The sequence below is a fragment of the Paenibacillus pinisoli genome, assembly GCF_003605435.1.
Taxonomy (GTDB): domain Bacteria; phylum Bacillota; class Bacilli; order Paenibacillales; family Paenibacillaceae; genus Pristimantibacillus; species Pristimantibacillus pinisoli.
On sequence record NZ_QXQB01000001.1, the window covers coordinates 865,073 to 1,326,445 of the forward strand.

Consider the following 461,373-nt stretch of genomic DNA (forward strand, 5'->3'; position numbering starts at 1 on the left):
GCGCCGTCTCGCCCGTCCGGTCCGCGATTGCCACGACCACCGAGTCGCGGATGCCTTCCTGCATAAGCAGGGCATGCTCGATCTCGCCGCATTCGATACGGAGTCCGCGCAGCTTGACCTGATAGTCGAAGCGGCCCAAATATTCGATTGTGCCGTCCTGAAGCCATCTAGCCCTGTCGCCGGTGCGGTACAGCCTCTCGCCAGGGGCGAATGGATTCGGCACAAAGCTCTGCTCCGTCAGCTCCGGCCGGTTGCGATAGCCGCGCGCAAGACCAGCGCCAGCGATGCAGAGCTCGCCAGATACGCCAATCGGCTGCGGCCTCATTCTCTCGTCTACGATATGAAGCGAGATGTTATGAATCGGCTTACCTATCGGTATCGCCCCTGCAGAGTGGCCGGTACAATCGTAGAAGCTGACGTCCACGGTCGCTTCTGTCGGACCGTAAAGATTAATAAGCCTGGAACGATGGCCTTCCAGCTCCATCGTGTTGTAGAAAGCCGTGACATGCGCAGGCTTCAGCGCCTCGCCGCTGGCGAATACATATCGCAGCGACCGAAGCTCCCCGCCTCTTCCCGTTTCCTTCACATAAGGCAAAAAGACACCCAGCATGGACGGCACAAAATGCATCACCGTCACAGCCTGCTCCTCAATCACGCGCAGCATAACGGACGGCTCCTTCTCGCCATGGGGCTCCAGCAAATAAAGCGAAGCGCCGGCAAAGCACCACCAGAACAGCTCCCATACCGACACGTCGAACGTAATCGGCGTCTTCTGCAAGATGACATCGTGCTCATCCAGCGGATATGCCGTCTGCATCCAGTGGAGGCGGTTCATGACGGCGCGATGCTCCACCATTACCCCTTTTGGCTTGCCGGTTGAACCCGATGTATAGATCACATAGGCCAAGTTGCCTGGTCCCGCGTGCTGTGACACCGGCAGTTCAAGCTCTTCGACATCCGGAGCAGCTGCGGCAGCAAGCTCATCCAGATTCAGCACCTCTCCCTCGAATGCAGGGAAGGCATGAATCCAGCTTGCTCCTGCAAGCGCCACACGGGCACCGCTATCCTCCAATATGCCGCGAATCCGCTCCGCCGGATGCTCAGGATCGATTGGCAAATATGCCCCTCCGGCCTTTAACACCGCCATAATGGCAACCATCATCGACAGCGAGCGGTGAGTGGCGATTGGCACAATCGTTTCGACGGTTACGCCTTTGCCTCTAAGAACGGCAGCCATACGTTCCGCTCGGACATCGAGCTCCCTATACGTCAAGGTGCCCGCGCTCGATCTTACCGCAATCCGGTCCGGCCAGCGCTCTGCTGACTCGGCGAACCAGCCGTGAATCGTACCATCCTGCGGATAAGGATGTACGGTATCGTTCCATTCGGCGAAGCTGGCTTCATCCGCTGGCGTCGTCATTGCCACGTCACCGCAGCTTAGCTCTGGATTCTCGGCGATCGCCTCCAACAGATGAAGCAGCCGCTCCGCCAGGCGCTCCATCGAATCCCGGCGGAACAGTCCCGTATTATATTCCAGCTCCGCCCTTAAGCCCCCCTCGCCGTCGCTGTATATATCCAGCTTCAGATCAAGCTTGGATGTGCCGTGCGGGACAGGTATGGGCTCCATGCTCCAGCCGTCGCCGCGAAGAATAAGCTGCTCGTCCCCGAATTGGTTGTGAACGATCAGCATGGTATCGAACAACGGGTTCCTCGACGGGTCATGCGGAAGCTTGACCGACTCCATGATTCGCTCAAAGCCGACATCTCCATGCTCATAAGCGCCAAGCAGCCGTTCATGCGTCTCGCTCACTAAGTTCTGGAACGTCTGCTCGTCAGAAACCGCCATCGGAATCGGCAGAAACTGATTGAACATGCCGACCATCCCGGCCGTATCAGGATGCATGCGTCCCGCCGTCAAGGAACCGATTACAAATTGCTCCTGATGCGAGGTCCCCTTGAGCAGCAGCGCATACGCCGCGAACAGCACGCTGTTCAAGCTGGCGCCCGTTCTGGCCGCAAGCCCCTTCAGCCGTTCAGTCAACATGGCGGATATGGCGAAGGTCAGCGTATCTCCCGCAAAGCTCTGGCGTTCGCCGCGCATATAATCAAGCGGCATATCCAGCAGCGGCAGCGGGCCATCCAGCAGCTGCGTCCAATATGCAAGACTCTTCTGCTCACGCACGGAACCGTGTTGACGCTGAAGCCATGCGGCATAATCCTTGTATTGCAGAGCGACCGGCTCAAGCTCCGCCCCATCGATCAATGCTGCCAGCTCCTCCAGCAGCAGCTTGACGGCAATTCCGTCCGCCGCGATATGTTGGAGGTTCAGCAGCAAGCAGGCGTCCTCTCCAGCCCAGACAGGACGGCAATAACAGGCTGCAAGCACCGGAGCTGCCGACAGGTCCAGCGGGCGGTAAAATTCATTGAAGCAGTCCTCTACGGACTGTTGCGAAAGCTCAGCCTTCCTCATTGCGAATGGAGCATCGGCATGGACGATTCCGGCAGGAACGCCTTCTATGAGCCGGTACGAAGTCCGCAGAGGCTCATGGCGGGCGATTAATGTCCGTATCGCATGCTCAATGCCGTGCTCATCCACCTTGCCCGACAATCTAAGCGCAACCGGAATATGGTAGGCCATTCCGATGCCTGGCATTCCTTCGGCCAAAAACATGCGCTGCTGCTGCGGACTAAGCGGATACGAAGCCTTCTCAGTAATAACAGCGATAGGCTCATAGGTTTCTGCCGCCGCCGCATCCACCCAGGCCGCCTGTTCCCGGACCGTCGGACGGGCGAACACTTCCCGAATCGGCATGCGGACACCGCAATGCTTGTAGATGCCCGCTGCCAGCGCTGCCGCCTTCAAGGAGTGCCCTCCATGCTCAAAGAAATCGTCCATCGCACCGACCTGTTCGGTCTGAAGCACCTCTTGCCATAAACCCGCAATTTTTTCTTCCGTCCCTGCATCTGGCGGTACATACGGCACCGCTCGCGAAGTTCCAGTCGCAAAGTCCCGAGGCGCAGGCAGCCGCTTCTTGTCTACCTTGCCGCTCGCATTAAGCGGAAGCTTATCCAGCGTGACAATAGCCGACGGAATCATAAAAGCCGGCAGCTTGCCCCCCAATTGTCCGCGAAGGTCCGCCTGCTCCGTCAGTTGCTCCGAAACGATATAAGCGCATAAATATGGCGTCCCTTCGCCTTCCGCCAACACGACAACAGCTTCCTTAATGCCTGGGCAGTCCAATAGCCGGCTTTCGATTTCTCCCAGCTCGATCCGATAGCCTCTTAGCTTAACCTGGCTGTCGATCCGGTCCAGAAACTCCAGATTGCCATCGGGCAGCCGGCGTACCAGATCGCCTGTACGATAGACGAATGCCCGCTCCCGGAACGGATGGGGCTGGAATTTCGAAGCGGTCTGCTCCGGCAAGTTCACATAGCCTGCTGCCACACCGTCTCCCGCAATCCATAATTCGCCCGGTACAAGCGACGGCAGCAGCCTGCCGTTCCCATCCAGCACAAGCGTCTCCGATCGGGCGATCGGCGCGCCGATCGGCACTGTCACCGCCGACTCCCCGTCCCAGCTCTCCGCTATCGGATAACATGTAGCAAAAACCGTCGTTTCCGTAGGCCCGTATACATGCAGCAGCACGCCCGGACCCAAAGCCTCGTATGCTTTGCGGATATGTCTTACGGAAGCCCGCTCACCGCCGAACAGGATGTGCCGTACACCGCGCAACGACCCAAGAGCATGATCAACCAAAGTATTGAACAACGCCGTCGTCACAAAAAAGACGGTTACGCCTTTAGCTTCGATCAGCTCCGTCAGCTTCCATATGTCAGCCACTTCTTCCTCGCCAACAAGCGTCAGCCTCGCTCCATTCAGCAGCGCTCCGTATATATCAAACGTTGAACCGTCAAACGCATAGTTCGAAAGCTGCAATAGCGCGTCGCTTTCGGTAATGTGCACATAATCGGTATGGACGGCAATTCTGGACACATTGCGATGAGAGGTCATAATCCCTTTCGGCCTGCCTGTGGACCCGGAGGTGTACATGATATACGCCAGGTCGTGAGCGGTGCCTTCCACGTCAAGGTTTAATCCCGATTCACCTAGCCAATCCGCATCTGGCTCCTCCAAGTCCAAGACAACGATAGAATCCTCAATGATCCGTGTGCATAGCTCCCTCGTCGGCGCCGCAGCGATAATAGCCTGCGCCTCCGTATCCTGCAGCATAAACCGGATCCGCTCTTCAGGGTACTGAGGATCAATCGGCACATATGCAGCTCCTGCTTTCAACACTGCAAGCATCGCCGCAATCATATCGCGGGACCGCTTCATCAGCAGCGCCACCCTGAAGCCCGGCCGAATGCCGCTTCGCACGAGCGCATGCGCCATTCGATTGGCCCGCTCGTTCAGCTCGCTGTAGGTATACGCCTGATCGTCCATCTCCACGGCGATACGATGAGGCGCCTCGGCCGCTTGCCGCTCGAACAGCCGATGAAGCGCCAGCTCCTGCGAAGAAGCTGCGCCCGAACGGCTGAGCTCCAGAACATGTCCCCGTTCCCTTCCGTCGAGCGGATCAAGCTCGGCCAGCGTGAGGTGAGGCGCCTCTGCGGCTGCTTCGGCAAGCGCGATATAATGCCGCGCCAATTGCGATGCGGTCTCCCCATTGTACAAATCGAGCGCATATTCCAGCGTGAAGGCAATATCTGCCCCCGTATCGGTGCATTCCCAGGTCAGATCGAATTTGGCTGTGCCGGTGTCGATGGGCGCTGGCGCATAAGCCACATCCTTGCTGCGCCATTCGGGCAGCTCCATGTTCTGCAGTGTGAACACCGTATCGAACAGCGGATTGCGGCTGAACTCCCGCTTCGCTCCTGCCAATTCTGCGATTTCCTCATATGGCACATCACCGCTGCCGATAGCTGCCAGCGATTCCTCATGGACCAGCTTCAGCCATTGCCTGAATGGCATGCCGCTGTCGCCGCGCAGCCGGATCGGAACCATGTTGATGAACATGCCGGCCACTTGCTGCTGCTCCGGCCGCATCCGCCTTGCAGCTGCCGTTCCGACCACCAGATCGGACTCGCCTGTATACTTCGTGAGCAGCGAATAATAGACCGCCAGCAACACTGTATACAAGGTAACGCCTTCGCGCTGCGCCATTGATCGGAGCCCTCCCGCAAGCTCAGGCCCTAGCACGAACCGCTCAATAGCGCCGCGATAGCTCGGCGCTTGCGGCCTTGGGCGCAAGGCAGGAATGACCGGAGCTGGCACACCGTCAGAGAAAACCTCGCGCCAATACTGCTGCTGGCGATAAAGTCTGCCGCTGACCCTGCGAGCTTCCTCCCATAAAGCGATATCGCCGCCATGGATGCTTAATGGCTCAGGCGGCATCCCGTCGTACAAAGCTGCAAGATCTCGCATCAATATGCCCATGGATGTGCCATCCGTAATGATATGATGCATGTCCAGCAGCAAGATGTGAGACTCCGCTCCCCGTTTCACCAGCTCCATGCTGAAGAGAGGAGCTTGCTCCATACGATACGGCTTCAGAAAGCCGCGCTTCCGTTCCGCCAGGTCCGAGTCGGACCAGAGGCTTCCGTCAATCATTGATAGCGGCAGCGGGACTTCTTCCTCGATGCGCTGCATAACGGCGGCTTCTTCCATGAAGAAGGAAGTCCGAAGCGCCGGATGCCGGCGCATCAGCGCCCTCCAAGCAGCGGTGAACCGCTCAATATCAAGCGGGCCGTTCACTTCAATTGCAAACGGCAAATGATAATTAAGGAGCCCCGGATTCAGCTCCTCCAATATAAATAGCCGTCTCTGCGCGGAGGTCGCCGGGTAGAACGCTCGCTCCGCAGCCTTCGTCAGCGGCAGCGGCGCTCCCTTGCCTGCGTCCCCGCTCTCCCTCATTCTATCGTCAAGCAAGACGGCGAGCGTTTCTACCGAATCATGCAGGAACAGTTCGGTAAGCGTAATCTCCACCCCGAACAGCTCCTGCAGACTGGCAGCGGCATAAGCCGCCTTCAGCGAATTGCCGCCTTGCTCAAGAAAGCCGTCCTTCCGGCTTATATAATCCTTCCGCAGCACCTCGCGCCAGACGGACATCACCTGCCGCTCGGTTTCGCTTACAGGCTCCTGTTCCAGTTCTTCGTTTAGCCTTGAAGCTTGCTGCTGCTCCAATGCGGCTGCCGCTTCGAATTCCGCAATTTCTGCCAGCGTCTCGGAATAGGCTCCTTCCTTGAGCGCTTCCGCGAGTACGTAACGCTGGATTTTGCCCGAGGTCGTCTTCGGGATGCGCCGGACCGGCACTACATAAGCAGCTTCCAGCCCTGCCGACCGGCTCAGCAGCTTTCTTACGTCGGCGATTAGCGGCAAAAATCCGTTCATCTTGCCGCGATATTGAATAAACACCGCGATTGCATCGCGCTTGGTTGTTTCATCCTGAACGGCGGTGATCGCCGTTTTCCCTATTTCGGCTCCCTTTAGAACACTTATTAACGTCTCCAGGTCATGCGGATACACATTTTGCCCGTTGACGAAAATGACATCCTTCATACGGCCGGTCACATATAAACGTCCATTCAGCATGAAACCCAAATCACCCGTATTCAGCCAGCCCTCCGGCGTGATGATTTGTTCGTTCACATCAGGACGCTTATAGTAACCGGCAGTTACGTTGCGCCCTTTAATATGAATTAAGCCTACGCTCCCAGCCTCCGCTGGCTCGCCGCTCTCGCTGCATATCCGCACTTCGCACTCCTGTACGGGAGAACCCAGCTCTACGATTTCGATAGCAGCCGCATCATCCTCTCCGGACAATTGCACCGGCTCTCCTACCGCTAGCGACCTGCGCTCCAGCTTGATTGTAGCCAGATGCTCCTCTGTGCCTGGAAAAGTAACGGCAAGACTGGCTTCCGCGAGCCCGTACACCGGGAAAATACAATTTCCCTTTAAACCGTAAGGGCCCATAGCCTCCAGAAAATCACGGCAATGTGCAGCCGAGATAGGCTCCGCTCCGTTAAAGATCAGTCTGACGCAGGACAAATCCCACTCCGCCGCCGCTTCCGGCTTCCAATGCTGGAGGAAATGCACATAACCAAAGTTCGGCGAGGACAAGCAGGTCACTCTGTGCCGATTCGCCAGCTCCAGCCATTTCATCGGATGAAGCACAAATGTCGAGGTCGGCAGGTGCAGCTGTTTCATCCCGCATAGCAGCGGGGACAGATGGAAGCCGATCAGCCCCATATCATGGGTGAGAGGCAGCCAGCTTAGCGAAGAATCCCGCTCCGTCGACTGCGCGCCATACTGAATGGCACGCATATTCGATAATAAATTGCCGTGCGTAAGCACGACGCCCTTCGGGTCACCCGTAGAGCCGGAGGTGAATTGGATAAAGGCGATATCCGTCTCCTCAGCGTTATGAAGCTCTCCCTGCGGTCCGTTCACATCCGAGGCAGCCTCCATGAGCGCTGCAATCGAAATGCTGCCGGACTCCAGCTGTGATGCCATCTCCGCCTCTCCTTGCTTCAAAGCATAGCTTTGAATGCCTGGCCAAAGAGCCGCATCGCATAGCAGCCTTGGCGATTCCAGCTGCTTCCACACTTGAATCAGCTTATGGCGTCCTTCGTCCGTCCTGGCCGCGGTCACTGGCACGGGGATTATGCCGCCCAGCGCACAAGCCCAGAACAGAACGATAAACGGCTCGTTCTCCTCAGTCTGCATGACAGCAAAGTCACCTGCGTGCATACCTTGTTCTTGAAGCATATGAAGGGCCCTGCCGGCTGCCGCCAGCAGACTTCCATAAGGCAAAAAACGTTCCTGACCGCTCTCACAAAAACGAATGCCCGCCATGCTATGCTTGCGCGCCAGCAATACATCGGTCAAATTTGAGTAGATGTTGTTCATTTTTGGCATCCCCCGATTCGACTTATTGTCACACCGTTGTGGAATGCAGTTCCTGATACTCCCCGGTTACAATCCGATTCTGCTCGTCCATAATGACGACATGCGGACGGTATGTGCGCGCGACGGATTCTTCCATCATCGCGTACGAGATAATAATGACGCGGTCGCCCGGCTGTACCAGCCTGGCCGCAGCGCCGTTCAAGCAAACCATACCCGAGCCTCTCGGCCCTGTTATGACATAGGTTTCGAGTCTCGCGCCGTTATTTATATTAACGACTTGCACTTTTTCATTCTCCAAAATGTTCGATGCGTCCAAAATGTCTTGATCAATCGTAATGCTTCCTACGTAATTTAAGTTAGCTTCCGTCACAACTGCACGGTGGATTTTGGACTTATGCATCTCTCTGAACATGAATACACTCTCCTTGTGGGGTGGTCTTTTTTAAAAAACTGAAACCTAAATAAACCTCCAATAACGAACAACCAACAACATTGATTCTCTGTAAAGAACATTCAGCGTAAAAACAGCCATTCACACGGTCAAACGTAAATTCACACTTAATCCTAACGGGCAAAAACTAAAAAACTGGTTGTTCATGCTGGCAGGCGGATTCATGATATTGAGAGAGCTGTGCAAGGCGCTTGGATTCTAGTTGATTGAAAATTCTGGAAGTATTGACGTGGAGTATATTCCGTACTTGCATGAAGTCGATTCTTGAAGAAGTTTCATTGTGAGGTAAATGGGTGTAATTGAGTGTAGCGGTGAAGAGTTAAAGCGTTAGCGTAAATAAAAAAACAATTCCCATGAAGTTGTCAATGTGCGGGTTTCAGACGCAAAAAATGATACATATATCAGAAAAATGATATATACCCACGAAAATTCTTGCATCCTTACCCCTATAGTAGTGGTATTTGTCCGCTTGCGTAAGGGTGATTATTATATCAAAAGAGGGGTAAATTCTATTATTTTCAAATTTCGCCTACCAGAGGTTAAGAGCCTTTTGCAGGAAAGCGCTCCCTTTCCTGCTGGACAACAGCAGCTTCACATACAGCAGCAGATTAAAAATCGTAACCTTGCTTTGGATGGATTGACGGCAATATTGCAGGGCCAGCTTGCGGTCATGGCGGTTCAAATAGCCCAAGGTATAATACTTGCTTGCGATTCCAATATCGATATACGACAGCTGCCTCGATTTGTGGCTTATGGAGTCTGACTGCGCAACAAGCTCTCGAATATGCTCACGCACCTTGATCGATTTGAAGCTGAGTCCTTCGATTTTGGAATATATCTCCTCATGAAGATGGATCGTGTCGGGGTCCAGCAGCCAGCGGTCGCAAAAAAAGTAGAGGCTGTCGGGCGATTCCTGATAGACGGAATGGGGTTTGGTCTGAAGTGCGATGCGGTAATTGTCAAAGAAACGGAGCAGAAAGGTAGTGTCCTCGCCTAAATGAAATTGCTCATTGATCAGCCCGACTTCATCCAGCAGCTTCCGCCGGAACATCATCGTATTGAGCTGAAAAAAATTGCGGGTATGCGACAGGAAGGCTTCAAAAAGCCCTTTCTCAAAAATGATGACCTCCCCTTCATTCTGTGTTTCAAAAGTATTCCTCATCTTGTTCAGCAGACCGCGCTCCACTTCATTGTCGAAGGTATATGACGCTACATCTCCGTGCCGCTCCACCCAAAGTGCAAAGGTGACATCGGCCTGGGCCTGGGCATGAGCGTCCATACTGTCGCTAAGGTGGCAGGGGAACCATTCGTCATCAGAATCGAGAAATGCCAAAAACTCGCCCTTCGCCGCCAGCATTCCTGTATTGCGCGCCCCGCCCGGCCCTTTGGCACGCTCGTTGCGCACGTAGCGGATTCTTGCATCCCTCGCCGTCCACTCCCGTATAACGGCTTCAGTCTCATCTGTGCTGCGGTCATCCACGACGATAAGCTCCCAGTTCGCGTAAGGCTGCCGCATGATGGACTCGATGGCGCCCGAGATAATCTTCGCCCTGTTGTAGGTAGGCATCACGATACTTACGAGCTGTTCCACTTCACTCATATTACTCACTCCATTCTTTCATAAAAGACGCTGTTGAATCATCGTCAGTGTAAATGGGACAAGAACTAGACGTCAAGTCCAGTTCTTATAAATTTTAGTTAATATGCACAAAAAAGGAGCGGGCGAACGTGCAATTCGCCTGCTCCTTTTATCATTTTACACCTATACCTGACAGCTACGCCTACACGTCATACTCCAGCTGCTTCTTCGCTTGGGCGATGAAGTCAAGCGGAGTCGGAATGCTCTCGCGTTCATATTGGATTGCGCCAATCTTCAGATTGAGCGATACCTTATATTTCTCCGACTCTGACTCATTAAGCTCGTTCACGCGTTGCTTCAGCCGATCGATTACAATCTGCGCGCCTGGACGATCCGTGAACAGCAGCATGCCCCACGTCGGATGCTCCCGGTTCAGCATATACAACGCATCGTTGGTTCGAATGCTGGTCTGGCTCAGCCTCGACATGTCCTGAATGGCATCAGTCAGCTGGCTTTCGCTAATCATTCGTTTGATCTCATCCCAATACTTCACCTGAATGACCAGGAGCGTAAGCGGAATTTCGTAACGTACGGACAATGCCATAAAGATTGTCGCGTCATTCTTAAAGGACAGTGTGTTCTTCAGACTGGTGTTGGCATCAACTGTTGCCAGGGAGGAGTTGTTTCTAAGCAGCTCCTCATTCTCAGCCTGCAGCCGCTTGCTGGACAAGGTCAGCATCCAGGTCACCATCGTAAAAATTGGCGTCATTATAAGCCAGAAATAATTTTGCGGGCCGATCAGTCCGCCGACTATTACAGTCTGATATAGCGTAAAGGTGCCGTATCCGAATATAAACAAAATATTCAAAATCAACCCGGTCGTCACCGTAGTAAAGTACGTAATGATCGCTATCATGAAAGCCACATTCAAGAAAATAACATTTTGCAAATACAAATCGGGGTCCCGGGCTGTAAATACTACCGCAACAAAGCAGGCTGCGAACAACAGCATAAACGCTGCGTCCGAGACCATGCTGCTCTGGAATCGCCTCATTCCGCATTCCCCCGTTTCTTTCTATACTTCCGAATCATCAGAATCAAGGAGACCAGAACGAATACCAACACCAGCACCAAAATAACCATAAAGCTCAGCACATCGGAGCGGTCCATGATATCGCTAATGACAGATGGCGACTCAGGTGCTGCCGCTTCCTTGAAGCGGAACGGACGCACGGTACCATCCTTATCCGTCAATACACCATCTCCATACACCTTCCACAGAAGCCCTTCCGAAGCAACCAGCTGCGAAGCCAAATAATAAAACTCCGGACTGTAGCCCGTAACAGCCAGCATTCCGTTCCGGTCGTCATACGGCGAATTGATCAGCTGCAATGCGCCAACCCGCTTGCCATAGTCGATGTCGATGCTCATCTTCTCGTTGGAATGGAATCCTTTGCTGTTCGGGTCGAACTGGAAGAATAGCGAGTCGTTATTGGATTGGATAACACGGTTATTCTCATAGCTGCCGATAGCAATGATTTGTTTGCCGGACAGCTCATTCTCACCGGCATCATCGCTGTAGAATCCAATATCCCCTGTATTGGTCTGGGCGAATTGACCTAACAGATTGAACACATTCGCAAGCGATTGGTACAGATAAGCGTCTCTGTCCTTCGGAAGCACGACCGCTACCTGGTTGTAGCTGCCGTCTCTCACGAACGGATAAGGATAATTGTCGAGCAACAAATCTGCACGGTCTCTCGTATGCAATTGCAGCATGGATTCCTTGTCCACGTAAGCCCATGGCATTTGATCCTGCTCCTCAATACAGCCAGGGTTCGTCATTTCCAGATCAAAGGCGACTTTCACGGAAAAGTTGCCGGATATGTTCAGGTTTTTCGGAACCTGCAGTGCCAAATGGTCGCGGTCCGCCATCTCCGCAGACAGTTTCTTGCTGCCAATTGGCGTATCGTTGATATAGACCGTTACCATCGAGCGGTCAAAGTCCAGATTTTTGGCGTAACGGAAATCCAGGCTAAGCTTGCTGGCATCCGCAATCGAGCGGTTGCCAGGCATGGAGACAAAATAAACTTGCTCCCTATGGCGCGCGCCAGTGAGCTTGTCGCCATTCTCGGTCAGCTTGATGTTTTTGCTAATCTCGACTGCCGGAGTTTCAACCTCCGTAGCGGCATCCACCAGCTTGGCCGGACGATCCAACTGCTGAAGCAACGATTGATTGGCTGCCAGTCTTCCTGCCCGAACGAGCAATTCCGCATCGTCTGACGTAATTACAAGAGCTGACGTATTCCCAAGCTGCACAACCTGCAGCAGGGCTTTGCCTTGCATGCTCTCCCGTGTAATCAGCTTCTTAATGTCATCTGGGAGATGATCATACATCGCCACAACTACAATTGCGCTTTTGCTCTTTACGCTCGCCGTGCCAATTTCCAATACCGGAATTACATTTTGCTTAAGCGGATTTGCTTTTGCGAGCCCAGACAGAGTGTACATTGCGGCTTCCAGCTCCGCAGCTTCGCTGTTTGTCGGCACAACAATCGCATTTTTGCCGTCATTGACCGTATCCAGCCCCTTAAAGTGAACGTTAAAATCGCGAATAGTCCCTTCCATTGGCTTCGTTTTATACTGAATCGCAATTCTGGAGCTGTCGAACAGCTGCAGCCAGCTGTTCTTCGAATCTGTAGCCCAGCAGACAAGCTCAGAGCCAGGTTTCACTGTCTGAATATTGCCTTGTACCGATAACAGATTCGAACCTTCGAGCAGAGACTCCAGCGGCACATTAACCGTCAACGTCTGCTTCTCCTGATCATTCACTTCCGGCCGGAATGAATGGAACGGCTTGCCGTTTATTAGCAGCGTCACGCTGGACCACTCGTCCTGCGTCAGCGGCGTCGCCTTGTAATCCAAATAAAGATCAACCGATTCTACATTCCAATAGGACTCCAGCTGAAAGTATTGCTGGCTCGTCGCAAAGCCGCCCATCATTGAGGCATTCGCAAGGCTGCTGCCGTAAGTCTTTGTTGCATCCGCGTTAGCGCCTGCTGTTGCGGATTGCTCGGCCGAAGCTGGCGCAATCATGGCAAGGAACAACTGCAACGCTATAAGTGCTGTGAGCAATAATCGTTTTTTCACCTTTTTCCCTCCGCATTAGAAACGTTCCGTCTTATACCACTTGGCCTCGCGTTTGAAGATGAGGTCCTTAATGTATTGATACAGACCATAAGCCGCCACAACCATCCACATCTGACAGTAAGATATGTACATGAGCATGATGATCCACACATTGGACAGTCGCATCTCACCCTTCTCCGTCACGAGGGTGATGAATGTGCCGATAATAAATAAAATAATAGCCAGCAGCCACAAGAAGGAGCTGAAGCTCGCAATTGTGGTTGTTACATAACCAAGCGCATGCAGGATAAGCAGCGTATCGGACATGATCAGCGAGGTTAGAAGCAAAAAGTAGATCGATAGAAAGTACAAAATGTCAAAATGAATGTTGCGGGCGGATTTATCGAATAGCAGCGGGATATTTTTGATAATGACGTATATATTGCCCTTTGCCCAGCGCGTCCGCTGCTTGAACCAGACTTTGACGGTCTGCGGCTCCTGTTCCCAAGTGACTGACTTGGGCTGGAATTTGATTCTGTAGCCCATCATGTAGATACGGAAGCTGATCTCTGTGTCCTCCGCGATCGCCTTAACGTCCCAGCCGCCGATCCGCTCAATAATTTCGCGGCGCATAATAAAGTTCGTGCCGGGAATCGTGCAAAGCTTGAACAGCTTCCATCGCCCTGCTTGCGCCATCCATTGAAAGGACAGCGTCTCTACGTTAATGAACCGCGTGAGCAGGCTGGCGTTACGATTGCGCGTCCTGAACTTTCCGATGACCGCGCCGAGCGTCTTGTCGTTCATAATCTCCGAGACGAGATACAATAGCGCCTTCCGCTCCGGCGTATTGTCGGCATCATAGATAGCGATAAGCTCGCCCTTGCTTTGTGCGAACCCGATGTTGAGCGCGTTGGACTTGCCCTTGCCGCCCGTTACCGCATCCGTATTAATAATGTTCAGATTGCGCCCCGGATGCATCGCCTGCAGCTCGCCCAGCAGCTCCCGGCTGTTGTCCGACGAATTGTCGTTGATGACGATGATCTCATACCGGTCATGCGGATAATCCAGATTCAACAAGGATTCCACCGTCTTGACGATAACCTTCCCTTCATTATGGGCCGGCACCATGATAGAGACGAACGGCGCTTCGCCCTTCAGCTCTGGCACCGGCTTGTCTTCAAGCTCCATATAATACAGATAACCTGCAATAATCAGTACGACATTAACCAGCAAGAGCGACCAAATACAAATAACCGATATGAGCATCAGGATGTCGGCAAGTGTCATAGGCGCCTCCTTATCTCGTACTTCCGTTTGTACATCCGGTAACCGATAATGAGGAAGCATCCAAAGATGAATAGCGAGAGCAGAATGAGTACGATTAAAATTTTATTTTGCATAGTGAACAGCGTCTCGAAGCTCTTCTCGCCTTTGGAGATATACTCGTAATCCGAGCTGATCAGCCGGTCTGCCGCATTTAGCGTGACGGCTTGTCCGTTCAAATACAGGATTCCGCCTTGCGAGGCAATTTCGTATTTTTCGGTCTTAACCTCATGGCCCGTATTTTTATAATCTCCAAATGATGTCCATTCCTCTACCAACCGGTCAATGGTCGCCTCCAGCTTCTCCTCATCGGACGGGAAGTCCAGCACAAGCGCCGTATCCATCGGCAAAGGCTCCAGATACAGCTCCTTGCGCTGCAGCTGCTCGATTTGGCTCATCTCAACCGTATACAGCGATGACGCAAACGCCTTCGTCGTATCCACTTTCGCCATATGCTTGACCTCTCCGTTAGGGAACAACACGCTGGAATCGAACGCGCCCATCCCTTTTGTAATGTAATGCTGATCATACACCCAGTACATCTCCGCACCGACGCCTAGCGGCGCCACGCCGTAATCCGCAAGCACATTAATGAATTCCGCCATTTGCAAATCCAGTGTCGTCATATCCTGACTGATCGTTGCAGAAACATTCGGAGCCTGGACGACAACGCTGCCGTTGCGCGATTGAACATGCTTCAAGGCTTCCAAATACCGTTTCATAGCGGGATAATCGGTGTTGCTGAATACCGGCCTCACGCTGACAATAAACGGTATGCCCGCATCATAAAGCGAATCTGCCATTCGCACGAGCGCCTGCAAATCCGAGAAGGGATAGATTTCGGTAAACAGTACGTATAATTGCGTCTCCTTCTCGAACTTCAGCCAATCCTTCAACAAGTAGCCAAGCGCCAGCTCGCTTAGATTGCCCTTCTCATAATAAGGAATATAAGCGGTTGAGCCGTTCCGGACGCCATACGGATATGTATCCTGCCTGCCATCCATGGCGATCGTTCCGTAGCTTTCTCCGTTATAAGACGTAATAAAACGGCCTCCGCTTACTTTGATAGACGACTCCGCAAGCTGTCCGATAGACAGTGATATCGTCTCCTGCGTTCGTTTCTCTTCCAGCAACCGCAGCTCTGCCCGCATAGGCCCCGGCAGATTAGCGCCAATATGCAGATAAGCTCCTTCATAATGGGATAAATCCTGCAAGAAGCTCCCGCCGTCTGTCATCAGATCTTCCCTATTCCGCACGCCGATCACATAATCGTAGGAAGAAATCGAGCCCGAGACATATTGATCAAAGGATTGCACCGTGACGCTTGCTCCGAATGCCGCCGCCATACGCTTCAACGCCTCGATATTGCCTTCCTTCCCGCTCCCTAGCGCCAAGCTGTCGTAGACTAGAAGCACTTGCGACGTCTGCTTCTCGTCTGATGCGGCAGCGGCTACACCGGGCACCGCCAGCATCAGGCCTATCAGGAGCATCATAAGCCGAACACTAATGGAACTTCGCCAGTCCGGCTGAGCAAACGGAATGGTCAGCTCTCGCAGTCTGTGCCTTCTATTCATATTGAAACCTCCTTTCCTTGACCATCCCTTAGGCCGCTGCCTCGTCCTGATTCCCCCACAGCCGCTTTCCGATCAGATCTGCCACCAGCAAGAAAGTGACCAGATCAAAAGTTGCGGTAAAATGGAAGAGATGCTTCGCGAGGTCGGCATCGCCGGCCCCTATGATCGATACGAGCACGCCTGACAAGCCCATCAGCATCAGCATCAGCACAAGTCCCAGCCTCAGCTGCTGTCTAGCATTGCGCGCCTTGACGGCCTGCACAAACGTAGGCATATAGAAACCGATCACAACCGCCATCCATATCACGACAAAACCAAAGGTTTTAGGAGCGAGTGCATCCTTCATCAAGCTATACCCCGAGAAGAAGGTAGTATGCTCGCCAAACTCGCGTCCTTCGGACTTCTCGAAGTTGCCCATCGCCGGAGGTCGTATCGTAAAGCCGTTGCGGGCAGCCATATTCAACATTTTGACCGCCTGATCGGGATGGGTGATGTAATGCGTCAGAATGGAGCCGAAGCCGTACTTGCTGTAGAAGTTGTCCTCCAGAAGCTGTGAATCTACATCTACCGTCGTATACGGGAGATAGTGAATGGTACCATTCAGCACAGCATACTGACGGTCGATGCCAAAGCCCTTAAGCGTAGCCTCAGGATCCTCGGAGTAAAGGAGAACGCCTCTTGTCATGGCATGGTACTTGTTGATGTTGACGAACTCCTTCGGAATAAGCACATAAGTGCCGACCCCAACCGCGAACAAACTGATAAGTGCCGTCCACGTAATCAGGCGGAATTTCTTCTCCTTGCGGATAAAGACCAGCACTACGCCAAGTACGGCAACAATCAAGCCGACTGGCGCATTCTGCTGCTTGCTCGTCGTCAGGATAAGCGCGCTAATGACGAAGATCGCCAGCAGCACGTAATCGTTGTATCGTTTGCGCCAGAGCAATAGTCCCGACGCAAATACAAGCAATGTCATAATCCACACGATGCTCTCGCCGAAGAAGGAGTTAAAATACGCAGTGTAGCCGGTATCCGCGAATAAAAAAATCGCCAGTGCCGCAATTATAAATCCACGCTTGCGCGGCAGCTTCCATGTCAACGCTTCAACAAGCAAATAGACAGCTCCAACATACAGCAGCAAGTAAATAGCTGCCTGAAACCGGATATCGAACCACAGATTGCTGTAAAACCACTGATTAACAGCAATCGCCATACGAATGAATAAAGATTGCGAAGAGAAAAGGGACGCGCTGTTTTCATTAAAATATTGAAAAATGCCGTATTCCTTCACGAAATAACCCAAATACTGCTGATCGTAATCCGGAGCGCTGAAGTACAAGCCGTTGCTATATATGATTCGGAAGTAGTCTCCATTATCTGCCATGCCGATAAACGGCGGGACGAACAATGCAAGAATCGTAATGATCAGTACTCCCAATGCCGCCACAACAGCTGGCGTTCCGAATCGCAACAAATTACGGCTGACCGTACGGACGAACATCGCTTTCCAGCCTTCTTTCTATTAATAAGTGTAGGCAAGCAAGGCCATCAGATTGTCAAATGAATAAGCTGCCTCTGTCACGGTATCGCCGTAAGCTTCGTAGAACGGATGGCCCGCGTCCTGCACCATGAATTCATTCATTCTCTGCAAGCTCTCATCATACAGCTCTGGGTCGCCGATCTCCGCGCCTATCATAGCCGTAATGGCATATATCGCCGTAGAGCGCACATCGCTCGCCGGCTTGCCGTCTCTTGTATACTGGCCGTATAGCTTGCCTTCTGCTACACGTTCCTTAATGAACTGAATGCTTGTCTCTTTCTGGCGGCTTGTCTCAGCCAAATGCAGGATGGTAAGCAGCGATTCCACCGTATTGATCTGCTCCGACTTATAGCTGTCTGATTTATACTCGTACCTGGTTTCGTAAAAGGGGAATGCATCGGATATATAACCATGTTGAATGGTATCGGTCATCTCGGAAACCAGCTGCGACTTCTGTTCCTCTGGAAGCTCCATGAGTTGCAGCGACTTCAGATCGATATAACATAACGTGACAAATTCATTCCTTGTGCGGTAGGCTTCATCGTAAAAGTCATACATTTGGCCATTATGCACATTATAAGAATAAAAACGGCTGCCGTAAGAGTGCGCCTCCTTCCGGTAATCGCCTGTACCAAATGCCGCCTCCGCTTCATACAGCGCTCGAATAAGACGCAGATCGTCTACAGCTGCATTGAGCGTATATCTTTTTTGATGAATGGGGCTATACCGATAGCTGAAGCCGGAATCGAGATTAAACGTAGCTTTCGCTTGTTCCCAGGTACGGTCGAAGGCATCCTTCTGTCCCGTTCGCGCATAATAACGGAGCAGCAGTCCGGCCGACTCGCTCAGCACTTCATGTCCGGTCGCAGCGAGCTCCGACTGCCCGGTATCCTTCCAGTTCGTATATACGCCGTAATCGCCAGACAACTGATTAACAATGAAATTGTGCAGTGCTTGCGCCTCCTTCTTCCATTCATCAGACTGATCGATTATGACATCAATGGGAGGGCTGACCGTATTGCGTTGTCCTGCCGCACATGCGTTCAACACCAAAAGCAAGACTGCGGCAGCCAATATCCATCCATACCGAATATGCATGTAAAGCCATTCTCCTTACTTCTTACGCCACATTGGATTAACCGGAAAGCTTATTAAATGCTGAAATCTAAATATCACATTTTGATATACAATCTATCAATATTTCCTAGTTAAATTGAACTAGAATCCATCATACTATAGCTCTAAACAAATGTCGAATAATTGACAGTTATTATACAATATATCCAATTTTGTCGATGGAATTAAACGGTTTTGCTAGTTTTGCTGTTTTCCGATCTTTAATAGAGTGAAGCAATTTCACTTTTGATCGCATGCGCCTTGTGATACGATAAAGTCACTTTAAAAAAAGTGCATACTTCCAAAGTTTTAAATAAGTAGGTGTTCATCATGTGGAAGCCCGATCGCGAAGGCGCGATTCCTCTCTACCGCCAAATAGCCGATCATCTTCAGGAGATGATCGTTCACGGCGAATATCCTCCCGGCAGTCCGCTGCCGTCCGAGAGGAAGCTGGCGGAGCTGTACGGTGTCAACAGAAGCACTGTCGTGCTTGCTTATGCCGAGCTTCGTTCGCTTGGACTTGTAGAAAGCAGGCCCGGCAGCAAGACTCAGGTAAGCTCCAGCTGGACCCAAGCTGATAGCCGAACGCCGGAGTGGCATAGGTACGCCGAGAATGGCGGCTTTCTTCCGAACTTGCCGTTTCTGCGCCGAATCCGGGATGCGCTGGCTCTGGACGGGACAATTATTGACTTTGCCAGCGGCAAGCTCTCCACCGATCTGTCGCCCATACGGGAAATCAATGACATTATGCATGGCTGCTCTTATCATCCGGATAACGGCTCAGACGTCAGCCAGGGCTTCCCTCCTCTTCGTGAGGCGCTCGCTGATTTTCTGGAGCGTTATCGCGGAATTCGGACGACGGCGTCCTCTATTCTGATTACGAGCGGATCGCAGCAATCGCTGTATCTGATCTCCCAATGCCTGCTGTCGCCCGGAGACGCTATAGCTGTAGAGACGCCTTCATTTACCCGTTCGCTATCGATGTTCCAGTCCGCCGGGCTGCGAATCTATCCGCTCCCAATGGACGAGAATGGCGTAAGGCCTGAAGGCATACGCAAGCTGTACAGCCGATACCGCATCAAGATGCTGTTCGTCAATCCTAACTTCCAGAATCCGACGGGAACGCTTCTGCAAGCCGATCGAAGGAAGCTGCTGCTGGATACGGCCAGCGAGCTTGGACTGCCCATTGTAGAGGATGATCCCCTTAGCCTGACTGCGTATAATACGGACTACCCGCCACCCATTAAAGCAGAAGATGCATCGTCCAGTACACTATATATCGGCTCCTTCTCCAAAATCGCTGCAGCGGGACTGCGAATTGGCTGGATTGTCGCTCCCAAGTCCGTCATCGCGCGTCTCGCAGATGCCAGAAGGCAGATGGATATGGGCTTTAGCGTTATTCCTCAGCAGATTGCTGCCGCTTTTATCGAGTCTCCGCTTTTTCAGCCGCATATGGAGCGGCTTCGCGGTCAACTGCAGCTAAAGCTCGACACGCTGGTTGAGGCGCTGCATCGGCATATGGGCGGGCTCGTGCAATTTTCGGTGCCGCAAGGGGGCATGCATCTCTGGTGCAAGGTAGTGCCGGAGATTCATGACGGCAAATTTCTGGATGAGGCGTTAAAGCGCGGCGTCGCCTTTGTACCGGGCAGCTTGTACGGAGCCGAATCAGGCTATATGCGGCTAACCTATGCAAGACCGCAAGTCGGGCAGATTGAGGAAGGAGTCATAAAGCTGGCTGAAGCCCTTCGGGCTGTCGTGGAGTAACATTTCGGGGCTGCCAATCCCGCCAAATAAGAAAATTTCGAATGTAGCGGTGCTGCGCAACGTTAGACGCTCGGATTCACCTAATGTGGATACCCAATACTGGTCCTGAAAAAGGGCAGTTCCAAGTCGTTAGCGATCTGAAGCTGCCCTTTATTATGTTGAAATGTGTCCAGCAAGCTGATTCAGTAGCAGAGCATTCCGTTATTTCCCTTTACGTACAAGCAGAATATACAGAAAATACGGCGCTCCGATCAGGGCTGTAATAATGCCTGCCGGAATTTCGAGCGGTGGATGCACGATACGTCCCAGCATATCGGCCGTCGCAACAAGCACCGCACCTAGCATGGCAGCAACCGGCACGGCATATCTGCTGTCGGAGCCGACCAGCAGCCGGGCCAGCGGCGGCACGACCAGTCCGACAAAACCGATCGTCCCCGCTATGGCAACGGAGCTTGCGGCCAGCCCCACCGCAACGGCGAGCAGCCCAAGCCGGGCAAGCTGGATGCGCATGCCGAGCCCTTTGACCGTATCCTCATCAAGCTGCAGCGTGTTCAGAAGCCGGTAGCACATCAACGTAAGAATCACCCCCACAGCCGTCCATGGCCATAGCAATTCAACATGCTGCCAGGAACGCGCATACAGGCTCCCCTTTAGCCAGACCAGAGCTTGAGAGGAAGTAAGCGCGAATTTGACAATCATAAAAGTAATTAGCGCCTGGAAGCCAGTCGATATCGCTACACCTGTCAGCGCCAGCCTCATCGGCCGGATGCCTCCGCGCTGATAGGACACCAGATAGACCAGTGCCGCAGCCAGAATAGCGCCCGCAAATGCTGCAGCAGGCAGCACTTGCGCGCCAAGCTGCGGGAATACCAGCAGCACGATAACGGCAAACAATCCGCCGCCAGCTGAGATGCCAACAATATCAGGCGCAGCGAGCGGGTTCCGGGTAATGCCTTGCAGGATAGAACCGGATGCCGCCATATTAATGCCGACCAATACAGCGATAAGCAGTCTTGGCAGCCGGTATTTCAATACAAGCCATTCGCCCGTGCGCAGCTCATCTATAATATCGGATACCGGCGTGCTCACAGCTCCAAGGCGAAGGCTGAGCAGCGCAACAATAATAAGGATTAGAGATAGAACAAGCATTGTAATCAGAAATTTGCCTTTTCTCATGACCGCCCCCCTTCCCTGCTGCGGCGCAGCAAGTAGAGGAAGAACGGTACGCCAAGAATAGCGGTTAGGATGCCAACGGGGATGTCGGCAGGATAGAACAGCCATTGCGCCGCAAAATCTGCAGCTGCCAGCAGCAGCGCACCCATCAAGGCAGACAACGGGATGACGACCCGATAGCTGACTCCGCCCAGCCGCCCCGCCATATGGGGAACGATCAGTCCGATAAATCCGATTGGACCGGCGACCGCGACTGCACTGCCCGTTAATACGATGATCAGCAGCCCTAGTATGCCGCGGATTCGCTTTACATGTACACCAAGTCCGCTTGCAATCTCTTCTCCTTGCATCAGCACGTTTAGCGTATTCGATAACAAGAAGGCGATGATTATAGCCGGAACGCCAAGCACCCATACCAGATAGTTGTCTCTCCATTCCGCTCCGGACAGCTTGCCGGCCATCCAATATAAAATTTCGGTAAGCTGGGTTTCGAACAATAAGATGATGCCCGTCGTTAATGCCCCCATAAAGGCGCTGATCGCGACCCCTGCCAATACGAGCCGGGAAGGATCGCTGCCGCTGAAGCGCGAGAAGAAGTAAATCAGCACACCGCTTGCCGCAGCTCCGCAAAGAGCAGCCGCCAGAATCACATCGGCGCTATTCACCCCGCCGAATACCATCAGCGCAATGACAGCAAAGCATGATGCTCCTTGATTAAGCCCCATAATTTCGGGATCGGCCAAAAAGTTACGGGTTACCGCCTGCAGCAGACAGCCTGCAATAGCGAGTGTCCCGCCGAGCGAGACCGCCAGCAGCAGCCGCGGCATGCGAATATGCCAGACCGTATAAGACAACAGAACATCCTGCGACTCGGCAGACGGAAATAATAGCGGCTTCCAGGCAAAGCCGTTTACTTTAAAAGTAACGGTCAGACAAGCTACTCCAACCAGCAACAGGGCCAAAATGGCAAAAAGCAGCCGCAGGGAAGCTGCTGAATGCAGTCCCCGCCGCCCTTTGTTCATAATACTCATCGATTCAATCTCCTTGCTTGCAAGCCTATTCCGCTTTCAGATGGAGAAGAAGCTCGTCCAAAATATGGTTCGCAGCGATTGGCCCGCGTCCCCGTGCCCACAGATTGCGGTCAACCTCTATAAAATGTCCGTCCTTGACTGATTTCAAATCCTGGTACAGCGGATTGGCTTTCAGCTTCTCCGTGCTGTCTCCATAGACCATGATATAATCGGGATTGATCTCATGGAGGCGCTCCAGCGTCATTTTGCTGCCTTCGCCTTTCCCTTCCAGCTTGGATATCTCCCCGTTAAAGGCATAATCTGCGCCTGCGCTGCTCAGCAGCGAACCTACAAAGGAATCCTTAATCCATACCGTAAATTCATCATCAAAGAATCCGGCTACTACGATTGATGGCTGGTTCTCGATTTGTCCTTTTACATCTTCAATCTTGGCTGTCAGATCTGCGATAACCTTATCCGCTTCCGCTTGTTTGTTCAAGATCGCCCCGATGCTCTTCACATTGTCCAGCACTTGCGTGTAGCTCACATCGTCGAATGCAACAGTAGAAGCGATGCCTTCAAGCTCAGCCTGAATCATGCTGTGGCGGTCTACGCTGGCGATGATCAAATCCGGCTTGAGCGACTGGATAACCTCCAGGTTAGGCGCTTTGCGCTCGCCTACATCCGCAACTTCGGATCCGATCGAGCCTTGCAGATACTCCGGGATTTTGGTCGTGCCGACACCCGCATTGCCAGCAGGTACAACGCCTAGGCTTGTCAGTGTGTCAATGAACGAAAAGTCCAGCGTCACCACCTTTTGCGGAACCTGCTTTCCTGCCCAAGCTCCCCATTCATGTTGGACGGCAGGCGAATTCGCAGCACCGTTATCTGTCGCGGTGCCTTGATTCGAGCCGTTACTTGCCGCACCCGTATTTTTGTCTGATCCACAAGCCGACAGCACTATACTGAACGTTAGCATAATGACCGCGAACATTTGAAACTTGCGCATGAATTGCTCCTCCTTGGCTGAACCGTTAATGATTATTATTCTCAGTTACCGATTGTAATCGAAGGATTGCGCTTTGACATCATCCAGTTAACATCAATCGATACCATCCAGTTGTGCCATAGCCCCACTCCCCTCATAGGGCTAGCCTTGCCAAAGAGTTATATTTTTAGTGTGCTACTACAGCTGCCCGATAAGAAACTTCCTATGTATGTAGTTTACGATACGCAAGGCATTATTTTTTGGACCCATGAAGTCAATGATCTCAGCAATCTGATAGAAATCATGAATGTTAACTCCAACGACTCTTAATGTAATATTAAAAAATGCTTGACCCGGCTTTTTCATTGTGATATATTATTTCATGTTGACACAACAACACATGCGGTCGTGGCGGAATTGGCAGACGCGCTGGATTCAGGTTCCAGTGGTAGCAATACCGTGGAGGTTCGAGTCCTCTCGACCGCACCATACCTTATTAATGAATGAGCTCTTGAGTTTCCTTCCAAGGAAATTCAAGAGCTTTTTGTTTGCAATAATTATATGTCTGAAATCACTTAGGCGGTAAAACAAAAAAGCGATGACCCCTCGGAGCAAATCCGGGCAGAGGTCATCGCCAATTTGAATTATGAAGCTGTTGCTTCATTTTTTATAACATCCGGTTGCTCCATCCGATTCCACAAAGCCCGGAATGCTCCCTCCTCCACCTGGAAAAAAACAGGCGCGCCGACATACATCACATAGTTGTCAGGGAAGAGCCACAGCTGCACTTCCGTACCGTCTTCCACCTTCAGAAATAGCATTTTCTGCTGCAACTTATTCCGCTCATAGATACCTTCCGCATTCAAGCGGTCCCTATCAAACGGCTTGGCTTCATTCAGCGCCGCAAGGAATCCGTTAAGAACCTCATCCGCCGTAACCTCTCCGTATTCCGGCTTGCTGTTGTACCAAGCGTCATAATGCTGCCATGCTGCCGACTGCACGCGGTCCTTCAGACGCAGCTTGCCCATCAAGTCCTCCCCCGACCGGACCTTAATCCCGTTCAGGCACTCATACAGCTCGGCATAAATTTCACCATTCTCCTCATGGTAAGACATGATGCGGAAGCTTGTGTCATAACCCTTCACCGCGAAAATATCCACCTCGCCAATGCTGGAAGCAAGCTCCTCATAATCCGTCCTTTTGCTCCACTCGTCAATTCCGCCCTTCGTTCGGCCCAGGCGTTCGCCGCGCAGCAGCTTGGCATCGGCAGCCGCCATTCGGGTGCTCGTCTGTGTATAGATTTGGCCTTCATAGACGACCAGTCCGACCATGTCCGCCGCTGCATTGCTTTTCTTAGGCAGCTTTATCTTAGGTATGACGACCGCATCCAATACCGGTTGTTCTTTCAGATCCAATGTATTCAAGCGCTCCGGCCCATACTGTAATACTGCCCAGACGATCAGGCATACCGCGGCTAAAGATGCGGCTCCATATGCGATAAAGCGGCGTCCTCGTTTCTTGGGAGCGATTACCGCTTGTCTAATCCGCTCTTCCATTCCTTGATCCGGCACGACCGAATTGATCGCATCCCGGTAGTCTTGCCGATCCATCATAACCCCTCTCCTTCCAAATCCAGCTTAAGCCGCTGCCTGCCCCGGTTCAGCCTCATCTTCGCAGCCGACTCGCTAATATGCAGAATACCGGCAATCTCCTTCACGCTGTATTCCTCGTAATAATAGAGATGAATGACCGTCCTATAGCGAAAAGGCAATGCCAGCACCAGCTCCATAAGCGGCTGCGCCGCGCAAATGCTGCTCGCTTCCGGCACTTCGGCCCCTTTGACCACGCGTCTAAACCAAGAGCTGCGCCGCATATTCCGGCAATGGTTCGTCACCACCCGAATCAGCCAAGCTTTCTCATGCTCGTCATCCTGGAACGCAGGCGCGTTATATAGCAGCTTCATAAACGCTTCTTGCATCGCTTCCTCCGCATCATGGGGATGGCCGAGATGGACCATCGCCAACTTGTACAGCATGATGCCATGCTTTTTGTAGCTTTCTGCAAAATCCGCGCCCGGCCGGAGCGAGTTGCTATGCATAGTAGAGCCCCCTTTCCCTAAACACAACTATAGACGCCAATTGGTCACATTCCGGTTCAAAAAAAGTTAAAAAGCATATAAAAAAGCTTTCCCCCGCAACAACCGTTGCGGCAGAAAGCTTGAAGTTCTTCCATTCTAATCAAACAGATCGCCGAATACGTCAAGCACCGTCTTTTTCTTCTTGTACGGTCTGCCGTATTTGTCGTAGCCATAATGGCCTTGATTCTTCCCGTAGCCCGCCTGCGGATAACCTTGGTTATGAGGCTGCTGGCCGGAGCCGTATCCGCCTTGCGGCGGCTGTCCATAACCGCCTGCGCCTTGCTGGCCGTAGCCAGGCGCAGGCTGGGTCGGCTGCTGGCCATAAGAGCCGGGCTGCTGCTGAGCAGGATTGCCCCCTGCGGGATCCTCATACATGTGCTGCTCCATCCGCTCATAATCCTGGCGAACCTCGCGAACGCCTTGCATCAGCTTCTCCAGCTCACCGCGATCAAGCCATACGCCCTTGCAATCCGGGCAGACGTCGATCAGAACGTCATCCTTTACGACTTCTCTCATGCGCACATCTTCGCATACTGGACACTTCATACGATCACTCCTGTTTTTGATCTACAAAGCTTTATACGGACGGCGGAGACATGCGTTCCTCCGAAATCGGAATATACCGGTAGGACCTGCTCAGCTTGACGACACGGCGGCTGCGCTTGCGTACCAGAACGGCGGTCTCGTCCCATGCGACAACAATCCCCAGCACGTCATTGGCCTCGATCTCGTCCCGCACGACTCTTACGGTCTCACCGGATTGCCGATATGCATCCAATTGCTCCTCTGACACCATAGACGAACTTGTCCTCCTTCTCATGCTGCTAACCTAGTGCATACTTGCAGTTCCCATTATACTAAAAAAAACCTCGACATTCACATCATGCGAATCATCGAGGTTTATTATGCTTCTTGCTTATGCTTATCCGACATGCTCGCGGTTCGTCTCGTACCATTCATCGAGCACGCGTGAAGACATCACACGCTTGCCGATGTAATCCGCTTGCTTCTCGGTGAATTGCTCCTGCCAGCCGACAGACAGCTCTTCACAAAGCTTCACGATCGTAAGCAGCTCTGACCATGCAACATAACGTTTGTACCAGAAAAACTGCGGATGCTCAATCATATAAGGATACAGATCATCAAATTCCGTATGCTTGCAGTCCAAGGCTCTCTCGAAATGCGTCTTGGCATCGGTCAGTTTCGACTGTAGAAATTCAGCAGACATATTCCCCATCACTTGTGCCTCCCCTCGATCACTTACCTTTTATTATAAGCGAAAATATTCTTCGCGAAAAGAGTTAGGCCGCTGGTACATCTTACTCAAATTTGATTTCCCCGTTATCCAGCGAAGCGATCTTCACAAGCGACTCTACGCGAATGCCTTGCTCTCTCAGCGTTCTGGCGCCCGCCTGGAACGACTTCTCCACCACGATGCCCATGCCGATAAGCGTTGCCCCGGAGCGCTCGATAATCTTAATCAGTCCGCGCGCAGCGTCTCCATTCGCAATAATGTCGTCGATAAACAGCAGCCGGTCGTCGCTCGACAGGAATTGCTTCGATACCATAATGTCCGTAACCATGCCCTTTGTAAAAGAAGGCACGCGCTCCATATAGACGTCGGGGTCCGCAATCAGCGTCTTCTTCCGTCTTGCGAACACAAGCGGTACGCCCAGTACGTAAGCAGCGGCGAATGCAGCCGGAATGCCCGATGACTCTACTGTAATGACTTTCGTAATCGACTCTTCAGCGAATCTTTTGGCGAATTCCTGTCCCATCTCCATCGTAAGCGCCGGATCAACCTGATGATTGATGATGGCATCCATCCGCAGCACATCGCTCGACAATACCGACGACTCTTCCAATATACGTTGCTTAAGCTTTTCCATTCGCAATAACCTCCGCCAAAAATCCCTTTTCGATAACGTACCACACGCAAGGCAAAATGCGCAACCTGACATGTCAAGTTTGCTGGCAAGGCGATAATTACGGCTGGGCAGGCCCCAGAATAATGAGAACCATTTAATAGAGAAAAAAAGCAACTTTCACCTAGGGAGTTACGTTTATATATACATAGAAACAAGATTCGGAGGAGCGCATATGAACCTATTTCGGAACGCTCATCACTGCCATAGATTGCTGCTGGTGCCTGCCCTGGCCTTAACGGTTGGACTTGCAGGCTGCCAAAGCCCCGTCAAGCAAGGAGAAGTCGAACCCTCGCCTAGCGATACCGTCGTCATCGACAGCCCTCAGAAGTCGTATGACCAGAATAATGGCGCAACGGCGCCACCCCCTTCGCATATCCCGGACCGCGAGACTTCGACCGAGACATCTTCTGTAAACAAGACAAGCCCCGGCACTGCCGGCAAGCCCGATCAATGGAGCCTCGACAACCCGCGGCTGAAGGGAGTTGCGATCGGCGACAGCAATGAAGTCATTCATACCTTCTTCGGCCAAGCCGAGGACAGCTACCGCCTTGAAGAATCTAGCGGCTCGATCCAGGTGCTCGAGTATGACGGCTTCTCCATCGGATTGGATGAAAGGGGCTGCGTGCATTTTGTCGAAGTATTCGGCACGGATGCGCTGGCAGGCTTAAGCGGACTGCGGATTGGCGACGATCCGGAGAAAGCGCTGAAGGAGCTTGGCAAGCCCGATACCCGCTCCGACTATCTCTTCATCTATGACGCGGCTGGCGCTACGCTTAAGCTGGACGTCAATCCCGATCGAGACGAGATTGTAGCGATGAAGCTGATCGCCCAGAGCTGATCCCGCCGGCAGCGGATGACATCCGCATCATTTTCCAATAATTATGTCATGCCTGTCCCTCCTTGGACATACCTTCTTAATAGAGAAGGCAGTCGGATCGGAGGAAGAGTACGATGCATAAACGGACAGGCAAGGTATTGCAAATCGCTTCAACCTATATGGGTACGATAGTTGGGGCCGGTTTTGCCACCGGACAGGAAATTTTGCAGTTTTTTACGAGATTCGGATATTGGGGATCACTAACAATCGCACTTGCAACCGTCATGTTTATATGGCTTGGAACAAAGATGATGCTGATATCCAGCGAGATTCGCGCCAAGTCGTATGAGGATTTGAATAAAGCGCTGTTCGGCGATCGTTACGGTCGCCTCATTAGCCATTTCATGCTCGTCATTCTGCTTGGCGTTACCGCAGTCATGCTCGCAGGCGCAGGCACGATCTTTTATGAGCATTGGAATATCTCCTATCAAGCCGGCTTGCTTATTACCATTGCGGCCAGCTTTTTTCTATTGCGGAAAGGCATGAAGGCGATCCTGACCGTCAATGCGGTCGTTGTGCCTGTTATGCTGCTGTTCACGGTGCTGGTCATGATTGATACGTTCCGCACGCCGGGATCGGACAAGTTCATGACGCTTATTACCGATTATTCGCCTTGGGCCGCATGGGCCTCCCCTTTTCTGTATACCGCATTCAACCTCTCGCTTGCGCAAGCTGTACTCGTCCCGCTGGGCGCGGAAATCCGCGACAGGAAAACAATCGTCATCGGCTCTTGGGTCGGAGGGATCGGCATCGGCTTCATGCTGCTCGCCGGACATATCGCGCTGTCCGTCCATATGCCGGGCATTCAGCAATACGCCATACCAATGGGCGGCATTGCCAAGCAACTGGGCTACTACGTACAGTTCATTTATATTTTCCTGATTTTCGCCGAAATTTTCACCACCTTGATTGCCGACATTTATGGCTTGACGCTGCAGCTGCAGGAGCGGATGAAATGGTCCCGCGAGCTGCTCACCTTTGGCGTGCTTGTGATCTGTTATTTGGCCAGCCAGATCGGCTTCGGCCCTCTGCTCTCCACGCTGTATCCGCTGTTCGGACTCATCAGCCTGGGCTGGCTTGTACTGATGATACGCAAAAAAGTCGCCTACCGGCAAACGTAGGCGACCTCTATAACTAAAGGTTAACTGCTGCGGCTGTATCAAGAGCGATGAGCTTGGCAGCCGGACATGCCGTTAGCAGTGCATCCCTGGTATGCTCCTGGCAAGTGAAGAACAAAATTTGGCGTTCTCCCGACAGCTCTGCCACCAGATCTGCCGCAGCCTTGAGCCGGTTGCCGTCGAAATTGACGAAGAGATCATCAAGCAGCAATGGAAGCTTGAGGCTCGGCGAGGATTCCTTCGCAAGCGCTAGCCGCATAGACAGGTAGAGCTGCTCCGCTGTCCCGCGGCTTAAGAAGCCGCTATCGAGCACGCTGTTCTCCCTGTCTTCAACCCGTATGCCTGAGCGGTTCGGATCGGCGCTCACTCTAAGGTACCGGCCTTCCGTCAGCTTGCTCATGTAATGAGAGGCATGGCGCAGGACGATCGGCTGCTTCTCCTTCTCGTAGATGCGCTTCGTACTTTCAATCAGCGATTGGCTCACGGACAATACCGCATAACGCTCCATATCCGCATCAAGCCCTGCCAGAAGCATCTCCCGCTCGGCTGCCAGACGCTGGCGCTCGCCCTCCTGCAACAGCTGCTCCATGACCGCGCCCAAGGCGCCTTTACGCTCCAGCAGCTCCTGATACTCGAGGTTTAAGGCAGCTTCCTCATCTCGCAGCTCCTCTATACGAGAGGACAACATCTCTTCATCGGCATGCCGCAAAAGCTGCTCCACCTCATTCCAATCGCCCTCCGTAAGACCGGCTGTCAGCTCAAGGTACAGCCTATTCCTCTCAGCTTCCAGACTCCTCCACAGACGAAGATGCTCCAGCGCAGCGGCATATTCCGCTTCCTGCGAAAGCCCCGCTTCACTGACCGCAGCGCCCATATCTTGTGCAATAGCCGCAAGCTTGCTCTCTTCATCCGCCAGTTCCAGGCTCAGCTCCCTTAGCCGCACTTCCAAGTGGAGGCTTTCCTTTCGGATTTCGGCATGCCTCCTGCACTCGGCCAGCAGCGCTTGCAAGCCATACGCCGAATCTTGATGCAGCAGGCGCTCGGCAGCCTCGACGCCCTCGCATAGCTGTGACGCTTTGCGCTCATAGCGAGTCAGCTCCTTACTTGCTTCATCCCTGCGAAGCGTCAAGCGGTCATAACGCTTCAACTGCTCAAGCGCAGACTCGGCAAGATCGAGCGCTTCCAGCGCCGCAGAAGGCGACATGGATTGCTGAAGCGACCGCTCAGTCAGCCATTCTCGCCACTGTCTCGTGAATTCTGCCGACTGTCGCTTAAGAAAGTCCGCCGCAGCCTGTCGCTCGCTGGCAGATTCGCGTTGGCGCTCCAAACGGCTCACCGCCTCGTCATGCCTCATGCGCCACAATTCATATTCGCCGATAGCTTCGACCCTCGCTTGCACTTCTTGCCGAATCATCGAACGAAGCATGCTCCCGGAATCTCTTGAAGCATTGTGGCGAAATTGCTCCAGAAGCTCCTCAGAGCGTTCCCCTGCATCTTTCATCATGCTCCCGAGCGCCTCGCGCACCCGGTGCTCGCCTTGCGGAATCGAGCCGCGGCCTCTGCCGCCACCTAATGATCGAGACCTTGGGTCCGCAGCTCCGCCTCTTGCCCGCGAGCTGATCCAAAAGCCGATGGAAATTCCGCCGGCTCCAACAGCTGCCGCTGCGCCAAGCATCGATGCTTCGCCCAGCCATCCGAGCGCAGCGGCCCCGCCAAGCGCCACTGCGGCTGTCGCCGCAATGATTGCTCCAGCCATCCCTTTGCCGGAAGACACTTGCCGTGTCCCCCTCGTGCCTGATTGCGCTCCGGCTCCGGCTTCGGCTCCAAGCTCAATCTCCCATTCTCGCAGCGCATCGTCAAGCTCGTTCCAGGCTGCCATCAAGCTGCTCTTGGAGTCCGGACTGAGCGTGAATCGGCCCTGCGCGCTGCCTTGAAGCGTCTCCTTCGCCCGCTGCAGCCGCGTCCTGGCTTCATCCAGCTGAGAGCCAAGCTCTCTCTCCTGCAAGCGCAGAGCCTCAAGCTCAGATGCCAGACGCTCTTCTTGACGGAGCAGCGCTTGCGCCCGCTCCTGCATGCTGCGCGCGTAATCGCGCTCCCCGATCGTGACATGCAATTCGCGCAGCTGGCGTTCCGTCCACTCCGGCGAGATGCTCATGACCAATCCGCCGATTGACTCATCCAGCACGCCCAGCTCGCTATCCCACTCCGATACTTGATCCTTCAGTGAATGCATGCGCTCAGCGGATTGAAGCGCCGCTTCCGCATCTGCCATTCTGGCGATCAAGCCTGCATCATAACTCAGCTCTGCCAGCAGACGCTCCGTTCTCCCTGCTTCCTGCCTCAGCGCATCCCGCTTCGCTTCAATCTCCTGGCGCCTCCGCAGCCATTCCTGCCAAGCCTGCTCGGCACCCAGCGGAAACGATTCCGCATAACGATACTGCTCCGCCTCGGCGGCTGCCTGACACATGCGCAGCCAAGCCGGTCTGGATGCAAGCGCCTTCTGCGAATACCGGAGCCGCAGCTGCAGCTGCGGCAGCCGATCGACTATAGCCTCCAGAGACTTAACAGCAGCTTCCTCATGCTGCTTGCACTGATTGTAGCCTTCAATATTGTCGTTAAGCCTTCTCCATTCCGCTTCAAGCTGCTCCAGCCTCCGCAGATTGGCATTCACGCGTTGGTTGGTCCCTTTGGGCTTGAACAGCTGCTCCAGCTCCTGGCTGATTTCCTTCTCGGCAGCCGCAACTGCGCCGCCGCTCTCCCAGCCTGCCTGATAGAGATGGCGGCCCAGCTCCGCGCCAGACAAAATACCCACTTCCTGCAGCTCTGTCAGTGTTATAGCATACAACCCGCGGAACAGCCGCTCTTGAACGCCGCCCAAATAACCGGTTTCCCACTCACGCTGCTCCAGCAGCCTCTCTTCCAGGCTTGCATGCTCGAGCACCGCCCCATGAGTATTGCCCGCCTTGCGCAGCCTTGGCTTGCCGCCCGCTTCATCCGCATGACGCAGCACATAATAGGATTGGCCTTCTTCTCCTTGGAAGAGAAGCCTTCCGCCATGCCGCACGCCATACACCGGTTCAGCACGAAGAGCGGGCTGGGAACGCCTTGCAAATCCGTACAGCATCGTTCGCACGAAACCGAACAGCGTGCTTTTGCCCGCTTCATTTGGTCCATAAATGACGATAACCGGCGCATCCAAGTCCAGGCGCCGGTTATGAAATCTTCCGTATCCTTCTATGTAAGCTTCTTGCAGCCTCATACCGCTACCTCCTGCATGGCCGATTGGGCATTACATTCGCTGTGTCTTTAAGCTCGGCGATTCCGGTCGCCGTCTTCTGCCATCAACTCTAAAGTCAGTTCCATTGCCTGCTGCAGCCATTCCTTCGGCAGCGTATCCCATTTCTCGCGGCCAAGCCGGTTCAGCTTGGGATGTAGAGCCATATCCGCTATCGCACCTTCAGCGAGTTCTCGCCACTGGGCCTCGTTATGCCGGAGATTGGCGCCCAGCCGGAACAGCTCCCCGGCAAAGCTGTCTTCGTCCTGCAGAAGCTCCCAATTCATCGGAGACGTTGTCGTCGATGACAGATCATAGATATATGTCCATGGACCGCTGAACGACTGAGGCCGGCTCTCCTGCAGCTGTTCAAGCCATGCCGCAAGCGAGGCCGGCTGACTCACCAGCCGATGAAGCTCCCCGCTGCCTGTCATCCGCAGCCGCAGCATCAGTGAAGAACCACTTTCCTTCTCTTCACATTTCTCTATTCGCCGCTCTAACAATCGAAGCAGCTCCCGCTCCGAAGCTATACCTTCAATCGATACGTCTGCCTCCAGCCATCGCACCTCATCGAGCGGCACAAACCGCATTTCGACGCCGCCCGACTGCGCTACATCCACTACATAACAGCCTTTGGCTCCGGTCTCCTTCGGGTTGCGCCCTTGAAGATTGCCCGAATACGCAATATGCGGGTATTCATGAAGCACCTCGCGCTTGTGAATATGTCCGAGCGCCCAATAATCAAAGCCGCTGCCAACAAGCTGCTCCAGCGTACATGGCGCATACGGATCGTGTGCGCCATTGCTTCCCACATTGCCGTGAAGCAATGCGATATGGAAAGGCGCCTCCGCCACTGTCTTGTAGGATAGGGCCAGATTGCGCGTCTCGGCGCGCTCCCCGTATGACATGCCGTACACATATGCGGCCAGCTCGCCGCTTCTCCGGTAAGCAGGTACACCTGAGGGCTTATCTGCGCCAAATATATGCACATTCGGCGGAAGGTCAATCTGCGCACGCTTGCCGCCCAAGTGATCGTGATTGCCATGTATGGCATAGACCGGGATTCCCTCTGTCGCCAGCCGCCTCCACTCCTGAAGCAGAGCCAGCTGCGCGCGCAAAGAACGGTCGGCTTCGTCGAATAGATCGCCGGCGATCACCATAAAATCCACCTTCTCCGCTATCGCCAGTTCCGTCAGCTTCCTCAGCGCGGCGAACGTCGATTCGGACAGCCCTTTCCTCACCGCCTCCGGTGCCTTGGACAGCCCTTTGAACGGGCTGTCCAGATGCAGGTCGGCTGCGTGGATGAACCGAAATGACACACTCATGCCCTCACCAGCCTTTTCAACTCTAAATCGCAATAATGATATGAATGTTATAAACCCTCAGCAAACCTGTAAAAAACAGGGTGCTACTCTGGTTTAGCTCCAGTGTTCACTTCGTTGTACACTTTCTTCAGCTGAGAAATAACGCGCTGCAGCGAATAGGCTTTTTTCGCCTTGTCCCAGCCAGTTCGGGCCAAATTATAGCGATACGTCGGATCGACGATCACTTTCTCCAGCGCTTCGGCAAGCGCGCCCGGATCTTCAGGCGGCACGAGCAAGCCGTTCACGCCGTCCTCGATCTGCTCCGCAATCCCCCCGACATTCGTGCCTACAAGGGCCAGCCAGCATAACGCCGCTTCGGCAAATACAGAGCCGAACGCCTCTGCTCGCGACGGCAATACGAACACGTCAAAAAACGGCATGAACTCCTCCGGATGAAGCATGTACCCGTAGAAGATAATGTCATCGTACAGATCAAGCTGCTGGGCAAGCAGCTCCAGCTCTTCGCGAATTGGACCGTCGCCGATAATATGAAGCACGAAAGGGCAGCCCCTTCGCTTCAGCTCCGCGCAGGCATGCAGCAGCACGTCAAGGCCTTTTGCGGGAACAAGGCGGCATACGGTAATCAGCTGCGTCACTTCATTCTCATGGGCGATAGGCTTGAACCGCTTCTCGTCAAAGCCGTTCGGAATGACCTTGATGCGCTCGGGATGATCAATATAAGGAGCGAGATAAGAGCGGAACGACTCCGACGCTGTCATCAGCTTGTCAGCCTTGAACTCCAGCTCCCGATAGATTGAGGTGAGGAACCGGTGCTCCACGCTCCCCTCCTGGATTTTCCCGTTCAGCATCAGCTCACGCTCATAGCTGGAATGAAGCGTCATGACTAGAGGCGTATCAGGGAACAAGTCCTTCATGACCATCGCAGCGATCGGATGATGCGCGTGAATAATATCGTAGGGCTTCTGGATGCGCATCCGTGTCCACCATACGTAATCTTTATAAGTCTGGATATATTTATCTACGAGCGGATTGCCGATATAAGGGGTATGGTCAAAAGTCCGGAACTTGACCTCTTCCTGGCCTTTGTTCCTGACGCGCTTCGGAAGGGAGAACAATTCCATTCCCCAGCCAAGCTTAAGGAATCTCTCTTGAATGTAAGGGACCATGGACGATACGCCGCCGGGCTGTTCCGGCGGAAAAAACAATGCTTGCAGTATATTCATTTGTCCAGCTCCTGATAGGTTCTAAAGCGGTAATCGCTTCGAATGCTCGTTAACTTCCGGCTTCAACATCTACTGAAATATGATATAATAGAACGTATGTTTCTGTAAAGTTTGCTACTTATCCTACAATATTGGTGGTCGGACGATGACAATCATGCAATGGCTGACAGGCCCGAACGGACAATTATTTTCATCTTCATCGGTAATCGTCATTTTGATACTGATGCTATTCATGTCTATCAAGCTATACGTAAGCTACCGCAACAAACATACATACAGGCTGCTTATCACAGCCATCTCGCTTAGCATAATTAGACAAGGCGCGCTCGTTGCGCTGGCGTTTCCCGGCTGGAATCTCTCGCCGTGGCTCTACCTGCTGTCGGATGTGCTGCATATCGTTTCCTTTATTATTATAAACTTTGTGTTCATGAAATTGTATACTTACCGGTCCGCGCAGCTTCGAATTGTCCCTTTTGCGATCATGTCGCTTGTAACGGCAGGACTGGCAGCCGTACAAGTGGCCATCCAGCCGTTCGAAGGCATGGACAGGTTAGCCGGCGACTTCGCTTTCCCGATGCTTGATGTGTACAGCATTGTCGTTACTCTTATTATATTGCTGGCAACGCGAAGCGCCGACATGAACGGCAAATATTATTCGAGTCTTGTTGTCTTCTTCATTTACGAGCTGGCGCGAGTCGCGGATGCTTATGTCTTCAGCGGTTCCCAGACGTGGCTGCTCCTGCTGGCGATGCTGATGCCGATTCTCTATTTCTCGCTTCTGTTCATGCTGTTGTTCGAGTGGGTCATCGATCGGCTGATGTCGACTTATCAATCTTCGATCGTCGACGGCTTGACGGGCTTGTACAATCGCCGCCATTTCAGCTCCAAAGCGGATGGCTTGCTGGCGAGCAGCAAATCGGCGGCAGTCATCTTCTGCGATATCGATAACTTCAAGAAGCTGAACGATACGCAAGGCCATCACAAGGCGGACGGGGTGCTGAAGCGCGTCGCCGAGATTATTAAGGAAGAAGCAAGCGGCATCGGCGCTGCCGGCCGTTACGGAGGCGAGGAGCTGCTGGCCTGCATCAGCACGGACCGCGTCAAGCCGGAGATCGTCGCAGAGTCGATCCGCAGGCGCGTTGAGGAAGAGACCATGGTCACAATCAGCGTCGGGTTCAGCACGACGAAGGACTCCAGCAGCGTTCAGGAGCTGGTCAAGCTGGCCGACGAGGCCATGTACTATTCCAAGACCAACGGCAAAAACCGCGTCACCGCCTATAAATCCATTCCCGCCGCCAAGAGGGGAATGAGCGTATAACGAACAAGGGAAGCATCCGCATGTTATCATGCAGACACTTCCCTTTTTGTTTGAACGCCTGGGGATGGATGCGTAACGGTGGATATGTGTATTGACCTTTGTACGACTCCGTTGCGCTGCGGCTTGTTTAATCTAGCGGTTTGGCAACATCTTGATTGATGTGTGAAGCGTCTTGCGAGAATCCAGCTACTCGGGAGATTGGCTAGGGCTCTGTAAGCCGTGAAACACGGCTTGCTGCTACACAGAGAGCGCACCTCAGGCTCCTTAAAGCCGTGAACGTGGTTTACTGCTACTATCACAAGCTTCTTTCCGCGCGCTAAGCCGAGTTTCTCGGACTGCAGCACTCCCGCCAGTTACTTTCCTGCGAGCTAAGCCGAGTTTCTCGGACTGCAGCACTCCCGCCAGTTACTTTCCACGCGCTAAGCCGAGTTTCTCGGACTGCAGTACTCCCGCCAGCTACTTTCCCGCGCGCTAAGCCGAGTTTCTCGGACTGCAGCACTCCCGCCAGTTACCTTCCACGCGCTAAGCCGAGTTTCTCGGGCTGCAGCACTCCCGCCAGTTACTTTCCACGCGCTAAGCCGAGTTTCTCGGCCTGCAGCACTCCCGCCAGTTACTTTCCACGCGCTAAGCCGAGTTTCTCGGACTGCAGCACTCCCACCAGTTACTTTCCACGTTCTAAGCCGAGTTTCTCGGACTGCAGCACTCCCGCCAGTTACTTTCCACGCTCTAAGCCGAGTTTCTCGGGGTGCAGGGCTCCCGCCAGTTACTTTCTGCGCGCTAAGCCGAGTTTCTCGGTCTGCAGCACTCCCGCCAGCTACTTTCCCGCGCGCTAAGCCGAGTTTCTCGGGGTGCAGGGCTCCCGCCAGTTACTTTCTTAGCGCTAAGCCGAGTTACTCGGACTGCAGCACTCCCGCCAGTTACTTTCCACGCGCTAAGCCGAGTTTCTCCGCTTGAATCTGCAATGCCACCCTGCTCGGACACGCTAAGTCATGAATCACAGCCAGCAACCGCTGCATCTAATTAGTTGTCTCACTCTGCTCTGCCAGCCGCTCAATCCGCCAGCTCGCCGCGGAGCACTCTGACGGCTTGTCCGGACAGCAGCACACGGTCGCCTCTCATTTGTACACGGACGCAGCCGCCTCGTTCGGAGGCTTGGTAGCCGATCAGGTCGTCACGGCGGAGCCGTTTGCTCCAGTAAGGTGCCAGCGCACAATGAGCCGAACCCGTTACCGGATCTTCGTTGACGCCGATCCCCGGGAAAAATGCGCGCGATACAAAATGATAGCTCGCTCCCTCAGCCCTCTTATCCGCTGCGCTTGTCACGATTACGCCTCTGGTCTGCATCGATCTCAGCAGCTGAAAATCCGGCTGAAGCGATCTTACCGTAGCCTCGCTATCCACCTCGACCAAATAATCCATCCGGTTGCGGCCGACATAGCGCGGAATAAGTCCCAGCGCTTCAATCAGCTCTTTCGGCGCATTCACAGGCTGTACCGGTTCAGCAGGAAAGTCCATATTCGCCCACTCCCCGTCCCGTTCCACCGTCAAAACACCGCTTTTCGTATGAAAGACCGCTTTCTCGGTCTCTGCCAGCTTTCCTGAGTCCCACAAGGTATGAGCTGCCGCAAGCGTCGCATGTCCGCATAAGTCTACCTCCGCCTTCGGCGTGAACCAACGCAGCGTGTAACCCTCTTCTCCCGGCCATACAAACGCCGTCTCCGACAGATTCATCTCAGCCGCAATCTCCTGCATGCGCGAATCGGATATTATCTCCTCCAATAAACAAACTGCAGCCGGATTTCCTTTAAAGCGTTCAGATGAAAATGCATCTATAATATGCAACGCCGCACCCATATTGCGACCTCCTCTTTAATAGACATTAATCGAAACAACCTTCATGCGACGCCGCCCCTCGCGATGGGAGATTCGCGAGGGGCGGCTAAGCAACCGGTTAGACAGCCGTCAGCCCCAATAGATGGCCCAACCAACAGCCGCATCAAAGGCATCACTCGCATCTCTCAGCGCGCAGTGCTTCTCTGCTTGACGGGGCTCGACCATCACTTCCGCACCTGAGCTTCCATATAACTTAAAATCCCGTATCCCCGTCGAAGCATCATTCTAAGGTAATGCATTTACAAAAAAAAGAACCTGCTCTCGCAAGCTCTTTGTATCGTTAGTCCTTAAGCGGAATCAGAAGCTCGACAGGCTCCTCCTCCCAATGCTGCTCGTCGATATAGAACAGCTCCAAGGAGACGGCTTGGTCGTCCTTCTGCAGCTCCTTCTCGTTCATCCAGGCATGCAGTTGCTCATAGCCTTCGCCGATCCGTTTGTTGGAGCTGGCGACCATCGCGTAGCGATGGGCAGGGATCGTAATCTGCACCATGCCTTCCGGCACTTCATCCATATGATGAACCTCGTTGCAGGCCCAATACGTAGCAAATGCTTCATTCCCGAAGTAAGGGCTGTACAGCACAGTCGACTTCACATTATCGTTCAATTCATGCTTTCTGGCAAGAAACTCGGTCTGCAGCCGGATCGCCTCATCCGGGAAGGATGAATACGGACCGCAATAACTGATTCCAACGAGTTGCAAAGCAGGCTTGATGACAATCGAGCAGTTTTCCACGCTTTGTTCCTCCTTAATGTTTTGTCGAACAAAACCGGTATCGAAGGCATTGGCTGGCAACCGGCAGCTCTTCATCAGCAATACGATACCGTAGGATGAGCTTGCACAACGTTAGTGTAGCATGAATTCCCATTTAAAGGATAGTTTTTTCGAAAATAATCGTTTGTAGCCTTTGTGAACAGCTCCAATAGTTTAATCGCATTCCAGCCGCTTCATAAAATCTTCGACCGCGCTATAACCCTGCTGCTTCAAATACCAGTTGTTCGCTGCCGCTTCGATCAGGCCCGCCACATCGCGTCCCGGCTGCAGCTGAATCTCGAAGTGAGGGATCTGAACGCCCATATATTCTACAAAGCTAGGCTCCAAATCCAGATCATTGTTCAGATCGTTCTCGCGCCAACGCGTCAGCTCGATATCTAGCGTGATGCGCGTCTCGTCCTGGAACGCCTTCCGGCCGTACAAGCGGACAACATTCACCAGCCCTACGCTTCGCAGCGCAAGAAATTCCTTCGACTTCTCGTTATGGCTGCCCAGCAGCGTCTGAGAGCTCAGCTTCTTGAGCACGACAATATCGTCGGCGACCAGCCGGTGCCCGCGCCGGATGAGCGTGTGAGCGGTCTCGCTCTTGCCTACGCCGGATTTGCCGCGCAGCAGGATGCCGATGCCCGATACGTTCAGACAGACACCGTGAACGGCAATCTCCGGCGCCAAGCCTTTCAGCAGATAAGCATCCAGCATGCCTACGAATGCAGCGGTTGGCTCCTGCGTCCTCAGCAGCGGAATGCCTTCCTCCACACAATGCTTCGTCAGGTATTTCAGCCCTTCCTGGCCAGCGGTTACGATGAAGCACGGCGGATGATACTTGACGATGTTGCCAATATGGAAATTGCGCTCATCCTCCGTTAGACGGTGAAGATACGTAATTTCTTTTTTGCCCAATATTTGCACATGCTCCTGCGGGAAGAAATCAAAATAACCCATAAACTCCAGGCCCGGCCGATAAGCGCGGGCTTTCAATATTTTTCGGTCCAGATGCTCGGAGCCTACGAGCACCTCCAGGTTAAGGCGGCTTGCCAGTTCCCTTACTGCAATAGACTTCATGATCCCCGATCCCCCCATTTTCGACCATTGCCGCATCATATCGATAGGAATAACTTCTCCAGCACACATTTCCTCTTCTATTACCAGCTTACTAGAGAACCTTCTATCTTGCAAAAATCGCCCCCGCCTTGCCATCAGGCATAGTCAGGAGCGATCCTATATGATTCTATGAGTCAAGCTTTCGAATTAGAAGTTAAAGACAAAATCATCGTCGTTCAGCGGCTCGACGTGAATCGTGCGAACGTAGCCGTTGCCCTTCTTGGAGAAGAAGTCATGCTGCTTCGTATGTGTGCTGATGCCATTGAATACGATCGGGTTGACCGGCTCCTCCGGGAAATGCGGCTCCATGCCAAGGTTCATGAGCGCTTTGTTCGCATTGTAGCGGACGTAAGCCTTCACTTCCTCTTCCAGGCCAAGCGTGCCATACAGATCGTCCGTGTAGATCACTTCGTTCTCGTACAGCACGTTCAGAAGTGCATACACTTCAGCTTGCAACGAAGCTTGCTCTTCAGGCGTGAACGTCGCGAACAGCTCTTGAGCGAGCACGCCGACATACAGGCCGTGGATGCTCTCGTCGCGCAGGATCAAGTCGATGATCTCGCCGCTGCTTGTCATTTTGCCTTGACCAGCCAGATACAGCGGATAGAAAAAGCCGCTGTAGAACAAGTAGCTCTCCAGGAATACGGATGCCGCCATCGCCTTGTACAGCTCTTGCGGGCCCGTAATGTTCGTGTACCAGGAAGCGATCAGATTCGCTTTCTTCTGCAGCTGAGGGTTGTCCTCCACCCACTTGAAGATCGCGTCGATCTCTTCGCCGGAAGCCAGCGTCGTGAAGATGCTGCTGTAGGACTTGGCGTGGATTTGCTCCATCATGGACATGAAGGAAAGCACAGCCTTGCGCTGCAAGCCGTCCACATGCTCCAGAATTTTCGGCATGCCGACGCCGCCTTGTATCGTATCAAGCAAGGTCAGGCCGCCGAGCACGTTTTTGTACAGCGTGCGCTCGTCGTCCGTCATTTGCATCCAGTCCATTTTATCATCGGATAACGGAATTTCTTCGTCCGTCCAAAATTGCATGACATTCTGCTGCCAGAACGTTAGCGTGAAATCATCGTCCGGGCGATTCCAGTTAACTGCTTTCATAGTAGGCATGCTCCTTCTTTGCTACATAATCTATAGTACATTCATCAGCCGGATTAAACGGCGCAGCTTGTGCATTCTTCGACAGACAGGCGCTTCGTCCGCGTGTAGTACAGCGACTTAAGGCCCTTCTGAGCGGCATAGACGTAGAAACGCGCAAGTTCGCGAGTCGTTACGTTGCTGTTCACGTGCAGAACGCTGGAGATGCCTTGGTCGATATGCTGTCCGATCTCGGCGATCAGATCGATCAGCTTGAACTGATTGATGTTGTACGCCGATTTGTAGTAGAAGAAATTATCCTGCGACAGGTAAGGCATCGGGTAATACGTTGTCGAGTTGGCGTATGTGCGCGTCTCGATATGCTCGACGATCGGCATTACGCTGGATGTCGCGTTCTGGATATAGGAAATGCTTTGCGTAGGCGCAATGGCCAGACGGTATGCATGGTACAAGCCGTGCTGCTGTACTTTGTCCTTCAGCTCTGCCCAATCCTCTGGGGATGGGATGTAGATGCCCTCGAACAATTCTTGCACGCGTGCTGTCTTCGGACGGTAGTCCGTCTCCATGTAGCGCGTGAAGTACGTGCCCTTCGCATATTCGGAACGGTCGAAGTTTTTGAACGTCTCGCCGCGTTCCTTCGCAATCTCCATGCTCTTCTCCAGGGAGTAGAAGTTCATCATCATGAAGAACGCGCTCGCGAAGTCTTTTGCCTCGTCGCTTTCGTAAGCGATTTTGTTCTTCGCCAGGTAGCCGTTCAGGTTCATCGCGCCAAGGCCGACGGAGTGAAGCTCCTCGTTCGCTTTGCGCACGCCCGGCGCGTTGTCGATCTTCGACAGGTCGCTGACCGTCGTCAAAGCTTCGATGCCCACATGAACGGATTCCTTGACTTTGCCGCGCTCCATTACGTTGACTATATTGAGAGACGCCAGGTTGCAGCTGATGTCGCGGCGAATAACGTCGTCGAAGCCGTAGTCGTTGATTTCGGACGTTTCTTGCAATTGGAAGATTTCTGTACAAAGGTTGGACATCTTGATGGAGCCGATATCCTTCAGCGCATGCACGCTGTTCGCATTGGATTTGTTCATAATGTACGGATAACCGGATTCCAGCTGAATGGAAGCAATCTTCGTCAGCATGTCGCGCGCGTTCATAACCGTTTTCTTCGTTACCAGGTCGTTCGCAAGCAATTCCTCGTACATCTCATCCATGTCCATGTCGTCCAGATGCTGGCCATATGCCTTCTGTACCGAATAAGGTCCGAATACAACCAGAGGACGGTTCTGTGCAGCCAGCTCATAGAATTTGTTCGGAATGATCAGGCCGATAGACAGCGTCTTGATGCGGGATTTCTCGTCCGCGTTAATTTTTTTGCAATCCAGGAACTCGATGATATCCCAGCCGAAAATGTTGTAGTAGCCTGCTCCGGAGCCTTTGCGCTGGCCCATTTGGTCCGCGTAGGAGAATGCGTCCTCCATCAGCTTCAGCACCGGCATGATGCCCTTCGCCGCGCCCTCTACGCCTTTGATCGGCTCGCCGCGTCCGCGCAGCTTGGACAGGTTGACAGCTACGCCGCCGCCGATTTTGGACAGCTGCATGCATGTCCCAAGCACATAGTTAATGGAGTTGAGAGAATCGTCCATCTCCAGCAGGAAGCACGATACCATCTCGCCGCGGCGGCTCTTGCCCGCATTCAGGAATGTCGGCGTTGCCGGCTGCAGACGCTGTTCAATCATCGCTTCCGCGATGCGAAGCGCACGGTCTGCATCACCTTCGCCCAGGCTCAGCGCCACGATCGCTACGCGATCCGCGTATTGCTCCAGATATTGAGCTTTGTTGTTCGTCTTCATCGCGTAGTCCTTGTAGAACTTGGACGCCGCCATATACGATTGGAACTCGAAGCCGCTGTTCGCCGTCAGGTTGAATACAGCCTCTACTTGCTCATATGTATACTTCTCGAAAACGTTATCATAGTAGTCGTTCTCGATCAGGTAGTCCAGCTTCTCCCGCAAGGAAGGGAATTTCACGCTTTTCTCTTCCACTTCCGCCATGAACGCCTTCACCGCTTCTTTGTCTTTCTCCAGCTGGTAGAAGCCGTCCGCTCCGCGCTGCATCAATTCATTGTTTAATTCAATATGCTTCAATTGCCTGCACCCTTTCGACAAATTGTAACGTATCTTGACTCGTTCCCGATAATTCAAACTTCAAAATGACAGGTACATCATACTTCTGAGAAATGGTGTCCGCGCTCTTCGCGAAGCCCGGTCCCCAATTGCGATTGCCGCTTGCGGATACCCCGCGCAGCATATTGTGGTTCGTCGCAAGGAAGGAATTGACCTTCTCCGGCACTTGACCGAACCCGGTTGTATAAGTGACCAGCACGAACGGCTCGTCCACTTGTCTTTGCTCGTCAATCGGTACTGCACGCATATTCAGTTTGTTGATGAAACGTTTGACATTGCCTGTTTTGGAATCATAGACAACTAGCACCGCGCTCCCGCTCCCTTACTGAATTTCAGCAATCAAAAAGCGCTTCTGACCGCCGCTTAGCGGGCAGACGCGCTTCGATACAATATACTAGTGCTAGATGTTGAAAACCGCTATATGCATCAACATCTAGTTGCTGTTTTTGATTTTACATCAAGATATAGGTCCCGTCAATGAAAATTATGGAGAAACTATTAATCCTTTTTTGAAAGCTTTTTTAGACGCACTCGACTATTTTAACAGATACAGCTATGATGGGATAGTGACATTTTATAGCTATCTTGGAGGTACCCATGGAGAACAAATTATTACCGGAGGAAGCACGCCTGGAGCTTCAGCAATTGCTCCGTGAAGCCGGCCGCGAGGGGTCGGGACTGCTGGCCTACCTGTCCGATTTGGAGGCGAAATGCAAGCGGCTGGAGGACGAGAACCGGAAGTTCAGAGATGCTGCCGCGCGAAGAGCGTCGTCTGCCGCGTCGATGAACAGCCGTCTCAAGGATGCGCTGAGAGAGTAGCCGCAACAGCTTACCGGATAGCCACAGCTCTATTCTGCACAATTATCAATCTGTCGAATTATGGCGAATTTTCTTTGTGTTTTATAATAGAAGAAAGAAGGCGCGTTTCGGCCTCAAATCTCCTTCTTCGACAGCCTCCGGCAAGACGCAGACCCAAGGTCATGGGACTATGCTTATGATGCGCCATACGGCTGCATATGCGCTCCGGGAGCTGCCCCTCACTCATAGTGGCTGCGCAAGACGCAACGCATTGCAGAGGGAGCGGAGCGCCTTAGAAACTTCGATCATGCACGATGACAGCTGCATATACAACAAAGCCCCCGCCGCGTCGCCGCGCCGGGGGCTTTGTTATCTTTATTTGATTGCCGCAAAAAACAATCGCTCCGAACGGTCATCGGCAGGTTTCAGTTCGAAGTCCGCATAACGGTCCACCGTCTGAAATCCTGCTCGCCGCAGCGCCTCTACTACCCACTCCGGGTCATAAGCGCGCTGCCGGTGCGTCTCCTCGAAGCGGTAGAAGGAGGCATCCCTGTCGCGGGCGAAGATAGTGAGATGATGCTCGATCTGGCAGCGGGATTCCTGGAAGTCGCAAGTCCAGATATACGCAATGTCACGCTCGTCGAGAACGAACGGCTGCTCCTCCGCATAACGGATGAATTGCTTGGGCGGATGCATATCGAACAGGAACGTCCCGCCAGGCTTCAGCGCAGCGAAGGTGGATCGGAATGCCGCCTCCACATCCGCTTCCTCCGTCAAGTAATTCAGACAGTCGCAGAAAGAGATGACGGAGTCTACAGGCTCTGCCATCTCCCAGCGGCGCATATCCTGCTGCAGCCAGCGGATCGTGCCTGTACGGGGCCGTATCGCCTGCTGAGGCGTCTCCTCCCACTTGCTGCGGGCGACGGACAGCATATCGGCCGACAGATCGATGCCGTACACATGGAAGCCGGAGCGAGCCAGCGGAATAGACAAGCTGCCCGTGCCGCAGCCCAGATCGACGACAGAAGCCGGCATGCCGTAGCGCGACCAGCTAGCCCGGGCGAATCCCAGCCATTCGGCGTAGGGCATATCCTCCATCAGCTGGTCGTACACGAGCGCGAATTGCCCGTACGATTGGCTCACTTCTTCTCCACTCCCTCTGCTTCCGCGGAGGAATCGCCAGCGGAGGCCAGATATGTCCAGCTGCCCTTCTGCGTAACCAGACCTTCCTTCATCAGCTTGCCAATCGCCCGCTTGAATGCGGATTTGCTAATGCCGAACCGCTGCTTGATCGTCTCCGCCTCTGTCTGGTCGGAGTACGGCATGCCGCCGCCCGGACGCTCCTTCAGGAATGCCAGGAGGCGGTCGGCGTCCTCTACCCGTCCCACTTCCTTGCGTTCGGTCATGGACAGGTTGACGCGTCCATCCTCACGGATGAATGTGACGCGAGCTCTCACTCGTTCACCGAGCCGAAGAGCTCTCGTGCGATCAGGGCTTGGGATCAGCCCATAGACGCCGAAGCCGACGACTCCGCCGTCCACAATGACGAACGAACCCATCTGAAGCGTCTTGGTCACCCAGCCCTCCACCCATGTATTGCGCCATGAGTCAGGCGCATGGAACACAAGCGGGGACAGCTCTTCCTCAAAGGCAATCTTGGCAACCAGCCTGCCAATCTTGTCATGCTTCATGACCACGAATACCTCGTCTCCCGGCAGCGGACGGTAATTGATGCCCTCAGGCAGCTCCGACAGCGGCAGCAGCAGATGGCGGCTCAGCCCCATCTCCAGGAAGCAGCCCAGCTTGGGATGCACATCCACCACCCGCAGGCGGGCCAGCTCGTCCAATTGGAGAAGCGGCTTCTTCATCGTAGCGGCCAGGCGGTCTTCGGAATCGTAATAGATAAATACGTCTACCGGGAAGCCAACCTTAGGCTTGTGGCCGACCAGCTCCGTATAGTGGAGCAGCACCTCCGACTCCCCGTCGGTCAGGAAGAAGCCGTATGGAGATACTTCTCGCGATATTTTAAGTGAATAGGTCTGACCGGCAACAAGGCTCATGCGAATTCCACAACCTTAGCGTCGGACCATAATCTCTCGATATTGTAATATTCGCGCTCTTCGCGATGGAAGATATGCACGATTACGTCCCCCAGGTCGATCAGCACCCATCTTGCAGAGTCCATGCCTTCCAGGCCGCGAATGCGGGCGCCGGCGAGATCCGCCTGCTTCCGCACCTCGGTCGCAATGGCTTGCACCTGCGTGTCCGAGTTGCCGCTGCAGATGATGAAATAATCCGCAACTAGGGAAATATCCTTCAAATCCAGAGCAATGACGTCGATCGCCTTTTTATCTTCAACGGCTGTCACCGCTATTTTCATCAATTCATGAGATTGTACTGCCATCATATTCCTCCTTTTTCTATTGCGCTTGCAGTTCTTCAATAAGCCCGTTCCGGGCTTCAAGCGTCATCGGATAAATCCGCTTGCCCTTGGCGATCAGAAATCCGATAGTTCCGTCCAGACCTGCCAGCACCGCTTTCTCCAGATGCTCCTCGGCGAGCGCCCGGATGGTGTCGACACCCGGGAAATCTCGTCCCGGCTCGATATAATCCGCCAGCCAGACGATTTTCTCCAGCTTGGTCATGCCTCTGCGCCCAGAAGTATGGTAGCGGATCGCAGCAAGCACCCCGGCGTCCGTCACGCCGAACTCATGCTCCGCGACCCAGGCCCCGACTTCCGCATGCCACAGCTCCTTGTCATAGCCCAAAACCTCATGGTGCAACCCGTAGTCCCGAATGGCATTGCCTTGGCGCTCGATCGGCCAGAATTTGGCCACGTCATGAATAATCGCGGCAAGCTCCGCTCGCTGCGGATCTTCGCCATACCGCTTGGCAAGCGCGATTGCGGTCATCATGACCCCTTCGGTATGGCGCCAGCGGCGCTCCGGCATCTCAGCGCGGACCCGCTCAATGATGAGTTGTCGATCCATACATTCCATGCCTCCTTATATAGTCGCACACAGGATCAGGCACAAGATAACGGATCGACTTCCCCGCGAGCAGCCGCTCGCGAATCAGAGTTGACGAGATCCCGATCTGCGGCATGCGGGCCATCTGCACCGACGCCTGCAAATACGGCGGAAGCGAATCCGTCATCGGCTTCTCGCCCGGACGCTCCAGGCCGATAAAGCCGGCCATCGCCGCAAGCTCACCGATACGATGCCACTTCGGCAGATCGTTGATGCGGTCGGAGCCAATGATGTATGAGAAGGAACAGTCCGGATGCTGTGCCTGCAGCTGCTTCACCGTATCGTAGGAGTAGCTGGTCCCGCCGCGCCTGATCTCGAGATCAAGAGCGCGGAACCGGTACTCTCCCTCTACAGCGAGTCGCGTCATCGCCAAGCGGTCCTCGGCCGGTGTAGAGGGAGCCGCATCCTTCAGGGGCGGGTCTGCCGTCGGTATGAACCATACTTCATCCAGTCCGCCCTGCTCAAGCGCTGTCTCGGCGGCAAGGAGATGACCGATGTGGATCGGATCGAATGTTCCGCCCATGATGCCAATTTTCCTCATGGCCGTACCTCCTCCGAATCATAGCTTGCCCCAGCCATGCGAATTTTTGCCAACTCGCGGCTGCTGCTCTTAAGCTCTTGGAAGCTCTATCTTTTTGTGGTCCTTAGACTCCTTGTACAACACAATCGTTTTGCCGATCACTTGGACAAGCTCTGCGCCTGCCGCAGCAGCAACTTCGGCTCCGATTTCCTTCGGATCATCGAGGCAATTGTTCAGGACCGACACTTTGATCAGCTCTCTTGTCTCGATCGCTTCCTCGATATGGCGAACCAGATGATCGTTGGTGCCGCCCTTCCCTACCTGAAAGATCGGTTGTAGATGATGCGCTTGCGAGCGCAAATAACGTTTTTGTTTGCCAGTCAGCATAATGGTATCCTTCTTTCGTCTGCATCAATCTTGCTATAATATCTATTCTTATTGTGCTATAAAGCCGCACGAGCCCTCACTGAAGCGCAGCCAGAACTTCTTCCCGCATCGCCGCAACCGGCGCAGGCTGGCCTGTCCAATATTCGAACGCATAGGCACCTTGATAAATAAACATGCCCAGCCCGCCATGCGCCGTGCAGCCATGCTGCTCCGCGTCGCGCAGAAACCGGGTCTTCAGCGGATTGTAGATCAAATCGCTTGCTACAGCGCCCGGCTTCAGCCAATGGCCAGGCACGGGGGATTCGTCCACTTGCGGGAACATGCCGACCGAGGTCGTATTGATTACAATATCGGCATCCCCGCACAGCTCCTCCAGACGGTCATTGGAGGAAGCGCCCAGCTTCGTGCCGTCAGCCCTCAGAGAAGCCGCCAGCTCTTCTGCACGCTGAACCGTACGATTCGTTATGGTAATCGCAGCAGGCCTCTCTTGCAATAAGGCATATACAATACCGCGTGAAGCGCCGCCGGCACCGATGACAACAATCCGCTTGCCTTCAATCGACGGAGCCGCTTCTTCCTTCAAGGACCGCACATACCCGATCCCGTCTGTATTGTAGCCGATAAGCCGGCCGTTTTCGTTCACGATGGTGTTCACAGCGCCGATCGCTCTGGCGCCCTCATGAATCTCGTCCAGCAGCTCCATCACTTGCAGCTTATGAGGAATCGTCACATTGACCCCCCGAATTCCCATTGCCCGTACGCCGCGAATGAAGTCTCCCAGCTTGTCATCCGTAATGTGAAAGGCCGCGTAAGCGCCATTGACGCCCCGCTCCCGAAATGCCCGGTTCATCATAATCGGCGACTTCGAATGGCGAATCGGATCGCCGATTACGCCGTACAGCACAGTGTGGCTGTCAATGCCTTGTCTTGCGATATGCTCTGTCATGGCGGCTCCCCTCCTAAGGCGCTTGCATTAAATCATGGAATCGCGCAGCATGACCTTAACGCCCTTCGGTGCGTAAATATCAATCAGCGCGCCTCGGCCTCCGTTCGCCTGAATCCAGCCAAGACCGGAGATAAAGATGTCCTGCCGCTCGCCCTGACGGACCTTGAGCGAATGGCGGGTCCACTCCGGAATCGTCTCCAGCTCCGCCGTCGTAGGCGTGCCGAGCAGCTCGCCTTTATGGTTGTCGTACAGATCGTCGGCGCGGTCGAGCTTCGTCCGATGCACATTAAGCGCGTTCGATAGATAAAGCGTAAACGATTGGCGCTCTCCCTCGACAAAGTCGAAGCGGACGATGCTTCCGATGAACAGCGTCTGCTGTTCGTTAAGTTGATACACAAGCGGCTTGATCGGCTTGTCCGGCATAAGCGTGCCTAGGAAGCTCCGCGGCACAACCTCGGTCATCCGGCTCGTATAGACGATGCCCGGCGTATCGATAATGGCCTTGCCGTCCTCCAGCGGAATATGCACCGCATCCAGCGTCGTCCCCGGATAACGGGATGTCGTCAGCTCGCGCTCCATATCGCTGTAATCGCTGATCAAGCGGTTGATCAGCGTCGACTTGCCGACATTGGTCGCGCCGACCACATAGACGTCGCGTCCGTTGCGGTAACGGTCAAGCGATTCAATCACATGGTCGAAGCCCATATTGCGCTTGGCGCTGCACAGCACCACATCGACCGTTCGAAGCCCTTGCGCCTTCGCCTGCTTCTGAACCCAGTTGCGAACACGGTTCATATTCATGCCCTTCGGCAGCAGGTCGATCTTGTTCACGACAAGCAGCACCGGATTGTTGCCCACGAACCGCTGCAAGCCCGATATAAGGCTTCCTTCAAAATCGTACAGGTCGACGATATGCACAACAAGGCTGTCCGTCTCCCCGATTCCCCCCAGCAAGCGCAGGAAGTCGTCTTGATTAATCGCTACCGATGAAGCTTCATTATAATGCTTGATACGGAAGCATCTCTGACAGATGACGGGCTCCTTCGCAATTGCCGCCTCCGGAATGTAGCCTGCTTGTTCCGGACTTTCGGACTGCAAGCGCACGCCGCAGCCTGCGCAGGATAATTCCGTATGTTCTCTAAGCTGCCGTTCCATTACTTCGTTCCCTCCTCATACCACATGCCGCGCTTTCTAAGCCGTGCCAGCGCGATCCGCTCCAGTCCCCTGTTTACCTTCGTCATTACGCCTTCGTCGGCCGGCGAGATCGGTGCAACCAGAATGGTGTACAGCCCCATCCGGTTGCCGCCGAGCACATCGGTCATCATCTGATCGCCAATCATCACGGTCTGATCCGGTTTAAGGCCCAGAATGGCAAGCGCCTTGCGGAAGGCGCCCTGCGTCGGCTTCCTCGCGGCGTGAAGGAACGGAATATCGAGCGGGGCAGCGAATTGCCCGACTCTCGTCTCATTATTGTTGGACACGATGACGACCTTGAAGCCGGCCTCACGCACCTTGTCCAGCCATATGACAAGCTCTGGCGTCGCAAGAGGCTCCTTGGCGCCGACGAGCGTATTATCCAAATCTGTAATAATGCCGCGCACACCTTGGGCGTGCAGCACATTCAAATCAATATCGTATACTGAATGAACGCGCATATTCGGCAGCAATCTCTCGAACATAAGCGATATCCCTCTGCTTTCTGCCTGCTATCTTACGAAACTATACCATATAAACGGAATTTGTTGCAAAGAAATACCGCCTGCCAGCATCGCTGTCAGGCGGCAGTCAACTCAGGTTGAATGATGGCCCTTTACTTCAATTCGCCAATCAAGTACCGGACTTTATTCGTATAACGCTCCACTTCTTCCTTCGTTGCGCCCGTTTGGCCATATTTCGCTTTCTCGAAGCCGTCCAGCACAACGCGGAAGTCTTCCTGCAGCCGCCGCTGGCTTTGCGACCAGCGGGCTACCGCTTCGCGCAGCGTCTCATGCTCTTCCCGCTTCATGCCCCTCTTCTTGCAGAAACGGATCAGGCGATTCGCTTCCATTACAATCTGTTCATTCGTGTTCAGATTGCCGTGCCGGATTTTGAACCAGGCCGTTGCCATCTGGCGGCGCTTCACAATGAGCCAAGCAGCTGCGGCAATGACCAGAATGGCCAAGCTAACGATGCCCCATACGCGGCTTGGAGCGCCGGTTGTCTTCACAGCAGCCTCAGGCGTCTCGGACTGGTCTGCCTCAGGCAAAGTGAGATCCAGCTCTTCGCCTTCAGGCGACACGTACGGGAAACGGAAGCCGGATGTCGGCTCGAACGGAATCCAGCCGAATCCTTCGAAATAAATTTCGACCCAGGAATGCGCATCTGAGTTGCGAACCGTATAGGTGCCTGCGCCAGTAGGATTATAGCGTTCGCCATCGAGCATATTTTCACCCGGCGGCCCGTAACGATCCACCGGCAATGAGCCCGGTGTAAAGCCTTTGACCCAGCGGCTTGGCAGCCCTATGCTGCGGGCCATGACGGCCATCGCAGTCGAGAAGTAATCGCAATACCCCTCCTGGAGCTCGAACAAGAATCCGTCGACGAAGTCTTTCGTATTGCCAGACAGCTTGGACAGGTCCGGCTTATTATTGTAGATATAATTTTGCCTCAGATACGTTTCGATCAGCTTCGCCCGGTCGTAATCGGTTGTTCCGCTTGCCGTGATATCCTCGGCGAGCCCGCGTACGCGATCCGGCAATTCGGCCGGCAAGCTGAGATAGTACTGGCTGAGTCCGTCCGGCAATACTGCTTTCGCGGTACGGAGTCCTTGCTCATCCAGCGTAACTACGGCAGAGGTGATCGCATATGTTTTGGGATAAGGCAAAGCTTCATTCCACTGCAGCTCCCAGCGTTCCGGGGACCATCTCATCGCATTCGACATCACGGCTTCCGTCTCGCTATTGATCCATTTCACCTTCGAGACTGGCGCCGCGCCGAACAAAATCGGATAAGCATCCTCCCTCTCCAGCGTGACAACCTGATGCACCTCAGCTATCTGAGCCTTCTCCCTTCCGCCGCCGTCAGAGAGCGATATCTCCGGAACGACCCGCTCGCTTTCAATGAACAGGGAGTTTCGCCAGCCTTGGCCGGTATACTCTCCAAGCGACTCCCCGCGCCAATAGCTTCGCTGCGAGGTCGATACGGTCATCATCGGAGAGAAATCATAGTCGAAGCCTCCGCCCAGCACCGCATCATCCCGGCTGTAGCCGGAGCTGGAATTGCCTTCAGGCGTCAGGATATCATCCCTTTGCAGCGCCTTCTCCCCTAGAAAGACATGAACCTCTTCGCCACGAGCTTTCTTCCAGATGGTATAAGGGTCCTGAAGCAATGGAGAGATGGAAGGCACATTCAGTGCAATAATGAACAGCACGGACAAGACGATAACGGCGGGCGTAAATACCCGGACGGGATACTCCAACAGCTCTTTCAAGCTTTCGGGATGCGTGCGCTGAAGCCTGTCCAGATGGTTCATGACCAGCCACGCGAGGCCTACAAATATAACAACGGCGACATTATCCCATAGCCAGATTGGCGTAAAGGAATCAGCTATCGTCAGAATCAAAATGCTTGCCCCGATAAAACCGAACATCCGCGGCCTGCTCACCGTCCAGCCCGTGAACAGCCAGTGGATAGCCAGCAGCGACAGCCCGATCCAGAGAAATGGATGGAGCCCCGCCAGCGTCTCCCTGAACCACCAGCCCCACTCTCCGGAGTCCGCCGAAGGAGCGGCTGACCATTCCATTCTGGCGAATCGGAAGGTGATGAACACTGTTGCTGCGAATTGAAGCAGCAAGCGGATGGTGCGCCCTTTTAATGGAAGGATTAAATCGATTAGGGCTGCGGCCCCGAGTGTATAGTACGCGATCTTGAACGATTCAGGCCACCAGTAGTTTTCAAAGATAGCTATTGAATTTATCAGTATAATGGCAACAAAAAGAGAGACGAAACGCTCGTACCAGCGCAGCTTCACATAAGAAGCGGCCCAGAACTTCAGCTTTTTCATGCGATCACGCTCCCTTCGAGCGCTGCCGGCAGGTCTTGCAGCCGCTTAATGTCATAGATCAGCCATCCCCGGCTCTCCACGATGCGCTTCCACGCTACATTGCCGCTAATCCGGTTCGCAGGGGAGCCGATATGAATGAGGCAAGGCGTCACGCCTTTGCGCGACAGCCATTCCATGCTTTGAATGACTCCTTCGCCGGTCTCTGAGGAGATGACGATCGCGAAGCAGCCCGGCTCTATAGCGGACTGGGCTTGCTGCAAGGAAGCATACAACGGATAAGCGGCATCCGCATCGACGGAAGTCAGATGCTTCAGCACCATGTTCCGCTGATCCGCTCCCGACTTCGGCGGCAGGATCGTCGTCTCTTCGCCGACCGACAATAGCCCCATCGCGGTGTCGTCCCTGAATCCATGCTCCATAAAGGAAGCAGCGACAGAGACAGACAGCTCGAACCGCTCCGTAACCGAACCGTCTTGCGGGTTCAGATGGCGGTCCAGAATGAGCAGCGTACGCGGCAGCGACTCCCGCTCGAATGCCTTCGACTTCCACTGGCCGGTCTTAGCCGTCGCATTCCAATGAACCCGCGACAGCCTGTCGCCATGATGATATTCGCGCACGCCGTTAATCTGAGTCGTCTCCTTGGCCGATCTGGAAGCTGTCGCATGCGAGTAAGGTCCCCGTATGCCTTGCCGGAATCCGTTCCATTGGCGCAGCGGAACCGTCTGAGGCAATACGCTAAACTTCGCATCCGAACGGAACTGGCCAGTATGCTCGAACAGGCCGAATACATCGTAAGACAGGCATTCCGTATCCTTGAAGTGATAGTTGCCGCGCACAAGCGGAGGCGTCCGGTACGTCACCTCGCCGCCTCGCTTCCAGTTCGGCACGAAGGAGGTCTCGAAGCTGAGCGTCTGCCCGTTATGGCGGACAAGGCTGTCCCTGACAATGACATAAGGCAGCGGAAAAAAGCCTGGGATTTTCACACTCAGGCTTACATCGAGTGCTTCGCCCGCCATGATTGCGCTATGAACCGCGGCACTGTGACCGGAATACGACCTTGTCCCGGACACCTTATTGATGCCGCTCCAGCGGCCCAGAATCAAATAAACGAAAAGCATATTCAAAATAATGAAGAGCATAAGTGCCGTCTTGCCGCCCTGGAACAGAAAATAAAACAGGCTGCAACCATAGACGGAGGCGACAAATTGCCAGCGGTATTGTTTAGCTTTCGTCGCTTTAACCTTCATCATATTAACGCTCTAACCGTACAGGCACTTTGGTCGATTGAACGATCTGGCCCACGATATCTTCCCCGCGCAGACCGTTCATTCGAGCTTCGGTGCGAAGCAGCAGCCGGTGAGATAATACATACGATGCAAGCGCCTTCACATCATCTGGCGTAACATAATCTCTCTGACGCAGGAAGGCATGCGCTTTCGCCGCTCTGGTGAGCGCAATCGCAGCCCTCGGACTTGCTCCGAGCAGGACGCTTCCATGCTCGCGCGTGCCCCTTACGAGCTCGACAATGTAGTTGCCGACGGCATCGTCGATGTGTTGCCCGGCGACTTGCCGCTGAATGCTGATCATATCGGCGATATCCAGCACAGGCTGCACCCCGTCGGACGGATGGTCGCCTGAGCCCGAGGTAATCATGCGGCGCTCGTCTTCGGCGCTCGGATAACCAAGCGACAGCTTCATCATGAACCGGTCAAGCTGGGCTTCCGGCAGCGTATAGGTGCCTTCAAATTCAATGGGGTTTTGCGTCGCCAGCAGAATGAACGGACGGGGCAGCTCATACGTATCGCCGTCTACTGTGACATGTCCTTCCTCCATCGCCTCCAGGAGCGCGGACTGCGTCTTGGTCGTCGCTCTATTAATCTCGTCAGCCAGCAGAATGTTCGTCATAACCGGACCGGGACGGAACAGGAAGGTCTCTTGTTTGGGGTGATAGATGGAGACGCCCGTTATATCGGTAGGAAGCAAATCGGGATTGCACTGAATTCGCCGGAATTGGCCTCCAATAGATTTTGCGAGTGCTTTGACAAGCTGTGTTTTGCCGGTTCCCGGCACGTCCTCAAGCAGCACATGGCCGCCGGCCATAACCGCAATAAGCAATCTTTCTATTTCTTCATGTTTTCCCAGGATACAAGTATCTAAGTTTCGGAGAATCGAGGTGCATAATTCCATGTCAGCCGTGCGGATATCCATGACATAACCTCCCGGAAATATAATCTGAGATAATAGTATCATTTTACAGTAACGCAATGAGGTAGCACAAACTGCGGCGCTACAAAAAATATTGGAGAATCCCACAGAATCCTCCAATTTCCAGCCGGGTCCATATACCTAATTGCCCTGCTAAGCGCAATAATAGGTTTCTTCATAGCCGATTGCCGATTAATCCGCTTTCACTTGGCGGTACTGAATCGAATGTTCAAGAGCTTCATATTCCCATTGATCTTTGGCTGCAGGAACAGGTTCAAGGGGACTCTCGGCAGATGGAGCCGATTTCTTGCCCGTCTTCACTTCATACGAGTAGTAGCGGACATTCGTTTCCCTCGGCTCTTCCCCAGCCCAAAATTCATATTCCTTGATGAATGCAGTATGATCATTTTGCCATCCTGCTACTTCGATGTTCCTGCCTTTAGGCGCCTGAAGGGTTCTGACCGGCTTGGCGTTTTTGTCCAGAAAATCGATTTGCTGCGGGGCAATCACCGAGAGATCAACATCGATATCCTTCAACCATCTATCATCCGCATCCGCCGACTCGACCCAAGCGAACGCACCCTCGGCATTCCATTTCACCTTATCGCTTGGCACAAAGCGTTCATCCCGCAGTTGATAAGCACCCTGCTCCTTGCCGTTCATGTCATAAAAGGTGAGAGCTCCGCTCTCATCGTCAAAGGCAAAGCGGTCCATGGCCGGTGACAAGAACAAAGACGGATAGCCGGTTGTGGAGTGGGGAATGACCCGAAACGGCTTGTCCAGCCGCGTGTACGTTCCATACTGCACATCGAACAGCCAGATCGTTCCTTCAAAGCTTTGAAGAAACAGCATGCCCTTCTCTTCATCCCATCGCTTCTGATAAATCGTGTCATACGGATCCATCTCCGGCCAAATGTCGGATTGCAGCCGCTCCAGCTGCCCCGTATCCGAATGCATGGCTGAAAGATGGACCTTCACGCCTTCGTCCGTGACCTCAGGCTCAAGCAGAATCACGCGATCCTCGTCTAGCTTGCCGACAATGCCGGAATTGTTTGTAAAGAAGTTATAGCCCGGATAATCTGATCCTGCGACAGTCTGGACGAACCGAATGTCAGCCGCTCCCGCCTCGGGATCAATGGCAACGAGTGCATCGGTCAAGCTGTGATCGTCATGAAAGACATGTATGTACTGGTAGATGCGGTCTTGCAGCTCGAGGGATGACTTTACATATACGTAAAAACTGTCTCCCATTCCGTCCACATTGACCATTAAGCTGCCATCCTTCTGCAGAGTTGGGGACAGCATCAGGTTTCTCTTGGTTTCAGATGCAACAGGCTCTATTTCAGGTGCAGGCTGCGGCTGCTCCTGAGCCGCGGGCGGGCTGCTTGCCGGTTCGGGCGCCTTCTCTTCGCCAGTACAGCCTCCAAGAACAAAAGTCCCGAGAAGCGCAAGCAGGATCAGCTTGCGCTTGAATATGAAGTTCATGACAACACCTCCAAACACTAGACGAAAACTCCGCCAAAAGGTTGCTAATATTTCCAATTGAGTGAGCTTTCAGCTAGGTCTATAGAATGACAATAGCCTGCCGAGCAAGCTCTGGCAGGCTGTACATGTCATATAGAGGTCCAGATTCAGCCCTTAGGCCGAATGATTAATGCTGCAAGGAACGAGAAAATAATCGCCGCCGATATGCCCGCGCTCGTCACCTTGAATATGCCGGAGATCACGCCGATCCACCCGGACTTGTTCAGCTCCGTAAGCGCGCCGTGCACAAGTGCATTGCCAAAGCTCGTGATGGGAACGGTAGCGCCGGCGCCCGCAAATTTGATAAGCGGCTCGTACAAATCCAGTCCGTCAACGATGGCCCCGATGACGACGAGCGTAGCCATAGTATGCGCCGGCGTCAGCTTCACGACATCGAACATCAGCTGTCCTAGCACGCAGATCGCGCCGCCGACAAGGAATGCCCATAGAAAGATCATGTTCCTTACTCCTTTCCTGCAGCAATGGCTACCGCATGAGCAATGCCGGGGATGCTCTCGCCTTGCTGGAACGATAGGGGAGACAGCAGCGCGCCTGTCGCGACGACAAGAATCCGCTTCAGCTCTCCCTTCTGAATGCGTTTCAGCAGATGGCCGTAAGTGACGACGGCGGAGCAGCCGCAGCCGCTGCCGCCCGCCTGCACCTTCTGCTTCTGAACATCGTAGACCATAAGCCCGCAATCCATGAATAAGGTATTGTCCATCGGTACGCCATTCTGCTTCAGCAAATCCTTGGCAATGGGATGGCCTACACCTGCCAGATCCCCCGTCACGATCAGATCATAATCGCCCGGCGATCGTCCGGTATCATTGAAGTGCGCCTGAATCGTATCGACCGCTGCAGGCGCCATCGCCGCCCCCATATTGAATGGATCTGTAATGCCCAGATCAACAACCTTGCCAATCGTGGCACACTCGACGACAGGACCTTCGCCCGTCGCGGCTACGACAGCCGCTCCCGCTCCCGTCACCGTGTACTGGGCGGTCGGCGGCTTCTGTGAGCCGTATTCGGTCGGATAGCGGAATTGCTTCTCCGCCGTGCAGTTATGGCTGCAGGTGCCGGCCATCACATGTGTCGCCGCTCCGCTGTCTACCAGCTGCGAAGCCAGAGCCAGCGACTCCATGGAAGTGGAGCAAGCTCCGAATACGCCAAGATACGGCGCGCCAAGCGACCTTGCGGCGAAGCTGTTGCTTATGATCTGATTCATAAGATCGCCGCCGATATAGAATTCGAGCTGGCTGCGCTCCAGCTTAGCGTTCTGCAGCGCAAATTCCGATGCCTGCTCCAGCAGCAGCCGCTCCGCCTTCTCCCAGCTCTTCTGCTGCATGTCCAGCTCCGGATGCACCAGATCAAAGTCCGCAGCCAGCGGCCCGTCTCCTTCATCCGGTCCGACTACCGTCGCCGTGCCGATAATGACCGGCTTATTGTCGAACCACCAGGTTTGTTTGCCCCGAAGCATCTTATTGCCCCCCGGTGCCCAGTATCAAATGAACGATCCCGACGAAAAACGCAGCCACTGTGCCGAATACAATGACGGATCCGGCAAGCTTGAACATATTGCCGCCTACGCCGAGCACAAGTCCTTCGCTCCGATGCTCCAGCGCCGCGGAGCACATCGAGTTGGCGAACCCCGTAACCGGCACCGCAGACCCTGCTCCCGCAAACTGGGCGATCTTGTCGTAGACGCCCAGGCTTGTCAGCACAACGGATATAAAGATCATGACCGCAACGGTAGGATTGCCGGCATCCTCCCGCGACATATCCATCAAATGAACAAACAGCTCTGTAAACACTTGACCGATCACGCAGATGAAGCCGCCGATCAAAAAAGCCTTCAGACAGTTGCCCAGAATAGATCTAGGCGGTTCCTTGTCCTTGGCATACGCTTGATATTCCTTGGGCGACATCGCCATCTTCTGGTATCGTTCCGTGTTTGGTTTTTTTGGCGCCAAGTGAGCTTCCTCCTTTACCGCCCGCGGTTTCCCCACTGGACCTGCCTGCATTCACAGACATTGGGGCCGCTAAGCTTCCTTCCGTTTCATTATTTGTAATTTGGGGGACCGTTATGCCACCGCCGATCCGCAAAATGCAAAATCCCCCATGACGGCAGCCATCATGGGGGATTTCATTAATTTATAAATGCTGTTGCTTGTCATTCTCCGTTCAAGCGTTCAGGCCGGCTGCGGCAAACACCTTGTCAAAGCCTTCCTGCGACCGCTTCGCCAGCTCATCCGGCGTACCAGCCGGAGGAGAGGATGAGAGAATCTCCTGACAGACATGGCCGTCGTATCCGATATGCTCCAGCGCTCTCAGGAAGGAGGCCAGATCGATTACGCCTTCGCCTGGATAGACACGCCCGTTGTCCAGCGCTTCTTCCACCGGCACCTCAGGGGCATCGTTCAAGTGGACATGCACGATCTGGGAACGCAGCAGCCTCTCGATGTCCGCCGCGCCAAGCCCTGTTGTGTACCAGTGATAGGAATCAAGCAGCAAGCCGACATTCGGTTCTCCAATCGCATCAATCCAGTCGAGCGTCTCATCCATCGTCCAGATGAACGGATTAGCCCATCTGGTGCGAAGATGATGCGGGCCGACGAATTCCAGACCAAGCGAGATGCCGTATTCGGCGAGCAGCACGGCGCATTCGCGCAAACGGCGTGTCGCCACCGCCATGAAGTGGGCGGCCTTCTCATCCGTGGAAGGCAGAATGTATGTGCAGCAGCTCGTACAGCCAAGCGTCTTGGCCGCTGCGGCATAAGCAGCCAGCTTCTCCATATCCTCCAGAAACTTCTCCTCTGTCGTGCGCCATTCTACCGGCAAACCGAAGGAAGCGAGCACGGCTCCGTTCTTTTGCAGAAGCTGCTTTGCCTCTTCTTCCCCGCACTCCTCCATTAACGCAAGCGGGTCAAGCTCCACGGATCGGAAACCGTGGCGCCCTGCAAGCTCGACTAGCTCGCGCAGGCTCCCAAGCGTTCCCAATCCTGCCTTCGACAATCCTCTCAGCATCATATTGTCCCTCCTTGTACAGGCTCTATTAGTCGAGGTCCCAGTTCAGAATAACTTCATGGCCCGTACGGGACGATTCGTAGATGGCATCCAGAATCAGATTGTTCGTAAATCCGGTCAGCGCCGAAGTAATCGGTTGCTTGCCCTCGCGGATGCAGGCCAGGAAGTGCTTGCTGAGGCGAGCTCTTTCGCCTTCGTCATTCTCCGGCTTCGACAGCAGCGTCTCCAGCGGACGGTCGAATTTCTCCGTCAGCAGTTTGCCTGTTCCGCCCTTGTAGCTGGCGCCGCCTTCGGAGCCCATCAGATGGATGAACGGCGTATTGTCCGTATCCATATGAACCGCCCAGCTTACTTCCAGCGACAGCGTGCTGCCGTCCTCCATCTTGATCAAAGCTGTCGCCAAGTCTTCTACGTCATAGACGCCGTTCCAGTCCGGCGTACCCCAGTTGCCGATGCCTTTGCGCTTCGGTCCGAATTCCGCATAAGTCGCGCCGTATACCGATACCGGCTTCGGATTGCCCATCAAGTACAGGGCCAGATCCAGCATATGAACGCCGATATCGATCAGCGGACCGCCGCCGGATTGATCCATGCGCGTAAACCATGTGCCCCAGCCCGGAATGCCTTTGCGGCGGAACCAGCCTGTTTTTGCAGTATAGATCTTGCCGAGCTCGCCTCGGTCGACTTGCTCTTTGATTGCCATCGGGACCGCTTCCCATCTCATCTGATGGCCGACCATCACGATGCGGTCCGACTCTCTGCTTGCTTTCAGGATTTGGCGGGCCGATTCGCTGTTAATTCCCATCGGCTTCTCCAGCAGCACATGCTTGCCCGCCTTCAGCGCGGCAATAGCCAGCGGAGCATGATGCTGGTTCGGCACACCTATGATAACGGCATCTACATCGTCACGGGCGATCAGCTCTTCCGGCGTGGCGGCTACCGCCCCGATACCGTACTGTGCAGCCTTCGCTTCCGCAAGGGGCAAGAAAGCATCTGTAATGGCTGTAATCTCGCATTGATCCGCCAGCTTGGAGAACTCCTGGGCGTGAACGCCGCCGATATTGCCTGCACCGATAATGCCGATTCTGATTTTATGACCGATTCCCATACTTGAAGCGCCTCCCGAATATATGTTGTGTACGAACTATTGTTATAACCGCTTACGCTCTTTATGTTAAAATAAATAGAATAAAAAAGCGTGCATGTTTTTTCGAAATATATCTCATTTTTTCGGAGGCTCGACTTTTCGATGACGTACTTTCCCGATTACTTCAAAACTTATCCCAATATGAATACGTCAAGCCCCCTTCATATTAGTATGAACACGCTGCCCAGAGGTTTTCGGCCGCATCGTCACGACTTTCTGGAATTCTCCTATGTCATTGACGGCACAGGCTCCGAAGCGATCAACGAGAAGAAGCATCCGATGTCGCCAGGCACCTTTACCTTTGTACTGCCTTATCAAGTGCATGAAATCTTTACGGCAGAGGGCAGCCAGCTTCAGCTATACAACTGCAACTTCAGCATGGAGCTGCTGATGGAGCCCGGGACGGGCGAAGGGCTGCATACGATGATTGATCTGGGAGGCGACATTCCCTACGTACAGCTGAGCGGCGCAGAGAATGAACGCATGAAGGGGCTTATCGAAGATATGTACCGTGAATATCAGGGACATCAGCCTTGGAGGCAGACGATGCTTCAGCTTCGGCTCAAGGAGATTCTGGTGCTGTTCGACCGGGCGCGCACCCGCTCCCAGCCCGCGCTGGCAGAGACGTCATCATCCAGAAAAGGAGCCTCCTTATGGCCGATTATTCATTATATTCATAAGCATTACCAAGACGATCTTGCCTTGTCCGATCTCGCAAAGCAATTCTCCATGAGCATGTCCCGCATCAGCGAGCTGATCAAAGAAACAACGGGGCAGACATTCGTTCATTTTCTCCGCGATCTTCGCATCCGGCATGCTTGCGGCTTGCTCGCATCGACAGATATGAGCGTAACCGAGATCGCGATGGAAGTCGGCTACGGATCCTACAAGACGTTCTCGCGGGCATTCCGGGAGAGCCGCGGCCTGGCGCCGAAGGATTACCGGAAGCTGAAGGGCGCACGGCTGCCATTGCCCCAACAATAAATAAGCCGCATGTCGTATGGCTCTCCAGTCCATATCACATGCGGCTTATTTGCGTTTGCCTGGGATTAACCTTCCCAATGCGCGATGATGCTTATTGTCATGACCAAGACGAATATCACATACAAGACGAGTGAGATGATTCGAATCGTCCGTCTGTTCATACCCCCGCTCCTCCCAGGTTCGCGATCGGTCTCTTATCTCTATCCTATGCGGACCATGACAGTTGCGGAGCTTGTTTATTTACAAATCGCCCAATCTCTCGGATACCAGCTCAGCCTTCCAGTCCAGCTGCTTGCACATTTGCAGCATCCGGCGGATATCATGACGGACTTCGATTCTCTTCAGCCCAGCAGCCTGTGCTTGTTCGATCGCCCATCTCATCATATACACAAGCGTATCCGCCTGCGCCTCCTTGGCTCCATGCTCGTGAATAATGAGCGTATCTCCACTCGCATAGGCACGGGCATATCCCCAATAGGAGTCTTCAAATTCACGCACGCCGAACCATTCCTTTGCACCGCGGGACGGAAGCGGCTGCTCCAGCTGCTCCTGCCATTCGGCAGCAGTAGAAGCGCTGTTCACATATCGTTCCACGCCCCATGAAGCAATCTGCTCCACCAGCTGCGGCGTAACGGATTCAACTGAATGCCAGTCTTGCGGCGGATATTCCAGCGTCTCCGGCACCTCTACGACGATCTTCCAGCTTCTATATGAAGGCTTGCGGCCCAGCGATTCCATCATGGTCGGCATGCTGACAGCTGTCAGCTCTTGCTGCTTCGCGACATCGCTGATCAGCTTAAGCGAACCCGGCGATCCGATCGCGATATCATTGCTGTGCATCACGACAATCGTGCCGTTCTTTAATTGAGGGATGATCACCTTCGCGATGGCTTCGGCAGAAATCCCCGACCAGTCAAACGATTCTACGCCTTCAATATCGACGTATCCTGCTTCGTCCAGCCATTGCAAGCGCTCATCGTCATAGCTTGCATAAGGGAAACGCATATATGCGGGACACGGCAAGCCTGTCGCTTCTTGATAGGCCAATTCAACCGCTTTCAATTCCTCCATGAATACATGCTTCGGAATTTGAGCCATACGGCGATGATGATAGGAGTGGGGCGCCAGCGCATGTCCGCGCCGGATAATTTCCTTCGCTCTCTCCGGATAGCGGTCCATCCACTCGCCTGTGAAGAAAAACGTGCCTACTGCACCCTCTGCCTCCAGTGCATCCAGCCATAGGCTGATGGGAAGACGGCCCGGCCCGTCGTCAAAGGTAAACGCGTAATAACGGTCTTGCTCCGTTCCGTTCATTATAATTGTATCGTTCAAAGCAGTCCCTCTCCCTTGCGATGGAATAAATTCAGCTTGATTATAGCCCAAGGGAGGCGGACAATGCTATCCTGCTTCGCAACTATAGTTTGATCCTACGCTCAATTAGAAAGATAGTACCATAAATCAGGCAAATCAATACGCCGGCCTCGAATGCGAGCGTCAGCCACTCAAGCGAATTGGCAGATCCGAAGGTCAACGTCATGCTGCCGTTGCCGGACTCAAGCGGGCTTAGACGGATGAGACCGTAAATTTGTTCCGGTGAGAACAGGATGTCCTCCACCCAAGGGACCGTCACGAAAATTAGGATACATACGATGATCCCTAGGAAGGTTCCTCCCTTGCCTTCTACAATTCGCGAAAAAGCCATGCTGAAGAAAATCACGAGCGATGTAAACAAGGAGCCCCATATGGCCAAAGCAATAGCTAGGGCAGCTTCGCCGAATGTCAGTTGTTCAGCGAGCAGCGACAAAAACGAAGCTTCTTTGTCATACATCGCGGCGAAAACAGCATCGAATGCTGCAAACACCAAAAACAGGACAAGGGATAACCCGAACATCAGCACAAGAGGCGAGGCGATCGTATAGATCGTAGGCAGCGGCAGCAGTCGTCTGCTGTAGGCTTTCAAGTTCGCGCCAAACGTCTGGCAAGCCATCAAAAAAACGAGAAAGCCGCTAAAGAAAAAGAGCAGGCATGCAATAACAATGACGAATTGCTCATTCCAGCCGTTCCTCCAGCCTACAGTCAAATTGACGATTTGAGCTACGAGCAGAATGATCAAGCCTGCCAGCGACATCGTAGCATTCCGCTTCCAATCGTATTTCAGCAGCTTAAGCATCAAGCATACACCTCTTTGAATAAGTCAACGACGCTCTTGCCGTGCGTCATCCGTATATGATCTACTTCTTCATGCATAGCAAGCTGTCCGTTCTTAATAAATATCACCTCATCGAATATTCGCTCTATATCCGTCACTAGATGAGTGGAGATAATCAGACAGCTGTCCTCACTATAATATTGGACAATCGCATCCAATATCTTCTCTCTGGCGACGGGATCTACCCCACCAATCGGCTCGTCAAGCAGATACAGCTTGGCATTGCGGGACAGCGCCAGCGAAAGCTGCAGCCGCTCGTTCATCCCTTTGGACAAGGAAGTAATTTTCTCGCGCTCTGAAAGTCCCATGAAAGACAGCATTTCCTGCGCCTTGACGCTGTCAAAATCGGCATAGAAGTCCCGGTAGAAGGCGACAGCATCGCGGACGCGCATCCATGGCTCGGTGAGCGGCTTATCGGGCATGAACGACGTCATAGCTTTGGACTGCAGCCCGATCGGCTCCCCGCATATCCGCGCCTCGCCGGAAGTGGGGTGAATAATGCCGGAAGCGATCTTCATGATCGTCGACTTTCCGCTCCCGTTGCTGCCAAGCAGACCGATGATGCGGCCCGCTCCAGCTTTGAAGGAAACCCCCTCCAGCGCGGATTTGGAGCCGAATCGTTTGCCGACTGACTTCATCTCCAGTATGGGCTCCATGCTACGCTTCCTCCTTGTCATTCTTATCCGTCTGAACGGCGCCCTCGACAAGCGCTACGATATCGCCCTCAGCGAAGCCCAGTTCCTTCATTCCGCTAACGAAACGGCCAAGCAGCTCTGACGCCATTTCTTTTTTCATTTGCATGATTGTCGACTCCTCATCCGTTACGTAGCGGCCGAGGCCGCGCTTTGTCTCTACGATGCCTTCGCGCTCAAGCTCCTGGAAGGTGCGCTGAATCGTGTTGGGATTGATCTGCAGCTCGGCAGCCAGGTCCCGCACGGATTCAATTTTGTCGCCGGGACCCATCTTGCCGATGACGATCTGCTTCTTGATATAATTCATGATCTGAATGTAGATGGGGGCATTATTATCGAACTCGATAGTCACAATGGGCCATGCTCCTTTTACGATGCCCTGACTCATAGGACTAGGACACATCGCGTTTTCTGAAGATGAAGAAACTTGCAACCAAGAATACCGCCACATAGACAGCAATGATGGTTGACGAGAACGTCAGCGTCATATCATGCGGCATTGTTCCGCCGTTCTGATAGACGGACAGATCCACATTAGGGAACAGCGTATATTTGATAAAGGAGTAGCGGTTCAGCAGCATCGTCAATATTCCGCCTGCCATCACGCAGAACATGGAGATGCCGACCGTCGCTCCGCTGGACTTGGTCAATACACCGATCATGAATGTCAGGGTAACGAATGCAAAAGTGTAGACGACCAGGTATAGCGCGTTCTCGCCAATGAGGGACCAGGTCTTGGCGTCACCTCCGCCAAAGCCGAATACAATAAACCCGGCCATAAAGGCCATCGCCAATGTAGCCGCGATTAGCACTAGCGAAAACAACAGGGTTACCGCATACTTGGATCCCAATATCTTCGTACGGCTCTGCGCACGGATGAGCAGCAGCTTGATTGTACCCATCCGGAACTCGGACGGCACAACGTTGGCAATTGCAATGATAGCAATGAGCGGCAAGATTTGTCCAGCGCCCATCATCGAACCGAACAAAGCTACAAAGTCAAGCGCACTGTCCATCCCCTCCATCGGGTATCGGTAAATGAAATAACCGCATACTCCAATAAAGAGAGCCATAATGCCGAAATACACAAAAAACGATTTCTTCTTATATAACTTAATCCATTCGTTAGTCAACAAAGCTCCAAAATTACGCAATGCGGTTCCCCTCCGTCCATTTCATGAATTCATCTTCAAGCGTCGACTTCCGTTCCTCAATGCGGTACAGCCCAACGCCGCCGCCTGCCAGTGCTGCGACAACTTCCGGAATATCTTCGTGGCGGATGGACAGTGCGAGCCGGTCCGGACCCGCCTCTTCAATCGCTTGCAAGCTGTCAATCTTAAGGCCCTTCAGGATGCTTCTCGCCTGCTCCGAATTCGATACCTGCAGCGAGAGGCTGATCAGATTGCTGTCCTCCTCTTGCTCTGCGCCGATCGACCTGACGGTAACGAGCTTGCCCTCCTGAATGACTACCACTCTGCTGCACATCAGCTCCATCTCGGACAGCAAGTGGCTGGATACCAGAATGGCGATGCCTTCCGTCTCGGCAATACTCTTCATATATTCGCGCATCTCGCGGATACCCGCCGGATCAAGACCGTTCGTCGGCTCATCGAGTATCAGCACGGACGGTCGATGCAGAAGCGCCTGCGCGATACCGAGCCGTTGTCTCATGCCAAGCGAGTAGGCTTTCACCTTTTTGTTCAATGCATTCTGCAAGCCTACTAGCTTCGTAACTTCATGAATGCGGGCTTCTGTCACACCTTCCGCCATTCTTGCATACTGCTTCAAATTGTCCATGCCGGTCATATACGGATAAAACTCCGGATTCTCGATAATGCCGCCGACATGCCGGATGGCGCGCTCAAAATCGGTGCGAACGCTGTGGCCTCCGATATGCACATCGCCCTCGGTCATGCCGATCAGCCCTACAATCATACGGATTGTTGTTGTTTTGCCTGCGCCGTTCGGACCAAGAAGCCCGACAATCTCTCCTTTAGCAATCTGGAACGACAAGCCGCTAACCAATGTCTTGCTGCCGATCCTCTTCGTCACCCCGTTCAACTGAAGAACGGTATTGTGTTCACCTTGCCCGTTTTTCGACGTTTTCATCTGTTTCTCCACTCCTATTATGCTTCTCTTTGTATTAGCGTATTAGTGTTATATCTGAATAGTACACTAAGACATTAGGATTGTAAAGGGGGGTTTTTCACAACGCTATTTCGACTATTCCGCTCATTTCGCGCCTCTAAGCTCGCCTCGCGTCGCTATTTCGCCATCTCCACACATTTTGCACCTCTAAGCTCGCCTCACGTCGCTATTTCAGCTATTCCGCTCATTTCCCGTCTCTAAGCTCGCCTCACGTCGCTATTTCGGTATTTCCGCGCATTTCGCACCTCTAAGCTCGCCTCACGTCGCTATTTCGGCTATTCCGCTCATTTCGCTCCTCTAAGCTCGCCTCGCGTTGCTATTTCCACTATTCCGCTCATTTCACTCCTCTAAGCTCGCCTCACGTTGCTATGTCGGCTGTTTCACACACTTCACGCCTCTAAGCTCGCCTCACGTCGCTATTTCGGCTATTCCGCTCATTTCGCGTCTCTAAGCTCGCCTCGCGTCGCTATTTCGGCTATTCCGCTCATTTCGCGCCTCTAAGCTCGCCTCGCGTCGCTATTTCGACTATTCCGCTCATTTCACTCCTCTAAGCTCGCCTCACGTCACTATTCCGCCCTTCCCGCTCATTTCGCGCCTCTAAGCTCGCCTCACGTCGCTATATCGGCCTTCCCGCCTATTTCATGCCTCTAAGCTCGCCTCACGTTGCTATGTCGGCTGTTTCACACACTTCACGCCTCTAAGCTCACCTCACGCCACTATCCCTGCAATTCTGCCCAGCTAGCCCGATAATGGGACCATTTGGCTTGTCGATCAGTTGACATCGATATATACTCGATTAGAAATTACATGAAAAATCTGGGGGTTGTGACCCATCAATATGAACAAATCCATCCTTATTATTGAAGACGAGCATGATATATCCCGTGTGCTAAAAGATTATCTGGTCAAGCAAGGCTTTGCCGCCGATACGGCGGGCAATGGCGTGGACGGGATGCGCATGCTTGCCGCTAATGCTTATGACTACGTCATTCTCGACATTATGCTGCCTGATATTGACGGGATTGAGCTCTGCCGCCGCATCCGCGAGAACAGCCAGGTGCCCATCCTCATCTTAAGCGCGCGCGGCAGCGATACGGACAAAGTACTGGGACTCGGCTTCGGTGCCGACGACTATATGACCAAGCCCTTCTCGCTAAGCGAGCTGGTCGCGCGCATTCAGGCGCATTTTCGCAGATACGACAGCATCGCGCAGCAGCAGCCAAGCGGCAATATCCTGCAAGCCGGGCCGCTTGCCATTGACCGCAAGTCTTACCGCGTCACGCTTCATGAGCAGGAAGTATCCCTTTCTGCCAAAGAATTCGAGCTGCTGTACCATCTAGTGAAGCATCGCAATCAGGTATTTTCCAAAAGCCAGCTGCTGGATGCTGTGTGGGGTTATGGCGCCTATGGGGATGAAAATACGGTAACGGTGTACATACGCAGATTAAGAGAAAAGCTCGAGAGAGACCCGTCTTCGCCCAAGCTGCTAAGGACGGTATGGGGCGTGGGCTACAAGTTCAGCGAGGATTTCGCATCAGAATAGAGGTGCCGCACAAAATGAAACAATGGATGACTAAATGGCTGGCTGCATCTCTCCTATGCCTCACGGCACTAACAGGGAGCGCAATCTATTGGCTTCAAAGCGGCCAGTCCGCCGCCCAGCAAGAACATGCCGCACTCGTTCAGGCCGCAAAGATGAAAGTCAATGAACCGCTGCTCTATCTGGAGCGGTATATGCTGGAGATCGAATCCAAAGGCCATCAAGATGAGCTTGGCAGGCTAAGCCGATCGATTGAAGCCGATATCCTTGCCGTGGCGCTTAACGGGAGCGTCTTGTACGACTCCTCTGGAGAACAAGGCTCCGCATATAATCCGCGTATGCTGTTGCCTTACGACCGCATAACCGGCGATGAAGCGTCGGAGCTTTACACCGCATCGTATCCTGTAGTGGATGAACGTACGGATGTCCAAGTCGGCAATGCTGTCTTCACGATGAGCCGAAGCTCATTATCCCCTTCCCTGCCTGTTTCCTCCATTCTTAAGGACAAGCCATATATGCTGCCCGTCGCTCTTGCGATTGTGATGGCAAGCCTGCTCCTGCTGATGTCCTGGATGTTCCGCAGCCGCGTCATGAGACCGCTGCTCAAGCTGCAGGAGCATTCCGAATTCATTCTGAAAGGCAACTACAAGCAAAAGGCAGAGCACCTCAAACAGGATGAAATCGGGGAGCTTTATGCCGTGTTTGATCAAATGCGGGCGGAGATCCAGCATCTGGACACCAGAAGAATGGAGCAGGACAAGTCGCGCAAAGAACTCATTACGAACATCTCGCATGACCTGAAAACGCCGCTGACGACGGTCAAAGCTTATATTGAGGCGATTCGCGAAGGTGTATGTCCGGATATGGAATCTGTCATGGCGTATATCGATGTGATGAAGACAACTACGGATAAGATGTCCCGCCTGACGGAGGATTTGCTCCTGCATGCGCTTCAGGAGCTGGGGCAAATCTCTGTACATTTGCAAGAACAATACAGCCGGGCCATGCTAGAGGATATCGTAAGGCCGATCGCCCATTACGCCAGATCCACCGGGGTAGCCTTCCATGAGCCCGCAGCCTTCCCGAATGTGCTGATCCATGCAGATGCGCAGCGGCTGGAGCAGGTAATCGGCAACTTGGTCATGAATGCGCTGAAGCATACAAAGGCCGGAGACGCCATTTCATTCGAGATGGAACGAATTGCGGATGATCTGGCCATTACGATAGCAGATACAGGGACAGGCATCTCACCGGAGGATATGCCGTTCATCTTCGAACGTTATTATCAGGGCCGCTCAAACGAAGCCGCATCGGCTCAACCCACCGATGGCTCCGGCCTTGGACTATCCATATGCAAATACATTGTCGAGGCGCATAACGGCACGATTTCTTTCCGCAGCGTCAGAGGAGAAGGCACGCGATTCACATTCACCCTGCCCGTGTTGTAATAATTTATTCATAATTTGATAAGGGGATATTCACGTTTGCTCTCTATACTGACTTCATTACCAACTGGGAGGGTTAATCGTTGACCAAGCAAGCCATTATCCAAGCATCCAATCTATGCAAGACGTATATGACCGGCAAGGAAAGCTACCATGCTATTCGCAATTTGGACCTGGACATCTACGAGGGAGATTTCACTGTCATCATGGGCAATTCCGGCTCGGGCAAGTCTACCCTGCTCTATCTGCTCAGCGGACTCGACCGGGTGACGGCTGGAGAAGTGACCTTTAAGGGACAGCGCATCGATCAATTTGGCGAAAAAGAGCTGGCCCAGTTCAGAGCCCAGCATATCGGCTATATCTACCAAAGCATCAATCTCGTGCCGGATCTGACGTTCATGGATAATGTCGCGCTGCCCGGCTACGTGGCAGGGAAATCCAAGTCCGCCGTCAAAAACCGGGCGTCGTCCTTGCTAAAGGCGATGGGCATCGAAGAGCAGCAGTACCGGCTGCCTTCGCATACATCCGGCGGCCAGCAGCAGCGAGCCGCTATTGCGCGCGCGCTCATCAATGAGCCCGAGCTCCTGTTCGCCGATGAACCGACCGGCAGCCTGAATTATGCGCAAGGCGTTGCGGTGCTCGATATGCTGACGGAGCTTAACCGCAAGGGACAATCAATTGTCATGGTTACCCATGATATCAAAGCAGCGTGCCGTGCCGACCGATTCATCTATATTCGCGACGGAAAAGTAGGCGGACTGCTGGAATTCGGCAAATATGAGCCTGCAGATACGGCTAACCGGGAAAAGCTGATTTTCTCGTATGTATCGGGGGAGTAGTCCGATGACAGCCATCTACACGCTTTGCCTTGCTCAGCTGAAACGGAAAAAACTGCAAAACATCCTGACTGTGCTGCTTATTGCGCTCTCCACCCTGCTTATGTCGACCTCGATGATCCTGCTGGCGAATACAGATAATGTCTTCCTGGACATGCATGATAAAACGAACGGCTCTCATGAGCTGCTGCTGCTCGATCAAGGCATCCATTCTCCTGATGCTGTCCGTAAGTGGTGGTCAGAGCAGGATGATGTCGCTGCTACTCCGCTCTTGCCCTATCGAACCATCAGCAAGGTGTCCAAAGACGGCAGCGTGATCTCCAATGTCTTCGTCTATCTAATGGACACGCCCAGCGAGCCTATGATGGTGGACCGCCCGCTCGTCGTAGATGGCACTCCGAATATCCAGCCGCCGCCCGGCGGAATCTGGCTGTCCTCCTCCCTGGCGAACAAGCAAGGCATCGAGATTGGCGACCGGCTGGAATTCGAGCACGGCAGCCGTACATTCGAGCTTGCAGTCAGCGCGATCGTTATCGATCTGCCATACGGAGCGCCCTTCTCCACATCATCCCGAATCTGGATGAATCCAGAGGACTACAAGGGTTATCTCTCCACTGGAGCTAGTGACAGCTATATGCTGGGATTGCGCTATGAAGCCTCGGCAGACCGCTCGTTGCTGTGGGAGCAATTCGAATCTTCGCTGAATAGCCCATATGTCGAAACCAAGCTTACTTATGAAGAGATGTCTTCCTTCTATCTTATCTTGAACAAGCTGATCGGCTACTTGATGATCGCACTTGGCGCAACGATGCTCACTATTGCTCTGATCACGATTGGCTTCACCGTATCAGACGCTATCCTTACCCAGTACCGCTCTATCGGCATAATCAAGTCAATAGGAATGACATCGAACGGTACACTGGCTGTATTCCTGATGCAATATGCTCTACTTGCGGTTATTGCAGTCATTCCGGGCCTTGCGCTTAGCGGTCTTATATCCGGCTTTATTATGGACGGGACCTTGTCCAATCTAAGAACAGGCCAGGAAGATGCTGTGACCTTCCAGGGGGCCGCCATGCTGTCCATCGGACTGCTTGTGCTGTTGCTCGTCAGCGGCTGCACGTACGCCGTGGCGAACAAGTCCCGCCGCATCATGCCAGCGCAAGCGATCCGCTACGGCATGTCGGAGGAAGACAACGCCCGCATCAGCAAGAGACCGGCCGGCTGGATACGGCTGGACCGCTTCTCACCCGCTATCGTGCTTGCGTGGAAAAATATAAAGAACCACCAAAAGGGCTCTTGGCTCATCTTCATCATCACATGTGTCACAGCCGCAGCGCTTTCCTTTGGCTACACGCTTGTCAATAGTATTGCTTCCATTGATCAACGGGCCGGCGAGTGGGGATATGATTCATCACATATCGCAGCCATTGCGATCAATCCCGCTTCCTTTTCCCGGGACGCGATTGTCGATGCTCTGGAACAGGACAGCCGAATTCGCTCCTACGCCTGGCTCTCTACAGTGAACGGTGTAGTCGTGTCAGATCCCCCGCTCAATATCAACATTAGCGCGCTGGAGGGCAGCTTTGAGGATACTGGGCTTACGACAATTCAAGGCCGTAATCCGCAGCTGCGCAACGAAATCGCACTTGGCGTCAATGTCGCACGACAGCTGAATGTAGGTATCGGAGAGCATGCGGAGGTCTACATTCAAGGCGTGAAGCGAACCTTTGTCGTATCCGGCATTTATCAGGCGATCGCCAATATGTCCTATTCGGCGCGAATATCGGCGGAAGCCCTTCAGGACGGCAAAGGCGCCTCCAGCTTCAACCCGGATAATGCATTTATCAATGTTAATGACCTAGAACAAGCAGACAGCATCGCCGCTGAGTACGATGAGCGATTCCATAATTCGATGACGATTGTTACTCAGAAGCAGCTGCTGGATTCCGTATTCAAGGAAGCAACTAGCCTCCTGATTCTGCCAATGGGCTTCATCGCCCTTCTGTTCATTGCGGTATCGGCTATTATTATCTACAGCACATGCAAAATCGGAGTTCGCAAAGAAAGCAAAACCTACGGCATCTACAAAACGATTGGCTTAACCTCTGCACGAATCCGCTTGTCCATACTAAGCGGGATTGCCTGTCTGGCTCTAGGAGGCGCGATTGCCGGGGTTCTGGTCGGCATCTACGTCCTTCCCGGCTCCATTGAGTCGCTTCTGCATGGGTATGGCATTCAGTATCTGCCAATCGTGCTGGACTGGGGAGGCATTGCTGCAGCCGCTGCCATCAGCGTCATACCCGCGGCGCTAGGGTCTTGGCTGTCATCATCGCTAATCGCCTCCACTTCGCCTCGCAGCCTAATCATAGACTAGATACAAAAGAAGGAACCATCCCGCTTCGCACGCAGCGGGATGGTTCCTTTTCTTAAATCCGGCATCTATGATTCTTCGCGGCTTCTGCGTCTAAGCCCTGTCAATCCAAGCAGCCCCAGCAACCCTAGCCAGTTCCAATTGGGACCTTTATTCGCAGCAGCCGGAACAGAATTCACTTGATAGGAGCCTAAATTCAATGGCTGCTTATAACCGGGGGTCCGCAGCGCATGCGCCCGCTCCGATTGCAATTGCATCTGCCTTACCTCTCTGGACGTGCCGCCAGTATCAGGCTCCGGACTTGCCGCATAGACAGGCGATGCAATTGCAAGCATAAGCGAAATGCAGATCGTATAGCGCTTCAGCCTTTTCACGGGCAACCTCCTCTTTCATACGGATTGACCCTTAGCTTTCCACTATTCCCACCCTCTATACAATCTAACATCACGCCTGGAAGTTGACTCCAGCATTATCCAACTCTACTATATAGTTATACATAAATTTCTACATCAGGAAGAAAATCAATATTTTCAAAGGGGAGGGAACTTGCTTTGAAACCATTTCGTTTTATTGCGCTTATACTTCTGGTCTCCATCCTTATGGCCGGATGCTCGCAAATTTCATTCAAGAGAGAAGAAACAGTAGAATTGAAGATTTTTACGAGATATGCCAGCGGGTACAGCTATAATGAGCTTGTTCAGTTAGTCGAAGCGCGCTTTCCGAACATCAAGCTGAATACAATTGTTCCGAGCAAGGCGGATGCCACCGATGAGCAAATCGTAGCCCAAATTCTGGAAGAGAAGCCGGATCTCTATTACAGCTATGATCCAATGATCTATACGGACGAGATCGAATTAATCGACCTCTCGCCCATGATGATCAAAGAACAAGACCAGCTCAGCGATATTCAGCAGAAGCTTTATAATCAGGTATTCGCAGATGCCGGCAAGATTACGCAGCTATCGCCAACCTTCAGCATGCCAGTCGTTTTTATTAACCGCAGTATGCTGCAGGATAAAAATGTAACAGAGCCCGGCCAGGCCTGGACATGGGATGAATTCCGGACAATTGCCTCTGGGGCCTACGATGCTTCGCTTCGCAGATACGGCTACGAGTTGAAATATTACAATTGGTTCACCATTCTGGACTGGGCGGGCAGAGTGAACGGCCTGTCCATGACGGACGAGAATGGCCGCCTTATTCTGGATCAGCCGGAATGGGAGACGGTTGCAACCCAAATCGCCGAAGACAACTTAAACGGAGTCATCCGGCAATCGAATATGAGTCAGGATAACGGCGATACCGTCGCGCTCCAAATTACTTTGCTGAACGACGTTTTCCAGCATACCGGGGATGCACAGTTCGCGGACAAATGGCTGATCGCTCCTATGCCTTATGTGCCGAACATTGGCCTGACAACACCCTATCTATTGTTCGATCCATTCGCTATCGACAGCCGCAGCGAGCATGTGAACGAAGCTTACCAGGTGATCGAATATTTGATGAGCAAGGATGCAGCGCCGGAGCTGGCTGCTAAACTTCCGCAAACCTTCCTCCTATTCCCGGAATACAACAATACCGGCGAAATCTCTATCGAGCACCTGCTTAACAGCCAAGGAACCTGGGTTAACCAGCACTACGATCGATACTGGGATTCCATCGGCGAGATCAGCAAAATCATTGATAACGAATATAACGGCATGACCTCCGGAAGCATCAGCATCGCTAACTTCTGGTCAAATATTCTACGAGCTGCGGAACAAATCAATGCGGAGCTATAAGAACAGCCGTAAGACCAGTAGATTATCTATTACACTGACGCTGCTTGTTTTAATTGCCGCTCTAGCTTCTGGCTTCACAGCCGGGCCGAAGGCCAAGAAGAGAGAACCGGTCACGCTTAAAGCAGCTATTTCGTCCGAAGGCCATTTTGCCAAATATAAAGGTTATTTGGAGGAAAAATTCCCGCATGTGACCTTCGAGCTCATTAGTGTACTCGATTAGGCTCAGGCGGAAAATATGGATCTGGCGCTAAGAGAAGCAACAAATAAAAATAAAGGCCGTCCACCTGCAAGCCAAACTGGCTAAGGAAGACGGCCTCTTGTATATGTTCAGCTGCTAGACAGAAGCCACCAATAGACGGGCAGCATCAGCAAAGTGGAAATCATGCCTGCAGCCGCCATCGCAAAGCCGCTTACGCTTCCCTGGAGCTCCGATGTCTCCATCAGGCGAGCCGTTCCGATGCCATGGGAGGATGTGCCGATAGCAGCTCCGATGGCGATATCCGATCTTACGCCGCACAGGCGAAGAAAAGCCGGACCAGCCAAGCTTCCGAACAGCCCCGTTAGGACAGAAATGGCAGCTGCCAGCTCCGGAATGCCGCCAAGCCGCCTCGCGATCTCCATCGAAAATGGTGCCGAAGAGGACTTCGCTACTGCAGAATACATCAGCTCCATGGAGGCACCAGTCAAATAGAAAATGCATGCCGTCATGCCTGCCGATACGATCGCGCCGAGTGTAATCCCCGTCATAACCGGAGCAAGCTTGCTTCGGATGAGCGACGCATGCTTGTATAGCGGCACGGCTAGCGCTACAGTCGCAGGCCCGAGCGCCCAGCTCAGCCATTCTCCGCCGATGCGGTAATCCTCATAGGGGATATCGCCCAGCACAAGGATTGCGATAATAACGGCAGCTGTACATATAAGCGGATGCACCCGGCGGTATCTTGCCTTCAGCTTGACCATCCCCCAGTATAAGCCGACCGTAAGCGCGATGCCAAACACCGGGCTATGCAGAATGGGATTCAGCAGCGTCATGCTGTTTCCTCCTGTCCGGCCATAGCTTAATGGCAAGTCCTGCAGCCAGCATCGTCACCAGCGTGCCAATGACAATGCTGGAGCCGATCGCCAGCCATTCCGACTGGATTTGCTTCGCCAAGACCATCGTGCCCACTATCGCCGGCGCAAACAGCAGCCCCATATGCCGGATCGCAATCTTGGAGCTAGCCTCCACCCACTCCAGCTTGATCCATCCCAAAAACAAAGCGGCAGCAAGCAGCCCGAGCCCGATTACGTTCGCAGGCAGCGGAATGGACAGCCCCTTCTCCAATGCCAGACCTATCAAATGAAATGCGATAAAGATAGCGAATCCCCTCATGCATACTCCCCTTCTCGTCCCGCTGATCTATTCATTGTAGCAAGGATGCGTCCTTGCCAACACCCCTAAGCTTTACTTCTATATGCCAGCGAGTCGACTTGTTGTCGCAAACGCAAAAAACTCCAAGCTCGCACAGCGGCGAACCTGAAGCTATGATTGCGTTATCTACTTTTAGATAGCCCTGTGTTGCTAACGCCTCAATTGAAACCGCTGAACCAGCTCTTCCGTATCCTCCCACGGAATCGGGCGAATCCATTCGCTCTGCGACAGCAAGCTATCCATCTGGTCCGACCTGACGGTCCACGTCAGCGGAATGTCCGCCTTGGCGGCGTACCCTGCAGCAAAATACACCTCCGGTCCCGCTCCCGTCAAATCTGCTAAAATATAGTGGCTGTCAGTCAGCGCTTCAAGCAGCTCGGAATCTTGCTTGCGCAGCATGGACGGCAACAGCAGACGAGTATCGTATCCGCATTGCTCAAGGCCCGGCAGCAATTGAGCGGACCACTCAAGGCCAATCTCTTCATTTCCAACCATGACGCTGAACAGCTTGCGCTTGCCGCCTCCGGAGAAGGCCGCCGCTTCGCTCCAGCCCAAGTCGGTCAGCTTAAGGATAGACCCCTCCCGAACAAGCAGCTCCATCTCCCGCAGCTTCTCCAGAATATAGACAAACTCCTGCAAATTCGTGGAATACGTCAAATTGTAGCTTTTGGACAACGGATGCAGATTTACAGGCTCCATAGCCGTGTCCGTCCGCCGATACAGGTATTGGAGCAGCCTCTTCTCCTTTTCCTCCGTCGTCATGGGAATATCAGGGTCGACCAGCATCTCCTCAAGCTTGCTCGGCGTCAGCAGCAGCCGCTCCCCGCCCTCAGCCCGTTCACGAATATAAGCCGATATGAGCGGCAGCACCTGCCGCTTTTTGGCGTAGGAGAATGCCTGGATATGGGAATAAGCCTCTTTGCTCAAATGATAATACGTATTAGGAGCGCACATGCATCCTGAATAACGATCAAATTCTTCATCTTGCTTCATATCAATTAGTTCGTTGCAAAACATACAATGTTTCTTCATTCCTGCTCACCTCTTCTATACCCTTCGGACAAAGAGCGCAGATTGAGGGCATCTAGCGAGTTCCAATTCCTGTATTCTGAATAGTTTAACTCATCCTTTATATATGAATAAAGCCTTCCTCAGTCGGAAGGCTTCGTCTTGCGTTAATTATTTGCGATAGATCCGGTCTTATCTCTTCGTCTCCAAAGGTCCGCCCCATGCCATAATTCCGCTGGACAGGTGGCCCATATTGCGATAGCCCATCTTGCTCAGAATTCTAGCCGCTTTCCTGCTTCTCAGGCCGCTCTGGCAATACAAGAGCACTTTATGATCCTTCGGAACTTCCGCAAGCTTGTCCTGAAGCTGGGACACCGGAATATTGAGCGCATTCGGAATATGTCCGGCTTGATATTCATGCGGCTCCCGCACATCAATGAGCAGCGCATCGGCATGATTAGTCAGTTCTTGCTCGAACCGGATCGGACTCATATTACTCAATCCCCTCGCAGTCCCGAATCGGTTCCACAAAAACAAGCCAATCCCCACTACGATGAGCAAATTAATAATAGTTGCGCTATCCATGCAATATCCTCCGTCATACATTTAATACCCCCAAGGGTATAAAACAACTATAAACGACCTCGCCTCAAGAGTCAAGGCGTCTTCACCCAAGCTCATATTGCTCCAACGCACACCTCATTCTATCCTTTTTTTCCTGAAGATCTGTATATGAAAAAGAGCCCTCAAATAGGGCTCAATTCCGATTACTTGCCTCCTGTAAAGGTGATTCCTTTAATAAAGAAGCGATTGAAGAAGGCATAGATCAGCAGCGCCGGGATGGTGAAGACCATCGAGGCGGCCATAATGTAATTCCAATGGCTGATATATTGACCTTTGAACGTATTAAGCCCGAGCGTTAGCGTAAACATCGTCTTGTCGGACATGAACATAAGAGGCTTCAAAAACTCGTTCCATGCGCCCATGAAGACGAAGATTGTCTGCGCAGCAAGCGCGGGCACCGCCAGCGGCAGCGCAATGCGGAAGAACGTCCCGAACCGGCTCAGGCCATCCATAGACGCAGCCTCCTCCAGCTCTTTCGGGAAGCCGACGAAAAACTGGCGCATCATGAAGATAAACGTCGCATTCGCCATCATCGGAAGCGTCAATGCGGCATACGTGTTAAGCAGATCGAGCTGCTTCATAATGAGGTACGCAGGCACGATCGTAAGCTGGCCCGGAATCATCTGAACCGCCAGAATAAGAATAAACATGATTTTGTTCCCTGCAAAATCAATACGCGCCAGCGCATAACCCGCCATGGAGTTGAACAAGGTATTGCATACCGTTGCCACAACCGCGATTAATGCGCTGTTATACATCCACCTGAGGAAAAGCGGCTCTTTTACAAAGATGTCATAGTAGTTCTGAAGCGTAAAGTCTTTTGGAATAAAGTTGATTCCCCCGGATACGATCTCGCTCAGCGGTTTGAACGACGAGGACAGTGCCCACAGGAAAGGAGCGAGCGTCACGCAGCCGTATGAGAACAACAAAATATAAAGAATCGCCTTTCCCCACTTGGATTGTTGGAATACCACTCTAATCGCCTCCCCTAGTTGAGCTTCTCTTCGGCAAACAGCTTGCGCTGAATCAGCGTTACGATCATAATGACCGCCGCCAATGCAACGGCAAGCGCAGATGCGTAGCCAAAGTCCAGATTTTTGAATGCATACTGATAAATAAGCAGCGCTACCGTTAACGTCGAGTTGTTCGGGCCGCCGGAGCCTGCCGAGAAAATGTAAGACTGGTCGAACAGCTGGAAGGTACCGATGATGCCCATGACGACCGTAAAGAAGGTCGCTGGCTTAAGCAGCGGCAGCGTAATGGAGAAGAACCTTCTCCAAGCGCCAGCACCGTCAAGCATTGCAGACTCATACAGCGCATCCGGAATGTCCTGCAGCGCAGCCAGGAACACCACCATAAAGAACGGAGCCGTAGACCATATATTCATGAGCATAATCGCTTTCATCGCGACTGCGGGATCTCCAAGCCAATTGTAGCCTTGCAGGCCAATGAGCTCCAAAAACTTGTTCAGAAGCCCGTTCGAATTGTAAATCCACATGAAAATAAGCGACAATACAGCGGAAGAAGTAACGGTCGGCATAAAAAATACGATCCGGAAGAAATTTTTGAACCGGAGCTTTGCATTCAGAATTACTGCCAGCATAATCGCAAACGCCGTCTGCAGCGGCACTACGAACAGCGCAAAGGAAGCTGTATTCTTCAGCGCGATCCACGCCCGCTCATCGCCGGACATGCGGACAAAGTTGTCTGCGCCAATCCATTTGTAGCTAACCTCTCCAAGCAAATTAACCTTATGGCCGGAGAGATAAAGCGAATAAAATACAGGCAAAAACAGAAAAGTGCCAAGCACTAATATCGTAGGAAGCAGAAACAAATAGCCGGTGATGTTGTTTTTAAGCTTTCTTTTCCATGGAGAGGCCTGGGCCATATTGATCTTCTCCTTTACTTCTAGTTCAAACAGTCAAGGAGGGAGATCAACTCCCTCCTCCCATCCACCTTACTTCGCTGCGGCGATTTCCTTATTCGCCACGTCTTGAGCTTTCTTCATCGCATCCTCCAGCTTGGAATTGCCCATGAAGGCGTCAACGAACTGGTTGTTGAAGTTGTTCATAATCGTCGGCAGAGTAGCGCCTGCTTGCCATGGCGTCGCATAAGCTGCGCCCGCTACGATTGCGCCGCGGAGCTCATCTTTGTCATAGCCCAGCTCTTGGGATACGGACTTGCGTGTTGGAAGCGCAAAGCCTTTGCTGGTCCAAGTCTTCATGCCTTCTTTGCCGGTCAGGTAAGAAATTAGCTGCCAAGCTGCTTCCTTCTGCTTCGACTGTTTGTTCATGACATAAGCTACTGTGAATGCCATTGTGCCTTGCTTGCCATTAACGGTAGGAAGCTCTGCAGTGCCGTAGTCCAGATCCTTGTAGTTGGACTCCAGGAACGGAATAGCCCAGTTTCCTTCGAATACGATAGAAGCTTTTCCTTGGCCGAACATCTCGCCGCCCCAGCCTGCGCCAACCTCTTTCGGCTCGCCGGATGCTTTGTCAACATTGTGCATATCTGTTACAAGCTGAAGACCTTTCACTGCTTCAGGAGACGCATATGCCGCGTTGCCGTTCTCGTCGGCTACTCTGCCGCCGAAAGCCTGGATCATGAACATTTGACGAGCAAGCTCTGGCGCAACGCCGAAGCCGAAACGAACGGTTTTGCCGCCTTCTTTTTTGGTCAGCTTGATCGCAGCGGCTTGAAGCTCTTCCCAAGTGGTCGGCGGAGCAGCGATGCCCGCTTCCTCAAAGTCCTTCTTGTTATAGAACATCGCAAGCGTCGAGAAATCTTTTGGGAAGCCGTAGGTCACGCCTTCCTGTTTGAACGCGTCAAGCATGGGCTTCTCGAAGTCAGTCACATCAAATTCAGGGGTTACATATTGATCAAGCGGCTCAAGCACATTGTGCTCGATAAGCCCAGGAGCCTCGAATGCGTCCAGGTAGAATACGTCCGGACCTTCGCCTCCGATAAGCCTTGTCTTGATGACATCCATATATTGATCGGCGATCACTTCATAATTGACTTTAATGTTTGGATATTTGGCTTCAAATTCCTTGAGCGTCTGATTCAGCAAATCCTGCTCTTCCGGGCTTGCGCCCCATCCTGCCAAAGTTACAGTAACCTGCTCGGCTGAAGGCTCTTTTGTTGGCTCTCCTGCACCGTTATTCGTGGCACCCGTACCCGAGTTGCCGTTCCCTCCGCTCTTACCGCAAGCTGACAACATCAGCACAGCCACCAGCATCAACGACAATACAACCAGACCCGACTTCTTCTTCATCCCCAATACAACCTCCCTAATTAAGTAAGAAATTTGTATATAAAAATAATGCGTAAAACCTATTGGATCACAAGCTCATACCCAGTCCCGTTAGACAAGACCTCAACATCGATGCTGCCGGCGACTCGCTTCACATGCAGGCTGAGTGTGCCGCTGCCGATCTGAAGCTGTTCCACGATCAGCTCATTCATGTCCTTAAGAAGCGATGGCTTCATCGTAATTCGGCGGTTGAGACTGTCTGGCTGAATGCCAAGCAGCGCTTGAACGAATGTCAGCGGCGTGCCCGCAGCCCATGCCTGCGGCGAGCAAGCGACAGGATAAGGCACCGGGAAGCCCAGCGAGTCATCATAACCGCAGAACAGCTCCGGCAGCCTGTAATATTCGAATTTCTCCGCGGCAGCCAGCAGGCCTTGCATCACCATGGCTGCTTCCTCCGTGTAGCCCGAGCAGCTTAATCCGAGCAGGCAGAGGGAATTGTCATGCGGCCATACGCTGCCATCGTGATAGCTCATCGGATTGTAGCCTGCCGATTCCGTGCTCATCGTCCGAATGCCATATCCGCCGAACAGATCGGGAGCAACAAGCCGTTCTGCAACAGCCTTGGCCCGGTCCGGGGAAGCGATGCCCGACATCAGAATATGTCCCGCATTAGAAGTTACGGATTCGACCCGCTTCTTGTCCTTATCCAGTGCGATCGCATAATACTGTTCATCCTCCATCCAGAAGTCGCGCTCGAACCGCTCGCGGAGTTCAGCCGCATCCCGCTCCATTTCGCCAGCCTGCTTATCCAGTCCCAGGCTTCTATAGATCGGAGCAAGCCGCGTAAGCGCCTGATACACATAGCCCTGAACTTCCACAAGCGCGATCGGCGCCTCGGCATAATCGCCATTCCGGTGAACAACGGAGTCGGCAGAGTCCTTCCAGCCCTGGTTCGCAATTCCTTTGGACGATTTCTGATAATACTCCACGAAGCCATCCTCGTCGTAGTCGCCGTATTTCTTAATCCATGCCAGCGCTTCGTCCAGATGCGGCTTAAGCGCGATTATGAAGTCGCCGTCGCCGGTCCAGTGATAATATTCGGCGGCAAGCAGCAGGAATAGCGGCGTCGCATCAATCGTTCCATAATAAGGCGTGAACGGCACTTGATTGGTGCCCGCAAGCTCACCGTAGCGAATCTCATGCATAATTTTCCCGGGCTGCTCATCGCGCCATCCATCTTCCTTCTGCCCTTGGTAGGAAGCAAGCGTGAGCAGCGTTCCCTTCGCGATCACCGGATTCAACGGCAGCATCTGCAGCGCAGCGATCAAGCTGTCGCGGCCGAAAGGAACGGAGAACCATGGAAGTCCCGCCACGGGGAAGCTCCCGTAACCGAGATCGGTAAGCAGTACGCGCAGATCCTGTACGCCGCGGTGATAAAGCTTGTCGAACAGCGGCACATCGCTCCGGATTGCAGTCGAAGCGGCATTCCAAGTCTCATAGGACGCTCTGAGCTTCTTCATCGCTTCTTCCCGCTCATGCTCCGTCGGCTCCACACCGTCTACGACAGGCGCTACAAAGAAAGCGATTTCAACATTTTCCTTATGGTTAAGGCTTACATCAAAATAAAGCTCGCCGCTCTCGCCGATCCGGCTCTCCGGCCTATTCCATTTAATTTTTGTTTCCCGATGAACGCCATCCGCGCCTACATATTTGATTACTCTTAAGCCAGAGCCGCTCTCCTCATCCGTCTTGCCCCCGAGCTTCTCATATTGAAAGCCCCGGACAACAAACATGTCGGCAAAGTCCGCATCGAGCAGAACCGAGAAATCAAATGAGATTGATTTGGGATAGTAGCTGGTTAGCTTGAATGTCTCGTACAATGCACCGTCATAGATGAACCTCGTGCGCTCAACTTCTATAGATTCTCTCCAAAGCTTCAACTCGCCATTCTCTTCCATATGCGGGTTGGTCAAGCGAATGGTCGAAATATAGTTCTCATCAGCAGCGGACGATAATAATATCGGCTTCTGTCCATTGATGCGAGTCTCCATCCTGCTGATGAACCGGGTATCCTTCGTATAAAGCCCCAGACCCGAAGCGTCTCCTGCCGGAATATCCCCGTCCTTGTCCGTCATGAGGAATAAATCGTTTTCTTTGATGACGCGGTAATTCAAGCTGTCCCCTCATTTCCTGCACTATTGTCTTGCTGTAATCCATGGTTTCTAACGTTTTCCGAAACGTTTCGGATAAGGAGTAAAAAAAAGGGGTAAGGCCTTTATTTAAGCCCTGCCGCAACTTCCCAAAACGTTTCGGATAAGATATAATCGAATTATAGATCAACGTGAAAGCATTTACAAGAAAAATTTTTTTAGCTGCTTTTCGCCTTGCACGGACTCGTTTTTTCATTTCTCGGAGGTATTCTATGTTAACGATCAAAGATATTGCCAAGGCAGCCGGTGTATCCGTTACGACGGTATCCCGCGCCTTGAACGGCTATGATGATGTCAATGAACGCACGCGCCAGAAGATTAAGACGATTGCCGACCAGATGGGATACAGCCCTAACATGGCGGCCAGATATTTAATTTCGAAAAAAACAAATACGCTCGGACTCCTATTATCCAACGTAACGCGTGACAGCTCCAAGGACAATATTGCCTTTGAGGTTTTATGCGGCATCAACGACCGCTCAGGGGAATTGGATTACGATCTTGTGCTCTTCAGCACGACTCCCCAGAAGCAGACGACGAAGTCTTACAAAACCTTATGCCAGGAGCGCGGCGTAGACGGGGTTATTATTATGGGCATGCGGCTCGATGATCCATACCTGAAGGAAATCGTCACCTCGAATATTCCATGCGTCCTGATTGACATTCAGCTTGAAGGTCCTAATGTCGGCTATGTGACCTCCGACAACACAAGCGGCTCCGTCGCGGCGGTCAAGCATCTGCTCGATTCCGGCCACCGCCATATCGCCATGATCAACGGCCATGCCCAGGCCGATGTCAGCATACTCCGTCTGGAGGGCTATAAGCAAGCTCTTGCGGAGCAAGGCATTCCCTTCGACGAATCGCTTGTCGTGAACGGACGATTCTCCGAACAAGGCGGCAAAGAAGCGGCAAGCCGGATTCTGACCAGCAATCCTGAGGTTACAGCCATCTTCTGCGCAAGCGATCTGATGGCGATCGGCGCGATCCAAGGCATCAAGGAGATGGGCAAGAGCGTGCCCGGAGATGTATCCGTGATTGGCTTCGATAACATCGACCTGGCCTCCTACTACTCGCCGGCGCTCACGACAGTGCACCAACATAAGTACGAGCTTGGCTATCATTCCGCTCAAGTACTGATTGATATGCTTGAAAATAAAGAAGCAACGCATCACGTCATGCTGCCAACCGAGCTGATTCAGAGGGATAGTGTTCGGGTGGTGTAGATAGAAACGAGAAGTCAACGGCATAATAGATTTTCGGTTAGCTGGGCCGATTTTTCCCTTTTAAGGATTGACAACAATCCACATGTGTTTTTATACTGGATACCAGAACGGAATACTAAAACCTGCTTGGGGTATATGTGGACTTTCTGGAGAGCATTCTCTATTTTCGCCACACAAAGGCTTATTGGCCTTTTGTGTGGCTTTTTGCATTCAAAAAGGGGGATTACCATGAAGCTTTGGCAATATGCATTGATCGTTTTTTTAGGAGGCTGCAGCTACGGGATCTTGTCTACCTTTGTTAAATTGGCTTATGCTGCAGGATTCTCCGTGTCGGCGGTAACAGGGGGCCAATACTTATTCGGAGCTGTACTTGGGTGGCTGGTTGTTTTATTTACCAAAAAGACGAAGCTGACTGGCATCCAAATCACCAAGCTGCTTCTGTCGGGCATTCCATTCGGATTGACGGGCGTATTTTATTACCAAGCTCTCCAAACCTTAGACGCTTCACTGGCAATTATTTTTCTGTTCCAATTTGTTTGGATCGGCGCTCTGTTCGAATGGGTGTTTCATAAGAAAAAGCCGACAACTGGCAAGCTGCTGTCCATTGGGCTGCTTCTGATCGGCTCCGTACTGGCAGCTAATGTTGTTTTCCAAAAAGAAATGACGTTGTCCTTGGCAGGATGCATCTGGGGATTGCTTGCTGCATTCAGCTTCACTACGTTCATCTTTTTGAGCAGCAAAGTTGAGAGGGCAACCCCTCCAATTCTAAAAAGCGCACTGTTAACCACAGGCGGTGTAATCGTCGTGTTTTGCGCATTCCCTCCTACGTTCTTATTTGATCTGGATGTGCTCATTGGAGTGGCTCCTTATGGGTTGGCGCTCGGTATATTCGGGGTCGTGCTTCCGCCCCTTTTGTTCACGATTGGTATGCCGCATGTCGGCTCCGGACTCGGCACCATCCTGACTGCATCCGAATTGCCGGTTGTCATTATCATGTCTTCCGTCGTGCTGGGAGAAGTCATTGCCCTGCCTCAATGGATTGGCGTCATCATTATTCTAATAGGAATTGCCAGCAGCAACCTGCGGTTTAAAAAATCGAGCAATAAATCTGCTGCAGCCGTTCAGGAATCTGCCAGCGGTTAATACAAAAACAGCCGTTCAGCTTGAGCTGCACCTTGATGATGGGTGCAGTTCAATGCGGAACGGCTTTTTTTGTTGGCGAATTATGTGTCGGCTATACTGCTTGTTTTCTGGTGTTACCGATGGTTCTTTCACAGACCATCACTTGGTCGAGTCATCGCGACTTCGACTAAAAGTGTCTCCATAAATAACATGCTGTTTAGCATTAAGTATGTACCCCTTATAGACTGCACGATATAATATACATAACTTCCCTTTGCCGAATATAGGCGGCTCTACATTAAAGCATATAATTGTTCAAACAAGTAATATAGGAGGTTTCGAAGTCGTGACTTCAACGAATACAGGCAAGCTGGCGCTGGCGCTTGAAGGGGGCGGCGCCAAAGGCGCTTACCATATGGGGGTCGTGAAAGCCTACCATGAAGCGGGCCAAACCTTCGACGCCATAGCCGGCACCTCGATCGGCGCCCTGAACGGGGCCGTCATCGCACAAGGGGATTTTGAGACCGGATATCAATTCTGGGAGCGGCTGGACGCCCGGTCGATCTTCGACATAAGCGACGAAGAATACCGCTTGCTCATGCGGCGAAAGCTCGATACGGCCGCCTTGCGCCACTTGGCTGCGCGCACCAGGAGGCTAATCGCAGACAGGGGCATGGACACGCGAAAAATGCGCAAGTTGATTGAATTCCTCATCGATGAAAGTCGGCTGCGGGCTGCCGCCGTGGACTTCGGCCTGGTGACGGTCTCCTTGAGCGATCGGGCGCCACTTGAGCTTTACAAGGAAGAAATCCCGCAGGGGCGCGTATTGGACTATCTCATGGCCAGCGCTGCTTTTCCCGGTTTTCAGACGACGTACATCGACGATAAGGCTTTTATCGACGGCGGGCTGTACGACAATTGCCCGATCAACATGCTCGCTCGAAAAGGATATACGAGAATCGTCGCCGTTCGAACGTTCGGGCTCGGTGTCATGCGCAAAATCCTTTATCCTGGCCTCACCATTACGACGATCTCGCCCTCTGAACCGCTCGGCGGTATGATGAGCTTTAATCCCGAAGCGATCCGCCGCAGCATGAGCATGGGATATTACGACGCGCTCAGACAACTGAGGGGCTTGCAAGGCCGCACTTACTGCATTGATATAGACGGATTAACCGAAGAGGCTTGCGACGAGATGCTGGCTTCACTCCCCGATGCCAAGCTGCTTGCGCTCGGCAGAATGCTCGGCGCGAGCGGTATTCCTGCCCGGGAGCTGTGGAGCAGGGTTATAGTACCAAGGCTGTCAGGCAGCATGCGGCTCCCCGCTGACACCTCTTCCATCACTTTTATCGTCCGTCTGGCGGAGGTGCTAGCTTCAGCCAAGGGCATTGATAAATACGCCGTCTACCGCTTTCCCGATTGGGTGCGCTCCATAATAAACGGTCCTCTGAAGAACGTACAAGGACTTGGATTCCGACAATTGGAGCTCTGCATGGCGGCTCAACGCATATTAGAATCAATTCGGCTTTGATCAGCTTAGCATTTCATGGTATACCTCTGCGCCGACATTTAAGTTTAGAAGAAGTCATTTGATTCATGCATTCACGCTGATTGAATAGATGATCATGGCCTTGTAAAGCAAAAAAGCCGGCATTGGCCGGCTTATCAAACCATTTTTCATTTTTCATCTCTTCGCCTTATAAAACTCATGATAAAGCTTCATAAGCGCCCGCTTCTCAATCCGACTCACATAACTCCGCGAGATGCCCAATTCCTTCGCGATTTCCCGCTGCGTCCGTTCATCTCCCCCGTGCACCAGCCCGAAGCGGCCAATCACAACTTCCTTCTCGCGGTCATCCAATATGTCCAGGTTCTTGTAAATCTTGCTCTTCTCGATCTTGAGCTGCACTTTATCCGCGACGTCATCGGACTCTGTACCGAGGATGTCTATCAACGTAATCTCATTGCCTTCCTTGTCCGTGCCAATCGGATCATGCAAGGATACGTCCTTGCGCGTCTTCTTCAAGCTGCGAAGATGCATAAGTATCTCATTTTCGATACAACGGGCAGCGAAGGTGGCGAGCTTCGTGCCTTTGCCCGTCTGAAAGCTTTCGATCGCTTTAATCAATCCAATCGTCCCGATCGAAATCAGATCCTCTAAGTCCTCGCCGGTGTTGTCGAATTTTTTGACGATGTGAGCGACCAGCCTTAAGTTATGCTCTATGAGCAAATTACGCGAATGCGCATTGCCTTCTGCCATCAACGCCAAATGCTTTGTCTCTTCTTCCTCCTTCAGAGGCTGAGGAAAAGCATTGTTCTTCACATACGACACGAGCAATGAAAGCTGTTTGATAAATAAAGCGATAGCCGTAAAAAATCCCATGCTCCGTACACCCCCAAGCTGAATTGCTCAGGCTTATTCTTAAGCCCTAGCGCGAAGATCCGTCAGTTGTACATTGTATGTGGGCTAAGGCCTATGTGTGCATGTACGGCTTAATGATCGGGTAAAGTTGCGGGAGGCCATGCAAATGCCAGGCTTCCTGATTTGCTGATCAAGCGTATTGCTAAGGAAGAAGAAGCAGACGAAGACAACACAGCAAGGGGCTATCCCATAAAATCATCATAGATGACGAATGGAACAGCCCCTGATACTTTACACCCTTACACCCTGAACATAGGTTTCGCGAATCCGAAGCGAGTCACCATCGCGGTCAAGCAAGACGAAATCCGCAGCCGTCCCTGCGCCGAACGCTAATTCTTTTCCATTACCATTGAGGAAAGCCCGGGGACGAATGGACGCCATATTCCACGCCTCTGCAAAGGTGCATAGCTTCAAACGCGTCATCTGTTCCACGCCCCGAAGCAGCATTTGGGCGGAGCCGGCAAGCAAGTTCAGCTGATCCGCAAGATGCAGCCGCCCCTCAGGCGTCAGCACGACCTTGCCGCCGATATGCGGTGCATATTCGCCGGGCGGCATGCCTGCCAATTGAACTGCATCGCTCACGAGCATTGCCCGCTCCCCTTTCACCTTCATAATAACCTTTAACACGGATTCGGGAAGGTGAAAGCCATCAGCAATCATACATGCCCATAGCTGATCCTGCGCAAGCTGCTCCCATATATAATTCGGGTGCCGCGGCAGCATCAAATGCGCGCCGTTGCCCAGATGGGTCGACATGCTCGCTCCTGCAGACGCCGCCTCCCGAATTTGCTCAGCGGTTGCGCTAGTATGGCCTATGGAGACGATGACGCCGCTTGCCGTAACCTTCTCGATAAATTTAGCAGAACCCGGCCATTCCGGCGACAGCGTTATGATTTTAATCTTGCCTTGGGCCGCTTCTTGCCATCGCTGGAACAGCTCCCAATCCGGCGGCCGCACGAACGCCTTGCCATGCGCGCCTCGTGGTCCGTCCTCCGGCGAAATAAACGGCCCTTCAAGATGAATGCCGGCAACTGCATAATCCGTGTATGCATCCGCAGCGCAGGCGGCGGCAATTGCCACGACCGCTTCGGCGATCGCCTCGGAGCTGTTGGTGATGACCGTAGGCAAGTAGGAGGTTACCCCCTCCGCCCACAGGGCGCGGGTAAATTGCTGCGGCATCCCGGATGCAATCGGAAGCGTATTAAAATCCATGCCCTGATACCCGTTGATTTGCAAATCGAGAAGCCCTGGAGCAATCCATGGCTGATTGTCCCGCTCCTCGTCCAAGCGGGTCATTCGTTCGATCTTGCCGCCGCTTAGCTCAACCTGCACAAGCTCGCCCGATTCATAATGAATCGCCTCCAGCCTGCCGGGCATGATTCCTGCAGCAACGTTGGTCATAATTGGTCAACCCTGTAAGAATCAGTGTCGACAAACAACGTGCAGTTCGAATGGGTTCGCAGGATCGAAGCCGGACATTCCGTCGTAATCGGCCCGGATAGTGTCTTATTCACCGCCTCGCGCTTGGTCGCTCCCGGCACGATGCAATATAAATGCTTGCCCGACAAAAGCGTCGGAATAGTCAAAGTCAGCGCATGGGTCGGCACATCGTCGAACTGAGGAAAACATCCGTCATTCACCTGCTGCTGCCGGCAAACCGCATCCAGCTCTACCGGCTTCACCCAGAGCGGATCATGAAAATCAGCCACCGGCGGATCGTTGAAGGCAAGATGCCCGTTCTCTCCGATTCCCAGGCAGACGATATCAATCGGCTGTTCCTGAAGCAGCTGGGCATATCGGCGGCATTCCTCCTCGGCCGAGCCGGTACTGTCAATGAGATGAATGCGGCCGGGCTGAACCCGATTGAATAAGCGCTCGCAGATATACGTACTGAATTTTTGCGCGGAGTCGGCAGACAGACCTATATATTCATCCATATGAAAGGCGGTCACCTTCGACCAGTCTATGCCATCTGCCTGCGCAAGCCGATCGACGAATTCATTCTGAGACGGCGCGGATGCAAAAATCATGCGCACCTGACCCTGCTGCGAAATCAACAGCTTCATCCGCTCTATGACCTGTTCCGCTGCGGTTTCGCCCATCTCTTGCCGCGTACGGTATACCTGAATCTCCAACTGATCCACTTGTTTGATCTCCAGCGGTTTCGTCTTCATGTGCATTCCCTCCGAGTATATGGAAATATAAGTTGATCGAATGATTCTGCTCCGCATGTTTGTTCATTTCATTTGTTCAACTTATAGTCGTTTGTTCGTTCTCTTTCTTTCGTCACCGCTTCCCATGCACCGTTCAGATATACCGCTCCCAGCGCACGGTCGTATAGCCCGTAGCCCGGCTTGCCCGTCTCCCCCCAGATCATCCGGCCATGATCCGGCCTGATTGGTCCGGCGAAATCAATATCGCGCAACGCGCGGATGATTTCCACCATATCCAGCGATCCAGCACTCGAGAGATGCGCGGATTCCTGGAATGATCTAGGCCCCGTCCATTTCACATTGCGGGCATGAACGAAATTGACTCTGTCTTTTGCCCCAAAATAACGGATCATCTCCGGCACGTCATTGGACGGGTCCGCTCCCAGGGAGCCGCTGCATAGGCAGAGACCATGGCTCGGACTGTCATGCAGCCCGATCAGACGCTCCAGGTTTTGCCGATTGGTAATAATGCGCGGCAAGCCAAAGATCGGCCATGGCGGATCATCCGGATGAATTGCCATGCGAAGCCCGACTTCATCGGCCACCGGCATAATCGCTTGGATGAAATAGGCGAGGTTTTCCCACAGCTTTTCCTCTGGAACCGATTGATAATGATCGAATAAAATTTGCAGCTGCCCATCCTCATAGCTGGTGTCCCAGCCGGGAAGCTTCAGCTCGCCGGAGAGCGGATTCATGCGCTCAATGACTTCTTCCTCATAGATCAGCGCGGTTGAACCGTCATCCAGCTCATAATCAAGCGAGGAGCGAGTCCAGTCGAACACCGGCATGAAATTGTAGCAAACGACCGGGATTTCCGCTTTCGCCAAGTTGCGCAGCGTCTGCTTATAATTCCCGATATAGCGGTCGCGCGTCGGTAAGCCGATTTTGATATCTTCGTGCACAGGCACGCTTTCAATCACTTCCAATTGTAAGCCCGCAGCTTCAATCGTTTGTTTCAATGCCACAATGTTCTCATACGGCCATACCTCCCCAACAGGAATATCATAAATGGCCGTTACAATACCGCCGACGCCGGGAATTTGACGGATCTTCTCTAATGTTACGGGATCTTGATGTCCGAACCATCGGAATGACATTTTCATTTCAAGCGCCTCCTGCCCTAGGTGATTGTTATATCGTCATAGCCCCGAAGCCGCCGTCGACTCGCAACAGCGTGCCGGTGACAAAGCTTGATGCCCGCTCCGCAGCCAGATAGACCGCGGCTCCTTGCAATTCCTCGGGATTCCCGAAGCGTCCCATCGGCGTATGGCCCATAATCGCATTCGTCCTCTCCTCGGACAAGATGCTGCGATTTTGCTCAGCGGGAAAAAATCCCGGAATGATGGCATTCACCCGAACGCCCGCTGGGGCGAACTCACGAGCCAGAAACTTCGTCATATTGTTGACCGCCGCCTTGGACGCGGAATAAGTAAATACGCGAGATAAAGGAGGATCAGATGAAACGGATGAAATATTGATGATGCTTCCGCCGTTTCCCTGCTGCACCATCTGCCTGCCAAATATCTGGCAAGCAAGAAACACGCTCTTCAGATTGACATCCATGATCGAATCCCATTCCTCGGATGTAATCTCAAAAAAAGGCGTAGCGCTGTTGATGCCGGGGCAATTCATAACAATATCGACTTGGCCCGACCATGCCAGCACCTCAGCCAGCACGCGCTTCAAATCTGCTTCCTGCGTGGCGTCGGCCGCAAAGCATCGGGAAGCGCCTCCGGTTTCTTCGATCCGCCTGCTCACCTCGCGCGACTTGTCCTGATTTCTCCCTACTATGGCAAGCTGCGCTCCATGAGCAGCCAGGGCCATCGCCATCGTTCCGCCAAGCGTGCTGTTTCCGCCAATGACAACTGCCGTTTTCCCCGACAAATCAAAAAGATTCATAGTTTCTTGATCCTGTCTTTGAACTTTCCGATGAATCGGGCGTTGGCTTCATCGCCGCCGGTCGCATTGCCGCTCATCCAGATCGGCGGTTGAATGCCTTCCTCGGCCAGCAGCCCGATCGTTTCGGCAACCAGTGAATTCAGCAAGTATGCATTGGCAAAGGTGGAGATAGCCGCCACTTGCTGCTCAATGTCGCCAACCTGCAGGATCGCATCCCCGACAGGAACCTTGCTGTCCAGCACTACATCCACAAGATCATGCAGATTTTGCTTGGAAGGATGTCTGGCCGCATGGCCGGCCGGCGTCTCCGTCGCATGGCGAACCGAAGTGACTCCGATCGTGCGTACCCCTCGCTTCTTCGCTTCCAGCGCCGCATCAATCGTAGCGGCATTGATGCCGTATGCATTAATAATGATAAGCAGATCGCCTTCTTGCAGCCCGTAATCGTCGATCACGATTCTGCCGTGACCCGGCAGTCGCTCGGTCGCCATGGATCGCAATGCTCCTCCGCTTAGCAATGTGCCTTCATCGAGAATTGCGCTAATATGCATCAATCCGCCCGCCCGGAAAAATATTTCCTGCGATCCAAGATTGGAATGGCCGCCAGGCCCATACGCATAGACAAGTCTGTCCTGCTTGATCTGATCGGCTGTCATTCGGGCAGCCTGCAGTACAGCCTCCTGCTCTTCATCATGCAACAGCTGGATATGAGCGATCACTTTATTGAAGTATTGGGTCATGAGCTTCGTGCTCATCCTGATTCCTCCCATCCTTGATTAACAGCAGCTCTCTTATTTTTTGTAGAATCGTATCCTCAAGAGAAGGTGCAAATCTTGCCGGCAATTGAAAAAAAACATGCGATTCATCCGCCTCATATCCGCCCTCTCCAAGCTGCTTCGCAGTTGGAATATAGCCGAGCATCCCGTTGCTGTAACCAAGCGGCAGCACCTTCCCTGCTGAGTGCTCCTTCACATAGCTCCCGTATTCGGTGACAACTTCCCCATCCATTGCCAGCAGCGATAGTTCATCCGCAATCGCAACTAGACGGATATGGAACAGCACGGGCTCCCTGCGGCTGACTGTGTCCGGCTCCGCTTCCAAAGGCAGCTCAGCGGTGACTGATCTGCTGCCGATCATTACAGGATTCATCCGGCGCATCGGCTTCCGCATTACGCTCATTACTTGATCCGCCAGCTCGGCGCCGAAGCGTACAACCTCCGCGTCGCCTCCCCGGTAAAACTGGCCGTCTCTGATCAAGCGCGGTCTGACGTCTCCGCAGCAGCCCTGCATATAAAACGCCATCGCATCCGTACCGAGCTGCTCCTCCACAAGCGCCATCGCTACGCCTGGAAACTCGGATGAAATCAAATTCTGGTCTGTCGTCGTCGGATGGCAGGCAAAATGCACCATAACCGCCTTCTGCCGATTGTTCCCGGCAACAAAACGGATCACATTCAATTCAGGATCGACAACGCCTTCCTCATTGGGAGCCATCCGAATTTCTCCGTCCTCCTGCCGTCTTCGGTTAATGCCAATCCCGCAATGTCCGATGCCCCGCTCCATCGTCACGGGCTCCAGATTGCCGAATGCTTCTTCGATCGCTTCAGCCAGCTTCAGCTCCAGAAACTCCACGTATTGCGGGTCCATCCGGCCAATGGCATGCCCGAACCGGTCGCTCGTCTGCGGACCCGAATGCGTATGGCTGGCATTCAGAATGACAGCCGAGGATGCAATGCCCCAGCGGCGGCTGATCATGGCGTAAAGCCGCTCCATACGCTCTGATCCCCACCAGATAATGTCCGCCGCAACCATTAAGGCCAGCGCTCGCTCACCTGAAGTACGGCTTGACTGCATAACCATCGCTTTCAAATATAGCGGATGCGCCTCCCCTGCCATCTGCCCGGTTCGGTGTCCAAACCCTGCGAGCGGCACAGGAAGCAGCGGTGTTATATTGCGTCTGGCAACTCCCAGACTAAGTGTGACGGTCATCGGTTGATCCCCCTCGCTGCTAGCCGTTCAGCCCGGTTAAGACGGCCTCGCAGCCAGCAATTCAATGGTCAGCAGCACGTTCCGCATAATGTGATAAGGATCCTTCACCGGAAGCGCAACCACCTTCTGCACCGGTTGCCCTTGCCGATCGCGAATCTGAATCCATTCGCCAACCAGCGGATCAGGATGCGGGAACGTGCGGAACACATATTGATGCATTTGCTCGTACATGTGCTGGAACTGTTCATCCTGCGTCAGCTCATGGCCTAACAAAAACGTATATAACGCTTCGGAATGGGGCCACCAAATTTTCATATCCCATGTATCGCAGATCAGCGACTCATACCCGTCGTTGATTTGCCGGCCGCGCGGCTCGCCTCCATCCCGGTCCACATAGCGGTAAAGTCCGCCATATGCCCCATCCCAACCAATCTGGAACGCCTTCTTGATCACGCGTCCCGCCTTCTCGATCAGCTCTGGACGGCCCAGCTTGCGCGCTTCCTGGAGCACAAACCACATGCACTCGATCGAATGTCCGGGGGCGATTTGCCTGGCGAGCAGCGTATCGCGGCCCGATTCATGAAGCGGCAGCAGCTCGGTCAACAGATCATCCTCATGCACAAACCTGTCCATGATTTCATTCATATAATGCTTGCTGCGTTCGCGAATCTCCGGCCCCGCCGGATGGGAAGCGGCCATCAACGCATCCGCCAGCTCCTGCGCCACATTCAGCATAATCATCGCGAACGACTGTGAGGCAAAGCCGTCGGGAACCGGATAAGGCTCGCTGCGCACGCTTCCCGCCTCCAGTCTGGCCTCAATGCTTCTATACAGCTTCAAAGCCTGTTCAAGCGCTTCGCTATCGTTCTGCGCCCGGGCATATTCGGCAAAGCCCAATACGACGAAACCGTCCGCATAGAAGCTGAGATCATACCCTTGCCCCGGGATAAATTCCTTTTTCTCCCCTGACTCTGTCAGCAAGTAAGCGCAATTCCCATTATCCAGAAACACATGCTTCGCAAGAAAAGATACCGTCTTTCCGGCATGCTCCAGCATGTCGTCCGCCTTCCAGCCAAGCTGCTTCTCGTCCAGCAATCCCTGACGGCACATCCGGGCCATCCGCGACAGAATCCAGACGAATCTTCCTTGCGACCAAGTGAACTTATCGGTGCTTAACAATTCTGTTCCTTCATTATTAAAGCAGGTGTATATACCGCCATGGGTCCGGTCCAGCGCACGCTGCCAGAAAGGCCATAGGCTTTCCTGAAGATGATCCCGGTAAAACGAAAGCATGCTGTTCATTTGCATTCACCCGTTCATCCTTATTTGCTTCCCGTCATGCTGATGCTCTCAATGATGTGCTTTCTCAAGAAGATAAACACTAGCAAGATAGGCAATACCGACATGACCGAACCTGCCGACATGACTGTCAAATCAATAGAAAAGGCGGACTGGAACATCGCCAGGCCGAGTTCCATCGTATACAGCTTCGTATCGCCAACGACGAGCAGCGGCCAAATAAAGGCGTTCCAGGCTTCGATGAAGGCGAAAATGCCGAGCGCACTCATCGGCGCTTTGCATAGCGGAGCCACGATACGGAAGAATATGCGCCACTCCGAGGCCCCCTCCATCCTTGCCGCTTCCAGCATCTCATCCGGAATCTGCTGCATAATGTTTTGCCGCATGAAGAATATCCCGAAGCTCATAACCAGATAAGGTGCGACCAATCCGCGGAAGTTGTTCAGCATATCCAGCTTCTGCATTTGCAAATATAAAGGAATCATATAGATTTCGAATGGCACGATCGCAGTCGCCAGCAGAATGGCGAATAAGGCCGCGCCGCCGACAAAGCGGAATTTTGCAAAAATGTAGCCGGCAAGCAGCGAGGTAAATACAATCGCCACCGCCGAAATCGTCGCCATCCGCAAGCTGTTCCAGAAATAAAGATGAAAAGGCACGGCGTCGAATACGGCGAGGAAGTTATCCAGCTTAAACGATTTTGGAATAAAAGACGGCGGCCACACGTTCAGCTCAGTCGGCGTTTTGAATGCCGTCGAGATCATCCAAAGAAAAGGAATGATCATGATAACGGCCCCGATGGTCAAGACAATGATTCGGATAATGCTGGAAAGCCGTTTTTGCTTGGTCATCGTTTCATCCTCCTGCCCGAACGATTTTTCTCGCGCGCCAATCCCATCTGAATGCCAGTCAAAACCAGTACGATCAAGAACAAGATCACGGCTTCAGCCGATGCATAACCCATATTGAAGAATCGGAAAGCGTTTTCAATCATGTCATATACAAGCACTCGCACTACATAACCCGGCGAACCCTGAATATCCGATGCTAGCACATAGATTTGGCTGAACACATTATACCCGTGGATCAGAGTAATGACAGATACGAATACCGTTATCGGCTTCAGCAAAGGGATTGTAATATAACGGAAAGCTTTCAGCCCGGTTGCTCCGTCAATGGAAGCCGCTTCATAATATTCCTTCGAAATCCCGGTTAAGCCTACCGTAAAAATGATCATGTTGTAACCAATCGTCTTCCATACGGTAAGCATGATGACTGAAACGATAGCAAGCGTTGGATCAAGCAGCCATGGCTTCGGACTGATTCCGAAAAAGGACAATGCGTAGTTGAATAATCCTTGCTGCGAATCCAGAATCCACTTCCAGGTTACAGCTACCGGTACCATCGGCGTAATATACGGCAAGAAATAAATCGCCTCGTACCATGATTTGAACCGAATCCCCCTGGACAGCAAATACGCGATAATGAGTGCTATTGGCACGCTGAAGATTAAGATGCCGAAGGCGATAATCGTCGTGTTCTTGAGCGCAGTTAGGAAAGGATCGCTTTGAAACAAAATAACGAAGTTTTCCAATCCGACAAACGGCTTGTCGACAGACACCATATCCCATTGAAACAAGCTGATATAGAAGGTCTTAACGATAGGAATGAACCGTAGATACGTGTAAATCGCTATGATCGGAGTCAGTCCCAGCAGCACAAACCAATGATGCGGCTTAAGCCGGAACCTTTTCTTCGCCAAAGTTGCCATTGTTCATTTCCCTTTCATCCGTTAATAAGGAGAACCCTCCCCGTATACGGTTTGGGTTCCCGGTTCGATTACTCGGCCAAATGTCCCGCCTTCTTCAAGATAGCATTCGTATCTTTTGCCAGGTCCGCTAGGAATGCTTTCATTTTATCCGGATTATCGACGAACGAAGCATCCGTAAAGCCCTTCTCTGATAAACGATCTGCAAATTTAGTCAAGATTTCATCAAATTCCGGGATGGTCGGATAAGCATGCAGCTCCTGCTTTGTGAAAAATGCCTTGAAAGCCGGATTTTCTTTGAAGAAATCCTCGAAGTCCAGATCCTCTCTCGCCGGCAGCCAACCTGTCATTTCGACCATCTGCTTATGGTTCTCAGGCTTCATCAGGAAGCGGATAAACTCCCAAGCCGCCTCTTCTTTCTCTTTGGCAGCATTCGTCACATAGAAGTCAGACATTCCGATGACGTTCGCTACAGGCAGCGGCGCAGTGGCGTATTCCAGATCCGGCGCCTTCTGTTTAATATCGCCGATGACCCAGGATTCGCGGACGAAGAACGCGGCCATCTCCATCTCGAACGCTTCTGCGTCATGCTTGATCGTAGGATCGTCCGTTTTATATTTGTGAACCATGTCGATGTACATTTGCAGCGTTTTGAGCCCAGCTTCATTGTCGTAATTGGCTACATATTTCCCAGGAGACACTTCTTTTACAATGCTGCCCCCATGCTGTGCGAGCAGCGTCCAGAACTTCTCGCCCAGTCCGCTGCCGCCGCCCGTCAGGCGCAAGCTCATTCCTGCACGCTGCAAGTTGCCCGAGGCGTCTGTGACAGCCAGCTTTTGAGCATACTCCAAAAATTGATCAATGCTGCTTGGCGGCTCTGTCAGTCCCGCTTCTGCGAACATTTTGGTATTGTAATAAATGACCCCTTTGCCGAGCTGATGAGGGATGCCGTACACCACATCATTCACTTGAGCGCGGTCTGCGATCAAATCCGGGTAATTGCCGCCTGTCACAAGCTGGGAGAGATCGTCAGGCGCCTTCTTCAGCATATTGCCTTGAATGAATCGCAGGGCAATGACTGGATTCAGCGATACAATATCCGCTGCGCTGCTGGACGGCAAGCCTGCAGCGACTTTTTTCTCGAAATCTCTAAGCGGGAAGGAAGCGATGTTAACTGTGACGTTCGGATGCTCCTTCTTATAATCCTCCGCCATCTTCTTATACCAAGGATCAAGCTCCGGGTATCCTCCCCAGATGGTAAGCTCTACCGGCTTATTTTGCTTATTGCCGTCTTTTGAATCGTTTTTTTGCGAGTTCGGATTGTTAGCGCTTGAGCAGCCGGCAAGGGCCAGCGACACAATTAAGACTAGAGAAATTAGCGTGATCAACCTCTTATTTGCTTTCATCGGAAGTCCTCCTAGACGGAATTTTCGTTAGTGAAGCGATTTCACAGAAGAACGAACAACCAATTTTTCATCTAGCGTAACTTGCCTGTATTCCGCAACTTCCTCTTCAAAAATACGTTCAAACAAAATCTTTGCCAGCAGCTTGCCCGCATCGTAAGTCGGGATGGAAACCGATGTGAGCGGAAAAATCATAAGCTCGATATCGTCAAAGCCAACGAGCGAAAGATCCTCGGGAATTTTCAAGCCGGCGCTTTCACAGGCTTTAATTACCCCCATCGCAATAACATCGTCAAAACAAATCAATGCGGTCGGACGATCCTTCATGGCAATCAGCTGGTTACCCACATCGACCCCATCCTCCAAATGTTTGGCTTCATGGAAGACATGCTCTTCCGATAAGCTGAGGCCGCTGGCCATCATCGCATCCTTAAATCCCTGGAACCTAAGTTTGGAAGCTCTCGATGTTCGCTGGCCCGTAACAAACCCGATTTTTTTATGCCCGTTCGCGATCAAATGGTTGGTTACCTGAATGCTTCCGTTATAGTCATCGAACTGTACATAGTCGCAGGTCAATCCCGGAATCGAACCGAGCAGAGTAAACGGGATTTTCTTTCTCTTTAATTCATAAATGTGATCGAAATCCACACCTTCCAGCAGCGGAGCGATAATGAGGCCATCTACCCGTTTGCCGACCATAGCCGTGACTTGAGTGACTTCCACCATATGATTCTCGCCGCTGCTGCATAAGAAAACGGTATATCCATGCTCATTGGCAACTTCCTGTACACCTTTCGTAATCCGATTGTAGAAAGGGTTGGTAATGTCTTTAATGACCAGGCCAATCGTTTTTGTGAATTTGGATGTGAGTCCTCTGGCAATTTCATTGGGGACATAGCCATGCTTTTCGGCCGCCTCCAATACCTTCGCTCTGGTCTTCTCTGAAAATCCGGATTTGTTGTTCAGAACCCCTGACACTGTGCTTTTTGCCAAACCGGTTATTCTTGCCAGATCCGCAATCGTGATATTCATAATCACGCCCCTCCTGTTAATTTGAACCGTTTCAAATTTTGTATAGACTTATAGGACCAGTTAGATATTTGGTTATATTTAACTGGCATATTAAAATTTGAACCGTTTCAAATTCTTATTTTTCTGAATTATAAAGCGTTTTCATTTTCCTTGTCAACTACAATTTCGCAATCCGCCCGAATGGCATGCATAGAATCCTTGATTTTTGACTCAAAAAAGAGCTGTCCCTATGTCACTCGGACATTCGGGACAACTCTTTGAAATGAGTAGATGTACGATAGCGGATTAAGACCCGTAAGACATAATCACATCAATCATAATATCTGCCGCGAGCGCCACTTGCTCCAGCTCTACCCACTCGTCCTCCGTATGCGCCTGATCGATGGAGCCAGGGCCGAACACGACTGACGGGATGCCCACAAGCGCCAGCTTGCTGGCGTCGGTGCAGTACGGCACGCCGAGCGTCTTCACTTCCCCGATGCGCCTCGAAGCCGCTCCCGTAAGCAGCCGCACGACATCGGAATCCGCGCTAGTATCAAGCGTGTAATCCAGCACGAACGGCGGATAGACATTGACTCTCGCGCGGTCGTCTCCAAGATCGAGCGCGGTCAGTTCATCGCGAAGATTCGCCCATACCTGCTCGCTGTCCTCGCCTGGAATGGTGCGGCGGTCAATCTTGATCCGGGAACGGTCCGGGATCGTATTCGGCGCAACCCCGCCGACAATCTCCGTGACGCTAAGCGATCCTGCGCCAACCTGCGGATGAGGCTGAGCCAGCAAGCGAGGCGTCACCACATCTCTTAGATGGGAGATCACCTTCACCATGGCATCAATAGCGTTCACGCCTTCGCTTGGACGAGATGAGTGTGCCGATACGCCGACCGTCTCGATCTCGCAACGGACCACGCCTTTATGGGCAATGACGGCATGAAGCTCCGTCGGCTCGCCGACGATGGCCGCGCCGAACTTCTCATGAATGTTGAGAAGATCGAGCACGCCTTTGTAATGGACTTCCTCATCGACCGCAGCAGCCAGATAGACCGGAACGGCAGGCACCTGGCCATTCTCCGCGCACCACTCGATAGCCGCCAGCATGGCTGCAAGCGAGCCCTTCGTATCGCAGGCTCCCCTTCCGTACAGCCTGCCGTCTGCAACCTCTGCGGCGAAGGGCTCGATCGTCATGCCTGTCGTCTGCACCGTATCCATATGCGCCTCCAGCAGCAGTCCTGGCGCATGGTTGTTCACGCCAGGCAGCATCCCGACGATGTTCGGACGGTTCGGCAGCACCTCGCGGCGCTCGGCGGACAAGCCTAGCCGCTGGAAAAACCGCTCTACATAATCGGCGACCGCAAGCTCGGGCACGCCTCCTTCAAAGTTTGGGTTCACACTCGGAATTTGCACCAGATCCCTTAAGATCTCCGTCGTTCGCGCAGCGTCGATTCTTATTGTCATGACAGTAAGCCGCCTTTCATTTGAGTGTAGGGTAGAGACAAGCAGTCTTAAAAGGTTAAGGAAGCAGTGGATTCATTAGTTCGATTGACGCGTTGCATGACCTCAATAATTGCAGCCTCTGGCATCGGTTTTGATCCGTCCGGCAATTTCTCCGCCGCGTACCGCGTATACGAAGTCGTTCAAGTTCGGGATGACGCAGGAGTGGTTCGGAATAATTTCGATACGATCCCCGATAGACAGGCTGACTTGTGCAGGATCGTAACGCAGCATGCCGTGCTCTTCATTAAGCGATGCAATCATAATATCCGGCTGGCCGATGATCATGCCGAAGCCGTCGGTATGGTGGGAGCGGTCGCTGGTCAGCGTCTTGGAGCCGGCGTCAATCGTCGCCATGCCCGGCAGCGGAATGCTGATGACCGTAGCGATCACCCGCAGCGCACAATCCTCCGGCTCCGCGAGGCCCATGCTGACAGCGGACACGTCATTGTACAGATAGTTGCCCGCGCGCACCTCCGTAATGCCTTCCGCGTACTCGCACAGCTTCGATGTCGGCGTCGAGCCGGAGCTGACGATATCAACCGGAATGCCCGCTTCACGCAGATCGCTTACAACGCCGCGAATAATCTCCGCTTCCTCAAGCACAGCAGCCTTCAGCGCATCTTCCGACCGGTTCCGGTACACCAAACCGAAATAAGCCATAATGCCGCCAATCTCAATGCCCGGCAGCTCTTGTATCTTGCGGGCGAAAGCCACGATATCCTCGCCCGGCTGGCGTCCTCCGCGATGCAAGCCTCCGTCCAGCTCGATTAGCACGCGCACAGGCTTCCCAGTCCGCTCTCCGACAGCAGACAAGCCCAGCGCAGCCTCCCAGCTGTCGACGGTAACGGTGACGCGGATTCGGCGATGCAGCCGTTCCAGCCGCTCCAGATTGCGTTCGCCGACGATTGCCAGCGCAACGAGAATGTCGTCGATGCCGCCGTCGGCAAATACTTCAGCTTCGGACAGCTTCGCTGTCGTAATGCCAACCGCACCGGCCGCAAGCTGCTTGCGTGCGATCTCAAGCGATTTATGCGTCTTGATATGAGGCCTGTGGCGAATGCCATGTTCGGCCAGCTTGCCCGCCATACGGGATATATTGCGCTCAGCCGCATCCAGATCGACAAAGGCATAAGGCGTCGGCGGGTTGCTGTCCAGCTCCGGCAGCCCTGGTGTGATTGTATTATCGTTCATCTCTGTTGCTCCTCTCCCATTTGGGCATCTCTATCTTTTCGCGCTGATATCCATTGCTATAACCACGCGCGATCGGCTCAGGATCCATACTTGTCGCGGTATTCCTGCGGCGTCAGTCCGGTATGCTTCTTGAATACATGAATAAAGGAATGCGCCCGCTGATAGCCAAGCCGGGCGGCAATCTCATAGATTTTGTCCGAAGTGTCCAGCAGCAGCCGGGCCGCCTTCTCCATCCGTATCCGATAGACGTATTCGGTGATGTTCTCTCCAGTCTCCAGCTTGTAGATCTTCGAGATATAGACCGGATGGAGATAGACATGCCGGGCGATCGCGGTCAGCGACACATCCTCGTCCAGATGCTGCTCCACGAATTGCCGCACATCGGCAATCAGCTTCGCGCGCGAATCCTGCTTCTCCGATTCCGCTTCGCTGCTGAGCCTGCCCAGCAGCTCCAGCGACCAGTCCAGCAATTGCTGGGCATTGCGGAAGGGCAAGCCCACCGTGAGCTTCTCATAGCCCGGGCCGATCAGGTCGGACAACCGCTGCCCGCTCTTGTGCGCATAAGACGATGCGGCCGAAGCGATGACGAAATAAGCCTCCAGCAATTGCTCCTCCGTCTGCAGCTCCGCGGCTATGCTCTTCAGCCGCTGCTCCGCTTGCTGCCATTGCCCCGCTTCCAGCAGATGAGACAGGGACGGCAGCTCATAGAGCGACGACAGCGAACAAGTCTCGCTCTCGCCAATTGCCGCATCCGATACAGTCATAATAAGATCGGATACGTCGCCGATCCGCTTGCGCAGCGTCGACAGCGTGCCGTCATACATCGTCGCCAGATCGGCCGGGAATACGCCTGTCCGGCTGATGAGTATGGTCGCCGATCCGCGAAGGAACGTATGAATCGCATCCTTCAGCTGGCCCGCCTTATTCTCCAGCATGCGATACAGCTCCGCGCAATCCCCGTTTTCTTCCTTATGGGTAATCAGGAAGACCAGATACTGATGCACATCCTTCCCGTGCCACAGCTCGCAGTCCGGCTGGAACAGCTCCTCCGCCATATTGCCTACCGCATATTCGACGAGCGCTAGGCTGTGCGGATCATAGTTATGAAAAGGCTGCTCAAGCCTGACCAGCATAAGCGCAAAGCCCTGCTCATAGAAGCCGGGCACAGACAGCATCGTCATCTTGTCGCGAAGCTCCGCCGCCGCATAGCGCTTGCCAAGCAGCAGCTCTCCCAGCAGATTGCCGCGCATCTGGGGCAGATTCTCCCGCATCGCCTGCGCAATCCGCTCTTGCGAGATGATCTCGCGCCATTCCTCTTCCAGCTCGGTGCGCACCTGGGCGACAGCAGCCAGCAGCTCCTCATCCTTGGCTGGCTTCAGCAGATAGCTGACCGCCCCATGGCGAATTGCTTCCTTCGCGTATTCGAACTCCGCATGCCCGGACAATAGAATGCATTTGGTCTTGCGCCAGCGCCGCCGGATCTGCTCCGACAGCTCCAGGCCCGACATGCCGGGCATGCGGATATCGGTCAGCACAATATCGATCGTACAAGCTTCCATCACATCCAGCGCTTCCTCAGCGGAATACGCTTTATGAACCCCTTTGATGCCGGACTCGCTCCATGGAACGAGCTCCGACAGCCGGTCTGTAATATGCCGCTCATCATCCACGATCAGCAATTGCGCCATGCTCCGATTCCTCCCTCCAGATCATGGTGACTTGCAGTCCTCCCAGAGGACTAATCGCTAACTGAAGGCCTGAACCCGGGCCGAACAAATATCTGAGCCGTTGATGCACATTCCAGATGCCGCAGCTCGTCTGCTCCTCCAGCGGCTGGCGAAGCTTCTGCTCCAGCCTCAGCAGCTGCTCGTATGGCATGCCCGCTCCATTGTCCTCAACAACCAGCATGTAGCGGCCGTCTCCCGCATGTCCGGCAATCCGGATCAATCCGGCGCCGGGCTTCCGCTCGATGCCATGGACAATCGCATTCTCTACGATCGGCTGCAGCAGCAGCCTCGGAAGGGGCAGCTCCAGCATCTCCTCGGGCACATCAAGCTCATAGCGAAGCCGCCCTAACCGAAGATTGTGAATTTCCAGATAGTTCTCGACAAGCTGCAGCTCCTCGCGCAGCGAAGCCGGACGGTCCTCCATCCGCGTCGTGTAGCGGTAATATTCGGCCAAATTCTGAGCCATCGCAACGACGGACGGCGTATCTTGCATTTTCGCTGTATTAATAATGAAGAACAGGCTGTTATACAGAAAATGCGGGTTAATCTGAGCTTGCAGCTGCTTGAGCGTAGCCTCATGCCCGCGAATTTTCTCCGCATAGACCCGTTCGACCAGATCTTGTATCTCCTCGGCCATCTCATTGAACCGCAGGAACAAGAAGTCAAACTCATTGCTGGAGCTGTTCTCGATCCGGGTCGACAGGTTTCCCTTCTTCAGCATCTGCACGCCGCGCATCAGCTTGCCGATCGGCCGCTGAACGTTGCGGTACAGCAGGTAAGACGCGATAACCCCCATCGCGAGCAGCAGCCCGATCGTGGCGTAGAACATCGCATTCGTCTTATGGATCGGCTGAAGAATATTTTCCACCGGCACATAATCGACCAAATACCAGCCAAGCTGCTGCGACTTCACATAGAAGATCGCCACTCGCCCCATGCCGATATCCGCCACGACTTGCCCGCTGTCGCCAAGCTCTCTGCCGCCGAGCTCACTCATCACCTCGCGGACAGCTTCGGCATCCATCGTCGTGCTGCCGATCGGCTCGTACGCCTTATTATACAAGAACGGATCGCTGCGCCCGTCCCACTTGACCATATCCATCATGCCGGAGATGTTCGAGACAGGAAAACCCACCTGGAACATCGCCTCGACCTGTTCAATAGAGGTTGCGCTGTACGGCTCCGAGATTTGCCGCACGAAGCGTGCGCCCGGCACCTGGGCATAGCCCTGCGGATCATCATCATAGATCCATCCCTTGCGCAGGGCAAACCGCTTTACATCTCCCCAAGGATCATAATCCTTAAGCAGGTTCGAGGACAGCATCATATTTTGTTTCGGCAAATAGAGCGTAATCTCGTTCATCCACGAGCTGGACACGCTTTGCAAACTGAGCTTTTTATTAATCCGATATTCCTCGCGCTGCCGATCGTACGGAACCGTCTTATCCCGCTCCATCAGCTCGCGCACATGGGGATCGGCGCTAAGTGTAACCGTATACATAGCCAACTGCTCGACAGTGGCATCGAACTGCTGAAGCAGGAACGACAGCTGCCCGAGACTGTTGGCTCCGATTTCATTTTCCACGACATCCACGCTTACTTTATTCGTATAGCCATATAAGACCAGGACAGGTATAAGAAACAAAACGATCATGATGATCACTTTGGAAAAAATCGTGATTTTTCGCGGCATGGCGGTACGCCCCTTTGTGAAAGGCATGTCCTCTTGGTTGTACAAGTAGTTTAGCCCTTCACCGCGCCCGCTGCAAGACCGCTAACGATAAATCGCTGGGCAAGCAGCGCAATAATGAGCACCGGAAGCGTAATGACGCAAGCCGAAGCCATGAGCGCGCCCCAGTTGATTTCGGAATAGGACATAAAGTTGAATACCGCGACTGGCAGCGTCTTCGTCTTGTCTCCCGCAAGAATAATCGAGAACATAAAGTTGTTCCACGAGAAGATAAAGGACAATAGCGATGATGTAATAATGCCCGGTCCGGAGATCGGCAATACGATTCGAAGGAATACCTGTGTCGGCGTACAGCCGTCAATCAGGCCCGCTTCCTCGATTTCCGTCGGCAAGCCCTCGAAGAACGAAATCATAACCCAGATGATGAACGGCAAGCCGACCAGCATATGGCTGAGAATGAGCGACAGATAAGAGTCGACCAGTCCGAGCTGCGAGAAAATAATGAACCAAGGAATAAGGAATGTAATGCCGGGAATAATGCGGGCGACCAGAATGACGAGCCCAAGGCCCTGCAGCCGGTGGCGCGCGATCGCGTAAGCAGCCGGCAGACCTAGAATCAAGGAGCCGAGCGTCGATCCTGCCGCAACAATAAAGCTGTTGATGATAAATTTCATGAAGTCGTATTCATTAAAGACATTCACATAGTTTTGCCCGGTAGGCTTGAAGATCAGAAATTCATCGGGCGACATGATTTGAGCCTGTGTCTTGAACGAAGCCAGCAGCATCCAGACGAACGGAAACGCAAAGCTGATGACGACCAGGCCCGTGAGCGAGCTCATGATGATCGTTTTGATTCGTTTTTTGCGCTTCATGAAGCCACCTCCAGACGTTTGCGCACATAGATCATAAGCAGCGTTAAAGCCATCACGATAGCAAAAAAGATGACGAGCAGCGTAGAAGCCATGCCAAGCTTAAAGTATTGGAAGCCTAGCGTATAACCGTAAATGTTCAGCGTCTCCGACTTCATATTCGGACCGCCTTGCGTAGTGGCATAGATGATATCGAACGTTTTCAGCACATCGATCAAGCGCAGCATGACCGCTACAATGATCGTCGGACGCAGCAGCGGCAGCGTCACATACCAGAATTTCTGCCAGGTCGAAGCCCCGTCCACATCAGCCGCTTCATACGGCTCAGTCGGCAGCGTCGCAAGTCCGGCCATAACGATCAGCGAGATCATCGGCGTCCACATCCACACATCCATTAGAATAAGGGACGGCATAACCTGAGACGGCGAAGCGATCCACAGCTGCGGGCTGAGCCCTATCATCTTGAGCAGCGTATTGGCGGCGCCGATGCTTGGCTCGTAGATCAACAGCCAGACCAGGCCCATCGCAACAGGCGTTGCGACCATCGGGAGCAGGAAGATCGTTTTGACCAAATTTTTGCCAAAAAATTCACGGTGGAGCAACACTGCAATAGCCACGCCCAGCACCGTCTGCACAATTAGTGCGCCGAATGTAAAGATAAAGGTCTGCTTGACCGTCACCCAAAAGCGGGCATCTGATAATAGTGCGATATAGTTGTCGAACCCAACCCACTTCGGTGGCGTCGTCGAGGACATGCTCCATTCATAGAAACTGATTCGGAAGGTATACAAAATCGGGAATACCATCATAAGAAGCACGAATAATACAGCCGGCATGGTGTATATCCATTTCTGGTTGCGATCAAACCAGTTCGTTCGCATTGCCTCCATCCTTTCTCGTTGCGCCTCGGGATGAAGAAGGGACGCGTCCGCCCGGACGCATCCCTCCAACCTCCGCAGCTTATTGTCCGGATTCGTTATCGATTAATGCCTGGAATTCCTTGTTCGCCTGATCGGCTGCCGCCTGAATATCCTCGCCCGTAATCGCGCGCTGCACGATTGAGCCGATAATGTCGCGGGCTTCGCCTACGGCATTCACTTGCGGCAGGGAGTGGTCGACGCCGCCCTTCTGCGTCTCCATCGTCACTTCCGCCAGCTCTTTCGGGAAGGCTACTGTGCCTTCAGGACTAGCCCATACGGACAAGCGGGAGCCTGGATTGCCCAGCTTCTGCGTCTCCAGCATAATTTCCTTGCTTGTTGCCCACTCGATGAACGCCCACGCCGCATCCTTGTCCGCAGCCTTGGCATTCATCGCAATGCCCCACGACGCAATGTTGAACGGCTGCGAGCCCGCATCGCCGGCTGGGAATACCGCATAGCCGATCTGGTCCGAGATCGTGGATTTCTCCGGATCAGCCGCATTGAGATAGATCGAGTTGACATCGGCGAAGAAGGCGGATTTGCCTTGCGCGAATACGCCGATCGCTTGCGGCCAGGACATATTCAGCACGCCCGGAGGACCGAAGTCACGGAGCAGCGTCGCATAAGTGTTCATGCCCTTCACCGATTCAGGCGAGTTCAGAAACGCCTTGCCGTCGCGCATGAATTCGCCGCCTTCGGAGTACATGAACGACGAGATCTGCGACACTAGCGCGGAGCGCTGGCCGCGAGCGGAGAAGCCGTACATTTCCTTGCTCGGATCATGCAGCGCTTTGGCCGCCGCCAGCAGCTCGTCCATCGTCTTCGGAACGGCAATGTTCGCTTCCTCCAGCAGATCCTTGCGGTAGTACAGGATGTGCTGCTCGGTAATGGTCGGGATGCCGACGATTTTGCCATCGATCGTGTTGGTGCTGACGGATGCCTTCGAGAAGTCCTCGAAGTCGTAGTCCGCATTTTTCGTCACATATTCATCCAGCGGCTGAAGCCAGCCATTATTGTAAAATTGCTTGGCATGCTGCAGCGGACTGTACATGAACACGTCCGGCGTAGCCGAGCCGGATGTGAACTGCACGGTCAGCTTCTGGGACAGTTGGTCCTCGAAGTAGCTCTGCACATCCACCTTCATGCCCGTCTCTTCCTCAAATTGCGGAATCAGCTCTTTAATCGCATCCCCCCACGGGTGGTTCGCTGTAGCGATTGACAGCTTCTTGCCCTGGAACGGCTTGGCCGCCCCTTCACCTTCCACGCCCTGGCTAGGCTTGTCATTCCCGCCGCCGCATGCGCTTAGCATGCTGACTGCCAGGACTGCGGCAAGCGTTCCTTGCATCCAGCGTTTCATCTTTCTCTTCATACGATTGACCTCCTGTACAAATAGGATGAATAACGGGTGCATGCTGTCAGTCTTTCCAATCGGGTCACCCGTTACATCTAGACTAATGCATGCCGCTTTCCGGTTAAATAACGCACATTCAACAACGATAACGAGGGTTTAAAGAAATCATTCGCGTACGAAATATGAAATGAGTACTTCGCATGCATCAACATAATGGCCAGGATTAACCCCTCATTTTCAATTATTTTCTAAAAATTTAAGAATTCCGCTATTCAGACTCGTCCGACTCCTATAGAATAGTGTCAAATACTAGATTATAAGGAGACATCTGTCATGATGAAAAAGACAACTGCACTGATCGCCATCTTATTGTTTTTATGCAGCAGCCTGGCAGCTGCCCATCCGGGCCGCACGGATTCGAATGGCGGGCATACATGCCGCACCAATTGCGAGAAGTGGGGGCTGGAATACGGGGAATACCACTACCATAACGGCGGGGGCAAAAGCAAAAGCTCCTCCTCTTCTTCATCGTCATCCTCCAAAGCCGCCGACACCAGAAGCGCAGCGGAGATCGAAGCCGACGGCTATATTTGGAACGGGGATTATTATTTGAAGCAGGGCAGCTATTACAACGCGTTATACTACTATTTCCAAACCCAAGATACGGGCTACAGCTGGAAAGTAAATGCCTCGAATCAATCGGCAGCAGCCAAAAAAGTAGCGGAGCAGGCCAAAGCCTTCTACGAATCCGACCAGCTTGATAAAGCGAAGCTTTATTACGAGCTTCTCGGACAAGACGCATCTTACAGCAAAACGTATAACGTCCCTGCGAACCTCGGGCTGATACAGGAACGCCAGGCATTCCTGAGTGCCTTCGCCAATGCCCGCTGGTATTACAATCAGAAGAACTACGTCAACGCCGTCCTTATCGCCGACAAAAAAATGAAAGAAGGACTTGCTGCGAACAAGCATGCCGTGCAGTTCATGAAAGACGCTGCGCTTAAGCTTTCGCAGCAAGCATATAGCGCATATGTGGAAAAAGATTACGCAAACGCCCTCAAGCGCTATAACGTTATCGCCAATGCCGAATATGCCCCTGCAGATTTGAAAGAAGGCGCCAGGAAAAACGCCCTCATTGCCGAGCGGCAGATGAAGGAGTAGACCTGAAAGACTAGACCTTCTCCGATTTTGCCAGATGGCTTATTGGGGGGCCTTTCATATCGTTCCTGTCCAAATAAAACAAGCTGGCTCCGGCTCTCTGCCGATCCCAGCTTGTTTTATTTGCTGCGCCGCTTTTCCTCTGAGACTACCCTTCCAAAAGACGGCCTTCATCATGCCACTGCCCATACATTTTATTCTCGCGGGTATGCGTTATAAACTTATCTAACCTTGAGGCATACAGAGCTGCGTCCTTTTCAACGGACTGAATATTATCGATTCTGATTCTGACATACAGCTCGGGCATGGCCTGAAAGTTGCTGTAGAGCTCTTCATCCTGCTTCAGCAACCGCAAGATATCTTCTTGAATCGCGAATGAATCCGGGCCCATATCCGGCAAAACGCTCCTTCCCGCCTCTGTCATTAAACCTAGCCGGTCCAGCCGCCGGACGCGTTCCTTGTTCAGCTCTGTCCAGCTGCTGTTTTTCCGCCGGGGAGAGAAGCGCTGGGCAGTCTGATTATCATCTATACGTTTGCGGGTACTGTCAATCCAGCCAAAACAAAGCGCCTCTTCCACGATGTCGAAATAGCTGATCGGATCGTTCTTCGCTCTAATCAGCCAGCAATACGGCTGCAATTGATGATGCGCGCCGAGCCACTCTCGCCATTCTTGGCGGTTGCCTGCCCGCACGGCATTATCAATGATCATGAACTATCACACCCTTCTGCCGTTGTTCCCATACGTCTACGTAATGCGGATTGAACATAATGCCCAGCACGTTGCCGAATGGATCTATGACCGAAGCTGTGACGAATCCAGAGTCGCCTCTAGGTGTAATTGGTTCGTACTCTGCAGCGCCCATCTCCTTCAGCTTTTGCAGCATCGCATGAATATCATCCACATGCCAATACATGATGGCGCCCCCGGGACCGGCAGCTGCTGCGGCAGGAGCAAAACGGCGATTAATGATGCCAAGCTCATGCTGGTAATCCCCAAGCCGGAATTCCGCATAAGCAAGCCGGCCATCCGGTCCCGACCGTTCAAAGTACGGGGCAAGGCCGAGGAGCTCCGCATACCATGCTTTCGCCGCCTCCACATCATCCGCCCAATAACTGATCGTCGCAAATCCTCGCAAAGATTGTATTTTGCTCATTATAGCTGCCTCCCGAATATTCAAGATTGAACTGCTCTTCTTGGTTCCAATTGTATCCCCCCAACGCTGACATCTGTATGTCAGTGTTTCCAATCCTATTTTTTAATAGCCCTATTATGCTAAGCTTGAGAATCTTTCTATCTGAAACGAGCCGTTGGAGAGGGACACTTCTACAAAACAAGGCGCAGCCATTGGGCTGCGCCTTGTTTTGCTCCATATCCAATTAAGGGGTAGCCCGTGCGGCGTGCGCTGCTTCGATCAGCAGCTCGAAGCTGCGGATGCGCTTCTCCGGATGGCGGATCGGAGCGAGCAAGACCAGCTCAGGCACGTTCAGCCGCTCGGCTTTGCGCTGCAGTTCATGCCATACCGACTCGCCCGTGCCTTTGATCACATGCGGCTCCCTCACTTCGATTGTGTATGGCTCTGTCGATTGCTTCTCGAATTGCTGGGCATGCTCCAGCGTCGATACCGTGATAGTGCGACCGCTTGCCAGATGAATCTTGATATGCTGCACCTCGCTGGCAATCGCCGCAGCCTCTTCTTCCGTATCCGAGGCAATTACCGAAAGCGCCGCCAGAGGCAGCGGCTCTGAGCCGCGGACGGAAATAAAAGCTTCCCGATAAGCGTTCAAAGCCTCCTCTGCCGCAGCCTCGTCCCCTGTAATAAATAGAGAGAAGACGTACGGCAATCCCAGCCGGGCAGCTTGTTTGGCGCTTTCGACCGACGTGCCCAGAATGAAGAGATCGGCGGGAATGAATGGAATCGGCGTCGCCTTCAATCCGTACAGCGGATGGCTCTCCTCCAAGGAATCCGTCAAGTACCGGTCCAGCTCCGCCAGCTTCTCCGTCAAGTCAGGCAAGGCGCCGTCATTGTTCTGCCTGAGCGCCTGAGCAGACTTCGGCAAGCCGCCAGGCGAGCGTCCGATCCCAAGATCGACACGGCCGGGTGCCAGCGATGACAGCACGTTGAAATTTTCCGCTACCTTGTACGGACTGTAGTGCTGAAGCATGACGCCGCCGGACCCTACACGAATCCGCTCCGTACTTGCCAGCAAATACGCAATGAGCACCTCCGGCGACGATCCTGCCACATGGGTGGAATCATGATGCTCCGACACCCAGAAGCGGTGATAGCCCAGCTGCTCTGCCCGCTGCGCCAGCCGCACGGTGCTTCGCAGCGCTTCCGATCCTGTATCTTCTTTATAAATTGGACTTTGGTCCAATATGCTTAACCGAATAGCCATCTTGCAGCCTCCCTGCGCCAAACCTTAGAATGCCGGCACGACCGCTACGCCGTACTTCTCTTCAATAAACTTCTTCACCTCAGGCGAGGTGAGCGCTTCATCCAGCTTCTTGATTTCTTCGCGGTTCTCGTCGCCTTTGCGCACAACAATGATGTTGGCATAAGGAGAATTCGCATTTTCGCGGAACAGGGCCGACTCCGGATCGATCTTCGCCTCCAGAATCAAGTTCGTATTAATAATGGCGCCGTCCAAGTCCGGCAGCGCGCGCGGCAGCGTCGCGGAGTCAGCTTCAATGAATTCCAGCTTCAGCGGATTATCCACAATATCCTTCGGTGTCGCCTCGTAAGTCGTCAGACCGTCGCGCAGCTTGATCAGCCCCTGCTCTTGAAGCAGCACCAGCGCGCGGTATTCGTTGGACGGATTGTTCGGAATGCCGATTTTGGCGCCTTCCTTGATCTCATCCTTCGACTTCAGCTTGTCGGAGTAAAAGCCAATGGGCTCGACGTGAACCTTCGTCGTTACAGCAAAATCATAGCCTTTCTCATCCTTGACCGAATCGAGATACGGCACATGCTGGAAGAAGTTCGCATCGATCTGCTTCTCATGCAGCGCCGGATTAAGCTGCCCCTCATCATCGAATACGACCACTTCGAGGTCTACACCCTTCTCCTTCAGCGATGCTTTCACTTCATTCAATATTTCAGCATGCGGCACGGCAGCAGAGCCGACCTTCAGCGTTACGCTTCCTGTATTGCCGCCGGCGGCCTCCGACGGACCCGGCTCATTGCCTTTATCCTTATTGCCCGAAGAGCAGCCCGCCGCCACGATGGCAAGAGTCAGCATCAGAGCAACTACTGTCATATGTTTGATTTTTTTACGTTTCATCGGAATCAAGACCTTCTTTCATGTGATTGGATGGTGTGAATGGATTATTCCCGTTTGAACCGCCGCTGCTGAATGCTGCGGGCAGTCAAGTCGCCCGTCCATTGAATCAGTTGAACGAGCGCAATAATAACAAGCACGGTCGCAAGCAGAATATCTTCCCGGAACCGTTGATAGCCGAACCGGATCGCCAAGCTGCCCAGCCCGCCCGCTCCGATCGCTCCGGCAACTGCCGTAAATTCCGTAATGGCAATGACAGCTATCGTCGCTGCCCGTACTAGTGCAGGCAAGGCCTCGGGTATGAGCACGCGGAAAATGATGACGGCAGGAGAAGCGCCGACCGACTTCGCTGCCTCAATCTTGCCAGCGGTAACCTCCTTGAGCGAGTTCTCGATGATTCGCGCCAGGAAGGGAGCCGCCCCGATCGACAGGGCGACGATTGCCGCCTTCGGACCAAGCGAGGTGCCGACGATGAAGCGCGATACGGGCAGCAGAATGACGATCAGAATAATAAACGGCAAGGAGCGGACGGTATTAATGATGAAGCCGATCACCTTGTTCAGAATCGGAATCGGCAGAATGCCGCCTCTCTCCGTCACAACCACCGTGATGCCAAGCGCAAGGCCAATGGCGAGGGCGAACAGCGACGACCAGAACACCATGTACAGCGTCTCCAGCAGTCCTGTCCACAGCAAATCGAATAGGTCATCCCTCATATGCCTGCACCCTGTCCCTCTACCAAAAACCGATTGGCGTAATAATTTTGCACAATATGAACGAACCGCTTCGACGTGGCGCTCTCGGGATGCATAAAAAATTTATCCACCGTACCCGTCTCCACAATTCTTCCGCCTTCGATGACCGCCATCCGGTTGCAAATATGCTGCAGCACATCCAGCTCATGCGTGATGAGCACAATCGTCAGCTTCAGCTTGCGGTTAATATCCTTCATCAGCTCCAGGATGGAATGCGTCGTCTCCGGGTCGAGCGCCGATGTCGCTTCGTCGCTGAGCAGCACATCGGGGTCATTAGCCAGCGCTCGCGCGATACCTACGCGCTGCTTCTGTCCCCCGCTCAGCTGCGACGGATACATTCCCGCCTTGTCGGACAGCTGCACCAGCTCCAGAATATCGGTTACTCTGTCGCGAATCTCGGATTTGCTCCTTCCCGCCACCTCCAGCGGGAAGGCGACATTGCCGAATACCGTACGGGAGTCCAGCAGGTTGAACTGCTGGAAGATCATGCCGATCTTCTGCCGCGCTTGCCGCAGCTCCTTCCCCTTAAGCTGCATAATATCTTTGCCGCCGACCAAGATGGAGCCCGTATCCGGCTCCTCCAGCCGGTTCAAGCAGCGGATGAGCGTTGATTTGCCCGCGCCGCTGAAGCCGATAATGCCGAAAATATCGCCCTTGTCGATATGCAGATCGATTCCGTCAAGCGCCTGTACCGCAGCTCCTTTTGTTGTTGAGTAGCTCTTGCTCAATTGTTGTACTGTAATCATGCATACCTGCCTCCGCCCCGCCCTCAGGCCTGGCTGGCCGGCACTTGCTGGCTTAGCGCGATCGCCTGCTTTAAGTCTTCGATGATATCCTCTATCGCTTCCGTTCCGATAGATAGACGGATCAGTCCCGGCGTTACGCCTGCTGCGAGCTGCTCCTGCTCGGATAGCTGCAGATGCGTCGTGCTGGCAGGATGAATGATGAGCGACTTGGAATCGCCGACATTCGCCAGATGGGAGAACAGCTTCACGTTATGAATCAGCCTTTTGCCGGCTTCTACGCCTCCTTTAATTCCGAAAGCGAGAATCGCGCCTTGCCCTTTTTTCAAATATTTTTGCGCCAGGGCGTATGAAGCGTGCGACTCCAGCCCCGGGTAGCTGACCCACTCTACGTCCGGATGGTCCTCCAGATAACGGGCTGCCGCCAGTGCATTCTCGCTGTGGCGCTCCAATCTGAGGTGCAGCGTCTCCAGCCCTTGCAGCAGCAGGAAAGAGTTGAACGGAGACAAGACCGCCCCGATATCCCTAAGCAGCTGAACTCTGGCTTTGGTAATATAAGCCAGCTCCTTGAATGCTTCCGTGAATACAACGCCATCATAGCTCGGATCAGGCTCCGTCAGCCCCGGGAACTTGCCGCTCGCTTCCCAGTCGAACTTCCCGCCGTCGATAATAATGCCGCCGATCGAGGTGCCGTGTCCGCCAATAAATTTGGTCGCGGAATGGACGACTATGTCTGCGCCATGGGCGATGGGCTGAAGCAAATAAGGACTCGGGAACGTATTGTCAACGATCAGTGGAATGCCGTTATCATGAGCGGCTTCCGCGACGGCTTCAATGTCAAGGACATCCCCCTTTGGATTGCCGATCGTCTCTGCGAAGACCGCTTTTGTATTGCTGCGGATCGCCTTGCGGAAATTCGCCGGATCCGAGGGATCTACGAAGGTCACGTCAATGCCGAATTTCGGGAACGTCGCTGCGAATAGATTGTGCGTGCCTCCGTACAAGCTTGCCGAAGATACGATATGGTCCCCCGCTCCCGCAATATTGAAGATGGAATAAGTGATTGCTGCTTGCCCCGAAGCAGTGGACAAGGCTCCAACGCCGCCCTCCAAGAGGGCAAGCCGCCGCTCGAACACATCCGATGTTGGATTGGAAACGCGAGTGTAGATATTTCCAACCTCCTTCAATCCGAACAGATTCGCCGCATGCTCGGTATCCCGGAAGCCGTAGGATGTTGTTTGATAGATCGGCACCGCTCTTGCCAATGTAGCGGAATCAAGCTCCTGTCCTCCGTGTACTGCCAGCGTCTCTGGACGATAGATTTGCTCATCTGCCATGTTCAACACTCTCCTCATAAGGTGATAGGTGAAACAAAAAAAGGAGATGCGACTGAGTGAACAGCAGCATCTCCGGTTATCCGGTAGAATAATATTGAGTATTCATACCTACTTAGTTGGACTTATGATCACAGTATAGGCCAGCTTCCCGGTTTCGTCAATATTTCAAAAAAATTTAATTTTGAGCATTCATTTGAAATATAGGATTGACGACCAGTTTACCCCATGTTAAATTATTTTCCAATAAATCTTATGCGATTAATAGGATATAAGGAGTGGACAACATGACAGCAAAACGTCAAATTAAACTATCCGCCTACCTGGTCGGAACCGGCATGCATACGGCCTCCTGGCGGCTGCCGGATGCGCAGCCCGGCTCCAGCATCGACATTGATTACTATAAGCGTCTGGCACAGACAGCCGAACGCGGCAAGTTCGATATCGCCTTCCTGGCTGACAGCCTCGCCATTAACGAAGTGTCCCATCCCAACATTCTGAACCGCTTTGAGCCGGTCACACTGATTGCCGCTCTGGCAGGCGCTACATCGCATATCGGCCTCGTCGCTACCGCTTCCACTTCCTACATTGAGCCGTTCAATCTGGCAAGGCTGCTCATGTCGGTTGACCATATCAGCAAAGGACGAGCGGGATGGAATATCGTTACCACACGCGATCTCTCCGGCAATACAGCTCGCAACTTCGGCGCGGAGGAGCATCTGGAGCACAGCTTCCGCTATAAGCGAGCGGCTGAATTCCTGCAAGTGGTGCGCGGGCTATGGGACTCCTGGGAGGACGATGCTTTCGTGCGCGACAAGGAATCCGGCGTCTTCTTCGAACCCGGGAAGCTGCATCGCATCCGGCACAAAGGCGAATTCTTCTCCGTGGAAGGGCCGCTTAATATCGGCCGTTCGCCGCAAGGCCATCCCGTCCTTGTCCAAGCCGGCACCTCGGATTCTGGCCAAAGCTTCTCGTCCCAGGTTGCAGAGGTTATCTTTTCGATCAAGTACAGCTTCGCGGATGCAGCGGAATTCTACCGTTCGTACAAACAAATTGTGGCAGATTCCGGCCGCAATCTGGAGCATGTCCATATATTGCAGGGCTTCTCCCCGATTATCGGGAGCACGGAAGCGGAGGCGCAGGAAAAGCGGCTGCAGCTGGAGGTGCTCATCAGCGAGGAAACCGGCATCGGCTTCCTCTCCGACTACTTCAAGGATATCGACTTTACGGGCTGCACGCTGGACACCCGAGCCGACGAACTGGGCCTTGGCAAGCTGCAGCTAGCCAAGCCGGATTACCGCAAGCATCAGCCCGTCATTGAGCGGGAGAATCCTAATCTTCGGGAGGTATACTCCTTACTTACCGGCGCCTTTAGCGGCGAAGACTGGGTAGGCACTCCAGAGAAAATTGCGGATACCATTGAACGATGGTTCAACGGCGGAGCTGCCGACGGCTTTATGCTGATGGCGCCTTCCTTGCCCGATGGGCTGGAGGACTTCGTCGATCATGTCGTTCCGCTTCTGCAGAAGCGCGGGCTGTTCCGCAAGGAATACGAAGGCGCGACGCTGCGCGAGCATCTGGGTATTCCCGTTCCTCCTAACCGATATATAAGCATCCATGCCTGAACGATGGGGCTGGCCTGACGCAGCGGCGACAGGCCAGCCCCATGCTTTTGGCGATTCAAGAAGTGTACTCATCAACCGGATCACAAAAAGAGATGCACAGCAGCAGCGCATCTCTTTTTTGTGATCCGGTCAATATCAAGGAAAAAAAGCCATTGATGCTTCAAATTCACAAAACATTCTTCGACTTTTTATTCCACATATCGCCATTCTTCTCTATTTGTTGTAAACTATAGATAAGAAATGATACTTTCGCATGAAATTTTATACTTTCAAAGGAGGATAAGCCCTTTGGACTGTCCATGTAGAACTCAAATCGAGAAGCTCAGAGTCATTATGGAAAACACATTTGACGAGTTCCAATCCTTCGTCGACCCCTCTGTGCTGCTCGCAAGCCAAGCGCTGGATGACGCGCTTGTCCAATATCGCAAATGTCCAATGTACAACCAATGCAACCAATGGGGCCGCCCTTGCACCGAAGACAATAAGAAACGCATAGCCGGCTAAGGTCCCTGTCTCCCGTATACCTATCCCACATATACCTATAAGGCTGCATAAGCATCAGCATAACTCAGTTGCTCCGTGCCGCTGCCAAATGAAAGAAGCCCCGAGGCGCTCGGAGGCTTCTATTGTCATGTCTAATGTTTGCCCAGATGCAGATAGAAGTCCAGATCCGCCTGCAGATGCTCCTTCATGAGCCGTTCCGCAGCTGCCGCGTCGTGTGAGCGAATCGCATCCAGAATATGTTGATGCTCGTCGATCAGGAATGGACGCTTGTAATAAACGACCGCCCTTCGGAACAGATAGATGATCGATTGCATCCGGTCGATAATGCGGACAATCTCCGGGTTGCGGCTCGCCTGAACGATCAGATCATGGAACTGCTTGTTCGCATCCATCGTTATATCGACCGTGCCTTCACGCGCAATCGTAATGCACTCCTGAACCTTCTCCTGGGTCGCTTCATCCATATAAGATGCGGCGCAGCGCGCTGAGAACCCCTCCAAAAGCATGCGTACCTCGAAGATATGGCGCAGATCCTCCACCGACGGCTGCACGACACGCTTCTTCTGGATCAGTCCCTCCTGCTCCAGCTTGCGGATCGACTCTCTGACAGGCGTCCGGCTGACGCCAAGCTCCTCCGCGAGACGCTCCTCTACCAGCTTCGTTCCTCCCGGTAATTCTCCGTTCAATATTTTATCTCTAATTAATTCGTAACAATGTATATATGCCGCTTGAAACGCCTGCTTGCTCATGATTCAACCTTCCTTTGCCCCTCATAAAAATCGCGGTTCGGTACAGACTATCTCTAAATTATAAAGCTATCGAATGACCATTGAAAGCAAAAACCAATATTTATTTTGTATCCATTTCGAATTTTTTGTATACATTTTTAAAATATTTGTGTACAATAGCTTTCGAAATCACTTCACAACACGATACAGGAGGTTCCAACATGAAAATTGGTTTCGTTGGACTTGGCATTATGGGTAAACCAATGGCCAAAAATTTGATTAAACAAGGATATAGCCTTACGGTCTACGATCTGAACGCGGAAGCTGTAGCCGAAGTGGTGCAGGCAGGCGCGGCACAGGGCGATTCTCCTAAAGCCGTCGCAAATGTAAGCGATGTCATCATCACTATGCTTCCCAATAACGCCATTGTGAAAAGCGTGCTTCTCGGCGAAGACGGTGTGATCCATGGCGCCAAGACAGGCGCTGTTGTCGTCGATATGAGCTCCATCTCGCCTGTTGTGGCGAAGGAAGTAGCCAGTGCGCTTGCGGAGCAAGGCATTCAAATGCTGGACGCACCAGTGAGCGGCGGCGAGCCGAAAGCGATAGACGGCACCCTGTCCATTATGGCCGGCGGCGATGAAACAGCCTTCCAGCGCGTGCTTCCTGTCCTCTCTTGCATGGGCAAGGATGTCATCCTCGTTGGCCCAAGCGGCAGCGGCTCTACTGCGAAGCTGGCAAACCAAATCATTGTAAACGTTAACATTGCAGCAATGTCCGAGGCGCTAGTGCTCGCCGCAAAAGCCGGCATCGACATCGATAAGCTCTACCAGGCCATCCGCGGCGGATTGGCAGGCAGCACGGTGCTGGATGCGAAGGTGCCGATGATTCTGGAGCGTAATTTCAAGGCGGGCGGCCGCGTCGATATTAACCTGAAGGACCTGTCGAATGTCATGGAGACGGCTGATGCCTTCGAGATGCCGCTTCCGCTGACAGCCCATGTGCGCCATATCTTCGAGACGCTTCGCGATGAAGGCAAGCAGTCGCATGACCATGGCGGCATTGTTCAATATTACGAAAAGCTGGCGGGAGTTGAAGTCGGCAAGACGACAACGTAATCAACATTACTACGACGAAAAGGTGGAAGCCCTATGTTAACCGGACCTATGCTCATTGTTGCATTCGTTATTGCACTGGCCTTTCTGTTTCTGCTGATTATCAAATGGAAGGTTGAGCCTTTCCTTGCTTTGACCGTTATCGCTTTCGGCACAGCGATCGCCATCGGCATTCCGCTGAAGGAAGTGCCGGGCATTGTCACCTCCGGCTTCGGCAATACGCTGACCGGGGTCGGCATTCTGATCGGCCTTGGCGTCATCTTCGGCCAGTTCCTTGGCGCATCCGGCGCAATCGAGAAGATCGCCGAAGCGCTGCTGAAGATTTTCGGCATCAAGAAATCGCCGGCAGGCCTTGCCGTATCCGGCACCATTGTCTCTATCCCTGTCTTCTTCGACGCCGCCTTCGTCATCCTGAGCGGGTTGCTCAAGAGTCTGGCGACGCGTACCGGCATTTCGATCATCACATTCGTAACGGCGCTGGGCATCGGCCTCATTACTTCTCATAACATGATCGCGCCTACGCCAGGCCCGATGATCGTAGCCGAGAATACAGGCTCCGACCTGGGACTGTTCATTCTGTACGGACTCATCTGCGCGATTCCGGCTACGCTGGTTGGCGGCTTCCTGTACGGCATGTTCATCGGCAAACGCGTGAAGACAGAAGTGAAAGCGGAAGACATCGAAGAGACGAAGGCAGAGCCAGGCTCGCGCAAAGAAATCAGCACCGCCCTGTCCTTCGGCATGCTGGCGCTTCCGATCGTGCTTATTCTGGCGAACACCTTCTCCAAGATGCTGTTCCCTGGCACGTCCATCGAGACGTTCTTCGGCTTCATCGGCGACAAGAACATCGCTTTGCTGATCAGCGTACTTGCAGCAATCATTTTCCTCCGCCCTTACATTGCGGATAATTACAACAAGCTGTATTCCGAAGCAATCGCAACTGCGGGCATGATCGTGCTCATTACCGGCGCGGGCGGCGCATTCGGCGCAGTCATCAACCATAGCGGCATCGGCGACTATCTGATTACGACGATGCAGAGCTGGAGCATTCCGGTTCTGATGCTGGCTTTTATTTTCTCTCAAATCCTGCGCGCATCGCTAGGCTCTTCTACAGTGGCGCTTGTGACAACATCAACAATTATGGGACCGCTTATTGCCGATCTCGGCGTATCTCCTATCCTGCTCGGTCTCGCAATCTGTGCAGGCGGCATCGGCTTGTCGCTGCCGAATGACTCCGGCTTCTGGGTCGTGAACCGCTTCGGCAAGCTGACAGTGCCGCAGACGCTTAAGGTATGGACGCTCGGCGGCTTCATCGCGGGCCTCACTGCGCTTGCTTCTGTCTATGTCCTTAGCCTGTTCAGCGGCATTCTGCCGGGACTGTAACAGCTACAACTATAAAGATAAAGGTGTGAAACCTATGCATATTGGAAAACGATTGGCGAGAGACGTATTTGACCGCTTGCCCGCTGTGGACAGCGGGCAAGTAGATACATGGCTTGAAGCGGAGCTGGAAAGCTTCGGCCGCAAAATCATTGTGCTGGACGATGATCCCACCGGCGTGCAGACGGTGCACGGCATATCCGTGTACACCGACTGGTCCCCGGAGACGATGCTGAAGGGCTTCCGCGAAGAAAGCTCGATGTTCTTCATCCTGACGAACTCGCGCGGCTTGATCGCCAGCGAGACGGAAGCGGTTCACCGCGACATCGCCCGCCATGCGGCGGAAGCGTCCGGGCAGCTTGGCGGCAAGCCTTATCTGATCGTCAGCCGCGGCGACTCCACTCTTCGCGGGCATTATCCGCTGGAGACCGAGACGCTGCGCAAGGCAACAGAAGCGGCTTCCGGCGTTCCATTCGACGGCGAGGTGATTCTCCCCTTCTTCAAGGCGGGCGGACGCTATACGATCGACAACATCCACTACGTTCAGTACGGCGAGGATCTGGTTCCCGCAGGCGAGACCGAGTTCGCGCGCGACCGCACATTCGGCTATACCGAATCCGATCTGGGCAGATGGGTCGAAGAGAAGTCCGGCGGCGCCTATCAGGCAGCCGACACGACTTATATTTCACTAGACAGCCTGCGCGCGCTTCATCTTGAAGCGATCGAGGACCAGTTGATGAAGGTAAGCGGCTTTAACAAGGTTGTCGTGAACGCCGTCGACGATATGGATGTGAAGATTTTCTCCATTGCGCTAGTACGCGCGATGAAACGCGGCAAAACCTTTATGTTCCGCACAGCGGCGGCCTTCACTAAGGTGATCGGCGGCGTCAGCGACAGACCGCTCCTGACCAAGGAAGAGGTTGTCGGCGGACAGCCCGGGACCGGCGGACTTATCCTTGTCGGCTCGCATGTAAAGAAAACAACGGAGCAGCTTGAAGGGCTGAAGACCTGCGGCTTTGTAACCTTTATCGAATTTGACGTACATCTGGTGACGCAGCCAGAAGCTTTTCAAGCCGAGGTTGACCGCGTGATCGCGGAGACGGAAGCCGCTATTGCAGCCGGGCGTACCGTCACAGTCTATACGCGCCGCGAGCGTCTGGACCTTGGGGAAGGAAAGCAGGAGGAGGAATTGCAGCAGTCGGTCAAAATATCGGATGCCGTCACCAGCATCGTGCAGCGCCTGAACGTGCGGCCGAGGTATATGATTGCCAAAGGCGGCATTACGTCCAGCGATATCGGGACCAAGGGACTGCGTGTACAGCGCGCCACTGTAGCCGGACAGATCCAGCCAGGCGTTCCGGTCTGGATTACCGGAGACGAAAGCAAATTCCCCGGACTATATTATGTAATCTTCCCGGGCAATGTAGGATCGGCTTCCACGCTGAAGGATACGGTAGAGCTGCTGGAGGGCTAATCCGCCGGGAGATTCAAGCTGCGGCGTATGCAGCTGGCCGATGGCGCCCTGCATGCGCCGCTTTTAATGGAGAAGGAGTTCAACTATGCTAATACCAACCAAAGAAATCTTGCTGGCAGCGCAACGAGAGAAAAAGGCCGTTGCCGCCTTTAACGTATTTAATCTGGAGACGGTGCAGGCCTCTGTACAGGCGGCAGAGGAAGAGAACCGCCCTGTAATCATCGCGCTGGGCGAGCGTTATTTGCCTACTGTTGATCTAGAAGGATTCGCCGCGATGGCGATCGCTATCGCCCGCAAAGCAGCCATTCCCGTCGCGCTTCATCTGGATCATGCCTATGAGAAAGAGTCTATCGTCCGGGCAATCCGGTGCGGCTTCACATCCGTCATGTATGACGGCTCCAAGTACGAGCTGGGCGAAAATATCGCACGCACCAAAGATATCGCAGATCTTGCCCATATGGCAGGCGTATCCGTGGAAGCGGAGATTGGCTCCGTCTCCCGCGGCGCTTTCTCCGACGAAGAAGAAGGCGACGGCCGGCTGACGGATCCCGCTGACGCCAAGCGCTTTGTCGAGGAAACCGGCGTCGACTTTCTGGCCGCAGCTATCGGCACCGTGCACGGCATGTATACGGGAGAGCCCAAGATTGACCTGGAGCTGCTGCGCGAGATTGAAGCAGCTGTAACAATTCCGCTCGTGCTGCATGGCGGCTCCGGCACACCGGATGCGATTATTGCCCAAGCAATCGAGAGCGGCATTTGCAAAGTAAACGTCAATACCGAAGTATCTCTCGCTGCCGTATCCCATCTGATCCGCTGTGCCTCCTCCGCTGAGGCACAGCGCACTCATCTGTCCGCGATCATGGCAGATATGCAATACACGATCGCGCCGGTCATGAAAAAGTTCGTAAAGCTGCTGGCCCGCCAAGAGCAGGCATAACTTGCAACAGAAAGAAGCCTTCCTTGCAATGGTTGTACGAATCAACCATTGCACCCAGGAACGGCTTCTTTTTTTCCTTCCACATGTTCGCGCCAATAAAACAGCGATCGTAAATTGCGCAGTTTGCCCTCGGCATGAAAAGAGCTGCCCCGTTAGTCAGAAATGACATCCTGGACAGCTCCCTATTCGTGTATAGGCATATGTGGAGCTCCTATGAATACCGTCTCCTCAGCTCGACAGCCCGCCCAGCTTGCACGAAATTTGCGCTGCGGCAGCCTTCACCTGCTCGATGACAGCGGGGACTTCATCCTTATTCAACCGGTGAATCGGGCCTGCCGCCGACAGGCTCGCCACAATACGCTGCTGCGTATCGAGAATCGGTGCGGCAACAGCGAAGGCATCTGAATCGTATTCGCCCAACGTGAAGCTGTAGCCTTGTTGCCGGATCGTATCCAGCTCTCGGTACAGCGCATCAGAACCTTGCTCGCCCTCGGAGAACAGCTTGCACATCTCCTCCATAATCTTCTCGCTCTCGTAGGCTAGCAACGTCTTGCCGGAGGCGCCCAGATTAAGCGGCAGCACTCTCCCGTTCTCGATGGACAGCCGGATAAGCCGCTTGCTCGTCACATTCTCGATGCAGATTGCCTTTGAGCCGGAGCGCACGAACAGCACAGTCGTCTCCCCTGTTGCGTTCGTCAGCTCCTCCATGATCGGGCGGGCGATGGTCAGCAGATCCTTCTCGATCTGCTGCGACAGGCTCCTCGCCAAATCGAAGATACGCAGGCCAAGGCCGATCTGGCCTCTGCCCTTGCGCTCAACAAAGCCGTTCTTGATCAGCGTCTGTATGAAACGGTACGCCGTGCTGTCCGGTATGCCCACCTTCTCGGCGATCTCGCTTACGGTGAGCGTCGAGCCGGACTCTGCTAATACAAATAAGATATCGATTGCTCTTCCTAACGTCTGTGTCCCGTTCATATCAGCACCTCGGAGGTATGCTATACTTGGTCATTAATCGTGACCATTATATCATACACGCCATTCCCCGCGAGCTTTTGACATCGATATTTTTTCCAGCCAGAGCAAAATCATATTGGCCGATACCGCCAGCACAGACACGAACAGCGTGCCCCATACCATCTTCGGCATAGAACTCTGATTCAGTCCTTCGAACAGAATCGTACCTAACCCGCCTGCGTTGATCCATGCCGCAATCGTAGCAATGCCGATAATGGAGACCGATGCGATGCGCAAGCCCCCGATAATAACAGGAAGCGCCAGCGGAAGCTCGACCTTGCGGAACAGCTGCCACTTGCTGTAGCCCATCCCGCTCCCCGCTTCGATAACTGACGGATCAATCGATTGAAAGCCTGCGATGACATTGCGTACCAGAATAAGCTGGCTGTACACAACAAGCGCGATAATGGCTGGTTTGAAGCCAAGGCCTACTAACGGGATAAGCAGCGCGAACATGCCCAGGCTCGGAATGGCATAGATAATGCCGAGCACCGACATTACCGGCACCGCAATCCGGCGATGGCGGGATAGCCAGTATCCGAGCGGCAGCGCTATTGCCGTTGCAATCAGCAGCGACAGCGCTGTCAAGTAGCAGTGCTCCAGAAGCGCTGTGAATAACCGGTCATAATATCTTGTAAAGTAATCCATCATGCCGCTCACCTGCCGCTGCCAAGCTTAAGCTGGTCCAGCGTTACCCGGCCTGCCGCCTGCCCGTCATCCGCTTCTACTACAACATAAGGCACATCCTGCTTGAGCAGCACCTGCAGGGCATCCTTCAGGCTGCTGTCTGCAGAGAGGCGCGGATAATGCTCCGGCGCCGCATCCTCCAGCGGAATCATGCCCTCGCTCGCGCGAATGAGATGAAGGCGCTGGAACAGGTCTTCGGCTTGAACGAGCTCTGATACGAAGCTGTTCGAAGGCTTATCCATAATATGGATAGGCTTGTCGTATTGCTGAATCGTTCCTTCATTCATAACGATCATCCGGTCGCCCAGCTTGAGCGCCTCATCAACGTCATGCGTGACGAACAAGACGGTCTTGCCCAGCTGGCGCTGGATCTCCTTGAAGTCATCCTGCAGCTTGCCTCGCGTGATCGCGTCGATTGCGCCGAACGGTTCGTCCATCAGCAGCACGGCAGGGTCTCCCGCCATCGCTCTTGCAATGCCGACCCGCTGCTGCTGGCCGCCCGAGAGCTGGCGCGGATAGCGCTGCCTGTATGAATCCGGCAGATGGACAAGCTCCATCAGTTCCTTTACCCGCGCATCGGTCCGGCTCCGTTCCCAGCCCAGGATTTGGGGCACGGTCGCGATGTTCTGCTCGATCGTCATATGCGGGAACAACCCGATCTGCTGAATCACATAACCGATGCTGCGGCGAAGCTCCGTCAGCGGCTGCTGCCGGATGTCCTTGCCGAAGAGCGAGATCGTGCCGGATGTCGGCTCAATAATGCGGTTGACCATCTTGAGCAGCGTCGTCTTGCCGCAGCCCGACGCTCCCAGAATCGTAACGAATGAGCCCGACTCCACCGTCAGGCTCGTCTCGTTCACGGATGGCTTTGGCGCTTTCGGAAATGTTTTGGTAACCCGGTCGAACACAATAGCTGCATCTGCCATGTATGATCCCCTCTCCATCACAGGAAGGGGCTTCCCCTATTTGACAGGAAGAAGCCCCGCCGCCTCCGCGGCCCCGATTATTTCAACAAGCCTTGCTCTTGAAGGAACGCTTTTGCTACGTCCGCATATTCCTTCTTGTCAATGTCGACCCGAGCGTTCAGCTTCTGCACAGTCTCATTGTCCAGCTTAGCCGATACTTCGTTCAGCGCTTTAGCAATTTCAGGATCCTTCTCGTTCAGGTCGCCGCGAATAACCGGGGCTACAAAGTACGGGGGCCAGAACTTGCCGTCATCCTCCAGGAGCACGAGATCCGGATTCGTCAGATCGCCATCTGTCGTAAAGCCGACTGTTACATCCGCTTCTCCGTCCAGAATAACGCGATACTTGATGCCGTAGTCGAACAGCTTGATGCTTTTGAAGTCCATTTTGCCATAGAAGTCGTTAAGGCCTTTCAGACCGTCCTCGCGCTCCTCGAACTCCGGCACGGCTGCCAGATTCAGCTCGGAAGCCAGCTTAGGCAGATCGGAAATTTTGTACAGATTGTATTTCTCGGCAACCGCCTTCGTCGTCACCAGGCCTTGGGAATCGTTCGCATCGGTCGGCTCCAGCCAGATCAGGTTGAACTTCTCCTTGTAGCCTTGGGATACTTCGTCGTAGACCGCTTGAGCGTCCGATTGAGGCGGCAGCTCCAGGACGTTGATCAAGCCAGTACCCGTATATTCGGGATAAAAGTCGATATCGCCTTTCTTAAGCGCTTCATGCGCGACGAGCGTACCGCCGAGATTCAGCTTGCGGTCTACCTTGTAGCCTTTGCTCTCCAAAGCCAGCGCGTACATCTCGCCCAGAATAAGCGATTCCGTAAAGTTTTTCGAGCCCACCTTGACCGTTCCCTTGCCAGAGCCTCCGGAGCATGCGCTAAGCAGCAGCGCGGCGCCGATAATCATACTTGCCAGTGTCATCCATTTCTTCTTCATGGTTAACGTTCTCCTCTCCACATTCAACGCTGATATTTTGTTGCCGCTCTTTCGATTCCCGCAAAGCCGACCTCGGACAAGATTGCCAGCATCGCCACGGGAAGCGCACCTACCAACAATAAAGAAAAATTGTACATCCCAAGACCGTTAATGATGAAGGTGCCCAGTCCGCCGCCTCCGATGAATGCCGCAAGCGTCGCGCTAGCGATAACTTCGACAGCCGCCGTCTTCATGCCGGACAGCACTAAGGGCAGCGCCAGAGGAAGCTCAATTCTTCGCATGATCGCTCCCCCGCTCATGCCCATGCCGGAGGCCGCTTCAATAATGGATGGCTCGATTCCGCGAAATCCCATGTACGTGTTGATCAGGATCGGAGGACAAGCCAGCAGCGTCAGCGCGACAAGGGCGGGGGCAAACCCCGTGCCCATCAGCGGCAGGATAATGACTAGCACCGCGAGACTCGGAATAACCCGGAGAGAATTGAACAAGCCCATGATCGGTCCGGAAAGCCATTGCTTCTTCGCGCATACGATGCCAAGCGGCACGCATAGGAATGCGGCGATGGCAAAGGCGTATAAGCTTATGCTGAGATGCACCCGGACAGCTTCCCAGAAGCGGTCGCCGTTCGCGAGCACATACTCATAGGCACCGGTCAGAACCTCCACTCGATACCAACCCCCTCATCAAATTATCATTAAACAATAATGAGTTACCAATATTATTAAACTATAAAACCAATTATGTCAATCGGAATTATGTATTTTATTCATTGGCGAGTATAATCAGCGTCTGCAAGAGTACGTTGGCGCCCGCCTCGCAATCCTCTGGCGAGCTCCATTCCGACGAGTGATGGCTGATGCCATCCTTGGACCTGACGAGAATAAGGCCGATTGGAGCAACCGCGCTAATCGCAACTGCATCATGCCCGGCACCGCATACGATCGGAGATGCAGCAATATTGGCGACGCGGCAGCCCTCCGTTATCGCATGTATGACCTTTTCCGAAGCAAGCACTGGCTCTCCTGCATCTGTCTGCCGGATAAGGACCTCAACTTTCCTGTCATTCCCATAAGCAATAGCTTGCTGCTCGATTTCCTTTGTCATGCGCTCCAGACAATTCCCGTCTTCGTGCCGGACATCAACCGTGAACCTCGCTTCGCCCGGAATGGCATTGGCAGAGCCGGGCGCAACCCGCAGCTTGCCCACTGTGGCAACCCCGCCATGACTCAGCGCTGTCCGCTCAACAGCCAGCATTGCTTCAGCCGCAGCCAGCAGCGGATCCCTGCGCAGCGGCATCGGCGTCGTGCCCGCATGATCGGCCTGGCCCAGCATTCGGACGTCCAGCCAGCGGTGGCCGTAGATCGCCGTCGCGATGCCGACCGGCTCTCCGCGATGCTCCAGCGCTCTGCCCTGCTCGATGTGCAGCTCCACATAGGCGTGCACAGAGCCTTCTGGCCGCTTCGCCTTCCATGCCGATTCCGGCGGCAAGCTTGCATGCACCATCGCTTCCCTCAGCGTCACGCCGTTCTCATCCGTCAAGCCGAGCCACTCGCTGCGCCAATCTCCAGCCATGGCGCGGCTGCCAAGGTAACCCGCTCCGAACCGCACGCCTTCCTCATCGGTAAAGCATACGATCTCAAGCGGCCGCTCATGCTCAATGCCTTGCTCCTTAATAGCGCGCAGCGCTTCAATGCCTCCCAGCACGCCCAAGGTTCCGTCGAATCGCCCCGCCGCATGGACGGTATCGATATGCGAGCCCGTTATAACTGCAGCGGCTTCGGGATGGCTTCCCTCCAGACGCCCAATCAGATTGCCCGCCTCGTCGCAGCGCACCTCCAGACCGGCTGCTTTCATTTGCGCGGCAACATAAGCTCTGCCTTCCAGCTCTTCAGCGCTAAGCGACAGTCTTGTCACGCCCCCGGAGCTGTCCGCTCCGATAGCCCCCAATTCCTCAATTGAGCGCCATAGTCTAGCACCCTGGACAGCATAACTAGAAGCCATGCGAAGCCACGCTCCCTGCTTTTCGGTCATATGCCAGGAGAGAGCGGAACAGCGCTTCTGTGCCGACGGCAACCTGCTCGTAATCGGTCCACTCCTCCGGACAATGGCTCCGTCCACCGCGGCTTGGCACAAAGATCATGCCAATAGGCGCAATCGCAGCCAACTGGTTCGCATCATGACCAGCACCGCTTGGCAGGCAGAGCGTGCCCGCAACTGCCGCGCAGCTTTGCTCGACTAGCGCTAGTACTTCGGGATCGACAAGCACCGGCTCCGATTGCGACAGCTTCTCGGAGTCCAGCCTCAAACCGCGGGCAACCGCAAGTCTCTTGGCTTCCTCGAAGAAGGCCTCATAGACCCTGGCGGATAACTCTGTTTCAAGCGAACGGATTTCCAGATCGAACGTCACGCGCCCCGGCACCACGTTGGAGGCATTCGGCTCATTCGCCATTTTGCCGATCGTGCCGACCAGCCGCTCTCCATGCGCCTTGCAATGGCGCTCGAAGGCCAGGCCAATCTCGCAAAATCCGGCCAGCGCATCATGACGCAGCGGCATCGGCGTGGTGCCCGCATGATTCGGCGCGCCTTCAATCGCGAGCCTATAGCGGAGAATGCCGACTATTCCCGTCACGGCGCCAAGTGCAGCGCCGCTCTGCTCCAGCACAGGACCTTGCTCGATATGCAGCTCCAGATATAACGCAACCTCGCCCTTCTTCCTCGCCTCGCCAGCCATATCGGACACACGCCCGCCTTGCCGCTCGATCGCATCGCGAAGCACGATTCCCGACGGATCGGCCCGATCAAGCATCGTCTCATCAAGATGGCCGACCATCCCTCTGCTGCCGATAGTCGAGATGCCGAATTCGCTTGGCTCCTCCGCCGTAAAATCAACAATCTCCAGCGGATGCCGCAGCCGCCGGCCGCTCTCCAACAGCAATCGGGCGATCTCGATCCCGGCAACGACGCCGATAATGCCGTCAAATCGCCCTCCGCCGGTAACTGTATCGGTATGCGAACCTACCATTATAGGGGGCAAACCATCCTCTAATCCCGACAGCCTGCCGATTAAATTCGAAGCCGCGTCAAGCCGAACGTCAAGACCCGCTATCCGCATCCGCTCCGTCAGCCACTTCCTGCTCTCCTCATACCAAGGGGTGAACGGCCTCCGCGTCCAGCCTGGCTTCGAGCTGTCTACAATCGCCGCCAACTCTTCAATATCCGATTGGATTCTCGCTGTATTCGGTTTAAATTCCTGTGCTCGCTCGCTCATCTGCCCCCTCCTCAGCGGTGCCTGGCCTTAATATAGATCCCTTGTCCCGGCTTGCCTGTAACCGCTCCTTGCTCATAGACAGACTCCCCTCGCAGAATTGTATGCGTAACCTTGCCGCGCATAACCATACCGTCGTAAGGACTCCAGCCTGCGCTCGATTGTCCCTTGGAGCCATCCATGATCCAGGACGCTGCCGGATCAATAACGGCAAGATCCGCATCGTATCCCGCCGCAATCCGCCCTTTCCGATGGCCCAGCCCGAACACCTCGGCAGGCCGTTGGCAAAGCAGCCTCACCAGCTCTTGCATCGACAGCCGCCCTTTCGCTACGCCTTCGCTATAGATGACCGGCAGCAGCTGCTCAACGCCGGGCGCTCCCGAAGCATTTTTGAAAATATCAGGGTCCGACTTGCGTCCCGGGAGCCAAGGGGCATGGTCGGAGGTGATCATGTCGATCCGCCCCTCCGCTGCAAGCCGCCACAAGCCCTCGACATCTTCACTTGTGCGCAAAGGCGGGTTAATCTTTGCCTGTCCATGAAGGCGGACCATATCCGCTTCGCTTAGAGTCAAATAATGCGTGCAGGTCTCTGCGGTAACGGCCGCCCCCAACTCCCGGAACATCTCCGCCAGTCGGAAGATGCGCGGATAGGTGCAATGATAGAGATGCAGCTTGGCTCCTGTCTCATAAGCCAGCTCCATCACAGTTAGCGCTGCTGCCGATTCGCTGACCTTCGGGCGGCTATAGGCATGGGAGAGCGGATCATGTCCTTGCGCGGCATACTTGCCGATATACCGGCGGACGATTTCATCATTCTCGGCATGGACGCCAACAGGCACCCCAGTCTCCGCGATAACCGCGAAGGAATCAAGCAGCTGCCCGTCGTCAATGCGCGGAAAGCGGAACGAGTCCGTATTGAACATAGACACTTTGAATCCACAGGCGCCAGACTCCGCCAGCTGCCGGATATCGTCATAGCCGCCATCTTTGTGAATTGTGGCCAGCATCGCCACATCGACGACAGCCTCCCGCTCCAGCCTTCCCCGCTTCTCCTCGAAAGCATCCAGCGTGCAGACCATGCCCGTCGCATCATACGGCATCTCGATGATTGTCGTAACGCCGCCGGCCGCCGCTGCGCTTGTCGCGCGGGTAAACCCTTCGTCCAGCGAGCTGTAGCAGTGGACATGGGCATCGATCGCTCCAGGCAGGACATAGCTTCCCTCTACATTCATCACTTGGTTCGCGAGTGCCGGTATGGACGAAGGCTCGCCTATTGCAGCAATTAAGCCATCCTTGATCCCTAGACAGGCATCATGCGCGATGCCGTCAGGCAGAACCAGATGGCCGATCAAGGCCAAATCATACAGCTTTTCCGACATTTCCCCAACCTCGCTTTCTATTGCTTGCTTCAGACCGGCCGCAGTTCCAGACGTTTGCAAAAAAGTCCGGCCGCCCAATCGCTCCAGTATGCGCTACAGCGCAAAGCCGGCTCTGACTCTCCTGGCAGCTTCCTCAATATCGCGCGAAAGCGGACGGTCAGCCTTCAGCATTGGGATTACATTCCGAATGGATTGATAGATAAGTGCGGTTCCTTGTCCCAATGCGTCATGCGTCCCGCGCAGGTCAATCGCCTGCGCCGCATGCATCGCCTCCATGCCTAGCAGATAATAGAGACGCTCGGTGATATCGCCGATCTTTCTTACGACAAGCGGCGTCTGATTGGCATGGTCCTCCATATCGCCCGCCAAGGGGAGATAGTCCGCCGATACCGGCTGGGACAGCCCTCGAATCTCGGCATCCAGCGATGCTATCGTCTTCTGCATCGTGCCGAAGGCAATCGTGCCGGCTGCCGGCGAGAGAAACCGGTTCAGCCCGGTAAAGACAGGAGAACCCAGACGGAGCGAACGATGGCTCGTTACCTTCGAGACATGGCTCATGGCGATGCCGACCATCTCCATCGCCAAGGTCCATGACGTAATGTCGAAGCTCGAGCTGGCGACAAGCCGCTCTTCGTCCAGCACCAGGCACGGATTATCCTCTGCGCCATTCATATGAATATGCAGCAGGCTCTCCGCGTAAGCGATCGCGTCCCTGGCCGCGCCGTGCACATGGCAGGCGCTGCGGAAGCTCAGAGGATCCTGCAGCTTGCATGACCCGGTCGCAGCTGTTAACGTGCCGCCGGCCAGATATTGCCGCACATTAGCGGCGCTCTCCGCTGCACCCCGGAACGGCAGCAGCCTATGGACCGCCTCATCGAGCGGGCTGACTGTACCCTCGATCGCCTCCAGCGAGAAGGCCAGCACAGCGTCAGCCGAGTGCAGCAGCCGCTTGAGCTCGCCAAGCGCTAATGCGCCTGTGCCGACGGAAAGCGCATTCGAGCTGACGATTGCCAGCGCATCCTTGCGCATGAGCTTAACAGGTGCAAGCCCGGCATCCGCCAGCGCTTGCGCGGCGGCGATCCGCTCCCCACGGAAGGACACCTCGCCTTCGCCAAGTACGGCAAGGCCGATATGGGAGAGGAGCGCAATATCGGCGGCGCCTACGGAGCCGCTCAGCGGAATGAGCGGCGAGATGCCCGCATTAAGCATATCCTTGTACAGCAACGGAACGGCTAGCTGGACGCCGGAGCTTCCGACCAGCATCGTGTTAAGCCGGACCAGCAGCACAGCTCTTGCCTGAATGTCTGATGCATAGGGACCGACTCCGGCAGCATGGGAATAGATCAAATTCCGATTGAAAGCCTCCTGCTCCGCAGCAGACACCTCTTGATCCTTATTCAGGCCGACGCCGCGATTCAGCCCATAGATCGGAATGCCTTGATTCGCAAGCTCACCCAGCAGCTCGTAGCCCCGTTCAACCCGCTGTGCCGCTGCCTCGTCAATCTCGACGCGATAGCCCTCAGCAGCTACCAGCCGAACCGCTTCCAGCGTCAATTGGCTTCCGTCCAATACCACAGCGCGGCGGTCATCATCGATTCCGGCACCTGTCCCGGTCATGATGTGTTGTTCCATGCGAGCACCTTCCTTGATGTCATTCTGCCAGTCTTGCTTACAAATCCTTCAGTCCGTATTCCGCGAGCGGAATGCCCAGTGCCTTCTCTACTTCGGGATACACGGTAGGATCTTTGACGCTGGAGCTGAGCGGCACGTCATGCTTGCTGATCATAAGAAGAGCAATCTCCATGCCTTCCTTCACGCCTCCGACGCTGACCGGCAAGCCCGAAGCCGTATCGAAGGTCGTGATGACATCCGGGTAAGTGGTTAGCCGATTGCCGTCTTGATCGTCGACAGCCATGTACTCATTCATGACATGCAGCACAAGCGGTTTGCCAGTACCGTCATCCATCGTAATGGTGCCGATATCGAACGCGCCGGAGTAATGAACGTCTTTCTTCAGCACTGTGCCTCTGCCGATATAGCGGCCCTTCGTCTTCTCGGCGACGATATTCATAATCGCTTCCGGTCCTTCCGATTCCGCTTCGATCATCGCATACCCCAGATCAAGCGCGATCGATACGCCGCCTATGGCGCCATGCTCCTTCACATAGGAAGCCGGTATCGGATGCCTTGCCGATGCGATGAAGCCGCCCGACATGTCCGAAGCTGTGCGCAATATATTGGAAGTCTTCGCCGGAGTTCCCTTGACCACCAGCTCCAGATAGGAGCCGGTATCGCGCCGTCCGCCTACGACTACTTGAATCGTCTCGTAATCCGTGCGTGCCGCAAGCCCCATGGAGCCCATCTTGCCCGTGGGATGGGCGCGAATGTCGCCCGTCGCGTCGACTACGACCAGTCCCAGCGCAGCTGCCGGCAGCCAGCCGTTGATGGTGCTGGACATGCCATTCTGCGGCGTCATGACGCCTGCGACTTTGCCATCGTAATTATCCATGAGCAACTGCACCGCTTTAATGTAGTCGATTCCCCACATCTCCCAATCGTTGCCCGCTGGAGCGCCAATAGCCGTACAAGTGACGATAATCGCGTCGTCCGGCAATTCGTCCACAGATACCAGCTTGGGACGGCCAACGCCGACAGCCGCTCCGCCGATCTCAAGGCCATGGTCTACCCAGCCCCCTCCGCCTGCCGCGAATACAGCTCCGCCGCGTACGGCCGCTCTTACGTCCGCTATAGTTAACTCTCTCATTCCATCTGATCTCCTTCCCGAATCACGTCAATGAACACATCATTGCTTCTTGTAAAGCGCTGTATCGATTCTCCGGATGCCCTTTTGCCCCACTTCGTCAAGGGATTCCTCATAGCCGGCATCCGCGTAACGGAGGACGCCAAGCCCCGTATCGTTGTCGAGCGTCGTCTTCAGCCGCAGGGCCGCATCCTCGGTGCCGTCGGCAACCAGCGTTACGCCTGCGCTGGTCATATATCCGCTATATCCGCCCCCGCCGGAATGAATGGCGACCAGATCGGCCATAGACGAGCAATTCAGCATCGCATTGAGCAGCGGCCAGTCGGCAATCGCATCGCTGCCGTCCTTCATGTTCTCCGTCATAATGTTCGGATGGGCCATAGAGCCAGCATCCAGATGATCCCTGGAGAAGGCGACTGGTCCGCTTAAGAAGCCTTCCGCCACCATATCATTCACCGCCAGCGCCAGCTTCGTCCGATCCCCGTGACCGAACCAGCCGATTCGCGCAGGCAGCCCTTCCACCGGCACATGCTTGTTCGCAAGCCTGATCCAGTTGACCGCGATCTCATTGTCTTTGAATTGCTCCAAAATATAGTCATCGATCTTGCGGATATCCTCCACATTGCCGCTCAGCGCCACCCAGCGGAACGGGCCGATGGCCCTGGCGAAAAGCGGTCTTAAGAAGCCTTCCGTAAAGACTACAATATCGAACGCATCGGGTACCCCGTACTCCGCAGCCTGTGTGCGAATATTGTTGCCGTTGTCGAATACGACTGCGCCCCGGCGCTGGAATTCCAGCATTGCCCGCACCTCTTGGGTGATGGATGCGCCGGCATCGGCGCGAAGCCGGCCAGGATCGCTCTTGCGGACGGATACCGCTTCCTCATGGGAGTATCCAGCCGGAATATAGCCGTACAACAGATCATGCGCCGATGTCTGGTCGGTGACGATATCCGGCTGCACCCCGCGGCGTACAAGCTCCGGGAAGATGTCGGCCGCATTGCCAAGCAAGCCGACGGAGATCGCTTCCTTCGCCGCAACCGCCTCCCCGATCCAAGCCAGCGCCTCGTCCAGCCTGTCAGTCTTGCGCTGCAAGTAGCCGACTTCCATCCGCTTGTCGATGCGCGTCTCCGACACCTCAACGCACAGAATGGCCGCGCCTGCCATCGTGCCAGCCAGCGGCTGTGCGCCGCCCATGCCGCCCAATCCCGCCGTCAGGATGAACCGGCCTGCCAGATTGCCGTCAAAATGCATGCGGGCAATGGACTGGAAAATCTCATACGTCCCTTGAATAACGCCCTGCGAGCCGATATATTGCCAAGCGGCAGCCGTCAGGCCGCCCCAGACCAGAAGGCCTTGCTCCTGGTAGCGGTAGAAGTTATCGCTGGTCGCCCACTTGCCGACCATATTGCAGTTGGCCATCACCACAATCGGCGCATACTTGTGCGTGCGCATAATGCCGATCGGCTTGCCTGACTGAATGACAAGCGTCTCGTGATCCTCCAGGTTTTTCAGCGTATCGACAATAGCATGGTAGGAATCCCAATTGCGGGCAGCCTTGGCGAGCGCCGCGTATACCGTCAGTTCCTTCTGGTTCTCGCCGTTCTCCAGCACGTTCTCCAGCATGCGCAGCAGCGCCTCTTGCCTCCAGCCCTTGCACCGGAGCTCCGAGCCTCTGGCTGCAATAATTCGTTCCATACCGACTCCTCCTATTATCAATATTCAATAATTGATTGTTAATAAATAATAAATTATCAGACGATTCCAAAGACGTCAATAGATTCTGACGATTTTCACGTCAAATTAAGTAACGTACTTGGAATACTATACAATATACTCCCTTTAGGCAATCCCGTCCCCCGTTAATACCGTGCAATTATGAGCAGCATTTTCTGTGTTTGTAAAAAAAGGAAAGGATATCCGCTTGGAGAATACATAACGGAAAAGGAGGCAGCTTAAGTCATGATCTATGTTGTCAGACACGGACAGACCGACTGGAATAAGGAAGGCCGCTTGCAGGGACGCCATGGACTGCCGCTGAACGAGACCGGCATCCGGCAAGCCGGGGAATTGAATAAGCAGCTTGCTTCCATCACATTCGATTACGTCATTTCATCGCCGCAAGCCCGGGCGATCCAGACCGCCGAGATTACCTCCGGGCTTCCAGCGGCAATCGACGAGCGGCTCGATGTGTTCGATCTTGGCGAAGCGGACGGAATACGGAGAAGCGAGGTGACGCTGGCGGGTCCCATTCCCGATGCCAGCATCTATAAAGGCGTTGAAGATATTGAGAGCTTCGTGCAGCGGGTATTCTCATTCATGAAGGAGCTGGAAGCCCGCTTCGGCCAGAGCGAAGCGAATATTCTATTGTCGGGCCATCGCTGCACGACAGGCTGTATCGGCGCTTATTTCGAAGGGATACTGGAGGACCGCAATATATTGAGATATTCATCGGAGAATGGCGCATTCAAAACCTATACCTTCGGCTCAGCCGCTTCTTGACCATTCCTTCGCCAGGCAGGCATCCTTGTTCGCGAATCTAAGGCATATATGGAGCGGCAACGGCGATGCTGGAGATCAGCCTATCCGATAAGGAGCCTCTTTTAACGCAAACAACCCGTATCCTCTATTGAATAGAAGATACGGGTTGTTCTTTGAGCTGCAATCAGACCGTCTTGGAAGCCAGCTGCCGCTCCCTGCCTAGCTCCGCCGCCGCCTTGCGGTACCAGGCGTAATCCCATTTGCGATTCAAAAAATAATTGCTGTCGATCAGGACGGGGATAACCTCCGCCCCCTTGTATGATGTGCGCTCTCCGACCTTCTCGACCCGAAAATGATAATGGAAGCGGATCAACCGGTACAGCAGCGGATCCAGCAGCGCAATGGCGAACAGCTTCTGGCGCGTCTCCGCATAATCGAACAGATTGTACATGAGCAGGTCCAGCGCCGAGCTGGATCGGAACTCCTTCGCAATGGCGAACTTATCAATAATGAATACTTGCCGATGGTACTTCCGGATGCGATCGACTGTACTGAAATCGAATACGCGATGAAGCTCGTCCGACCCCGCTGGATCATAGGGCGCGAATTCCGCCGTGCCCGCCGGCTTGCCGTCTACATAGAGGAGATATGCGTCCCCTGCACTATCCTCATGCTCAAATCCTTTTTCATCCCACACTTTCTGCCATAGGTTGTCGAACGCTTGACGTTCTCGCTCATTTTCTACACGTATGATCAATATCCCCCACCTCACTACTCTAGTAAGTGTTCTTAATAGAGAATTATAGCGGTTTTTCTCGGAAAATGCCAACCATTCTATCTTTTTCAACAATTTGTGGAGGATTCATAAATTCCGGCTTCCCCTTTACAGATGTTTCATGTCTGGCAAATGCCCCCTTAACATAAGTGGATTACATTGGATACGGGTGAACACCCCCTATAGGCAAGGGTACGAGATGGAGAGAAAACCCTTTTATGAATCGACAATGAATGCGTTCTAAGTGCGAGAATGCTTCCCTGGACCGATCCGTAAAAGGGTTTTTTGCCGTGCTCACATCTATGCCGACCCACAAAATGGAGAGGATGAGGAATTCATGAGACGAGCTTCAAAGCTGCTGTCCGCCATCATCAGCGTCACTTTGCTGTGCGGATTGCTGACGCCTATGCAGTCCATAAGAGCGGAGGGCTACCCTATCGCTGAGCATCCGGCACCGGACGCCGCGGGCAGCGGGCAGAATGGCGCGGAGGAAGGAACGCAGCAGACCGAACAGCCTGTAGAAAACGGTGCTTCCGACCCGGCAGAGACAGAGATTCCGGCAGTTGAAGAAGAAGCCGGTCAGACGGATGAAGATAATTCTGAGGAGGCTGAAGCGCTTGCGGCTGCGGCGCCGCTGGAGCGCCAAGCGCTGTCTGTTCCGAAGACCGATTACGCGCCTGTCATTGACGGCAAGCTCGACGATATGAATTGGAGCCTGAGCCAGCCGATTGAACGGCTGCCCGGAGGCGTGCTGCCAGAGGATGCGTCCCCTCCTCTTGCAAGCTTCGGCGCCCTATGGGACCAACAGTACTTATATATAGGCGTACGCATTGAAGACAACACGCCACTCGCGCAGCAGTCCGGCTACTGGTTCGACCAGGATAGTGTCAGCCTGTTCGTCGATCCGTCGCTGCACCGCTCCTCCCCGTTCGCCGCGAGCGACATGCAAGCGGGCTTCATCTTCCGCGAGAATTCGGCAACGCCGCAATTTAACTTCGGCGCAGCCCTCTCGAATCATGCGGGCAAGGACGACAAGGACATCATGCGCACCATGAGCAAAACGGACAGCGGCTGGGAGCTGGAGGTCGCCATCAGCTGGGAGCTGCTGCAATTCGACCCTCAGCTCTCCAGAGAGCTGGGGCTGGAGATCGGCGTAACCGACCGATACGGCGAGGATGCCGCGATGCAGCAGACCGCTTATTGGAGCGCCTTCCAATCGTCCTCCTTCTGGAACGATACAAGCGGATACGGCACGCTGACATTAAGCGATGGCATCGCATCCGGTTCAGCCGATCCGATCCTGCTGCAAGAAAGCTTCGACAGCATTCCGGACGGTGAGCTTCCGGCAGGCTGGATCTCCGATGTGAATGCGGGCAGCCCTTCATTCGGCGTGAGCAATGGCCGCCTTGAGCTGAAGGGCAACGCTTCCGGCGCGCAATCCCGAGTGACGGCTCCCGTTCAATGGGACAACTATACAATTGAAGCCGACCTGCAGTTCCATAGCGTGCTGAACGCGGCACGATGGGCGTCGCTCATCTTCCGCGGAACGGCTGAAGGCAAGCAGCCTTACAATCAGATGGCGATCCGCCAGAACGGAAGCTACGAGGTCGCTTACCGCAAGCCGGATAACGGCTGGTCCGTCATCGCTTCCGGCCCGTGGCAGCCGCTGACGCTGAATGAAAGCTATTCGATGAAGGTTCGCGTCTTCGGCGACAACGTCAAAGAATACATCAAGCCGGCAGGCGCGGACGAGTATGTCCTGCTCGTCGACCGAAGCTTCTCCCAGGACTTGCTGGAGCGAGGCAAGGTTGGCTTCCAGGCAGACCAAGCCCATGCCTCCTTCGACAATCTGGTCGTTACGCGTATCTCTGCGGTCAGCCTCAACCTTACACTGCCCCCGCAGCTTGAAGCGCTGAGCGGCCCGGCAGCCTTCACCGCTGCTGTCGATTATTCCGACGGCATCAGCGAGCCGGTCGATACCGGAAAGCTGAAGCTGTATTCCTCCGATGAGACTGTCCTGAGAATCGTTGGCGGTCAGCTGTATCCCATCCGGGAAGGCGCAGCAACGATAACCGCCCTCTATGCGAATGCTGCAGCTTCCTATGAGATAAACGTAACTGCATCGCAGACGGGAGCAAAGGTCGTGTCGATGAAGCATGAGCAAGGCTATGAGCTGGCAACTGTGGATGCTCCTGTGGAGCTGGCGAGCTGGTCCATCCAGGCAGAGCGCAGCGACTTCACGTCCGGCACGCTGCAAGGCAGCGATCTTGCTTGGACGGCAGAAGGCAATGGAATCGAGATCGATGGAGGCAGCCTGCTTGTGAAGAGCAGCGGCGTACACCGGATAAGCGGCACAATCGACGGCGTCTCCATTACGCTGCTTGTTGTGGCGAAGAAAGCCGGCGAGGCAAGCTACGTGCTCTATGAAAACAACTTCGATCAGCTGGCAGACGGGACGATGCCCGAGGGCTGGACCCGCAAGGAAGGCACGACAGCTTCCCGCGCTGCAGTACGCGGCGGCGCATTCGAGCTTCAGGCCTCAGCGGCTCCCGACAATCCCTCACGCGTATTGCTGCCGGACTATCTGAGCCTGTTCGGCGACTATAAGATCGAAGCCGACGTCACTCACGTGAGCGCCAACGATACGGCAAGATGGCATTCGATTATGTACCGCATTCAGAATGGAGATTATCCATACTATCAAATGGCTGTCCGCCAGGACGCCACCGCAGCGAACGGCGTCGAATTCGCCGAGCGGAATCCAGCGAACGGCTGGTCCATTCTGGACAAGGGCCCGTTCAAGGAGCGGATTGACGCGGACAAGATGTACCATTATAAAGTTGTGGCAATAGGCAATCGTGTGCAGGAATGGATCAACGGCTCTTTGATTGTCGATACTGACTCAGCCGTTACTTACGCCAAGGGCTCAATCGGCCTGCAAGCCAACGGAAGCGTGATGCGCGTCGACAACCTGATAGTAACGCTCCAGCAGGAGGAGCTGCCTCCGATGCCGGCTGACCGCTTCGCGAAAGTGTATGAGCCGGATACGAAAATTGTGATGGGACCAACTATCGTGACTGAGCTGGAAAATGCCGCAGCGCTTTCCCGATTGTCCGGCTCCGCAACACCGGCGACCGTCATTCTTCATGTGGATGAAGATCTAAATGTTGTTTCCCCTGCTAACCCGAGTACGGTCCTGACGAATGTCCCCTCGGTCATGGAGCTGATCGAAGGCAAGATTATACCGGCTTTCTACGTCCATTCGGAACAAGCGGCGGATGCGGTAGCTGCTTTCGCCGAGGAGAGCGGCCTTGAGGATGCGTTCATCGTATCGGACCGCGGCGAGCTGATTGCCCGGGTCAGAGCAGCCGTACCGATGCTGCGCGGTATTCTGGACTTCAGTGCAGCTGCCATAACGAAGGATTCGCTGCTTGATATTCGCAGAGAGACAACGATCAGCGGCTCCAAGATCGCGATTCTGCCGCAGGCTGCAGCAACCAAAGAGCATGTCGAATACTTGCAGCAGCGGACCATCGTCGTGTGGACAAAGGAGAAGGCGGCAAGCGCAGACCGGTCGCTTGCGATGCATGAGCTGATTGCTACCGGCACGAACGGTATTATGACAGGCGCGCCGCAAGTCGCCTTTGATGCGCTGGCAGTGTACAACAACGCGACAACGCTGATCCGCAAGCCGTATATTATCGGCCACCGTGGCATGCCGTCGAAGTCGCCCGAGAACACAATCGAAAGCAATCTGATGGCATACGAGAACGGCGCCGACTATATCGAAAACGATATGTATGTCACATCAGACGACCATCTGGTCATTATTCACGACTCCGTTCTCCAGAATACCACGAACGGCAGCGGCAACGTTGAGAGCTTTACGCTGGAGGAAATCAAAAAGCTGAACGCCAACAAGCCATATCCGAATGGCTTCCCTGACGTTAAAGTGCCGACGCTGGAGGAGCAGATCGAGCTCGCCAGAGAGAAAGGAATTATGGTATATGCCGAGATCAAGACGGCTAATCCAAGAGCGGTCGACGTTCTTGTGAAGGTCATCGAGGAACAGAACGCCGAAGAGCTGCTTAACGTCATGGCCTTCCACTCTTCGCAGCTGCGCCTATTCTCGGAGAAGCTTCCCGGCATGCCTGTAGGCTTGCTGGTCGGGAGCGGTTCGGAGACCGACATCAACGTCGGCAAAGCTCTGCGCGATACGATCCGTACGACCCAATCGCTGAACGCGACTTACAATGCAGGCTTTATCGGTATGGGACCAGCCTATATGGAGGCGTCCAAGCATCGCGGCATCATTATTTCTCCATGGACGATCAACGGCCTGGCGGACTACACCGACTTCTTCCTGCGCGGCGTATTCGGCATCACAACAGATTACGCCTATTATTCCGCCGATTGGAATGTCGCGCTGAAAGCAAAGGAACAAAGCTATTCCTTGAAACGCAATGAAGAGCTGACGCTATCGGCAGTCGCAGAAACCTATAATCGCACAAGCCATGAAGTTGTGCCGGAGATTGTATGGCTGCAGGGCCAGGATCTGTTCGACACGACAGGAAGCACGCTTAAGGCCCAGAAGTCCGGCACAGCCTCGGTGCTGCTGCGCTATACCACACACCTGGACAGCGGAGAAGCTTATGATCTCTACACTGCTCCAATCCGCATCACCGTTCAATCATCCGTAAACGGCGGCGGTGGCGGCGGAGGGACAGGTGCGGCAGGCTGCGAGGCCCTGCCAGCTGCAGGTTCCTCAATCAGCCTGACAATCGATGAAGCTGGAGCAGCATGCGATCAAGTGGTACGCGAAGCGCTTGAGTCCGCTGCCAGCGTGCATGTTCAATTCAAAGGCGATACTTGGCGCGTAGCTGCGGACGCATGGACGGAAGCTTCCCGTTCGAAGAACGGCACATTGTCCGTAAGCAACGAATGGGCTTCGTACCGCATCCCGTCTGCCGTATGGAATCCGAAGCTGTGGGAGTCTATCTCCGGCGTTGATCCCAAGGAGCTCCAGGTTCGTTTTACAATCAAGAAAGGGGCAAGTGAGGTGCAAGAGTCGGCACTGAAGGCCGTCCAGCAATCTGGCGGCAAGCTGCTGAGCGAGGTTATCGCCTTCGACATCGAGCTTGTGGACCAAGCGGGCAAGACATGGCCTGTGCCGCTGGGGACGGCGTACGCAACCCGCGATATTGCGTTCAAGCCATCCGGCGATGCCAACCATACGACTGCCCTGCAATTCATGCCGATTACCGGCGAGCTGCAATTCGTTCCTTCCCGCTTTACATTCGAGGGGGACAAGGCAACCGCCCATATGAAGCGCAACGGCAACAGCATCTATCTGATTGCTTCCTATGACAAGTCCTTCGCGGATGCGAACGGCCACTGGGCGCAGAAGGATATCGAGCTTGCCGCGAACAAAGGACTGATCAACGGGGCCAGCAGCAATCAGTTCCTGCCTGAACGCAGCATAACACGCGCAGAATTCGCAGCCATGCTGGTACGAGCGCTTGGTCTGGGCGATGGCACAGCTGAGAGCTCGTTCTCCGATGTACCGGCTGAACGCTGGTTCGCCCGCGACGTTGCAGCAGCTGTGAAGGCTGGCGTGATCAAAGGCTACGGAGACGGAACCTTCCGTCCGGATGAGCAGATCACAAGAGAGGACCAAGCAGCCATGCTGGTTCGCGCTCTTGCTTATGCCGGCGCTTCGATTCCGGCAGTCGATCAAGCCGAGCAGCTTCTGCAAGGGCAATTCAAGGATGCCCGCAGCATCGTGTGGGCGCATGAAGAGCTTGCAGCAGCCGTGAAGCTCGGCCTGCTGAAAGGCATGCAGGACGATACTCTCCAGGCTGGCCGCCAATCGACAAGAGCGCAATCCGCCGCTCTGCTGGTCCGCTTCCTGACCATAGCGGAATTCATCTAATATACAAAGGGGCTGCCCGAGGTCAATATGACCATTTGGGCAGCCCCTTTCTTTTACGATTGCAATGATTTCAGCTCTCTAATCTGCTCGGTATGACGCTGCTCATGCATATACAGCAGCTCAATCCATTGCTCCAGCGGCAAATCTCCAAAGCGTGGATGATTCACTGCAATCTCTGCGAATGCGGCTGGGTCCTCTACCTTCCCGAGCATATCCAGCAATAGCCCTCTGGACTCGCCAAGCATCTGCAGCAGCTCCTCCACCTGGAACGGGCCGGCGTCCGGCACGGCAATCTCCAGCGCTTGGTACTTCACAGCATGATCCAGTACAACCTCTACCGGCTTGCGATCGGCATCGGTAATCGGCCTCCGCTTCAGCCCGAACAGGATCGCCTTTGTGAACAAAGTCTCCGTCTTCCATAGATGATGACAGATTTGCCCGATGCTCCACGCATTTTCTTTGGCCTGATTAAATTCATGTTCGTTAAGGGATGAGATTTCTTGCAGCAAGCTGTCTCTCGCTGTACTCAGATGATGGCGGTAACGCTGGATTAGTTCCATAGGTTTGCCTCCCCTGTTATTGGCAATCTCAACCATAGTATATAACAGGAAATTGGTACTTGGTACTAATTTATTGCCGAAGCACTCAAATTGTTAGACAAAAAAGGCGCACAGCTTCCGCTCTGCACCTCTTGCCTTAGTTGTTTCTAGCTGGCAAACCCTTTTATTCCACAATCACGCTTCGTTCATCCATCTTCACTTCCTCCGGCAGCTCCCGCGATGCGCCGGGCACTTCCCGCGGCTGAAGCTCCAGCAGCTCTGAGGAATAGATCGAGATGCTGACTGTCCCCCCGCCCGCATAGGAGCGAATCAAGATAGGCTGGTCATAACGATTCTCGAAGACGAAGTCAGGTCCGTACCAGCTGACGGTCGCATCCCGGCCGGCAGGCACATAATGCACTCTGCGGCTGTGCGAGAACCTCTCCACAATAGTAAGTCCCGCCCGATCGACCGCATTGAATAAGGTGGAGGATATCTGGCATATCCCGCCGCCGATATCCTCATACATCTCCCCTCTGACAATAACCGGAGCGCGGAGATAGCCCTTCTCCTTCGTACGCATGCCGACAGTCCCATTGAATGAAAAGCGCTCGCCCGGAAATACAACTTGATTGTTGATTGCATTGGCCGCCAGTGCAATATTTGAGGAGCGATTGCGGTTGCGGCTATTGTAATATGTCGCGTATTGCCCGATCTGCCTTACTTTGATATTGGACAGCACCTCACTATCGACGCGAGGGTAGATCCGGCGCAGCGGAACCTCCAGCCTCAGAGGCTCTCCTTCCAGCATATAGCCGTAGAACAAGCGCTTGAAGGCATTGCGCTCCAGCTTAAGCCCAGGGTTCTCCGGCACGATGCGCCCCGCTCCGTCCAGCGTCGCGTTCTCCGGCTCGCGCTCTACCTTCGCTGCGACCTGATCCATCAGCTTGGCCAGCCGTTCCTCATTCACAAGCGGCCCGACTGGCAGCGGATACGCATAATCGGTCATGGAAATACGATCCTTCACGACTTCACCGCGGGATTCTATGGACAGATTCGGTTGCATCCATTGATTCAGCGCGATCAGAACGGCAAGCAGCCCATTCCATCCCATACAAGTCCAACTCCCGATACTTGAAGTAACCGGATTAGTATGCGATAGTTGCCTCTCCTCCATTCTTCCCTGCACCTATTTTTTGCACATGACAAAAAGGCATCCGTTCCGCAATATGCGTATATGGATGCCCTAGGGCAACGTTACCTTTTATCCACCTGCAATAAGGTTACTTGCTTCGTCTCATACGTGTCCTTCAGCTGATCCTCGGTAATGACCTTGAGCTTCAGCAGGCTGGCGATCTTGGATACATCCGGCTTGGATAAAAGCCGCCACAGCTGCGGATCAGGAAGCGCCTCCGCCAGACGCTGGTCGTCATAATCCTTCCGCTCCTGCTTCACCAGCTTCACCTGATAATTGCCCACAATCGTCTCGGTGATGCCCTGCTCCTCGTAAAAGCCCAATATTTCATTACGCAGCTCCTGAAGCTCCTGCTCTATTTCCTTCTGCTTGCTCTTCAGCTGAAAATAACGGCCGACTTGTCGATTCACCCTGATCACGCTCCCTCTCTAGCCCATATATATGCGCCGGATAAGGGATCTAGCATCAAGCCGTTACTTGGCTGTGGTCTGCGCCGTGCTGCCAGATGGAATGGGGCTCGCGCTAGGGCTGACGAGCTCATTGGAGGCAGCGGCATCGTTTTCCTTGAGCGCAAGCTGCGCATTGGTCAGCTTATTGTTCTCCACCGTGTAGGAAGGTGCGCCCTTGCCCGCGTATGCTGTGGATATGCCGATCACAGGGATATTGGTGATGATTTCGTTGCCGCGAATCGCAGCAGCCAGGATGTCATGCTTGTCGTTCCGCTTCCAATAATCGTTCAGCTTGATGATTTCAATTTTGTCTGACGTCAACGCGTTGGCTGTAATGATATTATTTTCGATCACGACATTTTTGGCCGATTGAACGCTGATCGCTTGCGTATTGCCCAGCAGGTTGAACGTAGAGTTCTTCACTGTCAAATCCAGCTTCGCATGATCGGCGGAGATGCCGGTCCAGGCGGACTTGCTGAGCGTGAAGGTACAATTGTCAAATACATACTTTCCGGCAAGGCTCACGCCAATCGCTCCATGGCTGGCGCCCTCCGCCCCGGAAAATTCGCAATTGTTGTACGTTGCAGGCGGCAGCGATACGCCATATGTGGAGTTGTAGCCGCGCACCTTCAAATTGTTGATGATGCTTCCCGGTTCAATGCCGCCGGTTACCGTCCGAAGCGCCGATTCCCCTGTAATGGTGATATTGTCGAGCTGCAGCTTCTTGCCCCATAGCGCAAGACCGGACTCCAGCTTCTTGTCTTTGCTTGTAATCGTGACATTTGAAACCTTGATGCCAAATGCGTCCTTCGCCGATAGCGACAGCACGGAGTCGGTCAGCGCCATGCCGTCAATCGTAACATTGGTGCCGATAAAGGATGCCAATGCCCGGTCTACCCGATTGCCGATAAAAGTGGCATTATGGTAGGCCATGATGCGCGCCCCGTCAAAATGATTATTACGAATAACGGCCCCCTCGAACGGTTCCGATATGGCGAGGCCGATAACCCCTTTGGAGCGCATCCGGTTGCCTTCGACCAAAGCTCCTGCGCCATCATATAAGATTAGGTCATAGGATGCGTTGCTATGGAAATCATTTTCTTTGATGAAAATATTGCTGTTGAAGTGGCCGTTGTAATGGTAGCCGCCCTCTACGTCGATGCCGGATTGAGGCAGCGCGCCCTTCATATGATGCAGCTCGTTTTTCTGAATGAGAACCCGGTCCGCCCCGCCAACCGTAATGCCTTGTCTCCGGTTATAGGCGAACTCCGAGTTCTGGACGACGATATCGGAGCTGACCGTGCGGCTCCACAGCTCAACATAAGCGTCCTTGCTATCAGCCTTCTGGAAGATCAGATGAACGCTTGCCGCTTTGTCTGGAATGGCGATCGACTCTCGCACTTTCTTGCCCTTCGCCATCTCGACGAACTTGCCGGACTTGTCCAGAAAGACCAGATCAAATGTGCCGGGGAGCTTGATATTGTTCGAAATCTCGAATCTCTTCTGCGATTGAAGCAAAGCGTGGCTGAGGCTGATCGGCTGCTTCGTTCTGACTTTCCCCTTGTTCGCGACCGCCTTCCCCTTATCATTGATTTCACCTGATACGAAGCTCGCCGCATATAAGTCCATAATGAGCTTGCCGTGACCGCCGATCATTAGGCCATCGCCGGTAAATTCCGTCGCCTTCACCCCATCGATCGTAACGGCATTCGCTCCCTCAATCGTAATTCCGTAGCCGCTCTCGTGCGTGCCTGCTGAATGAGGGCTGTCTTTCTTTTTGTAATCATGCGTTTCCTTGTCGCCCTTGTAGCTGCCCCCTCTGAGCACGACGTTCTCAACGCCGACCCCGATATAGAGCGTATGGTAAAACTCCTTGGCATTCGTCTCCTTCTGGATGACCGCATCATTCGGAAGGTCGAAGATCATATTGCTGACCATGTTGATCTGGCTGTTTTTGTCTATGAGATAAGTGCCTTTGGGCAATGTGACCGACTGGATCTTATTCTGCTTCGCCCACTGCAGCGCCTTGTTAATGCCTTTTGTCGTCTCGACCGGCTTCGTCCCGTCATTGCGAATGCCCCACTTCGTCAGATCAATCACATGCGGCGCAAGCTTCTCATCTGCAAGCAAGGCGCCTGCGGGCAGCTCGCCCTGCGCCACGGCATGACTGGCTTTGACCGAATCGCTAGAGACGGCAGACGCCAGCAAAAAAGCATTGGACGCAATGCTTCGCGTGAACCATTCACCTGCCCCAGCCCCACTCCATAGCGAAGCCTGTATCGCAATGAGTACGCTCCAAACTATCCATTTCATCGTAATCCTCCCAGCTTGACGGTATATTTTATCAGAATAGACATAACCGCCCACTTTAACTATAGCAGGACTTTTGTTCTTGATAAAGAACATATGGACCTAATTTTGGGAGAGGCGGGTCACATTATGTTGATTTATGACAGCCTGCCCTTTTTCCCCTTTTCATTTCCTCTTTTGAAATTCCCCGTAGCCTTTGCCATGATCAACTGGGCTTCCTTGTGTTCCTTGCCCTCTATCGCTTTCAGAAACCTCTCGCTCGCCTTGCCGGACAGAATCGTGACTTGCTTCCCCTGCCAGTAAATAAATACCTTGTTGTCCTTGCTTACTTTATATGTGAACACTTCTTCGCTCAGTCGATTTCGCTTGTCAATACTGCCCATAGAACGCCGCCATTCCTCTTATTTATTGAAAATCATATTTAATAGGCCGAGTGCCCGGATTTCCATTTTCTCTCCGACTTCGAAGGTAATATTCCGCCTGTATTCCGTATAAAATCCTGTATTCGTGCGGCCGCCCGAATTGTTCTTAATCATCTTCTCCGTGTTGTCTATGATTTGCCTGCAATTTCTCACGTTCCCATCATATGTACAATAAATGTTGTGCTCCCTCTCCAACCATTTCGCAAACCTGACATCGTCGAAGCCCGGATTGGTGAAGCTAAGAATAATGAGCGTTGCTAAAATGGTGCCTGTGGCTAATTTTAGTTTTCTATTCATTGTCCCTCCAATAGCTACATGTCGTCATTTATTGAAATACACATTCAATATCCCGAATGCATGGATATTCACGGACTCGCCATCTTGCTTCCTGTAATGCTCCTTGTATGTGGTATAGAGTCCTGCATTCGTGACTGCACTTGATTGCCAGTCCAAATCCTGTCCTGCCTGTACACAAGTTACCATTTGAATGGGGTCATATGTGCAATAAATGCCGTGTTTCTTTTCCAGCCAAGCCTTATACTTCGCATCACCGCTTGCTCCCGGATTTGTAACCACAAGCACAATTATCGCTGCTAAAATAACTCCTAATCCAACCTTAACCGTTCTCCCGCGCTTCTCTCCATGAATCGGCATGTCTGCCTCCTTCAATACTGCAATTCTGTTCCAAAGATCTCGTCAATCTGCTCCCGATCATAATCGAGAATCCAATCATTATATTGATGGTACAGGAAAGCGAGATCTTCTTTGCGGGACGCGACAATATCGATTCCCCTGTGATCATACATATGGAACAGAATCCGCCTATCAGGATCAACGAAATAAATCCGGTCGACCACCGTTTCTTTCTGTTCCGAAAAGCCGCCGATTGCTCCGAGAAGCGATGCACAATCAACATCCGATACGGTACAGTGAACGCCGTACGTTATGGAATAGCCTATCAGCTCGCTTGTGTCTTCATCCAGTGACGGTTCCCTATAGATCTCTTCAAGCTCTTGCTTTAAGCGTGGGTTCAGAAATGTTGTCGCGAAGTCCACCATGCCTTCCACCTCCCATTCCATCGGCTCGATGGATTCATACGAACCCACGACGATGTACATCGTCTGCCCCGGTTGAAATACCGCTTGAAATAATGCAAGGGCTCGTTCCTTCACTACGGCAAAGTATGTCTGGTCATCGATTGCGGGACCCGATGGCCCTGCTTCAAAACGAATGCCAATCTTTGCGTTATAAAAGACCGGAGGTTCCAGCGATACTCCCGTCAATTGCTGTTCGATAAATGCTTTTATGGACATGCTTTCTTCCTCCTCAGCCTATGCTTCCTATATATTGTAAACGAAGCAAGCTATCCCCTCCATACTTTTCTCCTAAAAACAATCTTGCTGCATGATATGGACGTCGACGTATGCAGCATTCATGAACATTGACCCATTAGGGCATGATTTGGTCATGATCAAGCATTTTCCAGTTGCGAAACATGGTTTTATTTGTTAAGATAACTGACGAACGTTCGTTAATTATTTGGGGGCGGTAAGCATGAAAAGTGATGAAATTAAGGAGGCAGCACTTAAGTACTTCACCATACATGGTTATGAAGGGGCATCCTTATCCCAGATTGCCGATGAAGTAGGCATGAAGAAGCAATCGATTTACGCCCATTTTAAAGGCAAAGACGATTTATTTATGCAAGTGTTGCGGGATGCCAAGGAGACCGAGCTGTCATCCAAGCTTGATTATTTCAGCGAGATTGACGCTCAGCAGCCGGAGAAGGATCTGCACGGATTTCTGAAGCTGACCATCGATCTGTTCCAACAGAATGAGCATTTGAAGTTTTGGCTTCGTATGACCTTTTTCCCGCCGGCTCATTTGGCGACAGATGTCGGCAAGGAAGTTATGGATATTGAGCTTACGGTACAAGCCATCCTGGAGGACAAGTTCAGGGAATGGCTAGAAGCCGATAAGATTGTCGGAATGAACGCCAAGTCTGTGACCTTAGCTTTTATAGGCGTCGTGGATACGATCTTGATCGAGCTTGTATACGGCAATGATGAGCAGCGGCTTAAGGATAAGCTGGAGGCATGCTGGTCTGTGTTCTGGAGGGGCATCTCACATCACTGATTCTGACACAATGAGGTAGAGAAAGATGAAGAAGAGCATCAAACAACAAAAGGCAGTCTTAATCATACTGCTAAGTAATATTTTTATCGCATTTCTGGGTATTGGTCTCGTTATTCCCGTTATGCCATCGATCATGGCCGAGATGGATCTATCGGGCAAAACGATGGGTTACCTGGTAGCTGTATTCGCTGTAGCGCAGCTGCTCATGTCGCCGATTGCCGGCCGCTGGGTCGACCAGGTCGGCCGAAAACGAATGATTGTGATCGGCTTATTCATATTCGCCGTTTCGGAATTGATTTTTGGTTTAGGCACTCATGTCTATTTGTTATATATCTCTCGGGTACTGGGCGGCATTAGCGCCGCATTCATTATGCCAGCCGTTACGGCATACATTGCGGACGTGACGACCATCGAAGACCGTCCGCAAGCAATGGGCTACTTGTCCGCAGCGATAAGCACGGGATTCATCATTGGCCCGGGCATTGGCGGTTTCATCGCGGAATACGGAATTCGTCTGCCGTTCTTCTTCGCAGCGGGCATTGCGTTCCTCGCTTGTATCATGTCGATGTTCATCCTGAGGGAGACGCTCACGAAGGAGCAGATTGCAGAGATGGCGACTCAGACAAACCAGTCCAGCTTCCTTGGCGATTTGAGAAAATCGTTGAAGCCGGTTTATTTTATCGCCTTTCTGATCGTATTCGTGCTCGCCTTCGGCTTGTCGGCCTATGAGACCATCTTCAGCTTGTTCTCGGATCACAAGTTCGGCTTCACGCCAAAGGATATCGCCGCCATCATTACGATCAGCGCGATCTTCGGCGTTGTCGTTCAGGTGTTCGCGTTCGGGAAGATGGTCGAGAAAATCGGCGAGAAGCGGCTCATTCAGCTCTGCCTCGTCGCAGGCGTAATCCTGGCGGCAGTGTCCACGGTCGTATCCGGCTTCTGGATCGTGCTCGGAGTAACCTGCTTGATCTTCCTGGCCTTCGACCTGCTGCGTCCGGCATTAACCTCTTATCTGTCCAAAGCTGCCGGCAAGCAGCAAGGATATGTGGCAGGCATGAACTCCACATACACCAGCCTCGGCAACATCGTCGGCCCTGCCTTAGGCGGATTGCTGTTCGACATCAACATCAACTATCCGTACCTCTTCTCCGCTGTCGTGATGTTCGTCGGCCTTGCCATTACGTTCGTGTGGAAGGAACGGCAGATGTCTGAGGGGCTGGGGGAGTAACTCTGCTGAGCCACACCTGATATAAAAACGAAGCCTTCCTTTGGATGCTTACAGCGCATTCGAAGGAAGGCTTTTGGTATATACGACTAGGCATCAAGCACCTTCCCAACAATTTGCTCTGTTACAATCTTAACTACTATCCCTCGATCTTGTTGCTCTGACAGCTAGCCGTTACGTTGGTTCATAGAAGCTGACTCCTGCAGCGACACCTCACACCGTTACAGAACTGAATCCGACGGGTTTGCTCCTGCAACGACGCCACACAACGTTACAGCGCTGAATCCAGCGAGCTAGCTCCTGCAGCGATGCCACACACCGTTACAGCGCTCAATCCGGCGAATTAGCTCCTCCAACGACGCCACACAACGTTACATCGCTCAATCCGGCGAGCTAGCTCCTGCAACGACGCCTCACACCGCTGCATCGCTCAATCGGGCGAGTTTGCTCCTACAGCGACGCCACACAACGTTACTGCGCTCAATCTGACGAATTAGCTCCTGCAACGACGCCACACACCGCTGCATCGCTCAATCCGGCGAGTTTGCTCCTGCAACGACGCCACACATCGTTACAGCGCACAACTCAGCGCGTTTGCTCTTGCAACGCCACCACACACCGTTGCATCGCTCAATCCGGTGAATTAGCTCCTCCAACGACGCCTCACACCGTTACAGCACTGAATCCGACAGGTTTGCCTCTGCAACGCCACCTCACACCGTTACAGCGCACAACTCAGCGCGTTTGCTCTTGCAACGCCACCACACACCGTTGCATCGCTCAATCCGGCGAGCTAGCTCCTGCAACGACGCCTCACACCGTTACAGCGCTCAATCCGGCGAGCTAGCTCCTGCAACGACGCCTCACACCGTTACAGCACTTATTCCAATCGGCTGAATGACTTGTATTGGTTTTCAAATGTGAGCGCAAGCTCTAGATCAAGGGTTGCCAGCCTTCATGTGACGCCCCCCCTCGCAGTGGGAGATTCGCGAGGATCTAGCAATCACCAGCTCAAGTTTTATATCTATCTCTATGCCCTGCTCTCGCAATGTACGGGTAATTCTCTTGGTTCTATTTCAAATATGGACCGCTCAAAACCGATTGTTTTGGATATAGCAAACCATCAATAATCTCAGCTAGGATAGATCCATAACGATAAATATCATATGTTTATTTCGCACGAGAAAGGAAGCCACTCCCTATGAGACCTATGATTCATGCACAAAGAAATTGCGAGGATTCGGAAAAGATTGATGTTTTCCTGACAAAAACGCGTACCGGCTTATTAGGCTTGGCAGACGGGCCGCAACCATACGTCGTACCATTGAATTACGTCTGGTGGAACAAACATATCTACTTTCATGGGCTGAGCAGCGGCAGAAAGATATCCGTGATTCAGCAAAATAACAATGCATGTTTTACCGTATTTGAAGAGTATGGAACCGTCACCGATCCCGTCCCAGCCAAAACAGATACGGCCTACATGAGCGTTATGCTATTCGGAATTGTGGAAAAAGTGGATCAGCTAGATGACTCCACGGCTGTTCTTCAGCAATTTTTGAACAAGTATGTACCTGGTTATTATGACCGCCCGTTATCGAAGGCCCATGTGGATAAATACCGTTCCTCTCTTGATCAACAAGCGGTATCCGTATATCGCCTGCGGCCGCACGCCATAACAGCGAAGGAAAATCCGATAGACGAGCAAAACATGTATTATTCGGGCAGATCGGTATCCGATTGCCCAGCTCATTAAATTGCAGGAGCGGCTCTCTATGTGATAGTATTCGAACCATCTATCATTTACACGAGATCCATTGGAGGGGCCAGCCTAATGCTAACCGTGAACCGCGATGACAACCGTCCTATCTGGCAGCAGTTGCTGGATCAAGCTATCCATAACATTACAACAGGAAAGTGGCCTCCAGGCGAGCTGCTGATCCCATCTCGCGAGCTTGCCCAACTGGTAGGGGTGTCCCGCTCGACAATCCAGGTCGTATATGAGGAGTTGTATAGCCGTGGATTTACGGTCACTTCACGCCGAGGCGGCACTAGAGTCAACGATTGGATCTACCGCCCTCATGCCTCCGAGTCTGTCGCTTCCGAGGGGCCGCTTCAGCCGGAACTGCCGGCCTTGCATGCAACCGCAAGCCACTTGCAGAGCTGGCTCCACGGCAAGGAGAATACATATGCCGATATCGACTTTAACCCTCACGAGCCATATTTGGACGAACAATTCCATAAGCAATGGCGGCAGTCATATATACAAGCCTCATCCATACCTGACTTGACCCAATGGTCTTATGGCAATGCCTATGGCTATGAGCCGCTGCGCGAGCAAATACAGAGCTATTTGTCTCTTGCGCGCGGCGTCCACGTACATATTGATCAAATCATTTTAACTTCAGGGGCTCAGCATAGTCTTGATCTAATCGCCCAAGCGCTCTTGCAAGAAGGAGATACGGTTTCGGTTGAAGACCCCGGCTTTCCGGCAGCCTGGATGGCGATGAAGTATCGGCGCATAGAGGTTAATCCTGTTCCTGTGGATGCGCATGGGCTGCAAGTCGATCATATTGACCCGAGTTCCAAGCTTGTTTTTGTTACCCCGTCGCATCAATGTGCGACGGGTGTCATCATGTCGGAGCCGCGCAGGCAGCAATTGCTGCATCTGGCTTCACAACGCCCTTTTTGGATTGTTGAGGATGATTATGACAGCGAATTCCGCTACCGGGGCGACCCGCTTCCAACCTTATACAGCCAGCTCCCGCAAAACACGCTGTACATGATGAGTTTCTCCAAAATGGTTGCTCCCGGTGTTCGGCTGTCAGCGATCATCGGTCCTAAGGCGGCTATTCGCCAGATGGCCCAAGTCCAGCAGCTGGTGTATCGGCATCTTCCGATTATGGAGCAAGTTGCGCTTGCTCATTTCATCGAGCACGGGCACTTTATCCGCCACATGCGCAGAGTCCGCAATATCTACCGGCGCCGGCATGAAGCGATGACGAAGGCTATCAGTGCAACCGATCTCGGTCAGCGCTTCACGCTAAGCGGAGTAGAAACGGGACTGCACATGCTGCTTGAAGCTGATGCGTCCTTCGACGAAGAAGCAGTCACAACTCAAGCGCTCAAGCATGGGGTTCGAGTATATCCGCTAAGCATGTATTGCCTCTCGTGCAAACGCAGGGGGTGGGTGCTCGGTTTTGCGAAAGTTGATGAAGCCGCTATTGAAGAAGGCATCTATCGACTATCGGAGATGCTCTCGTAAGCGGAGCATACCCGGCTCAGATTTTTGGTCAGCCTCATAAGGCCTCCCTTCGCATCATAAGGCTTTATCCGAAATAGCCCATGCATCTATGCATGGGCTATTAAGTCTCCTGCCTTTCCTCTATTCATCCCCCCCGAACATCTTCATTCCAGTAGTAGCCGTCCGGCAAATAACGCTGCCCGAATACGTTCGTACCTACCCGAATAATCGTGGCACCTTCTTCGATAGCCACTGTATAATCGCCGGACATCCCCATCGAGAGTATACCCATCTCTACCCGCGGAAGCTCCTTAGCCTTGATCTGCATTTGAAGCTGCTTTAACAACCGGAAGCAATCGCGGGTCTCGTCACGCCTTGCGCCTAGCTTTCCAATCGTCATTAAACCCTTGATGTTCAGCGAGTCAAATTGCGATAATTGCTCGACCAGTTCCAGCGCCGCTTCCGGCAAAACGCCAAATTTGCTTTCCTCATATGACGTGTTGATTTGCACTAGAATATCCATGGTCTTATGCTCGTTCCGCAGCTGCTGATGCAAGGCTTGGCCTAATTTCAATCGGTCTACGGAATGGATGAGGGTCACATATTTGATCACATCTTTCACCTTATTCGTCTGCAAATGGCCGATAAAATGCCATTCCACCTGCCCGTATTGCTGCATGAGCGGAAATTTGCTTCGCAGCTCCTGGGCTTTATTTTCCCCGAATAAAGTTTCCCCCGCTTGCATGGCTTGTTCGAGTTTATCAACCGGAACGGTTTTGGTCGCCAGCAACAATTTCACTTCATCGGGCTTCCGCCCTGAAGCGAGGCACGCCAGTTCCATCTGGCGCCTGACCGATTGAAGATTTTGTTCGACTAGTATATCCATATCCATCACGCCCTCCAACAGCTAATCAAAGCTGATCTCCCGTACACGCTTGATTGCAGGTACCGCGCTCAGAGCATCTATCACTTGCCCGGGCACTCTCTTATCCACTTTCAGGATCATCACCGCCGAACCGCCAATCTCCGTACGGCCAACTTGCATCGTGGCAATATTCACGCCGCTTTCCCCCAGCAGCATTCCGACACGCCCAATGATCCCCGGTTGATCAAGCTGCGAGATCAAGAGGATATATCCTTCCGCTTTGAGCTCTACGGGATAAGGTCCAATACGAATGAGCCGTTCGCCTACTCCAGCCAATACCGTCCCTGTGACCCATCTTTCTTCCATGGTCGTTTTTAAACGAATCGTGATCTCATCGGTCATGCCTTGTATCATAAAGGATGTGGATGTCTTAACTTGAATACCCCGTTCCTTCGCTCGATATAAGGCATTCACGACGTTGATCTGTTCCGGGCCGAGGTGATGCGATAATATGCCTTTGAGCGCATAAGGCACAAGTGGCGCGATATCGATATCAGCTAGCCCTCCCGAGCATTCGATCGACACCTCCCGCACAGCTCCATCCGTCATTTGAGCCAGCGATTTGCCCAGTTGTTCGCACAAGCCATAGTAAGGCTGCAGCTTATTGCGAAGCTCTGCCGGAATTGCAGGCATATTCACCGCATGCTGAAACGGCTCGTTGTGCAAACAATGGATAACCTGCTTCGACACAGCTACCGCTACGTTCTCCTGGGCTTCAATAGTAGATGCACCAAGGTGCGGGGTAACAATAATGTTCGGATGAGTAAAAAAGGGATGGCTGGGCTCCGGCGGTTCCTTCTCAAATACGTCAAAAGCAGCGCCGGCCACAATCCCTTCATCAAGCGCTTCGAGCAGGGCGGCTTCATCAATAATTCCCCCTCGGGCGCAGTTGATCACACGCATCCCCCGTTTCATCACGCTGAATTGCGGCTTCGCAATCATATGATGCGTGTCGCTAGTAAGCGGCGTATGTACCGTAATGAAGTCCGCTATTCGCATGATCTCATCGCTTGCCATAAGTCTGATCCCCAGTTCATCCGCCTTTTCCTCCGGCAGAAAAGGATCAAAACCAACGATGATCATACCGAACGCCGCTGCTCGCTTGGCAACCTCAACACCGATGCGCCCGAGTCCCAGCACGCCGAGAATCTTGCCTCGCAGTTCAACGCCCAGAAAGGACTTGCGGTCCCATGCCCCGGCAACGGTTGTCGAATAGGCTTGAGGGATATGCCGAGCCAGCGCCATCATCATGGCAAAGGTATGCTCGCATGTCGTGACCGTGTTGCCATTCGGTGCATTGAGCACTACAACTCCCCGAGTCGTTGCGGCATCCAGGTCAATATTGTCAACGCCGACCCCGGCCCGGCCAATGACTTTCAATCGTGCCGCAGCTTCCAAGACGGCCGGAGTCACTTTCGTATGAGAACGGACAAGCAGCCCGTCATAAGCGCCGATGATCGAGATTAGCTCTTCTTCGCTCAATCCCGTCTTCTTCGTCACTGCCATATCCGCTGCACAAGTCAGCTGCTGCAATCCATAATCGCTAATCGGGTCAGATACTAAAATCTTATACATGGGACATCCTCCTTCTTTTTTCGAACACTTAACCGGTCCATTCATGTCAGAGCTCCCTGCTAGTGTATCAGGTGCTGGATTGGAAATGGATATCCAAAGCTATCGTTATCAAGCAATCCAAAAAGGGGTTGAAGCAAAAAAAGAAGACACTTATGCTCAAGTGTCTTCTTCCTATGGGATTAACCTTAATCAAACTGGTCTACACCGAACATCATCCATGTTAGCAGCAGTTCATAATAGTTCAGCAGCAAGTAGAGCACAGAGGCATATACAATCCCTGTAAGGAACAACGTTCGCCCTCTCCATGGCTTCAAAAAAATCAGACCCGCCATAATCTGGGCCATTAGAATAAATGAGCGTATCGATTCTTTCATCACCACAGATTTGCCAAGCAAGTCTATCCATTGTTTAACCAAACCGCCGTTTCCGTAGTCAAGGACCAATAGAAAGCCGAGAATTAGCGGGATATATAAGGCGATCATCATTCTCCAAGCTGCATTCAGCGTGGGAAGCTTTATTTTTCTTTTCGATAATATCAATGCGCATACAAAAGTGAATAGTGCTTGCATGATGACAATACGCAAAAACGAATTGGCAAACCGTTCATTGGGCAGATTAGAATCTATGAAGTAATGAACGCCTATCAGAATGAAATAACCAAACAACATAGACAAGAATAAAGAAAGCCATATCCTGACCAGCTTGCCGAAATATGATTGAGTGGATGCGGCATGCTTCAAAATCGTTAAACCTCCTCAGGTTACAGCGCATTTATAGCCAGGTTATTTCAACACCATTAATAAGCCGCGATTTGTTTATGATCTCTATCAACGCGAATAAGTAGGCCATAATTAAAAAGTACATGATTGAAGAATATAAAGTCCCTGTGATAAAGCTAGCCCTGTTGTTCCACGGCTTCAAAAAAATCAACCCGGCCGCAAGCTGCAACATTACGCTAAAGTAAAATACGTCATCATTATCAAAAGCAGTCCAATTCAATGCGCCCGCAAGCTTCAATAACGGCTCGCTAAACCATACATCAATTGCCATCAATAATCCCAAGGCAAGCGGTATCAGTATAGCTATCACTAGCCCCAAAATTGGACTAAACCTTGGACGTATTGCGCCTGACAACAAAAAAGCGAATAAAAGAGCAACCAGCGCTTGCATCACGACATAATGAGAAAACGGACTGTTATATAGAAAACCAATAAGGTCCGAATCAATCAAATATAATACACCCATCAGAAGAAGATAGCCAAACAATAAAGACAGAAATAACGATAGCCAAAATTACAACGTTCGGATGAAGATTAAAAATCATCAGAAGTATAAATTCTGCTGCACGCTGGACATTTCAAATAAAATGTTCTTTTATAGTTTTTTGAATATGCCACCGTTCCCGGATGTTTTGTCCAGCCTTCACCTAGAAATTCATCTTTTGAGAACCTCTTAAGGCTAGAATTGCAATCCTTACAGTAATGCTTTTTGAAAAAATAATCTTTTAATTGTTTAAAAGTAAATTCATACTCAATGGATTTATTGCTATCTTTCCTTCCAGTAAATATAAGCACTCCCGCGATCAAACAAAACATGATAACCGCCGTAATGATATCTTTAGAATCTTCCACCTGCTAATTCCCCTCTATGTTCGTTAAACTCCTGACAATAGCATCACGACAATTGGATAATATTACAATCCCTTTTGAATATACCATGCCTTTGGACCTATGTATAGAAAAGGTTCGCTATTTCGCTTCCGCCCTCATTTACCATAAACTCACATCATCCAACATTTCTAGCAGGCGCTTGCCACGCCCGCTCGGGACTATCACTATAGTGATGAATCCCCATATTGGGCGCACAAATAAAAAAAGGAACAGCTCATCACTGTTCCTGTTGCTTTAAATTAAACCTTAGCGCGCTGAAATTCATGCGTTTGTAGCGTGCGTATTTCTCCTGCTTATTCGGACGGTTTCCATTCATCGAGCGCTTGCTGATGCAGATTTTGCATCATCTCCGCCCACTTTTCCATCTCCTGAAGCTTAGTGTTCCCCATCTGGCCGGCGCTCTTCATTGCCTGACGACCTTGCTCAACCATTTTGCTAAGCTCCTGAAATCCTTGTATTCGAAGACGTATCGCATTAACCCAAGCCTCATCCGACAAAATAAAATAATCCGTTCGATCCAGCGGTTTCTGAGTGATGTCCAACAAGCCGATGGTGGTCAGCAGGCGAATGTTCGTTGAGACGCTGCTTCTGCTCACCTGCAATGTCTTGGATATGGTTTCCGCCGAGATCGGTTCGGAAGCCGTCAGGAGCAAACCTAATATTCTCCCTCCAATTCGGGGGATTCCGTAACTCTCGTAATACAGTCCCATTTTATCAATAAACTTTTGGATACCCGCAGATATCTTCAACTCAGTTTGCTTCTCAGACATGATGCATTCCTCTCATTCGATATTAGCTTTTGCATTAATGGGACTGTGTTGGTCCAGAAACGCTAACATTAGCCGGTTGAACTCTTCCGGATGATCCTGATTCGCGCAGTGCCCTGCATGGTCGATCCAGTGAAATTCGCATGCCGGCTCGCGTTCTGCCCATAATGGCGCCTTTTTCTTAATATTCCCGGTCTTGTCATGCACTCCGCAAACCAATAAAAACGGCCTCTGAATGCGATAATCTTCTTCTTCATGCAAGCTTGCCGTCGTCGCTAAGAATATCTTCTTAAAATCGGTTGCTCCAACCAGATGGAAGCATTCGTGCAAATACTCGTGAACATCCCGCTTGACCGAGCTGGCGCGAGCGCTTTGTTTGATCATCATGTTCCATGGATAAATGGACAAGAGAAAAGGTGTCATGCTGATTAGCAGCTTTTCCATGAACGAGAGCTTCATTGTGTTGCAGGTGCAATCGATAAGAATCAGGTTTTCCACCCTGTCGGGGTGATAGAAGGCGATCTCTTGCGCCGTATTCCCGCCCATAGATTGCCCGATAAAAGTGGCTCGTTCTATGCCTTCCCTGTTCAAAATAGCCAACATGTCCTCGACCAGCAGTGGAATGCTAAAGTCTGCTCCGATCGGTCTGGATTGTCCATGCCCTCTGGCATCCCACAACAGCATGCCGTATCTGTCATCGAGAGCTTGAAGCTGTTCGTTGAACATCCGGTGGTCCGCTCCCGCGCCATGCATAAATACTAACCACGGGCCGCGATGTTCAGGAGTCATCCAGTAATGGATCGTACAGCCATCCTTCTCTATCGTTCGTAGTTCCAGCGGCATTCCCGTTCCCCCTTAGTACATTTCGCTTATTTCAGTTTATACTGAAATCAATGAAATTACAATATATCTGCTTTGACTGCATTTTATTCTCTTAAAATAATGTGCGCTCTTCTCCCCCTCTTTTTCTCTTCTTCCTATAAAACTCACTTTTTTTCTATTGAACATTGTTTCTAGACATTGTACATTAGTAGTAATCTGGAAATGATTAGTTGATTAATCAAATTACATTGCAATTCACCTCAGACGCAGTTTTTCCTTACAGTACTCCCCTATCTATGGCTTGAAACCGCTCAATCATCAGATCTATACCTCATAACAGCTTTGGACATTCAACATCCCTTTTCCCATTTCAGTAAAACAAACGCTTATTTAAGTATGGACAAAATCAGGGGGCTAATCGAACATGCCAAACCAAACAATGGAAAGCTACTGGCTTCAGGAGCTTGAAGAGCCGTTGCCGAGATTGGAGCTGCCTTATGACAAAATGCCGGATCGCAGCCGGTCTGATAAAGGCAGCGTAGTTGCAACTAAGGTTGGACGCGAGCGAATGGAGCGTGCGGATGCGTATGTGCAACAGCAACAGGCGGATATTCACACCTTGCTTTTATCATGCCAATTCGTTTTGCTTCACAAGCTGACTGGCGACCGTGACATAATTATTGGTATCGAGTCTGAAAATGATGATCTTTTCAGTGAATCGCGGCCGGATCGGCTTGGGCTTCCGATCAGGATCAATTTGCATGAGGGCATATGCTTCTCTGCCTTGCTGCGGCAAGTGGCGGAAAAATGCTCGCTTGGATTTCGCAACAGCCATTTTCTATTTGAGGAGCTTGCACCCACGCTCAATATCAGGCAAGCTGGCCTGGAGGACGCGCAGTATTCATCCATGTACCGGTCTACAGATTCTTCCCTCTCCCCCAATATCGCCGATAACTCTACTTTGCCTTTAATATTGCAATTCTGCTTGGATAACCATGAAGCTCAGCTTCAGCTTATATACGATCCATCATTATTCCGGGCGGAGACGATCGAGGTTTATATGCGTTACTACTTGCATATTGTCGATCAGGTGCTGGATCAGCCCCAACTGGATCTGGCTTCTATCGGATTGCTCTCTGAACAAGAGATTGAGGCTTCACTGCTGGCCTCCTCCGCTCCCCGCACGGACAACGATACGAATCGTCTGATGGCTCATGAGCAGTTCGAGCGTCAAGCCTCCCTTTCGCCTGACGCTCCAGCCTTAATATTTGAACACAAAACAATAACTTACCGGGAACTGAATGCCCATGCCAATAGACTGGCCCGAACGCTGCGGGCAGACGGGGTTGCGCCCGATGATATTGTGGTGCTCATGGCCGATCGGTCCCCCGATTTGCTTATTGGCCTATTAGCCGTGTTGAAAGCGGGCGCTGCTTATCTGGCGATTGATCCGACCTTCCCAGAGGAAAGAAAGCAATTCATGCTGGAGGACAGCGGCTGCCGTTACCTGCTCTTGCAGAAGGCGCTTCAAGGCGATATCGATGCAGAGCGGATTTGGTATCTGGATGAAGATACGAGCTACCATGAGGATGAGCGCGATCTTGAGCCTGTGTCTGGCATGAATAATCTGGCATACATCATCTACACTTCCGGATCTACCGGACGGCCAAAAGGCATCATGATCGAGCATCGCGGACTTGCGCATTTTTTTGACGGGTTTGCGGCCCAATTGCCGCTTCATCCGGGGCAACGCATCTTGGGACTTGCGACGGTGTCGTTTGACATCTTTATCGTAGAAACCTTGCTCCCCCTCTCGCTCGGCATGACGATTGTGCTGGCTAGCGAAGCGGAGAAAAACGATCCTTCCCGCTTGTCGGTCCTGCTGACAAAGGAACGAATCGATGTGTTGCAGCTAACTCCGTCCCGCTACAAGTGGTGGTCGGCTCAGACTGGCGCCACCGAAGCCTTCAGCTCCTTGAGCTTGCTTATGATTGGGGCAGAGCCGCTAACGCCATCCATCTGGCAATCGCTAAAGGCTTGTTTGTCCCCTTCTGCCCGGCTATTCAACCTGTATGGCCCGACGGAGACAACCGTGTGGGCATCGGCGCAAGAGGTTACGGAGGAGCAGCATCCTATTACGATTGGCAACGGCTTGGCGGGAACACCTTTCCTTGTCATGAATACCGACGGACAGCTTCAGCCGGATGGAGTGCCGGGCGAGCTGTACATCGGCGGGCCTGGACTTGGCCGGGGATATATGAATCGTCCTGATCTGACCGAGGCGGCCTTTGTCAGCCATCCTTATCGCATGGGCAAGAAGCTGTACCGTACCGGCGATATTGTCCGCAGGCTGCAAAGCGGCGAATTCATATATATCGGACGGCGGGATTTTCAAGTAAAAATACGCGGTTTCCGCATTGAAATGGGCGAAATCGAGCAAGTGCTGCTTCGTTATCCTGGCATTCGCGAAACGATCCTTCATACCGTGCCAATTGCGGGACAGGATGAGCTGGCGCTCTGCGCCTATATCGTCGCAGAAGAACAGCCGGAAGCTGGTACGCTGCGCCAATATCTGGCCAGCCAGCTTCCTGCCTATATGATCCCTTCCTATATGATGAGTCTGGAAGCCATTCCGCTTACCCCTACAGGGAAAGCGGATCGCAAGTCGCTGCCTGACCCGGTGAAGCATCCCGAATGGCTGCTTCAAGACTTCACAGCCGGCAGTGAGCAAGACAGCGAACCGCATAATGAGCAGGAAGCCATCTTATTTGCGGTATGGGAGAAGCTATTAGGCCACCGTGCTTTTCACCGGAATCAGCCGTTCTTTGATGCGGGCGGCAGCTCCATCATGATCATCCGGGTCTGCAGCCAATTGGAGCAAGAGGGCTGGAAGCTGAAGGTGGAAGACATGTTCCGGAACCAGACGATTGCCAGCACTGCCCCTCTCATGAAACGGACGGCCTCAGAGCACCAGGAGTGGAGCCTTTTCTCAGGCACAATTGAAGGAAAGGTCGAACTGATCGGGGCTCAGCAGTCGTATTTGGCGAAAGCATTGTCCGGCACAAGCGGAAGAGGATATGACTATAGCATCGTCTACCGTCCTGAAGGCTTTGACGAGAGGCTGCTGGCGCTTGCTCTAGGGCGCGTGATGGAGCAGCACGATGCACTCCGCATCGGTTTTTTTCCGAAGGGTGATGAAGTGGTTCAGTATAATCAGGGGATGTTCACTCCGGTATTCAAATTTGAGCATAGCGAGCCGCTGAAGGAGCTGCCGATTATCTCTTATATGGAGGGGCTAATGGAAGGCGCTGACCGCCGGAGAAGCAAATTTTCCGACTGGCGTCTGGAGGCGCATTGGTGCAAGGGAGAGGCAGGAGATTATTTGGCCCTCATGGGGGATCCGCTTGTGATGGACGCCACTTCCTGGAATATCCTATTGGAGGATTTAGGGTCAGCCTACCAACAAGCTGCGGCCTCGACCGATATTCGCCTGACCGCCAAAACAAACTCGTTCCAGCTTTATGCACAGCTGATGAAAGAGCAGGAAACCAAGCTTAGCGGACAGCATCAGATTGACGGGCTGCATCATGCGGCGATCCATAGATACACCGTCAGTCTGGGAACCAGCTCGTCGGAGATGCTCCTCTCCTCCTTCACCGATGCGAACGACGAATGGTTTGCAGAAAATATATTGGCGCATATCTTGCTTCAAGCCATTGCCGAAAAGCATCGTGATGAGCTGGCGCATATCAGACTGGATGGCAGATTGGTCCCTATGCCGGGGTTGAATTACAGCCGGACAATCGGCAGAATGGATCAGACTTTGGCGGTCGCGCTGAACCAATATGCTTTTGAACCGGATCGGCCTATTCAGGAATTTGGCGTTGAGGATGACAGGTCCTCTGCGGAAGAAGGCATAATCACGGAATCTCCCCGTCTCCTTATTCGGATGGACAAGCTGGCAGTCTCTATTCCTGGATGGGACGCGATTCGTCATTACCGGCAGCCTGCAGGCCACTATGAGATCGAAGCCTCCTTCGGTAGATTAGAGTCAGAGCTATATATAGCGTTCGATTATGCCAACAGCGAGGATTCCGCTAAAATAAGACTTCTTGCGGACAGAGCGCTTGGACTGGTGCAGGACGTTGCCAGCTGGTACAAGTAAGCTGCATATAATAGGCAAATAGCCGCCAGTTCATGAGCTGCACCCTAATCGTTAGACATCATGTAACGATTAGGTGCAGACCATTCATGCAGGCGGCCTTTCGATCATAGCGTTACGCTAGAGGCGTGCAGCAGCGCTGTGCCGGTTGGAGCGGTTCTGTCTGATGCCGTTTCAGTTGCTCCATCAACTTAGGAATCAGCTCCAGCTCCATATCCCGCATACGCTCCAGATTGTACTTGATGCGCTCATGCACCCCCGGGATTCCCTTCACGACATGCTCTGCATAGAGGTTGCGAGACTGATGAGCGAGCTCCTCCAGCTCAAGGAATTCAAGAAGCAAGCCTTCATCTTGCGGAAGTGCGTTTTCTTTTTGCAGATAGGCTGCGCGACTTCTTAGCATTTTCTTATGCTCCCAGAGCAGATGAAGCTGTCTGGGCGGATTTGCCCGCACAAGGGACTCTGGTTGATGGCTTAAAATGTGGAAATGCTCGATCAAGTGGTCATAGCAGGCAATCCCGAAGGCCAGAAATTCTTTGTCAGGCGAGAAGTAGCGGTTCTGGTCATTGTTGCTGCTTTCGGAACGCAAGTATTCCCCTAGCTGCTCGTAAATTAAGCGGATGTTCAAGGAGTAGACAAAGTGAGGCAGCAGTGTGAAGAAGTAGTTGTATTGATCATAGATGGCGTGGTTTTTCAGGTAGTTGTCGATGGAGTGGAAAGCCTGTTCCAGTTCGTCAAAGGTGGTCTCGTGGTAGCCTAGCAGCAGGTCTTTGCCGAACCCGTAGGTGTGATAGATATGGCGATCTTCGTCATAACCGTAGATAAGCACATGATGGGGAAACGGGTAAGCGTGGTATGCGGTGGTGTAGGAGATGTGATATTCATCGAGAAATAATACGGGATAAACGCCCTCCTGAAGCTTCTTCATCAAGAAGGGATGAAGCGAATCCTTAAAAATCTCATAAAGCATAGGTGTATCTAGCGTACTGGATAATAGGAAGGGATTGTGATTAAGCTCATTATTCCCCCCGCGATAGAAGTCAAAAAACAATTCTTGCTTGTCCTCCAAATAATTCTTGTTGCAGCATACCTGGATAAAGTTGCTGTAAAACCAAGGATTGAAGTTCGGCATCGAACTCGTGATGCTGAGTGTGTACGCCCAACTTAACAGCCCATACAATGGCGGATGGACAATCGGAAGCACATGCTTGGCCAACGTAAAGAACCCCCTGTTCGTCGGATAGGATAGAATGAATGGCTATAAATTTTGTGATAATCTGAGAACCTAATCCTTGTTATTATATCAATTTTTCGGTTTTTTTGTAATAAATTAAACGAAAATGTTGCGCACAGAATCACGACTACCTTGTATGACCCTCTAACTGTTTTCACCTCGTTTTCAACGACAAAAAGGCACTTACCCGCTAAGGTAGTGCCTTGTCTGATAGTAAGCTCGAGAGAATAATCTGGCGGTCATTGCACTCGTGCCGAAGATATATAGTTTTACGTCCCAATTTTTCGATCTGGGTTGCCATTCTCCTGTTTCAATAGAATCATGCTACGCATCTTCCTCCGCCACGCACGGTTCCTGGCTATTTAATCAAGACTCTACGGATTAATTCCATCCTTGTTCATTTAAAACAAAGCTCGTAAAATTCTTCCGAGAAGCCGAACCAAATGATTCCTAAAACAATCAAAAGCACTCCAAATATCTTCAATATGATTTCCAATGGTCTGGGTATTGATTTTGTTGTGAAATCTTCTTCAAATTCGGAATTAGGTTTCATCATCCTGTAACTTCTATATCTAACAAATGTATAAATCAAATCAGGGAATGAAAAAAATACGACTCCTAATAAAAATACAGGTATCGAAAGATAACCAAACATTTCAGCAGACCATTCTAAATCTATACCACCATCATAACTTCCTCTATATCTCATATTAATGTCCTTCAATCTAATAGACTATTAGGCTGTGGCTGGACGGAAGTATCATAATCCCGCCATGCATGTCATCGCCGAAAATGACTCGCCACTTTGTTATGCATCTTCAAATGGCTCTCGTCTTGCTGGAAGGAATTGTGGATAGCCTCGTTATTCCCTTCGCGCATAAATCAAAAAAACAAATTGAATATACTAATCATCAATTCATTCTTTTGTCCGTAGGGCCCAACTATAGACTGAACTTTCATTTAAAATATACTTATAAAATTTTCAATAAAGGATGATAGTATTACATTCATAATAGCTAATGTCAGAATGGACAACGGTATTGAATAATCTTGTAAAAACTTTGTATTTAAGAATCTAAATTTTATTGATTGATAATTCGTAATTTGATGAAACATATCGTTAATATCAAGCAGTACTTCTAGATACACAATAAAGAGAGTACAAATAATTATAAATAAATTCTGTTCAGCTTGGTCATTTGTCAAATGCTGAACTAGCAACACAACCCATACAGTGAATGCAATCCTACCTAAAGACTTCACGAATAAAACTACAGGCTTAATGTTTGCAAATCCAACAACCATAAATATGCTAACTGTAACTATATTTACTGTTAATATAGAAATAAGCATTTCATAGTTTACAGCGTCATTTATTGCTTTAACCCATGTAATCATTGACAACATATATAGAATAAAACTGAGTATTAAGAAGAGAAGTAATTTCGGTGGACTTAATATGTCTTTCCAAAATTTTTTACGTTTTCTTAACGTTCTCTCAGTTCTTGTTTCCATTCATAATTTCATACCTTTCATAATATTATTTTAAAATTATAAGAAACATATGTCTGGTTCATTGAAAATTCATTGGATAAAATTCCATTCCTTTAAAAAAATATACCATGTCATTTAATTTATGTATACAAAATATTGATCTTAGTACTCACATACCTCCATGAGGGGCTGTCAACCTATTTCCTACTAATATCATTTAACACCATCGCAAACGAGCGTCTCCAACGCTCCAATAAAAAAGAAAAAACCGCACAACAGTGCGATTTTTAATAAACTAAGTAAATTACGCTAATAGTTCGAAAATAGATTCCCAAGTCAATGTAAATTTTATATCAAACTTCCTACTTCCGCAAATAACTAATCGCCACCGTCTTCGGCCCCGTATGCGAGCAAATCGTACATCCGCCCTCAATCATAATGACCTCTTTAACCGACGTATGCTCTAGCAAGTAATCGCGCATGTAGTCCGCGGCCTTCTCGGCTACGGTCTGAGCAATGACGACAACATTTTGATCTATGCTATCAATATTATCTACGATATTTTGCATAACGCCCTCTAGCGCCTTTTGCGTCTTGCCACGGTATTTCTTAGTAGATAGGATAAGGCCTTGCTTGATACCAAGCACAGGACGAATATTCAATAAGCTGCCGATCATGTTCTGAATGCTGGATACGCGGCCGCCCTTATGCAAGTAATCCAGGCGGTCGATCAGGATGTCGATCTCGACGCGATCCCGGTACGACTCCAGATGTGCGACCACCGTGTCCATATCCTTCCCTTCCTCCAGCAAGCGTGCGGCCATAATGACGAGCATGGTCGTGCTTGCGGACAAGTGGGTGGAATCGACGATCGTGATCCGTCCCTCAGGGAAATCATTCATGGCAATTCTGGCATTCTGATATGTGGAAGACACTTTGGCAGACATGCTGATAAACAACACCGAATCTCCCGCGTCGATAGCGTCTTGAAAGGCTTGCGTGAAATCATCCGGCGAAGGCGCTGCCGTACGAGGCAATACCCCGTTCTCCTCCACCCGGCGGTAAATCTCCTTAGTCGTAATATCAATTCCGTCCCGGAAGACTTCCTCGTTGAAAATAATATAAAGAGGCACGATCGTAATGTTATACCTCTCAATCCATTCTTGCGGCAAATCCGACACGCTATCTGCGAATAATCTAATGTTGTTCAGGCCTGCTTCCTCCATTCGATAGTCTGTCTATCACTATCTATAGTATAAACGATTTAACTTTGATGTCAGCGTTTTCTTTTTAGGGTAATGTGTCCATTCCGCGAAAAAAAGGCCCCTACCGCCATGCGGTACAGGCCTTCTCTCCAGTACTTTCCTAAAATAGATACTCCAGCAGCGGCCCATATACGCCATTCAGGAATACGAAGATAAGCGCGCCCACTCCGGCTCCGATAAAAGCGCCGTTCAGCCGGATACGCTGCAAGTCCGTCTCGACCTTGCTTTCGATAAATTCCACCAGCCGTTCCTCCGTGAAGCCCTCCAGCGTCTTGCGCGCAATGCGGCCGATCAAGGCATGCTCCTGCTCCATAATGCCGTTGATGAATTGCTTCAAGTAGCCGTCAAGCTGAGCTTTGATCTCCTCATCCGCCTTGAACGCTTCCCAATACGCGCCGATCAGCTCCGACAGCCAATTCTTCACATCGTCGACATGAAGCTGGCGCTCCTCTGCCGCCAAGTACTTCAGCTCGCTGCCTGCGAGCAGCATGCCTCTCATGCTGTCCAGCAGCGCATGGATGGAAGGCTGCAGCGACAGCTCATCCAGCAGCTCAAGCTTCCATTTCTCTATGGTAGCAGCCATGTCCTCGCTCGTCTCCAGCTTCTCCGCCAGCTCCATCAGCCGGACCTCGACCAGCACGCGAAGCTCATGCTTCGGATCCTTTAGATCGTTCATGAACGATTGCAGATCATTGTAGAGCGTATTCGCAGCATCATCCAGATTAAGAGCGTCTGCCGCCTCAGCGAAATCTACGAGCTTGCGCTTCAGCCACTTGGTGAAGGAGCCGCCCTCGGAGACGAAATTGTCCTTCTCCTTCGCCAGCATGGCGCGAATCGCTCCCTTCGTATCCTCGCTAGCCACTCGTTTTGCCGCATAATCGACGACCTGACCCATCCACTTCTGAAAATCGCTGTTCACCAGCAGCCAGCGAAGTCCTCTTCCGCCATAACGGGACAGATCCATCCCGCGAAGCTTGCCCCGAACATATCCGTCCAGCTTGGATGCCAGCTTCACCGTATCCGTTCCCTTCACCCAGGAGAGGAGCAGCTCCCAGCCCTTCTCGGCAATACCCATGCCACCTCTGCCTTTACGGTCTACCCAGCCGATGATCGCATCCACAATGCTGTAAGCCATCAGCTTGTCCTTGATCATGCTTTTGCTGAGCAGCTGCTCCTCCACCATCGCGGCGACACCTTCGACCAGCTTCGTCCGATTGCGCGGAATAATCGCCGTATGCGGAACCCAGCGCATGCCGAGCGGATGCCGGAACAAGACCGTCACAGCGAACAGATCGGCAAGCGCCCCTACCAATCCCGCTTCCGCGGAATACAGCAGCAGCTTGGACCACCATCTGCCGGGATACCAGTACATCAGGGCAGCCGCACCGATGAATAATAGTGCCAGCAGCAGCAAGCTCAAATTCGCTTTTCGTCTCATCGTCATGTTATCGTCCCCCTATCCAGAACGTGAGCAGATAGAGAATGAGGCCGACCAGCCCGCCTACAACCATCCCGTTGAGCCGGATATATTGCAGGTCCTTGCCTGCTTTATCTTTGATCAATGCTATAAGCTCTTCCTCTGAAAAAGAATCCAGCTTCTCTCTCACCAAACGTCCGATAAGCGCATGCTTATTCTCAAGCCAGCCGAGCAGCAGCGACTTGACGCCTGTGTCGAGCGCAGCCTGAAGATCGTCACGCGTCCTTAATTGCTCAAGTCCTCTGTCAATCTCCTGGCGCAGCCAGCCTAGCGGGGACGCCTGCGGCGCTCCCTCTTCTTGAGCTGCTGCCATGAGCGCTGACCGGGCTTTCTCGATACGGGCCTTCAGCAGCTCCTCTAGCGGGACATTCTCCTGAATCTTGGCCAGTATGTTCAGCTTCCCGGCCTCAATGCTCTGGCGAAGCGCTTCGTCCTCCCTCAGCCTGCGCACGAACTCAGCCAGAAACAGCTTGAAGCTCTGGCGCTGCGGATGGTCCTCCAGAGCGAATTGCTCAATGAAATTGGCGAGCCAATCCTGAACCTTCACGCTAATCGCGGGCGCATTCAAGCCCGCTGTGAAGTCGACCAGCCTGCGGCGCAGCTTCTCCCCTTCGTAGGATCGGATCGCCGATTCGGCGAACTGCTCGACAAGCGCGCGGAATGGCTCCGACTTCACTAGCTGCACCAGCGGCTGAACGACAAAAGCGATGATTCGATCATCATAACCGTTGCGTATCGTCCATTCGCCCACATCGGCGAGCACATCGGATACCTGCAAGGATCCGGCATGATCATACGCGAAGCGCTCGATGCCTCCGGCCAGCCCGCCCGGCTCTACTTTCTGCAGCAGATCGCCTGCCAGCTTGCCTGCGAATTGCTGGACCTCTTCGCTTCCGCCGCTCTCAGACAGGTAGCGCACCAGTACTTTGCCAAGATCATGCTCCTCAAGCGTAGCCTTGATCGATGCAACCGTCAGCAGCTCCTTCTCCACCATGTCGACAAGCTCGCCGATCAGCCGCTCTTTATTGCGTGAAATAATATGAGTGCCCATCCATTTCGGCCATTTGATCCGCAGAGGATCGCCGAACAATGCGCTGATTGCAAAAGAATCCGCCAGTCCGCCAATCGTCCCGGCGCTGAATACGGCGAATAACAGCCCTCCCGCAAACGTGTGCTGGAAGGGGAACGCCGCAAGAATTCCTGCGCCTGATAAGATCAAGATGGCGTTGGCTTGTTTTTTTACGCTCCAATTGTTCATCTCGCTGCTCCATTTCGCTTGCTAGAATACGGTAATGATAGTTTAACCTTTTTTGGGTCGCCCATCCACTCGCCTCTAGTCGCGTTCATGGCAAAAAGCCGTCTCGATCGGTATACTCCGCAAGGAGGACCTATCGAGACGGCCTATATTCGTTACATGCTATTGCTGGCTGCGCGGCTGGCTGTCGATCTTGCCGCTTGGCGGAACTTTGCCGCCTGGAGGCGTTTTGCCCGCTCCGCCGCCGCCGATGTTGCCGCCCTTGCCTTCTCCTGCACCGCCGACATTGCCGCCTTTGCCGGCTCCGCCGCCGCCGATGTTGCCGCCTTTGCCTTCGCCTGCGCCGCCGACATTGCCGCCTTTACCGGCTCCGCCGCCGCCGATGTTGCCGCCTTTGCCGGCTCCGCCGCCACCGATGTTGCCGCCCTTGCCTTCGCCTGCGCCGCGGATGTTGCCGCCTTTGCCTTCACCACCGCCGATGCCGCCTTTGCCGCCGCCAATACCTGCGCCGCCACCAGCTCCGCCGCCTGCGCCGCCACCAGTTCCGCCGCCTGCGCCGCCACCAGTTCCGCCGCCTGCGCCGCCACCAGCTCCTCCGCCTGCGCCTTTACCAGCTCCGCCGCCTGCACCTGCTCCAGCGCCAGCTTTACCTGTGCCTTTTGCTTTGCTCTTCGCTTGAGCTTTGGATTGGCCAGCCGCGCCTTTTGCTTTCGCATAGGAATAGCTGATGGATTGCAGCGTCTTCGTATCCACCGAGCCCGTTACAGCCAGTCCATGCGTCTTTTGATAGTATTTAACGCCTTTTACTGTTGCAGGACCATAATAGCCGTCAATAGGACCGGCATAGCTGCCAATCGACTTGAGCATGCCCTGTATGACATAGACGTCAGGACCTTTCGCGCGTTTGCCGACCGCCAGCGTTGTATTCGGCAAGCTGAACATCAGCGCAAGCGTAATGATTGCCACGCTTAAGTATTTGGCCGAGAGCCATCCCGCGCCCGTTTTCTTTTTCGAATATGCTTGGACTTGCTTATCCTTCATTCGTTTGCACCTTCCTTTAGTCAGCCTGAATTGATAGTTGCTACCACCGTTACTATCCCCAAAAAACGCATTTCATTTCATCAAAATGAAAAAAAATCCCCTCGCTGAAAATTTGCTGAATATCGCCCAATTATGGCTGCAGGGAGTTGGATATTGGAGGGCTTACGCTCATAATAGAGGGACAAGCCATTAAGTGGAGGACAACGGATGCGAACGCTGAACGGAATTAAAATTCTCGTCGTGGATGACGAGGCGTCAATCGTGCAATTTTTGGAGATGGGGCTGGCGAATGAGGGGGCGCAGATTGCAACGGCTGAAGACGGGAGAATCGCGCTTCAGACCGCGGCCGAATTCCAGCCGCATGTCGTTATTCTGGATGTGATGATGCCGGATCTGGACGGGTTTGCGGTGTGCAGGGAGCTGAAGCAGGCGGGCTCGCAAGTCGCGGTCATTATGCTGACAGCCAAGGATGAGGTGGAGGACCGCGTCCACGGCCTGTCGCTCGGGGCTGATGACTACTTGGTCAAGCCGTTCAGCTTCGAGGAGCTGCTGGCGCGCATTCACGCCAGATTGCGCAACCAGTTCCCCAATCTGCTAGGCGAGGTCAGCTGCGGCCCCTTCCGTATCGATGACAAGCGCAAGGAGATTCGCTATCGAGAGGACATCGTGGAGCTGTCTCCTACGGAATACGAGCTGCTGAAATACATTGTGATGAATCATGGCGTCGTACTGAGCAAGTCGCTGATTTTGGAGAAGGTGTGGGGCTATGATTTTGGCGGGGAACAAAATATCGTCGAAGTCTACATCCGATCCCTTCGCGACAAGCTTGGCGACAAGGAGCACCGGCTTATCCGCACGCTCCGCGGCGCCGGATACCGGGTGGACTTGCCATGAAGAAGCAGTCTGGCATGATACAGCGCTTGCTTAGACCCCAATCGCTGCGGCTGCAGCTGCTGGTCCGGTCCTTGCTGGTGCTCGCGGCATTGTTTTTGCTAATCGGCATATTGCAATTTCTGTTCATGAAGGACTTCCTGTACCGCAACAAAGCAGAGGCGCTGAACACCCAGCTGATGTCGCTGCCTCCCGATCTGTTCCGGCTGGATATCAAGGAGCCCGGCATTCGCCATCCCGGCAAAATACGCCCGGACTCTCCCTTGCTGTTCCAGCCCGGATTTTCACTCGTAGTCATCGATCAATCCGGGGCAGCGCAATCGGTGATCGAGGGCGGCAGCATCGATCCGAAGGAAACTCCGCTGCTTAGTGCCGAAGCTTACAACGGAATCCGCCAGAGGCTTCAAGCCGGAGAACGTCCTGGCTATCAGCTCATCACAGCAGCTGGCGGAAGGGAATATATGGCCGTATTCCGTATCGTCGGCCGTCCAGGGGACAAGGATGGCGGTGTGCTGCAAGCTGCCGTCGAGACGGAGTCGCTGCGCAGCCAACTGCTTACTCAGGTCGCTATCTTCGCTTCGCTCGCCGCCGCGGCTTTAGTCGCAGGGCTTCTGCTGTACTTGCCCCTGCTGCGGAGAACGCTGCATCCGCTCTCCAAGGTGGTACAGGCGGCGGAGCTTACGGATGCAGGCAGCCTGAATACGCGGCTGCCGGAGCGCCAAGGTCAATCCGAGATCGATTCCTTATCCGAGGCATTCAACAATATGCTTATGCGGCTTGACGCTGCGTTCGAGCAAGAACGCGCAACCAATGAACGAATGAGGCGATTTATCGCGGATGCATCCCATGAGCTCAGGACGCCGCTTACTTCCCTGCACGGCTTTATCGAGGTGCTGCTGAGAGGAGCGGCTGCAGATAGGGAGCAGCTTATGCGAGCGCTTGGCAGCATGAAGACGGAATCGGAGAGAGTGAACAAGCTGGTGGAGGACTTGCTTCAGCTGGTCAGGCTGGATCAGCCCGCGCCTCTCAAGCTGGAGCCGGCTAGGCTAGATCTGCTGCTGGCGGAGATGGAGCCCCAGCTTGACCTGCTTGCCGATAATCGCCGCTATAGCTTACAGATCAGAGACAGCGTGACGGCCCGTATTCATCGGGACAAGCTGAAGCAGGTTGTGCTGAACCTCTTCCATAATGCCGTTCAGCATACGGATGCCAAGCTGGGCGAGATCGAAGTGATTCTAAGCGATAACGGCGACACTGCCAGCCTTGAAGTGCGGGATAACGGCTCCGGCATCCCGCCCGCCCATCTTCCTCATATCTTCGAGCGCTTCTATCGGGGAGAAGAGTCCCGGTCGCGCGCACGTGGCGGGACCGGGCTGGGACTTGCGATTACACATTCGATTATCGAAGCCCATCATGGACATATCAAGGTGGTCAGCAATACCGGCGAAGGCGCATCGTTCATCATTACGCTCCCGCTGTACAGGGAGCTGTCCTTGGATCCGCAAGATTAAGAAGTTGGCGCGGACGGTGTCGACGTATGCTCCAGCACGAACTCGTCCCATAGCTTCCCGTCCGTATCATAAGCCTGGAACCGGAGGGTGTTCCCGCTGATTCTTACAGCGGCGAACATCCTTTTGCCATTCTGGAGGTGCACCTTGTGGTAGAATTGATCCTTCTTCTTCTCGTTCAGCTTTTGTCCGGCCGCATTCGTGACGACATAGACCGTGCCAGCGCGGTCCAGCACATAGGAATCGTTGCCGGGGGCAATCTTGCCGTCCCGCAGCGGATAGGAACGTGCGTATTCATGGTTATGTCCCTGCAGCACCAAGTCCACCTCGTAGCGGTCGAACAGCTCCACCCAGTCCCCGATGTTCTTGTTCTGATTGCCTCCGTATGGCCCTCTATGAAGGGAGACGATCACCCATTTCCGCGTGTTTTTCTTCAGCACATCCTCCAGCCACTTCGTCTGCCCCTTAATATTGGATTCCGTATTGAGCATGATGAACCTGGCGTCGTCATAATCAAAATAATAGGTCGTCCCCTCAATCGAATCCGGCGCTCCGTTATCCGGCACATGGAACAGCGAGACGAACGGCTCCGCATCTCCGTCCACCTCATCATGATTGCCCGTTACCGGCATCAGCGGAACGGAGGACAGCCAAGGCGCAGCCTCGCGGAAGAATGAATCCCACGCCCCCATATCCTTCGGATCCTCGGTCAGATCGCCATTATGAACAATGAACGCGGCATCCGGCACTGTCCGGGCCGCTTGCTTCAGCGTATCCCCCCACAGCTTGAAGTCCTTCTCCGTCTCTCCTTGCGAATCCGTCACATTAATAAATGCAAACCCGCCGTCCTGATGCGAATCTGTAATGGTATAAAAAAGCTCCGTCCCGCTCCATCCCTTCGCCGAGCCGTCCCCTACCCGGTAGGCATACGTTTTGCTCGCTTGAAGCCCGGTTATGGTCGCCTGATGCACCATGTGCCGATTGCCGTCTGCCGCAATCAGATCAAAGGCCCCTTCGACCGTCATCGCGTGTACGCTGTCCCAATCCACATCCCGGCTCTCGCTCTCTACATATTGAATCAAGCTTCTATTCAGCTTGCTGCCGCTCTGCCAAGTGAATGACCGGACTGTCGCCGCATCCTCCCCTACATTCATGACAAGCGAATGAGGCTTGTCCCTTGCTTCGTCCTTCCGGCTCTCCACCCAGAAGAAAACCCCGACAACAACAAGCGCAACAAGCGCAATAATAAGTCCTTCCTTCTTCATTCCAATCACCCCCTCCTTTGTCCATTTGATAACAAAAGATTAACATAACCTGCTCTTGACACGCATTCAGCAATCTTTCAGCGGGCCTTAAGTTAAGAATAAGTAAAGATTTATACAATAGCAGTGGTTACAGAGAAGCGATCGAAACGAGGTGTGAACAATTGAACGAAGATCTTAAGTACCGCAACGAGCTTAAGTTTATGATTAACCATCATCAGCATTTCATAATCCGCCAGCGTCTGAAGGGGCTTATGAAGCAGGACAAGCATGTCGGAGCCGGCGGAGAATATCATATCCGAAGCCTTTACTTCGACGATATTCATAACACGGCGCTGCACGAGAAGCTCGGCGGCATCCGGGACCGGGCCAAATACCGCATACGTATCTACAACCGCTCCGACGGCGTCATTCATTTTGAGAAAAAAATCAAATTCAAGGATTACATCGCCAAAGTAAAGGAGCCGCTTACCCGCGAAATGTACGATGCCTTGCTCGCTGGCGATATCAGCGTCCTGCAGGAGGGCCGCAAGCCCCTGCTGCTCGAAATTCACGATCTGATGAAGAACAGCCTGCTGGCGCCCAAAGTCATTGTCGATTATGTGCGCGAGCCTTTTGTGAACGAGCATGGGAATGTGCGCATTACATTCGACAAGGAGCTCCGAACCGGGCTGCACGCAACAGACATCTTCGACCCGGAGCTCGCTCCGGTCAGCGCGATTGATCAGAATCTGATCATTCTGGAGGTCAAGTATGACGAGTACATGCCGGCGGCGATACAGACGGCGATTCAACTCGAAGGACTGAACCGGCAATCCGCATCCAAGTATGTGATCTGCCGCAAATATTTGAAATCGAACTCATGGGAGGATTATTAATATGGAGGCTTCACAGCAATCATCTACGAATTTCTCGGATATTATCCGCAATTCTGTCTTGAACAATTTCGCATCGGACATCAGCCTTAGCAAAATCCTGCTGACGCTAGCCGTTGCGTTCATCATCGGACTGTTCATCTACTTGCTCTACCGCCGTATATTCAGCGGTGTGCTTTATTCCAAGAGCTTCAACGTCTCTCTGATCGGCATGACCATGATTACAGCGGTCGTTATTATCGCCATCAATTCCAATCTCGTGCTCTCTCTTGGTATGGTCGGCGCGCTGTCGATCGTCCGCTTCCGCACACCGATCAAGGACCCGACAGACCTCATCTTCCTGTTCTGGGCGGCAGTAGCCGGCATCGTAACGGGCGCAGGCTTCTACAATCTTGCAATTATCGGCTCGGTTATCGTCGGCCTGATTCTCTTCTTCTTCGTAAAAGGCGGCACCGCAGAGACGCCGTTCCTGCTTGTAGCCCATCTCGACAGCGATGAAGGTGAAGAGCTGCTTCACAAGCATGTAAGCCAGCACGCCAAACGATTCAACGTGAAGCAAAAGAACGTAACGCCAGGCTCGATCGAGCTGACGCTGGAGCTTCGCCTGAAGGATCACACGGGCCGCTTCGTCAATCAATTGTCGTCGATTCCGGGTGTGCGCAGCGCAGTGCTTATCAGCTATAACGGAGATTATGTATCTTAAGAAATGGAGGGGATGAACCGATGGGAGGTTTCCGTCAAAACGCGGCCCGGCTTATGACGCTTCTAATCGTCGTCGCCCTCGTCGGAGTGGCGCTGGCTATGGACTCCGGCGCAACCGAGACATTCGGCACCGGAATCGTATCTGCGGACGAACAGCTGCTGGATGAGAAGTATTTCCCGCAGGATGAGATTGTCGACGTGAAAATTACGATTGATCCGGACGACTTCCAGGACATGCTGGACAATGCGTCCGCAGAGCAGTTCAAGCAAGCGACAGTGGAATATAACGGCGAGAAATACGAGAATGTAGCTATTCGAACCAAAGGAAATCTGAGCCTGCGCAGCGTGGTGAATATGCAGAATTCGGACCGCTACAGCTTCAAAATCTCCTTTGACGAATACGTGAATCAGACGCTCGGCGGCATCAGCAAAATCAATCTGAACAACAACTATAGCGACAACAGCTATATGCAGGAGTTTCTGTCGTATGAGTTGGCGGAGGAGATGGGACTCCCCACGCCAAAACGCTCCTATGTCAACGTCTATGTGAACGGAGAGCTGTGGGGCTTCTATCTAGCTATCGAGCAGATCGGCGACGCTTATCTGGAACGGAATTTCGGCAAGGCGTACGGCACGTTATACAAAGCCAACGGCGGCAACGGCAGCGAGCTGAATTGGCTCGGGACCGCCTCTGCCTACACTGGACTAGATGTGAAATCAGACAAGCGTAACGACCAGGCCTTGCTTGCCATGATGGATGAGCTGAACAACGGAACCGACTACGAATCCGTGATCGACGTCGATACGGCGCTGAAGTATATCGCGCTGAACGCCGTCATCGGCAACATGGACAGCTACTTGTCCGAGTTGAAGCATAACTACTACCTCTATGAATTGGACGGGGTCTTCTCCATTCTTCCTTGGGACTACAATATGTCCTTTGGGGGCTTCGGAGGCTCGGGCATCCTGATCGACGAACCGACGACAGGAGCAGTAGCCGACCGACCGCTCGTCGCGAAGCTGCTGGCGGGCGACGCCTACAAGGAACGCTATCATGAGATCATAGCGGAGATGCTGGACGGCTATTTGGAAGACGAGCGCTTCCAAGGCCGTGTGGCAGAGCTAAAGGAGTTAATCTCCGAGCATGTCAAAGCCGACCCTACTGCCTTTGTCACGTATGAGCAATACGAGCAAGGGGTGGAGCAATTGCTTAGCTTCACGGAGACGCAGACTGCAAGCATTGCCAAGCAGCTTGACGGCACAGAGCCATCTTCCGGCGACGGTTCTGGCAGCGGCAGCCGCGGCTTTGGCGGAGGCGGCATGGGGCGCCCTGGCATGGGCGGTAATGGAGGCGGCTTCCCGGGCGGACAGATGCCGGAGGGCTTCGCGCCTCCTGAGGGCGGCTTCCCGAACGGGCAGATGCCGGAGGGCTTCACGCCTCCTGAAGGCGGCTTCCCGAACGGACAGATGCCGGAGGGCTTCACGCCTCCTGAGGGAGGCTTCCCGAACGGACAGATGCCGGAGGGCTTCACGCCTCCTGAAGGCGGCTTCCCGAACGGACAAATGCGGGAGGGCTTCACGCCTCCTGAGGGAGGAGCTCAAGGCGGGAGCTCCGCCAACGCTTCGAGCGGCGACAGCATCGCCCAAGCAGCGATGCTGTCTGTCGCACAAGGCGGTCAGGTCATTCTGGCTGCAGAGACAAATACCCAGAAAGACGCTGCACAGCCGGACAATCTGAATGGCGGCAATGGCCAAGAACAGACTAAGCCAAGCAACCCGAATGGCCAAAACGGCAATGCACAGCAAGCGCCCGGAGCAGTCCAGCCTAACGGCAACGGGGCCGGTCAGGGCGGGTTCCCGGGCCAGGGTCAAGGCCAAGGCGGCTTCATGGGGGGGATGCGGCCGGAAGGAATGGGCGGCTTCGGCGGCTTCCCCGGCAATACCGCAGCGCAGAACGAGAATAAAGAGAAAGAAGCGATAACGGCCGCGGTGTCCGCTGCCGTCCTGCTTGCAGCATGTCTCTTCATCGTCTTCTACAAGCGCAAACGGCTCTAATCTATTGGAATTAAAAAAAGCAGCGGCTGAGCCGCTGCTTTTTTTATCTATGCTTCTTTTGCCAACGAAGCCCGCTCCGCTACCATCTTAGGTTGATCCTCGCTGATCAGCCACGCCAGCGCATACTGCATTGCAGCAGCGCCGAACAGGATGATCGGCATCCAGATCGATTCCAGATCGGAGCCGAAAACCGCAAGCAGCACAATCGACACTACCCGTCCGATATTCAGGAACACCTCTCGCATGACAACCGACTCGATGCGCAGCTGCCCTTTGAGCGGCAGCTCCCCGATAATCCGGTAGTAATAAGAAGTGAGCGTGTTAATGGCAAGCGGGTTGCAGATCGAGAACAGAACCATGAACAGGACGACGGACCATAATTCCACTTGGACCAGCAGCAATGCTGCGCCAAGCACCGTTCCGCTCGTCGCGAGGAACACGTATCGGCGCACATTTTCTTTTTGCGCCCTGCGGGAGATGACATAACCTGTCGCCACCGTCAGCGCCGAGAAGAAGACGCCGAGATAACCGACCCAGTCCTCCCGGTTCACAGCCTGAAAGAGCAGGATATTGGGCAAGAACAGCATAATGCCTTGGAACAAGCCAAGGATCAGGAAGCTGTACAGGCCTTTGACCCACCGCTTGTTGCGGCGCATGACCTCGCCCATCAACTTTAGATAATACGTCTTGTGATGGGTCTTGATCGTCGGAATCCGGAAGCTGATCAGCGCGGCGACTACGAACATAATAAAAGCAACCGTAAAGATCAAGATGTAGCCGGACAAACCGTCATTCCGTTGGATAACAAATCCCGCCAGCGCAGGGCCAGCCAGACCGGCGGAGTTGAACGTAACCATATTGATCGCCAGGAAACGAATCCGGTTGGCATCCGTCGAGACATCATATTGCAGCACCAGATACCCCGTCCAATAGAAGCCTGACGCAAAACCGTTAAAGATCGCAAACCAGATATAATAATTCGGCACCTGCTCCTGCGCCAAAATAACAAGCAAATAAAAAAACGCAATCATGACAATACCGAGCCGGTAGGTCAACATGCGGTCATATTTTTTCGATATCCAGCCGCCGACTGCAAAGGCAATAGGCGTAATAATAAAGCTGATAATATTGTAGACGGCATTGATGACCAGGTCCTCGGTCAGCCTCCACAAATATAAGTTCAAGAACAAGCCCGACATAGACGCGCCGAACTGAAAACAACTATGAATAATAAGTGCCGTTACAGCCTCTTTGCCAAGCTTGCGCTCCGGCGGCAAATCCCCTCCTTTTATCCCGCTCCAAATTCGTTCCAAGACTTCTCCCAGTCGCATCTGACGTTCCTCCGTTGCATAAAGCAATTATGTACGTACGTCTCTTATCTACCAACAGTGTATCACATCCATGAAAGATAGAAAGAGCGAATTGCACAGAATCCAAAATTCACGCTGCATAAAGGAAGCCCCCTCAGCCTCACACTAAAAATACCACTTAGGAAGGAGGCGAGACTAATGGCGAAGCAGCAAGGTCATGCCAACAAAAACACCAAAACCAAATCGTCAGACAAGAAAGGAAATGCGTCCGGCAACAACCACTAAATTATAGAAGGACACGCCTCGGAGCCGCTATCCATAAAGCCGGTTCCGAGGTTTTTCGCGTTTTTGGAAAGGGGATCGGGCATGCGTGTAGAAGTTATAAGGATAGTGCTCTACGAATTTACATAAAAAAGTGGTGAACACATATGACTCTTTTGCAAGAACGATCCTTTACCGTATTCGATTTCGAGACGAGCGGACTCGATCCCAAGAACGACCGCGTCATCGAGATGGCGGCCATCCGCGTCGTCAATGGCGAGATCGCCAGCGAATTCAGTACGCTGGTCCAATATGACGGCAAGCTCGCGCCAAAAATTACCGAACTGACCGGCATTACTGACGATATGACCGCATGCGGCATGGATGAAGACACCGCGTTCCGCATCTTGAACCGGATGATCGTCGGCGACCAAGTGCTTGTGGCTCATAATGCCCAATTCGACCTGAGCTTCCTGCATCATTCCCTGATGCGCATTGCAGGCCGTTCCTTCCGCAACGACTTTATCGACACGCTTACCATAAGCAGGGAGCGGCATGTCTACCCGCATACGCTAAAAGATATGTGCGACCGTTACGCCATTCCGCTCGTCGGCGGGCATCGTGCGCTCAATGACGTTATCGCTTGCTGGGAGCTGTTCCGCACGCTCGATGAAGAGCAGCCTGTGAACGACTATCTCAACACGCTGGGCTACATGCGCAAGTATGGCCCGCCAAAGTGGAGCCCTCCCAACGCCAAGCTCAATGCGATTGATCTGAAGTACGCTCCTCGGGAAGCGTGATGATAATGAAAAGATTGGACTACAACAGCTGTAGTCCAATCTTGATCGCAGCGCCGTCCTATTCTATTGCTTGCCCGACTGGCGCCGCCATCTTTACTTCGTAAAATGAGTAGGCGAATACCCGACATACTTCTTGAACACTTGACTAAAATACTTGTATTCCTTAAACCCTACCAGCTCCGCGATTTCATAGATAAGCTTGCCGCTATTTTCCATAAAATCAATTGCTTTAATAATTCTGTACCGGTTTAAAAAATCATTAAACGTATAGTTCGTTTCATCCTTGAATTTGGCATTCAGATACACCGTGGATACCTGCAATTTCTCGCTCAGATCCGTTATCGAAACTCTGTGCGGGTAATTTCCTTTAATATAGTCCAGCATGGCCGAAACATAGGTGGAGTGAACCGATAAGGCTTCAACATCGAGCACCTCCTGATACCTATGAAGGAATTCATGCTTCTTTTCTTCATGCTGCCTTGCATCGATTTTCTTACTAGTTTTCTGAATCGCTATATCAAGCAATCTAAAATCAATCGGCTTTAAAATGTATTCACTGACTCCCAGCGAAATCGCTTTTTGGGCATAATCAAATTCACTGTACCCTGAAATAATAATCGTCTCAAAATCATGTACAGCCAGTGCTTCCTCCAGCATGATAATTCCATCCTTAAAAGGCATCCTTATATCGGTGATCACGATGTCAGGCTTTAGCTTTTTTATTTGTTCCAGCCCATCATTCCCATCGATCGCACTGCCAACGACTACACAGTTATTGTTCAGCCAATCCACCTTGTAGGTAAGTCCTTTGCGAATGATATCCTCATCTTCCACGATAAGCACTCTATACATGCTTTCAATCCCCTTTATTTAAAGGTATCTTGATTTCAACATTCGTTCCTTCTCCATGAACGCTGTCAATCGTCATCCCGAACTGCTCGCCATAAATGAGCTGAACGACGCGATGCGAATGAAAAATACCGTAGTGCTCCGTGTCATTCGTTCCCCGCTCGAGCGATTGCTGAAGCAAAGCCAGCCTGTCCGGCTCAATTCCTTTCCCATTATCCTTAACAGCCATATATAAATAATCGTCTTTTCGTAAAATGCTAATCGCAATATCCAAGTGAGCCGTGTCCTCGATGCAATGCTTTATACTGTTCTCGATGAGCGGCTGAATAATAAGCTTTGGAATTTTTATATCCCTTATAGATTCATCCACATCTATCGTATAATCCAACCGTCGGTTAAAGCGCATTTTTTGCAGCTTCAAATAATCCTCTACATATTTGATATCGGTTTCAACAGGAACCATAGTGCTTCCATAATGGATGTTGTACCTTAACAAGTTGGCAAATGAAACGATAATTTCCGATGCATTCTGAGGATCGAATAAAATTTCATAACGCAGCATTTCCAATACGTTAAAAGCAAAATGCGGATTGAATTGCGCCTCCAGCTGCTTGATTTCCATTTTCCTCTTCATCTCTGCTATTTCGGCATTGCTTTGCATTAACGATTGAATTTGATCCATTTTAATCAGGAACTCATCCTGAATCATTTGAAACTCTTCAAAGGCCTGAGACTTCATCCCCTTGGAGGGCGTTTGAATAAAGTGAATTAACGAATCTACGGATCGCAGGCTTTGCCTCATAATTTTTGGCAGAACCAAATAATTAACAATAATCATAACTATGCCTATACTTATAAAAGAAATAAGCCCGATCCACACCGATTGTTTGAACGTGTTAATCGATAGCATGTTTATAATACGAATATCTTGATCATGAATCGTGCGGCTCGTTACATAGTAAGTATTATTATCAATCGCAGCTGTATTTCCTTCAAGATAGTGCTTGTTTACCTTGCCGACATGGGCCAGCAGCTTTTGATCAGATACATAGATCGCTTGGTCAAACCGGTCTGTTATCGCAACCAAATCCGCTGAATGCTGAAAGTAGCGGCCGAGATCTTCAAGAAAAAAGAATAAATAGCCTTGGATATTTTCATCTGTCATAATCGCTTTAGCGAAAAAATAAGAACTGCTTTGTCCTTCCTTAAACAACGAATAATCAACAGTTCGCTCTATTCCATCTCTTAGATCGGTATCTCTTAGCAAACTTTGCATCAAATAGTCGCTTTTCAACGCCTCTGCATTCCCATTGAAAAGACTGGTGGTGACGATATTCCCATTTTTATCGAAAAGAACAAAGTTCCCTTTAAAGGGTCTGGAATTAATAACCGGATACAATATATTATTTACTTCCAATAATTGCGATCGCCCCTCTGTCACCTGCTGAAAAGCTTCATTCTGGACGAGCTTATCAAGTGTATGGCGATACCTGGAAAACTCATATGCGACAGTAGCGCGGATCCGGTCATTGACCTGATTGTTTTTCTTGACGACCACAACCATAAACGTGACGTATAGGGACAAAATATACAAGGTGAAAATGAGCGCGATCGTAATGATCGAATATTTGAGAAACACTTTTTTCATGTAGTCTCTAAAGCTTTTTTGCATATTCATTTCCCCCTCTACCCTAAAACATCACGATGCTTGCAGGCGCTCCTTAAGAATAACGCAAAGATTCGTTAGAAAATGCGACACTGCTTATCTGTTAAAAAGAACAGCCTCCGTTGCAAGGCTGCTCTTAATTTACTGAAGGATATCGGCCGCGGCAATGGTTCAACATGCTTCGGTTTTTCATTATAGTATAATCTTAAATTATCAAGTAAGGCTAATGGAAACAACGCACAGCTGTTCTCCACGTCCAGCTAATTATACACTTACCTCGCGTTTTCCTGTCAGCTTGAAGAATAGTAATAACGAGATAATTGACGTTACAGTCAATATTGCTGAGTATGCGGATGCATTACCGTAATTACCGCGGATTACCTCCGTATAGATCGATACAGTAAGGGTTTGCGTACCGCTCGTATACAAAATAATCGAGGAGCTCAATTCACTTATAACCGTAATCCAGCTCATTATTGCTCCTGCCATAACCCCTGGCATCATCATCGGCACAACTACCTTACGGAATGTCTTCGTCTCTGATGCGCCAAGGCTAATCGCTGCTTCTTCAAGACTTGGGCTGATTTGGCCAATAATCGCTGTACTTGAACGAATCGTGTACGGCATCCTTCTAATGACGAACGACATAACCATAATTAACACTGTACCGCTCAGCACAAACGGCTTATCGCTAAAGGCAAAAATAAACGAAATTCCCAGTACCGATCCTGGAATAATGAACGGGAACATCGAAACCGTATCTAGTATATTCGTAATGGCATTTTTCTTCCTTACGGTTAAATAAGAAATCAATACCCCTAGCACAACGATAATGATGATCGCGATAATACCCATTTTATAAGTATTCCAAATGACAGCCGTATTTTTCATAAACAAAATATTTTTGTAATTGTCGAAAGAGAAGTTTCCGGTATAAACCTGGCCTCCCTTCGTTTCCAAAAACGAAGTAAACGTTACGACCAGCTGCGGAAGAATCGCTAATAAAACAACAAAATAAACAAATGCATGGGACAAAATATTTTTATAGCCTTTTACCTTTTCAACAGACATTGGCTTTAGTGCCGACATCGAATAGGAGAAGCGGCTGGCTACGATGCGCTGGACTAAAAATAGAACCAGCGTTACAACTATGAAGATCATACATAACGCGGCAGCGAATCCATCATTACCGCCTACTTCACTCATAAACTGCGTATAGATCAATACCGGGATGGTGCGGTAGCCTTCGCCAATCAGCATCGGCGTTCCAAAGTCCGCAATGACTCTCATAAAGACAAGGAGCGCGCTTGCGAGCATGGTTGGGATAATGAGCGGGATAATGATTTTGAACATACGCTGGATATTGGAATAGCCAAGACTCTCTGCCGCTTCATTGAGCGAGTTATCCAAATTTTTCAGTGCGCCTGAGATATATAGGTAGATGAGTGGAAACGATTGCAAAGATAGCACCAACACAATGCCTGCAAATCCGTAAATCCCATCAAACTGCGTGCCGAACAAATTATTGACAAACTCCGTGACCACACCTCTGCGTCCTAATAGCTGAATCCATGCATAGGCACCGATAAATGGGGGAGATATATACGAAATAATAACAAGGATTTCAATAACCTTACTGCCTTTAATTTTTACTTTCCGCATCATATAGGCCAGCGGCAAACCGATAACCATAGATAGCAGCGTTGCAGCCACTGTTACCTTGAAGCTGTTTAAAATCGTAATCCAATAAAATTTCCGTTCGAAAAATTTGCTCAAGTATTCAAAGGTAAATTGTCCGGTTCCGGGATCAATCACACTTTTCTTTAATACTAGAAATAGCGGAAACGCGATGAACAGCAAAAATATACATAAAATAAGCAAGGTGGAGGTGTTCCAAATATTAAACGGCTTTTTATTTGCTTTCATTTATCCCACCTACTTTAATTAGCGTTGTTTCATCCTCGCTGCTGAAGACGTTGATTTTAGTTGGCTTTACCTTCAAATATACGGTAGCCCCTTCCGGAATCAGCTCCACTGCGTCGGCATCCTGGATAACCTCTACCTCTTCGCCTTGCTCCAGTTCAATAAAGTAATGCGTATTAATGCCAAGGAACATGCTTCTAATCACTTTCCCCTTCAATCCAACCTTTTCCTCATTAATCATAAATTCCTGAGGTCTGACCGATACTAAGACGGTACCGCCGGGTTTTGCTTGGTCCTTCAGATTCGCCATCTTTTCTTGATAAGTATCGCTTAGCTGAATATATTTCTCGCCGTTCTCTACTTTTAGCGTTGCTTTCATTACATTAGATGTACCGATAAATTTGGATACAAAAATATTGGCCGGACGCTCATAAATGCTCTTTGGCGTTCCAATTTGCTGAATAACTCCGCCATTCATAACGGCAATGCGATCAGATATCGCAAGCGCTTCCTCCTGATCATGCGTAACGTAGACGGTAGTAATGCCAACCTGCTGCTGAATGCTTCTAATCGCATTGCGCATTTCCACGCGCAGCTTCGCATCAAGATTAGATAACGGTTCATCCATAAGCAGTACTTCCGGGTGGATCACAATCGCTCTTGCCAATGCTACACGCTGCTGTTGTCCGCCGGAAAGCTTATCTGGCATACGATCCTTATATTTCTCAATATGAACGACGCGTAAAATATCGTTAATCCGCTTCTCCATTTCTTCCTTGCCCAGCTTGCGGTTTTTTAGCCCAAAAGCGATATTGTCTTTGACAGACATATGCGGGAAGATCGCATAGTTTTGGAACACCATCCCCATATTACGCTTGCTCACGGGTATATGGTTAACCTCTTTGTCTGCAATTCTAATGCTGCCGCCATCGATGGAATTAAACCCTATAATCATGCGCAAAAGAGTCGTTTTTCCACAGCCTGATGGTCCTAGCAGCGTAAATAGCTCACCTGGCTTTATTTGCAAGGACAGCTTATCAATGACCGTCGTATCTTCAAACTTCTTCACAACGTTGTCGACTATAATAGATACACTCATGTTCGTCATCCTTTCAATCCTTAATAAAGATAGAGCAGCTTATCCGTGAAGTATAAACTGCTCTACTTTAGAAAAACGATTAATCCATTGATTTTTCTAGCAAATCCGTAAATTTGGCCGTAATTTTATCTTTGTTTTCCGAAATCCAAGCTTCGTCATAGTTTTTAGCAAGAACAATGCTGTCAGTTGGAACCATGTAATCTGCCAATTTAACGCCGTCACGAAGTGGTCTGACCGTAAGCTCAGAGCCTACTAAAGTTTGGATCTTGTCGGAAAGCACGTAATCAATAAACTTTTGTGCATTTTCCATATTTTTTGCACCTTTAATAATTTGAACGGACTCGCCAGGGAAGATAGCGCCTTCAACCGGGAAAATAACATCTACAGGAGCGCCGTTATTGATATATTGAACCACCGGGTCCTCCCAGGTTAGACCAACAGGGTACTCGCCGTCAGCTACGCCTTTGTGAACTTGGCCGGAGCTGCCTGCAATTTTACCATCCAAATTAGCGATAAACTTCTCTACGAAGTCCCAAGCCTTGTCGGACATTGGATCGCCGTCACCCATTGCATAAAGCATTGCTGCCAGCGATTGGAATGCGGAGCTGGATGCCGATGGATCGCCGAAGGAAATTTTACCTTTTAGCGCCGGGTTCAAAAGATCTTCAAAACCTTTTACCTGCACATCGCCGGCAATATTTTTATTTACGATAAATACAGTCGGGTCAGCAAAAGCCGGCGAGAAATAACCTGTCTTATTGCGGAATGCCGGAATCATTTTCTCATCTTCAGTTGATACATATTTTTCGAAAAGCTCTTTTTTGCTGGAAAGCATCGTCTCGTCAGCTGCCCACAAAATATCTCCCATCGGGTTGTTCGTCTCAGATTCTACGCGCTTGATCAACTCGCCCGTGCCTGCGACAACGATGTCGACTTTAATGCCCGTATCCTTCTCAAAGTTAGGGATGACCGCATTGTTCAAGCTCTCGCTTCGTGCTGTGTAAATCGTTAGCGTGTTTTCATTCTTTTTACCGCCGTTATCCTGGGAACACCCTGATAAAATAAGTCCAGTTGCTAGTACTAGGGCAAAAGTAAGCGATTTCAATTTCATGATTTTTGACCTCCTCATATTTGTCTTAAGCCAAAGTATACGCTTCAATTTTCCGCTGCAAAATCCTAAAATAAATAACAAATACTAAAAAAACAAAACTAAATGAGGCTGTTCGGAGCCTCTTCCTTCCTAGTCTTCCCTATTTATGCAGAACAAATAAAAAACCGCCACCGAGTTACTCCTATGCTTACGGCATAGGTCATTCAATATCGGCTCTTCATCCGCAATTATTTAAGAGGAAATATGTAGTTTAAAGAGGTTAGCCGGGATCAAATGGCTGTGATGTATTTAAATTTCCTGTTGACCACGCTTACATTAAGGATGTAATATAAACTTAATTCACAGACTACAACACATTATAGACTGGAATTTAAAAGATTCACTTATTTTTTTCGCTTTTTAGGTTTATAATATAAACTTAATTAAGGAACAATCGATTGAAAGTAGTGTGATGACCTCATGAATGTAAACTTACCCAGCACGATACGCAAAATGAACAAAGATATTGTTCTCAACATCGTTAAAGACCTGGGACCTCTGTCACGGTCTGAGATCGCCAAGCATTCCGGGATCACGAAGGCGACCATTTCCGATATTGTCAAAGAACTGATTGAGGAAAAGCTGATTTTTGATGAGAAGGACGACGCCGATTTAAGCAAGCGCGGCACCAACCTTCATTTCTCTAGGCATGCCTCCTTTGGACTTGCTGTAGATTTAGGCGGCACAACGATTCATATGGGCCTGTTCGATTTAGCAGGGGAATGCTTCATGAAGCATACAGTATCAACCTATGATCTTGAGACGAGCCAGGCTTTCCTGGAACAGATGGTGGTCGATATGAAAGCCTTTATCCGGCAAGCGAATCAGCCTATGGAGCGACTTTCGTTTATAAGTATTGCTACTCCGGGCATCGTTGACCCTGTAACGGGAATCGTGCTGGAAGGCTCCCCCAACCTTCCGGAATGGAGAAATATTCACCTGGCGCAGTATTTTCAAGAGGTATTCCACATCCCTGTCACGATCGAGAATGATGTGCGGGCCGCATTGGTTGGCGAGATGTATGCAGGGGTGTTCCAGCATGTTAACTCTGCGGTGCTGATCGGCATTGGCACGGGGCTGGGAGCTGCGGTGCTCATTGATGGAAAAGTCATTCGCGGCGCCAAAAATGCAGCCGGTGAGATTGGTTACATGGTTTTCAATTCTAATCAATTATACGCCCCGTCAACGAAGGGCCACTTCGAAATGGCATGTTCCGGATCAGGTCTGGAAGCTGCCGCGTCGGCGCTATTCCATCAACAAATGTCGGCCAAACAAGTATTCGAATTAGCCAAGCAAGGAGATATTCAAGCGGGGCGCTTGGTTAATCAATTCGAGGATCATCTGGCATTGGGTATCCTAAACATCATTACACTCGTAAATCCGGAGAAGATTTTGTTAATGGGAGGCGTAACCCAATCGCTATCGCTGGAGGACCTGAAGAAGAAGGTGAGTCTCCATACTTCGGAGGTCACTAGCGTAGCCATCGAAATCTCAAGCTTGCAGCATCAATCGGCCCTGCAAGGCATAGCCATTCTAGGACTGAATCAAACCTTTCCATCGTTGCAATTCATGAAGCACAAACAACTTTACTAGCCAAGGAGCGTGAAGCAACATGTCAGGTATTCAATTGCACCCGCACGATATTCTCGATGAAGGTATGCCGCAAATCATGTCGTACATCAGAAAGCTGCAGGATATCAAGTACGTCTTCCCTGAAGTGAATACGATCTTTGAAAGAAATCCCTATCCGGTCGGCAAGCTCCCTCGCAACCCTGTTCATGAGGTCGTCTACGGGACAGGCACGATGCATGCGATCCTTCCTTCCTACAAGGCATCCAGTCTGGATCAGCGCAGAGAGCCTGGATTAAGCGCGGAGCGCGATCCGCTCATGATCATCAAGGAAGCGATGCAGGATGAGGAGATTGAAGTTATCCCCTGGTTGAATATTTTGAACGGCCACTTTGAAGGTCCGCTGCTGGAGAACAATCTTGTCACCGATTTTCAAGGACAAGCTATCGCTCATTGGCTATGTCCCAACGCGCCGGATGTGATCGATTTTTGGGAGAAAACATTCGTTCACTTATATGAGCGCTACGGTTTTGCTTCCTATATGATTGATCGGATTCGTTACCCTGATTGGGCCGGGCAAGAAGTAAATCCAAAAGGATTGCTGACCTGCTTCTGCCCCCACTGCCAGAAGAAAATGGCTGATCAAAACCTGGACGCCGAGGCTATCAAACATGCGCTGCAAGATTGGGTTATCCTGTTAAAAGACAAGCGCTTCGACGAGGCTGTTTCGTATGCGCAGCAGAATCCGACGCTGCAAGCCTGGATCGCTTTTCGTCAGGAAAGCGTATCGGGTTTTGTGGAACGGTTAATTGATCGCGTCAGAAAAGTAAATCCCGACTTTACAATATGGCTTGATCTATGGCCGCCTGCTTACAGTTGGATGCTGGGACAAGATTACTCCAGCTTGACCAAGCTTTCGCCTGCCTTGAAGCACTTCCCGTATCACAAGCTGGGCGGGGGCGCTGACGTGCAGGGGCTGATCCATCACTTGGCGGCGACCGAGCAGGAGCAGGAAGCAGCGTTTCAAGCTTTCAAAAGATTATTCAACCTGCCTTACGACTTATCCTACGCTGCCTTCAAGCAAGAAGGGTTTCCCATTCAATTCGTAGCGGATCAGAATAATATCGTTCGCGCCCAATCTGCTCCGGGGACACGCATTTTCAGCGGGATTCAAATGTGGAATTTAACTCCACACAACCTGATCCAGGCCATTCAAGCCGGAGAGAGCAGCGCTGCGGACGATCTCCTGTACTACTGCTATGGCTGGGCAACAGATGACTTATTTGAAGCCATACAAACTTACCGAGTGAAAGGAAGCTATTAACATCATGGAAAAACTACAACGCTCGATCGTGTATTTCCTCATCTTTGCGACGATGTTCGTGCTTGGCGGGGTTCAAAATACGAAAGGTCTTATTCTGGAAAAGGTGCAGAACGATATTTCGTTGGATGTGAGCCAGGTTGGCATCATGGTATCCATTTTCCAAATTGGTTTCTTGCTGGCTAGTTTGATCGCAGGGATTTTTGCCGACCGCAAAGGAATCAAGATTGTTATGAGCATCGGTACGGTAATGATGATCGGCGGTCTCATCGGAACAAGCGCTGCTTTTACCGCGGCATTTTTCCTGGGATTCTATTTGATTGTCGGACTCGGTATCGGTTCGATGACGGTATCGGTTGCCACTTTGATCCCCACTTTCTTCAAAGAGCGGGCAGGAGTCGTATTTAATCTGGCGAATGCGCTGTTTGGAGTCGGAATGATCGTAACGCCGCTTTTGTTAAACTTTATCTTCTCTCATAACGTGAGCTGGCGCTTCTTTTATATCGGCACTGCGGTTGTAATCGCGGTCATATTGCTCGCCCTGCTTACCTTTAAACCGGCAAAGCAAGCCGCCTCGCAAGGGCAAGACAATGTGACGGTCAGCTCTATTTTGAAGCTTTTTCAAGACCGCCAAATCCTGTTTGTGATTCTGTTCATTCTCTTCTATGTCGCCGTTGAGGCAGGTTTCCTTAACTTTTTCCCGATCTTCTATACTGCTCTGGATATTGCAGGTATGGATGCAGCGCAAAAAGCGGCTACAGCGGGTTACATTATTGCCAGCTTTGCGTTCTTGTTCACGATCGGCCGTTTTGTAGGCGGATTTATCATCTACAAGCTTGGCGAAAGACGCACCCTCGTCGTATTCTCGCTGTTCGCGCTCGTTTCGTTAATTGTCGGACGCATCTTCATGACTGATTTTAGCTATCTCATGATGCTATTCGGTCTTGCCTTATCTGTGCTTTTCCCGACGGCGCAAGGGATTGCCTCCAAGCTGACCCGGCAGGCGGGATCTTTGCAGGGCTTAATCTATGTAGCCTCAGGATTAGGCGGCGCTGTCATCGGTATCCTTATCGGACAAGTATCCCAAATCTTCGGGATTTCGAACGGATTTAATTTGCTGATTGTGCTTGCCTTGGTCATCGTAGTGTTGGCCTTGCTGATTCGCACCCCGAAGCAAAGCGTTGGTTGATCGCACTATGATTGAAGAGAAGGCTCCCAAGCATGGGAGCCTTCTTCCCTGCCCACTGGAAATCGGCTTTCTGCAAATTGAAAAAAGAGGCTGTCCCAAAAGTAGAACGGTTTGCTTAAGGAAACAGCTCCTTGATTTGAAAAATCATACGAAAAACCAAAAAATAGCGGTGCGGGAGGTTACCCCTGCATCGCTATTTCTGTCTTTCGGTCGATTGCCGCTTTCTTGAGCAAGTTATGGGCGAGTGAAAGCCACGCGATTTCAGGCTCACTTTGGGTAAGCCTCGAAGCAGAAAACGTCTGAATCCTCGATTGTTTTTTAGTTGTCCGAATACACTCTCTGGTTCAATCATTCTTCGAACCGACAGCGCATATCCTTCCTCACTCCTGAGTTTCTCTCGTGCTAGTTGCTTGTAACGCAGTTATTTCAAGCTCACGCTAATTCCCCGATTTCCTTGTGCTTTCGTGCAACTTGGTTTCAGCAGACACCCTTCGCAACTTTTTTTGTGTTACAAATTGAAGAAGGGGTGTCCTTCAGTCATCTACCTGATGACTTTTGGAAAACCTCCTTCTTTTTGTTTAGGAAATTATGCCGTTTTAGAAGTTATGGATCCATTCGTCGAAAGGAGAGCACTAAGCAGCAAAAACCTGCTTAAAGTTGGGTAAAGCGGATCCAGAAGTTAGGTAAGCTATTCTTTGAAATTCGTAAGGGAACTACGAGACGCTATTTACCCCTCCATGTGCCATTTTTAAACGGTAAAGGAACAGAGAGCCCTTATTTGCCCTAAATGAATCGGAATACGGGTCGGATGGTGCCAATAAGGCATCCTCATTCCGTTAGACGTTATCAACCTATCAAAAATCGAAGCATAGAGTTTCTCAGTTCCGTTAGGAGGCAGGATAAGGATCGAACACTTGTGACTTTTAATCACCGGCAGGGTGAGTTTGTTTTTTCGTAAGGACAGACAGGCGCAGCCTTTAGGTTAATCAATGATTGATATCATAAAGAGGTAATTCGAAAAGTAGGCTTTTGATCGCGAAGCGGTCAACCCGACTTTTTGAACACACGCATAAAGGGTTCTGGGACAGGGCCTTGCTGTTTAGCTTAACCATCCGCTTTATGTTTATCACAAGAACTCCTCTAACCAATCATTCTTGTCTTCATTAGCCATCGAAGTCTCAAAGTCCGCTCAAGCAACAAAAAAAGAGCCATCCCCTGCAGACTCCGCTATAAGCGATGCCAGAGAATGAACCTCCAGCTTTGCTTATAGCGGAGCCTGTCCTTGCAGGGACAGCCCTCTATGTATATCTCCTACGCTTTTGCAAGCTTAACGATTGCGCCCAGCGCTGTAACGATCTCACGCTCAACGGCGTTTGCGACAACGTCGGTATGCGGATCGTAATCAGCAGCCAGATCGGAATCGGCATAGCCGTCCAGCGCGAGAATCGCGCCTGCTCTTGCGCCGCGAAGCGTTGCTACGATGTACAGCGCTGCGATCTCCATCTCCACCGCGAGCGCGCCAGCCGCTTTGAATTGCTTGTGCGGCACCTCGACTACACCGTTGAAGAATACGTCAAGCGTAACCGTAATTCCCTTCTTGACGATCCCTTCGCTTTCCTTCGCCGTCTCGAACAAGGCATCGACGATTGCGCTGTCTGCAACAGCCGGGAAGCCGTCCGGCACTAGCTGCTTGGTCAGGCCTTCGGCCCGTACAGCCGCCGTGCTGACAATGAGGCTGCCGGCTGGATGATCAGCGGAATAGGAGCCGGCTGTACCTACGCGGATCAGCGTCGTGACGCCGCCGCGAATCAGCTCCTCGAAGCATACCGCCGCGCCTGCGGAACCTACGCCATGGCTGACGACAGCCAGCTTAACGCCATTGTATTCTCCCACGAAGGTGCGATATTCGCGAGCAAAAGCCAGCTCGGCCGCATTCGTCAGCTTAGTCGAGATCGCTTCCGCGCGTCTAGGATCGCCGCATACAATGGCATATGGCGGCAAGTCTTCCGAGTTTACTTGCAGAATAGGCAAATACATACTAATCAAACTCCTTCTTCAGCCATTCATCTTCCGGCATGCTGTTATCGTCGCTGCTGAATCGTTGTTCCTGGAACGGATCAGCATAGTTATGGAAGCCGTTGCGTTCCCAGAAGCCCGGACGGTCTTCCTTCATGAACTCAATGCCTCGAATCCACTTCGCGCTCTTCCAGAAATAAAGATGAGGCACAATCAGACGCATCGGCCAGCCGTGCTTATCGGTAAGCGGCTCTCCGTCATAACGGTGTGCCAGGATGACATCTTCCTTAAGCAAATCTTCCAGCGGCACGTTCGTGTCGTAATCCTGATCTGCATGGATCATGACATGCTTCGCTTCCCCTTTGACCCCAAGCAGTGGCATAAGGTCTGCAAAACGAATGCCCTCCCACTCCGTATCCAGCTTCGACCAGCGCGTCACACAGTGAATATCGCGCTTAATCTTATGCTGCGGCAGCTCCAACAGCTGCTGGAAAGTAAACACTCGTTCTTGGTCAACCTCGCCGAACACGCGGAGCGTCCATGTATCCAGATCATATACCGGCACTTCTCCTTCGTGGAGAATCGGGAACCGTTCCGTTACCGTCTGGCCCGGAGGCACGCGATGCGCAATTTCTTGCGGTACTTCGAATACTTTGGGAGACACTTTCTTCAGTCGTGCGGCCTTGTTGTGCATATCAGTCATCACTCCTCCAAAGATGTTCAAAGGTCAGGCGAATCAATCACTTGCCGTCATCGGCAAGTTCTCCTTAGTTGAGGCTTGATTGTTCTATCTAGCACAAGCGAAAGAAACCCATGGTTGTGGAGATACGAAGTGTTCGCCTTTGCAGCTGGAAGTTTACCTTAACATGGATCATTAGACTCTTCCGGCTGGAAAAGCGATCGGAGCAACAATGGGTTCCCGCAGCGCCCTCGCTAGTTCAACAAATGCCTCTCCACTCTGTAGCGCTGCGAATTAACGCGAGCTCTCATTCGCTTTCCGCGCTTCTTGCATATAGCTCTTATCCTTGAAGAAGAACATCGCAATAATCGTCACGACATAAGGCACCATCATCGTAAAATGCGTCGGAAGCGCAAAGCCCTGCAGCCTGATGCTGAGCGACTCCATAAAGCCGAACAACAAGCTCGCTCCGGCTACGCCAAGCGGATTGGACTGGCCGAGCATTGTTGCAACCAGCGCGATGAAGCCGCGTCCGGCGGTCATGCCTTCCGTGAACATCGTCACGTTGCCCAGAGACAGCTGTGCCCCCGCAAGTCCGCACAGCACGCCGCACAGAAGCACTGCGCCATATTGAATGCGGGACACCTTGATGCCAAGGCTTCTTGCCGCTGTCGGGTTCTCGCCCGCTGCCAGCAGCCGGAAGCCGGTTACCGTCTTGAACAAGAAATACTGCAAACCGAGGACAATCAGAATCGACAGATAGACGAGCGCCGAATGTCCCGATAGAATATCGCCGAGATACGGAATGTCTTTGATGACCGGAATTTCCCACTTCGGCAGGCCCTTCATGCTTTTGTCATAAAAAGCGCCCTTCACATCAAAGATCGCGCGCAGGGAGAAGGTCGTCAGACCGAGGGCCAGGAAGTTGAGCGATATCCCCACGATAATGACATTCGCCTTCAGATGGATGCTCATATATCCGAACAACAGAGAATACAGCAGTGTGCACATCATGGCGAATAGTACTGCAACTATAATATTGCCCGTTAAGTAATTGCCTACAATAGCTGTGAATGCGCCGACCAGCATCATCCCTTCGAGGCCGACATTAAACAGTCCCACTCTGGCACAGATCGCGCCGCCAAGCGCGGCCAGCAAAATTGGAGTTACGGTCCGCAAAGCCGAAGCGAACAACGAAATATCAAAGAGCCCGTCCATTCTTCGCCCCCGCTTTCTTCCGTTTGATGAATGAATACGTTAACTTGGCCGATACGAACAGAATGAGCACCGCCTGAATAATGCTGGATACTTCAAGCGGAACATCCGTATTCCGCTCCATCCCCATGCCGCCTGTCTGCAAAGCAGCGATGAGGATGGCAGCCACCGCAGTGCCGATCGGATGCGATCCGGCAAGCAGCGTAGCCATAATGCCCGACCATGCGTATCCCGGTGAAGTCAACGCTCCGTCGATGAACCGGTACTGCGTCCCGAGCACCTCGATCGAGCCTGCAAGTCCGGCCAGACCGCCGCTGACGAACATGCTTGCAAGCATCAGCTTGCCCCGCTGAATGCCGCCGTAGCTTGCGAACAGCGGATTGCCGCCCAGCATTCGAATCTCGTAGCCTTTCACCGTATGCTTCATGAACAAGAACATCAATACGGTCACGACTGCAGCAATCAGAAAGCCCGTATGCAAGGTCATGCCCTGGAACAGCTTGGGCAGCCAAGCCTCCCTGCCAAGCATGACAGTCTGGGACATCGCAGCCGAGCCTGTCTTGTCCTTGAACGGATAAGTGACCATATAAGCTGCAAAATAAGTCGCAATATAGTTAAGCAGAAGCGTTGTAATGAGCAAATTCATACGGAATTTGGCATCCAGCCATCCGGCGAATGCCGACCAGAGGCCGCCCGCGATCACCCCGGCGAATATAGCCGCGATCATCTTCACCACGCCAGGACCCGGCATATAGATTGCCGTGAGCGCTGCGCTTAATGCGCCAAGCACCATCTGGCCTTCCGAACCCATATTGAAAAATCCCGCGCGGAAGGCGAGCGCTACGCCAAGGCCGATCAGGATGATCGGGGTTGCCCGGGTAAGCGTGTTCGTCAGGAAGTAAAAGCTGCCAAAGGCGCCCCTCCACATCTCCGCATACGTCTCTGTTATCGAACCGCCGACAATGACGATTGCAATCGCGCCGACCGCAAGACCTACGATGACCGCAAGCAGCGGCTGGACGAGCGAGCGCAAAGCTGTCGTAACCTTATCCAACGTTTTTACCTCCCGCCATCAGCAAGCTGATTCTTTCCTCTGTCGCCGTCTCTGCCATCAGCTCACCGACAATCCTGCCCTCGAACATCACGAGTATACGATCCGACAGCTTCATCACTTCGGTAAGCTCCGAAGAAACGAGCAGAATCGCGCCTTTATCACTTCGTCTTTGAAGCAGTTCTTTATGAATAATTTCCATTGCGCCGACATCGACGCCGCGAGTCGGTTCCGCCGCAATGAGAAATGGCGTTCCCTGCGCTAGCTCACGTGCGACGATCAGCTTCTGCAGATTGCCGCCGGAGAGGTACTGCGCCTTCGTATTCAGCGATCCCGTCTTGATTCCGAATCGTTCGACCCACTCTGATACCATCTCCCGAATGGAAGAGCCGCGCAGCAGACCAAACCTCTGATGGCGCTCTGTATGCCCCATCAAGCCGTTCTCCAGCACATCGGCTTCCTTGGACACGCCCCATTGGTACCGGTCCTCGGGGATATGGGCAAGCCCGCCGCGGCGGATGTCGCCGACCGGAGCGCCGGTCACATTCTGTCCAAGCAGCTTGACCGAACCTGTATCGGGCTTCAGCAGGCCGGATATCGCCTGCAGCAGCTCCGACTGACCATTGCCTGATATGCCTGCAATGCCTACGATCTCGCCTTCATTCACTTGCAGCGACACGTCGCTGAGCAGCGGCTTGGCACGGTCTCCGCGAACCGTCAGCGAATGAACCTCGAGCACCGGCTTCCCCGACTGCTTCTTCTCGCGGGTAAGCGTGACCAAATCTCTGCCCACCATGAGCTTCGACAATTGCTCTTCATCCGTTTCGGAAGCTTGAACGGTACCCGTCAGCTTGCCGTCGCGCAGCACCGTAATCCGGTCCGCCACTTCAATAATCTCCTGAAGCTTATGGCTGATAATAATGAAGCTTTTCCCTTGGGCCGCAAGGCTCTTGATCGCGACGAGCAGCTCCTTGACTTCCAGCGGAGTGAGCACGCCGGTAGGCTCGTCCAATATAATAATTTCCGCCCCTTGATATAGCACCTTCAGGATCTCGACACGCTGCTGTACGCCGAGCGAGCATTCGCCGACCTTCGCCCATGGATTCACCGGCATCCCGTATCGCTTGGCAAGCTCGTTCGTCACCTCGGCAGCCGCCTTGCGGTCAAAGCCTAACGGGGTGGACGGCTCTCTGCCAATCACAATATTCTCGGCAACGGTAAAAGAGGAAAACAACATAAAATGCTGATGCACCATGCCAATGCCGTGTTTGATAGCGTCCGTAGGCGAATGGAAAGAAACCGGCTTTCCGTCCAGGCGGATGCCGCCGCTTGTCGGTGTCTCCATGCCGTACAGAATCCTCATCAGCGTTGTTTTGCCTGCGCCGTTCTCGCCGATGATGGCGTGAATCTCCCCTCTGCGAAGATCAAAGCTTACATCGCTGTTCGCCGTGACGTTGCCGTATGTCTTCGTAATATTGTCCATTTGCAGCAGCATATCGTCGCTCCTTTCAACACGCAAACCGGCTGCGGGTAGCAGCCGGTATCATAGGATATTCAACTTTGGGTATTATTGAGCCAGTGGATTAACAACTTCAATTTTACCCGATTTGATGTCTTCCGCAATAGCTTTTACTTTATCTACCGTTTCTTGGCCAATGAACGGGCTCAGCGGAGATTTGCTATCTCTCGTTACGAATGTCAGGCCTACGCCGTCTTCCTTCACTCCGTAGTCTGCGGAGCCGAACTCGAATGTTCCTGTTGCGAAAGCTTTTACCGTCTCGTAAGCTACAGCGTCTGTCCCTTTCAATTGGGACATAACGATATGCTCCGGATCCAGTTCCGTGCGGTCAACGTCCTGGCCGGAGGAATAGAAGCCAAGCTCCTTCGCTGCTTCGAATACGCCAAGGTCGCCTACAGCGGCCATGCCTGCGATGAAGTCAGCGCCTTTGGAATGTTGAAGGATGGCTAGCTCTTTGCCTTTAGCGGAGTCGTCGAAGCCGCCAACGTAGTTAACCAGGAATTGAGCGTCCGGGTTCGTATAAGCCAAGCCTTGCTTGAAGCCTTCCGTGTATTTGCTCAGAAGCGGAGCGTCAATGGCGACAACTGCGCCGACCTTGTTTGTTTTTGTGGACAGGCCAGCTGTTGCGCCCAGCAGGAACGCTGCTTCATGCTCGCGGAATACAACGCTGCGAACGTTAGGCAAATCCACGACTGTATCGATGATCGCGAACGACTTGTCCGGATTTTCTGGGGCTACTTTATTAAGAGCATCTTCCGCTTGGAAAGTTGCTGTAATGATCAGATCGTAGTTTTCAGCGACAGTCGTGCGCAGGTTTTGCTCGAAGCCTGCTGGGTCTGTCGATTCGATTGTTTTCACTTCTACACCGAACTCTTCGCCTGCGCGCTTGAAGCCTTCATCCATCAATGCGAAGAACGGGTTTACGCCGATTTGCTCGGGCAGTACCAAAGCGATGCGCTGTTTTTTGCCTTTATCCGCATCTCCGCCGTTTGCCGGTGCATTGCCTTCGCTGCCTTTATTATTGTTTGTAGAACCGCATGCTGCGAGGACGCCAATCGCAAGAACCAGTGTCAGCAGCAATACCAGATGTTTCTTCATGCCGATCTCCCCTTTTTTGTCCGTAAAGTGTACTAATTCCTATTTATCCTAGTAGTTTTATAGGAATTTGTCAATCCTATTTATTCGACATTTTTCTACTTTATTCTACATTAATAAAGCGCAGAAGCAATGTCGCCCGGACAAACGTTCAAAAAGTTGTAACATTGATTCCGTTTTCATTCTTCGCTTTCCATATTGTGCTTCATCTTAGAGAACAATTCGAGCGCCTTCTCCATGTCATCCGTCGCCATGCCGCGGAACAGCTTGATCATCACTTTCTCCCTTACCTTGAGCATCGCTTGGACCATGGCTTCGCCGTTCTTAGTCAGCATAAGCATTACCGCGCGCCGGTCTTCCTCGCTGCGTTCTCTGGATACATAACCCAGCTCAATCAGCCTGTCGGCAATGCCGGTTACGCCGCCGCTCGTTATTTGCAGCCCTTCTGCCAGCGCTGAGGCCTTTTGCGGACCTGATTCTGCTAGAATAATGAGCATCCGTCCATGCGTCATGCCTAGCGCATGCTCGTTCTCCCTGTTCCACTCCGCTTGAATCAGCTTTCTGACCTCGCGGAACGACTCGTCAAGCGATTTCATCAATGCCATTCTTTCTTCCATGGAAGTCATCTGGGCCGTGTCACTCTCCTCTGGACTTTAGTCCCGATTTCTTGAACACAGTATAGACTTGACTCGGTGTAACGTCAATGTTCGGGCGCATAATGAAGCCAGCCGGATCCCTATGGTCCGGCTGGCTTCTTCTCTTGACCCGGGCCCTTTAGCCCGTAATCGGGTATGGTACGACGACGAGTCGCGTTCCTTCCGGGAAGTCCGCTTCCACTTGAACCTCCCTCAGCATTTCGGCAATGCCGCACATGACCTGATCCTTCCGAAGCGCGGTTCGCGCCAGTCCGGCAACTTCCTCTTCACTCATGCCTGCGCTTATTCCCTCCATCATGCGGGAAGTGATCAGCGCCACGCTTTCCAGGTAATTCAGCTTTACGCCTCGCTTCAATCGCCGTCTAGCCAGATCGGCCGCTATCTTGTTAAGCAGCAGTTCCTTTTCCCGTTCGGTCAAAGCCACATCCACTCTCCCCTTCCGGAATGTACTCGCTCTGCGATCAGGCACACAAGGCCAAAAAAGAAAACGCATTCTTATATGTTATATAATATAACATATTTTATTCCGGTTAAAGAGCTTTCTTCTGAATATCGCTTTAAATAGTGACATTTTTATAACATTCATGCTTTCAACTCTATCAAAAACCTAACGCCGTGCGGAGTCCAGACTTTCCTTTCACTTGAAATCCGTAATCATACAGCTTTATTGTCTCCTGAAACCGGGATTCGATGTTGTCCGCTCCCATCACAACCGAGATCAGCCTCGTATGGTCGCGCTTGACGGTTCCCGTAAAGCAATAGCCTGCGCTCGGCGTGTAGCCCGTCTTCAGACCATCATTGCCGGGATAGGCGAATTGCTTGTCTGTCAGCATCAAATTCGTCGAAGACAGCGTCTGCCGCTGAGTCGACACATTGACGCTGCTGCGGCTCGTTACGGCGAGCACCTCCGGGTATTTGCCGATCAGATGACCTGCGATAATAGCTGTATCCTTCGCGGTCAGCAGCGTATCCCTCGCATGGGCGGAGCCTGCATACGGCGCAATGTCTGATTTGCTGAGACCGGAAGCATTGCCGAATACCGCACCGTCCGACAGCCCGATAGCAGCCGCCTTCTCGTTCATTCTTGCCACGAAGGCCTCCTCGGAGCCGGCCAAATGCTCGGCAAGCGCCACTGCGGCATCATTCGCCGAATGAATCGTCATCGCGTCGAACAGCTCTCTTACCGTCACCTCTTGCCCTTCGATAAGCCCCATTCTTGCGCCCGGCACAGCTTCTGCGTATCCGCTTGCCCTTGTCATGTCGCTCCAGCGCGCCTCTCCCTTGGCCACCGCGTCTAGCACGAGAATTTCCGTCATCATCTTCGACATGCTTGCCGGAGGCAGGGGCTGATTCGCGTTTTTCTCGAAAATAATCTCGCCAGTCGTCGCATCAATTAATATCGCGGATGCAGAGGAAAGCTGGAGCACGTCTCTTTTCATATAGCCGTCCTTCAGCCATCCCGCACCTATATATACAAGCGCGACCACCGCCGCTGCTACTGTCAACCGAATGCCATATCTTGGTTTTGCCTTCACCGTAACATACATAAAAAAATCCCCTCTCGCTCAAGCTGTCTCTACTCCCAGTATAGGCAGCCAAGCTTAAGGAGACTGTAAGTGTTTCATAAATAATTCTTAAGACGTTCTTAGATTTCATTATTTTTGTTCCAGTCAGTGCAGCGGCAAGATAACCCTGAAGACCGTGCGCTCCGTATTGCTGTCCGCGTCGATCGTCCCGCCATGCTTATCTACGATGCTTTTGCAGATCGCAAGTCCAAGGCCTGAGCCTCCGATCCATCTTGTTCTCGACTTGTCGGCACGATAGAATCTTTCAAAGATATGCGGCAGGTCAATCGCAGAGATCGGCTCGCCATAATTCACAATCGCGACGGAAACCTTGTTTTCAATTAAGGTAATCCACACATCGATCCGCTTGCCCTCTCGTCCGTACGACATGGCATTCGAGATCAGATTCTCGAATACGCGCGCCAGCTTGCCCGCATCCGCATTGACGGTGATTTGCTTCTCCTCGCAGTGCAGCTGGCTAGCCATGCCCGCTTCCTCCAGCGGCAAATGATACTGCACTAGCAATTGCCCCAGCATCTCAACCAGGTTAATCGGCTCTTTCTTGAGCGCAATCGTGTCGTGCCTCATCCTCGTATACTCGAACAGATCATCAATCAGCTCATGGAGATGCTGCGACTTCTCGTAAGCGATCGCGATATAATGGCGCAGCTCCACCTCATCCCGGTACCTGTCCTGCTCGATCAGTCCCAAGTATCCGACCACCGAAGTAAGCGGCGTGCGCAGATCATGCGATACATTGGTAATTAGCTCGTTCTTGGCCTGCTCGGCCCGTCGCTCTTCCTCCAAGGCATATTGCAGCCGTTCGGACAGCCGGTTGACGTTGCGGGCTAGCGAGCCGAATATATTCCCCTGGCGGACCACGATCTGGTGGTTGATCTCCAGCTGCCCATCGGCGATTTGGCGCACAGTATCGTTGATTTTGCCAAAGGCATTAAAGAGCATCCACTGCAAGATGTAGAAGCAGCCGCAGAATAACAGCAGCCATATGAACCACAGCCCCAGCCCGTAAGGCATGTCTTGGACAAACAGCCGGCCCAAATCGCGCAGAAACCAGAAGGCGCGGAATTGGCTGGATAAGAACAGCGCCACGACATACAGCAGCGCTACTCCAATCAAGGACAGGACGCCGGCAAAAATAAGGTTCAGGAACGAACGGAATACAAGCCGAAAGACGACGTTATCCTTCAATTTTGTAGCCAACCCCCCAGACGGTCACGATCATCTTCTCGCCCAGCTCCTTCTCCAGCTTGTCCCTGAGCTTGCTGATGTGCACCATCACCGTATTGTTTGATTCAAAATATTTTTCCTTCCATACCTGCTGGAATATATCCTCGGCGCTGAATACGCGTCCCGGCTGGCTGGCCAGCAAATGCAGGATGCCGAACTCCGTCGAAGTCAGATGCAGCGGCCTGCCGTCCACATTGGCGGAATGGCTCAGCTTGTCGATGCGAAGCGCGCCCAGCCTCAGTTCCTTGCTTTCGCTGTCGCGGCCGCCAGAGGCGCTATCCGTAGGCTTGCTGTATTGATAGGAGCGCCGCAATAGCGAGCGTACGCGGGCAATCAGCTCAAGCGGATTGAAAGGCTTCGTGATATAGTCGTCCGCTCCAGTCATCAGACCCATAATTTTATCCATGTCGCCAGTCTTCGCGCTGACCATCAGAATCGGCACATGATGTTCCTTGCGGATTCGGCGGCATACCTCCAGCCCGTCCAGCTTCGGCATCATAATATCTAGAATGACGAGATCGGCAGCCTCCCGCTCGAACGCTTCAATGGCTTGTTCGCCGTCGAATGCCACCTCAGTCTGGAATCCTTCGTTTCTCAAGTATATTTCAATCAGTTCGGCGATCTCACGCTCATCGTCCACGATCAATACGCGACGCTCCACAATCGTTCAGCTCCTTCATTTTATTGTCTCTACTATACATGAACCAAAGTCGAAACGTAATCGGGAAACCCGTATTTTCACAAAGCTTAAGTCATTCTTAAGGTTTCGTTAAAGAAGCCGGCGGATATTGACAGTGCTTCCCTTTATATAGCCAACGGTTGTCCGTTATGATAAAATTATGAGTATTCATTATTTTAGGTCATAAGCGCCGGGGCGCATGCAGCGCTCTGGCTATTTTTAAGGAGGTTCTACTTTAATGGCGGCCAAAAGAATGCGTTCTGACATGATCAAAAAAGGCTTCGACCGCGCGCCACACCGCAGCTTGCTGCGCGCTGCGGGCGTGAAGGACGAGGACTTCGGCAAACCGTTCATCGCGGTATGCAACTCTTATATCGACATCGTACCAGGCCACGTTCACCTACAGGAATTCGGCAAGCTGGTCAAAGAAGCAATTCGCGAGGCGGGCGGCGTTCCGTTCGAGTTCAATACCATCGGCGTGGACGACGGCATTGCCATGGGCCATATCGGCATGCGTTATTCCCTTGCCAGCCGCGAGATTATTGCGGACTCCGTAGAGACGGTCGTGAACGCGCACTGGTTCGACGGCATGATCTGTATCCCGAACTGCGACAAGATCACACCGGGCATGATTCTGGGCGCGCTACGCGTCAACATCCCGACGATGCTTGTCAGCGGCGGACCGATGAAAGCGGGCAGAACTTCCGACGGTCGTCCGATCTCCCTCTCCAGCGTATTCGAGGGCGTAGGCGCGCACCAAGCAGGCAAGATCAGCGACGATCAGCTGCTTGAGCTTGAGCAATACGGCTGTCCGACTTGCGGTTCCTGCTCCGGCATGTTCACGGCGAACTCCATGAACTGTCTTGCAGAAGCGCTTGGCCTTGCTCTTCCGGGCAATGGCACGATTCTGGCAGTTGCGCCAGAGCGTAAGGAATTCGTCAAAGAATCCGCTCGCCAGCTGATGAAGCTGATCGAGATGAACCTGAAGCCTCGCGATATCGTTACGAAAGAAGCGATCGACAACGCGTTTGCTGTCGACATGGCGATGGGCGGTTCCACGAACACCGTTCTTCATACACTTGCCATCGCTCACGAAGCAGGCATTGAATATCCAATCGAGCGCATCAACGAAGTTGCTGAGCGCGTGCCGCATCTGGCGAAGATCGCTCCTGCTTCCGATTACCATATCGAAGATGTTCACAATGCGGGCGGAGTAAGCGCCGTATTGAACGAGCTCTTCAAGAAAGAAGGCGCGCTTCACGGCGATACAATGACCGTTACGGGCAAGACGCTGCGCGAGAATGCTGAAGGCTGCGAAGTGAAGGATAACGACGTTATCCGCTCCATCGATAACCCGCATACCGAGCGCGGCGGACTGGCTGTTCTGTTCGGCAACCTGGCACCGAATGGCGCCATCATCAAGACAGGTGCAGTCGACAAGTCGGTCGGCGGCTACCACAAGGGTCCTGCCATCTGCTTCGATTCGCAGGATGATGCGCTCGCTGGCATCGCCGGCGGCAAGATCAAGGAAGGCCATGTCGTCATTATCCGCTACGAAGGACCGAAAGGCGGCCCAGGAATGCCTGAGATGCTTGCTCCGACTTCCCAGATCGTCGGCATGGGTCTTGGCGCCAAAGTCGCTCTCATCACGGATGGACGCTTCTCCGGCGCTTCCCGCGGCATCAGTATCGGCCATGCTTCTCCGGAAGCGGCAGAAGGCGGACCGATCGCATTCGTACGCGACGGCGATATCGTGGAGATCGACATGAACAACCGCACAATGAACCTGCTCATCAGCGACGAGGAGTTCGAGCAGCGCCGCGCTGAATGGCCGGGCTTCGAGCTGAAGATCAAGCGCGGCTACCTTGCGCGTTATGCTCACCTTGTAACATCCGCCAGCACTGGCGGCGTTATGAAGATGTAGGATTTGCTAGACAACACGGGACAGCCCCAGGCTGTCCCTTTTTTATTTTCAGCTATTACCCATGCTCCCTGGCCTGAGCGCCTGCAGGCTCAGCACCAAAAAAGCTGCCCGGCCCGCCAAGCGGACCGAACAGCTTTTCCACATCGGATACGCGTCAGATTGCCGTCGTCTTCGAACCCATCGAAGACGCTTCCTCGGCAGCTCCGCTAATGACCCGGTCTACCGAATCAGTCACGCGCTCCACTTCTTCCTTGATTATTCTAGTCTGAACCGTCGCATAGGATACGATCTTCTGCACAGGCATCAGCAGCATGCGAGGCGATATGACCTCGCTTTTCTTCTGACGGTCCTTGCTGTATTGCTTCGTGTTAGTCAATACCTTCAGCAGCAGCTTCAGATAGATGCGGGTCGACTTGGCGAACAGCCCTTCCTTCAGCTTGAAGATCTCAAAGCCCAGCCGGTCCGCCCCGCGATGAATCATCGTCACGCCATATACCGCCTTGATATGCTTCGCGTCAGGATCCGCAGACAGCTGATCCGCGAGCTGCGGCAGCGCCCGCTCCACTTCTCGCAGCATCCGAATGCCCGTCGCCAGAGGAGACTTGGACGTCGCGGCAATGTTGGACAACATCCGATTGTCGAAGTGCAGCTCCGCCACAGAATCCCCCTTCGCAATGCTGCCGCCTTCCGAGAACTTCAGATCGTCGCCGTTGTACTTCGTCACGCGGTAATGGAAGGCCGGCGTATCGCTGTTGCCTACTTTCTTCAGCCGGAACAACGTATGGAACGCCTGCTCCCACATGAGCCACAGCGAGATGATCATGCGCTTGCCAAGCGAACGGCGCATCGTACGCTTCGCATCCGTCAGCTTCATCATCTCTTCGATGGCGACGAACGTATAGCCTCGCTTTGTCGCTTCCTCCATGTAGGCCTCGAGCGCAATAAGCATATTGCGCGGCGCGTCATGATCGGCACCCAGCGTATTGCCGCAGTCATGCAGCAGCAGCACCTCGCCTGGGCGGAGTTTCCTCATCATCCGCTTCTTCAGGCGGTCGGCGCCTAGCGACTTGCGCCAATCTCCGAACATGGCCGACCATAGAATAATTCGCAAGTAGCCAAGGTTGGAGTAGTCGAACACATTCACAATTCCCCATGGCGGCCGGTAGAAGCTGGCGCGGGTTCCCGTAGCCTGCTCTATAATATCGTTTGTTTTCTCAATCTGCCGCCTTACCGTGCGAGGACGCATAACCCAATTCGATTTATGCACATAATTATGAATGCCGATGGTATGTCCTTCCTCTTGCATGCGTCGCAGCAGCGCCTCTTGCCCCTCCGCGTGCGACCCGACAACAAAAAAGGTCGCCTTGGCATTATAGCGGGTGAGCAAATCCAGCAGCTGCGGCGTATAGACGGGGTCTGGCCCGTCATCGAATGTCAATGCGATCTCCTTATCCACTTTCCCCTTCTTGAACACGCGAAAGCCGAAAGTTCGGCTTATCACGCCAGGGAGAAAGGCGTAGAACGTCATGACATAAAAGCCCCATAAAAACAAATTTTCCATCTTGTTTTCCCCACCGTTTGATGAAATAGTCAATGAATGATGAGCGGTTCAGAAACAACAACAGTACCTCTAATTGTAACATACTCAAATAAAAAATAGGCACAATTCATAAAATCTATAGTACAATCTTAATGGAAAGATAACCATATCAAGCTCCCGAAATTGGGAAGAAGGGGAACCGAATGCTGCCTTTCTACAAAAAATACTGGAGAACCGCATTTGACATTGGCCTCATTGCATTAACCGTCTACTTGATCATGTATACCTTCAGTTATGTGTACAAGATCGCCACTCCAATCTTTTTTGCGTTCCTGATCTTCCTCATTATTGAGCCGCTCGCAAAAAGATTGAATAAGTGGGGCGTGAAAAAATCCATCGCCTCCGGCATATCCATACTCGTCTTCACACTGCTCATCCTGGGAGCCTTCTCCGGCGCGGCTGTGCTGATTACGAAGCAAGGAAATGCGCTGATTGAGAACTTCCCGCGTTACCAAAGCGTTCTAGCTGAACAAATTGGCAACCTGGCCTCCCAGCTGGAGAAGCAGCTGGACAAGCTGCCTAATGATATCAGCCTGTCGGAAGAGATCAAAAACTTGACCAAAGGGGCGACCGATAATCTGCAGAAGTGGGTTAGCGCCTTCCTGAACGGGTTGATCGGATACGTATCGTCCTTCTCCACCTTTATTTTCAATTTTGTCGTCGGGATTATATTAGCTTATTTCTTAAGTATTGAAATTAAAACCTGGAAACGGGCTGCGACGGACAAAACTCCAAAAACTTTTAAAACTGCTTTTTTCTTCCTTAGAGACAATGTATTCAGAGGCATCGCATCGTACATCAAGGCACAAGCCAAAATGATCAGCATTACGTTCATCGTCATTCTGATTGCGCTCATTCTGCTTGGCGTAGACAATGCCTTTATCATTGCGGTCGTGGCTGCGATCTTCGACGTCCTGCCGCTGCTCGGCGTGAGCACGCTGTTCATCCCATGGATTATTTATTTGTTTATTGTAGGGAAATTATCGCTGGCAATTTGGCTGTCTGCTCTGCTGCTGGTTGTCATTCTGACCCGGCAAATTCTGGAGCCGAAGATTACGGGCGATTCGCTGGGCGTATCCGCGTTCACCATGCTGGCGTTCATGATTATCTCTCTTTCGCTGTTCGGCATTGCCGGCGTCATCCTGTCGCCGATTCTTGTCATCCTTGTGAAGTCGCTGTACGACCAGGGCTACTTCCACCGCTGGATCCGCACCCCGGTCGACGAATTCGACGAACCCGCCCTCGCAGCGGATGGGTCGCTAGAGCCCGGCAAACAAGATACAACCTTTATCGATTCGCTGAAAAAATAGCACCGTCATATTGAAGCCCCCGTCCTCATCAGAGTGGCGGGAGCTTTGTTTTTTGGATATGTTTGGTGAGACACGCAGCGGGTCTACATCTCCATGAGAAACCAACATGCGGCTCTAAGCCGTAACATCATTGAATTTGCCCATTTCAGACTTGTAACGACGCCTCACAACCTTGCAGCACCAAATTAGCTTATTCCTGCCCTGTAACGACGCCATGCGGCCTTACAGCAGTGAATTAGCTCATCCCAGTCTTGCAACGGTTCCTCACAACGCTACAGCACCAAATTAGCTCATTCCAGTCTTGCAACGGTTCCTCACAACGCTACAGCTCCAAATTAGCTCATTCCAGTCTTGCAACAGTTCCTCACAACGCTACAGCTCCAAATTAGCTCATTCCTGCCTTGTAACGATGTCTCGCAACCTTGCAGCACCAAATTAGCTCATTCCAGACTTGTAACGACGCCTCACAATCTTGCAGCACCAAATAAGCTCGTTCCTGCCTTGTAACGACGCCTCGCAACCTTGCAGCACCAAATTAGCTCATTCCTGCCTTATAACGACGCTTCTCGGCCTACAGCACCAAATTAGCTCATTCCAGACTTGTAACGACGCCTCGTAACCTTACAGCTCCAAATTAGCTCATTCCAGACTTGTAACGACGCCTCGCGGCCTTACAGCTCCAAATTAGCTCATTCCTGCCTTGTAACGACGCCTCGCAACCTTACAGCACTGAATTAGCTCATTCTTCCCCTGCAACGGTTCCTCATAACGCTACAGCACCAAATTAGCTCATTCCAGTCTTGCAACGGTTCCTCACAACGCTACAGCACCAAATTAGCTCATTCCAGTCTTGCAACGGTGCCTCGCAACCTTACAACACCAAATTAGCTCATTCCTGCCTTGTAACGACGCCTCGCAACCTTGCAGCACCAAATTAGCTCATTCCAGACTTGTAACGACGCCTCGAATCCTTACAACACCAAATTAGCTCACTCAAGCCTTGTAGCGACGCCTCGCAACCTTACAGCACCAAATTAGCTCATTCCTGCCTTGTAACGACGCCTCGCAACCTTACAGCACTGAATTAGCTCATTCCAGTCTTGCAACGGCGCCTCGAATCCTTACAGCACCAAATTAGCTCATTCCTGCCTTGTAACGACGCCTCGCAACCTTGCAGCAGCAAATTTGCCCGTTCAAGCCTTTTTAACGTCGTCTTGCACGTTAATCGCAGCTAACGTTGCTCAGGAGCGATGTCCATGCCCATGTGTTTCATGCACATGCTTCGCCGCGATGTCCATGACGCCGCGGAACAGCTTGGTCGCTTGGTGGGAGCTGCCGATGGGACGGTTGGCGGCTAGTACGGCGACTGCATAACGCGGCTTCGACGCAGGCCCGTATCCGGCGAACCATTGATGGTTAAGCGGTACGCCGTTTTTCACGGTCTCAGCCGTGCCGGACTTGCCCGCAACCTTCCACGTTCCCTTCCGGATCGATTGTCCTGTCCCGTGGTCGACGACCGCCTCCATTCCGCGCAGCAGCGCCATAGCGGTATCCGTTCGGATGCTGCGGCCAGATAGAGGCAGCTTGCTCGGTGAAAGCTCCACCATTCGCTCTCCGCTCGCGTATCGGACTTCGCTCACGATTCTCGGCTCCATAACTCGGCCTCCATGGATGAGCGTAACCATCAAATTCGCAGCCTGCAGAGGCGTCATGCGGACATCACGCTGCCCGATGCCGCTCTGGACGCGCACGCCGCCGTCCTCCCCGCTTCGCTCGCCGACGAATAATCGGCCAGCCTCTTCCTCCGGCAGCAGTCTGAGCGGCTTCGGAAACGGGCCGAACCCGTGGCTGCTATGCCACCCTACACGTTCCTTCACGCCAAGCGCCTCAGCCGTACGGTCCAACTGCTCGGCCTCCAGCCGCTCTGCAACCGTGGCGAACACAATATTGCAGGACTGGGCCAGCCCCTCCTGAAACGTCAGATTGCCATGACCGCCCTCCTTCCAGCAAGTTAAGCCATAGCGGGCGTAATGGCCGTTGCAATGAAACTTTTCCTTGGGATCAACAACACCGTGCTCCAGCGCGGATGCTGCCGTCACTAGTTTATAGATCGAACCCGGCTCTACTGCAGTCAGCGCATAATTGCGCCATTCCGAGCCGTCGCTGCTGTTGAATTGCCCGGGCTTCAGCTTTGGCCTTGACACCATCGCGACAATATCAGCGTTCCGGGCATCCAGCACGACAATCGCTCCTTCTTGCAAGCCCATAGCATCAGCATAAGCCTCAATCTCATTTTGCATCGCCAAATCAATCGTCGTTACCACCTTGAGCGGATAATAACGGTTGTTCGGTTGAACGACCCGCAGATCAAGGCCGTGCAGCGGCGCGTTGCGTCCATCGATGAAATAGGAGACAGATGTCTCCCCGATGCCGTGAAGCAGGCTATCGAGCGATCGCTCCAGTCCGGATCCGCCTACCTGCTCTGTCAGCTTTCGGCGGCCAAGCGCAATATCTTTCTCATGGGCAGACATAAGCCATTCCGGATGCTGGCTCGTAAAGCCGATCACATGCTTGGCATCGAATTGCTGCAAATAACGATTGCGGTACGGAAGCACACGGACGCCTTCTACCCTGAGGCCTTTAATCGCATTAGCCTGGGCATCGCTAAGCCTGACCGGGCTATTCTTATCCGATCCCCCCCGCCAGAAATCAGGCTGCTTCATCCCATTCCATCGATGAAGAAGCTCTTCCTTAGAGATCCGCAGCTGCGCAGCCAACTGGCCTAATTGCTCTTCGCTTCCTCGCACATCGGGCCGTACAGGGAACAATACAACGGTCATATAAGTTTCGCCTGTAATCGACTTGCCGTTCCGGTCGAGGAAATCCCCCCTTCCTGTATCGAGCACAAGGCTTCTCTGCCGCTGCACAACCGCCATTCGCTTCCAGCCATCACGTCCTCCTGGCGCGGGCGAAGCGGTCGGGATATGAGACGGAAGCAATTGCAGCCAGGCCATGCGAACCACGAACATCAATAGGATAAGAGTAATCATTATGCCAATAGCTCCCGCTCTCTTCGCAATCAACAGTCCCGCCGCCCTTCATCGATTTCCAGTCTTCCAAAAAAGTATTAACGCATCAGCCTCTCCTTACTATTGTTGCCGATTGGCACGCTTCCAAACTTCTGCAAGCGAGGATACAAACCAAAACTAAACCAAAAACAAAACCAAAAACAAAAACCAGAGCAAAAGCAAAAGCAAAAGCAAAAGCTAAACAAAACCAAAAACGATAACGAAAACAAAACCAACACCAAAAACCAAAAACCAAAAACAAAAACTAAACCAAAAAAAAAACAAAAACAAAAACAAAAACAACAACCAAAACAAAAACAAAAACAATAACAAAAACCAAAACAATATAAACACCCAATTACTCATAATTGACAAGCAAACCGCCCATACGAGGTACTGATCGGAAACCCGCGGCAACCCAGACCATTCCCCATTAGCGCAAAAAAGCTGTCCCCGAATTCGGGGACAGCTTGCAGCAGTATCGTTCTATTATTGTACTTTGAACTTCGACAACGAATCTTTGAGACCGCGGGATACGGAGTCTAGCTTCTCGGACAGTCGTACCAATCCATCGCTGATGCTCAGCTGCTCGGTGCTAAGCGAAGCAACTTCCTCGGATGTTGCGGAAGACTCCTCGGCTACAGCGCTGACATTCGTCATCGCTTCCGACAATACGGATTGAGACTCATCCAACTGGTTAATCGAGCTTGTCGCAAGCTCCAGCTTCTCAACAAAGTGGCCCATTTGCGCCTGTACAGTCAAGAAAATCTGATTCGCTTCCTTCACGGATGTAATCTGCTCCTGGAAGAGCGGATAAGCTTCCGACAGCACGTTGACTGTCTCTTCAATCTCGCCTTGAATCTTCGCTGTAATCTGGCCGACAATATCGATCGATTGCTTCGATTGATCCGCGAGCTTGCGGATTTCATCGGCAACGACCATAAAGCCTTTGCCCGCTGCGCCTGCGCGTGCCGCTTCAATTGTGGCATTCAGCGACAGAATATTCGTCTGCTTCGTCAGGTTGTTCAGAACATCGAGGATTTTCACAATCGAGCCTGTGCTTTCCTTCAATGCATCAACCTTCTCGACCATGGAACGGGTCATCTCTTCCGTCAGTCCCGTCTTCTGAATCAATTGTCCCATGTAAGCTGTACCTTGCTGGCTCGCTTGATCCACTTCAATAGCGGACTGAGACATCTGTTCGTTCGCAGAGATAACATCCTTCATCTGCGCATTCATATGATTCGTCAGATCGCTGCCGCGCTCTGCTTCTACGGCAAGGCTTGTAGCGCCATTGGCAATCTCATCCGTAGCAACAGCAATTTCTTTTGCTGCGATTGCCGTCTTCTTGGATGCGTCCGTCAGCTCGGATGCAGTCTCCAGCACTTCAGCTGCCGAATGAGTCGTTTGCAGCGCCAAGGAAGTAATCTGCGTCATCATATCGTTGAAGCTATCAGCCAGCTGGCCGATCTCATCCTGACGCTTCGTAATCGTAGAGCGTACCGTCAGGTTGCCTCTTGCGCCTTCGACCATCAGGTTGCGCAGCTTCACAAGCGGTGTGGCAATCGTGCGCACAACCAGAACGCCGATCGCAATCGCGATAATCGTCGCCAGGCCAACCATCAGCCAAGTCAGCTTGCTAATGATCGACGCTTGCTCAACCAGCTTCTCAACCGGAATCGTGGCAACAAATCTCCAGCCGGTAATCTCTGACGTCTGGTACGCTGCAAGAACGCTGGAGCCTTCTACTGTAGTCATCTTCTTGCTGTCAGACTTGGCCTCTTCGCCTTCAGTAGGAAGCGTCACGATATGCGGCTCGCCCAGCTTCGACAGATCATCATTCACTACATATTGTCCTGCGCCATTAACGATAGCCAGCGTGCTGCCTTCGCCAAGCTGCACATCCTGGTATCGCTTCAGGACGGCTTCCAGGTTGACTTCCATAACCAGGACATACGGTGTGCTTGCCGCCTTTATGACACGCGCCAATCCGATAGAGTTAGGAGACTTGGAAGCAATGATGCCTGTGCCGCTAGGCTCGATCCATACCAGTCTGCCATCCTGCTCAAGAGTCTTCTGGAACCAGTCCGTCTTGGTCAGTGTATCGCCCTTATATCCATTGTTGTTGCCGGCTGTAACAACGCCGTCTTCTTCGTCCGTCGAAATAATCGCGGCACCGGTAATCGTCGTGTTGCCCATAATATAGGTGGACATACGATCAGATATCGTTCTGCTGGATTGCAGAATATCGTAAGAATCATTGGTTGTAGATAGAACTTTCAATTCTGTCTGCAGTTCTTTGTCGATCAGCATTTGAAGAGTCAGGTCCGCATAAGACTGGAATACGATATCCAGGTTGTTCGTCACCTGGTTAACCGTCTGATAGCTGGCTTCCGACACGTTTTTCTCAACGAGATTTTTGGCTTGGCTGTAAGCAATCAGCCCGACAGTCAATACGCATGCAACAATACTAACAATAATTATAAAGAAAAGCTTAAGCCCGACCGATTTCACCGGATTGGAGAAATTCGCATCTTTCAGGCCGCTTTTCACCCATTGTGCTGTCGACTTAATGCTGGCGCTTGATTTATTAGCGCTCTCTTGCTTGCTTTCGCCTTGCTGTTTGTTCACCATTTCTTTTTCCTTTTTCTTTCCCTTTGTACCCGGCATGAAGGTAGACACCGCCTTTGTAGTATGAAATCCTCATATGTAATGTGTATTAAAGCCTACATCCATAGAACGATACTACTAGATTTATCGTCATTTAACATCTCAATCATAATACTTTAAACAAAAAAATAGGACTGAATATACCGAAGTATCCAATCAGTCCTATTTTAGGCGATTCTATCAATGTCTAAAGCTTGAATTGGGAAAGCGAATCCTTCAGTCCGCGCGATACGGCATCCAGCTTCTCGGACAGCTGCACCAGATTGTTGCTGATATGAAGCTGCTCGCTGCTGAGAGATGCCACTTCCTCGGATGTAGCTGAGGCTTCTTCCGCTACAGTGCTGACATTGGTCATGGCTTCATTAAGCACTTGCTGCGACCGCTCCAACTGGCCGATAGAGCTTGTTGCGCCATCCAGCCGCTCGGCGAAGTGCGCCATCTGCTCCTGTACGCTGACGAATATGCCGCTCGCCTCCTTCACAGACGAGATCTGCTCATGGAACAAAGGATAAGCCTCGGTCAGCACATGCACGGTTTCATCGATCTCAGACCTGATCTTGCTCGTAATCTGTGCGACGATATCAATGGATTGCCGCGATTGGTCGGCGAGCTGCCGGATCTCGTCGGCGACTACCATAAAGCCTTTGCCAGCCGAGCCCGCCCTGGCCGCTTCGATCGTAGCATTGAGCGACAGAATGTTAGTCTGCTTTGTCAGATTGTTCAGCACATCCAATATTTTCACAATCGAGCCGGTGCTTTCCTTGAGCGCATCAACCTTCTCCACCATGGAGCGCGTCATCTCTTCCGTCATGCCCGTCTTGAGAATTAGCGCCTGCATATCGTCGGTCCCTTGCTCGCTCGACCTCTCTACGCTTGCGGCAGAGCCGACCATTTCTTCATTCGCAGCGATGACCTGCCTCATCTGTTCATTGATATGGACGGCTAGCTCGTTGCCCTTCTCTGCTTCTACTGCCAGGCTGGTAGCGCCGCCCGCGATCTCTTCCGTAGCTGCGGCAATCTCTCTGGCGGCAGCCGATGTCTTGCGCGAAGCCTCCGTCAGCTCGGAAGCGGTCTGCAGCACATCTTCCGCCGATCTGGTGGTCTGCTTGGCCAGTCCCGTAATTTGGTCCATCATCGCATTGAAGCTTACGCTCAGCGTCCCGATCTCGTCCTGCCGCTTGCGGATTGTCGAGCGGACCGTCAGATTGCCTCGCGCGCCCTCCATCATCAAGCTGCAAATCTTAACAAGCGGCTTGGCAATTGCTATAATGACCAGCACGCCGATTGCAATAGCCAGCACAATAGCGGCCAGCGCCGTCACTAGCGTAAGCTCGCGAATCGATTCGGCGTCCTTCACAAGTTGCTTCACCGGGATCGTTCCCGCTATTCTCCAATCCATCGATTGAAGCTTCTGATAGACGGCCAGCACCTCGATGCCTTCCGTCGTATACAGCTTAGGCGAACCCGCAAGCGCCTGTTCCCCGGATACCGGCAGGCTGATATTTGCCGTTTTTCCAACCTTCGCTTGATCAGCCGCAATGACATAATTTCCGTTGCCGTCTATTATGGCAAGCTCGCTTTCATCTCCAAGAACAACATCCTTGTAACGGCTCGCGATTGTATCGGCTTCAATCTCCATGACCAGCATATAGCCGGCTTCGCTGGATACCGTATTCTTCAGCAGTCTGGTCAGCGCGATCGTAGGCTTATCGGACAGCATCGATATGCCTGTCGGCTGCGGAGCAACCCAATTCACCTTGCCGTTCAGCTCAATTGTTTTCTGATACCACTCTGTCTTTGTCATCGCCTCGGCACGGGTCGTCAGCGAGGAACCGGCAGCTACAACATGCAGTTTTTCGGTTAACGGGAGCAGCATAACGCCCTTTATCGAGCTATTGCCGAGCGTATAGCCTTGCATCTTGTCGCCAAGCCTTCTTGCTGCCTCGAACTTCTCATAATCGTCATTGCTCGTGGCCAGCTGGCTGACAATAGAATGAAAGTCTTTATCTATCAATAATTGTAGAGACAAGTCCTCATAGGACTTGAAAATAACATCCAGATTGCTGGCAACCTGATTGACTGTCTGCAGGCTTGCATCCGATACCTTCTTCTCTACCAGCGACTTAGCCTCAGAATAGGCCAAAAGCCCGACTGTAAGCACACAGGCCAGTATGCTTCCGACAATCGCAATAAATATTTTCAAGCCTACGGATTTAAATGGGCTCGTCAGGAACGAGCGCCATATCGACGCATCCTTAATGTAATCGGTTTCAATTCTTCCTTCCTTACTCCCAGTCTCCTTCGGAATGGCATGAAGCAGCTTTTTCTCTTTACCGGCCATGATGGCAAGCACCGCCTTTAATTTGGTGAAACGAATACGATCCGTTTTCTTTAGCGAATTATGCCGAACAATGTATGTAGTCTATTTCCTATTATTTGATATTGTTGGTTTCTTGTCAATTAGTAGAGAAAAAACCCTATTCCGCATAACCGGCTGTTCTTCGCCGCGGAATAGGGCTGCATTTTCGAATTAAATCGCTTGGATCAAACACGTTCCCCCATGTTGAATTGGGCTAGCGATTCCTTAAGCCTGCTCGACACTTCATTCAGCTCTCCGGACAAGCTGACCAGATGCTCGCTAATGCTTAGCTGCTCATGGCTGAGAGACGCCACTTCCTCGCTTGTTGCCGAGGACTGGTCCGCAACCGAGCTTACGCTCAGCATCGCCTCGGACAACGCCGCCTGTGAATGCTCCAGCTCAGCTACTGAATGGGTCACGCTGCCGAGTCCATTCACGAACTGCTCCATCTGCTGCTGCACGCTGATGAATATGCCATTCGCTTCCTTCACGGAGCCGATCTGCTCCCGGAAGATCGGATAGGCCTGCGACAGCACTTGCACCGTCTCCTCAATCCCATGGCGGATCGTATCCGTCGTGCGCGCTACAATCTCGATCGATTGGCGGGATTGCTCCGCGAGCTTGCGGATTTCATCGGCAACGACCATAAATCCTTTGCCCGCCGTGCCTGCGCGTGCAGCTTCTATCGCTGCATTCAAGGATAAGATATTGGTTTGTTTCGTCAGTTGGTTCAACACTTCCAGAATGCCCGATATAGATGCCGTGCTGTCCTTAAGCGCCTCTACCTTCTCGGCCATTGAGCTTGTCATCGCTTCCGTTAAGCCGGTCTTCTCCAGCAATTGCTCCATATAAGCCGTTCCCTGCTCGCTAGCCCGCTCCACCTGTGCCGCAGATGCAAGCATAATCCCGCTGGCTGACATCACCTGCTTCATGCCTGCATCGATGTGTCCAGTCAACTGGCTGCCTCGCTCGGCTTCTGCCGCCAGATTGGAGGCCCCGCCGGCAATTTCCTCCGTCGCTACGGCGATCTCCTTCGCTGCGGAGGAAGTTTTAAGCGATGCGTCCGACAGTCTGGAAGCGGTAGAGAGCACTGCTTGAGCAGAATGTGTTGCCTCATGGGCCAGCTCAGACATCTGCAGCATCATGCGGTTGAAGCTGTCGCTTAATGCCCCAATTTCATCCCGGCGCTTCCGAATCGAGGAGCGTACGGCCAGATTGCCGTCCGCTCCCTGCAGCATGAGATTGCGCAGCTTCACGAGCGGCCTGGCGATCATCATGATCACGAGCGCGCCTATGGCGACGGCAATCAAAGCCGCAGCCAGCGCTGTAATCCACGTCAGGCTGCGAATCGCTTCCGCATCCTTAGTAAGCGTCTTCACCGGAATCGTGCCGACAAGCTTCCAATCCATCGCCTGGAAGGTCTTGTACACCGCCAGCACCTCGCTGCCGTCTGAAGTCATGCCCTTCCAAGATCCATGTGCCAGCTTCGAATTCTCCGCAGGCAGGGTAATGGAAGCCTCTTGTCCGATAAGCGAAGCGTCCTCTGCCAGCACGTATTTGCCTTCGCCGTCAATGATTGCAAGCGCACTCCCTTCGCCAAGCTCAACGCTTGCATATCGGCCGCTGAACGTAGCCGCGTCCATCTCCAGCAGCAGGATATATGACGCCTCGCTCGACACTCCGTCCTTCATCAGCCGGCTAAGGCCAATGGTAGGCGTCTTCGAATCATATGAAATTCCGCCCTCTTGCGGGGCAATCCATAGCGTTTTGCCGTTCAGCTCCAAGGTTTTGCGGTACCAGTCCGAATCCTTAAGCGTCTCGGCTTTCGTACTGAGCGAGGAGCCGGAGGCGACCACATGAAGCCCTTGCCTCACCGGCAGAAGCATCATTCCCTTTACCGACTGCTGGCTAAGCGAATATGCGCGGAACTTGTCCGACAAAGCCTTCGCCGACGAATAACGGACCGATTCGTCCTCATGTCCCGCAATATTACGGGCCAGCGCAAAAAACTCTTTGTCCACCAACAGCTGCATCGTAAAATCCTCATAGGTCTTGAATACAACATCCAAGTTATCTGACGCTTGCACAATGGTCTGGTGACTGGCTTCCGACACATTGTCTTCTACCATTTGCTTGGCCTCGGAATAGGAAATAAGGCCTACCGTCAATACACAGGCTAATATGCCGACAAAAATAATAATAAATAATTTAAAACCTACAGATGACCACATTCGCGTAACATTAAATGACGCCGGTTTATGTATTTTTTGTCCATCCGCCTTTTTCCTTTGTGAATCATCTTTTCCCCGCCCGGATTTACTGCCGTTTTGCTCCATCATTGTCAACATACTTGACACCCACCTTATTTGTTGTGGTACAGAACATCAAATGAACAACAGCTTTAGACAAAACGACTCAAATGCAGCAATTAGTTCTTAGGTTCTATTATTTAGGCATACAGTCCCGATTGTCAACGGTAAAAATACAAATAAACCCTTAACCGATACGGTCAAGGGTTTATTATGCCTTTATGTTGGATATCTTCTAAATTCTACTATAAAATGGCTAGCGGATTTTTTTGCGCATCATATCCATCGCCTTAACCGGCTTAAGCGTACGTACGCGTACAACCTGCATCGGATGTCTAGCTACATCCAGAGACGCGCCTGCCTCATCCGTCAGCTCCGTCACCGTCTGCTTGAAGAACGTGCCGCCCGGACCAACGAATTCGACTTCCTGACCTACCTTGAAGTGATTGCGCTGCTGCAGCGTAGCAAAGCCCGTGCAATCATCGTAATCCAGCACAATACCGGCAAAATCATACGGAGCCGCTTTATCCTCAGGGCCGTAAATATGATCCTCCGTGCCCGGCGTATCCAGGAAGAACCCTGTATTCAGCGGACGGTTCGCGGCTTTGTTGATCTCCTCGACCCACTCCCGCTTAAGCACATATCCTTCCGGATCGGCAAAATAAGCATCGATCGCCTGGCGATAGACATTGACGACCGTCGCCACATAATGAATGCTTTTCATTCGGCCTTCGATTTTGAAGCTGTCTACGCCAACTTCAATCAGCTCCGGCATATATTCGATCATGCACAGGTCCTTCGAGCCCATCGTGAATTGATCTTCGCCTTGCTCATACATCGGCGCATCGTCCACGAACAAGTCGTACTTCCATCTGCAAGACTGGCAGCAGCCGCCGCGGTTGGAATCCCGGTCGGTGAAGTGATTCGACAAGACACAACGTCCGGAATAAGACGAGCACATGGCCCCGTGTATAAAGGCTTCAATCTCGATATCAACATTCTTCTTGATCTCTTCAATTTCCTCAAAGCTGGTCTCACGAGCCAGCACGACACGCGGGAGTCCTTCATCCTTCCAGAACTTGACCGCTTGCCAGTTCATCGTCGATTGCTGCGTGCTCAGATGCACCTCCAGCTTCGGCGCGACGCGCTGCGCCGTCTCGATAATGATCGGATCTGCCGCGATAATGGCCGAGATGCCGACTTCCTCCAGCTTGCGCAAGTACTCCTCGATGCCTTCGATATCCTCATTATGCGCATAAATATTGGTAGCGACGAACACCTTCGCGCCGTAGCGATTGGCAAACTCGACGCCTTCTCTCATCTCTTCGAAGCTGAAGTTGTCCGCATTGGAACGCAGGCCGTACTTCTGCCCGCCGATATAGACGGCGTCCGCACCGTAATGAATTGCGAATTTCAGCTTCTCCAGATTGCCAGCCGGAGCAAGCAGCTCCGGCCGGTCCAGCCTGTTGCGCTTGCCCTGGTAACGGGGCTTTGTTTTTGTGCCTGTAGTCATCTTGCTTCACACCTCCTGCATAAATCCGCGTCAGTATACCTGTTCCTTATAAAAGAAGCCGTAGCTCAGCTCGCGCTTCGGGTCCTGCAATTCCTTGATCGAGTCCAGCCACTCCTCCTGGAAGCGATAGCCTGCGGGATCGGCGAGATAAGCATCAATCGCTTTGCGATAGGCGCTGATGACTCGCTCATTGTATTCAATCGGCTTCATGATGCCCTCAATCTTGAAGCTGTCGACCCCTGCAGCAAGCAGCTCCTGCATATTCTCCAGCATGCAGATATCGCTGGAGCTCATCACATGCGTGCCGCTCTCATCCTCATAGATCGGATAACGCTCGTCGGGACGATCCGCTTCCATCATGTACAAGCCGCGCTCCAGCTCGGCGTCCGGTATGCGCTCAGGATCCTCTTTGTGCTCCAGATAGCTCTGCACCAGAGAACGCTTGGAATGATAGATATTCGTCATGCCATGCACCTGGACCTGAATCTCCAGCTTCGACTTGGCCTTCGTGTCTTCAATCTGCTCCATATTCAGCTCGCGCGCCAGCACGTAGCGCGTTGCGCCTCTGCGCGCCCAGTACTCGGCAGTCGCATAGTTCGTGGAAGTCATCTCCGTATTCCAGTGCAGCGCCATGCCAGGGGCGTGAGCTTTGGCAGCCATCAGCACAGCGGGATCGCCGAATACGATGGCGTCCACCCCTGCTTCATGGAGAAACGCCACATAATCCGGCAAGTCCGGAAGCAGAGCGTTATCGATAATATTGTTGACTGCCGCATAGATTCGGGCGCCTTCCGCATGAGCCAGGCTTACGGCTTCCTTCATCATTTCTCTTGTGAATTCACCGGCAAGGCGAGTCCCGTAACGGGACTCGCCGATGACGAACGCGTCTGCGCCGGCCGCTAATAGCCGGGACAGCTCTTCAAGAGACGATGCGGTAGCAAGCAATTCGGGTCTGTACGTCATTGTCGTTCTCCTTCGTCTATCTTCTCGGATGCAAAAGCCTTATCAATGGCTATTGAAGCATCCATTACTGCGTCGTTTTTTCGCTCAATGCGATATTTTTCTGATGCTCCTTGAACGTCTCGGCGAACAGATGCGTCTGCGTGCCGTCCTTCTTCGTCACATAGAACAGATATTTCGTATCCGCAGGATATAGAGCCGCTTCAATCGACGCAATGCTCGGGCTTGCAATCGGTCCCGGCGGCAAGCCGTCTATCTTGTACGTATTGTACGGGCTGTTAATCTCCAGATCAGACAGCGACAAGCGCGCTTTCGGCGTATCCAGCGCATACTGGACCGTAGCGTCGATTTGCAGCCTCATCGGAGCTTTTATCCGGTTGTAGATGACGCCAGCGACAAGCGCGCGCTCCTCATCCACGACAACCTCGCGCTCGACCAGCGACGCAATCGTCAATATTTCGTGCAGCGTTCTGCCCGAAGCCTCCATCGCGTCCTGCCAGCCTTCCGGCAAGGCACTCAGCTTGCGGTCTGTCTCGGACACCATACGGGTAATAATATCTTCCTCCGTGCTTTCTTTCTTCATCTCATACGTCTCTGGGAACAAGTAGCCTTCGAGACGCTTGTGCAGCTTATCCGACTTCGGCACGCCGCGCACAGCCTCCGCGTCGCCCCAAGCGCGATCCGTCTCCGCCAGCTCCAGGAATTTGTCTTTATTAATCAATCCGTCGGCTGCCAGCTTGTCCGCAATCTGCAGAACCGTGAAGCCCTCCGGAATAGTGAACCTGATTGTCTCCTCCGCGATGGTATCGCCGGCATTCAGCTTGGCGATCACATCAGACTTGTCCATGCCCGGCTGCAGCTCATACGTGCCAGCCTGGAACTTGGCCCCTTCGTCCTTCAGCTTCAAATAATAGCTAAATACAAATCCGTTTTTAATAATTCCATTTTCTTCGAGCAGATCGGCCACAGAATTGGCGGACATGCCCCGCGTGATCGTCACCTGCTTCATCTCGCCCTTAGGCGTAGGCCCCAGATTGTACCACAAGTAAAAAGCCGCACCGCCGGCGACCAGAGCCATTAAGCCTACCAGGCTTGCAAAAACCCATAGGTTAATCAGCCACACTCTAGGCTTCTGGCCCTTTCTCCGTTTTTTCTTCATTTTCTGCGTTTGCTTCTCTTCCGTCGTATCCAACCAATCGCACCCTCTTTTGCAAGTTTCCGAAAAAAAGAGCGGTGGTAAGCCGCCCTTTTGGTTCCGCTATACAACTGTTCTTCATGCGCTCTGACATGCTGCCTGATTATGCGCCGTATGGGACGCTATGGGCGTTCTTCCCCGGCAAACAGCAAGTCGTCATAAGCTTCCGAGACCGATTCCCATTCTTCATCGTCCTCGATGGTCTCCAGATGAGGCTCATCGGAGTCCAGATTGATGCGGAATAGCTCCACTTCGTCCTCCGCCCGCATGGCCTCGCTTTGCAGCGCGACATATTGCACGTCGCCCAGCTTGAACTCGGCTTTGATGCGGAAGAATTCGGCCGTGCCGTCTTCGGACACGAGTTCGACTTCAGTGCCGAACAGCTCCTTCAAACGGCTAAGCCGCTCAGGATTGTTGTGGGAGATGTCTGTCATTACTCTTGCTCCTCCAGCTCGCCGAGCAGCGTATTGAACGTCTCCTCGACCATGTTCCATTCTTCTTCGTCTTCAATCGTATACAGCTTCAGATCGTCGCCGTCTTCCTCGTAACGGAACGCATAGACTTCGTCTTCCTCATCGTCCGCGCCAATAAGAGGCACAACCATCATATATTTCTGATCCGAATCATCTACCTCGAACTTCATAATGACTTCGAATTCTTCTTCGTTGCCTTCTTCATCCGGAATGTAAATGATTTCCGGCTCTTCGTACTGCATGTCGTCCTTTGTCATCGTTACCCTCACCTTTTCGTTTTAGAATCGAGATAATTTTGCAAGATGATCGTAGCGGCCATCTTGTCTATGACTAGCTTTCGCTTCTTCCGGCTGACGTCTGCTTCCAGGAGCGTTCGCTCGGCAGCTACCGTTGTCAGCCTTTCATCCCAAAGGTGAACTGGTAATTCCAGCTTCTGCCCAATCTGCTCGGCAAATGCGATGCAAATTTCGCCACGCGGGCCGACGGATCCGTTCATATTCTTCGGCAAACCGACCACGATCTCGGATACTTCATGCTCCTTGGCCAGATCGGCTAACCGATCCAGCTCTCCTCCGTCGCGTCGTTTCTCCACGACTGTGATGCCCTGAGCCGTCCATTGGAAGGCATCGCTGATGGCCACCCCAATATTGCGGTCCCCATAGTCCAGTCCCATTACTCTCATCTAATTGTCCGGCTCCTTGTTATTGTTTCTTATGCTGCAAGTAAAACCGGACCAACTCTTCAATCAATTCGTCGCGTTCCTTCTTGCGGATCAAACTTCTGGCGTTGTTGTGCCGCGGGATATACGCGGGATCTCCGGACAGCAAATACCCAACGATCTGGTTAATTGGATTATATTCCTTCTCCAGCAATGCTTCATGCACGCTAAGAAGAATATCTCCAGAAGAAGTCTCCACCCCCTCCGCCTTCACGTTAAACTTCATTGTTTGGTCCATAGAACTCATCAACAGCACCTCGCTTTCCAAAAAACCGTCAAAGGGACGTTGCCTAGCACTATCATATCACATTCGCTCGGTTAACAACCAGTTCTTCTGCAACTTTCAGCGCTTCATCCAGCTTGGTAATGTCCTTGCCGCCCGCCTGCGCCATATCTGGGCGACCGCCGCCGTTGCCGCCGCAAATAATGGCCGCTTCCTTGATGATCTGCCCGGCATGGAAGCCCTTCTTCACAAGGTCTGCGGACACCGCTGCCGCCAGGTTCACCTTGTCGTCCGCAACCGCGCCCAGGACGATGACGCTTGCGCCGAGCTTCGGCTTCAGCTCGTCCACGATGCCGCGCAGGGCATCCATCGACGGCGCGTTCACCTTCGCGCACAATACCGTCACTTCGCCGGCCTTCACAGCCTTCGATTCCAGAGAGCCTGCTTCGATCCGGCTCAGCTTCGCTTGCAGCGATTCATTCTCGCGGGACAGCTCTTTCAATTGCGCGTTCAAGCCTTCAATGCGCTTCGGCACGTCCGCTGCTCCGGACTTCAATAAGGCTGCCGATTGCTTAAGCAATTCCACTTGCTCTTCGTAATACGCATAAGCATGTCTTCCGGTTACAGCTTCTATACGGCGAACGCCGGAGCCGATGCCGCTCTCGCCAAGCAGCTTGAACAATCCGATCTGCGACGTGTTGCGAACGTGGCAGCCGCCGCACAGCTCAAGGCTGTAATCGCCAACGCGCACGACGCGTACGACATCGCCATATTTCTCGCCGAACAGAGCCATAGCGCCCATTGCTTTCGCTTCCGCCAGCGATTGGTTCGAGATGTCGACATCCGTGCCGAGCCAGATCTGCTCGTTCACTCTGCGTTCGATATCAGCCAGTTCCTCAGCTGTCACGCTGCCGAAGTGGGAGAAGTCAAAGCGCAGACGCTCGGTCTCGACCAGGGAACCCGCTTGATTGACGTGATCGCCCAGCACTTCCTTCAGCGCCTTGTGGAGCAAGTGTGTCGCGGTGTGATTCTTAATGATATCCTCGCGTGCGGCCTTGTCGATCGCCGCTTGCACGCTCACGCCTGCTTTGACTGTGCCGGATGCAACCACTGCATGATGCACCGTCTGGCCATGAGGCGCCTTCGATACGTTCTCGACGCGCAGCTCGAAGCCGTCGCCCCTGATCGTGCCGCGGTCCGCAATCTGGCCGCCGCTCTCTGCATAGAAAGGCGTACGGTCAAGCAGGACCAGCACTCCGCTGCCTTCGCCCGCTTCCTCTACGAATGCGTCGCCCAGCACGATACCCTTAATCTGGGAGTCAGTTATCAGATCAGTATAGCCAACAAATTCGCTTTTATCCGTGTATTCGGACAGCGGTCCGCCTTGCACCTTCATGCTCTCCGTCTCGCGACGACCGCCGCGTCCGCGCTCGCGCTGCAGCTCCATCTCGGCGTCGAAGCCTTCGCGGTCGACAGTCATGCCATGCTCCGCCGCGAAGTCTTCCGTCAGGTCGAACGGGAAGCCGTATGTGTCGTACAGGCGGAATGCGTCCACGCCTTGAATCACGCTGCTGTCAGCCGACTTGGCGTATGCCACGATGTCGGACAGCATAGCCAGGCCGTCGGACAGCGTCTCATGGAAACGCTCCTCTTCGGTGCGGATAACGCGCTCGATGAATTCACGCTTCTCGACCACCTCCGGATAGTAGACGCCCATCACGTCGCCCACAACCGATGTAAGCTCATACAGGAACGGACGGTCAACGCCCAGCTTCTTGCCGTAGCGAACAGCGCGGCGAAGCAATCTGCGGATGATATAGCCGCGGCCCTCATTAGAAGGCATAACGCCGTCGCCTACGGAGAAGACCACTGTACGGATATGGTCGGCGATGACTTTCAGCGCCACGTCCTGCTCTTCATTTGCTTTATAAGTTACGCTTGCGATTTCGCAAGTGCGGTCAATGATCGGACGGAACAAGTCCGTATCGAAGTTCGAATCCACGTCTTGCAGAATGGAAGCGAAGCGCTCAAGGCCTGCGCCTGTATCGATGTTTTTGCTCGGCAGCGGCGTGTAGCTGCCGTCTTTGTTATGGTTGAACTGGGAGAATACGAGGTTCCATACTTCCAGGAAGCGCTCGTTCTCGCCGCCAGGCCAGCACTCCGGATCGGACAGGTCGCCGTACTTCTCGCCGCGATCGTAGAATATTTCTGTACACGGTCCGCACGGGCCTTCGCCGATATCCCAGAAGTTCTCCTCCAGCTTGTAGATGCGCTCCGCCGGCAGGCCGATCTTCTCGTTCCAGAAGCGGAATGCTTCCTCGTCCTCCGGATAGACGGTAACCGACAAGCGGTCCGGATCAAAGCCGATCCACTTCTTGTCCGTCAGGAACTCCCATGCCCATGTGATGACTTCTTCCTTGAAGTAATCGCCGATGGAGAAGTTGCCCAGCATCTCGAAGAATGTATGGTGGCGGCGCGTTTTGCCGACATTCTCGATATCGTTGGTACGGATGCACTTCTGCGAGTTGGCAATCCGCGGATTCTCCGGAATAACGCGGCCGTCAAAATATGGCTTCAGCGGCGCCATGCCCGCGTTGATCCACAACAGGGATGGATCGTTATGCGGCACCAGCGATGCGCTCGGCTCGATTTTATGCCCCTTTTCCTCAAAAAACTGCAGCCACTTGGATCTGATTTCACTTGCTTTCATCGACGATTGCCTCCTATATAGGTTCTAATTTCTGAAAAAATAAAAAAGCCCCTGTCAATGACAGGGACGAATCGATATCGCGGTACCACCCTGGTTATCGCGCAGCATGCGCAATCTCCTTGAAGGACGATAACGGGTCCAGCCGGTGAAGTTCATCCACACTCCGAAACTAGCTTTCGGCCATTTACGCACATAAACGCTCTCTCAACCGACGCTTGCGCCGCATCACGGCAACAGCGAAGAAGCATTCTCTCTGGATGGCTAGGTATGGCTTACTCCATTTCATCATCGCGTTCGATATATACGACAAATTATAACTTTGCCCCATCAGGCTGTCAAATAATCTTTCGGCGCACGTAATAGGCGAACATATGCTGAACAATGACCTTGCAGGCGGCGAAGATCGGCACAGCCAATATCATGCCCACAATGCCTGCTATCTCCCCGCCTACCAACAAGGCGAAGATAATAAGCAGCGGGTGCAGATGAAGAGTTCTGCCGACCACCTGCGGCGAGATCACATTGCCCTCGAGAATTTGGCAGGCCGTATTCACAATCGCTACAAGAATCATCATTTTCAGCGAGACGGTCGATGCCATTAGCAGGGCTGGCGCAGCGCCGAAGAAAGGCCCCAGATACGGGATCACGTTCGTAATCGCCACAATGCTGGCCAGAAGCAGTGCATAAGGCATGCCGATGAACAGATAACCGGCATAAGCCAGGATGCCGACAATCAGGCAGACGAGGAATTGGCCCCTAATATAGCTGCCCAGCGCGTGATCGATGTCTTTCATGAGCCGGACTGTGTTCTTCCGGTGCGACTTCGGCACATACGTAATGACCGTACGCTCGAAGACGTCGAAGTCCTTCAATATATAGAAGGCCAGGAACGGAATAATGAACGCGATAAATACCGCATTCAGCATTTCCCCGATATTGTTCACAAGATGCAGAAGCGAATCCGACACCCGCTTCTCGATGCTGATCAGCGCCTTGTTCACCCCGTCGCGGAAGCTCTCCGGCAGGATTGACGTATTGTTGATATCGGTGACGAGGCTTTGCGCCCGCATGGACAGCTCTGGCAGATGACGGTTCAACTCCTGGATCTGATTCACGAACATCGGAATCATATTGACAAGCAGCACCGTCACGACCGCGCAAAATACCGCATAAATAAGCAGCACCGCAATCGTCCGCGGCACCTTCCGCTCATGCAGCAGCGTTACAATCGGATTAAGCACATAGGAGATAATCATCGCAATAATAAAAGGCCCAAGCACGGCTTTCAGAAAGTCATAAATAGAGACGATCAGCGGCTTTAGCTGCAGCAGAAAATAGATTGCCACCAAACTCAATATCAAATAAACGAGCCATACGAACAACCGGTTTTTTGTGAATCGCTCCACCTCTTGCACCCCCGAACATCCCGTGCGCAGCTGTCCTTGCCGTATCCTGGCAAAGGAACTCTTATGTTGTTCAGTATATGTACAAGTCTTGCCAATCATCCTTGGAATGCAAAAAAAGACGGCCATCCGGCCGTCCCTGTAGTTGTAATTATGATACGCTTGCGCGTTAATTGACGTGAATTTCTTGCGACGCGATATCGTCCTCGAAGAATAGATCGTCGAGCGAGCTCAGCGTGCCGTCCTCTTCCACTTGATAGACGGACATCTTCTCTCCGTTCACCGTCAGTTCAATAAAGCAGCCCCAGCAGTAGAACTGGTGGGAACCAATCTTGCCGATATCTTTCGAATTGCAATTCGGACATCTCAGCATATTCATCATACACATTTCTCCCTATCCTCTGAAATTGGAAGCTGCGACAGGCTCCAATTCCGCTTCACTGACAGCAGGAACGATAATCGCGTCTTCCCCGAGCAACACCATATCCGGATCGCTCGGCGCTTTTAGCCACTTACGCCCCTCCATCAGATCCGAAACAAAACCGTCAGTAAGCTCATAGCCTACTATCTGTGTACCCTGCAAAGGGTAAAAATAAACATCCGACAGTAAACCTAATTGATCGCCATGCACCGTTACAACCGGCATATTCTTCAATTTCACAACTCCGGTGTAAAACGCGCGGCTTACTTTCTTGGGCTTCATCGACTTGACGGCATCTTCGCTTGCGATAATGACAACATCCTCCCCGCAGGTAAGCACGTCGCTCCATGCCACAATGCGGACCTTCGCCGCAAACCATTTGCCGTATTCCAGCACGACCCCGTTCAGCTTCCAGTTCTCGTCGAACCAGCAGTCCTTCACGGTTCCTACTCGCTTGCCGGAATGTATGACAATGACCGGAAGCCCGATCAGCTGTTGAAGTTTGATCACTTTGGCCGGAAGCCTCCTAACCTAGCTCCGTATCCGCCTCACGATACCCGCGACAATCGGAGCGGCTTCTTGAAGTTCCTCCAAAGTATTCCCCAACCCGAAGCTAAATCTTACAGCGGAATCCAATCTTTCCGGCGAAATGCCCATCGCTCTCAGCACATGGGACTTCTCCAGCGAACCGGATGTGCAAGCTGAGCCGCTTGCCGCTGCAATGCCTGCCATATCGAGATTCATCAGCATCGACTCCGTATGGGCACCGATAAAGCTTATATTCACAATATGGGGCACGCTGTCGCCGGGGTCGCCATTGACGATGACGGTATCCCTTGACAATTCGCCTATCATCAGCTCTACCCATTCTTTACGAAGCTTGTCCAAAAAAGGTTGCTTTTTTTTCATTTCGTTCACACAAATGTCAACAGCTTTGGCGAATCCGGCAATTCCGGCTATATTTTCCGTGCCTGCACGGCGTTTCCGCTCCTGCGAGCCGCCGTATTGCAGAGGATCAAACGGCGCTCCGGCAGCCGCATACAGGGCTCCGACTCCTTGCGGCCCATTGATCTTATGCGCAGAGAAGCTCATAAAGTCGATTGGAAGCTCCGACAAGAGGTATTCTGTCGTGCCGAAGGACTGCACAGCGTCAACATGGAATAAAGCGCCGCCAGCATGCGCGACTTCGCCGATCGCTGCAATCGGCTGCAGCGTGCCGACCTCGTTGTTGCCGTGCATGATGCTTACAAGGGCCGTATCCGGCCTCATCGCTTCTTTCACTTGCTCCGCATGAACGCGCCCCTGCTCGTCCACAGGCAGCACAGTCAGCTCGAAGCCTTCCTCCCTCGCAAGCCACTCCACTGTATGAAGGACGGCATGATGCTCCGCCGCTGAAGTAATCAAGTGGTTTTTGCCGCGCTTGCGCTGCGCCCTTGCCCCGCCGATCAAGGCGAGATTGTCGCTCTCCGTCCCCCCGGAAGTGAACAGCAGCTCCCCGGGCTTGCAGCCAACCGCCGCCGAAATCAGATCACGCGCACGGCTGAGCTCTCCCTTGGCTGCTCGTCCGTACGCGTGCATGCTCGAAGCATTGCCTGCGGCCCCTTGCATCAGCCCGACCATCGTCTTCACGACCTCTGGATGCATTGGCGTTGTTGCGGCATGATCAAAATAGTATGTGCCCATCAAATGTCACCCTTATAGTAGATGCTTCAAAAGCTCCAGCCCCTCGGGACGAGCTCTTCAAACCTCGTTTTTTTTCGCTTAACCTGCAGTTTTATCTAGAAAAGTATAACACATTCGTCAAGACCCACCTATCGTACAAATTGCGCAACTATCGCGCGTTTTAAGGCGTTTTATAGGCAGGAGGTATTATCATGAAAAATTGGATATTTTTATTGACATTTTTCGCATGGGCTGCTGTACTTCAGGCATGCGACTCCGCTCCTGCCGAGCCCTTCCGGCAAGTCGTGCAATCCGAATATACAGGACTGGTCGCCAAGGTAGACAAGAGTGAGCTTATCCAATTGGCAGATGTCATCTTAAGAGGTATTGTTACCGCCCATCGCCCCGAATACGACAGCGACTCTATGCCAGTAACCGATACCGATATTGAGGTTCTGGAAGTATTCAAAGGCAAACCCGAAGATGTTGTCGCCGTCCGGACAAAGGGAAGAAATCCTTATCGGGCTCTCTTCGACGGCAGACTGTCCGGCTATCTGCCAGGCGATGAAGTGATTCTCTTCCTGAATCACCGATATGCCAATCCGCCTGACAAGGACGACCTGGGTTACTACGTAGTAGGAGTTGATCAGGGCGCTTTTCTGATCGAAACACGAAATTCAAGAAAATTCATGAACAATAAGGCGAACAATGAGTATGGCTTCACCTACGATGAATTCAATCAGCAGCTGCATGAAACCATGGCCGCAGCTGAACCTGAGCGGACGCTGACAACTATATTAATAACAAAAGTAGATAAGCATGGGCTGGAAAGAACGGCCAATGTCATCCTGAGAGGCAAGGTTCTCTCGCAGACACCTGACCATGATAGCTATGTTAACCCTGTCACCGATACGGTAGTAGGGGTCCTCGAAGTGTACAGAGGCGAGCCGAAGGAAGACATAATCGTTCGTACACCGGGTCTATCCCAATATACAAGGGCGAAGCTTCGTGAAGAAGGACTGGGCGCCTACGAGGCCGACGATGAAGTGATCCTCTTCCTCACCGATCAGAAGGGAGAACGGCCGGATAAGGATGAGTTCGACTATTTTGTGGTCGGGATGGGGCAAGGTGCGTTCCTATTAGAAAAGCACAAGGGCAAAAAGCAGATAGTAAGCAAAGCAAATGAGGAGTATGGCTTTACGTATAAATCCTTTAAAAAACAATTAAAGCAGTTAGAGAAGGAAAATCGGGAAGCATCCCCTTCAAAAGAATAGCCAAAAGTATCTGAATCTGCGGATCATTTTTTAGAAAAAGAAAGCAGAACAAAAACAGCCTGCTCTGAAACACTATTCAAGTGCAGTATACTGTATTAGCAGAGGAGGAAATACAAATGTTTACATACAATGAGATCGTAGATTTTTTAGAATTCGGCCATGAAATTGAGTTTAATTACTTAGGCAAAGATTATTCTATTACGCAATCAGTAGAAGGCTGGTACTTTACCGATGCTGATGATTATTTGAATGCTATTTGTTATGAAGCCATTGAGAATTTAATACAGCAAGTTCGGATTGGGGATGCAACACTTCAAAATGTTTTTGAATCAGGTAAGGTTAAAGATATCTATATTTTCTAAATCAATAGCCCGCCAACCTTAAGGTTAGCGGGCTTTGGTCATTGCTTAGGGCATACGCGCCAAATTGCCTAGATATAAAACATGTAGCTATCCTTCGCTTCTTCTTCCTTGTAAGCGATTAAGTTTTCCAGCGTGGTGGAATCCAGCACCTCGGCGATGCTGTCGCGGATGCGCAGCCACAGATGGCGCTTTGCCGGATCATCCTCTTCCGTAAAGTCTACCGGAGAGATCGGGCCCTCCAGAATGCGGATAATATCGCCGGAAGTAATCTGCGCCGGGTCCTTGGACAGGATATACCCGCCGTATGCGCCTCTAATGCTCTTCACCAATCCTGCGTTGCGAAGCGGAGCCACCAATTGCTCCAGGTAATGCTCGGACAATGAATTGCGCTCGGCAATGCTCTTCAGCGAAATTGGGCCTTCTCCGAATTTTGCTGCCAGTTCCATCATAATCGTAAGACCGTAACGTCCTTTAGTCGATATCTTCAAGGTAGCACCTCACTTTAATCACTGTAATCCTATTATCCTTATATGGTAACATATTGGACACCCCTCGTGTCAAAAAAGCCCCACTTCTTCATGAAAACTTTTTTAGCATATGATACAATGATGAAAGTTTCAAGAGACAAGGTGGTGGCATAGATGAGCAAATCAAACGCCGAAACAAGAGTTGTCGTCGGCATGTCCGGCGGCGTCGATTCCTCCGTCACCGCACTGTTGCTCAAGCAGCAGGGCTATGACGTAATCGGCATATTCATGAAAAACTGGGATGATACCGATGAATTCGGGCATTGCACAGCGGAAGAGGACTCCGAGGATGTCCGCCGCGTATGCGATCAGATCGGCATTCCTTACTATACGGTCAATTTCGAGCGACAGTATTATGATAAAGTATTTACCTATTTCCTCGACGAATATAAGCGCGGCCGCACGCCTAATCCCGATGTCATGTGCAACCGGGAGATTAAGTTCGGGGATTTCCTGAACAAAGCGCTGGAGCTGAACGCCGACTACCTGGCAACCGGGCATTACGCCAGAGTCGAGCGGACTGAAGACGGCGTGACGAAGCTGCTGCGCGGCGTAGACGCCGGCAAGGATCAAACGTACTTCCTTAGCGCGCTTAATCAGGACCAGCTTGCAAAAGCAATGTTCCCGATCGGGCATCTGCCTAAGCCGGAGGTGCGCCGGATTGCGGAAGAAGCCGGACTTCATACGGCGAAGAAGAAGGACAGCACAGGCGTCTGCTTTATCGGCGAACGCAACTTCCGGGAGTTCCTGAGCGGATACCTCCCGGCCAGACCGGGTGACATGATTGACATTCGCACCGGCGAGAAGAAAGGCCGTCACGACGGCCTGATGTATTACACGCTTGGACAGCGCCAAGGCCTTGGCATCGGGGGCTCGGGAACCGGCTCCGGCGAGCCGTGGTTCGTAGCCGACAAGAACCTGCAGGACAACATCCTGTACGTCGTGCAGGGCGAGACCCATCCAAGCCTGTATTCCGAAAGCCTGATCGCGACCGGCGTGAACTGGATCGCTCCGCTCGATACATCGAGACCGTTCGCTTGTACAGCGAAGTTCCGTTACCGCCAGCCGGATCAAGGCGTTACTGTCACTATGCGTGAAGACGGCACGACTCTTGTTGCATTCGATCAGCCGCAGAAGGCTGTTACACCTGGACAAGCCGTCGTCTTCTATGACGGGGATGTATGCCTCGGCGGCGGCACAATCGATGTCGTCAACAAAGTTCAAGCCGAAATTACCCACTAACAAAGAAGGGCTCAATCGAGGAGGTCACACGCTCCCATTGAGCCCTTTCTGTATATTCATCTGCCGCTCGGCCATATCGGTTACCCGAATGCGCGAGATGCGCAGATGCTGCATCTCCTCCACGATGAACTGGAATCTCCCGTCAGCGTTTGCCGCATGGCCCCTTGCCGGGGGAAAAGGAAGCTGCGCATACAGCCAGCCGCCAATTGTATCATAATCGCCGCTTTCCAGATTCATGCCGAAGAAGCTATTCATCTCCTCGATGAGCACCGAACCGCTGACCAGACAGGAGCCGTCCCCCTGCCGTACAATTGCGGCATGCTCTCGGTCGAATTCATCCTGGATGTCGCCTACGATCTCCTCCATGATATCCTCAAGCGTCACCAGACCCGATGTTCCGCCGTATTCGTCAATCAGGATGACCAGCTGCGTCTTGTTCCGCTGCATCAGCTTCAGCAGCACACTGATTGGAATGGAGTCAGGCACCGCTGTGACCGGCCTCATCACATCTCTGATCGATTCCGCCGCTCCAGCGCTTAAATTGAACAGATCCTTCATATGCACAAATCCGATAATGTCGTCTTTGTCCGTCTCGCAGACAGGATATCTCGTTCTCATATATTGAATGGCAATGGTTTTGTTCGCTTGCAGCGAAAGACTCCCATGCAAGCAGATCATCTCGGTGCGCGGAATCATAATTTCCCTTGCTGTCGTCTCTGTGAAGTCAAATATGTTATCCACCAGGGTAAGCTCAGTCTGATCGATGTAGCCGCTGCGGTGGCTTTCCTTGAGCAGGTTGCGCAAGTCTTCTTCCGTATGCGCATGCTCCTTCCCGGTGGCAGGGGCAATTCCTAACAGCTTGAGCAAGGAGGAAGTAGCATGATGGGCTATCCAGACTAGAGGCCATAAGGAGAGATAAAGAAAATGGAGCGGTCTTGCAGCACGAATCGCCGCAAGCTCTGCCCGCGGGAGAGCTGCCGCTCTTGGCACCAGAGCGCCTACCGTGACATGCAGCAGTACAAGGGGTACAAACACTAACGCAACCGAGCCCCATATCGAAGCGGACGGATTTAACTTCATGACCGCCGCAAGCCACGGCGCTACCATCCCGGTCGCCAGATTCGCTCCTAGCCATCCAAGGCCAAGCGAAGCTGCAGTTATGCCAAGCTGGCAAGCGGTCGCATACCCGCTTCGCTCCAGCATTTCCCTCGCTCGCCCCGCACGGGCATCCTTCCCCGCCGTCAAGCGCTCCATCCGATTCATTCTTGCTCTTGACATCGCATGCTGCGCCGCAGCCAAGAATCCGTTCATGCCAACCAGAAGCATCACAAGCGTCAGCGACAAGCCAATCGGCAAAGGGTCTCCCAACCTATCCCCGCCAACCGCGGCGCGAGTGCCCGGCGGCGGGCGCACCTCCCTTTTCGCACATGCAGGCATCAGCCATTCTTGCGCGTAGTAGTCATATGTATTCAGGAGGGCTTAGCCGATATGCACTCGAATACGGCCTTCTGCTCCTGTGCATTTCCTGCGTCCGTACGAATGACAAACACTATGGATTCATCCGTATCCCCCAGATAAAGCTTAAACCCTCTAATGGCTGCGCCCGGCTCATAATCCGCGCTTTGAGAGCTTAGATAGGCATTCATATTCTCCGTCAAAATAAAACTGCCGACGCCTTGGTCAAATTGAATATCGGTCACATGTCCAGTCTTGATTGAATGCTGAGCGCTGTACTTCAGCGATCCGTCCTTCTTCAATAGAACATCCCTTATTTCATAGCTCCCTGTCAGGTCCCGATTGGCCGTAATCGTAATGGAGCCGCCGAGCTGAACATAAGGAATTTCGGAATGGCTGCTCATCCACGTTTGGAACAAGCGTTCATCGGTTGAGGCCAGCGCCGCCGAACTCGCTTCCTGTTCAACAATCACGTCAATGAACACGTTGCCGGACTTTACGATAATACTCGAATCATCTGAAGCATTCGAATACGATGCCAATAACAGAGCCGCTGCTCCGATGAACAGCATGGCTGCCAATCTTTTTTTCATCATCATGCGTCCTCCCTCGTCTCTTAACTCTTCTTATTGATATTAAACGCACGGGTTCCCATAAAGTTGTTATTTTTTTCTAGCTCGTATTCATGAAACGTTCAAAAGTCTGCAACGAATTGATCACGACCTTGAAGCTTTCCGTATGGTAAAGATGGTATAATGCAAGGAGCGATTGCCATGCTGAAGCGCTGCCATTCGCAAACAAAGAAACGGAGGATTGATCCCTTATGAAACGAGCGTTGCTCATCCTTATGGCCCTCATCTGGCTCCTGCCCTCCGCGGCACTGGCGCACTCCACGCTGCAAACCGCATTGCCTGCAGTTGACGCCACGGTAGACGTATCTCCAGAGCGTATTGAGATGAAGTTTGACACCAAAATCGAGAAGCTAAGCACATTCAAGTTGTTCAATGAAGCCGGAGAACAAGTGGAGACCGGCAAAGCCGAAGTAAGCAGCGACACGATGTCTGGCACTGTGCCTGCCGCGCTGGAAAACGGCAAATACACGGTCAAATGGACGATTATCGGAGCGGACAGCCATGCGGTAGAGGGCGAATATGCCTTTACGGTTGACGCGCCTGTACAAGCGACGCCGTCGCCTACGCCATCCGAAGAGCCGTCTAATGAACCAAGCGAGCAGCCGACAGAACAACCGAGCGAGCAGCCGTCGCCTACACCATCCGCAACGCCTGCGGACAACGAATCGCATGATGATCTCGGTGAAGTGCTGGCATCGCCGCCTGTACTGGTCATGATCGGCATCGTCATTATAGCTGCAGTCATATTCTTTGTGCTGATGAGGAAAAAATCGTCATGATTTACGTAAGCGAAGGACTTCTTTATATTAGCTTTGCTATTCTGATGGGAACGCTTGTGCTTCGCCTTGTGCCGGAGCACAAGCGTCCTTCCGTTCATGTCCCGAACGGGGTGCTACTGGCATGCGCGCTTGCCATTCCTGTCTTGTCCTTCGCTCCTATTCATCAGCTTGCCAGCCAGTATGCCTCTCAGTTCGAATTGTCGTATGGCGAGATGCTGAAGAGCATTCTGATGGATGTCAAGTCGGGCAAAGCATGGATCTGGACGGCTGTCGGTTCTCTTGGCCTGGCGCTCTTGCTAGGCATGAAGGCGTTCCGCAATGACAAGCATATGCCCAAGGTGGCGCTGTTCGTTACCGGCCTGCTCGTCGTCTGGCTGGGATATGCAAGCCACGCTTCGTCGCTCAGCTCTTTTAAAGGCTTGTTTGTACATACGATGCATTTTTTGGCGTTCAGCATTTGGATCGGCATTTTGTTCGTGATCAGTTGGTTCTCGAAGGATAAGGACAACTGGCCTGCGTTCCTGAAGTGGTTTTCGCCGGTTGCGATCATTTGTGTAATCGTCACGCTGCTTGCCGGACTGACGCTGATGAGCTTCACAACGCCGCAATACGTCAATTCATGGATTATTCCGTACGGCCAAGCGCTGCTGATCAAGCATTTGCTCATTCTGCCGCTTCTGTTATTCGCCTATACGAACGGCTTTCTGTACAAGTCGGTAGCCGCGAAGGACAGCGGCTTCCAGCCGGTCAAGTGGCTCCGAGCAGAGAGTGCCGTTGCGATTCTGGTGCTTGGCGCTACAGCTTTCATGGGCCAGCAGGCGCCGCCGCATAACCTGAAGGATACACTGCAGCAGGTATCGCCGTCGCCGCTGTTCACCTCGCTATACAAGGGGGCCTTCAGCCCGGATATTCAACTGGCGTTCACGCTGCATATGGAGAGCGTGCTTATGTTCGCCGCAGCGCTGCTAATGGCGGTGTGCGTTGTATGGACGTACCGCCTGAACCGTCCGAGCGTAGCCTTCCTGATGGGGATGCTCATGGCTGTATTCGCCTATCTCGGCCTCATGTTTTCTATTGCGCAATAATACAAGAAGGAGCTGTCTCAAAACAGAGTTGTCTCCAAGAGATATCAGTGAAAATGAATAAAGACGGTGCCGGGGTATATCCCTGCACCGTCTTTTTGGTTTGGACTGTTTTATAAATAGGGAATTCCCTTAGTTATCTAGCCATTAAATCTAAACAATTCCGCCCCATGGTTGCGTGTAACGGTGTGAGGCGGCGCTATTTTCGTATTTCCGCCAATTTGGCGCGTGTAACGGTGTGAGGCGGCACTATTATTGCATTTCCGCCATTTTGGCGCGTGTAACGGTGTGAGGCGGCGCTATTTTCGTATTTCCGCCATTTTGGTGCGTGTAACGGTGTGAGGCGGCGCTATTTTCGTATTTCCGCCATTTTGGCGCGTGTAACGGTGTGAGGCGGCGCTATTTTCGTATTTCCGCCACTTTGCCATGTGTAACGGTGTGAGGCGGTGCTATTTTCGTATTTCCGCCAATTTGGCGCGTGTAACGGTGTGAGGCGGCGTTATTTTCAGTATTGCCGCCATTTTGGCGCGTGTAACGGTGTAAGGCGGCACTATTTTCGTATTTCCGCCAATTTGGCGCGTGTAACGGTGTGAGGCGGCGCTATTTTCGTATTTCCGCCATTTTGGTGCGTGTAACGGTGTGAGGCGGCGCTATTTTCGTATTTCCGCCATTTTGGTGCGTGTAACGGTGTGAGGCGGCGCTATTTTCGTATTTCCGCCACTTTGCCATGTGTAACGGTGTGAGGCGGCGCTATTTTCGTATTTCCGCCACTTTGCCATGTGTAACGGTGTGAGGCACAGTTATTTCGCTTTTTGGAGCAGCCTTTATTTTGGCATTAAATCGAATACACAACCTCGCGGGCATCCTCCCGCTCCCTCATAACGGTGGATTGCGGTCATGGCTTAGCTGGTATCTTTTCTCGCATATCATCCAGCTGAGCAGGGAGCCTGCGCCACCTGTCAGCAGACTAACTGCCAGTACGATCAACATCTCCTCCATCCCGAACTCCTTGCCGTTCAGCAGCGATACAAATCCGTGAATAAGCGTCATAAACAAGAAGAAATTCAAAATCCACTTCAATGCGTAGCGAAGCTTGCCTCTTTGCCTGATTAGCGCCCATTTCTTATATTCTTCATGATCCAATGCGTTCATCGCAGCCTCCCCATCATTCCGTTGCAGCTTGAGCCTGGGAATTGAAATCCGAACATTCATTCGTGTATACTATTAGGATATTTCAATTTGGAGGCAAATATGAACTCAATTTCTCTCATTCTCTTGCACTTCCATGAAGTTCGCCGCAGAAGCATCAAGGTATGGACATCGATTCCTGAGGATATGCTCCGCTGGAAGCCGGATGACAATGCCATGACATGCATCGAGATGGTCAGGCATGTTCTCGAAAGCGAGCATTACTATCACTTGGCGCTCCAGAATAGAGGCAGCCTACCGCATTTCGATTCCCCGTTTGAGAATCGTCCTTACACTACCGTTCAAGCCGAGCTTGAATTTGCGGAGCCTTATCGCAGCTTATTTTTAGAAACGATCGCCGCTTACACCGAAGCTGATCTGGACGAGATTCAAATCGACCGGTCCAATTCCGGATATATCAGAGGTTTGGGGGACATGCTGCTGCGCATTGCTTATCACGAGTCTGTTCATACGGGGCAGCTCCTGGATTACTTAAGAACGGCCGATATCCCGCGCGTAAGAATCTGGGACTAACTAATATCAAAATAAATAAAATCAGCAGCGTCACTTAGAGCGACGCTGCTGATTTTGCTTGATCTTGTCCTCCATCCCCTGCTCGGTTGCCTTGTAGAATGTAACCTGAGTCAGCGGGTCGGGCAAATATTGCTGCTTCACATAATGATTCGGGAAGTCATGCGGATACTTGTAGCCTTCGTGGCCGAGCTGCTCCGCACCCTTGTAATGCGTATCGCGAAGATGAAGCGGCACTTCCAGATTGCCGTTGCGCTCGATCGCATTCATCACATTGCCGATAGCGACCGCAGTCGCATTGGACTTCGGACTTTCAACCGCGAACAAAATTGCCTGGGAAATGTTATATTTGGCCTCGGGCCAGCCTATCTTGTGATAAGCATCCATAGCCGTCACCGCCTGTACCATCGCTTGCGGATTCGCCAGTCCAATATCCTCGCTGCAGGCTACAATCAGCCTGCGAAGGAAGGTCATCGGATCCATGCCAAGCTTCTCCACAGCATATAGGAACCAGAACAATGCGGCATCGCTGGAGCCTCTGACACTCTTATGGAAGGCCGACAGCACATCATATTGCGTGGACATATCCGCCCGGATTGATGGCTTGCGCACCGACTCCTGCGCCACCTCGAGCGTAATATGGACGGAACCGTCCGGCTCGGAGGGCGTCGTCACGGCCGCCAGCTCAAGCGCATTAAGCGAACGCCTGACGTCGCCGCCGGACATCGCAGCGATATGCTGCAGCGCCTCTTCATCCGCAACCAGCTTCATAAAGCCAAGGCCGCGATCCGCATCCGACAGCGCCCGGCGCATCGCCTCCATGGAATGCTTCTCCTCTAGCGCTTCAAGCTGGAACAGGGTTGACCGGGAGAGAAGAGCCCCGTTCACATGGTGGAACGGATTCTCCGTCGTAGCGCCAATAAAAATAATAATCCCCTGCTCCACCGCAGGCAGAAGCGCATCCTGGCGCGACGTATTGAATCGATGCACCTCGTCGAGGAACAGGATCGTTTTGCGGCCGTACAGCGTCTTGTTCGACCTGGCCCGGTCAATCACTTCCCTGACATCCTTGACGGAAGCGTCAACTGCGTTCAGCTTGACGAAGTCTCCTTCTGTCCGCAGCGATATAATGTTCGCAAGCGTCGTCTTGCCGCAGCCGGGCGGGCCGTACAGCAGGATCGACGACACCTGGTCGCCTTCAATCGCCCTGCGGAGCAGCTTGCCCTTGCCTACGATATGTTCTTGCCCGATATATTCATCCAGCGTCTGCGGCCTCATGCGGTCGGCAAGCAATCTCGCCCGCGGCCGCTCCGCTTCCTCATAGCTAAATAAGTCCATGCCGATACTCAATCCTTTATGATGGTATAACTAAATGATAGCATACAGGCACAGATGTTCGCCAGATGGGCAGAATGTCCCACTATACTTCTCCCCAATACAGCTCCGTGATATATTCCATCGTGACAACGCCGTCTGCTTCATTGCGCCGGTAGATCTCCTCCAGCTCCTTCATCATGTCCTCATAACGCGGATGGTCCGGCGTCGGGCTGTACGAAGAGGACAGAAGTCTGCCCTTCAGCGCAGCTTCATCCAGCGATTGCTCGATCGAGAACGTATTCAGTGTCGGGCCGCCGTCTGCAAAATACGGTCGCAACGTATCCTGTGTAATGCTCTTATGGCCAACCTTCTCATAATCCGTCCCGTACTCAAGAAGCAGCTTCTCGAATTGCTCCAGGAATGGCGTTCCGAAGGTTTTCCTCGAATTCCAGATGAGCACAACCTTTCCGCCCGGCTTCAAAATACGCTTGAACTCCGCCTTCGCCAGCTCTCTGTCGAACCAGTGGTACGACTGCGCACAGACAATAAAATCAACAGAATGGTCAGGCAGGCCCGTCTCCTCCGCCGATGCCGCAACAGCTTGGTAACGCTCCGAGCCGCCAAGCGCCTCTACCGCCGCCTTGCGCATCGCCTCATTCGGCTCTACGCCGATCACACGGCTGCCTCTCTCCAGAAGCAGCCTGGAGAAGATGCCCGTACCCGCTCCAAGGTCGGCGATGACGCTATCCGGCCCAAATCCCAGCTTACCGTACATGAAATCCAAAGCTTCTCCCGGATAGGTCGGGCGGTACAACACGTAGTTGTCCACCCGGTTCGTAAATCGTTCCTTGTTGTCCATAGTTGTTGTCCTCCTTCTGAAATGGATTAACCCTCAATTTCAATTCGTTCCAGAAACTCCAGCCGGTTGCCGAACGGGTCCGCCGCAAAAAAACGGCGATAGCCTTCTTCCAGCCTCAGCTCGTCATCGATGACCGCAACGCCGCAGCCCCCCAGCCTTTCCTTCAACTGCTGAAGACCCTGCACGGCAAAAGCAGGATGGGCTTTCAGCGCCGGCACGAACGAAGGCTGCACGCCAATATGAACCTCATGGCTCCCGCAACGGAACCATACGCCACCTTTATGGCGCAATGCCACCGGCTTCTCCAGCTCGCTCCAGCCCAGCACACCGCCGAAAAAAGCTCTGGCCTGCTCCTCGCAGCCCTCAGGCGCAGCCAGCTGCACATGATCAATACCCGAGAAAGTGTAGGACAATAGCCGTTCCTCCTTCCGCTGAGACGGATGTGCTTTTTCAACTCCGTAATCCGTTGTTTCATCTGATGAAATTCTGTTTCATTTTATGTTGTTATTATATAACAAAATTAGCTATCCCGCAATCTGCGTTGCTTCCGAAGCCGGACGACATAAGAACGGTCAGTTTTTTGGGGATAAAAAACAGCGCTGCGGCGGGCTCAACCCGTCACAGCGCTGCTGTATTTATTTATCCGTAGGACGCTTAAGTCCTTTGCCAAGCTTATCAATCGTTGCAGACACCCGCTTGGCCCTCGTCTCTTCCCGCTTCGCATCCAGAATCCAATTCAAATAATCGCGTTTCATGGAATCCGTCAACGTATCGTAAAAAGCCCGGGCTTCCGGCGAAGATGCCAATGCAGCATCCAGATCAACCGGCATATCCGGCACAGCTGCAGCCGGCTTCGCTGCCGCTGCGCGAGGCACGCTGTCCTTCTTGCGGGAACGGCTTGATTTGGCCGCGCCCTCCGGCCTGTAGCGCATCGCAGACCAAGTCTCGTTCATCGCGATCATCGCAACGCCTTCCGTGCCGAACGTCTTCATGAGCGCCCAGCCCGTGTCGCGATTGATGTCCGTCTTGATGCGAGATGAACCCTTCGGATAGCAGATCCATAACAAGGCATCCGCTTCCGCTGCCCGAATAGCGATAGGCGCTCGCTTCTCCAGCTCTGCAAGCGAAGCGACGAACAGCAGAACAAAGGCATATGTCCCTTCTCCCAGCTCGTCCTCTGTCGATCTGGCGGCTTCTGGAGGAAGACCCAGCTCGCCGGCAATATCATATCCAGAGGGAGCATGGAGAATGAGGGCTCGCCCATCCGGCTCCAGCCTCAGCTTGCGGGTCAGTTCGGCATTCATGCTCCCGCTTCTCCTGCCTCAAGCAAATCCTTCACCACAACACTGACCATAATCAGTCCCGCTACCGGCGGCACAAAGGCGTTGCTGGAAGGCGGCTGCTGCGCTTTGCGTATTTCCGGCGCGTTCTCCGGCACAATACGCTGCGTCACGTCTTCGCGAGGCTTCATCGGCTCCTCGTCGGAGAAGACAACCTTTACGCCCTTCTTAATGCCGTCCTTGCGCAGCTTCGTGCGAACGACGCGCGCAATCGGGTCGGTATGCGTCTTGGAGATGTCCGCCACCTTGAAGCGCGACGGATCCATCTTATTGGCTGCCCCCATGCTGGAGATAACCGGAATGCCGCGCTCCAGACATTGCTTGATCAAATGAACCTTGTAGATGATCGTATCCGATGCATCGACCACATAGTCCAGCGGATATGCGAACAGCTGCTCATATGTTTCTTCCGTATAGAACATCCGCAAAGAAATGACATCGCATTCCGGATTGATCAGCTTGATGCGGTCGCGCATCAGATCGGCCTTCGGCTGGCCGACTGTCGTCATTAGCGCGTGGATCTGGCGATTAATATTCGTAATGTCGACAACGTCCTTGTCGATCAGGATGATGCGGCCGACGCCGGTTCTAGCCAGCGCCTCCGCCGCGATTGAGCCTACGCCGCCGATGCCGAGCACGGCAACCGTGCTCCCCTTCATCCGCTCAAGCCCCTCCGGACCGATCGCAAGCTCCGTTCGCGAGAATTGATGCAGCATGCTCTGTATGCCTCCTTTGCCCTTAAGCTTATTTCTCTTCGCCTTGAGCGGAAGCTTGAGCCCCTGCTGCAACAGCTGCCGGCTTAGGCTTCAGCACAGTGCGGATATGAAGCTGCTCAAGCTGGGACAGCTCGACTTCGGACGGCGCGTCTACGAGCAGATCCGTAGCGCTTGCCGTTTTCGGGAATGCGATGGTCTCTCTCAGGTTTGTACGGCCTGACAGCAGCATGACCAGACGGTCGAAGCCAAAAGCGATGCCGCCGTGCGGAGGCGTGCCGTAATCGAAAGCGTCCAGCAGGTAACCGAACTTGTCTTGCGCCACTTCCGGAGACAGGCTAAGCGCGTTGAACATTTTCTCCTGAACTTCACGCTTGTAGATACGCATCGAACCGCCGCCAACTTCATAGCCGTTCAAGACAAGGTCATATGCTTGCGCGCGGATTTTGCCAGGGTCGGTATCGAAGTAGTGAATATCTTCTTCGTTAGGACGCGTGAACGGATGATGTTCCGCCACATAACGTTTCGCTTCTTCGTCCCATCCAAGCAGCGGGAAGTCTACAACCCAAGCGAATTTGAACTTCGAGTCGTCGATCAGCCCCAGATCGCGGCCCAGCTTCAGGCGCAGGTTGCCCAGCACGTCCGCTACCACTTTCGGCTTGTCGGCGGAGAATGTCAGCAAGTCGCCTTCTTCAACACCCAGACGCTCTGTCAAAGCTTCGATTTCCTCCGGCTTCAGGAACTTCACGATAGGACCTCTCCACTCGCCGTCCTTCACCGTGATCCATGCAAGGCCTTTGCCGCCGTAACGCGCAGCGAACGGCTGCAGGTCGTCAAGCTCCTTGCGGCTCCAGCTCGCGCAGCCTTTGGCGTTCAGCGCTTTAACCACGCCGCCGCCTGCCGCTACGCTTGCAAATACTTTAACATCGCTCGATGAGACGATATCTGTAATATCTTCGATCTCCAGACCAAACCGCAGGTCAGGCTTGTCGGAGCCGTATTTGTTCATAGCATCCGCATACGTAATGCGTTGGAACGGAAGCTCAAGCTCCACGCCGATCGTCTCGCGAAGCAGTCTCGCAGAGAGCTCTTCCATCATGCCGAGCAGCTGATCCTGCGACAGGAACGAAGTCTCGATGTCGACTTGCGTGAATTCCGGCTGGCGGTCTGCGCGAAGGTCTTCGTCACGGAAGCAGCGCGCGATTTGATAGTAGCGCTCAAGGCCGCCGACCATCAGCAGCTGCTTGAAAATTTGCGGCGATTGCGGCAATGCGAAAAATTCGCCTTCATGCACGCGGCTTGGCACCAGGTAATCACGGGCGCCTTCCGGAGAGCTCTTCGTTAGAATCGGCGTCTCTACTTCAATGAAACCTTGGCCGTCCAGGTAATCGCGGAAAATCTTCGCCGCTTTCGCGCGAAGCAGAAGCGTCTTCTGCATCTCTGGGCGACGCAGGTCGAGATATCGGTATTTGAGGCGAAGCGACTCGTCGACCTCCACTTCGTCTTCGATCGGGAATGGAGGCGTCTTCGCCGCGTTCAGCACTTCGATCTCTGTCACGCGGATTTCGATCTCGCCTGTTGCCAGGTTGGCGTTGAACGTCTCAGGGTCGCGCTCGACAACTTTGCCTTTAACGGCAAGCACGAACTCGTTGCGCGCACGGTCAGCGACTGCCAGCGCCTCGCCAGAGAAATCCGGGTTGAATACGGTCTGCACGATACCTGTGCGGTCGCGAAGGTCGATGAACAATACCCCGCCGAGGTCGCGGCGGCGCTGTACCCAGCCGTTCAGTGTTACGATTTGTCCTACATCTGCTTTTGTCAATGTTCCGCAGTTATGCGTCTTCAACATCGTCGTCATAATCATGTCTCCTCGCTTTATCGTTAAATGTAATTCAATCAATCATCCAAGCCGATCGCGCTAGGCTTAAGCCTGAAGCTCAGCAGCCAGTGCGCTGATGGCCACCATGCGCTGCTCACCCTTCGCCATATCCTTAAGGGCAATCTCGCCGCGCTCCAGCTCGTCATCGCCAAGTATAGCAGTGAATCTGGCGCCGAGACGGTCCGCCGACTTCAGCTGGGCTTTCATCTTGCGGCCCTGGTAGTCGCGCTCTGCGCGAACGCCTTGCATCCGAAGCTGATAGACCAGACGAGTCGCTTCCCGGTCCGCCGCTTCGCCAAGCGCGACGATATACACATCAATCTCATGCAAATTCGGCAGCTCTGTCTGCTGATGCTCCAGCAGCAGAATCGTGCGCTCCAGACCAAGTCCCAGTCCGACGCCCGGCTGCTCCGGACCTCCGATATCCGATACCAGTCCATTGTAGCGACCGCCGCCGCCGACCGTATCGATAGCGCCAATCCCTTCCGCCTTATACTCAAAGGCGGTATGCGTGTAATAATCCAGGCCGCGAACGAGCCTGTGATTAATTTCGTAAGGGATGCCCATATCCGTCAGGCACTGCTTCACTTTCTCGAAGTGAGCGCTGCACTCCTCATCCAGACTGTCCAGAATGGATGGAGCTCCTTCAAAATGCGCTTGATCGACTTTGCAGTCCAGCACACGAAGCGGATTGCGGTCCATGCGGGACTGGCAGTCCTTGCACAGCAGCTCGCGCTTCGGATTCAGGAACTCCAGCAGACGCTCGCGGAATGCCGCGCGTACGGCCGGCGTGCCGACGGAATTGATCTCGACGCGAACGCCTTTGAGGCCAACTTCGGTATAGAAGGTGTAGCCCAGCGCAATAACTTCCGCATCCAGCGCCGGATCGACTGCGCCGATCGCTTCAATGCCGAATTGATGGAACTGGCGGTAACGTCCCGCTTGCGCGCGCTCATAGCGGAACATCGGGCCGATGTAGTACAGCTTGCTGACGTCCGGATCGCCGAACAGCTTGTTCTCCACATAAGAGCGAACAACGCCGGCTGTACCTTCAGGACGCAGCGTCAGGCTGCGTTCGCCGCGGTCGATGAAGGTATACATTTCCTTCTCGACGATATCCGTCGTCTCGCCTACGCCGCGCTGGAACAATTCTGTCGACTCGAAGAGCGGCGTTCTGATCTCCCTGAAATTAAAGCGGCGGCATATGTCGCGGGCTTTGCCCTCTACGTACTGCCATCTCTCCACCGCGCCTGGCAATATATCCTGCGTTCCGGGCGATTTCTGAAATTTCATGCCTTTCCCTACCTTCTACATTGATTCATACTTTTTTCAATCAAAAAAAGCTCCCGTCCAATCGGCATCGCCGAAGGGACGAAAGCTTGTGCTTCCGTGGTACCACCCACATTCCGAACAAATCCGTGAGATGCGGATTGCTCGCTTGCAACGGGTAACGTCCGTTAGCCGCGAATTAGCTACTGGGCAAGTTATGCCGTTCGCCAATCGTTCTCGGGGAGGTTCTTTCCTGTCGCCGGTATAAGGATGCTTGCAGCCTATGGCATCCCTCTCTGCGTATCCGTACGGCCATACTTTGTCCCGTCGTCGAATCCATATCGAGTCATTGCAAAATAGATAATACTGATTGTATATTTTACCCGCTTGCCCCTCTGAAGTCAACCAGGCACTTCATCGACAATTTCTTCTCTGACAGCTGAAGCACCCCATACGAAGCGGCGAACATGAACTCCGGGCTCGTCCAAACCGTAAAGCATACAGCATCTGCGATGAAATACACAAAAATGGACAGAAAAAAACCCGCAGCTTAGTGCAGGTCCAAAGTAAAAGTATATTTTAAAAAAGGGGGTCGAGTTCTATTATAGGTCCCGGATGTTAATAGAACGTTAGCGATTGATTACAGAAATATTACAAATTCGAAAACGCTTTTATCGCCAAGATTACCTTCGATTTCCCGACCGCCCTGCATGAGCAGGCTTGCCTTCCCATTCCTCGGCCGCTTCCATATCCGTACCAAGCTCCGCCGCGATTCTGACTTCGCGCAGGTCTGGATTCATAAGCGCGCTGGCTGTTCGTTCTATGCTTTGTTCCTTCCTCGATTGATGCATGACCGGCATTCCTCCAACATCGGTATATCGCATGAGCGCCGGCCCTTCACGCCAGCCCTTCATGCCGTCTACCTCTATTGTTGCCTGTCTGTCCAATCTTAAGCGCCGCTCTCCAAAATTAGCGTCACCGGCCCGTCATTCGTCAACTGCACGTCCATCATCGCGCCGAACCTGCCCGTCTCCACACGCAGCCCCAGCTCCCTCAGCGCATCGTTGAAGGCGTTGTACAACGCCTCTGCCTGCTCAGGACGAGCGGCAGCCATAAAGTTGGGCCTTCTGCCCTTGCGGCAATCTCCGTACAATGTGAACTGCGACACGGACAATATCGAACCGCCGACATCTGACACCGACAGATTCATCTTCCCCGATTCATCCTCGAAGATCCGGAGTCCCGCGACCTTATCCGCCATCCAGCGAACATCCGCTATCGTATCCTCATGCGTAAGTCCGACCAGCAGCACCAGACCGGAATCAATGGCGCCTGTTACTTCGCCTTCCACTGTTACATTGGCCGCTTTGCTGCGTTGCGCTATAACTTTCAATGCTTAATCTCCTTTATTGCATAATGCGATGCACCGAATATATGTCCTGCACGCGCTTGATCTTCTCCACAACGGAGGACAAATGATCGACGTTGCGAATAAGCACCGTCATATGAATAAGCGCCATCTTGTTTTTGACCGAACGTCCCGTCACTGCCGAGATATTCGTCTTGCTCTCCGATACCGCATGCAGCACATCGTTCAAAAGACCTCTGCGATCGTGGCCGGTAATCTCGATATCGACGCTGTAGTTCGCCTCCACCGACTCTTCCCATTCCACTTCAATGACGCGCTCCGCTTCCTCGCCATCCATGCCGAAAGGAATGTTCAGACAGTCCATGCGGTGAACCGATACGCCGCGTCCGCGCGTAATGTAGCCAACAATCGCGTCTCCAGGCACAGGGTTGCAGCAGCGGGCAAAACGGACGAGCAGGTTGTCGACGCCCTTCACGGTGACACCGTGATTCGGACGGCCCTTCTTGCTATTGGCCGCTTTAATTTCCTTCTTCTCGCTCGTCAGCTCGATCTGATTGGCTTCTTCCGCTTCGCGGCGCATCTTCTCCGTCAGCTTCGTACAGATTTGAGCCGCCGTAATGCCGCCAAAGCCGATAGCCGACATCATATCTTCAATATCGTTGAACGTGAATTTGCCGGCAGCTTCCTGCAGCTTATCGTCCACCATCCATACCGATGGATCAAGGCCAAGACGCTTGAGCTCCCGCTCCAGCATGTCGCGTCCCTTGGCGACATTCTCTTCGCGCTTCTCCTTCTTGAACCATTGCCTGATCTTGCTGCGGGCATGGGATGATTGGGCAATCTTGACCCAATCCTGGCTTGGGCCGTACGAATGCTTCGATGTCAGAATCTCGACGATATCGCCGGTCTTCAGCTTATGGTCAAGCGGTACGATACGTCCGTTCACCTTCGCCCCGATCGTCCGGTTGCCCACTTCCGTATGGATGCGGTAAGCGAAGTCGAGCGGCACCGATCCCGCCGGCAGCTCGATTACCTCCCCGCTTGGCGTGAATACAAATACAAGGTCGGCGAAGAAATCCATCTTAAGCGACTCCATGAACTCCGCCGCATCGCGGGTTTCATTCTGAAGCTCCAATATCTCGCGAAACCAGGACATTTTATCCTCAAAGTTGCCGTCAGGCACAACCATGCCTTCCTTGTACGCCCAGTGAGCGGCAATGCCGTACTCCGACGTACGATGCATCTCCCATGTTCGAATCTGCACCTCTGTCGGCTCGCCGTTCGGACCGATCACCGTCGTATGCAGGGACTGATACATATTCGCCTTCGGCATGGCGATATAATCCTTGAACCTGCCCGGCATCGGCTTCCATAACGTATGGATAATGCCTAATGTCGCATAACAATCCTTAATATTGTCTACGATAATCCGAATCGCCAGCAGATCATAAATTTCATTGAACTGCTTGTTGCGCGAAGTCATTTTTTTGTAAATGCTGTACAGATGCTTCGGCCTGCCGGAAATATCGCCTTCAATGCCCATCTCCTCCAGCTTCTCGCGAATGCGTGAGATGACATCGTCGATGAATTGCTCCCGCTCCGCCCGCTTCTTCTTCATCAGATTGGCAATGCGGTAATATTGCTGCGGGTTGAGGTAACGAAGCGCGATATCCTCCATCTCCCATTTGATAGCGGAGATGCCGAGCCGATGCGCAATCGGGCAAAAAATCTCCAGCGTCTCGTAGGCAATTCTGCGCTGAGACTCCTCCGACTGGTATTTCAACGTGCGCATATTATGAAGGCGGTCAGCCAGCTTGATCAGAATAACGCGAATGTCCTGCGCCATTGCGACGAACATCTTGCGGTAATTCTCGTTCTGCTGCTCTTCCTTGGATTGAAACCTGATTTTCTCGAGCTTGGTCAGTCCGTCCACCAGCATGGCGCAGGTTTCGCCAAATTTCGCGCGGACCGTCGCCAGATCCACTGTCGTATCCTCTACGACATCATGAAGAAGCGCCGCGATAATCGACAGCACGTCCATGCCCATATCCACCAATATGTCGGCAACCGTAACAGGATGCAAGATATAAGGCTCTCCTGATTTGCGCACTTGTCCATGATGGGCTTGCTCTGCGAAATCATAGGCTTCCTTGATGCGTATGAGATCCTGCTCTTTCATATAGACGGATGCCTTCTCAAGTAACTGCTCTATGCCCATGAAACGTCCCTTTCCAAGCGTACGGGTTAACGCCATCGTATTCTCATAAGATATGCCGCTGCGGCACGATCCGAGTTTTCTAATATTATGCCTTTAAGTGAGCGGTTACGTCAACTTCCTGCAGAAGAAAAACGACGCCTTTAGACGCTCAGCTCCTGTCCATAATAACCCGATAGGAAAAAGCGCCCCGGCTGGCAAATCGCCGGAAGGCGATTTACGTGCCGGGGCGCATACATAAAGCCTGCTCTCGCGGCTTATGACATGCTGCTTATTCGTAAGTCATCAACGAGAATAGTTCTACGCCGTCAAGCTTCTCGCGTCCGTTCAAGTAAGCAAGCTCGATCAGGAATGCAGCGCCTACTACTTCTCCGCCCAGCTGGCGGATCAGGTTCATCGAGGTTGCAATCGTGCCGCCGGTAGCCAGCAGATCATCCGCAATCAAGACGCGTTGTCCAGGCGTAATCGCATCCTTATGCATAGCCAACTGATCCTTGCCGTATTCCAGGTCATAGCTTGCTGTAATTGTCTCGCCCGGCAGCTTGCCGCTTTTGCGGATAGGGGCAAAGCCGACGCCCAGAGCCAGCGCAAGCGGCGCGCCTACGACGAAGCCGCGCGCTTCAGGGCCTGCTATAACATCGATCTTGAGATGCTCGACAGCTGCTTTCATCTCATCGATAACGGCGCGGTAAGCCGCTCCGTCCTTCAGCAGAGTCGTTATATCTTTAAAGCGGATGCCCGGTTGCGGGAAATCCGGAATGACTCGAATGTAATCTTTGAAATTGTATGATGCCTTCGACACGAATGGTCAACCCTTTCTTGTACACACATGTTTAGTATAGCTTGCTAAGTTTAAGCGAGATCATGAAGCCGGTCATGCTGCTCCTTCGCGGCACGATAACGCTCCGAAGACGCAAGCTCCCGCTTCTCCGGCGCTGCTGCTGCCACGTAAGCGCCATCATGGCGGCCAATAAATCTCAATTCCTCGAATACGTCAAGCATAAGCTGAACGGCTTCCACAGTCAAGCCGACCTGACCCGCAATTCGCATGGCAAGTCCTTGCTCCGGAGCGCGTCCTACCTTGCGGAGCCATTGATACACTTGGCCGAATTGCTCCCGGCTTGGAAAACTTGCCAGCGGAGCCGGCATATAATGCAAATCATGCACCTGCAGCTGAGGCTTGCGCTGATTGTTCCACTCATTGATAGACAGCTCGCCGACCAATTCCAACCGGCTGCCAGACGGGATGGCTGAAGCCATCTCGCCCATGCCGAAGCCGATCGCATCCAGCAGCTTTCGTCCCCCGCCCAGCGCCAGCTTCAGGTGCTTGGACTCCTTGCCGATGGCACGCCTGTCGGCAAGTTGAATGTCACGGAACATAATCCGCGGGGACGGGTTGCCGATTCCGAACGGCTCCAGCAGCGCAAGCTGGCTGATCGTATCCAGCGTGGCATCCTCCAGGCCGCATTCCAAATGCACAAGCGTCTTGGGAATCCAGTCTTCCGGCGTCAGCCACTGCTTCGCCAGCTCCGACATCCGCTGCTCCAATTGCTCCAGCTTATCCCGGTGCAAGCTCATGCCTGCCGCTGCCTGATGCCCGCCGTAATGATCCATCAGATCCTCGCATTTCGTTAGAGCCGCATGAAGATCGAAACCTTCGATCGAACGGGCTGAGCCTTTGCACATGCCGCTGTCCGCATCGATGCCGAGTATGACAACCGGCCGGTAATGCCGCTCCAGCAGCTTGGAGGCAACGATGCCGATTACGCCGACATTCCAGCTCTCCCCGCTTAACACAATAACTGAAGGAGGATCAATGCCTTGCTCCTCGGCGGCAAGACGCTTCGTGAGCCACTGCTCCTCCGCTTCCTTGACGATAGACTCGACGATTCGCTGACGCTCCTTATTCAGTGTATCCAATTGGATTGCCGATAGTATCGCTTCATCATATACAGGAGTCGTCAGAAGCTCGACAGCCCGCTTCGCATGATCGAGCCGCCCCGCAGCATTGATGCGCGGCGCCATGCCGAACGCGATGCCGGTCGAGACGATGGTCTCCAGTTCGATTCCCGTTGCTTCGGCCAAAGCCCGAAAGCCCGTCCCCGGCTCCTTGCGCATACGCTTCAGTCCATAGCGAACCAGAATTCGGTTCTCATCCACGAGAGGCATGAGGTCGGCTATCGTGCCGAGGCTGACAATGTCCGCCCACTCCAGCGGCGGCCGCTCCATAAGCGCTGTAGCCAGCTTGAAGGCGACGCCAACGCCAGCCAGCCCCTTGAACGGATAGCTGCAATGCTCCTGCTTGGGATTGACAACGGCGCAAGCTTGAGGCAGCCGCTCCGGCGGCTCATGATGATCGGTTACGACCACATCGATGCCAAGCGAGGAAGCGTATTCTATCTCCTCATAAGCGCTTATTCCCGTATCCACCGTAACGATCAGCTTTACTCCGTCATTGGCGGCTAGCGCAATAGCGTTCTTATTCAGACCGTAGCCCTCTAAAGCGCGATGCGGTATGTAATAATCAAAATTCAGACCCATCGTGCGGAAAACATGAATGAGCAGCGATGTGCTGGATACCCCGTCCGCGTCGTAATCGCCGTATATGCGGATTTTTTCCCCATTCTCGCTCGCATGCCGGATTCTCTCTACCGCTTCCTTCATGCCGCTCAGCAAGTAAGGATCGTGCAAGCCGCTCTCATCGCCATACAGAAATGTATAGGCGCTTTCCTCATCGCGGTAGCCCCGTTGCACAAGCAAGCGGGCAACAAGAGGAGGAAGACTCAGCCCCTTGCTCAACTGCCTGGCTGCGCCTTCCCCCGACTCTTCCCACTCCGCAAGAGCCCAGCGTGTCTTTCTATGAATCATCAGGTTCTCACTCCTTCCTGCTGTCCGAATAGCGGTTATTGCAGCAGTGTCGGCATCTGCTCCTGATTTGGATCGTGATTGGATTTGTACGGATAACCAGGGTCGTAAGGCTCCACATAGATGGACACTTCCGTCAAATGATGGAAGCGGTGCATCAGCAGCGTTCGGACCCGCTTCGCAATCTCCTGTCCTTCCAATACGGTGATGCGCGGATTGACGCTAATGACAATCTCCGCCACCACATAATGCCCTTGCTCTCTGGCGCGTATGGACTGCACCGTCACGACGCCCTCTACGCGCTGAACAACCTGCATCAGCTCATCCGCATTTTCATCCCGATCCGAATCCTTGACATTTCTTCGTGCGCCCCGAAACAGAACGTCCAGCACGTTGTCCCATATACGAGCTCTGCCCCGGGTCGCATTCTTCCCATCTCGCGGTCTGGTTGACATTTGAACCTCCTGAAAGGTTTTGCGGAGCAAAACCTACTTCGTAAGCATTAGCTAAGGTTTTGCGGAGCAAAACCTACTTCGTAAGCATTAGCTAAGGTTTTGCGGAGCAAAACCTACTTCGTAGCATTTGCTAAGGTTTTTGCGGAGCAAAACCTGCTTGGCAAGCTTTCGTTCAGCTTACGGAAGCAGGCTTCGCTCACATATCTTCTAATGTTGTCGATCAACTATATGAAACGCATCTGCCGGCCGGTTAAGGCGTTGGTTTTGCAGCAACCTTCGGCTTTTGCTTCTGATTGCGCTTGAACAGGAACCAGAGCGGGCTCGCGATGAAAATCGTCGAGTACGCGCCGCTGATCAGACCAATCAATAGCGCAAAGGAGAACATCTTGATGGATACGCTGCCCCAAATGAAAATACATACGGTCACGATGACAACCGTCAGTACCGTATACAAGTTGCGCGCCATCGTCTGCCAAATACTAGCGTTAACGAGATCAGCCAGCTGCTGCTCGTTTTTAATGGACGCAAAACGCAAATTCTCGCGAATACGGTCGAAGATAACGATTTTATCGTTAATGGAGTAACCGAGCGTCGTCAAGACGGCTGCAATGAATGGCAGGTCCACTTCAAAGCGGAAGATCGAGAAGACCGCAATAACGATAAAGCTGTCATATAAAATTGAAATATTCGCGGCAAGCGCGAAACGCCATTCGAACCGGATCATGACATACAGCATGATACCCAAGCTTGCGATCAGAATCGCCCAAATCGTCTTAATGCCCATCTCCCGCGCGATGTCCGGAGAGACGACGTTCACTTCTGCGGAAAGCTCTTCTCCGAATTTCGCTTTTAAAGCCGCGGTTACAGCATTTGATTCGGAGTTATCCAACACATCATTGAATCGAATCGAAACTCGGTCATTATTTTGTCCGCCGACCGTCGGCGACAAATCCTCGTAGCCCAATGTCTTAAGAACATCGTTCACTTCTTGGACTGTTACTGCTTTTGGAGTAGCGACATCCATGTTGCTTCCGGCTTTAAAATCAATACCGAGATTCAACTGAAAGATCACCAGCGACAAAATACCGATGATGGTCAGTGCAAGAGAGGACAGCAAAAATTTATTTCTATTCTTTACGACATCATACCGAATTTTTGTCTCATAGTTCACGAATTTCACTCTCCTTCACGCCATAGTAGCTTGGCTTCATGAACTTGTTGCTGCGAACGAGAAGCGTCAACAAGAAGCGGGCAAGGAAAATATTCGTGACGATACTGACCAAAATACTGAAAATCATCGTCAAAGCAAAGCCTTTGATCGCGCCATCGCCAATGTAATAAAGCACGACGCTAGCAATGATACTCGTAATGTTGGCATCCATAATCGTACGGAAAGAGTTTTTGGAGCCTGTCTTAAGCGAAGACAGCATGCTCTTGCCGGTACGAATTTCTTCCTTGATTCTTTCTGCCGTTATGATATTCGCATCAACAGCCATACCGACACCGAGTACGAATGCCGCAATACCCGGCAGCGTAAGCGTCGCATTCATCAAATTCTGTACAAGCAGCAGCAGCCATGCGTAAGTAATAATCGTAATGGCCGCGACAAAACCAGGCACACGGAATACAACAACCATAAATACCAGTACAATCAATGAGCCGATGATGCCGGCTGTTACCGTATCTTTAAGGGATTCCAGACCCAGCTTCGCGCCTACGCTTTGCGTATATTTGGCTTCAAGCTTCAGAGGCAGCGATCCCATATTGATCAGATCACGCAGCTCACGAGCTTCGTCTGGAGAGGAATTGCCCATTTCAATACTAGCATCTTTACTAGCGATTACACTTTTAACGAGCGGACTGGAAATCATTTCCTCATCCAGGTAGATGGACATCGTTTGTCCAACCAATTGTCTCGTCACATCTTCGAACTTCTTAGCGTCCTTCAACTGGATCGTTACTATGGGGCGATTCATATTGTCAAACGCAAGGCCTGCGGCATTCTCGACGAAATCTCTGCCATCCAACATTACCGTGCCGTCAGGAGCACGGAACGTCAAATTGATAGGCTTGGACAACATTTGCAGCACTTCGTCGTCCTCACTGTCGATTCCCGGTAGTTTTACGCGGATACGGTTTTTGCCCTCCGTAGTAATCTCCGGCTCTACCAAGCCTGAAGCATCAATCCGCTTCTGCAAGCTCTTAGCGGTTTGTTTCAAACTCTCCGACGTCACAGCTGAACCGCCTTCGAACGGTACGGCTTCATACAATACTTCGTAGCCGCCCTTCAAATCAAGGCCCAGCTTGACGCCATCCAAAACCCACGGAGTCGTTGCAGCCATTGCTGCAAATCCGACGACTACGATGGCAAGGAAGGCAAGTATTCTCTTCCCGAACATACGTCTGAATCCCCCTTATGATCTTCAATATTCCCATTATACAGATGCGGTAAAAACGAGTCAAAAAAAAGAAAGGCCCCGCTGCTAGAACGGGTTACCCTTGAAAGCGCTAAGCGTCATGAAGTTCATGAACTGCGTAATCTTGAGCGATAAAATATCATTGACCAACTGATGCAGCTCCGGCTGACCGGTCTTCGCGTATTTGGCGTTGACACAATCCCAAATCTCCTTGCCGTCCACGTGCTCGTATCCGAGCAACCGGAATTCCTCCGCCTTGCTGTTGCATAGCTCCTCGATCATGACGTCCAATTCTTCATTCTCCATATGCTGCACCTCCTCGTTCTCGTTGCTGTCCCTTACTTATTCGAGCTAGACCTGCCAATCTCCTGCCGACTATAGAAGATGGTCCAAATTGACTGACATGGAAAGGGACATGCCGCGCATAAAGTGGTAGTACATGCATGTCCGTGCGCATTCTCGCCTTAATGGCGTTATCTTCAATGAGAAGAGGTCACCGCTATGACGAAGCAATCCTTTATCAAAGGTGCCATGATTCTGCTCGCCGCAGGCATCGTGAACCGCTTGCTCGGCTTTGTGCCAAGAATCGCCCTGCCCCGCATTATCGGCGCTGAGGGGGTCGGCCTGTATCAACTGGCCTACCCTTTCCTGATCGTGCTTCTTACCGTTATTACAGGAGGCATCCCCCTTGCCATTGCGAAGTGGATTGCCGAAGCGGAATCGATTGGCGATACGAAGCGCGTCAAGCATATTTTCCGGACGGCTATGATTCTAACGATATCGATTGCAGTGGTTCTGACGATCGGGATGCTGCTGTTCGCGCCCTTCATTATCCGGCACATTCTTCCCGACACCAGGGTCTACCGCGCATTCCTTATGATGACGCCGATGCTGCTCATTGTTGGAGTTTCCTCCGTCTTCCGCGGTTACTTCCAAGGCAAGCAGAACATGATTCCAAGCGCCGTATCCCAGCTCGCAGAGACGATTGTCCGCATCATAGGATCCCTGTTCCTGGCTTATCTCTTCCTGCCTATGGGGCTGGAGTGGGCGGCCGCCGGCGCTATGCTTGGCGTCGTTGCCGGCGAGATTGGCGGGCTGCTTGTTCTCTTATGGAAATATGCACGCGAAAAAAAGAAGGCAGCCGCGCCAAGCGAGCTCCCTTCTCATTCATCCTCACAGAAGCAGCCGCCCATTCTCCGCAAGCTGCTTGGTTTGTCCATTCCGGTCACAGGCAGCAAGCTGGTCGGCTCCCTGTCTTACTTGCTTGAATCCATCTTTACCGCACGCAGTCTGGCTGCCGCGGGGATTGTTACGGGCATTGCTACTGCACAGTATGGCGCTCTGCAAGGCATGATTATTCCGCTGCTGCTGCTTCCAACAGCATTGACCTATTCGCTTGCCGTCTCGCTTGTGCCTTCATTATCCGAAGCCGCTGCGCGAGGAGACAAAGCGCTTATTCAGAAGAGGCTCCATCAATCGATGCGTATTGCTCTCGTATCCGGCGCCCCGTTCGTCGTCGTCATGGGGCTCTTCGCAGAGCCGTTATGCCGGCTCATCTATGATCATCCCGAATATTCTCCTATGCTGCAGCTGCTCAGTCTCGCCGGCATCTTCATTTACCTCCAGGCACCGCTGCAGGCGGCGCTGCAAGCGCTGAACAAGCCAGGAACCGCCCTTATGAACACCTTCATCGGGGCGGCGGTCAAGCTGGTCCTGATTGTCCAGCTTGCGTCCAAGCCTGAGCTTGGCATATACGGCGCCATTGTTGCCATCAGCGTCAATATCGTGCTGGTTACGATTCTTCACGGGTTCAGCGTCATGCGCTCCATCGGATTCCGGATGAATTTCCTGGACTTCCTTAAGGTGGGGGCTGCAATGACGATTATGGGTGCAGCCGCCCAATGGACGATGAACCATTTTGTGCTGTCCACGGAATGGCTAAGCATGATCATGGCTTGTCTGGTAAGCATCATCATCTATATGCTGCTCATGATCTGGATGCGGATCATCGACCGGTACGATATGGCGAGAATACCGTGGCTGGGCGTATGGTTCAAGTAATTTTCGTTTGATTCACATCAACAAACAGTTTCCCCTTATGATCGATCGTACATAAAAAAACATCCTTGAAATCATTAACTTTCTGATCCTGCAGCACATTCTTCAGCCAAAAACGCGTTTTTTCGATTTTGTCCAAATTTTCATCCTGCACCTTGCCATCCATAATAAGCGGAATCGGGAGAATTTCGTACCGAAAGCCGGGAGGAATCAGCTTCTCCCTTCCTTTCGGCATTGGCGTAAGGCTAGACTTCTCCACATTAATGTCAGGAGTCTCCGTCTTCAGCTCTGGATCCGCATCTGACTCCTCTGCCCTATCCTTAGGAATAACCGACAGCTTCCCGCTCGTCTCCAATATCGCGAACTCCACATCCGCTACGGATGTGATTTTATTCTCGCGGAGCTGCAGCATCAGATCGTCCAGATTATAACGCTGCTTGCGCATAATATCCTTGTTGATCTTGCCTTTGGCAATAATGACGCTTGGCTTGCCGTCAAACAATAGACGCATCTTGCGGTTGTTCATCGATATCATGGCTGTGCTGACCTGTATGAGCAATAACATCACCATTGGGACAATGCCGTCCCACATGGATCGTTCGGTATCCTCAATAACGATTACCGCGATTTCCGCCACCATTACCGAAATGACCAGATCAAGCACGGACAGCTTCCCGATCTCCCGCTTGCCCATGAAACGCATGATCAAAAACACGACGAAATAAATAACCGTCGTTCGGATTAACAGGCTCCAGATTTCCAAGTAAGCGCCCCCTCGAAAGTACCATACTGGCTGCTTGGGCCAGCTGTAATGTTGTACAGCTATTCTCACCTCGCCCTGCGCTCATCATACGACTGGCTGCACACGAATTAATGGCAATGATGCAACTCCTTAGGCAAATATTGATTCTAGAACCTGTACTATTCCGCCATGCTTGGCCATATGGATAAGTAATACGCGAATATCGGATAGGAGGAATAGGATGAGTTCCGTCAAGCAAGCTCCCAAACCGCCGATTATCGGCTCGCCTTTGCTGGCCGGCGTCGTCTTTTCTATTATTTGGCTGGCAGCAGGCGCACTTCTGCTCTCCCTGATGCTTCATTTCTCCAGCATGAAGGAAAGCAATCTGGGCAGCTACTCCCTGGCCGTACACAGCATAGCCGCACTGGCCGGAGGGCTGACTGCCGGCAAGCGGTCGGAGCGGAAAGGCTGGTACAACGGCGGTTTTCTGGGCATCATTTATGGCATAATCGTCATGATCGTCAGCTTCCTCGCCGCTAATGCCGCTCCATCATGGAACAGTGCGCTCATTCTTGGAGCCGCTCTGCTTGCCGGCGCGCTAGGCGGCATGATCGGAGTCAACTTGCGCAAATGAGAAAAAAATGGCCGACAAACCTTTAGGTCTGTCGGCCATTCTATGTATACATCCGTTACTCTGCAGCAGCTGCCGGAGCAGTGCTGACAATGGTATTAACAGCGCTGCGTTCGAACGTCATCTTCGTTGTGTCATTGACACGAATAACGACTGTGTCATCCGTCAATTCTACAACTGTTCCGTGCAATCCGCCGATCGTCGTAATCTTGTCGCCTTTTTTAATTTGATTTAGCATGGCTGTACGCTGCTTTTGCTTCTTCTGTTGCGGACGAATCAGCAGGAAATAGAATACAGCAAACATCAGGATAAAAGGCCAAATAAGCTGCCAAATATTACCTGCACCACCTGCTTCAGTTGCCAGAAACATCAAAATTCACCCCTTTCAAAATCCTTTGTCGTTGTCATGAAGGCCGTAAGCGTCGAAGAAGGAATCTCTGAAGTCTAGCAGCCTGTCCTCCATGATGGCTTGACGAACATCCCGCATGAGCTGCAAAAGGAAATGCAAATTATGGTACGTGGTTAACCGGATGCCGAACGTCTCATCCGCCTTCAGCAAATGCCGAATGTAAGCGCGGGAATAGTTCTGGCATGTATAGCAGGAGCAATTCGGATCAAGCGGTCCGAAATCCTCCGCGAACTTGGCGTTGCGTATGACTAGCCGTCCTCCGCTTGTCATGGTTGTCCCGTTTCTTGCGATACGGGTCGGCAGCACGCAGTCGAACATATCGACTCCGCGAATCGCTCCCTCAACCAAAGCATCCGGAGATCCGACGCCCATCAGGTAGCGCGGCTTATTCGCCGGCAGCTCAGGCACCGTGTAATCAAGCACCTCATACATGAGATGCTTAGGCTCGCCAACGCTCAGTCCACCAATAGCATACCCCGGGAAATCCATGGAAGTCAAATCTCTGGCGCTCTGAATGCGCAAATCTTTGTGCATGCCGCCTTGAACGATACCGAACAATGCCTGGTCATGAGGCCTGGCGTGCGCTTTCAAGCAGCGTTCTGCCCAGCGGGTCGTTCTTTCCGTCGATTGCTTGATGTATTCATACTCGGCCGGATAAGGCGGACATTCATCAAAAGCCATCATAATATCCGGGCCAAGCGCGTTCTCGATCTCCATAACCACTTCCGGTGAAAGGAAGAGCTTGTCGCCATTCAGATGAGAGCGGAAATGAACGCCTTCCTCTGTAATCTTGCGCATCTCGCTTAGGCTGAACACTTGAAAACCGCCGCTGTCCGTCAGAATCGGACGATCCCAATTCATAAATTTATGAAGGCCGCCGGCGCGTTTGATGAGATCATGTCCCGGTCTCAGAAACAAATGATAGGTATTGCTTAAAATGATTTGAGCGTCCATCGACTTCAATTCTTCCGGACTCATCGTCTTGACAGTCGCTTGTGTGCCTACCGGCATAAAGGTCGGCGTCTCGATGATGCCATGCGGTGTATGCACGCGTCCAAGGCGCGCGCCGGATTGCTTGCATTGTTTGATTAATTCGTATTTAACAGCCACGTTTTCACGTTCCAATCTTCTTAATTTAATAAATAAACATTGCGTCTCCAAAGCTGAAGAAGCGGTAACGGCGTTCAATGGCTTCGCCATAAGCTTTCATAATGGCATCCCTGCCCGCAAGAGCGCTGACCAGCATGACCAGCGTCGACTTCGGAAGATGGAAATTCGTCAGCAGCGCATTGACGAGCTTAAAGCTGTAGCCCGGATAGATAAAGATTGAAGTCCAGCCGCTGCAAGCTTGCAGCGCTCCGTCGCCGAAGCGGCCGGCAAGCGTCTCCAGGGTCCGTGCCGAGGTTGTGCCTACGGCTACAATTCTCCGGCCGTTGCTTCTTGCTTCATTCAGAAGCTCTGCATTAGTCTCGTCCAGCTCATAATACTCCGAGTGCATCTCATGCTCTTCCACCGTATCGACCGACATAGGGCGGAAGGTTCCCAGTCCCACATGCAGAGTTACATAGACGAGTCTTACGCCTTTGTCCTCCAGCTTGCGCAGGAAGTCCTCTGTAAAATGCAGGCCGGCTGTAGGTGCGGCAGCAGAGCCCTCATGGCGGGAATATACGGTCTGATACCGTTCCCGCTCGTCGAGCCGCTCTTTAATATAAGGCGGCAGCGGCATCTCTCCCAGCCGGTCAAGCAGCTCTTGGAAGATGCCTTCGTATCGGAATTGAATAATCCGCGCTCCCATGTCCCCTTCAGACAACACCTCGGCCTCCATCAAAGGAGTGCCATTGCCGTCGTCGCCGAAGACGATGACAGCTCCTGCCTTCAGCTTCTTGCCGGGCTTCGCCAGCGCCTCCCAGCGGTCATCGCCCAATTGCTTGAGCAGCAGAAGCTCGGCCTTTGCTCCGGTATCCTTCTTGATGCCAAGCAGTCTGGCCGGTATAACCCTTGTATTATTCAACACAAGCACATCGCCTGCTTGCAGCTTCGCTTCCAGATCGGTAAATCCGCCGTGCTCGGTGTTGCCGCTCTCCTTGCTCAGCATCAGCAATCTGGATGCCGTGCGGTCCTGCAGCGGAGTCTGTGCAATCAGCTCTTCCGGCAGGTCAAAATCAAACCACTCTACATTCATCTCTTAACCTTCATTCCTTGGCTATCGTAATGCCCTTATAATAGTATTTCAATATATATTGATAGTCATACCCTTGCTGGGCAAGACTTAGAGCGCCGTATTGCGACATCCCTACACCGTGGCCGAAGCCTGTGCCGGCAAAGCTGAATGCCGGATCTTTGGTCGCTGCGCGAATGTCTCCGTCGCCGTCCAATACATACATATAATTCTGGGTATAAGAAGTGGATTTGCCGTCCGCACCCATAACGTACAAAGGTCGCTGACCATCCGTTTTGGTCGATTGCGCGCCGCCTGCTCCTTGCACGACGACCTTGCCTGTCTCCTCCACATTGAACAGGGTGCTTGGCAGCGACTCCCCTACGCCGAAGGTCGAACGAATAGAGTCTGGCGAGGACAGTACCACTTTGGTGCCGTTCACAGACATCTCGGTCGCGCGGCCGGATATGCCGCGCGCGCTGACCTCTACTGAGGTTACTGTGCCTGTCAGTTTTGGATTTACGCGGGCATTGATCGCCTTCAGCAGCTCATCACCAGTGAACGGGCCTCTGACCCAGTTCATCGGATTGGATTGGATAACCTTCTCCAGCTCGATGACTCTTGATCCTCGCTGCACTTGAGCTATGACCGGGATGGCGTCCTGAATAGCCGGATGGCGGCGAATGTTAGTGCCGTCTGTAGTCATCTCCAGAATGCGGCTGCCGGCAGCGGTCTTCTGACCGGTATCCTTCACCAAATCCTCACGGACGTATCCGACGAGGCCGCTAGGAAGGACGACGCGGTACCAGCTTTGCAAGCCTGCTTCTGCCGAGGAATCCGGGCTTGGCACGGATTGCAAATATGGAATCTCGTTCTTCCATACATCCCGCGCATCTGCCGTCATTCCGCCCCCGTTGGAGGAATATACCGTTTCAATCACTTTGCCGTTATAAAGCGCTACCTCGCCTTTCGTTGCTTCAACCGCTTCCGTAGACGAAGACTTCTCCACGCCCGTTCCATAATAAGCCTGGCTTAAGGTCGTATCGACGACATGGGCAATCTGGAAGCCGAAGCCTTTGTTCAGAGCATAGGATCTAGCCGCTACCGCCTGCGCCTTCAACGCTTCAATCGGCCAGGACGTATACATCTCCACCGCCACTACGGAATACAGGTATTGTTCAAATGGAAGCTCATTGATGACAGCCAGCTTGCCGTTGAACGCGCTAAGCTCGAAGCTTCCGCGGTACGTCCGGTTGCTGCGCTCTGTCAGCCCGATCGGCTGCGCGCCGCCGGGAGCCGCCCAAACTTTCATATCGCCAGCCGGGAAGGCATAGAGCTCAAGAGCGGAATCCGCCTTGCCGCTGACTCCATGATCGGCGCGAATCAACAGATATGGCGAAGCCGTATCGGCAGGCTTCAAGGATGCCCCGCTTGGCGCCTTGGCAGCAGCCGCCTGAAGGGTCTTTAGCTCATCCGCTGTAGATGCTCCGCCGACCATGACGGAGTAGACAGCGCCTTTAGCGCCGGCTCTCACTGCTACGTACGCATCCAGTCCGGCTCCTCCAATGGAAGCGGCCAGCGTTTGCGCGGCCGCCTTGCTCTCCAGAGCAGGCGATTCCAGCCGCAGCGGACCGTGCTGCGCCGGCTTGAAGCCGCCCAGCAGGCCGGTCAGCTTCGCATCCGCATTCCAGCGCCCTAGCGCTGCTGCAGATTCTTGCGCTGAGCCATATGTTCCTTCGAATACTTGGTACAGCGTGCCGCCGTTTTTCGATACCGACGAGATATAGCCCATTCCTCTTGCGGATTGGACATGCTGATAGACAGACCATGCATTCGCAAAATTCGCAGTCTCGATCAGCTTGACCTTGTAATCGTCAACGGCAAAGCGAACACTTCTATTCGCCTCGACGGTGAACCATTCACTAGTGCCCGCAGGTCCTCGCGTGCCAATCTTGATTCCCCCTGCGGACTGCAAAGTGGCCGCAGCTGTAAGCGATTCATATTTGCCAGGCAATTGAAGGAACATCGCTACCCTGATCGTATCGAGCGCCGGAACGGCTGCTCGCGAAGGCTGAACCGACAACGTCGACACCAGCACCAGCAGGGCCGCAATCGACAGAGACAGTCTTTTCCAAGATGCTTTGAACGTCATTCTGTTCTCCTCTCTCTTCTCACACTATTAATTTCGTTTCGGAATAGGCAAGCCCAAGTGGGCATAAGCGCTGTCCGTTGCAATTCTTCCTCTCGGCGTACGCTGCAGGAATCCGATTTGCATCAAATACGGCTCGTACACATCTTCGATGGTTTGGCTTTCTTCCCCGATGGTCGCTGCAATGGTATCCAGTCCGACCGGGCGGCCGGAGAATGTCGTCATCATGGCATGGAGCATCTTATGATCGATATGATCCAGGCCCATAGGGTCGACTTGCAGCAACTCCAGCGCAGAGCGGGCGATGTCATGCGTAATGACGCCGTCTCCCCTCACCTGTGCAAAGTCTCTGACCCGCTTCAGCAGCCGGTTCGCGATCCGCGGCGTTCCTCTGGAGCGCATCGCAATCTCTGCCGCCGCTTCTCCAACGATCGTGACGTCCAAAATTTCAGACGCGCGCGATACGATAAATGCCAGCTCGTCCACCGTATAAAACTCCAGGCGGCTTACAACTCCGAATCTATCCCGCAGAGGGGCAGACAGGAGTCCCGCTCTCGTCGTAGCGCCAATGAGCGTGAACGGCGGCAGATCAAGCCGCACGGAGCGAGCGCTCGGGCCTTTGCCGATCATAATATCCAGCGCAAAATCCTCCATAGCGGGATAAAGCACTTCCTCTACGGTCCGGTGCAAGCGATGAATCTCATCGATGAACAGGACATCCCCCTCCTGCAGATTCGTCAGCAGAGCCGCCAGATCGCCTGGCCTCTCGATTGCAGGACCGGACGTTGTCCTGAGATTGACCCCTAATTCATTCGCGATAATATTCGAAAGCGTCGTCTTGCCGAGTCCCGGCGGTCCATACAGCAGGACATGATCCAGCGCTTCCTTCCGCATCTTCGCGGCTTCAATATAAATCGTCAAGTTTTCCTTGACCTTCGTCTGCCCGATATATTCGGCCAAATACCGCGGCCTTAAGCTTAGCTCGACGGCTTGGTCTTCCATCATCAGGTTGGCGGAAATTAATCGATCATCCATTGCTTGCTGCTACCTCCTTCCGTTACCCCTTGAACAGCTGCTGCAGGGCCCGCTTCATCAGCGAATCGACGGTTTCGTCTGCTTTCACGCTGTCCTTCAGCCCGTTCCAAGCCTTATCCAGCTCTGCGGCTGTATAGCCGAGCGCTGCCAATCCTTCGCGCGCTTCCTTCCACGCCGTCCCCGCTCCTTGGCCGTCCGCATCGCCGGCAAGCTCAGCCCCGAAGCCGGCGGCTGTAAGCAAGCCGCCCTCCGGTACAGCAAAAAACAACTTGTCCTTCAGATCCAGAATCATACGCTGCGCAGTCTTCTTGCCGATGCCCGGCAGCTTGGTCAGCAAGCCGATATTCTCCTGCTGAATAGCCGATACGACGGACTCCGGCTTGCCCGCAGACAACACGCCGAGCGCCACTCTAGGCCCGATGCCCGATACGTCTAGCAGCTTGCGGAACAGCGTCTGCTGCTCCCTGGACTCGAAGCCGAACAGCAGAATAGCGTCCTCGCGCACATGATGGTGGATGAAGACCGTTACAGCCTCTTCCTTGGCCGCAAAGGCGTAAGGATTCGGAACAAACACACGGTATCCGATATCTCTGACATCCATAACAATATATTCGGTTTCAATATGTACAACCGGCCCGCGCAAATAATCGATCACGTCCGCTTCACCTCGTTTATTTTCTGTGTCATCACCGCAGAATGCGCATGGCAGATCGCCACGGCGAGCGCATCCGCTACGTCATCAGGCTTCGGAATGGCCGACAGCTTAAGGAACATTTTCACCATCTCCTGCACCTGCCGCTTCTCCGCCTTGCCATAACCGACGACCGACTGCTTGACTTGCAGCGGCGTATATTCCGCAACCGGCAATCCCCGCTGCGCTGCCGCTAATATAATGACGCCACGCGCTTGGCCGACCGCAAAGGCCGTAGTCACATTACGGTTAAAAAACAGCTTCTCTACCGCAACTGCATCCGGCTTGTATCTGTCCATCAGCGCGCTGGCAGATTCATAGATTTGAACGAGCCGTTCCTCTTGGGGCGTATGCGCTTCTGTCGTGATCGCGCCGTACTGAACCGGCGTCAGCTTATGTCCCGCCTTGTCTATAAACCCGAAACCCGCAATCGCAATGCCCGGGTCAATTCCTAAAACGCGCAATTCCCCAACTCCCTATCCGCCTATCAACAAAATTAGACCTGTCTATCATTATAGCAAAAACTGCCGCCAATGAGAACGAACGTTTGATGTTTCGACAGAAAGGTGCCGCATGCAGATACCGCCCCCCTTTTAGACCGCAAAAAAACCTCCCTTCACATAATGGAAGAGAGGTGTTTAAAGCGGCGTCAGCCCTTTTCGATAAACTTATTTATTAATAGGCTTGTTTCATTGCCTTTTCATCTCGCTGCACGGCATAGTCGCTGAAGGTGGACAATACACTGTTGTACTCGTCGATATCCTTCACCTTAATGCCTTCATTGAGCAACTCCAGCTGCCGCTGCGGCAAGCTGCTTTCCATATAGCGAATGTCCAGCTGGAAGAACGTGCGCATGACCTTCTCTTCTCTTGGCGCTCCATCGAACAATGAGAAGTTGCCGCGCTTATCCACGCCAAAGTGAGCATGCTCCCTGCAATAGTCCGATATGTCCTCGATACGCTGCACCATCACCACCGTTTCTTGATCGCTGTGCATGGTTGCGGTGAATTCCGGATGTTCGGACAGCAGCATCACAACCTCATGGCTGCCCATACGTCCAAGCGACTCCATTTCTTCCCCGCATACATAGACACGCTGCAGAACAACCGGCATGGCTTCTTTCTTATTCTTCAAATACGGTATGATGGATGGCCCGATGTTCATCTGTGCCGATTTCATGGCGATGTCCTGTTCCTCTTGCGGCATCCCCCATCCTTTGTCCGCTGCATACGCCGTTCCAGACGATACAGCCATTGATGCAAAGCATACGATGCATGCGACCCCGCCTAATGTCCAAAGCGGTCTGCGATTTCTGCGAAGCCTTCGTTTCAATTGCTTCCACAGGCTGAATGTCATCATGAGGAAGCCCCCTTTGTTTCGTTTTACGATAGTCTGCTCCAAAGCTGTATAATTATTCAAGATGTTCCAATGGACAAAAAAGCCACGCCGTTTCGCAACATTGCGCAGTCGGCATGGCTTTTTTTCCGTTATGCAATTGTCATTATGACGTTAACTGAGCATGCTGTCAGCGGTTCAGCCAAGGACGGCTGCCGTTGTTTCTCTTTTTCTTCGTGCTGGGCGCTACCGTGCGAATAACTGCTTTCTTGCCCTTTTTGCGGGGCTTTGAAGATTTTGCCGTGCCGGACGTGCCAGTCAGCTCATCCTCCCGCTTCCCTCCGCAGCCGCAGTCGTCTTTCCCCTTGCTTGCCGGCGAGACAGGAGCCGCATTATTGGCCCAGCCTGGATACGGGTAGCCGGTAGGATAGCTATTCAGGTATGCGTTCGGGTTGCTGTTAGGATAGCCGTTCGGATATCCTTCATATCCCGGCGGCGGATACATCGCCGATAAGCCCGACATACTGTGGGAATTGGCATATGGCGAGATCATACCTGGGTTCGGCGCATTCGAAAGCGGCGAGATCATCCCCATGTTAGGCCCGATATTGGCTGGTGAAACAGCCGTATTTTCCCCCATGCCATGGTAGGAGGGATTCCCGCCATAGCCCCAGTCTGGTCCGGCCCCATACGGCATAATGGATGGATTCGCATAGTTGGACATAAACGTTCCCGGCGGACAATCGTACGGATACATGGAAGGAGTCTCCGAATATGGCGCCAGATTAGGCTCGGCATTGGCGCTGTATGGCATTACACTGTTTGGCATGCCGTAAGGTTGAATATTGGGGGCATTGGCCTCCGGATAATTTGGAAGGTCATAAAGCGACATAACGTCGGAAGATGGCATGCCGTATTGATGGAACAAGTCGATGCTTTCCATATACTCTGAATTGGATGCTTGAATTTTTTTCTCAATCGGCTTTTCAATAGGCAGCGGTTTTTTGCCGGCGTACGGCTTCACTTTCGTCGCTGGTTCACTGGACAACGGCGCAATGTTCTCATTCGGCCCTGCATTGGATGCCAATGGACCAATATTACCTGTAGCGAGTGGCGCAATGTTGTTCGACGACAGCGGACCTACATTGCCCGTGGACAGCGGCGCGATGTTGTTCGACGACAGCGGACCTACATTGCCCGTAGACAGTGGCGCGATGTTATTCGACGACAGCGGACCTACATTGCCCGTAGACAGCGGCGCGATGTTGTTCGACGACAGCGGACCTACATTGCCCATCGACATTGGCGCATAGTTGTTCGACGACAGCGGGCCAACGTTGCCCATCGGCATTGGCGCATAGTTGTTCGACGACAGCGGGCCAACGTTGCCCATCGACATTGGCGCGTAGTTGTTCGACGACAGCGGGCCAACGTTGCCCATCGGCATTGGCGCATAGTTGTTCGACGACAGCGGGCCAACGTTGCCCATCGACATTGGCGCGTAGTTGTTCGACGACAGCGGGCCTGCATTACCCATGGACAGCGGCGCTGCGTTCGAGGATAATGGCGCTACTTTGCCTGTACCCAGCGGAGCAGCTTTGGACGCTAACGGAAGTGTTTTTCCTGTTGCCAAAGGAGCTGCGTTTGATGCTAGCGGGCCAATATTGCTGTTCGCAAGCGGAGCAATATTGCTGTTCGCCAATGGGCCGATATTGCTGTTCGCAAGCGGAGTAATATTGCTGTTCGCCAATGGACTGATATTGCTATTCGCAAACGGAGCAATATTGCTGTTTGCTAGCGGACCTACATTGCTATTCGCAAATGGACCTACATTGCTGTTTGCCAATGGACCTACATTGCTATTCGCAAGAGGCGCAACATTATTTTCAGCTAATGGGCTTACATTTGATGATAGCGGCAAGGTTTTTCCGGTAGATAACGGCTCTTGCTTCTTGGCTAGCGGCTCGACTTTCTTAGATGCCAGAGGCTCTACTTTAGTGGCGAGCGGTTCTACTTTTTTCGCAAGCGGTTCAATTTTCTTCTCGGCTAACGGCTCTACTTTTTTCGCAAGCGGCTCAACTTTCTTTTCGGCTAACGGCTCTACTTTTTTTGCAAGCGGCTCAACTTTCTTTTCGGCTAGAGGTTCGACTTTCTTTTCAGCTAATGGCTCAACCTTTTTCTCCGCAAGAGGTTCTACCTTAGCTGTAGGCGGCTTCGGTGCTGGTGCAGGCGGAACTGGGGACACAATTGGCGCGGTCGGTTTTTTCTCCGTGACAGGAGCAGTGTTTTTCTTCTCCGTCACAAGACCTGTAAAAGTTTTTCCAACCACCGACGGGGCAGTGGACAATTTGCCAACTATGCCCTGAACACCTTGCTTGATCGATGAAGGATGCAGCGGATGCGTAGATGTTTTGCCGCCCATGTTTTGTTGAGTTACGGTCGGCGGTACTTGCGCATCGGCTTTAGGTATGTTTACAACTTCTCCTGTCAGAAGCACATTAGGGTTTTTGAGATGAGGGTTCGCATGAATCATTGTGGCCAGCGGAACTCCCCAGGCTTTGGACAGCTTCCAAAGCGTATCCCCTTGTTTGACGATATGCTGATGCATAATCTCCATTCCATTCACTCCATTCTGTGCAGTAGGGGTCGATGGAATCTTTAGCTTTGTTCCAACTTCCAGCACATCAGGATTCGTAATGCCCGGATTGAGCTTCAAAATTTCCTCGAGCGGCACATTATACTTCTGACCGATAAAGTATAAGGTATCGCCACTTTTGACAATATGGATTCTCACTCGCCGATGACCTCCTGTCACGTTCTGAATAACTTGGCAAGGCTAATGCCCGTTATCAATCTCTACATCCTATGCAGATCATGGGCTGGTGTCTCCACTTTCTTGAAAAAATTAGTCACTCGACTAATAGTTGCACATGGGTGCTGAGCAATTGGACGAGAACAAGCAGGCGGGAGATGAGGTACTAGTTTGTGAGTGCGAGGGGTAGTGTGCCGGTTAAGCCGACTTAAAGCTCAAAGTACAGGGGATATTGCTTATTTCGCGGTCAGAGTTCCATTAACAGTGCGAATAACGTTAGACGGCGGCCAAATTCAGCGAAATACGAGCTGTAACCGCGCCTTACACAGCTAATTCGCCGAACTCACAGTTATTCTCGCTCTAGCGTTGCCTGACAACGTTAGAAGACCAAATTCAGCGAAATACGAGTTGTAACCACGCCTTACACCGCTAATTCGCCGCAGTCACAGTTTTTTCCGCTCTAGCGTTGCGTGACAACGTTAGAAGACCAAAATCAGCGAAATACGAGTTGTAACCACGCCTTACACCGTTAATTTACCGCAGTCACAGTTATTTCCGCTCTAGCGTTGCGTGACATCGTTAGATGACCAAAATCAGCGAAATACGAGCTGTAGTCGCGCCTTACACCGTTAATTCGCCGAACTCACAGTTATTTCCGCTCTAGCGTTGCGTGACAACGTTAGAAGACTAAAATCAGCGAAATACGAGCTGTAACCGCGCCTTACACCGCTAATTCGCCGAACTCACAGTTATTCTCGCTCTAGCGTTGCGTGACAACGTTAGAAGACCAAAATCAGCGAAATACGAGTTGTAACCACGCCTTACACCGCTAATTCGCCGAACTCACAGTTTTTTCCGCTCTAGCATTGCATGACATCGTTAGATGACCAAGTTCGACAAAATGAGAACTGTACCCATTACAAAAAACAACCCTTCGCCGCATGCCGATAGTTTGTGCCTCGCACAAACATCTCTACATACAATCAAAGGGTTGATTGTTACCTAATACCATGCCCAGCCTACTCGAAGACCTTCACACCGTCTACAGTGACGATGCTGCGGAACTTCTGCAGCAGACGGTTGTAATTAGACCGGCTTGTCAGGAATACATCTTGCGGCCGGCTACCTCGCGCACGGCGATGCACCTCCGCAAAAGTGAACTATCGTAAATTAAAGCAATTGCTCATACGAAAAGCTCGGGTAGCATCCCAGAACTCGAATCGAACAGCCAATCGCTTCAATCTCTTCCAGCGCCGCAGGCAGCAGAACCGAATCAAGCGACATCTCGATCTCGATATAGAAGTAGTAGTTGCCCAGCTTCTTCTTCGTAGGGCGGGATTCAATCCGCGACAAGTTGATTCTCCGCCATGCGAAGGCGGACAATACTTGATGCAGCGCGCCCGGATAATCCTCGGGCAGCGTCACCAGTATGCTGGTCTTGATGCGGTCCGACTTGCGGGCCGTATATGGCTCGGTGCCGACCAGCATAAAGCGCGTATAGTTGTTGTCGTGATCGGTAATCTCTGTCGCAAGCAGATCGAGACCGTTGTTGGCAGCGGCAATGCGAGTGCCGATTGCCGCAATGCCTTCACCGGGATGGTCACGCACGATGCGGACCGCCTCAGCTGTGCTGCTCACATGCTCCGTCTCCACGTTAGGCATATGCTCTCTTAGATACTGGAGGCATTGAGCCATGGCGACAGGGTGGCTGATTACTTTTTTGATCCGGGAGAAGTCCAGCTCCCCCGCATCGTTCTGCAGCTCTGACCGTCTGCTGATCAGGTTCTGGATGGACGGGTACACCCATTCCGCCTGCATAGGCAGATCTACCTCATGCACCAGCCAATCCATATGGAGGCTTACAGAGCCTTCAATTGTGTTTTCGATAGGGATGACACTATAATCGCTAATGCCGTTGACCGTGGAGTTGAATACATCCGCAATAAGGCGATGATACTTCCACTCCATCCGGTCTTCACCGGCAAACAAATGCTTGGCCGCTTCATCCGATACGGAGCCGGCCGGCAACAAAGCTATTGTCTTCATGCTTTTACTTCTCCTTTAATCCGGTCCAGCAGCGTAATAGAAACTGTCGATCCCGCTCCGCCGCCAATAGGGCCTTCTTCGACTGTCACAACGGGACCGCTCGTGCAAGGCGCAAGCCAAAGCGTCTCTGCCTCGATGCCTTCCTTCGCCAGCGTCCCTTTCAAAAATTGCTCAAGCGTCGCCTTATCCGGGCTGTTCGCATCAACAAATGCGATCAGCGTCGGCCCCGCTCCGCTAAGCGCCGCGCCCAGCGCGCCAAAGTCGACGGCACGCTCCAAAATCTCCGCCATGCCAGGAATTAGCGCTGCACGGTAAGGCTGGTGCAGCCGATCCTGCATCGCATGGCGGATCAAGCCGAGCTCGCCGCTGGCCAGCGCCGCAACAAGCAGCGAGCTGCGGCCGACGTTAAAGACGGCATCGGCCATTGCGATCCCAGAAGGCAGCGCATGACGCGCCTTCTCCGTCTCCAAATGGAACGCAGGGATGGCGACCAGCGTCTGCAGCCGCTCATTCGGCTCAATCCGCACATGCTGCGCCGCTGATCCGTCCCAAGCGGATACGACAATGCCGCCGAATAGCGAAGCGCCGACATTGTCGGGATGCCCTTCCAGCTCCGTCGCCAGTTGGAACAGCTTATCGTCGCTAAGCGGACTGCCAATTAGCGCATTGGCTGCGACGAGCGCGCCGACGATCGCGGAAGCGCTGCTGCCGAGTCCGCGCGCAAGCGGAATGTCGCTGTACATCGCAATATGCAGCTCAGGCACTTCTACGCCTGCTTCGTTGAAGACCAGCTGTGCTACCTTATAGAGCAGATTGGATTTATCTTTAGGCAAGCCATCCATTCCGTCGCCATAATATTCGAATGTTGTCTCGCCCGTTTTGGACTCCGACATTTCAATCCATGCATACAGGCTCAGCGCCATGCCAAGCGTATCGAAGCCCGGTCCCAGGTTGGCTGTGCTTGCAGGTACTTTTACGATTGCTTTGCGATCCTTCATCCGCTTATCCTTCCACCCTGTACACGCTCTTCACTTTATGGACAACATCCAGCGATTCGAACGTATGAAGCACCTTCTGGATTGCGGCTTTGCTCGCATCATGCGTAATGATAATAATTTCGGCTTCCGGATTTGTCGGGTTCGGCTGCTGCAGCACAGACTCCAGGCTCACTTCGGCTTCCGCGAACACTTGCGTAATGCGCGCAAGCACGCCCGCACGGTCAGCTACATGAAGCAGCAAGAAGTACTTCGAAGAAATCTGTTCGTCAGTCTTCAGCTTTGTTTCCTTATAAGCGATGCCGCTTTGCTTGCCGTTCACGCCCAGTTTCAGGTTTTTCACAACAGCAACCAAGTCCGCAACGATCGAAGTCGCCGTTGGCAGCTCGCCCGCTCCCGCGCCATAGAACATCGTCTCGCCAACTGCCTCGCCATACACATATACGGCGTTGAACACACCGTTCACTGAAGCGATCGGATGCGAATGCTTCACCATAGTCGGCTGCACGCTGATGCTGATCAGATCGTCTTGCCGCTCCGCGATGCCAAGCAGCTTAAGCTCGTAGCCCAGACGCTTCGCGTACAGGATATCTTCTTTGCTGACTGCGGAGATGCCTTTCGCCGACACATCCTCAAGGTTCACGTTGGTACGGAAGCCCAGCGTCGCCAGAATCGTCATCTTGCGGGCTGCGTCCAGACCCTCAACGTCGGAAGTCGGATCGGCTTCAGCATATCCAAGCGCCTGCGCTTCCTTCAGCACATCGGCGTAAGCTGCGCCTTCTTGGCTCATTTTCGTCAAAATATAGTTTGTTGTTCCGTTCACGATACCCATAATCTTCGTGATGCGGTCGGAAGAGAAGCCTTCCACCAGCGTACGCAGGATCGGAATACCGCCCGCTACGCTCGCCTCATACAGCACATCGCAGCGGTTCTCCTTAGCCTTGGCCAAAATCTCCGGTCCATGCAGCGCCATCAAATCCTTGTTCGCCGTCACCACATGCTTGCCCAGCGAAAGCGCCTCAAGAATGTACTCCTTCGTATGCCCGATGCCGCCCATCACTTCAACGATCACATCGATTTCCGGATGACGGATTACCTCCCACGGATCTTCTGTCAACTTATCCTGTGCAATCGAGATGTTACGCGACTTGCTCTTGTTCTGCACAAGCACCTTTTCAATTACGATGGAAGACCCTGCTTGACTTTGCAAATCCTCTTGATGCGCCTCCACGATGCGCACAACGCCTGTCCCGACTGTACCTAGACCCAACAAACCCACTTTAACCGGCTTCATATATTCCCTCCGTTGCTTTCGTTATTTATCCTCGTCCGATGATGGATGCCTTGCGCACGCCTGGTTGGCGGCGAAGCAGCTCCATCAGTTCTGTTGCGTCACCTGCGACCTGAGAGACATCGATAGATAGCACTACGTTAGCAAATCCCTGCAAAGGTATGCTCTGATTCATCGTCAGTACGTTGCCTTCCTGGCTGGCTACCAGCGCAAGCACGCTCGACAATACCCCAGCCCGATGCTCCAAATCCATGGAGACGGTAATAATCCGCTCTTGCGTAATTTCATTCAACTCGTACACGCCGTCCTTGTACTTATAGAAGGCGCTTCGGCTAAGGCCGGCTCGCTCTACGGCCTCGTGTACGGTCGCCGCGCTCCCGCTGCTGAGGAGCGACTTCACCAGTATGGTTTTCTGTATCGCTTCCGGCAATATATCCTCCCGAACGACATAATAGCGATCAGCCATCCCAGTCCTCCTCAAAAAGACAATTGTACACCTATAGTGGACATTATATCGAAATAAGCAAGATGCGGCAATAGGCTGGAAAGAAAAAAAAAGACGACTCCCGTCGTCTCTTCTCATCAATCGTATGGATTGTAGTCGCTGCCTTCAAAAAATTCAAAAGCAAAATCCGCTACCGATACCATATCGCCGTCTTTCGCTCCCGCTTTGCGAAGCGCTTCGTCAACGCCGAGCTTCCGCATAATCCGGGCGAAGCGCATAACCGCATCGTAGGAGTTCAGGTTCATCCGCTTCATCATGCGGGCAATGCCTTCGCTCTCCACCACGAACACTTCATCTTCACGACGAATCGTAAACGTAATTTCGTCCTTCTTCTCGTAGCTGTATACTTTGCGTTCCTCGATCTCTTTGACCTCTTCGACTTCCGCTTGCACAGCGACCGTATCCAGAATATCAGCCGCTTTGTACAAGAGCTCCTGAATGCCTTGCTTCGTCAAGGATGAGATCGGCACGATCTCGTATACCCGTTCGCTGCCGGACTCCTCCAGCTGCTGCTTGAACAGCTCCAGCTGCTCAGCCGCCTCAGGCATGTCCATTTTGTTGGCCGCGATGATCTGCGGGCGTTCTGCCAGCTTCTCATTGTACAGCGACAGCTCCGAATTGATCTTCTGCCAGTCTTCGTAAGGATCGCGTCCTTCGGAAGCAGCCATATCGATGACATGGATAATCACGCGTGTACGCTCGACATGGCGAAGGAATTCATGGCCCAGTCCGACGCCCTCATGTGCGCCTTCGATCAGCCCCGGCAGATCCGCCATTACAAAGCTGCGCCCGTCGCCTACATCGACAACGCCCAAATTCGGCGTTATCGTCGTAAAGTGGTACGCGCCGATCTTCGGCTTGGCGCCGGAGACAACCGACAGCAGCGTGGATTTGCCTACGCTTGGAAAGCCGACGAGTCCGACATCGGCCATTACCTTCATCTCCAGCACAACCCAGCGCTCTTCGCCTTCCTCACCGTTCTCGGAGATATAAGGAGCCGGATTAGTTGCCGTTGCGAATCGGATATTGCCGCGGCCGCCGCGGCCGCCCTTCGCCACGACTACCTGCTGCCCATGACGCGTCAAATCCGCAATGATCTCCCCAGTATCATCGTCAATAATGACCGTACCCGGAGGAATACGGACAATGGTGTCCTCCGCACTCGCCCCGTGCATCCCTTTAACCTTGCCGCGCTCTCCGCGCTGCGCTTTGAAATGCTTCTGATACCGGAAATCCATCAGTGTGCGAAGGCCTTCGTCTACACGGAAGATCAGGTCGCCGCCATGACCGCCGTCGCCGCCGGCCGGACCGCCGTTCTCCACATATTTCTCGCGACGGAACGAGACGATACCGTCACCGCCGTCGCCGCCTTTTACAAATATTTTTGCCTTATCGACAAACATGTCTTGCCTCCGTTCAGGCGCGCATTTCCGCCCTTAACAGCATCTCGGAGAAGTTCTGCACGGAGCCGACAGGCTTCAGCGGCGCACCCTCCAGCTGCTGTTTTATTTTTTGACTCCATTGGTGTTCATTCATCAATTCGCCTTCATAATAGAACGATGCATACAGCGCATCCTCGTCCGCGCTCAGTTCCAGCCTAAGCACAGAGAGACCAGCGCTATCCGACTTCACCGCGAACCGGTAAGCGTTAATCGTATGTATGATCGTCTCCGCCACAGCTTCGCCATCGAGAGACAGCTCGTTCAATTGAAGATCTCCCTTAACATCCACTTCCAGCGTCAGCGAATTGGTAACCGTCCTGAAAGATTGAATAAAGCTGATGAGCGATGGAGAACCAAGCTTCGCAATGGCGCTTTCCGCAGCCATTCTTTCTCTTATTTTCTCCACATACCCGATCGTCTTATCCAGCTTTCCCATTCTGGCATAGCCGAAGAGAACCTGAAGGTCGTTCATCCAATCATGACGGTGATGGTTCAAAGTGCGAATACTGGCATTCTGCATGGCTCCGATTGTTCTTGCAAGCCGCTCCTGATGTTCCTTGCGTTCCTCGCGGATCCAGTACGCCGCGCTGGCGACCAGCCAGATGAGGAACAAGGCTGTCAGCCATACTTTGCCCGTCCAGATCAATGTGGCGCTTCCCGGCAGCAAGATGGATGCCGCCGCGTAATGCTTCGCTGTCCTAAAGCGTCCCATTCGCAAGAACCTACCTTCACCCTAAATGTACTAGCCCATCCAGTATACCATGGCTATCCAGCCCGGTCATCTCTTTAAATGACAAAAGCCCCGTGCCTAGCAATGCCGGCCGGGGCTTGATCGGAATAGTCTATTCCGCCGCAAAACGTACGCTGCGCCGCCTCGGAAGACGGCGCCAGCCGTTTACGTTGTTGTCTTAAGCTTCTACTGCCGCAGCTACTGGAGCTTGAGCAACAGGGTATACGCTCACTTTTTTGCGATCGCGTCCAAGGCGCTCGAACTTCACGACGCCGTCCACTTTTGCGTACAGCGTGTCGTCTTTGCCGATGCCCACGTTAGTGCCTGGGTGGATCTTCGTTCCGCGTTGACGGAACAGAATGCTTCCTCCAGTCACGACTTGACCGTCAGCACGCTTAGCGCCAAGGCGCTTGGAGCGGGAGTCGCGTCCGTTCTTCGTGGAACCTACACCTTTCTTCGAAGCGAATAGCTGAAGATTCAGTTTCAACATGGTGTATCCCTCCTTCTTAAGTTGTTGCCTTGCAGGTGGATCGGCTTATTGCAGCCGATCCTGTATAACGACGTGCTTGCCGTATGATGTAGCGATCGTCTCGAGCATAACCGCCATCGATTCAAGCAGCAGCTGCATGCGGGCATCCGCCTCCGCATCGGGCAGAACCGGAATATCCGACGACAGCCAGCCGTTCTTCATCGTGCACGGGAGCTCGATCCCCGCCAATGTCTCAATCGCATTCACCGTGCCGACCGATACTGCCGACACGCCGGCACAGACAATGTCCTTGCCGGGCTTCGCATATTTAGCATGTCCTTCGACCGCAAATGATACGATGCGCCTGTCAGTCTCATTACGTACGAATGTAACGTTAATCATCGGAGCAATCCTCTTACGCTTGGATTTTCTCGATCGTTACTTTCGTGTAAGGCTGACGATGACCTTGCTTACGACGGTAGTTCTTTTTGGCTTTGTATTTGTAAACGGTGATCTTTTGGCCTTTGCCGTGTTTCTCGACTTTGCCAGTTACAGTAGCGCCGGATACAACCGGAGCGCCAGCAACCAATCCGTCCTTGCCGGATACGGCCAGAACGCGATCGAACGTTACGTTTTCGCCTTCGTTGCCGTCCAGTTTCTCGATGTAGATTACATCGCCTTCCTGAACTTTGTATTGCTTGCCGCCAGTTTCGATAATTGCGAACATTGTGGTGCACCTCCTTATTTTCGAAGACTCGCCTGATGTCGGTGGCGCAGAGCCGAAGCCTGCACGCTTCTAGAACCTAATCGGAGCGGTACCTGTACATTCGCACCAGATGATACGGAACATACACCCAAACAGTTTATCACAACCGCAAATCTATTACAAGCTATTTCCTTCGATGAAAGAAAGCTTCCTGCCAGACTTAATTGCCGCGGCCGCAGGATTTGCATACGCCGTTTATCTGGCGGATCGCATTATCTCTAGCTTTCTTGCGCGTCAGCTCCATCAGGCCCAGCCTAGTCCACCCGACGATCGTGCATTTGGTGCCGTCGCGCCTTGCTTCCTCTGTCATCTTGTTCAAAATTTTGCTCTTGCTGTCTTCCTGCTGCATATCGATAAAATCAATAATGACAATTCCCCCGACATCCCGAACGCGAAGCAGCCTGGAGATGAGGACGGCCGCCTCCAGATTGGTGCGGAACACGGTATCCTCCAGATTATCCGTTCCCGTATACTTCCCTGTATTAACATCAATAACGGTGAGCGCCTCCGTCTCCTCCCAGATCAGGTAGCCGCCGTTTCTCATCGGAATTCGTCTGCCGAATGCCTCCTCGATCTGAGCGGAAACCCCGAATGATTGGAACAGATCACCCGTATTTCCGTCCGGTGTATAGAGACGCAGCCGCTCCTTCATCACAGGGGCCATATCCCTCAGCAGCCTGCTCGCTTCATCGAGCCGCGACGGACTGTCGATCCATACCTCATCGATATCCAGCATAAGCGAATCTCGCACAACGCGGTGCATAAGACCGGCTTCGCTATGCAGCATGGCTGGCGCCTTGGACTCAGCCGCTCTTGCTTCCACCGCCCGCCATAGATCGCGCAGCTTGCCCACATCCGCATCCAGCGATTCCTCGGCTTCGCCCTCCGCAGCCGTTCGCATAATGATGCCTTCGTCATCGCGGCGCAGCCGCTCTCCAAGCACGCGCAGGCGCTCCCGCTCCGCCTCGCTGCCGATCCGCTTGGAGACTCCGACATAGCCTGCACTAGGCATGTAGACCAGCCATCTGCCCGCCAGATTGAAATGGGTCGTCACGCGCGCTCCCTTGCCGCCAAGCGGGTCCTTCACGACCTGCACTACAAGCTCCTGCCCTGGCCATGCAATATCGGCCACCGCCGGTTTCTGCTTTGGCTGCTTGTCCGCATGCGGATGAAGCATATCATCTATGTACAAAAAAGCGTTTTTGCCAAGGCCGATATCTACGAAAGCCGCTTCCATGCCTGGCAGGACATTAACCACTCTGCCCTTGTACACATTGCCGACAAGGCTGGCGCCGCCGGTTCTCTCCATAAAAAACTCGTCCAGACAGCCGTCCCTGAGCACAGCCGTCTGCAGCGCATCCCCCTCAATATGCATCAGCATTTGTTTCATCCATTCCGTCCCTCCCAGCAAGCCTTTTCTCTAGTTTAACTGAAAAGCTCGCTCACTGCACGGTGCGGACTATATCCCGACAAGCAGCCCTCCACAATCCTGCCCTCCGTTAGCACCAGCAGGCCCGAAGAAGCAGGATCCATCACATAGACAAGATGATATCGCTCCCTGCTGAACAGCCTTGCTACAGACAGAATGGACTGTGTTCCGCTCACGATAATCGGGCTGACCGGCTTGCCCGAGTCGGCTGCCCCGGAGACAGCGTTGCTGCGGTGCGTCAGGAAGCGGTAAAACAAATAGGGGATATTGCGGTGGTACGTCCAATTCGACAGAAAGAGAAACGAGCCAACAATAAGAAGATTCAGCTGAATCCCCTTGCCCCCGAGGAGGGGAAGAAAAGCAGCTGCCAGCATAAGTACGCTGAATGCGAGGCTAAGCCGGGCAGACCACACCAGCATCCGGTAATAATTCATCATATAGCTAAGAAGCGCCTGCAGCAGCTTGCCTCCATCCAACGGATAGATCGGCAATAGATTGAACAGGGCAATCATAAGATTCGCCCCGCTTACATAATGGGCCCATGCCTCATCCCATATCCCCGCGGCGCCAAGGCCCCAGGCAAGCGCGCCCATCCATACATTTTGCAGAGGACCCGCGATCGCTACAATCGCATCCTCCTTGGCCGAGATGCCGCCTGCCTCCTCTACTTCTGCAACGCCGCCAAAGGGGAGAAGCTTCACCTCCCTGATTGTCCAGCCGAAGCCCTTGGCCGCCACGACATGTCCGAGTTCATGTACGAAGACGATAATAAAAAGCGTAAGCAGCTCGGCAAAATATCCTGTTACAGCAGATGCCAGCATGACGATGACAAACAAGGGATGAATAGACCAGCGGATGCCCTTCCACTTAATCAATCGGTATCACGTCCAGCGGGTCCATGTAACGATCCTTCTGCTTCACTGCAAAGTACAGGAAGCTGTGACCGTCACGCCCGGCCGGCTGAAGCTTGCCGATGGTTTGTCCCGCCTCGACCCAATCATTGACGGTTACATTTACCGCAGCCAGCTTGCCGTATATAGTCGTCCGCTCGTTAGCATGCTGAATCAATACGCTGTCTCCTTGAGCGGAAACCTGTATCACCCTGCCAGTCTCCGCGGCCGCCACGGGCGCTTCAGGATCGCCCGCGAGCTCTACGCCGTTCAGCAAATCTGCGAAGGTCCGCACGACTGTCGCGCCTTCGAGCGGCGAGACGACGGGCCCCTTGGGCTGGCCGTCCACCAGCGCGGCTTGACCGCTGCTGCCTCCGAAGATCGGAATAAAGGAAGGCGATCCCGCGAACATATCGTTATACCAAGAAGCGACGGATGCAAAATCAATTTCGCTAGACATCGCTTCCGAGACAAAAGCTTGCCCTTTTGCCGTCCATGGATAGTCATTTTCGAACATGGCCCAGATTCCCCCGAATAAGGCGGCCGATATAGCGAATTTCCATGCCAAGTCATTCCGAATTCTCTTCCAGCCGCTTACCCGAGGCGGATCAAAGTCATCCGTATGCTGGGATTTGACATAGCTCCGCGCTCCCCCTTGCCCCCTCTCCTCATCCCAAGCTGCCCAAGGATTCGGATTCTGCTTCCACGCCAGCTCCGGGTCCTGCGATCTCGCCTTTCCCTTATCGGAGACGGGAAGCTCCGCGCCATCCCTATAGGATAAATCTGATTGCTTCTTCGGAAGCGGCTCCTCGTGAAGCGTATTGCTGCTCTGACTTCCCCTTCTTGCGCCCGATCCCCATTCAACAGCTGGCTTATCCGCTTCATACTCGTTCTGCGACTCATTATAATGATGGAGCAGGCTTCTGATTTTTGCATGCCTGCGCTGCTTCACGTCATCTCTAAGTCCCATGGCTTGTCCTCCCCGAATCGGCGGCTATTCCCGCTGCCGCCCATATCTCTTCACTCATAATTATGATCGGAGGCAGACAAGTATTCGCGTGCACGGAAGCAGCTGAACGCAAAAAAAGCATCGATTGCCGGAGCGCAAGCTCAGCAATCGATGCTTTGATCTTTATAACCTAATTATCCGCCAGCTCATATACTTCCTGGTGAGCCTTGATACTGAATACCAGTCCGATGGACAGCATGTTGAGCAGAAGCGACGTGCCTCCGTAGCTAATGAACGGCAGCGTAATGCCGGTAATCGGCATAAGCCCGATCATCATGCCGATGTTCTGGAAGATTTGAAAGACGAACATGGAGACGACCCCTATGACGATGAATGAGGCTCGCCTGTCATAACACTTGAAGGCAATCATAATCATCCGATAGATCAGCAGGAAGTAGAGCAGCAGCAGAATTGCAGCCCCTTGGAACCCGAACTCCTCCCCGATAACGACAAAGATCGAATCGGAATACGTATAAGGAACGAATCCCCCGTTCTTCATGTCCCCTTGCAGGAACCCATCTCCGCTTAAACCGCCGGAGCCGATCGCAATCTGCGCATTGAGCGATTGCCGCCTTGCATCCGCGCTCGCTTCGCTTGGATTAATGAAGGTATTGATCCGCTCATACCAGTGCGTCTTCTTGTGGCTCTCCAAGTATTCTTTGATTTCCGTATTGAAGCTGTTGAACACAAAAACAAACAGCATGACGCTGCCGACGACGATGGCAAGACCAATCGCGACATGCGTATATTTGATGTTGCCGATCCACAGCATGCCGATTACGATAACCAGATAGATGATGGCATTGCCAAGGTCAGGCTGGATCATAACCAGCAGGAACGGCAGGAAGACGAACGCTCCGATCGTGATAATGTCGTTCGTGAAGTTCAGCTTATCGCCCTGCCGCCTGCCCATAATGTAAGCAATGCCGATAATCAGAATGATCTTCATCATTTCTGCCGGCTGGAAGTTGATCGACTCCCCTAATCTGAACCATCCTTTGGCACCGTTGATCTCGGCTCCAAAAAAGTAAACCAGAATAAGCAGCGCTACTCCTAAGCCGTAAAATACATACCAGAACTTCAGCACGATGCGGTAATCGAACAGCACCGATACAATGGCAACAACAAAGCCAAGTCCAAAGAAAGCCAGCTGCTTCATATCATTGTTGTGATACATTGGATTGTTGGCTGTCGCGCTGTGAATCACAAGCGCGCTAATCCCCATCAGGCAAGCTAGAATGATAAGGATGCCCCAATCCAACTTTTTCAGTTTGTTAAGCACAAGGCAATCATCCTATTCCCAGGAACTTGCGGAACCGCTTGAAGGCACCCGCCTTTTCGTCCAGCACCATCAGCGGCACCATATCGCCCAGAATGCGGCGCGCAATATTGCGGTAGGCGATCGCTGCCCTGGAAGCCGGATTCATGACGGTAGGCTCTCCGTTATTGGCCGCTGAAATAACCTTATCATCATCCGGCACAATACCCAATAAATCAATGGCTAATACTTGGCAGATCTCATCGATATCCAGCATTTCGCCGTTCTTTACCATCGACTGGCGGATCCTGTTAATGACCAGCTTGGAAGGAATCTTCTCGCCCTCCAGCAAGCCGATGACGCGGTCCGCATCGCGAACGGCGGCATTCTCCGGCGTCGTCACCACAATCGCGCGGTCAGCTCCCGCAATGGCATTACGGAATCCATGCTCGATTCCTGCCGGACAATCGATAATGATATAGTCATGATCCTGCTTCAGCTCATGCACCATGTTCCGGATTTGATCCGGCTTGACGGAATCCTTGTCTTTCGTCTGAGCAGCGGGAAGCATATACAGCTCATCGAACCGCTTGTCCTTGACAAGCGCCTGACTCAGGCGGCAGCGTCCTTCCGCAACATCAACCAAATCGTATATAATCCGATTCTCAAGGCCCATCACAACATCCAGGTTGCGAAGCCCGATATCGGTATCAATCATGCACACTTTTTTACCGAGCAGCGCCAGCGCTGTTCCGATATTGGCCGAGGTCGTTGTTTTGCCTACTCCGCCTTTGCCCGATGTTACCACGATCGCTTCTCCCATGCTCTACACTCCTTTAAACATTATAGGATTATGCCTGATTCGGAATAACTGAGACAGCTTATCGATCTGCATCTGACCTTCTTCCAAATAAGCGAATTCCATCGCAGCGTCTCCGGTCAGCCATTCCTCCGGCGGCCTGCTCACGACATCCGCTATGCGCAGCTGCGTCGGCTTCATTAGCGATGTGGCAATGACGACATCCGTCCGTCCCGCTATGCCCGCATGAGCCATCCCCTTCAGCGCACCCAGTATATAGATATCCCCGGTACACAATATTGTGCCGCCCGGATTCACGTCGCCGATCAGCAAGAGATCGCCTTCATGCTCCAGCGTCTGTCCCGAGCGTACGATGGACGTGATGACTTGCAGCTTGGATGTGCCCGCTGTATGGTCCGCTGGCTCCGGCAAATCCGATTCCATCGAGCCGATAATCAGATTGCCTTGAGCCCGGATTATGCTTGCAAGCTGCTCCTTCTGCTCATCGGTTGCCGACCTGGAACCCAGCTTAACGTGAATATGTACAAGCGGTCCGGTCAACAGCTGCTGATGAGTCTTCTCCAGCTTATATTGCAATTCGGCTACCAGCGCTTCGAATTCGCATTGATCGTCGAGAAGGAACAATAGACCTTCCTTGACGCCTTTAATCATAATATGTTGCTTCTCGGTCACAACCGTCCCTCCCCAACCTAATGAATTCTTGCTAGCCGTGCCGAAATCCTGCAATTAGACAAACGAATTATTCTTCTTCGCCGTCAGGCATAGCCTTGCTGCGAGATTCGAAAATGCGTCTAACCGGAATATAGCAGGCAAGTGCGAATGCGAGTTGAAGAAACAGGCTTGGCAATATATGATTCAGCAGCGCCCATGCGTAGGAAGCATCCGTAATCCGAAACACCTTATAAATGTATAGCAAAGCCGTATCGTACAGAATACAAGCAAAGCCGATTACCGTCAGCGCCATCATCACCGTCACGCGCTTGCGCTCCAGCAGCACGCCTGTAAAATAGCCGATCAGACCCATCATGAAAAAATGGCCGCCGATCAAGTGGCCGTAATAAATCAAATCCTGCAGCAAGCCAAATCCTGCCCCAAGCATCAATGCCTGATGCCGATTGCCGTAAAGCGCCGAAAAAAGCACAATAACAAAAATAAAGTGCGGAATGATCCGATCGCCGTAGCCGGCCGGAATAATCCAAGGCATGATGGCGCCTTCGATTAGAAAGAGCAGCAGCATAAGGCCAATTATCCGATTCATGCTCATTCCAGTTCCTCCGGCGACTCAGGAGGCTGAACCACGAATACCTCCGTCAGATGGTCAAAGCTGGCGGACAGCTTAACCGAAGCGGTGTATGTCAGGCCGAAATCGCCGACCTGCTTCGACTCTACTGTACCCACGCGGAGCCCGCGCGGATAGACGCCGCCGAGACCGGATGTAATGACCGTATCGCCGATCTCCATCTTGTCCGTCTCCGCGATCTTTGTCATGACCAGCATGCCGGTTTCACGATTATAGCTGCTCAGAATGCCGAACGATTCATTCTCCCGTCCCTCTATGGTAGCGGCAATGGAATTGAACGCGATCGATACTTCATTCAGCTCAGTAATCGGAGTAATGGTCGACGTATAAGGCGTAACAGAGCTGACCAGGCCAATGAGCCCGTCAACCGTCGTTACCGCCATATTCGGCTTGATGCCGTTTTTGGAGCCCAGATTAATCGTCATCGTACGGCTATTCGCATCATTGCTGACGGAAATCACCTGTGCGATCAAATAATTGTAATTGTACATCTGCTTCTGCTGTTCGGTGAAATTAAGCTCCCGCTGCAGACGCTCATTATCTTTCTTAATGAAGTTGTACTCCACCTTGTCACGGGCGTAAGCTGCCGCCAGAAGACGAAGCTGCTCGTTCTCCTCATAGACTTGGCGCATGTTGCGGATATCCTCAAAGAAGCCCGCTATATAACCAGCGGGCTTGTAGAACCATTGCTGCGCATAACCGGTTGTATCTTTCAGAAACTTCTCCGGCCAGCTCAGCTCCTTGCGATCACTTAATGAGAAGCCGATGATCGCAATGAACAATATCAATCCGATCATAAGCATGAATACTCGCTTATTCCTCATTAGATTAAACAGCCCGATCACCTGCCCATCCCTTATCCATTCCTGTTAATCGAACCTGCCGGCCTAGCGCTTGGAGCGTCCCGAAGAACCTCTGTTCTTGAACAAATGAATGTTCTCCAGCGAACGTCCTGTACCGATAGCTACACAATCCAGCGGATTATCAGCTACGATAACCGGCATTCCTGTCTCGCGCTGCAGCAGCTTGTCGAGATTGCGCAGCAGAGCCCCGCCTCCGGTAAGCACGATGCCTCTGTCCATAATATCTGCGGACAGCTCTGGCGGACATTTCTCCAGCGTAATCTTGACCGCATCCACGATTGCATTAATGGTATCGGCCAGCGCATCCGTAATTTCATCCGATGTAATCGCAAGTGTCTTAGGAAGACCCGATACCAGGTCACGGCCGCGGATTTCCAGCGTCTCCGGCTTCTCCAGCTGAAGCGCCGAGCCAATCTCCATCTTCAGCTGCTCCGACGTTCTCTCGCCGATCATCAGATTATAGAGCCGCTTGATATACTGGATGATTGCGTCATCCATCTCGTCGCCCGCCACGCGGATTGAACGGCTGGTAACAATGCCGCCCAGAGAGATAACCGCTACCTCGGTTGTACCGCCTCCGATATCAACAACCATACTGCCGGTTGGTTCCCATACCGGAAGATCCGCGCCGATGGCCGCTGCGAACGGCTCCTCGATAATAAAAGCTTCACGTGCGCCCGCTTGCTTCGCTGCATCCTCTACTGCTCTCTGCTCAACCGCGGTTATGCCGGAAGGCACGCAAACCATTACGTTCGGATGCTTCGGGAAGAGCGACCGCTGCTTCTGCGCGGAACGGATGAAATACTTGATCATCGTCGCCGTAGTATCGAAGTCGGCGATAACGCCGTCCTTCATCGGTCTGATAGCGCGGATATTGCCCGGCGTTCTGCCGATCATTTTTTTCGCCTGCTCGCCAACCGCTTCAATTGTTTTTGTATCAGTACGCAGAGCGACCACCGATGGCTCTCTTACGACAATGCCTTTTCCTTTTACATAAACAAGAGTATTTGCCGTCCCCAAATCAATTCCCAAATCTTTCGAAAAACTCCCAAACATGTTCTTGCTCCCTTCTCATTACGACAATCCCTTATATTATATTACAGATGGCCTAGCTCCTTCAAACTGATGAATCTGCCATCTCCAATGACCAGATGGTCGAGCAGCTCGATACCGACCAGCTGGCCCGCCTCCGCCAATCTCCTAGTCAAAGAGATGTCCTCCGGACTAGGCGCAGGATCGCCGCTTGGATGATTATGCGCGCATATAATAGATGCGCTGTTATATTTGATCGCTGCCCGAAACACTTCTCTAGGATGCACAAGCGATGCGTTAAGCGTTCCTACTGACAATGTTTCCCGGGCAATAATGTGGTTTTTGGTGTTGAGAAACATACATACAAAATGCTCTTTCTTGAGGTAACGAAGCTCTTCCATAATGAAGTCGGCAGCATCCTTCGGTCTTCTCACCGTTGTCACGTCGCCCAGCTTGCTCTTAGTAATTCGGCGCCCAAGCTCAATGCCCGCGCGAAGCTGGAGCGCCTTGGCCGGACCGACACCGGGGATGGCTGTCAGCTCTTCCATGCTCATGTCCATCAAATTGCGCAGACTTCCACATTGCTTTAGAATCGTGCCTGCCACAAGAACGGCAGATTGATTCCGGGTGCCTGTCCGCAATAATATAGCCAGCAATTCCGCGTGGCTCAAAGCTTCTGCCCCATATGTCATCATGCGCTCTCTCGGACGTTCTTCATGGGGGACATCCCGCAAACCTGATGTATGCGCAACCATGTCCCTAACCTGCTTTCTTGTTCAAATAATCATTCTTCATTGTTCGGCAACAGGCAGTCTGACCAGCGCTTATAAAACGCGGATGCCGTACTGCTCCAGCATATCGGACAATAGCGACAACGGAAGGCCGACAACGTTGAAATAACAGCCCTCGATCTCTTCCACTAGTGTTGATCCGAGCCCTTGAATGCCGTAGGAACCCGCCTTGTCGCGAGGCTCGCCAGTCGCCACATAGCGCCTGATCCGCTCGCTGCCAAGCTCCTTCATTTTCACTTTGGTTCTCCGGCTGGCGACCAGCGTCTTGCCGGAATCCGCAGCGATGCAAGCAATGCCTGTGAAGACGTCATGCTGCTTTCCCGACAGCCTCTCCAGCATGCTTGCCGCTTCATCGTCGTCCCGCGGCTTGCCCAAAATCTGTCCGTCAAGCGCTACGATCGTATCTGCAGCGATTATGAGATCGAAAGCTCCTGCCGGCTTATTCTCCCGTTCGCGAAGCATGGCCAGCGCAGCTGTTGCTTTGCGCAGACTAAGCTCCTCGACGGTCGATTGCGGCGTCCAATGGTCCAAGACCGTCTCGTCCGCATCCGTAGACAAAATATAAACCGGCAAGGAAAGGTCCAGAGATGCGACCAGTTCCTTCCGGCGCGGTGACGATGAAGCCAATACGATCCGGCTTATCGGTTCGATTACATGTTGATTGGTTGTCATACTTCGTATTCTCCTTATAATGCCTGTCCAATCGCAATCAATATCCAATTGCCGGACCGCATCTACATCTTGCGATACAGCCAAATAGCGAGCGCCGCCCCGACAATGCTGAATAGGCTCAGTTGCAATTTCAACGTAAAATCAAAGCTGAGCACGTACAAATCAACAGCAGGCGACCAGGTTGTCACGATCGGCTTGGTCAAGAAAGACAACCCTTGAACGGGCTCCAGCCAGCGGGCTACCAAAGCTCCGGCCACAAGCCCAAGCACGATAAACAAGAAAAGGATCCAGCCATTTTTCTTCATCGTTCAATCCCTTTCGCCACGAATTGACACCTGACTCTATTATACGCAGGTTGTACGCTCTTTACAATGCGCTCATAGACTCAAACCATTCTTTTTGGGCCAGCACAGCGCGCATCAAGGCCTCTTGCGCAGTCCATAGATTCGCTTTGCTTGCCGCCTTGCCGTAAGCAAGCATAGCATTTCCGGCATCGCCTATCGCGTCGGTCAGCTTGGCAAGCTGCTCTCCTTCCTTACTGTCGCCAACTCCCTTTTTCATCGTCTCAGCGGAGTTCTTCCACTCGCCCAGCTTGTCTTGCCATGCCTTGGCGGCAGCCTCTCCGATCGGAGACAAGTCAGCTTGCTCCAACTGCGTCACGATTAGCGACGACCAGGATGCAACCAGAGCATGTGTCCGTTCAAAAAACTGCTTCGCGTCCCCTTCGCTGCCTGTAAAAGCAATGCGGTCAGGCAGCGCCAGCTTCAGCTCTTTTTTGTAAATGAGCATATCCGGCATTTCGGCTGCGAGCACCTCCGCTTCTTTCTGGCTTGTCGCCAATCCTGCGTACACATAATAGGAATCTCCAGAGTGGATCGCAGCCGCCGGCAAGCCTTTGGCCGCAAGCTGCCTCATCGCTTCATCGCGCCCCTCCGTGCCCTTGAACACACCGTATTGAAGCACGGAATACGACTGCTCGCCGCCCAGGCTGACCGTCGCCGTGGCTGCAGGCTTATCAGGCTGTCCGGATGGCGGCGTCTTGGCGCCTGCACCCCCCTTGTCTTCATCGTCGATGCCTCCTGCAACCGGCAAGTTCACAATGTCGTCCAGCGTAACGCCTTTCCCTTCAGCTGCGCTCCCGTTCTGCGAGCTTCCGGGCCAGATAATGCCTCCGGTAAACAAGGTGAGAATAAAGTAGCCGAATAAAGCGCCGGTTGCCAGCGCGCCAGCAACCGACAGGAACACGTTAAGCCAGGAGGGTCCGCCAGTCTTGCGGATGACAGGCCCCTCATCATCTACAATGAGATGATGGCGATTCTCGCCGCGTCTCCAATCATATTCACGCTCATGCTCTCGTTCCGGAGCTGACGGTACGGTAATGTCATGCTGCAAGGATGCCCAAGGATCGCTTGCTTCCGGCTCGTGAAGATCTTGGGATGGCGCTGCAGAAGCTCCGTTCCTTATTGATGCTTCAATGTCCGTGTGTGCATGCCCCCTGCCGGGTTCGCCTTCAGAGTCGCGAATCAGCTTCTCCAGTGCGCCGACATCCTCCTGAAAGACGCTGTCCCATGGATGAGTGTCATCTATACCATTCGAAGCCGCCGGCTGATATAAGGGGATTACATTGCCGGCTGGCGATAGTTTCCTGCGCTCTTCCGTCCGCTGGGGCTTTTCTTCCTTATGACCGATCTGCTGTCCTTGCCGGTCAAAACGATAGGTTATCCGGTTGTTTGGCTTCATGTCCATCTCTCCTCGTCCCATTGTCTGCTATTAGTCTATGAAATGAAAAAGAGAGTTATGCCGGGATATTGAGAGATTCAAAAAAAGAAGCGGGGCTGTCCATGGACAGTCCCGCTTCTTCATATTCAGTCGCTTAGGATGCAGAGGTCAAATGCTTCGCAAGCGCGTCAGCCGCTTTCCAAATATCCCCGGCTCCCATTGTGATAACCAGATCGCCTGGAGCGACACGCTCCTTCAGCACGTCCAGCACTTCTTCTTTGGTGGCGATATACTCCGCATGGGCATGGCTGTTCTTGCGAATCAGCTCCACCAGCTTGCCGGAATTGACGCCCTCGATTTGCTTCTCGCCCGCCGGAGAGTAGATATCGGTAATAATGACCTCATCCGCCTCCGAGAACGATCTGCTGAATTGCTCGAACAAGAAAAACGTTCTTGTATAGCGCTGCGGCTGGAAGACCGCAATGATGCGCTTGCCTGTCGCCTTAGCCGCGCTGATCGTCGCCTGAATCTCAGTGGGATGATGAGCGTAATCGTCAATGACGAGAATGTCGTTCACCTCTCCGAGCACCTGGAACCGGCGTTTCGCCCCGCGGAAGGAGAAGATCGCTCCTTTGACCGCGTCGAAGTCAAGACCAGCCTCCAGGCAAGTAATAATCGTCGCCATTGCGTTCGACACGTTATGAAGGCCTGGAACGGACAGCTCGATATTGCCCAGCAGCACGCCGCTCTTCAATACGTCGAACGATACTTTGCGGTCGCCCAGCACGATATTGTCCGCCCTGTACATCGCGTCCTCTTGAATGCCGTACGTAACGAGCTGAGCCGATTCGCGTTCCTTGTCTCCTCCGTAGATGCGAGGAAGCAGCTCTCTGACCGTCTCGCTGTCGACGCAGACAATCGCCTTGCCGCCATCCTTCACCTGCTGAAGGAATTGCACATAAGCCGCTTTCAGCTTTTCGAAATCTCCATCATAATTCTCAAGATGGTCCGGCTCAATGTTCGTCACGATTGCAATGGAAGGATGATATTGCAGGAAGGAGCCGTCGCTCTCATCCGCCTCCGCTACCACATATTCGCCTTTGCCCGCTTTTGCGTTGGTGCCAACGTTTACGATTTCTCCGCCGATAATGTAAGTCGGATCGGCTTCGCATGCTTCCATAACAAGCGCGATCATGGAGGAAGTTGTCGTCTTGCCGTGCGCGCCCGCAACCGCGACGCCCTTCCCCGCATTCATCAGCCTTGCCAGCATCTGTGCGCGGTGCAGCACCGGAATATTAAGCTCCTCCGCTGCCTTGCGCTCCACATTGTCGCTTGTCAGAGCCGTGGAGTAGACCACCAGATCGGCGCCTCTCACATGCTCTGGCTGATGGCCGATATAGATATCGGCGCCTTTTGCAGCAAGCTTCTCCGTAAGCTCCTGCCGCGCGACATCGGAACCGGTTACCTTATAGCCCATCTCCAGCATGACGCGTGCAATCGCGCTCATGCCGTAACCGCCGATTCCGATGAAATGAACGTGTTCTGCCGTATTCAAAGACGGTTCACCAACCTTTTTCAGAATCCGAGTTGTACAGCAAGCGGGCGCGAGCGTCCGCAATTAAATAAAGCGTCCCTGTCACGACCCCAAGATCCGAAGACCCGGTAACCTGTTGTAATGTTTGCAATGCCTGCTTCCAATCCTTCTCGATGACAAGCTCGAACGGCTTACCGCCTGGCAGCTCCTGCACGATTGCAGCCAAGTCCTGCGCTTCCATCTTCATCCGGTAATCGGGCTCGGTTAAGATAAGCGTATCCACTATTGGTAGTATATGCTTAAATGTAGCCCGATGATTCTTATTCTCCAGCATCCCCATCACAACATGGAGACGGTCATACTTATAGGTTTCCTTCAAAGCCTTCACCAGCATCTCCGCGCCTTCCGGATTATGGGCGCCATCCAGCAATATGCGCGGATCGCGCTTCACCATCTCCAGCCTGCCCGGCCATGCCGCCTTATGCAATCCCTCTGTCAGGGCATCGTCATCGACAACCAGCGCCTGATATTGACGCAGCACCTCCAGCGTCATGACAGCGACAGCCGCATTCGTCCGCTGATGCGCCCCGTTAAGAGAAATGCGAAGCGGCTCGATAGTCCGGAACATGCCTTGGAAGCGGAATTCCTGTTCATCCTCGCGCACCTCAAGCGCCGTCTCGCTGAACTGCTCGCCGAGCATGTACAATGTGCTGCGCTTCTCCCCGGCCACGCGCCGGATGACATCCACCACTTCAGGCTGCGTCACGGCGCTGACAACCGGAATGCCCGGCTTGATAATGCCAGCCTTCTCTTCCGCCACTTTAGCAAGCGTATCGCCAAGGCGGTCCATATGATCGTGGCCGACATTGGTGATGACGGATATGACCGGATAGACGATATTGGTCACATCCAGACGGCCGCCAAGACCGGTCTCCCATACGACATAATCAGGGAAGGTCACTTTGGCAAAATAAAGAATGGCAAGCGCCGTCGATACCTCGAACATCGTCGGAGAGCCAAGCTCCGTCTCTGCGATCGCCTCGACATGCGGCTTCAGCTCATTGGCAAGCGCGAGCAGCTCCTCTTCTTTAATGTCTTTGCCGTTATATTGGAACCGATTGGTAAACTTCGTGATGTAAGGCGAGGTGAACGTGCCTACATCGTATCCGCTCTGGAACAGCACGCTGGACAAATAAGCGCATACCGACCCTTTGCCGTTAGTGCCTGCGACATGTATGAATTTCAGCCTGCGGTGCGGGTTGCCAAGACGCTCCATAAGCGCCTCGATGCGGTCAAGCCCGGGGCGGATGCCGAACGGCACCAGTCCCGTGATCCAATCCGCTGCCGCCTGATAGGAAGGGAGAGTCCCGCTCTCCCCATGCTGCATGGTTGTTGTATCTGTCATCTCTATCCCTTCTTCCGCTTAAAGGCCTAACCGCGCAGTTCCGCGATACGAGCCAGCACTTTGTCTCTCTTCTCGGCATAATCCGCCATCTTGGCGCGCTCTTCTTCAATAACCTTGGCAGGAGCCTTTGCTACGAAACCTTCGTTGCCCAGCTTCTTCTCTACCCGCTCGACTTCGGAAATGAGCGTCTTCAGCTCTTTCTCCAGACGGGCAATCTCTTGCGAGATGTCAATCAGGCCTGCGAGCGGCAAGTACAGCTCCGCTCCCGTAATAATGGCAGTCATCGCTTTATCCGGCGCAGCAATGGAGATGCCGCTCTCCAGCAGGGACGTTCCGCAGAAGCGTTTGATGAACTCCTCGTTGCGGGACAGAATAGCAGCCTCGAATTCTCCGGCTGGCTTAATCAGCAGCTCGACCTTCTTGCTCATCGGCACGTTTACCTCAGCGCGGATATTGCGGACCGCACGGATCATCTCCATGAGCAGCTCCATCTCTTTCACCGCGTCAGGAGCCTCCAGCGCCGTATCGTAAGTTGGCCAAGGGGCCAGCGTAATCGTCTCGCCCTCATGCGGCAGATGCTGCCAGATCTCTTCGCTGATGAACGGCATGAACGGGTGGATCAGGCGCTGCGTCCGGTCAAGCACATAAGCCAGCACGGATTGCGTCGCGCGCTTCGCCGCTTCGTCTCCGCCATTCAGGCTGAGCTTCGAGAACTCAATATACCAGTCGCACAGGTCATCCCAAATAAAGTTGTACAGCACGCGGCCTGTCTCGCCGAACTCATAGCTGTCGATCAGTCTTGTCACATCGCGAACTGTCTCGTTCAGGCGGTGCAGAATCCAGCGGTCGGCTGTGCCGAGCTTCACGTTAATATCGATATCGCTTGCGTTGAACCCTTCCAGATTCATCAGCGCAAAACGGGACGCGTTCCAAATCTTGTTCGCGAAGTTGCGCGCCTGCTCCACTTTCTCATAGCGGAAGCGCAAATCCTGGCCAGGCGTGCTGCCCGTCGAAATCATAAAACGCATCGCGTCGGCGCCATACTGCTCAATGACGTCAAGCGGATCTACGCCATTGCCGAGCGACTTGGACATCTTCTGCCCATCCTTGTCGCGCACCAGACCATGCAGCAGCACATCCTTGAACGGCATCTCTTCGGTAAATTCAAGCGCCGTGAAGATCATGCGGGCTACCCAGAAGTAAATAATGTCGTAGCCGGTAACTAGAACATTCGTCGGGTAGTACCGTTTTAAGTCCTCGGTCTGATCCGGCCAGCCCAGCGTAGAGAACGGCCACAATGCGGAGCTGAACCAAGTGTCCAGCACGTCGTTGTCCTGGCGCAGATGGTCGCCCTTCATATCCTCGCGGGAGACGTGCATCTCGCCTGTCGCATCGTCATACCAAGCCGGAATCCGGTGTCCCCACCACAGCTGTCTGGAGATGCACCAGTCGCGTACGTTTTCGATCCAGTTCAGATAGATTTTCTCGAATCGCTCCGGTACGAATTGTACGCCCTTGCCTGCTTTCTGAGCTGCGATTGCAGCTTCCGCCAGCGGCTTCATCGCAACAAACCACTGTGTGGACAGATACGGCTCAACAACCGCTCCGCTGCGCTCGCTATGGCCAACCTGATGCACATGGTCCTCAATGCGCACGCATACGCCCTGCTCCTGCAGGTCCTTCACCAGCTGCTTGCGGCACTCGAACCGGTCCATGCCCTGGTAAGGGCCTGCTTCGGCATTCATGGTGCCTGTCTCGTCCATCACGATGATTTGCGGCAGGCTATGACGCTCGCCCACCTCGAAGTCGTTCGGGTCATGCGCCGGCGTAATTTTTACCGCGCCGGAACCGAATTCCTTCTCGACGTATTCGTCGGCGATAATCGGAATTTCTCTGCCGACTACCGGCAGCACGATCATGGAGCCGATCAAATGCTTGTAGCGCTCATCCTCCGGATGAACGGCAACCGCCGTATCGCCCAGCATCGTCTCCGGACGCGTCGTCGCGACTGTAATATGGCCGGAGCCGTCCTTCAGCGGATATTGCAGATGGTACAGGTGGCCGTTCAGCTCCTTGTACTCAACCTCGATATCGGACAGGGCCGTGCGCGCGGCAGGGTCCCAGTTAATAATCTTTTTGCCGCGGTAGATCAGGCCTTTCTCATAGAGACGGACGAACACTTCGCGAACCGCCTTGGACAAGCCTTCGTCCAGCGTGAACCGTTCTCTGGAGTAATCCAGGGACAGGCCCATTTTCGCCCATTGCTCGCGAATGGTATTCGCATATTGATCCTTCCACTCCCATACCTTATCCAGGAATGCCTCGCGTCCCAGATCGTGGCGGGATACACCCTGCTCGCGCAGCTTCTGCTCAACCTTCGTCTGAGTCGCGATACCCGCGTGGTCCGTTCCTGGAAGCCACAGCGCGTCATAGCCCTGCATCCGCTTGGTGCGGATCAATATATCCTGCAGCGTAAAGTCGAGCGCATGCCCGATATGCAGCATGCCCGTGACGTTCGGAGGCGGAATGACAATGGTGTAAGGTTCCGCATCGGGACGCTTGCCCGCTTCGAAGTAATTGCCCTTTACCCAGTATTCATACCATTTCTGTTCTGCCGATTTGGGATCGTAAGTCGTTGGCATTGCCGGTTTGAATTGGTCATCTGACATTGATTTCATCCTCCACAAATTCTTCTAAACATGCAAAAAGACCTCTCGTCCTATCATAAAGGACGAAAGGTCATGCTTCCGTGGTACCACCTTTGTTCCGCTGAGAAATACGCTCTCACGGCACTCGAACAGATAACGGCTGTTGCCGGCCCATATTAGCGCGAGATAATCCCGCGGTTCGTATAGGCAACTCCGGGGCGACCCGTATGCAGTCACATCCTGCAGAACCTCTCAGCGTAACGGTTCCGCTCTCTGAAGGCTCGCTGCGTACTAATCCCCTTCAACGTTGTTGTCACACATATATGTCTAATCATACCTTTGTTGCGGTGCGGAGTCAACCTGCTCCTATCATGATATAGGCAAAAACTATAAAGGATCGCTCCTTACTCGTTAAATTGGCATATATGTGCTTTGAATTGGGGTGTGGCTGAGTGCAAACTGCGCTCCGTTTGCGCAGAGTTCGAGTTGCGCGGCGGTGCAGGAGCGGAATAGTCAATTTGAGCGCTCTAGCGGTGCGTGGCGGTGTTGCAGGGGCAGAATCGCCAATTCGACCGCTCTAGCGGTGTGTGACGGCGGTGCAGGAGCGGAAGTGCAAATTCGTGCGCTCTAGCGGTGTGTGACGGCGGTGCAGGGGCGGAAGTGCCAATTCGAGCGCTCTAGCCGTGCGTGGCGGTGTTGCAGGTGCAGAATCGCCAATTCGACCGCTCTAGCGGTGCGTGGCGGTGTTGCAGGAGCGGAATAGCCAGTTTGAGCGTATTAGTGGTGCCCAGCGACGTTAAAAACATCTGATTACAGACATACAAATGGCGATGCCCAGGAATCATCCCCTGTGCATCGCCATCTAATTGCAATCGTCTTATTACAAGACAAGCAAGCCTCCTGCTCCAGCTCTATGGAATATAGAGCAGTTGCCCTTCGGCAACGGAGGATTCGTGCAAGCCGTTATGGACCAGAATCTCCCTAGGGTTGAGACTGTAGCGAAGCGCGATCTGTTCCAGCGTTTCTTCGCGCTGAACGATGCATACGCGGATTTTGCGGAACTCCCTCTCCTCCGCCTGCTTGCTGAGGAACAGCTTCTTCCACTCGATCTCTTCCTCGGGGCTTTGGATGCGGGCGGCCTCTTCCTGCTCCGTCTGTGTCTGCTCCGCGGCTTCGCGAGCGGCTTGCTCGCGTTTGCTGGACTGAAGCAGCGTGCGGAAGCCGAGATCAGACTGCGAGTCGCTGGTTCCCGCCGACGATTTGCCGCTGAATGCAATCTGCACCTCTTGCGGCTTGCGCGGCTCCGGATCCGGCTCGATCTCCTGGAGCACCGGCACATCTTCCTCCGACTGTAGCGAAACATCTTCCTCATGCTGCGCAATTACTGGCTCTTCCGCAGCTTCCTCCTCCGCTTCCGGCCGGAACGACTGGCTCTCGCTCCACTCCGGTTCTTCCCTGCTGCTGATTTGCTCCGTCTGTGCAGGCTGCTGCGTGTAAGAAGGCTGCTGGAACTGCTGATACAGCGACGCAAGCTGCGAGACGCCCTGCTGCTGATATGGCTGCTGAGGAACGTACGGCTGATAAGATGTGCTTGGCTCAGCCTGCTGCTGTTCCGCATTCCATTGCAGCCAGCTTTCTTCGGCAGCTTCTTCCCTAGAGGCAACCGTAACCTCCTGCTCCTGTTCCTCCTCAGCCTCCTGCCACTCTGCAGCCTGCGCGCTTTCCTCCGATATGTAGCTTTCGCCTGAACCCGTCTCTTCATCTTCTTCTCTTGCTTGATACTCAGCCTCTGCCTCATCCGGAATCAGCCCATGAAACACCTTTGTATCCGAGTCATCCTCGAACTCATTCGGCTCTTGCAGCGCTCTCTGATGAATCGCCGTGAACGATTCGTCCTCCCACTGCAATCCCTGCTCCTCTACCGGCTCCACGGATATGCCGCGCAGCGACAGAACCCCCGTAATGTTCAAGGTGCGGGCTGAAAGCAGGTCCACATCAAAGTTATCAATTTCGATTGAAATGTCATCCAGACGGGACACCCGGTTCATAGGCAAAGAAATTTCAACCGGAATCCAATGCTCCAGCGCAAGCGGTCCCGCCTCGCTGCCCTGCCCGCGATAGACGCCGCTAAGCAGCAGCTGGCCCTTCAAGACCGCCTGGTCCCCCTGATCAATGACCTGTATACGGGGAACAAGCTCGATCTCCTCCAGCTCGTCAATTCCTGCTACGTCATCGGGCAGATGAACTCGCTCATATACATCAAATCGCAATCCGTTCGACCCTGTTGACATGACATATTCCTCCCTTCGTACTGAATGCTTGGGCTAACTGTACATTCACTACTTATCTATATGGTAGATAGGGCAAGAGCATGACTGTCATTTTATTCAGGGACGAGTTTCTCCGGACAAGCGCTTTAGCCAGTCCGGCCAAGGCGACTGCACGTCCACGATCCTGCCTGTCAGCGGATGGGGAAATATCAGTCTCTCACCATGCAGCGCCTGGTGGCCAAGCAATCTGCTAGAACCGCCATAGAGCGTATCACCGACAAGCGGATGGCCGATATGACTCATATGGACGCGGATTTGATGAGTCCTCCCCGTCTCCAGCCGCAGACGGACAATCGTCAAGCCGTCCAACTGGCCGATCCGCTCATACGCCGTCAAAGCCGCGTCGCCAGACGGCGTGACGCGCCTGCGGGCAGCATGATGGCGGTCCTTGCCAATCGGAGCGTCAACCGTTCCCTTGTCCCGCTTCAGCAAGCCCTGCAAGGCAGCAACATAGATGCGTTCAATCTCCTTCGCTCTCATCGCCTCATCTAGCTTCCATTGGGCAAGATCGTTTTTGGCAAAGAGAACAGGTCCGGAAGTATCATCGTCAAGCCGGTGAATATGCCTCACCGGAAGCGGGTCATGCTTGGCCAGCATATGACGGCAAGCAGCCTCATCCAGCGTGCCAGCGTGCCCTTCATAAGCGGCATGGACCGGCATGCCCGCCGGCTTGTTCAATACAAGGCAATAATCGTCCTCGTACAGGACACCGGGCACTAAGAAAGATTGAGAAGCAGCACGACTGACAAGATGGCGGTATGCCTTGTCCTTCGCAGTATCTGTTGCGGGAAAAGCTAACAAGCCAAGCCCTTCATCCAACCACTTGATGCCGCCTACGGAAAACAGCCGGTTAATCCATTTCGCCGGGAATAAGGAAGAGGCCAGCAGCCATTGCCGCACATGATGCGGATGGCTGCCGGCCTCAAGTTCCGGCATCTCGGCTTTGTCGGAGAAATAGAGTTCCTGCAGCGAAGCCGCATCTAGCAACAGCCACTCTCCGCTCCTGCGTGTATAACGTTCAAGATCCAACATGCCGCGAGCCTCCTCTAACATGCTTTACAGGCGGCTCAGAGCTTGATCGTGAACGGCGATCGTCTCGTCGATGTCCGCATCGCTGTGAACAGCGGAGACGAACATGCCTTCAAATTGAGAAGGCGCAATGCTTACGCCCAGATCCAGCATGGCTGCAAAATAAGTCTTAAACCGTTCCAGATCGGCAGACTTCGCCGTCTCGTAGTTAATAACGGTCTTCTCCGTAAAGAACGGACAGACCATAGAGCCGACACGGTTAATCGTCGATGCAATGCCATGCTTGGCGGCATTCGCTTCAAAGCCAAGCTGCAGGCGAACGGCTTGTCTCTCCAGCAGCTCATAAGTTTCAGGCGTCAGCAGCTTCAACGTTGTATAGCCGGCCGCCATCGCAAGCGGATTGCCCGAAAGCGTACCTGCTTGATAGATCGGACCGCTTGGCGCAATCATCTCCATAATTTCACGTTTGCCGCCGTAAGCGCCGACTGGAAGGCCACCGCCAATGACTTTGCCGAAGCACGTGAGGTCCGGCGTTACGCCGAACAGTCCTTGCGCGCACTGGTAGCCCACGCGGAAACCTGTCATCACTTCGTCGAAGATCAGCAGGGTGCCGTACTGGGTCGTCACCTCGCGCAGTCCTTCCAAGAAGCCCGGAAGCGGCGGCACAACCCCCATATTGCCTGCTACCGGCTCTACGATCACACATGCAATCTCTTCGCCGAATTTCTCGAATGCCAGCTTGACGGACTCAATATCGTTATAAGGAACCGTAATCGTATGGGAAGCCACATGCTCCGGAACGCCCGGGCTGTCAGGCAAGCCCAGCGTCGCCACGCCGGAGCCCGCTTTGATCAGCAGACTGTCCGCATGGCCGTGATAGGAGCCTTCGAATTTCATAATTTTGCTTCTTTTCGTATAGCCGCGCGCAAGACGCAGGGCGCTCATGGTCGCTTCCGTACCGGAATTCACCATCCGCACGACATCTACGGACGGTACGCGCTCGCATACGAGCTCCGCCATCAGCGTCTCCAGCTCGGTTGGCGCGCCAAAGCTTGTCCCGCGCTCTGCCGTCTTGCGCAGCGCCTCAACGACCTCGGGATGGGCATGCCCCATAATGAGCGGCCCCCACGAAGCCACATAATCAATATAGACATTGCCGTCAATGTCATAGACACGGCTGCCTTCGCCGCGCTCCATGTAGACAGGCGTAAGCCCTACGGACTTGAATGCGCGAACAGGGGAGTTGACGCCTCCCGGAATCACTTTCTTCGCTCTGGCGAACGCCTCGGCGGAACGCGCATCATTACGTCTTCTATTGCTCTCCGTCATGCTCTTATTCCCCTCTCAGCCAGCGTACGGCATCTTTGGCATGGTACGTGATAATGATATCGGCTCCCGCTCTCTTCATGCTGGTCAGCTTCTCCAGCACAATAGAGCGCTCATCCACCCATCCGTTCGCGGCAGCAGCTTTGACCATCGAATATTCGGCGCTGACGTTATAAGCCACGACAGGAAGATCGAATTGCTCCTTGAGCGTCTTCACAATATCCAGGTAAGACAAAGCAGGCTTGACCATCAGCATATCGGCGCCTTCCGCTACATCGGATTCCGCCTCGCGGAGCGCTTCCCGCGAATTCGCCGGATCCATCTGATACGTCTTGCGGTCGCCGAATTGCGGCGCCGAATGCGCAGCGTCACGGAACGGGCCATAGAAGGCCGACGCATATTTGACCGAATAGGACATGATCGCGATATCGCTGTAGCCCGCTTCATCCAGACCCGCGCGGATTGCGTGCACGAATCCGTCCATCATGTTGGAAGGCGCGATGACGTCAGCGCCGGCTTCGGCCTGCGAGACGGCCGTGCGGACAAGCAGCTCCAGCGACTTGTCATTGTCCACAACCGCCACTCCGGTAGCTTCATCCTGATGGACGACTCCGCAATGACCATGGTCCGTAAATTGGCAGAGGCAAGTATCTGCAACAACAACCAGCTCAGGAGCCCAGCCCTTCACGGCGCGAATAGCCTCCTGCACGATGCCGTTCGGATCATAAGCCGATGAACCGTGCGCATCCTTATGATTCGGCACGCCGAACAATAGAACGGACTTGATGCCCAGCGCTGCGATCTCGCGAATCTCCGCCTCCAGCAAATCCATGGATAGATGGTATACGCCAGGCATGGATGGAATCTCTTCCTTGACCTCCTTGCCGTGGGTGACGAACAACGGATATATAAAATCATCTGCGCTAAGCGCAGTTTCGCGAACCAGGCTGCGAAGTCCGCCTGTTCTGCGCAATCTGCGATGTCTAACTATCGGGAAACTCATTTGCTCCCTCTCCTTTCCTGATTATAAACGGTGATGGCTGTCAGCAAGCTGTCAAGTGTCGAAGACTCCGCCTCAACCGTCGCATGCAGTCCTGCCTCTTTAATTGTTTTGGTTGTAATCGGCCCGATACTCGCGAGCGGTATGCCCCTGAGCAGCTCGACAGGCTCCTCGACGCCTCTGCGCCGCAATACTTCAAGCAAATTCGTAACGGTAGACGAGCTTGTAAAAGTAATCATATGAATGCCGCCCTCGCGCAGCCACTCCAGAGCCAGTTCGTCCTGCGTATCGGCAATTACCGTCTCATACACGTCAATCTCGACTGCCTCAACGCCCTTTGCCCTGAGCTCCTTCGGAAGAACCTCACGTGCCAGATCTCCCCGCGGGAGCAGCGCCTTGTCTCCAGGCTTCAGCCAATCGCTCACCCGATCCAGCAGCGACTCTGCATGGAACTGAACAGGCAGCTCCTCGACTGTCAGCCCCTTGGCGGCAAGCGCCTCCGCCGTCTTGGGTCCAACGGCGACGATTCGGGCAGCATGGAATCTCCGCATGTCGATGCCGAATCGACGCAAATAGCGGAAGAAATAATCGACTCCGTTCACGCTTGTGAACATGAGCCATTGATAGCTCTCGGCTTGCTCCAGGCTGGCCCGGATCGCATTGATGGTTTGCTCGTCCTGCGGTTCGCGGATCTCAATGACAGGAAATTCGCAAGGCTCTCCGCCCAGCGCCTCTATCGCATCCGCAAGCTCGCTCGCCTGCGGTCTTGCGCGGGTCACCATCACCCTCATCCCGAACAGCGGCTTGCTCTCATACCACTTCAGCTTCTCCCGCTGAAGGACAACCTCGCCGACGATAATGACGGCAGGAGGCTGAAAGTTCGCTTCCTTCACAATGCCTTCGATCGTCTCAAGCGTGCCGACAATCGTCTCCTGCTCGACCCTGGTTCCCCAGCGCACTAACGCGACCGGTGTCCCTGGCGGCTTGCCGTGCTTCATCAACTGTTCGGCAATATATCCAATTTTGGCTACGCCCATTAGAAACAACAACGTCCCTGTCGCATTGGTTACCTTGTCCCAATAGATTGAGCGGTCAAGCTTCTCCGGACTTTCATGCCCTGTCACAATGGACAAGGAGGAGGCCAGGTCGCGATGCGTCACCGGTATGCCCGCATAGGCCGGCACGGCGATAGCTGACGTTATGCCCGGCACGATATCATATTCAATGCCATTCTCCTGCAAGAGCTCCGCTTCTTCGCCAACCCGTCCGAATATCGTCGGATCGCCACCCTTCAGTCGAGTAACCGTCTTGCCTGCCAGCGCCAAGTCAACGAGGAGACGATTGATCTCCTCCTGCTTCATCGTATGGCGGTCCGGCAGCTTGCCGACATACACCATCTCGGCCCCCTGCTTCGCATGCCTCAGCAATCTGGGACTAGCGAGCCTGTCATAGACGACCACATCGCTATCCTTCAAGCACTCCAGTCCCCGTACCGTGATCAGCTTCGGATCACCGGGACCGGCGCCCACCAAATAAACCTTCCCCTTGTTCATGGCTTTAGCCCCCGATCTCCGCCAGAATGCGGTCGGCGCCGCTGGCAATCAGCGACTCGGCCACTTCCTTGCCCAGCTTCTCCGGATCCTTTCCTCGCTTAATCTCCTTCAAAAGCGTCTCGCCATCAGGAGATCCAACCATGCCGGTCAACTCCAGAAGCGGTCCATCCGCCTCTTCCGACACGATCGTCGCATAAGCGCCGATGGGAACCTGGCAGCCGCCGTTAAGCGTGCCGAGGAAGCTGCGCTCCGCACGTACAGTAATTTCAGTCTCACGGTCATTCAGAAGGGAGAGCAATTCTCTGATTTGCTCATCATTCTCTCTGCACTCAATCCCAAGCGCGCCTTGTCCGACAGCCGGAATACACACATCTTCCGGAATAAGCGCCGAGATGCGGTCCTCCCAGCCCATACGCGACAGGCCAGCGGCAGCAAGCACAACGGCATCGAAGCCTTCCGTCTCCAGCTTGCGGATGCGGGAGTCGATATTGCCGCGGATCGATTCCAGCTGCAAATCCGGCCTTCTGTTCTTGAGCTGGCTGGAACGGCGCAGGCTGCTTGTTCCGACGCGCGCTCCCTGCGGCAGCGAATCGAGATCCCCGCCCTCCTTTGTCACCAGGCAATCAAGCGGATTAACCCGTCTAGGCGTTGCGCCGTTCATTAAGCCTTCTTGCAGCTGGAACGGCATATCTTTCATGCTATGTACAGCTATATCGATCTCTCCGTCAAGCAGCGCCTGCTCGATTTCCTTCACGAACAGTCCTTTGCCGCCTACCTTGGACAACGTAACATCCAGAATCCGGTCGCCCTTTGTTACAATCTTGCGGATTTCAAATGTGTAGCCCAAACCTTCCTGCTCGCTGATGCGCTTCAATTCGTCTATGACCTGTCCTGTCTGCGTCAGCGCCAGCGCGCTTTGACGGGTTCCTACGACGATAACGCGTTGTCCATTCGAGTTGTTGCTCACGATAAAGCCCTCCCTTTAGTCCGTGCTATCAAACCCTTCAGCCATTGCTCCGGGGTTCTATCCTCTATCCCGGCTTCCAACACTTCCTTAGCCGCGAGCCTAAGCAGCTCTTCCTTCGCCTCGGAACTATCATCTCCGGCAAGTATCAGCTTGCGCAGCTCGCCAAGCCGCTCCGCCGCTTCCCCGTATCGATTCCCGTACCTTTCGTCGAGCTCCTTCTTCAGCGCCTTAGCCAGAGCAGGGCTGGCGCCGGAAGTCGTAACCGCCATGATGAGCGGCCCATTGCGCGTAACGGCTGGCGTAATGAAGCTCCCGCTTTCATAATCATCCGCTATGTTGGACAAGATGCCGAGCTTATCCGCTTCCTCGGCAAGGCTGGCATTAAGCGCATGATCGTCGGTCGCCGCAATCAAGAGCCACGCTTCCTCCAGGTCGCCTTGGGCATAAGGGCGGTTACGCCAGATCAATCGGCCGCCAGCAGCACAAGCTTCGATCTCCCTCGTCACATCAGGGCTGATCAATTCAATCCGGTCAGCGCCGGCCTCAATAAGCCCTCTCAGCTTCCTCTCGGCCACCTTCCCGCCGCCAACGATGATGCAGAGCCTGCCGGCCAGCCTTAAGGCTACAGGGTAGAAGCCGTGTCGCATACTGCCTTCCATCCAGTGCCCCCCCTTCCTGTTGCCGCTAATGGAATGAAGAAAATGAGTTCGTCAATAAGTTTAAGACTAACATACAAAAGGCAACGATATACAGCTTGGCCAACTGATGGCCGGGCCGATCTTTCACTGCCCGCTGATACACATAAGCAATATACATAATAAGGGAAGCGAAGGAGGTCAGCACCTTCCAATCCAGGAGCAGCATAGCCCTGCCCTCTACAATCAGCGATACCGTCGCAATCGCCAGCGACATCGCAAGCAAGGGAACGCCGATAATGACGGCGCGATCTGCAAAGCGCTCGATCGTATCCAAGCTGGGGTATCTGCGCACGACCTGTGACCAGCGCTTGCGCTTAAGGCGGTGATGCAGGAACAGATACATACCGGCCATCAGCGCTCCGATCGTCAGCGCGACGTATGCGCACAACACCAGGCTGATATGAACGATCAGCAGCTCTCTGGCTGCCTGCCAGGGCGCATAATCCATTCCGCCGCCCATTCCGCTGTACATATTTAAGGCCAATACCGCAAAGCTGACCACATTTACAAAAAACACAATATAATCAATATGGTAAAAACGGCTGATCACCAGTGATACTGTTGACAGCAGCCATGAGAACGCCAGCCAATACAGGAAGGTGTTCTGGTCGGGGTGTCCCAGATACAGCTTGGCTATCAAATAGCCAGTCTGCAATATCCATACAAAAACAAGGAGCCCTGTGCCTATCCGCTTCGCTTTCCGACTTGCATGCATAAAGTCGGAGAAGTAAAACAGCAGGCTCAGGGCGTAAATATAAAGTATCGCGTCGTACATCCAGTTAGCCGTTTCCATAGTTCCTCCACTTCACAGCCCTTCACGGATTGACAGGCGAAAACTTCGATATCAAAGTGATGAGCCGATTATGGACGGGCAAACGCCGGAGTGGCATTGGAATGCACAAGTTTGGGTTGTGCTGCAGCTGCCGGCTCCTGGGCCGCAGCCTTCTCCTGCTCGCGGGACTGCTCCAGCTGATTCTCCAGCGCAAACAGCTTCACGAACATGTCCATCGCTTCCTCAGCCCGTTTCTCGCCGGCCATCTCCTTGATCCGATGTATAGGATCCTGCATCATTTGATTCACGATGCTCTTGGTCAGCTTGCGAATAACCTTCATCTCATGCTCGTCCAGATCAGGCAGCTTGTTCGACAGGCTGTTCATCGTATCCTCATGGATCTCAGCCGACTTCGTCTGCAAGGCACGGATGAGCGGCACAACGCCGAGCGTCTTGTACCAGTGCTCGAACAGCTTGATCTCCTCTTCGATCATCACTTCAATCTTCGCCGCTTCCTGGCGGCGATGCTCCAGATTGCTTTGAACAATGCCCTCCAGATCGTCAATGTCGTACAGGAACACATTCTCTACCGCCGCAATGGTCGGATCCAAATCCCGCGGAACCGCAATATCGATCATAAAGAGCGGCTTCGACTTGCGGCGCCGCATCGCTTCCTGCACTTGCTCGCGGGTCAGCACATATCCGTTCGCTCCTGTGGAGCTGATAATAATATCTACCTCATGCAGCTTCTTGACTGCTTCTTCCATGGAACAAGGCACGCCATTGAACTTGTCCGCCAGCGCTGCGGCGCGATCGAACGTACGGTTGACGACCAGCACGCGGTCTGCGCCGTTCGCATACAGATGCTTGGCAGTAAGCTCGCCCGTCTCGCCCGCACCGATAACCATAACGGTCTTTTTGTTGAATTGGCCAAAAATTTGCTTGCCCAGCTCCACCGCCGCATAGCTGACGGATACCGCCGTCTCGCCAATCATCGTCTCGGAATGAGCGCGCTTGGCCATCGTTACGGCTTGCTTGAACAGCATATTGAAGATCGTGCCCGTCTTCTTGTCGGCTTGCGCCTGAAGGAAGGCGTTCTTCACTTGTCCCAAAATCTGAGTCTCGCCAATAACCATGGAATCCAGACCGCTGGTGACGCGGAATAGATGCTCGATGGCTTTGCCGTCCTCGTACATATATAAATGGTTCGTAAACTCCGCACGCGGCAGATTGAACCATTTCTCCATAAAGCTTCGGATATAATGACCGCACAGATGATGGCGATCCACTACGGCATAAATCTCTGTACGGTTGCACGTAGCTACAATGACACATTCCATAATGCTCTTCGTATCCATGAGGCCCTCAAGCGCAGCCGGAAGCTCATGCTCAGCGAATGCGAATTTCTCCCTCACTTCTACAGGAGCTGTCCTATAATTCAGACCTACTACGATAATGTGCATGTGCTTTTCTCCTGCTCCCTTCTGTTGCCAGTCCAATCCCTTGATGTTATCGAATATTATAGCATAGTTCGACATTCATATTGGTTTCATTTATGAATAATGTTTGAAAAATACATTCACAGTATACCCTGTATTCACAAAGAAATAACCATGGATTGGCTCCATGGTTATTCCCGTATCATACAATAATGAGCCTTACACAAGCTCGATTTGTTTCATCTTTGGTTCTTCGACTTGCAGCTCGCCCATGCCGCGAACCAGCTTCTTCGCATGGGTCGTCTTCGGCTTAAGCACCGTCAGCATGTAATCGATCGCGAGCTGAGGATCAACAGTTTCACCGCAGGTATAGCAGTCTAGCGCAGCAAAGCCTCTCTCAGGGTACGTATGAATCGAGAGGTGACTCTCCGACAGCAGCACGAGTACCGTAGCGCCTTGAGGTTCAAATTGTTTGGATTGTACCGACAATACAGTTGCGCCGCAAGCTTCTGCAGCCTCTACCATGTGAGATTGCAAAAATTCAGCGCTGTTCAGCAATTCAAAATCTACACCCCAAGCATCAACAGCAACGTGTCTTCCGAAAGTTGAGTATTCCATCTTCCGGTTCCCCCTTCCTAGGAATAAAATGTTTAAAAAATTTCATCCGCTAGGACCTACGTCATTCACTTCCCGAGGGATTAATCTCTCGCAACATAACTATGTCCTGAGTGAATCCTGGTTCCTAATATTGTACAGCAACAATGTTTTCAACGAGAATAAAAATAACATCTATCCGCGAGAAATGCAATAGTTTTTTTTGTTTAGGCTTCAATTGGCAGAATTACATCTCATCACGTATCAATCTATGTATACCCAGCATGTCCGGAAACCGTCTCAAGAAAAAAAGAAAGACCGGCATGCCGGTCTCTCTTCCTCGCTTCGGGCGTTCCCGTGAGCTCCTACGCTTCAAGCACGAACAGCTTGTGAGTAAGCTCCGTCAGCCTTTGGTCAATGGTGGCAATTTCGGCTCGATCGACTGTCTGGTTGCGCAGGTCAAGCAATTCATTCACTGCACCCTGAATCAATCCGATCTCCCGTTCAATCAGGCGGCTGCGGAATACGCGTTCTAATTGGCCCAGCGTATCCTTGTGCTCGAACACGACACGCTCGCCGGCTTCCGAGCTCTCCACAATCTTCTGAACGGCGCCGTTCCTATAGTGATAGATCATCGTATAATGGCTGTAAATGCGGTTGACGATCGCGTTGCCACGGAAAGCAGTTACCGCTTTGCGCAGCGCGTTGGTCAGCTTAGGTTCTACAAGACGGCAAGAAAGCTCGCAAACATAATAGTCTTGCCTTCGCTCGAAGGTCAATCTGACTTGTTCCCTCCCTGCGATATCGTGAAGAAGCAGTTCCTGATTGCCGTTATCAAGCACCAATACCTGCATGCGCAGCTGCTGATCCTCCATAAAAGCGATGAACCTTGTCATTTCTTCTTGATTTAACTGCAGTTTGGCATTTACATACTCTGTGGCTAGCCGCTTAGCCATAAAAATCTCCTCAATTCTTTGAGACCCCACCGGCTTAGGCGCCAGTAGCAGCCTTTTCAGCATTGCTTATGTTTATTATACGTGATCCATCGTTTTTATTCCTGCCGGCCAGCGTTCATTTTTGCGCATATTTCAAGAAAAATCGGGGGATTCCAGAAGGAATCGCAACAATTGCACTGTATTCTCTAAATTATATGAGAACTTCCCGTGCTTTCTGCCTTATGTGGCAATCGCTTCGTTAATGACATCCCAAAGCTGCTCGCGGCCAAGCCCTGTCTCGGAGGAGAAGAGCACGACTGAATCTCGCGGATCGGCTTCAAGCGTCGTTTTGATCATTTTGATATGCTTGTCCCACTTCGAGCGCGGAATCTTGTCGGCTTTTGTCGCCACGATGCAAGTAGGGATCTCAAAATGCTTGAGCCAGTTGTACATAAGCACATCATCCTTGGACGGCTCATGGCGAATATCGATGACCAAAAGCTGCAGCTTGAGCGGCTCGCGTTCCTGCAGATAGGTTTCGATCATTTCTCCAAACTTTTCGCGTTGTGTCTTCGACACTTTGGCATACCCGTAGCCCGGAAAGTCGACCAGATAGATCATATCGTTCACACGGTAGTAGTTAAGCTGCTGGGTTTTGCCAGGCTGCGAGCTCGTTCTTGCCAAGTTTTTACGCATGATTAGCTTATTAATTAGGGATGACTTCCCGACGTTGGAACGCCCCGCCAGAGCAACCTCTGGCAAGGCGTCCTCCGGATATTGATCCGGTCTGACTGCGCTGATAATAAATTGTACGTCCATAATCTTCATGAAATTATTGTCCCTGCCCTCTCCTCAGTTGCCGCCGGCAGCAAGGCGTGCTTAAGCACTTCTTCCATTTGCGCTACCGGCACAAAGTCCAGCTCGCTGCGAATGCTGTCCGGTATATCCCGCAAATCGCGCTCGTTGTCTTTGGGCAACAGCACTTTCTTAATGCCGGCGCGATGAGCCGCCAGCGACTTTTCCTTCAATCCGCCAATCGGCAGCACCCGGCCCCGCAGCGTAATCTCGCCCGTCATCGCCACTTCCTTGTCGACATAACGGTTCGTCAGCGCCGAGATAAGCGCTGTCGCCATCGTAATGCCCGCGGACGGTCCATCCTTCGGAATGGCGCCTTCAGGAATATGAATATGAATGTCGTTCTTCTCATGGAATTGAGGATCGATGCCTAACTGCTCCGCCTGGGAGCGCGTAAAGCTGAAGGCGGCCTGCGCGGACTCCTTCATGACATCGCCCAGCTTGCCCGTTAAGGTCAGCTTGCCGCTGCCCGGCATCACCGTTACTTCGATGACCAGCGTATCGCCGCCCACCTCGGTCCATGCCAGCCCAGTAACGGCGCCTACCTGATTCTCGCTCTCGGCAAGCCCGTACCTGAACTTCGGCGGTCCGATCCATTCCTTGATCTGCTCCACATCAACGGTCAGGGGCTCTTCGGATTCGCGATTTTCCTCAGCTACAAAATGCTTGGCCGCCTTCCGGCATACCGCAGCAATCTGCTGCTCCAGATTGCGCACGCCCGATTCCCGCGTATATTCGCGAATCAGAAGCTGCAGCGCCTCTTCCGTTACAATTAGCTGATCCTCGCGAAGCCCATGCTCCCGTTTCTGCTTGGGCAGCAAATAACGGACGGCGATCTGGTGCTTCTCGATTTCGGTATAACCCGGAATATAAAGCACTTCCATCCGGTCCAGCAACGGGCGTGGGATTGTATGAAGAGCATTGGCTGTCGTCACGAACATGACATTAGAGAGATCGAACGGCACCTCGATGTAATGATCGCTGAACGTGCTGTTCTGCTCCGGATCCAGCACCTCCAGCATGGCTGATGCGGGATCGCCGCGGAAGTCGGAGGCCATTTTGTCGATCTCATCAAGCAGGAATACCGGATTCAGGCTTCCTGCAGTCTTCATGCCCTGCATGATCCTCCCTGGCATCGCGCCTACATAAGTGCGGCGATGGCCCCGAATCTCCGCCTCGTCTCTGACGCCGCCGAGCGAGATGCGGACGAACTTGCGTCCAAGCGACTTGGCGACGGAGCGGGCAAGCGATGTTTTGCCGACGCCCGGCGGTCCCACCAGACACAGGATCGGCCCCTTCAGCTTCTTCACGAGCTGCTGTACGGCCAAATACTCAAGCACGCGCTCCTTCGGCTTCTCCAGTCCATAATGGTCATCATTGAGGATTTCTTCAGCCTTGGACAGGCTGAGATCGTCTTCCGTTAATTTGTTCCAAGGCAAAGCAAGTAACCAATCGATATAATTCCGAATGACGCCTCCCTCGGCAGAGGACGGCGGCATCTTCTCCAAACGGTCGATCTCCTTGTTAACCTTCTCCATGACAGACTCAGGCACGCCCGCCTCTGCCAGCTGCGTACGAAGCTCTTCGGCCTCGCCTGCACGGCCTTCCTTGTCGCCAAGCTCCTTCTGGATCGCCTTCATCTGCTCGCGCAAATAATATTCCTTCTGCGTCTTCTCCATCTGCTTCTTGACGCGCTGATTGATCTGGCGCTCCAGCTCAAGCACCTCGCGCTCATTGTTCAGCAGATCAAGCAGCCGCTCCAGCCTTGCTGCAACATCGATCGTCTCCAGAATGTCCTGCTTATCCTTGATCTTAAGCGACAGATGGCTGGTAATGACATCCGCCAGCCGGCCCGGATCGTCGATATCCGAGACAGCCGCATAAGTCTCCGGCGTCACCTTTTTGGATAAGGATATGTAATGCTCGAACTGGCTCAGCACTGTCCGCATCAACGCATCCACTTCCGGATCATCCGTCTCCTGCTCAGGAAGCTCCTTCGCCAGCACCTCATAGAATTGATCGTTCTGCACGTAGCTCTGTACTTCTGCCCGCACGACGCCTTCCACCAGAACACGGATGGTTCCGTTCGGAAGCTTAAGCATTTGGCGCACTTTCGCAATGGTGCCGATTTTATAGATATCCTCTTCGGTCGGATCTTCAATATTCACTTCCGACTGCGAGCAAAGCAGGATCATATGATCCTCTACCATCGCTCTCTCCAGCGCGCGAACCGATTTGTCCCTGCCCACATCCAGGTGGAGCACCATGCTGGGATACACGAGCAGCCCTCTTAGGGGAAGCAAGGGCAGACGACGACCTTTCGATTTGCCAGGTCCCATACCAGCACCTCCATTCATTAACATCTACCTTATATTATCATTCAGCTGAATCAGCCTGCAAATACGGAACGTTCGTCGAGATATAAGTTTCTGTTCCAAATGGCTTCTCGGCCTGCTCCTCCGCCCGCACCGACTGCGGGAAGACGAGGTCAAACACTTCTTCTACCTTATCGACCGGGATGACTTTAAGTCCGTCCAAATCGCCAAAAATCGCCTGCCAATTCTCTTTCGGAATAATGACTTGCACTGCGCCGGCCTGGAATGCCGCCTCGACCTTCGCCAGCACCCCGCCGACCGGCTTCACATTGCCGTGAATGCCAACCTCGCCCGTCATAGCAAGCTTGTTGTCAATTGGAACGCCAGTTATAGCGGAAGCAATTGCAGTTGCCATCGCAATGCCGGCAGACGGGCCATCGATTGGCGTTCCGCCAGGGAAATTGATGTGCAAATCATAATCCTGCGGGCGAAGCCCAATGCGCCTCAGAACCGTCAGCACGTTCTCTACGGAACCCTTCGCCATGCTCTTGCGGCGCAGCGTTCGCGAGCCTCCGCCAAGCTCCTCCTCATCGACGACACCCGTGATTGTAAATTGCCCTTTGCCTTTCACCGCTTCAATCGCGCTTACTTCAATCTCCAGCAGCGTTCCCATATTCGGCCCGTATACGGCAAGGCCGTTCACAAAGCCCACTTGCGGCTCGCTTGGCACCTTGCGGTCCGGACGCGGAGGTATCTGGCTGCTGTTCACCACCCATTCAATATCGGATGCTGAAATCTGATCGCGTTTCTCTGACAAGGCTACGCCTGCCGCCAGCTGGATGACATTGACCGCTTCCCTGCCGTTTGTTGCATATCGCTTCACTACATCGATGGCTTCCGGGCATGGCCCGAAGCCGATTTTTTTTACGGCATTCTCCGCTACCAGCGAAATCTCCTCCGCCAGCAGGGGGCGGAAGTAAACCTCCATACAGCGCGAGCGGATCGCAGGCGGTATCTCCTGCGGCGAACGCGTTGTTGCGCCTACCAGACGGAAGTCCGCAGGCAGGCCGTTTTGGAAAATATCATGGATGTAAAGCGGAATATTGGCATCCTCTGAATTGTAATACGCGCTCTCCAAAAACACCTTCCGGTCTTCGAGCACTTTTAACAGCTTATTCATCTGAACGGGATGCAATTCGCCGATTTCGTCGATGAACAGGATGCCCCCATGCGCTTTCGTAACAGCTCCCGGCTTAGGCTGCGGAATGCCCGCAACCCCCATCGCTCCCGCACCCTGATAGATAGGATCGTGAACAGAGCCGATCAGCGGATCGGCAATGCCCCTCTCGTCGAACCTCGCTGTAGTCGCATCGATCTCGGTAAATTTCGCCTCCGGGAGAAACGGGGATGAAGGGTTCTTCTTCGCCTCCTCCAGCACGACACGGGCAGCAGCCGTCTTGCCGACGCCCGGCGGCCCATAGATGATAACATGCTGAGGGTTCGCGCTGCAAAGCGCTGCTTTGAGCGCTCTGAGGCCGTCACGCTGGCCAATTATATCTCCCATCGTCTGCGGCCTTGTCTTCTCTGCCAGAGGTTTCGTCAGCGAGACGGATCTCAGCTTCCTCAGCTTATCCATTTCCTTCTTCGATTCGCGATCCACCGCTGAGCGGTTCGTCTTCTGATTCCGAAGCAAATTCCAGAAATACAGACCAATGACAACCGCAAAAAACACTTGAACCAACATTAATACTAGACTTAAATTCATTTCTCACCCGCTCCTTTCAAGCGCAAACATAAGACGGCGGTTATTGGCGTACTGCGAGATTGTTGTAGTTCGTCCGTCAACATTATCCGTATTAAGTCAGTATTGCCTCTTGCCATTCGGAATAATCGCCGCTATCCATGGAAAATAGCAAATTCCACATCCTTCTCTCGATCCGCCAAAGAAAAAAGGCTGGTACACACGGACTGCTCTCCCTGACCTCTCTTGTCCTTGCCGCATAACTTGTCAATATCAACAGGAAGGGAGGAGATTCTTTGAGCGAGAGAAGCAATGGACCGCATGATGCAAACTCTAATGCACAAACAGGGACTGACGGTGAACACAGCGCTGCAGGCATCAATGGGCAAATGGATCAATCTCAAAGCTCCGCAACGGGCAAGGTGGTGCAAGGCGCTTTGGAACGCAGCAGAGATGACGCAAATGGAACGGATGGCGCAAAAAGCAAAGAGGCTTCGCCGGACTTTGGAGACAAGGATGCGCTAGCATTCTATGTTGCCGGCCTAGACTGGCCTAATGGAGTGGCAATGCTGCTGAAGGAGATCATCACCTCGTACAAAAACAAAAGGAAAAATAAAACATAAAAGCCGCAATGGACGAGCATGACAATCATCATGCTGAATACAACCACGACAAGGAAGGATTCCCATCATAAATTCGACTGGGATCAACCCGCATTCGAGCTTGTTCTGGAGTTCTGCCTATAACCTGCTGCAAACACAAATAAGAGGACTCTCCCCCTGCAGGGTGAAGTCCTCTTAACGTTCCAGCAACGATTAAGCGTGAGCGTGATTTTTGCGGCCCGGAATTTCACCAGTCTCCTCAAATACACGTACGATCACATCGATTTCCTTCTTCAATTCGTTAAGCAATTCCGCCTCAGGCACCTTGCGGATCATCTCTCCATAGCGGAACAGCATACCTTCGCCGCGAGCGCCGGCTATGCCGATATCCGCTTCGCGCGCTTCGCCCGGCCCGTTCACCGCGCAGCCAAGCACGGAAACTTTGATCGGCACCTTGATCTTCGAAATGTACTCTTCCACTTCATTGGCAATCGAGAACAGGTCGATATCCAGACGCCCGCAAGTCGGGCAAGAAACAAGCGTAGCCGCATTCGTAATGAGGCCGAACGTCTTCAGCAGCTCCCTGGCAACCTTCACTTCCTCGACAGGGTCTGCGCTTAAGCTGATGCGCACCGTATTGCCGATGCCCATGGACAGAAGCGCGCCGATGCCTGCAGAGCTCTTGATCGTGCCGGAATGGAGCGTGCCCGCTTCTGTAATGCCAAGGTGCAGCGGATATTTGATCTTCTCCGCGGCCATGGTGTATGCCGCAATCGCCATCGGCACGTCGGATGCCTTAAGCGACACGATGATATCGTGGAAGTCCAGCTCCTCCAGAATGCCGATATGGAACAATGCGCTCTCTACCATAGCCTCCGGTGTCGGATAGCCGTACTTCTCCAGCAGGTGGTTCTCAAGTGAACCTGCATTGACGCCGATTCGAATCGGAATGCCCTTCTCCTTGCAGGCTTTGACAACGGCTTCTACCTTCTCGCGGCGGCCGATATTGCCCGGATTGATTCTGACTTTATCAATCCCATTCTCGATCGCAGCCAGCGCAAGGCGGTAATCGAAATGAATATCCGCAACTAACGGAATATGAATGCGTTTCTTTATTTCTTTAATTGCATCCGCGGCTTCCTTGTTATTCACGGTTACGCGTACGATCTGACAGCCTGCTTCCTCCAGTCGCAAAATCTCCGCGACGGTAGCTTCAACGTCGGCTGTCTTGGTCGTGCACATGCTTTGAATAATAACTTCATTGCTGCCGCCGATCGTCAGATCCCCAACCTTAACCGCAACTGTGTCCTGACGCAAATACATAAGTGATCTCTCCCATCAAACGTATAAGACCCATTAACCTCAGGGTGTTCTGCCACACATGCCAACCGATATGGTATATGAATGGAATTTAAATCACTTATATTATCTTATATTGAATCACGAAAGTCCACCCCGTGACCGGGCGAGAACGCACGAAGGTCACGGGGTGGACTCGTTATGCTAAAGTGAAATTAAGCACTCTCTTCCTTTTTCTTGCCTTTCTTGGCGGACAGCTCAGGCATGATTTTATCCTGTACCGATTTCTCGGTAATGAGGCAAGTGCTGACGTCGTCGCGCGACGGAACTTCGTACATGACCTCAAGCATAATGCCCTCGATAATCGCACGAAGTCCGCGTGCGCCTGTGTTGCGCTTAATCGCTTCCTTCGCGATAGCATCGAGTGCCGCCGGTTCGAAGTCGAGCTTCACATTGTCCATCTCGAGCAGCTTCTGGTACTGCTTCACAAGCGCATTCTTCGGCTCGGACAGAATCCGGACGAGAGCTTGCTCATCAAGCGGCTCCAGTGTAGAGATGACAGGAAGACGTCCTACGAATTCCGGAATCAGACCGAACTTCAGCAGATCTTCCGGCAATACCATGCCCAGGTATTCGCCTGGCTTCAGATCCTTTTGCGTCTCGCCGGAGGAGTTGAAGCCGATCACTTTCTTGCCGATACGGCGTTTGATCAGCTGCTCCAGGCCATCGAACGCGCCGCCGCAGATGAACAGGATGTTCGTCGTATCGATCTGAATAAATTCTTGATGAGGATGCTTGCGGCCGCCCTGCGGCGGTACCGATGCAACCGTACCCTCCAAGATTTTCAGAAGCGCTTGCTGCACGCCTTCGCCGGATACGTCGCGCGTAATGGACGGATTCTCCGATTTGCGAGCCACTTTATCGATCTCGTCGATATAGATTATGCCGCGCTCTGCTTTCTCCACGTCGTAATCCGCAGCTTGGATCAGCTTAAGCAGAATGTTCTCGACGTCCTCGCCGACATAACCCGCTTCTGTAAGAGAAGTGGCGTCCGCGATTGCGAATGGCACGTTCAAAATCTTTGCCATGGTCTGCGCCAGAAGCGTCTTGCCGGAGCCCGTAGGACCCAGAAGCAAGATATTGCTCTTCTGAAGCTCGACATCTTCGATTTTGCTGCCGGAATTAATCCGTTTGTAATGGTTGTATACCGCTACAGACAACGATTTCTTCGCGGACTCCTGGCCGATAACATAAGAATCCAGAATCGCACGGATATCCTTTGGCTTCGGAATATCCTTCAGATCGAGCTCTTCTTCATTGCCGAGCTCCTCTTCTACGATTTCTGTACACAGCTCGATGCATTCATCACATATATATACGCCTGGACCGGCAACCAGCTTGCGCACCTGATCCTGGGATTTTCCGCAGAACGAGCATTTCAATTGGCCTTTCTCGTCATTGAACTTAAACATGCACTCACCCCTTCTTATAAGTCTTCGTTCATTATACGAGGCCCGGCGAAGTAATGACCTTGTCGATCAAACCATAGGCCAAAGCCTCTTCCGCGCTCATGAAATAGTCGCGATCGGTATCGCGGTCGATTTTCTCGTACGGTTGTCCGGTACGGTCGACATAGATTTGATTCAGCTTCTGTTTGGTTTTCAAAATCCAGTCAGCATGAATCTTAATGTCTGTTGCTTGACCGCGCACTCCGCCAAGCGGCTGGTGAATCATTACTTCGGCATTAGGCAGCGCAAATCGTTTGCCCTTGGCGCCCGCCGTCAGCAGGAGAGAGCCCATGCTAGCGGCCATGCCCATGCAGATCGTGGATACATCCGGCTTGATGTATTGCATCGTATCGAATATCGCCATGCCCGCCGTTACTGAACCGCCGGGGGAGTTAATGTATAGATGAATGTCCTTCTCCGGATCGTCGGCCGCCAGGAAAAGCAGCTGGGCGATAACAGAGTTCGCGACGTCATCATCAATCGCGCTTCCGAGAAAAATAATGCGATCCTTCAGCAAACGGGAGTAGATGTCATAGGACCGCTCTCCACGATTCGTCTGTTCAACTACAATCGGTACCAGATTCATGCGACCAACCTCTTTTCGTTTTGGAGTGTATATTGCTACCTCATTGTATCACGTACCTGTAGTTCATGTCATTTTTCCGAATAGTACAGTATACGGCGAGGGCCTATCGATATGTACGCGGATTATCCGCAAATGCAAAACCTAAAAACGAATATGTAGGGTAAAAATAAGGCACGTAGTATGCACGCGCCTTATCTTGGGGTACTTCCTATTCTTCTATACCAGCCTTATGGCCGGGGATGTCTTACGCTGTTTTGCTGTTCTCAAGAAGGAACTGAATCGTTTTGCGAAGCAGAATGTCTTCTTGCAGGTTGCTGATGTTGCCGTTCTTCTCGAAGATGTCGCGCAGTTCTTCGGCAGGACGGTTGTATTGCTTGGACAGCTTCTCCAGCTCTTCCGTCAGATCAGCGTCAGTCGCCTCGAAGCCTTCTGCCTTAGCGATTGCTTCCAGCACCAGGTTGTTGCGTACGCGCTTCTCTGCGTCGGAACGCATTTGGCCGCGAAGAACTTCTTCGTTTTGGCCGGAGAACTGGTAGTACAGGTCAAGGTTCATGCCTTGCATGCGCAGGCGGTTTTCGAAATCCTTCACCATGTAGTCAGTTTCAGTGTCGATCATTGCTTCCGGAATTTCCACTTCAGCAGCTGCAGTCGCTTTGTCTACGACAGCTACTTCACGAGCTTGCTCCGCTTCTTTCTCCTTGCGCTCTTTCAGATTGCCAGCAAGATCTTGCTTATACTCTTCAAGCGTATCGAATTCGCTGACGTCTTTGGCGAACTCGTCGTCAAGAGCAGGCAGCACTTTGCGCTTCAGTTCATGAAGCTTAACTTTGAACACGGCAGGCTTGCCTGCCAGATGCTCAGCGTGGTAGCTCTCAGGGAACGTTACTTCTACGTCCTTGAAGTCGCCAAGCTGCATGCCAACCACTTGCTCCTCGAAGCCAGGGATGAACGAGCCGGAACCGAGCTCCAGGGAGTAGCGCTCGCTGTAGCCGCCTTCGAATTGCTCGCCGTCTACATATCCGTCGAAGTCAATTACGGAGATGTCGCCGTTTTGGGCAGCGCCTTCCTCAACAACGCTCAGCTCAGCATGACGTCCTTGCAGACGCTCCAGCTCAGCCGCGATTTCTTCTTCAGTCACTTCCGCTTGAACGGCTTCAATCTCAAGGCCTTTGTATTCGCCAAGCTTAACTTCAGGCTTAACGGTTACTTTTGCCGTGAATTTGAAGGATTGGCCCTTCGCGAATTGCGTAACGTCAATCTCAGGACGGTCAACCGGCTCAAGATTGTTTTCTTTCACAACAGCTGTGTACACTTCAGGCAGCAGGATGTCGATTGCGTCCTGATACAGGCTTTCTACGCCAAAGCGGGATTCAAAAATCCCCCGCGGCACTTTGCCTTTGCGGAAGCCAGGCACGTTAACCTTAGCCGCCACTTTCTTAAAGGCTTGATCAAGAGCGGTCGTTACTTTCTCCGCTTCAACCTCAACGTCGATCGAGACGAGGTTCTTGTCTATTTTTTCCCAAGTTGCTTTCATTTTATGCCTTCCCCTCCAAAAATGCGCATGCATCACAAGTTTTCACGTTACATAAACCATTCCATTATAAACAAGATGGACAAGCTTTTCAAGGCTAGCCTTCATCGCCGCCAGATTGGAGCAGCATAGCCACTCCGCGAAGCGTTCTGCACGCTTGCTCATACCGGAATCTGAGGCTGTCCGTAATGCCGTATGTATCCCGAATATCATCGTCGTTCGCCGATCCGTAGACCGTCAAATTCAGGGTCAGATGCAGCGCCGCCGCATAGCAATCGACCGTCTCGTCATTGTCGTGCAGCATCCATCTGTAAGCGGAAGTGCCGTACAAATATTCCAGGCTTTCCTTCCACAGCTCCCTGGCAAAATGCGGCAGCGTCGGATCATCCGTCTCCGCCACCGTCGCCGTTCGATCCAAAATGCGGCCGATCGGCTGCGGGAACTCGTCCAGGGACAGCGGTGTCGCTTCTATTTCCAGCTCGACATGCTCGTCCAACCGCTGAAGCATCAGCAAGCCAGATGCCCCGCGCTTGCGCAAGCATTGCAGCGCTTTGAATTGCAGAAGCGGATGAATCGTTTCGGTGTTCAGCCATTGCAATATGGTATCAGTCACTTGACCATCTTCTATGTATACCGCTCTCTCCAGCGCCAGCATCTGCTGATCCATCATGGGATGATGCTGCATAATATACATCACCTGATGAATGTAAGCCTCGTCTTGTACGGGCGGCTTGAGCAATTGCTCTCTCATCGTAGCTTCTTCATTCTCCGCTGCGTCCGGCTCGGCACCGGCGCTTCTCTCCGTATCGTCAGGGAAGGCCATCTCCAGCCAGCCCAGCAGACTGTCCCATTCTTCATAATGCCGCTTCTCCTGCCCTTGGCATTGCAGCAGGAAGGCGAGAAGCTCCTTCGCTTCGCGGTATTGCTCCGCCTCCAGCATCCGGGTCAATTGAATCTGATACTGATCCAGCATGCTGGGAAATAGATATACGTTGTCTTTGCCCTCTGTGTGAGGATCTTGAGGAGTTGTAATGATAACACCGCCTTCGAGTAACTCCTTTATTGCTTCAGGAATCAGCCTGTAATCTTGCGTACGATTATACCACGCCTAGTCCCAAGAAAAAAATGTCGAACTTTTTTTTAGAAAATCCAAAATTAGGCTTGCAATAGCTCTAAAGAGCATGCTATATTATTAATCACGCGTCCCAGTAGCTCAGTTGGATAGAGCACTCGCCTTCTAAGCGAGTTGTCGGGGGTTCGAATCCCTCCTGGGACGCCATAGCATTGTACACACAGCTGCTCTGTGAGCCGAAATTCGGCTTGTGAGCAGCTTTTTTTGTTGTTCAGGAATGTGTTTGGCGTGCGAATGCGAGCGGTGATTGCCATGGCGTGCCACACAGATGCTCTATGCCGGGTTTCTCGGCTTGCAGATGCTCCTGGCGCGGCTACGAGTGCTCTATGCCGAGTTTCTCGGCTTACAGATGCTCCGTACGCTAACGCGAGTACTCTATGCCGAGTTTCTCGGCTTGCAGATGCTCCTGGCGCGGCTACGAGTGCTCTATGCCGAGTTTCTCGGCTTGCAGTCGCTCCTGGCGCGGCCACGGATGCTCTATGCCGAGTTTCTCGGCTTGCAGATGCTCCGTACGCTACCGCGAGTACTCTATGCCGAGTTTCTCGGCTTACAGTTGCTCCGTGCGCTACCGGCGAGTGCTCTATGCCGAGTTTCTCGGCTTACAGATGCTCCGTACGCTAACGCGAGTACTCTTTGCCGAGTTTGTCGGCTTACAGATACTCTGTACGCTACCGGCGAGTGCTCTATGCCGAGTTTCTCGGCTTGCAGATGCTTCGTTCGCTACCGTGAGTACTCTATGCCGAGTTTCTCGGCTTGCAGTTTCTCCAACGCAACTCGCGGATGCTCTATGCCGAGTTTCTCGGCTTACAGATGCTCCGTACGCTAACGCGAGTACTCTATGCCGAGTTTCTCGGCTTGCAGTTTCTTCAACGCAACTCGCGGATGCCCTATGCCGAGTTTCTCGGCTTGCAGTTCCTCCGGGGCGCGACAAGTTGGTGCTCTGGCCGCGCGTCGGCTTGCAGCCTCCACCTATGTACCCATTACGCCTATGCCCGAAACGGAAGCAACAAAAACTCCTCGTACAAATCGCGCGAGGAGTCCATGTAGACGGCTAACCCGCCTGGTTCAAATGTCCTAATACTTGCTAGATACAAAACTAAAACAAACTTCGAAGCTAACTGATCAATGGACAACAAGTTCCACTGACTACTCTTCTGCTTCTCAAGCGCAACATGTTCTACAGCTGCTCGCCCGCACCTTAAGCTCAACAACCATTGACTACTCTCCCGCTCCTCAAGCACAACAAGCTCCACCAGTTACTCTCCCGCTGCTCAAGCGCAACAAGCTCCACTGGTTACTCTCCCGCTCCTCAAGCTCAACAAGTTCCACTGACTACTCTTCTGCTTCTCAAGCACAACAAGTTCCACTGGTTACTCTGCCGCTGCTCAAGCGCAACAAGCTCCACTAATTACTCTCCCGCTCCTCAAGCGCTACAAGTTCCGCTAGCTGACTATTCTACTCCCCTAGCGCAAACTTGCGAAGCTGTTCGATCTTCGCTTCAGTCAGCTCGCCGCTGTTGTCGAAGATGAGGATGCTGCTTTCCGGAATGTCCCAGTTGATGGCCGGCACAAAATCGACGCGTTTCTGGAAATCGCCCCAATTGTCCAGCTTCCACGTATCGCGCTCCGTACCCCTAGCGACAATTCGGCTATGCTGCAGCTCCATGTCCTGCAATGTAACGACAATAACCTTCACATCGACCTGCTCTTTCGTCAGCTTCGCTGCAGCTAGCACGTCTTCGATCCATTCACGGTTTTTCAGCTCTGCTGTAAACGGGGAGATCATAAAGACGTTTTGCCCCGCAGCCAAGTTCTCGATACAGACATCCTTGGCCGAGTCGTATTCCAGATCACGCAAGTTTTGCTTATAGAAATCGGAATCGCGGTCCTTCGGGTCCATCCCCTTCATCTCAAGGATCGCTTCCACAAATCGCCCGCCAATCGTATCACGGTCCAGAAACGCCGCCGGAATAAACTCGCTCAGCTTAAGCGCCACCGTCGTCTTCCCTGTTCCTGCTACTCCTACAAAAAACACCAGCTTCTGCATCCAATCCGCCCCCACAACTTTTTAGGACAAATTATACCATGGATGACTCTCAAAGAGTATCAGCAAGCGCAGCTTCCACATCGCGCCTGACATCATCGTCCGCCAGAATGCTCTCTTGCAGCGATTGCCGCTCTGTCTTCTCTCCAGGCTCTATCGCTGAGGAAGTAATATCCTCGAAGGCTTGATGCAGATTGTTGTCGAACCAGTCCGTCTCCCGGTCCGCATCATTGCGCAGCACCGACCGCAGGACAGCAATTCCGCCCTCATTCGCAAAATAAGCTAGCACCACCGGAGCGGATGCCGAATCCGTCTCCACTTCCACCTCTGCGCATGGCTCGCCATCCCGGCTCACAATCCCTCTTACCCGAGCGCTTCTCACGTTCACTTCTTCTCTCACTCCTTCCACCAGTTAAAATAGTCCCATCGATTCAATATGCCGCTTCGTCTCGCTTGTGCCGCATTCATGCAGCAGCCGATAGATACGGCCAATAATGTCGTCGGTCGCGCCGTTCAGCACATCATCATTGTCGGGCGAGAAGGGGCTTCCCGCAAAATGAAAGGTCTGAGCCTCATCCATAGACGCCAGCTCTTCAAACAGTTCCCTGAGCGCATTGACTTGATCCTCGTTCGCGTGAATTTCCAGCTCGTAGGCCGCCGCCCCTTGATCCTCTAATATTTGACCAGCCTGTACGGATACATAAAAGGTTTTGCTGCCTTCAAATCTTTCTTCGTGACGATGCTCATCCATTATTCCATATCCATTCCTTCCGTTATCATATTGCCTCTTAGCGACATACCGTTCCCCCTTAGCTTCCCCCGCCGGACAGACATTTTATCCCTTTTTTCAGCATATAACTGTTATTATCGCAACTGGAGTCCAGCAAAGAGAGGAATGAGACAGATGTGCGGAATAACCGGCTGGATTGATTGGAACAGCGACTTGACCAGAGAAAGCGACAATCTGGAGCGCATGACGGACACACTCGCCCCGCGCGGCCCCGATGCGGCGGGAACCTGGATTACAACCCACTGCGCGCTCGGACATCGCCGGCTCTCGGTTATGGATCCGGAGAACGGCGCCCAGCCCATGATTCGGTACACGGGAGACGATCAATATGTAGTCGTCTATAACGGAGAGCTATATAACGCTCCGGAGCTGAAGAGGGAGCTGGAGAGCCGCGGGCGCTCCTTTACGACAACCTGCGACACGGAAGTGCTGCTTGTCGCTTTTATGGAGTGGGGCAGAGCTTGCGTGGAGCGATTCAACGGCATATTCGCCTTTGCCATATGGGATGTAACGGCCCAGGAGCTGTTCCTCGCAAGAGACCGGCTTGGCGTGAAGCCGCTATTCTTCAGCAATCGGGACGATTTGTTTATTTTTGGTTCAGAGCCAAAATGCATTTTGGAGCACTCCGCAGTCAAAGCGGAGGTTGGAGCGGAAGGCCTAGCCGAAATCTTCGTCATGGGACCGGCGCGCACGCCAGGCCACGGCGTATATAAAGACTTAAGCGAGCTTAAGCCCGGACAATGCATGGTCGTGAACCGTGCAGGCGTGAAGACGATCACGTATTGGCAGCTTCGAAGCACCCCGCATGAGCATAATGTGCAGCAAACGGCCCAGCATGTCAGAGGGCTGCTGGAGGATACGGTCATCCGCCAGCTTATTTCCGATGTGCCCGTATGCACGCTGCTGTCAGGCGGCCTAGATTCAAGCGCGCTGACGACGATTGCAGTCAACTACTACGCCAAGAACGGGCAAGGCAACGTCCATACGTATTCTGTGGATTACCGCGATAACGACAAGCACTTCCAGGCGCATGCCTTCCAGCCCAACAGCGATGCGCCATGGATCGAGCGGATGACCTCGCATCTCGGCACGGTCCATCATTCGATCCAGTTCGATACGCCGGAGCTGGTCGCAGCGCTGCACCATGCTACGCTTGCCCGCGACTTGCCGGGCATGGCCGATGTGGACGCTTCCCTGCTGCTCTTCTGCCATGAAATCAAGAAAGGCGCCACCGTCGCCATCTCCGGAGAGGCCGCTGACGAAATATTCGGCGGATACCCGTGGTTCCACCGGGAGGAAGCGCTGAAGGCCGATACCTTCCCTTGGTCGCTTGCGACAAAGATGCGCGCAGATCTGCTGTCCCCCGAGGTTGCAGCATGGATCAAGCCAGAGCAATATATCGGCGACCGGTACGCCGACGCAGTGGCGGAGGTTCCGCAGCTGGATGGCGATGACGAGGTCCGCAAGCGGATGCGGCGCATGTCTTATTTGAACATAACGCGTTTTATGCCTACGCTGCTGGACCGGAAGGACCGGATGAGCATGGCTGCAGGGCTTGAGGTTCGCGTCCCCTTTTGCGACCATCGGCTGGTGGAGTATGTTTGGAACATTCCGTGGGAAATCAAGGCTTCAGGCGACCGGGAAAAAGGCATCCTGCGACAGGCCCTGCAAGGCATTCTGCCGGATGACGTCCTGTGGAGAAAGAAAAGCCCGTACCCGAAAACGCATAACCCTAATTATTTGACAGCAGTCAAGGGCCTGCTGCTGGATGTGCTGAATGACCCTTCCTCCCCGCTGCTTCCCTTAATCAATGCCAAAAAAGTGAGGGAGCTTGCGGAATCGGAAAGCGCCAGCTCGAACATTCCCTGGTTCGGCCAGCTCATGTCCGGCCCGCAGCTGTTCGCTTATCTGTATCAGGTCAATTTGTGGCTGAAGCAATACAACGTTTCCGTCGGTTGACGTAGGCCAAAAGAAGGGCTGCCCTCAAGTCATAATGACTTGCGGCAGCCCTATTCGCATTCTATTGCCTTGCTATCGCCAGCCAGCCGATGCTGGACAAGGGCGTGGATCAGGCGTCAGGCGTCATCTCGCAGTTCCTGCGAATAACTATGAAAGAATCCTGAGCATCAGCCATTCGTCCTCCAACTCATAATATAAAAGCAGCCCGGAAGATCATCCTTTGCAGGACGCTCTCTGGGCTGCTTCTTTGTCTAGCTTATCCGTTAGCAATACCTAGCTTCGCCATGAGTACCTTCAGCGCCTCGCCACGATGGCTGATTGCGCCTTTCTCCTCCTTGGACAGCTCAGCCATTCCTCTGCCTAGCTGCGGCAGCCAGAAAAGCGGATCGTAGCCGAAGCCTCCGTCGCCATGCGGACGGTCCGTAATGATGCCGTCAGCCGTGCCTTCGGCTTCAATGAACTCGCCCGTTGCCGGGTCATACAGGGCAAGCGCGCATACGAATTGGGCGCGGCTGAGCGCCTTGGAGCCATCGCTTAACGGGTATTCCGGCAGCTCGGCGCCAATCTGGCCCAGCTCCTGCAGCAGCTTCTCGTTGTTCGCGCTGTCTGATGCGCCCTCGCCCGCATAACGGGCGGAGTAGACGCCCGGCCTTCCCTCCAGCGCATCCACGCATAAGCCGGAATCGTCCGCAAGCGCAGGCACGCCAAGCGCATCTCCGGTTGCCTTGGCCTTCAGCCTGGCATTAGCCGCGAATGTGTCCCCGTCTTCCACGATATCCGGAATGGAAGGATAGTCGTACAGGCTGACGACCGATTTCCCCAGCTTCTGAAGCGCGTGGGCAAATTCCTTTACTTTTCCGGCATTCTTGGTAGCAACGACGACCGTCTCATGACCTTCAAGCCAATTGTTCGACATTCGCTTAACCTCCAATTCGAGCGGCGACCTCGCCGAGAACCTCGCGCTGCTTCTCGATCAGCTCGGCGATGCCGGCCTCGCCAAGCGCCAGCAGCTCATTCAGCTCCTCGCGGGAGAACGGCGCTTCCTCGCCCGTGCCTTGAACCTCGACGAATTTGCCGCTGCCGGTCATCACGACATTCATGTCGACCTTCGCTTTGGAATCTTCTTCGTAATTCAGGTCAAGCAGCGCCTTCTCCTGGATAACGCCTACGCTGACGGAAGCCAGGAAGTCGCGAATCGGATATTTATTGAAGGAGACTGTTCTCGAAATATGATGCACCGCAAGAGCCAGTGCCACGAATGCGCCGGTAATCGACGTCGTGCGCGTGCCGCCGTCGGCTTGAATCACATCGCAATCAAGCGTAATCGTACGTTCGCCAAGCGCGCTCAGATCGACTACAGACCGCAGAGCCCGGCCGATCAGGCGCTGAATCTCCATCGTGCGTCCCGTCAGCTTGCCTCTGGCAGACTCGCGCTGGTTGCGAGAATGAGTAGCACGCGGCAGCATGGAATACTCTGCCGTAATCCAGCCCTTGCCCTGCCCCTTCATAAAAGGCGGCACTCGCTCCTCGATGCTGGCTGTACAGATAACCTTCGTGTCGCCAACCTCGATCAAGACCGATCCTTCCGCGTGTTTGTTTACATTCGTCGTCATCGATACCGGCCGAAGCTGGTTCGGCTCCCGGCTGTCATTTCTCATTTGATAAGCCTCCTGAAATCATTCATCCATTTTTAACCCTTCCTATTTTATCAAAGACCCGGATGGAATGCATCTACAGGAGCAAAATACACGCTTACGTTATCCAGATCCGCCGCTGCTTCTCTCCTTACCGCGTACTGCATTAAGGAGCAGAACCATGAAACTGAAATGCCTCTCCGCACTGGGTTCGCGTAACCTCGATTTCGGTAAAATGAGTCCGTACACCGTCTATTTCGGTGCCCCCTGTGCCTCCCACATTGACGCATAACGGATCGACGGCTGTCCGGTTGCCCTCCCGGTCCACCCAGTAGTATTGGTTAATAACCGTTCCGGCATCAAACATAGGAGTAGATGTGTCATAGCGTCCTTGCTCGTCGACCGGAATAACGTCATACTCTCCTTCTTGGGCGAGCAGAGGCGCGCCAGGCACATTGTAAGTCACCCGAATAACGCCCTCATAATGCTCCGGTATTAGAAAAAGATCATACGTCCCCTTGTTCGAGAAGCAGCCCGCAAGCAGAAATGTCATTGCGATCAGTGCCAGTTTCTTCATCCAATCTCCTCCCTCCAACTGCGCTTGATCTAGCCCAGTGAATGAATCGCCGCGCTGACTGCAAACCGGCAATCTGTACTATAAAGTGAGCAGCCGCGTTGATTACAGAACGCCAATTCGCCCTTCAAAGTTGCAAGATGCGACGATAAAAAAGACCAGCCCCCGGCAGCATACGCTCCCTTGGGCCAGTCTTTCAGCTGGGTGATATTAAGATTTCAGCGCATTGACATGATGCGGTCTGCCGACTGGCTGGCTGTAGGAGTTGTTGCTGTCGTCCACCAGGTTCGTCTCGCCGTTAATCCGGATTTGAACCTGAGCCGCTTTCGTGCTCTCCGTTAGCGACAGCACGACGGACTGCAGCATCTCGGACGGGATTGGCAGGCCTGTGACATAAGAGTCGTCTTGCAGGTCAACGACAAGCACGCCATCCTTCTCTTCGATGTTGGACACTTCCACATTGGACATAATGACGCTTGTCAGCTTTTTCTTATCCAGCGGTCCCTGGATCAATTGCTCCAGCGCCGCATGCGCCGTCGAGTCGGAGCGCTCAATCAGCCTTGTGACCGGAACATAATACTGCTCTTCATGCAGTGTCTCGGAAGAGAAGTAGAGGGTAACCGGATAAGAGCTTGCTACGCTGACGCCGTCCGCTTGCTCGATGTTGATGCCGATCGAGCGGTTCAGATCGCCTTGGATCGGGAAGCCTGCCACCGGCATCGCCTCAAGCGGCTCGCCTTCAACTTGAAGCTCTACGCCTTCAATGCCGCTCATAGCCGTGAGCGTCCAAGTAATCGCTTCGACAATCGCGCGCTCGTCCTGCTCCGGATAATTCGTGAAAGCCTCGGACAGGTTGATTTTCGCCACCTTGCGCTCTTGATCGTATTCATAGGACATCACTTGTGTCCCCTGCGGGATCAGCGCGCGGAAGTCCTCTGGCAGGAGCGAGGCGTAAGCGCCGCTGTCGACCATAATTTCGAGCGCCTTCTGAGGCGCCGAATCCTTCGCCGTCAGCGCTGCCGGCACCGTAATCGGAGCCAGATAGCCATTCGCATCTTGCAGATAAACCGTCAATGTGGACGCTGTTACTCCTTCGGCCGGAGCCTGTCCGGTAGGTTCTCCTTCGCCCTCGATGCCGTCGGTTTGCTCCACCTGCTGCTGCGGCGGGTCGATCGACTTGCTTGTCTGCTGTGAGAACAATCCGCAGCCCGCGGTCAGAACGGGCAGTGCCAGAAGGGCGACGTATGCGGTGCGGCGAATCCATTTTTTCTGAATCATGTTGAAAATTCCTCCCCAATTGATTTTAGCCTGTCGGCCTTTGTACAACTCCTCATTTGTAGTAATATGTATACGAGCCCTTCCCTGTTTTAGACCAGTTTTGTCCATAAAATCATGAGGGGGAACCATATTGAAAGAGAACGCGAATATCTACAGCCTGAATAGCTCGAAAGTAGCTGCCGCAACGGATGAATGGCTCGCCAAACGCGGAGTGACCAAAGGGGACATCGCCGAGCTGGTGCTGTTCCTGCAGAAGGATTATTTCCCCGGCCTGACGGCAGAGGACTGCCTGGAGCATGTGGACGCCGTATTGTCCAAGCGCGAGGTGCAGAATGCCGTGTTGACTGGCATTCAGCTCGATATTCTGGCAGAGGAAGGCAAGCTGCTGCCTCCGCTGCAAGACATGATCAAGCATGATGAAAGTCTCTATGGCTGCGATGAAATATTGGCTCTGTCGATCGTGAACGTATACGGAAGCATCGGATTTACGAACTTCGGCTATGTCGATAAAGTAAAGCCGGGCATTCTGGTTCGGCTGAACAGCAAAACCGACGGCGAAATACATACCTTCCTCGACGATATTGTCGGAGCGATCGCCGCTTCCGCAGCAAGCCGTATCGCCCACCGCAAGCAAGCCGAGCGCGAGGGCGTCACTACGCCGCCGCTTGACTAGCATGCAATAGAAGAGGCCGCTTCCCAAGGTGTACGCACCTCGGAAGCGGCCTTTTTACATTTGTCAGCGGTCAAGCCTGCTGCAGCAGCGGCTTGTTCGGCAGGTAATGGATGGAGCGGATGAAACGGACCGTCTTTGTCTTCGCCCTCATCACAATGGAGTGCGTCTCGGCCCGCTCGTCGGGGAAGTAGCGCACCCCGCCCAGAAATTCGCCCGGCGTTACCCCTGTCGCCGCAAAAATGACATCCTCTGTCCCGACCATATCGTCCATCGTCAGCACGCGGTATGGCTCCTCAATGCCCATCTGGATGCAGCGCCCGTATTCCGCCGCATCTGCCGGCATAAGGCGGCCCTGCAGCTCGCCTCCCATACACTTGAGTGCTGCAGCCGCCAGCACACCCTCTGGCGCGCCTCCTGAGCCCACATACAGGTCAATGCCCGCCTCTGGGAATGCGGGCGCCATAGCGCCCGCCACATCGCCATCCGACAGAAACTTAATGCGCACGCCTACCTTGCGAAGCACCTTTATAATCGATTCATGGCGCGTCCGATCCAGAATCATAACCGTCAGGTCCGCAACCTTTTTGCCCAGCGCATCAGCAGCCTTGAGGAGCGTCGTCTCCATCGGATCCGTAATGCTGAGCTTGCCGACCAGCGCCGGACCATATGCCAGCTTCTCCATGTACATGTCCGGCGCATGAAGCAGCTGCCCCTTGCCGGCTACCGCAATGACGGAAAGCGCATTGTTCAGCCCCTTGGCTACAATCTCGGTGCCCTCCAGCGGATCGACCGCCACATCCACTTCCGGTCCTTGCAGGCTGCCTACTTCCTCGCCAATGTAAAGCATCGGGGCTTCGTCCATCTCTCCTTCCCCAATCACAACCGTGCCTCGAATGGATACGGAATCGAACATCGTCCTCATCGCTGTCGTGGCGGCTCCGTCAGCGCTGTTCTTGTCTCCTCTGCCCATCCATGGCGCGGACGCAAGCGCAGCCAGCTCTGTCACGCGAACAATCTCCAAGGCTAATTCTCTCTCCAAGCGCATTCTCCCCTTTGTCCCATATCAGCAAACGAAACGGATGATATATGACGTAATATTTATATATAATGTGTAACATATAATCGATTAGCGTGCAACATATATCATCGTTTCGACTATGCGCAGAGGCCTGTTCCCAACACAAAAAATCCCCTCCCCTTGCGGCGGAAGCCGTCTGCAGACAGCCTCCGCGCATGGAGAGAGGATTTCCAGTTCTATTATTTTTTCATGATATCCAGGTTTTCTTTCCACTTCGTTGTTTTCCAATCCAGCAGCTTCTGATAACCCAGGCCTTGTGTCTCTTGGTCAGCCTTCTGGATCAGAGAGATCACTTCCTCATCGCTCTTCGCAAAGACGATTTGCGAGACGGCTTGCTTATAGTAGTCCGTCAAGCGCTGCATAATGATGCCTTCCTCCGAAGTAGGAACCGGAGTCATGTTAGAGAACTCCGTAATATTTTTGGATGTCTTGAACGATACCGTCGCTTGGCCGACAGTTGTCCAGTCTTGCGCTTCCTCAGGCAGCAGCTTCTCGCGCTTGCCTTTCGTAGTATCGATATATACCGTATTGCCGTACCAGTTGAATTCGCCGATTTTCAGCTCATCGTATTTTTTCGGATCGCGGTTGATGTAAGCATCGTTAGGTACCGGCACGCCGTCTTGCACATCATCGTAGAACAGTCCCGGAGGGCCAAAGAAGAATACGCGCTGGCCTTCCTCGCTGGTCGCCCAGTTCATGTAAGCGAAGATCGCTTCCGGATCGGCAGCTTTGGTCGTAATGACGTTGACGTTCCAGCCCAGTGCGTTGTAGCCGGACGGGAATACTTGATTTTTGTCTACGCCCGCTTTGTGCACCGGCCAGATGACATCATAGCCTGCTTCCGGATCTTTTGCTTTCAGCGTGTTGTTCGCTTCGCGGCCAATGCCTTCTACAACAGCGTCATATGCCGCGAATACCGCGATATTGCCCGCTCTAAGCTTCTCGTTGATCTGGTCGCGCGTCTGCGTGAACATATCCTGGGACGTCAAGCCTTGGCGGAACAGACGGCTTGTATACAGCGCCGCTTCCTGGAAGGACGGGTCCTGGAAGATCGAGACGATTTGGTCGCCTTGCGGTACGCCGAACACGCCGCCTGGCGAGATGAAATGAGGCGTATTGCCGTTCGCCGCTCCGCTGTACAGCATGCCAAGCATCTGCAGTTCCGAGCCGTCGCGTACTTCGCCAGCATCAAATGGAATGATGTTCGGATATTTCTCTTTGACTTGCTTCAAGTAAGCTTCCAGGTCATCCCAAGTCTCCAGCGGAGGGGAGCCCAGATCTTTATGAATTTTCTTATTGACGATATACGCCGCGTTGCCGTTGCCTTGATCGCCGTTAATGTACCAGTTCGGAATCTGATAGAGCTTGCCGTCGGCGCTGCGCAGCATGTTCAGCGTCTCTTCGCCGATTGTCTCGACAAACTCAGGGTACTTCTCCAGATAAGGATCAAGCGCAACCAGCTTGCCGGCTTCCACAAGACGCTCTACGTCCTTGCCTTTGTCCAGTACAAGCGCATCCGGCAGCTCATTGGATACGATCATGGAGTTGAGGCGCTGTGCCGCTGCGCCGTTGGACTGAATCGGCTCTATTGTAACGCCGAGGTTGTCCGTAATCCATTTGCCATGCGGGCGCTCTTCCCACGACGGCGCTGTAAACCAGTCATAATGCACGTATTGCGTGAAGGTTACCGGCTTTACTTTGGAACGGGGATCCTTGGATACCTCGCCGTCCCCTCCTTCATTGCCCGTGCCTTGTTCATTGCCGCTTGGCGAAGCCGTCGGGCTTGGCGAAGGAGCCGGGTCGTTTTTGCTCGAACAAGCGCTAAGCACGAGGATGACGCTAAGCGCCAGCACGATCAGCGCTTGATACGATTTTTTGCTCTTCATGAATCATTTGCCCCTCTCTTGATTATGTGCTACAAGCTCATTATAGAATCGATAGCCGAGGCAAAAAATCGTCCCAATCAACGAAATGTGTACTAAATCAATGACGCTTTTTGCAAACGTTTACGACGGACAGGAGCCAGCGCTTAATCGCTTTCACCGCCAGCCTTCTCAATCTCTGACACGGCCGGAATGCGCAGCTGTACGGCTGTCCCGTGACCAATCATGCTGCGGATCGCAACGCCATAGGACTGTCCAAAATGCAGCTTGATCCGCTGCTCGACATTGCGAATGCCATACCCGATTCCATTGCCTGATTCACTGAAGATCGCCGCAATCGTCTCTTCCTTCATGCCGAGTCCGTTATCGCGGACTTCCATCACGATCTCCCCTTCGCTTTCAGCGAAGACGGCTACATCAATCTCGATCTGATCGTCGTACCAGGCATGCTCCAGCACATTCTCCACGAACGGCTGAAGGACAAACTTGACCGTCTTGTATTCAAGGAGCGACTCCTCAATCTCGAACCTGACAATTATCCGGCCGGCGTACTTAATGTTCTGGATGCTCAAATACGATTCGATGATTTCAATTTCTTTGCCGATCGGAATAAACATCTCGCCACGGTTCAAGGTCATGCGGTAAAACTTCGCCAGCGACCGGATAATCTCATGCAGCTTCTCGAGCTCGCCAAGCTTGGCCATCCGGCTAATCGAGGAGAATGTATTATAGAGAAAATGCGGATTAATTTGCGCATGCAGGATTTGCAGCTCCGCCTCCTTCTTCTCCAGCTTGCTGATGTATATCTCGTTAATCTGGCTTTGTATCGTGGAGGCCATGTCATTGAACGCCTCGGATATTTGCCTGAACTCGTCATTGCCCCTGTATTTGATCCGCCGCTGCAAGTCCCCTTCCTTGAACGCCTGCAAGGAATGCACCAGCTTGCCGAACCTCAAAGTGAACACTTTGGACGTAAAGATGCTGATCAGTATCGCAACCAGCATGCTGGACAAGCAGATCCATATGACCGTGTTTCTCATGTGAAAAGATTCCTTGTGCATCGATTCCATCGGCACCAATACGGCAATGCGCGCGTTCATCATGCCAAGCGGGGACTCCAGCAGCATATCTCCGCTCGCTTCAGCCTGCACCAGCATCGATTCCCGGTACTCCTCCTCCGGCATGGAGCTTGTATACAGCAGCTTATTGGTCTCATCGACGACGACAAGCTTCATCCCTTCGCCAAAAGCGCTGAAATCATAATCCTCGAATATATCCTTCAGCTTCACCGTTACTTTGATTAGGCCAATCTTGCCGATTCGCTCATAGTCTATGAGCGGCCTGACCAGCGAGATATTCTGAAACTCTTTGTCATTGCCGATCTGCTGCCAGACGATGCTGTCGTAGGCCAGATCCTGCATCTCCATATACCAAGGCTCATCCTGAATCCGTTCCGTATAGCGGATGCCGAATTGCCTCTGTCCGTCCCGCAGAAACTTTTCTTTCGCATCATAATAATATTCGTCGACCGAAGACCGGTCCAGATACACATCGAGCATGACCTGCACGTTCGGCAGCGCGGTAGCCATATCGAGCTTCGGCAGCACGTAGGTCGTCATAATCTGGTGGCGCTCATAGCCCAGAATATATCCTGACAGATAACGCGACAGCACCTGGTCGTCGAAGACGGCGTCGGAGCTGCGGATAATATCGGACATGCGGATTTGCACGCTGTTCGAGAATTGGCCCAGCGCCACCTTTAGGTTATCCTTCGTCCGCTCCTCGATGGAATGCATCGTATAATAGTAGGAATAGCTGCCGATAGCGAGCACCGGTATAAGCGCCAGCAGAATATACGACACCAGCAGCTTGTACCTAAGCGGAAAAAACCGTTCCGGACGGCGGCTCATGCGAGTCCCCCCTGCTTTCTGTAATCTCCGGGCGTCATGCCCGCATATTCGCGGAATGCCCGGCTGAAATACGTCAAGCTTTTGTAACCGACCTGATCGGCTACTTCATATACTTTCAGCTTATGGTTGCGGAGCAGCTCCTTTGCCTTCTCCATGCGGCACATCGCCATGTATTCATTGAAGCTGACGCCCATCGTCACCTTGAACATATGGCCGAGATGATTGGGCGAATAGGCAAAATGATTGGCCATTTCCTTCAGCGTAATCTCCTCCGACAGATGCTCCTTCACATAGCCCGTAATTTCGTCGAACAGCCGATTGTTCCGGCTTTGCTTGCGCGTATACAAGATCTCAGAGATTTCGAAGAGCGTCCGCTGAAGCCAGGACTGGATATCATGGGCTGTCTCGAACTGGTTGATCGTATCGAAATAATCATTGCTCCAGCCAAGCAGGCTGTTGAAGCTCTCATTCATCCCCTCCAGGTAATGCTCCAGCTTCATGACAATATGCAGCGAGAAGTGATACACCCGTATCGGCTTTTCGAACGTCTTCACCAGCTGGAAGAGCTCCTCCATGCAGTCGCATATGCGCACGAGCTGATAATTGACAGTCGCTGTGAACATTTGATCCAGAATGGAGTTGACGTCCCGAACCTCCTTCGCCTCATTCCACTTGGCCTCGCCAGGCAAGATCAGGCGGTCCCGTCCCAGAAACATCTTGAAGCCGATCAGCTCGCGCGCTTGTCCGAAGGAAGCTACAAGCGAACTGCGGTCCGTCACGGGATCGCCGAAGCTGACTGTCGCCGTAAGCGGACCGCCCGACCTGACCCCGTCGATCATGCGGTTCAGCTCGCCGGTCATGCCAGATTCCGATGCCGTATAGATAAGGCCGATTCGCGCATCCGATACTTTGCAATACAAGCCCAGATTGCGCTTGTCGATATAATTCATAATCAGCTCAAGCGTATGATCCAGCAGAATGGCATGGTCCCGCTCCGAATAGCGGCTGGGCAGAACACGGTCCACCTCAATAAGCACAGCGGCGGCAGCCGTCTGCGGAATATTGACGGAATACTTCTGGAGAAAGGTATGCAGCGTCTGCTCATCCATATCGCCCTCCAGCAGATGCAGCACCACATCGTTGCGGATGAACTCGAAGGAGTCCATGCCGGAGGCTTCCTCCTCCTTCATCGCATCCAGCTCCGCTACGACTCTTCGCAATATATCGATCAGTTCATCATCGTCCAACGGCTTGAGCAGGTATGCATCCGCCTTCATATCCAGCGCCTGCTTCGCATAGTCGAAATCCTGATAGCCGCTGATGAACACCTTCTTCACGCGGTTGTTTTTCTGCTGCGCCAGCTTGGCCAGCTCCAGGCCGCTCATAATCGGCATCTTGATATCGGTAATGAGAATGTCGAGATGGTTCCCCTCAATGAACGACCATGCCGCGAGCGGCTTGTTCTCCCACCGCAGCACCTCAATGCCCAGCTCTGTCCATGGAATTAGCTGCCTCATGCCCTCCAGGTCGAAATTTTCATCGTCCACTACGATTGCTTTATACACGGATGTTCCTCCCTCGAAAACAGAAAAAAGCGAACTGGGATATACTGATACCAGTATATCCCCGTTGCTCTTAATTGTTAATGCGGTATTACTCTTTCAGCGAGCCGATCAGCACGCCTTTGACGAAGTAGCGCTGCAGGAACGGATATACCATAAGAATCGGCAGCGTCGCCACCATCATGGTCGCCATCTGAAGCGCCTTGACCGTTACAGTCTGGGACACCGCGCTTTGCGCATAGCTGTTCAGATTGTTCAGCAGGTTGGCCGTTGTGCCGGCATTAATGATCTGGACCAGCAGCGTCTGCAGCGGCACCAGGTTCTGATCGTTGATAAAGACCGCCGGTATAAACCAGTCATTCCAGAGGAACACCGCCGTGAATAGTCCTAACGTAGCCAGCACGGGACCGGAGACCGGAAGCACGATCCGGAAAAATACGCCGAAGTTCGAGCATCCGTCGATGCGTGCCGATTCCTCGATGCCGTCCGGCAGCTGGGTGAAGAATGTCCGGAATATAATCATATTGTAGACGCTGACCATGCCGTGAAGGATCAAGAAGAAAAATGTGTTGTACAAGTTCAAGCTGTACACGATGATAAAGTACGGAATGAGGCCTCCGTTGAAAAACATCGTAAAGATGGCAAACAGCGTATAAAACTTTTTGAGCAAAATGCCCTTTTTCGATAGTCCGTAAGCGAATAGCGCCGTAAAGAACATCGACAGCGCCGTTCCGAACACCGTTCTCAGGATCGTAATAAAGTAAGCATTGAATATTTGCTTGTCCTTGAATACAATCTCGTAGTTCTGAAGCGTGAAGTCCCTCGGCCAAAAGGTGATTCCGCCAAGCGCCGTATCCGAGCCGCTGTTGAACGAGATGACTAGCGAATTCCAGAAGGGATAAAACGTAATAAACGCCAAAATCGTGAGCAGCGCGTAAATCGTGCCGCGCAATGCTTTATCTGTTAATGACAGCTTCAATGTCGCCACTCCTCATGATAGTTTCATCTTGGTCCCGAATGCCATGCTTACCATAGACTCTCCCGTCCCAGCTTGCGGGCAATCGCATTAGCCCCGACCAGAAGCACGATGCTGAGCAGCGATTTGAACAAGCCCGCTGCCGTCGCGTACGAATATCGCTGGTTCATGATGCCCATCTGGTACACATACGTATCAAGCACATCCGCGACCGACATGACGATGCCGTTGTTCAGGTTGCGGGTGAGCATCATAATGTCCTCGAACCCTGCGTTCAGCACGTTGCCCACGCCGAGAATAAGGAAGATGATGATGACAGGCGCGATGCCGGGAAGCGTAATGGTGAAGATCTGCTTCCATCTGCTGGCTCCGTCAATGGCTGCCGCTTCATACAAGGAAGGATCGATGCCGACGATAGCTGCCAGATAGACAATAGAGCCGAAGCCGATCTCCTTCCATACATTCGTCCCGACCAGAATGGTCCAGAAGTAATTCGGCGACGACATCCAGTTGATCGGCGTGTCGATCAGACCGATGGCGAGCAGCAGGTTGTTCACTGCGCCGTCATCCACTGCAAACATGGAGAAGACAAAACCGGAAATGACAACCCACGAAATAAAATGGGGGATATACGTAATCGTCTGGACGAACCGCTTGAACAATACGCCGCCAATCTCGTTCAGCATCAGTGCCAGAATGATTGGAGCCGGGAAGCCGATGGCCAGCTTCAAGATGCTGATCACGAACGTATTGCGCATGATGCGCCAAAACTCCGGCGATTCAAAAAACATTTCAAAATGGCGGAAGCCTACCCATTCGCTCTCCCAGAAGCCCTTGAACAAATTGAATTCCTGGAACGACATCAGCACGCCCCACATCGGGCCGTAACTGAATATCAGCAGAAACAGAATGGCCGGCAAAATCATGAGTTGATAGTCCCATTGCCTCGCAAACCTCACCCAGAACGAGGCTTTGTCCAGAGAAGCGTTAGGCTGCATGCCTGCTGAATCTTTCCTCTTAGCTACCCGATCTAACACTGCTAACCACCTACTCATTCGTAATCTTGGATATGGAATAGTAATATCTTAAATCGGGCAGCCCTCCCATTCCAGAACACTAATTAACGATTGTTGTACAAAATCAACGGTCATCGCGGAACCGCACATTTTTAGAGCTAAATAATACCCGAAACGCGTCAAATGGGCATAAAAAAGAAGCCCTCATGCCGGCTCCGGCATGGAAGGGCTTCACGCTTTATATCGATTCATAGAGTAGTGCGGCTCCGGATTCACGGCTCCGGATTCGGCCTTCACGCTCCAAAAAATACAGATGCGCGAGCGTCTCGGACATGGCAAACCTGAGATTATGCGGATTATCCCGCAGCCGGCTGCCGAACAGCGTCTCGCATAGCGCAAAGGCAGTGCCCGGCTCCTGCTTCAGCAGCTCAGCCATCTTGTCAAGCCTCCGTGCGTGATGGGCAATCAGCTCGTCGATTCGGCCTTTGAAGTCTGTAAATGGATCCCGGTGGCCCGGCAAAGCATAGGCGACGTCATACGCCCTCAATTCCTTCAGGCTGGCGAGAAACGTCTCGAGCGGATCCTCTTCCTCATCCGGCACGACACTCACATTCGGCGTAATGCGGGGCAGCACCTGATCGCCGCATATCATCCAGCGAATATCAGGCTGATAGAAGCATAAGGCGCCATACGCATGGCCCGGAGCGTCAATCAGCTCCCACTCCCGCTGGCCCAATTGAATTCGCTGGCCGGCTGCTATGTACTCCACCTTGGGCTGCGGCGATACAAGGGCAGCAAACCCGTCCAGATTGTCTTCAATGCGGTTCATAATCTCCCCAGGCATGCCATGAAGTACGTACAACCTGCGCAGCGCTTCAGGGAACCGGCTTCCTTCCCCCCACAGCCGCTGGGTATAAGCATGCGACCGCTCCGTCATATAGACAGGAGCGCCAGAGCGCTCCTGCATATATCCAGCAAGCCCATAATGGTCAGGATGCTGGTGAGTCAGCACAATACGCTTAATGTCGTCCCAACCAAGCCCTTCTTCCGCCAGGGTATTCGCCCATAGCTCCTTGGCGCCAGAGGTGCCGAGTCCCGGATCAATAATCGTAACCCCCTCTGTCTCCGGCACGATATAGCTGTTCACCCATTTCAACGAGAAGGGCAGCGGAACCTTCACCTGAATCCAACCATGCTCTAATGTCGTTCTAATCTCGCTCATATTGCACTCCCTGCCATTATCATTCGCGGCGACTCTTCCTTGTCATAAGGACGGCCGTCGTAATCGCCATATACTTGCTCCAGCTTAAGCCCCGAATCCGCGCAGTGCTGCTCGAACCATTGCAAAGGATACAGCCGCACTCTCTCCAAATATTGCCGCGCCCGTTCAGGCTGCTCCGGCTCGAATACGGAAATCTCCTTCTGTACCCATCCGTCCGCAATCGAACGTTCTTCGACAATTTGCAATCCGCAGGGCTCGTCGAAGCGCTCGGACCACGCAATGAGATTCCGCTCCACATAAGCGGGATTCAGGAAGTCAATCAGGAATGCGCCTCCCTCGCGCAATACTCGCCGGATTTGCCGAAGCACGCGCTTGTTATCCTCCTCAACCGAGAAATAACCGAAGGAAGTGAACAGATTAAAGGTCGCATCGAACGAGCCGCCTGCGAAGGGCAGCTCTCTCATATCGCCATGCTTCCATGTCACGCTCCCTTCGCTGTCGTGCTCCCGCGCTTCCTGCAGCAGCGCATCGGACAGATCCACCCCAGTCACCTCAAAGCCGGCTTCCGACAACGCAAGGGAATGCCTGCCCATGCCGCAGCCGATGTCGAGCACGCGCGCCTTCTCCGGCAGCGCCAGCCACATCGCCATCCTCCGGGCTTCCTCGTTAGCCTCTTCCCAATCCCGATGGCGGTAGACGATCATATAATCCTTGCCAAAGCTTTGTTCATACCATGGTTTCATTGCTTTCTAACGGCTTCCTTTCCTCTGCCGGATGAGTAACGGCCATGATGATTACCTTATCTTAGCATAAGTTTTGCCACGCGGCGCAAACTATGGAAGCTTGCCGCGCCATTGACGGCAAATCAATCGCTGCCAGGAGGCGAGTTCTATGAACGAACGTATCCGCTTGTTATTCGCCGAAGCGGCGGATTTGAAGACCTATACGCTCAGCAACAGCACCATGAGCATCGAAATCGCATATATCGCTCCGCTATGCGACGAGAAGATGATCAGCGACTTTATTACCGTCCCCTTTACCAAAGAAGAAATTCCTTACCGCAAGCAACTGGACACGATACCGGAGTATCTCAAGATCGAGGACCCCGCACGATGGCAGGATCTGATGCTGCGGGGCAATGTCTTGATCAAGGACATCGATTCTGGTGAAATCTTCTCTTTCTTTACCGGGGACGTGATCTGCAACGAGAGTCCCCAGACGCAAGTCGAAAGCGCCATTCAAGGTCCGCAGATCGCCCTGAGCGAAGATCTGAACAAATCGATGAACCTTATTCGCACGATGTATCCTGCGCCCGAGGTTGCCGTTGAAGAATATTCCGTAGGCTATATCTCGAAGACGCCTCTGCTGGTCGTGTTCGATCAGCGGCATGTCGATCCGTCCGTTCTCGACAACGTACGCTCGAAGCTAAGCAGCATCAGCATCGATATGGTGCATGCCGCAGGCGAGCTGGAGAAGCTCCTGATCGGCAAGCGCCGCCATCTCTTCCCTACCGTTCTTATTACAGAGCGCCCGGACCGGATTGCCAAGTCCCTTAGCAAAGGAAAAGTTGTCGTGCTGATCAAAGGCAGCATGTTCGCCTTGATTATGCCTGTCTCCTTCTTCGACTTTATGCATGCGATAGAAGACAATTATGAAGCGTACTGGATGACAAGAACGCTCATCGTGATCCGCTACCTGTCGATTATCTTGACGATTACGCTTCCGGCACTCTATATCGCCATTGTATCGTACAATCCGGAGCTGTTCCGGGTACAGCTTGCCTTCTCGATTGCGGCAAGCCGATCGGCCGTGCCTTATCCGTCCTATATTGAAGTGTTTGTTATGCTCTTCATGATTGAGGCGCTCATCGAAGCGAGCATCCGCCTCCCCCGGTATATCGGTTCAACAGCGACAACGGTTGGCGGCCTCATCCTGGGCCAAGCCGCGCAGCAAGCGGGACTGGTCAGCAGCATTATGATCATTGTTACGTCGGTGGTAGCGATTTCCAACTTCGTCATTCCGATTAACTCGCTTTCGTTTTCCGTGCGCTTCCTGAAATATCCCCTAATCGCCGCCTCGATCTTCTTCGGCATCTCGGGCGTAGCGGTGGGACTGTTTCTCTATGTCAGCTATCTATGCAATCTTAGAAGTTTCGGCAAGCCATACTTCCGGCTTCATGGGAAGGTCAATCCGGCAGAGGGAGATGTTGGGCAGGTGAGGGCCAAATGAACCGTTATTTCTTCTATAACTTCATGCTCGTCAGCTTGATGAATCTGATGCTGTTCGTGCCGCATATTTTGGTGAAAAACCGTTATTCAGGCGGTGTATCCGCATTGATTGCGGCCCCTGTTATCGGCGCGATATTGATGTATATGTTCACTAGCGCCATGGCGAGGTATCCCGGACTCGGCTATCCGGAAATATTGAAGAAGTATTGTCCCAGATGGCTTGTCTCGCTTACATCGGTTTATTTCGCAATCATGTGGTGGTTCTCCTCTACAATCGTTGTGGTTGCTTATGCGGTACTTATCAATCGCTTCTTCAACCCGGATGCCAATACGACCGTCATTCTGATTATGATGGTGTTAGCTGCTGCATACGCCGCTTCCCGTTCCACGTTGACGATTGCTTTCATCATTGAAATCGGGATTATTGTGAACGCTCCTATCATTCTGTTCATCATGTTTAAAATGGTGAGGAGCCCGCAGCTTAATTTTGATTCCATCCGGGTCATCGCCAATTATGTGACCGTAATGCCGACTGTCATTACGCTGGCTGCGGCCACGCTTATTTTTACAGGCTATATTCACTTGGCGCTGTTCAACAGGCTGTTTCCGCCCAATTTCCGCTTCAAGCATCTCTACGTCTATCCCATTTTGGGGTTTATTATTTTGCTGATTACGTTTTTTGTTCCGATCGGCTTTCACGGGACGGAAGGCGTAGACCGCTATATTTATCTCTGGGCAGTCACTTCCGACTCGCTAATCATGCAGTACGGATTTATCGAACGCGTCATATTTCTGTTCCTGATTGTATTCCTCAATCTGACGCTGGTTTATACGATGTCCGGCTGGCATCTGGGGATGGAATATATCAAAAGCTGCTTCAAGGCTTGCAAGCCGGAGATCGACAGTCCCAAAGCTCCAAAAGCCAATTACATCATTCTAGCCGTATTCGCAACGGCGACCGTGCTGTACCTGATCTTTACGAATGAGAAAATCAATTATCTCATTACTTCCTATTGGCTGGTGCTTCGCATGTTCACAGAGATCGTAGGCGTGCTCTGGGTGTTCATTTTGAGCAGGAGGAGGTTAAAGCCGGAATGAACCGCTATGCGGCGCTTCTTTCACTATTACTCGCTCTTCTAACCATTAGCGGCTGCGGCTTCAAGGACATCGACAAGCGTTTTTTTGTCGTTGCCACCGGCATCGACTGGTCCGGCAATAAAAGCAAGCCGTACCGGATCACTCTCCAGCTTGCCATCCCGTCTCCAAAAATTGAACCTGGCGCATCCAAAATCCAGTATGAGACCATTGACGCTCCAAGCATCGCCGAAGGGGTGCGTATGCTGAAAGCCTATGTAGACAAAGAGCTGGACTTCGGACATTGCAAAATGATGATTATTGGGGAAGAGCTGGCCAAGCGGGATATTAACCATTCCATTGAATGGATGCTCCGCAGGAGAGATATTCAAAGCGTGGCTACGCTCGCCATTGGCAGACCTACAGCAGAAACTGTGCTGCACGTCCGTCCGGCATCCGAACGGTATCCGGGCAATGCGCTGCTGCTGTCCTTCGGCGCTGACGGCACGGAGTCTTCGTACAATTATGCAGAGACCTTATCAGGATTTGCAAGAAGAGTGTCAGAGAAGGGTATGGACCCGGCGCTCGCCATCATCACGAATGACGGCAAGGAAAGCTACATCATTAATCAGGTCGCCCTGTTCGACAAAGAAAAAATAAAAACGATTTTAACGCCTGCCGAAACACAGCTGTTCAATCAAATGTCGGATCACTTTACAAAAGCGTCCATGCATGGCATGTTCAAGGGCACGCCGCTGGTTATTGCAATCAATCAATTGAATTCCAGCTTCCGCCTTCAGGGACATACAGCCCCGGTGCGCATCACAATGAAGGTTAAAATGGATGTTGTATTTGAAGAGGCGCCTAACGGCTTGTTCGATAAAGATTGGCTGTCGGTGGAGGATGCTCTGGCTACCGAATATGAGAAGGCAGCCGTAGCATTGCTGAAAAAAATTCAACGCCATGGCGTTGATCCCTTCGGATTCGGCCTGCGTTATCGGGCGGTCTATCCCGGCAAGAATGCTTGGAACAATTGGACTCAGCTCTATCCGGATGCTGAATTCAATGTAGAAGCGATGGTCAAGATCGAAGGAACCGGGTTAATCAGATAACGGCAAGCCTATGATAGGCTTGCCGTTTTGTATGGATGCTATATTGAACCAATAGATAGAAGCCGGTCTGTACGGCCAAGCTCCTGAATGGTTCCCGCTCCGATCCCGAACATGGCGGCGCGCAGCTCGAACTCGATGCGCGAGAACTGCTCCAGCAGTCTCTCAACCGACAAGTCGTTATCGGCACCCGCCGCTTGCGGAAGCAGCGAACGCCCGAAGCCCGCCATATTCGCTCCCAGCGCAATCGCTTTGGCCGCATCGACTCCGTGATGCAGTCCGCCGCTGGCCACGATCGGCATTGAAGGCAGGGCGGCCCGTACTTCCGATACGCTCTCTGAAGTCGGGATTCCCCATCCCGCGAACGCTTCGGCAGCCCCGCGGCGTACCGGATCGCCTGCCCGGAACTTCTCAACCTGGCTCCATGACGTTCCGCCTGCTCCCGCCGCGTCGATAAAGGCGACGCCAGCTTCGCTTAACCGGACCGCTGTCTCTCCATCGATGCCCCAGCCTACTTCCTTCACGCCGACCGGTACCGACACGCTTCGGCATACCTCTTCAATCCGGCGCAGCAAACCGCTGAAATCAGTATCGCCCTCCGGCTGGAACACTTCCTGCAGAGCGTTGAGATGCAGAACAAGCGCATTCGCCTCAGCCAAGTCGACTGCGCGCTGGCATGCCTCCGGCCCCATGCCGTAATTGAGCTGGACGGCTCCAATATTGGCGATAATCGGAATGCTCGGCGCAAACGCGCGAATCTTGAACGTCTGGGCCAGCTCCTCCTTCTCCAGCGCTGCGCGCATGGAGCCGAGCCCAATCGCCCAGCCCCGCTCCTCTGCGGCTATCGCAAGCCGCTTATTAATGGCGCCCGCCTCATCCGTACCGCCCGTCATCGAGCTGACAAGCAGCGGAGTACGCATCGGCTGGCCAAGCCATTCTGTATCTAGCCGTATATGTTCGAACGACAGCTCGGGAAGCGCATTGTGCTTGAAGCGGTATTCCTGGAAGCCCGTCCGGATTCCGACGCCGTTCACTTCCTCCTGCAGGCAGATGCGGATATGCTCTCCCTTGCGCTTTTCGGTATGACCCTCGCGATTTGACTTCAAAGATTGACCCCCTGGCTGCATGCCCCTTCCCCGGTTCTACTCCGACAGGGACGGCAATGCAAGATAGCTTTACAGATTAGCATAGCATATTTCTGCCGATTCCGCTTCCGGAGATCCCTCGGCGGATAGAAATCTTCAACTGAACAAGACGTGTCTCCTGCTATGGATCAGAAAAGAAATGGCCTTGCTTGTAGTTTACTAAAATAACCAATTACACCTCTATTATCCTTTGATTATTCCAATCAAATATTTGAATTTGCCGATCAAAATCATTGTGTATTGCTGCTCTTTCATATACACTAAAGACATACGACAAACGGTATCAGCGGCGGCTTTTTCCGCCCGTTGTTGAAATTCAAACAATCAGGAGGCATTACCATGGACATCCGTATTTTTGAAACATCCGAAGAGCTTGATTTGTACGCAGCGGAGATCTTCCGCAAGCTAATTAACGAGAAGCCAAATGCGGTATTGGGACTTGCGACGGGATCGACACCTGTAGGTATTTATGCCAAAATGGTAGAAGATTATAAAAACAATAAAGTAAGCTTCAGCGGCGTAACCACATACAACCTTGACGAATACGTCGGGCTGACGCCGGACAATGATCAAAGCTACGCCTACTATATGAACCAGAATCTCTTCTCGCATGTCGACATTCCTGCGATCCAGACGAATCTGCCAGACGGCATGGCTGAGGACCCGCAAGAGGAATGCCGCCGTTATGAAGCGATGATTAACGAGCATCCTGCCGACATCCAATTGCTCGGTCTCGGCCACAATGGCCATATCGCGTTCAACGAGCCTGACGAGCATCTGTCTGCAGGCACGCATGTCGTGAAGCTGAAGGAAGAGACTCTGGAAGCCAACGCCCGCTTCTTCGCATCTATTGATGAAGTGCCGAAGGAAGCTTACACAATGGGCATCGGCTCCATATTGAAGGCGAATACCATCTTGCTGGTCGTTCGCGGCTCCGATAAGGCGAATATCGTAAAAGAAGCGCTGACCGGCCCAATTACGACTAAAGTGCCTGCTTCCTTGCTGCAGACACATCCGCGAGTAACGGTTCTGCTTGATCGTGAAGCGGGAAGGATGCTGGGGTAAATGACTATGAGCTCCCTGACTTGGAACATTCATAACGTTCATATCGTGCTGGAGGATCGGGTTGTTAAGGGCAGCGTGCATGTCTCAGACGGTCGTATTGCCGCGATCGTGCCGGAGGAATCCTCCGGGGAGCTGCCGAGGAATGCAGATAGCGTGGATGGCAAAGGCGGCTGGCTGCTTCCGGGCTTTATCGACGTCCACGTCCATGGCGGATTTGGCGGCGACTTTATGTATGCCAATAGCGAAAGCTATGATCGGATTACGAAGTTTCATGCCTCGCAAGGAACGACCGGCATGCTCGCCACGACGATGACCGCTTCGAAGGAAGCGATCGACGCGGTGCTGGATGCCGTCGCGGAGTATCAGCAATCCGGCAATCAATATGCCCCGCTTTTGGGCGTTCACCTAGAAGGTCCATTCATTAGCGAGAAGTGGCCTGGCGCTCAAAACCCGGCTTACATCCTCGACCCTCAGCTGGAATGGCTGAAGGAATGGAACGAGAAGCATCCAGGCATGGTGAAGCTGCTTACGCTTGCCCCGGAGAAGAACAACTCCAAGGAAGCGATCGCATGGCTGGCGGAGAATGGCATCATTGCGGCAGCAGGCCATACGGATGCCGTCTATGAGGAGATTAAAGCTGCGGCAGATGTTGGACTTACGCATGCGGTTCATACGTACAACGCGATGCGCGGCCTGCATCACCGCGAACCGGGCACGCTTGGCGCCGTGTTGACTGATGACCGGATCTACACGGAAATCATTGCCGACGGCGAGCATGTGCATCCTGCCGCAATCGCGCTTATGCTGGCTGCCAAGCCGCTCGAGAGAATGATTATCGTGACGGACGCAATCGAAGCAGCGGGCATGCCTGACGGCACGTACGAGCTGGGCGGACTCGCCGTTGTGGTCAAGAACGGAACAGCGCGCCTTCGCGAAGGCAATGCGCTAGCCGGCAGCAGCTTGACGATGATTCGCGCATTCCGTTATATGCTGAACAACACGAAGCTCGGCATTCTTGAAGTAAGCCAGCTGGCAAGCGGCAACCCTGCGCGCGAGCTCGGCATCTTCGACCGCACTGGCTCTATCGCCGAAGGCAAACAAGCCGATCTCGTGCTGGCTGACGCTGATTTCAACGTGGAATGCACTTGGGTACAAGGCCGCACTGTGTTCAATAAATCCGAATAACGCTTCATGAAATGGCGGTGCCGGGGATTATGTTCCTGCACCGCCATTATTTAATGGTCGAGCATGGTACTGCTTATCTCAATGACAAGGGCTGTCCTAGAGTCTTAACAGACTTCTAGAACAGCCCTTTATAATGTTAATCCGTAAGGTGAACAGATACATGATGGCGCTTCAATTCCTCAGCCAGCTCGCCTGTCAGCGGAGAATCGGTAATAACCGCCTTCAGCTCCGAGATAGCCGCAACGGAGAAAAGCGACGTCCGGTTCGTCTTCGTATGGTCGAATACCGCATATGTTTCCTGCGATCGCTTGATGAGCGCCTTGGCGCTCTGCGCCTCTTGCTCGGAATAGCTGGAGATGCCCCCTGCTGCGGAGATGCCGTCAATGCCGATGAACATCTTGCCGATGTGCAGCTGGGCAATCATCCCTTCACCAAGCGGACCGCACAGCTCGAAGCTGTTGTGGCGCATGATGCCGCCGGTCACGACCACCTGAATCTGACTGCCCGCCAGCTCCATAGCGATATTGACCGCATTCGTAACGACGGTAATTCCTTTGCGCGCTTTCAGCAGCTTCGCGAGCAGGAAGTTGGTCGTTCCGCCGGAGAGGCCGATAACATCGCCTTCCACGATATGCTTGGCAGCCGTCTGGGCAATCTTCTCCTTCTCCAGAATCGACAAGCCTTCCTTCTCAGCAAAATGCAGCTCTCTCATCGTGCCCATACCATCGTACATGGCGCCGCCAATCGTACGAATGACCGGATAGACGCCCTCCATCTGCTCTAGGTCCCGCCTGGCTGTCGCTTCCGAGCAGCCGAAGCGTTCAACCATCTCGACGATCGTGATGCGGCCCTGCTGCTTCAACAGCTGCAGAATCGCCTCGCGGCGGCGCTGCCCCTTCGAACCGTTCCCTTCGATTATCATTAGCGCTCCACCCATGCCTTGGCCGACATGCGCTGCTCGACAACGTCCCACTCCGGCAGCGCTTCCCAATCTCCGCGCATCTGTACAACCAGAGATCCGTTAATGCTGGCAAGACGGACCGCTTCGGTTGGCGTCATGCCCTTCATAATGCCGGCGAGGAAGCCTGCGCAGAAGCCGTCTCCGGCTCCAACCGTATCGACGACCTGCTCCGCAGGATAGAATGGAATAGACGTCTCGACGCCCTTGTCGAGCACAACGGTCGCATCCCCCATGCCTTTGATAACGCTGATTCCCTTCAGGGCATTCAAGCGCTCCTTCACTTCGGCATAATCATCCGTATTGTAGAGCAGCTTCAGCTCATCCCATCCAGGCAAGAAGTAGTCGGCATCTTCAGCAAGCGGCAGCAGCGTCTGCCGCGCCTCCTCGATCGACCACAGCTTGAGGCGCAGGTTAGGATCGAAGCTGACCAATACGCCCGCTTCCTTGGCAATGTCGACCGCGCGGCGGACCGTTCGGCGGCAATCCTCGCTCAAGGCGCAGGTAATACCCGTTACATGCAGCAGCTTGGCTCCGCGGATATAATCCTCGTCCAGATCCTCCGGCGTCATTCTGCTTGCGGCAGAGCCCTTGCGGAAATAATGGACGGCCAGTCTGCCCGCGACATGCTCGCGGAACATCATGCCTGTCGGCGCTTCGCCGTTAAATCTTACGCGGGAGATGTCGACGCCTTCCCCGCGCATTGTCTTCATGATCAGCTTTCCGAACGGATCGTCGCCAAGCGCTCCGAACCAGCCCACGGATGAACCGAGTCTGGCAAGGCCGATTGCGACATTGCTCTCTGCGCCGCCGAAGCTTTGCTCAAGCGTCGCTGCGCGCTCGATCGATTTATGCTCTTCCGGCATAAACAGCGCCATGGACTCTCCGAACGTTACGATCTGAGGTGAACTATCACGCACAACCATATCCCCCTAATAATCCGTTCTTGTCTGACTCCCTGTATGCTTAGAAACGATTAACCATAAAGTAAATCGTAGCTACGTACAATACGAGAATAATCAAGCTCATTACTTTCGCTTTATTGATCGGCGCAGTTGCGCTTTGTCCGGCTTGAATCTGGCTTACGACCAGCTTAAGCGGCTTGGAGATGATGCCTCCGATTGCAGCGATAGCCAAAAATAAAACGGTAACAATAATCATCCAAGCAACAGCGTATTCGCCTTGCGACATCAGGTAGCCGCCAGTCAGCAGCTGCACAATAAGGAAATATTGGGCGATGCGGTTCGCCGTAAGCAAGCCGGAGGCTAGTCCGCCTTGTCCCGTCCCAGCAAGCTTCGAGGTTCCTCCCAGCATAATAGGCAGCACGATATAGAAGCCCATACCGGCAGCACCTAGAATGTGTAGTAATACCATTGCTTCATACATTCATAATTCCTCCTGTTTTGTTTTACCTATAATAAGTAGTTTATCAGAAAGCAAACATTTTTCAAATGAACAAAAAGCAAAAACTGCCACAGCGAGCAAGCCCGCCATGGCAGTTCCGTCCTTATGGTTCCCTTTCGTTAAGCGGCAATACAACCTCGAATACCGTTCCTTCGCCCGGCTTGCTCTTCACTCGCACCGTCCCGCCGTGCAGCTCCGTTATCTTTTGAACAATCGATAGGCCTAGACCGTTGCCCTCCGCGGTCCTGGTCCGCTGCTTGTCGCCCTTGTAGAAGCGCTCGAAGATCCTCTGCTGATCTTCCAGCGAAATGCCGATGCCCGTATCGGCTATCTCCACGCGAGCCGCCCCGTCCAGCTTCTTCAGCGAGAGGCGGATGCTGCCGCCCTGCGGCGTGAACTTAATGGCGTTGTGCAGCAGATTCAGCCATATCTGGCTTAGCAGCTCTTCGTTCGCGCGAATATGGCAAGGCTCCGTATCCAGCTCAATATCGAGCTCCTTCTCCAGCCACTGCGGCTCGCAAGAGAGGACGACGTGCTCAAGCTGCGTATCAAGCCGGTATTGCTGCTTCTCCCACTCCACCTGGTCGGATTCCAGCGACGTCAGCTTCATCAGGTTGTCGCTAAGCCGCGACAGCCGGACCGTCTCCTTTTCGATAATGGACAGATAACGCCTCTGCTCCTCGCGGGAGAGATCCTCGCGCTGCAGCGTATTCGCAAATCCGCGGATCGACGTTAGCGGCGACTGGATTTCATGCGACACGTCCGAGATGAATTGCTGGCGCAGCCGCTCCACCTGCCTAAGCTCCTGCGTCATCTCATTGATGGATTCGACGAATTCGCCCATTTGCCCGCGGTATTTGCCTTCCCGGTCAATGACGACGTTAAAGTCCCCTTTGGCGATGCGGCGCAGGGCCGCCATCGTTTCATTCCAGACGATCATCTGCTTCGGACGAGTCACGATGCTGACCACAACTCCCAATAAGATCAGGATTAACAGCCCCATTCCCCAGTTCACCAGCTGTACGATAAAGTCGCTCCAGGATACCGGATGCGTCTCATAAAACCATCGGGTGAGGAAATATGCCGCTGTAAACGCGACACAGCATAGCAGGAACATGAACAGCATGGCGCCCGCTCCTTTAAACGCCATCTCGGTTTTGGAGATTTTCCGGTTCATTCCGCAGCCTCCATCCGGTAGCCGAGTCCCCGGACCGTCGTAATTCTGGCGGATACCCCCCAGCCTGCAAAACGCTCACGCAGCCGGTTCACATGAACATCCAGCGTTCGTTCATTGCCGTCGAAGTCATAGCCCCATATCGTCTCAATCAGCGACCCGCGCGCAAGCGTGCGCCCCTTGTTGCTCATCAGCACGAATAGCAATTCGAATTCCTTCGGCGGCAGCGTTACGGCGTCGCCATTCACATTCATCTGATAAGTCGAGCGGTCCAGCGCAAGTCCCCCTGCCGATACTTGCTGAGAGGTCGCTATACGATACCGTTTCATAAGCGCCCGTACGCGGACGACCAATTCCTGCGGATCGAACGGCTTGACGATGTAATCGTCCGTGCCGATATGGAAGCCCCTCACCTTATCCCGCATCTCGCCTTTGGCCGTGACCATCAATATCGGAATATCATATTGCTCGCGCAGATTGCGGCACAGCTCCCAGCCATCCATATTCGGCATCATAATGTCCAGAATGACCATATCTGCCGGAGCATCATCCATCGCGTCCATAGCTTCCTTGCCGTCGGATGCCTGCTGCACCTGATAGCCTTCCTTCGCCAATATGACGCTCACCAGCTCCCGGATATGGGGATCATCATCGACAATGAGCACATGACCCATAGGTTATCCCTCCTCGCTTCGTCAGGCCGATCTATTCATCTTCAATTGTCCATCCGCAAACTCTCGGTACAAGGTGTGCGTACGGTACAACTGCTCATGCGTTCCTTTGCCTGTAATGCGCCCCTTATCCAAAAATATAATCGTATCCGCATCTACCACCGTTGACAGCCGATGCGCAATAACGAGAGTTGTACGGCCGGCCATCAGGTTTTTGAGCGCGTCCTGCACGACCTCCTCCGACTTGCTGTCCAGATTCGATGTCGCTTCATCCAGCATCAGCAGCTCCGGGTCGCGCAGCAGCGCTCTTGCTATCGCAATCCGCTGGCGCTGTCCGCCGGACAGCTTGATGCCCCGCTCGCCTACTTCCGAATCATAGCCGCTTGGGAGCTCGCGGATGAATCCGTCGGCATAGGCCATGCGGGCGGCGTTTTCCATTTCTTCATCACTGATTGCACGGTCCAGCCCATAGCTCAAATTGTCGCGAATCGACCCCGCAATAATCGGACTCTCCTGAGAGACATAGCCGATCTTGGACCGCCAGGACCGCAGCTTCACATCTGCAATATCCTGATCGCCGATGCTGATGTTGCCCGAGGTCGGCAGGTAGAAGCGCTCCAGCAAAGAGAACAACGTCGTTTTGCCGCTGCCGCTAGGCCCTACAATCGCCGTAACCTTGCCTGCTTCAATCTTCATGCTGACATCCTGCAGGATCGGCTCCTCCGGCTTGTAAGCGAACGACACCTTATCCAGGGATACTGTCTTGCGGATATGCATTGCTTCATGGCCTCTGTCTTGATTCTCTTCCTCTGCAGCCATGATGCCGATAATGCTGTCGGTTGCCCCCATCGCTTTCTGGAATTGCGTGAAAAACTGCGAGATTTGCGTAATTGGCAGCATGATCTGGAACAAATACATAATAAAGGCGACCAGCTCGCCAGCGGTCATGGCGCCCGACGATACTTGCACCCCGCCGAAGCCGATCAAACCGACCAGCAGCAGCAATATAATAAAGGAAATCACCGGCGCAATCAATGCCTGCATCCTGGCTTCCTTAAGCCCAAAACGGAACAGATTCGCAATGCCGCTGCGGCCTTGCTCAAATTCCATCGGCTCTGAGCCGGATGCCTTCACGAGCCTGATCTCCGAGACGACGCGATTGATCACGGACGTAAACTTTGCGTTTTCCGCTTGCGTCTCCTTGGATATCTTGTACATGCGGGTGCCAATTGGAGCCATAATGAGCGCGGCTGCCGGGAACACAATCAGCATCACCAGCGTCATTTGCCAATTCATATAGAACAGGATGGCCAGCGCCCCGATCACAGACAAGATGCCGGTGAAAAAGCCGGTAATATGCTCGGTAATCAAGCCTTTCAGAATTGCCGTATCGTTCGTCAGCCTGCTGATCGTTTCCCCCGACGACTTGCTGTCATAATACGGGACAGGCAGCCGGAGCAGCTTGCCCCATAACCTTTCGCGAATAGAGGATACGATTTTGTTGCCGCTGTAATGCAGCCAGTAGACCGACAGCCCTCCCGCTACAACCTGGGCAATAAAAGCCGCAGCCATGCCAATGATCTGTCCGGTACCTAGCGACCCGAATGAAAAGCCGTTTACCAGCTCTTTTGTAAACAATGGGATGGTTAATGTGACGAGAGTCGTTATGACACTTAACAGCACGGCCAGCCCCAGCAGCAGCTTAGGCGGATTGGTCTCCATTATTAGCTTCGCGAACCGCTTGACCGCACCCTTCTTTTTGACAGCTTCCATCTCTCCACTTCCTATCTGTATATGTTCTATGCCTCTACAGTACCTTCCCTATTTAAACGGAATGTAAACAAGGTTAACTTGAAGGCTGAACAGGAGGTTGCAGAAGAATAGGACGAAAACAGTGCAGGAGCAGGGCAAGTGCAGTGATTCTCATGCACAAAGTTGCTGACTTAGACGACTAATCTATCTCTGAATATGTGTCTCCCTCGAACGACATTCTCCAAGCCGGATTTGACGGCTTACAGCAGTTTCGGGCGCGCAGCACAGCTGCAAGCCGAGGTTCTCGGCTTACAGCATGGTTTCGGACACGCAGCTCAGCTGCATGCCGAGTTTCTCGGCTTACAGCATGGTTTCGGACACGCAGCTCAGCTGCATGCCGAGTTTCTCGGCTTACAGCATGGTTTCGGACACGCAGCTCAGCTGCATGCCGAGTTTCTCGGCTTACAGCGCGGATTCGGGCACGCGGCTCAGTTGCAAGACGAGTTTCTCGGCTTACGGCGCGGATTCGAACGCGCGACTCAGCTACAAGCCGAGGTTCTCGGCTTACAGTGCGGATTCAGGCGCGCGGCTTGGCTGCATGCCGAGTTTCTCGGCTTACGGCGCGGATTCGAACGCGCGGCTCAGCTACAAGCCGAGGTTCTCGGCTTACAGCATGGTTTCGGACACGCAGCTCAGCTGCATGCCGAGTTTCTCGGCTTACAGCGCGGATTCAGGCGCGCGGCTCAGCTGCATGCCGAGTTTCTCGGCTTACGGTGCGGATTCGGGGGTGCGGCTTGGCTGCATGCCGAGTTTCTCGGCTTACAGCGCGGATTCAGGCGCGCGGCTTGGCTGCATGCCGAGTTTCTCGGCTTACTGCGCGAATTCGGGCGCCGGCTTGGCTGCATGCCGAGTTTCTCGGCATACAGCGCGGATTCAGACGCGTGGCTCAGCTACAAGCCGAGTTTCTCGGCTTACAGCGCAGATTCAGACGCGCAGCTCAGCTGCATGCCGAGTTTCTCGGCTTACAGCGCGGATTCTGACGCGCGGAGCGGCTGCAGCCGAGTTTCTCGGCTTACAGAGCGGATTCAGGCGCGCGGCTCAGTTGCATGCCGAGTTTCTCGGCTTTCGGCGCGGATTCGGGCGCGCGACTCAGTTGCATGCCGAGTTTCTCGGCTTACAGCGCGGATTCGGGCGCGCAGCTCAGTTGCATGCCGAGTTTCTCGGCTTACAGCGCGGATTCGGGCGCGCGGAGCGGCTGCATGCCGAGTTTCTCGGCTTACGGCGCGGATTCGGGCGCGCGGCTTGCCTGCATGCCGAGTTTCTCGGCTTACGGCGCGGATTCAGGCCCGCAGCTCAGTTGCATGCCGAGTTTCTCGGCTTACGGCGCGGATTCAGGCCCGCAGCTCAGTTGCATGCCGAGTTTCTCGGCTTACTACAGCGTACACGTTTATGTTAAATCCAGCATTAAAGCAGCTATCGTGTATTATGCTTTCGGAAAAAGTAGAACGTAAGCGGAGCGAATACCGCGATTAACAGCACGCCTGTACCGATGCCCCACGCAAGATCGGCTGGAGCAGCCGTACCATGCATCAACCCCCGGAGCGCGGATGCCGCCATGCTGATGGGATTATAGTCCACGATCCGCCCCAGCCAGGCCGGCATCGTAGCCGAATCGACAAAGATGCTGCTGGCAAAGAGCAGCGGATAAATCATAACCATGCTCGTACCGGATACCGTCTCCGGCTTTTTCACCACAATGCCCATCACCGCAAATACCCAGCTGATGCTGAAACCAAAGAAAACAGCATAAGCAAGAGCCAGCAGTACGCCCCACGCTCCTCCTTCCGGCCGAAAGCCAAGCAGCAGGCCGATGCCGATGGTCACAATAGACGCGGCGGCATACCGCAATGAATCGGTCAGAATCGGGCCCAGCACGCTTGCCGGCGGCCACACCGACATCGTCCTGAACCGGTTATGCACCCCCTTCGTAATATCCTGGCACAGCGTTGTCCCGCTATAGACGGTCATGGGTGCTATAATGAGCACCATCGCGCCGGGGAGCAGGAACTGAATATACTCCGAGGTCGACCCGGCAATGGCGCCGCCGAACAAATACGTAAAAATAAGCAGCATCAGTACAGGCGAGGCCAGGCAATCGATGATAAAGCCAAACGGGTTATTTTTGACTCCTAAAAATGTCCTTCGCATAAATACGCCTGTAGCTTCGGCGCGTCCCAGTCTGCGCGGGGGTGCTCGACGGATGAGCCAGGCTGCATCGCCGGCTGTACTCGCGGTACGTGTCTCGTTCATACTGCAGCCTCCTTGTTACGCGCATCCGTAAGCGACAGGAATACTTCATCCAGGCTTGGCTCGGCAAGAGCGAACTCCGCTACCGGGCAGTTATGGTTCATGAGCGTCTGGACTGCCAGGCTTGCCAGCTGCTCATCCGGCGAAGGCACTCTTATCATCAGCGGGTCATCTTCATCCCGCCTCATATGCAGCCCATGCTCGGAAGCCAGCAGCCGGATATAGGGCTCAAGCTCGACCGTATCCTTAAGCCTGATCGACAGCGTCTTTCCGCCGACAGCAGCCTTCAGCTCTCTGGGCGTGCCTTCCGCGATGATGCGTCCACCGTCCAGTACGGCAATCCGGTCCGCCAGCCGATCTGCTTCCTCCAGATACTGGGTTGTCAGCAATACGGTCGTGCCTTGCTTCAGCAAGGAGCGCACCACATCCCAGATTTGTATGCGGCTTTGGGGATCCAGGCCCGTCGTCGGCTCGTCAAGAAAGATTACTTCCGGCTGCGCAAGCACGCTTGCCGCAATATCCAGCCGCCGCTTCATGCCGCCCGAATATTGCCCCACCAGACGGTGCTTCGCTTCCTCAAGCCCGAAAGCGGGCAGCAGCTCATCCGCCAATTGCCGTGCATCCTTCCACGAATAGCCATATAGCTTGGCGAACATCGCCAAATTCTCAAAGCCGGACATTCCTTCATCCAGCGCAGCGAATTGTCCCGTCAGACTGATTTTGCTTCGGACAACAGCCGCTTCCTTCACGACGTCATGCCCTCCAATCCTCGCCGTTCCGCCATCTGGCAAAATCAACGTGGACAGCATCTCGACAACCGTTGTTTTGCCCGCGCCATTCGGGCCAAGGAGAGCGAACAGTTCCCCTTTGCGAATCGACAGGTCAATTCCTCTCACCACTTCGCGGTTCCCGTACGACTTTCGAAGCCGGTTGGCTTCTATAGCAATCGACATTCCCATCCCCCTTTTCTAATCCCATCGCTTTTATAAAAAACAATCCCTATGCTCAAGCACCCATTCCGCGAACGTTCTCGCCGGCTTGCCGGTCACCCTCTCCACTGTCGGCAGCACCGAATACCCGATCTCCGGCGGATTTTTGCCCATTTGAACAAAAAACTCGATTGATTCCTCATCATGCCCCTGCTCGCTCCATCGTTGTCTGGCCTCTTCCTCCGTCAGCTCCTCAAAACGAATGTTCTTGCCTGTCGCGTCCGAAATAACACTAACCGCTTCAATCCGCGACAGCGCCTCAGGCCCCGTCAAATAATAGCTTTGGCCATGATGCCCTGCCTCAGTTAATGCGGCAACGGAAACGGCAGCGATATCCCCCTCATGGATCCGGGCGCTGCGCACGGACCCGAACGGCTCGCGGACAACCCCTTCCGCTTGAATGGAAGGCTGCCAATCCATCAGTGCATTAGCCATAAATTCAACGGGCATAAGCATGGTCCATTCCAGCGAGCTTGCCTTGACCGCCTCCTCAAGCGGCCCTTCTTCATAAGACATCAGAACGGAAACCCGCTTCACACCTGCTTCCTCTGCCAACCGGATTAGGGCCGGATCGGTATTCCATGGCATATACGAATCATAGCTGGAAGCGATCAAATGAATGCCGGTAACGCCACTCAGCGCCTCCCGCAGCGTCTCCGCCTGCGTCAAGTCACCCGCTGCCGCCTCTGCCCCTTCCGGCAATTGAGCCTTCTCCGGATTACGCGTTACGGCCCTCACCTTTACTCCCTTTTTCAGCAGCTGCTCTACCACATGCCTGCCAATCGTACCTGTTGCTCCTGTTACCAAAATGGTCATTTGTATAACCTCCTAATTGTTTTCATAGCGTGCGCGAATGGTATCAAGCTGGTTCAGCAATTCCTGCCTCAGCTCCTCTGGCGATACAATCTCGACGATCGGGCCGAAGCTGAGGATGACGGATAGCGCATAGGCCTGCGAAAAAAATATCGTATGCACATCGATATGCGTTCCCAGATGCGTACACTGGCCCTGAAATTGCTCGAAAATACGCGGCTGGTTCGTCGCATCAAAGCGAAGATGAACCTCGATGCCCCGCACCGGCTCTTCCGCCACAATATCCGGTGCTCCCAGCTTTGGCGTGAAGCGTCTGTCCGTCATCTGAAGTGAAGTCATGCGGGACACTTTGAAGCAGCGCTGAGCCTGCTTTAACAGGCAATGCCCCTCTACGTACCACCAGCCCCGGTCCCAGTATAGCCGTGCAGGCTCCACGCTTCTCTCCGATTCATTCCCCATCGAATCCGTGTAGGAGAACTTCACCGTTCGTTGCTGGCCGATCGCTTCATACAACGGCTTAATTGCATCCTTCTCCAGCACCGATGCGCTTGCATCGATAATAATGGGGTTCGGGCTGCCTCCATTCAGCAGAGCGGGCTGCAGGCTGCCCAGCTTATGGACGATGGAGGTAATTTTGTTGCCGACCGCTTCTTCCATTCCTTTCAGCAGATGAAAAATGACCGCCATATCATCGATGGAGAAGTGCTGCTTGGACAAATAATAACCGTCCATTAGCTCAAAGCCCCCGACTACGCCGGAGAAAGAAACAACAGGTATGCCTGCTTCATTAATCAAGTCCAAATCACGATAAATCGTACGGACGGACACTTCGAAGCGGGCGGCCAGTTCCGTCGCTGTTACCCGCTTTTTGCTCATCAGCTCGATCGTAATGCCGAGCAAACGCTCCAGCTTCATGCTGATTCCCCCTCATCCGAGATGCTTGATCCGATTCGCTTGCGAAGAGCATAACTTAGAAACTATGACATCTTGTTTGTCAGTGTTTGAAAATCATTTCCATTCAATTTCAAGACTCGCCAATAAAAATAACGGCAACAGGCTGCTCGCCTATTGCCGCTTCTTAGAATATTTCACTAGTTAAATGCCTTCTACCGCAAATCGCGTAAAATGCGTATGGCTGCCATGCATCGTCGCAAAGCCGATGCTTCCGTTCAAGTAAGGGTTGTCGGTATCTTCATAGGATAATAGCTGCCCCCCGTTCCATTCTACCGTCAGCACAGGACCATTTGCCGTAACCGCAATCGTATAGGCTCCTCCGGCTTCCCACGGGAAATCAACTTCCTGCAAGACCTGGTAGCCGTTGTTGTTTTTGAGAAGCGCAAGCTTGCCTCCCGGGGCTAGCCCTACCGCATAGCTGCGGATGCCTCCTTGTACGCGTGCAAGCATGTAATGTCCTTCGCCCAGCTTAGGGATAAGCTCTGCCTCCAGGCGGTAATCCGTCCAGGCCGGATCACCGGTATAGCATTCAGCCGATTCCGCCGCATAGCTTCCGCTCAGCTCGCCATCCTCCAGCGTCCATATGCCTCGCAAATACGAGAATTGGCTGACTTCCACATGCAGGTTGTTCCACACCTCAAGCCGCTCTTGCGCAAAGTTGACCTCATAATGCGGCTTACCGGCAAACGTGAAGTCATCCACATAAGCAATCAACTCCATTCCCCGTCCGTCCAGCGGAATAAACTCGATGCCCGCTTCCTCCAGACATGCGCCTGACAGATATGGGATGTCGAAGGAAGCCTCCTGCCATTCTCCAGGCGCAAGCTGAACTGGTTCCCCATAATACCGTTCATTGCGATTGCCGTCTTTCACATACATAACCGCTTTGACTGGTACTGGTGAATCTTGAGGCAGCAGCAGCTGTGCCGACATGGATTGTCCCGGGTACAAAATCGGCGAGAAGCTGGGATCGTAGCGGCTGTCATCGAAATCAGCAGGCCGGTAATATGTCTGATGGTACAGACGATACGCATGTCCGCCTTGCACCTTGTCGAAGGCCACTTTCAACGAACGAGAGCCGGAATAGGCCTGCTCCGGCGTATTTTCGATCAAAGCATTCACATGGGCTTCGTCGCTTGTATTCGTCCTCATCGCATGAGTGGAGCCGGGGTATTCGAAGTGGAATTTCGGTCCCTTGCCTTGCAAAATCGCCTCCCACTCCTGAGGCATCGCTTCACCTGCAATGAGGTAGCCAAACCTGGAAATATAGGCTGCGCACGCCGGCAAATCCGTAATATTCAGCGATCCCATTACGCTGGAGCTGCACATGAAATCATTGATTGGCGTTCTCCACTCCGGCCCGATTCCATCCAGTCCCGTGAACACACCGAGAATCGCACCTACATTGCCAACATTGCAGTCGGTATCCCAGCCGCACATATTGCAAATATTGATGGTCCGCGAGAAATCGCCTCCGCCATACAGCATGGATAAGAGGATAACCGCCGAGTTCGGAATGATATGGCAGTTGCCCGGAAATTTGTCGTATCCAAAATGGTCTCTGACATACATAAAGCAATCGCGCCAATTGTCCGGGTGCTCCCGGTGGAAATCTCTGACGGCATCGGCCATTCTCCGATATTCGCATTGCTCAGGTATAACAGACAAACCTGCGTCGATGACCTCATCCATCGTGTCTGCCCGATAGGCAGCCGAAATCGCGGCAGCGATAAAGCGGCCACCGTACATGCCTTCTCCGTCATGCGATACGCTTGCAGCCTTCTCCGCATATTCGGCGGCAAGCTCCGGATTGCCCGGTGCGATCATTCCCCATACGTCGATGAAAATTTGACCGCCGATTTGCTCTGCCACTACTGCGCCGTTCTGCTCAATGGAACCCGATCTGGGCGCCATAATGCCGTTCTTCAAATTCAGATATGCTGTGTGCTCCGTGGACACCCCGTAGCCGCCCCACCAATAGAAGCCATGCTGATCCGGCGCGTAATTAAGCCAGGTCAAGCCGATTTGCTCCGGCGTGATGTCGCGTGTATGCGTGTAATCCTCCAGCGCCCGGAGGAAAAACATCGGTCCGTTCGTATCGTCATCAGCCGCAAAATTGCGGAATTGATGCGGATAAGCTGTTATTTCTCCAAAAACGCGCTGAAGTCTTTCGTAGCTCCAATTTTCTACATTCGCGCCATGGCGGACGCCAACCATCTTGCCAAGCCATCCTGCATATGTCCGTTCAATATAATCTGACTGCAAGCCTTTGCGGCTTGCTGCCGATAATGCCGTGTTTTCCATAAATGTCTCTCCTGTCTGTGGATGTAGGTAAGTTGAAAACGGCTTTTTGCGATTTTTATCAATGGATCAGCCGGATTATGAAGTTCAATCAAATAAATTTTTTGCTCGGTGATCAAACGTCGATTCATTTTCGAGAAAATTTTCGAACCGGTTCGAAAATTAGTATCACACGGCCGTCTTGAATTGTCAAGCGACCGATATTCGTTGTTGATGCCATAAATAAAGTAATCGAGATTCATGGTGCGATTCCACTTATTAAGACTCCATTACTTTCACTGTCGATTCTCTTACGATCAGCCTAGGCTCCAATTGGACCTTGCGAAGCGGGGTAGTCTGGCCCTCCTTGATCCGTTGGATGAGAAGCTCTGCGGCTATACGCCCCGTCTCTGCCGTCAAGTTGGACACTGTCGATACGCGCGGCCGCGTAATGGTTGACCAGCTAATATCGTCCACTCCGACTACCGCAATGTCCTCCGGCACACGTATCCCTTTCTCCAACAGCCGCTGAATAAGTCCGATGGCGATCATATCGTTGGCGGCATACACACCGCCAGGAAGCTCCGGCAGCCCGCTTATATAATCAGCCGCTTGTATGCCCGTCTGCAAGGAAAAATCAGAGCCGATATATACATTGCCGGGATCAAGCTTAAGGAAATTAGCGCTAAGCGCAGCTTCATATGCAGCATAGCGCGTCCCTTGATGCACCTCTTTGGGCCCGCCGGCATACGCGATATTGGTGCATCCGATGCGGATCAGATGCTCCATTGCAAGGGTGCCTTCCGGCTTCGACAGATACACCATATCCGCATTCACATCGTCGCCTAGATTGCCGATCAAGCTTACGGGTACTGTGGAATGGTTAATATACTTTTTCAGCGCAGCGGGGAAGCTGATGGTCGACATAATAATACCGTCGATATGCATTTCATTTACCTTGCCCATAATCGAGAGCTCTTCCGACGGATTGCCGTAATGGTTGATCAGCACAAGACGGAAACCATGCTCCTTCGCAACCTGCTCCACCGCCCAAGCAAGCTCGGGGTAGTAGGGGTTGCGTATATCGTCAATAGCAAGCGCAATCTGCTGCTTCATATTTGTCTTCAGACTTCTAGCAAGCATATTAGGCCGGAAGCCCAGCTCTTCTATCGCTTGCAGCACTTTGCTCCGCGTTACCGGCTTGACGCCAGGCACATCGTTAATAATCCGTGACACGGTTGATTTCGCTACTCCTGCCCGTTTTGCCACATCGGCAATCGTAACCGAATCTGATTTGGCCATCTGTATCTGCTCCTAAGCTTCGTTCTGTACCATTTTCCTGGTACCGGTTCGAATTCATTATGTCATTAATGGCGAGGCCCGGCAACTGATAGAGGACAATATACGAGAATCCACAAAAAAGAACGGGGTCGCTTCCCCGTCCTCACATTTAGCTTCATGTGTACACAAGCTGATGAGCAAAACATTATTTCGAGCCGTTCGATATGCCGTGCTTGCATAGTACCCCGTGAATGGCAAAATAAGCTACATCGGGGGGCAGCTCGTCTTTTATCGGCTTAAGCCGCTCCGTGCCAACACGATCGATGGCTTGCAAGATGCTCTCCTCTTGGTGAGGAGGAACAATCCGGTCCCAATCCACCTCGTAACCTTCGCCGGCGCCGCGGATAATATGCCCCTCCACCGTCACTTGGCTAAACCCCCGCTCCTTCGCAATCTCAGCCGGCGACATGCCGGCGTTGAATAGCTCAAGAGACTGTAGATGACTAGGCTGCTCATCCTGATCCGCCCTTCTGGAGGCCGGTGCCGGTCTGCTGGTGCGGGAGTAAGCAGCGGATGCGGGCTCATCGGGGTTTTGCGGAAAATCTGCCACAATGGCGATAATATCATTCCCGTATTTGCTCCCTTTGGCAGCCCCGATTCCTTTCACCTCCAGCAGATCGTCAATCGAAGCAGGCCGGGCATTCGCGATATCTCTTAAAGTTGCGTCAAAGAAGATCATAAATGGAGGCACGCCTTCCTTGGCGGCAGCGTCTCTGCGCCATGCTTTCAGCGCGTCAAACAATGGAGATGCCTCAGAAGATGCCGAGGCTGCCTGTCTTACAGACGCCCGCACCCGCTGCGATATCATCTCCTTGCCTTCCAGCACCGGCAGTGCGCTCGCGGTCAAGGATACGGTTGGATACTGTCCCTCGCTAAGACGCATATATCCTTCTGCTACCAGCCAATATAGCCAGTCCGCAATCTCTTTCTCTGGCAAATGACGCATTAACCCATAGGTCGTCAGCCTGTCGAGACCAAATCCCAGCAGCCGCTTGTCGCGGGAGCCCTTCAATACTTTAGCCGCCATCGTCACTCCGAACCGGCCTTTCATCCTGCCGACGCAGGATAGGGCCATCTTAGCATCCTCGGTACGGTCTACCGCTTCGCTCTTATCGAGACAGCTGCTGCATTTTCCGCATACCGGGACATCGCTCTCTCCGAAGTAGTCAACGATAAATTGCTGCAGGCAGCGCTGTGTGCGGCTGTAATTCATCATCATATGAAGCTTGGACATCTGGATTGATTTTCGCTCCGTATCCCCCGTCCCTTGCTCAATCAGGAAACGCTGGACCTGCATATCCGCCGGTTCAAAAAGCAGGATACAATCGCTTTCCTCCCCGTCGCGGCCGGCCCGGCCCGCTTCCTGATAATAGGACTCTAAGTCGCCGGGCATCTGCCAGTGCAGCACGTAACGAACGTTAGGCTTGTCGATCCCCATGCCGAACGCGTTCGTCGCAACCATGACTCGGACCTGGTCGAAGCGGAATTGCTCCTGCGTCTCCGCCCTATCGGTGTCTGATAATCCGCCATGATAGACGCCAGACTCCAGCCCGAATTGCCGGACGATCCCGCCTACTTCTTCCGCTTCTTTTCTTGTTGCCGTATAGATAATGCCGGACTGATCCTCTCTTTGCTTCAAAAAATCTTTCAGAAACCGCTTCTTATCTACCCCGCTCACGACAGACAAAGATAGATTGGGACGGGCAAAGCCTGTCACATACCGGCGCGGATTGTTCAGACGCAGCATAGCCGCAATGTCATCGGCCACCTCTTCTGTAGCCGTCGCTGTAAAAGCGGCTACCAAAGGCCGATTCGGCATTCTGCCGATCCAGCCCGCCAGCTGGCGGTAGCTTGGACGGAAATCATGCCCCCACTGTGACACGCAGTGAGCCTCGTCAATCGCGATGAGCGGGATATGGAGCTGCTCAGACAGCGTCTGGAACATGGGGGCGTCCAATCTCTCTGGCGCGACATAAAGCAGCTTGTATTCGCCTTGCATCGCATTGCGCAGCACTTCCCGGTACTCCGCCGCGCCAAGCGAGCTATTCAGGAATGCAGCCGACACGCCAACGCGATGCAAGCTGTCGACCTGATCCTTCATCAGCGAGATCAACGGTGAAATCACAAGTGTCGTGCCCGGCAGCAATAACGCCGGAAGCTGATAACAGATCGACTTGCCGCCGCCCGTCGGCAGGATAGCCAGAGTATCGTGGCCCTCCACAATGCCCTCTATAATATCTTCCTGCCCTTTTCGAAATGAATCATAGCCATATACTTCTTTAAGCAATTGCAATGCCTTTTCCATCTTTGACCGCAGCCTCCTCTCTCCAAAAACGGAAAGAACCCTGGCAGTATGCTGTCAGGGTCCTCCCGTACGTTAGTCCAAAGTCGAATCAGATTAACCGCCTGTTACAATTTGAATGACGTTGCGTACGGATTGAGCCGATTGATCAAGCGCTGTTTTTTCTTCAGCCGTCAGCTCGAGCTCGATCACTTTCTCAATGCCGTCGCCGCCGATGATAGCCGGCACGCCCATGAACAGGTTGTCGTATCCGTATTCGCCTTCAAGGTATGCGATAACCGGAATGATGCGTTTCTTGTCCTTCAGCACCGCTTCGGTCATCTGAACAAGGGATGCGGCCGGGGCGTAATAGGCGCTGCCGTTGCCCAGCAGATTGACGATTTCGCCGCCGCCGACGCGAGCGCGCTTCACGATAGCGTCAATGCGTTCAGCCGGAATCAGCTTCTCGATCGGAATGCCTGCTACGTTGGAGTAACGTACAAGCGGCACCATGTCGTCCCCATGGCCGCCAAGCACGAAGCCGCGCACATCTTCAACCGACACGTTCAGCTCTTGTGCGATAAAGGTGCAATAACGCGCCGTGTCCAGCACGCCGGATTGGCCGATGACGCGGTTTTTAGGGAAGCCGAGCGCTTGGAAAGCAACATACGTCATGGCATCCACCGGGTTGCTCAAAATGATGACGTAAGCGTTAGGGCTAGTCGCTTTTACGCTTTCGCATACGGATTTCACGATACCGGCGTTTGTGTTCACCAAATCATCGCGGCTCATGCCAGGCTTGCGCGCCACACCTGCCGTAATGATGACAACGTCGGAGTCCTTTGTATCCTCGTAATTCGATGTACCGATAATGTTAGCATCGACGCCGATAACCGGAGTAGCCTCCAGCATATCGAGCGCCTTGCCTTTCGTAGGGTTCTCCAGAGGCGCAATATCGACGAGCACGATATCGCCAAGTTCTTTCTGCGCCAGCATGAGCGCCGTCGTCGCACCTGTGAAGCCTGCACCTACAACCGTAATCTTCTTACGTTGAATCGCCATAACCAATGACCTCCCTATTTTCGTCTATCGCGTAATCGCATCATCATGCTTCTATACCCTTTTATACACATTTCCGCATCAAAAAATACCCTCGCAGCCGCCGAGCATCTGCCGCAGTAGCAGCAGATAGGGCCCGTTTCCCCCCACAATGCCTATGCGCCCCTGTACTCCCTCGTGCTTCGAGCGGAATTCAGAGGCGCATCGCCGTGGCTCCCTTAAGGGAGTTAAAGTAGCTTCAATCAGGCGATCCCTTGGACGGCCGCATGGCCGTCAGCTAAAGGGAAACCTACACTACATGTTTTTGATGATTTCGTCAGCAAATGCCGAACATTTAACTTCTGTTGCGCCTTCCATGAGACGTGCGAAGTCATAAGTAACTGTTTTGTTGTTGATGGAAGTTTCCATGCCTTTATAGATCAGGTCAGCCGCTTCTTGCCAGCCCAGGTGCTCAAGCATCATAACGCCGGACAGGATTACGGAACCAGGGTTCACGACGTCTTTGTCCGCGTATTTAGGAGCAGTACCGTGAGTTGCTTCGAAAATAGCATGTCCAGTCAGGTAGTTGATGTTCGCGCCCGGTGCGATACCGATGCCGCCTACTTGTGCAGCCAGAGCGTCGGACAGGTAGTCGCCGTTCAGGTTGAGCGTAGCGATTACGTCGAAGTCAGTTGGACGAGTCAATACTTGTTGCAGCGCGATGTCCGCGATTGCGTCCTTCACGATGATTTTGCCAGCAGCTTCAGCTTCTGCTTGTGCTTTGTTCGCAGCGTCAACGCCTTCAGCGTCTTTGATGCGGTCGTATTGGCCCCAAGTGAAAGTTTGCTCAGCGAATTCTTGCTCAGCCACTTCGTAGCCCCAGTTCTTGAACGCGCCTTCTGTAAATTTCATGATGTTGCCTTTGTGAACCAGTGTAACCGTTTTTCTGCCGTGCTTGATCGCATATTCGATTGCAGCGCGAGCCAGACGTTTCGAACCTTCAGCGGATACTGGCTTGATGCCGATACCGGAAGTTTCTGGGAAACGGATTTTGTTAACGCCCATTTCTTTTTGCAGGAATTCGATTACTTTCTTAACTTCTGCGGAACCTTCAGCGTACTCGATACCCGCATAGATATCTTCAGTGTTTTCGCGGAAGATAACCATGTTAACCAGCTCAGGGCGTTTAACCGGGGAAGGTACGCCGTCGAAGTAACGAACTGGACGCAGGCAAGTGTACAGGTCAAGCTCTTGACGAAGAGCAACGTTCAGGGAACGGATGCCGCCGCCGATAGGCGTAGTCAGAGGACCTTTGATGGCTACGATGTATTCGCGGATAGCAGTCAGCGTATCAGCTGGCAGCCACTCGCCGTATTCGTTGAATGCTTTTTCGCCGGCAAATACTTCGTACCAAGCGATTTTTTTGGAGCCGCTGTATGCTTTCTCTACAGCAGCGTCAAGAACGCGTTTCGAAGCGCGCCAGATGTCGCGGCCAGTACCGTCGCCCTCGATGAACGGGATAATCGGGTTGTTAGGCACTTGAAGAACGCCATTGTCAATAGAAATTTGCTCGCCTTCAGTTGGAAGAGCGTATTTTTCGAACTTAGCCATGAATAATTCCTCCTAAAAAGTTTTGTGATTAGAATTAGCGTTAAGCTAATTGGAGCAAAACTTACATCGTAAGCATCGACCTAAGTTTTAGCATTAAGCTAATTGAAGCAAAACTTACTGCGTAAGCATCAGTCTTAAGTATAACGATCTTCTCCGTCGATAACCAGCCCGCACGGAAAGGAGAACAAGCTTGCCGCTTGCCCTCGCTTTATGCTGAAGACCTGGATCGATTAGCGCTGCTCGATCGGGATGTATTTTGCATTGACAGGACCGACGTAGTCCGCACGCGGACGGATCAAGCGGTTGTCTTGGTATTGCTCCAGAATATGTGCGCACCAGCCGGATACGCGGCTGATTGCGAAGATCGGCGTGAACAGGTCGCGCGGAATTTCGAGCGCTGTGTATACCGATGCCGAGTAGAAATCGACGTTTGGCTTCAGACCTTTTTGGCCTGTAACCAGCTCTTCGATTTTAACCGACATTTCGTACAGCTCCATGTTGCCAGTCAGCTTGCCCAACTCGCGGGACATTTTTTGCAAATGTTTGGCGCGAGGGTCGCCGTTCTTGTAGACCCGGTGGCCGAAGCCCATAATTTTTTGCTTGTTCGCAAGAGCGTTGTTAATGTAGCCTTCAACGTTCGCGAACGTGCCGATTTCTTCAAGCATAACCATAACAGCTTCGTTCGCGCCGCCATGCAGAGGGCCTTTCAGAGCGCCGATTGCGGAAGTTACGCCAGAGTAGATGTCGGAAAGCGTTGCTACCGTTACGCGAGCGGCGAACGTGGAAGCGTTCAGCTCGTGATCGGCGTGAAGAACAAGCGCTTGATCCAACGCCTTCACTGCCACTTCAGCAGGCTCCTTGCCTGTAAGCATGTACAGGAAGTTGTAAGCGACCGATACGCCCTTCTTAGGAGCAATAGGCTCCTTGCCTTCGCGAATACGCGCAAAAGCAGCGATAACTGTAGGCAGCTGCGCCTGCAATTTAATCGCTTTCAGTTGGTTAGCTTCTGGAGTCATGTCGTTCGCGGAAGCGTCGTACAGCGCCAGGCTTGATACTGCGGTACGGAGAGCCGCCATGGAGTTTGTATCCTTCGGATACAGTTTGATCTGATCGATTACTGCGCCAGGCACTTCCGAAAATTCGTCAAGCTGCTTCTGCAGAGCGTCGAGTTCGGAACGATTCGGGAGCTTGCCGTACCAAAGCAGATAAGCTACTTCTTCAAAGGAAGCGTTTTCTGCAAGATCGTCAATATCGATGCCGCGATATGTGAGGACTCCATCAATGATCGAACTGATGGAAGACGCTGCTGCGACGATTCCTTCCAGACCTTTAGTTGCTGTCATCGTTCTCTCTCCTTTATACTCGATATAGTTCTCATTCCAAGAATGGTAACGTTATTGATGCACTGTCTTTAATCATAAATGATTTTTTCAATGAAGCCAACAAAATAGGACATAAAAATGCTTTATCGGCATCATTGATAATTTAAATCAGCTATGTATGCAAGCGCCAGGATGCCTGCGCGGTTTGATTATCCCGACAGCTCATTATTCCACAATCAATAGTCCGATATACTTCGAAAAAACTGCGGCAATGTGATAGAATGTCCCCATTACAGGCGGCATGCATCAAGTGCCGGAACGGAGGTTTACCATGACTGGACAACGCATAGGCATCGTCGATATCGGCTCCAACTCCGTAAGACTCGTCGTGTACGAGAGAACGGCAGGAGGCGCCCACCGCGTCGTCGATGCCAGCAAACGATCCGCCAGACTAAGCGGAAAAATTAACGAAGCAGGCGCATTGACCGAAGATGCGGTGTCCGAGCTTATCGAGACTCTCCGCCACTTCATGCGCATCTGCTCGCATCACGGCATCGGGCAAATCCGAGCCGTTGCGACAGCGGCAATCCGCAATGCGACCAACCGGGACGACATCCTCGAGAAAATAAAAACCGCCACCTCTCTCACTATCGAACTGCTGACCGGCGAGATGGAAGCTTCCTACGGCTTTCTCGGCATGATCAACTCGCTTAGCGTTACGGACGGCTATTTGATCGACATAGGGGGAGGCAGCACCGAGCTGTCGCTCTTCCGCAATCGGGAGCTTGTCCATTCCGTCTCTTTTCCGTTTGGCTGCGTCAGCTTGAACAAATCATTTGATTCCAAAGAGCAGTTGCCGGACGAATCGCTAAAGGCAATCGAAGCCGTCGTAACCGAAGCCGCTATGAAGCATGATTGGATTCGCGAAGCTCCCGGACTTCCCCTAGTAGGCGTAGGAGGTACGGTACGAGCGCTGGGCAAAGTGCATCAAGCCGTGCATCATTACCCATTTGCGCAAACCCATAATTATGAACTATCGGGCGCAGGAGTCGACGAACTGTTCCAGACGTTGAGAAGCCTGCCGCTAGAGCGCAGACGCAAGCTGCCGGGCTTGTCAAAGGATAGAGCCGATGTCATCGTCCCCGGCGTGGCTGTATTACGAACCCTATTCAAGCTCGTAAAAGCATCGCATTACCAAATCTGCGGCGCAGGCCTGCGGGACGGGCTCTTCCATGCGACACGTTTTCCCGCTCAGCCGAAGCTAAGCGATCCGCTTGCCTACAGCTTGCAAAATTTGAACGCTCTGCATACGGAAGCGCCGCGGCAGCATGTGATGCAAGTGAACCGGCTTTCGCTGGAGCTGTACGACGAGCTTCATCGCGATCGATCCCCAAAGGGCGAGGACCGCTCACGCCTGCTTCTGGACGCCGCCTCCCAGCTGCATCGAATTGGGGCATCGATCGATTATTACGATTATGCGCGTCATTCCTTCTATCTTATTATCCATTCCCATCTGAATGGATTATCGCATAGAGAGATCATTATGACGGCCGCTATCGCCTCATTCAAAAGCAAAGGGCGAGTGAAAACACAGCTTGCGCCGTATCGTACGCTGATTCATGACCAGGATATCGATCTTATCTGCAAGCTTGGCTTGCTTCTTCAGCTCGCAGCAGCGCTCGATCGCAGCGAGACGCAAGCGATCGGACAGATCGCCATCCGCCAAGCCGAATCCAAGCTTCTGCTTCACCCGCTCAATCCGCGCGGCTCACTGGCGGTAGAGCGCCGGGAAGTCGAAGAGCTTGCCTCCGACTTCAAGAAGCATTGGCAGCTAATACCGGTGCTGGGCCATTACCGCATGCAGCATTAAGCCTCGCCTTTCCATAGCGGAATGACCTTCGCTTCGAATTGGCTGCGGAACGGCCTGTCGCTCTTGCTGACAACAGGCTCATAAAGCCCGCTCGGCTTCAGCTCTCTGGCCTTGACGTTGTCTTCCAGATTCAGCTTCAGCATATTAATCAGAATGGCGCGCAGCTCAGGATCGAACACAGGACTCATCAGCTCGATCCGCTTCATGAGATTGCGCGTCATCCAATCCGCACTGGAGAGATAGACATCCTCTTCCCCGTTATTATGGAAGTACATCACCCTCGCATGCTCCAGATAACGGTCTACGATGCTGATCACTTTAATATTGTCGCTGCGCCCCGGCACGCCCGGTCTCAAGCAGCATACGCCCCGAACGATCAATTCAATCTTCACGCCTGCCTGCGACGCTTCATACAATTTATCAATTATATCCTGATTGGATAACGAATTCATTTTGGCGATAATATGCGCTTTCCGTCCGGCCAGCGCGTTGGCTTTCTCGCGGTCGATCAACCGGAACAGCTTTTCCCTCAAATCGGTAGGCGCTACACCAAATGCCTTCCAATTATACGGGGAGGAATAGCCGGTCACCTCATTGAACAAAGCAGACGCATCTCCGCCGATTACGGGATGGGATGTGAATAATCCGATATCCGTATACAGCGTAGCCGTATTGTCATTGTAATTGCCCGTTCCGACATGCACATAGCGGCGCAGCGTGCCCTGCTCGCGTCTGACGACCAGCAATATTTTGGCATGGGTTTTCAGCCCGACGAGTCCATAGACGACATGGCAGCCCGCCTTCTCCAGCTGTCTTGCCCAGGCGATATTGCGTTCTTCGTCAAATCTGGCTTTCAGCTCTACGACGACTGTCACCTGCTTGCCCGCTTCGGCCGCCTTCGCAAGCGCCTGCACGAGTGCCGATTGTCCGCTGACGCGATACAACGTCATTTTGATCGCGAGGACGTCCGGGTCATAAGCGGCTTGAAGCACAAAATCATTAACCGGCTCAAACGACTCATACGGATGATAGACCAGCACATCGCGCTGCCTGATCACCTCGAACATATCATCCGACTCGTCGAACTCGCGAGGGTAGACCGGCTCCAGCTTCTCATACCGCAAATTATCATAGCCGGACAGACTGCCGGAGAACCGCATCAGGAAGCTAAGGTCAAGCGGGCCGTCAATCTCGAACAGATTGTCCTCGATCTCCAGCTCCTCCCTAAGCGTCTGCAGCGCAAAGGGATGCATGCCCTTTGCCACTTCAAGCCGGACAGGAATGCCCCATCTGCGCCGGCGAAGCTCCTTCTCGATCTCCTCCAGCAGATCCTCCGCGCCTTCCTCGTTCAGCGTCAAATCTGCATTGCGGGTCAAGCGGAACGGATGTACGGAGAACGGTTCATAGCCGTTGAATAACGTATGAATAAATTGCTCTATCAAATCCTCTAGCAGCACAAACTCTTGTTTCTTGCTGTTCACTCTTCCTGGAACCGTTACAAATCGCGATAAAATCGAAGGCACTTGAACGATAGCGAATAGCGGCTCTTCTTCCTCCAATGCTTCCTCGCGCTTTAGCAGCACCGCCAGATAGAGTTCCTTCGTATGTACGAGAGGAAACGGTCTGCTCTGGTCTACAGCCATCGGCGTCAGCACCGGAAATACGATTTCATGGAAGTAATCGGATACCGCCTTCTGCTGAGTGGCGTTGAGCTCATCCAGCGTTCGAATGCAGATCCCTTCCTTGGCAAGGCTTCGGGTCACTTCACGATAGGTGCGGTATTGCTCGAACACCATGCTTGTAGCGCGTTTAATCAGCCGCTTCCACAGGCCAGCGGGCGTGTAGCCCGTAAAGTCCGTCTTCGTCAAACCAGCTCTCATCTGATCCTGAATACCGGCCACTCGTACGCTCATGAATTCATCCATATTGCTCGACACGATGGATAGAAACTTCGCTCTCTCCAGCAATGGATTGCGAATATCCTGCGCTTCCTCCAGCACTCTGCGGTTGAATTCGATCCAGCTCAAATCCCGATTGACGTATGGGGACAAATGCTTCGTCATGGTGATCCCTTTCCTCGCTTTCAATCTGGATCGCCGGAGCAATCCAAAGCTTATACTACCGCTATCTATTATGATAGATGACTATTTTTGGCACATTATCAATTTGTTAATTTCATGTAAACATTAGAAACGGCGGATCGTAAAGTTCCCGCTGCGCATCCGTTTCTCTAACCACTGCAATATCATATTGCGGAAGAGGGGTCTAGTGAACGGCAGAAGCATGATGATTCCGGCCAAATCGCTGAAAAATCCTGGTAAAAGCAGCAATAGTCCGCCCAGAAGCACGCATATCCCGTCAATCATCGCCCGGCCCGGAATTTGTCCGGACTGCATCTGTCTCTGCGCCTCCACCCAAACCTTCCGGCCTTCGAATTGCGCGACCAATGCGCCTGCTGCGCTTAACACAAGAATGAGCAGAAAGGTATTCCACCCGCCGATCCAATCGCCCATCCGGAGAATGCCCCAAATCTCGATAATGGGCACTACAATAATTGCGGCCAATATCCACCTATACATCATATTCCACCCTTCACTAGTAGCATGCACATAATATTATTTCAGGACCAGGGATAGACCCGGCAAACCGACTTATACGCTTCAAAACGGATCTGGTCTGGATGAGTCGGCAGGATTGCCTTCGTTGCTGCTCACCAGCCACTGCAATCTCCCTTACTTCCCGCTAATAAGCGCATACAGCTCCGGAAGGATGCGGTTCAGCCGCGCCGGCTGCCATTGGTCATTGACCCAGACATGCTTGGTGCCGCCCTCGACGAGCAATTCTCCCGGCAGTTCTTCGCCATACGCTACCTCCGCTGCTCGAAAGTCCCCCTCGGATACCCGGCGAACCTGTGACTGAAACTCTACGCGCAGCGGCGAGCTGCCGGCAATCCGAGTGCACACGACAACGAGATCATCATACCGGGCAGGCGCAACATACGTGCACTGCAGATCAACGACGGGCAGCAGCAGCCCTTTGCTTTCGATCGTTTTATAATCGTAGCCTGCGGCCCTTATCCATTCCGTACGTCCAACTTCGAACCAGGTTACATAATTGCCGTGAAAAACAACACCCATTTGATCCGTTTCCTGATATCTGACCCGAATCGGGTACAATCTCCATGTGCCTTCCATCTTCAACTGCCTTCCTCCGTTCTAGTGTTAGCGTCTTCCGCCTTCAATAAGCTTATGGTGAGAAAAAACCTCTAGCGAGGTCTGTCTTGATCGACACGGCCGCAATAGAGGTTAGTCCTGTAGTTGAATAAAAAGCGACGGTGTACGCACCATCGCTTTCTATCTCTTTATAAAGTTAATTACAGTACTTTGGATTGGCCGGAGTAGATAAAGCCTGTTTCCGCGTAAACCGTAACTTCCATGCCGTCCTTCAGTGTATCCGTAGCGCCAGTCACGCCCAGAATAACCGGTACGCTCAGGTTCAGACCGCATACTGCCGCATGGCTTGTAATGCCGCCTTGCTCCGTAATAACCGCTCCCGCTTTTTCGAATGCAGGCATATATTCCTTGTCTGTGGATACAGCAACCAGAATATCGCCTTGCTGAACTTTCTCGTTCGCTTCTTGCGGCGTGCGGGCTACTACCAGCTTGCCTGTTACCGTCTGGCTGCCGATGCCTTGGCCTTTTGCCAGCAGCTCGCCGATGTGGTGGATCTTCATTAGGTTAGTTGTGCCTGCAAGTCCTACCGGTACGCCAGCTGTAATGACAACTGTATCGCCAAGCGCGAGCAATCCTGTGCCCATTGCGCCTTTAACCGCATTTTCGAACATTTCGTCAGTCGTAACCGCGTCATCGCCCTTAACCGGAATTACGCCCCAGCCTAGTGCCAGACGCTTCATCACTTTCGAATCTGTCGTTACGGCAATGATCGGAGCCTTCGGACGGTATTTGGATACCATACGAGCCGTAAAGCCGCTTTGCGTAGAGGTAACGATCGCTTTCGCATTCAGGTCAAGCGCGGAGTTCGCTACCGCTTGGCTGATCGCTTCCGTTACGGAAGTTTGCTGAGCGTTCGCTTGCTTCGTGAAGATCTCGCGGTATTCCAGCGCGTTTTCAGCACGCTCTGCAATACGGGACATCGTCTGTACCGATTCCACCGGGTATTTGCCCGCAGCTGTCTCGCCGGAGAGCATGATTGCATCCGTGCCGTCGAAGATCGCATTCGCTACGTCACTCGCTTCTGCGCGAGTCGGACGCGGGTTGCGCTGCATGGAGTCCAGCATTTGTGTTGCTGTAATAACCGGCTTGCCTGCACGGTTACACTTCTTGATCATCATTTTTTGTACCAGCGGCACTTCCTCCGCCGGAATCTCAACGCCAAGGTCGCCGCGGGCAACCATCAGGCCGTCGGACACTTCCAGAATCTCATCCAGGTTGTCTACGCCTTCCTGGTTTTCGATTTTGGAGATGATTTGAATATGGCTCGCGTTATGCTTCTCCAGCAATTCGCGGATTTCAAGAACGTCGCTTGCTTTGCGCACGAAGGAAGCTGCGATAAAGTCTACGCCTTGCTCGATACCGAAGATGATATCGTTCGCATCTTTTTCCGTAATGCCCGGCAACGAGATTTTCACGCCAGGGACGTTTACGCCTTTCTTGCTCTTGATCGGGCCGTTGTTCACGATACGGCAGTGAATTTCCGTGCCTTCAATGGACTCTACCGTCAGGCCGATCAAGCCGTCGTCGATCAGGACGGTCGAACCAACAGACAGGTCATTCGGAAGATTGTTGTACGTCACCGGTATACGCGTGCGGTCGCCCAGAATTTCTTCCGTTGTCAGCGTAATCGCCTCGCCTTGCACCAGCTCAATCGGCTCTTCCTTCAGCTTGCCCAGACGAATCTCAGGACCTTTCGTATCCAGCAGGATCGCAACCGATGTGCCGAGCTCAGCGTTAGCGAGTCCAACGTTTTTGATGCGGTTGCCATGCTCCTCGAAATCTCCGTGGGAGAAGTTGAGGCGGGCTACATTCATACCGGCCTGGATCAGTTTCTTTGTGTTTTCCAGTGATTCGCTGGAAGGTCCGATTGTACAGACGATCTTAGTTTTGCGCATGTTATGTTTCCTCCGTTTAGTGCCTGAAATGTCTTTATGGAATATAAATACACGCTCCCGCGGGCTTGTCCCCCGCGGTGGAGCGATTGTATACGTTAGTTAAGAGTCGGGGCAGCTTCCTGTCCCTGGGAGCCGCTGGCTGCCAGCCCGCTTCCCTGCTCAGCTGGAGGGGATTGATCCTGGGCTTCGCTGGCCGCCTCGGCCTCAGCCATCTGGAAATATCCGATTTTGCGGAACTTATTGTAGCGATCCTCAATCAGCTCATCGGCGCTCATCTTCAGAAGCTCTTGGAGATGAGTCCAAAGCCCTTCCCTGATGCGCTCCGACTGGAACTCCAGATCGCGGTGGGCGCCGCCCTGCGGCTCCTCTATAATCTGCTCGATAATGCCGAATTCAAGCAGGTCCTTCGCGGTAATCTTCATCGCCTCTGCAGCCTGGTCGGCTCTCGAAGCATCCTTCCAGAGAATCGACGCCGCGCCGTTCGGCGAAATTGCCGAATAGATGGCGTTCTCCAGCATCAGCACACGATTGCCGACGCCAAGCGCCAGCGCTCCGCCGCTGCCTCCCTCGCCAATGACCACACAGATGATAGGCACACCGAAACCGGCCATTTCGCGCAGATTGCGCGCAATCGCTTCCGATTGTCCGCGTTCCTCCGCCGTATTGCCCGGATAAGCGCCTTTCGTATCAATAAACGTAATGATTGGGCGATTGAACTTGTTGGCCTGCTGCATGAAGCGCAGCGCTTTGCGGAAGCCCTCCGGATGGGGACTGCCGAAGAAGCGAGCGATGTTATCGCGCGTGTCCTTGCCCCGCTGATGGCCAATGACCGTCACCGGCGTGCCATTCAGCTTGGCGAGGCCGCCTACGATCGCGAGATCATCAGCGAACAGCCGGTCGCCGTGCAGCTCCATGAAATCGGTAAAGATCGCACCGATGAAATCGAGCGACGTCGGGCGCTGATGATGACGCGCCAGATGCATCTTCTGCGCAGCAGTCAGCTCGCTGTACAGCTCCTCTTCCAGCTGCTTGCAGCGCTCTTCCAATCGAAGAATCTCTTCGGAGAAGTCGATGCCTTTGCCGACGCTGAGGCTTTTCAGCTCTTTAATTTTCTGGCGCAATTCCACAATAGGCTTCTCAAAAGGCAATTCATTCGGCATGGAACGATTCCTCCTTCACGCAATGAATGTCCAGCAGCTTCGTGAGCGTTGCCTTCATATCCTTGCGGTGCACGACCTTATCCAATTGACCGTGCTGCAAGTTGAATTCCGCTGTCTGGAAGTTGTCCGGCAGCTTCTGGCGAATCGTCTGCTCGATTACGATGCGTCCGGCAAAGCCGATAAGCGCGCCGGGCTCGGCCAAATTGTAGTCGCCAAGGCTCGCGAAGCTGGCGGATACGCCGCCTGTCGTCGGATCGGTAAAGACGGAGATATACAATCCGCCCGCTCCCTGGAACTTCGCCAGCGCTGCGCTAGTCTTGGCCATCTGCATCAAGCTTAGAATACTTTCTTGCATACGGGCGCCGCTGGACGTCGAGAAAATGATAAGCGGAAGCTTCTTCTCATGAGCCGCTTCGATCGCTCTAGTAATTTTCTCGCCGGCTACGGAGCCCATGCTACCTGTGAAGAAGTCGAAGCTCATTACGGCTACGACAACAGGAAAACCGCCAATCTTGCCTTCTCCCGTCACAACGGAATCGCGAAGATTCGACTTGGCTTTCTGCTGCTCAAGCTTATTGGCATAACCCGGGAAGGACAACGGATCGACCGATTCCATCGTCGCATCGTATTCCGTCAGCTTGCCGTCGTCCAGCGTCATGCCGATTCGCTCCCACGCGCTCAGCCGGTAATGATGGCCGCATGACGAGCATACCTTCAAATTTTTCTCCAGCTCTTTGCTGTATTGAATCGTGCCGCACTTGGAGCACTTATTCATCAAGCCTTCTGGAATATCTCGCTTTGGACGCTCCGCCGAAGGGATCGTCGCATATTTTTTTTTCGAAAATAAGTCCTTAATTTGCACTGTTACACCTCTCAAGGCGCAATAATATTGAATTAGCCATCAAGGGCGGAACAAGGAATTGAATACTTCCTGCACTTCCTCTAGCTCGCCTGACGGAACTAATATCTCATATTGCTGTTTAGACAGATTGACGGGCCGGACCTTTATCAAAAAACCTTCTTCCGTGAGCCGCTTCTTGATGTTTTCTGCCATTTTTGCTGTTGGTGCGATATAGATAACCGTCCACATCTTGGTACCTCCTGATAACCCCGCGTTAGCAAAGTTAACCTGTCAAACGTTCACGACTGTCGCCGTCCTGTCTAGTAAAACCAAACAAATCCCGCCAAAAGGCCATATGATGCCATAATGATAACATAGTTATGGCGAATCGGGCAAATGATATTGGATGGCTTTCGGATCGCCATGGGCGATGCGGGCGGATGCCGCAGCCGCCAGGCCGGCTACCAAATCGTCCAGAAAGACATGGATTTTTTCGCCTTTGACATTCAATTTGCGTATGATGCCGGGCTTCATTTTGTCCAAATATCCGAAGCTTGTGAGCCCTATCATGCCGTATACGTTCGTAATGCCAAGGGCAAGCGTCTCGTCTACGCCATACAAGGATTCATCGCGCTCCATAATAGATTGAAGCGGCTCGGGCAGAAGCTTGCGTTCAGCAAGCTCGTCAAGGGCGATGCCGGTATAAAGCACATATTGCACTTCCCTTTTCTCCAGCACGGCGCGCACGCTCTCGCGGCATTCCTCTATACGAAGATCCGGATTGTACGGCGATTGCAGCGTAAATACAATCTCCGCAACATCCTCCACAGTTACGCCGCGTGTTGCCAGCCATTTTTCGATTGCGTTCACGGACATCCTTCCTCTCGGGGCCTGCTTGTATCTCTATGCATATGCGTGTACAAGCCATAATGTGCATGGAAATACAAATCCCGATAAGAGGAGCGGCCGCACTTTATCTGATTACAGCCGTGCCTGCGCCCAGCAGCCCCTCGATCGCCCCCATCAGCTCTGGCCCTGGCTTCACGCGATGGCTTGCGCTGAGAGCAATGGCCTTGCCCTCCCGTTCATAGAACAACGCGCAATCCATCATGCCCGGATGGGACAGAAGAAGTCCTTTCAGCGCGTTCAGCACGTCAGCGCGTTCATTGCTTTCCGCAATCTTGATATACAGCAGCTGGCGTTTTGAAGGCCGCGTCCCGCCGCTTGCGGCAATTCCTGCAGAAGCAGCCGGTTGCCGCCGTGGCGCATCATTCCCGCCCGTATGCGATGATGATTTCTTAGTTGGCCGGCTCTGTCCGCCCTCAGCGGATACCGAATGCCCGCTTCCGCCAGGCTCGATCCGTAACGGCGCAGCTGTATTAGCGTCCTGCCGCAGCGGCGGCCCCGCAGCGCGATTCGATGCGCCTCCAGCCTGGACTGGGCGGGCTCCGTCCATTCTGGACGAGCGGGTACGCGCCGAATGCCGCATGCGCCTTGCCTGCGCTGCCATATATTCGTCTGTTCCTTCTATTGGAACGACGTCATCGACCAGCAGCTTGAAATCTTCTTCCTCGTGCTGGACCTTCGCCTGCACGAGGACAAGCCCGTCTTTGGCAAGCTTGGCGCCAACCCGCTTCCATACAGCCGGGAACACGACGGCCTCTACCCGCATGATGCGGTCCTCGACCTCCATAAAGCCCATCGCATTGCCTTTCTTATTAGTGAAAGGTTTCAGTCCGGCTACCATCACGCCAACCACCGCCGTTGTCCCATCCGCCGCATCGTTCAAGTCTACCAGACGGTCCAGCTCCAGCGTATCCAGAAGTTCGGCTACCGCATCCAGCGGATGTCCGGACAAGTACATGCCAAGCAGTTCACGTTCAAAATCGAGCTTTTGGGAAGTTGTGAACGGCCTGATATCCGGCAGCTCCACATCCCAATTCTGCACTTCCTCGAAGCCAAACATCTCGATCTGCAGCTCTTCCTTCTCCTTGCGCCATTTCACCGCCGTCTCCACCGTTTCTTCAAGCGATGCCAGCAGCTGGGCGCGGTGGGCAGGCAAGGAATCCAGCGCGCCGGCTTGAATCAGCGATTCCAGCACGCGCTTGTTCACTACACGCAGATCGACCCGCTTGCACAGATCAAGAAGGCTGGCGAACGATCCGTTCTCGCGCTCCCTCAGGATAGCGTCGATCGCCTGCGTGCCTACGTTCTTAATGGAAGCAAGCCCGAATCGGATCGCGGAGCCCACCGGCGTGAAGGACACGCTGCTTTCGTTCAAATCCGGCGGCAGCACCTCGATGCCCATCCGGCGGCACTCGTCGGCATATTCCGCCGTCTTGCGCATATTGCCTGTAACCGAAGCCATCATGGAAGCCATGAACGGCACGGGATAATGCGCCTTGAGCCAAGCGGTCTGGAAGGCCAAGACGCCGTATGCGGCGGCATGCGCCCGCGGGAAGCCGTAATCGGCAAAACGGACGATCATGTCATAGACCCGGTTGGCTTCCTCCTCGCTATACCCTTGCCCCAAGCTGCCCTTCACGAAGTGGGCCCGCTCTTCATCGAGCACCTCGCGCTTCTTCTTGGAAACCGCACGGCGCAGCAAGTCGGCTTCGCCAAGCGAGAATCCCGCCATCAGAGAGGCGATCTGCATAATTTGCTCCTGATAGACGATAATTCCGTACGTGTCCTTCAGAATAGGCTCCAGGCTCGGATGGGGATAGGCGACATCCAGCACGCCATGCTTGCCGCCGATATACCTCGGGATAAACTCCATCGGACCCGGACGATACAGCGCCAGCACAGAGATAATATCTTCGAAGGTCGAAGCCTTCAGCTCGCGCAGCACCCGCCGCATGCCTGTCGACTCCAACTGGAAGATGCCTGTCGTATCGCCGCGTCCGAGCATCGCATACGTGACGGGATCGGAGTCGTCAATCGTGCGGAAATCGATTTCCTTGCCGAACAGCTCCCTCACCCAGTCCAGCGTCCGCTCCAGAATGGATAATGTACGAAGGCCCAGGAAGTCCATCTTGAGCAGGCCGATCGCTTCCAGATGCTCCATGGAATATTGCGTGAGCGGAATCGTCTCGCTTCCGCCCTGCAGCGGAACGTAATGCGTGAGCGGCTCCTTCGCAATAATAACGCCTGCGGCATGGGTCGAGGCATGGCGGGGCATCCCTTCCACCTTGATCGCCATTTTCATCAGCGCATCCGTCTTCGGCTGCCGCTCGCAGGCGGCCCGCAGCTCCTCGCTCTGGCGCAGCGCTTCCTCAAGCGTAATGCCAAGCTGGTTCGGGATCAGCTTCGCGGCCCGGTCCACCTCCTGGAACGGCACGTTCAGCGCTCTGCCTACGTCCCTGACCGCCGCTTTCGCCGCCATGGTGCCGAACGTAATGATCTGGGCCACATGCTCCTCGCCATACTTGGCGGAGACATAAGCTATGACTTCGTCGCGGCGCTCGTCATTGAAGTCGATATCAATATCCGGCATCGAGATCCGCTCCGGGTTCAGGAAGCGCTCGAAGAGCAGCTTGTATTTCAGCGGATCGACATCCGTAATCCGCAGCACATAAGCAACCAGGCTGCCTGCTGAGGAGCCCCGCCCGGGACCGGTGCGTATGCCGCGTTCATGAGCGAAGCGGATGAAATCCCATACGATCAGAAAATAATCGCTAAAGCCCATATTCTCGATGACGGACAGCTCATAGGCAAGCCGCTCCTCCGCCTTCGCGCGGAAATCCGATTCATCCGCCCAAGCCGGCAGGCCCGCATATCGCGATGCGAGACCATTCCGGCATAGCTCCGCCAAATATTGCGCAGAGGTCGCCCCCGCCGGGACGGGACGGAACACCGGCAATGCCGCTCTGCCGAACGTCAGCTCCAGATTGCATTTGTCCGCAATCTCTATCGTATGTGCTATCGCCTCCGGCACATGGCGGTACAGGGCCGCCATCTCTTCGCCGCTCTTCATATACAGCTGGTCCGTCGACATCCGCATCCGGTCCGCATCCTCGACCGTCTTGCCTGTGCCGATACAGATAAGCACATCCTGTACGCCGGCGTCTTCCGGCCGCAAATAATGCACATCATTGGTCGCGACTAGCTTGATGCCTGTCTCCCGCGCAAGCTCGATCATCGCGGCCGCTACCTTCTTCTGCTCCAGCATGCCGTGGTCCTGAAGCTCCAGATAGAAGTCATCCCCGAAGATCGACCGGTATCTCAGCGCTGCTTCCCTTGCTTCATCCGGACGGTCATAAAGCAGATGCTGGGACACCTCGCCTTTCAGACAAGAGCTTAGGCAGACCAAGCCTTCAGCATGCTTCGCCAGCGATTCCATATCCACTCTCGGCTTGTAATGGAAGCCTTCCAGATGGGCTAGCGAGCTGAGCTTCATCAGGTTGCGGTACCCCGTCTCATTCTTCGCCAGGACGATAAGATGATAGGTCGGATTGTCCTTCCGGGCTCCCTTCTCGAATCGCGAGCCCGCCGTCAAATATAACTCGCAGCCGATAATCGGCTTGATTCCGTTCGCGCGGCAGGCGCGATAGAACGGAATAGCCCCGTACATGACGCCGTGGTCCGTCAGGGCAAGCGCGTGCATGCCCAGCTCAGCGGCCCGCGAAGCCAAGTCCCGTATGCGGGCGGCGCCGTCAAGCAGGCTATATTCGCTATGCGCATGAAGATGTACAAATGCCTTTTCTTGTCCGGCACTTACGCCCATGGTATGACCGCCTTTCTAGCAAACCTCTGTTCTCATTTTTAAAGTTAACGCTATTTTATCATAATCGGGTTGGACACGCCCATAGAATGGTATAAAGCGCTCGGACCCACGGATTGGAGGCAAGGGGCATGACCTATTTTTTATCAAAAGCGGGTATGGATTTTTTTATCGCCTTTGGCATTGTCATCGGTGGAGCCATGCTGGCGGGCGTCGGCTCCGTCTTTATGCTGATGCCGCCTGCCACCGTTATGCTCGACACCGCGCTCCGCCTGAAAATATGGGCCATTGTAGCAGCGATAGGGGGCTCCATCGATCCAGTGCGGGTCATTGAAAGCAATATATCGCTGGGCCATCTGTCTCCGGTCGCGCAGCAAATCTGCTTTATTCTCTTCGCATTCCTGGGCGCGCATATGGCCACCGAGCTGGTCCGGCTTATATGCAAAGGGGCGGTGTAGTCGATGAGGCTGCCGCCGTTCTCGCGATATGTAAGAGGGATGCAGTTTTTCGGCGTCTTTTTATTGGGCATGCTGGCAGGCGCGGTTACGCTTAATTCCCTGTTTGTTGCGCAATTTGAGGCGTTGTACCATACGAAGAACGAGCTGGAGTCCAAGCTGGAGCAGTACGAGCAGGATATTCGGGGGCTGAATCAATACAAGAACCAGCATACGGTTATCAAAAGCATTCAGCTCAGGCTCGCCGAGAACAGCGGCAAGCGGCTCCATCTGGACAAAGTGACTGAAGCGGAGCTGATTAAGCGGGTAAAGGAAGACCTCTCGATCTTCCTGGGCCAGAGCATCTATGAGGTTGATTCCAACACCAAATTCGCCCGCAAGCTGCTGGAGAGAAAAGTCTATGAAGATATTAACGGAAAAGACTATGTTGTCGAGCTGCAGACGGTGCTGCTCGCGGACAATGTGCTGCAGATCTGGATGAATGCGCTGCCCCATGCCAAAGCTCCCGCATCTTAAGAGGTCGTTCAAAAAGTCCGCTTTTGATCACGAGCAGTATGAGGCCGTTCAAAAAGTCCGCTTTTGATCACAGGCTTGAAGCAATCGCGCACGCAATCTGATACAATAGAAAGCGATTCACAAGCCGCAACCTCCGATTACAGCGTATGCGGCCTCTATTCTTCGAATTCAAAGGAGCTGCATCAATAACATGGATCAATTGCTGCAATGGCTGCTATTCCCGAGCATCCTGATCACGCTGGCGCTCTCGACGGTATTCAGCTACAAGTCGCGCCGGGCCAGGGATACCAGAACAAAGGGCATACAAGGGGCCAGAATGAACATAAGCATGGGCGCTATGCTGCTATTTATAGCCGCTGTCCAGCTCTTCCTGTCCAGCGAATCAACGCTTCGCATCATCATTGGCGCGGTCTTCATCGTCATCGGGCTGTTCAATCTGTTCGCAGGCCTGCGCAACCTGAGCGCCTATCGTTCAATGCCCGCAAGCGAGCAGCCGCACCGTTAATAAGGGTCGATCATCTGGGCCGTCAGCATCGCCTTGGCGGCTAATCCCTGCCGGTCCAGCACTTCGATCTCCAGCTTGGAGAACTTGCGGCTCAGCTCCAGCGGCCGCGGCTTAATAACCACTTCACTATCAATCTGAACGGGCCTGACATAATAGGAAGTCATGCTCTCCAGCAGGAAGTCCCGCTTGCCCGTATCCCGGATCATTCTTCTGGCTGCCAGCGCCATCAGCGTCGTCAGCAGTCCTTCGGAAGCCATCCCCAGCGTTCCCGACATCTGCGGCGTAATAGCCCCCTTGTAGCTGATTCCAGCATCGTCCGGGCTGCTCTCCTCCGTCTGGATAAACCCCGCCCACATCAAATCCTCGAATGTCTGTCCCGATTCCGGCTGCTTGCCTGCGAATCGCATCGCATCCAGCACCTCTTGCCGCGTCACCACGCCAAGCAGCTTGCGATGCCGGTCGACGATCGGCAGCAGATCAATGCCCTCCGCCGCCATTGTATGGGCCGCGGAAGTCACCGTAATATTAGGAGCAGCCGTAATAGGCTGTCTGGTCATCGCCTTATCCACCGGAATATCTTCCTTGGACCCTACCGCATCCTTCGCCGTCATCATCCCGATCACTCTGCCGCGGTCGTCAACGACCGGGAAGCGTGAATATCCCGTCTCCTTCGACAGCTTGTTGTAATCGGCCACCATAGCGCCTGTGCGAAGCACATCTGCCGGACGGCTGAACGTAACGATGTCCTCGATCAGCATAATCTTCCGTTTGATCAGCCTGTCGTACATCGCTCTGTTAATCATAGAAGCAACTGTATACGTATCGTGCCTGGAAGACAGGATCGGCAAAGAGAGCTCGTCTGCAAGCGCAATGACCTCTTCGCTTGGTTCGAACCCCCCTGTAATCAATACGCCTGCACCCTGCTCCAAAGCCCGGCGGTGAACGTTCACCCGGTTGCCCACGATTAGCAAGCTGCCCTGGTCGATGTAGCGAAGCATCGCTTCCAGCTCCATCGCGCCGATGACGAACTTATGCAATGTTTTGTCCAAACCGTCAACCCCGCCGAAGAGCCGCCCCTCTACGATCTGGGCGACCTCGCCGAACGTCAATTGATCCAGCGCATCGCGGCGCTTGCGGTCGATCCGCACTGTGCCTATACGTTCCTTCGTGCTGACGAGACCGGACGCCTCCGCTTCCTTGAACGCCTTGTATACCGTGCCTTCGCTGACGCTCAGCTCCTTCGCAATGGCTCTGACGGATATCTTGGTGCCAATCTTAAGACTCTGTATATGCTGAAGAATTTGCTCATGCTTGGTCGTTGTATCATTGCCTGATTCATGGATCGTGCTCACGTGCGTTCCCTCCTCGATAGCTCCATTATAGGCCATGGAATCGGGAAAACGGAAATCCGGAAGGCTTGTCCCGATCTTAAGCGGCGCCATCTACCAATTCAACTCTACCTTCGTCACTTTCAGATGGGCGTCGACCGGCTGGCCGCTAGTACCCAGCAGCTTCCACTTCTTGAACAGTCCGTTCATGGTGCTTGCATTGATTGCGCTCTCCGCGCCGTCTATGACAAATTCCTGCCAGTCGTAATCAATCGGCACGCGGTAGCGGAGCTTGTGAATCGGATAATTGATATATTCAATAATTTGTGCCGGAATAGCCTCATAAATGCTGGAAAATAAAAACGAACCGCTTTCACTGTAAGGCCGTTCGATCGGTTCCGATTTCAATTGCATCAGATACTCTACCGTTTGCGTATGCGCGTTCACTCCGCAGCTGAAAGTCCCCTTTGCTGTCGCGGACTTGTTATGCCGGTGCGAGAAGCGGTAGGTGAAGGACAACGAGAACGACACATTGCAATAAAAAGCCCGGACCTTTCTATAAAATTCAAATTCCTCTACCATCATCCCTTCTTCACCCTGCTCCTTCAACTATTATCCCACCATTCTAACACATTTGTAATATTTATGTTAATTATAATAAATCATCCACTATTGGTCAATGACTATAGTCACTATTTAATATACATCCTATATAACGTTGAGGGTCCACGCTCAACCTTTTATCGTTAGGCTGAGGTGACTTTATGAGCGATATCGGACGTTTGGTCGGCGAAAACATACGCACGCTGCGCAAAGCCAAGGGGCTCAGCCAGGAACAACTGGCGCTGCGGGCGGATATTAACGCTTCTTATATGGGACAAGTTGAACGCGGCGACAAAAACCCGACTATCGACGTTCTGAGCAGAATTGCTGCCGCGCTGCATACGCCGCTGGAGACGATCGTGAACATTCAAGCGGAGCAGCCGCCCGAAGAGACAAGCGAGGCTGTGCGCTACGCGGACAAGATTGCCAGCCAGTTGTCGGGGCTAAGCGTCAAGGAACAGGAAGCCGTCTATAAACTAGTAAAGCAACTCGTCCAATTCAAAGACCTGGAATAGCTCCAGCACCAATTGCCATGCAGCAAAAAGGCCCCGTATAGGGGCCTTTTATTGTCTGCCAATTCTGCCATGCATGCTGAAGCTGCGGCATCCGGCTCTTTCAACCTCTGCTCCTTGACCGCTGCGATGCCTCCGCCCGCTTCGAAATCCTCTTCTCCAGGGCACGTTCCCACCGCTGCGCCTTGGCGCGCTTGATGCGTGCCATCTCCGCCCGCTTTCCCTCGCTCATAAGCAGCATATTCACATTGGCCGCTATGACGACCGCCGTAAAGCCGAGCCATACATACCAAAACAGATGAGAGGCGCCGCCTCCGCCGGTTTTCCCCATTTGGGTCAATGCATAAAAAAGCATGCCAGCAGCCGCTGCGAGATAAAAGACATGCCGGCCCTTGCCCGGCAATTTCCGCTTGCGCTCCATACCGATCCCCCTCCTAGTACCTCTTAAGTCGGACAACATCGCCTTGTCCCATTTGCCCTATTCTATGCTCCCGCCCCGGAGACTATGACTGTTTTGACCCGCTTCGGCCCGAACACGCATTCACCATCCTGTAGGCAAACTCATATGATGAACTACTTCGTGTAAAACACCTACAGGCCTTGATCCCATCACTGAATGACCTTCTGGCTTGGAAGGAGATTAGAAATGCTCAGAACGAAAGTCGCGATACAAGTTATTGCCGCAAAACAGCTGCCTGAAGACACGATCGTGCTAGGAGAAGGCTACATCAGGCATTGGAAGATCCCGAGAGGCCAGCATGTAGAGCTTAAGTTCGGCGCCTTCCGACGGCATCTGAAAGTGATTCCGGCCGCAAAGCTCGACGGCATGCGCATCAGCCAGTCGCTCGCAGCCAGAATGGGCTTACCCTCCGGCTCTCCATCCCGCATCCAGCTGCGCATGAATTACAAGCCTGCCACTGGCACGCTGTCGCTTGGCCCGGTCATCGGGGTGCTCGTGAGCCGGGACTTCCCCCAGACGCCGGATAAGCCGTTCGGGACCATTACCATGTTCTGCCGCGAGCTGGTGGAAGCTTGCAAGGCGCAGGGCGCGTATGTCTATTTCTTCACGCCTAAGCATATCGGAATGAGTGCGGACCAGGTTGAGGGCTGGACCTATTCCGGCGAATGGAAGCAAAGCCTCTTCCCCGCGCCAGACATTGTGAACAACCGCCTGACGACTCGCAAACTGGAGAACAGCCATGAAGTCCAGCGCTTTATGAGAGAGACTAAACTCTATCATTCTACCGTTTTCTTCAACGAAAAATTTCTGGATAAGACCGAGGTGTTCGAAGCGCTTCAGAAGGATGAATCGCTCGGCCGTTTCCTGCCGGAGTCTCATTCGCTTCGCAGCTACGCTACGCTCCGGAGCATGTGCGCCAAATACAGCAACGTATTTCTCAAGCCGGCGAGAGGCAGCCTGGGCAAAGGCATTATCCGCATCTCGCATCTGGAGGGCGAAAGCTATCAGGCGCTCCACGCCACGCCCGCGGGTTCCCGCAAGCAGGTGTATCCCAATCTGACGCGGCTGTACGCCTCGATTTCCTCCAAGATGAAATCGGCTCGCTACCAGATTCAGCAGGGCTTGCAGCTCATTGAGATTCAGAAGAGGCCGGTGGACTTCCGGGCGCTTGTTCAGAAGAACGCCACAGGCAAATGGGTCATTACCTCCATCGTCGCCCGGACGGCGGGCAACCAGCATTTTGTGTCCAATCTGGCGCGTGGAGGGACGCTTAGCACAGTTACCGCCGCCGTATCCAAGTGCAATATGAACAGCAACATCAACCGGCTGGACGCGACCGGACGGCTCCGCAATGCGGCGCTTCAGATCGCCAAAGGCATCGATACGAATATTCCCGCCCACTTCGGAGAGCTGGGCATCGACCTTGCGCTCGATACAAGCGGCAGAGTATGGCTGCTCGAAGTCAACTCCAAGCCGTCCAAGAATGACAACACGCCGCTGAACGAAGGCAAGATCAGGCCTTCCGTTCGCATGATGATCCAATACGCCCGCTTCCTTGCGGGTTTCTGACGGAGGCCATTATGGAGCACACGATATTGTACCTGGGCATTCTGACCGCACCTTTTTACAATCCTGCCCATGAGGGGCGCATCATCCCCCCGGAGCCGCGCCTGTGCAGAGATCTGTCCGAGGCTGCCTTCCGGCTGTCTGTTCATTCGTATCTGTTCTCCTTCGAGGACTACGATGAGGCCGCCGGCATGCTGAGCGGATGGCGCTGGCAGGGTGGCGATTGGGTGAGACAGCCTGTGACGCTGCCCGATATCGTGTACGACAGAGCCTTCTATCATTCCAAAAGCGACCGGATGCGCTGCGAAGCGGCGCTTTCGGCCATGCATGCTCGCAAGCCCCACTGCCGCTTGAACGGAAGCTTGCCTTCGAAGCCGATTGTCTGCGAGCGGCTTGCCGGGGACGCGAGGCTTGCGGGCCATATTCCGCCAACGCTTCGCTACACGCCCGAGAAGCTGAAGCCGTTCCTCGCCTCCCATGGAGGACGCGCTGTCATCAAACCCGCCGCCGGCATGCAAGGCAGGGGCGTGCTGCTCATCCGCCGGTCTTTGTGGGACGATACGCTAAGCGTCACGGGCAGAACCCGCGGCAACCGCCCCTTCGAGCGTATCCTACCGAATCTGTCCGAGCTGGCGGCCCGTCTATCCCGGTTCATGGGAGACTCTCCCTTCCTCATTCAGCCCTATCTCCAGCTTCGCGATAGCGATGGACGGCCTTACGATATACGCGTGCTGATGCAGAAGGACGGGGAAGGCAAATGGAGCATGACCGGCATGGCTGCCCGGGTCGGCAGCCGCAGCTCCCTGACATCCAACCTGCATGGAGGCGGAGAAGTGATGAACGCCAATTCCTTGCTGTCAGCCAATTTTGGCAAGCCTATGGCTGAACACTTACTCCGCCAAATCCATACAATAAGTGGGCATACAGCTATTCGGCTGGAGCATAGCTTCGGAAGGTTTGGCGAGCTGGCGATGGATTTCGGGATCGAACAGGACGGCTCCATATGGCTGCTCGAAGTCAATTCGAAGCCTGGCCGCGAAGCCTTGCGCCAGACCGGTCCGAACACCGTTTACGCTAAGTCCATAGAACGACCGATTCGTTACGCCAGATACTTGAAGGACCGTTTATCGCCGACCTTTACCGCATCCGAGTTTGCAAATGACCTTTTTCAGCCGCAGCGTTAGCTGGCCTATTCCAGGCAGGCCGAGGTCTTTACACGTTCAGGAGGTTCATCGATGAGTTTGATAACTTGCAACGTACACTTCTCACAGCAGTCCGATAAAATCGTCTATTTGTCCAGACCGCTCCTCAGAGAGCTCAAGCTAACCGGCAATCGGTCGATCCAACTCAAGCTGGGCAATGAAGTCATTACTGCTGTCGTCAAGCCGTTAAAGCGCCTCGGCAACCATATCTATTTGTCCGCGGGCGTCCGCCATTCCATCAAAGTGCCAAAGTCGGGCAATGTCTATCTGATGAGCACCGGAGAGAATGAAATCAAGCTTGGCCCGCTTGTCGGCATTCTGACCGATACGATTCATCCGGCAGAAAGCTACCCGTTCGGCACCCGTTCGGGCTTCATCAAGCAGATTCTCCGCACCGGCGACCGCAAAGCTTATATGTTCGGCTTTACGCCAAGCGATATCAACTGGCAGCAGGAGACCGTCAACGGCTACTTCCTGAATGCGAGCGGAAGCTGGTACCGCAAGATTGTGCCTCTGCCCGATGTCGTCTACAACCGCCTTCCTAACCGCAAGGCGGAAATCGCTCCGTATATCAGCTCGGTGCGGGAGCGATTCGTGAAGAAGCAAATTCCGATTTTCAACTGGAGCTTCCTTAACAAAGCGGATGTCTACAAGCTGCTCGACAATGATCCGGAGGGACTGGCGCATCTGCCAGAATCCGTATCCAACCCCACCCCGGCCAAAATGAAAGAGATGCTGGAGCAGCATCATTTCATCTATTACAAGCCGGGCGGCGGCAGTCTCGGAATCGGCATCTACAGACTGACCTATAATCCGAAGCGCGGCTACTTCGTCCGCTATCGGAAGGGCAACCAGAATATTCTTGCCCGCTACAGCACCTTCCAAAGCATGATGAAAATGCTGCAGGCCCGTCACGGCACCCGGCTCAGCCAATATGTCGCCCAGCAAGGCATCCGGCTGATCGAGATCGACAAGTGCCAGCTCGACTTCCGCTTTCATATGCACAAGAACGGCAACAACCAATGGATCGCCGCAGGAATCGGCGCCAAGAAAGCAGGACGCGGCAGCGTTACGACGCATGTCAAAAGCGGCGGCTCGCTCATGACGCCCGAGCAGGCGCTCAGCCGCACCTTCGGCAGCGAAGCCGGCGCGATTCTGGAGAAAGCGAAGGGCGTTGCCGTCAAGCTGTCCGAGGCGATCGAGCGGAATTATCCGCATCGGCTCGGCGAGCTCGGTCTCGATATCGGCATCGATAAATCCGGCAATGTGTGGATGTTCGAAGCGAATGCCAAGCCGGGACGCTCCATCTTCAAGCATCCGTCGCTGCGCTCGGAAGGCAAGGCGTCGATTTCCTATATCTTTGATCACTGCCTGTATTTGAGCCGATTCAAAGGAGGTACCAACCTATGAACAGCTTAATTCAGGATGAGCGGCAAGTGAAAGATGCGCCGCGTTCCTCAGGCTATGTGCTGGCGATCTTGACGGTAGATGACCCCGCAGGAGACTTCCGCGGCAACCGCTCGAACTTCGCCGATCTGATCCGCACCGGGCAATCATTAGGTTTTCAAGTTTATGTACTGACCGTCAAAAACTTGCATCTGCGCCGGAAAATGCTGCGGGGCTACGTCTACAGCAAAGAAGCGGGCGGCTGGCAGAAACAGCTCGTCCCCTTCCCCGACATTATCTATAACCGCATTCCGCTGCGCGAGAACGAAGTGCAGCCAGCGGTCCGCCAAAAAATCAATGCCTGCCGGAAGCACTCCCGCGTCATTCTGTTCAACCCAGCCTTCTTCAATAAATGGGATCTGTTCGAATGGCTGCGACGCTCGAAGCTGACCCGGCCGTATATTCCGACGACCAGGCGGCTGATGACCGTCAGCGGGCTGGACAAATTGATGCGCAAACACAGCTACCTCTACCTGAAGCCGGAAAGCGGAAAAGCCGGCAAAGGCATTATGACCGTCAAGGTGCACGGGGAGAAGAGCCTCCCTTACCGCCTCAAAATACAAGAAAACAAATCCAGCTCCACCTACAGCTGCGCTTCCCTGCAGAAGCTCTGGACTCGAATCCAGAAGCAAAGCGGCGGCGAAGCCTATATCGCGCAGCAAGGCATCCAGCTGGCCTCGGTCAACGACCGCCGGTTCGACCTGAGGGCGCTTGTGCAAAAGAACCGCAGGGGCTACTGGGAGCTGACAGGCATGGGCGCCCGTCTGGCAGGCGCAAGCAGCATTACGACGCATGTGCCTCGAGGGGGCCGCATTGAGGATCCCGAGAAGCTGCTGACCTACTCATTCAGCTCGGATCAGGCTCATAAGCTATTGCAGAAAGCAAAGCTCGCCGCCTTGACGATCGCCCGGCAGATCGAGCGGGCATCCGGCCAGCGCCTAGGTGAAATGTCGATGGATCTCGGCGTCGACAGCAACGGAAACCTGTGGTTTTTCGAAGCCAATTCCAAGCCGATGAAATTCGATGAGCCTCATATCAGGCAAAAATCGCTGGAGCGCATATTCCAGTACGGGGCTTATCTGGCAAGGAAGAAAAAATCGACTCAAGCGGGAGGCGCGTAACGTGGAGCTGCTGCTGCTGACACCTGAAATGTGGATAAAAGAAAAGAGAAGGCTGCTTGGCTTTATTATTCGATTCGGGGAAAAACGCATTACAGTTGCATCGCTTCACGCGCTACGCAGCCTGGACCCGTCCTGGCTTATGGCGGATGAGGGCGGCTATAGCAAAGCAGCAATCGTCATTACGAAGACAGGAGGCCGGATCACCGGCCTCGGCTTCGCCGCAGACGGCGGGGATGGCGGCTGCCTTATTGTCGTTCATCCCGGGTCCCGCAGAACCGGCGCCGGCAGCGCAATTATGCAGCGCATGATGCAGGCGCTTGGCCGGCTGGCTTGCCATGTCGCAGCCGACAATATTCCCAGCATGGCTCTCTGCTTCTCACTGGGCATGAAAGCCGTCTCGATTCACAAAGGGCCAACCGGAAAGTCGACGCTCCGTTTCGAAAGGGGAATTCAGCATGACACAGCCCGTCCTGGGCATATTGACGCTATATCTCAATGACGCCGGCGCCCTGGAGGAGCGGGACTACTACCGGAAGATGACAGAGGAGGGCCGGCGGCTCGGCATTGACGTCTTCGTCTTTACACCGGAGGATGTGCATTACAAGCGGAACCGGATCAGAGCCCAATTTTATCATCCCGAGACACGCACCTGGCACCGGAGATGGACGGACTTCCCCGATATGATCTTCGACCGCTGCCGGATTCAGCGCTCCCACCGGTTCGATCAGCTGCTGAAGTTCAGGGCGCGCTACCAAGATGAAACCTTCCTCAATCGCCCGCTTCGCAATAAGTGGACGATCCATTCCCTATTAGCCAAAGATGCCCGGTTCAGCCCGTACTTACCGGCTACACGCTATTATGAAAGTGTCCAGGATGTGAAAGACATGCTCAAAACGTACGACCAGCTGTATCTGAAGCCGATTAACGGCACTGGCGGACGGGGCATTATCCGTATCGAAAAGGAGCGGGGCGGCCAGCTGCTCATTCAGGGCAGAAACCACTCCAGGCGCATTATCCAGCCCCGGCGGCTGGATGCCGGACAGCTTGGCGGCTTTCTATCCGGCTGGAAAGTAAAGGACACCCGCTACATCGTGCAGCAAGGACTACAATTAAAGCTGAAGAATGGCCGCGTCCACGATTACAGGCTGCTTGTGCAGAAGGACGGCAGCGGGCAATGGCAGGTAACGGGCTGCGCCGGCCGTGTTGGCGCGGCAGGCAGCATCACCGCCAACCTGCACGGCGGCGGGCGGGCCGTCAAGATGGATGCCTTGCTCCGGTCCTGGATTGGGGATGAAGCCAAAATTGCGAAAATCAAAGCGGATGTGGAGCGCTTCGGCGTCTCCGTCGCCCAGTATCTGGAGCTATGCTATGATGCGTTGTGCGAGCTTGCCATCGATATTGCCATCGACCGCAAGGGCCGCATCTGGATGATAGAGGTCAATCCGAAGCCCGCCAGAGAGGTATTTATTCGGGCAGGCGAATCCGACGTCTATCGCAGCGCCATCATAAGACCGCTGGAGTATGCGATTTGGAAATACAGATCAATGAAAACAAGGGAAGGCAGCAATACGACCGAAAGACGCGATGAAAAGTGACTGATATAAAGAGGCTTTTCAGCATAGCCATTTCACTTTATGAATGAACAAGCGAAAATGAAGAGATGGCGGTGCTGGGAGTTATCCTGCATCGCCATCTTTGGCTTTTGATTGTTCGAGAAGGACGTCCTCTTACTGTCGCCAATTAATTCCGGACAGCTTCCGCCCTTTTGGCGCGATTAGCGTTACGTGGCGCTCTTATTTCGGCTTTTGGGACGCAAACCTGTCAGAATGGCTTCATCCCCAGCGTATCCACCTTCTCGCCCGTAATATCAACGCCCATCTGCTTCGTAATATCGCGGTAGTGGCCCGCGCGGCGCTTCACCGGGCTGCCGTCCGTCTCGCCGAGATTCGCCTCCAGGCCGTTCAGCACCATAATCGTGACGCCGAAGCCTCGGTTGCCGAGGCCCTTGTCGATCTGATCCTGTGTAGGCTTCCATTTGTTGATGATGACATCATGCGCGGAAGGCTTAGGATCCTGCGGCGTCATCCAGAACAGAATCGCCGTCATATAGCCGATCTTGCCGTCCTGCGCCAATATTTCCGGCTTGTTCAGCAGCACGCTCTTATCGCCATAGATAATAGAGCTGAACAGCCCGTAGTTGAAGTTCCAGCTCATCATGATCGGGCCGCGTCCATAATAGCGCTTGCCCTCAGCGCCCGGATACAGCTCCGCGCTGTTCGGATCGACGAAGTCGGACATATTGACACCTGTTCTGCCCGCAATGTTCTCATTCCAGAAGAGGCCCCACTTCAGCTCGCCGCCCGGAGCTGTCGCCCAGCCGCCGCCCGTCTCATGGGACAGGTTCGCGAGGAAAGCCGCGAGCTCGCGCTTGCGGTCTTTCTTGAAGCCTTCCTTCAGGAAGGTGCCGAAATCAATGATAACGGTTTCAATTTCCTTCTTCTTGTTTTTCGAAGAATTGAAATCGGAAGAGCGGCTGACAAGCGTCTCGATCCTGGCATCTTTGTCCAGCCGGTAGATTTCCTGTACGCCCGGGGCATCCTTGCGCGTGCTGATTTTCAGCTTGATGTTCGCCACCTCTGTAACGGCGTTGATCAGATTCTCATAAGAGAAGTAATCGGTCTGATTCTCTTTGTAGTATTCCTTGCCCTGGGCCACTTCCTTCCACGCCTTCGATCCGAGCCGGTACGGGAACAGCGCCTCGAAGTCCTGCTTCGTCAACAGCGCCCGCACCGCCTGAACAGCCTGGTCAGGCTTATAGTCCGGGTCAATCCCGTCCCATTCCCTGCGGATTTCCTGACGCGTCAGAAAGCGATTCTCGCCCACAGTCAAGCTGCTTCCCTCATATACAGCCGCGACTTCGTGCTTTGTTGTGCTGATGACAGGCTGCGGCCCCGGCGCAGCGGATGCGGCGAGCGGCGTCAGCAGCAGCGCTGCGCCAAGCGATAAACAAGCCGTACGGTAGATCATGTTGCGGGAACGCGTTTCATTGCGTTTTAACATGAACAAGACTCCTTTACGAAAAAAATAGTTTACCACTAAAAGATACGCACTGGGGCTCGCGCTTGTACATAGAGCCGAACTCCTGCATAGAAAGGCCGATATGCCGATTTCCGATCGCTTCTTCCAAAGTCAGCCGGCAACGCGGGACCGTCCATATGCCTTCCGCCGTCGAATTAGACAAAATGGTATATTATCCCATGTTTCCAATGAACTATGAGAACGGATAAAATCCGGGCGCATCTGCATACAAAAAAATAACTGTCGAAATGAATTTCGACAGTTCATGATCGCTTATTACAGACGGAGCTGCAGCAGCTCTCGGAAATCGGATATCCGCACGTCCGCATCCGCAAGCTCCGAAGCCCGGCCATAGCGCGCATAGGCGCAGCCGATTGTCGCGAGGCCGTTGCCGCGTCCCGCTTCCACATCCGAGGAACGGTCCCCGACCATCCATACCGAATGCTGCGAGCCAAGCTGATGATCTTGAAGCAGCCTTGCCACCAGATCAACCTTGCTTGCCGTCTCGTATTCGCCCGCACTATAGATGCCGTCGAACAGCAAGGCAATGCCCTTATGCTCCGCAACTCCCTTCACATAATGCTCCAGTCCATTGCTTGCAACAAACAATTTGGCGCCGCTTTCCTTTAGCTTTCGCAGCGTCTCCCCGACATGCGGATACAGTGCGCCTTCCCCCGCCGCAAGCCCTTCCAGCTCATATTGCAGCAGCAGCTCATCCGCCCGGCTGCGGGCCGCTTCCGTGCTTCCCGGCATAATCTCGCGCCATATATCATCCAGCAGCATGCCCAGGCAACCAAGCAGCCGCTCGGCAGGCGGCGCCTCCTCCATATACAGCCCCTCTTCGCGCAGCGTGCCGAATACGCGCCCGTGTACCGGAATCAGCAGCTTATCCGTCTCAAATAAGGTTCCGTCCATATCAAAAATGACGGCATCCGGCCGCCCTTGTTGCCCAATCCTCATGAAATGCGTCATCCTTTCAACCAAATTCCATCTATCATATCGGATGCCGACCGTTACCGCAACCCTCGCGCTACTTCCTCTGCCATGCAAGCAAGGCTAAGCGGGAGACGCCATACGGCCCCAAATATGCCCCGCTGATCAGAAAAGCGGGATTGAGGAGCACACGATGCACCTCCGTCATAAACACCGTATCGTCCAGCAGCGTCTTCAGCACCGCGTCTGCTACCGCAACGAAAAACACAAACGACGCAAGGCAGCCAAGCGCATCAAGCGATCTTCTGGCCTTCTCAAATCTCCCTCCTGCAGCCGCAAACACGAGCGATGAAGCGGCCAAGCCTGCCGCAATAATGAACAGCATGCGATTCCCTCCTTTTTCTCCGCTATTGATAAAATGAACCGATTATGTCAAACTGTGTCTTGGACCAAAGGCCTTCGGCCAAAGCATGCATGCGCAAGTGAGCGCAAGGAAAGGACGTGACGTTGCCGCTATGACCAAATGGCTGCTTCGCGCCATGACGGAGCTTAGCTCCCGCAAATGGATCTCCCGCCTGACCGGCAAATTCGCCCAATCTGCGGCAAGCCGTCTTATGATTCCCCGATTTGCCAAGCTGTATGGCATCGCAGTGGAGGAAGCTGAGAAAGAGCTTCGGGAATATCGCACGTTGAATGAATTTTTCACACGCAGGCTGAAGCCCGGCATGAGATTGATCGATTCCGGCCCTGCGACGCTCGCAAGCCCGGTTGATGCGGTCATTACCGGACTTGGGCCTATCACCGCGGGCACAATGATGAATATTAAGGGACAAGACTATACCGTCGATGAGCTCCTGAACGGTTCGCCGAGAGCAAGAAGCTATTATCACGGTTATTATATGGTTCTTTACTTAAGCCCGACAGACTATCACCGCATTCACGTTCCGGTTACGGGGACGGTTACGGAGAATGTACATATTCCGGGAAAGGTGTATCCCGTCAACGACTTCGGCCTGAAGCACATGAAGCGGGTGCTGAGCCGGAATGAACGCCTGATCACCTATATCCGCCATGCGGGCGGTGAAGCCGCCGTCGTCAAAGTCGGAGCGATGAATGTCAGCAGCATCAAATACGCCGCTCCGCTGCCGCAAACGGTAGAGAAAGGCGCCGAGCTTGCCTATTTCGAATTCGGATCGACGGTTGTGCTCCTGCTGGAAGAGGATACGTTCACGCCGCGCCCGGATTTGAAGCTTGGCTCGAAGGTTCGAATGGGCGAATCCCTTGGCGAACTGAGATTGTAGCCTCGCTTGCAGGCTATACAATATCTAATAAAAGAACGGCGGCGCCTGGTTATCCGGTGCCGCCGTTCTTTTATAGACAATTATTCAATGTCTATAGGATGCCGGATGCCATCTTTGAATAAATCCAAATACAGCTGCCCGTTGCTCCCCTTCACAGCGTAAAAAACATCCCTCGATGTCTTGCCTAACGCCTTAAGCTCCTTCTGAAGCCAATCGCGGGAGATGTCATTGTTCTCCAAATTCGCCTCCAAAATTTGCCCGTCCATTATCAGCTCGATCGGGACAGGCTTATTCGCTTTTGCCTCCAGCTTCAAATCCTTAAGCGTCACATGGCGGTGCTCATCTTTTTTCATAACGGATATTTTGCCGTTCAGCTCCAGAAAAGCGTGGTCCACCTCGCCAATATCAAAAATATCTTTCTGCCGCAGCAATTGATTCAACGAGTCAAGCGTCAGATTGTTTTTCTTTAGATTCTCCTCCAAAATCTTGCCGTCTTCTATCAGGACGGTAGGGGTGCCCTCAGTCCACTTGCGAATAGTTCTGTTGCGGACCAGCAGCTTGGCGAGCAAATAAGAGGTCCCTGTAAATACGATGAGCGAAATAAGCATATGGATAACCTTTATCTTTTCATTAAAGGCAAAATTTGCTCCGATCGCACCCAAAATAACTGCAGTAACAAATTCATGGAAGTTCATATTGGAGAGCGTTTGCTTGCCAAGCAGCCTGGTTATAAGCAGCAGAAAAATAAAAGCCGCCATGCTCCTTAGAAAAATATGAATGTATTCGTGCATATCCCGTCTCCTCCTGTTTGGTCTAATCTTCGCATGCTCTCCTCGGTTTCAGTATGATCGGATCAGAATAGACATATTCCAAATAATGGGCCCGGCCGGCCATAAAAAAAGAGCCCAATCCATAGATTGCGGCTCTCATACATGAGACAGTGCGCCAATCACCTGATTTCTGACGGGCTTCGACCCGTATATTGCTTGAATTGGCGGCTGAAGAAGAATATATCCCGGTAACCGAGCGCATCGGCCACTTCCGTCACGTTCATGCCCGCATGCATCAGCAGATGCTGCGCGCGCTCGATCCGGGTGCGGATCATATAGGTCTGGACGGACATGCCGACCATTTCTTTGAATTTCATGGAGAAATAACGGGGGGACAACTGGGCTCGCATAGCCAAATCCTCTATCCGGTGCGGAACGCCCGGATGCTGCCGGATGTAATTCGCAATCTCATGGATGGCTTCGGTCAATTGATTGCTGGCCTTCTTCTCCACCGGGGCATGGTTGTCCGCCCGCAGCAGCTGGATCAGAAGCGCCTTGAGCACAACCTTGGCTTCCTCCTCGGCAGCATACGTCTGGACCAGGAACAGCCGGACGTATCTGGACAGCATATATTCGAAGTCGACCGTCTCGTCCAGAATGCGATACCGCTCCGGCACATGGTCTACCTCACCATTAACCGAAAAGTGAATATAAGTAAGCACAAGGGGCTTCTGCGGGTTATGCGTTGCACTTGTATAATCCCCTGGCCGGAACAGAAAGCAGCTTCCCGGGCCCACCTTGTAATGGACGCCGTTGACTTCAACCTCTCCTTCTCCGCTCCAGACATAGAACAAGTCATAATTCGCCATCGGCTTTTCGCGTCTGGCCCATCTCCAGCCGGGCTCGCAAGAAATTTTGGCGAAGGCTGGCTGCAGTCCTAGCGAATCGGGCGATATATGAAGCATAGTGGATCCTCCCTCGCATCTTGCGCTGCTTTAATCGCTGGAAGTGGCGATATCACAGCGCTTCCTTCCTTTATTATAGTGGATTAACGCCATCAATCAATAGAAGGACTATAAGCCGCGCTTGCGAAAATCCGAAAATTATTCACAAACGCGAATGGTTTGCTGCGGACAAAAATGGTATAATATCACGAACATTAGAAGTACAATAACGATTGAATTCGGAAGGATGGAATGAAATCCATGAACCCACTGGCACAGCAATTAAATGAGACGTTGCAGAAGGAGAGCCCGGACGTCTACGCTATGTTGTCAAATCTAGGTAAAGCGATCTATTTCCCAAAAGAAGGCATTCTCAGCCAATCTGCTGAAGCGAAGACGAAGGCAAGCAAGTTTAATGCGACCATCGGCATCGCTACAGAAGGCGGCAAGCCAATGCATCTCAAGCTCATTCAAGATACGCTTAGCGCCTATAATCCGAAGGATATATATGAATATGCACCACCGGCCGGAAAGCCTGAGCTGCGGAGCGCTTGGCGCGCCAAGATGTTCAAGGACAATCCGTCGCTTGAAGGCGTCAGCTTCGGCAATCCGATCGTGACGAACGCGCTCACTCACGGACTGAGCATCGTAGCCGACCTGTTCGCCGATGAAGGGGATGCTGTCGTCATCCCGAACAAAAACTGGGAAAACTACGAGCTGACCTTCGGCGTCCGCCGCGGCGCGGAGATTGTAGAATACCCGCTGTATAATGAAAGCATGCAGTTCAACAGCGCCGGCCTGCGCGAAGCGCTGCTGGCCCAGCAGGGCAAAGGCAAGGCTATTGTGCTTCTGAATTTCCCGAACAATCCGACTGGTTATACCCCTGGCGTTCGGGAATGCGACGAAATCATCGCGGCTATCCGCGAAGCTGCAGAAGCAGGCATTCATGTCGTTGCCGTGACTGACGATGCCTACTTCGGCCTGTTCTTTGAAGATTCGGTGCAGGAGTCGATGTTCTCGAAGCTGGCCGCGCTTCATCCGCGCGTTCTTGCGGTGAAGGTTGATGGCGCGACGAAGGAAGAATACGTATGGGGCTTCCGCGTCGGATTCATCACCTACGCTTCCGAGTCGCAAGCAACTTTGGCTGCTCTGGAGCAGAAGACGCTGGGCATTATCCGCTCGACGATCTCCAGCGGTCCGCATCCGTCGCAGACCTTCGTGCTGCACGCGCTGCAATCGCCTGATTTCGAAGCGCAGAAGGCCGAGAAGTTCGACATCATGAAGGGCCGCGCCAATCGCGTCAAGTCATTGCTGGACAGCGGCCGTTACGGCGATACATGGGAATACTACCCGTTCAACTCCGGATACTTTATGTGTCTGAAGCTGACGAAAGTATCTGCGGAGGATGTACGCCAGCATCTGCTGAACGATTATGGCATCGGCACTATCGCTCTCGGCGAAACAGATCTTCGCGTCGCGTTCTCCTGTATCGAGGAAGAGTACCTGGAAGAGCTGTTCGACACGATCCACAAAGCGGTAACTGAAGTGTCCGCACGGTAAGATAGACCTTTTTTCATTCATTTATAGACAACAGCAGCCCTGGGGCATATGCCCCAGGGCTGTTCTCTTTATATCTCCATTCTAGTCTTCGTCGGCATCCGACTTGACCTTCCGCCGCAGACGCATTGGACGAATGGCCACATACGCCAGCGCGCCGATCAGCATTGCAATAGGCGGAGCTGAAATCCCCTTCAGCAGCAGCGGCAGAGCTGCCGGCAGCCAGAGCAGCAGCAAGCCTGCGGAAAGCGCGGCCCGATCCACCTGTACCAATTGATCCGTCTGCTTGTCTTCGGGAAGCGGATAGACATGCTTCCATACGGAATAACGATGCACGCTGCGAAGCCCGCCAAGCTGCAAGCTGAATACGATGCCGAACAGGGCGTATACAAATGCGGTCACCCATCCCGATAAGGAAGCCGCATCGGCAGTCATATAATTGACAAGCGCCCCAAGCAGAAGCAGGCGAATCAGTATGCCGCCGATCTCCGAGCGGAACAGCGTAGCGCTGAACAGATAGTTGAACGTATAGCGATGTACGAAGGGAATTCGCGGCAGCAGCCAGGACAAGTACGCTCTGCGCTTGATGCTGGACGGAAGCACCGGCACATCGATGAACAGGCCAAAAAACGCGTAATAACGTCTGCGGGTCACTGCCTCTTCCGCAATCAGCCTCTCCCACGGCAATCGGTGCCGCTGCGGCAGACGGTAGCACAGCCATGCAAGCGCTGCGCATAATACAGTGAACAGCAGCGCTTGCCACGGCATTGCTGTAAGCCAAGCCGCAACAGCAAGTGCCGTAAGCAGCCATCTCGCCGATCGCAGCAGCAGCCTTATGCTGTTCCAGGCCAGCTTGCGCTCCTGCCAGCCGCCAGCCGCATTGGCTGCTTTCAGTACTAGCGCGGCAAGGATGATCCACACCATCTCGCTTCCCGCACCTGCTTGACGGTAGATAGGCAAGAATAGCAGCATAACCACCGCTGCGAGAAAAACGCTCTTCAAGATCGTGCGCTGGAAGGAGGATCGAAGATAAGGCCCCATCTCATGCTCCCTCGGCATGAGATAGACAACATCTGCTGCCGCCAGATAGGTACGCATCGGACTCCAGCATAATACAGGCGTCAATACAATAACACCGACTTGAACAATTGGAAAGTCTGCTGGCACATCCCGCAGCAGGGTGAAATATCCGATTGCCGATGCGATAAGAACCAGCGACAAGAAAGACGGGAAACCGCTCATCGCCATATAGCGGATATACGGCTTGATTTCATTCCGGAAGTCTCTGGCCCGGGTTCGCCAGATTGACGCCGGCTCGTGATTAGCGGAAGTCATCAGCTTACGCCTCCGGCTACCAGCTTGTAGAAGGCATCCTCCAGCGTTCCGTTCCCGGCATCCATTCCGGCTGTGCGCCTGACATCATCCAGATCGCCCTGAGCCGCAATCTTGCCATGATGCATGACAATATACCGGTCGCAATAGGCTTCTACCGTAGATAAGATATGCGAGCTCATCAGAATCGCCGCGCCGCTGCGCTTCACTTCCACCAGCTGATCAAGCAGCGAGCGAATCCCGAGCGGGTCCAGTCCCAGGAACGGCTCGTCGATTATGTACAGAGGCGGCGAAGCCAGCAAGGCGCTCATAATCATCACCTTTTGCTTCATGCCCTTGGACAGATGCGAAGCAAATGCCTTCCGCTTAGGCACCATCTGGTATTGCTCCAGCAGCTTTGACGCCTGGTCCTCATAGTCGCCGCCCGGAACGTTGTACGCCATTCCGCTCAGCCGCAGATGCTCCTCCACGGTCAGCTCATCGAAGAGCACCGGGGTCTCAGGCACGTAAGCGAATGCCGAGCGGTATTGCTGCGGCGATTCATTCAGCGTGACGCCTGCTACTTTGATCTGGCCCTGGTGGGGATTCATCAGCCCCAATATATGCTTGATTGTCGTGCTTTTCCCTGCGCCGTTCAATCCGATCAGTCCGACCATCTCGCCGGCCTTCAGCTCAAAGTTGAGATCATGAAGCACCGGTCTGCGCGGGCTATACCCGCCGGTCAATTGCTCGACCTTTAATATGGATTCCATATCATTTCACCTTCTGCCTTCCAATAATCGCCTTCCTATTAATTAGCATACCGAATCTGGCGCACAATTTCAAAATTAGGCGTGGCTGAGAACACAACCTCATATGGCAAAACACAAACTGCGCAAGATCTATTCTTCCGATCGCTGTTGTATCTGGATTCCCTGAACTATTATCTCAATGTTGGAATCCAGATACAAAGGCGAACGCTAACGCTTCTCCAGAACAGATCTTGCTCCGTTTGCTCCTGCCATACGTCACAATGAAAGACGAAAAACAAACCCCCGCAGCTTTCGCCCGGAAACAAAGAAATGGCGATGCCAGGAATTGCTCCCGGCACCGCCACGCTATGAATAAGAATATTATTTGATTTCAATCGATTTTACGATGTTTTTGTCGCCCTTCACTTGGACGAGCTGGCCGTTCTTAAGCTTAGATGCGTCGCCTACAATGGTAACGTTAGGATCGACGTTATAGATTAGAACGGAGTTTTGAGTGCCGTCAGCCGGATTGATTGAGATAGTCGACAGCTTGGCCTGGGAATTGAAGCCCAGCGTGTTGATTACGCCAAGTTGAGTGAATGCAGTGTTAACTGGGCCGTTTTCCGTTACTTCAATGAAGACCACTTTGTTCTGGTAAGTACGCAGGAACAGCTTGTCTCCAGCTTGCAGAGCGCTGATCGGCGCCTTCTTGTCGTCACGGAAGATGAAGACGGTTGGGTCGATATCCAGCGTCAATTCCGTTTTGTCCGGCTTCACGAGCGTAAGCTTGCCGCCCGCAGGAGCAGCTTTCAGCTCGCCAGAGATGGCTTGCGCGTCGTGATCCGGCATTTCACCGTCCGTACGGTCAAGCAATGCAGCAAGCTCGGCGCGAGAAACCGGCTGGTTCGGACGGAAGGTCTTGTTGCCATGCTTGTCATCGTAGCCGGTAATAATGCCCTTCTGCAGCGCAAGCGCTACATAGCCTACAGCGCCGGCAGGGATCTCATGCGCATCCTTGAAGTCCAGCTTTGTGTTGTTCAGCGCTTTTGCTTCATTCTCCAGCTTGAGCGCTTTGATCAGCAAGATGGTCGACCACAGCCGAGTCGCGTTTTGCTCCGGCTTGATCTCTGTGTCTGTCTCAAAGAACAGGTCGTTCTCAAGCGCTACCGCAACGTAGCCGACAGCCCAAGGATATTTCTTCTTCAGCTTGTCCGCATCCTTGAAATGCAGCTCCGTATTCATTTCCTCCGCGGATTCAGCTTGCTCCCGCAGGCCCATCAGACGAACTGCAGCTGTAAGCGTCTCGATGCGGGAGATTTTTTGCTTCGGCTTGAACGTGCCGTCCTCATAGCCCGTGAATACGCCTTTGGAAGCCAGGCGCATGATGTATTCCAGCGCCCATTGCAAATCTTCCTCATCTTCGAATTTCCATGTTACTTTAATTTCTTTTTTGCCGTTATCTTTATCCTTTTTATCGTCTTTGCCGTTGCCCTTATTCTTGTTTTGCTCATATTCCGATTTCCACTTGCCATTACCGTTATTATTGTGCTTCCCGTCAGCAAAGGCGGTGGTTGCTCCTGTTGCCAACATCGCTAGCGCCGTAGCCGACAGCGCTGTTTTTTTCAACATTTTCATCTTAGACATAAAAAGCCACTCTCCTTTTGAACGATTGCGGGAAATACCGCTTTTTACCTTCGCCCATACCTTTCGGAGGGACTCGTTCATTTAAAGGGGGTGGCTTTCTAAAAAAATATTTAATCCTGCTTGGAAGCCGACTGGCGTTTCTCCTTCAACCACTTCGGAGCGCCCTTGTCTTTGGCTTCCCGTTTCCTCACCGCTTTGCTCTTCGCGGGCTTCGCATCGGGCTTGTCCTTAGAGCGCGAAGTCTTGCTTGGCGCAGGGGCAGCTCCGCTGCCAGAACGGGTGCGCGAAGCCGTCTCTTCGCTTCTTGCAGGCTTAGCGGAGACGGAAGCTTGCGCCGGCTTGCCGCTGCGCTCGCCGGATGGTTTGCCGCTGCGCTCGCCGGATGGTTTGCCGCTCCGCTCTTCGGCCTTCTTGTCGCGATTGCCCGTGCGTGCATTCTCTCTCGACAGCCGCTCCATCTTCGGTTTTGTCGCCTCGCGCAGCTCCTCTTCAGAGAGCAGCTCGCCGCGATACATGGCCCTCTCGGTCAGATCGACGCCAAGCTGCTTGCGGAATTTCTCCATGATGAACAATTCTTGCGGCGTAACGATGGTAATGACCGTGCCGTTGCGACCCATTCTGCCTGTCCGGCCGGCTCGGTGGACGTAGTGATCCGCATCGACTGCAGGATCCAGCTGAAGCACAAGCGGCAGACCCTCGATATCGAGTCCGCGCGCCGCCACGTCAGTCGCCAGCAGAATCTGGCAGCGTCCGTCGCGGAATCGCTCCAGCGTCGCCGCTCTGCGCTGCTTGTCGGAATCGCCGTACAGCATCTCCACGGTGAAGCCTTCATAGCTCAGCTTTGACTCCCAGTTGGCGATTTCATTCGTGTCGTTCAGGAACAGCAGCGCCGAAGACGGATTCAGCAGCCGGATGAGCCTTCTTGCCGTATCCGTCTTATCGCGCTTGTCGCTGATGATGTAATAGTTCTGGATCGTCTGCGATACGCGATGCTCCGGCGTCAGCTGAATACGCTCAGTGCGTCTCATCCAGCGGCCTTCGAACCGCGCCATAATGTCCGGATAAGTCGCGGAGAAGAATGCCGTCTGGCGCTCCTTGCCCATGCCGAACAAGACCGCCTCGACTTCCTTGGTCGAGCCGAGTTGAAATACTTGGTCCGCTTCGTCTATGACGACATGACGCACATCGCTGAGCTTCAGCTTGCGGTTTTTCAGCAGCTCATGAATCCGTCCCGGCGTCCCTATTACAAGCTGCGGCTTCAGCTTCAGCTTCTCGACCTGGCGCTTCATCGCCGCACCGCCGATCAGCTGCTGCACGCGAATGCCAAGCGGCTCCGCATAGGTCTGCGCCACGCGGACAATTTGCATGGCAAGCTCCTGCGTCGGCGACAGAATGACAGCTTGTATCGCGCTGGATCTCGTGTTGATCAGCTGCAATACCGGCAGCAGGAACGCCAGCGTCTTGCCTGTGCCGGTCTGCGATCTGGCAGACACGTCAAGTCCGGCCAGCATTGGAGGAATCGTCTCCGCCTGGACGGAGGTAGGCTCCGCGATGCCGTTTTTGGCCAATTCTTTAATTAATGCTTCATGTATTCCCAGATCATTCCAGGTTGTTCCGCTCATCCTAATAACCTCGCTTATCTTCTTTGCCTGTATTCGTATATTTATTTCTTGTTGAACAGTCCGCCGAACAGCACATCCGCCATCCGCGGGAATAACCCGTAGAGCTTGATTCCGATCGACGCCATTCGAGGCAGATCCAGCTCAGCCTTGCGCTTCTCCATGACGCGCACGATCGCGCGCGAGACATATTCCGGCTTCATCATGAACCAGCTTACGTTTTTCACATAGGAGCCCGTCGGGTCGGCCAGCGCAAAAAATTCTGTATCAATCGGCCCCGGATTAATCGCGGATACAAATATGCCCTGCGGCCTCAGCTCCATCCGCAGCGAATTGGTAAATCCGAGCACTGCATGCTTCGTCGCCGTATAGCTGGTCGACTTGGAGGAGCCGATCTTGCCCGCCATCGATGCCACGTTGACGATATGCCCCTCGCCGCGCTGCTGCATATGAGGCAGCACCGCTTTGACGCAGCGGACTATACCCAAATAGTTGGTGTCCATCATCGCTTGGAAATTCTCTACCGGCATATCCGAGATGGTCTCGAATTGTCCGTAGCCGGCATTGTTCAACAAAATATCGATTTTACCGTACTTTGCGATTACCGCATCAACCGTCTTCTCTACGTCCTCCGTCTTCGTCACGTCCATGACGTAATAGGAGCATTCGCCTTGAATAGAGTCCGCCTGCTTCTTCAATCTCTCTACATGGCGGCCCGTCAATACCGGAATCGCTCCCCGCTTTGCAAGCATCGAAGCCGTAATGGCCCCTATCCCGCTGGACGCGCCCGAGATGAGTACGACTTTCCCTTTCAACATGCAGCATCACCCATCCCTCAGTGTACTCTATACCAAGCCCTCTAAGCAAAAAAAAGCTCCAATAAGGAGCTTCTTCTGCTTAAGATGCAATAAGCACTTGAATGTCCAACTCGCCGATCCCGTCCATAATAAGCGGAATCGTCAGCGCTTGCGTTGCGTTGAACCCGGCCGACTGGGCTGATTGAATCAGCTTCGGCGGTGTAATATCCACTCTTACGCCCTGGTTGTACAAGATGGTGCTGGCATTGCCGCTGATCATGTTGCCAAGCTCGGAGATGGCGCTGCGTCCCATCTCGTCGATCTCGGAAATGACATATCCGCCCATCATCGCCGATACCATCTTGAGAGCTACCTGTTCACTTAGTCCGAATACGATATCACCGTTCATTTGTCCGTTGAGTCCAATTTGTATCCAAATATAGTTTTCTACAAATTTAATGTCCTTGACTCCGAGCTGTCCTGTTGCAGGCTTGATCTGCACGAGCTGCTCTATTACGATTTTTGCTGACTCAAGAAACGGGTTTATATATTCTGCCTTCATAAAGAGGATGCGCTCCTTTTTCGACAAAATTCGCAATTTGTCTATTTTGCCACTATTATACTTGAAATAATAGGACAAGTATACTACTAGAAGCGCGATTCGATCTTAAGACCTACAAAATATTAGGGCGATGTTATAGTCTAAACGGCTTCCTCCTGGCTCGTTTTCCGGTAATGCATTCTCATCAGCCTAAGCCTTTCGTACAGGGTTTCCACTTGCTCGCCAGTCTGTGAGGCGGCTGATTCGCCATATACACGCTGCAATACGGGCTTCAGATACTGGTCGCCAATGGACGTCATCGCCTCCAGAATCTGTTCTCTCTCCTCCTCTGGAACTAGATTTAGCTCACGCTGAACAAGCACGTCCACGTCATAGCCCTCCTTCTCCAGCAATTCGAGCCGCAGGAGCAGCTCCCGGCGCGGCAGCTTCAACTCAGTCTGCAATTGATCCAGACCTCCCGATTGCTGAAGGACAGCCAGAATCCGCCGCTTCTCCTGCTGCCACTCCATGATGCCCTTGTATTTGTTCTCCTTCTGCTTATATAGCCATGCCGTATATTGCTCCGCATCCAGCTTCTCCTGCACCCAATCCAGCGGAAAAGCTGCCGTCCGTTCCACTCCGGCTGTAAGTTCGATAATCCCTTCTCCGTATGCTTCCTGCTTGCTCTTGCCCCAGCCCGGAATTTGCTTCAGCTCCTCCAGATTGTGCGGCACATAAGCGCTAATCATCCACAGCATCCGGTTCGTCGCTACCAGATATGCGGAACGCTTCTCCGCAGCGGCCGTCTTGCGCCGCCATTCCCTTAAAGCCTGGAACAGCTCTTCATTCCTATTCAGCTCTCCGTAACATTGGATCATCGACGACATGCTGCCTCCTGCCGCACGCCCGTTCTCCAGCATGCCGTCCAAAATCGGCGCATAACCCGCCCCCATCATTCTCGCTGCTCCGTAACGGAAGGCGGTCAGCATCTCCTCCCAGGAGATGCCCTCGAACCAGCGCTCCGGCTCCTGCTTGCCATTGGAATCAGCGCCAGCCTCCAGCCAGAGCACTGAATATTGGCCGCCCTCCTCGCAGATAGACAGCTGGGCGGACTCGATGCGTCCTCCCTCCGCAGGCTTCTCAAACGTGTTCAGAAATACGATGTGCATAGCTTCTTCTCACCTTTCGTCATGGGTATTGGCGAATGCAAGAACGAACGCCCCGGCTTCAAGACATGCAAAAAGCACCCCTTCCGCAAAGGCAGAAGAGGTGCTTCCTCACACGTCCATCATTCGATTGCCATAATACTAACATAATACGCCACTTTAGGCAAGCCTATCCTGTAATGCGGCATAAGCGTTCCCTTATCTTTTCCCCCTTATTCCGTGTATAATGATCACAAAACCGACTGTGGAGGAAATGAACGATGGAACTGCCTCATTACGACTTTATGTCCGATTCGACGGAAGAGACAACCACAAGATTTACGACCTTTATTACGCCAAGCATGAAGCGCTTCGATCTGGCGGTCACATCGACGAACCGTTTCTACGGCAAAAAGCTCATTACCGATCTGCAATCCGGCAAGACGGCTATCATCGGGCCAGATGATCTGGAGGAAGAAGGGTATCTGGAGCATACGTTCAAGCTGACGGAGGAGGAAGCCGGCGAGCTTGCCCAGTTTCTCTACTTCGTCGTCGGCACGGTGAATTTTACCGACTGATCTCGGCAACCCTAGGGTGGCAGACATCCACTGACACAGGAGGGACTTGCCACTTGGACCGATTCCATTCGGAACACCGCGACGCCATCGAAGATCTGGCTACAGTAGAATCCCATCAGCACGACCTGGCGCTTGAAGAATTCCCGGAAGGGCCTTACGGCTCTGATCTAATCAGCGAATCTCTGGGCAAAAGCACGCCATGGAGCATGGATCAGCGATCCTCCCCGCGCTTCGGCTACGAGAACCGCGAGTTTCACGAGGATCTTCCCCGCGATTATCCCGGAGAAGACGTCAATGCCGCCATTCCTGAAGCATTGGACGAACCATAATGAATGCAATAACGCCCTTATCGGCCTGCAGGCCGACAAGGGCGTTATTGCTGTTATATTTCATGCAGCGTAATTTCGCTCCTGACCATAAACCTCGCGTTAATCCCCGCTTGGCCGATCCCTTTGGAAATATAGTAGGTTCCGCTCGGGCATTGGTTCAGCCCTTTATAGATGCCTTGTGCAGGCAGCGGCCCTTTCGGCACGAACGAGAAGAAAAAAGGAACATTCATCTGCTTGCCATGCAGATGCCCCGACATCAGATAGTCGAAAGGCCTGCGCAGCACAGGCACAATATTGGGATCATGCGTAATCACGACCACCGGCTTTTCGCCGCTTCCATCCACATTTCTGTAGGCATCCTCTATCCGGCTGTGGCCGGTTCCGTAATTGTCGATCCCGACCAGAGTGAATTCGGGCAGCTCCAGCGATTCGTTGCGCAGCACTGTCACCCCGTGGCGTTCCAGCACACCGATGAGCCGATACAAGCCAGGAAAATTGTAATCGTGGTTGCCAAGCACCGCATAGAGGGGTACGCCGGCCTCCGCGATCATTCCGATATAACGGTCCAGCACAGGCAGACAGCTTCCTTTGAACGTGTAGTCTCCGGTCAAAAATATGTAGTCAGGCTCCGTGCGGCGTATCGCATCCTGCAGCTTCTTCCCCGATATCCGAAGCTTATCTACATGCAAGTCGCTAATTTGCAGAATGCGGACGCCTGCGCCCAGCGGATGGCGGACCCGCTCAATCTTCAGCCAGCGGGTAGGGAATATGAATGCGATGTACAGCAAAGCCGCTGCAGCCGCGAAAGCAGCGAGCAATTCCAACAGCAGGTCCAAATGGCGCCGCTCCTCTCACCTCATCTTATCATGTAAGATTCAGTATAGAGAATTTGAGCCTACATTGCCACCGGCTGCTTGCCCCCAAGCAGGCTGCGGAACATGCCGTCCTGCTCCTCAGCCAGCTTCCGGAAATCGCCCGCCTGCACAACCCGCCCGCCATCGATTACAATGACATGATCCGCATTTTGAATCGTGGTATAGCGGTGGGCAATGACGATGATCGTCAGCCTTCCTCTCAGCCTCTCCAGCGCCTGTTGGATTTTCGATTCATTCAGGCTGTCCAAAGCGCTTGTCGCTTCATCGAGAATAAGAATGGACGGCTTCCGCAAGATTGCCCGGGCCAGCACGAGCCGCTGCCGCTCTCCCCCAGAGAGCAGAACGCCCCGATCGCCTATGATCGTATCCAGCCCTTGCGGAAGGCCGCGCACGAATTCAATGGCCGACGAGAACTCCATCGCCTCCCACATATCCGCCTCCGTCGCGCCAGGGTCGATGGACAGCAAGTTGTCGCGGATGCTGGCGTGGTACAAGAACGAATCCTGCGGAACATAGCTGATCGACCGGCGAAGCGTGAGCACTTCCTCCGGCTGAAGCGGCTTGCCGTCGACCGCTACGCAGCCCCGTTCAGGCTCGATTAATCCCAGCAGCATATCGACGATAGTGCTTTTCCCCGCCCCTGACTTGCCGACAATCGCCGTCATCCCGTTCATTGGAATGCGCAAGCTTACATCATGAAGCGTATATTCGGGATTGCTGCGGTCGTAGCGGAAGAAGACCTCCTTCAGCTCCAGCGCATCCTGCATCGGCAGCGGAAGCGCCCCCTCTCCGAAGCCCTCCTTGTATCCGCCGCGCTCCTTCGCCGCCTTGCTTTCCAGCTGCAGCTCCATCAAGGCTTTGAATGAGGGGATCGAGGAGGCCAGCTGCTCCAGATTGGACTGGATGCCGGTAAATCTGGGCCATAATCTGGCGAACAGCAGCGTAATAAGCAGCATCTGCCCGCCTTGCGTATCGAACAAGGTCACCGCCGCAAATATAAATACCGCAATTAAAACGGCTGAAGCCCATTTATAGAACAGCTGCGAATTGCTTCGCACCTTGGTGAATTCGTATCGTTCGCGCTCGATCTTCACCGACCAGTCCTGCAGCCAGCGGTAACGGGATTGCTCGAGCGAGTTGCTTTTAATTTCCTTCATGCCGTTGAAATGGTCGGATATAGCCGCCAGATAGCTCTGGGCCAAATCGACGGTCACCGCTCCCAATTGTCTGGATTTGCGGATATAACGGCGGGACAGCCAGCCGATCAGAAGGCCGCATCCCAATATGAACAGCGTGAGCGGCCAGGACAGCCATAGCGCCAGCCCGATCTGTATAAGCGTAAAAGCTGCGGAAGCGATCAACTGCAGGAACAAGAAGGCGCCGTTCGTGACCCTTCCCAGCTCGCCTGTCAGCGCATTGATCAAATCCGATTTGCGTTTTCGAACAAAAAAGCTCCAATTCGCCTCTAGCAGCAGCCGGTAGGTTTCCAGCCGCACATGGTTGATAAATCCGGTATGGATGCGGACTTCCCGCAACGATAAGTTTCGCTGGAGCAGGCTCTGGGCCGCTACCAACGCGATATAAAAGCACAAAATGACAGCAAGCGCGCTTGCGAGCGGCATCTCCTGCAAAAAGGCCAGGAAGTGCATGCCCGGGATCGATGCCGCGCTTGACGGGACGATGCCGATAATGCCGATCAGCGGCAACAGCAACAGGACTGCCGCGCCGTCCAGCAATCCGATAAATAACATGCCGATGAGATTGATATAAAGGATTTTCCCCGAATACCGGTGGAGCTGGCCTGCAAAGTAGAGCAACTGCTTCATAGATTCATCGCTTTCCGGCTGTCGTATGCCAAGTTGCGGGCAAACTTGCCTGTGACGGTAAATTGCTTCATCTCTTCTGCGCCGGTAATATACCAGGGGCCGCTGCGCAGCCAAGCATGGGCGATCATGCCCCCTTGCTCGTTTCTCGCGGTGCCCAGATAGAGCGTGCTTTCGATTCCGCGCCGCTCCAGCATCTTCATTCCGGCGACAGCGCGCACGAGGCATTTGCTCTCCCAGAAGGTATGCTCGCTCATCAGGTTCAGCGCTTGCCGGATACGGGCCAAATCCTTGCGGTGCGCCTCCGTATCCTCGTAGCCGGTCTCCTTCATCGGTTCTCCTAGCCGTGCGGCAAGGCCCGCGAACGGCCGATACAGGAGCTGGTACCGAGCCCATCCCATATAGAGTGTCGCTTCGAGCAGCAGCGCAATCGTTCGGATATCATAGGTTAATAGCAGCTTCAGCTTCCTTGCGATCGACATAGACGCCACCAGCCTCAAATGCCGAACTGGACTAGCCGTTCCTCGGAGAGATGCGTCAGGAACGAAAAAACCTGCTCCTCGCATGTCGTCCGGTCAATCTCGTATTCATCGATCAGCGTATTGACGATAGAACCGATCGACTCCGGATAAGCCATCATATCCCAGATGCGGCCTCCGATTGCGCCGAGATTGTAATATTTGCCGTTATCGATGCTCAGAAGCACCTTCTCGCCATTCATATCGCTGGCAATATTGTTTTTGTTCTGCACGGCACGCAGATTCAGCGATAAGGCTTGCTGGTCCGGCTTGCTGATCAATTCTCCTCTAAGTTCCATGAACGATTCCCTCCGTCGATATTGTATTCAAGATCAGATCGGCTAACTGGGGAGCGGTGAATTCGGATTCGCCGCGGTTCAGACGATAGATGGCAAGCCTTGAGGCCAGCGCTGCCGATTGCTCGAAATGCCACTTCATCAAATTCATGCGCTCGATAAGCTGATACCGGTACGTGTGCTGGAACAATAGCGGCAGTCTCTCCAGCTTGCCGGCCGGCTTCAGCGAGATTCCGCCCTGTTCCGCAGTCTTCGTCAGCTCGAATACCCCGCCCAGCGGAAGCGGCGCAGCATGGAAGCCCTCCGTCAGCGGAACGCAATATTTGGATTCCCTGCCGAAGATCGAACGCAGCGATTCATGGCTTCGGCCCATTGCCTCCAGACTGTTCTGCCACAGCTTCTGCTGGGGGTAGGACGGAGCGACGATCGGCTCACCCGTATTGGGATCGAACGATACGGCAATCACGTCATCGCTTAGAAGCCGGCAGCCTTTCGCCATGAGCGCGGAGGCGAGCGTCGACTTGCCTGCGCCGGACTGTCCGACGACGGCATATGCCTTTCCGCCAATGGCCAGTGCGCTTCCATGCAGCGGATAAATTCCCCGTTGCAGGAGCACGATGCCGAAGCAGGTTCCGAGCACGTATAGGCGGATGAGATCCTCGTCGGCGCCTGCATAAGGCGAGACAATGATCTTGTCGCCATCTTGCACGCGGAATACGCCCGCGTCGGGCATTTTGACCGTCACCATATGATCTTCGGCGATAAAGTCGTACGGCTTGGCATCAAAGCCGTTTTTCAGAAAAGAATCGACCTTGACCGTCACATCCGCCGCTGTCCCCGCTTCCTCGCAGGCCGACAGCTCCGGCAGTATCATATCGCTTTGCACGGACAAGCCGAATGCCTTGTATTGCAGTTTAACTTTCGTATCTAGCACGTCTGCTCACCCCACAAAAGGAATCGGCAAGCCCTTATACAATCCCTGTATAAGAGCTTGCCCAGTCGCCGCCTGTATGGCTGCCCTTAGCTCGTAAACCGAGGGTTTTCACTGTTATTGCCAGGTACATACGCTTCATCGGTAAAAGGACCATTGTGAGTCGAAGCTTCAGTCAGGTTAACCTGAAGAACTTCCAATTCCGGCTTGTTCCACTCTTTTTTCGCCATCATCATTCGTCACCTCCTTTCAAGCTGCTTTCCGCAGAAAGCGGTACAAAATAAGCAGATACATCGCAGCGTTGACGTCGCGGCCGTAGGCATCCTCCGGACGAACGCCGTCCTTCAGGCCCGCCAGCACGCTGCGGATCACTCCGTTATCAACAAGCTCCAGCATCCGCTTATCGCGGCCCGCCTGCTGCAGCTCGCCATAGAACGAATGCCAGTTCGGCAGGATGCGATGCAGCCAGTCGGCTCCCTGCACTCCCCGCACCGTCTCGTTCAAGCGGATCGAATCGGGCAGCACGCCTTTGGTCGCCCGCCTGATCAGCGCACGGGACATGCCTTGCCTCACATACTGATCCTCCGGCAGCGACAGGCAGAAGCGAATCACGCGCAGGTCGTTGGTGGGGTCCCGCTTCCACAGCTTGTAACGCTGCGACAGCTTGGCCGCCAGCGTGTTGCTGGCATTCCAGTGGAACAGCTCGCGGAAGTGGTTCCGCTTATGCGCGTAGACATCTCCGCCGTCCAGCCACCCGGAATCCCCGATCCCATGCTCGCGCAATTGTGCGTATACGCCGGTCCTGCGCGCAAATTCGGGGTGGATCATCATGTGGAACGGGCTTGCCGCCCCTCCTCTGTCCTTGCCCGCCAGAAACGGGAACGCCTCCCGGCTCGTTGCAGCAAGCAGATGCTTTCGGCCGGAGCCGATCGCATAGCTGCGAAGACGCAGCTCCTCCGACAGCCTGATCCAGCGCATTCGCTTCAGAAGCCGGGCGTAATAAGGGATGGCGTCTCCCCATGAGACCGACAGATTCCCTCTTCCTCCATTAAGAAGCACTCCGATGTTACGGTCGCTCGCTTCCTTGAATATCCCTTTGAGCCAAAACGAGTTGCTGTAAAATTTATATGGCATTTCCATCACATTCAACATGTCGTCCAAATCCGAATACGGGTCCAGCCCGGCAAAGTCCAGGCAATGGGACTGAATACCCCCGATATGAGCCACCGTCTTCTCGATATAAGGCCTTTCGTTCGGCATATACCGCTTGGACGTGTAATCGATAAAGTCGCCCACCGGCACATAGCTGAATGTCTGAAGCGTACGGTTCTCCTCCCGCAGCCGTCTGGCAGCAAAACCTACGACGGCGCCGGAATCCAGGCCTCCGCTCAGCTGCGCTCCGACTCCCCGCACGGTTCGCACCCGAGCGTCTACCGCCTGCTGGAATACTTCACGGAATGCCTCCACGTATTCGCCGTCGGACTTCAGCTTCAGGATGCCGGGCGATTCCAGCGTACAGTACCGGGACAAATTCAGCTTGCCATCCTGGAGCACAAAGTAATGGGCCGGCGGGATTTGTCGAATGTCCTCGTATACCGTCTGGTCGGCGCTCGCTGCATCCACTACAGTCGAGATGGCCAAATATTGCGCCAGCCATTGCTCGTTGACCATCCGGGTAATCGCCGGCAGCCTCAGCAGCGGCTCGATCATGGAGCAGAAGCGGAATTCGCTCCCGTTCCAGTTGTAATAGAGCATTCTTCCGCCGGAGAAGTCCCGCGCTCCGTACAGCTTGCCGCCCCGTTCGTCCCATAGCACGAACGCGAAGTCACCGACCAGCCTGGCGGCAGTCCCGGTTCCCCATTTGTCATAGGCCAGAAGGATAAGCTCCTGGTCGCTTACCGCGGCTCTGTCCCGCCGATGCACGCCAAGAATGTCGAACAGCTCCTCGCGATTGTCGATAATCGCGTCGGCCGCTATAGCCAGTCCCCGTTCACTGTCATAGAACGGATTAGGTACGCCGACCGATTCCGAAGTGATCCACTGGCTATGCGCACCCATATATGTAAGCCGGCCTTCCCAGGCGAGGACGCTATCCGCAGGCTGTTCGTCCCATGCTTGAAGCATGCGGCTGCCCTGTTCTCTTCGCCGTATCATTCCGATATCTCCGTGTATTCCCGCAATCGCGCTCATGTAGGCCTCCGAACGGCTAGTTTCGTTCACTTTAACGAACAAATTCTCTATAAACCCATTCTGTCACTCGACAGAACAAAGTTCTTTATTAAGAACACATTCTCATATTATCCTCAAATCATTCGGGTGTCAACCGTATTTTTCGCCCTTTTTTGGTTCATTTCACACAGCTTTTGTTCGCTATTAAAAACAATTCAAACCTTTCACTTCAATGGAAAATATTGAATGAACTCCTCTTATTCTGTTAGGAAACATCAATTATGTACGGCAAATGGAACATAATCACTTTCGTAAATCAATATATTTCGCTATAATAAAAAAAAATGCATATAAGCATTAACGGAGGAGCTTGCTATGATCGGACAACGCATACAGACGCTTCGCAAACGGAAGGGCCTTTCGTTAACAGAGCTCTCGCAACGCGCAGGGGTTGCCAAATCGTATTTGAGCTCTATCGAACGTGGTTTGCAGCAAAACCCTTCCATACAGTTTCTTGAGAAAATAGGCGAGGTATTAAACGTGCCGGTCGAGGAATTTGTCAATAACGACCAATCGGAGCGGCCAGCCGGGCTCGATCGGGATTGGGAGGCTTTAGTTAGGGAAGCTATGAATTCCGGGGTAAGCAAAGAACAATTTAAAGAATTTCTCGAATTTAATAAATGGAAGTCAGGCCGTGAATAGCGCTGTATAACGTTATACAGCGCTCTCCTGTATAATGGATTGCCCTTCCTCTTGAAGGATACGCAGAACCTTGCTCACTTCTTCCGTTGTGAGTCCCTTTTCGCGCGCGCATATCATGAGCTCTACCCACTCCGCGTCCAGTTCCTGCTGGTTGTCCGATATTACTCGTCTCATCCTATATATCCCCCATTCGTCGGGGCCGGTTGCACCACTGACTCCATGCGCTTAAGGTGCCCAGATACTAAACGCATTTCAACGTCTCCCTTTTTCCATATTGATTCCACAAGTTGTATATTATCCTAATTGAATTGCACATGCTGTCGGTTCATGTCTCCATAATTTGAGATATTCTTTCTCAATTTGTCGAAATTGTTAGAATGATATTTTTGCAATCGCATACATAATCATTTTTTTCGGCAAGCTCATCTGATAGTCCCTTTTCCCCAGTCTGGACAGGTATCTCGCATCCCCATTTTGGATCGCGCGAATGTAGCGAAGGGGGAAATAAGCCGCTGTTTCTTTATCCCCCACACATTCCAGAACAGCCGGATGCGCGCAATATTCGCTGATCCGAAGCAGTCTGTCCTGCTCCGGCAGCCGCCCCATGGACAGATTACGCAGGCAGGTTCGGAGCGTGTTCAGAAGCATTACTCTGATCCCAAAGTAATGGGCATGAGGCTGATGGCGGTAATGGGATTCCACCACTTCCTTCTGAATGAGAAATCCGTTCACCATATCATGGAACAAATGCGGCATGTAGCGGCTGGTAGCTCCGCCCGCACGATAAAAGTAAAGCACATCGGGAATAATGCGGACCGAGCGCGCCTTCAAAAACATTTCCAAATTCAGAAACAGATCATCCCCAAAAAATCGGATCCGCGACGCATAATGGCCGCTGGCCATCAGCAGCTCCCGCTTGTAGAGCTTGCCATGCAGCTGCGGCGGGAAGGGGTGCCCATGCAGGAACGCAGGCACCAGCTCGCTGCGGATTTCATCCGCATCGTACAGCTTGTGCCCCTTGAAGTACCAGCTGCTATTGCTCCTTCTGGGCCATGCTGAACCGTTCATGACTTTGTACAAATTGCATACCGCGATATCCGCGCTGTCCGCATAGGCCGCCTCCGCCAGCTTCTCCAGCAGCCGCGCGTCTGCCCAGTCATCGGCATCCATATACAGGATATAGGGAGCTTCGGACAGCTCCAGCCCCCGCCTGCGCGCCGATATACTGCCGGAATGGGACTGCCGTACATATGCGATACGGCTGTCTTGCAATGCATACTGCTTGCATAACAGATCGCTGCCATCGCTGGAGCCGTCATCGACCAGCAGCAGTCTCCAATCGGAGAAGGACTGCAGCAGTATTGAACGGATGCAGGCATGCAGCTTCGGCCCGGCATTATAGACAGGCACCACAATATCGACCTTGCTCACATGCAGCACCTCTCCGGGGATAGAGTGTTTAAGCAGGCTAGTATAACAGGACCCTTTGGGCCTAATGCTGGTTACACTTTTTGAGCAACAGGCTCTTGCGTCCGGTAGCCCCGCGGATTCATCGACTGCCAGCGCCAGGCATCCCGGCACATTTCATCAATGCCCCTTGCCGCCTTCCAACCCAGCTCCTGAACCGCCTTCGACGCTTCCGCATAGCAAATTCCGATATCGCCCGGTCTTCTGTCGGCAATCCGGTACGGAATCGGCTGACCCGAGGCCCGCTTGAACGCCTCAATCATCTCCAGTACGCTATACCCTCTCCCTGTGCCCAGATTGTACGTATGCACGCCGCTGGACCCCTCGATTTTGCCCAGCGCCATCAGATGGCCGATCGCCAAATCTACGACATGAATGTAGTCCCGGACTCCTGTGCCGTCTATGGTCTCATAGTCGCTGCCGTATACGGACACCTCGGATAGGCGCCCCACCGCAACCTGGGCGATATAGGGCATCAGATTGTTCGGAATGCCGCTGGGATCCTCGCCGATCCGTCCGCTCTCATGGGCTCCTACAGGATTGAAATAGCGCAGAATCGCAACGCTCCAGCCCGCATTCGACTGCGCCAGGTCCATTAGCATCTGCTCAATCATCGCCTTCGTCCGCCCGTACGGATTAATCGCGCTGACCGGAGCCTCCTCATCGATCGGCACGCTCTCCGGAATGCCATACACCGTAGCGGAAGAGCTGAAGATGAGTTTGCGTACACCGTTGTCCTCCATGACCTCGCATAATGTCGTCGTGCTCATCAGATTGGAGTGGTAATACCTCAGCGGCTGCTGCACCGACTCTCCTACCGCCTTCAGTCCCGCAAAATGAATGACCGCTTCAATGCCGTGTTCCTTGAACACATGATCCAGCGAATCGCGGTCAAGCAAATCGATGAAGTAGGAAGGGAATGTTTTGTTCGTAATTTCCGACACTCTCTTCAGCGCCTCCGGATGACTGTTCGATAAATTATCGACGACAACAATGTCATAGCCTGCATTGAGCAGTTCCACACAGGTATGGCTGCCGATGTATCCGGCTCCGCCCGTTACGAGAATAGCCATGTTCCATCTCCTCCGCAATATTCTAATGAGAACATTTTCGTTCTTAATTAAGAACATTGTAGCAGAACATCGCCTTTTTGTCTCTAATAACGAACAAAAGAATCCGATTTATGCCCAAAAAAGGGGTTGCCCGGGCGAATGCACATTCTATAAAACGCACATGCCATCTTCACCTGTCTATCATATGAATATCAGTGAACCATCTTTACTTATTATAAGAGAGGAGAGTAGATTGTATGGCTTCTAATAATAACGGTTACATCGATATAAACGGACAGTCCTTCCTGGTATACGACGATTCATCCGTGCAGTCCAAGCTGGATTCCATCATCGATCCCGACACCGGCCTCATCAGGGAATCCGCCATACCCGGCAGCCAAACCCCCGGCCCTACAGGGCCGCAAGGGCCGGCTGGACTGCAAGGAGCCACTGGCGCCACGGGCGCTCAAGGGCCGGCTGGACTGCAAGGCGTCACCGGCGCTACTGGTGCCCAAGGGCCTGCTGGGGTGCAGGGCGTCACCGGCGCTACTGGTGCCCAAGGGCCTGCTGGGGTGCAGGGCATCACTGGTGCCACGGGCGCTCAAGGGCCGGCTGGACTGCAAGGCGTCACCGGCGCTACTGGTGCACAAGGGCCTGCTGGGGTGCAGGGCGCCACGGGCGCTACTGGTGCTCAAGGTCTTGCTGGCTTGCAAGGCGTCACGGGCGCGGCGGGGCCAGCAGGGCCTCAAGGGCCGGTCGGCCCTCAGGGACTCGCAGGGCCAGCTGGTGCCGCCGGACCTAAGGGAGATACCGGAGCCACAGGACCGCAGGGGCCTCAGGGTCCGCCCGGCTCGGGCTCGGGAGCAGGAAGCGAGACCGCATCCTATGTGATCGAGCTTGCGCGATGGGGCATCACGCCCGGACTCCCGCCAAAGCCGTATACCGACCAGCATTATTTCACAGCTGACAAGAACATCGACGGCTTTAACAATGCGATCGCATGGGCGTACAACAACGGATACCGCTACGTATTTGTGCCGAAGAACGAATACGCGATTTGTTTTCCCAAAAGCATAACGGTTGCCCAAAGCCATATGACCGTCGACTTCGAAGGCTCGACCCTGAAGGTCATCTATGATTCCGATCGCAAATCGCCGTTCGATACTCGCACAGGAACAACAGCCTACTATCAATTCCCCGTGCAAAGCGGCATGAGCATCCAGCTTCCCGGCGTGACCGATTCCCATATCAAGAATCTGATCCTCATCGGCGACAAGGCGGACCGCAGCTTCGCGAACGCTGCCGAAGCCGCCCATGAAGGCACCTACGGCGTTCATATTACAAAAGGCTCCTCCTTCTGCTCGGTCCGCAATTGCGTCATCAGCAGCTACATGGGAGACGGCATCTCGATCGACAGCATATCCTTTTACGATTATGCCGAATTCGCCCTTGGATTGACCGTAAACGAAGTGCATCGCCAGACAGGGGCGCTGGTCCCGGCAAGCGGCAAGACGCTAGTGTCGCAGCCTATCAATCTCCCGGCCGGATATGACAGCTTCCTGGTAGCCGGAGCCGGCTATACCCGCCAGACCGCATTGAATACAAAGGAAGTTGACGTCGCCTATTACGGTGCTAACAACGCCTACCTTGGCCGCTACGACACCAAAAAAATCTATACGCCCATCTCCATCCCCCCCGGCGCCCAAACCTTCCGGTTCATCTTCAACAACGAGACTTCTACGTCCAAAAACATGCAAATTACGCTGAAGTTCGGCCTGACTCCCCATCACAACCTGATTGAATACAACGAAGTCTACAATACGCATCGAGGCGGCATTACGCTAGGCGGCAATTACAATACGATCCAGAACAATATCATCCGCGAAGGAACAGGGATGCTCGACCGCAAGCCTGTCTTCAACGATCCGACCCGCTACGGCATTAATCAAGAGGATTCCTATGGGGAAAATTGCGTCATACGCAATAACGTGTTCTACAATCTGTATCATGGCATCCTGGTAGGCTGCTGGTCCGTCGAGGTTCATAACAACCATCTGTACAATTTGTCCGGCATTGGCATCAACCTCTATTCGCTGCAAGTCGCGAACGTTCGGGAGAACTTCTTGCACCGCTGCCAGTCCGGTATCGGACTTATGACCGCCCATCTCCCCAACGCGCATGTCAATATTGAGAACAACACGATGGTAAGCATCGCCAATACGGGTCTGGCGGGCACAGGCTATGACGTGAATTTCCGCAACAATACGCTAATCGATTCCGCCAACTTCTCCCTGCCGGACGATGATCGGTTCATCTGCCGCGAAAATCATTTTATATGGACCGAAAACTTCTCCGGCACGCCGTTTGTTGTCGCGAACTGTGTTGAGAACTGCTCCTTCGAAGGCGTGGCGGTTCAGCGGGAATTCTACTTGCGCGCCTACAAGATCATCGGAACGATTATGACGAATGTGAACGTCCGCATCGAGACGCGATATCAGACGACGACAGCGGAGAATGTCCTGTTCCGTGATTGCAGATTCAGAAGCAGCCTGCTGAACAACCATATCTTCGGCATGAAGCAGCGGACGGCGCGATTCCGCTCCTGCAAGCTGACGGATTCTATCGTGAAGATCGGCAATATCAATACGCCGGGCGAATCGCCGGTTATCCTGCTGGAGCAATGCGACTTTATCGTCCGCACCGCGGCTTATATCTTCCAGAGCGAGTTCAATACCGGCTACGGCTGGATTGAGGCGGCAGACTCCCGAATTGTCATTGCGAACAGCGCCTTCGCCTATTTCCTGACGAACAACTTCAATGTGACCGGCACTACGAGCGTCTATCTGAAGCGCTCGGCGATCAGCTATACCGGCGCAGGTAGATTGAACCTGCAATATTACAATCCCGCGAACAAGAAAGCGGTACGCACCTTCGGCAATATCCGCAACATCTACACGCAGATCAATTTACCCGTGCCGGAAGGCACGATCTACCTCAATTACGATCCCGACATCGAAGGCGTCAGCCCGCCTGCGCAGGGCTATTGGTTCCGGGGCGATCTGTACGGCAATGCCGCTCCCGTGCCCGGCGGATACGCAGGCTGGATCTGTATTACAGAAGGCTACGCGGCAAGCTCGGCCTGGTCGGCAGCTGCAGCCAAGTCCAAAGGCGACCGCATTCAGTCAGGGAGCAGCGTGTACGAGGCGCTCACCGCCGGCACCACCGGCGCGACAGCTCCGGCATGGCCCACGGCCATCGGAGGCACCGTCTCGGACGGGACCGTCACCTGGCAAAGAATCGGACCGCTTGCGGCCTTCAAGCCTTACGGCATGATCGCCCCATAAAACAAAAAGGCCATTCGGCAGGAGTCCCCTATCGCGAGTGGCCTTTTTATTTCTCCTCCGTGCGCAGCAGCCTCGATGGAACAAGACGCTTGAACGGATTAAGCTTGGATGCGAACGACGCCGCAATGCGTGCCAGGTAAGCAAACTCCGGCGTTTTGAAAAATACGAGCAAATAAACTCCGTTAACCACAATGAGCACAATTAATCCCTTAGCAATCAATGCCAGCAAGGATTGCGCCGGCAGCAGGCTGGTTGCCGCATACGAAGCTCCAAGCGTGCCCAAGGCAAGCAAAGTATACAGAAGATACATCATGTAATAATGAAAGACGGAGCGCTTGAACACTTTTTTGTACACCAGATACGGCGTAGTCCAGAAAGGCACAAGCAGCGCGCTCAGCAGACCGCCTATGAATACGCCAATCAGCCCGATTTGCTGGACGAGCCATAAGGATAATCCCAGATTGATGACAGCCTGGATGAGCGGCGCAAACCGGTCCTCATGGAAGATGCCGGCCGTCGTCTTCACCGACGTAATCGTATTGCGCATGCCGCGCTCATAGAACATCGCGATAAGCACCGCCAGAATCATCCAGCTCATGCTGAATTCCGGTCCAAGCCATAGCATAATGAGCGGCTGAATGAGCAAAAACATGCCGATCGACAATAGCGAATAGAGCCAGAAGCTGAGCAGCAGCATCACTTTGTAGACATCGAAAATTTTGGCTGCGGACTCCACGGCCACCATATTGCCTACGCTGTGATTCATCCCTGCGAACACTTGGTTCAGGAAGGTGCGGCTTATATCGACCAGCATCTTGTAGTTGGCGTAGATCCCGACGGCCACAATGCTGACGAAGGTGGAGATCAGAATGCTTTCGATGCCAAATATAAAATAATTGCCTACGTTCTGAATGAAGATCGCCTTCATGTTTTTCATGAAGTTCGCCCTTGTCTCGGGATCCAGAATATCCGCTTTGCCGAAGCGGAGGAACGGGTATTTTTTGTCCACGATACGTGCCAGAATAATCGACGTCGCAATCGTGATAATGCTGTCCACCGCAAGATACAGCAAGTAATTTTCCGTATAGTACAGAATCGCAATGCGGATGCTCGTCGATACGATAGCCGATATCGAGAACACAATGGTGACAATGTAGTTTTTCTGATTCACATTCAGGTACGAATGCTTGTAGACGAACAGATAAGGCACAGCCGTATTCAGCAGAAAAATAAGATAGACCCATTCCAAATGCTTCACGTCCGCATCCTGCACAATAACGTCCAGGAAAGGCATCACGCTGAGCCCCAGCAGCAATACAATGACCGCGATGACGCGGTATGTATTCCGGTAGAGCTTCATAAGCGCCAGCACCTTCAGCCTGTTGCGCTCTGCCACCGGTTTGTACAGATTGTAGATGATGCTGGAGCCGATGCCCGCTTCCGCCAGTGACAGCATAGCGAGCACGCTTGTGAACAGCGCATTGACGCCCAGATACTCAATGCCGAGGCTGTTGATGAATACCGTTCTCGACACGAAGCTCAGGATCGTAATGATGAGCTGATTGAGCAAGCCTGCCGAAATATTCAAAAAGCTGCTTTTGACCCTCATGGCTTGCTCCATTCACGCGCCCCGACAGCCATGCGCAGCTCCGACCCTCCATCCATGGACTGCCCGTACCGCTGGCCGAGCCGGATCGCAAAGCCTTGCGTGAACGGCAAGATGCCGAACAAAGCGGAATATACGCCAATATCCTTCGTATCCCCTTGGGAGAATTCTACGGCTCCATCCTTCCGCGTCACGCCCCGCAAATAATGCATCGCCTTCTCCACGGCCTTCATGGCGGGTGCGGACAGCTCTTCCAGCTCAGCCGCCTTCACGAGGAACCAGGCTAGCGTCACCGTCGCAGAGGAGTCGGGCCGGCTCTCCCTCCGCGTTACCGTCCAGCTCCAGCTGCCGCCCGGCTGCTGCAGCTTCATTGCCGCTTCGGCGAACGCCTTCACGACATGCCTCAGCTCGCGCTTGTAGACATGATTGCTCGGCAATTCGCTCCACATATCAATCAGGCCGATCGCAAACCAGCCAAGGCCGCGCCCCCATCCGATCAATCCAAGCGGCGCATGGGTTCCGATATCATAGGCATGCGCCGGTATGCCAAGTCCGGCATGAAAGCCATGCTTCACGTATTCGCGGATTTGCCTCATAGCCAGCTCAAGGCTGGACGTATCCCCGAACTTCATCCCATAAGCGACCAGGAAAGGACAGATGAAGCCGATTGTGTCTACGTAGCGGTATTCGCGCATAGCATTGCGGTAACGGACGGTTCCATCCTCGCCCACATGCTCCTCAATAAGCCGTCTGACGGCGTCAAGCGCCGGACGGTAGCGCTCCGCCTGAAGGCCCGGAGCCTTCATCACGGCATAAGCGAGTATCGCGGAGTCGACATGGCGCGGCGCAATCCGCCAATCGCCCTTGTCGGTAAAGGTGGCGGCAAGGAACCGCTCAATCTCTCTCTTCACTCCGCTTTCCTCCGGCAGCTCCGAAAGCCCGAGCAGCAGGGAAGCCCGCTGCCAGTCCTGCAGCGCCGCCGCCGAATACCGGCCGTTCAGCCGCTCGATCACGGTCAGCCTGGTCTGGTCGGTCACCTTCGCCACGGGCGTATGGTTCAGCCATCTGGCTCCTCTGGCGGCAACAACCGAATGCCAGCTTTCATGCTGCTCATGCCTGCCCATATGAATGCGCCTCAGCCAGGTGCCGAACATCGGAACCAGATCATGAAGCGACAGGGCCGCTATAATAACCATCAATATAAATGCAATAATCCATCCTGCCGACAGGAGCTCCATCTTGTTCAGTTCGCCTCCAACCATTCTCCATCATGTACGAGCTCATACAGCTTGCGTACCTCGCTCTCTGTTCCCAGTGCTTCCTCCGCCAGTCTCTCCGCAAAGGCTTCCCGCAGTTCCGGCTGCTCAATCAGCCGCTTGATTCCGCCCGCAATAGCCTGCGGATCGATCTCCACGACAAGCCCGCTCTTCCCATGCTCAATCTGGTCCGCTACCGTGGTAAAGGCGGTAGCGACGATAGGCTTGCCCATGATCTTCGCCTCGTCGATGGCGATCGACTTCCCTTCATAGCGCGACGGCTGGACGACAATATCGGCCAGTTTCAAATAAGGATAGGGATTGTCGACGGCACCCAGCAGTTTCATCTGCCGCTGAAGGCCATAACGCTCGATCAAGGAAACCAGAGATTCGCGTTCTTCCCTGCTCCCCTCGCCAAGCACCGTCCATTCGATATCTGCACCCATATCCCGCAGCAGCTTGGCTGCTTCAATGGCCAGATCGATGCCTTTTACAGGATGCAGACGGGCAATCGTCAGCAAGCGCACTGCGCTGCTCCGCTCCGCGGGAAGCTCATCCTGCGCAAGACGCCGGATAATCGCGGGCGACACGACATTATGAATGACCTTGACCTTGGCTTCAAGCCCGCCGAACTTATCCTTGACGGAGCTGCCGCATTCCTCCGAGACGGTCACGATATGATCCAACTGGTTGAAGTACGGTTCATCGAGCCTCCGGTCCATGCCCATATTCGCATAGTTGGTATGAATCCAGCCGATTTTGCGTTTGGCCTCTACCTTATCAATGACATAATAAATCGGCGTCTTCTCCAGAAAGCCGATTGCGGCATCATATTGGCCGTCCAGCCGCTTGAACGTCCGCACGATATGCCGCCATGCCAGCTGCTCCCTTCTGGCGGCATTGTCCTCGATGCGCATGACAAGGCCTAGATACAAGCGGGGAAGCACCGAGCGGAAGGCCCCTCTTCGTATGCATTTCGCAATAGCGGGGCGGATCGGCATATCGTAATAATGATAGTCCGGGGGCGGCTGCAGAAGCTTCACCTGCTTCGGAACATGCTTCAAGAACATGCCCTCACGCTTGAACAAGAGCAGATCCACCTCATATCGGCCATAATCGATCACCTGCAAGAGCGACACGAGCGCCTTCTCCGCTCCGCCGCAATCCAGGTGATTCATGACGAACAGCAATCTCGGCTTCATGAATCAGCCTCCTACCAGCTCATAGAGCTTATGAATCTCTTCTTCCGTACCCAGCTTCTCCTCCGATAGCGACTTCGCCAGCCGCCTCGCAAGCTCCGGCTCGTCAATTAGCTTGGCGATTGCCGCTGCCACGGCTTCAGAGTCCATAGCCGCGATCAGTCCGTTGACCCCGTCATGAATCTGGTCCTTCGCTGTTGAGAAATTCGTAACCACAATCGGCTTATGCATAATTTTGGCTTCATCAATCGCAATGGACTTGCCTTCGAACCGGGACGGCTGGACATAGATGTCGCACTGGCGGGTATAGGGATACGGATTGGCCCGGAGGCCAAGCAATAGGAAGCGATCCTCCATGCCATGCTTTCGGATAAGCTCCTGCAGCGATTCCCGCTCCTCGCCCTCTCCGATAATGAACCAGCGAATGTTGTACCCCTTCGCCGCGAGCTTCGCGCAAGCTTCTATCGCAAGCGGCAAGCCTTTCTGCGCATGCAGCCTCCCAATCGTAAGCAGAATGGTCTCGCCCGCTTGCCGTCCGTATACATCGCCTGCTTGCTGCTCGCCTAGCCGGTTAATGATCGTCGGCGACACAATATTATAGATCGTGCTGATCTTGCCGCCATACTCTGAGAAGCGGCGTTTCAGTATATCCTCGCACTCCTCAGAGACGGTCACGATATGATCAAGCTTGCCGAAGTACGGTCTGTCGAAGCTCGGATCCATCTCCAGCTTGTCATAATCGTTATGAATCCAGCCGATCCGTTTGTCCGCCTTCACCTTATCCACACAGAAGTAGGTAGAGGATTTCTCCAGGAAGCCGATCGCCACATCATAGCTCTGCTCCAGCGTCTCCAGAGCATGCGCCATATACTTCCAGCTGCGCTGCTCGGTTACGGAGCTGCCGCTGCGGTATTTGTTGCGCAGCGTGTAGCGCAAGCGGCTGTATGCCACGCCAATATGGCCGGAAGCCCATAACGTTTTTACCGAGCGGAAGAGCGGCTGCGTGAATGCGTCGAACAAGGATTGCGAACCCAGCAGCCTCACTTCGCCGGGCAGCGCATCCAGAAAGATCCCTTCCCGGTTGAACAGGAACAGGTCAACCTCATACCGGTCGAAATCGATGTGCGAGAGCATCGTCACCAGACTTTTCTCCCCGCCGCCCGCGGCCAGGCTCGGCATAACAAACAGCAGCTTCTTCTTCATAAGTCACCTCACGCCAATTCGGCCAAATATTGAACTGCCCGATGCGACATTTGCTGAAGACGCGGGACAGACCCGCGCAGCGCTTCCCTCAGCGCCTCCTCATCGCGCACCATCTCGTCGAACGCGCCCTTCAGCTTGTCGCCGCTGGAGATATCCTGAATCCCCAGCACCAGCTTCTCTTCGCCGAACAAATCCTTCGCGATGCCTTTGGACTTGACGCTGTAGCCGAGCACCAGCGTCGGAACCGCATTCGAATAGGCGGCAATCGTCGCATGCGTCCGCGCGCCGACAAAAAAACGCATTCTCGCAATGTAGCCTTTGTACTGAATCGCATTCAGATGATCCGGCAGCAGAAGCACCCTGCCGGTATGCTTGTATTCCTCGTAATACGATTGCAGCACCTCGTAATCGTTATTGCCCTCTTGCATCACATGGGGCGTCAAGGCAATCGCCATATCGGTGGACCTGAGAATATGCAAGATCAGCTCGTGAACGGCCGCTTTGGACGCTTCATTCCGCTTCCAGACGAGCGGGCTGAAGTTAAGCCCGACGGTATTGCCCTCCTGCCAGCCCGACGGCAGCGCAAGCTCCTCCTTCTCCATCGTAAAGGCCGGATCTGCAACGAGCCGGACATTCGTCAGACCCTTTGCCTGCAGCATCTCGAAAGTCAGCGTCTCGCGGGCGAGAATCAGATCGTAACCGGCAAGATCCTGCAGCTTCGCAGGCGACATATCCTCCTCGCCGATCGAGCAGCCCCACAGGACAAGCTTCTTCCCCTGGCTCTTCACCCTGCGGTTCACCTCATACCAGCCCGGCTGCTCGCCGTAGCAATAGTTGTCTCCCCCGATTGACAAGCAGACATCCATATTGTCGATATGCCTAATAATATTGTTGTGAATTTTGCCAAGCGCATAAGATTCATCCTGGAACAGCTTGTTCTTTACAGATGAGACCAGCCAGTCGTACGAGTACTTGCGCAGCGGCAGCGGCGAACCGTCATATACATGGTCCAGCTTGGCAATCGTTTGATCCGTATGCGGATTGTCGGACAGCAGATACACCTGAGCTCCGCCAATCCCCTCTTTAATAATTGAAGCCGTAGAACGGACAATCGCTTCGCAGCCGCGATTCATGCTTCCTCCATGGCCGTACATCATAATCTTCATGATGAATACCTTCCTTTATCCTTTATTTCGCGCATTGCTATAAGCGGTAAGGCAATACAAGCCGATTGGGGAGCGGAGCAGCATGAAGCGGATGAGCATCCGCTCGTATCTCCCCATCTGCTCTTCATTCTGCACTCTATAGCGCTCCAGCGCCTCGCGCAGCAGCCATTGGTTAAGCAGCTCGCGGACATAACGGTATTTTTGGCTGAAGCTGACCGGTGTCGACGCTGAATAATAGGCATGAATAATCGATATCGCCGACCTGACGAATTTGTTCAGCTTGAGCGGCTCCAGCTTCTCTTGGTCGAGCGCAGCCATCACGTCGTCAGGCAAGCCGGATTGATAAACTTCAAGGGTGCGGGCGAAATAATCGACCGAATCCGACCGCCTTGTGGCGCTGCCCTCAGTCTCCCGGTAATAATAGCCTGCATAATCCAGGCAGATGCCCGCCCTGGCGTAACAGAGAAAACGCATATTGAACAGCCCGTCTTCGCCCAGCGCGACAGACTGGGGGAACGACAAGCTGTGGGCATCGATGATTTCCTTCCGGTACAGCTTATTGCACACGGAATTGCAGCTGTCCGATTCGATGTATACGGGCAAGACCCATTCGCGCAAGTAAGCCTGGTCCATGCGGACGCCGGTCATGAACGGGCCGTGGAACACGCTCTCGCGGCCGTCCGCCGATCCGATATAGCCGGAGTAGACGACATCGCAATCCGATGCAGCAGATTGCAGCGTGCCGAAGAGCTCGGGAGCCGCCCAATCATCGGCATCGACGAATCCCACGAATTCGCCCCTTGCAGCCGCCAATCCCGCGTTGCGCGCGGAGCTGACGCCCGCATTCGATTGATGAATGACGATGATTCTGGGATCCAGCCTGCGATAGCGCTCCAATACCCCGGCGCTTCCGTCACGGGAACCGTCATTGACAAATATGAACTCGCATTCCGCAAGCGTCTGCGCCAGAAGCGAATCGATGCAAGCGGGCAGATAGCTCTCCGCATTATAGACCGGAATAATCACACTAACCTTGGGCCGCCCGGCCGGCATGCCGCTTGTATGCATAGCTCTCCACCTCCCGCTCTGGCGCTGCGCCTTCGATCCAGCCGTACAGCTTGGCAAGCTCTCCGGCATTTCCGAAATCCGTTCCTTTGACCGCCGCAGCCAGCCGCTCTCTTAATGCAGCGTCGCGGTACAGCCGCTCGACGGCCTCTGCGATCGATCCCGCATTCGCCTCGCATATCATGCCGTCTATACCGTCATGAACCTGGCTGCCCGAGGTCGGATAATCCGTAATAAGGACGGGTTTGCCGATGATTTGCGCCTCCGTCACCGTCACAGCCTTGCCCTCATATCGGGAAGGCTGCACGTAGAGATCGCATGCTGCCATGTAGGGATAAGGATTTTGCTTCTTTCCATGCAAAATGACCCGATCCTCAAGGCCGTATTCCGCAATCTGCGCACGCAGCTCCCCTTCGCTCCCCCCGAAGCCGACGATATGCCATTTCACCCCATCCAATCCTTTGGCGCTCAGCAGCCGCATGGCTTCAATCGCCATGTCAAAGCCCTTCACATAGGACAGCCGCCCTACCGATACAAGGTTGAAGCTGCTGCTATCCATGCCGCCCGCCCCCTCTTCCATCGCTTTGCTCCGAATGTAGGCTGGAGAGGTGATGTTCTCCATCAAAAAAATCTTGTCTGATAAAGCCGGATAGCGGCTGAGGAAGGCATCCGTGCAAGCCTCCGATATTGAGGCAATGCCGTCATATCCGGCCCACATCGCTTCATCGACCGCATTGTCGATTTGGAGCTGGGTATAGTCGGTATGAATCCAGGCCAGCTTCTTGGCTGCCTTAACCCGCTTCAGCATAAAGTCATGGGGCCAAGCGTAGCTGATGGCCGCATCATAGCGATTGTCGTCGATTGAAGGCAGCAGCATGGACATATATTTCGACACCAATTGCAGCTGAATATACCCTGAGCCCTCCGACAGCTTGAGGCGCCTCGCCTTGGCATCCGCGATCACCTTCACAAGCAGCCGCACTACGACGCCGGCGATTCGTCCCTCCTGTAAGCATTGCTTCATCGGCTTGCGGAACACGGTAAAGCCGCCCTTCTCCGGCAGGAGCCGAACCTTCGGCGGCAATTGGCTCAGCAGATCGCCTTGATGGGAGAAGATGAACAAATCCACCTCATACCGCTCGTAATCAAAGTGCTCCAGCATATTAATGAGGCTTCGCTCGACGCCTCCGATCTCCATGTCGTAGACCGAGATAAGAATTCGCTTCTTCATAGAGACTCCCTGGCGGCGAGCCCCGCCGATTCGGATTCGATCGGAATCAGGCGCTTCTCCCGCTTATTCGCAAATAATGTATGTGCGGGCACATGGCCCTTCACAACGCTTCCCGCGGCAATGACCGCATGATCCTCGATGACGGTATCTCGCAGGATGACCACATTCGACCCTATCCACACATGCTTCCCGATCGCAACCTGGCCGATCAGCAGATGCTGATCGCCAGTACGCTTGTAGTTATGGTCGTGATCGTTAATGCATACATTCGGAGCAATCTTCGTATAGGCGCCGATCGAAATCCGGCTCACGCAATTGATATTGCAATTGTCGTTAATGAACACATAATCGCCCAGCTCCAGCTCGCCCTCGTGGTCGATGCGTATGCTGGCATTTTTGCGAATAAACGCATACTTCCCGATACGCATCCGCGAGCGCTTGCCGAGCAGCTCAATCGTGCTGTTCGCCTGCATGAAGAAGATCGAGCCTTTGATTTTGCCAAAGCTGAACAATCTCGCGAGCCATGCCCGCAGCCAGGCAAAAAACTGCACGCGATTCATCGCCAGAAAGCTGGCTATGCCCCTGGACCGGTATTGTGTGCCTATCGTTTGCAGTGCTTTGACTAAAGTTCCCATAGATTTGCTCCTCTCCAGCGCGCCCGGCTACGCGCTTGCTTCCCGCTTCTTCCCGGAGGCGCGATTGCATAATTTCCGCGACGCCCACAGGATCGGCCGCAGCGGGAAATATAAAAAATGCAGCTTTGCCGGCAAAGGCAGCGTCTTGGCATCCTCGGCCAGCGGATGAAGAATGCTGGCGAAAAACAGCAGCTTCTGTCGGGTCGTCATAAGCGCCAGCAAGTATTGCTTGTGATAGCGTTCGACGTCTTTCGGCAGGGGCGGACTGTGCAGATTCACCGTCCGATGGACATAGAACAGCGTATCCTCCGCCAGCCACTCCGCTTTGCGGGACGCCAGAGCCGGCCTCATCTCTTCCCGCAGTGGCGCAGCCAGCAGCTTGGCGGCAAGGCAGACGGCCTGCCCGCCGATATGGAGCATCTGATGCTTGCGCAGCAGCTGTATGAGCTTCGGCCAATCGATCTTCTGATTCATCATTTGCTTGATATCCAGCAGCCAGCGCAGTCTGGACCAGCCATGCCGCGCTCCGTGCGAGACGAGGAACAGGAACAGATCCTCGCGTCCCAAATAATAGATCGGCCGGCTGATCAGCGCGCTCTTCCTTCTTCTGCTCCACAGATCCTCGAAGCCGGGCTCCTTCGAGGGAGCCGGATTCAGCCGCCAATGCACCTCAACCTTGATCCCTTTCTGGGGATGCATATAGGTCATATGGTGATGGCGCCACTTCCAGTCATTAAGCACGCTCGTAATATATTCATCCTTTACATAGCCGAGAGAAAGCAGATGCTCCTCCGCCGCCTCCAGCCGATCCATCGGCACCAGCACATCAAGATCGCAAGAGGTTCGCAGCGATACATCGCCATAGAGATCGGCGGCGATAACCGGCCCCTTCAGGAAAAGCACGCGTATATCTTTATTCATAAATTGGCTGGCCAGCAGCTCCATCTCTCCGCTCAGCGCCAGCATCTGAATGGTGTTCCGGTAATAGTCCCGCTGGAACATGCCCATCACGAATGAGGGCACCCGAATCGGCCTTAGCTCCTGGAGCTTGCGGTTAACGGTCGGGAACACCCGATGGTGCCTGGCCAGCGCAATGAACTCATGCCAATCGGCGTCCTGCATCAGCTCCCAGTGCTCGAACGTCAGCGCCGCCCCTTCCTCCATCTCCAGCAGCGCAAGCAGCAGCTTCAGCTCCTGGGAGAATTCTCCGGTATGATCGTGTCTCATAAGTCTCCCCTTCGCAATCATTCGCAAATAACGAACAAAATAATAATTTTGTTCTATAAAACGAACACATTTACAGATTATCATCCGCCTTCGAATCTGTCAATTATTGCTTGCGATTATAGCCAAATTTTATGATAATAGGGCCGTATGCTAGAATAATAGGACGATACGTGCTGCAGCCGGAGAGGCCTGACTTTTGCAAGTCTGTTCACCTTCCGGCTGCAGCGGTAGTTATCTTCGGTTGCGGATGAATCCTGCTCAGACGATGCTGTCGTTCCATACAATCCTTTTTTATTGTGAACTGTTCGGGGGAATGTCTATGTCAAAACGAATCATTATATTCGGTGCCGGCGGCCATGCGAAGACGGTCGTGGATACGGTTGAGAAAGCGGGCATCTACGAAATTGCCGGCCTGCTGGATCAGCGCCTCTCTGCCGGAGAGCAGGTATATGGCTGCACTGTGCTGGGCAGCGACGATTGGCTCGCTTCCCATGCCGGCACGATCGACGGCGCTATTGTTGCCATTGGCGACAACTGGACTCGCGGCCTCGTCGTCCAAGGCTTGAAGCGCAAATTTCCGGATCTGCCCTTCGCAACCGCCATCCATCCCTCCGCTCAAATAGCAAGAGGAGCCCGCATCGGCGCAGGCTCGGTTGTCATGGCGGGCGCTGTCGTGAACAGCGACGCGATTATTGGCGAACATGGCATTCTCTATCCGGGCACATCGGTTGATCACGATTCCCGGATCGGAAGCTTTGTCAGCTTCGCTCCGCGATGCGCCACCGGCGGCAATGTCACAATCGGCGACTATACGGCCGTCGCAATCGGCGCTGTGCTGATTCACGGCCGCACCATTGGCGAGCATAGCGTCATCGGAGCAGGCGCGACAGTCGTCTCGGATGTGCCGCCGCACTCGGTGGCTTACGGCACTCCTGCCCGAGTCGTTCGACCAAGAGCGGCGGGCGAGCGCTACCTTTGATTGACCGCTTTCGCAGCTATTCCGCTTAATTGATGCATCACATCCTGGATGACATCGATGACCCTGCCCTGATCCTCCAGCGCCAGGCTGGAGCCGGACGGCAGGCATATCCCTCTGTGATACAAATCCTCGCAGACGGCTGTGCCTGCCGCCGAATGCGTATAGAAAGCACTGTCGCTGAATACCGGCTGCATATGCAGCGGCTTCCATAACGGACGCACTTCAATATTGGCGCTGGCCATTCCAGCCATAATCCCCTTAATGACAGCTTCCGCATGCGGGCTGTCGATCGTCAACGCCGTCAGCCAGCGGTTCGACCGCGTACCCGGCAGCTCAGGCATAAATCGAATCTCTTCCCAAGGCTTCAGCGCTTCCTCGTAGATATGATATACCTTTCTTCTCGCATCGACACGCTCGTTCAACACGGCAAGCTGCGCTCTGCCGATTCCCGCCAGCACATTGCTCATCCGGTAATTGTAGCCCATCTGGCTATGCTGGTAATGCGGCGCGTCATCTCTCGCTTGGGTCGCGAGGAACCGCGCCTTCTCCAGCGCAAGAGTGTCATCCGATACGAGCATGCCTCCGCCCGATGTCGTAATGATTTTATTGCCGTTGAAGGAGAAGATGCCGAAGCGCCCGAATGTCCCGCTTTGACGCCCCTCATAGGTAGAGCCTAGCGACTCCGCCGCATCTTCCACTACAGGAACGCCATAACGCGAGCAAATGCTCATAATCTCCTTCATATTAGCCATGCATCCATAGAGATGGACTACGATGACCGCCTTAGGCAGCTGTCCGAATCTTGCGCCAAGCGCCAGCGCTCTCTCCAGCGCAGCGGGCGACATATTCCACGATTCGGGGTCGGAATCGATAAAGACGGGCTCTGCGCCCAAGTAGCGGATCGGATTGGCGCTTGCGATGAATGTAAAGCTCGGGCAGCAGACTCGGTCGCCTTCTCCCACGCCAAGCAGGCGCAGCGCCAGATGGATCGCCGCCGTGCCCGAGCTGACGGCCGCCGCCCCTCCTGAACCCACATAATCCGAAATTTCACTTTCAAATGCGTTAATATGGGGACCGAGCGGCGCGATCCAATTGTTCGCAAAGGCCTCTCCGATATAGGCTTGCTCCTGGCCGCTCATATGCGGCGGCGATAAATAAATTCTGGCGTTTGCAGTTGCGGACAAAGGGCATCTCATCCTTTCTGATTGCTTGCGTTGCCTTCGAAGAGGGGCATCGTCACATGATTGCCATTGCTGATGCCGTCGGACTTCGCCACCCGTTTTACGGTTAACAGCAAGATTTTTATATCGAGCCAAAAGCTATTGTTCTCCACATACCAGACATCCTTGATAAATCGTTCCTCCCAAGTGACGGCGTTGCGGCCGTTCACCTGCGCCCAGCCGGTAATGCCCGGCCTGACCAGATGGCGCTTCGCCTGCTCCTCGGTGTAGAGGGGCAAATATTCCATCAGCAGCGGACGCGGACCGACCAGACTCAGCTCGCCTTTCACTACATTGAGCAGCTGCGGGAGCTCATCCAGGCTAAGCTTGCGCAGCATCTGGCCCAGCGGTGTCAGCCGCAAATGATCCGACAGCAGATTCCCATCCGCATCCCGGCCATCCGTCATCGTCCGGAATTTATACAGCTGGAACGGCTTGCCGTGCATCCCCGGCCTGATCTGCCGGAACAGAACCGGCCTTCCTAGCCTTGAAGCAACCAGAAAGGCAACAACGGCAATGACGGGCGACAGCAGCAGCAGCAGCGCGGAGGCGACGGCAACATCAAAGCTACGTTTCATCATCGTATGGTTTCTCCTCTTTCTCTATGAAAACTAGGACTGCACAAGCCACTTTCTCATCTTGGAGATGACTTTCGGGCCTACCACTCTTCCTGCGATCCGTTTGATCCCGCTTTTCAGCCGGACATGCGCCGGGAGCCAGGATTGGGCAAAGTGATGAATCGTATAGCTGTCTGTGGTCAGATAGCTGCCGCCGTTGATATAGTCGTACGGGCTGAAGAACGTGCGCGGATAGAATACGACGCCGTTGCTCAGCACTTGATGCTGGCCATTAAGCTTTAGCCCGTCCCGCTTGCAATGCTCGGAGATGACCGCCGTATTCGTCAGCATATCGTAGGTGCCGTCCGGCAGCAGGAACGCTCTGCCCGCATATTCATCAAGCAGCGCCTTGATCCATGGATGTCCCGGAGAAGCGCCCATCGTCCCCGATTGCAGATAAGATTCATCCTCGAAGCCGCTAAAGGCGTCATGGACGAGCAAATCGTCCAGCCCCTTCACGACCTCCACATCGGTATCCAGATAGATCCCGCCATGCTTATGGAGCGCATGCAGCCTCACGTAGTCGCTGACGAATGCAAACTTGCGGGCTTCATAAGCTTCCTTCGTGTAACGGCTCTGCCCGACGTCGAACAGCTCCTCATTCCACTCCATGAACTGATACCCGCTCAGATGCTTCTCCCAGCTTTTCATGCATTTTTTGATCTTCTTCGATTTCTCCCCGCGCCCGAACCAGCAGTAGTGGATGATGCGCGGGATCCGTTCCGAATCTTGCATAGGGCTTCCTCCTAAAAAGTTTTGCGAAGCAAAACTTACTTCGTAAGCGTAGACCTAAGTTTGCGAAGGCAAACTTATCATCGTAAGCATAAGCTTAAGTTTTGCGAAGCAAAACTTATCTTCGTAAGCATGGCTTAAAACGGCCATTTGATATAATCGCTGGTGTAGCGAATATCGAGAATGATGACATTTTCATAGAAGAAATACAGGAAATAGAAGCAGACAAACATCAAATAGACAAACCGCTGGTCCTTCTCCCGGAACAGCTTGATCATCCATCCCATCAGAATGAGCTGATACAAGGTGAAGTAGATGCCGAGCCGTGCGAAAATCCAGTTCTGGGTCGAGATCAGCATAATGACCGCTCCCACCAGCGACAGATTGACGATGACATCGCTTTGCGGGAATATCGCCTTCAGCTTATCTCTGCCAAGGTAAGCGATGATGAGCGGGATCGCATAGATCACGACCCGGATGAAATTCGCTCCGCCCTCCTGGAAGTTCTCGTACTCCGAATACTTCGTATTCTCGATGACGCTGAAGAGCGCCGTGGAAAAATAGTTGAAGCCGACCACGATCAATATAGCCACTCCAAGCATCAAGCTGGTTGTCAGCGTCCATGCCCTTCGCCGCACCAGGAAGTAGATCGGCACCATGATCAGCGCGCTCTGATGAAAGAATGAAGCGAACAGCACCACCGGAAAATAAATTTTCCACTTCCCCTCCAGCAGCGATTTGATTGCGGCGAAGACGATGGCCGCCGCCAGATACTGGCGGATGCCGTTCATCGAGACGATGAATGCTCCGGTCGTAATATAGGCGTACAGACTGAACTCGACCAGCCGCGAATAGCGGCAGAAGGTGATGACGATCAGCAGATTCGTAACGAACGCGGTAAGGAAGATCATGAGCTGCGGATCGGGAGTCAATTGCTGCAGCAGCATCTGGAACAGATTGAAGCCGATATCATCCGACTGCATGACGGATTCCCAGGTAAAAGTGGTGACTTGATAGCCGTGCATGTAGAGATACGTATCGCCTATGTTATTGCGCAAGCCCGCTACCAGAATCAAGCAAAGCGCGGCAAGAACGATATATCCTCTATTCGGCCGTATGGTTAGGGGCATTCTTCCGGTGTTCAATGCCAGGAACCTGCCCATAAATGCGCTCAAAAACACGGCCGCCAGCGTGAACCATATCATTTCCATTTGCTTTGTTCCCTCCAGGGCTGCGCCTTGATGTCAGCCATTCTTCATGACGGTGCTTCTTTTCGTCCGGTTCAGATAGACGTACAGCGCGAGGCCAAGCGGCACCGCCAGCAGCGTCGTCCACCTCCGCGGGGATTCGGCCAGAAACCGCGGATTGCGCAAGATAAGATTGCTGGATACATAATGAACGGCTTCCCGGAATCGGTCCTTGTATGTCAGGGCGTACTGCATGGCTGTCTTGCGGAAGAAGGAGAAGCCGCGCGGGTTGCGCAAATATTGCTTCAGTATGTTCATGCTGGAGCCATCCGTCCGGTATTCGACGATGCAGACGACCTCATCCATTAATAGAAGCGGCTGCTGCTGGTCGATGAGAATATATTTGTAGGAGAGAGGGCAATACTTCTCGCCTTCGAACACCGGGTACGGAGGGCAGCCGCGCGTCAATTCCGTGCGATAGATGAGCTTCTTGTCTCCCTTGACCCCATACCTGGCATAGAGCTCCGACTGGGTTGCGCTCTGCAGACCGGCAGGCAGCCTCGTGCCTATGACCGCTCCGTCCGGCGAGGCGTCAAGCGCCGCGATGCCGGCGTATTGTTCGCTCCCGCAGCTCTTCCAGAACGACAAGATCGATTCAATCGCATGGTCGGTCATATAATCGTCGGAGTCGATGCAGACGTTCAGCTCCGTGCGGATATGCTCATAAGCCGTATTATGGGCGCCATGCATGCCCTGGTTCGCCTGATAGACATACTCGATTGGGAAGTCCGCCTCCCGCTTCCAGCTCTCTACGAGCTCAGCCGTGCCGTCGGTTGACCCGTCGTCGATGATGAGCCAAATAAAATCCTTGTTCGTCTGGCGCTGCAGGCTTTCATAACACAAATGCAGCGTATAGGCGCGATTGAATGTTGGCGTAAAAACAGTAATTGAAGGTTCCATTCGTATGTCCGCTCCTTCTTATTGCGATGATGCCGCAGCGCTCTCCAGCTGCTGGCGGTAGAACGAGCCCAGCCATTCCGCCATCGCTGCTGCGTCATAACCTCTCTCGCGAAGCATAGTCCTCGTATCGGCATGCTCATACGATGCTTCCAGAATGGCGCTGCTCCACTCGTCGGGAGCCAGGTCCAGCGAAAGGAAGGATACCCGATTCGTCACATCCGTTTCCTTCGTAATCGTGTCGGATACGATGCAAGTCAGTCCGGCGGCCTGCGCCTCTACCAGCACGACAGGAAGCCCCTCGAACAAGGAAGGGAACAGGAACAGATCCATACCTTGCAGCAGCCTCGCGACATCCTCGCGAACGCCAAGGAAACGGATCGACTGCGACAGGCCTCTCTTCTGCGCCTCTTGCTCAATCGCGGGCCGAAGATAGCCGTCGCCCGCAAGCACCAGCAGCGCGTCCTTCTTGCGCCGGCGGAGCGACTCGAAGATATCGAGCAGAAACTTATGGTTCTTCTGTTCATTGAACCGTCCGATATGCCCGACAACAAGCGAATCTCCGGCGCCCAGCTCGGCCCTGACCTCCGCTCTGATCCGCTCGTCGAAGCGAAAGTCCTCCGTGTTGACGGCGTTGTTCAGCACGGTCACCGGATGCCCCTGTTTCTTGCCGTAAAGCCATTCGCCCGCCCTGGCGGAACAAGCGAAGTAATGGCTCGGATTGCCCTTGATCGCCGCTCTGGCGTAAAGCCGGAACGGATATTTGTAATCCAGCGCCAGGTCGCTCAGATGGCTATGAATGATGCGGCATGGCACGCCGGCCTTCTTGGCCGCGCGAATGGCAAAGCCGCTGTTCTCATTCATGTGGGCATGGACGACTCTGTATTCCTTGTGCCCTGCGAAAAAGGCGTCCAGCTCCTTGAAGTAGCGGCGGTAATTGCCTGGCCGGATCGGAGGCATGCGGAAGATTCGGCCGCCAAGCGACAAGATTTCCTTGTCGTAATGCCCTTCCTCTGAGCGATGCACCAGGAAATCAAACTGAATGCCGTTTTTGCTCATTTGCCGGTAATAGTTCATGAGCATCGTTTCCAGTCCGCCCCGGTTCATGATGGTCACGACCTGCAGAATGCGAAGCTGCACCTTTATTCCCTCCTTTCTTTCTCGTTCTGAGCAGCTCAATGCCGTTCAGCATTATGTATATAGGCAAGGCAAGCCGCAGTCTTGCCGCTGCAAAAAACAGCTTCCATACAAGAGGCGAAGCTGAAGCGTCGAACTCTCCTAGCGACGCCTTCATCCTCGGCTGCGACAGCAGCTCCTTGAGCTGCTTCAGCTTTCCCCTTAAGGAAGCGGGGTTCGAGCGGCTAATGATATTAAGTCCAAGACCCATCACATTCAGCGCAATCCGATTCCCCAGCGCCTTGCGGTATTCAGAAGCATTCGGACCGCCCTCTGCCGCTGCCCCCAGCTTGTCGTATTGCACGAGGAACTGCTTCAGCAGCTCCGGCTTGTAGCGTGTCGTGATGGAGCCTTCATTGGCCCTCCAGTAGTGGTAATAAGGCCGGTTCAAGAACAGAAAGGAGCTTGCCCCGCGGAACGCTTCCACATTGAACAGCGTGTCTTCATTACTTCCGATGACGCTCAGATCCTCGAAGGCAATGCCGCTCTTGCTTAGCAGCTCCGCCCGGTACAGCTTCGACCATACCGTTCCCCAGGCATCCAGATGCTCCGGCGACGCAGTCTCGGCGCCGATAGGCCCAACCAGCCGGCGGGTCATGCCCGTCTGCACCTCATCCCCCCGCAGGATCGTCATATCCGGTAGCGAGAACGGCTTGGGATTGGCGTGGGTGCCGAACTCCCGCGTATACCCGCACATGACGATATCCGCATCATGCTCCAGCGAAGCGGCATGCATCTCCCCGTACATCTCAGGCTCCACCCAATCATCGGGATCGACGAAGCCGATATATTCGCCGCGGCAGGATGCCATTCCAAGGTTGCGTGCGGCAGCGACGCCCCCATTGGCGGAATCGATGATCCGGATTCGCGAGTCGGCAGCGGCATACCGCTTCAGCACGGCCAAGCTGCTATCGGTCGATCCGTCATTGACGGCCACAATCTCGAAGAGCGGATAGGTCTGCCGGAGCAAGCTGTCCAGACAGCGAGGGAGGTAGCCCTCCATGTTATATATAGGAACGACGATACTGATAATGGGCTTCATCCCGGACCTCCATCATTGGCTTGTAGAGCTCCTTAAGCTCCTCCAGCACACGGTCGAGCGAATAATCCTTCACACGAGCCAAGCCGTGCTCGCCCATGCGAATACGGGTATCGCGGAAGCGGAACAACAGAAGCAGGCGGCTGGCGAATTCGTCCGGATCGCCCGGCTCTACGACAAAGCCGCTTTTGCCCTCCTGCACCAATTCCACATGGCCCCGGTTCCTGGTAGCGACGACAGGCAGCCCGCAAGCCATCGCTTCCATAATATTGACCGGCAGCCCTTCCCTGAGGCTGGATGCGACAGCAACATCGCACATCGGAAGCAGCTGGTGCAGATCCCTCCGATAACCGAGAAAGTCTACCTGGGGAGCGACGCCAAGCTGGACGGCAAGCGTCCGGCATTCTTCCAGCAGCGGCCCCTCTCCAGCCAGCAGCAGGCGTGCGCTGGGGATGCTGTCCTTCAGCTTCGACATCGCCCGCAGGAGAAGCTCATGATTTTTGTTGGCATTGAATTCCGCAGCATAGATCATCAAGAAGTGATGCGGCGTATAATTGAACAGATCGCGCATCGCACGCTTCTCCTCCGGCGGCAGCGGAGCGAATCGCCCCGTATGCACGCCGACACCGTGCACATGATGAATGCGCCCCGCGCGGAATCGGCTGTCGATGGCCCGCCGGTAATCCTCATGATTGATCGTAATCAGGCTGTCTGTCATGGCTGCAAGCAGCTTCTCTACCGGATAAAACAGAAGCCAGCTCGACAACGGAGCGCCCTTGTGAAAGTGAAAGCCATGCGCCGTATAGATGCTTTTGGCTCCCCGCTTGCGGGCGCCGCGAGCGGCCATTCGAGCCAGCGCCCCCCCGACCGGCGTATGGGAATGAATAATGGCATACCCCTCTGTATCGATGATCTTTTTCAATGCCCGATAAGCCTTCATGTTCTCTGCTTTCATGGGCGAGCGGTGGATCGGAATGTTGAATTTGCGGTCCACATGCGGAATGTCCAGCTCGCCGCGCGCCGCAAGATGAACCTCCCAGCCCATCTTGCGGAACCATTCCATTACCGGCAAATGAAAGGCTTTGAAATGATAGTCCACGGTCGCGCAAAACAGAATTTTAGGACTCATAAGGCGCCGTTTCCCGCTGCAGCGTACGCGTCAGATAATCAAGCAATTCATATCGCAAATCGTCTCTTTGCAGAGCAAACTCGATTGTCGTCTGGATAAAGCCCATTTTCTCGCCGACATCATGGCGCTTGCCTTCAAACTCATAGGCGAATACCGCCCGGGAGCGATTCAGCGTCCCGATAGCGTCCGTAAGCTGGATCTCTCCGCCGGAGCCCGGCTGCTGGCAGCCCAGAATGTCGAAGATCTCAGGCGTCAATATGTATCTGCCCATAATCGCCATATCGGAAGGCGCCTCCTCGCGCGCCGGCTTCTCGACGAGATGGTTGATCCGGTGGAAGCCCGGCTCCATCACCATGCCGTCCACGATGCCGTAGCGCGAGACCGCTTCCTCCGGCACCCGCTGAACGCCAATAACGGACGAGCCGTATTGCTCATATTTCTCGATCATTTGCTTCAGGCACGGCTTCTCCGCCGAGATGATATCATCGCCCAGCAAGACGGCGAACGGCTCGTCGCCGATGAACTTGCGGGCGCACCAGATGGCGTGGCCGAGGCCTCTCGGTTCTTTTTGGCGAATATAGTGAATGTCCACCATATCGGAGGACTTGCGAACTTCCTGCAGCAGCTCGAATTTGCTTTTGGCGGTCAAGATCTGCTCCAGCTCCACGGAGTTGTCGAAATGGTCTTCAATCGCCCTTTTGCCTTTGCCTGTCACGATGATGATATCCTCAATGCCGGACTCGATCGCTTCTTCCACGATATATTGTATCGTCGGCTTGTCGACGATCGGCAGCATTTCCTTCGGCATCGCTTTGGTCGCCGGCAGGAATCTCGTGCCGAGTCCCGCCGCCGGTATGATTGCTTTTCTAACTTTCATCGCTATTCCCCGCTTCTCTACCATAATGATGGAACCGCTCGTTCCTGCTTTAACCGGATACGGTCGCCAGCTTTTTGATATCCGTCACCGCGTGATTGGCCATATCCAGCAGCCGCGTCTTCAGCTCCGCCTGATTCATGTCAGGGAAGTCTGCAATTAGCTGCTCGATTTCTTCATATAAAATAGCGGAAGCTTTGCCGGTGTAAATTTTGGGATACACCTGCTGCTCCATCACTTCGTCGTCCTTCAGCATTTCCTCGAACAGCTTCTCGCCCGGCCGGATGCCGGTATATTCGATGCCGATCTCGTCTACAGTAAACCCCGACATGCGGATGACATTCTGGGCCAGCTGCGTAATATTCACCGGCTCGCCCATATCGAGCACGAAGATTTCGCCGCCCTTCGCCAGCGCCCCCGCCTGGATGACCAGCCGCGACGCCTCCGGAATCGTCATAAAGTAACGGACCATATCGGGATGGGTTACCGTCACGGGGCCGCCCTTGGCAATCTGCTTCTTGAACAGCGGAATTACGCTGCCCCTGCTGCCCAGCACGTTGCCGAACCGGACAGCGACAAACTTCGTATTGCTGATCCGGTCCATATGCTGAATGATCATCTCTGCAACCCGCTTGGTTGAGCCCATCACGCTTGTAGGGTTGACCGCTTTGTCGGTCGAAATCATGACGAAGGTCTCGACGCGGCTTTTGCTTGCAGCCTTGGCTGTATTCAGCGTGCCCAGCACGTTGTTCTTGAACGCTTCCTCCGGATTGCGCTCCATTAGCGGCACATGCTTATGGGCCGCCGCATGGTAGACGACATGAGGCCGATGGGCCATCATGACCGCCATCATTTTGTCAGCGTCCTGGAGATCGGCTATTTCGGTAAAAAACTTGATATTCGTATCCTTGAACGTCTCCTTGAGCTCCATCTCAATGGCATAGATGCTGTTCTCCCCATGCCCAAGCAGCACAAGCTTCTCCGGCAGGAACCGCGAGATTTGGCGGCATACCTCCGAGCCGATCGATCCGCCCGCGCCAGTGACAAGCACTACCTTCTGCGTGACATAACCCGAGATGCTCTCGATGTCCAGCTCAACCGGCTCGCGCCCCAGCAAATCCTCCACCTGCACGTCACGGAACTGCGTGACCGAAATCCGGCCCGTCGCGAGATCCTCCAGCATTGGAATCATCTGCGTCTTGGCGCTCGTCTTGGCGCATTCCGTATAGATATGATAGAGCTCCTTCTTGTTCATAGAAGGAATCGCCAATACGATATTGTCGATCTCCAGCTTCTTCGCGACATCTACGATGTCCGCGATGCTTCCGGCAACAGGAAGCCCCATAATATCAAGCATTTGCTTCTTGGCATCATCATCCACGAATGCGACGGGATGCAGTTCGGCATCCGGGTTGTTCATCAGCTGGCGTGCCAGCATCGTTCCGGCGGAGCCCGCTCCGACGATCAGCGTCCGTTTGCTCTTGCCGCCGTGCTTGCCGAAGCTCCCCCGAAGCATGCGCCAACCAAGCCTGGAGCCGCCGATAAGCAAAATATGGATCATCCATGCGACAGCGAGCCATTTCAATTGAAGCGTTCCGTATACGACAGCCTGAGCAATCGCGGTCAGCAGGAAAGATAGTCCTACGGCTTTGGTCATTATGGCCAGCTCGCCTATGCTCGCATATTCCCAAGCCTTCTTGTAAAGCTTGAAGTACAGGAAAGATCCATGGTGCAGCAGAAGAAGAGTCCCCGCCAGGAAGTAGAAGCCGGTGCCTGCGGCGGTATTCGGCTCCAGCAGCCAGCGGCTGACAGCCAGCGCCGTTAGGACAATCCCCGAATCAAGCAGCACAAGAAGCGAAAGTCTACTTCGATAAGTCATGATAAATTTCCATCCTTTCAACTTGCATGATAACGAACATTTTTGTGCTTTATAAAGAACATTTAGGCCGAAAAAAAGACGTTATCCGATGAGTCATCATCTAACGTTCTTTTTGTTTAAAATCGCCCCTATAATATTCGCTCCTGCAAAGGATAGAGATTGTTTCGCTTCAAGGGCCTTGCCATGAGTCGTCTTGCCGCAGCTCAGCAGCAGCACGACACCATCACATTTGTTCACCAGCGCATTCGTATCGGGCGCCGTCAATACCGGCGGACAATCGAATACGATGCGGTCATAATGCTGAATGGCTTTCTCTATTAATTCCTTCATGCGATGGGAATCCAACAGGTCGGCAGAGTTGCCTTGCGACAATCCGCTTGTCAAGAGATCCATGCCTTCCACTTCCGTCTCCTGCACAGCCTCGTCAAAAGCAAGCTGCTGCGCCAGCACGCTCGATAGTCCCGGAGAGATTTGCGTATTGAAAATTTTATGAAGGACGGGTTTGCGGAAGTTCACATCAATGAGCAGTACCCTCTCGCCCCGCTGTGCCATGCTGACCGCCAGATTAATCGCAGCAGTCGACTTGCCGTCCCCCTCCTCAGGCGATGTGACCAGCAGCGTACGGACCGGCGCTCCCTCCGCCGCATATTGAATGTTGTTGCGGATCGTCCGGTATTGCTCTGCGATTCTGTGGGATGGATTCAAATAAGCGATCAAGCTTCGGTTAACCACTCGTTTGGCTATTTTTGCACGTTCACGAACCAATCGTCTCACTCCTAATTATGGCTGGCTTTGTCTTTTTTGTATGTGCACGCGAATGACCGCGCTTGATTTTGGATACTTGACCCAGCATATTGATGCCCAGGGTACCCTCGATATCATGCTCCGTCCGGATCGAATCGTCCAGCGATTCCAGCAAGAACGCGAGGCTGAGGCTTAAGATCAGACCGACGACAAATGCCACATAGACGATAGTATTGCTCTTCGAGTTAATAGGGGACGGCTCCGGCACTGCCGATGTCAACAGCCTTATGCTGCTGATTCCAAGCGTCTCCGCCGCTACGCTGCGGTATACCGTCACAACGGCATTGGCGATATCGGCCGCCCGCTCCGGATTCGTATCCGCTACGGATATAACCGTAATGAGCGATTGGTCCACGCTGTCTACACGGATTTGACTCCGCAGCTGGCCCGCCGACACATTCAAGCCCAAGTCCTCAATCACCCGATCTAGCACGATCGGCTCGCGCACAAGCGCCCTGACCGTAGACATCATGTCGTTGGTTGCCGCAATCATGACCCGCGAAGACGAGGAGTAGATATTGGGCTCCGACTGGGAGTTGTACAGGATGCCAAGGACAGTAATCGCACCGGTCAGCAACACGATGAGCAGAAGCTTGTTTTTGATTGTAGTGAAGAGCTTGCGCAAATCTACTTCTTTGCCGCTTGCCGGCACAAAACGTTCATTCATTCGACTCGTTTCCATTCATACACCCGCTTATGTGTTAGTTATAATGAACACTACCACAAGTTTAGTTCTTAATAAAGAACATGTCAACAGGAAAGTGGTTTTATTTTTCGTAAAGGGGCTAATTGTCGATATGTAAAATAATGATATTGGACTTCTTTTTGCTGTCAATGTCTCTATAGTCCCTGCGATGGCCATGCTCTTCCCGCCACTTGTTCGAACGAACGAGGTCCTTCAGCGCGCGGAAATCCCCTTTGCTCATGCCTTCATCGACGGCGTCCCGAATGATGTTATGCCACTCTTCATCCAGCACTTCGTCAACCCATACCTTCGGTGCCAGCTCCTCGCCCAGCAAATATTCGATATTCGTATCCAAATGAAAAGCGATCTTGGCCAATACCTGAAGCGAGGGATTGTTTTGCACGTTACGTTCAATGTAGCTTAGATACGATTTCGAAACCCCGGCTAGATCGGCCAGTTTCGTTATGGAGTAGCCTTTTTGTTCTCTAAGTGTTTTGATCCGTTCCCCAATCATAATATTCTCCTTCAGTCAGATTAGATCCGTGCTTTTATTCGTACGCGAAGCTTATAGGGTTTCTTATAACGGACAATAACTTTATTTTAGTTCTTTAAAAAGAACAGGTCAATACCTTTACGGCGCTGAGTTTTATAAAAAATCACTCATATTAATTCACTATAGCGAACATTGTCGTCTGGGCAATTCATGGCCTTGACCACAATCTGCGCAAAAAAATATTCTTCCGATCGCTGTTGTTACATGGCAGGTCACACACTACGCAAAAAATATTCTTCCGATCGCTGTTGTATCCAGATTCCCTTTGAACAATGAATATAAGGTTGGAATCCGGATACAAAGGCGAACGCTGCCGCTTCTCCAGAACATTTTTTTGCTCCGTTTGTTCCCTGCCATGAAGGGGGGGGGAGATAACACCAAACTCATCACTTTCATTTTGGTTTCCATTTTTTAGGGCGGCATCCATGGCTGGAAACACAAACTACGCAAGAATCCGGATACAAAGGCGAACTCTGCCGCTTCTCCAGAACATTTTTTTGCTCCGTTTGTTCCCTGCCATGAAGGGGGGGAGATAACACCAAAACCAATTTTTAGGGCGGCATCCATGGCTGGAAACACAAACTACGCAAGAACTATTCTTCCGATCGCTGTTGTATCCAGATTCCCTGAACTATAATCTAACCGTTGGAATCCGGATACAAAGGCGAACGCTACTCCAGAATAGTTCTTATTCCGTTGCTTCCCGCCATGGCAGTTACAACAACAAAAAGCGATGCCAGGATTGTTCTCCTGGCATCGCCTATTTAAATGCTATCTGTCTTGAATGAACTCTACCAGTTCGCCGCCTGGGGCTTCGACGTAACAGAAACGCAGACGGACAGTCTCGCCCGAGCGGGCCGGAATATCGGAGTTGCTCGGCTCGCCAAGCTGCCTCGCTCCAGCCGCTACAGCCCGTCTGACCGATTCGTCAACATCCGGGGTGCGTACGGCGAGATGCTGCCATTTGCCTTCTCCGAATAGCTGCTTCGTCTCGAAGATTTCCAGGAAATCGCCGTCAGCCAGATCGACCAGCACGGCATGATCCTCCGCGCCATCCTTGCCCCACTCCACGACGAACCTGGCGCCAAGCCCCTCCATATAAAATTGAACCGACCGCTTAATGTCATTCGTCTTCAAGCAGACATGGTGAATGCCGGCTTTCTTATTCGTTGTATACACGAGGCAGCGCCTCCTTAAGTTATAGAATTATATGCGGCTCCAATCAAAGATCGCGCAAGTCTTCTCCATCGTGCCGTCAGCCATGCTGCTGTAGATGCAGTCGCAGCGCTCCGGCTCCGCCGTCTCGTAGATGCCTTCAACCTTGATATGACCGTCGCGGATCCACTCCATCGACTTCGCAATGCTCGCGAAATTGCTGTTCGGCAAGAAATCTCTGGAATGGCGCGGCAGCGACCACTCGAAGCCCGAACGCAATTGGATAAAACCATAGAACACGCTCTTCAGCAGCTCATGGGCAAAGGTATCCGTCGAGCGGTACCATGGCACGCCAATCAGATACAGCTCTCCGCCTCTTCTCAGATTGGCTGCTAGCGAATAGGTGCCTTCCTCGCGTCCCGAGCACTCCATCGCCAGCCCGGCTGCGCCCTTCACTTCCGGCACCTCGTCCAGCGAAGCGTAGACATGGCGAATGCCGCAGGCTCTGGCTGTCTCTCTGCGATTCTCGTTCGGATCGAACGCATAGACTTCATAGCCGCAATGGCGCATCATCTGGGCGCACATCAGACCGACAACGCCAAGTCCTGTCACCAGAACCGGCTCCGTCGGCTTGATGGATGTATGGATCATGGACGTCATCGAGACCGCCGGGAACCGGCCCATTACCGCATGCGCCGGGTTCATCCCCTCTGGCACGATACTGATCTCGTCGCTTTTCACCCGGTTGTACAATTGATGCGGGGCAAGGGCAAGCACGCGGTCGCCTGCCTTAACGTTCGTAACCGCGCTTCCGGTCTCCAGAACCTCCATGACAGCTGCGTAGCCAGTCGAGACCGGATATACGGTGCCGCCGAAGTAGTCCATATATGCTCCGCGCTCCGAGCCGGTCGAGATGAGCGATACGATCGTGCGGCCCGCAATTTCATCCGGCGCAAGCTGCGAGAGGTCAAGCTCACTCTCTATTAGCGCTGCTTTTCTTTTCTCTATAAATTGAACGGCATATTGCTTCTCTGTCATTGTGATCACTCCTGCCTATATATCTATGAACGGCTCTATGATGTCAGCCATGTCCGTGCTTTCACTCCGCCAATACGGCGCGCAATCCTTCCAGACACCGCTCTGCGCCGATAAAGCCCGGATAGGCCGTCTCCGACTCATGCTCTACGATCAGCCACTCTGTACCTGCGCGCTTGCATTGCGCGATGATCTCACTCCAATTGTTCTCATCCTTGGCGTCGCCAATGAAGGTCTCATGGCCAGCGGTACGGGAATACGGCTTGCCATGTACAAGCAGCGGCCTGCCTGGCACAGCTGCAATGACTGCTGCCGGATCCGTTCCCGCTTCGATGCAATTGCCCGTATCCAGCTCCAGTACAATGCCGGCATCGGTATGGCGGTATAACAAATCCCACGGCGTAACGCCTCCGAAGTCCGTATCAAACTCATGGGCATGTGTATGGTATCCAAGACGGAATCCCGCACCGGCAACTTGCTTCGCAATCTCATTCATCCGCTCGGCATGGCGAATCCATACCTCAGCGCTGTCTTCATGCTGCTTATGTCCAATCTCCCATGGCCCGCCCAAGGCAGGGATGACAATGCTGCGCGTACCGGCCCGCCGATGGTAGTCCAGCGTCGCTTCCATTGTATCCGGCTGCAGCAGCTTCCACTCCGTATGCCAGCCGCAATTGGTCAGCTCCAGCTCCTCCAGCAGCCCTTTGATCAGCTCCGGCTCATGCGTAAATTCCCCGTAGAACTCCACACCTTCATAGCCCAGCTCTTTTACGCGGCGCAGCGTAGACTCCAAATCCCGCTGCAAATCCCGATAGACGGAATAGAGGCCCAGCGCAATCGAAATCTTGCTCATGCGTGCTCCCTCCTTCTCAAATCAAGCCAATGGCCCAATCGGAGCCGTTCTTCATCAATTGCACCATCTGCGGATTGCCCAGCGCATCCGTTGTATGGCCTGGCGTAAGCGCTACGACACGGCCTTGTCCCACGCTGTGGGCCCAGCCGCCCGCCGCCGTCACATGCTTGGAAGTGCTAAGCAGCAAGACATCCGTTCTCGACGTATCCACTTGGCAATAATAATGCTCGTCGGTTGCCGTGAATGCCTCGATGCCGCGGATGACAGGATGTTCGATGCTGCGCGCCGGCACAGTCGTCACGGGAACATGATGCGGGGAATGCTCGATAAAGCGGCCTGAATTCAGCTCCGCATAGAACGGACTGTCCTCCTCAATCAGAACAAGGCCCGCATGAACGAACAACATGCCCATGCCGGCCTTTACCCGATCCACAATGACTCCCTGCTCCTCTACGCTCAGATTCGCCTCGCCCTCAGGGCGTCCGTTCGTAAACCACATCGCCAAATCCGCCTCAGCGGCATGCTCAACCAGATCGCGCGCGCGGTCGGTTAATACGACATTCCAGCGATCCGCATCAAAAACCCGCTCCATTACGGGATCAATCACTTCTTTGGGATGGTTCACATCATCGCGGATAATATATACCGTTTTTCTCGACATTGGCTCTCCTCCATCTGTATGCTTCTGCTGCCTTGCCTACATTATAGAAGAGCCATTCCGTACGAATAAGGCTTCAGATTTCATATATGGTGCCGATTTTTCAGGTCGGCGGCGGATTGCTCCTTTTGCCGGTATTCATTGGGCGACACGCCCTCCAGCTCTCGGAAGACGCGATGAAAATGCTTGGCGTTCTCGAACCCGGCCTGCTCCCCGATCTCATGCACCTTCAAATTCGTGCTGGCAAGCAGCTCCTTCGCTTTGCCGATCCGAATCTTTTTCAAATAGTTAACAAAGCTTTCATTCGTATATTCCTTAAACGCCTGGCTGAAATAAGAGTAGTTCATCGAGATATAGTTGGACACCATCGCCATATTCAGCTCGTGATTGTAATTCTCATGAATATATTGAATCGCCTTGTTCATCTCACGATTGTCGTTGTGAATGTTCTTCATATTGCCCACGTACAGATCGAGCTTCATAATCAGCGTCTCGACATGATGGTAATAGTCCTGGAAGTCCCAGAAGCTGTATAGGTCGGCGACGGACTTGTAGAGCTTCAAGATTTCGACCGATTCCTCGCCATACACATTGAACACCTGATCGAAAACAAGCTCATTCAGCGCGCGGCTAATCCCTTCCATATAGGAGATATCGTATTTCATCACGATGCGCAGATCGACAACTTCCTTGAACAACCCCATTACATCCGCTTCTCTGCCCGTGCCCAGCATATTGGATATCTTCTTGATCGATGCCATCGGCAGCTCGTAACGGGTCTCTCTTCCCTCCAGTTCCTCATAACGCAATGACATTGAATGCTTATAGAACAATGTATACTTGAGCGCCCTCTCCGCCTGCCCGTAAGCCTCGTTCACTTGCGGAAGCCGGTCCGTCCATTTGCTGGCTCCCATCTTCACCCGCGTCTCCACCTGCTGCCGGATCACCTCTTCGAGGGCTGGAAGCAGTCCCGAATACCCCGTCAGGACGACAAGATGCCCATGCCGGTTCATGAATCGCAGCGTCAGCGCCTCCGACTCCTGTCCAAGACGCTTCAAGACGTTGTTCAGAAAAGCAAGCTTCTGCCCTTGTTCCCGTCCCCGTTGCTCGGCATCAGGCCACTTGAGCAGGGCCAGCTGATAACCCCCGTCCAGCTTCGGCAGCTCCAGCTTGCCAAGCCGCTCCGCAATCTCGCTCTCGTCCAGATCGGAGCGAAGGAACACATAATTGAATTGCGTCTCGATATGCTCCTTCATCTGCTCCGTCATTTGCTTGAATTGATGAGAGATCGTCTCCTTCTTGACGAGCGTTTCCTCCAGCGACTTCAACGCCTCTACCAGCTCCTCGCGAACGATCGGCTTAAGAAGATACATGCGCACCTCGCACCGCATCGCTTCTCTGGCATACTGAAAATCATCATGCCCACTCAGAATCATCACTTCCGGCTTGCCGTCCATCTCCTGCAGCCCATTAATCAGCTCGATGCCGTCCATGACGGGCATGCGAATGTCGGTAATGAGCAGATCAACCGGCTGCTCCTTCAGTCTCGCCAGCGCATCCGCCCCGTTCACGGCGAACGAAATCTCATAACGGCCAGGCAATTCCCGCTCTATCATCGCTTTCAGGCCGAGCCTGATATTTTTTTCATCATCCACGATCAGCAGTTTCCGCATGTCCCGCATCTCCCTTGGTGAATAGTAGTGTCGGCAGCTTGATGCTGACGGTCGTATATTGACCTTCCACGCTCTGCACTTGAATGCCGTAATCATTGCCGTAGTTCATCTTCACCCGCTGATTGACATTGCGCAGGCCAATGCCGTTGCCCTTCTCTTCCCCGGGCTTGATTGCTCCTTGCACCTGGCGGAAATCCGCGTCGTTCAGACGGATCATATAGTTGATCCGATTCACCCTCTCGGCATCCATTCCTTTGCCGTTATCCATCAGCTCAATCAGCATATGATCGTTCGCCTCATGTACCCGGATAGACAGGACAAGCGGCAGCTCCTCGCCTTGTTCATTCGTATATAAGCCATGCTTAATAGCATTTTCCACAATCGGCTGAAGAGACATTTTCAATATTTCATGCTCCATATAGGCCGGCGGCACAAACAATTGAAGCGATATGCGGTCATCATAACGAATGTTCATAATAGCAATATAGTTTTGTATATGATGGACCTCGTCGCGAAGGCGGACGTAATTGCTCGTCCATTGGAGGTTGTAGCGCATCATGCGCCCAAGCGAGGTCAGCGCATCCGACAGCACGTACTGACCCTCCACCTCCGCCAGCATCTTCAGATTCTCCAGCGTATTGTACATAAAATGCGAGTCGATCTGGTTCTTCATCGCATTCAGCTCCGCTTCCTTGGCGGCCGCTTGCTTGTTGACGGCATCGACGATAAGCGAATTGATTTTTTTCATCAGCATTTTGAAATGAAGGGCGATCTCGCCTACCTCTCCGCCGCCGCTCACATCAATGTTCACCTGCAAATCCCCATTCCGCACGCGATTCATGGAATTTTGCAGCATCCGCAATCTTTTGAAAATAATTCGGCTCAGCAAATACGTGACCAGCGACAAAATCGCGATCAGTACGACGCTGACGATAATCAGATTTTGCACCGTGTCGCGAATCGCGTGCAGCGGCTCCTCCAGAGAGACGGCGCTGATAATGAAGGCGTCCAGCAGGTCGATTTTTTTGAAAATGATAATATAAGGAACTCCGTTGTAATCCGCTTCAAAATGAGTCGCTTCCGTCGCTGAGGCAGACCGGATGCGCTGCTCCAGATCATCCAGCGGAATATTGTCTACAAAAGAGGTTTTATCATGGTAGAAAAACTGCGATTCCCGGTCCAGCAGCAATAGCCGCGACTGGCGTTCCTGCTCGTCAGGCTGCACCCTGGAGAAGAAATCGTCCAGATACATATCGATCTGCACGATGCCCGCATCCTTATCCGTGCCGTAGCTGATCTGCCGCAGCAGCGATACCTTCGGCTTCTCCTTCTCGAACGACTCGCTGGTAGGCAGGCTCATCACATTGCGATCCTCCTTATCGAATACCCACAGCTCCATCCCGTTGCGTTCCATCAGCTCCGCTTTCCATGGCGCATTCGCAATCCGCTTCTCGTCCAGGAAGATCGGCCACAGCTCTTTGGTATAAGGATTGTTGAAGTACATGCGGATATGCGCGATATTGGGATTGTTAAATTGAAGCCGCACCAGATCCGGCAGCACATTCCGCGAGAAATCCATTAATGAGAGCGTATCCATCTCTTGCTTCAGCACCAGGTAATCCAGCACCTTATTGTCCAGCAGCATCAATTGCGCCGTCCGCTCCATCAGGTCGATATTGTTCGTAATCTTGTTGTACTCCACATCCAGCAAGTACTGATTGGACTGAATCGTATCATGGATCGTATTATTGTAGGAATTGTTGGACATATAGCTGGAGAATATGAGTATCGGTATCAAAATAACCAGAATATACGAGACAACCATCTTCGTCTGCAATCGCATATTTCCAATGTACTGAGCAAGCCTGTTCCACCGCAGCCGTTGTCTCACTGATCGTCACATCCGTAAAGTAGAGTAAGCAACAATGCAGCAAAGCCCATTCCTTAAGATGGGCCTTGCTGCTTGCTGCTCTGATACACTTACATTATTGAGTTAGCTTCGCGACATTCTCTTCATACTTCTTCTGCTGGAACGCCACCACTTTATCGAAGCCGAGCTTCTCGCGGTCCTGCAGGAAATCATTGAAGATCACATCGAAATCCTCATCCGACTTGGACAAAATCATCTTCGGCAGCGCCTTGCCCCACTGCTGGCGAATCTTCTGCGAGATGATGCCTTCTTCTGTTGTGCCTTGCGGATTCAGATTGCTGAAGGCGGAGAAGTTATGCGTCTTCCCTCTTGTCCAATCCTCCAGGATGGTGTATTGCTCTTTCGTAGGCGGAGCCCATCTGAGCCACATGCTGTAGTCGGTCATCATAAAATAGCTGTATTGTGTGCCATAGTCGAACTCCGTCTCGTCGATAACCTTCTGATACAGCTGGTCTTTGCCGTCAATCGTATCATAGGTTACCCCTTTTTCACCAAGGGCGAAGTCCTTCTGGCCTTCCTCGCTGATCATATACGTCAGGAACTCGATCGCTCTCTTCTTATCCTTCACATCCTTGGAGATCAGCGTGAGGCCCCAGCCTCCGATTTCCGGTCCGCTCAGTGTCGGCGGCTCCAGCTTCGAGTTGGAAGGTCCGTCGATCGACATGTAGATGCGGCTTGGGTCCTTCTGGTATACGATGTTTTGCTGCGAGCTCATGTCCTTCCATTGGAACAGCATCGCGAAGTAGCGTCCTTGCGCGATCTTCTCTTCCATCTGCGGTCTCTTGTCGATGAAGATGTCCTTGGACAGCAGTCCTTCGCTATTCGCTTGGCGGAAGGTTTTCAGCCAGCTGATGTACTCAGGATTAGTCGTGCGGTCGTTCAGCTTGCCATCTACCTCTTGCGGAATCGCAAGGAAGTTCTGCAGGTAGTTCTCCAGCGCGTAGTTGCCTGTGTCGGTGAACTCATGCAGGCCAAGCGGAATAAGCGGCTGGCCGTCTACTTCCGGGAACTTCTCCTTCGCAAGCTTCAGCGCATTGATGAAGCCTTCCGGCGTTCTCATATCCGGCTTGCCAAGCGCTTCATACATATCCTTGCGAACCATGAAGGTTTGCGTGGATGTGAACAGCGATTCGTTCGCCGCATAATCCCGCGGAGACGACGAGTTGTTCGGATAACCGTAGAAGTTGCCGTCCGGCTCAGCGAACCAGGAAGCCTTGGACGGGTCGATTACTTTGTAGAAGTACGGGTCATACTGGTCTGCCAGCTCGTTCAGCGGCAAGACCATCTTGCCTTCAATCAGACGCTTCACCGCGTCGTCGTTCGCATCCAGCGTAATAAGATCTGGCAGCTTGCCGGAGGCGATCATCGTGTTGATTTTCTCGTTTTCGTTGCCTGCCGGTACGATCAGATTCAGGTTAACGCCTGTTTTCTTCGTAATATACTGGGATGTCGGGTCGGAGCCCCATTTCTTTTGGAACCAGGAGTAATTCAAGTACCAATCGAACGTAATCGGGTCGGTATTGTCCTTCCAGCCCGGCGCATCCGGATTAAGCGCGGTTTGCTCCGCAGACGGCTTAGGCGTCTCGCTGCTTTTGTTGCCGCCATTCGAGGCACAGCCCGCCGCGGTCAGCAGCAAGCTGATCAATGTAACTGCGGTAATGAATTTACGCATAACTGCCATTATTGATACCCCTCTCTATGATGATTATATATGCTCTCAGCTTTGCCTGGCCAATAGCATTGCTGTGAAAGCCTTCTCTATTCTTTCATGGAGCCAATCATAAAGCCTTTGACAAAATACTTTTGCAGGAAAGGATATACAAATACGATAGGCAGCGTCGCCACAACCATCGTAGCGAGCTTGACCGATTGCGACGTGACCGTCTTGGTTACGCCCGTTACGGTCGAGACGATCTGATTGGAGCCGGACAGCGCCACGATCCGGTATAGGAACGTCTGAATCGGCTGCAGGTTCGGATCGTTGACATAAATCACGCCGGCAAAATAATCATTCCATTGATACACGCCATGGAACAGCGCGATCGTGGCCACAACCGGCATCGAGACCGGTATAATGACCCGTACGAAAATGCTGAAATCGTTGGCGCCGTCCATCTTGGCCGCTTCCTCCAGGCCGTACGGAATCTCGCGGAAGAACGTCATAAAGATAATCAGGTCGAAGAAGCTGAACATGGCTGGGATAATATAAACCCAAAAGGTATCAAGCAAGTGCAAGTCACGCAGCAGCAAGTACTGCGGAATGAGCCCCCCGCTGAAAAACATCGTGATCGTGCCGATAATAAGATACAGCTTCCGTCCTGCCAGCTCCCTCTGGGAGACCGCATAGGCGACCATCGCTGTGAAGAAGACGTGGATGAAGGTGCCGAGCACCGTCTTCGCGACCGTAATGCCGAAGGCAGTCATCAGACCATCGTTTTTGAACACGGTCGTATAGCTCTCCAGACTGAACACCCGTGGAAGCCAATAGATGCCCCCGCGCATGGCGTCCGTTCCTTCATTGAAGGAATTGATAAGCACATACCAGACCGGATAAAGCGTTGCGAAGCAGATCAATAGCATGACCAGCATATTAAACCAGTCGAATATTTTTTCTGATCGTAAGCGTGTTTGCATAGTCCGTCCACCCTTTAAAATAATGATGTGTTATTGAGTCTTTTGGTGATGCTGTTCGCCGTGAGCAGCAGAATAAATGCGATGACTGACTTGACGAGCCCAACGGCTGTAGCATAAGAGTAACGGCCTTGCGAGATGCCGATCTGGTAGACATACGTATCGATGACGTTGCTGGCTACTTCGTTCAACTGGTTTTTCAGCACGAAGATTTGATCAAAGTTCGAGTTCAGAATGCCGCTGACTGCCAGGATGAACAGGATGGTGATAGTGCCCTTGATCATCGGGAGCGTAATGTAGTACATCTTCTGGAACCGTCCTGCGCCGTCAATCGTCGCCGCTTCGTACAGCTCTGGAGACACCCCCGTAATCGCTGCCAAATAGATGATGGCGGACCAGCCGAGCTCCTTCCATATATCCGAGCTGACGATGATCGTCCAGAAGTAGCTAGGCTCAGCCAGATAGCTGATCGGCTCATGGATGAAGCCTAGCGCCAGCAATACTTTGTTTATGATGCCCACATCCGCAAGCCAGGTTGTCAGAATGCCGCCCAGGATAACCCAGGAGAGAAAATGCGGCAGGTAGGAGATGGTCTGTACCGCTTTCTTGAAGCGAACCGACCGCAGCTCGTTCAGCAACAGCGCGAACAGGATTGGCATCGGGAATCCGATCAGGAGCTTCAGCAAGCTCATCCCGAACGTGTTCTTAATGACATAGCCGAGGCTGTCATCCTCGAAAAACTCTTTGAAGTGATAGAGTCCCACCCATGGCGCGGAGCTGATGGATTGAACGATGTTGTATTCCTTGAATGCGATGATAATGCCGTATATGGGGATGTAGTGGAAGATGATCAGCCACACCATGCCCGACAGCGCCATGAGCTGCAGGATCTTTTGCCTTTTCAGTTTTTTGAAGAAGAGAGCCGCCTTGTGTACGCGGGTTGCTTCATTGCCGTGCTTCTCTGGGATGGTAACCTGTGAGTCCATCGCGGCATTCCTCCGTATCTGTTCCTATCTCGTTTTGGTATTCCAAGTATAGAACAGGTCGCAGAACGCTCATAAGGAGGGAGATTTCGTTTATGGTTGCAATTTTTCAGGTGAGGGGGATGGCTGAGCGCGCACTGCGCAAGAAAATATTCTTACGATCGCTGTTGTATCCGGATTCCCTTGAACGATTTGCTTAGGGTGGAATCCGGATACAAAGGCGAACGCTACGCTTCTACAGAACATTTTCTTGCTCCGTTTGCTCTCAGCCATGGAGAGGGAAGAGAGAAGACCGAACGAAAGTACTCTATGCTCTTCGTTTTCGGTTGCAATTTTTTAAGGCAAATTCATAGCTGGGCGACACACTCGCAAGAAAATATTCTGTGTTGCATGGCTGGACACAAACTGCGCAAGAAAATATTCTTACGATCGCTGTTGTATCCAGATTCCCTTGAACGATTTGCTTAGGGTGGAATCCGGATACAAAGGCGAACGCTACGCTTCTACAGAACTTTTTCTTGCTCCGTTTGCTCTCAGCCATGGAGGGAGTTAAGGGAGACAACCAAACCGAAACTGACCTATAATTCGTTTTGGGTTGCAATTTTACAAAATAAGTTGAAATTCGAATACAAAGGCGAAACGCTACGCTTCTACAGAACATTTTCTTGCTCCGTTTGCTCTCATCCATTTGAGGGGAAGGGAGAAGACAGAACGAAAGACTCGCTGCTCTTCGTTTTCGGTCACAAAAGTTCAAAGCCGCAAGCTCCAGGCAGCTTGGCCCGGGAACTTGCGGCTTTTTCGCTTCACTTGTGTGTTGTGGGCAAGCGATGCCCTTCGTTAGTGCATCATTGATTTATTGGATTCACTCGATTTGACATGCTTCATAAAGAACGATATGAACAAGGCAATAATCGTCATTGCGCCGGCGAATATAAATGCGCCTTTGATGCCAAATACGAAGGAAGCCGGCAAATGCTCGATCATCGCGGGATCGACTTGTCCCAGATTAAGGCCACCGCTCATATCAAAGCCCTTGTCGCGCAAGAAGCTGGTTTGACCCATCGACAACATCGTCATCGCCAGCGCACTGCCAATCGCTCCAGCCACCTGCGTCAATGTGCTCATAATGGCCGTTCCATGCGGGTAAGCCTCTGCCGGCAGCTGATTCATGCCATTGGTTTGCCCCGGCATCATGACCATAGACAAAGCAATCATAAGCACGCAATCCAAGACGATAACAAACATGGTAGAGGAAGAAAGCGAAATCGTCGAGAACAGGAACATGATGATACCGACTAAGATTAACCCGGGTATAATTAATTTTCTTGGTCCGTATTTATCAAATAATTTGCCCATAAATGGAGCGAGCACACCGCTTATAAGCGTGCCAGGCAACAAGAGCAGGCCAGCCTGCAACGGATTTTTGCCAAGGCCGCTCTGCAGCAGCATCGGCAGCAACAGCATGGATGACAGAAGCAGCATCATGACGACAACAAATAGGACAACCGACAACGAAAACATCCGATAACGGAACACACGAAGGTTCATAAGCGGTGATTCAATACGGAACTGGCGCCAAGTGAAGAGGATAAGCCCTAGCACGCCAACAATAAAGAAAGAGATAACCAGAATATTGTCCCAGCCAATTTCGCCGGCTTTACTGAAACCAAATAATAAGCTGCCAAAACCGATAGTGGAAAGCACGATAGATAGTAAATCGATTTTTGGACGCGTAAGCTCCGAGATATTTTTCAAGAAAATAATACCGATAAGCAGCGAAACAAACAGAATGGAGCTGGAAATCCAGAATATCCAATGCCAAGACAGCTTTTCAATGATCAAGCCGGCAATGGTTGGACCGGATGCAGGCGCAAACGTCAGCACTAGCCCCATCAATCCCATAGCCGCACCGCGCCTCTCCGGCGGGAACAGGATCAGTATGGCATTTAACATAAGCGGCATCAGCAGGGCTGTACCCGAGGCCTGAAAAATGCGAGCCGCTAGAAGCACCTCAAAGCTGGGCGCCAAGCCGGCAATAAGCGAGCCAAGTGTGGATAAAGAGAGAGAGGCAATAAAAAGCTGTCTCGTGGAAAACCATTGGAGCAACAGACCTGACACTGGGCCCATAATACCGAGTACCAGCATGTAACCTGTCGTTAGCCATTGTATGGTAGTAGGACCCACCTGCAATTGCTTCATCAGCTCCGGCAGCGCAATATTCAGGGCTGTTTCACTGAACATGCCTATAAAACAGCCTAATAATAACGAAATCAGAATCGGCGTTGTGCTTGCTTGTTTGGGTGCATTGGTTTGAATAGATGCTTCCATGTCTCACTCTCCGGTTCATTATGACTAAAAATAGTTGTGGTTTAACAGAGTATCCGATCAACTAGAATACTAGGGTCCGGCGGCCGCAGCAGATTTCTGGGAACAATGCTGATAACTAAAAGCTTCATGCAGGTAGTGCATAAATTCCGGCTCCAAGCAGATCGGAAAGAAATGCCGCTCTGCCTCCTCCAGCACTTTCCCTACCTCACTTGTCGATAGCTCATCAAGAGC

Annotated in this window: 403 protein-coding genes, 2 tRNA genes, 2 pseudogenes, 1 riboswitch and 1 other annotated feature (2 of these 409 only partly in view); of the genes and pseudogenes, 78 read left to right on the top strand and 329 right to left on the bottom strand. The window is 53.1% G+C overall.

Annotation, left to right across the window (positions count from 1 at the left end; translation table 11 throughout):
* The 9 genes from D3P09_RS04190 to D3P09_RS04230 form a co-directional block, all read right to left on the bottom strand.
* Positions 1-7,909 carry the 5' portion of a non-ribosomal peptide synthetase gene (locus tag D3P09_RS04190; protein ID WP_120107458.1) on the bottom strand. Its footprint begins 4,262 nt before the window's first position, so the window shows 7,909 of its 12,171 coding nt (coding positions 1-7,909); its start codon is at positions 7,907-7,909; its stop codon lies beyond the left edge, outside the window.
* A gap of 28 nt (positions 7,910-7,937) precedes the next feature.
* Complete coding sequence (gene panD, locus D3P09_RS04195; RefSeq protein ID WP_120107460.1) at positions 7,938-8,321, bottom strand: aspartate 1-decarboxylase; 384 nt, start codon at positions 8,319-8,321, stop codon at positions 7,938-7,940.
* Positions 8,322-8,889: 568 nt separating this feature from the next.
* Positions 8,890-9,960 (bottom strand): glycosyltransferase family 2 protein, encoded by a 1,071-nt coding sequence (locus D3P09_RS04200; RefSeq protein ID WP_243643896.1) that lies wholly within the window; start codon positions 9,958-9,960, stop codon positions 8,890-8,892.
* Positions 9,961-10,141: 181 nt separating this feature from the next.
* Positions 10,142-10,993, bottom strand: a complete 852-nt coding sequence (locus D3P09_RS04205) for a diguanylate cyclase domain-containing protein (RefSeq protein ID WP_120107462.1) — start codon at positions 10,991-10,993, stop codon at positions 10,142-10,144.
* Positions 10,990-13,089, bottom strand: coding sequence for a cellulose biosynthesis cyclic di-GMP-binding regulatory protein BcsB (locus D3P09_RS04210; RefSeq protein WP_120107463.1), 2,100 nt, complete (start codon positions 13,087-13,089; stop codon positions 10,990-10,992). Before D3P09_RS04210 ends, D3P09_RS04205 begins: the two co-directional genes overlap by 4 nt.
* A gap of 15 nt (positions 13,090-13,104) precedes the next feature.
* Positions 13,105-14,355 (bottom strand): glycosyltransferase family 2 protein, encoded by a 1,251-nt coding sequence (locus D3P09_RS04215; RefSeq protein ID WP_120107465.1) that lies wholly within the window; start codon positions 14,353-14,355, stop codon positions 13,105-13,107.
* A complete protein-coding gene (locus D3P09_RS04220; RefSeq protein WP_120107467.1) occupies positions 14,352-15,965 on the bottom strand; it encodes a hypothetical protein in 1,614 nt (537 codons plus the stop codon). Before D3P09_RS04220 ends, D3P09_RS04215 begins: the two co-directional genes overlap by 4 nt.
* Positions 15,966-15,993: 28 nt before the next feature.
* Entirely contained in the window at positions 15,994-17,466 is a 1,473-nt protein-coding gene (gene wsfD / locus D3P09_RS04225) for a glycan biosynthesis hexose transferase WsfD (RefSeq protein WP_207892441.1), read from the bottom strand.
* 21 nt (positions 17,467-17,487) lie between these two features.
* The gene (locus tag D3P09_RS04230; protein WP_120107469.1) at positions 17,488-18,603 is read right to left on the bottom strand and encodes a hypothetical protein; all 1,116 of its coding nucleotides are present in this window, start codon (positions 18,601-18,603) and stop codon (positions 17,488-17,490) included.
* Between the two features lie 348 nt (positions 18,604-18,951).
* Here D3P09_RS04230 and pdxR (D3P09_RS04235) point away from each other — a divergent pair, with 348 nt between their 5' ends.
* Positions 18,952-20,385, top strand: coding sequence for a MocR-like pyridoxine biosynthesis transcription factor PdxR (pdxR, locus tag D3P09_RS04235; protein ID WP_120107471.1), 1,434 nt, complete (start codon positions 18,952-18,954; stop codon positions 20,383-20,385).
* Positions 20,386-20,586: 201 nt separating this feature from the next.
* Here the strand turns inward: pdxR (D3P09_RS04235) and D3P09_RS04240 are convergent, their stop codons facing one another.
* Genes D3P09_RS04240 through D3P09_RS04250 form a run of 3 tightly spaced genes read right to left on the bottom strand, consistent with a single transcriptional unit; the run spans position 20,587 to position 23,577 of the window.
* A complete protein-coding gene (locus tag D3P09_RS04240; protein ID WP_165867306.1) occupies positions 20,587-21,561 on the bottom strand; it encodes a FecCD family ABC transporter permease in 975 nt (324 codons plus the stop codon).
* Positions 21,558-22,589: a FecCD family ABC transporter permease gene (locus tag D3P09_RS04245; RefSeq protein WP_120107475.1), complete on the bottom strand. Its 1,032-nt coding sequence runs from the start codon at positions 22,587-22,589 to the stop codon at positions 21,558-21,560. The genes D3P09_RS04240 and D3P09_RS04245 overlap by 4 nt, the downstream gene beginning before the upstream one ends.
* Positions 22,590-22,614: 25 nt before the next feature.
* Complete coding sequence (locus D3P09_RS04250) at positions 22,615-23,577, bottom strand: ABC transporter substrate-binding protein (RefSeq protein WP_120107477.1); 963 nt, start codon at positions 23,575-23,577, stop codon at positions 22,615-22,617.
* Positions 23,578-23,958: 381 nt separating this feature from the next.
* Here D3P09_RS04250 and D3P09_RS04255 point away from each other — a divergent pair.
* Positions 23,959-24,045 (top strand) — tRNA-Leu (locus tag D3P09_RS04255).
* 155 nt (positions 24,046-24,200) lie between these two features.
* On the opposite strand, the gene D3P09_RS04260 is transcribed toward D3P09_RS04255, so the two are convergent.
* From D3P09_RS04260 to D3P09_RS04285, 6 genes and pseudogenes are all read right to left on the bottom strand, one after another.
* Positions 24,201-25,169 (bottom strand): hypothetical protein, encoded by a 969-nt coding sequence (locus tag D3P09_RS04260; RefSeq protein WP_243643897.1) that lies wholly within the window; start codon positions 25,167-25,169, stop codon positions 24,201-24,203.
* Complete coding sequence (locus D3P09_RS04265) at positions 25,166-25,654, bottom strand: RNA polymerase sigma factor (RefSeq protein ID WP_120107481.1); 489 nt, start codon at positions 25,652-25,654, stop codon at positions 25,166-25,168. Before D3P09_RS04265 ends, D3P09_RS04260 begins: the two co-directional genes overlap by 4 nt.
* Before the next feature lie 426 nt (positions 25,655-26,080).
* Positions 26,081-26,239: pseudogene (locus tag D3P09_RS28020) on the bottom strand (TFIIB-type zinc ribbon-containing protein); the annotation flags it as partial.
* Positions 26,240-26,270: 31 nt separating this feature from the next.
* Positions 26,271-26,489 carry a hypothetical protein gene (locus D3P09_RS04275; RefSeq protein ID WP_120107485.1) on the bottom strand — a complete coding sequence of 73 codons (219 nt, stop codon included), beginning with the start codon at positions 26,487-26,489 and terminating at the stop codon, positions 26,271-26,273.
* 126 nt (positions 26,490-26,615) lie between these two features.
* Complete coding sequence (locus D3P09_RS04280; protein ID WP_120107487.1) at positions 26,616-26,930, bottom strand: hypothetical protein; 315 nt, start codon at positions 26,928-26,930, stop codon at positions 26,616-26,618.
* An 82-nt stretch (positions 26,931-27,012) separates the two neighbouring features.
* Positions 27,013-27,582 (bottom strand): xanthine phosphoribosyltransferase, encoded by a 570-nt coding sequence (locus D3P09_RS04285; RefSeq protein WP_120107488.1) that lies wholly within the window; start codon positions 27,580-27,582, stop codon positions 27,013-27,015.
* A gap of 211 nt (positions 27,583-27,793) precedes the next feature.
* Between D3P09_RS04285 and D3P09_RS04290 the strand changes: the two genes are divergently transcribed.
* Positions 27,794-28,459 (top strand): hypothetical protein, encoded by a 666-nt coding sequence (locus tag D3P09_RS04290; protein ID WP_120107490.1) that lies wholly within the window; start codon positions 27,794-27,796, stop codon positions 28,457-28,459.
* A 113-nt stretch (positions 28,460-28,572) separates the two neighbouring features.
* The gene (locus D3P09_RS04295) at positions 28,573-29,619 is read left to right on the top strand and encodes a YkvI family membrane protein (RefSeq protein ID WP_120107492.1); all 1,047 of its coding nucleotides are present in this window, start codon (positions 28,573-28,575) and stop codon (positions 29,617-29,619) included.
* A gap of 13 nt (positions 29,620-29,632) precedes the next feature.
* Here the strand turns inward: D3P09_RS04295 and D3P09_RS04300 are convergent, their stop codons facing one another.
* The 3 genes from D3P09_RS04300 to D3P09_RS04310 form a co-directional block, all read right to left on the bottom strand.
* Positions 29,633-32,875, bottom strand: a complete 3,243-nt coding sequence (locus tag D3P09_RS04300; RefSeq protein WP_120107493.1) for an AAA family ATPase — start codon at positions 32,873-32,875, stop codon at positions 29,633-29,635.
* Positions 32,876-32,922: 47 nt separating this feature from the next.
* On the bottom strand, positions 32,923-34,215 hold the full coding sequence (locus tag D3P09_RS04305; protein WP_120107495.1) for a metallophosphoesterase family protein: 1,293 nt from the start codon (positions 34,213-34,215) through the stop codon (positions 32,923-32,925).
* An 83-nt stretch (positions 34,216-34,298) separates the two neighbouring features.
* Positions 34,299-35,438 carry a glycosyltransferase family 4 protein gene (locus tag D3P09_RS04310; RefSeq protein WP_120107497.1) on the bottom strand — a complete coding sequence of 380 codons (1,140 nt, stop codon included), beginning with the start codon at positions 35,436-35,438 and terminating at the stop codon, positions 34,299-34,301.
* A 145-nt stretch (positions 35,439-35,583) separates the two neighbouring features.
* Here D3P09_RS04310 and D3P09_RS04315 point away from each other — a divergent pair, with 145 nt between their 5' ends.
* Complete coding sequence (locus D3P09_RS04315) at positions 35,584-36,756, top strand: GGDEF domain-containing protein (protein ID WP_120107498.1); 1,173 nt, start codon at positions 35,584-35,586, stop codon at positions 36,754-36,756.
* Positions 36,757-37,806: 1,050 nt separating this feature from the next.
* On the opposite strand, the gene D3P09_RS04320 is transcribed toward D3P09_RS04315, so the two are convergent.
* The 6 genes from D3P09_RS04320 to nrdI form a co-directional block, all read right to left on the bottom strand.
* On the bottom strand, positions 37,807-38,610 hold the full coding sequence (locus D3P09_RS04320) for a PhzF family phenazine biosynthesis protein (RefSeq protein ID WP_120107500.1): 804 nt from the start codon (positions 38,608-38,610) through the stop codon (positions 37,807-37,809).
* Between the two features lie 319 nt (positions 38,611-38,929).
* Positions 38,930-39,382, bottom strand: coding sequence for a GyrI-like domain-containing protein (locus D3P09_RS04325; protein WP_120107502.1), 453 nt, complete (start codon positions 39,380-39,382; stop codon positions 38,930-38,932).
* A 192-nt stretch (positions 39,383-39,574) separates the two neighbouring features.
* On the bottom strand, positions 39,575-40,483 hold the full coding sequence (gene hprK / locus D3P09_RS04330) for an HPr(Ser) kinase/phosphatase (protein WP_120107503.1): 909 nt from the start codon (positions 40,481-40,483) through the stop codon (positions 39,575-39,577).
* 186 nt (positions 40,484-40,669) lie between these two features.
* Positions 40,670-41,626 (bottom strand): class 1b ribonucleoside-diphosphate reductase subunit beta, encoded by a 957-nt coding sequence (gene nrdF / locus D3P09_RS04335; RefSeq protein ID WP_120107505.1) that lies wholly within the window; start codon positions 41,624-41,626, stop codon positions 40,670-40,672.
* Between the two features lie 53 nt (positions 41,627-41,679).
* Positions 41,680-43,764: a class 1b ribonucleoside-diphosphate reductase subunit alpha gene (gene nrdE, locus D3P09_RS04340; protein ID WP_120107507.1), complete on the bottom strand. Its 2,085-nt coding sequence runs from the start codon at positions 43,762-43,764 to the stop codon at positions 41,680-41,682.
* A complete protein-coding gene (gene nrdI, locus D3P09_RS04345; protein ID WP_120107508.1) occupies positions 43,751-44,110 on the bottom strand; it encodes a class Ib ribonucleoside-diphosphate reductase assembly flavoprotein NrdI in 360 nt (119 codons plus the stop codon). The genes nrdE and nrdI overlap by 14 nt, the downstream gene beginning before the upstream one ends.
* 290 nt (positions 44,111-44,400) lie before the next feature.
* Here nrdI and D3P09_RS04350 point away from each other — a divergent pair, with 290 nt between their 5' ends.
* Positions 44,401-44,622: a hypothetical protein gene (locus tag D3P09_RS04350; RefSeq protein WP_120107510.1), complete on the top strand. Its 222-nt coding sequence runs from the start codon at positions 44,401-44,403 to the stop codon at positions 44,620-44,622.
* Positions 44,623-44,976: 354 nt separating this feature from the next.
* Here the strand turns inward: D3P09_RS04350 and D3P09_RS04355 are convergent, their stop codons facing one another.
* The 18 genes from D3P09_RS04355 to D3P09_RS04440 form a co-directional block, all read right to left on the bottom strand.
* Positions 44,977-45,699, bottom strand: a complete 723-nt coding sequence (locus D3P09_RS04355) for a class I SAM-dependent DNA methyltransferase (RefSeq protein ID WP_120108506.1) — start codon at positions 45,697-45,699, stop codon at positions 44,977-44,979.
* Positions 45,700-45,740: 41 nt separating this feature from the next.
* Positions 45,741-46,661 carry a CvfB family protein gene (locus D3P09_RS04360; RefSeq protein WP_120107511.1) on the bottom strand — a complete coding sequence of 307 codons (921 nt, stop codon included), beginning with the start codon at positions 46,659-46,661 and terminating at the stop codon, positions 45,741-45,743.
* Positions 46,658-47,005, bottom strand: coding sequence for a ribosome silencing factor (rsfS, locus tag D3P09_RS04365; protein ID WP_120107513.1), 348 nt, complete (start codon positions 47,003-47,005; stop codon positions 46,658-46,660). Before rsfS ends, D3P09_RS04360 begins: the two co-directional genes overlap by 4 nt.
* 16 nt (positions 47,006-47,021) lie before the next feature.
* Positions 47,022-47,591 carry a bis(5'-nucleosyl)-tetraphosphatase (symmetrical) YqeK gene (gene yqeK, locus D3P09_RS04370; RefSeq protein WP_120107515.1) on the bottom strand — a complete coding sequence of 190 codons (570 nt, stop codon included), beginning with the start codon at positions 47,589-47,591 and terminating at the stop codon, positions 47,022-47,024.
* Positions 47,569-48,171, bottom strand: coding sequence for a nicotinate-nucleotide adenylyltransferase (nadD, locus tag D3P09_RS04375; protein ID WP_120107517.1), 603 nt, complete (start codon positions 48,169-48,171; stop codon positions 47,569-47,571). The genes yqeK and nadD overlap by 23 nt, the downstream gene beginning before the upstream one ends.
* A gap of 69 nt (positions 48,172-48,240) precedes the next feature.
* The gene (gene yhbY, locus D3P09_RS04380; RefSeq protein WP_119798389.1) at positions 48,241-48,537 is read right to left on the bottom strand and encodes a ribosome assembly RNA-binding protein YhbY; all 297 of its coding nucleotides are present in this window, start codon (positions 48,535-48,537) and stop codon (positions 48,241-48,243) included.
* Positions 48,538-48,613: 76 nt separating this feature from the next.
* Complete coding sequence (locus D3P09_RS04385) at positions 48,614-49,483, bottom strand: shikimate dehydrogenase (RefSeq protein WP_120107519.1); 870 nt, start codon at positions 49,481-49,483, stop codon at positions 48,614-48,616.
* A 27-nt stretch (positions 49,484-49,510) separates the two neighbouring features.
* Positions 49,511-50,638, bottom strand: coding sequence for a ribosome biogenesis GTPase YqeH (gene yqeH, locus D3P09_RS04390; protein ID WP_120107520.1), 1,128 nt, complete (start codon positions 50,636-50,638; stop codon positions 49,511-49,513).
* The gene (locus tag D3P09_RS04395) at positions 50,638-51,162 is read right to left on the bottom strand and encodes a YqeG family HAD IIIA-type phosphatase (protein WP_120107522.1); all 525 of its coding nucleotides are present in this window, start codon (positions 51,160-51,162) and stop codon (positions 50,638-50,640) included. The genes yqeH and D3P09_RS04395 overlap by 1 nt, the downstream gene beginning before the upstream one ends.
* Before the next feature lie 131 nt (positions 51,163-51,293).
* Entirely contained in the window at positions 51,294-53,525 is a 2,232-nt protein-coding gene (locus D3P09_RS04400) for a transglutaminase TgpA family protein (RefSeq protein ID WP_120107523.1), read from the bottom strand.
* Positions 53,522-54,775, bottom strand: coding sequence for a DUF58 domain-containing protein (locus D3P09_RS04405; protein ID WP_120107525.1), 1,254 nt, complete (start codon positions 54,773-54,775; stop codon positions 53,522-53,524). Before D3P09_RS04405 ends, D3P09_RS04400 begins: the two co-directional genes overlap by 4 nt.
* A gap of 1 nt (position 54,776) precedes the next feature.
* Complete coding sequence (locus tag D3P09_RS04410) at positions 54,777-55,733, bottom strand: AAA family ATPase (RefSeq protein WP_120107526.1); 957 nt, start codon at positions 55,731-55,733, stop codon at positions 54,777-54,779.
* A gap of 189 nt (positions 55,734-55,922) precedes the next feature.
* Positions 55,923-57,215 carry a hypothetical protein gene (locus tag D3P09_RS04415; RefSeq protein WP_120107528.1) on the bottom strand — a complete coding sequence of 431 codons (1,293 nt, stop codon included), beginning with the start codon at positions 57,213-57,215 and terminating at the stop codon, positions 55,923-55,925.
* A gap of 146 nt (positions 57,216-57,361) precedes the next feature.
* Complete coding sequence (gene spoVAE / locus D3P09_RS04420; protein WP_120107530.1) at positions 57,362-57,712, bottom strand: stage V sporulation protein AE; 351 nt, start codon at positions 57,710-57,712, stop codon at positions 57,362-57,364.
* A 5-nt stretch (positions 57,713-57,717) separates the two neighbouring features.
* Positions 57,718-58,731 carry a stage V sporulation protein AD gene (gene spoVAD / locus D3P09_RS04425; RefSeq protein WP_120107532.1) on the bottom strand — a complete coding sequence of 338 codons (1,014 nt, stop codon included), beginning with the start codon at positions 58,729-58,731 and terminating at the stop codon, positions 57,718-57,720.
* Between the two features lies 1 nt (position 58,732).
* Positions 58,733-59,185, bottom strand: a complete 453-nt coding sequence (spoVAC, locus tag D3P09_RS04430; protein WP_120108508.1) for a stage V sporulation protein AC — start codon at positions 59,183-59,185, stop codon at positions 58,733-58,735.
* A 250-nt stretch (positions 59,186-59,435) separates the two neighbouring features.
* Positions 59,436-60,278, bottom strand: coding sequence for a sugar phosphate isomerase/epimerase family protein (locus D3P09_RS04435; protein WP_120108510.1), 843 nt, complete (start codon positions 60,276-60,278; stop codon positions 59,436-59,438).
* A gap of 28 nt (positions 60,279-60,306) precedes the next feature.
* Entirely contained in the window at positions 60,307-61,386 is a 1,080-nt protein-coding gene (locus D3P09_RS04440) for a Gfo/Idh/MocA family protein (protein WP_120107534.1), read from the bottom strand.
* Positions 61,387-61,527: 141 nt separating this feature from the next.
* Between D3P09_RS04440 and D3P09_RS04445 the strand changes: the two genes are divergently transcribed.
* Entirely contained in the window at positions 61,528-62,409 is an 882-nt protein-coding gene (locus D3P09_RS04445) for a helix-turn-helix domain-containing protein (protein ID WP_120107536.1), read from the top strand.
* A gap of 240 nt (positions 62,410-62,649) precedes the next feature.
* Here D3P09_RS04445 and D3P09_RS04450 read toward each other — a convergent pair whose 3' ends face one another.
* The 6 genes from D3P09_RS04450 to D3P09_RS04475 form a co-directional block, all read right to left on the bottom strand.
* Entirely contained in the window at positions 62,650-63,741 is a 1,092-nt protein-coding gene (locus D3P09_RS04450; protein ID WP_120107538.1) for a polysaccharide deacetylase family protein, read from the bottom strand.
* Between the two features lie 82 nt (positions 63,742-63,823).
* Complete coding sequence (locus D3P09_RS04455) at positions 63,824-64,579, bottom strand: hypothetical protein (RefSeq protein ID WP_120107540.1); 756 nt, start codon at positions 64,577-64,579, stop codon at positions 63,824-63,826.
* A complete protein-coding gene (locus tag D3P09_RS04460) occupies positions 64,579-65,274 on the bottom strand; it encodes an ABC transporter ATP-binding protein (RefSeq protein WP_120107542.1) in 696 nt (231 codons plus the stop codon). The genes D3P09_RS04455 and D3P09_RS04460 overlap by 1 nt, the downstream gene beginning before the upstream one ends.
* Before the next feature lies 1 nt (position 65,275).
* On the bottom strand, positions 65,276-65,662 hold the full coding sequence (locus D3P09_RS04465) for a GntR family transcriptional regulator (RefSeq protein ID WP_120107544.1): 387 nt from the start codon (positions 65,660-65,662) through the stop codon (positions 65,276-65,278).
* A 40-nt stretch (positions 65,663-65,702) separates the two neighbouring features.
* Positions 65,703-66,464: an ABC transporter permease gene (locus D3P09_RS04470; protein WP_120107546.1), complete on the bottom strand. Its 762-nt coding sequence runs from the start codon at positions 66,462-66,464 to the stop codon at positions 65,703-65,705.
* Positions 66,457-67,419 (bottom strand): ABC transporter ATP-binding protein, encoded by a 963-nt coding sequence (locus D3P09_RS04475; protein ID WP_120107548.1) that lies wholly within the window; start codon positions 67,417-67,419, stop codon positions 66,457-66,459. Before D3P09_RS04475 ends, D3P09_RS04470 begins: the two co-directional genes overlap by 8 nt.
* An 871-nt stretch (positions 67,420-68,290) precedes the next feature.
* On the opposite strand from D3P09_RS04475, the gene D3P09_RS04480 reads away from it, so the two are divergent.
* From D3P09_RS04480 to D3P09_RS04495, 4 genes are all read left to right on the top strand, one after another.
* Positions 68,291-69,001 carry a response regulator transcription factor gene (locus D3P09_RS04480; protein ID WP_120107550.1) on the top strand — a complete coding sequence of 237 codons (711 nt, stop codon included), beginning with the start codon at positions 68,291-68,293 and terminating at the stop codon, positions 68,999-69,001.
* A 14-nt stretch (positions 69,002-69,015) separates the two neighbouring features.
* On the top strand, positions 69,016-70,446 hold the full coding sequence (locus D3P09_RS04485) for a HAMP domain-containing sensor histidine kinase (protein ID WP_165867307.1): 1,431 nt from the start codon (positions 69,016-69,018) through the stop codon (positions 70,444-70,446).
* Positions 70,447-70,526: 80 nt separating this feature from the next.
* Complete coding sequence (locus D3P09_RS04490; protein WP_243643898.1) at positions 70,527-71,282, top strand: ABC transporter ATP-binding protein; 756 nt, start codon at positions 70,527-70,529, stop codon at positions 71,280-71,282.
* Positions 71,283-71,286: 4 nt separating this feature from the next.
* Positions 71,287-73,656, top strand: coding sequence for an ABC transporter permease (locus tag D3P09_RS04495; RefSeq protein WP_165867308.1), 2,370 nt, complete (start codon positions 71,287-71,289; stop codon positions 73,654-73,656).
* Between the two features lie 65 nt (positions 73,657-73,721).
* On the opposite strand, the gene D3P09_RS27560 is transcribed toward D3P09_RS04495, so the two are convergent.
* On the bottom strand, positions 73,722-74,027 hold the full coding sequence (locus tag D3P09_RS27560; protein ID WP_243643899.1) for a WGxxGxxG family protein: 306 nt from the start codon (positions 74,025-74,027) through the stop codon (positions 73,722-73,724).
* A 177-nt stretch (positions 74,028-74,204) separates the two neighbouring features.
* Between D3P09_RS27560 and D3P09_RS04505 the strand changes: the two genes are divergently transcribed.
* The gene (locus D3P09_RS04505; RefSeq protein WP_120107556.1) at positions 74,205-75,434 is read left to right on the top strand and encodes an ABC transporter substrate-binding protein; all 1,230 of its coding nucleotides are present in this window, start codon (positions 74,205-74,207) and stop codon (positions 75,432-75,434) included.
* The gene (locus D3P09_RS04510) at positions 75,421-75,654 is read left to right on the top strand and encodes a hypothetical protein (protein ID WP_120107558.1); all 234 of its coding nucleotides are present in this window, start codon (positions 75,421-75,423) and stop codon (positions 75,652-75,654) included. The genes D3P09_RS04505 and D3P09_RS04510 overlap by 14 nt, the downstream gene beginning before the upstream one ends.
* A gap of 107 nt (positions 75,655-75,761) precedes the next feature.
* Here D3P09_RS04510 and D3P09_RS04515 read toward each other — a convergent pair whose 3' ends face one another.
* The 8 genes from D3P09_RS04515 to D3P09_RS04550 form a co-directional block, all read right to left on the bottom strand.
* Positions 75,762-76,466 carry an LrgB family protein gene (locus D3P09_RS04515; RefSeq protein WP_120107560.1) on the bottom strand — a complete coding sequence of 235 codons (705 nt, stop codon included), beginning with the start codon at positions 76,464-76,466 and terminating at the stop codon, positions 75,762-75,764.
* Positions 76,438-76,806: a CidA/LrgA family protein gene (locus D3P09_RS04520; protein ID WP_120107562.1), complete on the bottom strand. Its 369-nt coding sequence runs from the start codon at positions 76,804-76,806 to the stop codon at positions 76,438-76,440. Before D3P09_RS04520 ends, D3P09_RS04515 begins: the two co-directional genes overlap by 29 nt.
* 189 nt (positions 76,807-76,995) lie before the next feature.
* On the bottom strand, positions 76,996-77,877 hold the full coding sequence (locus D3P09_RS04525) for a hypothetical protein (RefSeq protein WP_120107564.1): 882 nt from the start codon (positions 77,875-77,877) through the stop codon (positions 76,996-76,998).
* 168 nt (positions 77,878-78,045) lie between these two features.
* Positions 78,046-78,438: a rhodanese-like domain-containing protein gene (locus D3P09_RS04530; protein ID WP_165867309.1), complete on the bottom strand. Its 393-nt coding sequence runs from the start codon at positions 78,436-78,438 to the stop codon at positions 78,046-78,048.
* Between the two features lie 182 nt (positions 78,439-78,620).
* Positions 78,621-79,451, bottom strand: coding sequence for a carbohydrate ABC transporter permease (locus tag D3P09_RS04535; RefSeq protein ID WP_120107568.1), 831 nt, complete (start codon positions 79,449-79,451; stop codon positions 78,621-78,623).
* 14 nt (positions 79,452-79,465) lie between these two features.
* Positions 79,466-80,365 carry a carbohydrate ABC transporter permease gene (locus D3P09_RS04540; protein ID WP_120107570.1) on the bottom strand — a complete coding sequence of 300 codons (900 nt, stop codon included), beginning with the start codon at positions 80,363-80,365 and terminating at the stop codon, positions 79,466-79,468.
* A gap of 69 nt (positions 80,366-80,434) precedes the next feature.
* A complete protein-coding gene (locus tag D3P09_RS04545; protein WP_120107572.1) occupies positions 80,435-81,751 on the bottom strand; it encodes an ABC transporter substrate-binding protein in 1,317 nt (438 codons plus the stop codon).
* Positions 81,752-81,810: 59 nt separating this feature from the next.
* Positions 81,811-83,904, bottom strand: a complete 2,094-nt coding sequence (locus D3P09_RS04550; RefSeq protein WP_120107574.1) for an amylo-alpha-1,6-glucosidase — start codon at positions 83,902-83,904, stop codon at positions 81,811-81,813.
* 248 nt (positions 83,905-84,152) lie between these two features.
* On the opposite strand from D3P09_RS04550, the gene D3P09_RS04555 reads away from it, so the two are divergent.
* The 3 genes from D3P09_RS04555 to D3P09_RS04565 all read left to right on the top strand — a co-directional run bounded on the left by D3P09_RS04555 (position 84,153) and on the right by D3P09_RS04565 (position 87,816).
* Complete coding sequence (locus D3P09_RS04555; protein WP_120107576.1) at positions 84,153-85,163, top strand: LacI family DNA-binding transcriptional regulator; 1,011 nt, start codon at positions 84,153-84,155, stop codon at positions 85,161-85,163.
* 228 nt (positions 85,164-85,391) lie between these two features.
* Positions 85,392-86,306, top strand: a complete 915-nt coding sequence (locus D3P09_RS04560; protein ID WP_120107578.1) for an EamA family transporter — start codon at positions 85,392-85,394, stop codon at positions 86,304-86,306.
* A gap of 325 nt (positions 86,307-86,631) precedes the next feature.
* Positions 86,632-87,816, top strand: a complete 1,185-nt coding sequence (locus D3P09_RS04565) for a patatin-like phospholipase family protein (RefSeq protein ID WP_120107580.1) — start codon at positions 86,632-86,634, stop codon at positions 87,814-87,816.
* Positions 87,817-87,969: 153 nt separating this feature from the next.
* On the opposite strand, the gene sigK is transcribed toward D3P09_RS04565, so the two are convergent.
* The 19 genes from sigK to D3P09_RS04660 all read right to left on the bottom strand — a co-directional run bounded on the left by sigK (position 87,970) and on the right by D3P09_RS04660 (position 109,567).
* Positions 87,970-88,668 (bottom strand): RNA polymerase sporulation sigma factor SigK, encoded by a 699-nt coding sequence (gene sigK, locus D3P09_RS04570; protein WP_120107582.1) that lies wholly within the window; start codon positions 88,666-88,668, stop codon positions 87,970-87,972.
* Positions 88,669-88,938: 270 nt separating this feature from the next.
* Positions 88,939-90,108, bottom strand: coding sequence for an N-acetylglucosamine-6-phosphate deacetylase (locus D3P09_RS04575; protein ID WP_243643900.1), 1,170 nt, complete (start codon positions 90,106-90,108; stop codon positions 88,939-88,941).
* Complete coding sequence (locus tag D3P09_RS04580; RefSeq protein WP_120107584.1) at positions 90,105-90,881, bottom strand: glucosamine-6-phosphate deaminase; 777 nt, start codon at positions 90,879-90,881, stop codon at positions 90,105-90,107. Before D3P09_RS04580 ends, D3P09_RS04575 begins: the two co-directional genes overlap by 4 nt.
* A 68-nt stretch (positions 90,882-90,949) precedes the next feature.
* Positions 90,950-92,023: a mannonate dehydratase gene (uxuA, locus tag D3P09_RS04585; protein WP_120107586.1), complete on the bottom strand. Its 1,074-nt coding sequence runs from the start codon at positions 92,021-92,023 to the stop codon at positions 90,950-90,952.
* Between the two features lie 28 nt (positions 92,024-92,051).
* Positions 92,052-92,819, bottom strand: coding sequence for an SDR family oxidoreductase (locus D3P09_RS04590; RefSeq protein WP_120107588.1), 768 nt, complete (start codon positions 92,817-92,819; stop codon positions 92,052-92,054).
* On the bottom strand, positions 92,816-93,574 hold the full coding sequence (locus tag D3P09_RS04595; RefSeq protein WP_120107589.1) for a sugar isomerase domain-containing protein: 759 nt from the start codon (positions 93,572-93,574) through the stop codon (positions 92,816-92,818). The genes D3P09_RS04590 and D3P09_RS04595 overlap by 4 nt, the downstream gene beginning before the upstream one ends.
* Complete coding sequence (locus D3P09_RS04600; RefSeq protein WP_120107591.1) at positions 93,540-94,808, bottom strand: neutral/alkaline non-lysosomal ceramidase N-terminal domain-containing protein; 1,269 nt, start codon at positions 94,806-94,808, stop codon at positions 93,540-93,542. Before D3P09_RS04600 ends, D3P09_RS04595 begins: the two co-directional genes overlap by 35 nt.
* 36 nt (positions 94,809-94,844) lie before the next feature.
* Positions 94,845-96,110 (bottom strand): AGE family epimerase/isomerase, encoded by a 1,266-nt coding sequence (locus tag D3P09_RS04605; RefSeq protein ID WP_243643901.1) that lies wholly within the window; start codon positions 96,108-96,110, stop codon positions 94,845-94,847.
* A 20-nt stretch (positions 96,111-96,130) separates the two neighbouring features.
* On the bottom strand, positions 96,131-96,958 hold the full coding sequence (locus tag D3P09_RS04610; protein WP_120107594.1) for a carbohydrate ABC transporter permease: 828 nt from the start codon (positions 96,956-96,958) through the stop codon (positions 96,131-96,133).
* On the bottom strand, positions 96,955-97,878 hold the full coding sequence (locus D3P09_RS04615) for a carbohydrate ABC transporter permease (RefSeq protein ID WP_120107596.1): 924 nt from the start codon (positions 97,876-97,878) through the stop codon (positions 96,955-96,957). The genes D3P09_RS04610 and D3P09_RS04615 overlap by 4 nt, the downstream gene beginning before the upstream one ends.
* 68 nt (positions 97,879-97,946) lie before the next feature.
* Entirely contained in the window at positions 97,947-99,281 is a 1,335-nt protein-coding gene (locus D3P09_RS04620; protein WP_120107597.1) for an extracellular solute-binding protein, read from the bottom strand.
* Positions 99,282-99,308: 27 nt separating this feature from the next.
* Complete coding sequence (locus D3P09_RS04625) at positions 99,309-100,310, bottom strand: LacI family DNA-binding transcriptional regulator (RefSeq protein ID WP_243643902.1); 1,002 nt, start codon at positions 100,308-100,310, stop codon at positions 99,309-99,311.
* A gap of 285 nt (positions 100,311-100,595) precedes the next feature.
* A complete protein-coding gene (locus tag D3P09_RS04630) occupies positions 100,596-101,762 on the bottom strand; it encodes a M20 family metallopeptidase (RefSeq protein WP_120107599.1) in 1,167 nt (388 codons plus the stop codon).
* A gap of 102 nt (positions 101,763-101,864) precedes the next feature.
* The gene (locus D3P09_RS04635) at positions 101,865-102,992 is read right to left on the bottom strand and encodes an alanine racemase (RefSeq protein WP_120107601.1); all 1,128 of its coding nucleotides are present in this window, start codon (positions 102,990-102,992) and stop codon (positions 101,865-101,867) included.
* A 77-nt stretch (positions 102,993-103,069) separates the two neighbouring features.
* Entirely contained in the window at positions 103,070-104,680 is a 1,611-nt protein-coding gene (locus tag D3P09_RS04640) for a response regulator transcription factor (protein WP_120107603.1), read from the bottom strand.
* Complete coding sequence (locus D3P09_RS04645) at positions 104,655-106,412, bottom strand: sensor histidine kinase (RefSeq protein ID WP_120107605.1); 1,758 nt, start codon at positions 106,410-106,412, stop codon at positions 104,655-104,657. Before D3P09_RS04645 ends, D3P09_RS04640 begins: the two co-directional genes overlap by 26 nt.
* A gap of 50 nt (positions 106,413-106,462) precedes the next feature.
* On the bottom strand, positions 106,463-107,281 hold the full coding sequence (locus D3P09_RS04650) for a carbohydrate ABC transporter permease (protein ID WP_120107607.1): 819 nt from the start codon (positions 107,279-107,281) through the stop codon (positions 106,463-106,465).
* On the bottom strand, positions 107,278-108,159 hold the full coding sequence (locus D3P09_RS04655) for a carbohydrate ABC transporter permease (RefSeq protein ID WP_120107609.1): 882 nt from the start codon (positions 108,157-108,159) through the stop codon (positions 107,278-107,280). Before D3P09_RS04655 ends, D3P09_RS04650 begins: the two co-directional genes overlap by 4 nt.
* A gap of 79 nt (positions 108,160-108,238) precedes the next feature.
* Positions 108,239-109,567, bottom strand: a complete 1,329-nt coding sequence (locus D3P09_RS04660; protein WP_120107610.1) for an ABC transporter substrate-binding protein — start codon at positions 109,565-109,567, stop codon at positions 108,239-108,241.
* 315 nt (positions 109,568-109,882) lie between these two features.
* Between D3P09_RS04660 and D3P09_RS28465 the strand changes: the two genes are divergently transcribed.
* Positions 109,883-110,710, top strand: a complete 828-nt coding sequence (locus D3P09_RS28465; RefSeq protein WP_424452032.1) for a YHYH domain-containing protein — start codon at positions 109,883-109,885, stop codon at positions 110,708-110,710.
* 145 nt (positions 110,711-110,855) lie between these two features.
* Here D3P09_RS28465 and D3P09_RS04670 read toward each other — a convergent pair whose 3' ends face one another.
* From D3P09_RS04670 to D3P09_RS04700, 7 genes are all read right to left on the bottom strand, one after another.
* Entirely contained in the window at positions 110,856-111,416 is a 561-nt protein-coding gene (locus D3P09_RS04670) for a YdeI/OmpD-associated family protein (RefSeq protein ID WP_120107612.1), read from the bottom strand.
* Positions 111,406-111,861 (bottom strand): VOC family protein, encoded by a 456-nt coding sequence (locus tag D3P09_RS04675; RefSeq protein WP_120107614.1) that lies wholly within the window; start codon positions 111,859-111,861, stop codon positions 111,406-111,408. Before D3P09_RS04675 ends, D3P09_RS04670 begins: the two co-directional genes overlap by 11 nt.
* A 223-nt stretch (positions 111,862-112,084) precedes the next feature.
* On the bottom strand, positions 112,085-113,104 hold the full coding sequence (locus D3P09_RS04680; protein WP_120107616.1) for an LLM class flavin-dependent oxidoreductase: 1,020 nt from the start codon (positions 113,102-113,104) through the stop codon (positions 112,085-112,087).
* Between the two features lie 24 nt (positions 113,105-113,128).
* Entirely contained in the window at positions 113,129-113,989 is an 861-nt protein-coding gene (locus tag D3P09_RS04685) for a MetQ/NlpA family ABC transporter substrate-binding protein (RefSeq protein WP_120107618.1), read from the bottom strand.
* Between the two features lie 44 nt (positions 113,990-114,033).
* Positions 114,034-114,702, bottom strand: coding sequence for a methionine ABC transporter permease (locus D3P09_RS04690; RefSeq protein ID WP_120107619.1), 669 nt, complete (start codon positions 114,700-114,702; stop codon positions 114,034-114,036).
* Positions 114,699-115,487 (bottom strand): methionine ABC transporter ATP-binding protein, encoded by a 789-nt coding sequence (locus D3P09_RS04695; protein ID WP_120107621.1) that lies wholly within the window; start codon positions 115,485-115,487, stop codon positions 114,699-114,701. Before D3P09_RS04695 ends, D3P09_RS04690 begins: the two co-directional genes overlap by 4 nt.
* A gap of 23 nt (positions 115,488-115,510) precedes the next feature.
* Positions 115,511-116,821, bottom strand: a complete 1,311-nt coding sequence (locus D3P09_RS04700) for a homocysteine synthase (protein ID WP_120107623.1) — start codon at positions 116,819-116,821, stop codon at positions 115,511-115,513.
* Between the two features lie 284 nt (positions 116,822-117,105).
* On the opposite strand from D3P09_RS04700, the gene D3P09_RS04705 reads away from it, so the two are divergent.
* The gene (locus tag D3P09_RS04705) at positions 117,106-118,443 is read left to right on the top strand and encodes an LLM class flavin-dependent oxidoreductase (RefSeq protein WP_120107624.1); all 1,338 of its coding nucleotides are present in this window, start codon (positions 117,106-117,108) and stop codon (positions 118,441-118,443) included.
* 240 nt (positions 118,444-118,683) lie between these two features.
* Positions 118,684-118,947 carry an aspartyl-phosphate phosphatase Spo0E family protein gene (locus D3P09_RS28270; protein WP_120107626.1) on the top strand — a complete coding sequence of 88 codons (264 nt, stop codon included), beginning with the start codon at positions 118,684-118,686 and terminating at the stop codon, positions 118,945-118,947.
* A gap of 131 nt (positions 118,948-119,078) precedes the next feature.
* On the opposite strand, the gene D3P09_RS04715 is transcribed toward D3P09_RS28270, so the two are convergent.
* Positions 119,079-119,696: a GntR family transcriptional regulator gene (locus D3P09_RS04715; RefSeq protein ID WP_120107627.1), complete on the bottom strand. Its 618-nt coding sequence runs from the start codon at positions 119,694-119,696 to the stop codon at positions 119,079-119,081.
* A gap of 200 nt (positions 119,697-119,896) precedes the next feature.
* Between D3P09_RS04715 and garR the strand changes: the two genes are divergently transcribed.
* From garR to D3P09_RS04735, 4 genes are all read left to right on the top strand, one after another.
* On the top strand, positions 119,897-120,790 hold the full coding sequence (garR, locus tag D3P09_RS04720; RefSeq protein ID WP_120107629.1) for a 2-hydroxy-3-oxopropionate reductase: 894 nt from the start codon (positions 119,897-119,899) through the stop codon (positions 120,788-120,790).
* A gap of 33 nt (positions 120,791-120,823) precedes the next feature.
* Complete coding sequence (locus D3P09_RS04725; RefSeq protein ID WP_120107631.1) at positions 120,824-122,170, top strand: GntP family permease; 1,347 nt, start codon at positions 120,824-120,826, stop codon at positions 122,168-122,170.
* Positions 122,171-122,204: 34 nt separating this feature from the next.
* Entirely contained in the window at positions 122,205-123,641 is a 1,437-nt protein-coding gene (locus tag D3P09_RS04730) for a four-carbon acid sugar kinase family protein (RefSeq protein ID WP_120107633.1), read from the top strand.
* An 85-nt stretch (positions 123,642-123,726) separates the two neighbouring features.
* Positions 123,727-124,578 (top strand): class II fructose-bisphosphate aldolase, encoded by an 852-nt coding sequence (locus tag D3P09_RS04735; RefSeq protein WP_120107635.1) that lies wholly within the window; start codon positions 123,727-123,729, stop codon positions 124,576-124,578.
* A 228-nt stretch (positions 124,579-124,806) separates the two neighbouring features.
* Here the strand turns inward: D3P09_RS04735 and D3P09_RS04740 are convergent, their stop codons facing one another.
* From D3P09_RS04740 to D3P09_RS04790, 11 genes are all read right to left on the bottom strand, one after another.
* Positions 124,807-125,553, bottom strand: a complete 747-nt coding sequence (locus D3P09_RS04740; RefSeq protein WP_120107637.1) for an IclR family transcriptional regulator — start codon at positions 125,551-125,553, stop codon at positions 124,807-124,809.
* A 51-nt stretch (positions 125,554-125,604) separates the two neighbouring features.
* A complete protein-coding gene (locus D3P09_RS04745) occupies positions 125,605-126,243 on the bottom strand; it encodes an ABC transporter permease (RefSeq protein WP_120107639.1) in 639 nt (212 codons plus the stop codon).
* A 5-nt stretch (positions 126,244-126,248) separates the two neighbouring features.
* Positions 126,249-127,205, bottom strand: a complete 957-nt coding sequence (locus tag D3P09_RS04750) for an ABC transporter ATP-binding protein (RefSeq protein ID WP_120107641.1) — start codon at positions 127,203-127,205, stop codon at positions 126,249-126,251.
* Between the two features lie 77 nt (positions 127,206-127,282).
* Positions 127,283-128,179, bottom strand: coding sequence for an ABC transporter substrate-binding protein (locus D3P09_RS04755; protein WP_120107643.1), 897 nt, complete (start codon positions 128,177-128,179; stop codon positions 127,283-127,285).
* A gap of 23 nt (positions 128,180-128,202) precedes the next feature.
* Entirely contained in the window at positions 128,203-128,844 is a 642-nt protein-coding gene (locus D3P09_RS04760) for an ABC transporter permease (protein WP_120107645.1), read from the bottom strand.
* 97 nt (positions 128,845-128,941) lie between these two features.
* Positions 128,942-130,180, bottom strand: coding sequence for a Zn-dependent hydrolase (locus tag D3P09_RS04765; protein WP_120107647.1), 1,239 nt, complete (start codon positions 130,178-130,180; stop codon positions 128,942-128,944).
* Positions 130,170-131,447 carry a Zn-dependent hydrolase gene (locus D3P09_RS04770; RefSeq protein WP_120107648.1) on the bottom strand — a complete coding sequence of 426 codons (1,278 nt, stop codon included), beginning with the start codon at positions 131,445-131,447 and terminating at the stop codon, positions 130,170-130,172. The genes D3P09_RS04765 and D3P09_RS04770 overlap by 11 nt, the downstream gene beginning before the upstream one ends.
* An 11-nt stretch (positions 131,448-131,458) precedes the next feature.
* A complete protein-coding gene (locus D3P09_RS04775) occupies positions 131,459-132,823 on the bottom strand; it encodes a dihydroorotase (RefSeq protein WP_120108522.1) in 1,365 nt (454 codons plus the stop codon).
* Between the two features lie 93 nt (positions 132,824-132,916).
* The gene (locus D3P09_RS04780; protein ID WP_243643903.1) at positions 132,917-134,455 is read right to left on the bottom strand and encodes an HAL/PAL/TAL family ammonia-lyase; all 1,539 of its coding nucleotides are present in this window, start codon (positions 134,453-134,455) and stop codon (positions 132,917-132,919) included.
* A 37-nt stretch (positions 134,456-134,492) separates the two neighbouring features.
* Positions 134,493-135,587 (bottom strand): DUF917 domain-containing protein, encoded by a 1,095-nt coding sequence (locus D3P09_RS04785; RefSeq protein ID WP_120107650.1) that lies wholly within the window; start codon positions 135,585-135,587, stop codon positions 134,493-134,495.
* A 39-nt stretch (positions 135,588-135,626) separates the two neighbouring features.
* Positions 135,627-137,282, bottom strand: coding sequence for a urocanate hydratase (locus D3P09_RS04790; RefSeq protein WP_120107652.1), 1,656 nt, complete (start codon positions 137,280-137,282; stop codon positions 135,627-135,629).
* 264 nt (positions 137,283-137,546) lie between these two features.
* Between D3P09_RS04790 and D3P09_RS04795 the strand changes: the two genes are divergently transcribed.
* A complete protein-coding gene (locus tag D3P09_RS04795; RefSeq protein ID WP_120107653.1) occupies positions 137,547-138,086 on the top strand; it encodes a histidine phosphatase family protein in 540 nt (179 codons plus the stop codon).
* Between the two features lie 163 nt (positions 138,087-138,249).
* Here D3P09_RS04795 and D3P09_RS04800 read toward each other — a convergent pair whose 3' ends face one another.
* Positions 138,250-138,822 carry a hypothetical protein gene (locus D3P09_RS04800; protein WP_120107655.1) on the bottom strand — a complete coding sequence of 191 codons (573 nt, stop codon included), beginning with the start codon at positions 138,820-138,822 and terminating at the stop codon, positions 138,250-138,252.
* Positions 138,823-139,177: 355 nt separating this feature from the next.
* Here D3P09_RS04800 and D3P09_RS04805 point away from each other — a divergent pair, with 355 nt between their 5' ends.
* Positions 139,178-144,772 (top strand): glycerophosphodiester phosphodiesterase family protein, encoded by a 5,595-nt coding sequence (locus D3P09_RS04805; RefSeq protein WP_120107657.1) that lies wholly within the window; start codon positions 139,178-139,180, stop codon positions 144,770-144,772.
* A gap of 53 nt (positions 144,773-144,825) precedes the next feature.
* Here D3P09_RS04805 and D3P09_RS04810 read toward each other — a convergent pair whose 3' ends face one another.
* From D3P09_RS04810 to D3P09_RS04845, 8 genes are all read right to left on the bottom strand, one after another.
* On the bottom strand, positions 144,826-145,332 hold the full coding sequence (locus D3P09_RS04810) for a DinB family protein (RefSeq protein ID WP_165867311.1): 507 nt from the start codon (positions 145,330-145,332) through the stop codon (positions 144,826-144,828).
* Positions 145,333-145,495: 163 nt separating this feature from the next.
* A complete protein-coding gene (locus D3P09_RS04815; RefSeq protein WP_120107660.1) occupies positions 145,496-146,425 on the bottom strand; it encodes a VanW family protein in 930 nt (309 codons plus the stop codon).
* 143 nt (positions 146,426-146,568) lie between these two features.
* Positions 146,569-146,922, bottom strand: a complete 354-nt coding sequence (locus D3P09_RS04820; RefSeq protein WP_120108526.1) for a hypothetical protein — start codon at positions 146,920-146,922, stop codon at positions 146,569-146,571.
* A 57-nt stretch (positions 146,923-146,979) separates the two neighbouring features.
* A complete protein-coding gene (locus tag D3P09_RS04825) occupies positions 146,980-149,268 on the bottom strand; it encodes a right-handed parallel beta-helix repeat-containing protein (RefSeq protein ID WP_165867312.1) in 2,289 nt (762 codons plus the stop codon).
* A 134-nt stretch (positions 149,269-149,402) separates the two neighbouring features.
* The gene (locus tag D3P09_RS04830) at positions 149,403-149,648 is read right to left on the bottom strand and encodes a hypothetical protein (RefSeq protein ID WP_120107664.1); all 246 of its coding nucleotides are present in this window, start codon (positions 149,646-149,648) and stop codon (positions 149,403-149,405) included.
* Positions 149,649-149,666: 18 nt separating this feature from the next.
* Positions 149,667-149,984: a hypothetical protein gene (locus D3P09_RS04835; RefSeq protein ID WP_120107666.1), complete on the bottom strand. Its 318-nt coding sequence runs from the start codon at positions 149,982-149,984 to the stop codon at positions 149,667-149,669.
* 24 nt (positions 149,985-150,008) lie between these two features.
* Positions 150,009-150,341: a hypothetical protein gene (locus D3P09_RS04840; protein ID WP_120107667.1), complete on the bottom strand. Its 333-nt coding sequence runs from the start codon at positions 150,339-150,341 to the stop codon at positions 150,009-150,011.
* 11 nt (positions 150,342-150,352) lie between these two features.
* A complete protein-coding gene (locus D3P09_RS04845; RefSeq protein WP_120107669.1) occupies positions 150,353-151,000 on the bottom strand; it encodes a DUF3885 domain-containing protein in 648 nt (215 codons plus the stop codon).
* Positions 151,001-151,241: 241 nt separating this feature from the next.
* Here D3P09_RS04845 and D3P09_RS04850 point away from each other — a divergent pair, with 241 nt between their 5' ends.
* The 4 genes from D3P09_RS04850 to pdxR (D3P09_RS04865) all read left to right on the top strand — a co-directional run bounded on the left by D3P09_RS04850 (position 151,242) and on the right by pdxR (D3P09_RS04865) (position 156,313).
* Entirely contained in the window at positions 151,242-151,823 is a 582-nt protein-coding gene (locus D3P09_RS04850) for a TetR/AcrR family transcriptional regulator (RefSeq protein WP_120107671.1), read from the top strand.
* A gap of 25 nt (positions 151,824-151,848) precedes the next feature.
* Positions 151,849-153,051, top strand: a complete 1,203-nt coding sequence (locus D3P09_RS04855; protein ID WP_120107673.1) for an MFS transporter — start codon at positions 151,849-151,851, stop codon at positions 153,049-153,051.
* 1,198 nt (positions 153,052-154,249) lie between these two features.
* Positions 154,250-154,804, top strand: a complete 555-nt coding sequence (locus D3P09_RS04860) for a pyridoxamine 5'-phosphate oxidase family protein (protein WP_120107674.1) — start codon at positions 154,250-154,252, stop codon at positions 154,802-154,804.
* Positions 154,805-154,882: 78 nt separating this feature from the next.
* Positions 154,883-156,313 carry a MocR-like pyridoxine biosynthesis transcription factor PdxR gene (gene pdxR, locus D3P09_RS04865; RefSeq protein WP_120107676.1) on the top strand — a complete coding sequence of 477 codons (1,431 nt, stop codon included), beginning with the start codon at positions 154,883-154,885 and terminating at the stop codon, positions 156,311-156,313.
* Positions 156,314-156,437: 124 nt separating this feature from the next.
* Here pdxR (D3P09_RS04865) and D3P09_RS04870 read toward each other — a convergent pair whose 3' ends face one another.
* The 7 genes from D3P09_RS04870 to D3P09_RS04900 all read right to left on the bottom strand — a co-directional run bounded on the left by D3P09_RS04870 (position 156,438) and on the right by D3P09_RS04900 (position 162,072).
* On the bottom strand, positions 156,438-157,178 hold the full coding sequence (locus D3P09_RS04870; RefSeq protein ID WP_120108528.1) for a YggS family pyridoxal phosphate-dependent enzyme: 741 nt from the start codon (positions 157,176-157,178) through the stop codon (positions 156,438-156,440).
* A 21-nt stretch (positions 157,179-157,199) separates the two neighbouring features.
* A complete protein-coding gene (gene serA / locus D3P09_RS04875; protein ID WP_120107677.1) occupies positions 157,200-158,792 on the bottom strand; it encodes a phosphoglycerate dehydrogenase in 1,593 nt (530 codons plus the stop codon).
* Between the two features lie 185 nt (positions 158,793-158,977).
* Positions 158,978-159,532 (bottom strand): hypothetical protein, encoded by a 555-nt coding sequence (locus D3P09_RS04880; protein ID WP_120107679.1) that lies wholly within the window; start codon positions 159,530-159,532, stop codon positions 158,978-158,980.
* Between the two features lie 31 nt (positions 159,533-159,563).
* Entirely contained in the window at positions 159,564-160,022 is a 459-nt protein-coding gene (locus D3P09_RS04885; protein WP_120107681.1) for a hypothetical protein, read from the bottom strand.
* 83 nt (positions 160,023-160,105) lie between these two features.
* A complete protein-coding gene (locus tag D3P09_RS04890) occupies positions 160,106-160,423 on the bottom strand; it encodes a BTB/POZ domain-containing protein (protein WP_120107682.1) in 318 nt (105 codons plus the stop codon).
* Between the two features lie 332 nt (positions 160,424-160,755).
* Positions 160,756-161,232, bottom strand: coding sequence for a GbsR/MarR family transcriptional regulator (locus tag D3P09_RS04895; protein ID WP_120107684.1), 477 nt, complete (start codon positions 161,230-161,232; stop codon positions 160,756-160,758).
* Between the two features lie 12 nt (positions 161,233-161,244).
* A complete protein-coding gene (locus D3P09_RS04900; RefSeq protein ID WP_120107685.1) occupies positions 161,245-162,072 on the bottom strand; it encodes an alpha/beta fold hydrolase in 828 nt (275 codons plus the stop codon).
* Positions 162,073-162,475: 403 nt separating this feature from the next.
* On the opposite strand from D3P09_RS04900, the gene D3P09_RS04905 reads away from it, so the two are divergent.
* Entirely contained in the window at positions 162,476-166,216 is a 3,741-nt protein-coding gene (locus D3P09_RS04905; RefSeq protein WP_120107687.1) for a non-ribosomal peptide synthetase, read from the top strand.
* A gap of 112 nt (positions 166,217-166,328) precedes the next feature.
* Here the strand turns inward: D3P09_RS04905 and D3P09_RS04910 are convergent, their stop codons facing one another.
* The 6 genes from D3P09_RS04910 to D3P09_RS04940 form a co-directional block, all read right to left on the bottom strand.
* Positions 166,329-167,429, bottom strand: coding sequence for a cysteine peptidase family C39 domain-containing protein (locus D3P09_RS04910; RefSeq protein ID WP_120107688.1), 1,101 nt, complete (start codon positions 167,427-167,429; stop codon positions 166,329-166,331).
* 415 nt (positions 167,430-167,844) lie between these two features.
* Positions 167,845-168,156 carry a hypothetical protein gene (locus D3P09_RS04915; protein WP_120107690.1) on the bottom strand — a complete coding sequence of 104 codons (312 nt, stop codon included), beginning with the start codon at positions 168,154-168,156 and terminating at the stop codon, positions 167,845-167,847.
* A gap of 1,147 nt (positions 168,157-169,303) precedes the next feature.
* A complete protein-coding gene (locus D3P09_RS04925; protein WP_243643904.1) occupies positions 169,304-170,167 on the bottom strand; it encodes a DegV family protein in 864 nt (287 codons plus the stop codon).
* A gap of 139 nt (positions 170,168-170,306) precedes the next feature.
* Positions 170,307-171,650 (bottom strand): DUF445 domain-containing protein, encoded by a 1,344-nt coding sequence (locus D3P09_RS04930; RefSeq protein ID WP_120107693.1) that lies wholly within the window; start codon positions 171,648-171,650, stop codon positions 170,307-170,309.
* Position 171,651: 1 nt separating this feature from the next.
* Positions 171,652-172,941, bottom strand: coding sequence for a DUF445 domain-containing protein (locus tag D3P09_RS04935; RefSeq protein ID WP_120107695.1), 1,290 nt, complete (start codon positions 172,939-172,941; stop codon positions 171,652-171,654).
* A 159-nt stretch (positions 172,942-173,100) separates the two neighbouring features.
* Complete coding sequence (locus tag D3P09_RS04940) at positions 173,101-173,979, bottom strand: peptidoglycan-binding domain-containing protein (protein WP_120107696.1); 879 nt, start codon at positions 173,977-173,979, stop codon at positions 173,101-173,103.
* A 207-nt stretch (positions 173,980-174,186) separates the two neighbouring features.
* Between D3P09_RS04940 and D3P09_RS04945 the strand changes: the two genes are divergently transcribed.
* Positions 174,187-174,873 (top strand): response regulator transcription factor, encoded by a 687-nt coding sequence (locus D3P09_RS04945; RefSeq protein WP_120107698.1) that lies wholly within the window; start codon positions 174,187-174,189, stop codon positions 174,871-174,873.
* On the top strand, positions 174,870-176,381 hold the full coding sequence (locus tag D3P09_RS04950; protein ID WP_120107700.1) for a sensor histidine kinase: 1,512 nt from the start codon (positions 174,870-174,872) through the stop codon (positions 176,379-176,381). Before D3P09_RS04945 ends, D3P09_RS04950 begins: the two co-directional genes overlap by 4 nt.
* Here the strand turns inward: D3P09_RS04950 and D3P09_RS04955 are convergent.
* A complete protein-coding gene (locus tag D3P09_RS04955; protein WP_120107701.1) occupies positions 176,378-177,643 on the bottom strand; it encodes a purple acid phosphatase family protein in 1,266 nt (421 codons plus the stop codon). The two genes, D3P09_RS04950 and D3P09_RS04955, sit on opposite strands and share 4 nt — an antisense overlap.
* Positions 177,644-177,804: 161 nt before the next feature.
* On the opposite strand from D3P09_RS04955, the gene D3P09_RS04960 reads away from it, so the two are divergent.
* The 3 genes from D3P09_RS04960 to D3P09_RS27570 are packed head-to-tail and all read left to right on the top strand — an operon-like array spanning position 177,805 to position 181,272.
* Positions 177,805-178,518 (top strand): polyphosphate polymerase domain-containing protein, encoded by a 714-nt coding sequence (locus D3P09_RS04960; protein ID WP_120107703.1) that lies wholly within the window; start codon positions 177,805-177,807, stop codon positions 178,516-178,518.
* A gap of 1 nt (position 178,519) precedes the next feature.
* Positions 178,520-179,218, top strand: a complete 699-nt coding sequence (locus D3P09_RS04965; protein ID WP_120107705.1) for a DUF4956 domain-containing protein — start codon at positions 178,520-178,522, stop codon at positions 179,216-179,218.
* 20 nt (positions 179,219-179,238) lie between these two features.
* Entirely contained in the window at positions 179,239-181,272 is a 2,034-nt protein-coding gene (locus D3P09_RS27570) for a CotH kinase family protein (RefSeq protein ID WP_165867313.1), read from the top strand.
* A gap of 47 nt (positions 181,273-181,319) precedes the next feature.
* Here D3P09_RS27570 and D3P09_RS04975 read toward each other — a convergent pair whose 3' ends face one another.
* Positions 181,320-182,603: an MFS transporter gene (locus D3P09_RS04975; RefSeq protein WP_120107707.1), complete on the bottom strand. Its 1,284-nt coding sequence runs from the start codon at positions 182,601-182,603 to the stop codon at positions 181,320-181,322.
* A gap of 407 nt (positions 182,604-183,010) precedes the next feature.
* Between D3P09_RS04975 and D3P09_RS04980 the strand changes: the two genes are divergently transcribed.
* On the top strand, positions 183,011-183,643 hold the full coding sequence (locus D3P09_RS04980; protein WP_120107709.1) for a 3'-5' exonuclease: 633 nt from the start codon (positions 183,011-183,013) through the stop codon (positions 183,641-183,643).
* A 93-nt stretch (positions 183,644-183,736) separates the two neighbouring features.
* On the opposite strand, the gene D3P09_RS04985 is transcribed toward D3P09_RS04980, so the two are convergent.
* The 5 genes from D3P09_RS04985 to D3P09_RS05005 all read right to left on the bottom strand — a co-directional run bounded on the left by D3P09_RS04985 (position 183,737) and on the right by D3P09_RS05005 (position 190,291).
* Complete coding sequence (locus D3P09_RS04985) at positions 183,737-184,495, bottom strand: response regulator transcription factor (RefSeq protein ID WP_120107711.1); 759 nt, start codon at positions 184,493-184,495, stop codon at positions 183,737-183,739.
* 4 nt (positions 184,496-184,499) lie between these two features.
* Positions 184,500-186,164 (bottom strand): sensor histidine kinase, encoded by a 1,665-nt coding sequence (locus D3P09_RS04990; protein WP_165867314.1) that lies wholly within the window; start codon positions 186,162-186,164, stop codon positions 184,500-184,502.
* A gap of 258 nt (positions 186,165-186,422) precedes the next feature.
* Positions 186,423-188,084, bottom strand: coding sequence for an ABC transporter permease (locus D3P09_RS04995; RefSeq protein ID WP_120107714.1), 1,662 nt, complete (start codon positions 188,082-188,084; stop codon positions 186,423-186,425).
* A complete protein-coding gene (locus tag D3P09_RS05000) occupies positions 188,071-189,180 on the bottom strand; it encodes an ABC transporter ATP-binding protein (RefSeq protein ID WP_120107715.1) in 1,110 nt (369 codons plus the stop codon). The genes D3P09_RS04995 and D3P09_RS05000 overlap by 14 nt, the downstream gene beginning before the upstream one ends.
* A gap of 79 nt (positions 189,181-189,259) precedes the next feature.
* Entirely contained in the window at positions 189,260-190,291 is a 1,032-nt protein-coding gene (locus D3P09_RS05005) for an extracellular solute-binding protein (RefSeq protein ID WP_120107717.1), read from the bottom strand.
* 459 nt (positions 190,292-190,750) lie between these two features.
* Between D3P09_RS05005 and D3P09_RS05010 the strand changes: the two genes are divergently transcribed.
* Genes D3P09_RS05010 through D3P09_RS05020 form a run of 3 tightly spaced genes read left to right on the top strand, consistent with a single transcriptional unit; the run spans position 190,751 to position 194,409 of the window.
* Positions 190,751-191,923 (top strand): ROK family transcriptional regulator, encoded by a 1,173-nt coding sequence (locus tag D3P09_RS05010; RefSeq protein ID WP_120107719.1) that lies wholly within the window; start codon positions 190,751-190,753, stop codon positions 191,921-191,923.
* A 19-nt stretch (positions 191,924-191,942) separates the two neighbouring features.
* The gene (locus D3P09_RS05015) at positions 191,943-193,223 is read left to right on the top strand and encodes a glycoside hydrolase family protein (protein ID WP_120107721.1); all 1,281 of its coding nucleotides are present in this window, start codon (positions 191,943-191,945) and stop codon (positions 193,221-193,223) included.
* Between the two features lie 4 nt (positions 193,224-193,227).
* Positions 193,228-194,409, top strand: coding sequence for an MFS transporter (locus tag D3P09_RS05020; RefSeq protein WP_120107723.1), 1,182 nt, complete (start codon positions 193,228-193,230; stop codon positions 194,407-194,409).
* Positions 194,410-194,588: 179 nt separating this feature from the next.
* Here the strand turns inward: D3P09_RS05020 and D3P09_RS28030 are convergent.
* The 12 genes and pseudogenes from D3P09_RS28030 to D3P09_RS05080 form a co-directional block, all read right to left on the bottom strand.
* Positions 194,589-194,908 (bottom strand): annotated as a pseudogene (locus D3P09_RS28030) (transposase); the annotation flags it as partial.
* An 812-nt stretch (positions 194,909-195,720) separates the two neighbouring features.
* Positions 195,721-196,446, bottom strand: a complete 726-nt coding sequence (locus tag D3P09_RS05030; protein ID WP_120107725.1) for a nucleoside phosphorylase — start codon at positions 196,444-196,446, stop codon at positions 195,721-195,723.
* A gap of 1 nt (position 196,447) precedes the next feature.
* Positions 196,448-197,119, bottom strand: coding sequence for a sulfite oxidase-like oxidoreductase (locus D3P09_RS05035; protein ID WP_120107727.1), 672 nt, complete (start codon positions 197,117-197,119; stop codon positions 196,448-196,450).
* A gap of 279 nt (positions 197,120-197,398) precedes the next feature.
* A complete protein-coding gene (locus tag D3P09_RS05040; RefSeq protein ID WP_120107729.1) occupies positions 197,399-198,322 on the bottom strand; it encodes an ABC transporter permease in 924 nt (307 codons plus the stop codon).
* Positions 198,306-199,373, bottom strand: coding sequence for an ABC transporter permease (locus D3P09_RS05045; protein WP_120107731.1), 1,068 nt, complete (start codon positions 199,371-199,373; stop codon positions 198,306-198,308). Before D3P09_RS05045 ends, D3P09_RS05040 begins: the two co-directional genes overlap by 17 nt.
* Complete coding sequence (locus D3P09_RS05050; RefSeq protein WP_120107732.1) at positions 199,366-200,865, bottom strand: ABC transporter ATP-binding protein; 1,500 nt, start codon at positions 200,863-200,865, stop codon at positions 199,366-199,368. Before D3P09_RS05050 ends, D3P09_RS05045 begins: the two co-directional genes overlap by 8 nt.
* A 72-nt stretch (positions 200,866-200,937) precedes the next feature.
* Positions 200,938-201,987 (bottom strand): BMP family lipoprotein, encoded by a 1,050-nt coding sequence (locus D3P09_RS05055; RefSeq protein WP_120107734.1) that lies wholly within the window; start codon positions 201,985-201,987, stop codon positions 200,938-200,940.
* 176 nt (positions 201,988-202,163) lie between these two features.
* Positions 202,164-202,610 carry a MarR family winged helix-turn-helix transcriptional regulator gene (locus D3P09_RS05060; protein WP_120107735.1) on the bottom strand — a complete coding sequence of 149 codons (447 nt, stop codon included), beginning with the start codon at positions 202,608-202,610 and terminating at the stop codon, positions 202,164-202,166.
* A 148-nt stretch (positions 202,611-202,758) separates the two neighbouring features.
* Positions 202,759-203,064: an urease subunit gamma gene (ureA, locus tag D3P09_RS05065; protein ID WP_120107737.1), complete on the bottom strand. Its 306-nt coding sequence runs from the start codon at positions 203,062-203,064 to the stop codon at positions 202,759-202,761.
* Between the two features lie 175 nt (positions 203,065-203,239).
* Positions 203,240-204,187: a D-alanyl-D-alanine carboxypeptidase family protein gene (locus D3P09_RS05070; RefSeq protein ID WP_120107738.1), complete on the bottom strand. Its 948-nt coding sequence runs from the start codon at positions 204,185-204,187 to the stop codon at positions 203,240-203,242.
* 123 nt (positions 204,188-204,310) lie between these two features.
* Positions 204,311-205,426, bottom strand: a complete 1,116-nt coding sequence (locus D3P09_RS05075) for a sensor histidine kinase (RefSeq protein WP_243643905.1) — start codon at positions 205,424-205,426, stop codon at positions 204,311-204,313.
* Positions 205,404-206,114 (bottom strand): response regulator transcription factor, encoded by a 711-nt coding sequence (locus tag D3P09_RS05080; RefSeq protein WP_120107740.1) that lies wholly within the window; start codon positions 206,112-206,114, stop codon positions 205,404-205,406. The genes D3P09_RS05075 and D3P09_RS05080 overlap by 23 nt, the downstream gene beginning before the upstream one ends.
* 256 nt (positions 206,115-206,370) lie before the next feature.
* Here D3P09_RS05080 and ilvD point away from each other — a divergent pair, with 256 nt between their 5' ends.
* The gene (ilvD, locus tag D3P09_RS05085; protein ID WP_120107741.1) at positions 206,371-208,056 is read left to right on the top strand and encodes a dihydroxy-acid dehydratase; all 1,686 of its coding nucleotides are present in this window, start codon (positions 206,371-206,373) and stop codon (positions 208,054-208,056) included.
* Positions 208,057-208,210: 154 nt separating this feature from the next.
* Here ilvD and D3P09_RS05090 read toward each other — a convergent pair whose 3' ends face one another.
* The gene (locus tag D3P09_RS05090; RefSeq protein WP_120107743.1) at positions 208,211-209,617 is read right to left on the bottom strand and encodes a polysaccharide deacetylase family protein; all 1,407 of its coding nucleotides are present in this window, start codon (positions 209,615-209,617) and stop codon (positions 208,211-208,213) included.
* A 182-nt stretch (positions 209,618-209,799) separates the two neighbouring features.
* Here D3P09_RS05090 and ytvI point away from each other — a divergent pair, with 182 nt between their 5' ends.
* Positions 209,800-210,966: a sporulation integral membrane protein YtvI gene (ytvI, locus tag D3P09_RS05095; RefSeq protein ID WP_120107744.1), complete on the top strand. Its 1,167-nt coding sequence runs from the start codon at positions 209,800-209,802 to the stop codon at positions 210,964-210,966.
* A 1,241-nt stretch (positions 210,967-212,207) separates the two neighbouring features.
* Here the strand turns inward: ytvI and D3P09_RS05100 are convergent.
* Complete coding sequence (locus D3P09_RS05100) at positions 212,208-214,016, bottom strand: peptidoglycan D,D-transpeptidase FtsI family protein (RefSeq protein WP_120108534.1); 1,809 nt, start codon at positions 214,014-214,016, stop codon at positions 212,208-212,210.
* A 102-nt stretch (positions 214,017-214,118) separates the two neighbouring features.
* On the opposite strand from D3P09_RS05100, the gene D3P09_RS27575 reads away from it, so the two are divergent.
* Entirely contained in the window at positions 214,119-214,364 is a 246-nt protein-coding gene (locus D3P09_RS27575) for a hypothetical protein (RefSeq protein ID WP_165867315.1), read from the top strand.
* Between the two features lie 159 nt (positions 214,365-214,523).
* On the opposite strand, the gene D3P09_RS05105 is transcribed toward D3P09_RS27575, so the two are convergent.
* The 15 genes from D3P09_RS05105 to D3P09_RS05175 all read right to left on the bottom strand — a co-directional run bounded on the left by D3P09_RS05105 (position 214,524) and on the right by D3P09_RS05175 (position 232,671).
* Positions 214,524-216,704, bottom strand: coding sequence for a methyl-accepting chemotaxis protein (locus tag D3P09_RS05105; RefSeq protein WP_243643906.1), 2,181 nt, complete (start codon positions 216,702-216,704; stop codon positions 214,524-214,526).
* A 187-nt stretch (positions 216,705-216,891) separates the two neighbouring features.
* The gene (locus tag D3P09_RS05110) at positions 216,892-219,045 is read right to left on the bottom strand and encodes a methyl-accepting chemotaxis protein (RefSeq protein ID WP_120107746.1); all 2,154 of its coding nucleotides are present in this window, start codon (positions 219,043-219,045) and stop codon (positions 216,892-216,894) included.
* A 203-nt stretch (positions 219,046-219,248) separates the two neighbouring features.
* On the bottom strand, positions 219,249-221,192 hold the full coding sequence (locus D3P09_RS05115) for a methyl-accepting chemotaxis protein (protein ID WP_243643907.1): 1,944 nt from the start codon (positions 221,190-221,192) through the stop codon (positions 219,249-219,251).
* A gap of 436 nt (positions 221,193-221,628) precedes the next feature.
* Entirely contained in the window at positions 221,629-222,885 is a 1,257-nt protein-coding gene (locus D3P09_RS05120) for a peptidase U32 family protein (RefSeq protein ID WP_120107747.1), read from the bottom strand.
* 30 nt (positions 222,886-222,915) lie between these two features.
* The gene (locus D3P09_RS05125) at positions 222,916-223,848 is read right to left on the bottom strand and encodes a peptidase U32 family protein (RefSeq protein ID WP_120107749.1); all 933 of its coding nucleotides are present in this window, start codon (positions 223,846-223,848) and stop codon (positions 222,916-222,918) included.
* Positions 223,849-223,912: 64 nt separating this feature from the next.
* Positions 223,913-225,037 (bottom strand): endolytic transglycosylase MltG, encoded by a 1,125-nt coding sequence (gene mltG, locus D3P09_RS05130; protein ID WP_243643908.1) that lies wholly within the window; start codon positions 225,035-225,037, stop codon positions 223,913-223,915.
* Positions 225,038-225,162: 125 nt separating this feature from the next.
* Positions 225,163-225,474, bottom strand: a complete 312-nt coding sequence (locus tag D3P09_RS05135) for a DUF1292 domain-containing protein (protein WP_120107750.1) — start codon at positions 225,472-225,474, stop codon at positions 225,163-225,165.
* Positions 225,474-225,770, bottom strand: a complete 297-nt coding sequence (locus D3P09_RS05140; RefSeq protein ID WP_116042606.1) for a DUF1292 domain-containing protein — start codon at positions 225,768-225,770, stop codon at positions 225,474-225,476. Before D3P09_RS05140 ends, D3P09_RS05135 begins: the two co-directional genes overlap by 1 nt.
* Before the next feature lie 8 nt (positions 225,771-225,778).
* Positions 225,779-226,195, bottom strand: a complete 417-nt coding sequence (gene ruvX / locus D3P09_RS05145) for a Holliday junction resolvase RuvX (RefSeq protein ID WP_120107752.1) — start codon at positions 226,193-226,195, stop codon at positions 225,779-225,781.
* Between the two features lie 19 nt (positions 226,196-226,214).
* The gene (locus tag D3P09_RS05150; RefSeq protein ID WP_116045679.1) at positions 226,215-226,478 is read right to left on the bottom strand and encodes an IreB family regulatory phosphoprotein; all 264 of its coding nucleotides are present in this window, start codon (positions 226,476-226,478) and stop codon (positions 226,215-226,217) included.
* Positions 226,479-226,530: 52 nt separating this feature from the next.
* Positions 226,531-229,164, bottom strand: a complete 2,634-nt coding sequence (gene alaS, locus D3P09_RS05155; protein ID WP_120107754.1) for an alanine--tRNA ligase — start codon at positions 229,162-229,164, stop codon at positions 226,531-226,533.
* Between the two features lie 335 nt (positions 229,165-229,499).
* Positions 229,500-230,570 carry an AI-2E family transporter gene (locus D3P09_RS05160; protein ID WP_120108542.1) on the bottom strand — a complete coding sequence of 357 codons (1,071 nt, stop codon included), beginning with the start codon at positions 230,568-230,570 and terminating at the stop codon, positions 229,500-229,502.
* Positions 230,571-230,736: 166 nt separating this feature from the next.
* Positions 230,737-230,940 carry a hypothetical protein gene (locus D3P09_RS05165; RefSeq protein WP_116045676.1) on the bottom strand — a complete coding sequence of 68 codons (204 nt, stop codon included), beginning with the start codon at positions 230,938-230,940 and terminating at the stop codon, positions 230,737-230,739.
* 21 nt (positions 230,941-230,961) lie between these two features.
* Complete coding sequence (locus tag D3P09_RS05170) at positions 230,962-231,498, bottom strand: PRC-barrel domain-containing protein (RefSeq protein ID WP_120107755.1); 537 nt, start codon at positions 231,496-231,498, stop codon at positions 230,962-230,964.
* Positions 231,499-231,519: 21 nt separating this feature from the next.
* Positions 231,520-232,671, bottom strand: coding sequence for a cysteine desulfurase family protein (locus D3P09_RS05175; RefSeq protein ID WP_120107757.1), 1,152 nt, complete (start codon positions 232,669-232,671; stop codon positions 231,520-231,522).
* Positions 232,672-232,862: 191 nt separating this feature from the next.
* Between D3P09_RS05175 and D3P09_RS05180 the strand changes: the two genes are divergently transcribed.
* A complete protein-coding gene (locus D3P09_RS05180) occupies positions 232,863-233,924 on the top strand; it encodes a hypothetical protein (protein ID WP_120107759.1) in 1,062 nt (353 codons plus the stop codon).
* Between the two features lie 116 nt (positions 233,925-234,040).
* Positions 234,041-234,286, top strand: coding sequence for a hypothetical protein (locus tag D3P09_RS05185; protein ID WP_120107760.1), 246 nt, complete (start codon positions 234,041-234,043; stop codon positions 234,284-234,286).
* 68 nt (positions 234,287-234,354) lie between these two features.
* On the opposite strand, the gene cymR is transcribed toward D3P09_RS05185, so the two are convergent.
* On the bottom strand, positions 234,355-234,774 hold the full coding sequence (cymR, locus tag D3P09_RS05190; protein WP_120107762.1) for a cysteine metabolism transcriptional regulator CymR: 420 nt from the start codon (positions 234,772-234,774) through the stop codon (positions 234,355-234,357).
* 153 nt (positions 234,775-234,927) lie between these two features.
* On the opposite strand from cymR, the gene mnmA reads away from it, so the two are divergent.
* The gene (gene mnmA / locus D3P09_RS05195) at positions 234,928-236,055 is read left to right on the top strand and encodes a tRNA 2-thiouridine(34) synthase MnmA (protein WP_120107763.1); all 1,128 of its coding nucleotides are present in this window, start codon (positions 234,928-234,930) and stop codon (positions 236,053-236,055) included.
* A gap of 24 nt (positions 236,056-236,079) precedes the next feature.
* Here the strand turns inward: mnmA and D3P09_RS05200 are convergent, their stop codons facing one another.
* Both D3P09_RS05200 and D3P09_RS05205 read right to left on the bottom strand, forming a co-directional pair.
* The gene (locus D3P09_RS05200; RefSeq protein WP_120107765.1) at positions 236,080-237,423 is read right to left on the bottom strand and encodes a hemolysin family protein; all 1,344 of its coding nucleotides are present in this window, start codon (positions 237,421-237,423) and stop codon (positions 236,080-236,082) included.
* A 101-nt stretch (positions 237,424-237,524) separates the two neighbouring features.
* Positions 237,525-238,109, bottom strand: a complete 585-nt coding sequence (locus tag D3P09_RS05205; RefSeq protein WP_133304971.1) for a hypothetical protein — start codon at positions 238,107-238,109, stop codon at positions 237,525-237,527.
* Positions 238,110-238,333: 224 nt separating this feature from the next.
* On the opposite strand from D3P09_RS05205, the gene D3P09_RS05210 reads away from it, so the two are divergent.
* Positions 238,334-238,921 carry a copper resistance protein CopC gene (locus D3P09_RS05210; protein WP_120107768.1) on the top strand — a complete coding sequence of 196 codons (588 nt, stop codon included), beginning with the start codon at positions 238,334-238,336 and terminating at the stop codon, positions 238,919-238,921.
* Positions 238,918-240,006 carry a copper resistance D family protein gene (locus tag D3P09_RS05215; protein WP_120107770.1) on the top strand — a complete coding sequence of 363 codons (1,089 nt, stop codon included), beginning with the start codon at positions 238,918-238,920 and terminating at the stop codon, positions 240,004-240,006. The genes D3P09_RS05210 and D3P09_RS05215 overlap by 4 nt, the downstream gene beginning before the upstream one ends.
* 873 nt (positions 240,007-240,879) lie before the next feature.
* Here D3P09_RS05215 and D3P09_RS05220 read toward each other — a convergent pair.
* Positions 240,880-241,155, bottom strand: coding sequence for a hypothetical protein (locus D3P09_RS05220; RefSeq protein WP_120107771.1), 276 nt, complete (start codon positions 241,153-241,155; stop codon positions 240,880-240,882).
* Positions 241,156-241,254: 99 nt separating this feature from the next.
* Between D3P09_RS05220 and D3P09_RS05225 the strand changes: the two genes are divergently transcribed.
* Entirely contained in the window at positions 241,255-241,725 is a 471-nt protein-coding gene (locus D3P09_RS05225; RefSeq protein WP_120107773.1) for a DinB family protein, read from the top strand.
* Between the two features lie 30 nt (positions 241,726-241,755).
* Here D3P09_RS05225 and D3P09_RS05230 read toward each other — a convergent pair whose 3' ends face one another.
* From D3P09_RS05230 to D3P09_RS05305, 16 genes are all read right to left on the bottom strand, one after another.
* Entirely contained in the window at positions 241,756-243,060 is a 1,305-nt protein-coding gene (locus tag D3P09_RS05230) for a replication-associated recombination protein A (protein ID WP_120107775.1), read from the bottom strand.
* Between the two features lie 82 nt (positions 243,061-243,142).
* Positions 243,143-243,898, bottom strand: coding sequence for a class I SAM-dependent methyltransferase (locus D3P09_RS05235; RefSeq protein WP_120107776.1), 756 nt, complete (start codon positions 243,896-243,898; stop codon positions 243,143-243,145).
* Positions 243,899-243,924: 26 nt separating this feature from the next.
* Positions 243,925-244,311, bottom strand: a complete 387-nt coding sequence (locus D3P09_RS05240) for a VOC family protein (protein WP_120107778.1) — start codon at positions 244,309-244,311, stop codon at positions 243,925-243,927.
* Positions 244,312-244,533: 222 nt separating this feature from the next.
* A complete protein-coding gene (locus tag D3P09_RS05245; RefSeq protein ID WP_120107779.1) occupies positions 244,534-245,202 on the bottom strand; it encodes a YdeI/OmpD-associated family protein in 669 nt (222 codons plus the stop codon).
* The gene (locus D3P09_RS05250) at positions 245,199-245,954 is read right to left on the bottom strand and encodes a tRNA threonylcarbamoyladenosine dehydratase (protein ID WP_120107781.1); all 756 of its coding nucleotides are present in this window, start codon (positions 245,952-245,954) and stop codon (positions 245,199-245,201) included. Before D3P09_RS05250 ends, D3P09_RS05245 begins: the two co-directional genes overlap by 4 nt.
* A gap of 28 nt (positions 245,955-245,982) precedes the next feature.
* Entirely contained in the window at positions 245,983-247,809 is a 1,827-nt protein-coding gene (aspS, locus tag D3P09_RS05255) for an aspartate--tRNA ligase (RefSeq protein WP_120107782.1), read from the bottom strand.
* 66 nt (positions 247,810-247,875) lie between these two features.
* On the bottom strand, positions 247,876-249,123 hold the full coding sequence (gene hisS / locus D3P09_RS05260; protein WP_120107784.1) for a histidine--tRNA ligase: 1,248 nt from the start codon (positions 249,121-249,123) through the stop codon (positions 247,876-247,878).
* Between the two features lie 659 nt (positions 249,124-249,782).
* Positions 249,783-250,046: a hypothetical protein gene (locus tag D3P09_RS05265; protein ID WP_133304972.1), complete on the bottom strand. Its 264-nt coding sequence runs from the start codon at positions 250,044-250,046 to the stop codon at positions 249,783-249,785.
* Positions 250,047-250,048: 2 nt separating this feature from the next.
* Complete coding sequence (gene dtd, locus D3P09_RS05270) at positions 250,049-250,492, bottom strand: D-aminoacyl-tRNA deacylase (RefSeq protein WP_120107787.1); 444 nt, start codon at positions 250,490-250,492, stop codon at positions 250,049-250,051.
* Positions 250,493-250,505: 13 nt separating this feature from the next.
* Positions 250,506-252,686 carry a RelA/SpoT family protein gene (locus D3P09_RS05275; RefSeq protein ID WP_120107789.1) on the bottom strand — a complete coding sequence of 727 codons (2,181 nt, stop codon included), beginning with the start codon at positions 252,684-252,686 and terminating at the stop codon, positions 250,506-250,508.
* Between the two features lie 268 nt (positions 252,687-252,954).
* The gene (locus D3P09_RS05280) at positions 252,955-253,485 is read right to left on the bottom strand and encodes an adenine phosphoribosyltransferase (protein WP_120107790.1); all 531 of its coding nucleotides are present in this window, start codon (positions 253,483-253,485) and stop codon (positions 252,955-252,957) included.
* A 50-nt stretch (positions 253,486-253,535) separates the two neighbouring features.
* The gene (gene recJ, locus D3P09_RS05285; protein ID WP_120107792.1) at positions 253,536-255,551 is read right to left on the bottom strand and encodes a single-stranded-DNA-specific exonuclease RecJ; all 2,016 of its coding nucleotides are present in this window, start codon (positions 255,549-255,551) and stop codon (positions 253,536-253,538) included.
* A 35-nt stretch (positions 255,552-255,586) separates the two neighbouring features.
* On the bottom strand, positions 255,587-256,003 hold the full coding sequence (locus D3P09_RS05290; RefSeq protein ID WP_120107793.1) for a cation transporter dimerization domain-containing protein: 417 nt from the start codon (positions 256,001-256,003) through the stop codon (positions 255,587-255,589).
* A gap of 250 nt (positions 256,004-256,253) precedes the next feature.
* Entirely contained in the window at positions 256,254-257,174 is a 921-nt protein-coding gene (secF, locus tag D3P09_RS05295; RefSeq protein WP_120107795.1) for a protein translocase subunit SecF, read from the bottom strand.
* Positions 257,164-258,402, bottom strand: a complete 1,239-nt coding sequence (gene secD / locus D3P09_RS05300) for a protein translocase subunit SecD (RefSeq protein WP_120107796.1) — start codon at positions 258,400-258,402, stop codon at positions 257,164-257,166. The genes secF and secD overlap by 11 nt, the downstream gene beginning before the upstream one ends.
* A gap of 84 nt (positions 258,403-258,486) precedes the next feature.
* Positions 258,487-258,726, bottom strand: a complete 240-nt coding sequence (locus D3P09_RS05305) for a post-transcriptional regulator (protein ID WP_243643909.1) — start codon at positions 258,724-258,726, stop codon at positions 258,487-258,489.
* Positions 258,727-258,921: 195 nt separating this feature from the next.
* Between D3P09_RS05305 and spoVB the strand changes: the two genes are divergently transcribed.
* Positions 258,922-260,481, top strand: a complete 1,560-nt coding sequence (gene spoVB, locus D3P09_RS05310) for a stage V sporulation protein B (RefSeq protein ID WP_120107798.1) — start codon at positions 258,922-258,924, stop codon at positions 260,479-260,481.
* On the opposite strand, the gene D3P09_RS05315 is transcribed toward spoVB, so the two are convergent.
* A complete protein-coding gene (locus D3P09_RS05315; protein ID WP_243643910.1) occupies positions 260,474-261,241 on the bottom strand; it encodes a YetF domain-containing protein in 768 nt (255 codons plus the stop codon). The genes spoVB and D3P09_RS05315 overlap by 8 nt on opposite strands.
* A gap of 220 nt (positions 261,242-261,461) precedes the next feature.
* Here D3P09_RS05315 and D3P09_RS05320 point away from each other — a divergent pair, with 220 nt between their 5' ends.
* Complete coding sequence (locus D3P09_RS05320; protein WP_120107799.1) at positions 261,462-261,854, top strand: TIGR04086 family membrane protein; 393 nt, start codon at positions 261,462-261,464, stop codon at positions 261,852-261,854.
* A gap of 55 nt (positions 261,855-261,909) precedes the next feature.
* On the opposite strand, the gene yajC is transcribed toward D3P09_RS05320, so the two are convergent.
* From yajC to lonB, 48 genes are all read right to left on the bottom strand, one after another.
* Positions 261,910-262,221 carry a preprotein translocase subunit YajC gene (gene yajC, locus D3P09_RS05325; protein ID WP_120107801.1) on the bottom strand — a complete coding sequence of 104 codons (312 nt, stop codon included), beginning with the start codon at positions 262,219-262,221 and terminating at the stop codon, positions 261,910-261,912.
* Between the two features lie 15 nt (positions 262,222-262,236).
* On the bottom strand, positions 262,237-263,370 hold the full coding sequence (gene tgt / locus D3P09_RS05330; protein WP_120107803.1) for a tRNA guanosine(34) transglycosylase Tgt: 1,134 nt from the start codon (positions 263,368-263,370) through the stop codon (positions 262,237-262,239).
* 25 nt (positions 263,371-263,395) lie between these two features.
* Positions 263,396-264,442 (bottom strand): tRNA preQ1(34) S-adenosylmethionine ribosyltransferase-isomerase QueA, encoded by a 1,047-nt coding sequence (queA, locus tag D3P09_RS05335; RefSeq protein ID WP_120107804.1) that lies wholly within the window; start codon positions 264,440-264,442, stop codon positions 263,396-263,398.
* 10 nt (positions 264,443-264,452) lie between these two features.
* On the bottom strand, positions 264,453-266,570 hold the full coding sequence (locus D3P09_RS05340; protein ID WP_120107806.1) for a SpoIID/LytB domain-containing protein: 2,118 nt from the start codon (positions 266,568-266,570) through the stop codon (positions 264,453-264,455).
* Positions 266,571-266,597: 27 nt separating this feature from the next.
* Positions 266,598-267,602: a Holliday junction branch migration DNA helicase RuvB gene (ruvB, locus tag D3P09_RS05345; protein ID WP_120107807.1), complete on the bottom strand. Its 1,005-nt coding sequence runs from the start codon at positions 267,600-267,602 to the stop codon at positions 266,598-266,600.
* A gap of 22 nt (positions 267,603-267,624) precedes the next feature.
* Positions 267,625-268,257, bottom strand: coding sequence for a Holliday junction branch migration protein RuvA (gene ruvA / locus D3P09_RS05350; protein ID WP_120107809.1), 633 nt, complete (start codon positions 268,255-268,257; stop codon positions 267,625-267,627).
* Positions 268,254-268,757, bottom strand: a complete 504-nt coding sequence (gene ruvC / locus D3P09_RS05355) for a crossover junction endodeoxyribonuclease RuvC (RefSeq protein ID WP_120107810.1) — start codon at positions 268,755-268,757, stop codon at positions 268,254-268,256. The genes ruvA and ruvC overlap by 4 nt, the downstream gene beginning before the upstream one ends.
* 211 nt (positions 268,758-268,968) lie before the next feature.
* The gene (locus D3P09_RS05360) at positions 268,969-269,652 is read right to left on the bottom strand and encodes a BofC C-terminal domain-containing protein (RefSeq protein WP_120107812.1); all 684 of its coding nucleotides are present in this window, start codon (positions 269,650-269,652) and stop codon (positions 268,969-268,971) included.
* Positions 269,653-269,818: 166 nt separating this feature from the next.
* A complete protein-coding gene (locus D3P09_RS05365) occupies positions 269,819-272,422 on the bottom strand; it encodes a LysM peptidoglycan-binding domain-containing protein (RefSeq protein ID WP_120107813.1) in 2,604 nt (867 codons plus the stop codon).
* Positions 272,423-273,610: 1,188 nt separating this feature from the next.
* A complete protein-coding gene (pheA, locus tag D3P09_RS05370; protein WP_120107815.1) occupies positions 273,611-274,486 on the bottom strand; it encodes a prephenate dehydratase in 876 nt (291 codons plus the stop codon).
* Positions 274,483-275,484 carry a homoserine kinase gene (gene thrB, locus D3P09_RS05375; protein ID WP_120107817.1) on the bottom strand — a complete coding sequence of 334 codons (1,002 nt, stop codon included), beginning with the start codon at positions 275,482-275,484 and terminating at the stop codon, positions 274,483-274,485. Before thrB ends, pheA begins: the two co-directional genes overlap by 4 nt.
* Before the next feature lie 4 nt (positions 275,485-275,488).
* Positions 275,489-276,775, bottom strand: a complete 1,287-nt coding sequence (locus D3P09_RS05380) for a homoserine dehydrogenase (RefSeq protein ID WP_120107818.1) — start codon at positions 276,773-276,775, stop codon at positions 275,489-275,491.
* A gap of 25 nt (positions 276,776-276,800) precedes the next feature.
* Positions 276,801-277,238 carry an ACT domain-containing protein gene (locus D3P09_RS05385; protein WP_120107820.1) on the bottom strand — a complete coding sequence of 146 codons (438 nt, stop codon included), beginning with the start codon at positions 277,236-277,238 and terminating at the stop codon, positions 276,801-276,803.
* A gap of 116 nt (positions 277,239-277,354) precedes the next feature.
* Positions 277,355-278,680: a GTPase ObgE gene (obgE, locus tag D3P09_RS05390; RefSeq protein ID WP_120107821.1), complete on the bottom strand. Its 1,326-nt coding sequence runs from the start codon at positions 278,678-278,680 to the stop codon at positions 277,355-277,357.
* 13 nt (positions 278,681-278,693) lie between these two features.
* Positions 278,694-279,431: a Spo0B domain-containing protein gene (locus D3P09_RS05395; RefSeq protein WP_120107823.1), complete on the bottom strand. Its 738-nt coding sequence runs from the start codon at positions 279,429-279,431 to the stop codon at positions 278,694-278,696.
* A 196-nt stretch (positions 279,432-279,627) separates the two neighbouring features.
* Complete coding sequence (gene rpmA / locus D3P09_RS05400; RefSeq protein WP_120107824.1) at positions 279,628-279,939, bottom strand: 50S ribosomal protein L27; 312 nt, start codon at positions 279,937-279,939, stop codon at positions 279,628-279,630.
* Positions 279,940-279,984: 45 nt separating this feature from the next.
* Positions 279,985-280,320, bottom strand: coding sequence for a ribosomal-processing cysteine protease Prp (locus tag D3P09_RS05405; RefSeq protein WP_120107826.1), 336 nt, complete (start codon positions 280,318-280,320; stop codon positions 279,985-279,987).
* Positions 280,321-280,333: 13 nt separating this feature from the next.
* The gene (gene rplU / locus D3P09_RS05410) at positions 280,334-280,645 is read right to left on the bottom strand and encodes a 50S ribosomal protein L21 (protein ID WP_120107828.1); all 312 of its coding nucleotides are present in this window, start codon (positions 280,643-280,645) and stop codon (positions 280,334-280,336) included.
* 199 nt (positions 280,646-280,844) lie between these two features.
* Positions 280,845-282,074 carry an Rne/Rng family ribonuclease gene (locus D3P09_RS05415; RefSeq protein ID WP_243643911.1) on the bottom strand — a complete coding sequence of 410 codons (1,230 nt, stop codon included), beginning with the start codon at positions 282,072-282,074 and terminating at the stop codon, positions 280,845-280,847.
* Positions 282,075-282,109: 35 nt separating this feature from the next.
* The gene (locus D3P09_RS05420) at positions 282,110-282,988 is read right to left on the bottom strand and encodes a M50 family metallopeptidase (RefSeq protein ID WP_120107830.1); all 879 of its coding nucleotides are present in this window, start codon (positions 282,986-282,988) and stop codon (positions 282,110-282,112) included.
* Complete coding sequence (locus D3P09_RS05425) at positions 282,981-283,973, bottom strand: M23 family metallopeptidase (RefSeq protein WP_120107832.1); 993 nt, start codon at positions 283,971-283,973, stop codon at positions 282,981-282,983. The genes D3P09_RS05420 and D3P09_RS05425 overlap by 8 nt, the downstream gene beginning before the upstream one ends.
* Positions 283,974-284,142: 169 nt before the next feature.
* The gene (locus D3P09_RS05430) at positions 284,143-285,294 is read right to left on the bottom strand and encodes an FtsW/RodA/SpoVE family cell cycle protein (protein WP_120107834.1); all 1,152 of its coding nucleotides are present in this window, start codon (positions 285,292-285,294) and stop codon (positions 284,143-284,145) included.
* Positions 285,295-285,301: 7 nt separating this feature from the next.
* Entirely contained in the window at positions 285,302-286,093 is a 792-nt protein-coding gene (minD, locus tag D3P09_RS05435; protein WP_120107836.1) for a septum site-determining protein MinD, read from the bottom strand.
* A gap of 3 nt (positions 286,094-286,096) precedes the next feature.
* On the bottom strand, positions 286,097-286,741 hold the full coding sequence (gene minC, locus D3P09_RS05440) for a septum site-determining protein MinC (protein ID WP_120108550.1): 645 nt from the start codon (positions 286,739-286,741) through the stop codon (positions 286,097-286,099).
* Positions 286,742-286,829: 88 nt separating this feature from the next.
* Positions 286,830-287,354 (bottom strand): rod shape-determining protein MreD, encoded by a 525-nt coding sequence (mreD, locus tag D3P09_RS05445; RefSeq protein ID WP_120107838.1) that lies wholly within the window; start codon positions 287,352-287,354, stop codon positions 286,830-286,832.
* Positions 287,351-288,214, bottom strand: a complete 864-nt coding sequence (gene mreC, locus D3P09_RS05450; RefSeq protein ID WP_207892442.1) for a rod shape-determining protein MreC — start codon at positions 288,212-288,214, stop codon at positions 287,351-287,353. Before mreC ends, mreD begins: the two co-directional genes overlap by 4 nt.
* A 63-nt stretch (positions 288,215-288,277) precedes the next feature.
* The gene (locus D3P09_RS05455) at positions 288,278-289,309 is read right to left on the bottom strand and encodes a rod shape-determining protein (protein ID WP_120107841.1); all 1,032 of its coding nucleotides are present in this window, start codon (positions 289,307-289,309) and stop codon (positions 288,278-288,280) included.
* 41 nt (positions 289,310-289,350) lie between these two features.
* Complete coding sequence (radC, locus tag D3P09_RS05460; protein ID WP_120107843.1) at positions 289,351-290,040, bottom strand: RadC family protein; 690 nt, start codon at positions 290,038-290,040, stop codon at positions 289,351-289,353.
* Positions 290,041-290,109: 69 nt separating this feature from the next.
* Positions 290,110-290,748 (bottom strand): Maf family protein, encoded by a 639-nt coding sequence (locus D3P09_RS05465; RefSeq protein WP_120107845.1) that lies wholly within the window; start codon positions 290,746-290,748, stop codon positions 290,110-290,112.
* 62 nt (positions 290,749-290,810) lie between these two features.
* Complete coding sequence (locus D3P09_RS05470; protein ID WP_120107847.1) at positions 290,811-291,053, bottom strand: DUF4321 domain-containing protein; 243 nt, start codon at positions 291,051-291,053, stop codon at positions 290,811-290,813.
* A 61-nt stretch (positions 291,054-291,114) separates the two neighbouring features.
* On the bottom strand, positions 291,115-292,488 hold the full coding sequence (locus D3P09_RS05475) for a hypothetical protein (RefSeq protein ID WP_120107849.1): 1,374 nt from the start codon (positions 292,486-292,488) through the stop codon (positions 291,115-291,117).
* A 133-nt stretch (positions 292,489-292,621) separates the two neighbouring features.
* Positions 292,622-294,022 carry a UDP-N-acetylmuramate--L-alanine ligase gene (gene murC, locus D3P09_RS05480; RefSeq protein ID WP_120107850.1) on the bottom strand — a complete coding sequence of 467 codons (1,401 nt, stop codon included), beginning with the start codon at positions 294,020-294,022 and terminating at the stop codon, positions 292,622-292,624.
* Positions 294,023-294,029: 7 nt separating this feature from the next.
* Positions 294,030-295,406: a bifunctional folylpolyglutamate synthase/dihydrofolate synthase gene (locus D3P09_RS05485; protein ID WP_243643912.1), complete on the bottom strand. Its 1,377-nt coding sequence runs from the start codon at positions 295,404-295,406 to the stop codon at positions 294,030-294,032.
* A 26-nt stretch (positions 295,407-295,432) separates the two neighbouring features.
* Complete coding sequence (locus D3P09_RS05490; protein ID WP_120107852.1) at positions 295,433-298,075, bottom strand: valine--tRNA ligase; 2,643 nt, start codon at positions 298,073-298,075, stop codon at positions 295,433-295,435.
* Between the two features lie 55 nt (positions 298,076-298,130).
* Positions 298,131-298,368 (bottom strand) — a binding site (T-box leader).
* A 597-nt stretch (positions 298,369-298,965) separates the two neighbouring features.
* Positions 298,966-300,345: a LysM peptidoglycan-binding domain-containing protein gene (locus tag D3P09_RS05495; protein ID WP_120107853.1), complete on the bottom strand. Its 1,380-nt coding sequence runs from the start codon at positions 300,343-300,345 to the stop codon at positions 298,966-298,968.
* Positions 300,346-300,441: 96 nt separating this feature from the next.
* A complete protein-coding gene (locus D3P09_RS05500) occupies positions 300,442-301,416 on the bottom strand; it encodes an RluA family pseudouridine synthase (protein WP_120107855.1) in 975 nt (324 codons plus the stop codon).
* Positions 301,417-301,440: 24 nt separating this feature from the next.
* Positions 301,441-302,742: a glutamate-1-semialdehyde 2,1-aminomutase gene (gene hemL / locus D3P09_RS05505; protein WP_120107857.1), complete on the bottom strand. Its 1,302-nt coding sequence runs from the start codon at positions 302,740-302,742 to the stop codon at positions 301,441-301,443.
* Between the two features lie 4 nt (positions 302,743-302,746).
* Complete coding sequence (gene hemB / locus D3P09_RS05510; protein ID WP_120107858.1) at positions 302,747-303,742, bottom strand: porphobilinogen synthase; 996 nt, start codon at positions 303,740-303,742, stop codon at positions 302,747-302,749.
* The gene (gene cobA, locus D3P09_RS05515) at positions 303,739-305,292 is read right to left on the bottom strand and encodes a uroporphyrinogen-III C-methyltransferase (RefSeq protein ID WP_120107860.1); all 1,554 of its coding nucleotides are present in this window, start codon (positions 305,290-305,292) and stop codon (positions 303,739-303,741) included. Before cobA ends, hemB begins: the two co-directional genes overlap by 4 nt.
* 4 nt (positions 305,293-305,296) lie before the next feature.
* Positions 305,297-306,262 carry a hydroxymethylbilane synthase gene (gene hemC / locus D3P09_RS05520; RefSeq protein ID WP_424452118.1) on the bottom strand — a complete coding sequence of 322 codons (966 nt, stop codon included), beginning with the start codon at positions 306,260-306,262 and terminating at the stop codon, positions 305,297-305,299.
* Positions 306,256-306,918, bottom strand: a complete 663-nt coding sequence (locus tag D3P09_RS05525; RefSeq protein WP_120107864.1) for a precorrin-2 dehydrogenase/sirohydrochlorin ferrochelatase family protein — start codon at positions 306,916-306,918, stop codon at positions 306,256-306,258. Before D3P09_RS05525 ends, hemC begins: the two co-directional genes overlap by 7 nt.
* A gap of 25 nt (positions 306,919-306,943) precedes the next feature.
* On the bottom strand, positions 306,944-307,750 hold the full coding sequence (ccsA, locus tag D3P09_RS05530; protein ID WP_120107865.1) for a cytochrome c biogenesis protein CcsA: 807 nt from the start codon (positions 307,748-307,750) through the stop codon (positions 306,944-306,946).
* A gap of 68 nt (positions 307,751-307,818) precedes the next feature.
* Positions 307,819-309,192: a glutamyl-tRNA reductase gene (hemA, locus tag D3P09_RS05535; protein ID WP_120107867.1), complete on the bottom strand. Its 1,374-nt coding sequence runs from the start codon at positions 309,190-309,192 to the stop codon at positions 307,819-307,821.
* 195 nt (positions 309,193-309,387) lie between these two features.
* Entirely contained in the window at positions 309,388-309,786 is a 399-nt protein-coding gene (gene speD, locus D3P09_RS05540) for an adenosylmethionine decarboxylase (RefSeq protein WP_120107868.1), read from the bottom strand.
* 341 nt (positions 309,787-310,127) lie between these two features.
* On the bottom strand, positions 310,128-310,718 hold the full coding sequence (locus tag D3P09_RS05545) for a non-ribosomal peptide synthetase module (RefSeq protein WP_120107870.1): 591 nt from the start codon (positions 310,716-310,718) through the stop codon (positions 310,128-310,130).
* Between the two features lie 219 nt (positions 310,719-310,937).
* A complete protein-coding gene (yihA, locus tag D3P09_RS05550; protein ID WP_120107872.1) occupies positions 310,938-311,525 on the bottom strand; it encodes a ribosome biogenesis GTP-binding protein YihA/YsxC in 588 nt (195 codons plus the stop codon).
* Positions 311,522-313,891: an endopeptidase La gene (gene lon / locus D3P09_RS05555; RefSeq protein ID WP_120107874.1), complete on the bottom strand. Its 2,370-nt coding sequence runs from the start codon at positions 313,889-313,891 to the stop codon at positions 311,522-311,524. Before lon ends, yihA begins: the two co-directional genes overlap by 4 nt.
* Positions 313,892-313,928: 37 nt before the next feature.
* Positions 313,929-315,632, bottom strand: coding sequence for an ATP-dependent protease LonB (gene lonB / locus D3P09_RS05560; RefSeq protein WP_120107876.1), 1,704 nt, complete (start codon positions 315,630-315,632; stop codon positions 313,929-313,931).
* 272 nt (positions 315,633-315,904) lie between these two features.
* Between lonB and D3P09_RS05565 the strand changes: the two genes are divergently transcribed.
* Complete coding sequence (locus D3P09_RS05565) at positions 315,905-316,231, top strand: hypothetical protein (protein WP_120107878.1); 327 nt, start codon at positions 315,905-315,907, stop codon at positions 316,229-316,231.
* Between the two features lie 192 nt (positions 316,232-316,423).
* On the opposite strand, the gene ispG is transcribed toward D3P09_RS05565, so the two are convergent.
* The 5 genes from ispG to D3P09_RS05590 all read right to left on the bottom strand — a co-directional run bounded on the left by ispG (position 316,424) and on the right by D3P09_RS05590 (position 322,107).
* Complete coding sequence (gene ispG, locus D3P09_RS05570; protein WP_120107879.1) at positions 316,424-317,533, bottom strand: flavodoxin-dependent (E)-4-hydroxy-3-methylbut-2-enyl-diphosphate synthase; 1,110 nt, start codon at positions 317,531-317,533, stop codon at positions 316,424-316,426.
* 191 nt (positions 317,534-317,724) lie between these two features.
* Positions 317,725-318,981 (bottom strand): ATP-dependent protease ATP-binding subunit ClpX, encoded by a 1,257-nt coding sequence (gene clpX, locus D3P09_RS05575; RefSeq protein ID WP_120107881.1) that lies wholly within the window; start codon positions 318,979-318,981, stop codon positions 317,725-317,727.
* A gap of 31 nt (positions 318,982-319,012) precedes the next feature.
* A complete protein-coding gene (gene clpP, locus D3P09_RS05580; protein WP_120107882.1) occupies positions 319,013-319,603 on the bottom strand; it encodes an ATP-dependent Clp endopeptidase proteolytic subunit ClpP in 591 nt (196 codons plus the stop codon).
* 244 nt (positions 319,604-319,847) lie between these two features.
* Positions 319,848-321,137 carry a trigger factor gene (gene tig, locus D3P09_RS05585; RefSeq protein ID WP_120107884.1) on the bottom strand — a complete coding sequence of 430 codons (1,290 nt, stop codon included), beginning with the start codon at positions 321,135-321,137 and terminating at the stop codon, positions 319,848-319,850.
* Positions 321,138-321,231: 94 nt separating this feature from the next.
* Complete coding sequence (locus tag D3P09_RS05590; protein WP_120107885.1) at positions 321,232-322,107, bottom strand: hypothetical protein; 876 nt, start codon at positions 322,105-322,107, stop codon at positions 321,232-321,234.
* A gap of 229 nt (positions 322,108-322,336) precedes the next feature.
* Here D3P09_RS05590 and D3P09_RS05595 point away from each other — a divergent pair.
* Positions 322,337-322,413: transfer RNA gene (locus D3P09_RS05595), tRNA-Arg, on the top strand.
* A gap of 1,308 nt (positions 322,414-323,721) precedes the next feature.
* Here D3P09_RS05595 and D3P09_RS05605 read toward each other — a convergent pair.
* From D3P09_RS05605 to D3P09_RS05615, 3 genes are read right to left on the bottom strand one after another with little or no spacing between them, the layout of a single operon-like run.
* The gene (locus D3P09_RS05605; RefSeq protein WP_120107888.1) at positions 323,722-324,312 is read right to left on the bottom strand and encodes a P-loop nucleotide/nucleoside kinase family protein; all 591 of its coding nucleotides are present in this window, start codon (positions 324,310-324,312) and stop codon (positions 323,722-323,724) included.
* 49 nt (positions 324,313-324,361) lie between these two features.
* Positions 324,362-324,697 (bottom strand): hypothetical protein, encoded by a 336-nt coding sequence (locus D3P09_RS05610; RefSeq protein WP_120107890.1) that lies wholly within the window; start codon positions 324,695-324,697, stop codon positions 324,362-324,364.
* Between the two features lie 24 nt (positions 324,698-324,721).
* On the bottom strand, positions 324,722-325,060 hold the full coding sequence (locus D3P09_RS05615; RefSeq protein WP_120107891.1) for a hypothetical protein: 339 nt from the start codon (positions 325,058-325,060) through the stop codon (positions 324,722-324,724).
* Between the two features lie 153 nt (positions 325,061-325,213).
* Between D3P09_RS05615 and asnB the strand changes: the two genes are divergently transcribed.
* The gene (gene asnB, locus D3P09_RS05620; protein ID WP_120107893.1) at positions 325,214-327,058 is read left to right on the top strand and encodes an asparagine synthase (glutamine-hydrolyzing); all 1,845 of its coding nucleotides are present in this window, start codon (positions 325,214-325,216) and stop codon (positions 327,056-327,058) included.
* A 256-nt stretch (positions 327,059-327,314) separates the two neighbouring features.
* Here asnB and rdgB read toward each other — a convergent pair whose 3' ends face one another.
* The 4 genes from rdgB to D3P09_RS05640 form a co-directional block, all read right to left on the bottom strand.
* Positions 327,315-327,974, bottom strand: a complete 660-nt coding sequence (rdgB, locus tag D3P09_RS05625; RefSeq protein WP_120107895.1) for an RdgB/HAM1 family non-canonical purine NTP pyrophosphatase — start codon at positions 327,972-327,974, stop codon at positions 327,315-327,317.
* 4 nt (positions 327,975-327,978) lie between these two features.
* Positions 327,979-328,716 (bottom strand): ribonuclease PH, encoded by a 738-nt coding sequence (gene rph / locus D3P09_RS05630; protein WP_120107896.1) that lies wholly within the window; start codon positions 328,714-328,716, stop codon positions 327,979-327,981.
* Between the two features lie 142 nt (positions 328,717-328,858).
* Positions 328,859-329,269, bottom strand: coding sequence for a DUF6843 domain-containing protein (locus D3P09_RS05635; protein ID WP_120107898.1), 411 nt, complete (start codon positions 329,267-329,269; stop codon positions 328,859-328,861).
* Between the two features lie 207 nt (positions 329,270-329,476).
* The gene (locus D3P09_RS05640; protein ID WP_120107899.1) at positions 329,477-330,544 is read right to left on the bottom strand and encodes a GerMN domain-containing protein; all 1,068 of its coding nucleotides are present in this window, start codon (positions 330,542-330,544) and stop codon (positions 329,477-329,479) included.
* A 130-nt stretch (positions 330,545-330,674) separates the two neighbouring features.
* On the opposite strand from D3P09_RS05640, the gene D3P09_RS05645 reads away from it, so the two are divergent.
* Entirely contained in the window at positions 330,675-331,217 is a 543-nt protein-coding gene (locus D3P09_RS05645; RefSeq protein WP_387472808.1) for a phosphatidylglycerophosphatase A family protein, read from the top strand.
* Between the two features lie 70 nt (positions 331,218-331,287).
* Here D3P09_RS05645 and glpX read toward each other — a convergent pair whose 3' ends face one another.
* The 8 genes from glpX to D3P09_RS05685 form a co-directional block, all read right to left on the bottom strand.
* Complete coding sequence (gene glpX, locus D3P09_RS05650; RefSeq protein WP_120108554.1) at positions 331,288-332,256, bottom strand: class II fructose-bisphosphatase; 969 nt, start codon at positions 332,254-332,256, stop codon at positions 331,288-331,290.
* A gap of 218 nt (positions 332,257-332,474) precedes the next feature.
* Complete coding sequence (locus D3P09_RS05655; protein WP_120107902.1) at positions 332,475-334,181, bottom strand: extracellular solute-binding protein; 1,707 nt, start codon at positions 334,179-334,181, stop codon at positions 332,475-332,477.
* A gap of 143 nt (positions 334,182-334,324) precedes the next feature.
* Entirely contained in the window at positions 334,325-336,088 is a 1,764-nt protein-coding gene (locus D3P09_RS05660; protein WP_120107904.1) for a sensor histidine kinase, read from the bottom strand.
* Complete coding sequence (locus D3P09_RS05665) at positions 336,085-337,653, bottom strand: helix-turn-helix domain-containing protein (RefSeq protein ID WP_120107905.1); 1,569 nt, start codon at positions 337,651-337,653, stop codon at positions 336,085-336,087. The genes D3P09_RS05660 and D3P09_RS05665 overlap by 4 nt, the downstream gene beginning before the upstream one ends.
* 88 nt (positions 337,654-337,741) lie before the next feature.
* Positions 337,742-338,629 (bottom strand): carbohydrate ABC transporter permease, encoded by an 888-nt coding sequence (locus D3P09_RS05670; RefSeq protein ID WP_120107907.1) that lies wholly within the window; start codon positions 338,627-338,629, stop codon positions 337,742-337,744.
* Positions 338,630-338,676: 47 nt separating this feature from the next.
* Positions 338,677-339,624, bottom strand: coding sequence for an ABC transporter permease (locus D3P09_RS05675; protein WP_120107908.1), 948 nt, complete (start codon positions 339,622-339,624; stop codon positions 338,677-338,679).
* Positions 339,625-339,880: 256 nt separating this feature from the next.
* Positions 339,881-340,864 carry an MBL fold metallo-hydrolase gene (locus D3P09_RS05680; protein ID WP_120107909.1) on the bottom strand — a complete coding sequence of 328 codons (984 nt, stop codon included), beginning with the start codon at positions 340,862-340,864 and terminating at the stop codon, positions 339,881-339,883.
* Positions 340,861-341,607, bottom strand: coding sequence for a class I SAM-dependent methyltransferase (locus D3P09_RS05685; RefSeq protein ID WP_120107911.1), 747 nt, complete (start codon positions 341,605-341,607; stop codon positions 340,861-340,863). Before D3P09_RS05685 ends, D3P09_RS05680 begins: the two co-directional genes overlap by 4 nt.
* A 148-nt stretch (positions 341,608-341,755) precedes the next feature.
* Here D3P09_RS05685 and D3P09_RS05690 point away from each other — a divergent pair, with 148 nt between their 5' ends.
* Genes D3P09_RS05690 through D3P09_RS05700 form a run of 3 tightly spaced genes read left to right on the top strand, consistent with a single transcriptional unit; the run spans position 341,756 to position 345,278 of the window.
* Entirely contained in the window at positions 341,756-343,093 is a 1,338-nt protein-coding gene (locus tag D3P09_RS05690; RefSeq protein WP_120107913.1) for a spore germination protein, read from the top strand.
* The gene (locus D3P09_RS05695) at positions 343,090-344,190 is read left to right on the top strand and encodes a GerAB/ArcD/ProY family transporter (protein ID WP_120107915.1); all 1,101 of its coding nucleotides are present in this window, start codon (positions 343,090-343,092) and stop codon (positions 344,188-344,190) included. Before D3P09_RS05690 ends, D3P09_RS05695 begins: the two co-directional genes overlap by 4 nt.
* On the top strand, positions 344,187-345,278 hold the full coding sequence (locus tag D3P09_RS05700; protein ID WP_120107916.1) for a Ger(x)C family spore germination protein: 1,092 nt from the start codon (positions 344,187-344,189) through the stop codon (positions 345,276-345,278). The genes D3P09_RS05695 and D3P09_RS05700 overlap by 4 nt, the downstream gene beginning before the upstream one ends.
* A gap of 38 nt (positions 345,279-345,316) precedes the next feature.
* Here D3P09_RS05700 and fni read toward each other — a convergent pair whose 3' ends face one another.
* Positions 345,317-346,402, bottom strand: coding sequence for a type 2 isopentenyl-diphosphate Delta-isomerase (gene fni, locus D3P09_RS05705; protein WP_120107918.1), 1,086 nt, complete (start codon positions 346,400-346,402; stop codon positions 345,317-345,319).
* Positions 346,403-346,759: 357 nt separating this feature from the next.
* Here fni and nagB point away from each other — a divergent pair, with 357 nt between their 5' ends.
* Positions 346,760-347,485, top strand: coding sequence for a glucosamine-6-phosphate deaminase (gene nagB / locus D3P09_RS05710; protein WP_120107920.1), 726 nt, complete (start codon positions 346,760-346,762; stop codon positions 347,483-347,485).
* Entirely contained in the window at positions 347,486-348,670 is a 1,185-nt protein-coding gene (gene nagA / locus D3P09_RS05715) for an N-acetylglucosamine-6-phosphate deacetylase (protein ID WP_120107922.1), read from the top strand.
* Positions 348,671-348,806: 136 nt separating this feature from the next.
* On the opposite strand, the gene D3P09_RS05720 is transcribed toward nagA, so the two are convergent.
* The 6 genes from D3P09_RS05720 to D3P09_RS05745 form a co-directional block, all read right to left on the bottom strand.
* Complete coding sequence (locus D3P09_RS05720) at positions 348,807-349,592, bottom strand: DeoR/GlpR family DNA-binding transcription regulator (protein ID WP_120107924.1); 786 nt, start codon at positions 349,590-349,592, stop codon at positions 348,807-348,809.
* The gene (locus tag D3P09_RS05725; protein ID WP_120107925.1) at positions 349,592-350,554 is read right to left on the bottom strand and encodes a sugar kinase; all 963 of its coding nucleotides are present in this window, start codon (positions 350,552-350,554) and stop codon (positions 349,592-349,594) included. Before D3P09_RS05725 ends, D3P09_RS05720 begins: the two co-directional genes overlap by 1 nt.
* A gap of 40 nt (positions 350,555-350,594) precedes the next feature.
* Positions 350,595-351,014, bottom strand: coding sequence for a hypothetical protein (locus D3P09_RS05730; RefSeq protein ID WP_120107927.1), 420 nt, complete (start codon positions 351,012-351,014; stop codon positions 350,595-350,597).
* Between the two features lie 121 nt (positions 351,015-351,135).
* Positions 351,136-352,209: a HAMP domain-containing sensor histidine kinase gene (locus D3P09_RS05735; RefSeq protein ID WP_120107928.1), complete on the bottom strand. Its 1,074-nt coding sequence runs from the start codon at positions 352,207-352,209 to the stop codon at positions 351,136-351,138.
* Positions 352,206-352,880, bottom strand: a complete 675-nt coding sequence (locus D3P09_RS05740; RefSeq protein WP_120107930.1) for a response regulator transcription factor — start codon at positions 352,878-352,880, stop codon at positions 352,206-352,208. The genes D3P09_RS05735 and D3P09_RS05740 overlap by 4 nt, the downstream gene beginning before the upstream one ends.
* Positions 352,881-352,901: 21 nt before the next feature.
* A complete protein-coding gene (locus D3P09_RS05745; protein WP_120107931.1) occupies positions 352,902-354,650 on the bottom strand; it encodes an ABC transporter ATP-binding protein in 1,749 nt (582 codons plus the stop codon).
* 781 nt (positions 354,651-355,431) lie between these two features.
* Between D3P09_RS05745 and D3P09_RS27345 the strand changes: the two genes are divergently transcribed.
* Complete coding sequence (locus D3P09_RS27345) at positions 355,432-356,085, top strand: hypothetical protein (RefSeq protein WP_165867316.1); 654 nt, start codon at positions 355,432-355,434, stop codon at positions 356,083-356,085.
* Between the two features lie 17 nt (positions 356,086-356,102).
* Here the strand turns inward: D3P09_RS27345 and D3P09_RS05755 are convergent, their stop codons facing one another.
* The 10 genes from D3P09_RS05755 to citZ all read right to left on the bottom strand — a co-directional run bounded on the left by D3P09_RS05755 (position 356,103) and on the right by citZ (position 369,586).
* The gene (locus tag D3P09_RS05755) at positions 356,103-356,939 is read right to left on the bottom strand and encodes an ABC transporter permease (protein WP_120107934.1); all 837 of its coding nucleotides are present in this window, start codon (positions 356,937-356,939) and stop codon (positions 356,103-356,105) included.
* On the bottom strand, positions 356,936-357,889 hold the full coding sequence (locus tag D3P09_RS05760) for an ATP-binding cassette domain-containing protein (RefSeq protein WP_120107936.1): 954 nt from the start codon (positions 357,887-357,889) through the stop codon (positions 356,936-356,938). The genes D3P09_RS05755 and D3P09_RS05760 overlap by 4 nt, the downstream gene beginning before the upstream one ends.
* Positions 357,890-357,919: 30 nt before the next feature.
* Entirely contained in the window at positions 357,920-358,741 is an 822-nt protein-coding gene (locus D3P09_RS05765; protein WP_120107937.1) for an SDR family NAD(P)-dependent oxidoreductase, read from the bottom strand.
* Positions 358,742-358,753: 12 nt separating this feature from the next.
* Complete coding sequence (locus tag D3P09_RS05770; protein ID WP_120107939.1) at positions 358,754-359,653, bottom strand: helix-turn-helix transcriptional regulator; 900 nt, start codon at positions 359,651-359,653, stop codon at positions 358,754-358,756.
* Positions 359,654-359,833: 180 nt separating this feature from the next.
* Positions 359,834-361,996: an ADP-ribosylglycohydrolase family protein gene (locus tag D3P09_RS05775; protein ID WP_120107940.1), complete on the bottom strand. Its 2,163-nt coding sequence runs from the start codon at positions 361,994-361,996 to the stop codon at positions 359,834-359,836.
* Between the two features lie 255 nt (positions 361,997-362,251).
* The gene (locus tag D3P09_RS05780) at positions 362,252-363,274 is read right to left on the bottom strand and encodes a LacI family DNA-binding transcriptional regulator (protein WP_120107942.1); all 1,023 of its coding nucleotides are present in this window, start codon (positions 363,272-363,274) and stop codon (positions 362,252-362,254) included.
* Positions 363,275-363,458: 184 nt separating this feature from the next.
* Positions 363,459-365,618, bottom strand: a complete 2,160-nt coding sequence (recQ, locus tag D3P09_RS05785; RefSeq protein ID WP_120107943.1) for a DNA helicase RecQ — start codon at positions 365,616-365,618, stop codon at positions 363,459-363,461.
* Positions 365,619-365,711: 93 nt separating this feature from the next.
* Positions 365,712-366,656, bottom strand: a complete 945-nt coding sequence (mdh, locus tag D3P09_RS05790) for a malate dehydrogenase (RefSeq protein WP_120107945.1) — start codon at positions 366,654-366,656, stop codon at positions 365,712-365,714.
* Between the two features lie 291 nt (positions 366,657-366,947).
* The gene (gene icd / locus D3P09_RS05795) at positions 366,948-368,243 is read right to left on the bottom strand and encodes an NADP-dependent isocitrate dehydrogenase (protein ID WP_120107947.1); all 1,296 of its coding nucleotides are present in this window, start codon (positions 368,241-368,243) and stop codon (positions 366,948-366,950) included.
* Between the two features lie 230 nt (positions 368,244-368,473).
* Complete coding sequence (gene citZ / locus D3P09_RS05800; RefSeq protein ID WP_120107949.1) at positions 368,474-369,586, bottom strand: citrate synthase; 1,113 nt, start codon at positions 369,584-369,586, stop codon at positions 368,474-368,476.
* A gap of 310 nt (positions 369,587-369,896) precedes the next feature.
* Here citZ and D3P09_RS05805 point away from each other — a divergent pair, with 310 nt between their 5' ends.
* Entirely contained in the window at positions 369,897-371,435 is a 1,539-nt protein-coding gene (locus tag D3P09_RS05805; RefSeq protein ID WP_120107951.1) for a Ppx/GppA phosphatase family protein, read from the top strand.
* On the opposite strand, the gene D3P09_RS05810 is transcribed toward D3P09_RS05805, so the two are convergent.
* The 9 genes from D3P09_RS05810 to D3P09_RS05850 form a co-directional block, all read right to left on the bottom strand.
* Complete coding sequence (locus D3P09_RS05810; protein ID WP_120107952.1) at positions 371,432-373,498, bottom strand: RNA degradosome polyphosphate kinase; 2,067 nt, start codon at positions 373,496-373,498, stop codon at positions 371,432-371,434. The genes D3P09_RS05805 and D3P09_RS05810 overlap by 4 nt on opposite strands.
* 123 nt (positions 373,499-373,621) lie before the next feature.
* Positions 373,622-374,017, bottom strand: coding sequence for an FxsA family protein (locus tag D3P09_RS05815; RefSeq protein ID WP_341538277.1), 396 nt, complete (start codon positions 374,015-374,017; stop codon positions 373,622-373,624).
* Positions 374,018-374,167: 150 nt separating this feature from the next.
* The gene (locus D3P09_RS05820; RefSeq protein ID WP_120108557.1) at positions 374,168-374,629 is read right to left on the bottom strand and encodes an acyl-CoA thioesterase; all 462 of its coding nucleotides are present in this window, start codon (positions 374,627-374,629) and stop codon (positions 374,168-374,170) included.
* Positions 374,630-374,808: 179 nt separating this feature from the next.
* Positions 374,809-376,563: a pyruvate kinase gene (gene pyk, locus D3P09_RS05825; RefSeq protein ID WP_120107954.1), complete on the bottom strand. Its 1,755-nt coding sequence runs from the start codon at positions 376,561-376,563 to the stop codon at positions 374,809-374,811.
* A 95-nt stretch (positions 376,564-376,658) separates the two neighbouring features.
* Positions 376,659-377,723, bottom strand: coding sequence for an acetyl-CoA carboxylase carboxyltransferase subunit alpha (locus tag D3P09_RS05830; RefSeq protein ID WP_120107956.1), 1,065 nt, complete (start codon positions 377,721-377,723; stop codon positions 376,659-376,661).
* Positions 377,713-378,585, bottom strand: coding sequence for an acetyl-CoA carboxylase, carboxyltransferase subunit beta (gene accD / locus D3P09_RS05835; protein WP_120107957.1), 873 nt, complete (start codon positions 378,583-378,585; stop codon positions 377,713-377,715). The genes D3P09_RS05830 and accD overlap by 11 nt, the downstream gene beginning before the upstream one ends.
* 39 nt (positions 378,586-378,624) lie before the next feature.
* Positions 378,625-378,813 (bottom strand): glutamate decarboxylase, encoded by a 189-nt coding sequence (locus D3P09_RS05840; protein ID WP_120107959.1) that lies wholly within the window; start codon positions 378,811-378,813, stop codon positions 378,625-378,627.
* A gap of 129 nt (positions 378,814-378,942) precedes the next feature.
* Positions 378,943-379,440 carry a phosphatidylglycerophosphatase A family protein gene (locus tag D3P09_RS05845; RefSeq protein WP_120107961.1) on the bottom strand — a complete coding sequence of 166 codons (498 nt, stop codon included), beginning with the start codon at positions 379,438-379,440 and terminating at the stop codon, positions 378,943-378,945.
* Positions 379,441-379,537: 97 nt separating this feature from the next.
* Entirely contained in the window at positions 379,538-383,290 is a 3,753-nt protein-coding gene (locus D3P09_RS05850) for a DNA polymerase III subunit alpha (protein ID WP_120107963.1), read from the bottom strand.
* Between the two features lie 128 nt (positions 383,291-383,418).
* Here D3P09_RS05850 and D3P09_RS05855 point away from each other — a divergent pair, with 128 nt between their 5' ends.
* The 3 genes from D3P09_RS05855 (at position 383,419) to D3P09_RS05865 (ending at position 384,763) form a co-directional block, all read left to right on the top strand.
* Entirely contained in the window at positions 383,419-383,745 is a 327-nt protein-coding gene (locus D3P09_RS05855; protein ID WP_120107965.1) for a YtrH family sporulation protein, read from the top strand.
* A 3-nt stretch (positions 383,746-383,748) separates the two neighbouring features.
* Complete coding sequence (locus D3P09_RS05860) at positions 383,749-384,258, top strand: sporulation membrane protein YtrI (RefSeq protein ID WP_120107966.1); 510 nt, start codon at positions 383,749-383,751, stop codon at positions 384,256-384,258.
* A gap of 190 nt (positions 384,259-384,448) precedes the next feature.
* Complete coding sequence (locus D3P09_RS05865; RefSeq protein ID WP_120107968.1) at positions 384,449-384,763, top strand: YtpI family protein; 315 nt, start codon at positions 384,449-384,451, stop codon at positions 384,761-384,763.
* On the opposite strand, the gene D3P09_RS05870 is transcribed toward D3P09_RS05865, so the two are convergent.
* Together D3P09_RS05870 and D3P09_RS05875 are read right to left on the bottom strand one after the other, a co-directional pair.
* Complete coding sequence (locus D3P09_RS05870) at positions 384,760-386,106, bottom strand: DRTGG domain-containing protein (protein ID WP_243643952.1); 1,347 nt, start codon at positions 386,104-386,106, stop codon at positions 384,760-384,762. The two genes, D3P09_RS05865 and D3P09_RS05870, sit on opposite strands and share 4 nt — an antisense overlap.
* A 99-nt stretch (positions 386,107-386,205) precedes the next feature.
* A complete protein-coding gene (locus tag D3P09_RS05875) occupies positions 386,206-386,700 on the bottom strand; it encodes a hypothetical protein (protein WP_120107969.1) in 495 nt (164 codons plus the stop codon).
* Positions 386,701-386,855: 155 nt separating this feature from the next.
* On the opposite strand from D3P09_RS05875, the gene D3P09_RS05880 reads away from it, so the two are divergent.
* Positions 386,856-387,209, top strand: a complete 354-nt coding sequence (locus D3P09_RS05880) for a helix-turn-helix domain-containing protein (RefSeq protein WP_120107971.1) — start codon at positions 386,856-386,858, stop codon at positions 387,207-387,209.
* A gap of 100 nt (positions 387,210-387,309) precedes the next feature.
* On the opposite strand, the gene D3P09_RS05885 is transcribed toward D3P09_RS05880, so the two are convergent.
* Positions 387,310-387,627 (bottom strand): hypothetical protein, encoded by a 318-nt coding sequence (locus D3P09_RS05885; protein WP_120107973.1) that lies wholly within the window; start codon positions 387,625-387,627, stop codon positions 387,310-387,312.
* A 225-nt stretch (positions 387,628-387,852) separates the two neighbouring features.
* Here D3P09_RS05885 and D3P09_RS05890 point away from each other — a divergent pair, with 225 nt between their 5' ends.
* From D3P09_RS05890 to D3P09_RS05915, 6 genes are read left to right on the top strand one after another with little or no spacing between them, the layout of a single operon-like run.
* Positions 387,853-389,235, top strand: a complete 1,383-nt coding sequence (locus D3P09_RS05890; RefSeq protein WP_120107974.1) for a YheC/YheD family endospore coat-associated protein — start codon at positions 387,853-387,855, stop codon at positions 389,233-389,235.
* A gap of 11 nt (positions 389,236-389,246) precedes the next feature.
* Positions 389,247-390,416 (top strand): YheC/YheD family endospore coat-associated protein, encoded by a 1,170-nt coding sequence (locus D3P09_RS05895; RefSeq protein ID WP_120107976.1) that lies wholly within the window; start codon positions 389,247-389,249, stop codon positions 390,414-390,416.
* Between the two features lie 51 nt (positions 390,417-390,467).
* Positions 390,468-391,844, top strand: a complete 1,377-nt coding sequence (locus D3P09_RS05900; RefSeq protein ID WP_120107978.1) for a YheC/YheD family endospore coat-associated protein — start codon at positions 390,468-390,470, stop codon at positions 391,842-391,844.
* A complete protein-coding gene (locus D3P09_RS05905) occupies positions 391,841-393,001 on the top strand; it encodes a YheC/YheD family endospore coat-associated protein (protein ID WP_120107980.1) in 1,161 nt (386 codons plus the stop codon). The genes D3P09_RS05900 and D3P09_RS05905 overlap by 4 nt, the downstream gene beginning before the upstream one ends.
* 1 nt (position 393,002) lies before the next feature.
* Positions 393,003-393,500, top strand: a complete 498-nt coding sequence (locus tag D3P09_RS05910) for a GNAT family N-acetyltransferase (RefSeq protein ID WP_165867317.1) — start codon at positions 393,003-393,005, stop codon at positions 393,498-393,500.
* Positions 393,457-394,596 (top strand): YheC/YheD family endospore coat-associated protein, encoded by a 1,140-nt coding sequence (locus D3P09_RS05915; protein WP_120107984.1) that lies wholly within the window; start codon positions 393,457-393,459, stop codon positions 394,594-394,596. The genes D3P09_RS05910 and D3P09_RS05915 overlap by 44 nt, the downstream gene beginning before the upstream one ends.
* A gap of 226 nt (positions 394,597-394,822) precedes the next feature.
* Here the strand turns inward: D3P09_RS05915 and D3P09_RS05920 are convergent, their stop codons facing one another.
* The 3 genes from D3P09_RS05920 to D3P09_RS05930 all read right to left on the bottom strand — a co-directional run bounded on the left by D3P09_RS05920 (position 394,823) and on the right by D3P09_RS05930 (position 397,397).
* Entirely contained in the window at positions 394,823-396,061 is a 1,239-nt protein-coding gene (locus D3P09_RS05920; protein ID WP_120107985.1) for a chitinase, read from the bottom strand.
* Between the two features lie 294 nt (positions 396,062-396,355).
* Positions 396,356-397,039, bottom strand: coding sequence for an HAD family hydrolase (locus D3P09_RS05925; protein ID WP_120107987.1), 684 nt, complete (start codon positions 397,037-397,039; stop codon positions 396,356-396,358).
* A 70-nt stretch (positions 397,040-397,109) separates the two neighbouring features.
* Complete coding sequence (locus D3P09_RS05930) at positions 397,110-397,397, bottom strand: hypothetical protein (RefSeq protein ID WP_120107988.1); 288 nt, start codon at positions 397,395-397,397, stop codon at positions 397,110-397,112.
* A 130-nt stretch (positions 397,398-397,527) separates the two neighbouring features.
* Here D3P09_RS05930 and asd point away from each other — a divergent pair, with 130 nt between their 5' ends.
* Positions 397,528-398,313 carry an archaetidylserine decarboxylase gene (gene asd, locus D3P09_RS05935; RefSeq protein WP_120108560.1) on the top strand — a complete coding sequence of 262 codons (786 nt, stop codon included), beginning with the start codon at positions 397,528-397,530 and terminating at the stop codon, positions 398,311-398,313.
* Positions 398,314-398,393: 80 nt separating this feature from the next.
* On the opposite strand, the gene D3P09_RS05940 is transcribed toward asd, so the two are convergent.
* On the bottom strand, positions 398,394-399,104 hold the full coding sequence (locus tag D3P09_RS05940) for a DUF421 domain-containing protein (RefSeq protein WP_120107990.1): 711 nt from the start codon (positions 399,102-399,104) through the stop codon (positions 398,394-398,396).
* A gap of 158 nt (positions 399,105-399,262) precedes the next feature.
* Positions 399,263-400,048 carry a helix-turn-helix domain-containing protein gene (locus D3P09_RS05945; protein ID WP_120107991.1) on the bottom strand — a complete coding sequence of 262 codons (786 nt, stop codon included), beginning with the start codon at positions 400,046-400,048 and terminating at the stop codon, positions 399,263-399,265.
* Between the two features lie 240 nt (positions 400,049-400,288).
* Between D3P09_RS05945 and D3P09_RS05950 the strand changes: the two genes are divergently transcribed.
* On the top strand, positions 400,289-401,587 hold the full coding sequence (locus D3P09_RS05950; RefSeq protein WP_120108562.1) for an aminotransferase class I/II-fold pyridoxal phosphate-dependent enzyme: 1,299 nt from the start codon (positions 400,289-400,291) through the stop codon (positions 401,585-401,587).
* Between the two features lie 81 nt (positions 401,588-401,668).
* Here D3P09_RS05950 and D3P09_RS05955 read toward each other — a convergent pair whose 3' ends face one another.
* From D3P09_RS05955 to D3P09_RS05985, 7 genes are all read right to left on the bottom strand, one after another.
* Complete coding sequence (locus D3P09_RS05955; protein WP_120107993.1) at positions 401,669-402,919, bottom strand: ABC transporter permease; 1,251 nt, start codon at positions 402,917-402,919, stop codon at positions 401,669-401,671.
* Positions 402,919-403,668, bottom strand: a complete 750-nt coding sequence (locus tag D3P09_RS05960) for an ABC transporter ATP-binding protein (RefSeq protein WP_120107994.1) — start codon at positions 403,666-403,668, stop codon at positions 402,919-402,921. Before D3P09_RS05960 ends, D3P09_RS05955 begins: the two co-directional genes overlap by 1 nt.
* 360 nt (positions 403,669-404,028) lie before the next feature.
* Positions 404,029-405,291 (bottom strand): S-layer homology domain-containing protein, encoded by a 1,263-nt coding sequence (locus tag D3P09_RS05965; protein ID WP_120107996.1) that lies wholly within the window; start codon positions 405,289-405,291, stop codon positions 404,029-404,031.
* A gap of 110 nt (positions 405,292-405,401) precedes the next feature.
* Positions 405,402-406,913, bottom strand: coding sequence for a DEAD/DEAH box helicase (locus tag D3P09_RS05970; protein ID WP_120107997.1), 1,512 nt, complete (start codon positions 406,911-406,913; stop codon positions 405,402-405,404).
* Positions 406,914-406,954: 41 nt separating this feature from the next.
* Entirely contained in the window at positions 406,955-407,728 is a 774-nt protein-coding gene (locus tag D3P09_RS05975) for an SDR family NAD(P)-dependent oxidoreductase (RefSeq protein WP_120107999.1), read from the bottom strand.
* Between the two features lie 79 nt (positions 407,729-407,807).
* A complete protein-coding gene (locus D3P09_RS05980; RefSeq protein ID WP_120108001.1) occupies positions 407,808-408,269 on the bottom strand; it encodes a chemotaxis protein CheX in 462 nt (153 codons plus the stop codon).
* Between the two features lie 140 nt (positions 408,270-408,409).
* Complete coding sequence (locus tag D3P09_RS05985) at positions 408,410-409,417, bottom strand: HRDC domain-containing protein (RefSeq protein ID WP_120108002.1); 1,008 nt, start codon at positions 409,415-409,417, stop codon at positions 408,410-408,412.
* Positions 409,418-409,674: 257 nt separating this feature from the next.
* Here D3P09_RS05985 and D3P09_RS05990 point away from each other — a divergent pair, with 257 nt between their 5' ends.
* A complete protein-coding gene (locus D3P09_RS05990) occupies positions 409,675-409,971 on the top strand; it encodes a DUF3055 domain-containing protein (protein ID WP_207892443.1) in 297 nt (98 codons plus the stop codon).
* 53 nt (positions 409,972-410,024) lie between these two features.
* Complete coding sequence (locus D3P09_RS05995) at positions 410,025-410,300, top strand: hypothetical protein (RefSeq protein WP_120108004.1); 276 nt, start codon at positions 410,025-410,027, stop codon at positions 410,298-410,300.
* A gap of 53 nt (positions 410,301-410,353) precedes the next feature.
* On the opposite strand, the gene D3P09_RS06000 is transcribed toward D3P09_RS05995, so the two are convergent.
* The 7 genes from D3P09_RS06000 to D3P09_RS06030 form a co-directional block, all read right to left on the bottom strand.
* The gene (locus D3P09_RS06000) at positions 410,354-411,136 is read right to left on the bottom strand and encodes a metallophosphoesterase (protein ID WP_243643915.1); all 783 of its coding nucleotides are present in this window, start codon (positions 411,134-411,136) and stop codon (positions 410,354-410,356) included.
* A 59-nt stretch (positions 411,137-411,195) separates the two neighbouring features.
* Entirely contained in the window at positions 411,196-413,001 is a 1,806-nt protein-coding gene (locus D3P09_RS06005; RefSeq protein WP_120108006.1) for an ABC transporter ATP-binding protein, read from the bottom strand.
* Complete coding sequence (locus D3P09_RS06010; protein ID WP_120108008.1) at positions 412,998-413,480, bottom strand: lasso peptide biosynthesis B2 protein; 483 nt, start codon at positions 413,478-413,480, stop codon at positions 412,998-413,000. The genes D3P09_RS06005 and D3P09_RS06010 overlap by 4 nt, the downstream gene beginning before the upstream one ends.
* 14 nt (positions 413,481-413,494) lie before the next feature.
* On the bottom strand, positions 413,495-413,815 hold the full coding sequence (locus tag D3P09_RS06015; RefSeq protein WP_120108010.1) for a lasso peptide biosynthesis PqqD family chaperone: 321 nt from the start codon (positions 413,813-413,815) through the stop codon (positions 413,495-413,497).
* Positions 413,805-414,746 carry a phosphoenolpyruvate carboxykinase (ATP) gene (locus tag D3P09_RS06020; protein WP_207892444.1) on the bottom strand — a complete coding sequence of 314 codons (942 nt, stop codon included), beginning with the start codon at positions 414,744-414,746 and terminating at the stop codon, positions 413,805-413,807. The genes D3P09_RS06015 and D3P09_RS06020 overlap by 11 nt, the downstream gene beginning before the upstream one ends.
* Before the next feature lie 86 nt (positions 414,747-414,832).
* The gene (locus D3P09_RS06025; RefSeq protein ID WP_120108012.1) at positions 414,833-414,979 is read right to left on the bottom strand and encodes a paeninodin family lasso peptide; all 147 of its coding nucleotides are present in this window, start codon (positions 414,977-414,979) and stop codon (positions 414,833-414,835) included.
* Positions 414,980-414,992: 13 nt separating this feature from the next.
* Positions 414,993-416,897 carry an asparagine synthase-related protein gene (locus D3P09_RS06030; protein ID WP_243643916.1) on the bottom strand — a complete coding sequence of 635 codons (1,905 nt, stop codon included), beginning with the start codon at positions 416,895-416,897 and terminating at the stop codon, positions 414,993-414,995.
* 390 nt (positions 416,898-417,287) lie between these two features.
* Between D3P09_RS06030 and D3P09_RS06035 the strand changes: the two genes are divergently transcribed.
* Positions 417,288-417,614, top strand: a complete 327-nt coding sequence (locus D3P09_RS06035; RefSeq protein WP_120108015.1) for a helix-turn-helix domain-containing protein — start codon at positions 417,288-417,290, stop codon at positions 417,612-417,614.
* A gap of 12 nt (positions 417,615-417,626) precedes the next feature.
* Here the strand turns inward: D3P09_RS06035 and D3P09_RS27580 are convergent, their stop codons facing one another.
* The 3 genes from D3P09_RS27580 to galE form a co-directional block, all read right to left on the bottom strand.
* Positions 417,627-417,788, bottom strand: coding sequence for a hypothetical protein (locus D3P09_RS27580; RefSeq protein WP_165867318.1), 162 nt, complete (start codon positions 417,786-417,788; stop codon positions 417,627-417,629).
* Between the two features lie 16 nt (positions 417,789-417,804).
* Positions 417,805-417,886, bottom strand: a riboswitch (cyclic di-GMP riboswitch).
* 100 nt (positions 417,887-417,986) lie between these two features.
* Entirely contained in the window at positions 417,987-419,045 is a 1,059-nt protein-coding gene (locus D3P09_RS06040) for a glycosyltransferase family 2 protein (RefSeq protein ID WP_165867319.1), read from the bottom strand.
* A gap of 71 nt (positions 419,046-419,116) precedes the next feature.
* Positions 419,117-420,154, bottom strand: a complete 1,038-nt coding sequence (galE, locus tag D3P09_RS06045; protein ID WP_120108018.1) for a UDP-glucose 4-epimerase GalE — start codon at positions 420,152-420,154, stop codon at positions 419,117-419,119.
* Positions 420,155-420,390: 236 nt separating this feature from the next.
* Between galE and D3P09_RS28275 the strand changes: the two genes are divergently transcribed.
* Positions 420,391-423,477 carry a right-handed parallel beta-helix repeat-containing protein gene (locus tag D3P09_RS28275; protein WP_120108019.1) on the top strand — a complete coding sequence of 1,029 codons (3,087 nt, stop codon included), beginning with the start codon at positions 420,391-420,393 and terminating at the stop codon, positions 423,475-423,477.
* Between the two features lie 46 nt (positions 423,478-423,523).
* Here the strand turns inward: D3P09_RS28275 and D3P09_RS06055 are convergent, their stop codons facing one another.
* From D3P09_RS06055 to D3P09_RS06095, 9 genes are read right to left on the bottom strand one after another with little or no spacing between them, the layout of a single operon-like run.
* Positions 423,524-425,086, bottom strand: coding sequence for a lipopolysaccharide biosynthesis protein (locus D3P09_RS06055; RefSeq protein WP_120108567.1), 1,563 nt, complete (start codon positions 425,084-425,086; stop codon positions 423,524-423,526).
* Positions 425,083-426,345 carry a glycoside hydrolase family 88 protein gene (locus tag D3P09_RS06060; protein ID WP_243643917.1) on the bottom strand — a complete coding sequence of 421 codons (1,263 nt, stop codon included), beginning with the start codon at positions 426,343-426,345 and terminating at the stop codon, positions 425,083-425,085. The genes D3P09_RS06055 and D3P09_RS06060 overlap by 4 nt, the downstream gene beginning before the upstream one ends.
* Positions 426,327-427,541, bottom strand: a complete 1,215-nt coding sequence (locus tag D3P09_RS06065; RefSeq protein ID WP_120108021.1) for a glycosyltransferase — start codon at positions 427,539-427,541, stop codon at positions 426,327-426,329. Before D3P09_RS06065 ends, D3P09_RS06060 begins: the two co-directional genes overlap by 19 nt.
* 3 nt (positions 427,542-427,544) lie before the next feature.
* On the bottom strand, positions 427,545-428,741 hold the full coding sequence (locus D3P09_RS06070; RefSeq protein ID WP_120108023.1) for a glycosyltransferase: 1,197 nt from the start codon (positions 428,739-428,741) through the stop codon (positions 427,545-427,547).
* An 8-nt stretch (positions 428,742-428,749) separates the two neighbouring features.
* Complete coding sequence (locus D3P09_RS06075) at positions 428,750-429,907, bottom strand: polysaccharide pyruvyl transferase family protein (protein WP_120108024.1); 1,158 nt, start codon at positions 429,905-429,907, stop codon at positions 428,750-428,752.
* A gap of 15 nt (positions 429,908-429,922) precedes the next feature.
* Positions 429,923-430,975 (bottom strand): glycosyltransferase family 2 protein, encoded by a 1,053-nt coding sequence (locus tag D3P09_RS06080; RefSeq protein ID WP_165867320.1) that lies wholly within the window; start codon positions 430,973-430,975, stop codon positions 429,923-429,925.
* Entirely contained in the window at positions 430,935-432,203 is a 1,269-nt protein-coding gene (locus D3P09_RS06085; RefSeq protein ID WP_120108027.1) for a glycosyltransferase, read from the bottom strand. Before D3P09_RS06085 ends, D3P09_RS06080 begins: the two co-directional genes overlap by 41 nt.
* Complete coding sequence (locus tag D3P09_RS06090; RefSeq protein ID WP_165867321.1) at positions 432,200-432,838, bottom strand: acyltransferase; 639 nt, start codon at positions 432,836-432,838, stop codon at positions 432,200-432,202. The genes D3P09_RS06085 and D3P09_RS06090 overlap by 4 nt, the downstream gene beginning before the upstream one ends.
* 27 nt (positions 432,839-432,865) lie before the next feature.
* Complete coding sequence (locus D3P09_RS06095) at positions 432,866-434,065, bottom strand: nucleotidyltransferase domain-containing protein (RefSeq protein WP_120108029.1); 1,200 nt, start codon at positions 434,063-434,065, stop codon at positions 432,866-432,868.
* Positions 434,066-434,384: 319 nt separating this feature from the next.
* On the opposite strand from D3P09_RS06095, the gene D3P09_RS06100 reads away from it, so the two are divergent.
* Positions 434,385-435,044 carry an acetyltransferase gene (locus D3P09_RS06100; protein WP_120108031.1) on the top strand — a complete coding sequence of 220 codons (660 nt, stop codon included), beginning with the start codon at positions 434,385-434,387 and terminating at the stop codon, positions 435,042-435,044.
* On the opposite strand, the gene D3P09_RS06105 is transcribed toward D3P09_RS06100, so the two are convergent.
* From D3P09_RS06105 to D3P09_RS06220, 24 genes are all read right to left on the bottom strand, one after another.
* Positions 435,035-436,183: an aminotransferase class I/II-fold pyridoxal phosphate-dependent enzyme gene (locus D3P09_RS06105; RefSeq protein WP_243643954.1), complete on the bottom strand. Its 1,149-nt coding sequence runs from the start codon at positions 436,181-436,183 to the stop codon at positions 435,035-435,037. The two genes, D3P09_RS06100 and D3P09_RS06105, sit on opposite strands and share 10 nt — an antisense overlap.
* A 53-nt stretch (positions 436,184-436,236) precedes the next feature.
* Positions 436,237-436,842: a sugar transferase gene (locus D3P09_RS06110; protein WP_120108571.1), complete on the bottom strand. Its 606-nt coding sequence runs from the start codon at positions 436,840-436,842 to the stop codon at positions 436,237-436,239.
* A gap of 33 nt (positions 436,843-436,875) precedes the next feature.
* Positions 436,876-437,616 carry a glycosyltransferase family 32 protein gene (locus D3P09_RS06115; protein WP_120108034.1) on the bottom strand — a complete coding sequence of 247 codons (741 nt, stop codon included), beginning with the start codon at positions 437,614-437,616 and terminating at the stop codon, positions 436,876-436,878.
* Positions 437,617-437,750: 134 nt separating this feature from the next.
* A complete protein-coding gene (locus D3P09_RS06120) occupies positions 437,751-438,824 on the bottom strand; it encodes an EpsG family protein (protein ID WP_120108036.1) in 1,074 nt (357 codons plus the stop codon).
* A 33-nt stretch (positions 438,825-438,857) separates the two neighbouring features.
* Complete coding sequence (locus tag D3P09_RS06125) at positions 438,858-439,760, bottom strand: glycosyltransferase family 2 protein (RefSeq protein ID WP_120108038.1); 903 nt, start codon at positions 439,758-439,760, stop codon at positions 438,858-438,860.
* Between the two features lie 18 nt (positions 439,761-439,778).
* Positions 439,779-440,897: a glycosyltransferase family 1 protein gene (locus D3P09_RS06130; RefSeq protein WP_243643918.1), complete on the bottom strand. Its 1,119-nt coding sequence runs from the start codon at positions 440,895-440,897 to the stop codon at positions 439,779-439,781.
* Positions 440,791-441,975: a glycosyltransferase family 2 protein gene (locus D3P09_RS06135; RefSeq protein WP_120108040.1), complete on the bottom strand. Its 1,185-nt coding sequence runs from the start codon at positions 441,973-441,975 to the stop codon at positions 440,791-440,793. The genes D3P09_RS06130 and D3P09_RS06135 overlap by 107 nt, the downstream gene beginning before the upstream one ends.
* Positions 441,938-443,101 (bottom strand): glycosyltransferase family 4 protein, encoded by a 1,164-nt coding sequence (locus D3P09_RS06140; protein ID WP_120108041.1) that lies wholly within the window; start codon positions 443,099-443,101, stop codon positions 441,938-441,940. Before D3P09_RS06140 ends, D3P09_RS06135 begins: the two co-directional genes overlap by 38 nt.
* Entirely contained in the window at positions 443,091-443,978 is an 888-nt protein-coding gene (galU, locus tag D3P09_RS06145; protein WP_120108043.1) for a UTP--glucose-1-phosphate uridylyltransferase GalU, read from the bottom strand. The genes D3P09_RS06140 and galU overlap by 11 nt, the downstream gene beginning before the upstream one ends.
* A gap of 49 nt (positions 443,979-444,027) precedes the next feature.
* Positions 444,028-445,854, bottom strand: a complete 1,827-nt coding sequence (locus tag D3P09_RS06150; protein ID WP_120108044.1) for a polysaccharide biosynthesis protein — start codon at positions 445,852-445,854, stop codon at positions 444,028-444,030.
* A 96-nt stretch (positions 445,855-445,950) separates the two neighbouring features.
* On the bottom strand, positions 445,951-446,619 hold the full coding sequence (locus tag D3P09_RS06155; protein ID WP_165867322.1) for a CpsD/CapB family tyrosine-protein kinase: 669 nt from the start codon (positions 446,617-446,619) through the stop codon (positions 445,951-445,953).
* Positions 446,609-447,340, bottom strand: a complete 732-nt coding sequence (locus tag D3P09_RS06160) for a YveK family protein (RefSeq protein ID WP_120108048.1) — start codon at positions 447,338-447,340, stop codon at positions 446,609-446,611. Before D3P09_RS06160 ends, D3P09_RS06155 begins: the two co-directional genes overlap by 11 nt.
* Positions 447,341-447,443: 103 nt before the next feature.
* Positions 447,444-447,857, bottom strand: a complete 414-nt coding sequence (locus D3P09_RS06165; protein ID WP_120108049.1) for a helix-turn-helix domain-containing protein — start codon at positions 447,855-447,857, stop codon at positions 447,444-447,446.
* Between the two features lie 810 nt (positions 447,858-448,667).
* Positions 448,668-449,075 carry a VOC family protein gene (locus D3P09_RS06170; protein ID WP_120108051.1) on the bottom strand — a complete coding sequence of 136 codons (408 nt, stop codon included), beginning with the start codon at positions 449,073-449,075 and terminating at the stop codon, positions 448,668-448,670.
* A 27-nt stretch (positions 449,076-449,102) separates the two neighbouring features.
* Positions 449,103-450,089 carry a zinc-dependent alcohol dehydrogenase gene (locus D3P09_RS06175; protein WP_120108052.1) on the bottom strand — a complete coding sequence of 329 codons (987 nt, stop codon included), beginning with the start codon at positions 450,087-450,089 and terminating at the stop codon, positions 449,103-449,105.
* 61 nt (positions 450,090-450,150) lie between these two features.
* Positions 450,151-450,939, bottom strand: coding sequence for a sugar phosphate isomerase/epimerase family protein (locus D3P09_RS06180; protein ID WP_120108054.1), 789 nt, complete (start codon positions 450,937-450,939; stop codon positions 450,151-450,153).
* Positions 450,940-450,955: 16 nt separating this feature from the next.
* Complete coding sequence (locus D3P09_RS06185; RefSeq protein WP_120108056.1) at positions 450,956-451,600, bottom strand: ThuA domain-containing protein; 645 nt, start codon at positions 451,598-451,600, stop codon at positions 450,956-450,958.
* Positions 451,601-451,680: 80 nt separating this feature from the next.
* On the bottom strand, positions 451,681-453,270 hold the full coding sequence (locus D3P09_RS06190) for a response regulator (protein WP_165867323.1): 1,590 nt from the start codon (positions 453,268-453,270) through the stop codon (positions 451,681-451,683).
* Positions 453,245-455,161: a sensor histidine kinase gene (locus D3P09_RS06195; protein WP_120108059.1), complete on the bottom strand. Its 1,917-nt coding sequence runs from the start codon at positions 455,159-455,161 to the stop codon at positions 453,245-453,247. Before D3P09_RS06195 ends, D3P09_RS06190 begins: the two co-directional genes overlap by 26 nt.
* Before the next feature lie 94 nt (positions 455,162-455,255).
* Positions 455,256-456,881 (bottom strand): extracellular solute-binding protein, encoded by a 1,626-nt coding sequence (locus tag D3P09_RS06200; protein ID WP_120108061.1) that lies wholly within the window; start codon positions 456,879-456,881, stop codon positions 455,256-455,258.
* 77 nt (positions 456,882-456,958) lie between these two features.
* On the bottom strand, positions 456,959-457,834 hold the full coding sequence (locus D3P09_RS06205; RefSeq protein WP_120108062.1) for a carbohydrate ABC transporter permease: 876 nt from the start codon (positions 457,832-457,834) through the stop codon (positions 456,959-456,961).
* Between the two features lie 14 nt (positions 457,835-457,848).
* On the bottom strand, positions 457,849-458,817 hold the full coding sequence (locus D3P09_RS06210; protein ID WP_120108064.1) for an ABC transporter permease: 969 nt from the start codon (positions 458,815-458,817) through the stop codon (positions 457,849-457,851).
* An 834-nt stretch (positions 458,818-459,651) separates the two neighbouring features.
* The gene (locus tag D3P09_RS06215; RefSeq protein WP_120108065.1) at positions 459,652-461,142 is read right to left on the bottom strand and encodes a DHA2 family efflux MFS transporter permease subunit; all 1,491 of its coding nucleotides are present in this window, start codon (positions 461,140-461,142) and stop codon (positions 459,652-459,654) included.
* Between the two features lie 69 nt (positions 461,143-461,211).
* A protein-coding gene (locus tag D3P09_RS06220; protein WP_120108067.1) for a MerR family transcriptional regulator crosses the window boundary here: on the bottom strand, positions 461,212-461,373 show its final stretch. It continues 630 nt past the right edge of the window; 162 of the gene's 792 nt are visible here — the last part of the coding sequence; its start codon lies off the right edge, out of view; it ends in the stop codon at positions 461,212-461,214.

Excerpts from the sequence above, each read along its gene's own strand:
- panD (WP_120107460.1), bottom strand. The coding sequence starts at position 8,321 with ATGTTCAGAGAGATGCATAAGTCCAAAATCCACCGTGCAGTTGTGACG.
- D3P09_RS04200 (WP_243643896.1), bottom strand. The coding sequence starts at position 9,960 with ATGAGTGAAGTGGAACAGCTCGTAAGTATCGTGATGCCTACCTACAAC.
- D3P09_RS04205 (WP_120107462.1), bottom strand. The coding sequence starts at position 10,993 with ATGAGGCGATTCCAGAGCAGCATGGTCTCGGACGCAGCGTTTATGCTG.
- D3P09_RS04215 (WP_120107465.1), bottom strand. The coding sequence starts at position 14,355 with ATGACACTTGCCGACATCCTGATGCTCATATCGGTTATTTGTATTTGG.
- D3P09_RS04220 (WP_120107467.1), bottom strand. The coding sequence starts at position 15,965 with ATGAATAGAAGGCACAGACTGCGAGAGCTGACCATTCCGTTTGCTCAG.
- wsfD (WP_207892441.1), bottom strand. The coding sequence starts at position 17,466 with ATGTTCGTCCGTACGGTCAGCCGTAATTTGTTGCGATTCGGAACGCCA.
- D3P09_RS04230 (WP_120107469.1), bottom strand. The coding sequence starts at position 18,603 with ATGCATATTCGGTATGGATGGATATTGGCTGCCGCAGTCTTGCTTTTG.
- pdxR (WP_120107471.1), top strand. The coding sequence starts at position 18,952 with ATGTGGAAGCCCGATCGCGAAGGCGCGATTCCTCTCTACCGCCAAATA.
- D3P09_RS04240 (WP_165867306.1), bottom strand. The coding sequence starts at position 21,561 with ATGAGAAAAGGCAAATTTCTGATTACAATGCTTGTTCTATCTCTAATC.
- D3P09_RS04245 (WP_120107475.1), bottom strand. The coding sequence starts at position 22,589 with ATGAGTATTATGAACAAAGGGCGGCGGGGACTGCATTCAGCAGCTTCC.
- D3P09_RS04250 (WP_120107477.1), bottom strand. The coding sequence starts at position 23,577 with ATGCGCAAGTTTCAAATGTTCGCGGTCATTATGCTAACGTTCAGTATA.
- D3P09_RS04260 (WP_243643897.1), bottom strand. The coding sequence starts at position 25,169 with ATGATGGATCGGCAAGACTACCGGGATGCGATCAATTCGGTCGTGCCG.
- D3P09_RS04265 (WP_120107481.1), bottom strand. The coding sequence starts at position 25,654 with ATGCATAGCAACTCGCTCCGGCCGGGCGCGGATTTTGCAGAAAGCTAC.
- D3P09_RS04275 (WP_120107485.1), bottom strand. The coding sequence starts at position 26,489 with ATGGTGTCAGAGGAGCAATTGGATGCATATCGGCAATCCGGTGAGACC.
- D3P09_RS04280 (WP_120107487.1), bottom strand. The coding sequence starts at position 26,930 with ATGGGGAATATGTCTGCTGAATTTCTACAGTCGAAACTGACCGATGCC.
- D3P09_RS04285 (WP_120107488.1), bottom strand. The coding sequence starts at position 27,582 with ATGGAAAAGCTTAAGCAACGTATATTGGAAGAGTCGTCGGTATTGTCG.
- D3P09_RS04290 (WP_120107490.1), top strand. The coding sequence starts at position 27,794 with ATGAACCTATTTCGGAACGCTCATCACTGCCATAGATTGCTGCTGGTG.
- D3P09_RS04295 (WP_120107492.1), top strand. The coding sequence starts at position 28,573 with ATGCATAAACGGACAGGCAAGGTATTGCAAATCGCTTCAACCTATATG.
- D3P09_RS04300 (WP_120107493.1), bottom strand. The coding sequence starts at position 32,875 with ATGAGGCTGCAAGAAGCTTACATAGAAGGATACGGAAGATTTCATAAC.
- D3P09_RS04305 (WP_120107495.1), bottom strand. The coding sequence starts at position 34,215 with ATGAGTGTGTCATTTCGGTTCATCCACGCAGCCGACCTGCATCTGGAC.
- D3P09_RS04310 (WP_120107497.1), bottom strand. The coding sequence starts at position 35,438 with ATGAATATACTGCAAGCATTGTTTTTTCCGCCGGAACAGCCCGGCGGC.
- D3P09_RS04315 (WP_120107498.1), top strand. The coding sequence starts at position 35,584 with ATGACAATCATGCAATGGCTGACAGGCCCGAACGGACAATTATTTTCA.
- D3P09_RS04320 (WP_120107500.1), bottom strand. The coding sequence starts at position 38,610 with ATGGGTGCGGCGTTGCATATTATAGATGCATTTTCATCTGAACGCTTT.
- hprK (WP_120107503.1), bottom strand. The coding sequence starts at position 40,483 with ATGAAGTCTATTGCAGTAAGGGAACTGGCAAGCCGCCTTAACCTGGAG.
- nrdF (WP_120107505.1), bottom strand. The coding sequence starts at position 41,626 with ATGAAAGCAGTTAACTGGAATCGCCCGGACGATGATTTCACGCTAACG.
- D3P09_RS04350 (WP_120107510.1), top strand. The coding sequence starts at position 44,401 with ATGGAGAACAAATTATTACCGGAGGAAGCACGCCTGGAGCTTCAGCAA.
- D3P09_RS04355 (WP_120108506.1), bottom strand. The coding sequence starts at position 45,699 with ATGGAGGATATGCCCTACGCCGAATGGCTGGGATTCGCCCGGGCTAGC.
- D3P09_RS04360 (WP_120107511.1), bottom strand. The coding sequence starts at position 46,661 with ATGAGCCTTGTTGCCGGTCAGACCTATTCACTTAAAATATCGCGAGAA.
- rsfS (WP_120107513.1), bottom strand. The coding sequence starts at position 47,005 with ATGGCAGTACAATCTCATGAATTGATGAAAATAGCGGTGACAGCCGTT.
- yqeK (WP_120107515.1), bottom strand. The coding sequence starts at position 47,591 with ATGGATCGACAACTCATCATTGAGCGGGTCCGCGCTGAGATGCCGGAG.
- nadD (WP_120107517.1), bottom strand. The coding sequence starts at position 48,171 with ATGAGGAAAATTGGCATCATGGGCGGAACATTCGATCCGATCCACATC.
- yhbY (WP_119798389.1), bottom strand. The coding sequence starts at position 48,537 with ATGCTGACTGGCAAACAAAAACGTTATTTGCGCTCGCAAGCGCATCAT.
- D3P09_RS04385 (WP_120107519.1), bottom strand. The coding sequence starts at position 49,483 with ATGACAGAGCATATCGCAAGACAAGGCATTGACAGCCACACTGTGCTG.
- yqeH (WP_120107520.1), bottom strand. The coding sequence starts at position 50,638 with ATGGAACGGCAGCTTAGAGAACATACGGAATTATCCTGCGCAGGCTGC.
- D3P09_RS04395 (WP_120107522.1), bottom strand. The coding sequence starts at position 51,162 with ATGTTCGAGAGATTGCTGCCGAATATGCGCGTTCATTCAGTATACGAT.
- D3P09_RS04400 (WP_120107523.1), bottom strand. The coding sequence starts at position 53,525 with ATGAAAAAGCTGAAGTTCTGGGCCGCTTCTTATGTGAAGCTGCGCTGG.
- D3P09_RS04405 (WP_120107525.1), bottom strand. The coding sequence starts at position 54,775 with ATGATGAAGGTTAAAGCGACGAAAGCTAAACAATACCGCTGGCAATTT.
- D3P09_RS04410 (WP_120107526.1), bottom strand. The coding sequence starts at position 55,733 with ATGGATATCCGCACGGCTGACATGGAATTATGCACCTCGATTCTCCGA.
- D3P09_RS04415 (WP_120107528.1), bottom strand. The coding sequence starts at position 57,215 with ATGAACTTCATATTCAAGCGCAAGCTGATCCTGCTTGCGCTTCTCGGG.
- spoVAE (WP_120107530.1), bottom strand. The coding sequence starts at position 57,712 with ATGATCTTTCTATGGGCATTCCTTGTCGGCGGCGCGATCTGCGTGCTA.
- spoVAD (WP_120107532.1), bottom strand. The coding sequence starts at position 58,731 with ATGCTTCGGGGCAAACAAACCTGGTGGTTCGACAATAAGCCGGTCATT.
- spoVAC (WP_120108508.1), bottom strand. The coding sequence starts at position 59,185 with ATGGCGATGTCGCCCAAGGAATATCAAGCGTATGCCAAGGACAAGGAA.
- D3P09_RS04435 (WP_120108510.1), bottom strand. The coding sequence starts at position 60,278 with ATGCTGAGAGGATTGTCGAAGGCAGGATTGGGAACGCTTGGGAGCCTG.
- D3P09_RS04440 (WP_120107534.1), bottom strand. The coding sequence starts at position 61,386 with ATGGGAATCGGTCATAAAATCAGAATCGGCATTATCGGTGCAGGCAAT.
- D3P09_RS04445 (WP_120107536.1), top strand. The coding sequence starts at position 61,528 with ATGACGTACTTTCCCGATTACTTCAAAACTTATCCCAATATGAATACG.
- D3P09_RS04455 (WP_120107540.1), bottom strand. The coding sequence starts at position 64,579 with ATGCTTAAGCTGCTGAAATACGATTGGAAGCGGAATGCTACGATGTCG.
- D3P09_RS04460 (WP_120107542.1), bottom strand. The coding sequence starts at position 65,274 with ATGGAGCCCATACTGGAGATGAAGTCAGTCGGCAAACGATTCGGCTCC.
- D3P09_RS04475 (WP_120107548.1), bottom strand. The coding sequence starts at position 67,419 with ATGAAAACGTCGAAAAACGGGCAAGGTGAACACAATACCGTTCTTCAG.
- D3P09_RS04485 (WP_165867307.1), top strand. The coding sequence starts at position 69,016 with ATGAAACAATGGATGACTAAATGGCTGGCTGCATCTCTCCTATGCCTC.
- D3P09_RS04495 (WP_165867308.1), top strand. The coding sequence starts at position 71,287 with ATGACAGCCATCTACACGCTTTGCCTTGCTCAGCTGAAACGGAAAAAA.
- D3P09_RS04510 (WP_120107558.1), top strand. The coding sequence starts at position 75,421 with ATGCGGAGCTATAAGAACAGCCGTAAGACCAGTAGATTATCTATTACA.
- D3P09_RS04515 (WP_120107560.1), bottom strand. The coding sequence starts at position 76,466 with ATGACGCTGCTGAATCCCATTCTGCATAGCCCGGTGTTTGGCATCGCG.
- D3P09_RS04520 (WP_120107562.1), bottom strand. The coding sequence starts at position 76,806 with ATGAGGGGATTCGCTATCTTTATCGCATTTCATTTGATAGGTCTGGCA.
- D3P09_RS04525 (WP_120107564.1), bottom strand. The coding sequence starts at position 77,877 with ATGAAGAAACATTGTATGTTTTGCAACGAACTAATTGATATGAAGCAA.
- D3P09_RS04530 (WP_165867309.1), bottom strand. The coding sequence starts at position 78,438 with ATGGATAGCGCAACTATTATTAATTTGCTCATCGTAGTGGGGATTGGC.
- D3P09_RS04540 (WP_120107570.1), bottom strand. The coding sequence starts at position 80,365 with ATGGCCCAGGCCTCTCCATGGAAAAGAAAGCTTAAAAACAACATCACC.
- D3P09_RS04545 (WP_120107572.1), bottom strand. The coding sequence starts at position 81,751 with ATGAAGAAGAAGTCGGGTCTGGTTGTATTGTCGTTGATGCTGGTGGCT.
- D3P09_RS04555 (WP_120107576.1), top strand. The coding sequence starts at position 84,153 with ATGTTAACGATCAAAGATATTGCCAAGGCAGCCGGTGTATCCGTTACG.
- D3P09_RS04560 (WP_120107578.1), top strand. The coding sequence starts at position 85,392 with ATGAAGCTTTGGCAATATGCATTGATCGTTTTTTTAGGAGGCTGCAGC.
- sigK (WP_120107582.1), bottom strand. The coding sequence starts at position 88,668 with ATGGGATTTTTTACGGCTATCGCTTTATTTATCAAACAGCTTTCATTG.
- D3P09_RS04575 (WP_243643900.1), bottom strand. The coding sequence starts at position 90,108 with ATGACCAACGTTGCTGCAGGAATCATGCCCGGCAGGCTGGAGGCGATT.
- D3P09_RS04580 (WP_120107584.1), bottom strand. The coding sequence starts at position 90,881 with ATGAAGACGAAACCGCTGGAGATCAAACAAGTGGATCAGTTGGAGATT.
- uxuA (WP_120107586.1), bottom strand. The coding sequence starts at position 92,023 with ATGAAAATGTCATTCCGATGGTTCGGACATCAAGATCCCGTAACATTA.
- D3P09_RS04590 (WP_120107588.1), bottom strand. The coding sequence starts at position 92,819 with ATGAATCTTTTTGATTTGTCGGGGAAAACGGCAGTTGTCATTGGCGGA.
- D3P09_RS04595 (WP_120107589.1), bottom strand. The coding sequence starts at position 93,574 with ATGAGCACGAAGCTCATGACCCAATACTTCAATAAAGTGATCGCTCAT.
- D3P09_RS04600 (WP_120107591.1), bottom strand. The coding sequence starts at position 94,808 with ATGACCGTCACACTTAGTCTGGGAGTTGCCAGACGCAATATAACACCG.
- D3P09_RS04605 (WP_243643901.1), bottom strand. The coding sequence starts at position 96,110 with ATGAACAGCATGCTTTCGTTTTACCGGGATCATCTTCAGGAAAGCCTA.
- D3P09_RS04610 (WP_120107594.1), bottom strand. The coding sequence starts at position 96,958 with ATGACCAAGCAAAAACGGCTTTCCAGCATTATCCGAATCATTGTCTTG.
- D3P09_RS04615 (WP_120107596.1), bottom strand. The coding sequence starts at position 97,878 with ATGGCAACTTTGGCGAAGAAAAGGTTCCGGCTTAAGCCGCATCATTGG.
- D3P09_RS04620 (WP_120107597.1), bottom strand. The coding sequence starts at position 99,281 with ATGAAAGCAAATAAGAGGTTGATCACGCTAATTTCTCTAGTCTTAATT.
- D3P09_RS04625 (WP_243643902.1), bottom strand. The coding sequence starts at position 100,310 with ATGAATATCACGATTGCGGATCTGGCAAGAATAACCGGTTTGGCAAAA.
- D3P09_RS04630 (WP_120107599.1), bottom strand. The coding sequence starts at position 101,762 with ATGACAATAAGAATCGACGCTGCGCGAACGACGGAGATCTTAAGGGAT.
- D3P09_RS04635 (WP_120107601.1), bottom strand. The coding sequence starts at position 102,992 with ATGAACGATAATACAATCACACCAGGGCTGCCGGAGCTGGACAGCAAC.
- D3P09_RS04640 (WP_120107603.1), bottom strand. The coding sequence starts at position 104,680 with ATGGCGCAATTGCTGATCGTGGATGATGAGCGGCATATTACAGACCGG.
- D3P09_RS04645 (WP_120107605.1), bottom strand. The coding sequence starts at position 106,412 with ATGCCGCGAAAAATCACGATTTTTTCCAAAGTGATCATCATGATCGTT.
- D3P09_RS04650 (WP_120107607.1), bottom strand. The coding sequence starts at position 107,281 with ATGAAGCGCAAAAAACGAATCAAAACGATCATCATGAGCTCGCTCACG.
- D3P09_RS04655 (WP_120107609.1), bottom strand. The coding sequence starts at position 108,159 with ATGCGAACGAACTGGTTTGATCGCAACCAGAAATGGATATACACCATG.
- D3P09_RS04660 (WP_120107610.1), bottom strand. The coding sequence starts at position 109,567 with ATGAAGAGAAAGATGAAACGCTGGATGCAAGGAACGCTTGCCGCAGTC.
- D3P09_RS28465 (WP_424452032.1), top strand. The coding sequence starts at position 109,883 with ATGATGAAAAAGACAACTGCACTGATCGCCATCTTATTGTTTTTATGC.
- D3P09_RS04670 (WP_120107612.1), bottom strand. The coding sequence starts at position 111,416 with ATGATCATTGATAATGCCGTGCGGGCAGGCAACCGCCAAGAATGGCGA.
- D3P09_RS04675 (WP_120107614.1), bottom strand. The coding sequence starts at position 111,861 with ATGAGCAAAATACAATCTTTGCGAGGATTTGCGACGATCAGTTATTGG.
- D3P09_RS04680 (WP_120107616.1), bottom strand. The coding sequence starts at position 113,104 with ATGGCTATTCGGTTAAGCATATTGGACCAAAGTCCAATTTATAAAGAA.
- D3P09_RS04685 (WP_120107618.1), bottom strand. The coding sequence starts at position 113,989 with ATGAAACGTAAAAAAATCAAACATATGACAGTAGTTGCTCTGATGCTG.
- D3P09_RS04690 (WP_120107619.1), bottom strand. The coding sequence starts at position 114,702 with ATGAGGGATGACCTATTCGATTTGCTGTGGACAGGACTGCTGGAGACG.
- D3P09_RS04695 (WP_120107621.1), bottom strand. The coding sequence starts at position 115,487 with ATGATTACAGTACAACAATTGAGCAAGAGCTACTCAACAACAAAAGGA.
- D3P09_RS04700 (WP_120107623.1), bottom strand. The coding sequence starts at position 116,821 with ATGGCAGATGAGCAAATCTATCGTCCAGAGACGCTGGCAGTACACGGA.
- D3P09_RS04705 (WP_120107624.1), top strand. The coding sequence starts at position 117,106 with ATGACAGCAAAACGTCAAATTAAACTATCCGCCTACCTGGTCGGAACC.
- D3P09_RS28270 (WP_120107626.1), top strand. The coding sequence starts at position 118,684 with ATGATACTTTCGCATGAAATTTTATACTTTCAAAGGAGGATAAGCCCT.
- D3P09_RS04715 (WP_120107627.1), bottom strand. The coding sequence starts at position 119,696 with ATGAGCAAGCAGGCGTTTCAAGCGGCATATATACATTGTTACGAATTA.
- garR (WP_120107629.1), top strand. The coding sequence starts at position 119,897 with ATGAAAATTGGTTTCGTTGGACTTGGCATTATGGGTAAACCAATGGCC.
- D3P09_RS04725 (WP_120107631.1), top strand. The coding sequence starts at position 120,824 with ATGTTAACCGGACCTATGCTCATTGTTGCATTCGTTATTGCACTGGCC.
- D3P09_RS04730 (WP_120107633.1), top strand. The coding sequence starts at position 122,205 with ATGCATATTGGAAAACGATTGGCGAGAGACGTATTTGACCGCTTGCCC.
- D3P09_RS04735 (WP_120107635.1), top strand. The coding sequence starts at position 123,727 with ATGCTAATACCAACCAAAGAAATCTTGCTGGCAGCGCAACGAGAGAAA.
- D3P09_RS04740 (WP_120107637.1), bottom strand. The coding sequence starts at position 125,553 with ATGAACGGGACACAGACGTTAGGAAGAGCAATCGATATCTTATTTGTA.
- D3P09_RS04745 (WP_120107639.1), bottom strand. The coding sequence starts at position 126,243 with ATGATGGATTACTTTACAAGATATTATGACCGGTTATTCACAGCGCTT.
- D3P09_RS04750 (WP_120107641.1), bottom strand. The coding sequence starts at position 127,205 with ATGGCAGATGCAGCTATTGTGTTCGACCGGGTTACCAAAACATTTCCG.
- D3P09_RS04755 (WP_120107643.1), bottom strand. The coding sequence starts at position 128,179 with ATGAAGAAGAAATGGATGACACTGGCAAGTATGATTATCGGCGCCGCG.
- D3P09_RS04765 (WP_120107647.1), bottom strand. The coding sequence starts at position 130,180 with ATGGCTTCTAGTTATGCTGTCCAGGGTGCTAGACTATGGCGCTCAATT.
- D3P09_RS04770 (WP_120107648.1), bottom strand. The coding sequence starts at position 131,447 with ATGAGCGAGCGAGCACAGGAATTTAAACCGAATACAGCGAGAATCCAA.
- D3P09_RS04775 (WP_120108522.1), bottom strand. The coding sequence starts at position 132,823 with ATGTCGGAAAAGCTGTATGATTTGGCCTTGATCGGCCATCTGGTTCTG.
- D3P09_RS04780 (WP_243643903.1), bottom strand. The coding sequence starts at position 134,455 with ATGGAACAACACATCATGACCGGGACAGGTGCCGGAATCGATGATGAC.
- D3P09_RS04785 (WP_120107650.1), bottom strand. The coding sequence starts at position 135,587 with ATGAGAGAGTTAACTATAGCGGACGTAAGAGCGGCCGTACGCGGCGGA.
- D3P09_RS04790 (WP_120107652.1), bottom strand. The coding sequence starts at position 137,282 with ATGGAACGAATTATTGCAGCCAGAGGCTCGGAGCTCCGGTGCAAGGGC.
- D3P09_RS04795 (WP_120107653.1), top strand. The coding sequence starts at position 137,547 with ATGATCTATGTTGTCAGACACGGACAGACCGACTGGAATAAGGAAGGC.
- D3P09_RS04805 (WP_120107657.1), top strand. The coding sequence starts at position 139,178 with ATGAGACGAGCTTCAAAGCTGCTGTCCGCCATCATCAGCGTCACTTTG.
- D3P09_RS04810 (WP_165867311.1), bottom strand. The coding sequence starts at position 145,332 with ATGGAACTAATCCAGCGTTACCGCCATCATCTGAGTACAGCGAGAGAC.
- D3P09_RS04815 (WP_120107660.1), bottom strand. The coding sequence starts at position 146,425 with ATGGGATGGAATGGGCTGCTTGCCGTTCTGATCGCGCTGAATCAATGG.
- D3P09_RS04825 (WP_165867312.1), bottom strand. The coding sequence starts at position 149,268 with ATGAAATGGATAGTTTGGAGCGTACTCATTGCGATACAGGCTTCGCTA.
- D3P09_RS04830 (WP_120107664.1), bottom strand. The coding sequence starts at position 149,648 with ATGGGCAGTATTGACAAGCGAAATCGACTGAGCGAAGAAGTGTTCACA.
- D3P09_RS04835 (WP_120107666.1), bottom strand. The coding sequence starts at position 149,984 with ATGAATAGAAAACTAAAATTAGCCACAGGCACCATTTTAGCAACGCTC.
- D3P09_RS04840 (WP_120107667.1), bottom strand. The coding sequence starts at position 150,341 with ATGCCGATTCATGGAGAGAAGCGCGGGAGAACGGTTAAGGTTGGATTA.
- D3P09_RS04845 (WP_120107669.1), bottom strand. The coding sequence starts at position 151,000 with ATGTCCATAAAAGCATTTATCGAACAGCAATTGACGGGAGTATCGCTG.
- D3P09_RS04850 (WP_120107671.1), top strand. The coding sequence starts at position 151,242 with ATGAAAAGTGATGAAATTAAGGAGGCAGCACTTAAGTACTTCACCATA.
- D3P09_RS04855 (WP_120107673.1), top strand. The coding sequence starts at position 151,849 with ATGAAGAAGAGCATCAAACAACAAAAGGCAGTCTTAATCATACTGCTA.
- D3P09_RS04860 (WP_120107674.1), top strand. The coding sequence starts at position 154,250 with ATGAGACCTATGATTCATGCACAAAGAAATTGCGAGGATTCGGAAAAG.
- pdxR (WP_120107676.1), top strand. The coding sequence starts at position 154,883 with ATGCTAACCGTGAACCGCGATGACAACCGTCCTATCTGGCAGCAGTTG.
- D3P09_RS04870 (WP_120108528.1), bottom strand. The coding sequence starts at position 157,178 with ATGGATATACTAGTCGAACAAAATCTTCAATCGGTCAGGCGCCAGATG.
- serA (WP_120107677.1), bottom strand. The coding sequence starts at position 158,792 with ATGTATAAGATTTTAGTATCTGACCCGATTAGCGATTATGGATTGCAG.
- D3P09_RS04895 (WP_120107684.1), bottom strand. The coding sequence starts at position 161,232 with ATGTCTGAGAAGCAAACTGAGTTGAAGATATCTGCGGGTATCCAAAAG.
- D3P09_RS04900 (WP_120107685.1), bottom strand. The coding sequence starts at position 162,072 with ATGCCGCTGGAACTACGAACGATAGAGAAGGATGGCTGTACGATCCAT.
- D3P09_RS04905 (WP_120107687.1), top strand. The coding sequence starts at position 162,476 with ATGCCAAACCAAACAATGGAAAGCTACTGGCTTCAGGAGCTTGAAGAG.
- D3P09_RS04915 (WP_120107690.1), bottom strand. The coding sequence starts at position 168,156 with ATGAGATATAGAGGAAGTTATGATGGTGGTATAGATTTAGAATGGTCT.
- D3P09_RS04925 (WP_243643904.1), bottom strand. The coding sequence starts at position 170,167 with ATGGAGGAAGCAGGCCTGAACAACATTAGATTATTCGCAGATAGCGTG.
- D3P09_RS04930 (WP_120107693.1), bottom strand. The coding sequence starts at position 171,650 with ATGACGATGAGACGAAAAGCGAATTTGAGCTTGCTGCTGCTGGCACTA.
- D3P09_RS04935 (WP_120107695.1), bottom strand. The coding sequence starts at position 172,941 with ATGAACAATTGGAGCGTAAAAAAACAAGCCAACGCCATCTTGATCTTA.
- D3P09_RS04940 (WP_120107696.1), bottom strand. The coding sequence starts at position 173,979 with ATGAAGGATAAGCAAGTCCAAGCATATTCGAAAAAGAAAACGGGCGCG.
- D3P09_RS04945 (WP_120107698.1), top strand. The coding sequence starts at position 174,187 with ATGCGAACGCTGAACGGAATTAAAATTCTCGTCGTGGATGACGAGGCG.
- D3P09_RS04950 (WP_120107700.1), top strand. The coding sequence starts at position 174,870 with ATGAAGAAGCAGTCTGGCATGATACAGCGCTTGCTTAGACCCCAATCG.
- D3P09_RS04955 (WP_120107701.1), bottom strand. The coding sequence starts at position 177,643 with ATGAAGAAGGAAGGACTTATTATTGCGCTTGTTGCGCTTGTTGTTGTC.
- D3P09_RS04965 (WP_120107705.1), top strand. The coding sequence starts at position 178,520 with ATGGAGGCTTCACAGCAATCATCTACGAATTTCTCGGATATTATCCGC.
- D3P09_RS27570 (WP_165867313.1), top strand. The coding sequence starts at position 179,239 with ATGGGAGGTTTCCGTCAAAACGCGGCCCGGCTTATGACGCTTCTAATC.
- D3P09_RS04975 (WP_120107707.1), bottom strand. The coding sequence starts at position 182,603 with ATGCGACTGGGAGAAGTCTTGGAACGAATTTGGAGCGGGATAAAAGGA.
- D3P09_RS04980 (WP_120107709.1), top strand. The coding sequence starts at position 183,011 with ATGACTCTTTTGCAAGAACGATCCTTTACCGTATTCGATTTCGAGACG.
- D3P09_RS04985 (WP_120107711.1), bottom strand. The coding sequence starts at position 184,495 with ATGTATAGAGTGCTTATCGTGGAAGATGAGGATATCATTCGCAAAGGA.
- D3P09_RS04990 (WP_165867314.1), bottom strand. The coding sequence starts at position 186,164 with ATGCAAAAAAGCTTTAGAGACTACATGAAAAAAGTGTTTCTCAAATAT.
- D3P09_RS04995 (WP_120107714.1), bottom strand. The coding sequence starts at position 188,084 with ATGAAAGCAAATAAAAAGCCGTTTAATATTTGGAACACCTCCACCTTG.
- D3P09_RS05000 (WP_120107715.1), bottom strand. The coding sequence starts at position 189,180 with ATGAGTGTATCTATTATAGTCGACAACGTTGTGAAGAAGTTTGAAGAT.
- D3P09_RS05005 (WP_120107717.1), bottom strand. The coding sequence starts at position 190,291 with ATGAAATTGAAATCGCTTACTTTTGCCCTAGTACTAGCAACTGGACTT.
- D3P09_RS05010 (WP_120107719.1), top strand. The coding sequence starts at position 190,751 with ATGAATGTAAACTTACCCAGCACGATACGCAAAATGAACAAAGATATT.
- D3P09_RS05015 (WP_120107721.1), top strand. The coding sequence starts at position 191,943 with ATGTCAGGTATTCAATTGCACCCGCACGATATTCTCGATGAAGGTATG.
- D3P09_RS05020 (WP_120107723.1), top strand. The coding sequence starts at position 193,228 with ATGGAAAAACTACAACGCTCGATCGTGTATTTCCTCATCTTTGCGACG.
- D3P09_RS05030 (WP_120107725.1), bottom strand. The coding sequence starts at position 196,446 with ATGTATTTGCCTATTCTGCAAGTAAACTCGGAAGACTTGCCGCCATAT.
- D3P09_RS05035 (WP_120107727.1), bottom strand. The coding sequence starts at position 197,119 with ATGCACAACAAGGCCGCACGACTGAAGAAAGTGTCTCCCAAAGTATTC.
- D3P09_RS05040 (WP_120107729.1), bottom strand. The coding sequence starts at position 198,322 with ATGGACGGGCTCTTTGATATTTCGTTGTTCGCTTCGGCTTTGCGGACC.
- D3P09_RS05050 (WP_120107732.1), bottom strand. The coding sequence starts at position 200,865 with ATGCTGCTGCAAATGGACAATATTACGAAGACATACGGCAACGTCACG.
- D3P09_RS05055 (WP_120107734.1), bottom strand. The coding sequence starts at position 201,987 with ATGAAGAAACATCTGGTATTGCTGCTGACACTGGTTCTTGCGATTGGC.
- D3P09_RS05060 (WP_120107735.1), bottom strand. The coding sequence starts at position 202,610 with ATGACTTCCATGGAAGAAAGAATGGCATTGATGAAATCGCTTGACGAG.
- D3P09_RS05070 (WP_120107738.1), bottom strand. The coding sequence starts at position 204,187 with ATGTATGTTACGGTGAAGGCAAAACCAAGATATGGCATTCGGTTGACA.
- ilvD (WP_120107741.1), top strand. The coding sequence starts at position 206,371 with ATGGCGGCCAAAAGAATGCGTTCTGACATGATCAAAAAAGGCTTCGAC.
- D3P09_RS05090 (WP_120107743.1), bottom strand. The coding sequence starts at position 209,617 with ATGGAAAATTTGTTTTTATGGGGCTTTTATGTCATGACGTTCTACGCC.
- ytvI (WP_120107744.1), top strand. The coding sequence starts at position 209,800 with ATGCTGCCTTTCTACAAAAAATACTGGAGAACCGCATTTGACATTGGC.
- D3P09_RS05100 (WP_120108534.1), bottom strand. The coding sequence starts at position 214,016 with ATGATTACTCTTATCCTATTGATGTTCGTGGTTCGCATGGCCTGGCTG.
- D3P09_RS05105 (WP_243643906.1), bottom strand. The coding sequence starts at position 216,704 with ATGCCGGGTACAAAGGGAAAGAAAAAGGAAAAAGAAATGGTGAACAAA.
- D3P09_RS05110 (WP_120107746.1), bottom strand. The coding sequence starts at position 219,045 with ATGGCCGGTAAAGAGAAAAAGCTGCTTCATGCCATTCCGAAGGAGACT.
- D3P09_RS05115 (WP_243643907.1), bottom strand. The coding sequence starts at position 221,192 with ATGGTAGAAGACAATGTGTCGGAAGCCAGTCACCAGACCATTGTGCAA.
- D3P09_RS05120 (WP_120107747.1), bottom strand. The coding sequence starts at position 222,885 with ATGACTACAGGCACAAAAACAAAGCCCCGTTACCAGGGCAAGCGCAAC.
- D3P09_RS05125 (WP_120107749.1), bottom strand. The coding sequence starts at position 223,848 with ATGACGTACAGACCCGAATTGCTTGCTACCGCATCGTCTCTTGAAGAG.
- D3P09_RS05135 (WP_120107750.1), bottom strand. The coding sequence starts at position 225,474 with ATGACAGACATCTCCCACAACAATCCTGAGCGGCTTAGCCGTTTGAAG.
- D3P09_RS05140 (WP_116042606.1), bottom strand. The coding sequence starts at position 225,770 with ATGACAAAGGACGACATGCAGTACGAAGAGCCGGAAATCATTTACATT.
- ruvX (WP_120107752.1), bottom strand. The coding sequence starts at position 226,195 with ATGAGAGTAATGGGACTGGACTATGGGGACCGCAATATTGGGGTGGCC.
- D3P09_RS05150 (WP_116045679.1), bottom strand. The coding sequence starts at position 226,478 with ATGAGTTCTATGGACCAAACAATGAAGTTTAACGTGAAGGCGGAGGGG.
- alaS (WP_120107754.1), bottom strand. The coding sequence starts at position 229,164 with ATGAAAGCAAGTGAAATCAGATCCAAGTGGCTGCAGTTTTTTGAGGAA.
- D3P09_RS05165 (WP_116045676.1), bottom strand. The coding sequence starts at position 230,940 with ATGCTGAGATGTCCGAATTGCAATTCGAAAGATATCGGCAAGATTGGT.
- D3P09_RS05175 (WP_120107757.1), bottom strand. The coding sequence starts at position 232,671 with ATGGGCACATACTATTTTGATCATGCCGCAACAACGCCAATGCATCCA.
- D3P09_RS05180 (WP_120107759.1), top strand. The coding sequence starts at position 232,863 with ATGAAAAATTGGATATTTTTATTGACATTTTTCGCATGGGCTGCTGTA.
- D3P09_RS05185 (WP_120107760.1), top strand. The coding sequence starts at position 234,041 with ATGTTTACATACAATGAGATCGTAGATTTTTTAGAATTCGGCCATGAA.
- mnmA (WP_120107763.1), top strand. The coding sequence starts at position 234,928 with ATGAGCAAATCAAACGCCGAAACAAGAGTTGTCGTCGGCATGTCCGGC.
- D3P09_RS05205 (WP_133304971.1), bottom strand. The coding sequence starts at position 238,109 with ATGATGATGAAAAAAAGATTGGCAGCCATGCTGTTCATCGGAGCAGCG.
- D3P09_RS05210 (WP_120107768.1), top strand. The coding sequence starts at position 238,334 with ATGAAACGAGCGTTGCTCATCCTTATGGCCCTCATCTGGCTCCTGCCC.
- D3P09_RS05215 (WP_120107770.1), top strand. The coding sequence starts at position 238,918 with ATGATTTACGTAAGCGAAGGACTTCTTTATATTAGCTTTGCTATTCTG.
- D3P09_RS05220 (WP_120107771.1), bottom strand. The coding sequence starts at position 241,155 with ATGAACGCATTGGATCATGAAGAATATAAGAAATGGGCGCTAATCAGG.
- D3P09_RS05225 (WP_120107773.1), top strand. The coding sequence starts at position 241,255 with ATGAACTCAATTTCTCTCATTCTCTTGCACTTCCATGAAGTTCGCCGC.
- D3P09_RS05230 (WP_120107775.1), bottom strand. The coding sequence starts at position 243,060 with ATGGACTTATTTAGCTATGAGGAAGCGGAGCGGCCGCGGGCGAGATTG.
- D3P09_RS05235 (WP_120107776.1), bottom strand. The coding sequence starts at position 243,898 with ATGGACAACAAGGAACGATTTACGAACCGGGTGGACAACTACGTGTTG.
- D3P09_RS05245 (WP_120107779.1), bottom strand. The coding sequence starts at position 245,202 with ATGAATGCCGAACTGACCCGCAAGCTGAGGCTGGAGCCGGATGGGCGA.
- D3P09_RS05250 (WP_120107781.1), bottom strand. The coding sequence starts at position 245,954 with ATGCTGCATCAATTCTCGCGAACGGAGCTTGCGATCGGTCCGGAGGGG.
- aspS (WP_120107782.1), bottom strand. The coding sequence starts at position 247,809 with ATGACGACGATGTTGAAGACGCATAACTGCGGAACATTGACAAAAGCA.
- hisS (WP_120107784.1), bottom strand. The coding sequence starts at position 249,123 with ATGAAATTTCAGAAATCGCCCGGAACGCAGGATATATTGCCAGGCGCG.
- D3P09_RS05275 (WP_120107789.1), bottom strand. The coding sequence starts at position 252,686 with ATGGGCATAGAGCAGTTACTTGAGAAGGCATCCGTCTATATGAAAGAG.
- recJ (WP_120107792.1), bottom strand. The coding sequence starts at position 255,551 with ATGATTCATAGAAAGACACGCTGGGCTCTTGCGGAGTGGGAAGAGTCG.
- D3P09_RS05290 (WP_120107793.1), bottom strand. The coding sequence starts at position 256,003 with ATGTCAACCAGACCGCGAGATGGGAAGAATGCGACCCGGGGCAGAGCT.
- secD (WP_120107796.1), bottom strand. The coding sequence starts at position 258,402 with ATGTTCGGGAAGAGAATACTTGCCTTCCTTGCCATCGTAGTCGTCGGA.
- D3P09_RS05305 (WP_243643909.1), bottom strand. The coding sequence starts at position 258,726 with ATGGAGAATGAAGAATTGGACGTCATGATCGAGGAGCTATGCAACAGC.
- spoVB (WP_120107798.1), top strand. The coding sequence starts at position 258,922 with ATGACGAAGCAATCCTTTATCAAAGGTGCCATGATTCTGCTCGCCGCA.
- D3P09_RS05320 (WP_120107799.1), top strand. The coding sequence starts at position 261,462 with ATGAGTTCCGTCAAGCAAGCTCCCAAACCGCCGATTATCGGCTCGCCT.
- yajC (WP_120107801.1), bottom strand. The coding sequence starts at position 262,221 with ATGTTTCTGGCAACTGAAGCAGGTGGTGCAGGTAATATTTGGCAGCTT.
- queA (WP_120107804.1), bottom strand. The coding sequence starts at position 264,442 with ATGAATGTAGAGTGGTTTGATTTTGACCTGCCGGAAGAGCTGATTGCA.
- D3P09_RS05340 (WP_120107806.1), bottom strand. The coding sequence starts at position 266,570 with ATGACGTTCAAAGCATCTTGGAAAAGACTGTCTCTGTCGATTGCGGCC.
- ruvB (WP_120107807.1), bottom strand. The coding sequence starts at position 267,602 with ATGGATGATCGATTAATTTCCGCCAACCTGATGATGGAAGACCAAGCC.
- D3P09_RS05360 (WP_120107812.1), bottom strand. The coding sequence starts at position 269,652 with ATGATGACATTCAGCCTGTGGAAGCAATTGAAACGAAGGCTTCGCAGA.
- pheA (WP_120107815.1), bottom strand. The coding sequence starts at position 274,486 with ATGAAGACAATAGCTTTGTTGCCGGCCGGCTCCGTATCGGATGAAGCG.
- thrB (WP_120107817.1), bottom strand. The coding sequence starts at position 275,484 with ATGAAGGATCGCAAAGCAATCGTAAAAGTACCTGCAAGCACAGCCAAC.
- D3P09_RS05380 (WP_120107818.1), bottom strand. The coding sequence starts at position 276,775 with ATGAAGCCGGTTAAAGTGGGTTTGTTGGGTCTAGGTACAGTCGGGACA.
- D3P09_RS05385 (WP_120107820.1), bottom strand. The coding sequence starts at position 277,238 with ATGGCTGATCGCTATTATGTCGTTCGGGAGGATATATTGCCGGAAGCG.
- obgE (WP_120107821.1), bottom strand. The coding sequence starts at position 278,680 with ATGTTTGTCGATAAGGCAAAAATATTTGTAAAAGGCGGCGACGGCGGT.
- D3P09_RS05395 (WP_120107823.1), bottom strand. The coding sequence starts at position 279,431 with ATGGGACGCTTTAGGACAGCGAAGCATTACGCGGCGGCATCCATCTTG.
- rpmA (WP_120107824.1), bottom strand. The coding sequence starts at position 279,939 with ATGTTGAAACTGAATCTTCAGCTATTCGCTTCGAAGAAAGGTGTAGGT.
- D3P09_RS05405 (WP_120107826.1), bottom strand. The coding sequence starts at position 280,320 with ATGATTAACGTTACATTCGTACGTAATGAGACTGACAGGCGCATCGTA.
- rplU (WP_120107828.1), bottom strand. The coding sequence starts at position 280,645 with ATGTTCGCAATTATCGAAACTGGCGGCAAGCAATACAAAGTTCAGGAA.
- D3P09_RS05415 (WP_243643911.1), bottom strand. The coding sequence starts at position 282,074 with ATGAAACAAATGCTGATGCATATTGAGGGGGATGCGCTGCAGACGGCT.
- D3P09_RS05425 (WP_120107832.1), bottom strand. The coding sequence starts at position 283,973 with ATGGGACTTAGAGATGACGTGAAGCAGCGCAGGCATGCAAAAATCAGA.
- minD (WP_120107836.1), bottom strand. The coding sequence starts at position 286,093 with ATGGGAGAAGCGATCGTGGTAACATCGGGCAAAGGCGGAGTAGGCAAA.
- minC (WP_120108550.1), bottom strand. The coding sequence starts at position 286,741 with ATGATTAAAGGCGTCAAGGAAGGTCTATTGTTCCTTCTCGACGATCAA.
- mreD (WP_120107838.1), bottom strand. The coding sequence starts at position 287,354 with ATGAGCATGAATCGGATAATTGGCCTTATGCTGCTGCTCTTTCTAATC.
- mreC (WP_207892442.1), bottom strand. The coding sequence starts at position 288,214 with ATGAGGAATAAGCGAGTATTCATGCTTATGATCGGATTGATATTGTTC.
- D3P09_RS05455 (WP_120107841.1), bottom strand. The coding sequence starts at position 289,309 with ATGTTTGGGAGTTTTTCGAAAGATTTGGGAATTGATTTGGGGACGGCA.
- radC (WP_120107843.1), bottom strand. The coding sequence starts at position 290,040 with ATGGTTGCGCATACATCAGGTTTGCGGGATGTCCCCCATGAAGAACGT.
- D3P09_RS05465 (WP_120107845.1), bottom strand. The coding sequence starts at position 290,748 with ATGACAACCAATCAACATGTAATCGAACCGATAAGCCGGATCGTATTG.
- D3P09_RS05470 (WP_120107847.1), bottom strand. The coding sequence starts at position 291,053 with ATGAAGAAAAATGGCTGGATCCTTTTCTTGTTTATCGTGCTTGGGCTT.
- D3P09_RS05475 (WP_120107849.1), bottom strand. The coding sequence starts at position 292,488 with ATGAAGCCAAACAACCGGATAACCTATCGTTTTGACCGGCAAGGACAG.
- D3P09_RS05485 (WP_243643912.1), bottom strand. The coding sequence starts at position 295,406 with ATGACAGATACAACAACCATGCAGCATGGGGAGAGCGGGACTCTCCCT.
- D3P09_RS05490 (WP_120107852.1), bottom strand. The coding sequence starts at position 298,075 with ATGTCAGATGACCAATTCAAACCGGCAATGCCAACGACTTACGATCCC.
- D3P09_RS05495 (WP_120107853.1), bottom strand. The coding sequence starts at position 300,345 with ATGTCAACAGGGTCGAACGGATTGCGATTTGATGTATATGAGCGAGTT.
- D3P09_RS05500 (WP_120107855.1), bottom strand. The coding sequence starts at position 301,416 with ATGTTGGATCTTGAACGTTATACACGCAGGAGCGGAGAGTGGCTGTTG.
- hemL (WP_120107857.1), bottom strand. The coding sequence starts at position 302,742 with ATGACGGAGAGCAATAGAAGACGTAATGATGCGCGTTCCGCCGAGGCG.
- hemB (WP_120107858.1), bottom strand. The coding sequence starts at position 303,742 with ATGAGTTTCCCGATAGTTAGACATCGCAGATTGCGCAGAACAGGCGGA.
- cobA (WP_120107860.1), bottom strand. The coding sequence starts at position 305,292 with ATGAACAAGGGGAAGGTTTATTTGGTGGGCGCCGGTCCCGGTGATCCG.
- D3P09_RS05525 (WP_120107864.1), bottom strand. The coding sequence starts at position 306,918 with ATGGAAGGCAGTATGCGACACGGCTTCTACCCTGTAGCCTTAAGGCTG.
- ccsA (WP_120107865.1), bottom strand. The coding sequence starts at position 307,750 with ATGGAAACGGCTAACTGGATGTACGACGCGATACTTTATATTTACGCC.
- hemA (WP_120107867.1), bottom strand. The coding sequence starts at position 309,192 with ATGCACATTATCGTAGTAGGTCTGAATTATAGGACAGCTCCTGTAGAA.
- speD (WP_120107868.1), bottom strand. The coding sequence starts at position 309,786 with ATGGAATACTCAACTTTCGGAAGACACGTTGCTGTTGATGCTTGGGGT.
- D3P09_RS05545 (WP_120107870.1), bottom strand. The coding sequence starts at position 310,718 with ATGGCTAAGCGGCTAGCCACAGAGTATGTAAATGCCAAACTGCAGTTA.
- yihA (WP_120107872.1), bottom strand. The coding sequence starts at position 311,525 with ATGAAGATTATGGACGTACAATTTATTATCAGCGCAGTCAGACCGGAT.
- lon (WP_120107874.1), bottom strand. The coding sequence starts at position 313,891 with ATGGGACCTGGCAAATCGAAAGGTCGTCGTCTGCCCTTGCTTCCCCTA.
- lonB (WP_120107876.1), bottom strand. The coding sequence starts at position 315,632 with ATGAATTTAAGTCTAGTATTAATGTTGGTTCAAGTGTTTTTTGCGGTT.
- ispG (WP_120107879.1), bottom strand. The coding sequence starts at position 317,533 with ATGTATTTGCGTCAGGACACAGTTGCGGTTAAGGTTGGGGATCTGACG.
- clpX (WP_120107881.1), bottom strand. The coding sequence starts at position 318,981 with ATGTTTAAGTTCAATGACGAGAAAGGCCAATTGAAATGCTCGTTCTGC.
- clpP (WP_120107882.1), bottom strand. The coding sequence starts at position 319,603 with ATGAATCTGGTACCGATTGTAGTTGAACAGACGAATCGTGGAGAGCGG.
- tig (WP_120107884.1), bottom strand. The coding sequence starts at position 321,137 with ATGAAAGCAACTTGGGAAAAAATAGACAAGAACCTCGTCTCGATCGAC.
- D3P09_RS05590 (WP_120107885.1), bottom strand. The coding sequence starts at position 322,107 with ATGCTGGATCAGTATCAGATTCAATTGACCCGGATGCTGGAGGCGGAG.
- D3P09_RS05605 (WP_120107888.1), bottom strand. The coding sequence starts at position 324,312 with ATGCAGAAGCTGGTGTTTTTTGTAGGAGTAGCAGGAACAGGGAAGACG.
- D3P09_RS05615 (WP_120107891.1), bottom strand. The coding sequence starts at position 325,060 with ATGGATGAGCATCGTCACGAAGAAAGATTTGAAGGCAGCAAAACCTTT.
- asnB (WP_120107893.1), top strand. The coding sequence starts at position 325,214 with ATGTGCGGAATAACCGGCTGGATTGATTGGAACAGCGACTTGACCAGA.
- rdgB (WP_120107895.1), bottom strand. The coding sequence starts at position 327,974 with ATGTCGAACAATTGGCTTGAAGGTCATGAGACGGTCGTCGTTGCTACC.
- rph (WP_120107896.1), bottom strand. The coding sequence starts at position 328,716 with ATGAGAAATGACAGCCGGGAGCCGAACCAGCTTCGGCCGGTATCGATG.
- D3P09_RS05635 (WP_120107898.1), bottom strand. The coding sequence starts at position 329,269 with ATGAAGAAACTGGCACTGATCGCAATGACATTTCTGCTTGCGGGCTGC.
- D3P09_RS05640 (WP_120107899.1), bottom strand. The coding sequence starts at position 330,544 with ATGATTCAGAAAAAATGGATTCGCCGCACCGCATACGTCGCCCTTCTG.
- D3P09_RS05655 (WP_120107902.1), bottom strand. The coding sequence starts at position 334,181 with ATGAAGAGCAAAAAATCGTATCAAGCGCTGATCGTGCTGGCGCTTAGC.
- D3P09_RS05660 (WP_120107904.1), bottom strand. The coding sequence starts at position 336,088 with ATGAGCCGCCGTCCGGAACGGTTTTTTCCGCTTAGGTACAAGCTGCTG.
- D3P09_RS05675 (WP_120107908.1), bottom strand. The coding sequence starts at position 339,624 with ATGCAGCCTAACGCTTCTCTGGACAAAGCCTCGTTCTGGGTGAGGTTT.
- D3P09_RS05680 (WP_120107909.1), bottom strand. The coding sequence starts at position 340,864 with ATGAGCGAGATTAGAACGACATTAGAGCATGGTTGGATTCAGGTGAAG.
- D3P09_RS05685 (WP_120107911.1), bottom strand. The coding sequence starts at position 341,607 with ATGAAACCATGGTATGAACAAAGCTTTGGCAAGGATTATATGATCGTC.
- D3P09_RS05690 (WP_120107913.1), top strand. The coding sequence starts at position 341,756 with ATGAACGAACGTATCCGCTTGTTATTCGCCGAAGCGGCGGATTTGAAG.
- D3P09_RS05695 (WP_120107915.1), top strand. The coding sequence starts at position 343,090 with ATGAACCGTTATTTCTTCTATAACTTCATGCTCGTCAGCTTGATGAAT.
- D3P09_RS05700 (WP_120107916.1), top strand. The coding sequence starts at position 344,187 with ATGAACCGCTATGCGGCGCTTCTTTCACTATTACTCGCTCTTCTAACC.
- fni (WP_120107918.1), bottom strand. The coding sequence starts at position 346,402 with ATGCAGCCAGGGGGTCAATCTTTGAAGTCAAATCGCGAGGGTCATACC.
- nagB (WP_120107920.1), top strand. The coding sequence starts at position 346,760 with ATGGACATCCGTATTTTTGAAACATCCGAAGAGCTTGATTTGTACGCA.
- nagA (WP_120107922.1), top strand. The coding sequence starts at position 347,486 with ATGACTATGAGCTCCCTGACTTGGAACATTCATAACGTTCATATCGTG.
- D3P09_RS05720 (WP_120107924.1), bottom strand. The coding sequence starts at position 349,592 with ATGATAATCGAAGGGAACGGTTCGAAGGGGCAGCGCCGCCGCGAGGCG.
- D3P09_RS05725 (WP_120107925.1), bottom strand. The coding sequence starts at position 350,554 with ATGGTTGTGCGTGATAGTTCACCTCAGATCGTAACGTTCGGAGAGTCC.
- D3P09_RS05730 (WP_120107927.1), bottom strand. The coding sequence starts at position 351,014 with ATGTATGAAGCAATGGTATTACTACACATTCTAGGTGCTGCCGGTATG.
- D3P09_RS05735 (WP_120107928.1), bottom strand. The coding sequence starts at position 352,209 with ATGAACCGGAAAATCTCCAAAACCGAGATGGCGTTTAAAGGAGCGGGC.
- D3P09_RS05740 (WP_120107930.1), bottom strand. The coding sequence starts at position 352,880 with ATGGGTCATGTGCTCATTGTCGATGATGATCCCCATATCCGGGAGCTG.
- D3P09_RS05745 (WP_120107931.1), bottom strand. The coding sequence starts at position 354,650 with ATGGAAGCTGTCAAAAAGAAGGGTGCGGTCAAGCGGTTCGCGAAGCTA.
- D3P09_RS27345 (WP_165867316.1), top strand. The coding sequence starts at position 355,432 with ATGCCGAGTTTCTCGGCTTACAGCGCGGATTCAGGCGCGCGGCTTGGC.
- D3P09_RS05755 (WP_120107934.1), bottom strand. The coding sequence starts at position 356,939 with ATGAACGAGACACGTACCGCGAGTACAGCCGGCGATGCAGCCTGGCTC.
- D3P09_RS05760 (WP_120107936.1), bottom strand. The coding sequence starts at position 357,889 with ATGTCGATTGCTATAGAAGCCAACCGGCTTCGAAAGTCGTACGGGAAC.
- D3P09_RS05765 (WP_120107937.1), bottom strand. The coding sequence starts at position 358,741 with ATGACCATTTTGGTAACAGGAGCAACAGGTACGATTGGCAGGCATGTG.
- D3P09_RS05770 (WP_120107939.1), bottom strand. The coding sequence starts at position 359,653 with ATGAAGCTGGAGCGTTTGCTCGGCATTACGATCGAGCTGATGAGCAAA.
- D3P09_RS05775 (WP_120107940.1), bottom strand. The coding sequence starts at position 361,996 with ATGGAAAACACGGCATTATCGGCAGCAAGCCGCAAAGGCTTGCAGTCA.
- D3P09_RS05780 (WP_120107942.1), bottom strand. The coding sequence starts at position 363,274 with ATGGCCAAATCAGATTCGGTTACGATTGCCGATGTGGCAAAACGGGCA.
- recQ (WP_120107943.1), bottom strand. The coding sequence starts at position 365,618 with ATGGAAAAGGCATTGCAATTGCTTAAAGAAGTATATGGCTATGATTCA.
- mdh (WP_120107945.1), bottom strand. The coding sequence starts at position 366,656 with ATGGCGATTCAACGTAAGAAGATTACGGTTGTAGGTGCAGGCTTCACA.
- icd (WP_120107947.1), bottom strand. The coding sequence starts at position 368,243 with ATGGCTAAGTTCGAAAAATACGCTCTTCCAACTGAAGGCGAGCAAATT.
- citZ (WP_120107949.1), bottom strand. The coding sequence starts at position 369,586 with ATGACAGCAACTAAAGGTCTGGAAGGAATCGTCGCAGCAGCGTCTTCC.
- D3P09_RS05805 (WP_120107951.1), top strand. The coding sequence starts at position 369,897 with ATGACTGGACAACGCATAGGCATCGTCGATATCGGCTCCAACTCCGTA.
- D3P09_RS05810 (WP_120107952.1), bottom strand. The coding sequence starts at position 373,498 with ATGACGAAGCATTTGTCCCCATACGTCAATCGGGATTTGAGCTGGATC.
- D3P09_RS05815 (WP_341538277.1), bottom strand. The coding sequence starts at position 374,017 with ATGATGTATAGGTGGATATTGGCCGCAATTATTGTAGTGCCCATTATC.
- D3P09_RS05820 (WP_120108557.1), bottom strand. The coding sequence starts at position 374,629 with ATGGAAGGCACATGGAGATTGTACCCGATTCGGGTCAGATATCAGGAA.
- pyk (WP_120107954.1), bottom strand. The coding sequence starts at position 376,563 with ATGCGCAAAACTAAGATCGTCTGTACAATCGGACCTTCCAGCGAATCA.
- D3P09_RS05830 (WP_120107956.1), bottom strand. The coding sequence starts at position 377,723 with ATGCCGAATGAATTGCCTTTTGAGAAGCCTATTGTGGAATTGCGCCAG.
- D3P09_RS05840 (WP_120107959.1), bottom strand. The coding sequence starts at position 378,813 with ATGTGGACGGTTATCTATATCGCACCAACAGCAAAAATGGCAGAAAAC.
- D3P09_RS05845 (WP_120107961.1), bottom strand. The coding sequence starts at position 379,440 with ATGTCCGTGAACGCAATCGAAAAATGGCTGGCAACACGCGGCGTAACT.
- D3P09_RS05850 (WP_120107963.1), bottom strand. The coding sequence starts at position 383,290 with ATGGGCGTAAGTGCCGGACAAGAAAAGGCATTTGTACATCTTCATGCG.
- D3P09_RS05855 (WP_120107965.1), top strand. The coding sequence starts at position 383,419 with ATGACCTATTTTTTATCAAAAGCGGGTATGGATTTTTTTATCGCCTTT.
- D3P09_RS05860 (WP_120107966.1), top strand. The coding sequence starts at position 383,749 with ATGAGGCTGCCGCCGTTCTCGCGATATGTAAGAGGGATGCAGTTTTTC.
- D3P09_RS05865 (WP_120107968.1), top strand. The coding sequence starts at position 384,449 with ATGGATCAATTGCTGCAATGGCTGCTATTCCCGAGCATCCTGATCACG.
- D3P09_RS05880 (WP_120107971.1), top strand. The coding sequence starts at position 386,856 with ATGAGCGATATCGGACGTTTGGTCGGCGAAAACATACGCACGCTGCGC.
- D3P09_RS05885 (WP_120107973.1), bottom strand. The coding sequence starts at position 387,627 with ATGGAGCGCAAGCGGAAATTGCCGGGCAAGGGCCGGCATGTCTTTTAT.
- D3P09_RS05890 (WP_120107974.1), top strand. The coding sequence starts at position 387,853 with ATGCTCAGAACGAAAGTCGCGATACAAGTTATTGCCGCAAAACAGCTG.
- D3P09_RS05895 (WP_120107976.1), top strand. The coding sequence starts at position 389,247 with ATGGAGCACACGATATTGTACCTGGGCATTCTGACCGCACCTTTTTAC.
- D3P09_RS05900 (WP_120107978.1), top strand. The coding sequence starts at position 390,468 with ATGAGTTTGATAACTTGCAACGTACACTTCTCACAGCAGTCCGATAAA.
- D3P09_RS05905 (WP_120107980.1), top strand. The coding sequence starts at position 391,841 with ATGAACAGCTTAATTCAGGATGAGCGGCAAGTGAAAGATGCGCCGCGT.
- D3P09_RS05915 (WP_120107984.1), top strand. The coding sequence starts at position 393,457 with ATGACACAGCCCGTCCTGGGCATATTGACGCTATATCTCAATGACGCC.
- D3P09_RS05920 (WP_120107985.1), bottom strand. The coding sequence starts at position 396,061 with ATGTTAAAACGCAATGAAACGCGTTCCCGCAACATGATCTACCGTACG.
- D3P09_RS05925 (WP_120107987.1), bottom strand. The coding sequence starts at position 397,039 with ATGAGGATTGGGCAACAAGGGCGGCCGGATGCCGTCATTTTTGATATG.
- D3P09_RS05930 (WP_120107988.1), bottom strand. The coding sequence starts at position 397,397 with ATGCTGTTCATTATTGCGGCAGGCTTGGCCGCTTCATCGCTCGTGTTT.
- asd (WP_120108560.1), top strand. The coding sequence starts at position 397,528 with ATGACCAAATGGCTGCTTCGCGCCATGACGGAGCTTAGCTCCCGCAAA.
- D3P09_RS05940 (WP_120107990.1), bottom strand. The coding sequence starts at position 399,104 with ATGCACGAATACATTCATATTTTTCTAAGGAGCATGGCGGCTTTTATT.
- D3P09_RS05945 (WP_120107991.1), bottom strand. The coding sequence starts at position 400,048 with ATGCTTCATATATCGCCCGATTCGCTAGGACTGCAGCCAGCCTTCGCC.
- D3P09_RS05950 (WP_120108562.1), top strand. The coding sequence starts at position 400,289 with ATGAACCCACTGGCACAGCAATTAAATGAGACGTTGCAGAAGGAGAGC.
- D3P09_RS05955 (WP_120107993.1), bottom strand. The coding sequence starts at position 402,919 with ATGACTTCCGCTAATCACGAGCCGGCGTCAATCTGGCGAACCCGGGCC.
- D3P09_RS05960 (WP_120107994.1), bottom strand. The coding sequence starts at position 403,668 with ATGGAATCCATATTAAAGGTCGAGCAATTGACCGGCGGGTATAGCCCG.
- D3P09_RS05965 (WP_120107996.1), bottom strand. The coding sequence starts at position 405,291 with ATGTCTAAGATGAAAATGTTGAAAAAAACAGCGCTGTCGGCTACGGCG.
- D3P09_RS05970 (WP_120107997.1), bottom strand. The coding sequence starts at position 406,913 with ATGAGCGGAACAACCTGGAATGATCTGGGAATACATGAAGCATTAATT.
- D3P09_RS05975 (WP_120107999.1), bottom strand. The coding sequence starts at position 407,728 with ATGTTGAAAGGGAAAGTCGTACTCATCTCGGGCGCGTCCAGCGGGATA.
- D3P09_RS05980 (WP_120108001.1), bottom strand. The coding sequence starts at position 408,269 with ATGAAGGCAGAATATATAAACCCGTTTCTTGAGTCAGCAAAAATCGTA.
- D3P09_RS05985 (WP_120108002.1), bottom strand. The coding sequence starts at position 409,417 with ATGCACATCGTATTTCTGAACACGTTTGAGAAGCCTGCGGAGGGAGGA.
- D3P09_RS05990 (WP_207892443.1), top strand. The coding sequence starts at position 409,675 with ATGGAACTGCCTCATTACGACTTTATGTCCGATTCGACGGAAGAGACA.
- D3P09_RS06005 (WP_120108006.1), bottom strand. The coding sequence starts at position 413,001 with ATGAAGCAGTTGCTCTACTTTGCAGGCCAGCTCCACCGGTATTCGGGG.
- D3P09_RS06010 (WP_120108008.1), bottom strand. The coding sequence starts at position 413,480 with ATGTCGATCGCAAGGAAGCTGAAGCTGCTATTAACCTATGATATCCGA.
- D3P09_RS06015 (WP_120108010.1), bottom strand. The coding sequence starts at position 413,815 with ATGGAACTTAGAGGAGAATTGATCAGCAAGCCGGACCAGCAAGCCTTA.
- D3P09_RS06025 (WP_120108012.1), bottom strand. The coding sequence starts at position 414,979 with ATGATGATGGCGAAAAAAGAGTGGAACAAGCCGGAATTGGAAGTTCTT.
- D3P09_RS06030 (WP_243643916.1), bottom strand. The coding sequence starts at position 416,897 with ATGATACGGCGAAGAGAACAGGGCAGCCGCATGCTTCAAGCATGGGAC.
- D3P09_RS06035 (WP_120108015.1), top strand. The coding sequence starts at position 417,288 with ATGATCGGACAACGCATACAGACGCTTCGCAAACGGAAGGGCCTTTCG.
- D3P09_RS27580 (WP_165867318.1), bottom strand. The coding sequence starts at position 417,788 with ATGAGACGAGTAATATCGGACAACCAGCAGGAACTGGACGCGGAGTGG.
- galE (WP_120108018.1), bottom strand. The coding sequence starts at position 420,154 with ATGGCTATTCTCGTAACGGGCGGAGCCGGATACATCGGCAGCCATACC.
- D3P09_RS28275 (WP_120108019.1), top strand. The coding sequence starts at position 420,391 with ATGGCTTCTAATAATAACGGTTACATCGATATAAACGGACAGTCCTTC.
- D3P09_RS06055 (WP_120108567.1), bottom strand. The coding sequence starts at position 425,086 with ATGAGGGTCAAAAGCAGCTTTTTGAATATTTCGGCAGGCTTGCTCAAT.
- D3P09_RS06060 (WP_243643917.1), bottom strand. The coding sequence starts at position 426,345 with ATGGTTGGAGGCGAACTGAACAAGATGGAGCTCCTGTCGGCAGGATGG.
- D3P09_RS06065 (WP_120108021.1), bottom strand. The coding sequence starts at position 427,541 with ATGAAGCCGAGATTGCTGTTCGTCATGAATCACCTGGATTGCGGCGGA.
- D3P09_RS06070 (WP_120108023.1), bottom strand. The coding sequence starts at position 428,741 with ATGAAGAAGAAGCTGCTGTTTGTTATGCCGAGCCTGGCCGCGGGCGGC.
- D3P09_RS06075 (WP_120108024.1), bottom strand. The coding sequence starts at position 429,907 with ATGAAGATTATGATGTACGGCCATGGAGGAAGCATGAATCGCGGCTGC.
- D3P09_RS06080 (WP_165867320.1), bottom strand. The coding sequence starts at position 430,975 with ATGCATACAAGCGGCATGCCGGCCGGGCGGCCCAAGGTTAGTGTGATT.
- D3P09_RS06085 (WP_120108027.1), bottom strand. The coding sequence starts at position 432,203 with ATGAAGAAGCGAATTCTTATCTCGGTCTACGACATGGAGATCGGAGGC.
- D3P09_RS06090 (WP_165867321.1), bottom strand. The coding sequence starts at position 432,838 with ATGGGAACTTTAGTCAAAGCACTGCAAACGATAGGCACACAATACCGG.
- D3P09_RS06095 (WP_120108029.1), bottom strand. The coding sequence starts at position 434,065 with ATGAGACACGATCATACCGGAGAATTCTCCCAGGAGCTGAAGCTGCTG.
- D3P09_RS06100 (WP_120108031.1), top strand. The coding sequence starts at position 434,385 with ATGTCAAAACGAATCATTATATTCGGTGCCGGCGGCCATGCGAAGACG.
- D3P09_RS06105 (WP_243643954.1), bottom strand. The coding sequence starts at position 436,183 with ATGAGCGGCCAGGAGCAAGCCTATATCGGAGAGGCCTTTGCGAACAAT.
- D3P09_RS06110 (WP_120108571.1), bottom strand. The coding sequence starts at position 436,842 with ATGAAACGTAGCTTTGATGTTGCCGTCGCCTCCGCGCTGCTGCTGCTG.
- D3P09_RS06115 (WP_120108034.1), bottom strand. The coding sequence starts at position 437,616 with ATGCAAGATTCGGAACGGATCCCGCGCATCATCCACTACTGCTGGTTC.
- D3P09_RS06120 (WP_120108036.1), bottom strand. The coding sequence starts at position 438,824 with ATGGAAATGATATGGTTCACGCTGGCGGCCGTGTTTTTGAGCGCATTT.
- D3P09_RS06125 (WP_120108038.1), bottom strand. The coding sequence starts at position 439,760 with ATGGAACCTTCAATTACTGTTTTTACGCCAACATTCAATCGCGCCTAT.
- D3P09_RS06135 (WP_120108040.1), bottom strand. The coding sequence starts at position 441,975 with ATGAAGCCCATTATCAGTATCGTCGTTCCTATATATAACATGGAGGGC.
- D3P09_RS06140 (WP_120108041.1), bottom strand. The coding sequence starts at position 443,101 with ATGAGTCCTAAAATTCTGTTTTGCGCGACCGTGGACTATCATTTCAAA.
- galU (WP_120108043.1), bottom strand. The coding sequence starts at position 443,978 with ATGAAAGTTAGAAAAGCAATCATACCGGCGGCGGGACTCGGCACGAGA.
- D3P09_RS06150 (WP_120108044.1), bottom strand. The coding sequence starts at position 445,854 with ATGACTTATCGAAGTAGACTTTCGCTTCTTGTGCTGCTTGATTCGGGG.
- D3P09_RS06160 (WP_120108048.1), bottom strand. The coding sequence starts at position 447,340 with ATGGAAACGAGTCGAATGAATGAACGTTTTGTGCCGGCAAGCGGCAAA.
- D3P09_RS06165 (WP_120108049.1), bottom strand. The coding sequence starts at position 447,857 with ATGATTGGGGAACGGATCAAAACACTTAGAGAACAAAAAGGCTACTCC.
- D3P09_RS06175 (WP_120108052.1), bottom strand. The coding sequence starts at position 450,089 with ATGACAGAGAAGCAATATGCCGTTCAATTTATAGAGAAAAGAAAAGCA.
- D3P09_RS06180 (WP_120108054.1), bottom strand. The coding sequence starts at position 450,939 with ATGAGCAAGATTTCGATTGCGCTGGGCCTCTATTCCGTCTATCGGGAT.
- D3P09_RS06185 (WP_120108056.1), bottom strand. The coding sequence starts at position 451,600 with ATGTCGAGAAAAACGGTATATATTATCCGCGATGATGTGAACCATCCC.
- D3P09_RS06190 (WP_165867323.1), bottom strand. The coding sequence starts at position 453,270 with ATGCGGAAACTGCTGATCGTGGATGATGAAAAAAATATCAGGCTCGGC.
- D3P09_RS06200 (WP_120108061.1), bottom strand. The coding sequence starts at position 456,881 with ATGGCAGTTATGCGTAAATTCATTACCGCAGTTACATTGATCAGCTTG.
- D3P09_RS06205 (WP_120108062.1), bottom strand. The coding sequence starts at position 457,834 with ATGCAAACACGCTTACGATCAGAAAAAATATTCGACTGGTTTAATATG.
- D3P09_RS06210 (WP_120108064.1), bottom strand. The coding sequence starts at position 458,817 with ATGGACTCACAGGTTACCATCCCAGAGAAGCACGGCAATGAAGCAACC.
- D3P09_RS06215 (WP_120108065.1), bottom strand. The coding sequence starts at position 461,142 with ATGGAAGCATCTATTCAAACCAATGCACCCAAACAAGCAAGCACAACG.